This window comes from Paraburkholderia sp. BL17N1 (assembly GCF_003634175.1).
In the GTDB taxonomy this organism is placed as follows: Bacteria; Pseudomonadota; Gammaproteobacteria; order Burkholderiales; family Burkholderiaceae; genus Paraburkholderia.
In genome coordinates this window covers 3,208,380-3,669,752 of record NZ_RBIW01000001.1, presented here as the reverse complement: position 1 = coordinate 3,669,752, position 461,373 = coordinate 3,208,380, and the positions used below count along the sequence as shown (strand labels likewise).

Sequence of the window (461,373 nt, the reverse complement as noted above, 5' to 3'; positions counted from 1 at the left end):
GCCCGGAGAACGGCTATCCGTTACGGCTGATCGTGCCCGGCTTCGAGGGTAATACCAACGTCAAGTGGCTGCGCCGGCTGAAGGTGGTCGACGCGCCGTTGCAGACGCGCGAGGAAACCTCGAAGTACACCAGCCTGCTTGCGAACGGCACCGCGCGACAGTTCGCGTTCGAGATGGACGCGAAGTCGGTGATCACGCGGCCGTCGCCGGGGCACCGTCTCACCACGCACGGCTATTACCCGATCACCGGCCTCGCGTGGTCAGGACGCGGCACGGTCCGCAAGGTCGAAGTCTCGACCGATGGCGGCACGACGTGGCGCGCCGCGCGGCTGGTCGGCGCGCTTCATGATCGCGCGTTGACGCGCTTCGAAGCGGACTGGCGTTGGGACGGCGGCGCGGCGGCAATTCTTTCGCGCGCCACCGATTCGACCGGCTACGTGCAGCCGACACGCGCTGAGCTCGTCGCCGCGCGCGGTCTCAACTCGCAATATCACTACAACGCGATCCAGCAATGGCGCGTCGAGGCAAACGGCGAGGTGCGTAATGCGTGAGGCACGTTTGAGGTGCAAGCCCGCTCGCGTGGCGCTGGCCGCGTTGCTGTCGCTGACGGCGCTGACGTCGTGTTCATCGGTGGCGCCGTCAGCGCGCAACGCTCCGGCGAACCACGACATCGGCACGCCGCTCACGGCGCAAGACCTCGCGGCGTGGAACATCGACATCGCGCCGGACGGCCGCGGCCTGCCGGCGGGCAGCGGCGACGTCGCCACGGGCGCGCGCATCTTCGCCGCGAAATGCGCGGCGTGCCACGGCGCGCAGGGCCAGGGCGGCCTCGGCGATCAGCTGATAGGCGGGCAGGGCACGTTGACGAGCGCAAAGCCGAAACGCACCGTGGGCAGCTACTGGCCGTATGCGACCACGCTGTTCGACTACATCCGCCGCGCCATGCCCTACACCGCGCCCCAATCGCTTTCCGCTGACGAGGTGTACGCGCTCAGCGCGTTCCTGCTCAACCAGAACGGCATCGTGCCGGCGAATACGCGGCTCGACGCGGCGTCGCTGCCGCGCGTGGTCATGCCCAATCGCGACGGTTTCGTCGCCGATCCGCGTCCTGGGCGGCTTTGACGGGGCCTCGCGGGAACCCATCTGGAGCCGGCCGGGTGCCCGCAGCGCGTTAAAGCATCGGGTTTATCACTGCAGCAGATATCGGTATCGGATTTGCTTCGTTGTCGAGGCGCGCGCGTGCCGGTAAATTCGTCTGACTGCGCCCTTGCCGGCGTTTCCGAACAGATTCGACCAAGAGTTTCCTGTGACGACTGCCTCTGCATCCACCGCCGCCAGTGAGACTGGCCACGCTCATCAGACCCAGCCCATCGAAATTCGCGCGTTCGGCGGCCCCGTCGGCGCTGAAGTGCTCGGCCTCGATCTCAGCCAGCCACTAAGCGACGACGATTTCCGCCGCATTCACCGCGCGCATCTGGATCATCACGTGCTGGTGTTTCGCGATCAGCGCATCACGCCGGATCAGCAGATCGCCTTCAGCCGCCGCTTCGGTCCGTTGCAGATTCATGTGCTGCATCAGTTCCAGTTGAAGGGCTATCCGGAAGTGCTGATCGTTTCCAACATCGTCGAGAACGGCCAGCCGATTGGTCTCGGCGACGCCGGTCACTACTGGCATTCCGACCTGTCGTACAAGGAGAAGCCGAGCCTCGGCTCGCTGCTGCACGCGCAGGAATTGCCGTCGGAAGGCGGCGACACGCTGTTCGCCAACATGCATCTGGCGTACGACACGCTGCCCGCGCATTTGCGTGCCGCCGTAGAAGGACGTTCGGCGGAACACACGTATCTCGCGAAGTACGCCGAACTGCAAAAACGCAGCCCGTGGCGCCCGAATCTCTCCGCCGAGCAGATTGCGCAGGTCAAGCCGGTGGTGCATCCGATCGTGCGCACGCATCCGGAGACCGGGCGCAAGGCGCTCTTTGTCAGCGAGCATTTCACGACCCGCGTGATCGGTTTGCCCGAAGACGAGAGCAAGCAATTACTCGATGAACTCTTCGCGCATAGCGTGCGGCCGGAACATTTGTACCGGCATCAATGGGCCGAACACGACATGGTGTTCTGGGACAACCGCTCGTTGATGCATCTCGCGGCCGGCACGCCGGATCATCTGCGCCGCAAACTGTATCGCACGACGATTGAAGGCGACGTGCCGTTTTAACGGCAACGTAGCCCGCTTATTACCATCACACGCTGACCGGAGTTCCGATGCTCGCCATGTTTCGCCCGACCGCTGCGCGGTCGTCTTTCGCTCACCGTTTAACCGCGACGTTGCTGACTTTGTCGACGGCGGTGGCCGGCCTCGGCGCAGCCGTGCCCGCGCATGCCGAAGGGCAGATCCGCGTGGCCGAACAGTTCGGCATCGTCTATCTGCTGCTGAACGTGGCGCGCGATCAGCAGTTCGTCGAGAAGGAAGGGCGCAAGCAGGGGCTGGATATCAAGGTCGACTGGGTGAAGCTCTCGGGCGGCGCCGCCGTCAACGACGCGCTGCTTTCCGGCGCGGTGGATATCGCCGGCGCGGGCGTCGGCCCCTTGCTGACCATCTGGGATCGCACGCATGGCAAGCAGAACGTGAAGGGTGTGGCGTCGCTCGGCAATCTGCCGTATTACCTGATCAGCAACAATTCCGACGTCAAGACGATTGCCGACTTCACCGAGAAAGACCGCATAGCAGTGCCGGCCGTCAACGTGTCGGTGCAATCGCGCGTGCTGCAATACGCGGCGGCGAAGCGTTGGGGCGACAAGGATTACAGCCGCCTCGACAAGTTCACGCAGGCTTTGCCGCATCCGGACGCGGCCGCAGCGATCATCGCGGGCGGCACGGAAATTACCGGCCACTTCGGCAATCCGCCGTTCCAGGAGCAGGAACTGGCGGGCAATCCGAAGGCGCACATCGTGCTGAATTCCTATGACGTGCTGGGCGGCCCGAGTTCCGCGACCGTCCTGTACGCAACGGAAAAATTCCGCGACAACAATCCGAAAACGTATCGCGCATTCGTCGACGCACTGGCCGACGCAGCGCGCTTTATCACGGCGAATCCCGATGCCGCGGCCGATATCTACATCCGCACGAATCAGTCGAAGATCGACCGCAATCTGCTGCTGAAGGTCATCAAGGATCCGCAGGTGCAGTTCAAGGTCGCGCCGCAGAACACGTTCGGGCTCGCGCAGTTCATGCATCGCGTCGGCGTGATCAGGAACGAACCGAAGTCCTGGAAGGATTATTTCTTCGACGACCCGGCGACCGCCACCGGAAGCTGATCATGAAGGCATACGCGAGCATCGCCGGATTTTTAACGGCCCGAGTGGTCGGCTTACAGGGAGCGATCTGATGGTGGCCAATCCTACCGTGCTGTTTCCGAAGCAGGCTGAAGCAGCCGCGCCGGCGACCAGCGAGAAACTGCTCGCGGTCGAAAACGTCAACCTCGAATACCGCACGCGTGAGCGGATCGTGCGCGCGACCCACGACGTGAGTTTCGACGTCTACGGCGGCGACCGTTTCGTGCTGCTGGGACCGTCCGGGTGCGGCAAGTCGACTTTGCTCAAGGCGGTGGCCGGCTTTATCGAACCGACGTCCGGCAGCATCTCGCTCGACGGCCAGATCGTGCGCGGTCCCGGCGCCGATCGCATTGTCGTGTTCCAGGAGTTCGACCAGTTGCCGCCGTGGAAGACCGTGCTGCAGAACGTCGCCTTTCCGCTGCGTGTCGCGAAGAAGCTCTCGCGCGCCGAGGCCAACGAGCGGGCGCTGCACTATCTGGAGAAGGTCGGACTGGCGTCGTTTGCCAGTGCTTATCCGCATACGTTGTCGGGCGGCATGAAGCAGCGCGTCGCGATTGCCCGCGCGCTGGCGATGCAACCGCGCGTGCTGCTGATGGACGAACCCTTCGCCGCGCTCGACGCGCTGACTCGCCGCAAGATGCAGGAAGAACTGCTGCGTCTGTGGGACGAAGTGAACTTCACCCTGCTGTTCGTCACGCATTCGATCGAGGAGGCACTGGTGGTCGGTAATCGCATCCTGTTGCTGTCGCCGCATCCGGGGCGTGTGCGCGCGGAACTCAACAGTCATCAATATTCGCAGGACAGTTTCGGACGCAGCGATTTTCAGCGCAGCGTCGCGCGTATTCATCACCTGTTGTTCGACGAGACGGAGGCCGGGCAATGAGTTATCCCGCCACTTTGCTGCCGCCGGTTCGCGACGAGTACGAGCGTCCGCTCGAACCGCTCGGCGAACTCGTGCTCGAAGCGCCACTGCCGCTCGGCAAGCGCATCTTTGCGCAGAGCTGGTTGCGCAAGACGCTGATTGCGCTGGTGTTGATCGGTATCTGGGAAATCGCCGCGCGCGCGATCGACAACGATCTGCTGCTGCCCACGTTCGGCGCGACGTTCAGTGCGTTCGTACAAGGCGTGTGGTCCGGCGAATTGCTGCAAAAAACCGCCGTGTCGATGTCCGTGCTGCTGCGCGGCTATCTGCTCGGCGCGGCGCTCGCCTTCTTGCTGACGTCGCTCGCGGTGTCGACGCGCCTGGGCCGCGATGTCCTGTCGATGCTGACGGCGATGTTCAACCCGCTGCCGTCCATCGCGCTGTTGCCGCTCGCGTTGCTGTGGTTCGGCCTCGGCACCGGCAGCCTGTTGTTCGTGCTGGTTCATTCGGTACTCTGGCCGCTCGCACTGAACACCTACTCCGGTTTTCAGTCGGTGCCGGCGACGCTGCGCATGACGGGGCGCAACTATGGGCTCACCGGCCTGCGTCACGTGCTGCTGATCCTGGTGCCGGCGGCGTTGCCGGCGATTCTGGCGGGCTTGCGGGTGGGTTGGGCGTTTGCCTGGCGCACCCTGATTGCCGCCGAACTCGTGTTCGGCGCGAGTTCAGGCAGCGGCGGCCTCGGCTGGTACATCTTCCAGAATCGCAACGAGCTGTATACGGACCGCGTTTTCGCCGGCCTCGCCGCGGTGATCGTGATCGGCTTGCTGATCGAACACCTGGTGTTCGATACGCTCGAACGCGTAACCGTGCGGCGCTGGGGCGTGCAGCACTGAGGGCGCTTCAGCGCGCCATGCGCGCACGCCGTACGGGACGAGCGGCGGCGCATCGCGTTGGCGAGTACGATAGTGCGGCAGGGCGCTTGCGTTGCTCGCACGCTGCGCCGCACAAAGCAAGTTGACGAAAACTCCCGCTTGCTCCCGCTGCCGCCGTGGACTACCAATCTAAAGCTGCGCACGGTCTCCCGCCAACGGGCCGTGCATCTCATTGAGCACGATGTTTCGTAACAAGGCGCGCGCGCCGTCGGTGACGGTGAATACACGAACGCCCTAGCCCCGAACCGGTTAGACAAGGAGAGCTCGCCATGGGTATGCGCCCAGATCCCACCTTTCATGCGTCACCGAAACTCGCCATGGATGCGCCCGCGGAAGAATACGCGTACACGGTGCTTCTTAGCCTCGACTTCTCGCAGCCCGACGCGCTCGCCGTGATCGACGTGAAGCCCGGCTCGCCCACCTACAGCCAGGTGGTTCACACCGTGCCGGTGCCGTATAAGGGGGACGAGTTCCATCATTTCGGCTGGAATGCCTGCTCGTCGTCGCTTTCGCCGCTGACCGGCCACGCGTTCCTCGAACGGCGCTATCTGATCATTCCGGGTATGCGTTCTTCGCGCATCTACATCGTCGATACCCATCCGCATCCGACCCAGGCGAAGATTCACAAGATCATCGAGCCCGAGGAGATTTTCCGCAAAACCGGCTACTCGCGTCCGCATACCGTTCACTGCGGGCCCGAAGGGATTTACGTCAGCACGCTAGGCGGCGCAGGGGAAGATGGCACCGACGGGCCGCCGGGTATCTTTATCATGGATTGCGAAACGTTCGAGGTGCTGGGCCGCTGGGAGATCGATCGCGGGTCGCAGGAGAAGCACTACGATTTCTGGTGGAACCTGCCGCGCGACTATATGGTGTCGAGCGAATGGGCATTGCCGCCGCAGTTCGAGAACGGCATCGTCCCCGAAGATCTGCTGTCGAACCAATACGGGCACCGGATCCACTTCTGGGATCTGCGGGGCCGGCGCAACGTGCAGACGCTCGATCTCGGCGCGAACCATCAGATGGCGCTCGAAGTGCGGCCCGCGCACGATCCGAGCCGCGAGTGCGGTTTTATCGGCGTGGTGGTCGATACGACGAATCTGGAAGGCTCGATCTGGACCTGGTGGCGCGAAGGGGGCGAGTTTCACATCGAGAAGACCGCCACCATTCCGCCCGAGCCCGCCGCCACCGAACAGTTGCCGCCGTTGCTGCAGGGTTTCGGTGCGGTGCCGCCGCTCGTGACGGACATCGACCTTTCCATCGACGACAAATTCCTCTACGTCGCCTGCTGGGGCACCGGCGAGATGCGCCAGTACGACGTGACGGAACCCCGCAAGCCGAAGCTTACCGGATCAGTTCATATCGGCGGGATCGCACGGCGCACGCCTCATACGAACGGCAAGAGCTTCGCGGGCGGTCCGCAGATGGTGGAGATCAGCCGCGACGGCAAGCGTGTCTACTGGACCAACTCGCTCTATTCGACGTGGGACAACCAGTTCTACCCGGACGGCGTGCCGGCGGCGCAGGTCATGGCGCGGGCCGAACCCGGCGGCGGCCTCGCGTTGGCCGACGACTATTGGGTGACGTTTCCGGAGGGCTACCGCGCTCATCAGATCCGGCTCGAAGGTGGAGACTGTTCGACCGATTCGTTCTGTTACCCGTCGGTGGGCATTTGATCGGGGGAGGCTGGTCGCAGACCGGCCTGTGGCTGGCCATTCTGGCGAGCGGTCTCTATCACGGGATCAACCCGGCAATGGGATGGCCACTCGCCGTGTCGAGCGGACTGATGGAGCGGCGTGCGCGGGCGTTGTTCAGCGCGCTCGTCTATCTCGCGGTCGGGCACGTGCTGGCCGTGTTACTGGTGATGCTGCCGTTCGCCATGCTGACCGTCCTGCTCGCCTGGCAACGCGCGATACAGGTCGGCGCCAGTCTGCTCGTGATCGGCTTCGGCGTGTTTCTGCTGATCCGGCGGCGCCATCCGCGTGTCCTCGTGCGAATTCCGCCGTCACGGCTCACGCTGTGGTCATTCGCCGTTGCCATTGCGCACGGCGCCGGACTGATGCTCGTACCGATCTACCTCGGGCTGTGTAGCGCTTATGACGTGGATCGAGGGCATCGGGCCGCGCAAACCCTGATCGAAGCGAATCTCGGCATGGCGCTGCTCGTCTCGGGGGTGCATGCCTGCGCGATGATGGTTGCCGGTGGTTTTCTGGCCTGGCTGGTCTATCGTTACCTCGGGTTGAAGTTCGTATCGCGGAGCTGGTTCAATCTGGATGCGGTGTGGGCGTTGAGTCTTGTTCTGGTTGGCGCGCTCTCGCTGGCGCTCAACGCAGCGGTGGTCGGCGAGGTTTGAGCGGGCGTGTGTACGTTTTCGCTGGCCGAACCGCATGAGCCCGCAGCGCAACGCATATACGGCTGGCAGCGCATCGGCCAGCCCCATCACGAGCGGCTAGCGCGCCTTCAGCGCCTGTGCCGCATCACTTCCCAGCAGTCGCGATGGTCCATCCGCCTGAGTTGGCGGCGCCTGCTCATCTCGCGCCAATAATGTCCGGCGACCAGCAGCATGGCGACGCCCAACCCGCATAGACCCACGACGATTCCCGCCGCTGATTCGGCCATGCAACACTCCTTGACTGTGAAACTGATCAAGCGATACGTGTCATTCGTCGTTCGGGATACGAGCGGCGGCCTTCAGAAATATCTGTCCGTCAGCGGTAATGAGCGGGCGTTGCTGCCCGGAAGCGAGGTCTTCCAGCGTGACGAGTTGGCGCTCCAGAAGCGCTTCCAGATCGGCACCGTCCAGACTCAGCAGATCCGGTGCATCCTTGAGCAACATAAGGGTCGCAAATTCGTGTGGACTGAGCATCGTTGTCTCCTGGCTGAGCTTGCTGCCTGGCTGGGAACCTGATCCATTGACCTCGTGTTGCGAGCAGGATCAATTCGAGGTGTCGGCTGCGCGATGTCATCGTGCATCTGCACGGCATGTCGCGCGCCGAGGTGCCCATCTTAATGCTCAGGCCAGCGAAAGATCAACATGTGGGAAAAGCTTTTTTCGATCCGCTTTGCGTCATGGGTTCGTCAGCGCATACTTAATGCGTGCGACATCTGTCCTGACGAATAGCCTGGCAGCGCTTCCATACACCAGCCTCTCTACTCGAAGCGAGGCCCGTATGCCGGGCGCCGCGATCGAAACCTGAAGGAGACATCAGTTGACCACCTTCGTCCTACGTAACGGCGCGCTTCTCGATCCCACCCGTCCTGATCTGCTGGAAGGCTTTGAAATTCTCATCGAGGATGGCTTCGTGCGCGAAGTCTCCGACAAGCCGATCAAAAGCAGCAGCGCGCATGTGATCGACGTCAAAGGCAAAACGATCATGCCGGGTCTGATCGATCTGCATGTGCATGTCGTTGCGATCGAATTCAACTTGCCGCGCGTGGCGACGCTCCCCAATGTGCTCGTCACGCTGCGCGCCGTGCCGATCATGCGCGCGATGCTGCGGCGCGGTTTCACCACCGTGCGCGACGCGGGCGGAGCGGGGTATCCATTCAAGCAGGCGGTCGAGTCGGGGCTCATCGAAGGTCCGCGCCTTTTCGTCTCCGGCCGCGCGTTGAGCCAGACGGGCGGTCACGCCGATCCGCGCGCCCGCTCCGACTACATGCCGCCCGATGCCCCCTGCGGATGCTGCGTGCGAGTGGGCGCGCTCGGCCGCGTGGCGGACGGCGTCGATGAAGTGCGCCGCGCCGTGCGCGAGGAGCTGCAGATGGGCGCGGACCAGATCAAGATCATGGCGTCGGGCGGGGTGGCTTCACCCACCGATCCCGTCGGCGCATTCGGTTACTCGGAAGACGAGATCCGCGCCATCGTCGCCGAAGCACAGGGGCGTGGCACGTACGTGCTCGCGCATGCCTATACGCCCGCGGCGATCGCGCGCGCTGTGCGGTGCGGCGTGCGCACGATCGAACACGGCAATCTGATCGACGAAGAGACCGCACGCCTCGTCGCAGAGCACGGCGCGTATGTCGTGCCCACTCTCGTCACTTACGACGCGCTCGCCAGCGAAGGCGAGAAGTACGGACTGCCTCCGGCCAGCATCGCGAAGGTCGCGGACGTGCATGGCGCGGGTCTGCATTCGATCGAAATCATGAAGCGCGCCGGCGTGAAACTGGGCTTCGGCACGGACCTGCTCGGCGAGGCGCAACGGCTGCAAAGCGATGAGTTCCGGATTCTGGCCGACGTCATGTCGCCGGCCGAAGTGATCGCGAGCGCGACGCTCGTCGGCGCGGAAGTGCTCGGCATGCAGGACAAGCTCGGCAAAATCATGCCGGGCGCGCATGCCGATCTGCTGGTGGTCGACGGCAATCCTTTGAAGTCCGTCAATTGCCTGTTAGGTCAGGGCGAGCATATTCCGCTCGTCATGAAGGACGGCCGGATCTTCGTCAACGAACTCGAAAGCGCTTGACCGTACCCGCGCGCGTGCGCGCCGCCCCCGTGTCCTGATCGGAGCTTGCCCCATGTCGATGATTGCCGCCCGTATCGAGCGATTGCCGTTTTCAGGTTTTCACCGCCGTTTGTTGCTGATGGGCGGCCTCGGCTACACCTTCGACGCGATGGATGCCGCCGTGCTCGCGTTCCTGCTTCCGGTGCTGCGCACACAATGGGGCTTGACTAGCGTGCAGACCGGGGTGCTGGGAAGCGGTACGTTCATGGGCTATTTCTTCGGCGCGATGCTCGCGGGCATGCTCGGCGACATCATCGGCCGACGCAAGGTCATGATGTATGCGCTCGTGATCTACTGTGTCGCCTCGCTTGCCAGCGCGCTCGCAAACGACTGGGGCTTTTTTCTGGCGACGCGCATTGTCGCCGGGCTGGGGACGGGAGCGGAAAGCGCGATTGTCGCGCCGTTCCTCTCGGAGTTCGTGGCGCGACGGTATCGCGGCAGTTTCACCGGCAGCCTCGCGGGATTTTTCTCGTTTGGCTTCGTGGCGGCTGCACTGCTCGGCTATCTGGTGATCCCGCTCGCACCCAATGCATGGCGCGCGGTCATGGTCATCACGGCGCTGCCCATCGTGATGCTGCTCTGGTGGCGCCGCGCGTTACCCGAGTCGCCGCGCTGGCTCGAGGCACGCGACCGGCACGCGGAAGCCGATGCGATCGTGTCGCGCATGGAAGCGGAGGTGACGAAGGCCGGCGTGCGGTTGGAGCCACTGCCTGCCGTGCGCGAGGAGGCCGTTCCGCTCGCCGCCGGACGAGCCTCGGTCATCGCCAACGTCAAGGCGTTATGGGCAGCGAAGCTCGCGCGCATCACGGCCATGACCTGGCTGATGTGGCTATCCATCACGTTCAGCTACTACGCGTTTTTCACGTGGATTCCCGGTTTGCTCGTTCAGAACGGAATGACGATCACGCGGAGCTTCTCGTATTCGCTCGTGATTTACATTGCGCAGATTCCCGGATACTTTTCGGGCGCGTGGCTCAACGAGAAGATCGGCCGGCAGGCGACGATTGCGTCGTACATGATCTTGGGCGGCATCTCGGCGCTCGGGCTCGCGTTGACGGGTACGGATACAGGCATCATGGTGTCGGGCATCCTGCTTTCGTTCTTCATGAACGGCACCTATGCCGGCGTTTATGCCTATACCCCGGAAGTGTTTCCCACCGACGTGCGCGCGACAGGCACCGGGCTCGCTTCGTCGATTGGCCGGCTGGGTGCGATCGCCGCGCCTATCCTCGTCGGGTACGTCTATCCGCGGCTGGGTTTTGCCGGCGTGTTCGGGGCGACGACGCTGGTGCTGCTGATCGGCGCGCTGGCTGTGTTGCTCATGGGCGTGCCGACGCGTGGAAGATCGCTCGAAGACATTGCAGCAGGGCAGATCAATCCGTGAGAGAAAGCAGGCGCGGTTATCGCGACGACCAGTCCACCTGCGCGAAGGGGCGCGCGCGAATGCTCGAATCACAAAGGGCTGAACGCGCGGCACCGCGTCCAGCCCTGTGAGCCACCCTCAAGCGCGGGTCGGCGCGACCGCCGTGCGCGGCCGCAGCGTTGCCATGATCAGATACGTGCCGCCGCCGATCAGCACGCCGAAGAACCAGCCGTAGGTATTCCACCAGACCGGCAGCAGCGTGGTGAAGTTCGGTAGAAAGGTCGAAAACACGCTGCCGATCGCCGCCGCGATCAACGCGTTGACGTTCCAGCCGCCTTCGTAACGGTACTCGCCGTGCTCCTGATAAAGCGCCGCCACGTTGATGTTGCCCTTGGCCACCAGATAGTAGTCGACGAGAATGATGCCCAGCAAAGGGCCCATCGTCGCGCCGATCGCGTTGACGAAGTGTGCGGCGTTGCCTTCCCACGGCGCGAACGGGTAGAGCACCAGCGCGATGGCCGCGGCAATGTAGCCGCCTTTTTTGAAACTGATCTGCCTGGGGAACACGTTGGAGATGTCGAACGCGGCCGAGACGAAATTGGCGACCACGTTGATGCCCAGCGTGGCGACCGCGAAGGTCAGCGCGGCGATGAACGCCAGTACCCAGCTATCGAATTTGGCGGAGATCTGCTCGGGGTGCAGCAGCACCTCGCCATACACCTTGAAGGCGGCGATGGTGGTGATGCCGGCGACCAGCGAGAACGCGATCAGATTGACCGGCAGGCCCCACAGATTGCCTTTCTTCACGGCGTCGCGATTCTTCGCGTAGCGCGAGAAGTCGCAGAAGTTCAGGTACAGCGCCGCGAAGTAGGTGATCCAGGTCGCGCCCACCGCCATCAGCGCCCAGAACGAGCCGGGATCGCCGCTGACACCGGCGTCTCTGGTTTTATCGAGCAGCACGTCCATCGGAATGCCGTGCGAGAACGAGAAGCCGCCGGCCTTCACGCACAGCCCGATCGCCAGAATCAGCATCGCGACCCACACAGCCGGGCCGGCCCAGTCCTGGAACTTGCGTACCGTCTCCATGCCCTTCTGGATGATGAGCAGTTGCAGCGCCCAGATGACCACGTAGCAGATCACCTCCAGCGCCGAGTGGCCGAGGGAGTGCGTGCCCTTGTAGAACGCCATCAGGCTGTCGTTGCGGATGAGCAGCGCGACCAGCGCGCCCGCCGCCGCGGCCGTCTGCGCGCCGTACCAGAAGCAGGCCACCACGGCGCGCACCAGCGCCGCGAGATTGGCGCCCCACACGCCGAAAGAAGCACGCGCCAGTACCGGATAAGGCACGCCCGTCTTCTCGCCCGCGTAGCCGATCAGGTTCATCAACGCGTAGATCACCAGCGAGCCGATCCCGATCGCCAGCACGAAGTTCGTGAACGTGCCGCACAGCAGGAACAGGCTGGCGGCGAGGTAGTAGCCCCAGAGGCTGTGCACGTCCGAGGTCCAGACGTTGAAAATGCTGAAGGCACCCCAGTTGCGCACCCTTGAAGGGGCGAGATCTTCGTTGTAGAGGCCGGGCGAAGGGTCGCGGATTTCCATTTGTCATCTCCTTTGAGTTCGTGGAACTGAGGAAACGCCGCCGGAAGTCCCCGGGCGGCACTACCCCCGCGTCTGAAGCAGGCTCGTATGCCAGAACTGTATGCAGTTTGCTGCGCAGGGCTGAATGGGTTAACCCTAAAGCGAGGAGCATGCGGACGCAAACTCGCTGCCAGCGCCTGTCCCGCGACGATATGCGCGGAAGCGCACAGAGCGGGCCCGGACCCGGCGCTAGTCTGATCGATGGCGCAGAGAAGTCTCCGCCGACATCAGGGAGTCGCGCTGTCGCGCGCAATGCACGTTTACGCCATCAGGTGCCATCGATGCGTCTCCAGGCCACTCACTACGCGTTGTTCCTTATCTGCGGATGCCTGTCTATCCCGGACGCCCTGGCCGACGATGCCGCCGGCGTCGTCAAGACGGTCAAGGGCACGGTGCAGATCGAGCGGTCCGGCGCAAGTTCGGGCGCGGCGATCGGCAGCGAGGTGTATGGCAAGGATCGGATCGTGACCGGTCCGCAATCCTCCGTCGGCATCACACTGCGCGACACGACCCAGCTCTCGGCCGGCGCCGATACCATTCTCGACCTCAATCAATTCGCCTTCAATACCACGACCCATGGCGGCGTGCTCGACGCTTCCGTTAAACGCGGTTCCCTCGCCGTGATTTCCGGCAAGCTGGCGAAATCGAATCCGGATGCCGTCCGGTTCAGCACGCCGACTACCACGCTCGGCGTGCGCGGCACCGAGTTCATCATCGAAGTCGGCGGTAAAGGGGAGGGCGCGCGTTGAAGGCCGCGATTCGACGTTACGGGCTGGCGTGGGCAGCGGCATGCGTCATGCTCGCTTCGCTGGCCGCGTGTAGTACTCCGGACAAAATTATTCTATTGCCGGATCCCGACGGCAAGGTCGGCGCGGTGGTGGTTCACAGCGCCACCGGCGAACAGACCATCGACAAGGCTTACGCCGGCGTCGACGTCACGAAGGGCGGCAGCATCGAGACAACGGTGGATAGCCAGTCCAGCGTGCAGGCGCGCTACGGCGAACTGCTCGCAGCCCGGCCGCCGCGGCCCATGACATTCACGATCTATTTTCTGTTCGACTCCGCCACCGAATTGGCCCCGGAGTCGGTCGCCACCGTGCAGAAACTGAAGACGGTCCTCGCGACCTGGCCCGCGCCTCAACTCGTGGTGGTCGGTCATACCGACCTGGCCGGGTCGCAGGAATTCAATGACAGACTGTCCATGCAGCGGGCGCAGACGGTTGCCGCGTTCCTGATCAAGCAAGGCATTCCCGCCCAACGGATCGAGACCGCAGCCCGTGGCAAGCGCGAGCCGCTGGTCCCCACGGCGGATGGGGTGCCCCATCGCATGAACCGGCGCGCGGTCATCACCATCCAATGACTCGCGCCAGACCGCGTGTTCAATGGTCGTGCCGTCGATGAAACGCTACTTCGCCCCATGGGTTGCGCGGACCAGGCATCTGCTGAGGTCGGCCCAGGGGCGCCCGGTGGCACTGGCATTGTTGTTCGGCCTGAGCCTGCTCAATCTCACCAGCGAATGGCCGAGCGACATACCGCGCCCGGCTTTCGTCGACACGATCGACGAGACGCTGCCCGACTCTTTCAAAACAGCCCGGCAAATTCTGTTCGACCAGTATCAGCGTCACTACCCGCGCGTTCCGACTGCGCAGCCCGTGACTATCGTGGAGATCGACGAGGAGACACTGGCGAGCGTCGGTCAATGGCCGTGGCCGAGAGACCGACTCGCAACGCTGGTCGATGAGATCGACGCACTGAAACCGCTGGCAATCGGCCTCGACATTTACATGCCCGAGCCGGATCAGACCTCGCCCGACAAGGTGGCCGCCGATCTGCCCAAATCGGCAGCGGCGCTGGCCGCAGGCTTGCGGGCGCTGCCGAGCCACGAAGCCATTCTCGCGCGCTCGTTGCGCGCGGCGCCGACCATACTGGGCGCCGCGCCGCTCGATCATGCCGGGTTTGCGGCCCGCACCGACATGCGCAGCGCGCCGATCCTCGTGCACGGCGCCGACCCGCTCGACTCGGTGCAACGCTACGACTATGTACTCGCCAGCCTGCCGGAATTGCAGGCGGCGGCTCACGGACAGGCGATGTTGAGCGTGGCGCTCGAGCAGGGCGTGGTGCGGCATATTCCGCTCGTCATGGGCTTGAGGGACAAGCTCGTCCCCAGCCTGCCGATGGAAATGCTGCGTCTCGCCACCGGATCATCCGCGATCGACGTCTTTGCCGACTCGTCGGGCGTGCAGGCGGTGGGCGTCGCTGACGTGCAGGTGCCCACGCAGCCCGGCGGCGACATCTGGCTGCATTTCGCATCCATTCGCTCGACGCTCGGCCGCTATGTGTCGGCACGCGACGTCCTGCAAGGGAAGGTCGACCCCGACCGGATCCGCAACAAGCTGGTGCTCGTCGGCCTGACAGGTGCCGGCTTGACCGACATGCGCACGACCGCACTGCGGGAACTGGTGCCGGGTATCGAGATTCAGGCGCAAGTGATCGAGACGATTGTCGAGGGACGGTTCCTGCGCCGGCCCACCTGGCTGAAATGGGCGGAAAGCGCCTTCATCATGACGTTCGGGCTGCTGATCATCTGGTATGTGCCGCGGCGCCAGTCGCGCTTCGCGGTGTTCATGCGGACCGTCCCGAAGGGATCCACCGTGCTGGGCTTACTGCTGCACCTGCTGAACGTGTTGTGCTGCTTTCTGATTTTTATCCGCTTCGGGCTGCTGGTCGACGCGGCTTCGATTTTCATTATTCTGTCCGCCGTCATGGGCAGCTTTCTTACGCCCGCATTGCTTCACGCCGACGACCCAGTCAGAACGGAAACCGCGCCCGCGCACGGGTGTGAAGAAGGCGGCGATCGCACCGGCAAAGCGCCGGAAGCTTGAAAGAGACTCTGGTTGCAGTCGAAGCGCGCCCCCCTGAATGAGGTCGGGTTGCAGCACATCCGGCTGCAATTCTACGAGTCATCCAGGCGAGCACGAAACGTCATTATTCCATCGAATCGTGGCGGCTGGGTGACGACACGCACTAAGCCGAGGCCGGCGAAATTCACGTCGCGCACGCGTGGCGAATCCGGGTCGCTACGCTGCAGCGCAACGAATCGAAGATCATGGTTGCTGCGCTGGGTGAGCGCGTAATCGGGCCATGTTCCGCGCGTGAAACTTTCTCCGCCAATAACCGTATATACTGTTTATACCGTTAATTTTTATAGGGATATTTTTATGAGCGCACCGAGCCTGAAGAAAGCAACGAAGAAGACTTTTCACTTCCCGAAGGGTGCCGACACCGCCCCCGAAACCACGCCCGAAACTGAGGGCAAGGTTGCCGAACCCACTGCGACCGTCGCGGTGAAAAAGAAGAGCGCGAGCGCGAGCGCGAAGAAAGTGTCGAAGGAAAAGAAGGTTGCCGCCGACGCAGCGGCGACTGTCAAAGCAGCCGTGGCGGTCAAAGAAAAGCGCGCGAAAAAAGAGAAAGTCGTGCGCGACAGCTTCACCATGCCGAAATCGGACTACGACAAGATTGCTGCATTGAAACAGAAATGCCTGGCAGCCGGCGTGTCCGTGAAGAAGGGCGAAATCCTGCGTGCCGGACTGGTTCTGCTCGAATCCGCGGCATTGAAGCGTCTTCTCGCGGCCGTGTCCGCAGTGGAGCAGGTCAAGACCGGGCGCCCGGCGAAGTCGTAGGCATTGGCGAGCGCCGGCTCGTTGCAAGCGCCGGCCCTGCGAGTCGCTATATGCTGCGCGCTGGCGGTTCGATCAGCGAGAGAAGTGGACGGCGAGATCGGCTGCGTGGCTATAGTCGCCGGGCAGTCTCGATGCACCGTTGGACGCCATGGTCAGTACTTCGACGATTCCCTTCGTCGAAGTACTGACCGGCAGCGCGCCCACCTCCGCGACCTTCGCCCAGGTACAACGCGTAATTTCGTTGCTGGGCACGGGCTGGTCGCCATCGGCAAGCGTCGCGACGAATACGTGGTGGCACGTGTGAATGCCGGTGAAGCCGAACAGATACCGCATGTCCCTCGCAAGAAGGCGCGTTTCCTCCATCAATTCGCGCATTGCGGTTTCACGCAGATCTTCCCCTGTCTCGGGCCTGCCGCCGGGCAGCGACCAACGCGTGCCTTCCCGGCTGACCAGGAGGATTCGCCTGCCAAGCTGGCAGACAACAGTCGCTCGTTGCTTCACAGTGTCTCTCATGTTTTTGTGCCGCGTTGCGTCGAGCATGTCGCATGCCTGGGTCGGGCGATGCGGGCCACACAGCAGGCACTATCGTCGGGACGGCGACAAAATCTGCGCGCCATGCCGCCCGTCCGGCCATGGACGGCGCGATCATCGATCGTCGTTTTAAAGTGTGACAATATTGTGGCGCCTTCGATCGAAGGCCAATGAACATCACGCGATGTCGGTAGTGATCCGGTCGCGCGCGCTGCTGTCCGCGAGGCTTTCCAACGCCTGGCTCCCGTCCGTGCGAGCGGCGTCCTCGACCGCGAAGGTTGTTTCGCTGAAGGCGATCAGTTTGAATCCGCTTCCCTTCGCGCGCGGAACCGTGATGCCCCAATGCCAGCCTCCGGCTTGCTCGAAGACATGCAACACGGGGACGGTTGGAGTGTGTGAAGACTGAGAAGTCGTCATGGCGCATTCTCCCGTCATATTGCGACCATGGGTGCACGATTGCAGTTGCCCCACCCTCAGTCTACAGGTATTTGCTGCACTGCAATATGCCGACCGTGGTAAAAACGTCGAATCGCGAAGCGTCATAATTTTGAAAAGATTCGCCGCGCGCCGAGATATGCGAACATGAATTGACGAATTATTGATCCGACATGATCTACGGGGGCTCCATGAGTAGCGATTCGCTCATTTGGGCAGCAGTGCCGCACAATAGTGACGGCGTTGTCTTTCAGATTCGCATCGTCCACGGACTTCAACGTTTCCATGTATCGCGCCGCGCGCTCGAAAATGTGTTCGACCTCGAACCCCACGCTTCGGACGCGAAACAACTGCAGCATTTCTATTCGCATCTGACGCGCATCCTGGCCCGGGCCAGCGAGAAGCGTTCGGTCTGCGGTTCCAATACCGTTGCACTTCAGGCAGCCGACTTCAGGTCGACGAGCAGAGAGCCGCTCGCATCGAGTCGACATGCAATGGCATGAAGCGCGGCGTTAGCTGCGCCACTGCCGAAACTGCGTCTACAGCCAGCGCCAGATGCCCGCGGCCCAGCCGGTGAGCGGGATATGAGCCCAGGTCGCCGTAAGCCAGACGACCAGGCCGCCCAGCAGCGCATGCATGCCGAACCCGCCCAGCCGCGCGCGGCCGGCGGCGACCGCCGCGAACGGCAGGTAGCTGGTCTGCGATTCCCATGCGCGCCAGAGTTCCGGTTGGAGCCGCTCCTTCTTCCGGTCCTGCAGCGCAGCGCCGACCAGCGCGAGAACCACCATGGCCGCTGCAAGGATGACGTTCTTGGCCACCGGAAACACGGCGATATGGCACAGCCCCCACAGCGCGATCGACCACATCATCGGGTGGCGCGTTACCGCGAACACGCCGCGCGCCACGTCGGGAAACGGACCGGGCCGGCCGCCGGTGGGCAGCGCCGGGTTGCGTATCAGGGAACCCATCAGCAGGATCGACGCGATCAGCATGACCACGGTCGCAATCGCCCAGAGCCCGTCTCCTACCGGCCATAGCGGCGCGGAGAGAGGTGCCTTGACGTAAGCCACGATCAGCCAGCCGAGCGTCACGAACGCGACCAGCGAATAGACACCCAGGAACGGCGTTTCGCCGATCGCGCCGACCAACGGCCTGCGCAACGGATGAGACAGGAGAAAGTGACTGCCCAGAAAGGCGATTGCCGCTGCCGCGACGGCGCTGATGCTTCCCATTGACACGGCTCCTCAAGTGGTTGACCGCGGCGCCGTCATGGTCGACGGCGCGGTGCATGGGCTCGCGACCTTGAAACAGGGCTTCGCCCGTCCGCCACTCTCGCACACTCCAGCATTGCCGCGCAAAAAACAAACGGTGCGCCTCCGATACATACATCGGAACTCGCACCGTAACCTGGCAGTTTATTTTCACCCGATGGGGCCGCGTTCCGTCAGGGTAGCAACCCTGACGGAAGCGCGCCGCCCGTTCAGGCGAGGTCGAAGCGGTCGAGGTTCATCACCTTGACCCATGCGGCGACAAAGTCTCGGACGAACTTCTCCTTGCCGTCTTCACTGGCGTAGACCTCGGACAGCGCCCGCAACTGGGCATGCGAACCGAACACCAGATCGACGCGGCTACCGGTCCACTTCACCGCGCCGGTTTTGGCGTCGCGTCCCTCGAAGACGGTACGCGCCGGCGAGACCGGTTTCCATTCCGTGCCCATGTCGAGCAGGTTGCGGAAGAAGTCGTTGGTCAGCGTTTCCGGCTTGTCGGTGAAGGTGCCTTGCGGATTCTGGCCGGTCCCGACGTTCAGCGCGCGCAAGCCGCCGATCAGCACCGTCATTTCCGGCGCGGTCAGCGTCAACAATTGCGCTTTATCGATCAGCAATGCCTCGGCCGGGACCTTGATATTCTCCTTCACATAATTGCGGAAACCATCGGCGACGGGTTCGAGCGCGCCGACGGATTCCACGTCGGTCTGGTCTTGCGAGGCGTCCATGCGGCCCGGCGCAAACGGCACCGTCACCGGATGGCCGGCGTTCTTTGCCGCCTGCTCGATGCCGGCATTGCCGGCCAGCACGATCAGATCGGCGAGCGACACCTTCTTGCCGCCGGACTGCGCGCCGTTGAATTCGCTCTGGATGCCTTCGAGCGTCTTCAGTACCTTGGCCAACTGCTCGGGCTGGTTGACGGCCCAGTCTTTCTGCGGGGCGAGGCGAATACGCGCACCATTCGCGCCGCCGCGCTTGTCCGAGCCGCGGAAGGTGGACGCCGACGCCCACGCCGTCGACACCAGTTGCGACACCGGCAGCCCCGACGCGAGAATCTTCTGCTTGAGCGAGGCGATGTCCTGTTCGTCGACCAGCGGATGGTCCACTGCCGGAATCGGATCCTGCCAGATCAGTTCTTCCGCGGGCACTTCCGGTCCGAGATAGCGGGCGCGCGGTCCCATGTCGCGGTGCGTCAGTTTGAACCATGCGCGGGCGAAGGCATCGGCGAGCTGGTCAGGATTTTCCAGGAAGCGCCGCGAAATCTTCTCGTAGGCCGGGTCGAGGCGCAGCGCGAGGTCGGTGGTGAGCATCGTCGGCCGCTGCTTCTTCGAGGGATCGTGAGCATGCGGGATTGTCTCGTCGGCACCCTTGGCAACCCACTGGTTGGCGCCGGCCGGGCTCTTGGTCAGCTCCCACTCGTACTTGAACAGGTTCTCGAAGAAGTTGTTGCTCCACTTCGTCGGCGTGGTGGTCCAGGTGACTTCAAGGCCGCTGGTGATCGTGTCGGCGCCCTTGCCGGAGCCATAACTGTTCTTCCAGCCTAGCCCCTGTTCCTCGAGTTCCGCGCTCTCGGGTTCGGGACCGACGTTATCGGCCGGACCGGCGCCGTGCGTCTTGCCGAAAGTGTGGCCGCCGGCGATCAGCGCGACGGTTTCCTCGTCGTTCATGGCCATGCGAGCAAAGGTTTCGCGGATGTCATATGCGGCGGCAAGCGGGTCCGGATTGCCGTCCGGGCCTTCCGGGTTGACGTAGATCAGACCCATCTGCACAGCGCCCAGCGGACATTCCAGGATGCGTCCGTTGTCGTCGCGGCTGACTTCTTCGCCGTGCTTTTCGACGTCGGCGACGATCACGCCACCGTCGTCTTCATTGCCCGCGGCTCCCTTGCCATAACGGACGTCGCCGCCCAGCCAGGTCTTTTCGTTGCCCCAGTAGACGTCCTGATCCGGCTCCCACGTGTCCGGGCGACCGCCGCCGAAGCCGAAGGTCTTGAAGCCCATGGTTTCAAGCGCGACATTGCCGGTCAGGATCAGCAGATCGGCCCAGGAAATCTTCTGACCGTACTTCTGCTTGATCGGCCAGAGCAGGCGGCGCGCCTTGTCGAGGCTGACGTTGTCCGGCCAGCTGTTGAGCGGCGCGAAACGCTGCTGGCCGCGCCCGGCGCCACCGCGGCCGTCGCCGATGCGGTACGTGCCGGCACTGTGCCAGGCCATGCGGATGAAGAGCGGGCCGTAGTGGCCGAAGTCGGCCGGCCACCAGTCCTGCGAATCGGTCATTAGCGCGGCGAGGTCCTTCTTTACCGCGGCCAGATCGAGGCTTTTGAAAGCCTCGGCGTAATTGAAGCTTTCGTCCAGCGGGTCCGACTTGCTGGAGTGCTGGCTCAGCAGGTCCAGCCGCAGTTGTTTGGGCCACCAGTCACGGTTCGTCGTGCCGCCGCCGGCGGCATGGTTGAACGGGCACTTTGCTTCGCTTGACATGCGCTATCTCCTTGTGAGGACGTACCCACCGTTTGTTCTGTCGCGGCGTCTGTCTCCTATGGCGCATTGCACGATCTCGCGCCGACAAGCAGCCGGAGCATTACCCGGTGGGCTCTCGTGAGTGTACTGGGTGTACCGCTGCGATTACATGACGCATAGGGTCTCCATCCGTTGCGCATGTCATCGCATGCTTTGGACGAGGATAGTTCGCGTCGCCGTGCCTGCTGCTGCTGCTCAAAATATAGGTGAGACTCACCACCAATAGAATGAGATTAAGGCAATGCCGGCGATAGTACACGCCTATGAAATACGGCGTGCTTTCGGTGCCATAGCGCGTGCTGTCCGGCCCCATCGCTGGGGCGGACAAAGCGGGCGGCATCGACGATGAAGGGAAGGAGGGGTTAGGCGGCGGACAGAGTAGGTCCGCCGCCAGGCATCGAAGGCGGCGCTTAACCGTTCAGTGCGGCGACGAGACGGGTCAGGCGGGCCACGCGATAGCTGAACAGCGGCGCGTGCGGACAGTTTTTCAGATGTTCGACGCGATCGCGCCAGTAGGTGGGCGGGAACGGTTCTCGTGACCCGCTGGCAATGACGCGTTCCAGATGAACCAGCTCGCGTTCGAAAATGTGGTGGTGCATTGTTTGAATCCCCGTGAATGGCTAGTGTGGTCCGCTCACGCCGTCGCTAACAATCTGACGGCGCGTAGGGTTGCAAAAAGCAGATTCTGGATGGGCGAATGCGCCGTGTGTGACGCGGCCCAATAAGAAGAGCAAGCCGTCGCTGCTTGTCCCCGCAAGGGAAGGCAACGACGGCCGCGCCCCGTGGCGTCTCGCCCGGTGCATAGCCAGACGGAGTCCGCCATTTCGCGGTGACGCATCGCAACGATCCTCTCTATGGAAGCATTCGGTCGCGATGCGTCGACACACGACATTCACAGCTACAACAACAGCACAGCCCTCTCTCGGTCTGTTGCCAACGACACGGCGTCGTTGGACTCGATCAGCGCGGCGACTATGGTTCGGATCACTAACCGAACGGCCTTGGTAAAAACTGAGGGGCCAAGGTTCGGCTACGTCGGTGATTCAGCGGCAATCCGCATGTCACCGGATGTCGGTGTGTCGAACGCTTTGCAGCGCGTGATCTGGTTGGTCTCTCAGGGTCCCCCGACTTGTCTGACGGATTTGCTGCATGTTCCGCAAGCCGCCCGTCTAGGTTGCATTTTCAGGCGGCTCGTCGTCCCACCATTTAAGCAATGACCGTGCCAGGCGTCTATCCGGCGCCAGGCGGCAGTGCCTGCAAGTTTCAAACGCGCAAGTGGTCAGTCTCGTCCATGAACGACCTCAAGATTGGACGATATCGTCCATTTGACCGTATCGGGCATGACGCGCGGGCGCTTTCGTCCAGGCGGGGGCGAAAGCGATGGGAGCGAGGAGGCAGGGAGGGGAATGCGGGAGAATCCGGAGCGGCAAGCACGCCGCTTCGGATGGGCACAACGATAAAAGCGCGCGGCTTACGACTGCAGACTGACCTTGCTGTAAGTCAACCGGCTGGGACGTACCTTCATGCGCACCAGCGACACGAGGAAGCTGAAGCCGGCCTGATTCGGATCGATCACCGGCACATACGCGCCGAGCGCCTCGGTAAGCAGCGTGGACACGCGGCTCGCGACGTCCACGAAACCTGTGCAGCCGAGCAGAATGGCTTGTGCGCCGTCGTCCTTGATCGCCTTCAGCGCCGCCTCGAAGGTGCGAACGACCACCACGTCGATGTTGTCGAGCTGCGAGACCGGGCAATCGATCGCACGGATCGACGCGAAGTTGTCCTGGATGCCGTAGGTCTGCGGATGACCGCGCTGCATCGCCAGCGTGCTTTGCAGGATCGTGATGATCGAGAAGCGCTGGCTGAGCGCGAGCGCGGTGAAGGCCGCAGCTGGAAAGCCGCCGATGATCGGAATATCGATCACTTCGCGCGCGGCCTCGACGCCGCACATGTCGAAGTCGGTCAGCCAGATGCCGTCGAAGCCGTCGTTGGCGATCGCCTGCGCGAGTTCGACCACCGGCATGCCGTTCTGCAGCCAGTTCGTACGGTTCTCGATATCGGGATGCCCGGTGGCGATATTGCGGATCTCGACCTGCACGTCCGGCGGCAAGACCGGCGCGATAGCCTTCATGATGCGGTCGTTGTACGCCGACGTGGCGACGGGCACGAGCACGCAGATGCGGATAGGTGAGTTCGAAGGCGCGCTCAAGATGCGTCCCCCTTGCGTGCGGTGTGGAGCGTTTCAAGCGGCACGTACGGCCCGAGATAGCCGAGCGTGTTCAGCAACTGCATGAAGCTGTCGAGGATCAGGCCGGGCTTGCGCAACTCGGCTTCGGCACGCCAGGCGATCAGCGTCACCGGGCGCTTGCCGATCGCGGGGTTCAACGAACCGTCTTGCTGAAGCAGATCGCCGTTGCTGAAGATCGCCTGACCTTCGCCGCCGACAAAATACGCGACGCTGTCCGGCGACAACACGATCGGCTGCGGATTGGCGCTATCCCACGCGAGCAGCGACTCGTTCTGATACAGCACCGTATAGGTCCGCTGGCCGGCCTGAATGTGCACCTTGCCGACGTCGAAGCCGCCGCTCGTATCCACCTCGGCCGAAACGAGTTCGCCGGGCTCGGAGATGGCGCGCGCGGCGAGCCCGCAATGCTCGGCGAGATAGCCGGTCATCTGCTGGGCGCTGCCGATGCGGCCGGCCTGCAACGCGCGTCCGAGTTCCAGCGCGCGCGTCAAGGTGCCATGGATCGGCGTGGCGCGGCGGATCTCGGCCGGCTTCATCACCCACATCGCGAGACCGCCGAACTGGCCGAACTCGGGGTCGGCGACGACCGGGCGCATCATCTGCTCGACGATCGCCGAGACGTCGCGCTGATGCGTCGGGCCGCCCTGATTGCTGTTGCGCGGCGTCACGTCGAGTTCGACGCACAGGCCGCCCTGGCTCACGAGAAACGCCGGTCGCGGATCGATCTCGGCGGCCGCGAAGGTGAGCATCGGCAGCGAGGGCACGGCGCGGCCGGCGCCGTCGGCGTCGATCACCGCGAGGCCGAGTTTCGCCGCCACCAGCGCCGCCACGGTGAAGCCCAGCGCGCCGCTTTCCGGCGGCATGACGTAGGCGAGCTTGGTCGATTGCGAGGCGAGCCGGGCCTGGACGTTCTGCACGGCCGTCACGGGGCCGAGCGGATACGTCGCGGAGTTGATCGCTTCAGGCGCGCCGAGGTATGCGACCATGACGGCCGCACCCTCGGTGGCCTCGTCGACCGACACGACCTTGACCGTGTCGGTGGGGTAATAGTCGCCGGTCACGAAGTGCTCGGCGAGATGCCGCGCGGATTCGATCGTGCCGCCGCCGCCGCTGCCGAAGAACGCTGCTCCCAATAGCAGCGGTTCCAGATCTTCCCGGCGTAATTCATATGCCATTTGCGATTCCTTTACTGTCGAGGTTGAGAGAAGCGTCCAGTTGAAGTTCGGCAAGCAGAGTCGCAGCGTTGGTGACGCGAGTGGTCGGATCCGTGGTCAGCGAGCGCAAGCCGCGCTCGAGCGTGTCGATGGCTTCGGCGCTGCGGCCGGTGGAGCGCAGCAGATCGGCGAGATAGCGCGCGGCGTCCACGCGCGCCGGCACCGAACCGAACGCGAGCGCGGTGGACAGCGCAGTGCGCAGGCCGAGTTCGGCGGCGTTCACGTCACCGAGAGCCCACTGCGCGCGCGCCCGGGTGACCAGCAGTTCGCCCAGATAGACGCGCTCCTGGCGGGCGAGAGTCTCGTCGATCGCGGTGGCGAGAATCGCCTCGCAGGTCTTCGCGCGGCCGGCGCGCAGCAGCAGCTCACCGTGCTGCCACGTCTTGAAGGAATAGAACAGCGCACCGCCGTTGCACACGACGTGGTTGTCGTAGCCGTCGAGCATCACGGTCTCCGCTTCGTCGGAATGGCCGAGCGCACTGAGGTGGCAGGCGCGCAGCACCTGGCCGACGCCGCGATAAAACGCAAAGCCGTTCGCGATCGACACCGATTCGAGTTCGCTCGCGAGATGCCCGAGCCGGTCCACGTCGTCGAACAGGCAGGCGAGCCACGCGGCGCCCTGCAGGTTGACGGCATGCGCGAGCGCGTGCGCGCCCGGTTCGGACGCGCGCAGGATCAACATCTCCATGGCCCGCCGCGCCTGGCCGAATGCGCCGATCTGATACGCGGCCAGTCCTTCGAAAGTCAACGCGAGGCTGGCGAGATCGATCCCTTGCGAGCCGGTACGGGTGTCGTTGCGTCCCACGCCGAGCAGGTTGCCGCGCGCGAGACAGGCCAGCGCTTCCTCGCTGTCGCCGAGCCAGAAGAGGGTGTTGGTCATCGCGACGTGGGCTTCGTCGAGCGAAACCCGGTCGCCGCCGTTCTGTGCGCGCTCCAGCATGTTCTGCGCGGTGCCGCGCGCCTGCTTGAGTTGGAGCGTCGTCAGCTGGGTGGTCCAGATGCCGAACTGGATCGCGGCGATTTCGGCGGGTTCGCAGACGCCTTCGCCGATCGTCAGCGCGGCGGCGTAGCAGGCGGTGGCCTCCGCATAGAGCCAGCCGTGCACGCTGCGCAAGCTCATGCCGAGCAAGCGGTAGGCGTCGAACTGCAAACGGCGCACGGCCTCCTGTTCGTGAGGCGTCTGCAGCAGGTCGAGGCAACGGCGCAGCAGTGGGATCGCTTCCGCGAACTTCGACTCCTCGATCAGCGCGCTCGCGTGTTCGAGACACTTGCGCGCTTCCCTGTGGTGTTCCTCGCGCGACTTCAAACGCCGCTCGATGGTCTTGCGCCCGACGCCGAGCAGGGTGGCGGCCGCGCTCTTGTTGCCGCTGGTCCGCTCGAGCGCGCGGTCGATCAGAAGGTCTTCGGCGGCGGCGAGCTTGTCGCGGCCGTCGAGCTGCAACAGCATGTCGGCGAGACTCGCGCGCGAGACCGGCCCGCTGGTTTCATTGGCGAGAAACGGCTCGAGCGAGTCGACATCGATCAGCGTGTTTTCGGCGAGCACGCTCAACTGGCTGATCAGGTTGCGCAATTGCCGGATATGGCCCGGCCACGAATGCTGGCAGAGCCGCCGGACGGCAGCCGGCGAGAACTCGAGACGGCGCGTGTGCTGCGCTGCGAAGTGAGTGACCAGCGCGGGGATGTCCTCGATGCGCTGCTCGAGTCCGGGGACCGCGAGCACGAACACCGCGAGCCGGTAGAACAGGTCTTCGCGAAATAGCCCTTCGCGCGCGAGTTCGCGCAGGTCGCGATGGGTCGCGGCGACGACGCGCCCCGCAAAATTCAGACTGGTGGATGAGCCGATCGGACGGAAGGTCCGCGTTTCAAGCACGCGTAACAGTTTCGGTTGCAGCGCGAGCGGCAGTTCGCCGATTTCATCGAGCAGCAGCGTGCCCTTGCCGACCTGCTGAAAAAGTCCCGGGCGGTTTTCGGCCGCGCCGGTGAACGCGCCTTTCACATGCCCGAACAGTTCGGCTTCGACGAGGTTCTCGGGAATCGCGCCGCAGTTGACGTCGACGAACGGTTGATCCTGGCGCTGGCTGTGCGCATGCACCCGGCGCGCGACCAGTTCCTTACCCGAACCCGTCGGGCCGAAAATGAGCAAAGGGTGATCGGTCGGGGCAACCCGATCGATCATCCGGACCAGTTGGCGAAACGCCGGGGCGCCGCCCACGAAGGCGCCCGAATCAGCCTTGTCGTGGGCGAACGGAACGACAGGGGTGTAACTCATTGCAAAGGACGCTCCACGTGAACCGCGTCTGGCGCTACGCGGAAATTGCCGTCGAGACGACGGAGCGGACGGTCATGCTTCGAGCGCGTTGCCGGTGAAGTCTTCCGGATGCGTTGTCGGGACCATCCGCTGCAAGAAGAGACAGAGTATGACGGCTTGTCGCCGATCTTGCCCTTTGCCAAATTAATCGTCGCAACGGCGCATTGGCGGATTTGATCGCATTGTGTTGCGCGCCGTGCAGCGCTGTCCGGGTGGAGGGAAATGAAAGCTTGCGGCGCTGCCGCGCGTTCGGCGGGAGGCGGAGTAGATGGCGTATAAGGGCAAGGCACGAATGGGTATCTTGGGGACGGCAAAAACGCGCCTGGCGGTTGCCGATGCGTTACCCGGATAACGGCTTCCCCGTCATGCTTCTTGAATCAAAGTGAGTGTGCCGCTCACGCTGCCGCGCCGCGCAGATCCTGATGGAAGGCTATGCTATGTGCGCCTCGGGTACGCCAACAACCGCGACGTGCTCGAAACAGGGCTTGCCCGAATTTCAGTTCTCGCGCAGCATCGAAACTGATTCACTGCGATCGGGGCGTGAGCGCATTCACTCCTCGCACTTCACGTCCTGTCTTCGCACGGAGATGATCACCGGATACGTGCCGTGTTCGAGTTCCACCCGCGCGACGACAGACATCGTCTCATTGTCGATATCGTCGTACACGCTGACCTTTTCGTGCCGCAGGCTCGTGAGGCCGGTACAGCCGGACGCACGACCCTCGTCGGAAACCTTGCATTGAATCGGGTTGTCCGCGAGGAAGCGATAGCGGTCTCTGTCCGGTGTCGCCAGATAGTCGCGAAAGCTCTGCGCCGACCCGCCAATGCCGGTGACATACCCGATCGCACACTGCAGTCTGGGTGTGTCGCTGCCCCCGGATGTCTGCGCGGTTGCAGCCGTGCTTGCGGCCGCGACGAGCGCCGCGAGGGTCGATGCGAGGAGATATTTCATGGCGCGAATCAAGCTTGTCGGGTCGAAGTGCTGGATTGTAATGGCATCTCCGCAAGCATGCTCCGCTAGACGTTGAACAGCTCGCTGCGTGCCGCGTCCAGAATCATCGCGACTGCCGGATGGCTAATCCGGCGCTCGATCGAGATCGCAAAGAATTCCTCGACGATGGAATTGATCTGCCCGACCGTCGTGAGTTTGTGCTCGGCCTGTAGCTGACTTTCGAGCACGGTGGGCGCGAACAGCAAGCCGCGGCCCTCGCGGGCAAACGCTATGGTCATCGCCCCGTCGTCGAACTCGCCGACGATGCGCGGCGAAATGGCATGAGACGCCAGCCAGTGATCGAGCTTGCGGCGCACCGCCGATTCCGTGCCGGGCAGCAGCACCGGCAACTGGCCAAGCGACAGCGGGAAGCGTTTCTTGCCGCTCGCAATCAGCGCCTTCGTGCCGAAGCAACTGAGCGTGGAACGGCCGAGGCGGTGATTGAACGCCTTGATATTGACGTCAGCGGGGATCGGGGCATCCGCGATAATCAGGTCGAGGCGGTGCAGGGCCAGTTGCGCGAGCAGCGCATGCTGCTTGCCCTCGTGGCAAATCATGCGCAGCGATACGGACGCGCTCAGCGCGGGTTCCAGCAGCCGGTACGCGATCGCCTTCGGCACCGAATCCGCAATGCCCACGCGAAACCGCGTTTGCGGGCCCGCTTCGTTCTCGCGCCGCACGGCGCTTTCGAGCTCCGAGCCCAGCGAGAATATTTCGTCGGCGTAATCGAGCGCCAGGCGGCCCGCGTCGGTCAATTCGAGCGTGCGGCCGCTTTTCCTGAACAGCTTCTTATCCAGCGCTTCTTCGAGCAGTTTGATCTGGCCGCTCAGCGTTTGCGGCGAGATGTGCAACTGCTCGCCCGCTCGAACGATGCCGCCCGCATGCGCCGCAACCCAGAAGTAATGCAGATGCTTGAAGTTCACAGTTGCTCCACAGATTACACAACACTACGATTTTCTCGAAGTATCTCTATAAAAAATACGCATTTTACGTTATCTCACGTTCAGGTAGATTGAGGTCTCGCCCAAGGGTTCATGCGGGGCGGCTCACGATAGTTGACGGAGGTGGCAGATGGCATCGGTTGCACAGTTTCTGCGTTCAAAAACGTCCCAGACAGTCTGGTCGACCCAGGCGTCCGCTTCGGTCTTCGACGCGGTCGCGATCATGGCTCACCGCCGGGTGGGCGCGCTCATCGTCGTCGACAACGGGCGCGTGGCCGGCATCGTCACGGAGCGCGATTACGCGCGCAAGATCGCGCTGATGCACCGTTCGTCAAGGAATACGCCGGTGCGCGACATCATGTCGACGACCGTGCGCTATGTCGGCCCGGAGCAGACCACCGAGGAATGCATGGCCCTCATGACGGAATACCGGATCCGCTACTTGCCTGTCATTACGCAAGGGCAGGTGATCGGCATGGTGTCGATCGGCGACCTGATCAAGAACCTGATTGCGGAGCAGGAGGACACGATCCGGCAGTTGGAGCACTACATTCATGGCAACAGCGTTCAGGTCGGCCATCGCGGCTTACAAACGCACTCGCCGGCCGGTTTTGCCACCTGAAAAAATATTACTGTTCGTAATGCATTCGGCGCGACGGAAAAGAGCGCGCGAAGCGCGCAGTCCCCTGACTAATCAAAGAGGCTTTATATGTACACGCAGATCATCAACCACCTTCGACGTGCGGCCGGCGCAGTGACGCGCGGGACGGCGGCGCTCGGTCTCGCAGGGCTCCTTGCTCTCGGTGCCATGGCTTCGAACGATGCCGAAGCGAAGCGCGTGGGCGGCAGCCAAAGCATCGGCCGTCAATCGCAATCGGCGTCGCCGTCCGGGCCGGCACAACGCAGCCAGCAAGCTCAACCGGCACAGCAGAGCGCCCAGGCCCCGGCGGCCGCGGCGGGTAATCGCTGGATGGGCCCGCTCGCCGGGCTCGCGGCCGGACTCGGCATCGCGGCGTTGCTGTCATCGTTTGGCCTTGGCGAGGGACTCGCGCAATTGATGTCCAATGCATTGCTGATCGGCGCGGTGATTCTCGCGGGCGTCATGCTGTTCCGCTTTATCGCCAATCGGCGGCGTCCGGATCTCGCTTATGGACACGGCGCCGCGAGCCGGCAGCAAACTGGCGGCTCGCCAATTCTGAATCAGATGGGTCAAGCGCGGCCTGAAACGAATTTCCGGGGCTGGCCGCGTGCCGCGATGGGTGCGGCGGGTGCAGCGGATACCGTGCAGGCGCCCGAGCTTTCGCCCGGTCCGGATCAGGCGGCGTTTCTCGGCTCGGCGAAGACGATGTTCATGCGGCTCCAAGGTGCATGGGACCGGAACGAGCAGGGCGATCTGTTCGAGTTGACGACGCCGGAGATGTTCGCGCGTCTCAAGCAGGATCTGGAAGCGCGCGGCCGCGAGCCGAGCCGTACGGAAGTGCCGCAACTCGAAGCCGAGGTGCTCAGCACTGAAAGCAATCCGGATGGAACGCTGGTCAGCGTGCGCTTTTACGGTCAGATCCGGGAAGACGATGCACAGACCGCGCAGCCGTTCCAGGAAATCTGGAACCTGGTCAAGCAGCCGCAAGGTGATCAGGCGTGGCGGCTGGCCGGTATCCAGCAGATCGGCTGATAGCGGCAAGGTTGAGGCCGGCGCGAAGAAGCGCCGGCTTTTTGCCCCTCATGCATTCCACGTCTTGTGCCGGCGAACGGCGACTAGCGAGCCTGCGACGGGCATCATCCGGACACTGAGGTGCGGTTGCTATCGATTGCCGCGACACAATCGATCTCGATGTCGAAGCGCCCGGGCCACGCCGGCACATTGACGAAAATCCTCGCGGGCGGGTTCGCGCCGAAGAACCGCGCATAGATCGCATTGACGGCCGGAAACGCCTCAACCGACGTGCAATACACGTTGCATTTGAGCACCTGATCGAGCGATGAACCCGCCGTCTCCACGCAGAGTTTCAGTTGTTCCAATACGCGTTCGGTCTGCAGTTCGATCGGCGCGTCCATCACTTCGCCGGTGTGAGGATCGAACGGTGGAAAACCGGAAACGTAGAGGGTATCGCCGTGCCGGGTGACGGCGGAAGTCGGTGCGTTCCAGCGTTCGAGCCAACTCGAAAGCGGTTCGACACGAATGATTTCACGGCTCATGGTTCACTCCATGCAGAAAGGGTGATTCGATGAAGAGACGCTAAACAGCGTCCTGAAACATACTGTTCAACCACGCGCCTGACGGCTCCTTCGGCAAGCGATCGAAGCGCCCGTCCGCCAGCGATTGAACGCTGGTCACCAGCCCGCCCCATGCCGCGCGCGCCAATGCGCCGCCCACGCTCACGCGGCGCACGCCGAGCCTCGCCAGTTCATCGAGCGTTGACGCCGAGGGTCCGCCGATCAACAGGTTGACGGGTTTCGGGCTGACCGCGGCGAGCACCGCTTCGATCTGCTCGCGTGTCTGGATACCCGGCGCGTACAGACAGTCGGCGCCGGCTTGCGCATAGGCTCGCAAGCGCGCCACCACGTCTTCGAGATCGGGCAGGCCGACAAAGAAATTCTCAGCACGTCCGACGAGCAGCGTATCACCGCCTGTTTCGTCGATCGCGCGTCTTGCCGCAGCGAGGCGTTCCACCGCGACTTCGAGCGGAAACAGCGGCGACTTCGGATCGCCTGTCGAGTCTTCGATCGACAGTCCGGCGATGCCGGTATCGACCGCCATCCGCACGCTATGGGCCACCTCGGCGGGATTGTCGCCGAAGCCGTTTTCGAAGTCGGCGTTGACCGGCAGATCTGTCGCCCCGACCATCTCGCGAAGGTGCGCGAGAATCGCGGTGCGCGATACGCCGTTGTCCGGCCGGCCAGCCGACCATGCGAAGCCTGAACTGGTCGTGGCAATCGCCTTGAAGCCTACCGACGCCAGATAACGCGCGCTGCCGACGTCCCACGGATTTGGCAACACGAAGCATCCGTCCTGGTGCAACGCGCGAAACGCCGCGCGTTTTTCAGCCGTCGTTGCATGGACGCGGGACATGATCGATCTCCTTGTCTGAGGACGTGGCAGCGCGCTGTCGTTACGCGACTTCGGTTTCGACGACCGGAAAATCGACCTCGGTATCGAAGACGTTGTTGACGAAGTTCGTCAGCATGAATTGCGCGGCGAGCGCGATGATTTCGACAACGTTCGCATCGCTGAAGCCGGCTTCACGCATGGCGTGCAGATCGTCTTCGGTGACCTTGCCGCGTGTTTCCATCAGCGTCTTCGCGAACGCGACAGCCGCGGCGGTTTTCGGCGTATTCGATTTGCCGAGCCGATTCAGGCGAATCTCGTCGTCGCCGATATGAGCCATGTTGCTCGCAACGTAGCTATGCGCCGACAGACAGTACTGGCAGCCGTTGACCTGGGACACGGCGAGGGCAATGCCGTCGCGCAGTTTCGCATCGAGCGTCTTCGCAAGCGCGCCTTGCAGGTTAGCCCAACCGTTTAGCGCATTGGGACTCAGCGCCATGATGCGAAAGAGGTTGGGCGTCATCTTCAGTTGCTTCGTCATTGCTTCGATGACCGGTTGCGAAGCGGCCGGAAGAGCGTCGGTGGCGGGGAGGGCGATACGGGTCATGGTCGTGCTCCTGTTTCTGCTAATCGGGACGAAGGTGCGTCTGCATCGGAATATCGGTGTGCGTTCCCGGCTGCATTGATGAAAATTCTAGGCGTGCAGCTCGAACGAAAAATCCTGAGAACAGACGCAAAAGTCCGTGAATGCAGGTGCCGGCGTGGATAGCTTTGATGACGAAACCGGCGCCTTGTATCGGCGCCGATATGCCGGTGCAAGGCGCCGGTCACGGCGCAAGAGCGTGCGAGTCTGGTGCGCAAGGTCCGCAGACGCTGCGGCAAGTCCCGGCGATCAGCCGTTGGCGGCTCCGTCGCGGTATTCCGTGGGGCCGGTATCGAACACCTCGCGAAACGCGCGCGCGAACGCGCCGCGGCTCGCATAACCCGCATGGCGCGCCACCTGATCCAGCGACAGGTCGCCGGCACGCAACTGCGCGGCCGCCTGGCGCATGCGGATGTCGCGCAGCACCTGCATCGGCGATTGGCCTAGCGCCGCGGAAAAGCGCGCCATGAACGCCGAGCGGCTGAGAATCGCCGCTTCGGCGAGACTGGCGACGGTGTGCGGCGCGCCCGGGCGGGCCACCATGTCGGCGAAGGCCCGGGCGATTTGCGGATCGCCGAGCAGCGCGAATCGCTCCATCCAGAGCGCACTGGATTTCAGCGACCGACGCACGAGCGCGACGATTACCTGCTTGAGCAGCGCGCCCGACATCGCGCCGGCGCCGATCTCCTGCGCGACGAGTTCGTCGAACGCCGTGCGCAGATAGACGTCGAGCCGGTCGGACGCTTCGAACTGCTCCACGATCGGCGTCGAGAGGGTCGCGAACAGATTGATCGACGCGCCGAAGGACGCCTTGAAATAGCCGCAGATCATGACGGTCATCGGTTCGACATTGCCGGCGCGGAAACGGCTGATCGAATCGACGACCTGTTTGTACTCGCGCCCCGGCACGACGGTCGGTGCGATACCCGCCTGTTTTGTCGGTACCTCGAGCTTCAGTGAGTGACCCGGCGGCACGATCAGCAGCGTATGAGGTATGAGCGGCACGGTTCCGGCGTCGGCGATGTGCAGCCGCCCTTCGCCCGACAGGATGTAGTGGATGCCGGGCGCGTCGTGGCCATCCAGTTCCAGCATGAAGCCCTGGCTAACGACGCACTCCGAGAGCCCGAGTACCTCAATGTCGAGCAGGGTGATCAACTCGTTCAGATTGTCGGGTGATAGACGTGGCGGCGAAATTGCTTGCGAAACAGGCATAAGGCATCCGCGGGAAGTAGGGCAATCAACAGATGTTTTTGCGTGGACGACGATTGTCGCAGGTTTCCGTTGGACGCAATTGTGTGCCGAAGGCGGCGCGGTCGCGCCTGGAGTCGCGACAGGGTCCGTGCAGTTGACGTACTAACTTCGGACCGGAATATGCGCACGCCCGCGACCTGGCGCGAGACGCTTGCATGTGGCAGCCCGGATACACCGGCAATTTACGTATCGCTCGTTGGACAATTTTCCCGCTACATCGACAAGCCGGAAAGGAGTGGAAATTGGAAAACAAACTTCATACAACCGCGCGCCGGCCCCCCGGCGATGACGTTCACGTTCGTTTGCCGCGCCCTCGACGATTCACGCTTCAGACGCTTCTGTTTGTGGTTTTGTGGTGCTTCCTCTGCACGGCGCAACCGGCGCAACCGCCGGCATCCACCGATACCCGCCCGGCAAGCTCGTCGACAGCGCCACGCCATCTCGATCGCTCCGGCAAGTCGCGCAAGGGCGAAGCCTCGTACTACGGCCGGGAGTTTTACAAAAAACAAATGGCCGACGGTACGCCGATGAATCCGCAATCCAATGCCGCCGCGAGCAAGACGCTACCGCTCGGCACCAAGGCGCGGGTTACGAATCTGAAAAACGGCAATAGCGAGGTGGTCGAGATTCGGGACCGCGGCCCCTATGTCGGGGATCGGATCGTCGACCTCTCACCCAAGACCGCGGATAAGCTAGGGCTGAAAAAAGACGGCGTCGTCCCCGTCGAGGTCAAGCCGGTGGAAGTTCCGCAGGCCGACGGTACGGTGAAGCCGGGCGCAGGTATGCAGGACGCTCAGCGCGGCGGAGCGCCAGTCGACGCGCAGGCCGGTCATTCCTTGCGCTGAATGGACGGCTCATAGCCGAGGCGAGAACGGACGAGTCTGCCGCGCCACGCGCCTTTCGAGTCAAACAGACAGTGGCGTGCGATTCCATTGCATAGAATCAGGTTACGCGCAGAACGCCTTCGGGCAACACGATCGCAGCCGCGTTCGCGGTCGAGCTTGCGCGTAGACAACGTAATTCGAGGCATTGAGATATTGGTAAGGAGAATCGTCATGGCGACCTATGTGGTTCTTGCGCAATTCACCGATCAGGGCATACGCAACATCAAAAACAGTCCGCAGCGTGCCGGTCAGGCGGCGGAGTTGGCCAGGACCTTCGGCTGTGAAATGAAGGAGATCTACTGGACGGTGGGCAAATACGACATCGTCACGGTCATCGACGCACCGGATGAGCAAAGCTTCGCGGCATTCGGCTACGCGCTGGGATCGGCAGGCAATGTCCGCACACAAACACTGCGCGCTTTCACGAAGGACGAATGCAGCGCGATTATCGGCAAGCTTCCGTAAGACAGTCAGTCATACGACCCGTGAGCCGTTCTCTTTCCGCGACCCTTTCTCAGGAGATCACAATGAGCACAAAAGCAAACGACAGCGAAGACGTGCGCGCGTTCGTTCAAACAGCCGAGCAGGGCGGCGAGTTTGTCTGGGTGATTACGCTCGTCGACTTCGCAGCGCAAAAGGTCAAACGGTCGATGGTGTCCGACGACACGTTCGCCATGCGCGCTGCCGCGCAGGATGCCGGCGAAGCCCATCTGAAAGGGCTGACGGAAGACCGCTAACGAGGCGGGCGGGAAGTCACATGGATTCCGATGTTCGGACTGAGCATTGAACCTTCATGACGTGACGGCCAGATTCATTTTGGGCGATACGCAGTGCCTGCGAGCGAGGTGACTATACTTAAGAAGGCGCCTCTGATTCAGGTTCGCCGGGTTCAGGTGGCAGAGGCGCCGGGCAGGATTTCGACGCGAGCTGGACCGGGTCGCGGGGGAGAAACATATGTTCAAGCATCTGCTGGTGCCGACCGACGGCTCGCCGCTTTCCGAGGCCGCCATTCAGATGACGGTAACGCTCGCCGCGGAAAACGGAGCCACGGTCACGGGCCTCCACGTCATTCCGGAGTTTCATGTCCTCGCGTATGGCACGGAGATGATTGCCGACAACGAGGATCGCATCATTCAGACCGCGCGACAGCGCGCGGAGGATTATCTCAGCGTTGTGAAAAAAGCGGCCGCGCAGGTCGGCGTGGTGTGTAATACGGTTTCTGAAGGTCGCGCCCATCCCTACGAAGCGATTATCAGCGTCGCAACGCAACAGAACTGCGATCTCATTGTCATGGCGTCGCACGGTCGAAGCGGGATGAGGGCGTTTTTGCTCGGCAGCGAAACCCAGAAGGTCCTGACGCACAGTTCGATCCCGGTTCTCGTCGTGCGGCAGCCGGCGCCGGAGGGTGCGCATCCGCCGCGATAGCCAGATTGGCGGATGCGTGTGAGCGTCGGCTCGGAAGGGTGCGAGTGAATTGCGGCTGCTTCAATCCAGGGATCGGGCAGATGTCGAAGTTCAGCAACTATCGGGAAGCGGCGGTCTAGCTGACCACAGCCACTGCGAAGTGCCCGCGACCTCGAGCCCGGATCCGACCGGATCCAGAAGACGCTGGACTATACCGAACGCTCGATCGCCCGCCCGAGCAGGTCCAGGCCGAGGTCGATCTCATCCTCGTGAACGGTCAACGGCGGGGCGATCCGGAACACGCCGCCCATGCCGGGCAACTGCACGATGTTCATGCTAAGCCCCAGGTTCATGCACTCACGCGTGATCTTCGCGCCCAGCCCATCGGCCGGCTCCTTCGTGCGGCGGTCCTTGACGATTTCCATTCCCAGCAGCAGTCCCCGGCCGCGAATGTCGCCGATGCAGTCGAAGCGTTCCATCAGATCCAGCAGGCCGCGTTTGAGTCGCGCGCCCATCAGATTCGCACGCGCAACCAGCCCCTCGCGCTCGACCACCTCCAGCACCCGCAAACCGACGGCCGCAGGAAGAGGATCGGATACGTGGGTCGTATAGAACAGGTAACCCAATTCGTGGGCGCGCTCCTCGATCTGCGCGGATGTCACGACGGCCGCGAGCGGCAGACCGGCGCCCAGTGTCTTCGATAGCGTGAGAATGTCAGGCGTGACGCCATCGCGCTGACAGGCGAACATCGTGCCCGTGCGGCCGACGCCCGTTTGCGCTTCATCGAGGATCAGCAGCATGCCGCGCTCTTCACACTTGCGCTTGAGCGCAGCCATGTAGCCTTCCGGCAGTTCGATGATCCCGCCGGAACTGAGGATCGGCTCGGCGATGAAGGCAGCCAGATTGCCACTGGACTGACGATCGATCAGATCGAACGCATAGTCCAGTTCCGCCAGGTAATCGTAATCGCCATGGCGCTCGAAACGTGGCCGGTACAGGAACGGTGCGGGGATCGCGAAGGAGCCGACAGCGGCCGGACCGACGCCCTTGCGACCGGCGCTATACGTGGCGGATGCCGCTGCTCCCGTCATGCCGTGCCATGACTGCGCGAACCCGACGATTTCATATTTGCCCGTGACCAGCTTCGCCATGCGAATGGCAGCCTCGTTCGATTCCGCGCCCGTACTGAGCAACAGCGCGCGGTCGAGTCCGTCAGGGGTCATGTCGGCGAGGCGAGTCGCGAGGTCCACCACCGGTCGCGACAGCATGCCACTGAAGAGATGGTCGAGCTTGCCCGCGTATTCGTTGATGACCGAGACGATTTCCGGATGGCTGTGCCCCAACACCGCGCTCATCTGGCCGGAGGTGAAATCCAGAATCGCGCGGCCGTCCGCGTCGTAGACGAAACTGCCCTGGGCGCGCTCGATGATCATCGGCTCGAAGGTGCCGCCATAGCGGATCAGGTGCTGTTTGGCGTTGCGCCAGAAATCTGCATCATTGTTTCGCGACACTTGCTTCTCCTTGACGGGCTAGCCGGAATAACTTGCAGTCTAGATGGCGCTCTGGTCTCATAGAATCGAATAGTTCTTATCGAAGATAGAAGCGGGTCTAATACCTTGAGCCTTTCACTCGAAATCGATCTGCTGCGGTCTTTTACCGTCGTCGCCGAAGTTCGGTCGCTCAGTCGCGCGGCGAACCGGATCGGCCGGACCCAGTCGGCGCTGAGTCAGCAGATGAAGCGCCTCGAAGAAATCGTCGATCAGCCGTTGTTCCAGCGCACGGGTCGTGGCGTCGTGCTGACGAATCCCGGCGAACGCCTGCTGATCCACGCCCAACGCATTCTGCGGCTGCATGACGAGGCGATGGCCGATCTGTCCGGCAAGGGGCTGTCGGGCACGATCCGCTTCGGTTGCCCGGACGACTACGCCGCCGTTTTCCTGCCGCATTTGCTGCGTCAGTTTTCGAGCCGGCATCCGCATGCACTGGTCGAGGTGATTTGCGCACCGACGCCGCGCTTGCTCGAGCAACTGCAGATGCGTGCGCTGGACCTTGCCATGATCTCGTTGCCTGAAGGCGCCCAGAGCGACGACATCATTCGCCGTGTGCCGCTCGTCTGGGTCGGCTATCCGGGACTGGATTGCGCGGGCTTCGACCCGTTGCCGCTGGCGCTTTCCGATCCGGACACGCTCGACCATGTGGCGGCCTGCGAAGCGCTGCAACGCGCGGGCCGGGCGTACCGCATCGCGTATGCGAGCAGCAGTCTTGCCGGGCTCACGGCGCTGGTGCGCTCCGGGCAGGCCGTCGCCGTCATCACGCAGACTGCCGTCGCTCCGGATCTCTCCATACTCAATGGCGACCCCGCGCTGCCGCCGTTGCCCACTGTAGGCATTACGCTGAAGTTCGAGCGCAAGCGTCCGGCCCATCTAGTCACGGCATTCGCGGAGCACATCCGGCTGACGCTGCCGCTGCTGTGATCGAGCTGATCTTCAGGCATCAAGCGCTGAAATCAGTCGATGCCGCCAGCGCCTTCCAGGCTTCGGTTTCCTGCTCGACATAAGCATTCTTCTCAGCGATGGCCTTCAGTGTGTCCGTGCCGAGCGGCAGACGCAGTGGCGGCGTTTGCGCATCGACCAGTTCGAGCATCGCCGCGGCGAGCTTCGCGGGATTGCCCGGCTGGTTGTGATTCATGTCGGCCGCGAGGCGGCGCACATGGCCCGATGTCGCGTCGTAGTCCGCAATGACCTCGCGCGCGACGACGAGCGATGACGCATCGAGAAAGTCAGTCCGGAAGTAACCCGGTTCGACGACTGTCGCGTGAATGCCGAGCGGTTTCAATTCGGCGTACAGCGCTTCGGTCAGGCCTTCGACCGCGAACTTCGTCGAACAGTACGCACCGAATCCCGCGGCGGACCGATAGCCGCCGACCGACGACATATTGATGACGTGGCCGGCGCGCTGCGAGCGCATCACCGGCAGCACGGCACGCGTGACGTTCAACAGCCCGAACACGTTGGTGTCGTACATGCGGCGCACGTCCGCATCGGTGGACTCCTCGATCGCGCCGAGCAGGCCGAATCCCGCGTTGTTGATCAGAACGTCGATGCGGCCGAATGTGTCGAGCGCGGTTTGAACCGCGGCTTTCGCCTGCGCCTGGTCCGTGACGTCCAGCGCCACGGGCAGCAGCGCCGGCGAGCCGCCGAGACGCTCGACGATCGCCGCGACATTGCGGCCGGCGGCAACCACCGCATTGCCGTCAGCCAGTGCCGCTTCGGCGATCAGCGCGCCCAAGCCACGCGACGCGCCCGTGATGAACCAGACACGCTTGAAGCTGTTTTTCGTAAGCTCGACCATGATGTTTCTCCTGCGTTCGGGGTGGGTGTGAACGGATCATAGGAGCATCGATTCGCACGAACTAGGTGTAGATTGCTAGACTGATAATCAACTTTTAATTGCGAATGGGGTCTCCAGTGAACGAAGTTCGCGCGATCACCATATTCACCCGGGCGGCGACGCTCGGCAGCCTGCGCAAGGCGGCCGTGGACCAGGGCATCTCCCCGCAGGCCGCGAGTCACGCTGTGATGCAACTGGAGAAGGAGCTCGGCGTGCGGCTCTTTCATCGGACCACGCGCAAGCTGAGTCTCACCGAGGAGGGGCAAGGCCTGTTCGACACGGTGACGCCCGCGCTGGCGGTCCTGTCGTCCGCACTCGATGACGCGCGCCGCTCGAAAGCCGAGATTGCGGGGCCGCTGCGCGTGAGCGCGCCAAGGGCAATGGGGCACGTAGTGCTGTGGCCTTACTTTCTGGAATTCGCCGAACTGCATCCGAACGTCCAGCTCGATGTGCAATTCGACGACCGCTTCACCGACCTCATCGGCGAACGTGCCGATGTGGGCTTTCGTGGCGGGTCTCCGCCATCCGGAGGCAGCATCGCGCGCCGGCTTCTGCCGATCCAGTTGATCGTCTGCGCATCACCCGCTTATATCGAGCGTCATGGCGCGCCGCGCACGATCGACGAACTCGACGGTCACCGCTGCACGGGATACCGGCGCGCGAATACAGGCAAGCAGGCGCCGTGGGAATTCCTGATCGGGGATGAAATCGTTTATCGCGACATGGCAACGACTTTGTGCGTCAACGACACCGACGCCGAAACGGCTGCCGTGATCGCTGGAGCCGCCATTGGTCAGCTCGGCAGCTTTTCGGCCACCACGTCGATCAGAAGCGGCCAACTGGTTCCGTTGCTGGTCCAACACGTCACGCAGCGCGAGGCGGTCTATATCTACTATCGCCATCGGACCGAACAACCGTTGCGAGTGAGGACATTTATCGACTTCATGGTCGCGCGCCTTGCGGGCAACACGAATTTCTATTTCGAGCCGTCCGAACTGCACGCGCTCCGCTGACCGTGCGCTTCGGTGTCGACGTGAGCGATCAGGGGCGCCGAAATCGGTTTGCGCGACGGGGACACCGGTCCGAAGGATAAAATCGACAAGGCGATCGCCGACACGCGCGCGGACGGCACGGACGACAGGATCGCGAAGAAGTATTTGACTTCGATGTTTGTGGCTAGTGAATGCGGCCACCACGCGCGGCGGTGGCGGGCGTTTCAATCGGGTAGCAGCCTGACGACGTCGACATTGAAACGTGGGTTCTACTCAGTGTGAAAGGAGAGCGAAATGGACGACCCTTTCAAGCTTCAGCGCTTTATCGACGCACAGGATCCGCTCTATGCACAGGTCTGTGCCGAACTGCGCGACGGGCGCAAGCGAAGCCATTGGATGTGGTTTGTATTTCCGCAGATCCAGGGGCTTGGAACGAGTGCGACGGCGCAAAGGTTCGCGATTTCGTCGTTGGCCGAGGCCGATGCTTACTTGCGCCATCCAGTACTGGGTGAACGCCTCAGGCAAACGACGCAGTACGTCAACCTTGTCGAAGACCGCTCGATAGAGGACATTTTCGGGTATCCGGATTACCTGAAGTTTCACTCGTCGATGACGCTGTTCGACCGTGCCGCGCTCGACAAAGAACCTTTTGCTGAAGCACTCAGGAAGTATTTCCACGGCCAACGCGATCCGCTAACGTTGGAGCGCGTCTAGCAGGCGGTTGCCAGGCGGCGGGTCTAGCGGCGACCGGCATACCGTTTGCTCGATTAAAAAACGTTCAGCCGCACGTCCGAACCAGGTGCGCGCATCGGGCGCGAAGATTCCAAAGAAGAGAAGAGCGACAAGTAAGGGATGGCGCGCGGCACTCGGACTCCGAAGGAGGGCGTAGTCATGACGCAGAGTGAATCAGTCGAACAAACCGGCGGATGTGCATGCGGCGCGGTGCGGTTTCGCGTCACCGCGCGCCCCCGGCGAGTGTCGATATGTCACTGCATGACATGTCGGCGAATACATGGCAACGTGTTTGGCGGTTATGCCATGTTTGACCGAAGCGCTGTGGAGTTGTCTGGTCCTACGCAGGCGTGGCAAAGTTCGCCCGGGGCGCGAAGGCATTTTTGCCCGACATGCGGGTCAGTCGCTTTCATGGAAAGCAACGACAGCGACGAGCTGGATCTTCCGCTTGGAGCCTTTGACCGTGTGGGCCTGTATGAGCCGAGCTACGAGCTTTGGTGTTGCCACAAAGAGCCATGGCTGCCCGCCGGGGTGCGTGCCGAATATCGCGAAGGCAGAGCATGACGCTCGCACGAGGTCGATAAGGGCAGAGTGATGGTTTTGCGGCGTGGACGCTACGGTCGTCGGCAGGTCCGACTCTATGTGCTCGCTTTGATCAGCCGTCAGGTAATCCCGCCGTTATGGGCATTTGCGAGTTGCTGTCGCCGGGTAAGAACTACAAGGTCGGTTGCCGATTCGCAATCCGCACGGATGCAGATGAAATCGACCGATTGATGCCAGCGGGCGTCTCTATCGTCGCAAAACGATTCAACCAAAAGCGGCATGAAGTTTGCGAAGAGAGAAGACACGCCAACCTTCTGGAGCCGCTCATGACTACACAACCTGGCGCGCCTTCGTCCACTGACGAACTCGACACCGTTCCAGACACGTCGAGCCCCGCCTATGCGAGCCGTCACCCTTTGACGCGCGTGTTCGACCGCTTTGCAAGCCTCGTCACGCGATGGGCCGGCTCACCCGCGGCGTTCTGCCTTGCCGTGCTGACTGTCGTCGCCTGGGTCGTGACCGGGCCCATCTTCCACTACTCGGATGGATGGCAACTGGTCATCAACACCGGCACCACCATCATCACCTTTCTGATGGTGTTTCTGATTCAGCAGAGTCAGAACAAGGACAGCATCGCATTGCATCTGAAGCTGAATGAACTGCTTTCCTCGCATCGGGCAGCGAACAACAATCTGATCGGTATCGAGGACGCGTCCGAGGAAGAAATCCGAAGACTTGCGGCAGCTTACCTGCGTTTGTCGACCCAATCCGCTGGCGATGCTCAGAACAAGGGCCGCTGAGTGCGACCCGCGCACTGACTGTCTACCCATCGCCCGATACAGGCACGCTTGCCTTTAACAAGTTCGAAAGCGGAAAGGTGCGGCGCCGCTTTTTTCGAAGGCAAACGCCACGCCGAGATACTTCGGCGATGCCTCCTTCGCGCTTTGCCGCACGCGCGCCGCACGCGTATCAACCAACCTTCGAACTAGAACAGCGGGTGCTCATGCGGATACAGCGCCGTCCTGAGAGCAAAGCCGCCCAGGACAACGAAGATGATGGCCGCCAGAATGTGGACCGCTTTGGTCGGCAGGCGGTCAGCAAACTTGTGGCCCAGGTAGATGACAGGCACGTTGGCCAGCATCATGCCCAGCGTGGTGCCGGCGACCACCCCGAAGAATTCGTGAAATCGAGCGGCCAGAGCGATCGTGACAACCTGCGTCTTGTCACCCATTTCAGCGAGAAAGAACGTTAGCGCCGTGGTGCTGAACACGCCCATCGGATGCGTGGTCGACACCGCCTCGGCACCGTCGAGTTTGTCGGGAATCAGAATCCAGACGGCCATGACGGCAAACGATGCGACGACTGCCCAGTTCAGGATCGAGGGACTCAGAACACTGGCAAGCCATGCGCCCAATGCGCCGGACGCGGCATGATTGATGAGGGTTGCGACAAAGACGCCGAGAATGATCGGAATGGGCTTGCGATATCTGGCGGCCAGCACCAGAGACAACAGTTGCGTCTTGTCGCCGATTTCGGCTAGACCGACCACGCTGGTCGAAACGAGGAACGATTGCATAGGTTGTGGGCCGGGCCGCGCAGTCAGTACGCGATGACACGCATTCCGGCGACCCGGTCAGGTCGGAATGCGAGTCACCGGTCTTGCCAGGCATAGTGCTGTGCGCGCCATGGCGGTCTGTCGACCACCAAGTATGTTGACGGGCACCCTCGAGCATTGCGGTCGAGGCGGCTACTCCCCAATGAGAGGGGCGATTCTACAGTGTCTCGGTCGAGTAAGGCAAATCGTCAACTTTCCGAATTCCTGCATGAAAATCACACGGGAGATGCGCTTGCGCGCTTCGTCGAGATCGGCGGACTCGTAAAGTCTGAATTCGCGTCAGGCCAGCGCGCTAAACGGAGACTTGAGCATGACTACCCGGCCGAGCGGCATCTCACATCATGCCGCCCATGCTTCCGAGGCCGCCGACTCCGGCTCCGCCCGTGCCGCTATTCGGTGCTGTCATTAACGGATGTGCCGCCCCCGCGGACGTCATCAATGCGACGGCGGCGGTGTCCGGTTCGCCATTCGCGTCGATGACGCCGCGCGCGAGGAGTGCTTCGAGATCGCTGTCCTCGCCGGGTTGACCGGCAGTGAAGGCGGTGGTCAGGAAACTGGGCGCGGATAGCGTCACACCGTACGTCTGCTGGAGACTCTGGACGACCGCGGCCTGCGCAGTCAGGACGTCGGTCTGATTCGCCAGCACCTGTTGGAACTGTGAGTTCACCGGGAAACCGGCTGTCAGCCCGCTTTCATTCGTGCCGAGTTGCGCCGCCAGATACGACACCAGCAGATCCGTCTCCGGCGTGACGTTGTACGTGCCGCCGGCGAACGCAACGGAATGCAGCATCGTCACGCCTGAAGTCGCGGCGATCATGCATGGCATCACGGCGCCGAGCGTCGCGTGAAAGTTGCCGTTCGCATCCGCCGCAACCGACATCGAGCCTCGCGCGCAGTCGATCTTGATCGTCGCGTTCGCCAGCGCCTTGCCCGTTGCCGCCGTGCCGCCGATCGAAACCATCGAGGTGCCGCTTCCACCACCTCCGCCTCCGCAGCCCGCGAGCCACGCGACGGATGCCGTCAGCAGCGCTGCGCCGATAGGCCGAACGAATTGCTGCTGTCGAATGTTCATTGATGTCTGCCGTTGATTCGGACATGCTGTCTAAACGATCCGACGCCGCCACCTATTCCATCTTTCGCGCAACCCTTTAGGTCACACGATTGGAATAGCGCGGCGCCGCGAGCCGTTTATTCAGGTTATCGACGCCGGGTCATTCGAGTCCGGCATCAGGGCGGGGCGGCCGGTGGCGATCGACGCATGCAACATGCTCGGGCAACCCTTCAAACGCCGGTCAATCAGCACGGATCGAACCATGACGTTTTGCGGATCTGGCATTTCCGATCATCCGGTAGGCGGGCGCATTCTGCCTGCTGCAAGATGCCCCGCAATCGCGCGGCTGTTGCTGTACGTACTCGCATCGACCTGCCTGGCTGTCTCGACGGGCGCGTTTGCGCAACCGGCCAGCCCGGCGGCGCCGGCTTCGTCCGCCACATTGGCGGGATGTGCGGATGCCGGCGCGTCGCATACCTTGGATGCGGACATCGACGAGTTCCGCTGTCTTCCGGCTCGCGAACAGGCGGCGTCGTTGCGCACGCGGATCGAAAACCACTCGATACTGAGTTTGACCGACGATCAGATCCTTGCCTTGATGGACGCGATGAAGCCGGACGCCTTCGTCGAGTACGCGAAGACCATGATTCCCGACGACGCCTACGAATACAGCATGTTCCGGCAGGAGCGCGTCTCAGGAAGATGGCCGGAGCAACCCGATCACATGGTGATCCGATATCAGGACAGCCCGCGAAAAGTCTACGCAAAATGGCTGCCCGGCGGCGCCCACGCGGGACAGGAGATCGTCTACGACGAAACCACGGACCCCGACAGCATCGTCGGCCATCTCGGCGGCCGGCTGCATATCGTGTCGGGCAAAGTCGCCGTCGACGGTCCATTCGCGCACGCGCAGTCCCGCCATAGCGTGCGGGATCTGGGCTTGCAGTTCATCGCCCGCACCGTCGAGCACGATGCGCGCAGTTTTCGTGAAGAGGGGCTCAGCGAAAAGCCGAGCCGCATCGAACTCATGAACGCGCACGGCACGCGGTTGCTGGCGTGGACATGGACGGCTCCGTCGGGACCGCCCGCGCATTACGCACCACGGGTGCGGCTGCTATTCGATCTCCAGCACACGTGGCCCTGCGGCGAAGCTGCGTGGGACGGGCAGGGCGGCCTGCTGGAGTTGATCCGCTTCGAAAACGTCGTGCCGCGCCACTGGAGCGAAGCGGATTTCGACCGACGTAACCCCGAATACGGTTTCCGCTGACGCTAGCGTTGCCGGAAGCGTTCACAAGACCGCCGCGTCCTGATCCCGACCTATCTTCCAGTAATATCTTTTCCGACCTAATTGCGCCGGAAAAATATATTGGACGTCTTACCCATCCTCTCGCACTATTCGTACCTTCCCAGCCACGCGCACGCGTCAACGCCGGCGGCCGCCTGCGCGCAAACGCGGTGGCGTCGCTGCCCGCGAACGGCGCAGCGGCAAGTCTGGGCACAATTCCAATTTGACGACCCCAGTACTGAGGACACAGATGCCTGACTATCGATCGAAAACTTCGACCCATGGCCGCAACATGGCCGGCGCGCGCGCCCTGTGGCGTGCCACCGGAATGAAGGACGGTGATTTCGGCAAGCCGATTATCGCTGTGGTGAACTCGTTTACGCAGTTCGTGCCGGGCCACGTGCATCTGCGCGACCTGGGTGCATTGGTCGCGAAGGAAATCGAAGCGGCCGGCGGCGTCGCCAAGGAATTCAACACCATCGCCGTCGACGACGGCATCGCCATGGGTCACGGCGGCATGCTGTACTCGCTGCCTTCGCGCGAACTGATCGCCGACTCGGTGGAGTACATGGTCAACGCGCACTGCGCCGACGCCATGGTCTGCATTTCCAATTGCGACAAGATTACCCCGGGCATGCTGATGGCCGCCATGCGCCTGAACATCCCCGTCGTGTTCGTCTCCGGCGGTCCGATGGAAGCGGGCAAGGTCAAATCGCCGACGGACGGCCAGGTGATCGCCAAGATCGACCTGATCGACGCGATGATCAAGGCAGGCGACTCCCGCGTGAGCGACGCCGAAGTGGCGGAAATCGAGCGCAGCGCCTGCCCGACGTGCGGTTCGTGCTCGGGCATGTTCACCGCGAACTCGATGAACTGCCTGACCGAAGCGATCGGTCTGGCGCTGCCCGGCAACGGCACGATCGTCGCCACGCACGCGTGGCGCAAGGGTCTGTTCGAGCAGGCCGGCCGGCTCGTGGTCGACCTGTGCCGCCGCTATTATCAGGAAGACGACGCCTCGGTCCTGCCGCGCAGCATCGCCAGCAAGCAGGCCTTCGAGAACGCCATGGCGCTCGACGTCGCCATGGGCGGTTCGACCAATACCGTGCTGCATCTGCTGGCCGCCGCGCAGGAAGGTGGCGTCGATTTCACGATGTCCGACATCGATCGCATCTCGCGTAAGGTGCCGTGCCTGTGCAAAGTGGCGCCTGCCACCGACAAGTTCCATATCGAAGACGTGCATCGTGCCGGCGGCATTCCCGGCATTCTCGGCGAACTGGCCCGCGCGGAACTGCTCGATCTGTCGTGCGGCAACGTGCACAGCGGCACGCTGGGCAACGCCATCGCCAACTGGGACGTCGCCGGTGGCGCGGGCGAGGAAGCGCAGAAGTTCTTCCGCGCGGCGCCGGGCGGTATTCCGACGACGGTTGCGTTCAGCCAGGAAGCCACGTATGCCGCGCTGGATACCGACCGCAATACGGGCTGCATCCGCAGCAAGCAGAGCGCGTACTCGAAAGACGGCGGCCTCGCCGTGCTGTACGGCAACCTCGCGGAGAAGGGCTGTATCGTCAAGACCGCCGGCGTCGACGAATCGCAGTGGATTTTCTCCGGGTGCGCGCGCGTCTTCGAGAGTCAGGACGACGCCGTCGAAGCCATTCTGGGCGACAAGGTGGTGGCGGGCGACGTGGTCGTGATCCGCTACGAAGGCCCCAAGGGCGGCCCCGGCATGCAGGAAATGCTTTACCCCACGTCGTATCTGAAGTCCAAGGGATTGGGCAAGAGCTGCGCGCTGTTTACCGACGGTCGCTTCTCCGGTGGTTCGTCGGGGCTGGTGATCGGGCATGCGTCGCCGGAAGCGGCCGAAGGCGGCACGATCGGCCTGGTGGAAGAGGGCGATGTGATCGAGATCGACATTCCCAACCGCAAGATGCACCTGGTGGTGTCGGATGCGGAACTGGCGCGCCGTCGCGAAGCCATGGAGGCACGCGGCGATAAGGCTTGGCAGCCGGCAAATCGTGAACGCGTGGTGTCGCAAGCGTTGCAGGCTTACGCCGCGCTGGCGACCTCGGCCGACCGTGGCGCGGTGCGGGATCTCTCGCAACTCAAGCGCTTTTGATGAGGAACGGCTCTGGCGCTCGATGTCGGGCGGCCGGAGCCGGAACGGATCGGCAGGCGCGGGCGTGTCTGTCGATCACAGCGCTTGTCGTCCGGATCGGCGTCACTTGCCCTCAGGCTTGGATTCGTCCCAGTTCATGCGGTGGCGATCCACCGTCTCACGATGGCGCGTATCGTCTTCGGTATGAAGGTAGAGGCTGGTCGTGTTGAGCGACACGTGGCCCAGGTTGTCACGGATCGTGCGCAGATCCACCCCGCCATCCGCCTGATGCGAACCGGCGGTATGTCGCAGCCAGTGCGCCGAGGCTCGCTCCAGTTCATCCGCCCGATCGGAAAAGTCGGCGCCTTTCGAACGCAGCCAGCTGGCCGCATTGCCAAAAATGCTCTTGATCGCGTCGTGAATGGCGGAACGGGACAAGCATCGGTTGCGGCCTCTGAATGGAATCACCAAGGGCGTTTCTTCGCTGCGAGTGGGCAGCGGCGCCAAGCCATTTTCAGTTCGGTAAAGCCGCATTTCCTGAATCAGTTCGGGCGAAGCGGGGACAATGCGCTCCTTGTTCCCTTTGCCGAGCGTTTCGAGCCACCACTGATCCTTGCCGTCGGCGCCTAGTCGACGGGAAAAATCCCCCATTTTCCCGCCGGCGACTTCAGATATGCGCATGCCCTGCAGATAGAAAAGTGTCGTCAGCCAGCGGCTGCGGGCGTAATAGGCCCGGTCGTCAGCCGTCTCGCGCGGCAATTGCTCGACAAACACCTTCACTTCATCCCACAGCGACGTCGATAGATAGCGCGTTACGCGCGGCGCCGAGCGTTTGGCGCGCTGTCGAAGCAGCGCCATGGGATTGCCGCGCAGATAACCTGCGTTGACCAGCCACGTGAACATCGCATTCAGGATGATCAACGCCTGACGCTGGCTTGCCGGCGACAACGGTCCGTTGAACGGACGCCAGCGCTCGTCGCCGCGGGGAAACTTGCCGCCCGTGCTCGACACCCAGCGAGCCGCCGGCTGCGGATCGACGAGAAACCCCTTGAACAGCAGCAGATCCTCGTGCGTCAGCGACGACAGCGGCTTGCCGAGTTGCACGACGGCCCACAGCAACAGCCGCTCAGCTTCCTTGCGGTAGTTATCGAACGTTGTTTTGGTGTCGGCGTAGTTCGACAGCCAGGCGCGGACGGCGTCGAGATCGTTGGTGGCGGACAGCTGCGAGCCACCGGCCACGCCACGGTTTGTGCCGTCGCGACCGTCGAGAATTTCGGGAACGACGAGCGATTCGACCGGCTGAACGGTGACGAGTTGGGCATCAGGCACGGTTTTAGAGGCTCCAGAGACAAAGTCGGACACAAAAAACGTCTGCTACAGGTTGCACGACATTATAGTACTAATGTCGTGTAGTGGATAGTGACAAATTGGTTATTCAACGTTATACGTTGTATTATCAACGCATCAAGAAATATCAGCCGCCAAAGGATCCCCATGCCTCTCGAAGCCGACATTGAAGCCCTCCGTGAACGCATCTCGGATACACAGGAGCTCTATCGCGAGGTTTGCGCGCTGATGTTCTTCCGTTACGGCGAAACGCCGACAGCGAACAAGCTCTATCAATTCGTTCGCAAAGGCAGCATGAGCGCGCCGGCGAAGGCGTTGCGGGATTTCTGGGCGGAAGTCAGGGACAAGACGCGGGTCGACGTCGGGCAACCGGATTTGCCACCGGAAGTCGCAAGCGCCGCCGGCGAACTGGCGGCGACCCTTTGGCGGCTAGCCGGCGACGCGGCCAACGCCGCGCTGGAAGTTTTCAAGCAGGACGCCCAGCGCGAAATTGCCGCGGCAGTGGACCATGCACGACAAACCGCTGCGGAACGCGACACCGCGATCGCCGCCAGTGAACAGGCGTCTCGCGACGCGGCTGACGTCCGCAGGGAGAATACGAAACTGCTCGCGCGTCTGGTCGAACTGGAAACCGCCAAAACCATGCTGGCAGATCAGCTTGCGCAGTCCAGAAATGAAAGCGCGGCGGCGTCCACGGCGCTGTCGGACGCCCGACGTGAATTCGCCGAGGAATTGGGCAAGCTGCGTGTCATGCACAATCAGAGCGAACAGCGCCTCGCCGCGACTGAAAAGCGGGCGCTGCTGGAGATCGACAGCGAGCGGACGGCGGCGCGCCAGACGCGCCAGGAGTTGCAGGCGGCGATCAATCGGATGGCCGAGGCTCAGACCAACCATCAGGCCGAGCGCGATCAGCTGCGCGATGCACTTGCCGAGGCGAAAACACAGTTGACGACGTCGATGACGCGTTACGCGAGCGTCGAACGAGAGCTGGCGTCGCGCGAAATCGCGCTCGACCAACAGATAGCCGCCGGCGAGTTCCTTCGCAAAAAACTTGAAACGCTGTCCCGTCAGTTGGTGGAAAGCGGGCGCCCTGCTGCTACGCTCTCGCCCTCTCCTCGCCGCGCTTCATCGGCCAGGAGACGCGACGTGCGTCGCAATGTGAAGTTCACGGAAACCGCAGCGGTTCGCAGATCAAGCACGGAAGACCGGTGACGCCTGTCCTCGTCAGTGGTGCCGTGAACGCGACGCACAGCGCTTGAACCGCAACGCCAAGCCATCGTCACGATGTCGCGTGACCTCGGGCATGGCTTGGGTGCTGCGCAGGCGGGTCGAACGGCACCCTCGCCGTCTGCTTGCCGGTTATCGCGGATAACGCTTAACGCGTTCAGCGCGCGCCACGCCCGCCGCCCATGCCTCGGCGAGGCGCGGTTGGCAGCAAACAACGTATCACTGGCACGCTTTGCCGGTCGATTCCCACTCCCCTCGATACGACTCCGACAGATACTTGGACATCCCCGGACGGTGCTCACAGCGACCAATTCAGACCGCTGCATGGACATTGTCCGAACGACACGAAGCCCATCGCCTCACGAGGCACTATCTTTGTCCAGGAGAAATTCGATGAGTACGACCATTGCCGGCATTCACATTCCAGACAGCCGTCTCGCAAGAGCCGCAACCGATCTGGTCCGAGACACCGAGAACGATCTGCTGTTCAATCACTCGCGCCGCGTGTTCCTGTGGGGCGCGCTGACCGGTGCGCGCCGCAAGCTCGCGTATGACCCCGAGTTGCTGTATATCGGCGCGATGTTTCATGACATGGGCCTCACGCCGGGCTACGCCAGCAAGACAGATCGCTTCGAAGTCGACGGCGCCAATGCGGCGCGCGACTTTCTCAAGAGTCATGGCGTCAACGAGTACGACATCGAGCAGGTCTGGCTGTCGATCGCGCTTCACACCACGCCGGGCGTTCCGGAGCATCTGAAGCCGGTGGTTTCGCTGGTGACCGCGGGCGTCGAAATGGACGTGCTCGGCATGCGCTACCACGAGTTCGACGACGCGCAACGCGTCAGCGTGGTGGCCGCGCATCCGCGCGAGCGGGACTTCAAGAACCTGATCATCGACGCGTTCGCGCAAGGCACGATCAGCAAGCCCGAAACCACCTTCGGCAACGTCAAAGCCGATGTGCTGGAGATGAAAGATCCCAGCTACAAGCGGCTGAACTTCTGCAAGATCATTCTCGGTTCGGCATGGGATGACAGCCAGGCGGGTCACGTCCATCACGCGGCATGCCATCACGGGGCCGCGGCGGAATAACGATCTGCGCAAAACGGTCGGCGGGTCGCCGACCGACCGATGCAAAACTCAAGGCGCGCCAACCGGAAAAAAACCGGTGGCGCGCCGCTTTTGTTGGCTTCGCAGTATTTCTGTTTGCTGGCGGCAGCGTGACTTCAGGAGCTATCCGTCGGTCGCGGCGTCAGCATCAGCGCCAGCACGGCGACGCCGAGCACCAGCAAGATTCCGCCGTATAACATGGCATTGCGCGTGTCGAACAGCACGCCGTGAATGACCATCGCCATGCCACCGAGCGCGACGAACACCGCAATGGCCGCGAATACAATCCGACGTTCGGCGCGAATCATGGCGCTCTCCCGCAAGACGTTAGTGCCGTAAGACGCACAGGAGCGACGTAAGACCTCGAAGCGCGCGGTATTTTTTATACCAACGGGTTGCGCGCCACCCCGAAACCTGAATCTATCGTAGGCGGCGAACAGGCCTTAGTAAATACGGGAAACCATGCCGCCCGCCGCCTGTGCCGCCTTCAATGACCGCCCGCTCCCGCCGCCGCGGCGGAACTGGAGCGATCCGGTTTCGTCACCCAGATCAACGGGATGATCAATACGAAGATCACCGCCGACAGCCAGAAAATATCGTTCAGTCCCAGCATGGCCGCCTGGGTGTTCATCGAGCGTTCGAAGAACGCCATCGCCTGGGCCTGACCGCCGCCCAAAGTACTTTGCAGTGCATCCAGCGCAGCTGTGTAAGTCGGATTATTCACGCTCGTCTGCTCGGCCAGTTGCGCGTGATGCAGGATCGTCCGGTCGTTCCATCCCGTCGAGGCCAGCGACGTGCCGACCGCGCCGGCGAACACCCGCGCAAAGTTCGACAGACCCGCCGCGGCCGGAATCCGGTCGGGCGCGAGGCCGGACAGAATGATCGCGGTCAGCGGCACGAAGAAGAGCGCCGTCGGGATGCCTTGCAACAGCGTCGGCAGGACCAGCGTCCACGTGTCCACGCCGGTGGTGTAGTTCGAGCGCATGAAGAACACGCCGGCAAAGCCGACGAAAGCCAGCGTAGCCAGCACTCGCGCATCGGACTTCGGCATGATCTTCGCCATGACCGGCGCGAGAATGACGGCGAAGATGCCAAGCGGCGCGGTCGCTAGACCGGCGTCGACGGAACGGTAGTTCAGATACCCCTGCATCCACTGCGGCAACAGCACGAGGTTGGAGAAAAACACCGCGTACGCCACCGAAATCGCGATCGTACCGCCGAGAAAATTGCGTTTGCCGAACAAGCGCAAATCGACGATCGGATTCTTTTCGGTCAGCTCCCAGATCACGAAGAATGCGAAGCTGATCGCCGCGAACACGGTCAGGGTCACGATCACCGGCGAGTTGAACCAGTCGAGGTCCTTGCCCTTGTCGAGCATGATCTGCAGCGAGCCGACCCATGCGATCAGCGAGAGCAGGCCGACCTTGTCGATCGGCAAGCGCTTCGTCGGGGTTTCGCGGGTGCGGTAGATCGCCCACGTCACGCCGGCCGCGAACAGGCCCACCGGAATGTTGATGTAGAAGATCCATGACCATGAGTAGCTGTCGGTAATCCAGCCGCCGAGCGCCGGACCCGCAATCGGGCCGACGGTCGCGGTCATCGCCCACAAGGCGAGCGCGGTCGCGGATTTCTCTTTCGGATACGAGCCGAGCAGAATGGCTTGCGACAGCGGGATCAACGGACCCGCCACCGCGCCCTGCAGAATCCGCGCCGCGAGCAGCACCGGCAGATTCGGCGCGATTCCGCACAGCCAGGACGACAGCACGAACAACAGAATCGCCCAGACGAACAGCTTGATCTGCCCGACGCGCTGGACGAGCCAGCCGGTCAACGGAATCGCGATGGCGTTGGCGGCGGCGAACAGCGTGATCACCCAGGTGCCCTCGTCCACCGACACGCCGAGATTGCCGGCGATCGTCGGAATCGCGACGTTCGCGATCGATGAGTCCAGCACGTTCATAAACGTGGCGAGCGCCACGGCAAGCGTCGCCAGCACCAGCTTGCCGCCGGTCAGCGGCGGCAGCGCGGCGGGCTGCGTCGATCCATTCATTTCATCACCTGTCGAGGAAGGTCAAACTATCTGACTTATCAGTTAAATGCGCAAAAAAAACGGCGCTCGGCGGTCGTGGGTCAACCGGCCTTGCGCGCGGTGTTTTTCTGCGTGGGGCTCGCGGCCACCGCGTGCTTCGCCGGCATGTTCTGCTCGATGATCCGGGCGATCTCCGCGTCGGCTTCGTCGCCGTACCGCGCGAATACGTCGGTGTGATACGAGGTGTTGACCGCCGCGCCGAGTTGAGCGCCGGTTTCCTCGTGCGTGTCGACCTCGACCTGCATCGACAGCCCAATGCGCAGCGGGTGCGCATTCAGTTCATTCTGATCGAGCAGGATCCGCGCCGGCAGACGCTGCACGACCTTGATCCAGTTGCCGGTGGCGTTCTGCGCGGGCAGTACGGCGAACGCTGAGCCCGTGCCCGCCGAGAAGCCTTCAACCCGGCCGTGATACTTGACGCTGGAGCCGTACACGTCAGCGGTGAGCGTGACGGGCTGGCCGATGCGCATGCGCCTCAACTGGCTTTCCTTGAAGTTCGCGTCGACCCATACGCCGTCGAGCGGCACGATCGCCATCAACGGCGTGCCCGGCGCAACGCGCTGGCCGACCTGCACCGAACGGCGCGCGACATAGCCGGTCACGGGCGCGGGCAAGGTGTTGCGCGCGTAGCTCAGATAGGCATCACGCACTTTCGAGGCCGCGGCCTGCACGTTCGGGTGTTGTTCGATCGACGTGCGGTCGGTCAGCGCATGATTGGCCTCGGCCTGCTGACGCGCGGCGTCGAGCGCGGCCTGCGCGGAACTGACGGCGTCGCGGGCATGCGCGATGTCCTCGCCGGACACCGCGCCCGTCTCGGCCACCGCCTGACGACGCTTCAGGTCGTCGATGGCGCGGGCCAGATCCGATTGACGTTGCGCGACAGTCGCCGCGTAGAAATCGTTGTTCACGTACAGGCCGCTGACCTGCCGCACGGTCTGGCCGAGCGTCGCTTCCGCGTTCGACAGCGCGACCTTCGCGTCGGCGCTATCCAGCGTGACGATCGGCGCGCCCTGCTTGACGATCTGCGTGTCGTCGGCGTTGACCGCGACCACTGTGCCGCTCACTTGCGGCGTCAGTTGCACGAGGTTGCCGCTCACGTAGGCGTCGTCGGTGGACTGGTAGTAGCGCCCGCTCGTGTAGTAGTACGCGCCGTAGCCCGCGCCGGCCAGCACGACGGTGGCGGCCAGCAGGGACAGCAGCAGTTTGCGCCTCGTGGGGGGCTGCGTTTGCAGGGGTTGGTCCGCGTCCGCCGTCTTGCGGCTGGTGTTGATCGTGTCGCTCATGATGTGGGTCCTGACAGTTTGGCAAGGTGTCGCGATGGCGCTTTAACGCGCGGCGGCGACGACGGGATTGGCCGAGGCGGCGGGAACGGCGCCGTCGCTGCTGGCGACCGAAGCGGCGTTATCGACATAACCGCCGCCAAGCGCCGCGGCCAGCGCGATCTGCTGATCGCGCCGGTTCATCTTCAGATTTGCGACCTGCTGGTCGGCGGCGAGCGCCGTGGTGTCGGCGTTGAGCACCGTCAGCTGATTCGTGAGGCCGGCCTTGTATTGCACGAGCGCCAACTGATCGGCGTCGCGGGCGGCTTGCTGGGCGGCTTGCGCGTCGGCGAGCTGCTCGTCCGTCGAACGGATTTGCGCGAGTTGCGTCGCGACTTCGGACAAGGCCGTGACCAGCGTCTGGTTATAGGTGGCAACGGCGTAGTCGAAATCGGCGTAACGCCCTTTCAATTGCGCGCGCAACTGACCGCCGTCGAAAATCGGCAAATGGATCGCGGGGCCGACCGACGCCGTGCGGCTCGCCGCCGTCAGGAAACGGCCGAAACCGAACGCGTCGAGACCGATCGCGGCGCTCAGGTTGATGTCGGGATAGAACTCGGCCTTGGCTTCCTTGACGTCGTGCGTGAGCGCGTCGACGCGCCATTTCGCCGCGACCAGGTCGGGGCGGCGGCTCACCAGATCCGCCGGCAGGTTGTCGGGCAGGCGCACTTCGTCGCCCACGCCGAGTGTCGGCCGCGCGATGGCGAGACCGCGGTCCGGTCCGGCGCCGAGCAAGGCGGCCAACTGATAGCGCGTGGTGACGATGCTGCCGTCGATGGACGCGAGTGTCGCGCGGCTGGTGGCGAGGTTCGCCTGCGCCGTCTTGCGCTCCACTTGCGTGTCGAGGCCCGTTGCGATGCGTCCGGCGGTAATGCGGTCGATCTGTTCGCGCTGCGTGATTTCTTCCTGAGCGATGTCACGCAACGCATAGAGCCGCGCAAGCTGGTTGTAGTCGCGCGCCACGGCCGACGTGAGGGACAGCTTGACGACTTCCTCGTCCGCCTGGGTCGCCTGCAGTTGCGACAGCGACGCTTTCAGCGCTTCGCGATTCTTGCCCCACAGATCGAGATCGTAGGACGCGGACAGCAAGCCCTTGTTCTCCGTTTGCCACGAACCGCCGTACGGCGGCGGCACGAGCGCCGTGCCCGAATACTGCTGACGCGTCAGCGAATAGTCCGCGCCGACTTTCGGCAGGGTACTCGCCTTCGCCGTATCGCTGTACGCGGCGGCCGCCGCGACGCGGGCGCGCGCCTGCTCGACCGACGGATTGCCCTTCAGTGCTTCAGCGAGCAAGGCCTTCAGTTGCGCGTCGCCGAACTGGTCGGCCCAATCGGCGGCCGGCCAATGACCGTTGTCCTGCGGAATGCTTTGTTGGGTCGCGTAGGTCTGCGCTTGCGCCATCTGCTTGTCGCTCGAGATACCGGCGTAATTCGCGCAGGCGGACAGTACGGCCGCGAAGATCACCGTCACACCGGCCTTCGCGATCCGCGAGCCGGCTATCCGTGGAATTAACTGTGGTTTCATTGTCTGACGTGTCAGATAAAAGGTTGAAAAAATTGCCGCGAGCGTTCGCAGTATGTCTGGCTGGCCTCGCCTACTCCGCGAGAAACTTGTTCAGCAAACGGCGCAATTCCTCGAACTCGGCTTTCGTAAACTTCTTCAGACGACGGTTCAGCACCACCGGCGCGATCTCCGGAAGCCGCGCGGCGACAGCTTCGCCCTCTTCCGTCAGTTTCAGGTTGACGACGCGGCGGTCTTCGATGCTGCGCGAGCGTTCCAGCAAGCCCTTGATTTCCAGCTTGTCGAGCATGCGCGTCATCAAACCGGTGTCGATGCCAAGCAAGCGCGACAATTCGAACGGCGTGGTGGCGAAACCCCGGCGCATGGACAGCAGAATGCCCATCTGCTGACTGGTGATGTCCAGATCCTTCAGCGCGGCGTCCATTTCGTTGATCAACAGGTTGCGTGCTTTGTTGATCAAGAAACCCACGCTCAGCGTCAGGCTGAAATTGTCCGGCGTGTAGTACTTCATGCGTGCCCCCTCGTTCAGTGCGTTTAACTTTATCTGCAAAGTCAGATATCCGCAAGGATCGCTTCCGGCACATGACTGTTTCATTTATATGCCCTGGTCCGCTGCGTGCTGGCTACCGCAGGTGCGCAAAGTGGTCACCTTGAATTACCGAAAATCGGTCATTTCGCAAAGCCATTCGAGCATTTAATCTGCTCTCACGCTAAACCACCCAGTCACTCACGGAAGGACGGAAATCATGAAGATCATGCACGTCGATGCCAGCGCCAAGCGCGAGCGATCCAACTCGCGCGCATTGAGCCGCTATTTTCTGGAGCGCCTGCGCGAAGAAGGCGCGCAGGTCGAAGTCGATTATCTGGATGTCACGATCGACACCCCGCCGCACGTCAACGAGGCTTTCGCCATCGCCACGTACACGGCCGCGCCGGATCGCACGCCAGCCATGAAGGCGGCGCTGGCCGGTTCGGATGCGCTGTGCCAGCGGCTACTCGACGCCGATGCGTTCGTCTTCGCCATGCCCATGTACAACTGGTCGATGCCCTCCGCGTTCAAGGCGTTTATCGACAGCATTACGCGGACGGGCCTGACCTATGTGAATGCGGACGACGGCCGCGTGGTCGGCCAGCTTTCACGTCAGAAAGTGCTCTTCATCACGAGCCGCGGCGCGGATTTGCGCGCGGGTTCGCCTTATGAAGGCATGGATGCGCTCACGCCTTCGCTGAGAGCCGCGTTTGGCTTTCTCGGCGTCGCCGATCCGACCTTCGTCGATGCCCAGCCGCTGCAGTTTGCCGTTCCCGACGCGCGCGCCGAAGCGCTTCAGCGCGCACGCGCCGAACTGGACGCGGTGGCGTCGAACTGGGCGTCGTCAGCGGATTCGAGCAATGAAACCATTCACGCTTTGTCAGGAGTCACAGCATGAAGATTCGCACACTGAGCGCGGCGGCCATGCTTGCCGGCCTCTCCTTTTTCGGCGCTGCCCAGCCCGCATTCGCCGCTGACGCGAGCGCGCCGCACGAGACGATCACGCCCGCGTTCACCGAGGCGATCGCCAACGTGCCGGGCAGGACGATGACGGCGCTCGTCGTCGACTATGCGCCCGGCGGCAAGTCGACGCCGCATCGGCACGGCCAGGCTTTCGTGGTCGGCTACGTGCTGTCGGGAGCGATCCGCAGCCGCGTGAACGACGGCGAAGAACGCGTCTACCATGTGGGTGAGCACTGGACCGAGAAGCCCGGGGTGCATCACACCGTGAGCGAAAACGCGAGCGATACCGAACCCGCCAGGCTGCTGGCGATTTTCGTGGCCGATACGAAAGACAAGAAACTGGTTACGTTTGACAAGAAGTGAAACTGCATTGACGTCAACGCCTCACCGGCAAGCGGAGGAGCGCGGAAGTTCTTACGCCCGAGTTGCTTGCCGACTTCGCAGCGCCCCCGCCGCGCCTAAAACTTCGGATGACATTCGAAACTCATCGACGACCCATGCTCCGTCAACCCTTGCACGCCGCTGACGGTTTCCGTCACCACGCTGGCCTGCATGCCGCGACGCTCGCAGTAATCGCGCGCCTCGCTCATCGCGTGCTCATGCGCGCGGGCCCACGCGAGGCGTCCGCCTGTCGCGCTGGCGGCGACCGTATAAGTATTGGCTTTGCCGGTGGCGACCACGTCGCTGGAACTGGCGCAGCCCACGAGACTCGCGCACGCGGCCACCGCCGCGAGGAAGGCACGGGCCCGCCCCGACAATGCGTTTCGCGCCGCGAGCGCCCCGGATGCCTCGCCCCTTTCGGGTATGCGGCCTGAGACAGTGTTGAACATGTATCACCTGCACAATTTTTGCGGATTGACCAATCGTGAAATTATCCGCAATCACGCGTAAGAGATCAGCCTCACCACCCGAAAACACTGTTGCGCGCGTCCGAACAATCCCCGCCCGGCCCGCGCGAACGGCGCGGCACGGACGTTGCTGGCGGGTTTCGTATGAGCGCATCTCGGCTCGTTTCACAGAGTGTGCAGACATGCCCGATCAACGACCTGTTCCACCGAGACCCGCCCTGCCGACCGATGCGCGCGGCGTGATCGGCAACATGAAGACCACGGCGCTGGTCTCGCTGCGCGGTTCGATCGACTTCATGTGCTTTCCGCGTATAGACTCGCCGGCGATTTTTGCCGGCCTGCTCGAGCCGTCGCGGGGCGGCGCTTTCTCGATCGAACCCGCGTGCGAAGGCGCCAACGTCAAGCAGATGTATCTGCCCGACACCAATGTCCTGCTGACCCGTTTCATGACGCCCACGGGCGTCTGCGAACTGATGGACTTCATGCCGGTGCCCGAGGACGGCGGCGGCGCCGCTGCTGACGCGCCGCTACCCAACTGCGTGATCCGCGTCGTGCGGGTCGTGCACGGGCGCATGGCGTTCAGGATGCGTTGCGAGCCGCGCTTCAACTATGCACGCGGCGCGCACACGGCTCGCATCGATAAAAACGGCGGCGTCGAATTCCACGCCGCCGCCCATGCCGGCATTGAAAGCGGCATGCAACTGCGCCTGAACAGCACCGTGCCGCTCGAGCTCGATCACGGCGCCGCGCACGCGGAGTTCGAGCTGAGTCATGGCCAAACGGCCGGCTTCGCTTTCGGCGACGCCGAAGGCTTGCGCGAAAAGTCGTTCGATTGCGAAACGGCGCTGACCGATACGGTCCGCTACTGGCGAAGCTGGTCGGCGCAGTCCACCTATCGCGGCCGCTACCGTGAAGTTGTGATGCGCTCGGCGCTGACCTTGAAGCTGCTCAGTTCCAGCGAGCATGGTGCGATCGTCGCCGCGCCGACCTTCGGGCTCCCCGAAGCGCTCGACGGTTCGCGCCGCTGGGACTACCGTTTCACATGGATTCGCGACGCCGCGTTCTCCGTGTACTCGCTGCTGCGGCTCGGCTATACCGGCGAAGCGCGGCATTTCATGACATGGATCGCGGGACGCAGCCGGCAATGCGACTCGGACGGCTCGCTGAACGTCATGTACACCGTCGACGGCAAGGAGCCGCCGGAAGAAACCGAAATCGCGGCGCTGTCGAACGGCAATGGTATAGCGGGCGTGCCGCTCGTCGGCAACGCCGCGCGCGATCAGATCCAGCTCGACGTATACGGCGCGCTGCTCGACGCGATCTATCTGTACAACAAGTACGGCGCCGCGATCTCGCACGACGGCTGGCGCGACGTCACGCGCACGGTCGACTATGTGGTCGAACACTGGCGCGAACCGGACCACGGCATCTGGGAGTTTCGCAACGGCCTGCGGCCCCTGCTCCATTCGCGGCTGATGTGCTGGGTCACGGTGGACCGCGCGCTGCGTCTGGCGGAAAAGCGTTCCTTGCCTGCGCCGCTCAAACGCTGGTTCGACACGCGCGACGCGATCCACGCCGACATTCACGAGCACTTCTGGAACGAGGAACTGAACGCGTTCGTGCAGACGCCGGATTCGCAACGGCTCGATGCGTCCGCGTTGATGATGCCGCTCGTGCGCTTCATCGGCCCGACTGATCCGCGCTGGCTCGGCACGCTCGACGCGATCGGCAGCGAACTGAAAGTGGATCCGCTGATCTTCCGCTACACGCGCGGCACGACGCTCGACGGTCTGCCCGGCGTCGAAGGCGGCTTCAGCGCGTGTTCGTTCTGGTATGCGGAAGCATTGGCACGGGCTGGACGCGTCGACGAAGGCCGCCTCGTGTTCGAGAAGATGCTCGCGTACGCGAATCACGTCGGCCTGTTTTCCGAGGAAGTGGCCACCAGCGGCGAGGCGCTTGGCAATTTTCCGCAGGCGCTCACGCATCTCGCGCTGATCAGCGCGGCGTACCAGCTCGACCGCAATCTCGACAAGGTTCACGTTCCGTGGACCTGAGCACGCCGCATTGCGCACTGTGCAAAAATCTTCCGGAATCGGTTTTCAGCGTCTAGTCTGTAACGACATCATTTAAACCAGCCGGCCGTTGAACCGGAGGAGACATCGATGGAGCTCGAAGCACGCACCATGAAACGCGTAACGGTTCGGCTCGTGCCGTTCCTTATCCTGTGTTATTTCATTGCCTATCTCGACCGCGTCAACGTCGGCTTTGCTGCACTGCAGATGAACAAGGCGCTCGGCCTGTCCGCGAGTGCTTTCGGTTTCGGCGCCGGGATTTTCTTCATCGCGTATTTTTTCTTCGAAGTCCCATCTAATCTGCTGCTGGAGAAATTCGGCGCGCGCCGCTGGATCGCGCGGATCATGTTCACGTGGGGCATTCTCGCGGGCGCAATGGCGTATATCCCAGATATTGCGCGTTTCACGGGCCTCTCCCCCGCGCACGTGTTTTACGGCCTGCGGATTCTGCTCGGCGTGGCGGAGGCGGGTTTCTTCCCGGGCATCATCTTCCTGCTCACGCTGTGGTTTCCCGCCGCGTATCGCGGTCGCGTAGTCGGCTATTTCATGGCGGCGATTCCGCTGTCCACGGTGATCGGCGGCCCGATTTCCGGCGCCTTGCTGTCGATGGACGGCTTCGCCGGACTGGCCGGCTGGCAGTGGGTCTATCTGATCGAGGCGGCGCCCGCGCTGGTGCTCGCGTTCGTCGTACTCTCCTACCTCACCGACAAGCCCGCCGACGCCGCCTGGCTCGCCGCCGACGAACGCCGCTGGCTGGTCGCGCGCCAGACGCAGGAGCGCGCGCATCGCGAAGCGGTGCATAAGTTCAGCGTCAAAGAGGCGCTCTTCAACCCGCGCGTGCTCGCGGTCGCCCTGATCTATTTCGGTGCGAACGCAACCAACTACGGACTGAGCTTCTTCCTGCCGCAGATCGTCAAATCGTTCGGGCTCACCAATCTGCAGACGGGCTTCGTGACGTCGCTGCCGTATATCGTCGGCGTGATCAGCATGGTGTTCTGGGGACGCCACTCGGACCGCAAGCTCGAACGCAAACGGCACGTGGCGATTGCGCTGCTGGTGGCGGCGGGCGGCATCGCGGCCGCCGCCGGGCTCGACAATCCGGTGCAGAAGATGATCGCGCTGTCGATTGCCGGGTTCGGCATCTTCGGTTGCCTGCCGGTGATCTGGACCTTGCCGGCCTCGTTCCTGTCGGGTGCGGCGGCAGCGGGCGGCATCGCGGCGGTCAATTCGCTCGGCAATCTGGCGGGTTTCTTCGGACCGTATGCGATGGGCTGGATCAAGGACAGCACCGGCGGCTTCGGCGCCGGTTTGCTGTGCCTGTCGGGCGCGGGGCTAGTCGGCGTCGCGGCCGTGCTGTTGCTGCATCACGATGCTTCGCTCGAAGCGGCGGCGGGGTTTTCGGATCCGGAGCCGATGGGGGCGACCGAGGCGGCGGCCAGGTCGTAGCGGCGCTGGCCGCCGCGGCGGAAGCGAGTCGCGTCAGGTCGCCGCGCCGCTGAAAAGTAATGCGTGGCTCAGACGCATTTGTGGAAAGCGCCCCACGAGCAGAGCCGTGCTTTGAAAAGAAACCATGCGAGCGCGGCCGTACCTGCGGAGAGCGCTGCGAATTGAGCCGCTCCCGAGAAAAGCGCCGACCCGGCTCAACCGCGCAGCGCGGACTACCCCGCTCAGTTCACGGCGACCCGCGCCCGCCCGCCGACGTCTCCGGCAACGCGTTAGCCGGGCTGCCGGCGTCCGGCGGCACCACGTCGTCGGGGGTGGGCGTCGGCGCCAGTGCCGGTTCGCCGCCACCGCGCGCTTCACCGTCGACCGCCCCGCTCGCAGCCGCCGGCGCCGAACCCGGTGACGGCAGCAGCGGCGGCTGCGGCAATCCCCGCGGCTCGGCCAAAGCCGCCGACGCCGACGGCGCGACGGCCGGTTGTCCCGGCGCGGCAGCCGGCGGCCGGCGCGTCGTCCCGCGCTGCACAACCGGCGCCTCCGGCTTGCCCGGCGACCCTGCGAGCAGAGTCTGGAACCACTCGCGCAACCTCCCCGAGCGTTCGGCGAACCAACCCGGCTGCTGGTCGGTGGCGAATTTGACTCGGCTATCGACCAGCCGCGAACGCTGCGCGCGCTGGAAGAAATCGCCGACGATCGGCAGCGCGCTGTGCGCTCCCTGGCCCCAGTAGTCGCTGCGCAGGGTCACGCGGCTGTCGTTGAAACCGACCCACGCCCCCGCCACGAGCTGCGGATGAATCAGGATGAACCAGCCGTCCGCATTACCCTGCGTGGTGCCCGTCTTGCCCGCGACGTCGCCGCGCACGCCGAAGCGGCTGCGAATGCTCGAACCCGTGCCACGGTTCACCACGTCGCGCATGACGTCGATCAGCACACGGTCGGTGTCGGCGGGCAGTTCCTGTTTCGGCGACACCGGCGCGAACTCGGCCAGCACCTCGCCTTTGCGGTTCTCGATGCGTGTCACCATAACCGGCTCCACGTAGGCACCGAGGTTGGCGATCGTGCCGTAGGCCGACACCATTTCCTTCAGCGTGACAGGGCTCGTGCCGAGCGCGAGCGACGGTACCGGATCCAGTTCGCTGTCGCGCACGCCCATCGCGCGGGCCAATCTGGCAACCTTGTCCGGCCCGACCGTCTCCATCAGTTGCGCGGTAATGCGGTTGCGCGAATACGCGAGCCCGTCGCGCAGGCTGATCTTGCGCTCGCTCGGCTCGTCCTCGTCGCTCGGACGCCAGATTTCGCCGCCTGCCAGCGGAATTTCCACGGGCTTATCGATGAAAGTGTCGGCGGGTTTCGCGCCCGACTCGAAAGCCGCCGCGTAGACGAACGGCTTGAAGGTCGAGCCCGGCTGGCGCCGCGCCTGCTGGACATGGTCGAACGGGTCCTGGCTGAAGTCGCGGCTGCCCACCCACGCGCGGATTTGGCCGTTGCGCGGGTCCATGGCGAGAAAATCCGCCTGCACCCGCGTTTTGGACTCGCACACCGACTTCACGAGATCCCGGTCGGACGAGACGCGCTTGAGCGCGTCGTCATCGGTCAGGCCGGCGTCTTTGGCGGCGCGGTAGTCGGGCGTTTCGCGCAGGAAGGTCTGCAGCAGATCGCGGCCGTTCGAACAGCCCGCGCGGCTGCCCCACGCCGCATTGGCGATGCCCTGCAACTGGTTGCCCTGCAAGGTCACGGCCTGAGTCGCCATGGTCTGCAGACGCGAATCGATGGTGGTGCGCACCACCAGCCCGTCGGCATACATGTTGTAGTCGTTCCGGTCCGCCCACGACGCCAGCCACTTGCGCAGTTGCTGCGCGAAATGCGGCGCGGGGCCGGGCGGCTCGGTCTGGCGCTCGAAATCGATGCGCAGCGACCGGCGGCTCAACGTCGCGTAGGCGGCCGGCGTCAGTTTGCCGTACTTGACCATCTGGCCAAGCACCGTATTGCGCCGCTGCAGTGCACGCTCGGGGTTCAGCACCGGGTTGTAGTAGCTGTTGCCCTTGAGCATGCCGGTGAGCGTCGCGCTTTCCAGCACGTTCAGGTCGGAAGCCGATTTGTCGAAATAGGTGCGCGCCGCCATCTCGATGCCATAGGCGTTGTAGAGGAACGGCACCGTGTTCAGGTAGGTCTCGAGAATCTCGTCCTTGCTGTAGAGCGCCTCGATCTTGAAGGCCGTGATCGCTTCCTTCAGCTTGCGCGTGAGCGTCGGCGCGCGGCCGATTTCATCAGGATAGAGATTGCGGGCGAGTTGTTGCGTGATGGTCGAGCCGCCCTGCCGGTCGCCGGAAAACGTATGCAGCGCGGCCGAGGCCGTGCGCCGCCAATCGAGGCCCCAATGCTCGTAGAAGCGATGATCTTCGGTGGCGATCAGCGCATTCACCACGTTCGGCGAGATGTCCTTGAGCTTGACCCACTCGCGGTTGGACGGCTTGAATTCGGCCAGCAGCTTGCCGTCCGCCGAGAGGATCTGCGCCGGCTGCTCGATCTTGGCCTTGCGGATGTCGCCGATGCCCGGTGTGAACGGAATCAGGATCAGCACGTACAGCACCAGCAACAGCGGAAGCGCCGCGCAAGCCTTCAGCACGCCACGGCGCGTCGGGTGGCGCAGGTGCCACAGAGCCTGGGCGACGAGCGGGTTGGCGAGGGTCAGCCCTTTATCGAGGGCCGCCAGAAATGAGGGGATGAGGCGCTTCACACTAGCCAATCGTCGGACGGGAAAGGCGCAATCCTACCAAGTTGCGCGGCAGCGGCCGATTTTTTGCCCACGGCGCGCGGCCGGAGCGCGGTCAGAAGCCAAAGCGCCGCGGCGCGCCCGCAACCATCGCGGCCCACTACGCGGCCCACTATAATGTCGCCAATTCCGACAAGAGGTGCTTCATGATCATCAAACCGCGCGTGCGTGGCTTCATCTGTGTTTCCACCCATCCGACCGGCTGCGAAGCCAACGTCCGCGAACAGATCGACTACGTCAAGGCACGCGGCCCCATCGCCAACGGCCCGAAGAAAGTGCTGGTGATCGGCGCATCCACGGGCTACGGCCTCGCCGCCCGCATCAGCGCGGCGTTCGGCTCGGACGCCGCCACGCTCGGCGTGTTCTTCGAGCGCGCCGGCAGCGAAACCAAGGCTGGCACGGCCGGCTGGTACAACAGCGCCGCCTTCGAGAAATTCGCCACGGAAAAAGGCCTGTACGCGACCAGCATCAACGGCGACGCCTTCTCCGATGAAGTCAAAGCGCGCACCATCGAAGTCATCAAGCGCGATCTGGGTCAGGTCGACCTGGTCGTCTACAGCCTCGCCGCGCCCAAGCGCACGCATCCGAAGAGCGGCGAAGTGTTCAGCTCGACGCTCAAGCCGGTCGGCAAGGCGGTAAATCTGCGCGGCATCGACACGGACAAGGAAGTCATCAAGGAAACCGTGCTCGAACCCGCCAGCCAGAAGGAAATCGACGACACCGTCGCGGTGATGGGTGGCGAAGACTGGCAGATGTGGATCGACGCCCTGCTCGAAGCCGGCGTGCTCGCGGACGGCGCGAAGACCACCGCGTTCACCTACCTCGGCGAGAAGATCACACACGACATTTACTGGAACGGCTCGATCGGCGCGGCCAAGAAGGACCTCGACCAGAAAGTGCTGGGCATTCGCGAAAAGCTGGCGCCCAAGGGCGGCGATGCGCGCGTCTCCGTGCTGAAGGCGGTCGTCACGCAAGCAAGTTCCGCAATCCCGATGATGCCGCTGTATCTGTCGCTGCTCTTCAAGGTCATGAAGGAGAAAGGCACGCACGAAGGCTGCATCGAGCAGGTCTACGGCCTGTACAAGGACAGCCTGTACGGCGCGGCGCCGCACATCGACGAAGAAGGCCGTCTGCGCGCGGACTACAAGGAGCTCGACCCCGAGGTGCAGAACCGCGTGCAGGAACTGTGGACCCAGGTGACCAACGACAATATCTACGAACTCACCGACTTCAGCGGCTACAAGACGGATTTCCTGCGTCTGTTCGGCTTCGAGATCGCAGGCGTGGATTACGAAGCGGACGTCAATCCGGACGTGCAGATTCCGAAGCTCGTGCAGGTTTGATGAAGCGCGGGGCCTTGGGCGGCCCCGCTTCGGGCTTGCGCCCGTTAAACCGCGTTGCTGCCGTCCACCGGCAAGCGACGCTCCTCAGAATGTGCCTCAGCAGGGAAACGCCGCCTGAAGCGAACGGAGAATCGCGAGGCCGACCGGGAAATCGTCCGAGAGGCCCGGGTGGTTGGTGAAGAACGTGTCAAGCAACGGATAGACGTTCTGGTTGCCGATGGCGAGATTTTGCGGCGGACAGAAGAGCGGCGGCTTCTTCTTCGATACCAGTTCGCCGTTGGCCCAGCCGAACGCGTTGATCGTGCCGGTAATGTACGCGGCGTAGATCGAGTTGTTATCGGCATGCGCCCATTGTTTGTACTGCGCGGCCGTCATCTCGGCGCTCGCATTCAGAGTGAAACACGCGGCCAGCAACGCCAGCGCAACTTTCGATACCCGCATCATGGAACCTTCAATCGGTGTCGCAAAAGTGGCCATTGTAGGCGAGTCGGGGCGCGCCGCGCAGCAGCGCGTGCATGCTCAGGAATCCGTAAGCATTGCGCACGGATTGTTGTAAGGCGCGGGAATTCGTGCAGGCGTTACGGCGTACCGTTGCGACAATACATCCGGTAGCCTTCGCGCGTGGCGAGACGCGCCATATACGCGTCAACCGCCGGCAAATCGCTGTGCTGCAGCGGTGTTTCCAGCCAGCGGTTGATCGACAGCGCGAGCGGAATGTCCGCAAGCGAAAACGCGTCCCCGGCGATGAACGCGCCGGTTTTCCGCAACTGTCCTTCGATCATGGCCATGTGCCTCGCCCAATTCGCGCAAGAGAGCTCGATCTGCCGCGGATCCTGGTGGGCCAGAGAATGCCGGACCAGCGCCAGAAAGGCGTAGCTCCAGGAACGGTTCAATTCGCTCGCCTGCCAGTCGATCCATTGATCGCAGCGGGCGCGCTCGCATGGATCGAGCGGATATAACCACTCGCCTCGATAGCGGCCGGCCAGATAGCGGATGATCGAATTCGACTCCCACAGCACGAACTCGCCGTCCTTAATGACGGGCACCATGGCGTTAGGGTTCAGCGCGAGAAATTCCGGTACGTTGGTCGCGCGAAATCCGGAGCCCCAGTCTTGCTGTTCGAATGGAAGCGCGAGTTCGGCGCAGGTCCACAAGACTTTGCGGACGTTGATGGATGAGGTCTTGCCTAGTATCTGTAGCATGGGTCAAAGCGTATCGACGGCTCGATGCAACGGACAGACACAGTTTGCGCCACGCGCGCCGGGCCAGCTCCGCTCAGTGCGAGGCGACGAAGACGGTACCCGGCGCCGGCGGCGGCACGGCGAAGGATTTGCGCATCCGTTCAGCCTCTTCGACCGGACTGCGGCCGAACAGGCGCTTGAATTCGCGGCTGAATTGCGAGGCGCTTTCATAGCCCACCTGCACGCACGCGTGCGCCGCCGTCACCTCGTTTCTCACCATCAGCAGGCGCGCCTGATGAAGCCGCGTCGACTTCAGATATTGCATCGGCGACGTGCGCGTCACCGCCTTGAAGTGCGAGTGGAAGCTCGGCACGCTCATGTTCGCTTCCAGCGCGAGCTGCCCGATGTCGAGAGGTTCGCGATAGCACGCGTGAATCTTGCGAATCACTCTGGCGATTCGCGCGAACTGGCCTTGCGCGGTCAGTGCGGCGCGCATCGATCCGCCCTGCTCGCCGCTCAGCACGTGAAAGTAGATTTCGCGCACCAGCGCTGGTCCGAGTAGTTGCGCCTCCAGCGGCACGCTCATCGCCTCAAGAAAACGCAATACCGAAGCGCTCAGCTTCGCATCGAGCGGCGTCGACATCATGCCGCGCGGTTCGGCCGGCACGCCCGCGTCCCGCTCGTCCAGCTGCAGCATCAGGTCCGCGGCGACTTTGAAGTCGAGGCGGAAATAGATGGCGAGCAAGGGCTTCGCCTCGCTCGCTTCGGTTTCCATCGAGAACGGCACCGGCACGGAGACGGCCAGATAGTGCTGTGCGTCGTACACGTAGACCGTCTCGCCGAGAAAGCCCCGCTTGCGCCCCTGGCAGACGATCACGACGCCCGGGTCGTACAGCACCGGGGTGCGGCTCAGCGGCCGGTTCGACCGCAGAAAGCGCACGTCGGGCAGCACGGTAAGGTTGTAGCCTTCCAGCGGCGCGAGATTTTCGAGCAAGGCCACCATGCGTTGCCGCGCGCCCGGATCCTGATGCTTGTGCTTCATTGCGGGCCCCGTCGATATGGTTAAGCAGATTGCACTCTGCCACCGCAGCGTCGAAAAATCCATCCGTTCATAGGATTAGGCAATCAACGCAGACGACCCGGCATTCGCGCCCGGCCCTGCCGCTCCTACCATTCAGTTCTGGGCCTTTTCCGTCGATGCCCCGCGTTTTCGCCCGAAAGCGCCATGTGATGACGGACAAAATCAAGGAGTGGATCACCATGAGCAAAACGTTTCTGATCACCGGCGTCAGTTCCGGCTTCGGCCGCGCCTTCGCGCAGGCGGCGCTCGACGCGGGCCATACCGTCGTCGGCACGGTACGCAATGAGGCCGCGCGCGATGCGTTCACGGCGTTGGCGGCCGAACGGGCGCACGCGGTCGTGCTCGACGTCACGGATTTCGAGGCGATCACGCCCGCCATCGCCGCGATCACCCACAGCGTCGGCCCGATCGACGTCCTCGTCAACAACGCCGGCTACGGACACGAGGGCACGCTGGAAGAGTCGCCGCTCGACGATCTGCGCCGTCAATTCGACGTCAACGTGTTCGGCGCGGTAGCGATGATCAAGGCCGTGCTGCCCGCCATGCGTGAGCGGCGCTCGGGCCACATCGTCAACATCACGTCGATGGGCGGCTTCATCACGATGCCCGGCATTGCGTACTACTGCGGCAGCAAGTTCGCGCTCGAAGGCATCACCGACACGCTCGCCAAAGAAGTGGCGGGCTTCGGCATCAGGGTTACGGCCGTCGCGCCCGGCTCGTTCCGCACGGATTGGGCCGGCCGCTCGATGATCCGCGCGGGCCGCAGCATCGCCGACTATGACGCCCTGTTCGACCCGATTCGCGAAGCACGCGAGGCAAAGAGCGGCAAGCAGGCGGGCGATCCGCGCAAGGCGGCGCAGGCGCTGCTGGAAATCGTCGCGGCAGAGAATCCGCCCGTGCATCTGCTGCTCGGCAACGATGCGTTCGACCTGGTGAAGACGAAGCTGGCGGCACTGAACGAGGAAATCGAAACGTGGGAGGCGTTGTCGCGCTCGACTGACTTCGCCTGACGCGATAACTCAATTGAGCTTGCGAATTGCGAGGCGAGCGCGTGCCCTAAAACGGAACTACGTTCGTCGGCAAAAAAGCGCGCTGGGTGGGGCACTCGGCCGTCGGTCGTCAACGCTCAATGGCAGGACGGCCGGCATGCGGCGGGGAATCGAGCGCAATATGGTGGGGCCGGCGGCGAGGTGGTGGCGAACGCATCACCCCGAACTGCTCAGCCGGTGGGGGGCGTGATTGAACCTTAATCCGCCAACCTTTTATCCGACAAAGCATTCTGACAATCGGCAATGACTTGCCGAACGAGCCGGGCCTGAGGATCGAGTTCATCCGTATCGAGAATCTCCTCGACCGCATCTCTCGCCCAGTCCGCCTCGACAAACCGCGCGTGGCGCCGGGCGATCTCCACCGCGGTAGCGGTCAGCTTGGCGATCGTCAGCCAGTCGGCCTCCCGCGCCCGGCGGTCGAGCCACTTGTGCGCGGCTTGCACGTGGAACGCCGCGTCGGGCCAGTCCTCATTCAGGTAATAAGCGCCAAGACTGCCGCATGTGAGCCAGCACAACAGCTCCAGACGGTCCCGTGGACTCAGATGATGGCGTACATCACTCATGGCGACGCTCGCTGCGGTGGATTGCGTTCCGGTGAGGACGGCGTGTCGCCGGCCTCCGCTTCGATAGAACAATATCACGCAGAATTCAAGCGCGGCAATTCCTGAGTACCCTGGCGCGGCGGCGCCACATCGGCACGGCAGCCGGCCCGCGGGCCGCACCACGCCTCGCTCGCGAGCCCGCGCCGCTAGCGCGTAGCGACGATGAACAGGCGCGGAAACGGCAGCAGCACCGTGCCGTCGGCGAGCGCCGGATAAGCCGCGGCAATCGCCTCGCGGTAACGCCCGAGGAAAGCGGCTTGCTCCGCGTCGTCGAGTTCGGCGAGAAACGGCCGCAGCGCGCTGCCCTTGAACCATTCGACCACGGCGTCCGCGCCACCCGCGAGCGGGTGGTGATAGACGGTGCGCCACACGTCGACCCGCGCGCACAGCGGTTCGAGCAACGCGTAATACCACTGTGCGCCGTAGCGCATGGTGCGCTCGACACCTTTGAGCTTGTGCGCCCACGGACCATCGGCGGCAATCTCGCGCAGCAGGCGGTGCGCCGGTTCGTCGAGATTGTCCGGCATCTGCACGGCGAGACTGCCGCCCGGCGAGAGCTTGCCGACCAGCGACGGAAACAGCCGCTCATGGTCGGGCACCCACTGCAGCACCGCATTGGCGAGGATCAGGTCGTAGGGTCCGGGCGCGTCCCACGTGGCAATGTCGCTCACATCGAAGCGGAATTGCGGCAGTCGCTGGCGGGCCGCCGCGATCATGTCGGGCGAACTGTCCATACCGCTGACCGCCGCTCCCGGCACGCGCGCCGCGAGTGTCTCGGTCGAGTTGCCGGGTCCGCAGCCGATGTCCACCGCAGTCTTCACATCCGCCGTCGGCACGGCCGCCAGCAGATCCCTGACCGGACGCGTGCGCTCGTTTTCGAACATCACGTACTGCTTCGCGTGCCAATCCTTCTTCGACGTCATCTGGGACTCCTTGTGTTCAGGGTGGCCAGATCGGTGACCGTCGATCTGAACCGCGCGGCATTCCAACCGATCCAATCCGCCCATTCTCGGCGGCGCGACGTGCGGAGTAAAATGAATTTATCACTCCGATTCCTCAATTTTACTGATGAAAATCGACACGCTCGGCGTCCAGGCGTTCGTCGCCATCGCGGATCGCGGCAGCTTCCAGAGCGCCGCCGATTCGCTGCACGTCACGCAAACCGCCATCACGCAGCGTCTGCGCAAGCTCGAAACCTATCTCGGCGTCACGCTGATCGAGCGGACCACGCGCTCCATGGCGCTCATCGAAATCGGGCGCGGTTTTCTGCCGCAAGCACGCCGCTTGCTCGGTGAACTCGCCGATGCGCTGGTCGAAATCCGCGAGACGGGCGTGGCGCGCCGCGGCGATGTGTCCATAGCCTGCGTGCCGACGGTTGGCGTGCAGTATCTGCCGCGTATTTTGCAGGCGTATTCGGCGCGTTATCCGCATAACCGCATCCGGATTCTCGATCATGCGTCGTCCGCGGTGGAAGCGGCCGTGCTGCGCCGCGAAGTCGAATTTGGCATCAATATCGCGGGCGAGCATCATCCCGATCTGGCGAGCGTGCCGCTCACGAAGGACCGCTACGTTTTGATTTGCCACGAGGATCATCCATTGGCAAAGCGGCGCCGCATCGCCTGGCAGCAGTTGCAATCGTATCCGCTGATCTTTGCCGGCGAGGTGAGCGGCAACCGTGCGTTGTTGGACGTCGCGCTGGCGCCGAGCCACCTGGCGCTGCGCTCGTTCTACGAAGTGCAGCGCAGCTCGACGGCTGTCGGACTGGTCGCGCAGGGTGTGGGCGCGGCCGTGGTGCCGGCGCTTGCGTTGCAGAAAGGCGCGTATCCGACGGTGCGCGTTGTCGAACTCACACAGCCCACCGTGTCGCGCACACTCGTGCTCGTGGCGCGCAAGACCGCGCAGTTGTCACCTGCCGCGCAAGCGCTCTACAACATGATTCTCGAGCAGGCGACGTTCAAAGCGTGATGTCAAAAGTTATGCCGCAAGCCCAACACCACCGAAACCTGCCGGTCCGTATCCGAATTCACCACGTTCGGAATCTGCGCCAGGTTCTCGCTCGCCCCGGTCACCGGATCAACCCCTAATCCGGCACCGGAAGATTTCTGCCCAATGGCCACGGCATAAACAGCAGTCCGTTTGGACAAGCTATACACCGCGCCGAGGTTGATCTGATGCACACGGGTCGAGCCACTGCCACTCGGTTTGACGTCGTTGAAGATATAGGCGAGCCCAAGCTGCAAATCCGGCGCAAGCGCATAGGTGGTGTTCAACTCGGCGATATCGAATGAAACATCGGCGCCGGCCGGTCGCGCCGCGCTCGCAAAGTACTGGCTCTGCGACAGCCGCGTATGCGTATAGGTCACCGCCACGTTCGCCTTGCCGAACGAATATGAGCCCCCTGCCCCGAAAATCCGCACCTTGCTCGCATCCTGCAACAGACAATACGACGCGTCCGCGTTCGCACAACTGAAGTCGCCGATATAGCCACTCGTGCCACCCAGCGCCGCCTGCAACGGCTGATTCAACTCCAGATACCCCGCGCTCAGCGACAGCGGCCCCTGCGCGTAATTCGCCGCCAGCGCCCAGCCCTTGTTCTGCGAAAAATTCCCCGCTACGCCGCCGAGGCTGAACAATCCCCCCAGCGTGAATCCGCCGAAGCTCGGACTGATGTACTTGATCGAATTGTTGAAGTTGAACGCCTCGTTCAGGTTATCGACGTCGCCGAAATGCGAGCCGTACAGCGTCGCCCAGTTATTACTCGATGCATACGCACCCATGTAATCCGAGAACGGATCGTATTGACGGCCGAAGGTCAGCGCGCCATACGTCGCGTTGTTCACACCGACCCACGCATTGCGATTGAACAGCGTATTCGATTGCAGTAGCGCGCCGCTGCCGATCAGAAAACTGTTCTCCAACGCAAAGTTGACCGTGGTGCCCGCGCCGATATCTTCCGTGCCCATCAAGCCCCAACGCGACGGCACCAGATTGCCGCCGCCGAGTTGATAGTTCGCGTGTCCGTTGGTGCTGCCGTTGGCGAGCGTCGTCTGCTGATTGCTCGTGTAGATGAGGCCGGCGTCGACCGTGCCGTAAAGCGTCACCGAAGATTGCGCGTGTGCGCCCATCGAAAGGCCGAACGCGGCCAGCGCAAGCGCCGAGCGCTTGACGAAAGTGTCTGCCATGATTGTCTTGTCGAGAAGTGAGGTAGGTGGTTGTCGCGCCGGGTTGGCGCGATTCGCGCGGTGCGCGCGGTTTGCTTTTACTGGCCGAAGCGTGCGTAGATATCCGGGCGCTTCTTGCGCAGAATGAGACCGATCAGCACGCCGACCAGCGCCACCGTGAACACGATCCACGGAAACGATTTGACGATCGGACTATCTGAGCCGCTGAGCGCGTCGAGATTGCGCACCAGAATCACACCGATATACAACAGGCCAAAGCCACCCACCAGCGGTGCAACGAACGCGTGCCATACGCGCGTGTCCTTGCGCGTTTTGCGGAAGAACGCGATCACCGAAAAACTCGTCACCGCCTGCAACATCACAATGCCGATCGTGCCGAGCGCCGAACTCCAACTGAACACGATGTTGAACACGTCGCTGCCTGCCGCGATAAAGAGGCCGAGCAGCACGCAGACAGAGACCGTCTGCAGATAGCTCGCTACATACGGCGAACGATATTTTTCATGCACACGGTTGAGGACTTGCGGCAGGATGCCTTCGAGACTCAGCGCATGGATATAACGCACCAGCGTGTTATGAAACGACAACAGGCTCGCGAAAATACTGCTGAGCAGCAGGAAGCTCATGACCGTCGTCACTGCATTGCCCAGATATTTGCCGGACTGGATGAACCAGAAATCGCCAGGCTGTCTGGTCGCCACCGTGACCACATCGGCGAGGCCGTACGCGCAAACAATCGTCCACGTCACGAAAGCGAAGAACACGAGAATCAGCATCACGGACACATACGTGGCGCGCGGCACGGTCACCTTGGGATCGCGACATTCCTTGCCGTATATCGCGGTCGCTTCGAAGCCGATGAACGACGCGAAGGCGAACATCACCGCAATGCCGAGGTGGCCGCTGAACACATGCTGCGGCGTGAACGGTGCAAGCGTGAGCCCGTTGGGTCCGCCGCCATGCACGACGATCGCGATGGCGAGCACCAGCAGAATGCCCAGTTCGAGGCACATCAACACGCCGAGCAGGCGGCTATTCAGGTCGATACCGCGAATGCCAGTGAATTGCACCACGGCCACGCAGATCAGCGAATACCCGTACCAGGGCAACGCGGTGGGCAAGAGCGGCGAGAGGATCACCGTGCAGAAGAAACCAAACAGTCCGTATAGCGCGATCTGGATGAACGTGTACGACATCAGCGCGACGAGCGCGCCGGCCATACCCAACGGCCGCCCGAGGCCGGCGGTGATGTACGCGTAGAACGCACCGGCGCGCACCACGTGCCGGCTCATCGACGCAAAGCCCACGCTGAAAATCAGCAGCACGGCGCCGGCAATCACGAACGCGCCCGGAATGCCCGCGCCGTTGCCCAGACTGATCGCGGGCGGCACCGCGCCGAGCATGCCGGTCAGCGGCGCGGCCGCCGAAATCACCAGGAACACGATCTGCCATAAGCCCAGCGTATTGCCTTTCAGTTCCACGGGGTTCTCCGCGTCGACCGCTCGGGTCGGAGAATAGGGTTCACTCATCGCTGCCTCTGTTGTGTTGGCTAGTCTGGGACTCGCCTGAACCCTGCACTGCTGATCCAGACGCTCGCTTGACCGATCTCCGATACTTCGGTGTGAGCGCATGGTAGGTAGCTAAAAAATAAAGCGACTTCGCCAACCGCGCCAAATTTTCGATAATTTGCGCCAATGCGGGGAAGCCCGAATACGGTCGTTTTCGGCGAATATTTCGGCGGATATTTAGGAACCTGAACTATTCTCGCGCATTACTTTCAGGTTGAAAGAAAATACGGCCACGTCACGCGCTGTTTTTCTTCCAGCTACGCGTGGCGCGCCATAAGACCGTGGCGTCCGCATAACCGACAGCGCGTGCGATCGCGGCATTCGTGAGTTCTTCCCGTTCGAGCAGGCCTTCGACGCTGCGTTGCCGTTCCTCTCGCACGATCTGCCGCACGGAAGTGCCCTCTTGCGCGAGGTGCCGCTGCAACGAGCGATGCGAGAGACCGAGATCCTTCGCAATATCGGCGACGATCAGCTTTTCGTGCGCGAGCCGCCGCGTCACCAGATCGCGAACCTGCTCGGCAATGCTGTGCGGCATCGCATCCCGTGCGATCAGATCGGTAGCGTGGCGCTCCATCATGCGCGCCATTTGCGTGTCGGCACTTTTGAGCGAAGCGTCGAGATCCTGCGGCCGCAGAATCAAGCCATTGAAAGGCTGCTGAAAGCGCACCGGCACACGGAAGATGCGCGCATACGGTTTGAGATCGGCGGGCGCGGCATGTTCGAAATGCACTTCAACCGGATTCCACGCCGCGCCGCGCACGAGGCGCACCATATGGCACATGGTCGAGAGGCTGTATTCCGCATCCTGGCGGCGCGGCCAGATTTGCGGACTGGCAATCTGGTAGGTCCAGATCGGCCATTCGTCGTCGCGCAGCAATTCGCAGGTCGTGGTGTTTTGCCACGACGCGAGCGCGAGCACGAACTTGCGCATGGCGGCGTTCAAAGTGGGCGATGAGAGAAACACCAGACCTGCTGGCCCGAGTTCCGTCACTTGCAATTCACTGCCTAAACGCAGTCCGAGCGCGGACTCGCCAAGGACCTCCGCGGCACGTTCGAACGCCGCTACGTAGCGCGTGAGCGGCAGGATTTCATACGGATTCGACAGAAGCTTGCGGCTCATGCCGAACTCCTCCAGCAGCGTGTCGCATTGCGCGCCCGATGCATCGAGCGCGCGCACAACCGGTCCCATGACCGCGGCGCGGACCATCGGGAAACTGCCGTTGAGCGTGACTTTCTTCATGCTGAGCGTCCTCTCCAGTCTTCGCTGACGATTGCTCGAGCCATTCTCCTGGCGCACTTTATCGTTCATTTGGCGCAATGCGCAAGCGCGAAAATATTATTGGGTTCCTACGATTTGCCATCGACTCAGCGTTCGCCGCGCCTCATTCGCCTCGCGAGCACGCTGTCCGGTCCAGCAACTCCTTACGGGAATCTTATGAACACGAATGCCACGAAAGCCGCTCACGTCCCCGTTCATCCGCTCGATCCGCTGAGCGGCGCAGAAATGCAGCTCGCGTGCGATCTCGTGAAAGCCGCCGAGAAACTCGACTCGCACGCACGTTTTCCCATGGTCGAACTGCGCGAGCCGCCGAAAGCCGAAGTGGTGGCATTCAAAACCGGCAACTATTTTTCGCGCACGGCCTTCGTACTCGCGATCGATCGGTCGAATGGCGCGACGATCGAATTCGAGGTGGACCTGAGAGAAAAGAAAATCGCCGCGCGCCGTGTGATGCCGTTCGGCAAGGCGCCGTACGGCCAGTCGCCCATCATGATCGACGACTTCATGAACGCGGAACAGATCGTCAAAAGCGATGAAGCATGGCGCGTGGCCGTGATGAAGCGCGGCCTCAGCGAAAAGGATCTGGAACGCGTCCAGGTCGATCCTTTCTCGGCAGGATGCTTCGATCGCGAGAACGAAAACGGCCGGCGTCTCGTGCGTTGCGTGAGCTATTACCGCGAGACACTGACCGATAACGGCTACGCGCATCCAATTGAAGGCGTGATGGCCGTGGTCGATCTGCTGGAAAAGAAAGTGATCGAACTGGTCGACGACGGCCGCATCATTCCGATTCCGCGTGCCAAACACAATTACGACACACCGAGTCTCGGCGAACCGCGCAGCACGCTCAAACCGTTGTCGATCAATCAGCCCGACGGCCCGAGCTTCACGATCGACGGCTGGCATGTGAACTGGCAGAACTGGAACTTCCGCGTCGGCTTCACGCCGCGCGAAGGGCTGGTGCTGCACCAACTGTCGTGGGACGACGGCAAGAGCACGCGGCCGATCATCTACCGTGCGAGCGTCACGGAAATGTGCGTGCCCTACTCCGACCCGACCACCAACCACTACTGGAAAAGCGCGTTCGACGCGGGTGAATACGGTCTGGGCAAACTGGCGAACCAGCTCGAACTCGGTTGCGATTGCCTCGGCACGATCCGCTATTTCGACATTCCGTCCGCGGACGATTTCGGCAACGCGTTCGTGATGAAGAACGCCGTCTGCATGCACGAAGAAGACTACGGCACGCTGTGGAAGCACTATGAATTCCGCACCGGCGTATTCGAAATGCGCCGCTCGCGACGTCTCGTGATTTCCTTCTTCGCCACGGTCGGCAACTACGACTACGGCTTCTACTGGTATCTGTACCAGGACGGCACGATTCAGCTCGAATGCAAATTGACCGGCATTGTGCAAACGTCGGCCGTGGCCGATGGCGACACCTACCCGTGGGGCGGCATGATCACGGAGAATCTCGGCGGGCCCACGCATCAGCACTTCTTCAACGCCCGCATGCACATGATGGTGGACGGCGAGCGCAACACGGTGACCGAACACGAATTCGTGCCGCGTCCAATGGGCGAGAACAATCCGTACGGCAATGTGTTCGATACGACCAGGCGCGTGTTGAAGACCGAAAGCGAGGCCGCCCGCAACGCGAACGGCAGCACCGGTCGCTACTGGAAGGTCAGCAACCCGAATGTGAAGAATGCCGTCGGCGCGAATCCGGGCTATAAGCTGGTCGTGAACGACTCGCCGCTGATGCTGGCCGACGAACGTTCGAAGGTGCGTCAGCGCGGCGGTTTTGCCACGCGCCACGTGTGGGTCACGCCGTTCGATCCGGCGCAGCGCTATGCGAGTGGCGATTATCCGAATCAGCATTCGGGCGGCGACGGCCTGCCGCGTTATATCGAGGCGAACCGCACCATCGAGAATGAAGATGTCGTGCTGTGGCATAGCTTCGGCCACACGCATGTATGCAAGCCCGAGGACTTCCCGGTGATGCCGGTGGAATACGCCGGCTTCATGCTCAAGCCGAACAACTTCTTCTCGGCCAATCCGACGATGGACTTGCCGGCCGAGCGTGATCTGAACAGCGTCGAAGACGGCAAGTCCACGGATCATGGCTGCTGCAAGCACTGATCCGGGCATGCTTCGCGCACGTCACGCCGCTCGCGCGAGCACGTTGTGCGCAAGTACGGCCTGCGTGTGCCTCGCGGGCGGCGGCGCTGCGCTGTTGATGCAGGCCGGCCTCGGCCGGCATGCCACCGAGCTATGGATGAGCGCGCTGATGCTGACAGCCATGATGAGCGTCCCACTGCTGATGTCGCGCTCATCGGGCCGAACCACGCTGCTGGCGAGCGCCGCGACGCTTATCGTGACGGTCAGCGCAATGAATAGTGTGCCGGCGTATTTGAGTGATTCGGCGCACGGCACTGCGATTGCTGTGCTGATGATCGCGACAGGCATCGTCATGTTGCTCAATCGGCTGCGCGCTAACGCCGAAAGGCGTCATAACGTGGAGCGCGGCACTCAGCAAGATTCCGATTCGCTCAGGGGGGCGACTCCTTCAAGCGCGACGGCTCTTCTCGCCTTGCTCGCGGGACTATCGAGCGGCAGCCTCGCACGCTTCCAGCTTTTTGCCGTCTGCGGTGTCAGCGGCGCACAACCATTCTGGCGAATCTCGCTTTCGCTTGCGGCCGTCTGCGTGCTGGCGTTGATCGCCGACCGCTTGCGCGGCAATCGCCTGTTGGTGGCGTTGTACATCGCTCGCGCCACGCTGCTCGGCACGCTCGCGACGAACGACAATCCCGCACTCGCCCCACTTGCGGCCACGGTCTTTCTGATTCTCGACTGCGTGACGATTCCCGCGCTCGCCAACTTGCGCGGCGTCTCGACCGACGCGACCAGCGTATTGAGCGCGAGTTGCCCGGGCGTCGCACATCACATCGGCATGCTGCTGGGCGCTGCGTTGTCGACCACGTCCTACTTTTTCGGCGAAGGATTCGTCTTGCTGTACGCATTGAGCGCGACGGCAAACGTGATCTGCGCCACGTCGTTAGCAACGCGTTGGCGCGCCAAGCGGCACGTCCGCCCGCGCCTCAACCCATTCCGCCGTCAGACAAACCCTTCCGGTTAGCGCCACGGCCACTCAACCCCAACGGAGACAAACCACCATGACCGAACACAAGCTGGCGGCCACATTGCCGCGCACCATGTTCATCAACGGCGAACAAACCGGCAGCGCCGCGGGCCAAACCTTTCCGGTCTTCAACCCGGCCACCGCGGAAGAAATCGCGCAGATTCCCGACGCGTCGGAAGCCGATATCGATCACGCCGTCAGAACCTCGAAGGCGGCTTTCGAATCCGATGCGTGGCGCAGAATGCCGCCGGCCGCCCGCGAGGGCCTGCTGCTGAAACTCGCCGACCTCGTCGAGCGGCATAGCGACGAACTCGCGACGCTGGAAACGCTGAATCAGGGCAAGGTGATCGGTTTCTCGAAGATGCTGGAAGTGGCGGGCAGCGTCCAATGGCTGCGCTATATGGCAGGCTGGGCGACCAAGATCGAAGGCAGCACGTTCGATCTGTCGATTCCGTTCCCGCCGGGCACACGCTACAACGCCTCCACCAGACGCGTGCCGGCGGGCGTGGTGGCCGCGATCGTCCCGTGGAATTTTCCGCTGCTGATGGCGGTATGGAAAATTGCCCCGGCGCTGGCCTGCGGCTGCACCGTCGTGCTGAAACCCGCTGAAGAAACTCCGCTGACGGCCATCCGTCTCGCCGAACTCGCGCACGAAGCGGGCTTCCCTGCCGGCGTGTTCAACGTGGTGACCGGCCGCGGCGAAACAGCAGGCGCGGCGCTCGTGCGGCACCCGCTGGTGAACAAGGTCACATTCACCGGATCGACCGAGGTCGGGCGCATCATCGGCCGTCAGTGCGCGGACGATCTGAAGCGCGCGTCGCTCGAACTGGGCGGCAAGAGCCCGGTGATCGTGCTCGACGACTGCGATCCGCGCAAGGCGATCGAAGGCGCGGCCGGCGCGATCTTCTTCAATCACGGCCAGGTTTGCACGGCGGGCTCGCGCCTGTATGTCGCGCGCTCCATTTACGACGAAGTCGTGCAAGGCATTGCCGCCGTCGCCGACGGCATCACGCTCGGATCCGGTTTCGACGCGGCGACACAAATGGGCCCGATGGTCTCCGCGCGGCATCGCGACAAAGTGGCCGGCATGATCGCGCAAGGCAAGGACGAAGGCGGCGAGATCGTGTCGCGTGATGCGCGCGTGGAGCGCGAGGGCTACTTCGTGCGTCCGACCGTGATCGCCAATCGCGCCTGCAAGCCGCTTTCCGTCGTCAGGGAAGAGGTGTTCGGCCCGGTGCTGGTCGCCATGCCGTATGACGACCTGGATGAAGTGCTGGCTCAGGCGAACGCCTCCGAGTACGGTCTCGGCGCGAGCGTCTGGACCAATCAGCTCGACAAGGCTCTGCGACTCGTGGACGGCATCGAGGCCGGAACGGTGTGGGTCAACACGCACAATATGGTCGATCCGGCCATGCCGTTCGGCGGATTCAAGGCGTCGGGCATCGGCCGCGAACACGGCAAATCGATCATCGATTCCTATACGGAGAGCAAGTCGGTCTGTATTGCTTATTGACGCTGCAACGCCTGCACGGCGCATCACGGGCGCCGCGCCGCGCAGGCAAACCAGTAAAATACCGGGACATTGCGCCGCCGCGCCTTACCTCCCGGTCGAACATCTTGAAACGCAAAATGCCCGCGCTGAACGCGCTAAAAGCCTTCGAAGTCGCCGGCCGCACGGGCAGTTTCACCCGCGCCGCGGAACTGCTCAACGTCACGCAAAGCGCGGTCAGCCGCCAGGTCCGGCAACTCGAGGCGCAATTGGGCGAGACGCTGCTGCAGCGTCACCATCACCATCTGGAACTGTCGGCTGCCGGCCGCGTTCTTCTGCAAGCGCTGCAGCAGTCGTTCGATCGTATCGAACTCACGGTACGCGGCCTGCAGGAAAAGACCCATCGCAATCGCCTGCGCATCAATGCGCCGCCCACCTTCACCAGCCGCTGGCTCATGCCGCGCCTCGGCCGCCTGCGTGACGCGCATCCGCAACTCGAACTGAGTCTGTCGACGCGCGTCGACGACGACCTCGCGGAATCCGGCGTGCTCGATTGCGCGATCCGTTTCGGCAATGGCGAATGGGAAGGTGTCGAAAACCGTCTGTTGATGAGCGAGCGCCATATCGCGGTGTGCTCGCCCGCCTTGCTCGCGCGCCAGGCGGGCGGCGCGGCAATCGATCTGAATCAGTTCACGCTGTTGCATGTGCTCGCGAGCGCCGATCAGCGCTACCTCACCTGGCAGCATTGGCTGAAGGCGGCGGGCATTGAAAACGTGGATACGCGCGGCGGTTATGAATTCGATCTGCTCGATCACGCGATTCGCGCGGCAATCGACGGGCTCGGCGTGACCATCGCCGATCGTCACATGATCGCGCGCGAACTGGCCGAGGGCCAACTCGTGCAGGTGTTGAACGTGCACGTGAACGGGCATCAATCGTACTGGTTCGTCACGCGCGCCGAACAGGACGAACTGCCGCACGTTGTGCTGTTTCGCGACTGGCTGCAGCAGGAAATCTGGTTGAGCGGACGGGCGCTCGATGCGTCCGAATCGGCGCCTTTGAGCGACGCCGGTTAACACCTGCGCTACCGCATCAAGCCGCAGCCATCTCCGCCGCCACAGGCCGATACGCAACTTCGCTCGCGGCGTCCTCGAGAATCATGTCGGCGCCCTTCTCCGCCACCATCATGGTCGGCGCATTGATATTGCCCGACGTGATGTTTGGAAAGATCGACGCATCGACCACGCGCAAACCGGCGATACCGTGCACCCGCAACCGCGCATCCACCACCGAGCTGCGCGGATCGTCGCCCATCGCGCACGAACCGCACAGGTGATAGATCGAGCCCGATTGCTCACGGAAGTACTGCAGAAAGCCCTCACGCGTATTCACCTGCGGCCCCGGCGAGATTTCCTCGACCGTGATCGCCTTCAACGCCGGCGACGCCATCACCTTGCGCACCAGTTCGCAACCCTGGATCACTTCGTCGATGTCCTTCTCCGTGGTCAGCGCGTTGATGCGAATCTTCGCGGCGTCTTCGGCGCGATTCGACGCGATCTCGATCGAACCGCGACTGGTCGGCCGGCACGGATTGAACGCCAGCAGAAAGCCCGAGTACGGTTCAGGTTCGAGACTCGCCTTGTTGCTCTTCGGGATGCGGTAGGACAGCGGATTGAAGTACAACTGCAGATTCGGCTGCGCTTGCCGATCGTTGCCCTTGAAGAAGCCGCCCGACTGGTTCACGCTCATCGCGAGCGGTCCCTTGCGCGTCAGCAGATATTGCAGACCGAGCTTGAGCTTGCCGAGCAGCGGCCGCATTTCGTCGTTCAGCGTTTTTATGTTCGCGCGATAGTAGAAGCTCACGCACAAATGGTCCTGCAGATTCTGGCCCACCGCAGGCAGTTCTTTCACCATCGCAATGCGATGCTTCGCCAGCAATGCGCTGTCGCCCACGCCGGAGAGTTGCAGCAGCTTCGGCGAATCGACCGCGCCCGCCGACAGAATCACTTCGCGCGTCGCCATGAATTGACGTGTGGTGCCATTCTGCGTGACGCTCACGCCGATCGCGCGTTGGTTGCCGTCGAATAGAACGCGGCTTGCCAGCACGTCTCGTTCGACCGTGAGATTCTTGCGCGACAGCACCGGGTGCAGATACTCGAAGCTGCTCGACGAGCGCTGCCCGTTGCGCGTATTCACGTCGTAAATGCCGGCGCCTTCGAATTGCGCGCCATTGAAGTCGTCGCTGCGCTGATAGCCGGCTTGATCGCAGCCTTTGAGGAACACGTGGCAGATCGGATGCACCGCGTCTTTCATCGGCGAAATACGGATCGGGCCATCGGCGCCATGATAGTCCGTGTTGCCCAGCGGATGCGATTCGAGCTTGCGGAAGTACGGCAGCACGTCGCGGAACGCCCAGCCCGGGTTGCCGGCGGCGGCCCAGTCGTCGAAATCGTGCGGCTGGCCGCGCACGTAGATCATGGCGTTGATCGAGCCGGAACCACCCTGCACCTTGCCGCGCGGACAATAGATCGGCCGGTTGTCGAGTTCTTTTTCCGGCTCGCTGTAGTACATCCAGTTGTAGGTTTCGTTGTAGTACGTCTTGGTGAAACCCACCGGAATCTTGAACCAGAACGAGCTATCCTTGCCGCCCGCTTCGAGCAGCAGCACCGAATATTGACCCGACGCCGACAGACGATTGGCGAGAATGCAGCCCGCCGAACCCGCGCCGACGATAATGTAATCGTAGTTCATGCTCTATATCGCCAGACGGCGCTCAATCCATTGAAACGTAGTGGTGAAACCCGTCAGATGCAAGGCGCACTCAACCCTTGGCCGGCGCGAGATCCTTCACATCGGCCGGTTGCGCCGCCATTTGCAGATGCAAACGCTCCCCGGTGTACGGCGTGTGCTGCCTGACGACTTCCATATTCAGCTCGACGCCCAGGCCCGGTTCCTGCGACGGAATAATGTAGCCGTCTTCCCATTGAATCGGCTTCTTCAACACGGCCGCATGAAAACCGTCCCACGTACCGATACTTTCCTGAATCAGGAAGTTCGGCGTGCACGTCGCGAGCTGAATGCTGGCCGCCGCGCCGATCGGCCCGTTGTACAGATGCGGCGCGATCTGCGCGTAGTACACCTCGGCCAGCGTCGCGACTTTCTTCGCTTCGAGCAAGCCGCCGACACGCGCCACGTTCAGTTGCAGAATCGACGCGGCGCCCGCTTCCAGCAGCTTGAAGAATTCGTACTTGGTGGTGAGGCGTTCACCCGCGGCAATCGGAATGCTGGTGTGCCGCGCGACCTGCGCCATCGCGCCTTCCTGCCCCGGTGGAACCGGCTCTTCGAACCACAGCGGGTCGTACTTTTCGAGGCGTTTCGCAAGCCGGATCGCCGACGACGGCACCATCTGCCCATGCGTGCCGAACAGCAGATCCGCCTTGCTGCCGACTGCTTCGCGCACGCGCCGGCAGAAGGTTTCGCAACGGTCCAGCACTTCCATCGACAGTTGATGGCCCGAGTACGCCGTGTACGGTCCGGCCGGATCGAACTTCACCGCCGTGAAGCCGCGCTTGACGTTTTCGAGCGCGCATTCGGCGGCCAGATCGGGATCGTCGTAGTCGTATTCGCCGCGGCTGTTCTTCGGATACAGATACGTGTACGAACGCAGGCGCTGATTCACCATGCCGCCCAGCAACTCATACACCGGCTTGTTAGCCGCCTTGCCGATAATGTCCCAGCACGCCATTTCGAGGCCGCTCACCACGCCCATCATGGTCAGATCGGGGCGTTGTGTGAAACCGCTCGAATACGCTTCGCGCCAGAGCCGCTCGATATGATGCGGGTCCTTGTCAAGCAGATAGCGGCCGAATACATCGTCGATGATGTGGGTCATCGCTTTCGGATGGAAGGTCGCCGAATAGATTTCGCCGACACCTTCAATCCCGCAATCGGTCTTGAGCTTGACGAAGATCCAGTACATGCCGCCCACATGCGGCGGCGGTACGGCGACGATATGCGTTTCGAGCGAGACGACTTTCATTTACGCAACCTCTTTTCTATTGAGCATGCTTCTCAGCGCGAGCCCGGCAAAGCCGCCGAGCGCCGCCATGGCGGCTACATAGCCGAAGTAGAGCTGGTAGCCGAAGACGCCAGGGAACGTCTGCGTCAGATAGCCGTTGATGAGCGGCAGGAACACGTCCGGCGAATAACCGAGCACGGAGATCAGGCCGATCGCGAGACCCATCGTGGCAACCGGAATATTGCAGCGATCCAGCAGCGACCAGTACAGGCCGCGAATCGCGTAAGTCAGAATGCCGATGAACAGCACGAGGAACACCAGCAACACGTGGCTCGAAATACGCGGCGCCGCCATCAGGCCCAACAGCGACAGCGCGGCGAGAAAGAGCGCGATCACGAGCACCGACACCTTCGAATAGCGATCGCCGAGAAAGCCGCCGCCGATGCCGCCGATCGGCCGCATCCACAGCTTGAGCGTGGTGATCGTGCCCGCCATCACAACCGTGAGGCCGATTTCGCCTTCATGCAGATAGGCGGAGAAACTGTAGGTTGCCCAGAACACCTGGTAACCGCAGAACACGATCGCCGCGACCAGCCACAGTTCGGGAATCTTTGCGAGCGTCTTCAGATCGACCAGAACGTTGTTGCGTTGACGCGCGGCGCGATTGGCGGCGGCATCTGCTTTGCCCTGCGAATCCTTGACGAGTGCGAGCACGACGCCAAGCGCAATGCAAAGAAACGCGTACATGTACACCACCAGCTTGAATCCGGCCGCGACCGGTTCGCCCCTGGTCTGCGTGATCCATGCGAACAGCGTGATCGCGATGGTCGCGAGCATGGCTTCGATCAGGCCGCGTCCGCCGTCGAGCAAGCCGAAGAAACGGCCCTGCTCATGCGCGCCGGCAATCATCGTCACGCGTTTGATGACGGCGGCCCAGAACGTCAAACCGGTCGACAAACCCCAGCCGCCGAAGATCATCATCAGCATCGGGAAAGAAGGCGCGGTCGAATACCACAGCCCGAGCACGCCGGTGGCGATCAGAGAAAAACAGATCAGCAAACGCGGCGCGATACGGTCCGCGAGCCAGCCGCTCGGCAGATAACTCAACAGAAAGATCGTGCCCAGCGACGAATACAAATAGCCGAGCTGGCTGTCGGTGATGTGGAACACTTCGAGCATCGTCGGCTGATACACCTGCCGCAGATACAGAATCGGATAGATCGCGCCGGCGGCGATCACCAGCAGGATGAGCTGGATATAACGCTGCGTTTTGCTGTTTTGCAGGGCGGCCTCTTCGTCGCGCAGGGCGAGCGAAGCATCGGTTCGAACAGGTTGGGATGACACGTGAGCGCTCCTCAGAGACACAGCGCCGGCCCATCGGGCCGCCCGGTCTCCAATATGTTTTGTTATGGACTGGCAGCAGAATCGCTGCGCTTTTCAGGTTGCAAGGCAGACACGCACCGAAGCTTCAAGGTGCGGCGCGTGCCAGTTCAGCTTCAGTACTTCATGACCACGAGCCGGGTCTGGGTGAATTCGAGCATGCCGTGCTTGCCGTCGTCGCCGCCGAGGCCCGAACGTTTCCAGCCGGCGTGGAAGCCCTGATACGGATCGGCGGGCGTACGGTTCACGTACAGTTCACCGGCTTCGATGCCGTTGGCGACCTTCATCGCGCCGCGATAGTTCTCCGTATACAGCACCGACGAGAGGCCGAATTGATGATCGTTGGCCATCTCCAGCGCTTCGTCGAGCGTGCGATATTTGACGACCGGCATGATCGGACCGAAGGTCTCTTCCTGGATGATTTCCATGTCCTGACGGCAGTTCGTTAGCAACGTGGCCGGATAGAAGAAGCCTTTGCCTTGACCTGGTATGGGTAGCTTGCCGCCGGTTTCGAGCGTGGCGCCCGCTGCGACCGCACGTTCCACCATCGCGTGAATCGATTGGCGCGACGCCTCGTTGACGAGCGGACCCATCAACGACGGCTGTTCGCTGCGATCGCCGCTTTCCACCGCGCTCATGTGCTTTTTAAGCAGCGCGACAAAGCGGTCATGCACGCTTTCCTGCACGTAGACGCGTTCGATCGCCGTGCACAACTGACCGCAATGCGTGGTCTTGGACGCGACCAGATCGCGCGCGGCTTTCTCGAGATCGGCATCGGCCTCGATGATCGCGGGCGTCTTGCCGCCCAGTTCGAGCGACGGCTTGGCGATGTTCGCCTTGCAATAGTCGAGCACCTTGCGGCCCGCGCCGACGCTGCCCGTCAGCGTGATCATGCCGACCTTGGGATGCGTGCAAAGCGCCTCGGCGGTGGCGTGGTTCATCGCGAGAATGTTGACGACGCCCGCCGGCAAGCCGGCCTTCTCCACCGCCCTGGCGATTTCGAATGCGGATGTCGGCGTGTTGTTGCTCGGACGCACGACGACCGTGTTGCCGGCGATCAGCGCCGGCGCCACTTTGCGCATGAACGTATAGACCGGATAGTTGAACGGGATCAGACACGCGACCACACCGATCGGCTCGCGATGCAGCACGAGGTTTTCGTCGGGCGTATCGCTTGGAATCACTTCGCCTTCGATGCGGCGCGCCCACTCTGCGTGGTAGCGGGTGATCTGGCCGGCGTAGATCGCTTCGTTGGTGGCGTCGGCCACGCTCTTGCCGGACTCCAGCGCGAGCGCCGCGCCAATGGCGGGCGCGCATTCGGTCAGCGCGTCGGCGAGTTTGTGCAGATAGATGGCGCGCTCGGCCGCCGGCAGCTTGCGCCAGCCCTTTTGCGCAATCGCGGCGGCATCGACCGCGGCGATGACTTCGGCCTGGGTGGCGCCGGTGACATGGGCGATCACGGCCTCGGTGGCCGGATTGCAAACGGCGATGATCTCGCGGCTAGCGGTGTCGGTCGCGGGTTCGATGAACTGGCCGTTAGCAAAATTCCGATCGAGTCGCATGGTCGTCTCCTGAAAAGCATGGTGCGAAAAACGCATTGCCCTCGGCTATGGCCTTCATGCCAAAGGTGCATGAACGGAATTTTTCTCTGGGTCACCGCCCCGCCACAAGCGAATAATTCGCGGGACAAACATTCAAAAAAATCACGTTTATCCAGGGATGTGCCTCATTCGCGATTCCCATCCCGAATAGCAGAATCCGGGCTTTGCCAAAAAGCAGCGGTCGTCGAACGCCTGCGGGTTCGTCCGGGGAATTCGGTCCGCTCACTACCAAGGTATGGAGCTCATGATGAAAAAGAACCGCATTGCGACCGCCGCATTCGCCGCACTCGCCTCGCTGGCGGCGTCGCCGGCCTTCGCTCAAAGCAGCGTCACGCTGTACGGCGTGCTCGACGAAGGCATCGACTACACCAACAACGCGGGGCACGGCGCGGTGTGGGAAATGGCGAGCGGCTATGCGCAAGGCAGCCGCTGGGGCATGAAGGGTTCGGAGGATCTGGGCGGCGGCCTGAAGGCCGTGTTTCAACTTGAAAACGGCTTCGACGTGAGTTCGGGACGGCTCGGCCAGGGCGGCCGCATGTTCGGGCGGCAGGCGTATGTGGGGCTGAGCGATGGTCGCTTCGGCACGGTCACGCTCGGGCGCCAGTACGATTCCGTGGTCGATTACCTCGCGCAGACCACGGCCAACGGCAACTGGGCCGGCTACCTGTTCGCGCATCCGTACGACAACGACAACACCGACAACTCGTTCCGCCTTGGCAACAGTGTGAAATACGCGAGCCCGGAGATGGCGGGCTTTCAGTTCGGCGGCGCGTACGCCTTCAGTAACGACACCCACTTCGCGAACAACCGCGCGTATAGCTTCGGCGGTCAATATGCGAACGGCGGGCTGCTGGTCGCGGCGGCCTATATGCAGGCGGACAATCCCGGCGTGGGCTCGACCGGCGCGATTACCGCAAACGACGCCAGCTTTATCGCCGGACGCATGCGGGTGTTCGGCGGCGGCATCAACTACACGTTCGGCTCGGCGACGGCCGGTTTTGCCTACACCAACTCGAACTACAAGAACCCGACGGGCAACGGCTATATCGGCATTCCGCTGGCCGCGACGGGCGTCACGTTGAATACGCTGAAGTATCAGAACTTCGAAGTGAACGGCAAATACCAGTTCACGCCGGCGTTCTTCGTCGGCGCGCAGTACGTGTACACGATGGAAAACTACGATGCGTCGTCAGGCAGCGTGAAGCCGAAGATTCACTCGGTCGGCCTGATGGCGGATTACAACCTGTCGAAGCGCACCGATGTGTATGTGCAGGGCGAGTATCAAAAGGTCGCGGGCGATTCGACTCACTCGATTCTCGACAACGCGTTCATTCCCGGTGTGCAGGCACCGTCGTCGACGGGCACCCAGGTCGCCGTTCGGCTGGCGCTGCGGCATAAGTTTTAAGCGACGGTTTTTCAGTCCTCCACCGCCGCCTTCAACCTCGACAACGCGTGATCCCACTGCCGCGAGATCGCGTCGAGCGCGCGGCGCGCTGCGTCGAGTTGGGTGGGCTCGAATTCCCACAAGCGTTCACGGCCCACCTTCACATCGCGCACGAGCCCCGCGTTGGCGAGCACCTGCAAATGCTGCGTGACGGACTGCCGCGTGATGTCCGTTCCCGCAGTGAGTTGCGCGATCGACATCGCGCTGCCCGCGCACAATACCGCGACCAGACACAGGCGTGTCTCGTCGCCGAGCGCCGCGAAAATGGCCGCGGAACTGCGCAGCGCCGCCACCTTCAGAGCCGTTCCGCCAGACGCCTTCTTAACCCTTGGCGACATGCTGTTCGATGTTGGTCATCTGTTCTTCCCAACCGCCGCTATTCATGCGGAACGCTTCTTCGCGGCGGCCGGGGGGAAGTTGATCGAAGCCCGACTCGACCACGCGCAACAGGGTGCCCGACTCGACCTCGGTCAGCTCGAAGACCACCAGCGTGGTCGGCTCCGGCGAATAGTCCACCTTGACATCGACCGCGGCCGGATGCCAGCGCCATGACAGGTGATGCTCCGGTTCGACGCGTTCAACATGCACGTCCATGACCAGATACTCGTAGCCCGGATAGGTAATGTTGCCCTGCACGGACTGGCCGGCCACGAACTCTTTGCCGGTGAGATTCACGCCGAACCAGTTACCGAATTCCTCGGCATTGGACAATGCACGCCAGACTCGCGAGCGCGGCGCCTTCAGCAGAATCTGTTTTTCGATGCGATCGGTGGATGTGTTCATATGCAGCCTCCTGTCGACCAGAGTTCGCGCTTTAGCGCGTTACTCTGGTCCCATGCAAAGCTCGTTACTCTGGTCTCATGCAACATAGTCGCGAGCTGCATATTAGAAGCCGCGCAGCCAACATGCAAGTATTTGACTGCATTTTTGCATAGCGGTCTTTCGTAGGCTCATGCGCCCACCGCGCCTTTATTTTTCTTCCTGTTCCCCGCTCTTGAAGAGCCGCGCGCTCGACAGAATGGCCAGCGCGATCGCCACGCTGAGAATCGCCGTGGCCTCGCGCCCGAGCCCCGCCGCCACGCCGACGCCCGCGCTGAGCCACAAGCTTGCCGCCGTCGTCAGACCGCGCACCTCGCGCTCGGCGCTGAGCTTGATGATGGCGCCCGCGCCCAGAAAACCGACCCCGGACACGAGTCCCTGCAAGACCCGGCTCATGTTGTCCTGCGAAAAACCGGCCTGCAGCGGCACGACCACGAACAAGGCCGCGCCGACCGACACCATCATGTGCGTGCGCATGCCGGCGTCGCGCCGTGACATCTCACGCTCGAAACCCAGTATGCCGCCGAGTATCAAGGCCAGCCCGAGGCGCATCAGGACCTGAGTGACGTCGGCCGCGCTGCCGAGATCGGAGAACTCTGCCCGGGCGGCTGCCCACACCGCGTGCCACCAGTTGTACATTACATTTGCCCGACGTTTTGGAAAACGCCAAGCATACGACAATAACGCGGCACTGCGTGGCTCATCCCGCCGAGGTTTTCTTCACGAACGCGCTCACCACTGATTTTTGATCGGCCGCGGCGCACGATCCGCACCGCCACGTCAGCGTGGCAGCCGGATCGCGCGCGTTACTGCGTTACTGCATCACTCCGTTGCGTGCGCGTGCATCACACCGGTGTGCATCGACCACGCCATCCACGGACGGCGCAGCGCGACGATTGCGACGAACGCGCAGGCCGCGAGCGCGCCGAACGTCGCGAAGCCCATCTGATAGCTGCCCGTGCTTTCCTTCGCGATACCCATCACGACAGGCAGATAGAATCCGCCGATGCCGCCCGCGGCGCCGACGATGCCCGACATCAGACCCGTGCGGCCGGCCCAGCGATGCGGCACCAGCTGGAAGGTCGCGCCGTTGCCGAGACCGAAGGCCACGTACAGGCACAGCAGCAGCGCGATGCCACCGGCCATGGTCGGCATAACCGCGGCGAACACGAAGTCGCACAGCGAGATGATCGCGAGCAGGACGGTCAGCGCGCGCACGCCGGACACCTTGTCGGCGATCAGACCGCCGAGCGGACGCACCATCGCGCCAGTCGCGGCGAGCAGCGCCATGAAGAGGCCGGCGTCGATCTTCGAGAGCTGATAAAGGTTGGTCAGCAGCAGCGTGACATACGAGGACATGCCGACGAATCCGCCGAACGTAATGCTGTACACCAGCATGATCGCCCATGTGTCACGTTCGGCCAGCACTGCGCGATAGCGCTTGGGCAGCACCGCAATCGCCAGCAGAGCGCCGATCACCGGCAACAGCAGCACACCTGTTTTGCCCGAGCCGAACATGCCCGCTTCGACCAGCAGCACCAGCACGATCAAGCCGATCAGCGTCACCGCGAAGCTGCCGAATGCGCGTAGCGCGCTGCCCGTTTTCACGCCGGAGTCGTTAGCCCAGAAATACAGCGTGATCGCGGCGATCGAGAGCAACGGCAGAGCGCCGCCGGCGGCCACCTGCCAGCCGTAGTGCGTCGCCAGTTGCGGGAACAGAAAGCCGTCGAGCACCGCGCCGATATTGCCGGCTGCGGCGAGGCCCAGCACGAGGCCCTGCACCTTCGGCGGATAGTTGCTGCCCGCCATCGGCAGCGCCACCGCGAAACTCGCACCGCCCACGCCGAGAAACACGCCGAGCACCAGCAGCATCGTGTACGACGGTACGGACGGCATTAACGGCAACACGATGGTCGGCACCGCCGACAACAGCACGCCCATCAGCGCGATGCGCTTGCCATGCGCGGATTGATACAGGTTACCGAGCGTCACGCGCAGAATCGCGGCCGACAGCACCGGCACCGCGACCAGCAACCCCTGTTGCGCGGGCGTCATCGCGATGCTCTTGCTGATGAACGGTGCGAGCGGTCCATACAGGACCCACACGGTAAAGCCCGTGTCGAAATAGAGGAAACACGCCACCAGCGCGCGCCAGTCCCCACTCTTTAGGGAGCTCATCACGTTTTTCATCAGATATCCTCACAAAACTGATTTTTCGACTATCCAGCAGATTGCGCTACGCGCCACGCACCGGAATGATCACCATGTTGATAACCGGCATAAACATGCAACCTCCATGCCATGCGGTTCCTTCTTTTGAAGCTGTACTGCGTACTCGTTGAAACCTTGAAACGCGAGCGCGCTCGTTGCGCTGACAACCGCATGACTATCAATAAACGTCGCGTGCGTAGCGCTTTTCCTGCGCGAGGCGGTTCACGTATTCGAGAGCTTTTTCATCGCTCATGCCGCCGTGACAGGCCACCACTTCCTTGAGCGCCGCGTCGACATCTTTAGCCATCCGGTTGGCGTCGCCGCATACGTAGAAATGCGCACCGTCTTCGAGCCACGACCACAATTGCGCACCCTGTTCGCGCATGCGGTCCTGCACATAGACCTTGTCTGCCTGGTCGCGCGAGAACGCGACGTCGAGGCGGGTCAGCACACCGGTATCGCGCATCGATTCGAGTTCGTCGCGATAGTAGAAATCGGAGGCCGCGTGCTGCTCGCCGAAGAAGAGCCAGTTGCGTCCCGTATCGCCGCGCGCACGCCGCTCGTGCAGAAAGCCGCGAAACGGTGCAACGCCGGTGCCGGGACCGACCATGATCATCGGCGTATCGGAACCATGAGGAGGACGAAAGTGCGCGGACTTCTGCACGAATACTGGCACGTTGACATCGCCCGCGCGGTCGGCGAGAAACGTCGACGACACGCCTTTGCGATGACGCCGGCCATTGCTGTAGCGCACCGCGGCAACGGTCAGATGAACTTCGCCCAGATGGGCTTTCGGGCTCGACGCAATCGAATAGAGACGCGGCTGCAGCCGCTTGAGCATGCCGGTCAATTCGGAGGCCGTGAGGCTCAGGGGAAATTCGTGCAGCACGTCGGCGATCTGCTGGCCCCACAACCACTGCTTGAGGTCGGCCTTGCGCTCGGGCGACAGCAGATCGCGCAGCGCACCGTTGTTGCTGCGCGCGGCGACGAACGCGAGCAGATCGGGACTCGGCCGCGCGATCTCGTAGTGCTTGCCGAGCGCATCGGCAAGGCGCATTTCGCCCACGCCAGCCACGTTCACCGCGGCGTCCGCGCTCACGCCGCTCAGTGCGATCAATTCGTCGACGAGTTCCGGGCAGTTGCTCGGCCAGACGCCGAGCGCATCGCCTGCTTCGTATTCGAGTCCCGAGTCGCCGGTACGCAGCGAAAAGTAGCGCGTATCTTTCGCCGCGCCCTGCTTGTTCAGACGCAGATTGCTGACGAGCCGCGATGCGGCCGGCCGCGTTTTGGTCGCCACCGTGCCCGGCACGACCGAGTTGATCATGCCGCCCGGCGGCACGGCATACAGTGCGGCATCCTCTTCCTTGATACGCACGATGATGCGTTCGAGCCACGCGTCCGCGCTTTCCTGATACTCGCTATCGCAATCGACGCGCTCCATCAGGCGCAGCGCGCCTTGTGCAGCGAGCCGCTCATCGAGACGCCGGCCGTGGCCGCAGAACTGGTCGTAGTTGCGATCGCCGAGCGCAAGCACCGCGAAGCGGACGCCGTCGAGGCGCGGCGCGCCCTCGCCGCTCAATTGCGTCCACAAGCTTTGTGCGTTGTCGGGTGGATCGCCGTCGCCGAAGGTGCTCGTCATCAGCAGCACGTATTGGGCTTTGGCGAGCGTCGATGCCTGATAGTCCGCCATGCACGACGTGCGGATTTCGAAGCCCGACTCCATCAACCGCGTTGCGTAGGCTTCGGTCAGCGACTCGGTGTTGCCGGTTTGCGAGGCCCACAGCAGCGTGACCTTCGGCCGCGCACGCACGATGCGCACGCCGGACGACGCGTGCAATGTTTCTGTATTCGCCGCGGCGTGCGGCGTTGTCAACGCATCGCCCAGAGCGGTCGCACTGCGGCTATAAAGACCGGCCAGCAGACCGTCGACGTAAAGACGGCTCGCCGTATCGAACGGCGCGCTAGCCGGCAGAACCGGAACGCGGTCGATACCTTGCGCTTCCGCCGAGCGCAGTCCACTCACGAAGCCGGCGAGATACGTGCGCTCCTGATCGGTGAACGAAGGCGCGGGAGTCGGCGGCAACTGCAACAGGCTGGTGAGTGCTTCGATACGGGGCATATCCAGGTCCTCGGCGCTAGCCGATACGGTGTCGGCCAGCGCAGCGCTCGCAGCGACTGCAACGGATGCATCCGCCAGCGATACATCGTCGTCATTCAGGAACGGCTCGACGCGCTCGACCGCCACCGGGCTCAGCGTCACAGCGCAGAACTTGAGTTCGGGCTGCTGCGAGACCGGGTCGATGGCGTCGCTCGTCACGGCGTTGACGCACAGGTCGTCGCCGAACACGTCGTTCCAATGCATCGGCGCAAAGCACTGGCCCGCGCTCACGCGCTCGGTCACGACAGCCGGCAACACCGCGCGACCACGGCGCGAACGAATCTCCACCGGGTCTTTTGCCTTGATGCCGAGCGTGGCGGCATCTTCGGGATGAATCTCGACAAACGGGCCTGGGTTCAGCCTGTTGAGCATCGCGACCTTGCCGGTCTTGGTCATGGTGTGCCATTGATGCTGCAAGCGGCCTGTGTTCAATACGATCGGAAACTCACGATCCGGCAGTTCAGCGGGCGCCGCGTAGGCGCGTGCGAAGAACATCGCCTTGCCGCTCGCTGTCGGAAATACGAGCCGCGCACGGCTGCTGTCGAGCCGTTCCTTGAGCGGTTGACTCACGCCGTCGTTGAGGTAGCGAACCGGGTTGCGGTCGCCGGAATCATCCGATGCAAGCGGCCATTGCAACGGCGTTTCCTTCAGGCGGCGATAGCTCGCGCCGCGCAGGTCGTACCCGGTTTTCGGATTCGACGCGCGGGTGATTTCCGCGAAGACTTCCTCCGCGCTCGCGTATGTGAAGGCATCGGCGAAACCCATTTCACACGCGACGCGCGCGATGATCTGCCAGTCCGGCAGCGCCGCGCCCGGCGGCTCGATGCCCTTTTGCATCAGCGTCAGATTGCGCTCGGAGTTGATCATCACGCCTTCGGCTTCGGCCCACAGCGCGCCGGGCAACAGCACGTCGGCATATCGGTTGGTTTCGGTATCGAGGAACGCGTCCTGCGCGATCACGAGTTGCGCCGCGCTCAATCCGTCGATCACGTTCTGACGATTCGCCACGCTCGCCACCGGATTCGTGCAGATGATCCAGCACGCCTTGATCTCGCCCGCCGCCATGCGCGCGAACATATCGATCGTGCCGTTGCCGACCTGCGGCTTGAGCGAGCCCTTCGGAATGCGCCACAGGTCTTCGATAAACGCGCGGTCTTCTTCGACCAGCACCGAGCGCTGACCCGGCAGGCCCGGCCCCATGTAACCCATCTCGCGGCCGCCCATCGCATTGGGCTGGCCCGTCAGCGAAAACGGGCCGCTGCCGCGCCGGCAAATCTTGCCCGTCGCCAGATGCAGGTTGCAGATCGCGTTGGTGTGCCAGGTGCCGTGCGTGCTCTGATTCAGGCCCATGGTCCAGCAACTGATCCACTCTTTCGCCGTGCCGATCATCCGCGCGGCCTCGCGGATATCCTCGACGGCGAGGCCGGTGATTTGCGCGACGTTCTCCGGCGTGTAATCGGCGAGAAACGCGGGCATTGCATCCCAGCCTTCGGTAGCCTCGGCGATGAATGCGGCATCCGTCTGGCCGTTTTCGTGCAACAGATGCAGCAGGCCATTGAGCAACGCGAGATCGGTGCCCGGCTTGATCTGCATGAAGAGATCGGCTTTCTCCGCCGTGGTGTTGCGGCGCGGATCGACAACGATCAGTTTGGCGCCGGCCTTCACGCGATCCATCATGCGCAGGAACAGAATCGGGTGACAGTCGGCCATATTCGCGCCGATCACGAAGAACAGGTCGGCGTGATCGATGTCCTCGTACGATCCCGGCGGACCGTCCGCGCCGAGCGACAGTTTGTAGCCGCTGCCCGCGCTCGCCATGCACAGGCGCGAATTCGATTCGATGTTGTTGGTGCCGACAAAACCCTTGGCGAGTTTGTTGACGAGGTACTGCGCCTCGATCGACATCTGCCCGGATACGTAGAACGACAGCGCGTCCGGCCCATGTTCATCGAGCAGGCCGCGCAAACGCGCTGCGGTGGCGCTGATCGCCTGTGCCATCGGCAGCGGCGCCGGGTCCTGGCCACGCGCGTGACGCACGAACGCGCCTTCGAGACGCCCCGACTTGCGCAACGCCACATGCGCCGATTGCCCCTTCGTGCACAACCGTCCGAAGTTGGCCGGATGCTCCTTGTCGCCGGAGATTTTTACGACCTGGCCGTCCTCGACGTGCAGCACCATGCCGCAGCCAACGCCACAGTAGGGGCACACGGTTTTTACGTTTGTAGAGGACATGAGCGGGCGACGTCGTTAAAAAAGAATTCAGCGATTCAAACCGCGACCCACACCTGGCCGTTTTCCACGCGCGCGGCAAACGCGCCGACGGAATGCGCCGGTGTTTCGAGGCACTCGCCGGTCCGCAGATCGAAGTGATGTTTGTAGATCGGCGAGGCCACGACGATGCGTTCGCCGAGGCTGCCGATCAATCCGCGCGAGAGCACCGCCGCCTGCGAGCCCGGATCGAAGTTTTCGATCGCGTACACGATCGGGTCCGCGTCACCGTTGTTCACGTGAAAAACCGCGACCTGTTCGCCGTTGACGAGCGCGCAAACACCCGTGTTGGGCACGATGTCGTCGAGCGGGCAAACCGGCGTCCAGGAGCGTGGCAGGCGATCGTTGTTCATGACGGAAGTCCTCGGTGAAAGTGCGGTTCAATCAAACGGTTTCGACGACAACGGGAATCGCGGCGAGCTTCGAACGCCGCTCGGCGGGTGTCGCCGGCCGGATCTGGCCGCGCTCCTCGACGAACGCGACATGGCTGTCCGACTCGGCGCTGTTGACGAAATGACGGAAGCGCTTGCGCGTTTCGGGATCGGTGACGGCCTTCTTCCATTCGCACTCGTAGGTGTCGACCACGTGCTGCATTTCCGACTCGAGTTCGCCGGCCACCCCGAGACGATCGTTGACGACCACGTCGATCAGGTAATCGAGGCCGCCTTCGAGGCTCTCGCGCCACACGCTGGTGCGTTGCAGACGGTCGGCGGTGCGCACGTAGAACATCAGGAAACGGTCGATGTAGCGCACCAGCGTTTCCTTATCGAGGTCCGACGCGAGCAGTTCGGCGTGGCGCGGTTTCATGCCGCCGTTGCCGCACACATAGAGATTCCAGCCCTTTTCGGTCGCGATGATGCCGACGTCCTTGCCCTGCGCTTCCGCGCATTCACGCGTGCAGCCCGACACGCCGAACTTGATCTTGTGTGGGGTGCGCAGGCCCTTGTAGCGGTTCTCGATCTCCACCGCGAGACCCACCGAATCGCCGACGCCGTAGCGGCACCACGTCGAACCGACACACGACTTCACGGTACGCAGCGACTTGCCGTACGCGTGGCCGGATTCGAAACCGGCGGCGATCAGTTCTTCCCAGATGAACGGCAGTTGCTCGACGCGCGCGCCGAACAGATCGACCCGCTGACCGCCGGTGATCTTCGTATAGAGGCCGTACTTCTTCGCTACCTGGCCGACCGCGATCAAACCATCGGGGGTGACTTCGCCACCCGCCATGCGCGGCACGACCGAGTAGGTGCCATCACGCTGAATGTTGGCAAGGTAGTAGTCGTTGGTGTCTTGCAGCGAAGCGTGCTCCTTCTTCAGCACGAACTCGTTCCAGCACGACGCGAGCACGCTCGCCACCACCGGTTTGCAGATATCGCAGCCGAGGCCGTGGCCGTGCTTCGCGAGCAGTTCGCCGAAGCTGCGCACGCCTTCCACACGCACGATGTGATACAACTCCTGGCGCGAATACGCGAAGTGTTCGCAGACATGGTTATTGACCGCGAGGCCCTGCTTCTTCATCTCGGCCTTCATCACCTGGGTGACGAGCGGCACGCAGCCGCCGCACGAGGTGCCGGCGGTCGTCGCGCATTTCAAAGCGCCGATATCGGTCGCGCCGGCACAAACGGCGGCGCACAACTCGCCCTTCGAGACGTTGTTGCACGAGCAGATTTGCGCGGAAGCCGGCAACGAATCGACGCCGAGCGCGGGTTTCGCATTGCCGTCGGCCGCCGGCAGAATCAGGAATTCAGGCGACGCGGGCAATTCGATGCGGTTCAACATCATTTGCAGCAGCGTGCCGTATTCGCCGGCGTCGCCCACCATCACGCCGCCCAGCAGATATTTGCCGCACTCGGACACCACCAGCTTCTTGTAGACCTGCTTGCGCTCGTCGCTGAACTGATACGCGCGGCTGCCCGGCGTGTTGCCGTGCGCGTCGCCGATGCTCGCCACGTCCACGCCCATCAGCTTGAGCTTGGTGCTCATGTCGGCGCCGGCGAATTCCGCCGTGTCGCCGAGCAGTTGTTTCGCCACTGCGCGAGCCATGTCGTAGCCCGGCGCCACGAGGCCGAACAACTGGCCGTTCCACAGCGCGCATTCGCCGATCGCATAGATGTGCGGATCGCTCGTGCGGCATGCGTTGTCGATCACGATGCCGCCGCGCGGGCCGAGCGTCAGGCCGCTGGCGCGCGCCAGGTCGTCACGCGGACGAATGCCCGCGGAGAACACGATCATGTCGGTGTCGAGGTGGCTGCCGTCGGCGAATTGCATGCGGTGCGTGCCCTGCTCGCCATCGACGATCGCCGTGGTGTTCTTCTGCGTATGCACCGTCACGCCCAGTTCTTCGATCTTGCTGCGCAGCACGCGGCCGCCGCCGTCGTCCACCTGCACGGCCATCAGACGCGGCGCGAATTCGACCACGTGCGTTTGCAGGCCCATGTCGCGCAGCGCCTTCGCGCATTCGAGCCCGAGCAGCCCGCCGCCGACCACCGTGCCCGTCTTCGAACGCGCGCCGCATTCACGCATCGCCTCGAGATCGTCGATGGTTCGGTACACGAAGCAATCGGCACGCTCGCGGCCCTGCACGGGCGGCACGAACGGATAGGAGCCGGTGGCGAAAACCAGCTTGTCATAAGGCAGCGTTTCGCCCGTCGATACCGTCACGGTGCGCGCATCGCGATCGATCGCCACGGCCTTTGCGTTCAGCTTCAGCAGCACGTTCTGGCGTTCGAAGAAACCCGGTTCGACGAGCGACAGATCGTCCGCCGTCTTGCCCGCAAAAAACTCGGACAGGTGCACGCGATCGTAGGCCGGGCGCGATTCCTCGCACAGCACGGTGATGTCGAGGCCGTGCGCGGCGTCCTGGGCGAGGCACTCGACCAGTTTGTGACCGACCATCCCGTGACCGATAACGATGATTTTCATGAGCGCGGTTTCCTCAATGTGCTGGTTGCGAGCGACGCCGTATGGCAGGTGGCGAAAACGATTCTGGAAATAAAAACGGCGTCCCGCGAACCCAGTCGATGACTGAATTCGGGGGACGCCGTTGTCCTGACCTGTCCTGCAGCGAGTACTTTGTGTTGCACTCGCGCCGGATCCACGTTGATCCGATGGCAAGCCTTAACGCAAAGCCTATGCCAGTTGCACTAAATGCCCGGAAGGAGGCCGTGGCGCGGGCGTTTGCGGCGAATCGCATGCGTGTGCGGCAAAGCGGGCGCGCGACGCGTTTTGATGCAGCGTGGCACATGGATGGTGCGACGCAGCACCCTGCGCGTGCGAGGTGCACGCTTGCGAACGGTGCGGGGCGTGCGCGTCGGCGGCGTTATTTGCGAGGCGTGGCAAGGCGTACAGCGCGCGTGGCCGACGGATGGCGTAGTCCTTGCATAAGCAGTGGCGAGTTCATGGCGGCAATGCGGCAGCCACGACGTGCAGCACATACCGATGCGGGCGAAACACAACGCTGTGTTTCACCGTGCTGGAAGCGAAACGGCAGAGCAGCACACCACGCAGTAAACGGACAACGGCGTCCCCTCGTGATCATCACGAGCGGACGCCGTTTTTTTTATTGGGCGCCGGCGCGACACTGATCGCCGGCCGACACAGAAGCGAAGGACACCGTGATAGATACCGCGATGAACACGAACGCCGGCAAGGTCACCTTATTGAGCGCCGGCCCCGGCGACCTCGATCTGCTTACGCTCAAGGCCGCGAGAGCGCTGGCCGTCGCCGACGTCGTGCTGCTCGACGACCTCGCGAATCCCGAGATCGTGACCCTAGCGCCGCAAGCGCGCGTGATTCGCGTCGGCAAACGCGGTGGCTGCCGCTCGACGCCGCAAGCGTTCATCGAACGGTTGATGCGCCGCTATGCGCTCAAGGGCTTGCACGTGGTGCGGGTGAAAGGCGGCGAAGCGCTGCTGTTCGGACGCGCCGGCGAAGAACTCGCGGTCTTGCGCGGCGCCGGTATTCCGGTGGAGATCGTCAACGGCATCTCATCGGGGTTCGCCGCCGCCGCGGGTCTCGGCATTTCGCTCACGCATCGCCGCCATTGCCACGGCGTCAGTTTCGTGACCGCACATACCGAAGATCACGGCGAGCCGGACTGGGCCGCGTTGGCCGCGACACGCACCACGCTGGCGATCTACATGGGGATGCGGCGCATCGACAGTATCGCGGCCGCGTTGCTCGCGAGTCTGCCGGCCGATACGCCCGCTGCCGTGGTGCAATGGGCCGGTGGCAGCAACGAACGGCGTCTGATGAGCCGCCTCGATCGGCTCGCCGCGGATGCGACGAACGCGGGCTTCGGCAGCCCGGCGGTGATTCTGGTGGGCAGCGCGATCGGCGAGAGCGTCGAGCGCGTGTGGGCGGGAGATAACGCACGCGGCGGCGAACCGAACGCGATGCAAAGCGACATGCCGAGCGCGCGCGAGGCAATCGCGCAGGCCGCGTGAGCAGTTCGCGCGTTTCTCGACCCATCAAGTCCGCTCGCTACTCTCAGGCGCGAGTTCGACACCTCGGACGGGATTCGGCTCAATCGCGCAGAGATTACCGAAATAACTGCCGTCGGGAAAAATGATCGGTACGGAGATATAACTGCCCAGCTTGTAGATTTGCGCCGTGACGCGGGCCACGGCGGCAAAGCCGATGCTCTGTTCTTGCGGATCATGGGCGGGGTGGAAGGCATCGCGTGGAGATGCTGGACCGCCTCGATATCCCGCGCGATGCAGGCGTCTGCATCGTTGCCGAGCGGTATTTTATTCGTGAGAAGCGGTGCTGCCTATCCTTGCCGATTCGGCCTGAAAATCACTTGATGGAGCGTCGATTCTGTCGGGACTTCAAATTGCTCACCTGACAGGACCACAACCTGAGGGAAATCAGATGGCCCATCACCCAGCCGCACGCCTTCTGATCGCCGACGACGACGCGAACCTGCTGGCCGCTTACGTACACTACTTCAGCGCGCATGGCTTCGAGATCCGAACGGCGCGCAACGGCCTCGACGCGCTGGCTCAATACTGCGCATGGCATCCGCAGGCCGCGCTGCTGGACGTCGAAATGCCGCGTCTGGACGGACGCGCGGTGGCGCGGCGAATCCGCTACGTAGGCGATACTCCGGCGCCGACGCTGGTCGCGGTCACCGGGCTCGAACGTGTCGAGGAAGTGAGCGAATCGCTGCGCGCGGGCTTCGATCATCATTTCGTCAAGCCAGTGCCGATGCCGGTGATTCTCGCGGCGTTGACCGTGGGCGTCCGGCATTAGCCCTGAACTCAATCGCCGAAGCCCAATTCCGCTTCCACTGCCTGCCCGACTCGCAGCCACGTTCCGGCGCCACTCGCGACAAGCGCATTGTTGCCGAACGTGATCGCCCCGTTTCGCTGCGGATTCGCGCGATAGACGCTCATCGTGTCGGTCGGCTCGTTCGGCCAGTCCGGATCGGGTGCGCCTTTCGCCTGGTCGATGGTCGGCATCGGACAGCGCGTGCACGGCTTGACCAGCTGCAGTTGCGCGCCCCCGCCTGCTTCGCCAGCCACGCTCAGCGTCTCCACATAGTCTTCCTCATACGCGTCGAGCCCCGTCAGCACCACGTTGGGACGGAAGCGGTCGATCGGAATCGACGGCGCGCCCTTGCCGTTCAGGCGCGTGTTCAGATCGTCCAGCGACGCCTGGCCGATCACCAGCAGCGGAAAACCATCGGCGAAATGGGTGGTGGCGCCGCCCACGCTCTCCGTGTAGTCCGGATCGACAACGCGTTCGCGTTCGGGATTAAAGCGCAAGAGCCGCGCGGGCACGCCGAGAAATGTCGAGAACCACGCGGCGCATGCGTCGCCGGTGTCGAGTCCATAGGCCGCGTCGCGCCAGACCCTGGTCTGCACCGCGGGCGGCGCCTCGAGCCGTGCGCTTTCCAGCGGCGTGCGCAACTCGCTCATGCCGGGCGCGCGGATCACGAGATCCTCGGCGCCGAGTTCGACCTTGATCAACGCCATGCGCGGATACGCGCGCTGCGTGAGCATGGCGCCGGCCGGGTCAGTGACCATCCAGCAGCGGTCGTATTCGAGGCCGGTGGCGAGCAGTCGCGCCTCATTCAGGGCAATGCCCGCACAGGATTTGATCGGATAGACGAATAGTTCGCTGATGGTCGGCATGGCGTGGGACGCACGTGGAGAGTGTGAATTCTTGTGTTCGATGCCTGATTGTAAAGCCCGCCGCTCGCTTCGTTCCAGCCGGAATAGCGGCCAAACGAACCGCTGAAGACCCGGGCGCGCGATGCAGCCGTTCCTTCCGGCGGCGCTTGGACGTAAAATCCCCAAGCAAAGCGCTTGGGCAAGGACCAGGCCGGCGCTGCGGCATTCGCGCACAATGCGGATACTGGAAGGCTGCGTGCAACCCGCGTGGTCACCGAATATCAACGCGGCAGCTGCGCGCGTGCACGGTGCAATTCCCGCGCGCGGCGGCCGCCCATCGAGGCCGAAGCCATCGTGCAAAGCGCGAGTGGCGGCGGGGCCGAGCCGATCCTTACCCTACACGAACCAGGAAATTCACTATGCTGAGCAAACCCATGTTGACCGTCGCCGAAACGACCCGCATTCTCGAAGCCGCCCGCGCCGAAGCCGAGAAACACCAGTGGGCTGTCGCCATCGTGGTGGTCGACGACGGCGGCCATCAACTCGGCATGCTGCGTCTGGACGGCAGCGCGCCGGCCAGTTCGTATATCGCGACCGAAAAGGCCCGCACTTCGGCGATCGGCCGCCGCGAAACCAAGGTATATGAAGACATGATCAACAACGGTCGCACCGCGTTCCTCAGCGCGCCGTTGCAAGGCACGCTGGAAGGCGGCGTGCCGGTGATCGTCGACGGCCACGTGGTCGGCGCGGTCGGCGTGTCGGGCGTCAAGTCGGATCAGGACGCGCAGATCGCCAAGGCGGGTATTGCCGCTATCGCGGCCTGAGTTTTCAGTGCGGTTCCGTTCGCAAGCCGACCAGAACGGCCGCCATGAATCAAAGAAACTAACCGTTGCACAACGCGGGCCGATGCCCCCTCATCGGCCCCATTCAGATAGATGGAGCAGTCGATGACTCAGATGAACACGCGCGGCGGACTGCAAGTCGCCGCCAACCTCGACCAGTTCGTCGAAACCGAAGCCCTGCCCGGCACCGGACTCGACAGCGCCGCATTCTGGTCAGGTTTCGACGCCCTCGTGCACGAGCTGGCGCCCAAAAACCGCGCGCTGCTCGCCGAGCGCGACCGCCTGCAAACCGAGCTGGACAACTGGCATCGCGCCAATCCGGGTCCGGTGCGCGATCTGCGGGCGTACCGTGCGTTTCTCGAAGGCATCGGCTATATCGTGCCGGTGCCTGCCGGCGTCAAAGCCACGACGGACAACGTCGACACCGAAATCGCCGAACAGGCCGGCCCGCAACTCGTGGTGCCGCTGTCGAATCAGCGCTATGCGCTGAACGCGGCGAACGCGCGCTGGGGCAGCCTGTACGACGCGCTCTACGGCACCGACGCGATTCCCGAGACCGGCGGTGCCGAAAAGCAGAAAGCCTTCAATCCGGTGCGCGGCGCCGCGGTGATCGCCTATGCCCGCAAGTTCCTCGACCAGGCCGCGCCGCTCGCGAATGGTTCCCACACGGACGCCACGCGCTATAGCGTCGAAGCCGGCAAGCTGGTCGTCACGCTGAAGAACGGCACGAGCGAGTTGAAGACGCCGGCGCAATTCATCGGCTATCAGGGCGAGCCAAGCGCGCCGTCCGCCGTGCTGCTCAAGCACAACGGCCTGCACTTCGAAATCCAGATCGACGCGAGCGATTCGATCGGCAGGACCGATTCCGCGCACGTGAAGGACGTGGTGGTCGAAGCGGCGGTGAGCACGATCATCGACTGTGAAGACTCGGTCGCTGCCGTGGATGCAGAAGACAAGGTCCTGCTTTATCGCAACTGGCTCGGCCTGATGACCGGCGACCTGACCGAAGAGGTCACGAAGAACGGCAAGACCTTCACGCGCCGGCTGAACGCCGACCGCGTGTACACCGCCGCGAACGGCACGGCGCCGGTGGTGCTGCATGGCCGCTCGCTGCTGTTCATCCGCAACGTCGGTCACTTGATGACCAATCCCGCCGTGCTGACCAAAGACGGCCACGAGATTCCGGAAGGCATTCTCGACGCCGTCATCACCACGCTGTGCGCGTTGCATGACCGCAAGCACCAGTTGAATTCGCGCACCGGTTCGATCTATATCGTCAAGCCGAAGATGCACGGCCCGGCCGAAGTCGACTTCGCGAGCGAGCTGTTCGCGCGCGTGGAAGACCTGCTGAAGCTGCCGCGCAACACGATCAAGATGGGCATCATGGACGAGGAGCGCCGCACCAGCGTGAATCTGCTCGCCTGTATCGCCGAAGCGTCTGAGCGGGTCGCGTTCATCAACACGGGTTTCCTCGACCGCACCGGCGACGAAATGCACTCGGCCATGGAAGCCGGTCCGATGATGCGCAAGGGCGACATGAAGTCGAGCGCCTGGATTGCCGCTTATGAACGCAGCAACGTGCTGGTCGGTTTGAGCGCAGGCCTGCGTGGCCGCTCGCAGATCGGCAAGGGCATGTGGGCGATGCCTGATCTGATGCACGCCATGCTCGAACAGAAGATCGCGCATCCGAAGGCCGGGGCGAACACCGCGTGGGTGCCCTCGCCGACCGCCGCCACGCTGCATGCGTTGCACTACCACCAGATCGACGTGCAGGCGGTTCAGCGGGAACTGGAGCGCACGGATTACGCGCAGGTGCGCGACGAACTGCTCGACGGCCTGCTGACGATTCCGGTCGTCGCGGAAACGAAGTGGAGCGACGACGAGATCCGCAGCGAGATCGACAACAACGCCCAAGGCATTCTCGGCTACGTGGTGCGCTGGATCGATCAGGGCGTGGGTTGCTCGAAGGTGCCTGACATTCATGACGTCGGCCTGATGGAAGATCGTGCCACGCTGCGTATTTCGAGCCAGCACATTGCCAACTGGCTGTATCACGGCGTGGTGAAGCGCGAGCTCGTCGAAGAGACGTTCAAGCGCATGGCGAAGGTGGTGGACGAGCAGAATGCGGGCGACCCGCTCTACAAGCCGATGGCGCCGGGCTTCGATACGATCGCTTTCAAGGCCGCGCAGGCGCTGGTGTTCGAAGGACGCCAGCAGCCGAGCGGCTACACGGAACCGTTGCTGCATAAGTTCCGGCTGGAAGTGAAGAAGGAAGTTTGACAGCCGGTTGGCCGGGCTGCGTGTGATGCGTGGGCCGGCTGAAAGAAAGACGGGCGCCGTGGTTTACGACGCCCGTTTTTTGTTGTCGTTCGCGGTAACTGCCCCGGTGCAATACCGGGGCTACGATCGGGTTCCGACGGTCATTGTTTGCGGCTTAGTGGCGCAGCATCAGATAAACGACGAAAGTGCCAACGAGCACGGCACCTGATGTGTAGAACACGATGCGATTTCGCAGGGCATCGAGTTTGGACGGAGAGGATTTTTTCTCCCCATCCAGGTCCCAATAGTCGACGCCGGGGTCCCCGGTGAGATTGATAACGATAAGCCCCGCCGAGCCGACAAAGAGCACGAGCAGAATCACGAACAGCGGCGTTGGCATGTCGGTCAATCGTTCGCCCGCATCAACCCGACAACGCTAACCGCACCGGCTTTCAATGCAGATCAAGCCGCTTCCGCGACAATCTGCGCCGGCACGCCTTCCTGCATATTGCCCTGCATATACGCCTGCAAATAAGCCTCGAATTCCGCCTTCACTTCCGGATGACGCAGCGCGAATTCCACCGTTGCCTTCAGATAGCCGAGCTTGCTGCCGCAATCGAAACGCGTGCCGAAATAGCGATACGCGAGCACCTGCTCTTCTGTCAGCAGCGACTGCACCGCGTCGGTCAATTGCAGCTCGCCACCTGCGCCCGGCTTCAACGCGCGGATATGCTTAAAGATGGTGGGCATCAGCACATAGCGCCCCACCACGCCCAAATTCGACGGCGCCTTGTCCGGCGCCGGCTTCTCGACGATGCCAGACAGCTTGATCACGTTGTCTTCCCACTCGCGGCCGTCCACCACGCCATACGACCGGCTGTCTTCGCGCGCGATGGTTTCGACGCCGATCACCGAGCTGTGATAGTGGTTGAACGTATCCACGAGCTGGCTCATGACCGGCTTCGAGCTGTGCAGCAGGTCGTCGGCCAGAATCACGGCGAACGGGCTGTCGCCCACCAGCTTCTCGGCGCACAGCACCGCGTGGCCGAGACCGAGCGCTTCGGCCTGGCGCACGTAGAAACAGTCGACGTTGGCCGGCTTGATGCTGCGCACCAGATCGAGCAGCTTCTGTTTGTTACGTGCCTCGAGTTCGGCTTCGATCTCGTAGGACTTGTCGAAGTGATCTTCAATGGCGCGCTTGCTGCGCCCCGTCACGAAGATCATCTCGGTGATGCCGGCGGCAATCGCTTCTTCCACCGCGTATTGAATCAGCGGTTTATCCACGATCGGCAGCATTTCCTTAGGACTTGCCTTGGTAGCCGGCAGGAATCGTGTCCCGAGGCCCGCTACGGGAAACACGGCTTTGGTGACTTTCAGCATGGTAGGCATTCCCACATCGGTTAGAAATTAGTGTGTCGCGGGCCTGGCGGCCAATCGATGTCGCCGGAAAGACTAGCAAAAAATTACGCCAGTACGTATGTGAAATTTCCGCAATCGGAATAAATAAAGCCATTCTTTTTCGATATGCCGCATCGTCACAGACAGCGGGCAACAATTACGCGACGAAATCGATTTATTTTCCGCTAATTCCGAAAATTTTACATATCCTGACAACTGGCCTTCAGCTGCGCGAGGCGCGCCCGTGGATTCGACCGCGGGTGCGCCTCGCGCCTCTTCCAGGCCGCGTTAGTCGTTCTCGTCCAGCTGCGGCAGCTTGCCGGGGGTCATGCGAAAACGGCGAATGGGCTCATTGCGCAGCGCCTCCCGATAGGCGGAGGCGGCGACAAGGATCAGCAGCACGGCAATGCCGGCGAGTAAATGCAGGTTCATGACTTCACCTCGGGTCAAGAGAATCCGTGGCTTAAATTAGCACAACAAAAGCGGCAAATAATTCGCGGCTGCATCTGCTTATGCTCAATTACAATTAGTCACACAATCGCCGTTTAATTCAATTCAATACGCAATTTTTTATCGATTTTTTACCTGCGTCGTGCACTAGCATGTCATGCACCGCGGGCGCGTACGGCGCCCGCGCGAATCTGCGAATCCGCATTTCCCCTCCGTCAGAATAAGGACCGCGTATGAGCGACTCAGCACTGGATGCCGCCGGCTCATCCCTGCCCCTCTCCCCGCCTCGCAAGACTGCCGCGCCTCGCGCCCAGAACGAGGCGCGCGCCGACAGCGCCGGCAAGGAGCATGTCATCGACGCCATGCGGGGCTTCGCCGCGCTGCTGGTGGCGTATTTTCATTGCCGTCAGGTGGAATGGGTCGGCATTCAGGCGTTTCATCAGAGCGTGGGCCATGCATTCAGCCTGAATGCGATTGCCGCGTACCTGACGTTCCCGATTGCATGGGGCTCCGCCGGCGTGCCGATTTTCTTCGTGATCAGCGGTTATTGCATTCATCGGGGCGGCGCGCTGCGGTTGGCCGGCAATCCGGCTTACCGGCTCGATACGGGCAATTTCTGGGTGCGCCGCGTTGCGCGCATTTATCCCGTGCTGCTCGCGGCGCTGGTGCTGACCTTCGCGCTCGACTGGTTCAGCCTGCAACTGCCGCCCGTCAGCCACAAGATCCGCGAGATCGGCCTGCAGGCCTTCCTTGTCAATCTGTTTTCGCTGCAAGGCGTGGCCGGCAAGACGTTCGGATCGAACGGCGCGCTCTGGACGCTCTCGCTCGAAGTGCAGTTCTACGCGATCTATCCGCTGATGTTCGCGCTGCGCCGGCGTATCGGCATGACCTCCGTGCTGGCGATCGTCGCGCTCGTCAACGTGGTGTCCGCCTATGTGCTCGAACGCCACGACATCCAGTTCTTCACGTCGTACTGGTTTTCGTGGACGCTCGGCGCGTGGATCGCCGACGCCCGTGCGCATCGGGCACCGCAGGCCCGCTCCTCGGTGTGGCTCTACGCGCTCGCCGCGGGCTTCGTCGCGCTCGGCTGCGCCGCGTTTCATTTCGGCCAGTACGGCGCGTTCCAACTCTGGGCGGTCGGCTTCGCGTTCTACCTGTACAAGGCGCTGGAGCGCGGCAATCGGGAGCGCGGCCCGGCCTTCGGCACGCGTCTTTTGTCGCGCTTCGGCGATTTCAGCTTCTCGCTTTATCTGATCCATCTGCCGATCTTCGTGCTGCTGTCGTCGCTGCTGTTCCGCTCGTCGCTGCAAATGTCGATCTGGCCGTCGTTCGGCTACATGCTGGTGGCCGTGCCGGTGGCTTATGTGTTCTACCGGCTGGTCGAGTTGCCGGCGATGAAGTGGTCGGCCAGCTTCAAGCCGAAGGCGGCATTGAAACAGGCCTGAACCCACGCAGCAAAAGCGCGCGAAAAAAAACGGAGCGAATGTCGCGAGACTTTCGCTCCGCTGCGCCAACGGCAGGAACCGGCCGAGTCCCTGCCTACCCCCGCGTAGAAACCTTCCTAAGCCGTTTCCGGCCCCGTCACACGCTTCAGAATCCGCTCGACACCCTCGACATAGGTGGCGGTGCCGAACCGGCTCAGCGCCGTCTGATACCCGTTTCTGACCAGCCGGTTGCGCAATTGGTCGTTCGAGCGCAATTCGGCGAGCGCGTCGGCGAGGCCATGCGCGTCGGCCGGCGTGCACAGCACGCCGTTCTCGTAGTCGTCGATGATCTCCAGCACGCCGCCCGCGCGCGCCGCCACCACCGGCCGCTGCGCCAGCATGCCTTCGACGATCACGCGGCCGAACGGCTCCGCCGTGATCGACGTATGGACGACCGCATCGACCGCGCACATGCAGGCCGCGATATCGTGCTGGAAGCCGAGAAAATGCACCCGCCCGCCGAGGTTGTGCGCGGCGACGAACGCATGCAGTTCGACCTCGTACTGGTCCTCGCCGAAAAGCGGCGCGCCCACCAGCACCGCATGCATCTGCGGATTGAGCACCATCGCTTCGAGCAGCACATGCTGCCCTTTCCAGCGCGCGAGGCGGCTGAACGAGCCGACCAGAAACGCGTCTTCCGGCAAGCCGAGGCGTTTGCGCAGCGCTGCTTGCGGCACCGTGCGCAAGGCGTCGAACGGCGCGGCGGAAATGCCGTTGAATACCACGTCGATGCGCTTTTCGTCGAACTGCGTGAGCTCGGCGAACGCGCGCGCCGACGCGGCCGAATTGGCGATCACATGCGTGAGGCCAAGACGCGCGCACCATTTGATGATGGCCAGTTGCTTGCCGCCGAAATGCTCGGGGCTCACGATATCGCGCAGATGCCAGACCACGGGACGCCGCGCCAGCTTGCCGGCGAGCGCGCCAATCACCATGGCGCGCTGGGTGTTCGCATAGATCACGTCCGCGTTGCCCGCGCGTTTGGCCGTGGCGCGCACGAGCGATATCAAACCCTTGAGCGCCTGGCCCTTCGGCATCGAGCCGCCCTGCTTGCGAACATGGCGCAGCGCGCCTGCATCCAGCACGTCGACGGCCACGCCGGCTTCGGCGAGCGCGGTGCGGAACGGACCATCGTCGAACAGCACGACTTCGATGCGCGAGCGCAACGCCTTGACGATTTCCAGCAGCGACAGTTCGGCGCCGCCGAGCACGCCGCTTTGATCGACGGCCAGAATGCGCGGACCGCCAGCGACGGTTGGCGCCTTATACGGCGCGTACAGCGGCAGCGTCGCCGTGCGCAGCGCCGGCACCGCCGTCCGCACATGCGCGAAGAAGCGCTCGCGGAAATGCGCGGCGGAGAACTGCTCGGCGTTCGCGCGACAGTCCAGCGGCGAGAAACGCTTCACGTGGCCATCGAAACGCTCGACCGCGGCGATGATCGACTCGACGTTCTGTTCGTCGAAGAACATGCCGGTGGGCCGCGGCTCGGACAGATCCCGCACGGTTTCGAGCGCGCCGCCCTTGCCGTAGGCGATCACCGGCGTGCCGCAGGCCTGCGCTTCCACCACCGAAATACCGAAGTCCTCTTCCGCGGCGAACACGAAGGCCTTGGCCCGGCTCATCTTTTCCTTGAGCACCTTGAACGGCTGATAGCCCATGATCTCGACGTTCGGCCCCGCCTTCGCACGGATCTTCTGCATGTCGGGACCGTCGCCGATCACGACGAGCTTGCGCTCCGGCATGCGCGCGAATGCCTCGACAATCAGATCGATCTTCTTGTACGGCACCATGCGCGAGGCGGTCAGATAAAAATCGTCCTTGTCGGTGCACAGTGCGAAAGCTTCGACATCGACCGGCGGGAAGATCACCTGCGCGTCGCGTTGGTAGACCTTCTTGATGCGCCGCGCGATGAACTCGGAATTGGCGACGAAGCCATCCACCGCATTCGAAGTGCGGATATCCCAGTTGCGCATGTAATGCAGAATCAGCCGCGCCATGGCCGACTTCGGGCCGTTGGTCAGCTTCGACTGCTTGAGATACTGATGCTGCAAATCCCACGCATAGCGGATCGGCGAATGCACGTAGCTGATATGCACCTGGTCGGGGCCGGTCAGAATGCCCTTGGCGACTGCGTGGCTGCTTGAAATCACCACGTCGTACGCGGACACGTCGAGCTGTTCGATCGCGAGCGGCATGAGCGGCAGATACGAGCGGTACTTGGTGCGCGCGAGCGGCAGCTTCTGGATGAACGAGGTCGTGACGGACTTGCCGCGCAGGAAGCTGCGGTCGTCGAGAAAATCGACGAGGCTGAACAGATCCGCATCAGGAAAGCACGCGACGATCTGTTCGAGCACCTTCTCCGCCCCCGCATAGGTGACGAGCCAGTCGTGCACGATCGCAACGCGCACCGTTTTATCCGCGCGCATCGCGGCGCGGCGCGGCGGCGTCTGAACGCCGGGAACGGTAGTGAGTTCGGCCAGTGCGCTGCGCGTCGCGGGTTGCAGCACGGCTTCTTCAAGGACTTCGTGGTTCATGCGCTTTTCCTCGGATTCAGTCGCAACAGCAGTGAACGCGCAAGATCGCGCAAGGCGGGTGTCATCGTGATCGACCAGGCAACATTCGCGCCTACCATCAATACCCCGGCGACAATCGCCATGGCGAGACCCGGCAGGATGCTGGCGAGCCACAGGCTGGCCAGCAGGAAAGCAAGGTGAGCGAGCATGTCGAGCGCGATCTGCTTCGCGCGGATCGCGGACAGCCGCAGCAGCACCGCGTAGTCGAACAGCGCGCGGCCGGCCACGGCCACCGCCGCGCCGGTCAGGCCGAAATGCGTGATGCCGAACCACAATGCCCCTGCAAACAGGGGCAATTCGAACAAACCGACGCGCGCGGCCGTGGCCGGATTGACCTGTGACTGGATCAGAATCCGCGTGACGTTCGCCTGGCCGACGAGCCACACGGCGACGATCATGATGCGGCCCACGGGTGCTGCCACGGTGGCGATCTCATTGCCCACCCACAGATGCAGGAACGGTTCGAGCACCAGCATCGCGACCAGCGCGACCGGCGTGAACACGCCATTGAGAAATTCGAGCGACTGCTGGGTGATGGTGTCGGCGTCGGCGCGTCCCACTGCGGAGAGCCGCGGAAACAACGTGCGCACCAGCGCCGTCGGCACAATGTTCAGGCGCGTCACGAGGTTCTGCGGCACCGTGTAATACGTGACGAAACGCGCGCCGAGACTCGTGCCGAGCATCACGCGGTCGAGCGAGTCGGCGATCATGGTGGTGACGCTAGCGATCAGCATCCAGCCGCCGAAATTGAACAGCCCCTTTGCCACGCCGAATTGCGGCGGCAGAACGCGGCGGATTTCCAGCACTTTCAGCGCCGAGCGGCCGAGCAGAAGCGCGGCGACGATCCGCGCGAACACCGCGGCGGCCAGCACGTTCTGCAAGGTCGCGCCCATCCACAGCGCGGCGCCGAGCGGCAGCAACTGGAACAGAAACGTGCCGATGGTCTGATTGGTGTTGTAGACGCCAAAGCGTTCCGCGCCGTTGATCGCGCCCGCGAACACCCACGACACGTTGGCGATTGGAATCGCCACCGCGAGCCACGGCAGCGCCATATACACCTCGTGCTGCAACTCAGGCGACACCTTGGTGAAATACGCGGTGTAGAGAAACGCGCCGAAATAGATGATCAATCCGCCGATCACGCCGGTCGCGAGATTGAGCCACGTCGCGCTCCAGAACACGCGCGCGCTCTCCTCCTTGTCGCCGGACGCGCGCGCCTTCGAGATGTGGTTCTGCGCGGCCATGCTCATGCCGAGATCGAGAATGCCGAAGTAGCCGATCAGCGTCCACACGAGGCTGATCACGCCGTAGCGCTCGACGCCGAGCAGCTTGATATACGACGGCACGGTCACGAGCGAGACGAAAGTGGGCAGCACCAGCCCGAAGAAATTGATCGCTACGTTCTTGAGAATGCCTTTGTCCATCGGATGCCTTGGGTTTGACTACGTTTGCCTGCGGGTTGCCTTGTCATGCGCTGAAGCGCTCATGCCTTGTTCATCAAGGCTTCCAGCGGTACATCATCACTTTGCCGCGCGCGTCTTCCTCGACGAACACGAGGTACTCGCCGTTCGCGCGTTTGGCGGCGCTGATACCGTTCGGCACATCGACCCAGCCCGACGCGCGGCCCACCTCCGGGCCCGGCCGGATCACGCCGATCTCCTTGCCGCTGTCCTTGTCCCACACGTGGACCGCGCCGACCGGCTCGACGCCGAAAATGTATTGCCCTTCGACCGTCAGCCCGATGATGGTGGCGATGGGTTTGCTCTGCGTCTGCCACGGCAGCGTGATCGCATAGCGCTGCACGGGATTGCCGCTCGACCATTTGTCGTAGCGCACCAGCACGCGGCCCACTTCTTTCCAGAAGCCGCGATCGACCGGCGTGTCGGGTGTATAGCCGGTCACGTACATCGTGTCGCTGTCCGGCTCGTAGATCGCGCGATGCAGTTCCGTGAACGGTTGCGGCACCGGGTACTGCGTCATGTTCGAATATGCGTAGACCGGATTACCCTTCGCATCCAGCCCGCCGAAACGGAAGCGATAGATGCCTTTGGTGTCGCGTGTGCGCCAGATGTCGCCGGCGGTATCGACCCACCAGCCCCAACCGCCCGCGAGCTTCGTGCCGCTGGTGTTGAGCGTGAATTCGTCGGTGTTGAACTTGCCGTCGCCGTTCGCATCGCGCCAGATCCAGTCGCCGCCCGGCGGCGCATTCGGCACCTTGGCCACCGCACGCTCGCGTCCTGCGATGAAGCCGGAAGGAATCGCCGTTTCGCCATCGTGTTGCGGGTCGAAGCGATAGATCTTCAGATGGTCCGCGTACATGTCCGTGAGATACAGGAACGTGTGGCCCTTCAGTTTGCGGGCGATCGGCAGGCCCGGATACTGATCGGTGTGGAACACCGGATCGTCCGGGTACTTGAAGCGGTTCGACAGGAAACCTGCATATTTCCAGTCCTGTCCGGCAGGCTTCGACAGATCGAGTTCGAAGCGCTTGTTGCCGGTATAGACGCTGTCCGGGCGCGACGGATCGATCCACGCGCCGTCGACGAACAACAGGCCCTGCACCTGCCAGTTCTGCTTGCCATCCGGCGCGTAGCTTTCGAGCGTCGCGCCGAGGCCTGCGCCGATCGGCTCGTAACGCGGACCGATGCCGTTGGTCGACACGTACACGTTGCCGCGCGCATCCACGCCCACGCCAGTGAGGCCGTTGAAACGCTGCGGGCCCGGTTTGCCGGCGACGCCGCTGAAAATGCCGCCGCGCTCGCCGAGCGCGCCCGATTCGCTATAACGACCGTTGTTCTTGCTGAAATACAGCACCTGCTGACGTGGACCGTTATCCGCAATCAGCACGCGTCCTTGTGCGTCGACCGCGATATCCACTGCGATCGTTCCGGCTGGCAGCGTAAAGTTTTCGTCGACGCGTTTGCCCGCCGCCGTGTAGTGCTCGACATGCGGTTCGCGATCGTTGCGCGTGCCGCTCAACACCCACAGCGTGCCGTCCGCCGCCAGCGCAATCCGCCCTGGTTCACGCACGCTCCAGGTAGTTTTCTGCTGCATCGATTCCGCGTCGTACACCTCGATGCGATCGCGCGCCGTGTTCGCCGCGTACAGCGTAGTGTCGTTCGCCGCGAGGCCACCGATCTCGGCGCTCGTGCCGGTCGGCACTTCGTTCATCATCAGGAAGCCGGCCGCCAGTTGCGCATGCGGGTCGGCACTTTTCGCGGCGGGCTGGAACGGCGCGGCCCGCTTCGGATCGGCGATCTGCCGGCGCGAAATGCCGTACCACTGCTTGCCCTTCTCCGGCCATACGCCCTGCTCGACCAGCCGTCCTTTCTCGTTGCCGACCGCGATCGCGACGAACGCGTACTTGCGATTCACGGCGACCGCGTTGCCGCCGCCGTTGCCCCAGCCATGCGTGCCGCCCGCGAAGCCGAGCATCTTGCCGTTCTGATAGACGCTCGCCTCAGCGCCGCTCTCGTCCCACGGCGCGTTCGTATAGACCTTGCCGTCGGGCGCCACCGCAATCGCGGTGATGTTGATCTGCGCCCAGCTGCCGTCGCCGAAACCGAAGGTATTGCCGATCCACGATGTTTTCGCGTTCAACGCGGATTCCGCATGCGCCGTGAAACTGGCCGCTCCCGCAGCCAGTCCGGCGGTGCATGCAAAAACAGCGAGCCGGCTTTTGAACGTGAAACGGGGCAAAGGTATTTCCTCCAATCGGCGCCGCGCGCGGGCAAATAAGGCTCGCGCGGAAACACAACTCAGTGAATGACGCTACGAAGCGCGGTCGATCATCGTGACGCGGACCGCTAGAAGCCATGCAAGGACGTATGACAGATTCGCGCGGGAACAGGACCTGGGTACAGCATCGACGGGACGAACGCCGCAAGTCCGGGCGCCTCGACAGCAATCTGAGTGTGAAGCCCACGCGCCGTCCCTGGCCACTCAATCCGCACAGCTCACATTACGCGGAAAAAACGCCGCAACGAAAATCGAAAATAATTCAAAAATATTCGATGCTTTAAGCGTTGCGAAAGAAACCAATTAAAAATTGATTAAAACGAAATCCGCTATGGCAGCGCATCCCCGCGCACTCGCCGGCATCCATCCTTACCGATGCGCAGCAAAGCAATCCGCACTTATTACATATAGCGTCATGCATTCGACACAAGCATAAAAATTCATTGCGAATGGCTAACGAAACACCCTGTTGCAATCTGATTCATTTATCCAATTCATTCCCGTTTTTTCACGATTTTATTTTCCCTAGAATCGATTGCACTTCCGTTGCGATGCGAAGCGAGCGCGCCTGCTCCACGAAACCCTCGCGCGATCCTTCGCCCGGCCCATCTGCTTCACACCATGGACGGTTCATGACTGCCAGCGCACTGCCCTTAGCGCCTTCCCACTCCCGCCGCATCGTGCAGCTCGACGGCTTGCGCGCCATCGCCGTGCTCGCGGTGTTCGCGCAGCACGCGTTGAAAGCGCCGCTGTGGATGGGTGTCGATCTGTTTTTTGTTCTGAGCGGTTTTCTGATTACCGGCATCCTGCTCGAACGCAAAGCGCGCCAGCAGTCGTATTTCGGCTATTTCTACGCACGCCGCGCGCGCCGCATCCTGCCGCCTTATGTGCTGCTGATGGTGGTGTCGTCGATTCTGTTCGGCCTCGGCTGGGCGGAACACTGGCAGTGGTACGCGTTCTTCGCGACCAATATCGGCGACGCGCTCAATCAGAGCGGTCACGACAGCCTGAACGTGCTGTGGTCGCTCGCCGTCGAAGAGCAGTTCTACATTGTCTGGCCGTTCGTGATCCTGCTGGTGCCCGAGCGCGTGCTCGGCTACGTCGCGGCCGCGTTGATCCTGCTGGTGCCGGTGCTGCGCGCGGTGGCCACGCCCTGGTTCGACTCGTTCTGGCCGATCTATTACTTGACGCCGTTCCGCATGGACCTGCTTGCGGCCGGTGCGCTACTGGCTGTCGCCGTGCGGCGTGACCGCAATGCGCTCGAGCCTTACAAAGGCGTTGCGGTGCTGGGCTTATTCGCGGCGCTGGCGATACTCGCGTGGCTGCATCTGCACTTTCCGCGCTTTCGCGCGGCCAATACACCGCTTTCGAACGCCGGGCTCTACAGCGTTTCGTTGGTGCTTTGCACTTCAGTCGTGGTCATCGCCCTGCAGAGCAAGGGCATCGTCAAACGGCTGTTGTGCAATCCCGTGCTGGTCTACATCGGCACCATCAGCTACACGATTTATCTGATTCACCTGAGCGTGTTGTATGCGCTGTGGCCGCTGCATCTGAACCGCTTCGTGACCGCCGCGCTCGCGCTCGCGATCACGCTCGTCTATGCCAGCGTCACGTGGTTCGCGTTCGAGAAGCGCCTGATTTTCGGCTCAGCGGGCAAGGCAGCAGCGCATGCGCCGGCCCAGGCCGCCAACGGCGGTGGCGTCAGCACGGCGCCGCAAGCACCGCAAAGCCGCGCATGAAGTGCACGAAGCGCATGAAGCGCCGGGCATGGCTCGCTGCAAGCGTATGCGCCGCTGCGTCGCTCTTCGCCTGCGCCGCGTTCGGCGCGGCGCCGGGCCGACGATCGCAAGTGTTGATCGAGGCCTACGGCGATTCGACGACGCTCGGCATTACCTGCAGCGAAGGCCATTGCGGCCCGCAAGCGCAAAACGCGGTGGTGTATCTGCAGGACGAATTACAGGCGCGCCACGGCGAACGGGTGCGCGTGACGAACTACGGCGTGGGCAACACGATGGCGACGCAACTGCGCGACGGCACCGGCAATCGCCGCGCCGGACCGGCGGCGGGTCTGCCGTGGCAGGAACGGCTCGCCGCTTCGTCCGCGCAGATCGTGCTGATCAACTACGGCATCAACGAAGTGATGCAGAACCAGACGCCCGAGCAGTTCTACACGGCCGAAACGACGCTCGTGAAAACCGCTCGCGCGCTAGGCAAGCAGCCGGTTCTGCAGACGGCCAACCCGATGCCCGACAACCGCCTCAACGCGCGGCTCGCCACGATGGTCGCGGTGACGCGCCGCGTGGCCGCCGAACAGCAGGTGCCGCTCGTCGACCAGTTCGCGTACATCAGCAATCTGCCGGACTGGAAGACGCTGATGTCCGACGGTGCGCATCCCACGCCGGCTTTGTATCAGCTAAAGGCCGAACAGGATTTTCAGGTCGTCGAACCCCTGGTGCGGCGACTGTTGGAAGGCACGCCCTGAAGCGCTTTTTCCTTTTCTTTTAACAATCACGAAGGCAAGCTATGAGCCAACCACGCAAAGCGATCATCACCGGCGTATCCGGACAGGACGGCGCCTATCTGACCAAACTGCTGCTCGACAAGGGCTACATCGTGACCGGCACTTACCGGCGCACGAGCTCCGTGAATTTCTGGCGCATGCGTGAGCTCGGCGTGCTCGATCATCCGAATCTGCGTCTGGTCGAACACGATCTGACCGACCTCGGTTCGACGCTGCGCCTGCTCGAAGGCGCGCAGGCCGACGAGCTGTACAACCTCGCCGCGCAAAGCTTCGTGGGCGTTTCGTTCGACCAGCCGGTGACGACCGCCGAAGTGACCGGCATCGGCGCGTTGAATCTGCTCGAAGGCATCCGCATTCTGAATCCGAAGACCCGTTTCTACCAGGCGTCGACGTCGGAAATGTTCGGCCTCGTGCAAGCGGTTCCGCAACGCGAGGACACGCCCTTCTATCCGCGCAGTCCGTATGGCGTCGCCAAGCTGTTCGCGCATTGGTCGACCATCAACTATCGTGAGTCGTACGGCCTCTTTGCAAGCAGCGGGATTCTGTTCAATCACGAATCGCCGCTGCGTGGCCGCGAATTCGTCACCCGCAAGATCACCGACACCGTTGCCAAGATCAAGCTCGGCAAGCAGGACATGCTCGAACTCGGCAACCTGAGCGCCAAGCGCGATTGGGGCTTCGCGCTCGAATACGTGGAAGGCATGTGGCGCATGCTGCAAGCCGACGAGCCGGACACCTTCGTGCTCGCCACCGGCCGAACTGAAACGGTCCGCGATTTCGTGCGCATGGCGTTTGCGGCAGCGGGCTATCAACTCGAATGGTCGGGTAAGGAAGAGCGCGAGTCAGGTATCGATGTCGCCACCGGCAAGACCCTGGTGCGCGTGAATCCGAAGTTCTATCGCCCGGCCGAAGTGGACCTGCTGATCGGCTGCGCCGACAAGGCCCACGAAAAACTCGGCTGGAAGCCGGCAACCACGCTGGAGCAGTTGTGCCACATGATGGTTCATGCGGATCTGGGACGGAACGAGCATCACGAGACGTTTTGAGTCGCGATGAGCGCGTGCGGCCACCGAAACGGCCGCGCGTTAAACCGCGCTCCTGAATCTCAGCGAAAAAAACGCGGGGCCTGATCTTTAAACCAGGCCCCGCGTTTTTGTTGTGCGTCCTTCCTCGGCGTTAGTGCACCCCACCCGCCGCAATCGCCTCCCCATACACGGACGCCACCCGCTTCGCGATCACCGGGTTATCGAAGTTCTCACGCGCATAACGGCGGCATGCATCGGCATCCGGCAATTTCAGCGTGCCGTTGAGCGCACCGGCGAGTCCGTCCGCGATGGCCTTCGCGCCCGTCTCCGGCAGCACCAGGTTCGGCGACAAGCCGGCCACCGCTTCCGGCAAGCCACCCACCGGCGTCACCAGAACCGGCGTACCCGAAGCCAGCGATTCGACCGTGATCAAACCGAAGCCTTCCAGCGCGACCGTCGGCACGATGCTGATATTCGCCGCGCGATACAACGCCGCCAGATGCTGATCGGGCACGAAACCCAGCAGCTTCACGTTGTCCTCCAGACCCGCCTCGGTGATACGCGCCTGCAACTCGCCTTCGAGCCGCCCCTTGCCCGCGATCAGAAGCAACACATCCGGCGCCGTGCGCTTGAGCAGTTTCACCGCGTCGATCAGATCTTCGAGGCCCATGCGGCGCACCAGGCGGCGGACCGCCAGCACGATCGGCCGGTCCTGCGGCAATTGCAGCTTCAGACGCGCCTCGGCGGGCGAGATCGGCAGATTGAACTGCTCGACATCGACGCAACCGGGCACCACGCGCACGCGGTCTGGCGAGATGCGATAGCGCGAAGTCAGAATCTTGCCGAACGCCTCGGACAACACGATCAGCCGCGACGAGCGCGCATAGACCGATTGCTCCAGATAGCGCTTGGCGCGCTGGCCGAGCGAATCGGCGCCTTCCACGTGACTTTCGTCGGCCCACGGCCCCTGAAAATGCGAAACCTGCGGAATGCCGCGCGTCACGTCGAGACCCGGAAAGGTGTAGAGCGCGAAGTGCGACGAAATCACATCGGGACGCGACGTGCTGATTTCGTGGCGCAGCGCGCGGCGTGCCGCCATCAGCCGCAATGGCAGCGATTGCGCGGCTGAGCCGAAGCCATTGATCGCGCCGCCGGTGTCGGCGGCTACTTTCGGCGAGCCGGCCACCACGCCGCGCACCGCCACGCCCGCGCCCGGCAGTGCACCGATTAGCGAGTAGTACATGCGGTCGAGACCGCCCGCGCGCTCGGGGAACCAGTGCATCCCGATCTGCAGCGATTTGATAGAGCTCGTCGTCATGGTTGTGACCCCTGTGCGTTTTGAGAGTTGTGATGGTGAAGCGTTGAAGACATCGAGCGGTTCTGAAGCACCGCGCGAGGTCATTCCGCGCTTTTGCGGCCGGCCAGCGTGTTCAGCGTCAGCGCGTCAGCGCGTCAGTGCTGCCGACCGCGGCCGCTTCCGCCTCGCTTTGCCGGCGATTTTTCTGCTGCCCCGCCAACTGGCGATACAGCGCGATGTATTGCGCGGCCATGCGCGCCCAGCCGAAACCGGTCGCGAGTTCGTTGGCGGCGACGCCCATGGCGCGGCGCTCGACGTGGTTATCGGCGAGGCGTGCAACCGCGCGGGCCAGCGCCTTGGGATCGTCCGGATCGTCGAGCACGATGCCGCATTCCGGCGTAATGATCTCGGCGCCGCCCGCGGTGCGCGCCGTGACCACCGGCAAACCCGCCGCCATCGCTTCGAGCAGCGACAGGCTCATCGCTTCATAACGCGACGGGAACACGAAGGCGTCGACGGAATGCATCAGCACCGGCATCTCTTTCACGAGCCCGAGAAAATGCACGCGATGCGCAATGCCGAGCGCCTTCGCCTCTTCCGGATACGGACTGCCCGGCAGGAAACCCGCCACCGCGATCTGCACGTGCTCGGGCAGATACTTGAGCGCGGCGAGCACGGTGCCGAGGTTCTTGCGCGGCGTGCGCAGGTCGCCGACGAACAGCAGCAGGAACGCGTCCTTCGGTAAACTGAATTTCTCGCGATCGCCCGTGGCCGCGGCGAAGCCTTGCGTATCCACGCCGTTGTAGATCACGTCGACGCGGTTATCCGGCGTGAGCCCGATCGCGCGGATTTCGTCGGCGACCTTTTGCGACACCGCCGTGATCACCTTCGAGCGCCGGTAAGCCCAGCGTTCGAGCAGCGCATTGCAGCGCGTATAGACCGACTGATAGGCGGACCACACTCCCTTGGTGAGTCCGAACGGGTAGTACTTGCTGCCGAACCAGCCGCTATGCACGAAGTGCGAGGTGTTGACGTCGGCGGGCATCCACGTGATGAACCCGTTCACGTGCAGCACGTCGTATTCGCGGCGATGCGCGCGCAGCCACATTGCGCTCTTGAACGCGAACACCTGCTGGCGCAGCAGATTGGTCGGCCACCAGCGGCCGATCCTGATCGGCGCCCAGCGGACGTTCGGATGCGCAAGCAGATCCGGCGCGACGTGCGAGGCGACCAGCGTGACGCCGATGTTCTCGTCGAGCGCCGCGCGCGCGATCTCGTGGTTGACGCGCCCCTGGCCGTCGTTATGGCGCACGACGTGCGTGACAATGGCGACTCTCAATCCGTGCCTCCGTGGAAAAATAGCGTGTGGTTTGACATACGTGCGCGGTTGATCTTTTCGTAATGCACCGCGGAGAGAATCGAAAAAACACTCATGAAAAGCAGCAAGCCGCCCGTGCCGACCAGCGAATTGGTGAACACCAGCATCGCGAAGGTTGCGAGGCTCAGGCTCATGCAGGCGGACACGAACTTGTCGTTGCGCATCCTGAACGACGCGAGCACCGCGCGCGTCACCAGCCAGATGATTCCGGACATGTAAAGCAGCGTGCCGGGCCAGCCGAGCACGAACGGAATGTTCATCACGCCGCTGTCGAAGTTGCCGTACTGGCCGAGCTGGCCGCCATCGTTCGAGAGCTTGGTGGAGGTGCCGGTGGCGCCCATGCCTTCGCCCGACACATCGGTGAAGGCTGTTTTGGCAAAGGTCGCATAGAACTCGTTACGCGCGGCGTAGCTCTGGTCGTCGTTCAGGTTGACGATGGTCGTGAGGCGCGCCTGCATCCGCTCGGCCACCGGACCGACCGCCAGCAGCGGCACACACAGCCCGGCCAGCAGCACCGCGCTGGCGACAATGCGCAAGCGCACCTTGTTGTTCGATTTGACAAGCTGGATCAGAAGCGCGATGACCCAGCCGCCCCACGTCGAGCGCACGAGGCTCAGCGCGAACGCGAAGAAGCCGAGCGCCGCGGCGATCCAGCGCACCCGGTGCGTGGCCGCCATGACGAATACCATCGCGCCCATCATCGCGAACGCGAACGGTCCCGACGAGTTCATCGTACTGAACACGCGCACGCCCATCGGCACGGGGTCGCCTTGCGAATTCATCTGCGAGCCGAGCATCCACAGCGCGTCCCACTGCGGCATGATGAAGAACTGCACGAGGCCGTAGCCGCCCATCACCAGCATGCCCCAGATGAACGTATTGACGATGGTGTCGCGGTACTTCGGATACTGGCGCGTGTGCGCCATGATGTGAAAGCCGATCAGGATCGGATACAGCCAGTTCGCGAGGTCGTAGGTGGCCGCGAGCGGCCCGCTCGACATCACGCCGACCAGGAAGGCGTAGATAAGGCCGAGCAGGACCAGCAGCACCGGCAGACCGCGCCGTTGCCCCAGCAGTTTGTAGTAGCGCAGCAGCGACAGGCCGCTGATCATCGTCACCGCAAGCGGCGCGACCTGGATCAGGCTCGTCGGTGTAAACGACCCTTTGGACCAGTCGGCCAGACGCCGCACTTCCGGGCTCAGGAACCACAGCCACCACATGAAGCCGATATAGCGCGCCGGACTCTTGAAGTAGAGCCACAGGCCCGTCAGGATCGCGAGCACCGGAAACGCGAGCGTGAGCACCGTGCCCTGATGCGCGCCGATCAGCAGCGTCGTGACGAACCATAGCAAAGCCTCCGGCAGCCATTCCTTGCGGCCGGTGGACGATGCACGTCCATTGCCGTTCGCGCTAGCGGCGCTTCGCGTCAGCGTCGACATCGTTCAGAGACCTCCGCGCGACTGGCGCGCCGGCCGCCGCTCGGACTCGGACACGCCCGCCGCCGTCGCCATGCCGGCCGCCGTGCGCGTGCGCGCCGCGGCCCGCGCGCGCAGCATCTCCTGCGTGATCCGCACGTGCTGCATGGCGTAGTGCTGCGTGGTCAGATCGCGCGACAGCAGGCCGGCCGCGGCCGCTTGTGCCTGACGCAAAGCGTCCAGCGGCGCGGCGGCGAGCTGATCGACCGCTTCGCGCAACGCCTGCGGGTTGAACGGCGGGATATAAAACGCCTCGCCGGCCGGAAAATAATCCTGCAACGCGCCGACATTCGTGACCACCATCGGCTTGCCGACCGCCGCCGCTTCCAGCATTACGGTGATGCCCGAGGCGTGCGAATTCGGCCGCAAGGGCACCACGATCACATCGGCCCAGTCGTACAGTTCATGTTGCTTCCTGATCCCCGAGAACAGCGCGATCTCGACATTCGGCGCGCGCAGCGATGCGGGAATCCGCCGACGTGTCGCGAGCTTCACCGTGTAGCGCGCGTCGTTGCCGAACGCCTTGATGAGCGTCTCCCAATCACGGTCGCGGTCGTTGCCGATCGCGGCGATGCGGATCGGCGCGTGCGGCGTCCATTCGGCCGGCGGCCTGACCGGAAAGTCCTGCGTGTTCAGGCCATAAAGCAGCGGCTTGGCGTCGCGAGCGAAATAGCGCTGGCATAGCTCGGCGTTTTCGCTGGCGAGCGTGGTGAGTTGATCGGCGCGCGCCATCAGCTTGCGATACAGCCATCTGCGCAGAATGCCGTAGGAAGGCCATTTATCGAGCAGCCACACGCTTTGCGCGAGCAGCAAGGGCGAGGCATCGGCGCCGGCCTTGCGGCCGCTCAGAAGCAGCATGAGGGCCGCAGATAGCCATTCCTGTTCCGTATGCGTCCAGATCACGTCCGAGCGCAGCATCTCGGCGCGGTTGCGCCACGTATGGATGAAGTCGAACCCGAGCGCCGCCTTCAGCGCGCGGCGCAGCAGACGCACCGGCTTGCCTTCACGGGCATCCTGCGAATAGGTGAGCTTGAACGCGTCGGATTCCGCGTGGTGATAGCCGTACAGGCAACCGATGTTGTCACCCGGTCGATAAAAGCGCGGGTCGGCGCCGTAAAACAGATGAACGTGAACTTTCGTACTCATGCAGGCACTCCGCTCTGCCGGTGGAAAGGGGCATCGGCGGCCCTCATGCGGGCCGTGCGCCGATGCGCGAACGTGCGGGACGCGGTGCGCGGTGTGGCGATCACGCTGCGCGTGACAGCGCGCGACGCGCCTCGTGCGCGCCGCTGCGCACGGCGCGCCAGCGCGTCAGCTTCAGACCGGCCTGCTTCGAGAGCAGCGCGAGCGCCGCGTGCGTGAGGCCCGGATAAACCCGCGTGCCGACCAGCGTCCACCACCACCACGCGGTTTCGCGGCGCAGCGGCGGCAACTGGTCGCGCAGGATCAGATGGAAATTGAACGCGGCATTGCGCAAGGCGGCCATGGTTTGCGCGTCACGCCGGTCGTCGTCGAAACGCTCGGCGGGGAAATGATCGACCGCCACGCGCGGGTCGTACATCAGCTTCCAGCCGGCGTTCTTCACGGCGAGGCTGAAGGCCATGTCGTTGTGGACCTGGGCGCCCGCGCCGCGCAGGCGCGCGTCGAAGCGGATGGTGCGCACCGCGTCGCGGCGGTAGCTCATGTTGGCGCCCTTCAGAATATCGACTTCGCGCGCGCCGCCCACACCCAGATGATGATTGCCGATGATCTTGCCGTGCGCCGTGACCTTGCCGACCAGCGGCCGCTCGCCGTCCAGCACGCGGCCTTTTTCATGCACCCAGTCGCGTCCGCCGAGTGCGCCGAGACGCGCGTCGCCCTCGAACGCGGCGGCGATCCGCTCGACCCAGTCGGCGTGCGGTGCCGCGTCGTCGTCGGTGATCGCGATCACGTCGCCGCGGGCCGCGTCGAGGCCGCGATTCAGGGCCGCCACCTGGCCGGGCACTTCGACAATCGCCAGCGCGAGCGGCAACGCGCCCGCTACAGACGGATCGCGCAGGCACGCGTGGCTCGCTTCGTCGTCGGCGCGCGCCACCACCACCACTTCGTCGGGCCGCCGCGACTGCCGTTGCAGCGCTGCGAGGCAGCGCGCCAGATCGGCCGGGCGGCGGTAAGTCGGAACCAGTACCGTCACTTTCATCGTGATGTCCTTTGTTGTCGTCGTTGCGCGAGGTTCGCCATGCATCCGCGCCCCCCCCGCCTCAGGTGCTCAGGTATTCCTGCACCGCCGCGTAGCCACGGTCGTAGCCGCCGCGCGAGCGCGCCGGCATACCGTTGAAAATGCCGCCCTGCACGTGCACGCCGGCCGCGCGCAGACGCTTCAACGCATCGCTGATCTCGCCTTCGCTGTGCACGCCCGAGCGCATCACGAAGAAAGTCGAGCCGGCATACGCGCCGATGATCGACGCATCGGTCACGGCCAGCACCGGCGGCGTGTCGATCATGATCACGTCGTAGCGCTTGGCGAGTCCTTCGAGGTACTGCGGCAGACGCGGCGACATCAGCAGTTCCGACGGATTCGGCGGACGGCGGCCGCACGAGATGAAGCTCAGGCCGTCGACCTGCGAGCTGCGGATCGCTTCTTCCAGCGAGATCTGGCCGCTCAGCAATTCGGACAGGCCGTTATCCGGCACACCGCCCAGATAGCGTTCGAGCACGCCGCGGCGCATGTCGCCGTCGATCATCAGCACGCGCTTGCCCGAATTCGCCAGCAGCACCGCGAGGTTGACCGTCAGGAAGCTCTTGCCGACACCGGCCATTGGACCCGTCAGCATGACGATGCGGTTCTTCGCGTCCATCATCGTGAACTGCATGGAGGTGCGCAGACTGCGCAGGCTTTCGACCGTGACGTCCTTCGGCCGCGCATTCGCCAGCACCGAGCGCAGACGTTCGCCGCCGCGCTGGAAGCTGGCTTCGAGCACGCCCTGTTCGGCGGAGAGCGGCACGAGGCCGAACACCGGCAGATGAAACGCGCGTTCGATGTGATCCGGGTCGTCGATGCCCTTGAACATATTGCGGCGCAGGAACACGAAGCCGGTGCCCGCGATCAGCCCGAGAATCACCGCCGCCGACAGGATCAGCGCCTTCTTCGGCTTGACCGGCACGCCCGGGCGCAATGCCGCGTCGACGATATGCACGTTGCCGCCGGTGCCGGCCTTCTGCACGGACAGTTCCTGCACACGGTTGAGCAGCAGCACGTAGATGTCTTCCGCCACCTTCGCGTCGCGCTGCAACTGCACGGCCTTCACTTCGGTGGCCGGCAGATCGCGGAAGCGGTCGGCGTATTTGGTGCGCTGCGCCTGCAATTCGGCCATCTGCGCACGCGCGGCCACCAGCATCGGATGGTCGTCGCCGTAACGCTCGGTGAGCTGCGCCATCTGCAAACGCAAACCGGCGATCTGCTGCTCGTACTGCACGCTGCCTTCGAGGTACACCTTGGCTTCGTCGCTCGCGTTGATCGAGCCGGACTGGCGCTGATACGCGGTCAGGGCCGCCTCCGCGCGCTCCAGATCGGCCTTCAGGCGCGGCTCTTCGCTCTTCAGGAAGTCGAGCATCCTGCTGGCGTCGGCCTGCTTGCTCAGCACGTGCTGGCGCACATACGACTCCGCCAGCGCGTTGGCAACGAGTGCCGCGTGTTCGGGGCTCTTGTCTTCCAGCGAGATCTGGATCACGCCGGTCTGCTTGCCCTGCTCCTGCACCGTGATGGCCGACTGGAACGCGGAGATCGCGTCGAGGTCGTTGGCGCGCATCACCGTGAATTCCTCGCCCGGGCGCGCCACCAGTTTGTTGACCATGATGGTCACGCCGCCGCCCTGCGCCTGCTGGCCGACCTGGCCGCGCAGCAGCAGCGAGCCGTTCGCCGCATACAGTTCGTAGTGCTGGTCGTCGACCGCCTTCATGGTCAGCTTCTGACCTTCCAGCGCGGGGATCACGTCGATCGAATCGACGTCGGCTTCTTCACCGCCCCATGCGTACGACGACAGCCCCAGCCACGGACGCGCCGGCTGACCGGGCGTGGCCATGCGCGCGGCGATGCTGCCGAGCAGTGGGAACGTCTTCGGCGTGACGCTGAAGTTCAGCTTCAGTTGTTGCACGACGGGACCGACCACGCCGCGGCTCTTGATGATTTCGATCTCGGCGTCGGTCGGCAGCGAGGTCGAACCGGTGGTGATCGCCGCGCCGGTCTGCGTTTGCGTGAGCGCCTGCGACGTGTTGTCGGATTGCTCGACCCGCACGTGTGCGTCGGCGGAATAGATCGGCTTGGCGAGGAAGCAGTAAGCGCCGGCAATCCCGACGATCACGGCCGCAATGGCGATGAGCCACCAGATGTCGTCGAGGATCACCTGCACCAGTTGTCCGAGGACGACGTCCTCTTCTTCGGTCTTGATCGGACCGGCCATGTGTGGAGAGATTTGGTTGCTCACAATTCGCTTCCCGTATCGGTTGCAGCTACGTTTGCTTCGGTCCCGCGCCGCGTCCTTCACGGACGGCGCGGCGCGGGCCTGAGACGACGGCTTGAACTTTTTTATCGTGTCAGCTGTTTCAGGTAGAACAACGTCTGCACGCTCGGCAACACCTGCTGCAACACGCGGTTGAAGGTGGTCGATGCCGCGGTGCCCACATACACGACATCCAGCGGCTGCAGCTGGAATTGCGAGGACAGCATGATGGCGTCCGGCTGCGTCATGTCGAGGCGATACACGTCCGGCGTGGTCGGGTGATCCTTCATGCCGCGCATCACGAAGATCTGGCGCGGATTGGCGTCGGTATCGAGAATGCCGCCGCCTTGCGTGAGCGCGTCGGCGATCGTCATGCGGCCTTTGATGATCGGCAGCTGGATCGGCGTCTTCACTTCACCCATCACGAACACGCGGCTGTCGGTGCGGTCCGGTATGTTGATCACGTCGCCGTTCTGCAGCATCACGTTCTGCGTGGTGTCGCCGCGATCGAGCATGCGGTCGGCGTCGAGTATGTAGAGCTTGTTGTTGCGCGTGAGGCGCACGCGCTGAATGTCGGCGTCCGCGTTCGTGCCGCCCGAGCGTGTGATCGCGTCGACCAGCGTGAGCGGCACGTCGCTCATCGCGAGCGGGCCCGGCGTCTTCACTTCGCCGGTCACCTGCACTTTCTGGCCGCGATACGACAGCACGCGCACGTCGACCTGCGGATTGCGGATATAGCGCACGAGCCCGGTGCTCAACTGGTCGCGCACCTCGCCGACGGTTTTGCCGGCGGCCCGGATGCGGCCGACGAACGGGAAAAAGATCGTGCCGTCGGCCGCGATGGTCTGGCCGTAGGGATCGGCCTGGCCCGGCAGCGCGGCCGTGTACGGCTGCTGCAAGGCGCCGCCGATCGACTGCGTGGTGTTGCCGCCGGCGGACAAGGTACTGCCCTGCGGCGTGGTCAATTCAGGGTGGTCCCACACGGTGATGCCGAGAATGTCCTGCGGCGCGAGACGGTACACGTACTGTGACGGGTCGCTCAGGTTCGAAGGCGGCAGCACCTGGGTCTTCGCGGCGGCGGCTTGGGCCTGGGCGGTCACGACGGCGGCATCGATCACATGAACCGGATAGGTCTCGGCGGCCTGGCTGTCGTGCTGGCCGTCGTCTTTCAGACGGGACGTATCGAGGTAATTGCCAGGTGCGGTGGCGCAGGCTGACAGAAAGGACGTCAGCAAAAGCGTGGCGGCAAGATTCGACTTGAACTTCGTGGACTTGCCGTTCGCGAACGAGTGTGCAGCGGGTTTTTTCATCAGCATATTTTCTTCAGCCATCCCATGACCAGATGTTCGATGAGCACGAGACTCTCCCTATAAGCGGTTTCCGCACCGCCGTGCGGATCGGCGACGTCGGAATCCGCTTCCCACTTGCCGAGCGGATACACCTTGCCGCGCGAAGCCGGATCGAGCGCTTCGACGTCGCTCACCTGCGCGCGCTCGGTGACCAGCACCAGATCGGCGTTGCGCACGAGTTGCCGGTCGAGCCGCCGCGAGTAGTGAATGCCGGAGGCCACGCCCTGCTCGGCGAGCAGGCGTTGCATGACCGGGTCCATGGCGTGGCCGTTCATCGCCCGCAAGCCCGCCGAATGAAACGCGATCGGCGCCGCCTGCGAACGCGGCGCCGCGCGTTGCCGGGCCTTGAACAGCATTTCGGCGGCGGGCGAACGGCACACGTTTGCATGGCAGACGATCAGTACGTTGGCGAACATGGCGGGCTCCGTGATGAACGCTTGTCGGTGCGTGGGCGACGGATCAGCGGCCGGCTTCGGCCGTGTCCGCCGTTTGCGCTTGCGGCAAGCCGCTCGCGCCGAGCCTCGCCGGCGCGATGCGCAGCGCGTGCTGCCGGCCGATCGCGTGATACTCGATACCGAGTTCGAGCAGCGCCTCCGGTTCATACAGGTTGCGGCCGTCGAAAATCAGCGGCGTCTTGAGGATGCGCTTGAGCGAATCGAAGTCCGGGCTCTTGAACACCTTCCACTCGGTGAGGATCACCAGCGCGTCAGCGCCGGCGGCCGCGTCCATCTCTTCCTTCACGAATTCGAGGCGCGCGTGCTGTTGCGGCACGTCCTTCAGATCCAGCGCGAACACGCGCTTCGATTCGTCGACCGCGACCGGGTCGTACGCTTTCACGCGCGCGCCGCGGCGCAGCAGTTCGGCGATCAGCGGACGGCTCGGCGCTTCGCGCATGTCGTCGGTGTTCGGCTTGAATGCAAGGCCCCACACGCCGAACGTGCGATCCGACAGGTCTTCGCCCAGACGCGAGACGATCTTGTGCGCGAGCACCTTCTTCTGCGTATCGTTGACGGCTTCGACCGCTTCGAGAATGCGCAGATTCGCCTTGAAATCCGCGGCCGTGCGGATCAACGCCTGCACATCTTTCGGGAAGCACGAACCGCCATAGCCGCAACCGGCATACAGGAAGTCGTAGCCGATGCGCGGATCGGAGCCGATGCCGCGGCGCACGGCCTCGATATCCGCACCGACGCGGTCGGCCAGATTCGCGAGTTCGTTCATGTATGAGATACGGGTGGCGAGCATGGCATTGGCCGCGTATTTGGTGAATTCGGCCGAGCGCACGTCCATGTACAGCGTGCGTTCGCGATTGCGGTTGAACGGCGCGTAGAGGCGTTTCATCAGGTCGCGCGCTTTTTCGCCGGGCACGTCTTCGTCGCAACCGAGCACGATGCGATCGGGCCGCGTGAAGTCTTCCACCGCCGCGCCTTCTTTCAGGAACTCGGGATTCGACACCACGGAGAACATGTGCGCCGCGTTGCGTTCCGCGAGTTCGGCGGCGATCACTTCGCGCACGCGCGAGGCGGTGCCGACCGGCACCGTCGATTTGTCGACGATCACCTTGAAGCCCGTCATATGGCGGCCGATGTTGCGCGCGGCGGCGAGCACGTATTGCAGGTCGGCGGAGCCGTCTTCGTCGGACGGCGTGCCGACCGCGATGAACTGGATATCGCCGTGCGCGACGGCGGCTTCGACGTCGGTCGAGAACTTCAGGCGGCCGGCCTTGCGATTGCGCGCGATGATTTCCTGCAGACCCGGTTCATGGATCGGCACGCCGCCGTTGTTGAGCACGTCGATCTTGCGCTGATCGACGTCGAGACAGAACACATCGTGGCCAATGTCGGCCAGACATGCGCCCGTCACGAGGCCTACGTAGCCACTACCGATGATCGTCAGGTTCATGTGTTACACCTCGCAAAATGGAGTTGATTGAGGAACGGGCTTAGTAAGCGTTGCTGCCCACGAAACCCTTCCACAGCGTCAGCACGACGATCTTGATGTCGAGCCAGAAGGTCCAGTGCTGCATGTAGTACAGATCGAGCTTGACGCGGCCCATCATCTTTTCGATGCGGTCGGTTTCGCCGCGATAGCCGTTGATCTGCGCCCATCCGGTAATGCCCGGCTTGATCCGGTAGCGGTGCATGTAGCCCTTCACCAGATCCTTGTAGATGTCGTCATGCTCGAGCGCATGCGGACGCGGACCCACCACCGACATCTCGCCGCGCAGCACATTGATGAACTGCGGCAACTCGTCGAGACTGGTACGCCGCAGGAACGCGCCGACCGCCGTGATGCGCGGATCGCGCCGCGTGGCCTGGGTGATCCTGCCGTGCTCTTCCTTGTGCACCTTCATCGAGCGGAACTTGTAGATCTCGAACTGATTGCCGTCGATGCCCTTGCGCTTCTGCCGGAAGAACACGGGGCCCGGCGAGCTGATCTTCACCGCGGCGGCGATCACCAGCATGACCGGCGCGAGCGCGGTCAATGCGGCCAGCGCGAACAGACGATCGAAAACGCGCTTGGGCAGCACGCGCAGATCGGTGATCGGCGAGGCGGCCAGGTTGATCGCCGGCACGCCAAGCAGATCGACCATCGGCTGATTGAAGAGCGTCAGGCTGCGCACGTCCGGAATAAAGCGGATGTTCACGAAGTCGTTGCGCAGATCCATCACGAAGCGATGGATCGCTTTCTCCTTCGAAATCGGCAGCGCCAGCCACAGTTCGCGAATCGCGCGCTGGCGCACGAGCTGCAGCATGCGCTGATAGTCGCGCTCGACCGGCACGCCTTCGATCGCCTCGCCCGCATCCGGGTCTTCATAGTGATTGATCGTGCTGTCTTCATCGAACACCACGACCGGCGAGAAACCCGCGTCCGGACGGCTGCGCATCTGCTGGATCAGAAAGCGCCCGTACGGCGCGCCGCCGACGATCGCCACCGCGCGCTGATTGAAGCCTTCGCGGCGCAGTCCGCGCAGAATCGAATAGACGATCACCTTGGTGACGATCAGCAGCACGATCGTGGCCATGGCCCAATAGACGAGCCACAGTCGCGACAGGCTGTCCGAACGGTGCAGGCTGAAACTGATCAGCACGCCGGTGACTTCCACCAGCAGCCAGCCACCCCCTACGCGGCACAGCAGGTCGTAGAGCGGCTTGCCGCGCCACGATTGATAGATCCCGAGCGCCGGGAAAAACACCACCACCAACAGGCAGTCGAACGCGAGCGAGACGCTTTGCATATCGTCCAGCCACACGACTTTCCCGCTGTGCACGGCCGCCGCGATGGCGGCGCCGAGCGCGACCATGGCGATGTCGATGATTCTCGATAGAACGCTCAGCATGCGCTGCCCCTCAGTTCGTCAGTCAAGTGCCATCCGCTGGTTGGTTGAAATGCAGTCCGGCAACGGGCCGCACAACGCCGGTAACCGCGTCATGCAAATCCATGCGCGACGCGTAACTGTTTGAACCGGTGCTAATTGCCCTTCTGTTTCCCGTCCGAAAAAACTGCCTGAGCAGCCGAATGGGAAACCTGTGTCGGAATGAGTGAATACCCTTGTTCAGGTATAGATAAAGCGATATTAAAATTCCCACTGCAAGAGCGCAAAATATCTCAAATTGTATCGGTCAATGTTTCGGCATTTTTTCTGAATTTTGTTCGGCAATTATTACCGAATCCGCCCTTTCACAGGCGTCCTGCGAGCCTTTACCTAAGCCGATCTTGCACTTTGAGCGCGCTTTCCTGCGAAGCTTGTGCATCTTCCTCCGCCATCATTCTGACGCATGGACCGCGGTAAAAAAATGGTCCGCTATTTTTTTCGGGTAATTTTTCTTTTTTAAAAATTATCCGGACATTTTTTCTTCACGAAATGGAGAAACGAATTAGGCGTTTTATATAGTTTCTATTTAACGCGCTTTTATTGATTCCAAAGTTCGTGATAAAACTTGACGCATTCACCCAGCCTCGAGGAGTCCATCATGACAGCTCCGGTTACGGCAACGCCCGCCGACACCCGGTCCACGCAAGTCAAGTCCCTGAACGTCAAGCTCAAGGTTCATCCCGTGATTCTGGCGGGCGGCTCCGGCACGCGGTTGTGGCCGATGTCGCGCGAACAGCACCCGAAACAGTTGATCGGGCTGCTCGGCGACGATTCGCTGCTGCAGTCCACCACGCGCCGTCTCGAAGGACTCGAGGCAGGCTATCCGCTCACCGAGCAACTCGTCGTGGTAGCCAACGAAGAACAGCGCTTCACCACCGCCGAGCAGTTGCGCACGAGCGGCAAGCCAACCCGGCTGATTCTCGAACCCGTCGGCCGCGATACCGCGCCGGCGCTCACGGTGGCCGCCCTCTCGGTCGCCGCGCAGGACGAAGACGGCATCATGGTCGTGATGCCCGCCGATCATGCGGTCACCGACATCGACGGATTTCATGCGGCCGTGGCCGCCGGCGTGCAGCATGCAGCGGCCGGCCATATCGTCACGATGGGTATCGTGCCGACGCGCGCGGAAACGGGCTATGGCTACATCCGCATCGGCGCGGCGCTTGGCACGACTAATCACACGCAAGAGGCCGGCGCGGAAGTGACCGGCAAGGTCGGCGCGCACAAGCTCGATCGCTTTGTCGAGAAGCCGCATCTGGAACTGGCGCAGCGCTATATCGAATCGAAGGAGTACTGGTGGAATAGCGGCATCTTCATCATGCGCGCGTCCACGTGGCTGAAGGCGATCCGCCATTTCCAGCCGGCCATTTACGAAGCCTGCAATGCTGCGTTTGCGGGCGGCAAGGCGGACGGCGACTTCTTCCGTCTGCAGCGCGACGCGTTCAGCGCTTCGCCGTCGAATTCGATCGACTATGCGGTGATGGAGCAGCTCGGCAACGATCAAGGCGCGGCCTCGGGCGTGGTCGTGCCGTTGCAGGCAGGCTGGTCCGACGTGGGTTCGTGGGACGCGATCTGGGATATCTCGGACAAGGACGCCGATCAGAACGTGGGGCGAGGACGCGTGATGTTCGAAGGCGCGGCTTCGACCTTCGCGCATTCGGAAGGACGCCTGATTGCCTGTGTGGGCACCCAGGATCTCGTGGTGGTGGAAACGGCCGACGCCATTCTGGTCGCCGACAAGTCGCGCGTGCAGGACGTCAAGAAGATCGTGGGCCGGATTCGCAACGACGGCGGGCTGGAAGCGGCCAACCATCGCAAGGTGCATCGCCCGTGGGGCAACTACGATTCCGTCGACACGGGCGAGCGCTTCCAGGTCAAACGGATCGTGGTGAAACCGGGTGCGCGGCTCTCGCTGCAAATGCATCATCACCGCGCCGAACATTGGATCGTCGTGCGCGGTACGGCGCTCGTCACACGCGGTGAAGAGCGCTTTATCGTCTCTGAAAACGAATCGGCCTATATTCCGCTGGGTGTCACCCACCGCCTCGAGAATCCGGGCAAGATGCCGCTCGAAATGATCGAGGTCCAGTCCGGCTCGTATCTCGGCGAAGACGATATCGTGCGCTTCGACGATACCTACGGACGCCAGTAACGCGAGTGAATGAGGGGCGTCGGCGAACGGCGTCCTTCTTACAACACCAGTGAATCACAGCGAATGTCACAACGAATGAAGCGGGAACCTGCGGCGGTTGCTCCTACCGGCCGCGGGGAACTGCTGTGCTAGCCGCCGCGCTCACCCCGCGTGGGAGATGAGTTCTGTGTACGACGGGTAGCGATCGGACGCACTGCTCTCGGTCGCTGCGGTGGCAGCGGCCGGTTCGCCCGGATAGCGGCGCAACGGACCGCGGAACGCGTTGAGCGGTCCATGCAACGGCGCGCCGTGATTGGCCGCGACCGGCTCGGGCACATGGCGCAAGGCTGGCAACGGACGCGCCGCGACGGGCGCCGGATTCGCCGGAACATGAGCCGCTGCCTGAACCCCGGCGGCGGATTGCTGCGCAGCCGCCAACGTGAGGCATTCGCGGTCGATCCATTGCCGCGCCCAGTCGAGCGCGTATTGCTCCGCCGCTTCACTTTGCTCAAAGCGCGGGCCGACGAGGCCGGAACGCTCGACGCGTTTGCCGTCCTTCATGATTTCCGCCCACGCCCGATACATGGCGTTCGGCACCGGCTCGGCCGCGATGTAAATCACGTAGCCGCTCCGATCGGCGATTTCCGTGCCGCGTGGCGCGAGGCTCATCGACAGCGGGTTGCGCCGATCGTCAGGCGCGGATGTGCCGCGCGCCGACACGATGGCCGAATTCAGACCATGCATGGCCGCACCGACCGCGCGCGCCTCGTCCGGACGCGGCAAGCCCGTCCGCACAACGTGCCGTGCGGGTGCTGCGACGGGTGCGGCTGGCGGACGAGATACCGGCGGCGCATGCGTGACGCCGGACAGCTGCCGCGTCATGTCGGCAATCGGATCGGCCGAACGCCAGTTGCCCAGGCTGCTCGACACGCCACCGGGCGCCTGCCATGACTCGGGGCTTCTCCAGGACACGCCACGCAGATGCTCGTCGCGCAGGCTGGGCGATTCCGCTACCGGTGCCGCGGGTTTGGCCGCGACGGGCGGCGCCGGTTGGGGGACGTACGCAAAGGTGCGCCCGGTTTGCGATAACAGCCGAACCATCTCGAGAAGCGTGCCGTTCAATTGCCACTCTTCAAAACGGCGCCGGCAAGTCGGACCCGACGGATAGCGCCCGGGCAGTTTCGACCAGGGTTCACCGGTTGTCAGAATCCACAGGACGGCATTCGCCACGATGCGCGGTTCGGCGCGGGGCCGGCCGCGTCGGTTTAGACGGACGGCCGGCTCATCTGAAACAAGCGCTGCCAGCAGCGCCCATTCGTCATTGCTTAGCTCATCGAAAAACATTGGGTTTTCTCCACGCAGCCTGGCCAGGCCGCGGCTTTGGACTGCCACGGATTCAACTTTCACGACCCGTGTGCAGGCCTCGGTTGCACAAATATGTTTTGTACGTTTTGTTGGCTGGTCATAACCGCCCCGACTTAGTGCGGCTTGTCCCTATTGCGAAGCACAAAACGTGGTCTCACTCGTGCATGGGAGAATTTGTGCACGAAGCATACCATCACCAGGGTTTGCGTGAATATGAATGAGACAAGTGTTACGGATAGAAACAATCTTGTCCTTTTTGCTGCGTCTTTCCTCGCAATTCCGTCACAAAAGTCCCGTCGCTTCCAGTAGAAAAGTGACGCTATTGCAGCGCACAACACGCAGGCATGGCGACGAATAACGTTTATGAATCCGCGGTTCGTCCGTGACGAGATTTCAATGCATTTTGGCTCGGCTTGAGCCGATCGATTGATGCGCCGCAAGCAGCATCGATCAATCTATGTGCAGTGCATCAACGGCAAGGAAATCGCGTGGTGTGAGGGACACAGGAGCGCCAGGCAAGCGACGTGTTTGGTCGCTCGCCACTTCGCCGATACAACCGGACGGCCGTGCGTTCAGCGCACGGGTTTTGCCGCGCCCTCGCCCACCACCGTCGTCCATTCACGCACGCGCCAGCGCGTCACGAGACCGGCGAGTACATACGGATCGGCCTTGACAAAGGCTTCGGCGGCAGCGGTAGAGTCACCTTGAAAGAGCAGGACAGCAGTATCCGTGGGTTCGGCCAGCGCGCCGGCCAGCAACAACTCGCCGCGCTCGACGGCCGCCCACGCCAGCTTCAGATGCGCATCGCGGTACGCTGGCCGCCGTTCGAGGTAGTCGGACACCAGGTCGTACGTCAACAGATAGTGCATAACGAGCCTCCTTGGCCGGTGTGAGAGCGGACCAGTCGCGCAATCGACGGCATGCCTTCTGGTCGATATTACCCATATGTTGGGCAGTGGATTTTTTTGCCGAATTACAATTCAATTGCATGTGCAGCAATGCGCAAAGCATGCTCGAATTTTTTCATCGATCTCACGGAATTGTTTAGTGCTAATTCGCTTGAATTCACTTTACGCATTTAATCTGGAATGCATAACATAATTCCATGTGGCGCCATTCGCGTTTTTATCCGCCAATCCGCCGCCAGTCCCCGTCACGTAAGGGAAAACGAGTGTCGGGCACTGTCAACCGGATTGCGTTTCCAGCCGTTCTCGCAGACAGCATTTGCCATAATGAACGTGCCGAGGGTCCTGGATACCGTTGACGCCCGCGCGCATGAACGACCAAAAACGTTTTCACCACCGATGGAGTGTCACATGAAAATCCAATCCGCTATCGCAACGCTGGTGCTGGGTGCCGTCCTCGTTTCTTCGCCGGTGTTCGCAGATAATAGCCAGCAAACCAAAATGGCCGACTGTAACAAGCAGGCCGGCGACAAGAAGGGCGACGACCGCAAGGCGTTCATGAAAACCTGCCTGTCCGCGAAACCGGCCGCCGCTGCCCCAATGAGCCAGCAGGACAAAATGAAGGCGTGCAACACGCAAGCCACCGGCAAAAAGGGCGACGACCGCAAGGCGTTCATGAAGACCTGCCTGTCGTCGGCACCGGCTAATTAAACATGGCGAACCGGCGTCGCGCGTCAAGCGCGGCGCCTGAGCGTACTCCGCTCGAACACAGCGATGCTGTTGTCCAGCGCTCGCTTAGCGCGTCCCGCCCCTTCCCGCGCAGTCCACCCGCCCGAACCCGCCATTTTTCTTCTATGATGGCTGCGGAGACGGCCCACCCCCATACAACATTAGACGGGCCGCCATCTTGTCGTTGGTGCTGCAGAGCATCCATCGGAGGCAAGGATGGTATCGAAGCATAAAAACCGCTGGTTGAGGCGGTGGCTGGTCGTCATCATATTCTGGGCGGTGCCCGTGGCGATCGTGGCGGTGAGCGAGATCCGGGAGGAAATGGCGTACAACGCCGTCGACCTCGACCGTGCGCTGACCAGCTGGACTTTCACCGAAGCGCAGCGTGCCGCCGGCGCCCCCGCGCGCTGCCACGGCAAGCCCGACGAAGCGCAAGCGGCGGGCTGTCCGGCCGATGTGCTGGCCGCCAACGCGCCGCGTCAGCAGGACGCCCGCAATGAATACAGTGTGCGCCGCTCCACGCTGATGGCCTATCTCTGGCACGCCTTCGTCGGCTACTGGATCGTGCCGGCCGTGACGCTGTTTCTGCTTGGCGTGCTGATCGGCATGGTGCGCCGCGCGCTGCGGCGTCCGCCGGCGGTCAAGAGTCCGGCGAACCACGGTTGAGCGCGCCGCGATCGGTAGGCCGAATGCAGGGCGATGTGCGGCGTCACGACAACACTTTCAATTCCGTTTCAAAGCCGGTTCGCACGGCGCAAAATCGGTAAAAACGAATGGTCGAAGCGGTGGCCGTTCCGCTCCTATTGGCTTTAGCGAAACCCGGCGCGATTCACGCGAACCCGTTCAACGCGCGCTATGCGCAGCTTCAATGCGCCCTGCGCCGCCGGTCAAAATTACGGCATGGTGTCTTACGATTTGCCCGAAAGCCCCGCTGCACAAGGCTTTTGGCCTGACGAGGAAGTGCGCCTTTTGGGCTTGCGTGTGATATAACTCAAAAGCAACCTGGCTAAACAGATAAGGTTGCGCCCCGGAACCATGACGGAGAAAAACGATGCAAAGACGAAACTTCATGCTGAAGACTACCGCTGCGCTCGCTTTCGGAGGCCTTGCACTCGCTGGTTGTACGACCAATAAAGGCAATCCCGATACCCCCGCCACCGACTCAGCCAAACGCCAGTCGATCGACGCTAGCGTCGACGGCACCATGTCGCGGCTCTACACGACCGTGAAGGGTTCGCACGAACTGGTCTCGAAGGCGCGTGGCGTTCTGGTGTTCCCTTCGGTGTTGCAGGTGGGCTTCGTGGTCGGCGGACAGTATGGCGAAGGTTCGCTGCGCGTAGGCGGCGGCACGGTCGGTTACTACAGCACGATTTCCGGTTCGTTCGGCCTGCAGGCAGGCGCGCAGTCGAAGGCGATCATCTTCCTGTTCATGACGCAGGATGCGCTGGACAAATTCCGCAATGCCGATGGCTGGTCGGCGGGCGGCGACGCGTCCGTCGCGCTGATCAAGATGGGCGCCAACGGCGCGATCGACACCACCACGGCCACCGCGCCGGTCGAAGTGATCGTGCTGACCAACGCCGGTCTGATGGCCGATGTATCGCTGCAAGGCACCAAGGTTTCGCGTCTGAAGATCTAACCGACGCGCGAGCCGTTGGCCAGTCTGCGGGGTGTGCGTCTGATCCGCCGGGTTCCGTGAGCAGCGGTGGCCGTATCAGACGCAATCCTGCGCAGCCTGCCTTTGCAACCTCAGCAACGTGGCATGCGCCGCGCCGGCGAGCTTTTGTGGACTGCACGCGGGCCGCGTCCATGATGACCGCCGGCGCCTGTTGCAACGCCCCGATCGTCTTAAGTCGTGCGCCAACGAAAAACGGCGATGCGCATCCCGCATCGCCGCTCTTTTTTCACCCTGCCGGGCGAGCCGGATCGCTTCCGTTCAGCTTCCCGACGTATCGATCACCTTAAAGCGCGAACGCTTCTGCGCACGAATCACCATCTGGTAAGCATCCACATATTCTTGCGCCATGCGGCGCGAGGTGAAGCGCTCTTCGAAGCGCTGCCGCACGCCCGCGCGCGGCATCTTGTGCAGACGATTGACCGCCGCCACTGCGCCGATTTCGTCTTCGACGATATAACCCGTCAAGCCGTCTTCCAGCACTTCCGGGACCGAGCCGCGATTGAACGCAATCACCGGCGTGCCGCATGCCATTGCTTCGATCATCACGAGGCCGAACGGCTCCGGCCAGTCGATCGGAAATAGCAGCGCGTGCGCGCCGGACAGGAATTCGGCCTTCTGGTGATCCGCGATCTCGCCGATAAACTCCACGTGGGGCAAGTCCAGCAACGGCCGGATGTCGCGCTCGAAGTATTCGCGATCGGCGGCATCCACTTTCGCGGCGATGCGAATCGGCAGGCCGCAACGGCCCGCAATCCGGATCGCGGTATCGACACGTTTTTCCGGCGAGATCCGGCCGAGAAACGCGAGGTACTTCTGCTCGACTGGCTGCGGCGTGTAGAGTTGCTCAGGCAAGCCGTGATAGACGGTGGTCAGCCACTTGGCCTGCGGTAGCGGATGCCGCTGCGAATTCGAAATCGAGATCACCGGCGCGGTGTTGAACGTGTCGAACACCGGCTGCTGCTCGGGCAAATCGAGGCGGCCGTGCATGGTGGTGACAAACGGCGTGTCCTGGCGCTTGAAGACCGAGAACGAGTAGTAGTCGAGGTGAAAATGCAGAACGTCGAAATCCTCGGCCTGGCGGCGCACCAGTTCCATCAACAGCATATGGGGCGCCACGCGGTCGCGAATGCCGGGATCGAGGCGCAGCGCGCGCGGCCAGACGGCTTCGAGCTTCGCACTCGTAACGGAGTCGCCGCTCGCGAACAACGTCACGTCATGTCCAAGATCGACCAGCGCTTCGGTGATGTACGACACGACGCGCTCCGTGCCGCCATATAGCTTCGGCGGCACCGATTCGGTCAAAGGGGCGATCTGCGCAATCTTCATATATTGTCTCCGTAAGCTGACGGCTTGCGCCTCGAGGCGGTGCGCGCCAGCGGCGCTGAGTATGACAGCGCCGATACCTCCGATCAATGCAACGGCCCGAGCCGGCCGCGTGCACCACCGGCATCGAAGCATTATTCACTACGGCACAACAAAAAGCCCCTTGTCTTGCATTTCCTCGGCGCTGTTACATTCAGCTTACATCCGGCTCGGCGCGCACACGGCGTCTCGTGCTTAGCGCGCGGGCCATTTCCAAGCCGGCAGATCGCGATCGTCTGCATCGGTAATGCGAGTTGCGCCGAACTGCTTCTCCAGCACGATCGACTGACTCGTCTCTTCGCGTTCGAGCGCTGCGATCAAACGCGCGGCGTGCGACACCACCAGCACCTGCGAATGCGCGGCAGCTCGCGCGATCAGGCGCGCGAGCGCCGGCAGCAGGTCCGGATGCAGGCTCGTCTCCGGTTCGTTCAGCACCAGCAATTCGGGCGGACGCGGCGTCAGCAAGGCCGCGACCAGCAGCAGATAACGCAAGGTGCCGTCGGACAACTCCGCGCCTTTCAGCGGCCGCAGCAGGCCGTGCTGTTGCATCGTCACTTCGAAGCGGCCGTCCTGGGTCGCAACCTCGAGGCGCGAACCGGGGAAGGCGTCGTCGATGGCGGCGTCCAGCGCGACCGGGTCGCCGATCTCGCGGATGGTCTGCAAGGCAGCGGCGAGATCCGCGCCGTCGTTCGCGAGCACGGGCGTGTGCGTGCCGATCTGCGGCAGACGCGCGGGCGCATCGGCGTCGGTGCGGAAGTGGTCGTAGAAGCGCCACGAGCGGATCTGTTCACGCACCGTGATCATCTCCGGCGCGGTGCGCGGGTCGGAGAACTCCGTCATCATGCTGTCGAAGCTGGCGACCGGTTGTGGAATGGTCTGCCAGTCGCCCTGCTCGTCGCGTGTGCGCAGCGCCGGGCCTTGGCGATCGACCAGCAGGGCCGACGGCCGCAGCACGGGCCCGCTCCAGATGCATTCGCGTTTGATGGTGGGATCGAGCGGAAAGCGCGTGGCGCGATTGACGAGCGGCAGACCGAGATCGATCGCATAGCCGAATTGAGCGCCGGAAAACCCGAGCCGCAGACTGACCGGCTCCTTGCGGCGCAGCGGTTCAACCGCGAACTCGCCCGCCAGCACGGCCCGCGAAAAGCGCTCAGGACCGGCCCATAGCGTCGACGGCAAACCGCCCTCGCGCGCGAGCGAAGTAATCAACCCGCCGCGCGCCGCTTCGGACAGCAGCCGCAGCGAGCGATACACGCTCGACTTGCCGCTGCCGTTTGCACCTGTGATCACGTTCAGCCTGCCGAGCGGCACGATCAACTCGCGCAACGAGCGATAGCCCGCAATTGCCAGAGTGGTCAGCATGCGCCGGCCCGACATTCAGTCGCGCAGGCGCGCGCGTCCCTCAGTCCTGCCGCACCTGAACACGCGCTCACGCCGCCGTTCCCGAAGCCGGACAAACACTGGTCGACACGCCCCATTACTTATGGCCGCCGCCGTTGCCCGGCTTCCGCGCCGGCACGCTGCGCAGATCGCGCAGGAAGGTGTCGCGCCACACGCCGAGATCGTTCTTGCGCAGCGCCTCCATGTTGATCTCGTGACGCCGCTGACGCGCGTCGAGCGGCATCTGCAACGCGCGCTGCAGCGCTTCGCACATGCCGATCGCATCATGCGGATTGACCAGCAGCGCGCCGGTCAGCTCCGCCGCGGCGCCCGCGAAAATCGACAGCACCAGCACGCCGGGGTCGTCGGGATTCTGCGCGGCGACGTATTCCTTCGCCACCAGATTCATGCCGTCGTGCAGCGGCGTGACGAAACCGATCTGCGATTCGCGGAACAGCGACATCAGCTTCCAGCGGTCGTACTGCTGGTTCAAATAGCGGATCGGCGTGTAGTCGAGCCCCGAGTAGCGGCCATTGATGCGCCCTGCCTCGTACTCCAGATCCTGGCGAATCTTCTGATAGGTGGCGACGTCCGAGCGGGTCGGCGGCGCGATCTGCACCAGCGTGACGTTGCCACGCCATTCCGGCGAGCGCTCCAGCAGATGCTCGAACGCGCGGAAGCGCTCGACGAGACCCTTCGAGTAATCGAGCCGGTCGACGCTCATGATCAGCTTGCGCCCTTCCAGGCTCTGCTTCAGGTCGAGCACGTGCTGACGGCTTTCGTAGCGCTTCGCCTGCTCGGCGATTTCGTCCGGGAACACGCCGATCCGGTACACGCCCGTGCGCAGCTTGCGGCCGAATGCTTCGACCACGCCGTCCGCGCCCACGGTGCCGCGCGCGTGGCGCGTGACGTAGTCCTTGAAGGCGAGTTCGTCGGTCGCGGTCTGAAAGCCCAGCAGGTCATAGCACGACAGCGACTTCACCAGCTCTTCATGCGGCGGAATGTTGAGCAGGATCTGCGGCGCGGGAAACGGAATGTGCAGGAAGAAGCCGATGCGATTCGTGACGCCCTCGTTGCGCAGCGCCTCGGCGAACGGGATCAGATGGTAGTCGTGAATCCAGATCACGTCGTCGGGTTCAAGCAGCTTGATCAGCTTGTGCGCGAGCCACGCGTTGACGCGCCGGTAGCCCGCGTACTCTTCGCGCTCGTAGCGCGCGAGGTCGTTGCGGTAGTGGAATACCGGCCACAGCGTTGCGTTCGAGAAGCCGCGATAGTACTGGTCGTAGTCCTTGCGCGTCAGACCGACGGTCGCGAAGGTCACCGCGCCGTCCTGCTCCAGCGTGGGGCCCGCGTTGGCGACGGTCTCGCTGACCACGTCGCCGCTCCAGCCGAACCACACGCCTCCGGCATCCTTCAGCGCGCCGAATACGCCGACGGCGAGGCCGCCGGCCGAGCCCCTGGTTTCCGTCGGCGTTGCGACGCGATTCGACACGACGATGAGTCGGCCCATATTGCATGTCCTCCTTGGTTCGCGCGGCGCGCTCCGTGCCTTCGCAGGTGCTCGAAGTGTCTCGCGCCCGGTTGCGCGTCGAGAACCCAAACACATGAAGCACGCGGCGCCGCGCCGGATTCGTGAGTGAGTGGACGGTTCGACTGTTTTGGTGCCCGATCAGTTGCATCTATCGGCACCGCGACCTCAAGATTTGCCGCTTCTCGCCGTCAAACTTTTTCCTTCACCGGCCCCGGCGCGCCGACCGCCGACGGCCGTCCCGCGCGGCTTGCCACCGGATCGGCCTCGGTATGCGCGGCGGTGCTGCCGGCCGGCGTTTGCGTGCCGCGCGGCACCCAGTCGAGTGGTGCGCCCTTGCCGGTTTCGAGTTCCGCCGACACTTCCGCGCGCGCCCGCGGCAGGTACTGCGGATAGTGCTGTTGAATGAAGTCGAGCAGACCTTCGCGCACCCGGCAGCGCAAATCCCAGTTCAGGCCGGAGTCGAGCGAACTGACGAGCGCGCGCAATTGCATGGAGCGCTCGGTGCCGTCCGTGACCTGCAACACCTGCACGCGGCGGTCCCACTCGGGCGCGTCCTCGACGATGCGCGCGAGTTCCTCGCGCAACGGCGCTAGCGGCATGCGGTAATCGACGTACAGAAACACCGTGCCGATGATCTGCGAACTGCTGCGGGTCCAGTTGGAAAACGGGTTTTCGATAAACCACTGCAGCGGCACGATCAGCCGCCGCTGATCCCACAGACGCACCGACACATACGTGCCGGTGATTTCCTCGATACGCCCCCACTCGCCCTGGATCACGACGACGTCGTCGAGACGGATAGGCTGGGATAGCGCGATCTGCAAGCCGGCGATCAGATTGCCGAGCACCGGCCGCGCCGCAATACCGGCGACCAAGCCGGCCACGCCCGCGGACGCCAGCAGGCTCGCGCCGATCTGCCGGACGCTCGGAAACGTCATCAACGCGCCGCCCACGCCGATGATCACGATCACGAACATCACCGAACGGGCCAGCACGCGCGCCTGCGTATGAATACGGCGAGCCTGCAGGTTGTCGGCGGTGTCGAGGGGATGGGCCTGAATGATCGCCTCGCCGATCGCCGCCGCCGAGCGCACGGACAGCCACGTCATTCCGCCGATCAGCGTAATCGCGACGGCGTCGCGCAGCGGCGTGATGAAGGTCAGCGTGTCAGGCGCTTCCCACCATACGGCCTCCAGCGCGAGGATCACGAGCACGAACAGCGAAGGCTTGTCGATGTAGCGCAGCACGACGCTCGTCAGCGGATAAGGCCGCGCGAGCCGCGTCACGATGCGCGCGCCGATCCGATGGATGCCCACGGCCAGCACCATCGCGATGACGGAGACGAGCAACGCGCCGACCCACGTATGCAGCGGCGCTTCGGCCATGCGGCTGAGGTCGTCGAGAGTTGGCATGAAAGGGATTTTCCTCCTGGCTTGGGTGGGGAACAGAACCCGCGCGGAACGGGCGCATGACCCGCGAGCCTCGAACACGGCTTCGGTGTTGCGTGACGAGCAAGAAGGCCGACGGCGCCGTCGGCGAAGCGTCCGGCGTTGAAGCAGGCGCGAGGCGACCGACTGCGCGCCGTCGCGGACTGCCTGTAGACATCTTAGGTCGTTCGTCTGCGCGAGCGCGGAAAGGTGCCGGAAACCCGCCGTTTCTGCAAACCGACGGCCACGGTTCAGACCGTTTTCAAGCGGCCTTCGAAGAAGCCCCAAGCGGAATTCCGGCCGCTGAAACCGGAAACACGCCCGCAGGCTGAACGCCCGACGCGCCCGCCACGGGGCGCGCGAGGCATGTCAGCCGTGATTCAGTTCACAATCAACTACCGCTCTTGCAGGGAAACGCCTTGCCGAGTCCCAGCGAGATCGCCGTGCTGGCGTTGTAGCCCGCGACGTTCGGATTCTCGGCAATATACTTGCGCACCGCGTCGGTCAACTGCGCCGAGCGCGCGTCCTGCGGCAAGCAGAAGTACTGGCCGACACGCGGACCCGTCGTGCCGCCGATCGCGTCGATGGTATTGAAGATGCCGTCAGCGGCGCCTTCGATATAAGCGGCGCACGCGCTACGCGATGCCACATCCGTCTTGGTGCACAGCTTGTTGAGGTCGCCTCCCGTAAACGCGGCTGCCGATAGCGGTACGGCGAGCGCGCTGGCGAAAATCAAAGCCCGCAGCATGGTGTTCCTTTCCAGGGTCGTTTATCAGGCGGTCTTTCGCCGCGTCCGAACGGCACGCCCAGGCGGCGCGCCAAAGTCGTCATTCTGCACTGTTTTGCGAAGCGCAAGCGTGTGCGGCCGCGCTATCTTCAGGCACTTTTTACTGCAATGCATGGCGGCGGCCGCTGCGCCGGTATTTTTGCGCTTTGGCGGTTGTAGGGGTGCTGCTCTCCCAGCGGCGCCCGAGCCGCCGGTGGACCCAACTGGCCCGTGCCAGGCGTTGAAGCGGCCGGCACACCCTCTCTGCCCGTCAACCGCCGACCCGCACCGCCGCGCTCATCACTTCTGTTGCATCTGCTGCAGGCGCGCGGTCAGCCCTTCGACCACGTCCGGCTCCTTGTACGTCTTGGCAAAATCGAGCGCCGTCAGGCCGATCTGGTTCTTCACCGTCAGATCCGCGCCGTTGTCGAGCAGCAACTTCACCGTCGACACGTGGCCGCCGCGCGCGGCCATCATCAGCGGCGTCGTGCCGTTCGGCGAGCCGGCGTCGACGTAGGCCGAATGGTCGAGCAGCACCTTGACGATATCGTCGTGCCCGTTCGCCGCCGCGTAGTGCAGCGGCGCCCAGCCCTTCTTGTTCACCTCGGCGTCTTTTGCGATCAGCAGGTTGACGAAGTCGAGGTCGCCGTTCAGCGCAGCCATCATCATCGCGTTCTCGCCGGCTTTGTCCTGAATCTCGATGTTCGTTTTCGGATTGGCAACCAGCGCGGCGCCGACCTTGTCCGATTTCTCGCGCGCGGCCAGCACCAGCAGCGGCATGCCCTGGTTATCCACGCTGTTCGGGTCCATGCCCTTGGCGAGCAGCTTGTTGACGCCGTCGACGTCGTCGAACTTGACCGACTTGATCAGCGAATCGATCGGCGCAGCCTGAGCCGGCGACACCACCAACGAAGTCAGCGCGGCACAGGCCAGCGCGGCCGCGAACGCGACGCGCGAGGCGCCACGCCGTGCGGATGCCAGCGCCCCATGCGCCGCTGAAACGTCCTGATTCTCTGCAATCGACATCGAAATTTCTCTCATATTTAACTTTAGGAAACGTCCCTATCCTTTTGACAATGATCGACTTTACATCTCACGCGCCAGCCGGCGCGGGGATCTTGAAAAGGCGAAAGAAGTTCTGCGTGGTCGCGGCGGCCAGCGCCGTTTCCGGCGTCTCGCGTTGCTGCGCGATGAACCGTCCGACATAACTCACGTACGCAGGTTCATTTGGCTTGCCGCGATACGGCACCGGCGCGAGGTACGGCGAGTCGGTTTCGATCAGCAAACGCTCCAGCGGCACGCGTCGCGCGACGTCCTGCACGTCGGTCGCGCTCTTGAACGTGACGATGCCCGACAGCGAGATGTAAAAATTCTGCGCCAGCGCCTGTTCGGCGACGGCCCACGGTTCCGTAAAGCAATGCATCACGCCGCCCGGCTCGCCCGCGCGCTCCTCGGCCATGATGCGCAGCGTGTCTTCCGACGACGAGCGCGTATGGATGATCAGCGGCTTGCCCGTAGCATGCGCCGCGCGGATATGCGTGCGAAAGCGCTCGCGCTGCCATTCCATGTCGGCGATCGAGCGGCCTTCCAGCCGGTAATAGTCGAGCCCCGTCTCGCCGATCGCGACCACCTTCGGATGCGCGGCCAGTTCGACCAGTTCGGCAAGGCTCGGCTCGCGCATGTCCTCGTGATCCGGATGCACGCCGACCGACGCGTACACGTTCTCGTACCGGTTGGCGATATCCAGCACCGACGGCAGCGTTTCCAGATCGACGGAAACGCACAGCGCATGCGTGACCGAATGGCTGCGCATATTTTCGAGCACCTGCGGCAGGCGGTCGGCGAGTCCTTCGAAGTTGATATGGCAGTGCGAGTCGACAAACATGGTGATGTCCTGCTTAAGAAGTGCTCGAAGTAAATCAGGCGGCGGCTGCGGCGGAGTCCAGGCGTTTGCCGAGAATCACCAGATCGCGCTCCACGCCGTCCAGCACGGCCACGCGCGGCAACGAGCCCCACGTGTCGAAACCGAAGCTGCGGAACAGGCGCAGGCTCGCCTCATTGTGGCCGAAGATAAAGCCGAGCACGGAGTCGATGCCGAGCGCCGGCGCCGCCGCCAGCGAAGCCGCGAGCAATTGCTTGCCAAGGCCGCGGCCACGCGCGCTTTCGTCGAGATAGATGCTGACTTCGGCGGTGCGTTGATAAGCGGGACGGCCGTAGAAATCCGAAAAGCTCAGCCACGCGATCACGCGGCCCGGTTGTTGCGCGTCGTCCACTACCCACAGTGGCCGCTTTTGCGGACCGTGCGCGTGAAACCAGCCCAACCGGCTTTCGACGCTGACGGGTTCGAGATCCGCCGTAACCTGCCGCGACGGCACAGTCGAGTTGTAGATGGCGACGATCGCGGGCAGATCGTCGAGCGTGGCATCGCGGTAGGAAAGGCTCATGGTGCGTTGAACTTGGAGGGAAGGCCAATACGGGAAGAAAGTTGGACCGGCGTCGTCGGCCTGGTGCGGTAAAGCGCTGCAAAGCGCGCCCGCCGCTACCGGCGCACCTCGCGGACAGGTCTTAGGCGAACAACTCGCGATAACCGATAAACAGTTCCTCGAACACCAGCCGCGCATTCAGCGGATGGTTCTCGACGGCGCGCTGGCGCGTCACGATGCGCATGAAGCGCGCGAACGCGCTGGCGTCGGCCTGCGACGCGCAACGCGTTAGCGCCGCCGACGCCTGGGGAAAATAACGTGGCGCACCCGCCGTGCGCTGCGCCAGCAGATCGTACATCCAGCGTTGCAGCCAGCCTAGCACCAGCGGCACGGGCAGCTTCTGCAACGCCTCGCCGCACGCGAAGGCATCGCAATCGGGGCCGGCGGCGAGTTGCCTGAGCGTCCAGTCGCGCAGCGTGCGGTTTTCGTCGCTGGCGAGCGCGAGCGCGGTGAGTGGCGCGCCGCCGGCTTCGGCGAGCAGCGCGGGCGCTTCGGCCACGCCTTGCGCGGCGAGCCATTTCGTCGCCACGTCGGGCGCGGGCACGGTCATCGGCCACTGGCGGCAGCGGCTGATGATAGTGGGCAGCAGGCGGTCGATGCGCGCCGACACCATCAGGAACACGACGCCCGCCGGCGGTTCTTCGAGTGTCTTCAGGAGCGCGTTGGCCGCGGCGATGTTCAGCCCTTCCGCCGGATACAGCACGACCACACGCGCGCCGCCGCGATGCGAACCCACGCCGACGAAGTCGAGCAGGCCGCGAACCTGCTCGATCTTGATTTCCTTGCTGGGCGCGCGGGTCTTCTTGCCTTCGTCGGCGTCGGCCTTGTCGGCTTTTTCGACTGCGGCGTTGTTCAGGCCGGCTTCGGCGGCGAGCGCCTCGGGCACGACGATCCGGTAGTCCGGATGATTGCCCTGCGCGAACCAGTTGCAGGCCACGCATGCGCCGCACGGCTCGCCGTTCGGCTGTTGCGCCTCGCACAGCAGACCTTGCGCAAGATGCTGCGCAAAGCGCAGCTTGCCGATGCCGGCCTGTCCATGCAGCAACAGGGCGTGCGGCCAGTGGCCGCGCAGCTGCTGCAGGCGGTTCCAGTCATCGGCTTGCCACGGATAAATCATCGTTTCTCTTTTTTAAATCAAGCTATTGCAGAGTTTTTTTGAGGTGCAACGCGAACTCTGCACAGTGTTATAAGGCAAGGCTATATTCTTTTTAAATCAAAGCACTGCAATCAACTCATCAAGCTTTCTCTGAATCTGCACAATGCTCTGCGCGGAGTCAATGATAACGAACCGATATGGCGCTTCTTCGGCGCGGCGCAGATATTCGGCGCGCGTGCGGTTGAAAAAGGCGACCGACTCGCTCTCGAAGCGATCCGGATCGCGCACGGCGCTGCGCCGTTCGTTGGCAACCTCGGGCGCAAGGTCGAACAGCACCGTCAGATCCGGTTGAAAACCGCCCTGCACCCACCGCTCCAGCGTTTCCAGCTTGTCGCGCGGCAGACCACGGCCGCCGCCCTGATAGGCGAAAGTCGCGTCGGTGAAACGGTCCGACAGCACCCAGTCGCCGCGCGCGAGCGCGGGCTCGATTACCTCGGCCAGATGCTGGCGGCGCAGCGCGAACATCAGCAGCGCCTCGGTTTCGAGGTCCATCTTCTGATGCAGCACGATCTCGCGGATCTGCTCGCCGAGCGGCGTGCCGCCCGGTTCGCGCGTCATCACGACCGAGCGGCCGGCGCTTGCGACCTTCTGTTCGAGGCGCTCCCGAAACCAGCCGAGATGGGTGGTCTTGCCCGCCCCGTCAATGCCCTCAAACGTAATGAATTTGCCCCGCGCCATCATTGCCCTCGAATGTATTTGTCCACGGCCTTGTTGTGATCGCCGAGGGTGTCGGAAAAGATACTGCTGCCGTCGCCGCGCGACACGAAATAGAGCGCGGTGGTTTGCGCCGGATTCAACGCCGCTTGCAGCGACGCCACGCCGGGCAGCGAAATGGGCGTCGGCGGCAGGCCCATCCGGGTATAGGTATTGTAGGGAGTGTCGGTCTGCAGGTCTTTTTTCCTGATATGGCCGGCGTAGCTGTCGCCCATGCCGTAAATCACGGTCGGGTCGGTTTGCAGCGGCATGCCCACGCGCAGACGGTTCGCGAAGACCGCGGCGACCATCGGCCGGTCGGATTTCTTGCCGGTTTCCTTTTCGATGATCGACGCCATGGTCAGCGCGTCGTACGGCGTCTTGTACGGCAGGTTCGGCGCGCGCGTGGTCCATGCCTCATCCAGACGCAGACGCATCAGGCGATAGGCGCGGCGGTATACGTCGAGATCGCTGGTGTTCTTGTCGAACAGATACGTATCCGGGAAAAACAGCCCTTCGCCATTGCCGATCGACGCCTCCGGCGCGTTGATCGCGTTCATCAGATCCGTGTCGCTCATGCCGATCGTGTCGTGCTTGAGCGCCGGATTGGCGTCCAGCTCGGCGCGCATGCGCTTGAAGGTCCAGCCTTCGATGATGGTCGCCACGTATTCGTTGACGTCGCCGCGAGCGATTTTCTGCAGCACCTCGTACGGCGTCACGCCCGTCTTGAATTCGTAGTTGCCCGATTTCAGCTCACTTTGCAATCCCAGCAGCCGCGTCATGATGACGAACAGTTCGGGCTCGACCGGCACGCCGCCGCGATTGAGCTGCAGCGTAACGCTGCGCAAGCTGCTATGCGGCTTGACGGTGACATCGAGTTGCGCGGGGTTCAGATCGAGCGGGCTGTTGGCCCAGTGATACCCACCGGCAAGGGCGGCTGCGGCCAGCACAACGACGATTGCGCCGGCGACGAAACATTTTCTGAAAAGGGTCATGCGGAACGTGGCAGGATTGGACTGCATATAATACTTGTTTGCCTTAGCTAAAGTCAGAATTGACTGTTCTCGGAATCCATGAACATACCGCTCGCTACCGCTTCAGGCACGCCCTCTGGCAACGCCGTCACGGCCGCTGCCGCCACGCCCTTCGTTCTGCCCACGCTGCCGCGCCCTTCTGCCGATGAATTCGACGCGGTCATCCACCACGGCGCGTACATGCCGCTCACGCAGTTCGGCGTGATCGACGCCACCGGCGACGACGCGGCGAGCTTCCTGCATGGCCAGTTGACCAACGACACCCAGCATCTCGATGCCGCCAACGCGCGCCTCGCCGGCTACTGCTCGGCCAAGGGGCGTCTGCTCGCATCGTTCCTGACGTGGCGCAGCGGCGATACGATCCGCCTGCTGGCGTCGAAAGACGTGCAGGCTGCCGTGCAGAAGCGGCTCTCCATGTTCGTGCTGCGCGCCAAGGCCAAGCTTGTGGATGCGAGCGGCGAGCTGGCCGTGATCGGTCTTGCCGGCGACGTGCGCAAGGCGCTCTCGGGCGTGTTCGACGCGCTGCCGGACGGCGTGCATGTGAAAGTGGACGGCGCGGCGGGCTCGCTGATTCGCGTGCCGGATGCGCTCGAACATCTGCGTTTTCTGTGGATCGGCCCGAAGGCACAGGTCGAGTCGCTGCTGCCCTTGCTCGACGAAAAACTCAAACGCGTCTCGCCCGCCGTGTGGGACTGGCTCGACATTCGCGCGGGCGAGCCGCGCATCACGCAGCCGGTGGTCGAGCAATTCGTGCCGCAGATGGTCAATTTCGACGTGCTCGGCGCGGTGAATTTCCGCAAAGGCTGCTATCCCGGTCAGGAAGTCGTGGCGCGCAGCCAGTATCGCGGCACGATCAAGCGGCGCACCTCGCTCGCTAACGTGCCAGGCGAACTCGACACGGTGCGCGCCGGCGCGGAACTGTTTCATTCGGACGACCCGGGCCAGCCGTGCGGCATGGTCGTGAACGCGGCGTGGGCGCCGGACGGCGGCGTCGATGTGCTGGTCGAGATCAAGCTCGCCGCGCTGGAAAACGGCTCGGTGCATCTGGGCGCGGCGGACGGCCCGGCGCTGCGGTTTCTGCCGTTGCCGTACGGGTTGCCGACCGAAGTTTAAAGCTCTCTCACGGTACGAAGCGGCGCAATCAGGCGCCGCTTTTTACTGGCCTCTTCACCTGCAATGCCCCACCGGGAGATGCCCCCCGATGTGCCTGATCGTCTTCGACTGGCGACCCGACGCGGTCGACGGCCCGCTCTTCACGCTCGCCGCGAATCGCGACGAATTCTTTCGCCGCACCGCCGAGCCGATCAGCTGGTGGCAGGACGCGCCGGGTGTGCTGGCCGGCCGCGATCTTCAGGGCGGCGGCACGTGGCTCGGCATGTCGGGCGACGGCCGCTTCGCCGCGCTGACCAATTACCGCGCGCCGCATGAAATGCGCGCCGACGCGCCGACCCGCGGCACGCTCGTCAGCGACTGGCTGAAAGCCGCCACGCGCGATGCGACGGGGAACCCGCACGCCACGCCGCTGGCGTACCTGCAACACGTCGCGCAAACCGGCGACATCTACAACGGGTTCAATCTGCTGGTGGGCGACTGGACGCGGCGTGAACTCGCCTGGTATTGCAACCGGGGCGGCCTCGCGCCCACGCTGCTCGCACCGGGCACGCATGGCATTTCCAACGCGGTGCTCGATACCGCGTGGCCGAAGCTGGTGAAAAAGCGCGCCGAACTGGCCACGCTGCTCGCGCGCGACGCGATGCCGCCACTCGAACGCCTGATCGATCTGATGCGCGATCCGCGCCTCGCACGCGACGACGAGTTGCCGTCCACCGGCATTCCGCTCGAACGGGAACGGGCATTGTCGGCGGCGTTTATCGAAACGCCGGAGTACGGCACGCGCGGCACGACGGCGTTGCGCGTGGCCGCGCATGGCCAGGTGATCAGCGTGGCCGTCGCCGAGCGCAGCGACGACAACGGCTCGCACCGCATCGTGCGGCCCGGCGACTTCGAGCGCAGCTTCGCTTTTAATATCGAACGCGAGATGGAATGATCCTTGTTGGGCGGCATGGCGGCGGTTCGCCGCTTGTCGCTTACAGTTCGCCCTTCGTCGCTCGTCGTTCGACATTAGCGCTGACCACCAACCGTGCGCTGCTAACGCCTGACAAACCACCCTCACTCGATGCCGAACGCCGCGCGCAATGCCGCGGCGGCATCCGCGTGCGCTTCTGCGACCTCGGGTACGTAGCCACCCATCTTGAAGAACTCGTGGATCATGCCCGGATAGCGCTTGAGCGTGGCCGCATTGCCCGCGGCACGCAATTTCTCCGCGTAGGCATCGCCTTCGTCGCTCAAGGGATCGTATTGTGCGGTAGCGATCCACGCCGGCGCAACGCCGCTGAAATCGGGCGCGCCACGCTGGCCGTCGAGCGGCGCGAAACGCCAGTCGTCGCGGTCGCTCGTATCGCGCACGTATTGCTCGAAGAACCATTGAATCGTGTCGCCCGACAATAGAAAACCGTCGGCGAGACGCGAGTGCGAATCGGTTTGCTGATAGCCGGTCGTGCCTGGGTAGATCAGAAGTTGCAGGGCGAGTTCGATGTCGGCGTCGCGCGCGAGGACCGCGCAAACCGTGGCCAATGTGCCACCCGCGCTATCGCCGCCCACCGCGAGCCGGGCTGTGTCCACGCCGTATTCCGCGGCGTGCGCATGCAGCCAGCGCAACGCGTCGAACGCATCGTCGATGGCCGTGGGGAACTTGTGCTCCGGCGCGAGCCGGTAATCCACCGACAACACCGTGCACTGACCGTCGCGCGCGAACATCCGGCACAGCGCATCGTGCGTATCGACGCTGCCCACCGTGAAGCCGCCGCCGTGGTAGTACACCAACGCAGGCGCGGGTTCGGCCCAGCTCGGCTCGACCGCTTGATAAAGACGCACGCGAATCGTCGCGCCATCGCGTGTCGGGATCCGCAGATCTTCGAGCGCGAACATCGGCGCGCTGGCGATCTCCAGAATCGGTGCGCTTTTTTCGTATGAGGCCCGCGCGTCTTGCGCGGTCATTTCGTGAAGCTTCGGGCGTTTGGCCCGCGCGATCATATCGAGCACCTGCTCGATCTTCGGATTCAGCGGCATGGTGCGTCTGTTGGCGCGTGTGCGCCGAAGATTTGAAAGAGACCGGCGCGATAGCGCGCCGGCGATGCGATCACAGTCGCGCCTAACCGGCGTTCTTCACTTCCGGCTTGAGCGACATGGGATCGATGGGATTGCGCAACTGCTCGATATCCTCGTGGCGCAGCTTCACCGTCGCCATGATGGCCGGATGCGTGACGATATAGAAACGCCGCGCGGCGATCGCTTCGAAGGTGAGGTCGGCGACATCGCCGGCACTCAGCTTGCCCGATTGCACGGCACGCTGCAGTTGCTTGCCCGCGGCGATCTGCGAGCGCGTCGGTCCGCTGTCGTTGCGCAGGTCCGCAGGGCGCGCGCGTTCCGCATCGGCGATGCCGGTCGGCACGAAGGCCGGACACAGCAGCGAACAGCCGACCAGGCCGCCCGCCTCCGCCTGGTTGGCTTGCGCCAACCGCAGGTCGTGATACAGCGTTTCGGTGAGCGACACCACGGCATGCTTCGACGCGTTGTAGATGCCCATCGCGGGCGGCGACAGCAGTCCCGCGACGGACGCGGTGTTGACGATATGCGCGGGCTCGTTCTGCGCCAGCATGATCGGCGTGAAAACCCGCACGCCGTGCGCGACGCCCATCACGTTCACGCCGAACACCCACGACCAGTCGTTCGCCGAGCTTTCCCACAGGAAGCCGCCTGAGCCCACGCCCGCATTGTTGAACAGCAGATGCACGCGGCCGTAGGCGTCGAGCGCCGCTTGCGCGAGCGCTTCGACCTGCGCCGCGCTGGCGACATCCGTCGGCACGCCGATCGCCTCGGCGCCGTCGGCACGCAAAGCTTCGACGGTTTGCGCCAGCGCGTCCGGATTGACGTCCGCGAGCACGAGTTTCATGCCGAGCGACGCGCCCTTCTGCGCGAACGCGCGGCCGAAACCGCTCGCCGCACCGGTGATCACCGCCACCTTGCCTGCGAATTCGAACATCGTTTGACTCTCCTGGTTTGCTCCGCGTGTTGTGTGATGCGCTTGAGCGCCGGCGCGATCAGATCAGCTTGACGAGTTGCTTGCCGAAGTTCTTCCCTTTGAGCAAACCGATGAACGCCTCGGGCGCGGCTTCGAGTCCTTGCGCGATGGTTTCGCGATACTGCAGCTTCTTTTGCGCGACCAGTGTGCCGAGTTGCTTGAGCGCTTCCGGCCACACGTCCATATGCTCACTGACAATGAAGCCTTGCACGCGCAGACGCTGCGTGAGGATCAGCGACGGATGCTTGAGCGGCACTGGCTCGCCATCGTAGCCCGCGATAAACCCGCACAGCGCGATCCGGCCGAACGCATTCATGCGCGCGAGCGTTGCGTCGAGCACGGCGCCGCCAACGTTCTCGAAGTAACCATCCACGCCGTTCGGCGTGACGGCCTTGAGGTCCTGATAAAGATTGCCGGCCTTGTAATCGACGCAGGCGTCGAAGCCGAGCGTCTCGGTCACATAGCGACACTTGTCCGCGCCGCCGGCAATGCCGACCGCGTGCGCGCCGGCCAGCTTCGCCAGTTGACCGACCACGCTGCCCACCGCGCCGCTCGCCGCGCTGACCACCACTGTCTCGCCCGCCTTCGGCGCGATGATGCGGTTCAGCCCGTACCACGCGGTGACACCCGGCATGCCGACCGGACCGAGATAGGCCGACAAGGGCACATGCGTGTCGTTGACTTTCTGCACGCCGGTCCCGTTCGAGGTGCCGTATTCCTGCCAGCCGAACATCGCGACGACCTTGTCGCCGACCGCGAACTTCGGATTCTTCGACTCCACCACTTCACCCACCGTGCCGCCGATCATCACTTCGTTCAGCGGTTGCGGCGGCGCGTAGGACTTGCTGTCGTTCATACGGCCGCGCATGTACGGGTCGAGCGACAGGTAGTGATTGCGCACGCGCAATTCGCCGTCGGCTAGCGGAGCGAGCGGTGCTTCGACGAGGCGGAAATTATCGGGCGTCACGGCGCCTTGCGGGCGCGACGCCAGCACGAGTTGACGGTTGATCTGGGGCATGACGATCGTCTCCATGGGTTGCCGATGAGTCGGCGAATGATTTGAACAGAGTTTGCGAAGGGAGAAACGGCGCGCGCGTCTCGTTCAGATGCGCACGCGGTCCGCAAGCTTTGCGCTCAGCCGTCGCTAGGACCCGGTTTCGCCGACGGGTCGCTGCGTAAGCGTTGTTGCGTGATGTCACGCCCGACGGCGAGGCGCCGCATGTATTTGAAGGTGCCGAGCGCCTTGGCGACGAAGTGGCCTTCGCTGTCGCGGATCTCGCCTTCGCAGTAGGCCATGGTGGTGGAACGGTGCAGCGCGCGAGCGCTCGCGCGCAATTCGCCGCGGCCCGGCTGCATGAAGTTGACCTTCATCTCGACCGTGACGACGCCGACGCCGTCGCCGGCCAGACTGCGCGCGGCCATGGCAAGCGCGATGTCGGCGAGCGTCATCGTGACGCCGCCGTGGGCGACGTCCCATGTGTTCATATGATCGTGCCGCAGCGGCAGCACGACTTCGCTGATGCCGTCCGCGGCCGACAGAAGCTGCGCGCCGAGCCGGTCGACGAACGGACTCTCGGGCATGGACGCGGCACTCGCGTTAGATGAGGGCGAATCGGTCATGGCTGTTTGCAGATTGAGTGGTCGGTACGTTCGTGAAATTGCCACGGGGCGCGTGAGGAATCTCCAGCGGTTTGCTCGAGCTCGCCCATTGGCCAAGGCAAACAGCAAGCCTATCAAACTTACGCGTTTGGTGGAGTTTTATCGGCAGGTTTGGGCGGGCAGAAACGGGCTCTTGACGATGCGGATGACGGCTCACTCGCGAGCATCGCGCTCTGCGCCAGGTCATGCCGGTGTTGTCGAAACGACCGGCTGGACTGCTGCCCGATCGGAGCCGGCCGCTGACTCCGATCGGGTAAAGGTTGCGTAGGCGGCGAATTAGAAGAAGCCTACGAGACGTTCACGAACAGACCTTCAGGATCGGCGCGCGGGCGCGACGCCGAACCGTTTGGTGTTTTCTAGTGGCTAAAGTCAGCGCCCAGCCAATCCGCCGCGGTGGTCTTCGCATAGCTGACGGCGTCTTGTGGATCGGGGAAAATGCCAAGCTGATCCCAGCGCTCTTCGGCGGCAAACGGACCCTTGATGCCAAGCGCTTTCTGAATACTCAACTGCGCCGCATATCTTCCGTCCTCGAGAGGCCGGGCGGTGGCGACCACCTTGTGCGGGAGTCCTTGCCGCACGGGTTGAATCAGTTCCAACGGACCGCCGGCAGCGCCAACGTCGATCAGCTCGTTTCGCGTGTTGCAGTCGGGGCAATAGAAGTAAAACGAATTGTGGTCCCGATTCGGTTTGACCTGTTTGCGGGCAAGTACAGCTCGGCACTCGACATTTTCACAAATGAATGGCATATCGTCTCCGTGGTGATCTTCGAGTGGTAACGCGGGGCAGATCGGCATTGCCTTCAAGAAACGATCTGCCAGAAGCTGCCGGTCAGCAATCAGCACATGACCGGATTGCTAATGATACGAAGATGCCAGTCAGAGTGCCTTGCCAGTCTTCCGCGACGCGTTGCCACAAGCCGCTGCGCCAGACGACCCATCAATGATGATCAAAGTAACGTGCTTCTTCAAGCACTTGTAATCGGCGCTGCACTGCATCAATCCGGGTGAGCCGCCATTCGCGCGGCCAGCCGCCCTAACCTGCGCACGGCTTCGTCGGCCAGATCGAGATCCGTGCTCGGCGAACTGAGCCGGATGAAATGATCGAAGCGCCCGCCATTCGAAAACACGGTCCCCGGCATGACGCGAATGCCGTCGTTCAGTGCGGCCTCGAAGAAGACCGTCGACGATATGGCATGCGGCAATTCGATCCAGAAAAACATCCCGCCGCGCGGCGGCGTGAAACGCGTGCCGTCGGGAAACGAGGAGGCGATCGCCGCGGCCATCCGTTCGCGCTGAAGCCGCAAGCGGTCGCGCAAACGCCGCAAATGCCGCTCATAGGCGTTCGTTTGCAGAAATTCGGCGAGCACGACTTGCGACAGTTGTTCGTTGTGCCGCGACTGCGCGAACTTCAACATGCCGATGCGCGGATGCCAGCGGCCGCCGTTGACCCAGCCGAGCCGCATGCCGGGCGCCAGCACCTTGTTGAACGACGTGCAGTGAATCACGGTGCCGTCGGTGTCCCACGCCTTCAGCGATCTGGGCGGCTGCGCTGCGTCGGCCAGTTCGCGATACGGATCGTCTTCGATCAACGGAATGCCGGCTTGCGCGCACAGTTCGACGAGCCGCGCCTTGTGCGTGTCGGGCATCACGCTGCCGAGCGGGTTTTGCAGGTTCGGCACCACGACCACGGCCTTGATGTCGGGATGCGTGTGCAGCGCGAACGCCAGCGCTTCTATGGCGAGTCCGGTGGTTGGACTGGCCGGGATTTCGAGCGCTCGCAAGCCGAGGCTTTCGAGCGCCTGCAGCAGCCCGAAAAAGCACGGTGACTCGACCACAACGGTGTCGCCCGGTTGCGTCACCGCCCGCAGCGCGAGGTTCACGGCTTCGATGCCGCCGTGGGTCATGATGATGTCGTCGGCGCCGATTTGAATGCCGGCGTCGAGCGCGCGGCGCGCAATGATCGCGCGCAAGGCCGGATCGCCCTGATCGTGCCCGGCGGCGGTCAGCAAGGTGGGCCGCTTGCGCAACGCGCGCAGCGCGGCTTTCTGCAACGCGTCCGTGGGATACAAGTCGGGTGATGCCGTCGCGCCGCCGAGATTCAGCGCGTTCGGATAGCGCTGGAATGTCGACACGACCGAGGAAATCACCGAGTGAATTCCGACGAACTGCGCGGCGCCGGGCGGCGTCGCCAGGTCGGGTTCGGACGCGACCGGCAACGCCGCGGTGGGTGGCACACGCACGAAGTAACCGGCGCGCGGCCGGGCATCGATCAGCGCGTCGCGTTCCAGCACGCGGTAGCTCTCTGTTGCCGTCGCGAGACTGACGCCGTGGCGCTGCATGAAGGCACGTATCGACGGCATGCGGTCACCTGGACGCAGCACGCCGCCGCCGATCGCGCGGCGGTATTGATCAGCCAATTGCCGGTAGAGAGGCGTGCTGTCCGGCAGCCGGTCCGCAGGCGCTGCCTGCCGCGTCAGAATGGATTGCGTCATGTGCGGATGGTGCGGACATTTCGCGCGGCGCGACAGATACACATTCGTTCGATTCCGACCGACACAGCGCATTGAAACGCGTTGCTGTACCGGTTCAGATTGCCGGTGGCTGCGGCTGTTGTCACGTGAACGGACTCAATAAGCTGTATGGCATGGAAACGCTTTAAGGGAAACCGCCATGTCATTCTGTCAATCGCGTTTTGGTCCGGCACGCGGCGCGCCTGCTCGCCTCTTCGCCGGTCAGTTGGCCGTGCACGATTTGCGCGTGCGGACCTCAATCGTGGCCGTGGAAGGCGATCTGCAACTTGATTATCGCGATCGCTCGCTCGCATGGCTGGGCGACGCCGTGCCGGTCACGTCGATCACATTGCACGAAGGCGAGTGCTTCGTGACGCCGCAACGCGGCGTCGTGTCGATCAGCGCCGCGCATGCAAACGCTGCCGCGTTCGTCGTGCAGCCGTGGCGCGCGCAGAAGAACGGTCGAGGTCCGATTCGTGAAGCTCTGCGGCAACTGGCCCGTCTCGTCAAAACACGGCTGCGGCGCGCGGTCTGAAATGCCGTCTGGCGCACGGCACGGCCCGGTACAATGCATGACCGAAGCCGCTTCTTTCGAGGTGCAGGTCATGTCCTTCTTTCGTGCGCTGCTGCCCGGCCGTTCCGTTCGTCTGGCTACGTTTCTCGCCCTCATCGCACTAACGCTCAACGGTTGCGCCGGCCTGTTCGGCGGCGACCCGGTGCGCGTGAATGTGGCCGGCATCGAACCGATCGACAGCCAGGGCTTCGAGATGCGTTTCAACGTCAAACTGCGCGTGCAGAATCCCAACGATTCCGCGGTCAGCTTCAACGGCGTGTCGCTCGATCTCGAACTGAACGGCAAGCCGTTCGCGAGCGGTGTGAGCGATCAGGTCGGCACCGTACCGCGCTACGGCGAAACGGTCGTCAATGTGCCGTTGACCGTGCCCGCTTTCGCCGCGGTTCGCCAGGCCTTCGCCTTCGTGGGCGCCACCGAGTCGGGACAGATTCCGTACATTCTGCGCGGCAAGCTCGCGGGCGGGCTGACGGGCACGACGCGATTCATCGATCAGGGCAGCTTGAGCCTGCCGTCGGCCGGCATGGCTTTGCCTTGAAGCGGATCATCGGGCCAGCCAGCGCCACGCGCGAATAGAAAACGGGTGCCGCATGGTTCACGCGCTGTCGCGCCGAACCACACGGCACCCGCCGTCCACTACCGTTCGAGCCGCATCACACCACTTCGAACAAACCCGCTGCGCCCTGCCCGCCGCCGATGCACATGGTCACGACAACCAGCTTCGCGCCGCGCCGCTTGCCTTCGATCAGCGCATGGCCGGTCAGCCGCGCGCCCGACACGCCATACGGATGGCCGACCGCGATCGCGCCGCCGTTCACGTTCAGACGGTCTTGCGGAATGCCGAGCTTGTCGGCGCAGTACAGCACCTGCACCGCGAACGCTTCGTTCAGTTCCCACAGGTCGATGTCCTCGACCTTCAGACCCGCCTGCTTGAGCAGCTTTGGCACCGCGAACACCGGGCCAATACCCATCTCGTCCGGCTCGCAACCGGCCACCGCGAAGCCGCGGAAAATACCGAGCGGCTGCAGCCCTTCGCGCTCCGCCACCTTCGCGTTCATCACCACGCAAGCCGACGCGCCATCCGAGAACTGGCTCGCGTTGCCCGCGGTGATGACACCGCCCGGCAGCGCGGTACGAATCTTCGATACGCCTTCGAGTGTGGTGTCGGCGCGAATGCCTTCGTCGCCGCTAACGGTCACTTCCTTCGTGAAGAGACGCCCGCTCGCTTTGTCGGCGACGCCGGCGAGCACCGTCAACGGCACGATCTCGTCCTTGAACTTGCCGGCTTCGAGCGCGGCCGCTGCCCGCTGCTGCGAACGCGCGCCGTATTCGTCCTGGCGCTCCTTCGAGATCGAATAACGTTTCGCGACGTTCTCCGCGGTCTGCAGCATCGACCAGTAGATTTCCGGCTTGTTCTGGCTGAGCCAGCCTTCGGTCAGCATGTGCTGGTTCATCTCGTTCTGCACGCACGAGATGGATTCCACGCCACCGGCCACGAACACGTCGCCTTCACCGGCGATCACACGTTGCGCAGCCAGCGCGATAGTTTGCAATCCCGACGAACAGAAACGGTTCACCGTCATGCCCGGCACGCTGACCGGCAAACCGGCGCGCAACGCGATCTGCCGCGCGATGTTCATGCCGGTCGCGCCTTCCGGATTGGCGCAGCCCATGATCACGTCTTCGACCCGTGCCGGATCGAGCTTCGCACGCTCGACGGTGGCCTGCGTGACGTGGCCGCCGAGCGTCGCGCCGTGCGTCATGTTGAAACCACCGCGCCATGATTTGGCGAGCCCCGTACGGGCGGTCGATACGATTACGGCGTCAGTCATGCATGTCTCCTACTTCCAGATATCGATGATGGCGCGCGAGCGATTCGCCGCACAGCGCCACCTCAGTCAATTCAGTCGCGCTGTAGCTCAGCCGTTGAACCCGCGGCCCTTGGCCGCCAGTTCCGCGATGCTCGGCGCCAGTTGCCACGCATCGCCATTCGGCCGCGCCGCATAGCGGCGAATCGCGCGCTCGACGTTGTAGAGGCCGACCGTATCCGCGTACAGCATGGGGCCGCCGCGATAAAGCGGGAAGCCGTAGCCGGTCAGATAGACCATGTCGATGTCCGACGCCTTCGACGCAATGCCTTCTTCGAGAATCTTCGCGCCTTCGTTCACGAGCGCGAATACGAGGCGTTCGACGATTTCCTCGTCGCTGATCTTGCGACGCTCCACGTCGGCTTCCTTCGAGAACGCGACGATCATGTCGTCGACCACCTTCGACGGATACGCGCTGCGGTCGCCCGCCTTGTAGTCGTACCAGCCGCCGCCGGTCTTCTGGCCGAAGCGCCCCGTCTCGCAGAGACGATCGGCGATCTTCGAGTAATGCAGGTCAGGCTGTTCCTGATAACGGCGCTTACGGATCGCCCAGCCGATGTCATTGCCGGCCAGATCGCTCATGCGGAACGGACCCATCGCGAAGCCGAACTTCTCGATCGCTTTGTCGACCTGCGCGGGCAGCGCGCCTTCTTCGAGCATGAAGAGCGCCTGGCGGATGTACTGCTCGATCATCCGGTTGCCGATGAAACCGTCGCACACGCCCGAGACCACGGCGGTCTTTTTGATCTTCTTGGCGAGCTTCATGACGGTGGCGAGCACGTCTTTGGCCGTCTGCTTGCCGCGCACCACTTCGAGCAGCTTCATGACATTGGCCGGGCTGAAGAAGTGCATGCCGACCACGTCCTGTGGACGCTTCGTGAAAGCGGCGATCTTGTCGACGTCGAGCGTCGACGTATTGGAGGCGAGAATCGCGCCTTGCTTTGCCACTTCGTCGAGACGCTTGAACACCTGTTCTTTCACGCCGAGTTCTTCGAACACCGCCTCGACGATCAGATCGGCGTTCTTGAGGTCGTCGTAGGAAAGCGTGGGCGTGATCAGCGCCATGCGCTGTTCGAGCGCTTCAGGCTTGAGCTTGCCCTTCTTGACGGTCGCTTCGTAGTTCTTGCGAATCGTGGCGAGGCCGCGGTCGAGTGCTTCCTGTTTCGTTTCCAGCAGCGTGACCGGAATGCCCGCGTTGATGAAGTTCATCGCGATGCCGCCGCCCATCGTGCCCGCGCCGATTACGGCCACCTGGCTGATGTCGCGCACCGGTGTGTCCGACGGCACATCGGGAATCTTGCTCGCCGCGCGTTCGCCGAAGAACGCGTGACGCAGCGCGTGGCTTTCCGGCGTCTGCACGAGCGCCATGAAGCATTCGCGTTCGAACGCGAGGCCCTTGTCGAAACCCTTCTGCACGCCCGCTTCCACGGCATCGATGCATTTCAGCGGCGCGGGGAAATTCTTCGCCATCGTGGCGACGGTATTGCGCGCGAACTGGATGAAACCGGCAGCGTTCGGATGCTCGATCTTGCGGTCGCGCACTTTCGGATGCGGGCCTTCTTTCGCGCCGACCTTGCGGGCGAACGCGAGCGCCGCTTCGGCAAGATCGCCCTGCGCGAGTTCATCGAACAAACCGGAATCGGCGAGCTTCTCCGACATGACGGGCGCACCGGAGACGATCATATTGAGCGCCGCTTCGAGACCAATGGCGCGCGGCAGACGCTGCGTGCCGCCCGCGCCCGGCAAAATGCCGAGTTTCACTTCCGGCAGCGCGATCTGCGCGCCAGGCGCGGCGATGCGGTAATGCGCGCCGAGCGCCAACTCCAGACCGCCGCCCATCGCGACGCTGTGAATTGCCGCCACCACCGGCTTCGCGCTGCCTTCCACGGTCTTGATGACCGTGGCGAGCGTCGGCTCCTGGGTCGCTTTCGGTGTATTGAATTCGGTGATGTCGGCGCCGCCCGAGAAGGCCTTGCCCGCGCCGGTCAGCACGATGGCCTTGATGGCCGGATCGTTCTGCGCGCGCTCGATGCCCTCGACGATACCCGCTCGCGTCGACAGGCCGAGGCCATTCACGGGAGGATTGTTCAGCGTGATGACGGCCACGCCGTCATGAGTTGTGTAGTCCACTGCCATCTGCCTGCCTCCATGCGATCCATGCGTGAGGGCGGCAACAGATGCCGCCCATCCGGTTCATCGAGTCGGATCAACGATCCGACCGATTGTCTGTTTTTTCCGGGGTCAGCAGGCAGAATACACAAAAAAGCACGCTCGTTCAATTCGCGTCTTTTTATTTTTAGGCGGGGTTTCCCCTGGCAAGCGGCGTCAATGGACAGTCCTTTTCGTCTTCGAGCGCCGAAGGCAGCACGTGATTGCGGAAAATGTCGCGCAGCTTGAGCTTCTGCAGCTTGCCGGTCGCCGTGTGCGGCAATTCGTCGACAAACGCGACGTCGTCGGGAATCCACCATTTGGCGACCTTGCCGTCGTAGAAGGCCAGCAACTCTTCACGTGTGACCTCGAAGCCGGGGCGCTTGACGACTACCAGCAGCGGCCGCTCAGTCCATTTCGGATGCGCGCACGCAATGCACGCCGCTTCGGCCACGGCGGGATGCGCGATCGCCACGTTCTCGATGTCGATCGAACTGATCCATTCGCCACCGGACTTGATTACGTCTTTCGAGCGGTCGGTGATATGCAGAAAACTGTCGCGGTCGATGGTGGCGACGTCGCCGGTGGGAAACCAGCCGTCCACGAGCGGCGAGTCGTCTTTGCGGAAATAGCGGTCGATCACCCACGGTCCGCGCACGTGCAGATCGCCGAACGCGACGCCGTCCCAAGGCAGTTCGCGGCCATCGTCGCCGACGATTTTCATATCGACGCCATAGAGCACGTGCCCCTGCTTCTCAAGCAATGTGCGCTGTTCTTCGAGCGGACGCTGACTTTGTTCCCACGTCAGTTTGGACAGCGTGCCGAGCGGCGACATTTCGGTCATGCCCCACGCATGGATTACCTGCACGCCGTAGTCGTCCTCGAAGGTGCGCAGCATGGCCGGCGGACAGGCCGAACCGCCGATCACCGTGCGATTGAGGGACGAAAACCGCACCTTCGTCTCGCGCAAATAGTTGAGCAGTCCAAGCCACACGGTCGGCACGCCGGCCGAATACGTGACGCGTTCGCTCTCCATCAATTCGTACAGCGACTTGCCGTCCAGGTCCTTGCCGGGGAACACGAGCTTCGCGCCGGTCAGCGGCGCCGCGTGCGGAATGCCCCATGCGTTCACATGAAACATCGGCACGACGGGCAGCACGCAGTCGCGCGCGGAGAGGCTCATGGCGTCCGGCAATGACGCGCCAAACGCATGCAGCACCGTCGAACGATGCGAATACAGTGCGCCCTTCGGATTCCCGGTCGTGCCGGATGTGTAGCACAGGTACGAGGCTTGCCGCTCGTCGAGCGGTGGCCATTCGTAATTGCCGTCCTGCGCGGTGACAAGCGTTTCGTAGCTGAGCGCGGGTGTCTGCATGGCGGGCAGATGCGCTTCGTCGGCGAGCGCGATCCAGCCGCGCACCTTCGGGCATTGCGGCGCCAGCACGTCGACGAGCGGCGCGAAGGTGGTGTCGAACAGCACGTAGGCGTCGTCGGCGTGATTGACGATGTAGGCGATCTGATCGGGAAAGAGGCGCGGATTGATCGTATGGCACACGGCGCCGAAACCGGTCGTGCCGTAATACGCTTCCAGATGGCGGTAGCCGTTCCACGCAAGCGTCGCGACCCGTTCACCGGGTTCGACGCCGAGCGCGATCAACGCTTGCGCAAGCTGCTTCGCGCGCTTCTCGCAATCACGATAGGTATAGCGATGCAGGTCGCCTTCGATACGCCGCGACACGATTTCGGTGCTGCCGAAATGCCGCGCGGCGTGTGCGAGCAACGAAGGCACGGTGAGCGGCACGTCCATCATCTGGCCAAGCAGCGGCGTCGTCATAAAGAGTGGTCTCCTCGGCTCGATCGTTTCAATTGGTTTGCAGCTCGGGGGGGCGCGCCTCGTCGCGCCTTCGGCGAAAAGCGCAAGGCCGGCGATCGATCTGGACAGGATCGGTACGGGATAGCTGTACGGCCGGCCAGCAGCTCCGCGGGCGCGGACTTACAATATCGGTTAATCCAGAGGCGCTCAACATGTCGTTTTCCCCAAGCATTGCAGGGTTATCCGGGCCTTTGACGGCCCTTTCCGATGCGCTCACCACATTGCACGAAAGCGCGTTCGCGCGGCTCGGCAGCGTGTTTTTGACGCGTTTGCCGGCGGCGCCGCTCAATGCGCCGTACCTCGTCGGGTTCTCCACCGAAACCGCCGCGCTGCTCGGTTTAGAGCCGGGCGTCGAGAATGATCCGGGCTTTGCCGAACTGTTCTCCGGCAACCTGACGCGCGAGTGGCCGGCCGCGGCGCTGCCTTATGCCTCGGTCTATTCCGGGCACCAGTTCGGCGTGTGGGCCGGCCAGCTCGGCGACGGCCGCGCGTTGGGTCTCGGCGAAGTCGAACATAACGGCCAGCGCTTCGAATTGCAGCTCAAAGGCGCGGGGCGCACGCCCTATTCGCGCATGGGCGATGGCCGCGCGGTATTGCGCTCGTCGATCCGCGAGTATCTGTGCTCGGAGGCGATGCATCACCTCGGCATTCCGACCACGCGCGCGCTGTGCGTGATCGGCTCCGATCAGCCGGTGCGGCGCGAGACCGTCGAAACGGCCGCCGTGGTCACGCGCGTGGCGCCGAGCTTCGTGCGCTTCGGCCACTTCGAGCACTTCTATTCGAACGATCGCACCGACGCGCTGCGCGCGCTCGCCGATCATGTGATCGAGCGTTTCTATCCGCATTGCCGCGAAGCGGACGATCCGTATCTCGCGCTGCTCGATGAAGCGGTCATCTCGACCGCCGACCTGATGGTCGAGTGGCAGGCGGTCGGCTTCTGCCACGGCGTGATGAACACCGACAACATGTCGATCCTCGGTCTCACCATCGACTATGGTCCATTCGGTTTCATGGACGGCTTCGACGCCGGCTATATCTGCAATCATTCCGATTCGCAAGGCCGATACGCGTACAAGATGCAGCCGCAGATCGCCTACTGGAACCTCTTCTGCCTCGCGCAAGGGCTGCTGCCGCTGCTGGGCGAACAGCACGAGGAAAGCGTGCGCGCGGACAAGGCGATCGAAGACGCGCAACGCGTGCTCGGCGGCTTCAAGGATCGCTTTGCCCCAGCGCTGGAGCGGCGCATGCGCGCCAAGCTCGGCCTCGAAACCGAACGCCCCGGCGACGATACGCTGGTGAATCGCCTGTTCGAAGTGATGCACGCCAATCGTGCGGATTTCACGCTGACCTTCCGCAATCTGGCGCGCGTGTCGAAGCACGACGCGAGCGGCGACACAGCGGTGCGCGATCTTTTTCTCGACCGCGCCGCGTTCGACGCCTGGGCGAACGACTATCGCGCCCGGCTGTCCGAAGAAACACGCGACGACGCCGCGCGCGCCATTGCAATGAACCGTGTGAACCCCAAATTCGTACTTCGCAACCATCTGGCGGAAACGGCGATCCGCCACGCGAAAGAGAAGGATTTTTCCGAAGTGGAACGACTGGCGGCCGTGCTGCGCCGTCCGTTCGACGAACAGCCCGAGCACGAAGCGTATGCGGGGCTGCCGCCGGACTGGGCGAGCTCGCTGGAAGTGAGCTGCTCGTCGTGACGCGTTAAACGACTTCTGTTTGTGCGTAGTGATGTATTGAGCCGAATCTGCTCACCATCTAGCTGCCCCTCAAAACAAGCCCGAGACAGGAACCGACCATGAACAAACCCGACGAACTCAAGACCGACGCCCCCGCCGTGCAGAAAGACGACGCCGAGTGGCGCAAGCAGCTTTCCGACATCGAATATCAGGTGACGCGCCACGCCGCCACCGAGCGTCCGTTCACCGGCCGCTACCACGACCACTGGGACCGCGGCATCTATGACTGCGTCTGTTGCGGCACGCCGCTGTTCGAATCGGACACCAAGTTCGATGCCGGTTGCGGCTGGCCGAGCTACTTCAAGCCAATCGACGGCGAAGTGATCAAGGAGAAAACCGACCGCTCGCACGGCATGCTGCGCATCGAGGTGGAATGCAAGAACTGCGGCGCGCATTTGGGCCACGTCTTTGAAGACGGACCCGCGCCGACCGGTCTGCGGTACTGCATCAATTCAGCTGCGTTACAATTCGAGCCCAAGTAACGCAGCGCGGAGTCCGGCGCGTTGCCGGCCGGCGTCCGCGCCATCAGGCGCGCGCCGGCTGCGACACCCTTCATCCAGCTTGCGAAGCGGTCGCCCCGACGCTTCGCACTGCGCCCTTATTCTCCGGCTCACTCTCCGCTCAATTTCCGACCTCCCGACCAGATAATGAAATTCCTGTTCGATCTGTTCCCGATCATCCTGTTCTTCGTCGCCTTCAAGATCTGGGGCATTTTCACGGCGACGGCAGTGGCGATCGTCGCCACGCTGGTGCAGATCGCGTGGGTGGCCTTCCGCCACCGCAAGGTCGATCCGATGCTGTGGGTGAGCCTCGGCGTCGTTACCGTGTTCGGCGGCGCGACGCTCGTGCTGCACAACGACACCTTCATCAAATGGAAGCCGACCGTGCTGTACTGGGCGTTTTCAGTGGCGCTGATCGTCTCGCAACTGGCCTTCAACAAGAACCTGATCGAAGCGATGATGGGCAAGCAGATCACGCTGCCGCACGCGATCTGGGGCAAGCTGAGTGTCGTCTGGGCGATCTTTTTCGTGCTGCTCGGACTGGTGAACCTGTTCGTCGCGTACAACTACACCACCGACCAGTGGGTCAATTTCAAGCTGTTCGGCGCCACCGGCTGCCTGGTGGTGTTCATCGTCGGGCAGAGTTTGTGGTTGTCGAAGTATATGAAGGAAGAATGACATGACGAGCGACGCCGATGTATTCATGCACGCCACCACCGCCGAGCGCGCCGCACTGATCGAGGCACGCCTCGCCGCCGCACTGGCGCCGGTCGCTTCGCTCCAGATCACCGACGACAGCGCGCAGCACGCCGGTCATGCCGGCGCCTCCGCCGGTGGTCATTTCAGTGTCACGATCGTGGCTGCCGCATTCGCCGGCAAGGCCCGCGTGGCGCGGCATCGCATGGTGTATGATGCGCTGGCCGATGCCATGCAGCGCGGCATCCATGCCCTTGCCATCACGGCGTATACGCCCGAAGAATTCGCTTTGTTGCCCCGCTAGGAAAATTTTCGATGACCTTGAAGAAAACCCGCCTTTGGGTATTGCTGGCTGCATGTGCAGCCGCACCTGCATTCGCACAGAACATCGCCGTCGTGAACGGCACGCCGATTCCGAAAGCGCGCGCCGATGCGCTGATCGACCAGCTGGTTCATCAAGGCCAGCAAAATACGCCGCAACTGCAAACGGCCGTGCGCGAAGAACTGGTGAACCGCGAGATCCTCATGCAGGAAGCGCTGCGCCGCGGTTTGCCGAATCGTCCGGACGTCAAGGCGCAAATCGCCGTCGCACAGCAAACCGTGGTGCTGCGCGCGCTGATCGAAGACTTCGTGAAGAACAACACGCCGAGCGACGCCGAAGTCACCGCGCGTTACAACGCGCTGATCAAGGACGCGGGCGGCAAGGAATATCACCTGCACCACATCCTCGTGGACAACGAGCAGCAGGCCAAGGACCTGATCGCGAAGATCAAGGCCGGCGCAAGCTTCGAGGATCTGGCCAAGCAATTCTCGAAGGACCCGGGATCGGGCAAGAACGGCGGCGATCTGGACTGGTCGGACCCGAAGGCCTACGTGCCTGAATTCGCGGACGCGGCCACGCATCTGCAGAAAGGCCAGATGACCGACACGCCGGTGCATACGCAATTCGGCTGGCACATCATCCGTGTCGACGACGTGCGCAACATCACGCCGCCGCCGCTGGAGCAAGTGCGCCCGCAGATCGTGCAGCAGATCCAGCAGGAAAAGCTGCAAGCGTTCGAGGAAGGTTTGCGTAAGAACGCGAAGATTCAGTAAGCTGAGTTCGATTGTGCTCGAGGCGCTGTTCAGTCAATGACTGAACAGCGCCTTTTTCATTGGGATTGCTCGCAATCACTTGCGCAAGGCGCGGCTCATTTCCGCAAGCGGCATCGCCACGATCGAATCGAGCAGGCGGACCTCGCCGGCATTCGGCTGCGCGATTTCGTCGACGCTGCGGCGGGTGTCCGCCACGCGGGCGTCGAGCGTGGCCAGCATCTCATCCAGCAATCTTTCCGAACCCTTCGGCGAAAGACGAAGCGCGTCGCCGAATGCGAGCATGTTCTTTCTGTTGATCTGCGCGAATTGAGTGGCGTCTCCGACCGGCATGGTCAGGTCGCAGTGCGGCCAACGGTCCCGCTGCTGCGGCTGATAGGTCGGCGTGTGATAGACGACCGTGCTCACCAGATCGTAGAACGGCGCCAGCCTGTAACCGCGAGCGGTAACGAAGAACGAGAGGTTTTTCAGGTGTGAGTCGGCATTGCCGATGAGCACATTGAAGATCGCCCAGCGGAATACATCGAGACGCGCCACTGCCCGCGTGCTCGTTTTCTCGATGGCATCCCTGAGCACCTGTGCGGTCGCATTCTGATACTTGAAGCTGCGGTCGTAGTTCAACAACTGCATGGCGTCGACGGTATGCAGCCGCCGAGCCGGCTCACTGCTCGTGTCACGGTCGAAACGATCGATCAGGTAACAGGCCGAAGGCACACGTAAAAAATGCGTAGGCGGAACACGCACGCCCATTGCGCGCGCCAGCTGCATGCAGAAAAACTCGTTGATCGCCGAATGCGGATAGCCCGTGCTGCGCATGTCGGGCTTGAGCAGATGCATGGACGGCTCGCTGCCCACGGGTTCCAGCAGTTCGTAGTGCGGCGCGTTGCCTCGCAAGGTCAGCAGCAGCTTCTGTTGGGCGCCCGCCGCGGACATGCGTTTGGGCGCCGTGGCGGTGAGCGCGTGCTGTGGCATCGCCTGAATGCGTGCCTCCAGATTCGCTTGCGACAACGGCTGCAGTCCGCCAGGCGACTCCTGTTCGCCCTCTGTGAGCAACGTCAAGGCGCCGGCGGATTCCCGGCCGTAATAGGCAAGCAGGCCCCACGCGTCGCTCGCATCGACCTTGGCCTCCCGCGCGAGCGCACTGCGCATTTCCTCCTCGGGCAGCAGGTTGTCGAAGAACCATTGCACCGGCCGCTGGCTCGACCCGTCGACGAAAGGCTCGGCTACCAGTGGGAAAGCGGGTGAAAGCGCAAACACGTCCTCACGGCCCAGCCAGCCTTGGTCGTAGGCAAATGACCAGACACCGCTGTCATCGCTCACGACGCCCACGCGCCGGCCATTCGCATACGCGACCAGCGTTCTAGCCGCCATGGGAACTCCGGCGACGATGGGACGCCTTGCTGGAGACGTCTGCGGGAATATCCACGGAAACCTCGGCGCGCAGGGTGATGCCCAGTTCGCTGAGGAGATGCAGCACCTTGCCGATCTGCGCCGTGGGCTTACCTGCCTCGATGTGCGTGATGAACTTGGGAGACAGGCCGCTCGCGGTGGCGACGTCGTCGCGCGTCAAGCCCTGCGCGAGCCTGGACGCCCGCACGAGATCGCCTAACTCCGTCATGTTGCCGATGAAAACCGTGGACTCCATCACTCGCCCTCGTGTACGTTCGTACCCGCTCGGGAACATTATGCCACGAGACTGCCGTACGGAGCCGGTTTCGTACCCGAGCGGATACGAGTCGGCACGCCGAGGCGGCAATAGGGACGCTCCGTACCCGATCGGGTACGAAAGATGGACAAATGCGGGAATATGAGCGTGGCCGTACCCGAGCGGATACGAACTAAATATTGTCAGTCTGGGAGCCGCCGTGCAGGCCGACGGACGCGCGTCGCCATCCGCCGTCCTTTCACCTCGCACAACCGCGCGGCCGCGGCGCGAGCAAGCTGCCGCGTAGCACTGCGCGGCAGCCGTCTCACGTCATCATCCCAACCAGCGGCGCGCGTTCTGGAACACGCGCAGCCACGGGCTGGCGTCCGTGGCGCCTTCGCCCCAGCCTTCCGGGTGCCAGCTCATCTGCACCGCGCGATGCACGCGCTCGGTGTGCGGCATCAGCACCGTGAAGCGGCCGTCCGGCGTCGTCACCGACGTGATGCCGTTCGGCGATCCGTTCGGGTTGAACGGATACTGCTCGGTCGCCTGACCACGGTGATCGACATAGCGCATCGCCACCGCGACCTTCGACGCATCGCCCTGCTGCGAGAAATCCGCGTAGCCCTCGCCGTGGGCGATCGCGACCGGAATGCGCGAGCCTTCCATGCCGTTGAAGAAGAGCGACGGAGAAGCCTGCACCTCGACCAGCGAGAAGCGCGCTTCGAATTTCTCCGACTTGTTGCGGGTGAACTTCGGCCAGGCTTCGGCGCCCGGAATCATCGAAGCGAGGCTGCTCATCATCTGGCAGCCGTTGCAGATGCCGAGCGCGAACGTGTCTTCGCGGCCGAAGAACGCGGCGAACATGTCGGCCAGTTGCGCGTTGAAGCGGATCGCCTTCGCCCAGCCCTCACCGGCGCCCAGCGTGTCGCCGTACGAGAAGCCGCCGCACGCCACCGCGCCGGCGAAGTCCGCCAGATTGGCGCGGCCGGCCAGCAGATCGCTCATGTGCACGTCGTGCGCGTCGAAGCCGGCGCGGTCGAAAGCATAGGCCGTTTCGAGGTGCGAGTTGACGCCCTGCTCGCGCAGGATCGCCACGCGCGGACGCGCGCTCCTGCCGATGAACGGCGCGGCGACGTCTTCTGCCGGATCGAACGTCAGGATCGGTGAAATGCCCGGATCGGCCGCGTCGGAGAGCGCGTCGTATTCGGCGTCGGCGCACGCGGGGTTGTCGCGCAAACGTGCGATACGCCAGCTCACTTCGCTCCATGTACGATGCAATTCGGTGCGCGATGCTTCGTAAATCTTCCTGGCGTCGCGATAGATTTCGATCGTGTCGCGCTCGTTGATCTTGCCGATCACATGCGAGCACGCCGACAGCCCGTGTTCGCGCAACGCTGCGAGCACCGCGTCGCGCTCGGATGCGCGCACCTGGACGACGGCGCCAAGCTCTTCGCTGAAGAGCGCGCGGATCGTACGGTCTTCACGACGGCCGCTGGTCTGCTTGGCCCAGTCTTTGGCGTCGCCGTAATCCGATTCGTGGTTCGGATCGAGCACCAGCATGTCGACATTCAGCGACACGCCCACGTGGCCCGCGAATGCCATTTCGCACACCGTCGCCCACAGGCCGCCGTCCGAGCGGTCGTGATACGCGAGCAGCTTGCCGTCCTGGTTCAGCGCCTGGATCGCGGCGAAGAAACGTTTGAGGTCTTCCGGATCGTCCACGTCCGGCACCGTGTCGCCGACCTGCTGCGTGACCTGCGCCAAAATACTGCCGCCGAGACGATGCTTGCCGCGGCCGAGGTCGATTGCGATCAGCACGGACTCGCCCACCTCGCCGGTGCGGCGCAATTGCGGCGTGAGGTGGCGGCGCACGTCCTGAACCGGCGCGAACGCCGAGATGATCAGCGAGACCGGCGCGACCACTTCCTTCGCCACGCCGCGGTCTTCCCACTTGGTGCGCATGGACAGCGAATCCTTGCCGACCGGAATGCTGATGCCGAGCGCCGGGCACAACTCCATGCCAATCGCCTTGACCGTGTCGTAGAGCGCGGCGTCTTCGCCCGGTGCGCCGCACGCGGCCATCCAGTTCGCCGACAGCTTGAGCTTGTCGAGCGACGCGATTGGCGCCGCCGCGATGTTGGTCACGGCCTCGCCGACCGCCATGCGGCCCGAAGCCGGCGCATTGATGACAGCCAAAGGCGTGCGCTCGGCCATCGTCATGGCTTCGCCGGTGAAACCCGCGTAGTCCATCGTGGTGATCGCGACGTCGGCCACCGGCACTTGCCACGGGCCGACCATCTGGTCGCGCGCGGTCGTGCCGCCCACCGAACGGTCGCCGATCGTGATCAGGAACGACTTGCTCGCCACCGTGGGATGACGCAGCACGCTAGTCGCAACATCCGACAGCGCGATGCCGGTCACATCCACTGGTTCGAGCTTGCGCTCGACGCGTTTGACGTCGCGATGCATGCGCGGCGCCTTGCCGAGCAGCACTTCCATCGGCATGTCGACAGGCTGGTGCGCGTTGTCGTCGTTCAGTTCGGAGTCGATCAGCTTGAGCTGGCGCTCGGCGGTGGCCGTGCCGATCACGGCGAACGGGCAACGCTCGCGCTCGCACATGGCGGCGAAGGCCGGCAGATCGGCCGGCGCAATGGCCAGCACGTACCGTTCTTGCGCTTCGTTCGACCAGATTTCACGCGGCGACAAGCCGCTCTCTTCCAGCTGGATCTTGCGCAGATCGAAAAGCGCGCCCTTGCCGGCGCCGTCGACGACTTCCGGGAAAGCGTTCGAGAGACCGCCCGCGCCCACGTCGTGAATGCTCAGAATCGGGTTCTTTTCGCCAAGCTGCCAGCACGCGTTGATGACTTCCTGCGCACGGCGCTCGATTTCCGGGTTGCCGCGCTGCACCGAGTCGAAGTCGAGTTCAGCGGTGTTGGTGCCGGTCGCCATCGAGCTTGCGGCGCCGCCGCCCATGCCGATGCGCATGCCCGGGCCGCCGATCTGGATCAGCAGCGAGCCTTCCGGCAGATCGTGCTTATGCGTGTGCTGGTCCGAGATATTGCCGATGCCGCCGGCGATCATGATCGGCTTGTGATAGCCGCGCACCAGCCCCGCGACGTTCTGCTCGTAAGCGCGGAAATAGCCGCCCAGATTCGGCCGGCCAAATTCGTTATTGAACGCGGCGCCGCCGAGCGGGCCGTCGATCATGATCTGCAGCGGCGAGGCGATGCGGTCGGGGCGGCCGTACGCTTCGTGCTTGTCGTCCGGATTGCGGTGTGCGAGCGGCTGCGCGGCGTCGCGCGCGTTTTCCCACGTCTCGACGCCGTCCGGCAATTCCAGATTCGACACCGTGAAGCCCGCCAGACCGGCTTTGGGACGCGCGCCACGGCCGGTCGCGCCTTCGTCGCGGATTTCGCCGCCGGCGCCGGTCGCGGCGCCCGGGAACGGCGAGATCGCGGTCGGGTGATTGTGCGTTTCCACCTTCATCAAGGTGTGCGTGAGTTCATTGCTGCGGCGGTAGTGCTCCGGCAGCTCACTCGCGCCCAGCTCGGCCGGCGTGCGCGGGAACCAGCGCTCGGCCATGCCGCCCGCCATGATCGCCGAGTTATCCGAATACGCGACGATCGTGCCTTGCGGATTCAGCTTCTCGGTATTGCGGATCATGTTGAACAGCGAGATATCCTGCTTTTCGCCGTCGATGGTCCAGTCCGCGTTGAAAATCTTGTGGCGGCAGTGTTCGCTGTTGGCCTGCGCGAACATCATCAGTTCGACGTCGGTCGGGTTGCGGCCGAGCTTCGTGAAGGCGTCGACGAGATAGTCGATTTCGTCGTCGGCGAGCGCGAGGCCCAGTTCCGTGTTCGCCGTTTCCAGCGCGCCGCGGCCGTTGCTCAATACATCGACGGTTTGCAGCGGCTTGGCCGGCAGTTCGTCGAACAGATGCAGCGCGTGGTCACGCGACGGCGCCACGCTCTCGGTCATGCGGTCGTGCAAGGCTGCCGCGACGGCCGCACGAGCTTCGTCGGAGAGCGCCTTCCTACCGCCCAGCAGGCCGCTTTTCAGCGTGACCGTGTACTCGACGCCGCGCTCGATGCGGCGCACCTGCGTGAGGCCGCACAGATGCGCGATATCCGTTGCCTTGCTGGCCCACGGCGACACCGTGCCGAAACGCGGCACCACGAGAAAAGTCTCGGCCGTGCCGCGCTCTCTGGTTTCTTCGAGTGGATCGCCGTAGTGCATCAGCGCTTCGATCTTCGCGTTGTCTTCAGCGGAGAGCGGCGTCTGCGCGTTGACAAAGTGCAGATATTGCCCGCGCACGCCGGTGATGTTCGGATCGATGCGCGTGAGCGTGTCGAGCAGGCGGGTTTGACGGAAATCGGAAAGGGCCGAAGCGCCGGGGAAACACGAGAAGTGGGCCATGGACTTGACGTTGCGTCGCTAATGATGCCGATGAGTGATGCCGTGAGTCGCGCCGATGAGTCGCGCGTGAAGGCGACGTGAGGCGCAAAGGAAGTCCGGGATTATACCCCGGGAAGAGGCTTCCAGCGGGCCTGGCGGTGTGGCTTCGGGCAGGTTTCGAGATAGTTTCGCGGGGGCCTGGCGCAAGCTCCGCGTGGGTTCCGGGCGGCTTCCGAGCGGGTTTGGGCCGGCCTCCGGTGCGCCCACCGCGCCAATTACGCCGGCGCTCCGGCGTTGTGCCCGCGTGGCCGCGCCAGCGGTTTGACTGCTATCATTCGCCCTTTCACCAGATCGGCGCGAGCGGCCACGCAGGCGGCACGGCGCGCCGCATGTCACGCTCAACGGGCAAGCGCCGCTTCGGCGTCCCGTCGGCAAATCGAATCAGAACATGGATGTCATCGTCATCGGCGGCGGAATTGCGGGCGTCGCCACCGCTTATCAATTGCGCGCGGCCGGCCATCGGGTATGCGTCGTCGAGCGCCACGCCACGGTTGCGCAAGGCGCAACCTATGGCCACGGCGGCACCGTCCTGCCGACTCCGCTCGACGTCTGGTTCGGCCCGACTTTCATGGCTAGCCGCCAGAACGCCAAAAACGGCGTCGTCAACAAAGCCGGCTTCACCGGCTCGGCGCGCCAGTTCGTCAAGCAGCTCGTCGAGCTGCAGGAACCCAACGCATTCGGCCATCAATACGGATTGCTGCGGCCGCTGATCGAGCTGTCGCGCGACACCATGGCGGACATGGAGGCGCGCTTCGGCCTCGAGTTCGAACAGACCAGCGGCCTGCTCTATCTGGTGCGCGCCGAACAGGAATGGGAACAGCTGCGGCCCGCGCGCGGCCTGCTCCAGCTTTTCGAAGTGCCGCACCACGAGCTGACACCTGAACAATGCGCCGCGTTCGAGCACTCCGTGCGCACCGAGCCGGAATTCGCGGGCGGCGTGCTGTTCGACCAGGAGCGCACGGCCAATGCGCCGCTCTTCACCAAGCTCATCAAGCAGACGCTGGATACGCAGGGCGGCGTGCAATTCATGCTGGGCTGCGAAGTCTCGTCGATCCGTCTGGACGGCCAGCGCGCCTCGGTGGAACTGGCGCCGCAGCCGGGCGCGACCTCCCGTTCGCGCGAAGTCGATGTGATCCACGCCGACGCGGTGGTCGTGGCCGCCGGCCACGGCAGTCTGCCGCTGCTCGAGCGACTCGGCCTGCGCTTGCCGCTGCATCCGCTGCGTCTGCACACGCTGGTCGCACCGATCGCGCATGAGGAATGCGCACCGCACGTCGCCATCGTGGACGCGGTGAAGCGGATCGCGATCAGCCGCATGAACCATCGGCTGCGGATTGCGGGCGGCGCGGTCTTGCAAAGCGCCGGCCAGATCGACAAGCCCTTGGGCGAAGCGGTGACGAAGGAAGCCCTCGCCCTGCTCGGCCAGGCGACGCACGACTGGATTCCGGGCGCCGCGCGAATCTCGGTGGCCTTGCCGTGGGAAGGCGTCAAACTGCTGTCGCCGGACGGCTTGCCGGTGATCGGCAACGCACTGCATCCGCGTCTTTTCGTCAATGTGGGCCACGGCCCGGCCGGTTGGGGGCTCGCCTGCGGGTCGGGTAAGCTGGTGGCCGACCTGATTTCGGGCGGCACGCCGGACGTCCCCCCGGACACACTGGCCGCGCTGCGCGCGGATCGGTTCAGGTAAATCTCGCCGGCCCGCGCACGAACGGGCCGCAAGAGGCGCCCGCCGGGCGCTCATCGGCACTACCATAGCGATTCCCCCAGCTTTTTCGCCTGCCGCCGGGCGAACCGCCAAGCCTCGCCATGACAGAAGCCGACCAGACGCCGCCGACACTCGTCAGCCCGCACAACCGGGCGCTGCCTTTGCTTACGCTCACCGACCTGCGGATCGCCGAATCCCAGGCGGCGGCCGCCTTGCCGAAACACACGCTGATGTCGCGCGCCGGGAAATCCGCCGCGAGCTTCCTGCGCGAGCAGATCACCCGCGATACGTCGATCGAGAAATCCAGGCAGAAGGTGTGGCTCATCGCAGGGCCGGGCAACAACGGCGGCGACGCGCTGGTTCTCGCGACGGAACTCCACCAGGCCGGCATCGCCGTCGAGCTGTGCATGCCGGTCGAAGTGAAACCGGACGACGCGCGCTGGGCGCTCGACATGGCCCGCGCGACCGGCGTCGCGATCACCAGCGCGCCGCCCGCCACGCTGGACGGCTACCGCTGGCTGGTGGACGGCATGTTCGGCATCGGCCTGACGCGTCCGCTCGAAGGCGTGTTCGCGGCCGTCGCCCGGCAGCTTTCGCAACGCGCCAAAGCACGGCCGCGCAAAGGCGGCGTGCTGGCGCTCGACGTGCCGAGCGGCCTCGACAGCGACACCGGCACCGTTGTGGGCAATGGCGCCGGCGCCGCCGTCCATGCCACCCACACGATCACCTTCATCGGCGCCAAACCCGGGCTCTTCACCGCGCAAGGGCGCGATCTCGCCGGCGCCGTCACGGTCGCGCCGATCGGCGTCGACACGAGCGGCCGCACGGCCGTGCAACTGAATGCCCCCGAACTCTTCGCCGCCTTCCTGCCGCCGCGCGATTTCGCGACCAACAAGGGCAGCTTCGGCAGCCTCGCCGTGGTCGGCGGCGACACCGGCATGTGCGGCGCGCCGATCCTCGCCTCTCGCGCGGCGCTGTTCACCGGCGCGGGCAAGGTGCACGTCGCGCTGCTAGGCGAAGGCGCCCCGCCCTACGATCCGCCGCACCCTGAACTCATGCTGCATGCCGTCGACGATCTGCCGCTCGACCAGATGGACGCGCTCGCCGTCGGCTGCGGCATGGGGCATCGCGAACGCGCCACGCGCGTGATGCACGACGTGCTGCAACTCGACGTCCCCAAGCTGTTCGACGCGGACGCGCTGAACCTGATCTCGAAAGACGCCGCGCTTGCCGCCGATGTCACCGCGCGCGGCGTGCAAGGCGATCCGTGCATCCTCACGCCGCACCCGCTCGAAGCCGCGCGCCTGCTCGGCACCGACGCGCCGGGCGTGCAGCGCGACCGCCTCGCCGCGGCGCGCTCGCTCGCCGCGCGCTACGCGGCCGTGGTCGTGCTCAAAGGCACGGGCACCGTCATCGCGGCCGCCGACGGGCGCCTCGCGATCAATCCGACCGGCAACGCCGCGCTCGCGACGGGCGGCACCGGCGACGTGCTCGGCGGCATCATCGGCGCGCTGCTCGCGCAGCATCTGCCGCGCTACGAAGCCGCACTTGCGGGCGTCTATCTGCACGGCCTTGCCGCCGAGACCCTGAGCGCGCAAGGCCACGGTCCCGCCGGCCTGACCGCGGGCGAACTCGCGCCGATGGTGCGGACCTTGCTCAACCGCTTGTTTTATTCGGCAACGGAGTGCTGAAGCTGTCCGTCCCAACCTATGGATGGACGGCCCAAACCGCTGCCGTCCGTCACGCAACGCCGTTATACTGACTGACTGCGCCGCGCGTCGGAGCCACTGCGGGTGACGGCGAATTTTCACCGCCACCCATGGCGAACCGGGCCGCGCGGCATCGCTCTAACAGCATCGTTGCATCATCCTCGGCAGCGCTTCACGCGCGCGCCTTTCTTCGTGCCACTTGGTTAGACGGACGCTATGACCCAGAACTCGCTCCCCTCCTGGTCCTCGCTGCAAACGCATTACGACAAGATTCGCGATGCGCACATGCGCGACTGGTTCGCCCCCGAGAACGATCCCGCCCCTACCCGTGCCGAGCGCTTTGCGTTCGCGGGCGGCGGTCTCGCGGCCGATTTCTCGAAGAACCGCATCACCGAAGAAACGCTGAAACTGCTCGTGCAAGTCGCGCGCGAAGCCGGCGTCGAGAAGCGCCGCGACGCCATGTTCGCGGGCGACATCGTCAACCCGACGGAAGGCCGCGCCGTGCTGCACACGGCTTTACGTGCCACCGACCCGAAAGCGCCGTTCTACGCGCAAGTGCAGGCCGAGCGCGCCAAAATGGCCGCGTTCGCCAACCAGGTGCGCAGCGGCGAGTGGAAAGGCTATACCGGCAAGCGGATCCGCTATGTCGTGAACATCGGCATCGGCGGCTCGGATCTCGGGCCGAAGATGGTCGTGCATGCGCTGCATCATCTGGCCACGCCGGAGATCACCACGCACTTCGTGTCCAATGTGGACGGCGCCGATCTGTACAACGTCATGCAGCAGATCGATCCCGAAGAGACGCTTGCGATCATCGTCTCCAAGACTTTCACCACGCTCGAAACCATGACCAATGCGCGCTCGCTGCGCGACTGGTTCATTGAGAAAGGCTGCCCGGAAAGCGCGCTGGCGAAGCACTTTGTCGGCGTGTCGGCGAATCCCGCGGAAGTGGTCAAGTTCGGCATCGCGAAAGAGAACGTCTTCGAAATGTGGGACTGGGTCGGCGGACGCTATTCGCTATGGTCGGCCGTCGGTCTGTCGATCATGATCGCGATCGGACCGCAGCAGTTCGACGAACTGCTCGCCGGTGCCAACGAGATGGACCAGCATTTCCGCGACGCGCCGCTCGAGAAGAATCTGCCGGTGTTGCTCGGCATGATCGGCATCTGGTATCGCAACTTCTTCGGCTCGCAAAGCTACCTGGTCGCGCCGTATTCGCAGGCGCTGCATTTCCTGCCTTCGTATCTGCAACAGCTCGAAATGGAGAGCAACGGCAAGTCGGCGCGTCTGGATGGCGCGATGGTCGACTACCCGACCGCCGCGGTGACGTGGGGCGAACCGGGCACGAACGGTCAGCACGCGTTCTTCCAGATGCTGCACCAGGGCCCGACGATCGTGCCGATCGACTTTATCGCGGTGTTGACGCCGGAGCATCCGCTCGTCAGCCATCATCCGAAGCTGCTCGCCAATTGCCTTGCGCAGAGCGAAGCGCTGATGGTCGGCCGCACGCTCGAAGAAGCGAAGAAAGTGGCCGGCGCGGACAAGCCTGAACTGGCACCGCACCTGGTGTTTCCGGGCAACCGTCCGACCACCACGCTGCTCGTCGAGGCGCTCACCGCACGTTCGCTCGGCGCATTGATCGCGTTGTACGAGCACAAGGTGCTCGTACAGGGGACGGTATGGAACATCAACTCCTTCGATCAGTGGGGCGTGGAGTTGGGCAAGATTCTCGGCAAGGTGGTCGAAGCCGATCTGACGGCGCCGAGTGCCGATGTGAAGAAGCATGATTCTTCGACGTCGGCGTTGATCGCGCGGGCGCGGGCGGCGTTGAAGAAGTGATGGTGAGCGGCGCGGTGGTTCGCGCTGCTTGATTTGAATGGCGTGGTTGCCCGATACCGGAAGCCACCATGAAAAAGCGGGCCCTTGCGGCCCGCTTTGCTTTTGTCGCGACGTTCGACGCTCGACGCTCGCTCAGGCGAGACGTCCCGCCTCGATCGTCACTGTCGTATCGCAGCGGCGCGCCAGTTCGATGTCATGCGTGACGAGAATCAACGTCGCGCCGTTCGCGCGGTTCATCTCGAACATCAGATCGATCACCGCGTGACCGGTGGCGGCGTCGAGACTGCCGGTCGGTTCGTCCGCGAACAGGATCGCCGGGTGTGTGACGAACGCGCGTGCGAGCGCGACGCGCTGCTGCTCGCCGCCCGACAGCAGCTTCGGATAGTGACTGGTGCGCTTGCCAAGACCCACCTGCTCAAGCAAGCCGCGCGCACGCGTTGCGGCCTCGCGCGTGCCGATGCCGCCTAGCAACTCCAGCGGCAACGTAACGTTCTCGAGCGCGGTCAAATGTGGCATCAGTTGAAACGACTGGAACACGAAGCCGACGGAGCCGCTGCGCAACGCGGCGCGCTCGTCTTCATTCAGTTCGCCGAGTTCGCGGCCGAGCAACCGAACCGAGCCCGAACTCGCGCTGTCCAATCCTGCGAGCAAGCCGAGCAGCGTAGACTTGCCCGACCCGGATGCACCGACGATTGCCACACTGCTGCCGGCATCGATAGCAAGATCGATGTCGTCGAGAATCGTCAGTTCGCCTGTTGCATCGTTAACCTTCTTGCACAAACCCCGCACTTCAATGACTGGATCAGTTTTGTTTAGCATGGTGAAGCGTAGGTTGAAAGTGCGTGCCATGACGTCTCGCGCCACGGCGTTGACAACGGCATGCGGCTGCGCCGCTGTGGCCGCCACCCTGTTTCTTTCCGTGAGCTTCACGGCGCGGGCTGCCAACGCGCCCGAACCGGCCAAGCCGGTGATCGTCGTGCTCGGCGACAGCATCTCCGCCGAATACGGCCTGCCCCGCGACACGGGCTGGGTTGCGTTGATGCGCCAGCGCCTCGCCGACGAGCGAATCGATTATAGCGTCGCCAACGCGAGCATTAGCGGCGACACCACGAGCGGCGGACGAGCCCGCTTGCCGGCGCTCATGCAACGCCTGAAGCCGAGCATCGTGATCGTCGAACTCGGCGCCAACGACGCGTTGCGCGGCGTGCCGCTCTCCACCACCGAAGACAACCTGCGCACGATCATCGAGCAGGCTCAGCAAGGTCACGCGAAGGTCGTGCTGGTGGGCATGTACGTGCCGCCTAATTACGGCCCCGACTACACGCAAAAGTTCCATGGCTTGTACGGCGAACTGTCGAAGCAACTGCGTGTGCCGCTCGTGCCGTTTCTGCTCGCCGGCATCGCCGACAAACCCGATATGTTCCAGGCCGATCAGATTCATCCCACCCAGCAGGCACAGCCAGTGCTACTTAACAACGTGTGGCCCGCAGTCAAGCCACTCCTTCGCACAAGTTCGCCGCACTGAAAAATCTGCTAACAACTTGTTTCCAGAACTGTGGGAACGCGGATCGGTAAGTTCTCTCTGACACTTTCGTAATCCCGCGTAACCGGCTCGATTTTGAGCGACTTTTGAGGAGATAACGTGAAATATTTACCGTTAATCGCTTTGACCGTGGCAATTTCTGCCTGCGCCGCTCAACCGCCCGCTGGCGTTCAGTCCGTAGGCGAAAGCCAGCAACCGCCGAAGGCTGTCGCTACCTGCATCGCGCAGAAGTGGGCCGACAGCTCGCAGCAACAGGTCGTCTCGCAAGACACTTTGGCTAACGATCAAGCCATGGATGTATATGTTCCGGGTCAGCAGCCGCCCAACGGCGCCGCCGCTGTCGTACGTCCGTCGTACTCGGGCAAGGGCACCTGGGTCGGCTTCCGCGCCGGTGGCGCTGGCGGCAGCAACGCCACAAGCGCGATCAGCGGCTGCCTGTAACGCTCACAGCGTGTCGCAGCTGACCGTTTGACGAGCTTGCACTCGTCAAATGAAAAAGCCCCGCATTCCGCGGGGCTTTTTTGCGTTCGGGCGGTCTTACTCGCCGCTCGCCTGGGCATTGCTGCTGTCGAGAGAACCGTAGAACTTCACCTTCGAACGCGCGCGCACTGCTTCGACATAGGCCTCTGCTTCGGACTGCGCATCGACCTGTGCGATCTGTTGCTGCGCTGCAGCCAGACGTTGCGGATCGACCGTGTTACCCGCTACCACCGCGTTCACGCGATAGATCGCATAACCGTCGTCGCCGAGATCCACACCGACGTAAGCCGGCAATTTTTGCGCGTCCGCCTTGTAGATTGCACTCAATGCGGCCGGCGGCACGCCTTGCGCGTCGTTGCGCGACACCTTCAACGGCGACGAGAAGCCCGTCGTTGCCTTCGACTTTTCGAACTCGGCCAGTTTGGCCACGCCGTCCTTGTGAGCCGCTTCATCCGACTGAACCGCGATCACTTTCTGACGCACCGCGTCCTTGACGGCGTCGAGCGCCGGCACTGCCGCGGCCTTATAGTCGGTCACGCGCGCCGCGATCAACGTGTTGCCGCCGACGTCGATGGCCTGCGTGTTGTTGCGTGCCGTCGTGGCGTCATTAGCGAACACCGCGGCGAGGAACTTCGCATTGTTCAGCGGGCTGTCAGGCGCGAGCTTCGGATCCGGCTGCGGCGTGACCGTGGCAGTCTGCACTTGCAGCTTGTACTTGTCGGCGGCCGGTTGCAGGCTCTTCGCCTTTTCATAGACGATCGACGTGAAGCCTTCCGAATCGTCGGTGAATGCCTTGCTGGCCAACTGCGTCTTCAGGTCTTTCGAGATCTGATCCTTCACTTCGTCGAACGGCTTCGTGACCGCCGGTTTCACGTCCGTCACCTTGACGATGTGATAGCCGAAGTCGGTCTGCACGATGCCGCTGACTTCGTCTTTCTTCAGCGCGAACACGGCGTCGTCAAACGCCTGGCCGCCCGCGATCATGCCGCGGCCGAAGTAGCCCAGATCGCCGCCCTTCGACGCCGAACCCGGGTCCTGTGAGTTCTGCTGCGCGATCTGCGCGAACTGATCCGGATGCGCCTTGATCTGTGCGAGCAACTCTTCGGCCTTCTGTTTCGCCTTGGCTTTGTCGGCCGCGCTCGCGTCTTTCGGCGCCGCGATCACGATGTGGCTCGCACGCACCTGACCGTCGGTACGGTAGTGCGCGATGTTGTCGTCGTAGTACTTCTTCAGATCGGCGTCGCTCGGCTGCGCGGAAGCGGCGAGCGTTGCCGGCGACATGACGAGATACTGAATCGTGGCCGTGGCCGGCGTGGCGAATTCATTGCGATGCGCGTCGTAATACGCTTGCAGTTGCACGTCGGTAGGCTGCACCTTCGCGGCGTAGTCGCGCGGATGGAACGCAATGCCCTGCACTTCGCGCTGTTGCTCCGCAAGTTCGGTCAGATGCTGTGCGAGCGTTTTCGACGTGAACGCGCTGCCTTGAATGCTGGCCGGCAACTGCTGCGTGGCGATGCTGTAGCGCACGCGCTCGTCGTACTGGTCGGGCGTCATGCCCTGCATGGCGAGCAACTGCTTGTAGCGATCGACGTCGATCGTGCCGTCAGGATTCTTCAGCGACGAGATCACCGGATCGTTCATCAACACGCGGCGCACGGCGTCGTCGGACGCGGTGAGATGCAGGCGCTGTGTTTCATCGGCCAGCACGCGTTGCTCGATCAGACCATCGAGCATCTGCGCGCGGCGTTCCGGCGTGTCGAACGACTTCATATCGAACTGCGCGCCGAGCATCTGACGGGCGCGGTCGAGTTGCTGACGCATCGCGTTGTCGTATTCAGCGCGCGTGATCTTGTGACCGTTGACGCTCGCGACGTTTGCACTTTCGTCAAAGAAGCCGCGAAAGCCCTGAATACCCACAAAACCCAACCCCGGCACAATGACGAGGATGAGCATGAACATCATCAGGCGTTTGTGATTGCGGAAAAAATCGAGCATGCGTGAGGAGTGCCAAAAACAGAACGCCCGATCTTACAACAGCGGGCAATAAAAAAGGCGAACCGGAGTTCGCCTTTCGAGGATACTGGCGGAGTGGACGGGACTCGAACCCGCGACCCCCGGCGTGACAGGCCGGTATTCTAACCGACTGAACTACCACTCCTTATGTTGCGCTGGAACACTTAACCGAATCTGAAACTGGTGGGTGCTGAGAGGCTCGAACTCCCGACCTACGCCTTGTAAGGGCGCCGCTCTACCAACTGAGCTAAGCACCCGTTTCATGATTCAGTGCTGCTTTCCTGCTTCCACCTGCTGCCCGATCTTCGTCTATCGACGTCCCTCAAGCAGCAAGCCCATCAGTTTAGCGCATCCTTCAGAGCTTTGCCAGGCCTAAATTTGGGGACCTTCGCCGCCTTGATTTTGATGGCGGCGCCAGTGCGCGGATTGCGCCCGGTGCGCGCGGAGCGCTTGCCGACCGCGAACGTGCCAAAACCGACCAACGTCACCGAACCGCCCTTCTTCAACGTACCTTTGACACCATCGATCACTGCGTCGAGTGCACGGCCTGCCGCTGCCTTCGAAATGTCGGCTTGCTGCGCAACGTGATCGATCAATTCCGTCTTGTTCATCCCAACCCCCGAGAATGTTTATGGCAATCGTGACGGCGCTTTATTAACGCCTGGCATCACGCGGCCGGCGGGCAACGCCGGGCGCAATCATTAGAATGGGCCGAAACCCCTGTGTCAAGCGGGGTTGAGCCTGATTTGCGAGGATTTCGAGGAGGCTTCCTATAACAAAATGTTGCGGCGAATGGATGCACGCACAACCAGTCGGCGGGCGCACTGCGGCTTTGCTCAATAGGTGGGAAAACGCGCTGCACTGATGCTTGACGAAAGTCGCGCGGCCAATAAAAAACCCGCGGCCGTGACCGCGGGTTTTCTTCAAGCAAACAGCTTCGCTACCGACTGTCTTAGTGCTTTACGACTTCCGTTGCTGCGGCGTCTTTGCCCGGTTCTGCCGCGACCGGCGCAGCAGGCTTCGGCTCTTCTTCCGGCAACGCCGTCGGCACGCGTTCGAGCGCCAGTTCGAGCACCTTGTCGATCCAGCGGACCGGCACGATCTCGATCGCGTTCTTCACGTTGTCCGGAATCTCCGTCAAGTCCTTGACGTTTTCTTCCGGAATCAGCACCAGCTTGATACCGCCGCGATGCGCCGCCAGCAGTTTCTCCTTCAAGCCGCCGATCGGCAGAACTTCGCCACGCAACGTGATTTCGCCCGTCATTGCGACATCGGCGCGCACCGGAATTCCGGTCAACACCGACACCAACGCGGTCGTCATCGCGATACCGGCAGACGGACCGTCTTTCGGTGTCGCGCCTTCCGGCACGTGAATGTGAATGTCCTGCTTCTCGAACGCTTCGTCCTTGATGCCGAGACGGCGCGAACGCGAACGAACCACCGAGCGTGCTGCCTCGACCGATTCCTTCATCACGTCGCCGAGCGAACCTGTACGGATCACGTTGCCCTTGCCCGGCATTACCGCGGCTTCGATGGTCAGCAGATCGCCGCCCACTTCCGTCCACGCAAGACCCGTGACCTGGCCAACCTGATTTTCCTTCGCGGCCAGACCAAAGTCGTACTTGCGCACGCCGAGGAACGTATCGAGATTGCTGCCGTCGACCTTCACCGCGCCTTCCGCCTTCTTCAGCAGAAGCATCTTCACGACCTTACGGCAGATCTTCGAAATTTCACGCTCGAGCGAACGCACGCCCGCTTCACGCGTGTAGTAACGAATGATGTCGCGGATCGCGGTTTCCGTCACATCGACCTCGCCATCCTTGAGGCCGTTGTTCTTCTTTTGCTTGGGCAAAAGATAACGTTGCGCGATGCTGACCTTCTCGTCTTCCGTATAGCCCGACAGACGGATCACTTCCATCCGGTCGAGCAGCGGCGGCGGAATGTTCAGCGAGTTCGACGTCGCCACGAACATCACGTCCGACAGATCGAAGTCGACTTCGACGTAGTGATCGGCGAACGTATGGTTCTGTTCCGGATCGAGCACTTCGAGCAGAGCCGACGACGGATCGCCGCGGAAATCCTGGCCCATCTTGTCGACTTCGTCGAGCAGGAAGAGCGGATTGCGCACGCCGACCTTGGTCAGGCTTTGCAGAATCTTGCCGGGCATCGAACCGATATACGTACGACGGTGACCGCGAATCTCGGCTTCGTCGCGCACTCCGCCGAGTGCCATACGCACAAACCTGCGGTTCGTGGCGCGAGCGATCGACTGACCCAGCGACGTCTTACCGACACCCGGAGGCCCAACAAGGCACAGGATCGGCGCTTTGACCTTGTCGACACGTTGCTGGACCGCGAGATACTCGAGAATACGTTCCTTCACTTTCTCGAGACCGAAGTGGTCTTCGTCGAGCACGCGTTCCGCATTGGAGAGGTCGTTGTTGACCTTGCTCTTCTTGCGCCACGGCAAGCCGATCAGCGTGTCGATGTAGTTGCGCACGACGGTCGCTTCGGCCGACATCGGCGACATCAGCTTGAGCTTCTTCAGCTCGGCGTCGGCTTTCTTCTTGGCTTCCTTCGGCATGCGGGCAGCGGTGATGCGCTTCTCGAGTTCTTCGAGGTCCGCACCTTCTTCGCCTTCGCCGAGTTCCTTCTGGATCGCCTTGACCTGTTCGTTCAGGTAGTACTCGCGCTGGCTCTTTTCCATCTGGCGTTTCACACGCCCACGGATGCGCTTCTCCACCTGCAGGATGTCGATTTCGGCTTCGAGTTGCGCGAGCAGATGCTCGAGTCGCTCGATCACCGGGAACATTTCGAGGATGTGCTGCTTCTGGTCGAGCTTGAGCGGCAGATGCGCCGCGATCGTGTCGGCCAGACGACCCGCTTCGTCGATACCCGACAGCGACGTCAGAATCTCCGGCGGAATCTTCTTGTTCAGCTTCACATACTGATCGAACTGCGACACGATCGCGCGGCGCAGCGCTTCAGTTTCAGCGCTGTCGGCATGGTCGGGTTCGAGCGGCATGACTTCGCACGAGAACTGCGTTTCCTGTTCTTCGATGGAAAGCGTTTTCGCTCGCTGCAAGCCTTCGACGAGCACCTTCACGGTGCCATCGGGCAGCTTCAGCATTTGCAGGATGTTGGCGACACACCCCACTTCGTACATGTCCTTTTCGGTCGGCTCATCTTTCGCAGCCGTTTTCTGGGCGACGAGCATGATGTGCTTGCCGCCTTCCATCGCTGCTTCGAGAGCCTTGATCGACTTCGGGCGGCCTACGAAGAGCGGAATCACCATGTGCGGGAAGACGACTACGTCACGCAGCGGGAGCAGCGGGAGCGTAATGCGTTCCGGCGGAAGGAGTTGGGTTCCTGACATTTCATTTCCCCATGAGTGGAATCAGTTCGTTCGATAGGTGAGGCCAGCAGAAAAGATTGCAAGCCTCCGCGTGTGGGAAAAGTTCAGTGACTCCGAAGGTTCAGTGACTCCATAGTGAAAACAACCAGCCTGACCACACGATAAACGAAAAAAGCCGTTCACGTTGCCATGAACGGCTTTTTTTGCAGAACCCGAAAGCCGATCAGTTCGAACCCGCCACTTTGGGCGCGTCTTCGTAGATCAGTAGCGGTTTGCCGTCGCCGTCAATCACGTTGTCGTCGATGATGACCTTGCTAACGCCTTTCATTTGCGGCAGGTCGTACATCACATCAAGCAACGCCTGTTCCAGGATGGAGCGCAAACCACGCGCGCCGGTCTTGCGACGAATTGCCTTACGTGCGACAGCTTGCAGCGCGGCCGGACGAATTTCGAGCTCGACGCGTTCCATGTTGAACAGCTTGTGGTACTGCTTCACCAGCGCATTCTTCGGTTCGACGAGAATTTTCATCAACGCGACTTCGTCGAGCTTGCCGAGCGTGGCCACCACCGGCAGACGGCCGATCAGTTCGGGAATAAGACCGAACTTGATCAGATCTTCCGGTTCCACTTCGCGCAGCACTTCGCCGGCGTCGCGGTCCTGCTTGCTCTTCACGCTCGCGCCAAAGCCAATGCCGGTCTTCTCGGTACGATCGACGATGACCTTTTCGAGGCCGTCGAACGCGCCGCCGCAGATGAACAGAATGTTGGTCGTGTCGACCTGGATGAAGTCCTGATTCGGGTGCTTACGGCCGCCCTGCGGGGGCACCGACGCCATCGTGCCCTCGACCAGCTTCAACAAAGCCTGCTGCACGCCTTCGCCCGAGACATCGCGGGTGATCGACGGGTTGTCGGACTTGCGGCTGATCTTGTCGATTTCGTCGATGTAGACGATGCCGCGCTGGGCCTTGTCCACTTCGTAATTGCAGTTTTGCAGCAGCTTCTGAATGATGTTTTCGACGTCTTCGCCGACGTAGCCGGCTTCTGTCAGCGTGGTTGCATCGGCAATCACGAACGGGACGTTCAGAAGGCGCGCGAGCGTTTGCGCGAGCAGCGTCTTACCGGAACCGGTCGGACCGATCAGCAGGATGTTGCTCTTGGACAGCTCGATCTCATCTTTCTTGTCGAGATGCTTGAGGCGCTTGTAATGGTTGTACACCGCGACCGCGAGAATTTTCTTCGCGCGTTCCTGACCGATCACGTACTGGTCGAGGATTTCACGGATTTCCTGCGGACTCGGCAGATCGGACTTCGACAAGCCCGCCTCGATGCCCGCGCCTGCAGCCTCATCACGGATGATTTCGTTGCACAGGTCGATACATTCATCGCAAATGAACACCGACGGGCCGGCAATCAGTTTTTTGACTTCATGCTGACTCTTGCCGCAAAACGAGCAATACAACAGCTTTTCGCTGTTAGAACCTTTCTTGTCCGCCATAGATGTGTGAGCCTCCGGACACTCGATTACATGATACGCCGTTTGCCCTGGCCTCGCAGTTTGCGCGGGGCCGGGCTTGAGCCAAGGTGACGGCGTTTGCCGCAGGCACTCGGACGAAGTTTGATTATTTCACAACCGATCCGGCTGCGTTTTTGCCCCATTCCGGGGCAAAAACGCACCATTTCAAGGACGCTTGTGCGCTACCTGGTCGACGAGGCCGTAAGCTTGCGCATCGTCGCCGGACATGAAGTTGTCGCGGTCGGTGTCGCGTGCAATACGCTCGACCGGCTGGCCGGTGTGATGCGCGAGCAGATGATTCAGCCGCTCCTTCAAATACAGGATTTCGCGCGCCTGAATTTCGATGTCCGACGCCTGGCCGCGCGCGCCGCCGAGCGGCTGGTGAATCATCACGCGCGAATTCGGCAGAGCAAAACGCTTGCCTTTGGCCCCCGCTGCCAGCAGGAACGCGCCCATGCTGGCCGCAAGACCCATGCACAGCGTAGACACATCCGGCTTGATGAACTGCATCGTGTCATAAATCGCCATGCCCGCCGAAACCGAACCGCCCGGGCTGTTGATATAGAAGCTGATGTCCTTGTCGGGGTTCTCGCTTTCGAGGAACAGCATCTGCGCGACGACGAGATTGGCCGTCTGGTCATTCACTTCACCGACCAGGAACACGATCCGTTCCTTCAGCAGACGAGAATAGATGTCGTATGAACGCTCGCCCCGGCCGCTCGTTTCCACGACGATCGGCACCAGTCCGAGCGCCTGCGCTTCGAGATCCCGCGACGACTGGGAGGTCAACGTGTCCAGCATTTGAGCGCGAAAGGTCATGCAGTAGATCCTTGTCTGAAATATTCTAAATATTAGATGCTGGACAGGTGCGGCCGACAACCCCGTATTCAAGTGCGATCAGTGCATGCGCGCCGTGCAACACTAAACAAAAACGCAATACACAACTACAGCACAAAAAAACGGCGTGCGGGCCGTCGCTCCGACAGCCGGCACGCCGTTGCAGCGACGCTTACGCTTGCGCCGTTGCGCTTGCCAGTTCTTCGAAGCTCACTTCCTTGTCCGTCACCTTGGCCTTGCTGAGAACGAAATCGACGACGTTGGCTTCAACGACGTACGCTTCCATTTCGGCAAGACGTTGCTGGTTGGAATAATACCAGCGGACGACTTCCTTCGGGTCTTCGTAGCTTTTGGCGAACTCGTCCACTTCGGCACGAATCTGCTCCGGCTTGGCCTGCAGGTCGTTGGCCTTGACCAGTTCGGCCAGCACGAGGCCCAGCTTGACGCGGCGCTCGGCCTGTTCCTTGAACATCGCAGCCGGGATCGGCGCATCTTTGGCGTTCGGTACGCCGCGTTGCTCCAGATCCTGACGCGCCATTGCGACGAGGCGTTCCTGATCCTGTTCGATCAGCGCGTTCGGCACGTCCAGTTCGGAAATCTTCAGCAACGCGTCCATCACCTGGTTCTTGACGATGGCCTGCGTGCGGCGCTTTGCTTCGCGTTCGAGATTGTCTTTGATCTCAGCGCGCATCTTGGTCAGATCGCCGTCTTCGATGCCGAGCGACTTCGCGAATTCAGCGTCGATTTCCGGCAGATGCGGCCACTCGATCTTCTTCATCGTGATCGTGAATTGCGCTGTCTTGCCGGCGACTTCCTTGCCGTGATAGTCCTCAGGGAACGCCAGATCGAATTCCTTCGATTCGCCGACCTTCAGGCCCGTGGCGGCCTTTTCGAATTCCGGCAGCATGCGGCCTTCGCCCAGCACGAACGCGAAGTCGTCGGCGCTGCCGCCCTGGAACACTTCACCCTCGATCTTGCCGATGAAGTCGACCGTTACGCGGTCGCCTTCTTTCGCTGCCGTGTCGCCGCCGCCGTCACCGTGCTCGCCGGCTTCGCCACGAGCGTGGAAGTGCACGCGCTGCTTGCGCAGGATGTCCAGCGTGCGGTCGATTTCCGCTTCGCTGATGGTGGTCGTGGTGCGCTCGATTTCAGCCGTGGCCACGTCGCCCAGCTTCACTTCCGGATACACCTCGAACGTCGCGTCGAACGCGTAGTCGCCTTCGGTGGCGTCGGACTTCGGCGCGAAGCTCGGCTGACCGGCGACGCGCAGGTTTTCGGTGCGGCTGATGTCGAAGAATTCCTTGCCGACCTTGTCGCTCAGCACTTCGGCTTCCACCTGGCCCGAATACTGTTGCGTCACCATCTTGAGCGGCACCTTGCCCGGGCGGAAACCCGGCATGCGCACGTTCTTCGCGAGTTGACGGATACGCGAGTCCACTTCCTTCTGCACGGCGTCCTTCGGCAGGGAAATCGTGACGCGGCGTTCGAGCTTGCCGAGGTTTTCAACAACGTTAGCCATGGCTTCAATCGTCCTAAAATTATTCGAGCGAATCAGTTATCTTCTCCGTGCCGCTTGTCGATCTCGTGCGACGTCGCGTTTTTTGGTCGCGTTTAGGTCGCTTCGCTTCGATTGCGCGCCTGCGCCGCGGGCTTGCAGGCCGCCGGCAGCACGGTTGGGTCCAAAGAGCCGAATATTTTAGCAAACTATTTGCGCGCCTAGCCGGGATTCGATGAATGCGCGCATTTTTGTCGAGGTTTTGGCCGGATTCCGGCCGCTTTCCATGCTGTTTCGCACCCGTTTGCGCACTGTTCCAGTGCGGCCGGGGTGCCGCCCCGCTGTTGCGCTGCGCCTGTCCGGACGAAGTTTTCCTAGCGACTTTGCTTTAGCTTGTCTGCACGAACTCCCGCCGACCTCGCTTCAATCACCAGCTGCCGGCAAAAGCAGCAGCCCTCGCCGCGCAGGCGCCCAGCCGCCGTCAATGCCGGCTATGCCATTCGACATATTCAGTCGGCGCGCCCATGCTGATAAGCTAATGGACGCGCTTGGGGCTGCGCCTTCATCTCTCCGTTTCACCCGCCCTCGCAACGATTCCAACCAATCAGAGACACCATGCCGAATTCGCCGTCCTCGCCCGTCGTCGTCATTGCTCCCGATTCCTTCAAAGGCTCGCTCAGCGCGGAACAGGTCGCGCAGGCCATCGCAGCGGGCATCAAGCGCGCCTGTCCCGCCGCGGAGGTGCGCATCTGCCCGATGGCCGACGGCGGCGAAGGCACACTCGACGCCATGCTCACGAGCGGCGGCGAACGCCGCACGCTCGGCGTGCGCGGCGCCGCCGGTCCGGTGCGCGAAGCGCTCACTGGCCTGCTCGCCGACGGCAGCGCGATCATCGAAACGGCGGAGGTCGTCGGCATTACGGATCCGGTGGGAATGGGCGTGCCGGTGGAGGCGCGCAGCACACGCGGCATGGGCGAGGCAATCGGCGCGCTGATGGACGCCGGCGTGCGGCGCTTTTTCGTCGCGCTCGGCGGCAGCAGCACGAACGACGGCGGCGCGGGCCTGCTGGCCGGCCTCGGCCTCAAGCTGTTCGACGCACAGGACAACGAGCTCGACGCCACGCCCGAACAACTCGCGCGCCTCGCGCGAGTGGACGTGTCGCAGCTCGACGCGCGTCTCGCGAACACGCAGTTCGTCGGCATGTCGGACGTGGACAATCCGCTTACCGGCGAACACGGCGCAACGGCGGTATTCGGTCCGCAAAAGGGTGTGAAGCCGGAGCAGGTTGCCACGATCGACGCCGCGCTCGCCCGCTTCGCCGATCTGCTCGAACCGGCGCTCGGCCGCACGGCGCGCGAACTGCCCGGCGCGGGCGCGGCCGGCGGCCTCGGCTTCGCGTTGCATATGCTCGGCGCGCAGTTCGAACCGGGTGCGGAAACCGTCGCACGGCAAATCGGTCTGGACGCCGCGCTCGAAGGCGCCGATTGGCTCATCACGGGTGAAGGCCGTTCGGACGTGCAAACGCTCCACGGCAAGGCGCCCTTCATCGCCTGCCGTCATGCCCAGGCAGCAGGCGTGCCGGCCACGCTCCTGTCCGGCGGGGTCGACTCAGCCGCCTTGCCGCGCCTCGCCGAATATTTCAGCGGCTGCTTCTCGCCGGCGCCCGGCCCGATCACCCTCGAAGTCGCGATTCGCGACGCGGCGCGGCTGTTGGCGGACGAAGCCGAACAGTTGACGCGCCTGAAATACGGCATGCGTTGACCGGCAAGGCGGTTGCGGCAACAATCACAGCGCCGCGACCGCTCACACACTACGGGAAGACCATGAAGGACGCCAAAGCTGGGCTCGAACAGTTCCTGACGTACCGTCTGCATGTCCTCAACAAACTCGCCGAACGCGGCATCAGCGAACGCTATCAGACCAAGCTCGGCGTGACCTTGCCTGAAGCGCGCGTGATTGCGTCGGTGGGATCATTCGGGCCGTTCTCGATCATGGAACTGGCAAGGCATGCCAATCTCGACAAGAGCCAGGCAAGCCGCGCCGCCGAAGCGTTGATCAGGCAAGGACTCGTGAAACGCGAGGCAAGCGCCGAGGACGGCCGCGTCGTGCTGGTGTCGCTGACGCCCGAAGGCCGCGCGCTGTATCGAAAGGTCATGCCGATCGCGCGCAAATGGAACGGCGACATGTTCGACTGTCTCGACGAGCAGGAAAAACTCGACTTCGGTCACGCGCTCGACAAGATCATCGGCACGATGACGGCGCGCGAGGAATGATCTGCGCGCCGTAGGCGGCGCTGAATTCAGCGCTTGCCTTCGCCCTGCCCGTCGGCGTCGCCCGGGATGGGCGCCGGGTTGGACGCACTAGCTGCCGCGCCCGCGGTGGATGCGGGGTTGGACGCCGGGTTGGACACACTAGCCGCCGCGCCCGCGCGGCCGGATTCCGTCGCCGCACCCGCAACGCCCGCTCCCGCAGACGCGCCGGGCCCAGCACCCGGCGCACCGCCCGCCGGCACACGAGCACTACGTGCGAGCCGCCACGCGATCGCTGCAAGCGCACCCACGGCCAGCAGCAATGCCGCCCACAGCAAATAGCGGCGCATCGCATCCGGATCCCTCGCGGACTGCGCCCTCGCGGCCTGCTCGGGTGACAGCGCCTCACCCAGGCGCGCCGTCGCGGGGACCGTTGAGGCGCCCATCAAGAGATCATCCCGGCTCGCCGCCGACGACACCGTCGTCGCGCTACCCACCGCCAGGGTGAACGGCGCGGTCCCACGCGCAACGAACGTCAGGACCGCCGGGCGCCAGCCCGCGGCGACGGTCAGTGTGCCGCTGCCGAGTCCGCCGTTGCGCGGGTCGACCACTACACGCCACTGGCGATCCGTGTCGGGCGTCAGTTCGAGCGAAGGATTGCTTTGCTCCACGTCGCCGTTGTGCAAGCGGAACAATGTCGCGCCCGCCACTTCGCGCCATGGCGTATCGAGGCCCGTGCGCGAATAGACGAGCGCAGGCGCAACGGTATTCGGCTGAGGCAGGTTCAGCCGTAACCGGTCGACGGGATACGGGCCGCCGGTACTGAAAAAATACTCGCCGGGTTTCGGTCCCGCGTGGGCGACGATGCCTTCGCGCCATGCCCGCTCCGCGCGCTGCGCGGCGTCGGCGGCAAGCGGCTGAATCTCCATGTCCAGCGACTCGACATACGGCGTGCCGTCGAGCCAGCGCAAACGCAGGTAGCGCGCGCGATTGCCGTCCAGTTCGATCCGGTCCTGACTCAGCGTGCTGCCGTTGTAGCTGACCTTCAGCAGTTGCGCATCGCCCGCGGGTTGCCAGTGACGCAAATCGTCGCTCGATTCGACCGTGACGCGCCCCTGGTAATTGTCGTCGCGCAGATGCACGAGCAACGCGGTCACCCGGCTTGCATGCGACGCGTGTCCGAGGTCGATCAGGTCCGTGTCGTGTTGCGCGCGGGACGGTGGCGCCGAGGTCGCGCGCAGCGAACCGTCGGCGGCGATCGTCACGCCGAGCGGTGCGGCGGAACTGCTGGCGGCCACGGGCGGCAACGGAAACCAGCGCACCGGACGCAGCGTGGGCGGCGTGCGCGGCGGCTCGCGCGGCGCATCGAGCGAATACGGCACGGGCTCGCCCGTGCCGTTGAAGACACGCACGTCGCCGAGATCGTGACGCTGGCTCGCCGCGTAAACGGCCGCCGGCAGCGTCACGCTGTAGTACGCGGCGCCTTCTTCGAATTGCAGCGCGAAATGCTGCGCGAAGTCGTCGGCGGCGATGGCGGGCGCGGGCGCCCAGATCGCCGCGATCGCGAAACACCAGCCGGTGAATGTAAAGGCACGCTTCATTGCTTGGATTCCACGACCAGAGCCTTAGGCGGTAACGGTGAGAAGTAGCCGATCAGCAACAACATCAAACCGATGCCGATAAACGAAACGATTCGCTCGATCCCGGTCACGTGAGACAGATCGAACAGGAACAGCTTGACCACGGTCGCCGCCAGCAGCGCGCCGCCGATGAACCAGAACATCCGGCTCGCCCGGCGTGTCGCCCAGATCATCATGGCAAGCGCGCACACCGTCCAGAATACCGATATTGAAGCCTGTACGAGCATCGAATGTGACATCGTCTCGAACTCGTACGGCACGCCGGTCCAATGATGCAGCGTACGCAGCAGCATCGCGTTCAGCCAGACGAATCCGGTCGCGCCGGCCGCTACTTGCAACGGCACGCGATATTCGCCGATCGGCACGCCGAGCCGATGAATCCGCATGAGCCAGAACGCCGCCAGCGCGAACACCATCGCCTGCACCAGATCGAGCGGATTGAGCAACGGCAGACGCGCCCACGCGCCGCCGTCCTGCGTCAGGTTCGCGAAGAACGTCCATATCCACATCACCAGCACGAGCGGCGTCGACGCAATCGCGCACAGCCGCACGATACTGTCGCGGCGCGCGAGCCACAACCCGGCGAATGCAAACGCGCTCCAGCCGACCAGAAACACCTGCTGCAGACTGAACGAGGCGAGCACCGCGCCGACATCGTACGCCGTGTGAAAACGATGATGCAGCGTGCGCAACAGCAGCGCATTGAACCACAGGAACAGCGTGGCGAGCACCAGATAGTCGAACGCTCGCGGATGCCATTGCACGCCCAACGCACGCAGTCTGCGCAGCCACACAGCGCCGGCGACGAACGCGAGAATCTGGGCGACGTCGAGCGGATTGAGGATCGGCAGCCACACGAGCGGCGCGGCGCTACCGTCGCTCGTCACACTCGCGATACTCCATGCCCACAGCAGCACGGCGAGCGGCGCGGCGGCCCACACCTGATACGCCCGCATGAAGCGCGCGACCGGCCAGCGCAGACGGTGCCCGGCGCCCGCCAGCAACAGCAGCGGCACACCCAAGCCATACGCCCACGCGCTCCAGCTCCATGCGCCTTCGGGCACGTAAGCCCGCAAAGCCCAATAGCCTTCGAGCGCGGCAAGCGCGCCGGCCGTCCAGAACATCAGCGTATGCAGCGGCGCGAGCACGATATCGCTGACGTCGCGCTGCTGGCGCCGCAGCAATCCGTACGCCGAAAGTGTGGCGAGCGCGCCAACCAGCCAGCCGTAGCCGCTCAACGGCGCCATACCTAACGTAAAGAGCTCGACCGTGAGGAGCGCGAGAACCGGCACGAACGCCAGCGCCGGCCATTCGGCGAGCGGCCAGCGCAGCGCGCGGCGCGCGCCGTGAGCGAACCACGCTGTCAGCACGGCGAAGAGCGCGACGGCGGCCGTCTCGTAACGGCTGTGTTCTAAGCCGGGACGAGCGTTCACGTACGCATGGATTTCGTGCAGGCCGCCGAAGGTCCACCACGACAAACCCCACACGCTGGCAACGAGGCCGATCCGCGGCATCCACACGTGCCACTCGCCTGCTTCGCTGCGGCCGTGCAAACGCCATCCCGTGAAAATGCCCGCGAGCGCGATCAGCACGGACGCGACGTAGGCACCGTTCAGAACCGGCAAGACGCTCGCGTCGTGAGTCTGCGCGATCGTGCCGACCGCGTAGGCGCCCGCCGCGGCCAGTTGCAGCAGCAGGCCGAAACCGAACGCGCTCACGCGCCGCTGACGCACGGCGAGCCAGCTGATCGCGGCCCCTTCGATGGCCCAGGTCGCGCTCGTTGTCGGTCCGGTGAACGCGAGCGGCACGGCGAGCGTGGCAAAGATCACCGCCAGCGCGAGCATGGCCTCGAACATCATGCCGAGGCGTTCCCGGCGCCGCGAGAGCCAGCCCGCGACCGCGAGGTAGAACGCGGCGAGCGCCACCGCGCTCCATGCCAGCCCGAACCCGGTGTTCCTCATCAACGCGGCTTGCAGGCCGATCGCCACCAGCGGCGTGCCGAACACCAGCGTGCCGTCGACGTAATGCTTGAGGGCGATTTCGCGCCGTACCGCGTAGAGCAGCGCGATGCCGACGTACATCAGGAAAAACAGAATCAGGAACGGCTCGGTGCTGGCGAGCAACGCGGGGCGGTAAGCTATCGCGCCCCACGCGGCGCCGATCGAAAACGTGAACACGAAGCCGAGCAGATTCAGCGGGCGCCACGCCTTGAACCAGGCGATCGCGAAGATGCCGGCATTGAGCAGCGCGTAGTAGCCGAACAGCATGACGTGACTGCCGCCGCCCGTCGACAGCAATATCGGCGCGAGAAAACCGCCCGCGCTGCCCATGAAGGCCAGCGACGAAGCGTTCTGGCGGACCGCCAGGAATGCACTGAGCGCGCAGATCGCGACCATCAGCGGAAAGGCCGCGCCCGCCGGCAGCAAGTGATACAGCCGCGTGGCCGCGAAGACGGTCAGATACAGCGCGCCGACGCCGCCGCCTTGCAGCACCAGCCCATACGCGCCGCGTCGCTCGCCGATGCGCCAGCCGAGCACGATCAAGGCGGTCGCGGCGAGCGCCACACCGGCGAGGCGGAATTCGATCGGCAGCAGGCTGTTATCGGCGGCGTATTTGAGCAGGAAGGCGATGCCGAAAAACAGCACGATGATGCCGACCCGCACGACCGTGTTGCCACCTAGAAGCCAGTCGCGGCCGGCTTTGAAGACGCGCTCGGTGAGACCAGGGCCGCGAGGAGGCGCGGGTGGTGAAGGCGGAACGGGAGGCTGCGACGCGGACACCTCGGGCGGCGGATTTGCCGTCCGCTCATTGGCAGGCGGGATCGCATAAGGACTCGACGCGGCATCCGACGGCGACCGCTCGAACGTTGCCGCGTCGGCGACCTGCGCATCAGCATCCGTCGCGCCCTCGACGCCGCCCGCACGCAACTGACGAATCTCGCCGCGCAACGCGACGATCTCCCGCTCGAGCCGCTCGACGCGCGCCGCCAGTTCGCCCGGAGGATTCCAGCTGTCAGTGGCGGCCGGTTTGGCCGCGGACGGCGTCACGGCATCCGCGGACTTCTTTTGCCGCAGACGCGAAAACGCAAAACCAGCCACCGCACCCAACAATGCGCCGAGGCTGATCGAGAAATCGTTCGACAAGGCGGCCAGCATGCCGACCACCGCGCCGAGCACAGTCAATATCACGCTCATCGCAGCCCTCTTTTTTATTGTGTTCTGTAGCGAGATTTATTTAATGATGCGCCGATTATTCCGCGAGTATTTCGCAAACGATACGGCGAAAATCGGCGCGCAGAATACCATGCAAATCGCGCTTTCGAGCCAACAATAAAGTGAATGGCGCATATGCAAAAATGCTTGATGATTTTTCCGACCGCACACAGCCGCGTATCGGCGTCCGCTCACGGAAAGCGGCCAACCATGTCAAAATTCGCCACCGGCCGTCGGGCCATCCCTCTCCCACATTTCATCCAAGGAAGTTGCAGTGGACATCAACAAACAGGTCGCGGCCCTCACCGCTTCGGAACTTCAGACGGCCGGCGCGAGCCAGGCCACGGCGATTGCGGTCAGCGTGCTGCTGCGCCATCTGCGTTCGCCTGAGCTGGCGAAGCTGTTGTCGTCGGCGTTCGAAAACCATCAGGCGGTCATGCTGCAAACGCCGTGGCCCGAGCCGATGCTGCAGGCGTTCGAGTCGACCCGCCGGTTTCTCGAAGGCGCCGCGCAAGCGGACCTGCCCGGCGCGCAAGCGCCTGCGCAAACGCCGGACGCCTGAGCGCGGCGAGGCTGTTTCAGGAAGACGCCGCGAGCAGCGCGCGGAGCCAGGCGCGCAGCGCCGATATCTCCTCCGCGCACACCGAATGCGGCATCGGATACACGCTCCAGTCCACCTGGCAGCCTCGCGTGGTCGCAAAGTCGCGCGCGGCCTCCCCTAACGGGATCGGCAACACGTCGTCGTACATGCCATGCGCGGCAAAGATAGGCGTACCACGGTTCGCCGCGCTAAAACGGCTGTCGATAAAGCTCGGCGACGGCACATAACCCGACAACACGATCAAACCGGCAAGCGTCTCAGGATGCGTCAGCCCCGCCGAATAGGTCATCGCCCCGCCTTGCGAAAAACCCGCGAGAAAGATGTTCGAAGTGGGAATTCCGCGCCGGTTCTGCGCGTCGATCAATTGCCGCACGGTTGCGCAAGACGATTCGATACCCGCTTCGTCAATCTGCTCATTGATGTTCTGAAACGAGCGGATGTCATACCACGCGCGCATTACGTAGCCGTTATTCGCGGTGACGGCAATCTCCGGCGCGTTCGGAAACACGAAGCGCACGGCAGGCGCATTGCCAAGACGCAGTTCGCGCACGAGCGGCACGAAGTCGTTGGCATCGGCGCCGAGACCGTGCATCAGGATCACGGCGAACGTAGGATTCGGCGCGCTTTCAATTTCAATGGTGGGCGGTTGCTCGGTCATGTATCGCGATTACCCGGTTTCAGAAAACGGTCAGAGGATCGGAAAGAGTACCAGCAGGATATACCGGCAGGCGAGACAAGGCGCACCGGGCATCTTCAAAGCCTGTCCCCTCCCGCCTCGGCCCGCGACCCCGCGCGCCCGCGTCCTGCCCGACTCCGCGCCGGCGGCACGACCTCGGCGAGCAGTTCCTCATGCAGTTCCCGCAAGACCTCGACAAACGCCGACGCCAGCCGCTCCCGCGGCCTGTGCGGAGGAAACAGCAGATAGGTCTGAAAGCGCGTGGCCGGCAGGAATGGGCGAATCACGATTTCCGGCCCGGCGAAGTCGCGCGCGACGATGGGATGCGCGAGGGTCACGCCCATGCCGTGGCGGACCATCTCGCAGCACATCGCCGCGTATTGCGCCTCGATCGACATGACGCGCTGCACGCCCGCGCGCTGGAACACTTCGTCCATCAAGGTGCGCGTGCCGTCGCCGTGACACAGCGAAATGAACGGCTCGCCTTCCAGATCCTCCGGCTTGATACTGCGCTTCGCCGCCAGCCGATGCGCCGCCGGCATCACGCAAACGGCAGCCACGTCCGATAGCTGTTCGACCTCGCAATCGGATGCCTCGCTGACATACACCGCCACACCCAGATCGCAGAACTGCGAGGCCGTCCAATGATTGACCGTGCCCGACGTATTCACGTGCAGCGACACGGTGACATCGGGAAACCGCGCGACAAAACGCTTGATGGCGTGCGGCACCAGCGTCATGCCTGCGGACGGCATCGCCGCGATGCGCAGACGGCCGCTGCCGAGATTGCGAATCTGCGCCGCGGCATTCGCCAGACCCTGCAAACCCACAAACGCGCGCTCCACTTCGCGAAAGAACGCTTCGCCCTCGCTCGTGGGAATCAGCCGCACGCCGCTGCGCTGAAAGAGTTGCAGCCCCGTGTCGCGCTCGAGTTGCGCGATCAGACGGCTCACGTTCGGCTGCGACGTGAAGAGCGCCTTGGCCGCGGCGGTCATCGACCCCGACACCATCACCGCGCGGAACGCCTCGATGTGCTTGAGATTCATCCGTATTCTCCCTTAGACGGCACCCTTCAATCCATATCATCCATGCATAGATAGGTATTTTATTCGTATTGGACGGCATGAATAGCCGGCGCGACACTGCATTCCAACGACGGGCAGCGAAGCCCGCGTCCCCACACCGGAACTGGAGATCGTCGTCATGAAAAGAGCGTTGCATCGCCGCCTGTCCGCCTCGTCCCGCCCCACCTTCGCGGCGCTTCTCGCCGCTTCCGCCCTCGCCGCTCCGCTCCTCGCGCAGGCCGACACCACGCTCTATGTCGCCAACGTCGGCGGCTCGAACGAGCAGCTCTACCGGCAGAAAATCATCCCGCCGTTCGAGAAGGCGCATAACGTCAAGATCGTCTACGTCGCCGGCAATTCGAGCGACACGCTTGCCAAGCTGCAGGCGCAGAAAGGCCATCAGCAGATCAACGTCGCGGTAATGGACGACGGCCCCATGTACCAGGCGATGCAGCTCAACCTGTGCGCGAAGCTCGACGACGCGCCCGTGATGAAGGACGTCTACCCGCTCGCGAGGATCGGGCCGAGCGCGATCGGCGTCGGCATGGTGGCGACCGGCATCGGCTATAACGAGGAGGCCTTCAAGAAGGCCGGCCTGCCGCCGCCCGACTCGTGGAAGGCGCTCACCGACAGCCGCATCAAGGGCAAACTCGGCGTGCCGCCGATCACCAATACCTACGGCCTGCATACGCTCGTGATGCTCGCGCGTCTTTCCGGCGGTGGCGAAAAGAACATCGACCCCGGCTTCGCCGCGATGACCAAACAGGTCGCGCCGAACGTGCTGTCCTGGGCGCCGACGCCCGGCGAGATGGACGGCCAGATGCAGTCCGGCGACGTGATCCTCGCGCCGTACGGCAGCGGCCGCGCGGTCGCCTTGCAGAACACCGGCTTCCCGCTCAAGTTCATTTACCCGAAGGAAGGCGCGGTCGCGTTGGAGGTGGCGGCCTGCGCGATTGCGGAGAACGCGCAGCCGCAGTTGTCGCAGCAGTTCGTGCAATACCTGTTGAGCCCGGAAGTGCAGGTCTTGCAGGCCCAAGGCATCGGTCTGGGTCCGGTCAACAAGACCGTCAAGCTCACGCCTGAGATCGCCGCGCGCGTGCCCTACGGTCCCGAGCAGATCTCGAAGCTGACCGCGATGGACTGGACCACGATCAACCAGCACCGGACCGAATGGACCGAGCGCTGGAACCGTTCGGTCGAACGCTGAAATGCGGCACCCAGTGAGGCACCAAACGCGGACCCAGGCGCGGCACCAGCGGGTTCCTCGCGCGACGCGCGATCTGATGAAGGAGCGAGGCGCATGGCCTTCCTGACTCTGCAAGGCATCTCGAAACGCTACGGCGATTTTACGGCGGTCGATCAACTCGATCTCGCGGTCGAACGCGGCGAATTGCTGTCGCTGCTCGGACCCTCCGGCTGCGGCAAGACCACCACGCTGCAAATGGTCGCGGGCTTCGTCACGCCGACCACCGGCCGCATTCTGCTCGATGGCCGCGACATCACCAGCGAACGTCCCGAGAAGCGCGGCATCGGCGTGGTGTTCCAGAGCTATGCGCTGTTTCCGCACATGACGGTGGCGGGCAACGTCGGCTTCGGGCTGGAGATGCGCAAGGTCAAACGCAAGGAGCGCGACGAGCGCGTCGCCGAAGCGCTTTCCCTCGTGCGCCTGAAAGGCCTCGGCCACCGCTATCCGAAGGAACTGTCGGGTGGCCAGCGTCAGCGTGTGGCGATTGCGCGCGCCATCGCCATGCAGCCGGAACTGCTGCTGCTCGACGAGCCGATGTCCAATCTCGACGCCAAGCTGCGCGAAGAGATGCACATCGAACTGCGCGCGATCCAGAAGCGCCTCGGCATCACGACGATTCTCGTCACGCACGATCAGGTCGAAGCGATGACCATGAGCGACCGCATCGCGGTGATGCATCGCGGCGCGATTGCGCAACTGAGCACGCCGTATGACGCGTACGAGCGCCCCGCCACGCCGTTTGCTTCGACGTTCCTCGGCCGCACCAATGCGCTTTCGGGCGAGGTGCTGCGCCGCAATCCGCGCTGCGCGGAAGTCGCCGTGGCCGGCACGACGCTGCATGTGCCGCACGAAGGCCGTCATGTCGACGGCACGGTGAACGTTTATATCCGCCCGGAAAAGGTTCATCTGGCCAATGGCGAGGCCCGCCTGCGCGGCCGCATCGCGACGCGCGTGTTCGTCGGCAATCAGTGGCTGCTCGAAGTGGACACCGAACTCGGCAAGCTGCGCGTCGCGCAGCCGAACCATGGCGCGCCGCCGCCCGAGGAAGGCCACGAAGTCGGCCTCGCATGGACCGACGACGACCTGCGCGTGCTCACGCAAGACACTCCGGAGAGCGCTCATGGCCACGCTTGACGACGCCCGCCCCGGCGCCGCGCCGTGGCTGCTGTCGGGGCCCGCGCTGCTGCTGTTCGTCGGCCTGTTGCTGGTGCCGCTGCTGCTCACGCTGATGCTGTCGTTCCGCGTGTTCAGCGATACGGCCGGCGTCACGGCCGCCTATACGTTCGCGAACTATTGGGAAGTGGTTAGCGATCCGTACTACGGCACGATCTTTCTGCGCACCGCCGGCCTCGCCTTCGCCGTCACGCTGCTGTCCATCGTGCTCGGCGTGCCGGAGACCATCGTGCTCGCGCGCATGAAGCGGCCATGGCAGTCGCTGTGTCTGCTAGTCGTGCTCGGTCCGCTGCTCATCTCCGTGGTGGTGCGCACGCTCGGCTGGCAGATCCTGCTCGGCAACAACGGCGTGCTGAACAACTTGCTCCAGGCGCTGCATGTGACGGACGAACCCATCCGTCTCGTCTTCACCATGACGGGCATGATCATCGCGCTCACGCATGTGCTGGTGCCCTTCATGGTGATGTCGGTGTGGGCGACCATGCAGAAACTCGACCCGCAAGTGGAATGGGCCGGCCGCTCGCTCGGCGGCTCGCCGTTCGCGGTGTTTCGCCGCGTAGTGCTGCCGCAGATCATGCCGGGCGTGCTGTCGGGCTCGATCATCGTATTCGCCTTGTCGGCATCGGCGTTCGCCACGCCGGCGCTGATCGGCGGCCGGCGCCTCAAGGTGGTCGCCACCGCCGCTTACGACGAGTTCCTCGGCACGCTCAACTGGCCGCTCGGCGCGAGCATCGCCGTGCTGCTGCTGATCGCCAACGTGGCGATCGTGATGGGCTGCAGCCGCCTCGCCGAGCGCCGCTTCCAGCACATCTTCGATTGAGCGAGGGAGAGCGATCATGAAACAGAACGGCATTCTCGGGCTCGTCTACAACGCATTCTTTCTGACCTTCATCCTCGCGCCGCTCGTGGTGGTGGTGATGGTGGCCTTCACCGACAAGGGCTTCATCTCGATGCCTTTCGATGGCGCGTCGCTGCGCTGGTTCCGCGCGATCATCGAAAACGGCGACATCGTCGCGGCGTTCTGGCTGTCGGTGCGGCTCGCGTTCGCGGCGGCGAGCATCGGCGTGCTGCTCGCGGTGCCCGCCGCGCTGGCGATCGCGCGCTATCGCTTCCCGGGCCGCGCCGCGCTCACCAGCTTCTTCCTCTCACCGATGATGATTCCCGCTGTCGTGCTCGGCATCGCGTTCCTGCGCTTTCTGTCGCTGCTGCATCTGTCGGGCTCGTTCTGGTCGCTGGTCTGCGCGCACGTGATCATCGTGCTGCCGTATGCGTTGCGGCTTGCGCTGTCGTCGGCCGTCGGGCTCGATCGCGATGCCGAGCGCGCCGCGCTCTCCTGTGGCGCGAGCCGCTTCACCGCGTTTCGCCGCGTCGTCCTGCCGATGATCCGCACCGGCGTGGCGGGCGGCTGGGTGCTCTCGTTCATCCAGAGTTTCGACGAACTGACCATGACCATCTTCGTCGCAACGCCGGGCACGACCACACTGCCCGTGGCCATGTACAACCAGATCGCGCAGACGATCGATCCGCTGGTCGCTTCGGTGTCGGCGGTGCTGATCGTCGGCACGGTCCTTCTGATGATCCTGCTCGACCGCATGGTCGGACTGGATCGCATTCTGATCGGAGAAACCCGATGACATTGACTAACACCGCCAGCCCCGACGTGCTGGTGCTCGGCGGCGGCCTGGTCGGTTCGGCCGTGGCCTACGGACTCGCCCGCGAAGGCGCGCGCGTGACCGTGCTCGACGAGGACGACGGCGGTTTGCGCGCGTCGCGCGGCAATTTCGGCCTCGTCTGGATTCAGGGCAAGGGCTACGGCCTGTCGCCTTATGCACGCTGGTCGCGCAGTTCGGCCACGCGCTGGCCGGGACTCGCGCAGGCGCTGCTGGACGAAACCGGCGTGGACGTGGCGTTGCGCCAGCCGGGCGGCTTTCACTTCTGCTTCAACGACAACGAACTCGCCGAACGCGACAAACGCCTCTCGACGCTGCAAGCCGAACTGGGCGATTACCCGTATCAGATGCTCGATGCCGCCGAAGTCCGCGCGCGCATTCCGCACATCGGCCCGGCGGTGATCGGCGCGAGCTATTCGCCGATGGACGGTCACGTCAATCCGCTCAAGCTGCTGCGCGGGCTGCATACCGCCATGCAGGCGCGGGGCGTGCGGCTCGTGTCGGGCGAACGCGCGGAGCGCATCGAGCCGCAAGCGCAGGGCTTCGTCGTGCACGGCAGACGCGGGACGTATCGCGCGTCGCGCGTGGTGCTCGCCGCGGGACTCGGCAATCGCGCGCTCGCGCCGTTCGTCGGACTCGACGCTCCGGTCGCGCCCAATCGCGGGCAAGTGCTGGTGAGCGAACGCGTCGCTCGCTTTCTCGACTATCCGACGCTCAACGTTCGCCAGACCGACGAGGGCAGCGTGCAGTTCGGCGATTCCATGGAAGAAGTCGGCTTCAACGATTTCACCACCACGCACGTGCTGACCGACATCGCCCGGCGTGGCGTGCGCGCCTTCCCGATGTTGCAGCACGTACGGCTCGTGCGCATGTGGGCCGCGTTGCGCGTCTACAGCCCCGACGGCTTCCCGATCTACGACCGCTCCGCGGCGCACCCCGGCGCGTTCGTCGTGACCTGCCATAGCGGCGTGACGCTGGCGGCCGCGCATGCGCTGCGCGTCGCGCCGTGGATCATGGGCGCGCCGATGCCCGACGAACTGCCCCATTTTTCCGCGCGCCGCTTCGAGCACGCCGGTGAACTGACTCCCGCTCATTGAATCCGACATGACTACCCAATCCACTCACACGCTTTTCAAGCCGTTGCCGGGCGCGCAAGGCTCGGCCGCCACGCACGTCGCCATCTGGTTCAACGACCGGCCGCTGTCCGTGCCGGGCGGCCGCTCGGTCGCGGCGGCCCTGCTTGCGGCGGGCGTATCGCGCTTTCGCGCGACGCCCGTCTCTGGCGCAGCGCGCGCGCCCTTCTGCATGATGGGCGCGTGCTTCGACTGCCTCGTCGAGATCGACGGCATGCCGAGCCGTCAGGCCTGCATGGTCGAAGTCAAAGCCGGCATGCGCATCCGCTCGCAGGAAGGCGCACGCGATCTGCCGCCGTTGGGCGCGACTGCCCCGACCGACGCATCGCTGGAGAATGCCCATGAGCGCTGATTTCGCTTCCGAAGCCGTCGACATCGTCGTGATCGGCGCCGGTCCCGCCGGCATGAGCGCGGCGACGCGCGCGGCCCGCGCCGGCCTCTCAACGGTGCTGATCGACGAACAGGACGCCGTGGGCGGCCAGATCTATCGCGCCATCGGCCGAGCCGACGCACGCCGCAAGGAGATTCTCGGGCCGGACTACGCGGCGGGCGCCGCCATTGCCGAAGCATTCGCCGCTTCGGGCGCGCGGCACCTGACCCAGGCGACGGTATGGCAAGTCACGCGCGAGCGCGGCGTCAATTATCTGCGGGACGGCAAGATCGGCAGCTTCGACGCGCAACGCGTGATTCTCGCCAGCGGCGCGCTGGAGCGGCCCTTTCCGATTCCCGGCTGGACGCTGCCTGGCGTGCTGACGGCGGGCGCGGCGCAGATCCTGTTGAAGAGCGCGGGCGAAGTACCTGCCGCGCCGCCGGTGCTCGCGGGCTGCGGGCCGCTGCTGTATCTGCTCGGCTGGCAATACGTGCGCGCCGGCGTGCCGATCCGCGCGCTGGTCGATACCACGCGCCATGAAGACCGCTGGCGCGCGAAGCGGCATGCGTTGGCGGCGCTGCGCGCGTGGCCGTTCCTGAGCAAAGGCTTGCAACTGATTCGCACGCTGCGCGAAGCGAACGTGCCGATCTTCGAGGCCGCCGACAATCTGCGCGTGGAAGCGCGCATCGGTACGGATCATGTCGAGCGTGCCGCCGCGCTGCACTTCACGACGCAAGGCACCGCGCATCGTATCGAAGCCGATGTGATCCTGCTGCATCAGGGCGTCGTGCCGAACACGCAATTCACGCAGGCGCTGCGCGCCACGCACCGCTGGGACGACGCACAACTGTGTTTCACCCCGAAAGTCGACGCGTGGGGTGAACTGGACGTGCCCGGCATCTTTGTCGCGGGCGATGGCGCGGGCATCGGCGGCGCGCAGGCGGCGGCCTTGCAGGGTGCGCTCGCGGGTCTCGCGGCGGCCGCGCAGCTCGGCGCGCTGACGGCCGAGGTACGCGATGCCGAAGCCGTCGCACATCGCCGCGCGCTCGCGGGCGTCATGCGCATCCGGCCGTTTCTCGACAGCCTGTATCGTCCGCGCGACGTCAACCGCATTCCGCGCGACGAGACCATCGTCTGCCGTTGCGAGGAAGTCACCGCGGGCGAGTTGCGCAAGTTCGTCGAACTCGGCTGCGTCGGTCCGAATCAGGCGAAGTCGTTCGGACGCTGCGGCATGGGTCCGTGTCAGGGACGCATGTGCGGTCTCACGGTGACTGAAGTGATCGCCGATGCGCGCCGCGTCTCGCCCGCCGAAGTCGGCTATTACCGCATCCGTCCACCGATCAAGCCGCTCACGCTTGGAGAACTCGCCGGTGAGTGACACGACCGACATCCAGGAAGCCGATGTCCTCGTGGTCGGTGGCGGCCTGCACGGCACGAGCAGCGCGTTCCATCTGGCGCGGCGCGGTGCGAAGGTAATCGTGCTCGAAACCGACTACGTGGCGCGTCATGCGTCGGGCGTGAACGCGGGCGGCGTGCGCACGCTGGGCCGACCGTTGCCCGAGATTCCGCTCGCGCTGATGTCGCGGGAAATCTGGCACGGCATGAGCGATCTGCTCGGCGAGAACAGCGGCTTCGTGGCATCCGGCCAGTTGAAGATCGCCGAAACGGATGACGAACTCGACGCTTGCCGCCAGCGCGTCGCGCAGCTCGAATCGCATGGATTCACGCACGAGAAGGTGATCGATCGCGACACCGTGCTCGAACTCGAACCGGCGCTCGCGCGGCATGTCACCGGCGGCATCTGGGTCGAGCGCGACGGCTACGCGCTGCCTTATCGCACCACCACGGCATTCCGGCTCGCCGCGCAGCGGCTCGGCGCACGTTTTCTGGAAGGCACGCCGGTGCGGCGCATCGAGCAGCGCGGCACAAGGTGGTTCGCCGTCACGCCGCACGGCACGTTCAGCGCGAACCAGTTGCTCGTCACCGCGGGCGCATGGTCCGGCGAGTTGGCGAAGCAGGTCGACGAGAGCGTGCCGGTGCATCCCGAAGGTTTGATGCTGATGGTCACGCAGCGTGTGGCGCCCTTCTGCCGCGCGACGCTCGGCGCAACAGGCCGGCCATTGTCCTTCAAGCAGTTCGACAACGGCACGGTGGTGATCGGCGGCAAACTGATTGGCATCGCGGATCTGGCGAATCGTCACGGCGAAGTCGATTTTGCCCGCCTCGTGCGCAGCGCGCGAACCGTGACGGATCTGTTTCCTCACCTGCGCCATCTCGGCGTGAACCGCGCGTGGGCCGGCGTCGAAGCTTTTACGGAAGATGAACTGCCGGTCATTTCCGCGAGCCGCAAGGCGTCGAATCTGTATTACTCGTTCGGCTATTGCGGCAGCGGCTTCCAACTCGGGCCGGGTTGCGGCCAACTCATGTCCGAACTGATGCTGGACGGCAAACCCTCGCTTTCGCTCGATGCGTTTGCCATCGATCGTTTTGGCCGCACGACCGCGGCTTCCCGCCCTGGCGCTTCGCATCTCGTTGCGCATTGACCTGTTTTTTTCCGTCGAGCCCTTCAGTCGAAGCGCGCGGCGGCCTCGTTCGCCTTTTCAAATGGAGAGATTGTCATGACCGATATCGTTCGTATCGACACCAACCAACGTATGAGCCGCGTCGTCAAAGCAGGCGGCCTCGTGTTCGTCGGCGGCCAGACTTCCGCCGATCACACCCCGGACGTCAAACTTCAGACCGCGAAGGTGCTGGAAAAGATCGACGGCTATCTGGAGAAGGCGGGCATCGACAAGACGCGCCTCGTTTCCGCACAAGTCTGGCTCGCGGACATTGGCCGCGATTTCGCCGGCATGAACGAGGTGTGGGACGCGTGGGTTCCGCAAGGTCACGCACCCGCACGCGCGACGGTGCAAGCGAAGCTTGCCGCGCCCGAGCTGCTGGTGGAGATCGCGGTCGTGGCGCTGGGTTGAGTAACGCAGTTAGCGCAACCGCGCCGTGCTGATCACGGCGTGCCGATGCCTCGCCGCCGGATCCATCAGGTTGGCGAGCGGCCCGTCACCAGGGCACGGCGCGTCCGAGATAGTCGAGGTAATGCAAACCCGCGCGCCCTTCGTAAGCCTCGATGGTATTGACGAGGTTCGGAATGCTTTCCTCGATGGTCAAGCGCGCCGTAGGGCCACCCATATCTGTCTGCACCCATCCGGGCGCCATGAGCAGAAGGCTGCGCGGATAACTCGCGCTACGCGCCGCGAAGGTACGCATGAACATGTTCAATGCGGCCTTGCTCCCTCGGTAGACTTCATAGTTCGCGTTGGTGGCATTGGTGATACTGCCCTGCCCCGACGACATGACACCGATCGTTCCATCCGGCGGGACCAGGTCCTGAAACGCATCGATGACCCTCATCGGACTCAGCGAGTTCGTGACCATCACGCGCACAAATTCCTCGGTCGAGACGTCCGCCAGCGTTTCACGATCGTCGTTCTTCACGCCCGCGTTCACGAAAAGCACATCGACACGCCGACCTTCAAGGCGGGCGCGCAGCGCTGCGATCTGCCCGGGAATCGTGATATCCACAGTCTCCACTTCGAGCGCACCAGCGCAAGCGTTGGCAAGATGCTGAAGCTTTTCTGTAGAGGCAGCTCGCCCGGTAGCGATGACTCGGTAGCCGCGCTTCAAAAACTCCTCGGCCATCGCCAGGCCAAGGCCGCGCGAGGCGCCGATAAGGAGAACGGTTTTCTGCGAAGGTGTGTCTTGCATTGGCATCCTCGATAAACAAAGCTGCTCTCGAACCTGAGTAACGAGAGCGATCCTGTCGGGTCGATCACGCAAACCAATGTAGTGGTTCATCGGGCATGGCGGAAGCCGCACTGAATGCACTTAATATATGCATCGAACGCCCTACCTCACCTTGCTTACCACGATCAAGCGATGCCAGAACCGGACCTCAATCTACTCTTCGCGCTCGATGCGTTGCTGACCGAGAAAAACGTCACACGTGCCGCTCGATCGTTGCATCTCAGCGCGTCCGCGATGAGCCGCACGCTGACCCGCCTTCGCACCGCGACCGGCGATCCATTGCTGGTGCGGGCGGGGCGCACTATGGTGCTGACTCCGCATGCCGAAGCGATTCGGGAGCAAACACAAAACATCGTTCTCGAGGCGCGTTCGTTGCTTTGTCCGTCGTCGACGGCAGCAGATTTTTCAACGCTGCGCAGAACCCTGAGGATTCGTGCCAATGAAGCTTTCGTGGAAGCCTTCGGCGCAGCATTGATTGCTGAAGTGAGCGCGATTGCGCCGCTCGTGCGTCTGCACTTTTCCTCCAAATCGGAAAAGAGCGCGGAGTTTCTGCGAAATGGTTCGGCCGATCTCGAGATCGGCGTGCTGGAAGAAATGGGACCTGAAATTCGCGTGCGGGCGCTGTTTCGAGACCGCTACGTGGCTGTGGTCAGAAAGGGGCATCCCCTTGACATGAAACAGGACGTGACTACCGAACAATACGCAGCATTTGGCCACGTGGTCGCGCCGCACGGTCGCCAGATAATTGATTCGCTTGACGCCGCGATTGCCTTGCTGGGATTGGAGCGAACGACTATGGCGGTCGTGCCGAGTTTTCCGGCCGCGTTGGCGGTGGCGCGAGCATCCGATCTGGTCGCGCTCCTGCCCGCATCTTTCGTGAACGCCCAGCAGAGCGAATCCGTCCACTCTTTTGAGCTTCCCGTAACCACAGATCGCTTTACGATTTCCCAGATGTGGCATCCCCGTTTAGAGAATGATCCGGTTCATCGCTGGTTTCGGCAATTGGTTCTCGACGTATGCCGTCGGCAGGTGCCGTTCTGAACGCAAGCGGAAGCCCGCAACAGCTCATGAAGACTCCGTGTCACCGGCATTGCGCGCGCTACACAGTCGCCACGCGGACTTTGGCGCAGCGACGGTCTCGCCGACGTGGCGCCACCAGCGTTCGCCGCGATGCGGCGCGCTCAGATCCAGCCGTTCGCCCATGCGTGGCGTCGACAACGCGACACCGCGCGCAAGGGCCAGTGCCATCACCCTTTCGAACGGCTCCTGCCAGCGGTGCATGGCGAGGTCGAAGGTGCCGTTGTGAATCGGCACGAGCCAACGGCCGCGCAGATCGATGTGCGTCTGCACGGTTTCTTCGGGCTGCATGTGAACGTACGGCCACTGCGCATCGTAAGCGCCCGTCTCGACCAGCGTGACGTCGAACGGCCCAAGCCGCTCGCCGATCGTCCTGAAACCATCGAAGTAGCCCGTATCGCCGCTGAAGAACACGCGCAGATCATCGTCGACGATCACCCACGATGCCCACAACGTACTGTTGCCGTCGAACAGGCTGCGGCCGGAAAAGTGCTGCGCGGGCGCAGCGCTGAACTGCACACCGTCGACCTCGGTGCCCTGCCACCAATCGAACTGCCGCACCTTCGACGCGTCGATGCCCCATTCGATCAGCCGGTCGCCGACGCCGAGCGGCGTCAGAAACACGCCGGTGGTCTCCGCGAGCGCGAGCACGGTTTCGCGATCCAGGTGATCGTAGTGATCGTGCGACAGGATCACGCCGCGCAACGGCGGCAAATCGGCGAGCGCGATCGGCGGCGCATGGAAGCGCTTCGGGCCGAGATGCCGGAACGGCGAGGCACGTTCGGCGAACACCGGATCGGTCAGCCAGAACTGGCCGCGCAGCTTCAGCAGCATCGTCGAATGGCCGAGCCGGTAGAGGCTGCGGTCGGGCGCCGCATCGAGCTGCGCGCGCGTCAGCGCGTCGACGGGCAACGCCTCGGCCGGCACGGTGCCGCTCGGCTTGTTGAGCAACACGTTCCACACAATGCCGAGCGTCTTGCGCAGGCCTTCAGTGGGACGCGGCTTGACGTTGCGAAAGCGTTCGCCGTCGTGCTGCGGCGAGGTGCTGGACAACGCGCGGCCGCGACGCGCGGCGGTAAAGCCGAGCACGCGGCTCACAAGAGCGGGAAGCGACGTCATGAGGTAGGCCGTCCAAAGAAAAATGTACACTCGGCAGTGTAGTTTGTTTTCGAGAAAAGTAAACTGCCCGGTGTAAAATCTCTCGATGGATCCAAGTACCACTCACCAACGCCTGACTGACCGCAAGCGTGTCGCCATCGTCGGCGCCGCGATCGAGGAATTCCTCGCGGCCGGTTACGACGCGACCAGCATGGACCGTATCGCCGCCCGCGCGAATGTCTCGAAACGTACGGTCTACAACCATTTCCCGAGCAAGGAAGCGCTTTTTGCGGCGATTCTCCATCAGCTATGGGACGCGAGCCAGAGTGGCGATGCACCCGCCTACCGCGCCGACCAGCCATTGCGCACACAGTTGCTCGACCTGTTGGGCCGCAAGCTGCGGCTGCTGAACGACGAGTCCTTCCTGTCGCTGGCACGTGTGGCGATCGCGGCCGGCATCCATTCGCCGGAACGAGCGCGAGACATGGTCGCCCGACTCGGTGAACGCGAGGAAGACCTGACCGTGTGGATCCGCGCTGCCGCCGCCGACGGCCGCCTCAAGACCGACGATCCGCTCTTCGCGGCGCTGCAGATGCAGGCGCTGGTGAAGGCTTTCGCCTTCTGGCCGCAGGTGACGATGGGCCAGGCGCCGCTCGGCGAACTGGAGCAAAAGCGGGTCGCGGAATCGGCCGCTGACATGTTCCTCGCACGCTATGCATGAGCGGACCGCCGGGCCGCCTGCATGGGCATAAAGCCCGGCCAAACGCCATGTACGAGCGTCTACAATCAAGATTTTCGACCCGTTCAAACTGTGCCGATGTCCCAAAAGATCGACTACCTCAACCCCGCCCTTCCGGCCGGCCTCCGGCGCGTATCGATGCCCGTGGTCGACGCCACGCCGGCAACGCTCGATGGATTTGGCCGGCTCGTAGCGGACCCGAGCGAGTGTCCGATCGAGATCGTGCAGTGGCCGTCGGTGGGCTCGCGGCCCATCGACCCCGGAACCGGCGATGAGGCCGGCACCACCGAAGGCACGTTCGTAAGCGAATGGCGCGGCGACATTCTCTACGGCCGCAACGAGGCTGTGGGCGGCCACTACGTTCTTGCCTACGCAACCGAGCCTGAAGCCGCGCGCGACGACAGCGCCCACGCACCGGAACGCATGTTGCTGTGGCACGCGAACTACCATCCGGATGGCGGCCAACTGTTCTTTCCGCTGGACCATCGCCCGTTCTACGTTCCCCTGGCATTGCCCGGCGACGACATCGCGCCGGAGAAGTTCGTGTGCTTTCGCTTCGACGGCAAGCAAGGGCTCTACATTCATCCGGGCATCTGGCATGAAGGGGTGTTCACGCTTGAAGGGACGCAGCGGTTCTTCGATAAGCAGGGCGCGGTCCACGCACGGGTCTCTGTCGACTTTGCCCGCGAGTTCGGTTGCCTGCTCGAGGCGCCGATCGTGCGTGACGTCCCACTGTCCGGGCGAAGCGGCGACCGCCTGTAGCGGTAGGAAGAACGAGGTGATGGCGCAGCGCTTGCGGAAAGCGGAGGTGTTGTGGCAGCGCATGTGGGCGCGCCGCGGATGTAGAAAAGGCCACGTTCCCTTACGGAACGTGGCCTTATTTCCTGGTGCGTGAGGCCGGACTCGAACCGGCACACCATTTCTGGCGTCAGGACCTAAACCTGGTGCGTCTACCAATTTCGCCACTCACGCGAATTTTTACTGCAGGCAGGACCACTGCGGTCTCGCAAGCGAAACAACTCGCCGCAATTCCAGCAACAGCCTTTTATTCTACGCGGGTTCCAACAACTTTAACCCCGCCACCGCCCGCGCAGGCGGGCATGACACACTGCGCCTGCCTGTTGTTCCGCGTGCTGTCAGCCGCGTCGAAAACACGCGCCCGAAAGCGTAAGCGCGAGATTCTAACCGATTGATTCGCGCTTGTCTGCATTTGCCCGGCATCTGTCCGGACGGCGCCGATGCTACAATTTTTGGCTTGACGCACGCCCAGCGTGCGCCCTCTTCGCCTGCCCTTCCCCAAAACCAATCCCGTGAATTTCGACGAATATTGCCAGCAGAAAGCGGCGCCGCCCGGATCGAGTACTTACTATGCACTTCGGCAGGCGCCCGCAGCCAGCCAGCCGCTGTTGACCGCGCTGTTCGCACTGCGCCGCGAGTTCGAGGAAACGGTCAAGGAGACCAGCGATCCGGCCATCGGCCGCACGAAACTCGCGTGGTGGCAGAACGAACTCGCCGCGCTGGCGTCGGGCTCGCCGTCGCATCCGGTGTCCAAGGCGCTGGCCGCCTACCTGCCCGACGTGAAGGCCGAATACCCGATGCTGCAAGCCTTGCTTGCCGGCTTCGAGATGGATCTCGACCAGGCGCGCTACCTCGACTATCCGAATCTGCTGCGCTATGTGCAAGGCGTTGGCGGCACGTTCGCGTCGCTGGTCGCGCGCGCCACGGCGAAAGATGCCGCGCAGGCGTCGAACTGGTCCGCGGCGCTCGGCGAGGCGCTGCTGCTCGCGCAGTTCGTTGTCGAAACGGGCAATGACGCGCGCCATGGCCGCATCTACATTCCCATCGACGAAATGCAGCGCTTCAATGTGACCGCTGCGGATCTGATCAATCGAAAATATAGCGACGCGTTCACCGAGTTGATGCGCTTCGAGACGAAGCGCGCTCGCGACGCGTTGCAGACCGCGCTCCGCGCCGTGCCCGCCGTCGAGCGCCGCTCGCAGCGCACGCTCGTCGCGCAGGTTGCCTTGGCGTTGGCTCTGCTGGATGAAATCGAACGCGACGGCTATCACGTTCTGCATCAGCGCATCGCGTTGACGCCGATTCGCAAGCTTTGGATCGCATGGCGCGCGAAGTAAACGGAGCTACTGGCGCGCCGGCTTCACGCGAGTCGCGTTCAGCACGTCGTCATGCGCGTAACAACGGCAGCGGTTCGAACCGCTGCTGCAGGATCGTCGACGCGTCGAGTCCCCACCAAGGCCCGAGCACGGTGGCGTAAAGCTGCCGGAAATCGACGCCGACCGGCAAGTTGCCATTGCCGTCGAGTCGCGCGAGCACCGGGGGCACGCCGTATAGGCCGCCGCGCACGCGTCCGCCCACGACGAAATGCGGCGCCACGGTGCCGTGATCGGTGCCGTTGCTCTGATTCTCACGCGGACGCCGGCCGAACTCGGCATAGGTCATCACCAACGTATCGTCCCAACGGCCAAGCTCGACAAGCGCCGACTTCATCGACATCAACCCTTCCGCGAGCTGCTTGAGCAGCGCCGCCTGTTGACCCGGCTGGTTCTGGTGCGTGTCGAAACCGTTCAGCGTGAGACGGATCACCGCCACGCCTTGGCCTCGCTGCGGCGATTCCTGCTGGGCGCTGCGTGGAGCAACGTCTTTTGGAACTTCGCCGGCTGTCAGCACCTGCATCGCCGTTCTGATCGAACTGCCGAACGCGCCGCCGGGAAACACGGTCTTCAACGGCGCCTGCCCTTGCGCGGGGCGTAGCCGGTCGGCGGCTTTCACGATATCGTTTTCGACGTCGAGAATATGCGCCAGTTCGGGATTGCGCTCGTGCAGCGATACCGCTGTGGCAAGCCGCGAGGCCTTCACGAACTGCGCCGGATTGACCAGCGCGATAGCGCGCGCGCCGTTCGCGAGCGGCCCCATCTCGGCGCTGCCGATCACCACGCCGTCGGCGGCAAAACCGGCGGGCACCGGCGTCTGCGCAAATGCGCGCGTCAGCCACCCCTCGCGCAGATACTGGTCGGAACGCGACGCCGTGTCCCAGATTTCGATCGAGCGGAAGTGTGACAGGTTCGGTTGCGCATAGCTCACGCCCTGCACGATCGCCAGTTGCTGGTCACGCCATAGCGGCATCAACGCTTGCAAGGACGGATGCAGCGCGGTGCGCTCGTCGAGTTGAATGACCTGCTCGCGTTTGATGCCGATGTTCTTGCGCAACTGGTAGTACGTGGGATCGGCAAAGGGAATCACCGTATTCAAACCGTCGTTGCCGCCCTTCAGTTCGACGAGAATCAGCAGGTTGTCGTAGCCGCGTGCGGAAGACGCGCCCGGCGCCGCCATCGGCGCGCCGAATGCGCGGGGCAGCCAGAGGGTCGCGCTCGCGGCCGCGCTCATCGAGAGAAAGCTGCGTCGTTTCATCCTGCACCTCGTTCGATTGCCGCGGCGCGAGCCGTAGCGCCGTCGACAGACACATTCCTTTTAGCTGCCTTGCGCGTGCTTATTTCAGCGGCTCACTTCAATTGATACGCCGGGTCCATCAGCAATGCCTCCAGATACGCACTCGCCGTCGAACCGGTTTCGATCGCATCGACCGGCGTGAGCGGCAGGACCGCATGCTGCCACTGCAACTCGGTCGACAACCCCGGCCTGGCCGTCGGCGCGGTGCTGTAGTGCGCGAGCCATGTCCCGATGTCGAAGCGTACGCCACCTTTGCCGCTTTGAGCGGCGCGCGCCATCGCGCGCTGCAGCGCGGGAGCCGGCTCCATCTCGGGCATCGTGCCGCTCGCGGCGATCCCCGTGGCCGTGGGATTGGTCATACGCCGCGGGCCGGCGGCCTCGGTCGCGCGGAACAGTTGCTCGACGAATTGCTTGCGGGCAAGCAGCGTGGAACTGTTGATCCATGTCGTGCCGCCCGGCCATCCTTTGACGTTCGGCGGATAGAACAGGTTCTCGCCGAGCGTGCGGATTTGCGAGGCGAACGGCGCCGTGTTGTCGTAGCCGATGTCGAACGCGCGCAGCGTGCCGACCACGAACTCCGCCGGCGACTTCACGAGGACACCGCGATCGCCGTCGTCCCAGAACGCCTCGCTCAGAAAGACTCCGCGCAGCGCGACCTTGATATCGTAGTGGCTCGCGCGGAACCGCGCCGCGATCGGTTCGACGCGCGACGGGTCCGGCGTGTCCGAGACAAATTCGCGCCACAGTTTGGCGGTCACGAAGGTGGCCGTTTCCGGCCGCGCGAGCAGGATATCGAGCACCTGATCGCCGTCGAATGGCCCTGTCTCGCCGAGCACGGTCTTCTCGCCGTCGTCGTGCTGGTTGGCGCGCCACACGTAGGCCTGCGTGTCCGGATCGAGACTCCAGCCCGTATAGGCGCGCGCGGCCTCCGACACGTCACGCTGCGTGTAGTGTCCTTCGCCCAGCGTGAACAGCTCCATCACTTCACGGGCGAAATTTTCGTTGGGCTTGCCCTTGCGATTGCTTGCGCCGTCGAGGTATTGCAGCATCGCCGGATCCTTCGCGACGTCGTGCAATAACTCGCCGAAGTTGCCGAGCGCGTCGCGCCGCAATAGCATGTTCTGCTGCGCCATCTGCTGCGGATAGGGCACCTTGTCCTGACCCGAGGTGAAGTGGTTATGCCAGAACAGCGTCATGCGCTCGGTGAGCGGCGACGGCGTGGTCAACATCTCGCGCACCCACCATGAGCGTAATAATTCGTAACGCTGCGCGCGCAGTCGCTGCTCCTCGCGACGTTGATCGTCGGTCCACGCCTTCTTCGTCTCGCGAGTCGGAACCGGTTCGAGAACCCAGTCGGCTAGCGGCGTGACCGCCTCGGTCCGCGCGATCGCGAGTACTTTATCGACGGCCTGCGCTCGCGTGAGTCCAACGTATTGCGCGAGTTCGGCGCTGTCCGGCGCGAAGCCGACGCGCGTCAGGAAGAAGCGCGCGTCGTCGGCATCGAGGATGCTTTGTTCATGCTGCGAAGTGGCCTGCTCGTCGGCGCCTGGCAGAGCGTGCCTGATGTGTGGAAGACGAGTCGCGCCAGGCTGCACCGCGGCCGCCGGCCCGCCCAGTGCCACCACCGCCAGGGCAATCGCCGACGCTACAAACTTGCGGCCACAACTACCACGCGCGTGCAATTTCATCATCGGTCATCGAGGTTGCCGCGATGTCATGGAGAGGCGTTGCGTGCGCACTGCATACATCGCGCGCTTCGTTCTGACGACTCACCGGCAGATTGAACGGGGAAGTGGACAGGGAAAGTGCAACGAATTCTTTCACGCAGGGAAGAAACGTGAACCGCGTGCCGAGGGCTGGCACGATAATAGCTACCGTTTGTAGAGTTCGCGGACAGCATCTTCGATGTGCTGCCGTAACAGGCGCCGTTCGTCGGGCGTCATATGACCGTCGCGACGACGTTGATCGAGATCGGGGGGAACTGCGGTGCGCAACATGACGTCTGATGCGGGATGGTCGGTGCTCGGGTCGTGGCGGTTGGCCTTGCCCTGCCTGGGCGCGCGCTGGCTCATGGCTCTGTCGGCGGAAGGCTGGGCATGGGCGAGCGTTGGTCCTAGTGAGCCTGCCAGCGTACCGGCTACCGCCAGTGCAATCACGCTTAGGCGCACATTCGGCCAAACCCCTCCCTTCATGTTGTTCCCTTCGTGGCGCGGCAACCGGCTACCTCAAATGCGTATACACAAACCCGGTAACGAGCCGGGTGCGAGAGTTTTAGTCGTGTGAAGTATCCACCGAACAGCCGCATTCAGTAAAGGAGTCTACCTGCCCCCGCTTTACGTCGTGCCACAGTGCGGGTAAATTTTGTAACTGACTGTAACCCGTTAAATGATGCAAACGCGCACCCCTTTCTAATCGCGCTAAGATGCCGACCATGGAAACCAAAAACCCTTCGAAAATCCTCGTCGTCGATGACGATCCACGCCTGCGCGATCTGCTGCGCCGCTACCTTGGTGAACAGGGCTTCAACGTCTATGTCGCCGAGAACGCGCCGTCCATGAACAAGCTCTGGGTGCGTGAGCGCTTCGATCTGCTGGTGCTCGATCTCATGCTGCCGGGCGAAGACGGCCTGTCGATCTGCCGCCGCCTGCGTGGCAGCAACGACCGTACGCCGATCATCATGCTGACGGCCAAGGGTGAAGACGTCGACCGGATCGTCGGCCTGGAAATGGGCGCCGACGACTATCTGCCCAAGCCGTTCAACCCGCGCGAGCTGGTTGCGCGCATCCACGCGGTGCTGCGCCGCCAGTCGCCGTCGGAGTTGCCGGGCGCGCCGTCCGAAACCACCGAGGTATTCGAGTTCGGCGAGTTCGCGCTGAATCTCGCCACCCGCACGCTCACCAAGGCCGGCCAGGAAATTCCGCTGACCACGGGCGAGTTCTCGGTGCTCAAGGTGTTCGCGCGTCATCCGCGCCAGCCGCTGTCGCGTGAAAAGCTGATGGAGCTCGCACGCGGCCGTGAGTACGAAGTGTTCGACCGCAGTCTGGACGTGCAGATTTCGCGTCTGCGCAAGCTGATCGAACCCGATCCGGGTAGCCCGCGTTTCATCCAGACCGTCTGGGGTCTGGGCTACGTGTTCATCCCCGACGGTGCAGCCTGAGTTTGTTCTCACCTCCAGTTTTTGATTTCAGATAAGAAGGGCCCATGCGGATCGACCGGCGCCTCCTGACGCTCGCGTTCGGCGGCCTTTTCTGGCGGACCTTTCTGTTGATCGCGCTGTTGATCGCAGTCAGTCTCGCCGCGTGGTTCCAGAGCTTCCGGGTGATCGAACGCGAGCCACGCGCGCAGCGCGTGGCGCTGCAGCTCGTCGCTATCGTCAAGCTCACGCGCACCGCGCTCCTCTATTCCGATCCCGATCTGCGGCGCGCCCTGCTGCAGGATCTGGAAAGCAATGAAGGGGTGCGCGTGTACCCGCGCGAAACCACCGACAAGTACAAGCTCCAGCCCGACGAGTCGCTGAACCGGCTGATCGAACACGACATTCGCGGCCGGCTCGGCGACGACACCGTGATTGCCCAGAGCGTGAACGACATCCCCGGCGTGTGGATCAGCTTCAAGATCGACGACGACGACTACTGGGTCGCGCTCGACCGCGATCAGCTCGACAACGCCACCGGTTTGCAATGGGCCGGCTGGGGCGTGTTCGCGCTGGCGCTGTCGCTGTTCGGCGCGGCCTTCATCACGAGTCTGGTGAACCGTCCGTTCGCGCGCCTCGCCATGGCCGCGCGCAAGGTCGGCTCCGGGCAGTCGCCCGAACCGCTGCCCGAGCGCGGCATGGGCGTGGCCGCGGAAACCAATCGCAGTTTCAACCAGATGGTGCAGGACCTCGAACAGCTCGAGGCCGACCGCGCGCTGATGCTTGCCGGCATCTCGCACGACTTGCGCACCCCGCTCGCGCGTCTGCGGCTCGAAACCGAGATGAGCCCGTCGGACCAGGCCACCAAAGACGCGATGGTCGACGACATCGAGCAGATGGACATGATCATCGGCCGGTTCCTCGATTACGCGCGCCCGGTGCAGCGAGTGCCGGAGCCTGTCGACCTGTCCGTGATCGCGGGCGAGTTGGCCGCGCGCATGCAGAGCGAAGACAGCATGCGCCTGATCACGCGGCTCGCGCCGTCGGCGGTGATCGAGGCCGACGAAACCGACATGCGCCGGGTGGTCGGCAATCTGCTCGAAAACGCGCGCAAATATGGCTTGAGCGACGGCGACGGCATTCCGCACGTGATTCTGGAAACGCGTGTGTCGCACTCGCGGGTCGAGCTCTCGGTGGTCGACGAAGGGCCCGGCATTCCGGAAGACCAGTTATCGCTCGTCACACGGCCGTTCTACCGTGTGAATTCGGCGCGCACTCAGGCGAACGGCACGGGCCTTGGCATGGCCATCGTTCAACGCCTCGTGGGCCGTTATCGCGGCGCGCTGCGCTTGCGCAATCGCACGCCTGGACCGGGTCTCGAAGTCACCATCGAATTTCCGCTGGCCAAGGGCGCCTAACGGAACGGGCATCGCCCGACAGAGGCAAATGCAGATAACGTGTAACGCGTTCGTTGCGACGAGTTAGTCGCTTCAGACATGCTGTTTTTCGACGCACGAAGGAGCACTCGCATGAAAACGGTCGGCGATAAAGTTGAAGCATTCACCGTCACGGCGGCGAAGCCGGGCTTCAACCTTCATGAAGAGAACGGCATTTCGGCATTCGAAGAGATCACGGAGCAGTCGTTTCCGGGCAAATGGAAGATCATCTACTTCTACCCGAAGGATTTCTCGTGCGTGTGTCCGACGGAGATCGTCGAGTTCGGCAAGCTGGTCAGGGATTTCGAGGAACGTGACGCAGTGTTGATGGGCGGCAGCGTCGACAACGAATTCGTGAAGCTGGCATGGCGCCGCGAGAACAAGGACCTGAACAGGCTGAACCACTATTCCTTCGGCGACGTGAAGGGCGAGTTGATCGATCAGCTTGGCGTGCGTGACCAGGAAGCGGGTGTCGCGCTGCGCGCCACCTTCATCATCGATCCGGACAACACGATCCAGCATGTGTCGGTGAACAACCTGAACGTGGGCCGCAATCCGGAAGAAGTGCTGCGGATTCTGGACGGCCTGCAAACGGACGAGCTGTGCGCTTGCAACCGCCCAATCGGCGGCGCCACGCTCTGAGTCGTGCCGGTGAAAAGGCCGCCGCGCTTTTGAATGCGCGCGGCGCGACCGGACTGCCGTTGCTGCGCGCGCCCTGTAAAACCAGGCTCAGTTCTTGATCAACAGAACTGCGGCCTGAGCTTCAATGCCCTCGCCTCGGCCGAGATAGCCGAGCTTTTCGTTGGTCTTGGCTTTGACGTTGACGCGCTCGAGCGGCAGACCGAGATCGGCGGCGATATTGGCGCGCATGCCTTCGATATGCGGCGCCAGTTTCGGCGCCTGCGCAACCACGCTGCTATCCACGTTGGCGATGGAAAATCCCGCCGCTTTCACGCGCGCGAAACATTCACGCAGCAGCACGCGGCTGTCCGCGCCGGCAAACTTCGCGTCGGTGTCGGAAAAATGCCGGCCGATATCGCCCATCGCGGCGGCGCCGAAAATGGCATCGGTAATGGCGTGCAGCAGCACGTCCGCATCCGAATGGCCGAGCAGACCGCGCTCATAAGGAATCGTCACGCCGCCGATAATCAACGGGCGTCCCGGCACCAGCGCATGCACGTCATACCCTTGCCCAATTCTGAAATCCATATGCGTCAAGTCCTCAAGCCCGCTAGTTAAAATTGAAATCGTCCAGTCAGGACGCAGCCGCCGGCCGGCTCAGAATCGCCTCGGCCAGATCGAAGTCTTCCGGATACGTCACCTTGAAGTTGCGCAAGCTGCCCTGCACCAGCTTCGGCGCGTGGCCCAGCCATTCGATCGCGCTCGCTTCGTCGGTCAGGTCGTGACCGTCGGCCTGCGCGCGCAGGATCGCCTCGCGCAGCATACCGATGCGGAACATCTGCGGCGTCTGCGCCTGCCACAAGCCGTCGCGCGCCTCGGTGCGGGCGATCCGGCCGTCCGAAGACGTCGCGTCGATCCGCTTCAGCGTGTCCGCCACGGGCAAGGCCATGATGCCGCCCACGGGGTCGTCCTTCAGCGCGCCGACCAACGTGCGGATCAGCGCGGGCGTGATGCCGGGGCGGGCCGCGTCGTGCACCAGCACCCAGTCGTCGTCACGCGCGCCGAACTCGACGAGCGCATGCAGACCGTTGAGCACCGACGCCTGGCGCGAGGCCCCGCCGCTGCGGCGCACCGCGAAACGCAAGCCGCCGAAGCGGCGGCCGTCGAAATGAGCGTCGTCCGGAGCGATCACGACGAGGGTTTGCGCAAACTCGCTGCAGGCGTCGAATGCCGCCAGCGAGTAATGCAACATGTCGCGGCCGGCAACAGTGCGATATTGTTTGGGCATCGCGGCACCGGAACGGCTGCCGGTGCCAGCGCACGGAATCAGGGCAAATAGACGGGAAGTCACGAGTGCGGATGCCGCGAAGTCAAAGTAAAGGATGGATTTTATAATAGGTCCTTCGCATCCACGCCCCGACGCGCGTAAACTTGCCGGTCACGTGTGAGCCTGAGGCCGCTTTTTCTCTTCTATGCCAGACATCGCCGCATCATCGCAGTACTCCCCGCCCGTCGCGCTCGTCAAGGCCGGCCAGCGTTTCGCCTTCGACGGCACGCACGGCTCGTCCGACGCGCTGCTGATCGCCCGCTACCATCTCGCCTATCGCGAGAAGGTGCCGCTGCTCGCGGTGGTGTGCGAAAGCGCCGTCGATGCGCAGCGTCTCGCGCAGGAAATCGGCTTTTTCGCGCCCGAGGCGCGCGTGCGTCTGCTGCCGGACTGGGAAACGCTCCCTTACGACACCTTTTCGCCGCATCAGGATCTGGTCTCGGAGCGTCTCGCCACGCTGCACGATCTCGGCGAAGGCCGCTGCGACATCCTGCTGGTGCCCGCCACGACGGCGTTGTACCGGATGCCGCCCGCCTCGTTCCTGGCGGCTTACACGTTCTCCTTCTCGCAAGGTCAGCGGCTCGACGAAGCCAAACTCAAGGCGCAGTTGACGCTGGCCGGCTACGAACACGTGAGCCAGGTGGTGCGTCCGGGCGAATACTGTGTGCGCGGCTCGCTGCTCGATCTCTATCCGATGGGCTCGCCCTTGCCCTACCGGATCGACCTGTTCGACGATCAGGTCGACTCGATCCGCGCGTTCGACCCGGATACGCAGCGCAGCCTCTACCCGGTGAAAGACGTTCGCCTGCTGCCCGGCCGCGAGTTTCCGTTCGATGAAGCCGCCCGCACCGCCTTCCGCAGCCGCTGGCGCGAGACCTTCGAGGGCGACCCGAGCCGCGCGTCGATCTACAAGGACATCGGCAACGGCGTGCCGTCGGCGGGGATCGAATACTACCTGCCGCTGTTCTTCGAAGACACGGCCACGCTGTTCCATTACCTGCCCGAAGGCGCGCAACTGGCGTTCGTCGGCGATCTCGAAGCGGCGATCCGGCGCTTTACCAACGACACGAAGCAGCGCTACAACTTCCTCTCGCACGACCGCGACCGGCCAATTCTGGAACCGCAGCGTCTGTTCCTGTCGGACGAGGATTTCTTCACGCTGGCCAAGCCGTTCGCGCGGCTCTCATTGCCTGCGAACGCCGGCGGCGGCTGGTCGACGCCATTGCCGAATCTCGCGATCGACCGTCATGCGGAAGATCCGGTTTCGGCCTTGCGCGCCTATCTCGACACCACGCCGAATCGCGTACTGTTCGCCACCGAATCGGCGGGCCGGCGCGAAACGCTGCTGCAATTGCTCGCCGACAATCATCTGCGGCCGGTATCGAGCGACAGCTTCCAGGACTGGCTGACGAGCGACGAGCGCTTTTCGTTGGGCGTTGCGCCGCTCGCCAACGGCTTTGCGGTGCCGGTCGACGGCATCGCGATCATCACGGAGACCGAGCTGTATGGTCCGCTCGCGCGGCGCGCGGGGCGCCGCCGTCAGGAACAGGCGAGCAACGTCGATTCGATGGTGCGCGATCTGTCCGAACTCAAGGTGGGCGATCCGGTCGTGCATTCGCAGCACGGCATCGGCCGCTATATGGGGCTCGTCACCATGGATCTCGGCGAGGGCGAGACCGAGTTCCTGCACCTCGAATACGCGGGCGATAGCAAGTTGTACGTTCCTGTCGCCCAGCTACACGTGATCTCGCGCTACAGCGGCGCCGATCCGGAAAGCGCGCCGCTGCATTCGCTCGGCTCCGGCCAGTGGGAAAAGGCCAAGCGCAAGGCCGCGCAACAGATCCGCGATACCGCGGCCGAACTGCTGAATCTCTACGCACGCCGCGCAGCACGTGAAGGCCACGCGTTCGCGCTCGAACCGAAAGACTATGTGAAGTTCGCGGAGAGCTTCGGCTTCGAGGAAACGCCGGACCAGGCCGCGGCGATCGCTGCCGTGATCGGCGACATGACGAGCGGCAAGCCGATGGATCGCCTCGTGTGCGGCGATGTCGGCTTCGGCAAGACCGAAGTGGCATTGCGCGCGGCGTTCATCGCGGTGATGGGCGGCAAACAGGTCGCGCTGCTCTCGCCCACTACGCTGCTCGCCGAGCAGCACACGCAGACTTTCAGCGACCGCTTCTCCGACTGGCCGGTGCGGATCGCCGAACTGTCGCGCTTCAAATCCACCAAGGAAGTCAGCGCGGCAATCCAGCAGATCAACGAAGGCACGGTCGATATCGTGATCGGCACGCACAAGTTGCTCTCGTCCGACGTGCAATTCAAGCGGCTGGGACTGGTGGTCATCGACGAGGAACACCGTTTTGGCGTGCGTCAGAAAGAGGCCTTGAAGGCCTTGCGTGCCGAAGTGGACGTGCTCACGCTCACCGCCACGCCGATTCCGCGTACGCTCGGCATGGCGCTCGAAGGCCTGCGCGATTTCTCCGTGATCGCCACCGCGCCGCAGAAGCGCCTCGCGATCAAAACCTTCGTGCGTCGCGAGGAAGACAGCGTGATTCGCGAAGCCATGCTGCGCGAGTTGAAGCGCGGCGGCCAGGTCTACTTCCTGCACAACGAAGTCGAGACGATCGAGAATCGCCGGCAGATGCTCGAAGCGTTGGTGCCTGAAGCGCGCATCGCGGTCGCGCACGGCCAGATGCACGAACGCGAACTCGAACGCGTGATGCGCGACTTCGTCGCGCAGCGCGCCAACGTGTTGTTGTGCACGACGATTATCGAAACCGGCATCGACGTGCCGAGCGCCAATACCATCCTGATTCATCGCGCGGACAAGTTCGGTCTCGCGCAATTGCACCAGTTGCGTGGCCGGGTGGGCCGTTCGCATCACCAGGCGTATTCGTATCTGCTCGTTCACGATCCGCAAGGGCTGACCAAACAGGCGCAACGCCGGCTGGAGGCGATCCAGCAGATGGAGGAACTCGGTTCGGGCTTCTATCTGGCTATGCACGACCTCGAGATTCGCGGCACGGGCGAAGTGCTCGGCGATAAACAATCCGGCGAGATTCACGAGATCGGCTTCCAGCTCTACACCGACATGCTGAACGACGCGGTGAAGGCATTGAAGGAAGGCAAGGAGCCGGACCTCACCGCGCCGCTCGCCGCGACCACCGAGATCAACCTGCATGCGCCGGCGATTCTCCCCGCCGACTATTGCGGCGATGTGCAGGAGCGTCTGTCGCTCTACAAGCGGCTGGCTAATTGCGAGCACAACGATTCGATCGACAGCATTCAGGAAGAACTGATCGACCGCTTCGGCAAGCTGCCGCCGCAAGCGCATGCGCTGGTGGAGACGCATCGTCTGCGGCTGGCGGCCAAACCGCTCGGCATTTCGAAGATCGATGCCGGCGAAGCGGTGATCGGCTTGCAGTTCATCCCCAACCCGCCGATCGACGCGATGCGGATCATCGAGATGGTGCAGAAACACAAGCACATCAAGCTCGCGGGTCAGGACAAGCTGCGTATCGAAACGCGCAGCCCCGATCTGGCGGTGCGTGTCGCCACGGTCAAGGAAACCTTGCGCGCGCTGGGCACGCCGAGCCGCGGCACCGCGGCGAGCGCAGCCGCGCGATGAGTTCGTGCGATATGTGGCAGCGGCAGCGCTAGCGGCAGCGCTAGCGCTAGCGCAGCGTCGAAAACCGGGGTACGTCTAGCGTTTTTCCCATTCATGCTGCGGTGCGCAAACACGCACCGCAGCATACGGGCGTCTTTTTTTTGGGTATGATCGAAAGACTCAAATGCCGGAGTCTTGTCATGTCTCATGTCGCTGAAACAGCGCAGTCCACGCCGCAGTCCACCCCGTCTACGCCCGTTTCGCTCCCGTGGGTCACCCGCCTCGTGTCGATGGACACGGTCAGCCGCAATCCGAATCTCGGTCTGATCGAAACGGTGCGCGACGAATTGCGTGCGGTTGGCGTCGAGGCCACGCTCACGCACGACGCAAGCGGCAAATGGGCCAATCTGTTCGCGACGATTCCCGCGCACAACGGCGAAACGAACGGCGGCGTGGTGCTGTCGGGCCATACCGACGTGGTGCCCGTTGACGGCCAGCAATGGGACAGCGATCCGTTCAAACCGGAAATTCGCGGCGACAAGCTGTACGGCCGCGGCACCTGCGACATGAAAGGTTTCATTGGCGCGGCGCTGACGCTTGTGCCGGAAATGCAGCGCACCAAACTCGCCAAGCCGATTCACCTTGCGCTCTCCTTCGACGAGGAAGTGGGCTGCGCCGGCGCGCCGCTCCTGATCGCCGACCTGATGAAACGCGGCGTGAAGCCGGACGGCTGCATCGTCGGCGAGCCGACCAGCATGCGGCCGATCGTGGCGCACAAAGGCATCAATGCCTACCAGTGCTGCGTGCGCGGCCAGGCGGCGCATTCGTCGCTGACGCCAAAGGGTTTGAACGCGATCGAATACGCCGCGCGGCTGATCTGCTATATCCGCGATATGGCCGATCAATTCCGCGAGCAAGGTCCGTTCGACGAACTGTACGACGTGCCCTTCACCACCGCGCAAACCAGCACGATCGTCGGCGGCAACGCGATCAATACCGTGCCGGCCGAATGCAAGTTCCAGTTCGAATTCCGCAACCTGCCCACGCTCGATCCCGAGCCGATCTTCGCGCGCATCGATCAATACGCACGCGAAACGCTGCTGCCGAAAATGTTGCGCGAGCATCCATCGGCGGCAATCGAGATCACGAAGATCGCCGCGGCGCCGGGTCTCGATTCGTCTGAACAAGCCGCCATCACGCAACTGGTGCGCGCGTTGACCGCCGATCAGGACAAACGCAAGGTGGCCTACGGCACGGAAGCCGGCCTGTTCTCGCTGGCGGGCATTCCAAGCATTGTTTGCGGACCCGGCAACATCGAGCAGGCGCACAAGCCCAACGAATTCGTCGCGCTGGATCAGTTGGTGGCGTGCGAGCGTTTCCTGCACAAATTCATTCACAGCATGTCGGTCGACGCGCACGCGCACTGAAACCGACGCACGTAGAAAGAGTCTTACCCATACCGAGCCACGCACGCCCACGCCATGTCCACCGCCACGCCGCAACACACCGACCACACGATCGACGGCGAGCCGATCCCCACGCTCGACGACATCGCCGCACAGCACTTTGCGTTGACGCCGTGGGTGGCGCGAACGCCGGTGTTCGACCGGGCGGACTTTCCGTCGCTCGAAGGCACGGTGGTGAATTTCAAGTTCGAGTTGTTGCAGGCGGGCGGTAGCTTCAAGGCGCGTGGTGCGTTCACCAACCTGCTCGCACTCGACGAAGCACAGCGCAGCGCAGGCGTCACGTGCGTGTCGGGCGGCAATCATGCGGTGGCGGTCGCGTATGCGGCCATGCGCCTCGGCATCAGCGCCAAGGTCGTGCTGTTTCACGCGGCCAATCCGGCGCGCGTGGCGCTGTGCCGGCAATACCGCGCCGAAATCGTGTTCGCGCAGGACATTGCCGAGGCATTTGAACTGGTGCGCCGGATCGAGGCCGAAGAAGGCCGCTATTTCGTGCATCCGTTCAACGGCTATCGCACGGTGCTGGGTTCGGCCACGCTCGGCTACGAGTGGGCCACGCAAACACCGGATCTCGAAGCGGTCATCGTGCCGATCGGCGGCGGCGGCCTCGCGGCGGGTGTGGCAACCGCCATGCGCCTGGCGAATCCGAACGTGCATGTGTATGGCGTGGAACCCGAAGGCGCGGATGTCATGGGCAAGAGTTTCGCCGCCAATCACACAGTCAAGATGCGCCAGATGCACGGCATTGCCGACTCGCTCATGTCGCCGCACACCGAGGAATACAGCTACGAATTGTGCCGGCGGCATATCGATCAGCTCGTCACGGTATCGGATGACCAATTGCGTGCGGCCATGCTGACCTTGTTCGGACAACTGAAGCTCGCCGTCGAGCCGGCCTGCGCCGCGGCGACCGCCGGTTTGCTCGGCCCGTTGCGCGAACAGCTGCAAGGCAAACGCGTGGGCGTACTGTTGTGCGGCACTAATACAGACCCAGTCACATTTGCCGCGCATATAGAACGCGCACGGCATAGCGAGTCACTGTTTCCGCAATAAGAAACAATCCTTGCCGTCCTGGCCAAAAGACTAGCCTATCCTTCTCAGGTTGGTATCATTCGAATATCGACTTCTGGGAGGAACCTCTATGAGCATGGTCAAGGAATTCAAGGAATTTGCCCTCAAGGGCAACGTGATGGATCTGGCAGTCGGTGTGATCATCGGCGGCGCGTTCTCCACCATCGTCAATTCAATTGTTAAAGACCTGATCATGCCGGTTGTCGGGCTCGCCACCGGCGGCCTCGATTTCTCCAATAAGTTCGTTCGCCTCGGTCCCATTCCGCCCACCTTCAAGGGCAGCCCCGAGTCGTATAAAGACTTGCAAACGGCGGGCGTTGCCGTATTCGGTTATGGCTCGTTCATCACCGTGCTGATCAACTTCGTGATTCTCGCGTTCATCATTTTCCTGATGGTCAAGTTCATCAACAATTTGCGTAAGCCGGCCGAAGCCGCGCCGGCGGAACCGCCGCCGACGCCGGAAGACGTGCTGCTGCTGCGTGAAATCCGCGATTCGTTGAAGAACTCACCGCGTTAAATAGTCCGGCGCGTCAGCCGGAGTCAGTCATAAGCAAAAGGCCTGTTGCGATCCCGATCGCAACAGGCCTTTTGCCTTCTCCGCGCCAATGCCGGCGGCCTCGACGCTCACGCGTCCCGCTGCTCCTTCTGAGTCACCGCGACCTCGATCATCGTTTCGAGCTGACTGAAATTGACCGGCTTGGTCAAATGCGAGGTGAAACCGGCGCTCAGGCAGCGACGCACGTCTTCGTCGGTGCCGAAGCCGGTCAATGCGACCGCGGGCGCGTCCGAGTGCTCGCGGAACGCTTTGATGAAGTCGAGACCGGTACCGTCGGGCAATCCTACGTCGCTGACGATCAGATCGAAGGCCTGCGATTGCGTGGCGGCCAACGCGTCGTCGACCCGGCCCACGGTCGTGACTTCATGGCCGAGGCTGCGAATCAGTTGCTCCATGACTTCCGCGGTGTCCACATGGTCTTCGATCAGCAGGATGTTCAGCAGACCGCCCGAATGCACTTCGTCGGGCACCACGACCGGCGAAGTCCCCTGTGGCGCCGCGGCCGTCGGCAAGGTAATCGCGAAGGTCGCGCCGCAGTGCGCGCCCGGGCTTTGCGCGGTCACCGTGCCGCCGTGCACGTCGGTCAACGCCTTCGTGATCGCGAGACCGAGGCCGAGGCCGCCGAACTGCTGTGTCATGTTCTGGTTGCCTTGCTCGAACGCGTTGAAGAGTTTGCCGATCTGGCCCGGCTCGATGCCGATCCCCGTATCTTCGACCGAGATCTGCACGTGCATGCGTTCGTCGCGCGTGCGCACGTAAATATGGCCGCCGTCCGGCGTGAACTTGGCGGCGTTGCGAATCAGGTTCCATAGCATCTGCTGCAGCCGCGCGCGATCGGCCAGCACGTAATGATGCTGCGCGTCTTTATGGACGTGCACGTCCTGCTGCTTGACCTGAATCTCGCTGCGAAACAGTTCGAGCACGCTGTCTATCACGTCGTGCACGTCGACGGTTTCCAGCGACAGCCGCAGCTTGCCGTTCGCCACGCGCGTGAGATCGAGCAGGTCGTCGATCAGCCGCGCTTCGAGTTCGACGTTGCGACGGATCATGCGCACGCTCGCTCGCGCCTGATCCGGCAGACCCGGAATCATTTCCAGCACGCTGGCGCCGGCCAGCACCGGCGTGAGCGGCGTGCGCAATTCGTGCGACAGCATGGCCAGAAAGCGGTCTTTGGCGCGATTGGCTTCTTCGGCGGTCTGGCGGGCGGCCTGCTCCGAGGCCAGCAGCCGTTCGCGCTCCTCGGCCGCCTCGCGCTGGGAATGAATGTCCGTGCAACTGCCGAACCATTTGCTGACGTTGCCCTCGGCGTCGCGCATCGCCACCACGCGCAAGTCGAACCAACGATATTCGCCGTCGTTACGGCGAATCCGCAACTCGTGCCGGTAGTCGCCGGCGTTGCCCGACACCGTTTTGAGCCAGCTTCGGCGAATCTCTTCGCGGTCGTCCGGATGCACGGCGTCGAGCCAGGCGAGACCGTACGAACAGCTTTCAGCGACGCCCGTGTAGTCGTACCACTGCTTGGACAGAAAATCGCAGTCGCCCGTGGCGTTGCAGGTCATGACAAGGTGCGGCAACGCCTCCGACAAGGTGCGGTAATGCTGCTCGCGATCGCGCAGCAGCAAGGCTTCGTCCGAGGCGCGCTGCAGGCGCACTTGCGAGAGCACCCGTTCGACGGCTTCGGGCAGGTAATCGAGATAATCGCCGGATTTCGGCACGACGTCGGACACGCCCGCACGCAGCGCTTCGATGACACGCGATTCGTCGGTAAAGCCGGTCACGAGGATGGCGGGAATCCGCACGCCTTCCGCGCGCAGACGGCGAAAGAAGTCCAGCCCGGTCTCCGGCCCGCTCAGCTGGTAGTCGAGCACCAGCAAGTCGAGGCCGCCTGCCGCGAGCCGTTCACGGGCCGCTTCGACGCCGGCGCAGATCGCGACCCGGCAGCCGGCGCGCTCGAGCGACTTGCGCGCGAGCCGCAGGATGCCTTCGTCGTCATCGACGACCAGCACGTAGGCGGCGGGCGGCGTGGACACTTCTTCGGTCATGCGGAGTCTTCTCTGGCTAGGGTCAACAAGTGGTCTATCTTGTCACGAGCGTCTTTCGGTCGGCTTCATGCGAACCTTCCATCACGGCGCCGCGAGACGATACCCTGAAGGCAGCTTGACCACCTGCAGGAAAAAACCGAGGCGGCGCACGGCTTCGATAAACGCATCGTATTCGACCGGCTTGGTGATGTAGACATTGCAGCCGAGTTCGTAGCAACGCGCGATTTCGCGCGGGTCGTCTGTCGTGGTCAGGACGATCACCGGCACGGCGGCCGTCTGCGGCGATTCTTTCAGACGCCGCAAGACTTCGAAGCCGTCCACCCGCGGCATTTTCAGATCGAGCAGCACGACGAAATTCATCAAATCTTCACGCGCGGGTACAGCGCTGTTAGCGGGATCGGCCGGGGAACTTGCGGCGTCGGCCGTTGACGGCGCCGGCCCGAAGAAATAATCGAGCGCCTGCTGGCCGTCGCGAAAGCGCACGAAACCGTTCGAAATGCCGGCACGGCGCAGATTGCGCTCGACCAGCGTGGCGTGGCCGTCGTCGTCTTCGATCAGTACGATGCTGACCGTTTCCCCGTGATTCATATGCTCTCCGTGCTCAACGATGGGTTGATGCCCGCCGCTTGTGATTATCCGCGCCGCCGCCCTCTTTGCCTGCTCAAGTTCAAAGACGCGCGGGCTGTTCCGGCAACACCACGAAAAACGTCGACCCCGCGCCCTCCGCCGACTCGACCCACACCCGGCCTCCATGCCGTTCCACCGTGCGACGCACGACCGCGAGACCGATGCCGTCGCCGTTCGCGGCGTCGCCGTGCAGGCGCTGAAACGCCCGGAACACTTTCGACATATACGCGGCCGGAATGCCGAGGCCGTTGTCGCGCACATAATACGTGCGCATGCGGATCGCGCGCGGCTCGCCCGCCTCGGCCGGCTCGACCGGTTCGGGTTCCAGCGCGCCGACTTCGATGCGCCCGTTGCGCGCCGGGTCGAGATAATTCAGCGCGTTGCCGATCAGATTGCTGAAAATCTGCTCGATCGCGCCGGGGTCGCCCCATGCGGGCGGCAGATCGCGCACGGTCACCACCGCGCCATGCTGCCCGATCGCACCCTGGAGCGCGTCGACCACCCGGCCCACCACGCGCCCGACGCTCACACGCTGCCACTGGTATTCGAGCCGGCCCGCGCGTGAAATACGCAGCAGTGCGTCGATGATCGACGCGGCCCGCGTCACTGCCGTGCGCAAATATTGCAAGGACTCGCGCATCTCGCCATCGAGAATATGCGCCATGCGTCGATGTTCGGCTGGCGGCAATTTTGCCGCCTCGACGATGCTGTCCAGTTCGTCGCACGAGACCTGCAGTTCCTTCGAGAAGCCTTGCAGATTCACCAACGGCGAGCGCAGATCGTGCGACACGCTGTAGATGAACATTTCATTATCTTGCGTCTCCTGACGCAGTTCCTCGTTGACGCCCGCCAGTTCCCGCGCGCGCGCTTCGAGCCGCGTCTTGAGCATGGCCTGCTCGGCTTCCGCCGCACGCAGGCGCGCGCCCGTCTGATGCAGCACGGTGTCGAGCGCGGCAATTTCGTCCTTACCCGACAGCGCCGGCGCCAGCGTGCGCCCGCTGCCCAAACGCTCGGCGTTCTCGGTCAGCACTTCCAGTCGCCGGCCGATGCTGCGCGCAAAGGCCACCGCGGTGGCGGCCCAGATCAGCATCGAGCCCAGCACGGCGCCGATCAGCGCGTATTGCTGACGGTCACGGCGCCGCGCGAGCGCGACCGAGCGTTCAGCGTCGAGCCGCGACGCCTCGTCGCCGAACGCCGCGAGTTCATCGCGAAACACGGCGATCTGCTGTGGCAACGCGCCAGTCTCCAGCGCCGCAAACGACGTCGGACGACGCCCTTCGCGCAGCACCTGCGAGATCGCGACGGTTTGTGTGCGATACGCGTCGATTGCCCGCTGCATTTTGTGCACGCGCTCGACCTGTTGAGGCGTGCCGGCGACCAGCACCTCGAGATTCGACAGCCGGTCGCCCAGATCGACCCACACGGTATGGCGGTCGATCAGCGACGCGTCGCCGATCACCATGCCCGTGCGAACCCGCGCCGCCTGACGCAGCAGCGGATCGACGATGGCCGATGACTGATAGAGAATCTGCTTGCTGTTGGTGACCCACTGCGCGGCCTGCGCTGTCTGCTCCTGAGTATCGAAGACGACCCCAAGAAGCGCCAGCTCGACCGCGCTCGGCACGGCAATCAGCAGCAGACCCTTGGTGAATAGTTTCATGTTCGCCCGAAGGGTCGCAAAGGGTCGCTCAAGCGGTCGATCAAGCCGCGGCGGTGCGCGTGACCGGCCACGCAGCGCCGCGCCGGCGGGACATTGCGGTGTGATATCGGCGAGCTCGGTGTAGGGCAGCCGGACGGGCCATTATCGACGTGAATTCGAGATATTTCAACGTACCGGCAAGATGCGCCGCCCCACACAAAAATGACTTTTTTATTGGTATGAGATGATTTTTCGACGCCACGTGCGTCTATGATGGAAACAGGTGGACTGGGAAGCGAAAGCGCGCGGCGAGGCGGTTCGGCATGATTCGTGCGGGAGGCGGTGCGGCGGCGTTGTCGTCGAATCACCGTGAATCCGACCTTGTCGTATGCTATAAAAGATCGACGTGCGGCGCGCGAAGCCGGGAGTGGTCGCATGAGGACGCTGCGTTTCTTGCAATTCTTTTTCAGGCGAATTTTTATGTCCTTCCCGAAAAAGCGTAGACGCGCGAAGGTGGACGGCGATGAGTCGTTCCTCGCGGTACTACGGCATTTCAAGCCGTTCGGTCAGCTCGACACCAAGATTGCACGCGCTCGCGCGCAAGACGAGCCGGTCCTTTATGCGCACGTGCTGCCGGGACTCGATGTACTCCTGTGCAGTGTGCGTGGCGCACAACCGCCCTATCCGGCACCCGCAGAGTTACGGCGCCGTTGCATCGAGTCCATTACGAATGCGCTGGAGCAGCCGCTCGACGGTCTCGAGAACGGCGGCTACTGGTATGAGGCCGACGGCTTCGGCTTTCTGGTGTTTGCCAGCCGCGCTCGTGCCAGGATCCTGACGGAATTCGGCGCGACTCGCGTCGGCGGTGCACGTCGCGGGGTGCGTCGTCAGGATGCTGCTGGAGACGCCGCGCCGCGCTCGCTCAGGTAAACCGCTCAGGTAGACCTCAGGTAGACCTTTAGCTTTACGGCTGCGCTTCACGCTCGCAACATCGTCTGTTCACACAGGTGGTCACGCGGTGTTGCGTCATCACCTTTCCTTGATTCGACTTGTCTCTCAGGTGATCCGCCTGCGCGCGCGCGCAACGTGCGCCTTGTCTCGTTTGCTCGTGACGTCGTCGAAATCGTCAAAGTCGTCGCGCCCGGGCGGTACACTGATCAGCCACAAGAGGATCAACGACAGGCCGCCGCCAAAACTCCAGCTCAGCCAATCCGAAGGCAGGATGAAAGGCATCAGCTTCCCTTGTATGTAGCCGCGCTGGCGGGCGACATCACCGCCGGCTTCTTCTTGTCCGTCATAGCCGGCGACGAAGCGCCATCCGATGATTTGTTGACCGGCGCGCCATCCAGAGAAATCGCCGGCTTGGGCTGCTGCTTTACGCCCGGCGGCGGCGCCGTCGGGGCCTGACGAATCTGCGCGAGCATTTGCGTGCACGGTAACGGCTTGTTGTTGCTCGGCGCGAGCAACGGAATCAGCGCGGCGAACGGATTGATCAGGCCGAGGCCGACCGCCGCGCCGCCGCGCAAGGCCAGTGCGGCCGCGTTCACGCCCACGTGCGGATCCTTGAAGGTGCCTTTCACGTAGAGCGGCGAGCGTAGCGAGAAAACACGGAAACCCTTGGTATGCGGATGCACGCCGAGGTCCATCGACTCGTCACGCAGATTCACGTTGCCGTCGATGTCGATCACGGCGTCATCCGTATCGAGCGCGAACACACGCGATTCCAGCACGCCGTTGGTCGCGACAAAGTCGGCGGCCGCGCAGTTGATTTTCACGTCGCGATTGCCGAACAGCTTTTCATACACGACGTTCGCCACGTTCAGCCCGGCCGCTTCCATCAGCAGACGGCTCACCGTGCCGTCCGTCACCAGCGCCTTGACTTCGCCGTTCGACGTTGCCGCGAGCGCCGCCGGCGAATTGCCCGTGGCGCTCAACGCGGCGTCGCCGTTGATTTCGCCAAGGGCGTTCTGCATCGTCTTGAAGTTCGGGAACAACTGCTTGAGCTTCAGATGCCGCGCCGAGGTTGCGAAGCGGCCCTTGAGCGGCGTCGCGCTGCCGTCCAGATGAATGTCCGAAGCGAGCGTGCCACCGGCCACGCCAAACTTCAACGGTTCGAGCGAAAGTACGCCGTCGGTCATCACCACGTGCGTGTACAGATCCGTGATCGGCAGATTCACGTCCTTGACGATGCGCCGGCCGGTGAACTTCACGTCGGCGTCGATCGCCTTCCAGCGGTCGGTGCGGAATTCTTCGACCGGCAGCGCCTTGTTGGACGGCTGCGCCGCCGCGTCGCCGCGCTTGGCCTTGCTGGCGTTCGAATCCGCGCCGATCACCGGCGCCAGATCGGAGAATTGCAGCAGATGCGACACGAGTTCGCCCTGCAGCAGCGGACGCGGTTCACGCGCCATATAGGTCAGCGAGCCGTTGATATCGCTGCCGCCGACCCGTCCTGTAAAATTTTCATACTTGAAGACGTTCCCCGTGGACTTGAACTGACCGACGAGCCGCCCTTCGGTTGCATAGGGCGGTGTGTCGGGCAGCGTCACGCCAGTCAGCGAATAGAGACGCGCCATGCTGTTGCCTTGCAGCCAGAGGCGCAGATCTACCGCGGCAAGATGCGCCGGATCGGTGATCGTGCCGACCAGGCCGACATGCAGATCGCCCGCCTTGACATCGGCTTGCACCGGGAACGGCCGGTTCGCGTCCTGCAGCGCGAGCACACCGCCGACCTTGCCGCTGCCCGACACCGGCGTTTTGTTGTAGGTCCCTTTGACGGTCCAGCCGATGGCGTACGGCGGGATTTCCTGCTTCGCACCGGCTTGCGTCTGCGCCTCGCTCGCGCCCGAAGCCGAGGCCGGCGCGGACGCCACGACTGCGCCGCTCGCGCCTGCAACGACTGCCTCGCTCGCGCCTTTCGAGCCGCCCGCGACCAGGCCGCCCGAGGCGCCCGTGGCCGCCGTGGTACCCGACGCGCTGATATCCGTCGACGACGCGCCGGAGGCAGCCGCCGCGGACGCCGCCGCGGCTTCCGACGCCGCTTGCGCATTCGCCTGCTGAGTCAGCTTGTTCGCACCCGACTTGCCAATGGTTTGCGCCGACGAACTGCGCGACGCCGCTTCCTGCTGCTTCATGGCTTCGCCGATCGGAATCGGCTGGCCGAGCGTGTCGATCGCCATCTGCAGATCGACCTTTTTCTGCTGATCGGACAGCGCGACATTGCCCTTGGCAAAGGCGATATCGTGCAGCTCGAGCTTCCATTCCGAAGGCGCGCTCGACGCCGCCAGCTTGAAGGTCCAGTTGTTGCGGCCGTCGAGCACCCGCTCGAGGTCGACCGAAGGATTCACGAGGTTGATGGTGGGAATGACGATATCGTGCGCGAGCAGCGGCAGCACCTTGACCTGGAAGTCGATCTCGTCGAGCGTGGCGAACTGCGGCTGCTTCGTCCAGTCCGGATTGCCCACGGTGATATTGGCCGCCGAGAAACGCGGCCACGGCACCCAGCCGCGCCAGCCGGTTTCGCCGACCGGATGCCGCCAGCCGACCTTCAGATCGCCGTTGATGGCGAACGGCCTGCCGATCGCTTGCGTGACCTTGTCGTTGATATAAGGCCGTGCCCGGTTCCAGTCGAAGGTCAGAATGAAAATAGTCAGCGCGACAATCAGAATGACGATAATCGCGAACAGCCACGCGATGATTTTTCCGATTCGCCGTCCTGTCGTGCTCGACACTGCCATTGAGAGGCTCCGCTAATTCTTTTACGTTGAGCAACGAGCAGCACGTTGCGTGCCCGATCATCGACCGCCGGCGCTTTATTAGCGCTTTATCAACGCTTTATCATGTCGAGCGCAGTTGCACCCACACACACGTTGCAGCGAGCCTCGACCTTACGCATCCCCCATTACAGATTCACACATGACCGATGTTCCATTAGTCCTCGCCGAAGGCATCGTCCGACGCGATGCCGTGCGCGGCCAGACCTTGCTGCAGGCGACCACCTTCGCTTTACAGGGCGGCGACCGTGTCGCGATCACCGGACCGTCCGGCTCGGGCAAGAGCGTGTTCCTGCGCGCCCTCGCGCTGCTCGATCCGCTCGATGCGGGACGCGTGATGTGGCATGGCGCGCCGGTGGAACGCGCCGCCATTCCGCGCTACCGGCGCAACGTCGCGTATATCCGGCAGCGGCCCGCGCTGCTCGACGGCAGCGTCGAAGACAATCTACGCTACCCGTTCGAGTTGCTCACGTATCGCGACGTGCGCTTCGATCGCGCACGCGCGGCGAGCCTCGCCGCTCAGGCCGGCCGCGGCGACGACTTTCTCGACAAGCGCGCAAGCGAGTTGTCCGGAGGCGAGGCGCAGATCGCCGCGCTGATTCGCGTGCTGCAACTCGCGCCCGAGGTTCTGTTACTCGACGAGCCGACTGCCTCGCTCGACCCGGAGTCGTCGCATGCGATCGAAGGACTGGTTCACGCATGGTTCGACGCCGATCCCGCTCGTCATGCGTCGATCTGGGTGTCCCACGATCCGGCGCAAGCCACGCGCATGAGCGCGCGGCATCTGACCATGCGCGCCGGCGTGCTCGACGAAACCGCGCGGACCGACGCACGGCCCGAGATGCCGCCCGCGCATCAGTACCACCAAGAGTCCGGCCAATGACACTGCAAAACCTGAGTCTGTGGGATGTCGCGATCGCCGCGTTGCTGATCGTCGTGAACGGTGCCGTCTCGGTGGCGCTCAAGCTCGATCTCGAACGCAAGCTCGCCTGGGCCGCCGTTCGCACCGTCGTGCAGTTGCTGGCGATCGGCTACGTGCTCGGCTGGGTCTTCCAGTACGACCGCTGGTACGTGGTGTTGCCGCTGATGATCGTGATGACGCTGATCGCCGGCTTCGCGGGCGCGCAGCGCGGCAACCGCACGTATCGCGGACAACGCGCGGACAGCGTGCTGTCGATCTGGGTCAGCTCGTGGCTGGTGGCCGCAGTCGGGCTGTTCGTCGTGATTCGCATTCACCCGTGGTACGAGCCGCAATATGCGATTCCGATTCTCGGCATGATCCTCGGCAATACGCTGACCGGCGTGTCGCTCGGCATCGAACGCATGACAGAGGAATTGACCGCGCGACGCGATCGCGTCGACATGGCGCTCGCGCTCGGCGCGACGCGTTGGGAAGCGGCACAGGCGCCTGCGCGCCAGGCGGTGCGGGCGGGCATGATGCCGACGCTCAATCAGATGGCCGTGGTCGGCGTGGTGAGCCTGCCCGGCATGATGACCGGCCAGGTGCTGGCCGGGCAATCGCCGTTGCAGGCGGTGCGCTATCAGATCGTGATCATGTTCCTGATCGCCGCGTCGTCAACGCTGGGGACCGTGGGCGCGGTGCTGCTCACCTACCGGCGGCTCTTTTCCGCCGAGCACCGGTTTCTGTCGGCGCGGCTCGTGGAGCGGACCGCGGCGCGGCGGTAAGCCGCGTTCCGGCCCACCGCTGTGCTGCCGTCACGCGCCGGACTCAACGCTTCGCGCTGATCGCGACTTCCGTGCCGTCGCTGAGCGTGAGCGTTTTCGTGCTGCCGTTCACCGGCATCGTGAAGCGCACGATCTGGCTGACGCTTACGTCGTTCGGACACTTGAGCGTTTTGCCGCCGCTCGTGACGGTTTTCACGCCCTTCGGCGTCTGCGCCTGGAAGCTCAGTTGTACGGTCGCCGTGCCGTCGCCGGCGACCACCGGCGCGAAACGGATCTGTGTCTGCCGGATCATCGCGCCATTGGTGTCGGTCGGTAGCGACGCATAGTTCGGGCACGCATCCGTCGCGGGAACCGGTCCGCCAGGCGGCACCGTCTTCCATGTGAAGTCGTCCGATTCGCCGGAGCGGATCGTGCGGGTTTCCTGCGAATTGCCGAACTGTTTCGACGTGACGCGTACCGTGTAGCGGATGGGACCGTCGAGGGCGGACTGGGACGTGACCGTGATCGGCGTGGCCGCGCGAGCCACCGGCACAAACATGCCAGGCGCGAGCGCGCATGCGAGAGAAGCGACAACTGAAACGGCGGAGAGTCTGAAGCTCATACTGTCACCTCGTTGTTGTGCCGCTGCGCGCCCGCTTCAGCGCTACTGCTCGCGCACCGCCTGGCTCGATGATGCCGGGCCGCGAGACACGCAACTGTTTTAGCATGCTGCCCTGCCAGTCTAACGCCAAGCGGCGCTGCGCGCGCTGCCTGCGAATCGGGTGTTAACCCGCTTGCGGCGACGCGTTTTCTGCGCGTATCGCGGCTTTGGCGCACGAAAGCGCAGGTCACGCCGCACTGCTGCTGCAGATCGACGCACCGGATAGCACAGTTTGATGTGCATCAAATGAACACGGCCGGCGCGCATTGCTGCGACGCCGGCCGTTTTCCGTTGCAACCCGCTTCAGGTAAAACGCTATTTACGCCTCGAAACCGGTCAGCACCAGTTTGCCGATCGCGCGCCCTTCTTCGAGCAGTTGATGCGCGCGACGCAGATTCGCGGCGTTGATCGTGCCGAGGCTCTGGCCGACGGTCGTGCGCAGCGTGCCCGCATCGACGAGACGCGCGACTTCCGTCAACAGCTTGTGCTGCTCGATCATGTCCGGCGTGCCGAACATGGAGCGCGTGAACATGAACTCCCAGTGAAAGGCGGCGCTCTTCGCCTTCAGCAGTTCGACCGGCACGGGCTGGCCGTTTTCCACGATCGTGCAGATGCTGCCTTGCGGCTTGACGACTTCCGCCGCGGCCGGGAAATTCTTGTCGGTGTCGTTGAACATCAACACGTAATCGACCTGGTCGATGCCGAGCTTTTTCAATTGCGCGGGCACGTCGCCGAAATGATCGACGATGTGATCCGCGCCCAGTTCCGTGGCCCATTTCGCCGATTCGGGCCGCGACGCGGTTGCGATCACCTTCAGCTTCGCGAGTTGCTTCGCCAGTTGGATGCCGACCGAGCCGACCCCGCCCGCGCCGCCGAAAATCAGCACGGTGCGGCCTTCGTCCGCGCCTTGCGGCGACACGCCCAGGCGGTCGAACAACGCTTCCCAGGCGGTGATCGCGGTCAGAGGCAACGCGGCCGCGTGAGTGAAATCGAGCGACGCCGGCTTGCGCCCGACGATCCGTTCATCGACCAGATGGAACTCGCTGTTGGCGCCCGGCCGCGTAATGCTGCCCGCGTAGAACACCGGATCGCCGACCTTGAACAGCGTAACGTCCGGGCCGACCGCGGCCACGGTGCCGGCGGCATCCCAGCCGAGGATGCGCGGCGTCTCTTCGAGCTTGTCTTTCGGTGCACGCACTTTGGCGTCCACCGGATTGACGGAAATCGCCTCGACCTTGACCAGCAGATCGCGACCGGCGGCTCCGGGTTTCGGGATCTCGACATCGACCAGGGCTTCCGCTTGATCGATCGGCAAATAGCGATAGAGACCGACGGCTTTCATACATGCTCCTGTGGGTTCAAATCAGAGTGAAAGGATCGCCATCTTTGCGAAAGCCCGGTGGTGCCGGTTGCGCGTCGGCGATTCCATTGGCGTCATCCTACGGCGGCCCTTATTCTTTTAAAACCGTCATAATGACTGAAACATTTTTTGGAATTTCAGAAGAATGAACTCGTCTCCTGTTCAGGTTTCGTCCGAGCGCACGCCGCCGGGCGACCGGGAGCGGCTCGATCTGCTCGACGTCGCCCTGTTCGTGCGCGCCGCGTTGCTGGCCAACGTGTCGGCGGCCGGACGCGAATTCGGTTTGTCCGCGGCGGTGGCCAGTTCCCGCATCGCGCAGCTCGAAAAGCTGCTCGGCGCGCGTTTGCTGCACCGGACCACTCGCCGCATCAGCCTCACGCAGGACGGTGAAGTCTTCATGACGCGCGCCGAAGCCCTGCTCGACGCGGCCGCCGCCGCGCGCGCCTCGGTGGGCCGGGCGCAGGCCGAGCCGCAGGGCCGTCTGCGCGTCTCGATGCCGTCTTCGTTCGGACGGCAGCACGTGTCGCCGGTAGTCAGCGAATTTCTGCGCCGCTATCCCGGCGTGAGCGTCGATTTGCGGCTCACCGATCAACTGGTCGATCTCGTCGATGCGGGTATCGACGTGGCGATCCGCGTCGGCGCGCTGAAGGATTCGTCGCTGGTGGCGCGGCGCCTCGCGGTGAACCGGCGGGTGCTGTGCGCCGCGCCCGCTTACCTTGCCGCGCGCGGTACGCCGCATCATCCTTCGGACCTCGCGGAGCACGAGTGCATGATTCTGTCGGACCAACGCGACTGGTCCTTCGTGACGCCGGCCGGCCCGCTCACGGTGCGCGTGAGCGGGCGCCTCGTCACGGACAACGGCGAAGTGATCCGCGACGCCCTGCTCGCTGGATTCGGCATCTCGCTCAAATCGACGTGGGACGTCGCGCCGTATTTGCGCAGCGGCGAACTGGTCAGCGTACTGGACAGCTATCCGCTCGCCGACAGCGTGGCAATCTGGGGCGTGTACCCGAGCCGTTCGTTCGTGCCGCCGAAGACGCTCGCCTTCATCGAATTTGTGGCGGCCCATTTCGGTGATCCGCCTTACTGGGACAGAGAGCCGGTTTGAGACCGAAGCGCCGGCGACGGCGCTCGAATCGACGCATGGTCAGTGCTTGTTGCCGCGTGCGCCGCCGGTTCCTTTGTCATCGGAGTTGACGTCCGTGTGCTCATCGTTCTGCGTCTTCTGCTGATACTCGCCGCCGCCGCGGCGGTCGGTATCTTTCAGACCGCGTTCGAGGTCGCGATGCGCCTGCTTGCCGACTTGGCGCGGGCCGTCCTCGTGCTGCGACTCCGGATTCTGATCGGCTTCATGAGGCAGAGGCGCGGCGGCTTCCTGCATCGATTGGGGCTGCTTTTTTGCATGCGGGTCCGCCTGCTTGTCGCCGTCGGACGATTGCGGTGAAGTCTTCATAGTCTTGCTCCTTGTCGTTCTGAATCGGGTCCGGCCGAGTTTATTGCGCATCGACCAGACGTTTTTTCATGGCTGCGGTGATGCGCTGACGCGTCTTCGCATAGTCCGCCCACGGGTCGCTTTTGAGGTCGGCGAGGCGTTCGTGCAGATTCTCGATGGTCCATTGATCGCCGCCCGTGCTGCCGGCGACCTCGTCCCACGCGAGCGGCACCGATACACCGAGGCCCGGACGCGCCCGCGCCGAGAATGCGGCGACCGTGCTGGAACCGCGGTTGTTGCGCAGATAGTCGACGAAGATTTTCTGCTTGCGGTTCTGCGCGCCCATCTTCGCGCTGAAGTACTTGGGCAGCGTTGCCGCCATGTGCTGGGCGACGGCTTGCGAGAAGTCTTTCACCTCGTCCCAGCCGGCCTGTTTCGCGAGCGGCACGACCACATGCAAGCCCTTGCCGCCGCTCGTCTTGCAGAACGACTTGAGACCGAGTTCCTCGAGCAGCGAACGCGTGAGTTGCGCGGCTTCGATCATGCGTTCCCAACCCAGGGATGCATCGGGGTCGAGGTCGAACACCACGCGGTCGGGCTTTTCGATATTCGACACGACGGCGTTCCACGTGTGAAATTCGACGGTGCCCATTTGCGCGGCGCCGACCAGCGCTTTGATGATATCGACGGTGATCAGCGGCGGATGCCCAGGATCGAGGCCCGGATGCTGCGTGACATTCGGAATCGACAGCTTCTGGCTGTGCTTCTGAAAAAACAGCTCGCCGCCGATGTCCTCGGGCGCACGCACCAGCGACACCGGACGGTCTTTCAGATGCGGCAGCATCCATTCGGCGACCGACTCGTAGTACTGCACGAGATCGATCTTGCGCGCGCCGCTGCTTTTGTCGATGACGCGGTCGGGATGTGAGATGCGGACGCCGGCGACTTCGGCGGGCGGCGCAGCGGTGTTTGTTTTTGCGGGTGCGGGTTTGGTGGCTTTGGTTTTGGTGGCCGCGGTTTTGGTTGCAGGGGATTTCGTTGCAGCGGATTTCGTTGCGGCGGTTTTTGCGGCACTGACCTTTGCGCCGGCTTTCTCTGCGTCGCGGTTTTTTACGCTGGCCTCATTCGCGTCCGCCGTTTTCGCATTGGCCTTCGATTTCGCCGAGCCGGTCTTCTCTTCACCGGAAGCGGCCACCGTGCTGGCGGAAGTTTCCCGCGCCGCACGTTTCTTCGGCGCGTCGTCGGAGATGGAATCGGTTTGCTGTTGCACGTCGGCTCCCTGGCGAGGTGTTTCCTTGACGATCTGGCGCGCCGGCTTGTCGTTGCGCAGACTCACGAACGACGCCTGACGCACGATGCCGTCACTCGTCCATTCCGCGAAATTGCATTCGGCTACGAGCACCGGTTCGACCCAATGCACGGGCGTGCGGCTGCGCTCGCGCGGCGCGGCCGCAAACGGCATGCGCTGGGTCGCGTGCGCGTCGAGTTCTTTCTTGACCGAGCGCAGCAGCGTCGCGTCGAAGCCGGTGCCCACACGCCCCGCGTAATTCAATTTGCCTTTGCTGTCGTAGACGCCGAGCAGCAGCGCGCCGAACGCCGCGCGGCTGCCGGACGGTTCCGAATAGCCGCCAATCACGAACTCCTGACGCCGGCGGCATTTCAACTTGATCCACGTCGACGAACGTCCCGACAGATAGCCGCTGTCGCGCCGCTTGCCGATGATGCCCTCCAGCGCCATATCACACGCGCTTCTGAGCAGGTCTTCCGCGCTGAAGTCGAAATTGTTCGAGAAGCGCAGCACGCTGTCATCGACGTCTTCCAGCAAGGCGCGCAGAATCGCGCGACGCTGTTCGAGCGGCACGCCGCGCAAGTCGTAGCCGTTCAGAAACGGTATATCGAACAGGTAGACGATGATGTCTTGTGGACGGTTCGCATCGAACGCGTTCTGCAGCGCCTGAAAATTCGGCACACCGTTCTGGTCCAGCACCACGGCTTCGCCGTCGAGCCACGCGCTTTCGATGCCGAGTTGTTCGAACGCCTTGACCTGTTTGCTGAACTTCGCGGTCCAGTCGTTGCCGGCGCGCGTGAACACCTTGATGCCGCCCGCCTTCGCGTCGCGATCGATTCGGGCCAGCACGCGGTAGCCGTCGAACTTGATTTCATACGACCATTCGTCGCCGGGCGGCGCAGCGTCGACTAGCGTCGCCAGTTGCGGCTTGAAGGTCGCGGGCAAGCGGGCTTTCACGGCGCCCTCGATCGAGGGCGCGGCGGCAAGTTCGCGCAGCGACTGTGCGTTGCGCGTCGCCACGATGTCCGGTCGCCGGGGATCGGCGTTGGATGAAGTGGCTTTCGCGCCAGTCTTGCCGGTTCGTTTCGCGGACGACGTCGTATCAGAAACGGCCGCAGTGGCTGCCGCAGTTTTGCGTGTGCCCCTGGTTGCCGCTGTTTTCGTCGTTTGCTTTCCGCCTTTGCCCGACGGAGCGCTGCCGCTGAGCACGCTGCCCGGACGCTTCTTCAGAATGTCGTAGTCGCTCTCATCGCGCGCTTCGTCGTCGCGTTCCTTGATCAGCAGCCATTGCTCCTTGTCGCCACTACCGCGCATATGGCTGCGCACCAGGGTCCAGCCGCCTCGCAGTTTCTCGCCGTGCAAATGGAATTTGAGTTTGCCGGCCGCGTAGGAACGCGCCGCTTCCGCCGCGCCGCCGACCGGTTCCCACGTGCCGCGATCCCACACGATCACGCTGCCAGCACCGTAGTTGCCCGGCGGGATTTCGCCTTCGAATGAACCGTATTCGACCGGATGATCCTCCACATGCACTGCCAGCCTTTTCACCGACGGATCGAGGCTCGGCCCTTTCGGCACCGCCCACGACAGGAGCGTGCCGTTCAGTTCGAGCCGGAAGTCGTAGTGCAAGCGCCGTGCGTCGTGCTCCTGAATCACGTATGAGAGCGCCTCGCCGGCTGCCTGGCCGGTGGCTTCCCGGCCGACTCGCTTGCGCTTTGCGCGCGTGCCCGCCGGCTCCGGCGTGTCGTCGAAGCGGCGCTTGCGGTTATAGAGATCGAGTCTGTCGTTCATGGCGATGACGTCGTCGTGGGTGGCTCAGGCGCGATGCCGACGATCAGGCCGCCGCGCGACGTTTGCGGGCCGCCGGCGTCGACGAGGTTTTAGTGCCCGCGCGGCCGCTGGTGCCACCGGCGCGCGTTGTTGTTTTACTCGCCGAGCGAGTCGTGCGCGGTTTCTTGCGGGCCGGCGTCTCGGCCTCGGTATCCGCATCCGCATCGGCCTCATCGCCGTCGTCGTCCGCGGCGCGCTTGCGGCCGCCCGCCGCCGGCTTGCTCTTGCCGCGCCCCAAGCTGCGCTTGAGCAGATCCGATAGATCGAGGATGTCGGCGGATTGACGCGACTCGTGCGGCGCTTCGACTTCGGTGATTTCCTCGGTCTTGCCCGCGCGAATCTTGCGATCGACCAGCGCCATGATGTCGTCGCGGAAGGTGTCGTGATACTGCGACGGATCCCACTTGTCGCTCATGTCGTCGATCAGCTTCTTCGCCATGTCGAGTTCGCGCGCGGATACGCCCGCCGCCTTCACACCATCGGCCGGCAGCTTGAATTCGTCGAAATCGCGCACCTCCGCGGCCCAGCGCAGCGTGTTCAGCGCCAGCACCGGACCCACTGGGATCAGCGCCGCCAGATGCTGCTTGTTGTGCAGCACCACGCTCGCCACGCCGATCTTGCCGGACGCCTTCATGGCTTCGCGCAGCAGCGCGTAGACCTTTTCGCCCTTGCGGTCGGGCGTGAGGAAATAAGGTGTGTCGAGGTAAAGAAAGGAGATATCCGGGGCGTCGACGAACGCCAGAATATCGACCGTTTGCGTCGACTCGGGGTTCGCCGAGCGGATCTCGTCGTCGGAAAGCACGACGTACTTGTCCTTCTCGTACTCGAAGCCGCGCACGATGTTATCGCGCGTCACATCCTTGCCGGTGCGCTTGTTGATCTGCTTGTAGCCGATCGGATCGATCGTGCGCTTATCCAGCAGATTGAAGCCGACTTTCTCGGACTGCGTCGCCGGATATAACTGCACCGGCACGTGAACGAGGCCGAAGCTGATTGCGCCTTTCCAGATCATGTGTGCCATCGTGCGTTCCCCTGGGCCTAAGACCTGACACGAAGCAGCAAGCGTGCCACGGCTTTGCGGGCAGCGCCGGCGCGCGGCGCGGTACGGCGGGCGCCGGCACAGGCTGTAAGTCTTGCGTCAGCACGGCAAAAGCTACGCCGTGCGGCTGGCGGCCGGTACAAGTTCCAGCGGCACTTCGGCGAAGCCGCGAAAGCGGACGCGTCCGCCGCGCGTCGGCTCGCCATCGAGGCGATAGTCGGGAAAACGCCGCACGAAGCGGCCGATCGCGATGCGCGCCTCGAGCCGCGCGAGCGACAAGCCGGCGCACTGATGGATGCCGAAGCCGAATGCCAGATGCCGGTTCGGATCGCGGCGAATGTCGAAGCGGTCCGGATCCGTGAACTGCTCCGGGTCGCGATTGGCCGCGCCGATGCACAGCGTGACCGGCGTGCCGCGCGCCACCGCGATGCCGCCGATCTCCGTGTCGACGGTCGCCATGCGGTTGCCGAGCTGATTCGAACTCTCGAAGCGCAGACACTCCTCCACCGCGGATTCGATCAGCGACGGCTCGTGCAGCAGCGCCGCGCGCTGCTCGGGCCACTGCGTCAACGTGACGAGGCCGTTGCCGATCAGATTGGTGGTTGTCTCATGGCCGGCGTTCAGAATGAAAATACAGTTCTGCAGCAACTCCGCTTCCGATAACTGCTCGCCGCCCTCCTCGCCCTGAATCAGACGCGTCAGCACGTCATGCTGCGGGTCGCCCGGCGCGCGCCGGCGCCGCGCGACCAGATCGCGCAGATAGCCGACGAATTCGTCCACCGCGCGATTGCCGCGTTCGAACTGCGCTTCGGTCAGCGACGGCTCGAGCGCGCCGAGAATTGCGAGCGACCAGTCACGCAACGGCTCGCGCTCCGCGTGCGGCACATCCAGCAGATTGCCGATGATCTCGACCGGAATCGCCGACGCGAACTCGCCGATGAGATCGATCCGGCCGCGTGCGGCGGCGGCATCGAGCAAGCCGTCTACGAGGCGTACCAGCCCGGGTTCCATCGCCGCGATGGCGCGCGCCGTCAGCGCTCCGGCGATCAGCTTGCGCACGCGCGTGTGGCGCGGCGGGTCGTTGAAGACCAGACTCGTGGTGTGATGCGCATAGAGCGGCGAGTCGCCGTACTTCGGCTTGAATTCGACGGTCTTGTCGGAGCTGAAGGTTTTCGCGTCGCGATACACGGCCTGCACGTCGCGAAACCGCGTCAGAAATAGCGAGCCGTCCGGCATGCGCTTGACCGGTTCGTGAGTGCGCAATGCGTGATAGACCGGATAGGGATCGGCGTGAAAAGCGGGATCGAGGTGGCGCAAGTCGAAGTCGCGCGCAAGAGTGGATGCGTCGCTGGCGGTCGCCGGGGGCATGCGTGTCTCCGTAGTGGTGCGCCTCGTCATGGATGCCGGTGCGTTCAAGTGGCGGACGTTGCACGCCGCGAAGAGGCGGATGCGACGGTCGGTGCGCGCAGCGGCTGCGGGGCGTCGTTCGATGCGCCAGTATGAACTGGGCGCCGCAGGATTGCACGGTGTGCTGCGAGATGAAGCGTGGCGTGGCGTTTCCTGCGGATGCCAAAAGTGCCGTGCACTGCGAGGCCTGGCGCTCCGCTACCGATTGCCGAAGGCGTGGTGCGATGCGAGAGGCGGCGCGGCGTTCCCCGCGGATTGCCAAAGGCGCGCGGCTGTCCCGCTCTCCGGGCGGATCGCCAGCGGCAACGCCAACCGGCGAACCGTTACAATAGCGGGATTTTCCGCGCGCACCGCGCGCCGTCCTTTTCCGCGTTACTGCGTCGTCGTCCATGAACCTCGTCATTCAAAGCCCCGCGCCCCTTTCCGCCGACCATCACAAAGCACTCGTCGCGCTGGCGCGCGGTTCGCACGCCAGCGTCGTCGACGCGAACGCGATTCGCATTGCGGACGCCGACATCGCCCAGCGCGCCGACCTCGACGTCTATTGCGGCACCCATCAACTGGACTACGCGTTTGTCGAAGCTGGCCGCCAGTTGCGCGACTTCGGGCTAGTGGCGATGGACATGGATTCGACACTGATCACGATCGAATGTATCGATGAGATTGCGGACTTCTGCGGACTGAAAGCGGAAGTCGCCGCGATCACCGAAGCCTCGATGCGCGGCGAAATCAAGGACTTCAACGAAAGCCTGACGCGCCGCGTGGCGCTGCTCGAAGGCCTTGACGCAAGCGCACTGGAACGTGTGTACGAAGAGCGGCTGCAACTCTCGCCGGGAGCCGAGCGCATGCTGGCTGGCGCGAAGGCGGCCGGGTTGAAAACGCTGCTGGTGTCGGGCGGATTCAACTTCTTCACCGAGAAACTGAAGGCACGTCTGGGCCTTGATTTCACTCGCGCCAACACGCTTGAAATCGTGGATGGCAAACTGACCGGCAAGGTGGTCGGCGAGATTGTCAATGCCGATGTCAAAGCACGCACGCTGCGCGAAACATGCGTGCAACTGGGCATTGAAACGAGCCGCGCCATTGCCATGGGCGATGGCTCCAACGATCTGAAAATGATGGCCGAAGCCGGGCTCTCCGTTGCGTTCCGTGCGAAGCCGGTGGTGCGTGAAGCGGCTAGCGTGGCGTTCAACTTTGTCGGATTGGATGGGTTGCTGCGGCTGTTCTGACGCCGGTTGGATGCGCTGGCCGATGCACTGTCGGCCAGCGCCGGCAATGATGTCATTTTTTCAGAACGTCCACTGCGATTAACGCCAGCATGCTGGCGAAATCGACGACACCGATGATCCCACACCACTTCAGAAAGCGCGCGTAGTTTTCCTCTACTGTCAGCCACATTGTCATTTTTTTCACGAATGCCTCCTTTGAGAAGACAAGTATAAATGCTGCACTATCTAAAAAATCTATCTCAGGTGCACATGTAGGAATGCCAATATAAAGGCAGCGCCGCAAGCGAAGAGGATTGACATAGCTATCTCCATGCGCGAGAAAGCTCCATCAGCAAATGGTTTGTTTCGCGGCGACGCCTTAGTCCTGGTCCGTTCGTAATGCGTGTTGACCAGACCCGACATCACGAGGCTGGAACAGGTAAATGCCGCCACGCACAATCCGGCTGCGTAGTACGCCAGAACCGGCGCCTCCGCACTGCCGCGCGCCAGCGCCGTCACCACTTCATATAACGCCGACGCGCACAAGCCGATCGCACACCAGAACAGTTGGCCGTCTTTCACCGAGCCGGCAATCAACGCCTTTGCGACGTGCCAGCCGTGCGCGGGCGCGACGAGCACTAGCGTAGAGATCGGGCCGATGATCGGCACGCCGAGATTCAGCAACACCCAGAAGAAAAGATTCATCGAAGCTCACCATAGTGCGGCAACCGTAAGTTGGGATGCGCACCATCGTAGCGTCGAGACCGCATGCCGAACATTCGGCCGAATGGTTAGGCTTACTGGCTATCTTGACAAGAAAAAAGCCCACCGGGAACATGTCCCGATGGGCCCGCTCTTCCTGCCGAAAAACGTCGTTGGGCGTTTAACCCAGCGCGGCCAGAGACTGCTCCATATCCGCACGCAAATCCGCCTCGGCTTCGAGGCCGATATAGAAGCGCACCAAGGTCCCGCTGTGCGGCCACTGCCCTGCCGTACGCATCGACGCGACGTCGTATGGCATCGCGAGACTGTGTGCGCCACCCCAACTCCAGCCGAGCGAGAACAGTTCGAGCGACTCGCAAAACGTATCAATTTGCGCCGCGCTGTAGCGGCCGTCGAACACAACGGAGAAAAGGCCGCCCGCGCCCGTGAAGTCGCGCTTGTAAAACTCATGCCCCGGACAGTCGGAGAGCGCCGGGTGCAACACCGCGGCAATTTCCGGCCGCGTCTTCAGCCATTTGGCCAGGCCGAGCGCCGAGCGGTCATGCTGCTCGAAGCGCAGTTGCATGGTCGGCAGGCTGCGCAGAATCAGCGAGCAGTCGTCCGACGAGACGCCAATGCCCATGCGCATGCGCGCCGCCTTCAGCTTCAGATGCAGTTCGCGATCGACGGTGATCGTCGCGCCCATCAGCACGTCGCCGCCGCCCGATTGATACTTGGTGAGCGCCTGCACCGAGATGTCGACGCCGTGATCGAACGGCCGGAAACCGAGCCCCGCCGACCACGTGTTGTCGATCGCAGTGACGACGTTGCGCGCGTGCGCCGCCGCGGTGATGGCGGGCACGTCGGCTACTTCCATGGTCACCGAGCCGGGTGCTTCGAGCCAGATCAGGCGCGTATTCGGTTGGATCAGCGCGGCGATTCCCGCGCCGATCATCGGATCGTAGTAGCGCACGGTGATGCCGAAATCGCGCGCCAGCCAGTCGCCGTGATCGCGATTCGGCGAATAGACGTTATCGGGAATCAGCACATCGTCGCCGGCCTTGACGAGGCCGAAGTACACGTTCGAGATCGACGACAGCCCCGACGGCTGCAGCAACGCATGATTGCCGCCCTCGATGGTGGCGAGGCGCTGCGCGAGCGCGAGCGAAGTCGGCGTGGCATGCAGCCCGTAGCGCCATTGCGCATCGTTTTTCCAGTCAAGTGCGCGCATGGTCGCGAGATCGGGGAACACGACCGTCGACGCCCGCGTGACCGGCATCGAGAACGATTCGAAGCCCGGCGTGAGCTGGTCCTCGGCACGTACGATGCGGGTTTGCAGTTCGCGTTGGAGTTTGGATTGGGTCATGGTGAATTCTGGTGAGAAGCAGACGGAAACGGAGGGCGCGCGGTGTCAGGGCGCGCGCCGCCCACGCAAGAGTAGACGAGCCTGCGGGATTTCGCTCGCGACACAGCGCGCGAGCGGTCGGGCGCCACGCGGCTGTGGGTTCACTCGCCGGTTCGCAGGTTGCTGACGCCGCCCACGGCGTGGCCGCCGGCAGCAGCGGCGCTCGAAGCGGGCACCGTGGCGGCGCCAGCGGAAGGCTGCGCCGTAGCCTCGTTCGTCGCGGCCGCGGTCGCCGGTGCGCCCGGAGGCGGGACTGACTGCCCTGCCGCCAGCGGCTTCAGGTCGAACGGCTGCGGGTCGGAATCGTCGACGTTCATGCGCTCGCCTGCCACCGAGCCGTCCGCCGCGAACTTGCCGACCCAGTTGCCGGTGATATGCGTGCCGTCGTTCGATTCCTCGACTTCGAGCGTATCGCCATCCCGGTCGCCCGCGATCAGGATCACCGCGCCGGTGTCCGTGAACTGATACTCGCCGTGCACGCCGGACGGGTCGTCGCTTTTCGGACCGAGCTTCAGCACGATCTGGTGTGAGCCCAGCATGCCGGCGTAGCGCGGGAACTTCGCGAATTCGGGGCTCGGCTTGAGTGGCAACTGGATCGGCGGAGGTGCCGCCAACGCCTTCACCGCGTCGCTCTCCGCCCACACCTGCGCGGGCAGCATCGTCGCCGCACCGGCATACAGCAATACGGCAGCGCTCGTCATCCACCAACCGCGCCGGCGCACCGCACCCTTCATCGCTTTCAATTCCCGCATCCTTCCTTTCCTTTGCTCGATACTACTTACGGCCGACGTGCCGCGCTTCAGATCCGTTCGAAGATCGCCGCGATGCCTTGCCCGCCGCCGATGCACATCGTGACCAGCGCATAACGCCCGCCGATCCGCTGCAGCTCGTAAAGCGCCTTGACGGTGATAAGAGCACCGGTCGCACCGATCGGATGGCCGAGCGAAATGCCCGAGCCGTTCGGATTGACCTTGGCCGGATCGAAGCCCAGTTCCTTGCTGACCGCGCAGGCCTGAGCGGCAAACGCTTCATTGGCCTCGATCACGTCGAGGTCGGCGACCGTCAGCCCGGCGCGCTCGAGCGCGCGGCGCGTGGCCGGCACCGGGCCGATGCCCATATACGCCGGATCGACGCCGGCATGCGCGTATGACACCAGCCGCGCCAGCGGCTTGATGCCGCGCTGTTCGGCGAGGCTGCGCTCCATCAGCACGACCGCCGCGGCGGCGTCGTTGATGCCGGACGCATTGCCCGCCGTCACCGTGCCGTTTTCTTTCGCGAACACCGGCTTCAGCCTGGAAAAATCTTCCGCCGACGCGTTCATGCGCGCGTGTTCGTCCGTGTCGAACACGACGTCGCCTTTCTTCGACGGAATCGTGATCGGCAGAATCTGTTGTTTGAAGTAGCCGCTCGTGATCGCGTTGGCCGCGCGGCGATGCGATTCGAGGGCGAGCGCGTCCTGCGCTTCGCGCGAGATGTCGTATTTACGCGCGACGTTCTCGGCGGTCACGCCCATATGGATCGACTGGAACGGGTCGTTCAGCGCGCCGACCATCATATCGACGAGGCGCGCGTCGCCCATGCGCTGACCGAAGCGCGCGGCCGGCATGGAGTAAGGCGCGCGGCTCATGTTTTCCGCCCCGCCGCCGATCGCGATGTCGGCGTCGCCGAGCAGCACGCTTTGCGCGGCCGACACGATAGCCTGCAGGCCGGAGCCGCACAGACGGTTCACCGTCAACGCCGGCGCATGTTGCGCAACGCCGCCATTGATTGCGGCCACACGCGCCAGGTACATGTCTTTCGGTTCGGTGTGCACGACATTGCCGAACACCACGTGGCCGACTTCGTCGCCCGACACGTTGGCGCGGGCCAGCACTTCGCGCACCACGCGTGCGCCGAGATCGGTCGGCGAAAAATCCTTCAGGCTGCCGCCGAAACCGCCGATTGCCGTACGCACACCGCTTACCACCACTACGTCCCGTTGCATCGCTCGCTCCTCTTTAGTCTCTCAAGATGATCTTGCCTCGGCGGGTGGCGCTCTGTAGCGCGCGTATTCAGCCCGCCAGAAGTTGTTCGACCGTCGCGCGCGAAGGAATCGGCGCGACGGCGCCGTAGCCTTGCGTGGACAGCGCAGCGGCCACGTTCGCGTAACGCGCCGCGGCAAACGGATCGTCGCCCGCGACTATACGCGCGATGAACGCGCCGCCGAAGCAGTCGCCCGCGCCGGTTGCGTCGACGGCATTGACGACGTGGCCCGGCACGACGCGCCGCTCGTTCGGCGTCGCGATATACGAGCCCTCTTTGCCGAGCTTCAGCGCAACCACGCTCGGGCCGTGCGACAGCAGGAAATCGACGATCTCGTCACGGCCGGTCAGGCCCATGAGGTCGGTGACGTCGTCCCAGCTCGGCAGGCAGATGTCGGTCTGACGGATCGCTTCGAGCATCACGGCGCGCGCCCGCGCGAGCGGCCACAGCTTCAGACGCAAATTGGTGTCGAAGCTTACGCGCACGCCGTTGGCGCGCGCATGCGCGATCGCTTCCAACGCTGCGTCGCACGCGCTAAGACTGATCGCGAGACTGATGCCCGACAGATGAATCACCCTGGCTGAGGCGATCGCGTCGAGCGGCAGATCGTGCGGCGCGTAGCGGCTTGCGGCCGAGCCGGCGCGCAGATAGTCGAACGCGTGGCCGTTCGGGCCGTGCGACACGAAATACACCCCCGTGGACGCCTGCGGATCGACGCGCACCAGCGACGTGTCCACCTGCTCACGTTCCCACAGATCGACCACAAACGCCCGAAATGATCCGCGCCGACAGCCGACACGAAACCGGTCCGCGCGCCTTGCCGTGCAGCCGCGATACAGAAGTTCGACGTATCGCCGCCGAAGCCTTGCAGATAGTTCGGCTGGTCTTTGGCCGACTGGTTGAATTCGATCATCGCCTCGCCAGGCGCGAGGATTTCGGGACGCCCGGACTGCGGCATTGCGGTCGTGCTGGGCGTCATCGATTAAACCTCGCCCCACAGGTCGTGACCGTCAGCGCCGGTGATCTTCACCGACACGAAATCGCCGACCTTGTAGCGCTTCGACGCCTTCGCAGCCGGCGCGATATACACGACGCCGTCGATCTCCGGCGCGTCAGCCGCGGTGCGGCCGATGCCGCCGTCGGCGTTGATTTCGTCGACCAGCACCTTCAGCGTCTTGCCGACCTTCTTCGCGATACGCTTGGCCGATACTTCCTCGGCGACTTCCATGAAACGCGCGCGGCGCTCTTCGCGCACTTCGTCAGGCAACGCGCCGTCGAGTTCGTTGGCCGTCGCGCCTTCGACCGGCGAATAGGCGAAGCAGCCGACGCGATCCAGTTCCGCCTCGCGGATAAAGTCGAGCAACGTCTGGAACTGCTCTTCGGTCTCACCGGGGAAGCCGGCGATGAACGTGCTGCGGATGGTCAGATCCGGGCACATTTCGCGCCATTTCTTCACGCGCTCCATCACTTTCTCGGCGTTGGCCGGACGCTTCATGCGCTTTAACACTTCCGGATGCGCGTGCTGGAACGGCACGTCGAGATACGGCAGCACGTGGCCCTTGTACGGACCTTCGGCCATCATCGGAATCACTTCGTCGACGCTCGGGTACGGATACACGTAGTGCAAACGCACCCACGCGCCGTATTGCGCGGCTAGTTCGCCGAGCGCGCCGACCAGGTCGGTCATGCGCGTCTTGATCGGCTTGCCGTTCCAGAAACCCGTGCGGTATTTGACGTCCACGCCGTACGCGCTCGTATCCTGCGAAATCACCAGCAGTTCCTTCACGCCCGACTTGAACAGATTTTCCGCTTCTAGCATCACGTCGGCGACGGGACGCGACACGAGGTCGCCGCGCATGGACGGGATGATGCAGAACGTGCAGCGGTGATTGCAGCCTTCGGAAATCTTCAGGTACGCGTAATGGCGCGGCGTGAGTTTTACGCCGGCGGCCGGCACCAGGTCAACGAACGGATCGTGCGGCTTCGGCAGATGGGTGTGCACGTGCTGCATCACTTCGCCGAGCGCGTGCGGGCCGGTCACGGCCAGCACCTTCGGATGCACTTCTTCGATCAGCCCCGAGCCGCTCGCGCTTTTCTTCGCGCCGAGACAGCCGGTCACGATCACCTTGCCATTTTCGTTGAGCGCCTCGCCGATCGCGTCGAGACTTTCCTGCACCGCTTCGTCGATGAAGCCGCAGGTGTTGACGACCACGAGGTCCGCGCCGTCGTATGTGCCGGAAATTTCGTAACCTTCGGCGCGCAGTTGAGTGATGATCTGCTCGGAATCGACCAGGGCTTTCGGGCAGCCAAGGCTAACGAATCCGACCTTGGGCGTGGCAGTCGGGACAATCGTGGGTGTGGCAGACATGGGGGACCGCTTGAAGACGTTAAACCTTGAATTGTAGCGGTTCGCCAAGGCTGCCGCTCGTAAGTCTTTGAATTTTCGCCCTCAAACGACCGCGAGGTCCGCCGGATCGCGCTGTGAAAGGTGCCCGGATTGATGTGTCGCCGTTAATTGGCCGACGCCCAAAGCACGCTCGATCACTTCCAGAATTTCGTGCGAATCCTGCACCCGGCGGATCGCCGCATGCAGCTCGGCGGCCTGCGGCCAGGTCCGTTGCAAATAACTGAGCCACTTTTTGACGCGCCCATGCTCGTGCCGGGAAGCGACACGGGCCTGCAATTTCCGCAGATAACCGGCGATGTGACTCAGCACGTCCTGCCAGTCCCCGTCGGATGGCGAGCGCTCCATCAGTCCGCGGATTCTCAGCGCCAGGAAAGGGTCCGAGACGGCGCCGCGTCCGATCATCACATCCGCACAACCGCTGATCGCGCGGCAGCGCTCCCAGTCGGCCACCGTCCAGACTTCTCCGTTCGCGATCACCGGCACGTCCACGGCGGCGTCGATGCGCGCGATCCACTCCCAGTGGGCGGGCGGCCGGTAGCCGTGATCCCGCGTTCTGGCATGCACGACGAGCGAGGCCGCGCCGCCTTCCGCGAGCGCCGTGGCGCAGTCGATTGCAAGCGATGTGTCGGACACGCCGAGCCGCATTTTTGCCGTCACCGCGATGCCGGCCGGCACCGCGGCGCGTACCGCCGACACGATCCGGTTCAACTGTTCAGGGTCGGCCAGCAGCATGGCTCCGCCGCCGTGCTGATTCACGACCTTGGCGGGACATCCGAAGTTCAGATCGATGCCATGCGGCGACAAGGTGGCCGCGTGGGCCGCGTTCAGGGCCATCCATTCGGGGTCGCTGCCGAGCAGCTGGATGACCATCGGCGTGCCGTTGGGCGTGCGGGCTCCGTCGAGCACCTCGGGCGCTTCCCGCTCGTAGACGCGGGTGGGAAGCACCGAGCCCGTCACGCGAATGAACTCGGAGACGCATCCGTCGAATCCGCCGATGCCGGTCAGCACGTCACGCAAGACGTAGTCCGCGAGACCTTCCATGGGGGCGAGATAGAGGCGGCTCATGCGGAAATGGGCGCCGGGAAATGGCGCGATTGCCGACGGCAAGGTAGGCAGTGATGAACCATGAAATAGATCGTCGGATGCGCGCAGCCTTGGTAAGCAGCTTTGGGTGAGTGACTTCGGATGAATCGATGGACGGGACCGCGTTCGGCAATTCGAAACTAGAACGCCATTTTACCCGCCAATTGCCATTCATCGAATACCTCGGCCGAACTAGAGGCCTCCCCCGGGATGCATCGAGCCCGACAAGGAACGAATCAAGACGCCAGGGCCGGCCGCTACCCGCCCATTTACCTGCGTCGGAACACGCTCACGGGACTGCCATATCGGCCGGCGATCGGCGCCGTTGTATGAACGAGCAGATAGTCCTGCCCGGTAAGCTGCTTCAGCCGGGCCTCGGTCATCGGATAATTGCGCAAACCCTGATCCGGCGGTGACTGCTCGTCCATCGACACGACCACATCAGGCGGCACCCGCAGCGCCTCCTTGAGCATTTGCGTTCTGGTCGCTTCCGGTAGCGACGCCAGAATGTACGGCCAGCACATATTCATCGAATAAGCACTCGGTGCGCCCTGCGCCACCAGCACGTGAGGCAAAGCGCTCCAGTTGAAAACCTTGTCGCCGGGTTTAATGAAGCGCATGACCTCAGCCGTTGAACGGTTGATGGGCGCCGTGGCGCTCTGCAAGTCGTTGACCTGCTTCATCCCGACGTAACTGTAGATCAGTCCCGCAACGAGCACGAGCACAATGCCCGACGACGTAAAAACGACTCGCCTGCTCGACATCGACAGCAGGAGTCCCATCACCACGGCAACAGGTGCGAGCGAGGCGAGAAAATAGTGCGCAAAGAAAGTGAGCGCAACAACGGCCTGCAGCCACGCGCCGATCATCCACGCAATCGCAAGTACCAAGGCGAGCCGGCGCTTTGTCCAGCCTTCCGATCGCGTGTTGTAGAGACGAACGGCCGCCAATGGCGTCAGAATGACCATCGCGATGGCTGTCCAGACTCGATGCACGGAAAGAAACTGCACCAGATCGAGCGACCACAGCGGTACCAGATAGGACGTTTTTGCATTCGCGACAAACTGGTCCATCAGAACAGGGGAAAGACCTGCGCGAAATCTCACGGTGCCCAACAAGTAGTTCTGCAACGTGTCCGTCAAAATCAGATGCAGCGCGAAACCGCCCAAACAGATCGACGCGCCGAGGCAGCCGCCGATCAGCCATGAGTATCCGAGCCGGTTGCGCATGATCATCAGCCATGAAACGACGATAAGTGCGTCAGGTAGAAGCGATGTCTGTTTGACAAACCAGCCAAGGAAGACAAAGACGCCGATCAAAAAGCCATGCGCAAACCACCGTCTCCCAGGCACGCGCAACAGCAATGCGAGAAGCGCAAGCTCGGGCAAAGACTGGTAGAGCGCGATATTTAAACCGTTGTCCGTTACGCGGACATCCAGCGCAAGGACCACGTAAAGGAGCGATACCACGATCGCGGGTAAAACCGCGCTTGCGATCGGCAACACGTCCCGCTGCCGCGACGGCGCTCCACGCGATGGCACGGACACGACGAAAAAAATCAGAAGCGCCGTGGCAGCCATCCAGAACGCTTCGGCAATTCGGGCCGATTCGACAATTCCGAACGCACCGGAAAAGAGTCGGATAAACGGACTCCAATATATTTCCACCAGCGGGTTCTTGGTCTCGAACGAAGCCCAATAAGGCGGTTCGCCGTGCGCAATATTATTCGCCATGAAGACGAAATGCGCGCCGTCGCGCTGCATAACTGCATGAATATCGGCCCGCAGATAAAATGCAGCCACCGTCGATATCGTCAGCAATGCCAACAGACGCCAGATCGCCACGTTGGAAACGCTCACACCTGTCCCGCTAGGAGCCGACTCGAATTGCACGGAGGCATGTGCAGTTTTTGGATCAATCTTCAACAAAGCTCCTTTATTTTGTGTGTACGTGAAATCCAGTCAGGGCGCCGTCTCGCGACCGAATCGCGGGGACACTTCTGTCAGGCCGACGGTTCGTCACTCGTCTGTCGGGCCGCATCAAAAGTCCAATAGCGGTTGATCAGGAAATTACACACAGGAACGATCGCGATAACGTAAAGCTGCGCGCTGAAGTAATTGCAGTGAGCATAGGTGACCAGAACGAACACCATGCCTGTATTCAGGCACAGCCCCCCGAGCGAGACGACGACGTATCGCCAGAAGCCGGCCATGCGCGAGCGCCTCGACTGAAACGCCCACTGGTAATTCAGGCCGTACGAGATCAGTAGCGCCGCGCAAAAACCAGCGACGGCTCCCGCAACCGGCTTCCAGCCGAGCAGTTCGACGCAGGCGGCGAGGACCGCGAGGTGTGCGAGTGTCCCCAGTCCACCAGCCACGATATATCGAACAAACTGCCTCGTGATCATTCACATCTTCCACTCTGCAATCACGTACCGCGGTCTCTGCTTGACCTCCTCGTAAATGCGCGCCACATAAATGCCGATCAGGCCCATACCGAGCATCGATACGCAGCCGAGGATTAGCAGCAACAAAATGACCGTCGCAAAACCATCCACCGCATTGCCGCTCAGCTTGTGAAACAGCGTCTGGGCCCCGAGTATGACCGCCAGGATCGCGAAGGCGAAGCCAGCACCGATCAACAGGTAAAGCGGCGCGGAGGAAAACGATGCAAACGCTGTCATCGCCAGACGAACGAGTTGCAGTTTCGACCAGCCACTCTCGCCGCCCGCCCGCTCATCCACGTCGTACTGGATCTGAACGCGTCGGAAGCCGAGCCACGCATTCATGCCCCGGAAGAACAGATTGCGCTCGCCCATCGCACGCCAGGCATCGACAACCCGTCGATCCATCAACTTATAGTCGGATGCGCCGCGTAAATCGAAGCCCGTCATCCTGGAAAACATGGCGTAAAACATCCTGCTGCTGAAGCGCGCAGAAACACTCTCTGTCGCGCGTGCGCGCTTCACGGCATCCACGACTTCGGCACCCTCGCGCCATTGCGCGACCATCTCCGGAATGAGTTGCGGCGGATGCTGGAGATCGCCATCCATGACAACGACGGCGTCGCCGCTGACATGTTCGAGCCCCGCTGCCAACGCCGCTTCTTTGCCAAAATTTCGGCTCAGGCGAGCAGCCTTGATTTGCGGAAACTGCGCGCATTGCTGCTGGATCACTTCCCAGGTGTTGTCTGGAGAGCCGTCGTCGATCAGCACAAGCTCGTAACGGATCGGAATCCCGTCAAGGATCGAAATGATTTCTCTGACTGAGCTGGCGAAGTGGCTCGCTTCCCTATACAGAGGGATCACAAGCGAAAGCAGCGATTGATCGTCACCCTTACGCATTGTTTTGACCAATGCACGCAACTGTCGTGGCCGGAAGCCACATGTTGTATTGGCCCAGCGCTCCAGAGATTTTGACACCAAATTTAGAAGCAATCAGCGGCAATGGAAATGCGTGCGGATAGGGTACGACCTCGACACCGGAAAGACCGCACTCCTTCATCAAGCGGCTCAGGGTGCGGACGTCAAAGTAAAGGACGTGTTCGGGAAACTTGAATGACGGCCACCGGTTTCCCATGATTTTTCTCCAGAAGCTCCCAAAATCGGGCGCCGCGATCAGCAGGCTGCCACCTGGTTGAAGTTTCTCGACCAGTGCCTCGATGAATTCCTTTGGACGATACACGTGCTCGATGACATGTGTAGCGATCACACAGTCGAACCGCTCATCGCCGGGAACCGCGTCGACGCCACCGTGGCAGACCTGATCGGCGAATTGTCTCGAATGCTGGACCGCATTCGCGGAATAGTCTGTCCCGACCGTGTGACTAAAGAACGGGCGAGCCTCAGCGAGCAAATAGCCGAAGCCGCAGCCGATTTCGAGCAGCGAACCGCCAGTTTTCTTCTGCTTCTCCAGATGCGTCAATAAGCGCCGGAATGTTCGGCGTAGCGGCTCTTCCTGGTCAGAGTAACTTTCGTACCCATCGCCCTCGCCCCCGCCGAAATAGTCGTCGTTCTGATAAAGCGAGAGCATCTGTCGTTCGGACGCTCGTGGCGCCAGATAGGCCATGCTGCACTGTGTACAGCTGCAAACCTCAAATGGACCGCCTCTCTGCTCGGCATACATCCGCTTTCGCTGCGAGCTTCCACATAAAGGACAGTCGGGTATCTCCAGTTCGAGGTCGGTCATATGCGAGAAAAACACCAAAGAGCACGTCAAAAAAGCAGGTTCGTCGCCAGCGACGTGACAGAAGCCGGCAAAGGTCACGGGGAGGACCAAGCGGGCATTGTAAAGGACGGTGTCGGATCGAGCCAAAAAACCGGGCTCGGATCAACCAACCGTAACCCAGCCTCGATGACTGATCTGACGACCACGCGCGGTCCCGGGCAACATCGTTCGTGCATGGGCTGTCCCGCAGAGGCGCGGAGGCTGGATTGGACCCGTAGGAGTATCCGACGGCTAGCCGATCTCGCGAAAGCGCCCCTTCGAACCTGAAGGCGCCGGCTTGGCGATGAACGTGCACGAGGGTCTGATGGGCGGCACAACGCGTAGCAGCGACGGCACCCACAATGACAGGCGGCGCGGCCGAAGACTGCCGCGCATACGGTTGCGGTTGCAAAACCATCCACGGAAAATACGTCTGGCGCGCAACCTGCAGCTATCTCGGCCCTGCGACCACGCGACAGCGCGTTCCGTCACACCCCAGAGCAACCCGCGCCGCAACCGGTATCTGCGCCCCTACTTCTTCTCCGCCTCCGGATCAACTTCCGGGCTACCCTGCGGATTGGCCGGAGCACTTCCGGGATTGCCGGCACTGACCGCGCCCCCCGGCGTAAACGGAAATGTGGCGAACATCGATTTCGCCTGGTTCTGCATCTGCTCCTGCATCTGCACGAACATGTTTTTCGACTGCTCGATATAGCTGGTCATCATGCCCTGCATCATCGGCGCCTGCATGTTCATGAATTGCGACCAGACTTCGGGGTTCATCGCCTTGCCTTCGTACAGATTCTTCGACTGGTCGGCGAGCTTCGCCTGAATGTCGATGAAGGCCTGGATATTCTTTTCCAGATACGTGCCCATCATGCCCTGCATCGCATGACCGTAGAAGCGGATGATCTGCGACAGCATCGACGAGGAGAACATCGGCAAGCCGCCGCTCTCTTCTTCGAGAATGATCTGCAACAGGATGGCGCGCGTCAGATCCTCGTTGCTCTTGGCATCGATGACCTTGAAATCCTCCTGATCCAGCACGAGCTGTTTGACGTCCGTCAGCGTGATGTACGTGCTTGTCTCGGTATCGTAGAGCCGACGATTCGGATATTTCTTGATCAGTCGTTCGGCTGTTTTCTTTGTAGTAGTGGTCATGTAACGCCCTTGAGCGCAAGTTGAGCGTGGAAACGGCGTCAGCGACTGCGCAATCGGGCCTTTGCGCAGTCGAGACGCCGCCGAACCATCTGAGCCGAAGCGCGCTGCCTTGTGAGCGGCGCGCCGGTGACTCAGCCCATATGCAAACCGCCGTTCAGCGAAAAATCAGCGCCCGTGGAGAAACCCGATTCTTCCGATGCCAGCCATGCCACGATCGAGCCGATTTCGTCCGGCTGGCCGAGACGGCGCACCGGGATCGTCGCGACGATCTTTTCCAGCACGTCGGGGCGGATCGACTTGACCATATCGGTGCCGATGTAGCCCGGCGACACAGTGTTGACCGTCACGCCCTTGGTGGCCACTTCCTGCGCCAGCGACATCGTGAAGCCGTGAATGCCGGCCTTCGCGGTCGAGTAGTTGGTCTGGCCGAACTGGCCCTTCTGGCCGTTCACCGACGAAATGTTGATGATGCGGCCAAAGCCACGCTCGACCATCCCGTCGATCACCTGCTTGGTGACGTTGAAGAGGCTGGTCAGGTTGGTGTCGATCACCGCCGTCCAATCTTCGTGCGTCATCTTGCGGAACACGACGTCGCGCGTAATGCCGGCGTTGTTCACCAGAATATCGATCTCGCCGACTTCGGCCTTGACCTTGTCGAACGCGGACTTGGTCGACTCCCAATCGCCGACATTACCTTCGGACGCGACGAAATCGAAGCCCAAGGCCTTTTGCTCTTCGAGCCACTTGACGCGGCGCGGCGAGTTCGGGCCGCAGCCCGCGACGACCTTATAGCCCTCTTTGTGCAGCCGCTGGCAAATGCTCGTGCCGATGCCACCCATCCCGCCCGTTACGTACGCAATTCGCTGTGTCATAAACTACACTCCGTTATCGTTTTCGAGGCGCCGACTGGCTGCCTCTTCCCTCGCCTGTATTTCATCTCCACTGCCGCCGGGCGACCGGCTGACGAGGCCTCCGCTGACCGCGCGCCACAGCGCGCGGCAACGTTTCATCCGGCGCATGACCGGCGCCCGCGGCGCCCGCCACGCGCCCCTGCTCAGGCGCGCTCGAGCGCCAGCGCCACACCCATGCCGCCGCCGATACACAGCGACGCGAGACCCTTCTTCGCGTCGCGCTTCTGCATTTCGTGCAGCAGCGTGACGAGAACCCGGCAACCGGACGCGCCGATCGGATGGCCGATCGCGATCGCGCCACCGTTCACGTTGATCTTCGACGTATCCCAGCCCATTTGCTGATTCACGGCGCACGCCTGCGCGGCAAACGCTTCGTTGATTTCCATCAGGTCCAGATCGGCCGGCGTCCAGCCCGCGCGTTCCAGACAGCGGCGCGAGGCCGGCACCGGACCCATGCCCATCACCTTCGGATCAAGACCCGAGGTGGCGTATGCCTTGATGCGCGCGAGCGGCTTGAGGCCGAGCGCTTCAGCCTTCTTCGCCGACATCACCAGCACCGCCGCCGCGCCGTCGTTCAGACCCGACGCGTTCGCCGCCGTGACCGAGCCTTCCTTCGAGAACGCCGGCTTCAGGCCCGCCAGCGACTCAGCCGTCACGCCATGGCGCACGAACTCGTCGGTGGCAAAACGCAGCGGCTCGCCCTTGCGTTGCGGAATTTCGACCGGCACGATTTCGTCGTCGAAACGGCCCGCCTTCTGCGCGGCTTCCGCCTTGTTCTGCGACAGTGCCGCGAACGCGTCCTGCTGTTCGCGCGTGATACCGTATTCCTTGGCGACGTTTTCCGCCGTCACGCCCATGTGGTACTGGTTGTAGACGTCCCACAGGCCGTCGACGATCATCGAGTCGACCAGCTTCGCGTCGCCCATGCGGAAACCGTCGCGCGAACCCGGCAGCACATGCGGCGCCGCGCTCATGTTTTCCTGACCGCCGGCCACCACGATATCCGCGTCACCCGCGATGATGGCGTTCGCCGCGAGCATCACCGCCTTCAGGCCCGAGCCGCACACCACGTTGATCGTCATGCCGGGCACAGCCGTAGGCAAACCGGCCTTGATCACAGCCTGACGCGCCGGATTCTGGCCCGAGCCGGCCGTGAGCACCTGACCCATGATCACTTCGCTAACCTGCTCCGGTTTCAAACCGGCCCGCTCGAGGACGGCGCGAATTACCGTGGCGCCGAGTTCGGGTGCGGCGATTTTCGCCAGCGACCCGCCGAATTTGCCCACTGCCGTACGAGCGGCCGATACGATCACAACATCAGTCATTTCCATTTCCTCCGGGCGGTCGGCCGCATGCGCCGCTGCCCGTCAAGTTAAAAATCTCGTTGCTCTTAGTCACGCGCCAACTCAATCAGACGCTCACTCACATCGCAAACAACCGCGCCATGAAGCGCGTTCTAACCTACTCCCGCTGCCGCACGTAACGCCCGGGCGCCGCTTCGATCACCGGGAACTCAGCCGAGCCGGCCGTGGCGCGCGGCTTCACCTTCTTGCCGCCGTACTGGTCGAGCCACGTGGTCCATTCAGGCCACCAGCTGCCGGGGACTTCGGTAGCCTGATCAAGCCATTCTTCCGGGTTCTCCGGCAGCGTCTTGACGTCGCCTTCCAGCATCCAGAAGTTGCGTTTTTTCTTCGCGGGCGGATTGATCACACCCGCGATGTGACCCGACGCGCCGAGCACGAACTTCAACGGCCCGCTAAGGAGCGGCACCGACGCGTACGCCGATTGCCACGGCACGATATGGTCTTCGCGTGAACCGTAGATGAAGGTGGGCACGTCGATCTTCGACAGATCGACCGGCTGGCCGCAAGTGGTCAACGCACCCGGCTCGCGCAGACGATTCTCGAGATACGTATTGCGCAGATACCAGACATACATCGGGCCCGGCAGGCTGGTCGAGTCGCTGTTCCAGTACAGCAGATCGAACGGCACCGGCGTGCGGCCCTTAAGGTAATTGTCGACGACGTAGTTCCACACCAGATCGTTCGGGCGCAGGAACGAGAAGGTGTTGGCGAACTCGAGGCCGCGCATCAGCCCCGGCGGCGTACCGTTCTTGCCGCCAATGGTCTGCTCGCGCATCTGCACATGCTGTTCGTCGACGAACACGTCGAGCACGCCCGTGTCCGAGAAATCGAGCATGGCGGTGAGCAGCGTCATGGACGCCGCCGGATGTTCGCCACGCGCGGCGGCCACTGCCAGCGCCGTGGCGAGCATCGTGCCGCCGACGCAGAACCCGAGCGTGTTGATCTGCTCGCGGCCACTGATCTTGCTGACCGTGTCGACGGCGGTAAGCACGCCCTCGCTGATGTAGTCGTCCCACGTTTTATGCGCGATAGATTGATCGGCGTTGCGCCACGAAATCAGGAACACCTGGTGTCCCGAATCGAGCCCGTGAGCGACCAGCGAGTTCTCGGGTTGCAAATCGAGAATATAGAACTTGTTGATGCAAGGCGGCACGATGAGCAACGGCCGCTCACGCACGGTCGCCGTGCGCGGCTTGTACTGGATCAGCTGCATCAGATCGTTTTCGAACACGACCGAGCCTTCGGTGTTCGCGAGATTTTCACCGACCACGAAACCCGATTCGTCGGTCTGCGAGATCTTGCCGCGCTGCAGGTCGCCGAGCAGGTTCATCACGCCCTGGCGCAGGCTCTCGCCCTTGCTGTCCAGCAAAGTCTTTTGCGCTTCCGGATTCAAGGCGAAGAAGTTGCTCGGCGAGGCGGCCGCGGTCCATTGCTGGACGGCGAAACGAATGCGCTCGCGCACCTTGGGCTCGGTGTCGAGCGCGTCGACCATTTCCTGCAGATAGCGCGCGTTCAACAGATACCACGCCGCGGTGAACGCATAGGCCGGCGCCGAACTCCAGGCGTCGGAACTGAAGCGGCGGTCCTTGAGCTGGGGCGCCTGAGTGGCTGACGTAGTGGCTTGCTGGATCAGCTCCATTGCCTCGCGCGAATAATCAGCCTGCAACTTCTGCAGACGCTCGGAAGGAATGGCTGCGGTCGGGATATTCAGGCCGGCGAAGGACGGCATGCCGGGCATCGATCCTGCCGCCAGCTTGCTGAAGTCCGGCATGCCGGGAAACGATGGCATCTGAGGGAAACCCTGCGGCAAGCCCATTTGAGGCATTGGCAGCGGCATCTGCGGCATGGCGAAAGGCATGTTGCTGCCGCCGGGCGAACGCCATGCGTTCATCCAGGCGTCGATAAACTGCTGCATGCCTGCGGCCGGTGTTGCACCGCTCGTACCGGCCTGCTGCGTGTGCTCCGTGGAGGAGTCCGTGCTGGGGGAAGCTGAGGAATGTGAAGCTGCCATACCTGCTTTTGACCGGTAAGTCCTTGCGGACGGGTTGAGAGGCAGGTTCGTGCGCACGTGAGCAAGAGCTCGCGACCTCGTCACGCCCTGTCCCTTGTACGAGGAGCCGTGAGGAACATTCTTGCTCCCCATCGCAAGGCATGTCAATGCTTGTTCCCGATTTTGCCGCAGTGCGATAGTTTTTTAATTATCGTTTTCCCTGTGTAGAAGATCGCGCTTTTGGAACATGCGTAATTCGACGCACACGAGAACGGAAAAAGCTCCCAAATTGCATAGGCTTATGTGCATTTATCCGTTCGCGCGCGGACAGTTTTGGCGGCAGATTCACGCCAGCGCGCGGAATTCCGGCAGTGCAGCAAAAACGCTCGGGCTTCTCCGAATAAACCCTCATACGAGTGCTCGCGGGCAAGGGTCGTGCGGAACGTGGCAATGCTCAGACAAGCATGCCCGCATGCATGACATCGCGCCATGTCGATGTCATGCATGCGGGCATAGGTGTGTTGGCGATCGCGAGAAAACCGCGCGCGACGCCTGTCGCAGGTTAATCCGCGATCGACTGCGCCTGAGCATCCAGCCAGATCAACGCGGCCATGCGGCCGGTCTCGCGATCGCGGCGATAGGAATAGAAACCCTCACGCTGAGTGACCGTGCAGAGATCGCCGCCAACAATGCGCTTCACGCCGAGCCGCTGCAGACGCAAACGCGCCAGCGCCGGAAGATCGGCCAGATATTTCCCGGGATTGCGCGGGTGCTCGACGAAGGCGTTTGCCGTCGCCTCGCGTTGTACGGCGTCCACGCCGTTCATGAAGGCGTCACGCACATCTGCGCCGACTTCGAAGGCGTCAGGACCGATGGACGGGCCGAGATAAGCGTGCAATGCGCCCGCCTCGACTCCGGCAAGTTCGGCGACGCGCTCTGCCGTCTGTTCGACGATGCCCGCCGCCAGTCCACGCCACCCGGCGTGCGCGGCGCCGACCGCGCGACCGGCTTCGTCGCAGAACAGCACCGGCATGCAATCGGCCACCATCACGACGCACACGGTGCCGGGACGATCGGTGACGCTGGCGTCGGCGCGCATCGGCGTGCCGTTCGCATGCGTTTGCGCGAGCACGTCTTCCGCCCGCACAATGCCGGCGCCGTGAATCTGTTCGAGCCACGCGGCCTCGCTCACGCCGGCCAGCTTCAACAGGCGTTCACGATTCGTGGCGACCGCTGCCGGATCGTCGCCGGACTTCATGCCCAGATTCAGGCCGCCGGGCAAGTCCGCGCCGTTCCGCCAGCGGCCGAACGGCGCTTCGCTCACGCCGCCGTCGCGGGTCGTGACGAGCGCGCGCACGCGCGGCGAGACATTCCATGCGGGTTGCACGACATCGGCAAAGCTCAGCTCGGGCGCAGTCATGCGTGATCGTCCTCGTCGTGTTCGTCGTGTTCGTCGATGTCGCCGTGATCCAGGGCGCCGCCTTCATCGGCGTCCTCACCGGCGTCCTCGTCGAGCGACGCGTCGTAGTCGTCTTCCTCGTAGTACGTCTCGTCGAACTCGCCCGCGTCGTCGCGGCCGAGGCCGAGCGCGGCCGACAGCGCCTCCATGTCGGCCGGCGCATCCGCACGCCACTGCATCGTGCGGCCGGTCTGCGGATGAATCAAACCGAGGCGCCATGCATGCAGCGCCTGGCGCGCGAAACCATCGGGCAACGGTGTGACCGAGCGCTTGCCGCGGGCCCGCCCGTACACCGGATCGCCGAGCAGCGGATGACCGATATGCGCGCAATGCACACGAATCTGATGGGTGCGCCCGGTTTCCAGATCGCAATGAATCGCGGTGACCGGCTGACGCTGCCAGATCGCCGAGTCCACGCGCCGAAAATGCGTGCGCGCGGGCTTGCCTGAGGCGCTCGTGACCACGGCCATGCGCGTGCGTTCGCGCGGATCGCGGCCGATCGGCGCGTCGATCGTGCCTTCTTCGGGCATGTTGCCCCACACCAGCGCGAGATAGCGGCGCTTCACCGAGCGCGCCTGCAACTGGCGCACGAGGTCGGTCTGCGCCTCGAGCGTGCGCGCCACCACCATCAGCCCCGAGGTTTCCTTGTCGAGCCGGTGCACGATGCCCGCGCGCGGCAGGCCCGCGGCGGCGTCGCCGTAGCGGTACAGCAGGCCGTTGAGCACCGTGCCGCTCCAGTTGCCGGCCGCCGGATGCACGACCATGCCGGCCGGCTTGTTGATGACCACCAGCGTGTCGTCTTCATAGACGATTTCGAGCGGCACGGGCTCCGGCGTGAACGCCAGTTGCTCGGGCAGCAGATCCGGCACGAGTTCGATGGTCGCGCCGAGCGGAACGGGCTGGCGGATTTTCGCGGGCTTGCCGTCGATCCGCACGCGCTCGGCCTCGATCCAGCTTTGCAGGCGATTGCGCGAGAATTCGGGAAAAACCCGCGCGAGCACCTTGTCGAGGCGCTCGCCAGCCAACTCGTCGGGCACGGCGACGCTGCGCGGCGTTTCGTCCGCCACGCGGCTCGCCACGGTCGGCACATGGCTGGGCAGAGCGGCGGCACTGAGCGCGTCGCTGCCGAGATCGTCGTCGAGGGAATCGACGCCCAACGCGTCGGAGGGGTCAGCGCTTACGCTATAATCTTTGTTGCTATTCCCGGCGCCGGTTGCGGCGCCTGGAGTATTTGAGCGGGTCATTGAGTCTGGGTCACCTGGACGTAAAGCTAGACTGGAAAATGCGAGCCTTGAACACCATTACTAAAGCGGCGATCAATTTGGCGGCCATCAAGAAGGCGGCCCGGAAAGTGGCCGGATACATTGCGTGCGCCGCAGCCGTCGCCGTTGTTGCGGCTTGCCACGGCCTGCCGGAGAAGACCGACGAAACGGCAACGTGGAACAACAACAAATTATATACGGAGGCGAACGACGCCTTGACCGGTGGTGATTACGGCAAGTGCGCCAAGTACTTCGAAATGCTCGAGGGGCGCGATCCGTTCGGCCACTTCGCGCAACAGGCGCAGATCAACGTTGCGTACTGCAACTGGAAAGACAACGAAAACGCCGCCGCCGACCAGGCTATCGACCGCTTCATCCAGCTGCACCCGGATCACCCGGACATCGCTTACGCGTACTACCTGAAGGGCATGATCCACTTCAACGACGACCTCGGTCTGTTCGGCCGCTTCTCCGGCCAGGACATGAGCGAACGCGATCCGAAGTCGCTGCGTGAGTCGTACGACGCGTTCAAGGTCGTGGTGGACAAGTACCCGAACAGCAAGTATGCGCCGGACGCCGCGCAACGCATGCGCTATATCGTGAACGCGCTGGCGTCGCACGAAGTTCACGCAGCGGACTATTACTACCGCCGTGGCGCTTATGTCGCCGCGATCAACCGCGCGCAACTGGCGCTCACGCAATACAAGAACGCACCGGCTATCGAAGACGCGCTGCACATCATGATGCTGTCGTATCAGAAGCTGAACCAGCCGCAACTGGCCGACGACACGAAGCGCGTGCTGGCCGGCACCTTCCCCGACAGCCCGTACATCACGGGTCATGCACGGCCGGGTACGGAAAGGTCGTGGTGGCAGTTCTAAGCTTCACCGCGTATTGAGAATCAGCAGGGAAAAAAACGCCACGACGGAAGTCGTGGCGTTTTTGTTTGTGCGTTGCGCTGCCTGAGATTGCCGAGGCGCCGCGCGGCCAGCGCCGCTCAATCCCGCTCGAACAACGCAATCGACTCCACATGCGACGTGTGCGGGAACATATTGACCACGCCCGCCCCCACCAGCCGATAGCCCGCCTCATGCACGAGCAGGCCTGCATCGCGCGCGAGGGTCGCCGGCGCGCACGAGACGTAGACAATGCGCTTGGGCAGCGGTCCAGCGCCGCTCTGCGCGATCTCCACCAGCGCCTTGGCGACGGCCAGCGCGCCTTCGCGCGGCGGATCGATCAGGAACTTGTCGAAGTGGCCGAGCGCGCGCATGTCGTCGGCGGTGACTTCGAACAGATTGCGGCAGGCGAACGACGTATGCCCCGCCACGCCGTTCAACCCGGCATTGGCCAGCGCGCGCGAGGTCAACACCTCGCTGCCTTCGATGCCCACGACCTCCCTTGAAATCCGCGCGAGCGGCAGCGTAAAGTTACCGATCCCGCAGAACAGATCGAGCACCCGGTCCGTGCGCGCCGGCGCCAGCAAGCGCAGCGCGCGGCTCACCAGCACGCGGTTGATGGCGTGATTCACCTGGGTGAAATCGGTCGGCTTGAACGGCATGCGGATGTCGTATTCCGGCAGCGTGTAGTCGAGCTGTACGTCGAGCGGATAAAACGGCGTGACCGTGTCCGGGCCGCCCGGCTGCAACCAGAACTGCACCTTGTGCTGGTCGGCGAAATCACGCAGCACCTGCTCGTCCGCAGCGGTGATGGGTTCGAGGTTGCGCACCACCAGCGCCGTGACGGATGAACCGACCGCCAGTTCGAGCTGCGGCATGCGGTCGTAGATCGACAGCTTGCGCACCATGAAACGCAATGGCATGAGCATGGCCGACACGTGCGGCGGAAGCACTTCGCACGTCTTCATGTCGGCGATGTAGCTGCTCTTCTTCTCATGGAAGCCGATCCGCATGCCGCCCTTTTCCGGCAGGAAACGCACGGCCAGACGCGCACGGTAGCGATAACCCCAGGACGGCCCATGAATCGGCCGGAACACCGTTTCCGGGCGCAGCTTCGCCAGATGCTGCAGGTTGTCTTCGAGCACGCGCTGCTTGACGGCCACCTGCGCGCGAATGTCGAGATGCTGCATCGAACAGCCGCCGCAGATATCGAAGTAAGTGCATTTCGGCTTGGTGCGCATCACGCTTTCGCGGAACACTTGCACTACTTCGGCCTGCTCGAATTTGGGCTTGCTACGATGCGTCGAATAACTGACGCGCTCGCCGGGCAACGCGCCTTCGACAAAGATGACCTTGCCGGACGTGCCGTCTTCGGTTTCGGTGCGGCCGACGCCGCGCGCTTCCATATCGAGCGAAACGATTTCGATGACCGGCTCGTTGCCGGTGACGACATGTGCCGGCGCGGGCGGGGGCGTCTTGGAGCGCTTCGGCGCGCGGCGATGGGGGGCAGTTCGGGACACCTGCGACTTCCTGACAAACTTGGGGAAAGGCGAGATTGTAGACGAAGCGCCGCGCCTGCCCTTCATTCGGCGCGGCGGGAACGGCCCCAGGCGGGTCGAGGCCGAGCGCAACACGAGTTCGCAGACGACGAGCGACTTGCATCCCTGAACGAAAGGACCCGCGGCCCTGCAATCCGCCGCAGGGCAGTCACGTCACGCCCCGACCGCAAGCGGCTTACTGGTCAAACGCCGCCAGATACTCGGCCCATTGCGGCGCCGTTTCCAGCGCCAGCGCGTTCTTCACCAGGTTGATCTCGTCAGCATACTCCGCGGGCGAAAACGCGCCGCGAATCAGTTGGAAGCGGCAATAGAGCAAGTAGGTATTGACGACGTCCGTCTCGCAGTAATTGCGGATTTCCCCGATGCGCCCTTGCTGGTACGCGTGCCACACCTGACTGCCGTCCATGCCCATTTTGCCTGGGAAGCCGCACATCTTGGCGAGCGCGTCGAGCGGCGCGTTGGCGCGCGCCTGGTACATGGCGAGCACGTCCATCAGATCCGTGTGACGCGCATGGTAGCGGCTAATGTAGTTGTTCCACTTGAACTCGCGGTCGTCCTCGCCGAGATCCCAGAACTTGCAGGCGGGAATGCCGTTGACGAGCGCGCGGTAGTTCAGCACCGGCAGGTCGAAGCCGCCGCCGTTCCACGACACGAGCTGCGGCGTGTACTTCTCGATCACGCGATAAAACGACTGCACCAGCGCCGCCTCGCCGTCTTCCAGCGTGCCGAGCGAACGCACCCGGAAACCATTGTTGTCGCGGAACACGCAGGAAATCGCCGCGATCCGCTGCAGATGATGCGGCAGGAAATCGCTACCGGTTTTTTCCCGGCGCGCGGCGAACGCATGCTCGGCGACTTCGGCGTCGCTCAGGTCGGCGGGCAAATCTTCGAGGCGGCGAATGCCGGCGACATCGGGAATCGTCTCGATGTCGAAAACAAGAATCGGTGTCATCAGGTTATAGAACGGCGTCCTTGCGAACACCGTTGGAGGCGAAGAAGCGCTTCAACCGCACGAGCGCTTCCTGTTGGATCTGGCGCACACGCTCGCGCGTGAGGCCCATTTCGTCGGCCAGCTCTTCGAGCGTGGCGGGTTCGATGTGATTCAGGCCGAAGCGGCGCTCGATCACATGACGATGCTTGTCCGACAGGCGAGCCAGCCACGCGCGTGTAAGCGTTTCCAGCTCGCGGTGCTGCACTTCGGCATCCGGCGACTGGCTCTGGTCGTCGGACAGCAGATCGAGCAGGCTGCTCGCCGGATCGAGATCGAGCGGCGCGTCGAGCGACGCGGTATGTTCGTTCAGCGCGAGGATGTCGGTGACTTCGTCGGTGGTCTTGCCAGTCAGATAGGCGATGTCGTCGATGCTGGCGTCGCGGCGCTCGGCGGCCTCGCCCGAATTCATCGAATTTTTTTCCAGATGGCGCTTGGCGCGCAACACCTGGTTGAGCTCGCGAATCACGTGCACCGGCAAACGGACCGTGCGCGCCTGATTCATGATGGCGCGCTCGATACTCTGGCGAATCCACCACGTGGCGTAAGTGGAAAACCGGAAGCCGCGCGTCGGATCGAACTTTTCGATGGCGTGCATCAGGCCGAGATTGCCTTCCTCGATCAGATCGAGCAGCGGCACGCCGCGATTCAGATAGCCCTTCGCGATGCTGACGACGAGCCGCAGATTGCGCTCGATCATGACTTGCCGCGCTTCGAATTCGCCCGCCTTGGCAAGACGCGAATACTTCTGCTCTTCCTCGACGGTGAGAAGCGGCTTGACGCTGATACGGTTCAGGTAGTGCTGAATCGTGTCGGCCGTCAGCTCGGCTTGCAGCAGCGCGCGGAAATCGTCCGCGTCCGGCGCGGCTTCGCTCGCGCCTTCACGGGTCTCGCCGGCTTCGTCCGCGCCGCCCTGGCGTTCGTCGAGATCGCGTTCTTCTGCGACTTCTTCTTCCACTTCCGAAGCGCCGCTTTCCTCCACCGAAGCGGACATAGCGTGGCTGATCGTCTCAGACTCGGCTTGCGGCGGGCGGCGCTTCGATTTCGGCATGGTCGTATCGCTTATTGCGGCGGCAAATACTTCAGTGGGTCGACAGGTTTACCCTGCCGGCGAACTTCGAAATGCAACATCACACGGTCGGAATCGCTATTGCCCATCTCGGCGATCTTCTGCCCCTTCGTCACCGCGTCCCCCTCTTTTACCATCAAAGAGCGGTTATGTGCATACGCCGTGAGATAAGTTGCATCATGCTTGATGATAATGAGATTGCCGTAACCACGCAGCCCATTTCCGGCATAAACCACGCGGCCGTCCGCCGACGCCTTCACCGGATCGCCGGCAGCGCCGCCGATATTGACGCCCTTGTTGGTCGAGTCGTTGAACGTGCCGAGCAGCGGTCCGCGCACCGGCCACGCGAACGTCACGTTGCCGGACGCGCCGGCGTTCGAATCGCTGGCCGCGCCAGGCGTGGTGGGCGGCGTCAGCGACGCGTTGTTCGTCGTAGAACCGTAGATGGGCGGCGCCGCCACACCGGCCGCGCCAGCAGTCCCGCCCGCCGCTGGCGGCGTGCTGCCGAGCGGTGCGCTTTGCACCGCACCACCGCTGCCGATCGGCGCCGTCGACACGCCCGGCGTCAGCGCCGCGGTGTTCGCACCCGGCGGCACGACGCGCAGCAACTGATCGACTTCGATCTGATTCGGGTTGGTCAGATTGTTCCACGCCGAAATGTCGCGGTAGTTCTGGCCGTTCTCCAACGCGATCCGGTACAGCGTGTCGCCCGGCTTCACGCGATAGTAGCCAGGCGGCGGCGGTCCGAGCGGCACGGCCGGCTGCGCGGCTTGCGTGCCGAGCACGCCGCCGCCGGAGCGGTCGACGACCGGCGCCTGATCGAGCCGGGACGCGCAAGCCGTCATCAACAGGGACAAGGCGAGCACGCACACGCTACGCTGGGTTACGGTCATGGGGACATTCAGTGTGGTTCTTTGCATCGCGCGCAACATACTCATCGGTGTCAAATCACTCCGGATTTTAAGGGTACAAAGAAAACGCGATCAAGCCGCGACTCGCGCCACTGCGCGGGTCCGAGGCGCTCGACCAGAGTCAGCACCTGGTTCTGGCCGTCCTGCGAGCCGACCGGCGCGACCAGACGGCCGCCGATCGCGAGTTGTTCAAGTAATGCTTGCGGTACGTCCAGCCCCGCTGCGGCGATCACGATCGCGTCGAACGGCGCCGCCGCCGGCAGTCCCAACCGCCCGTCGCCGTAATGCAGGCGAATGTTCGGGATGCGCAGCGGACGCAAGTTCGTCTTCGCGCGTTCGGACAAAGGCTTGATGCGCTCGATCGAATAAACCTCGCGCGCGACCTGGCTCAGCACGGCCGCCTGGTAACCGCAGCCGGTGCCGATTTCGAGCACGTTGTTCAGCGCGCGGCCGGCGGCGGCCAGCTCGATCATCCGCGCGACCACCGACGGCTTGGAGATCGTCTGGTGATGGCCGATCGGCAACGCCGCATCTTCGTAGGCCTGAACCGCGAGACCCGGGTCGACGAACATGTGGCGCGGCACCACCGACATCGCGTTCAACACGCGCTGATCGGTCACGCCGTTCGCACGCAGGCGTTCGACCATGCGTTCGCGAACCCGTTCCGACGTAAGTGCCATCGCGCCGTTCAAAGCGACATTCGGCGCGGCGCTGCGCTCGTTGGATCGGGCCGCGGGTTTGGCCGATGCCGCCAACTGCGGCGCGGTGCGTGTCGTCGAACTTTGAACGACCGGCTTGGCCGGCGTTTTAACGGACGGCGCGGCCACCGGCTTCGGCGGCGTCGCCGCCGAAGGCTTGGCTTGCGGTTTTAGCTGCACCGCGGGCTGCGCCCTTGCCTGCCTGGATTGGGATTTACCCGCGGAACCGGGCGGCGCATTCTTCGCGGGCTGCTGGCGCGCGTTCAGTGCCGCGCTCGCGGCGAGCGCCGCCGCGCGGATTTCGCCTGGGCGTCCTTCGGGCCGGCGCGGTTCGCGCACCAGATCCTCGAGGCCGAGCGGAAAGCGCTTGGCGCGCTCGCTGGTCATGAAGCGCCGCCGCCGGCGCGCGCCCAGTCGCGCGCTGCGGGCAGCATTTGCGTGTGGGTCAGGTCGAGCTGCAACGGCGTGATCGACACGTGGCCGTTGGCGACGGCGTGAAAGTCGGTGCCTTCGCTCGCGTCGCGCGCGCTGCCCGCCGGGCCGATCCAGTAGATCGGCTCGCCACGCGGGTTGGTCTGGCGAATCACCGGCTGCGACGGATGCCGTTTGCCGAGACGCGTGATCCGCCAGTCGCCGAGTTGTTCATACGGCAGATTCGGAATGTTGACGTTCAGGAGCGGATGCCCAGGCAACGGCTGCTGCAGATAGTGCGCGACGATTTCAGCGGCGACACGCACGGCGTCGTCGAGATGCACCCAGTCCTTGTCGACCAGCGAGAACGCAATGGCGGGCACGCCGAACATGATGCCCTCGGTGGCGGCCGCGACAGTGCCCGAATAGAGCGTGTCTTCGCCCATGTTCTGACCGTTGTTGATGCCCGAGACCACGAGGTCCGGCGTGTGGTCGAGCATGCCGGTCAACGCGATGTGCACCGAGTCGGTGGGCGTGCCGTTCACGTAATAGAAACCGTTGGCCGAGCGCAATACCGAGAGCGGCCGCGACAGCGTCAGGGAATTCGACGCGCCGCTGCAATTCTGCTCGGGTGCCATCACGGTGACGTCCGCGATCGGCTTGAGCGCTTCGTAAAGCGCAGCAAGGCCGGGCGCCAGATAACCGTCGTCGTTGCTGAGTAGGATTCGCATGCGGCGATTGTAACCGAGGAAAGAAGACGCGCGAACGACACGGCGGGCCGTGCGCGCGACGTATGCAATGCGCACGCGTCGGGATCGTGAAAGGCTGGCGCGAGTCGGCGGCCGGACATGCATCGAGCACTCGCCGAGCGCACGCAAGGCAATAAAAACGCACGGTCGTGCTGATTGTTTTACACTCAGAATACTTGCGAACCCCTGATCGAAACGGAGACACGATGCGCGCGATTCGCTGCAAACAATATGGGCCGCCGGAGAGCCTGGTCGTCGAAAGCCTGCCGGACCTCGAAGCGCCGCCAGGCCATGTCGTGATCGACGTGAAAGCCGCGGCCGTCAACTTTCCCGACGTGCTGATCATCGAGAACAAATACCAGTTCAAACCGCCCCTGCCCTTCACGCCCGGTTCGGAAGTCGCGGGCGTGGTGCGCGCGGTCGGCGCCGACGTCACGCAGTTCAAGCCCGGCTCGCGCGTGGTCGCCTTCACGGGTCAGGGCGGTTTCGCGGAGCAGGCGCTCGCGCCGGCCGCGGCGTGCGTACCGTTGGCGGACCATGTGGACTTCGAGTTGGCGGCGGCGTTCACGCTGGCGTACGGCACGTCGCATCACGCCGTGGTCGATCGCGGCGCATTGCAGGCGGGCGAGACGATGCTGGTGCTCGGCGCGGCCGGCGGCGTCGGGCTGGCAGCGGTCGAAATCGGCAAGGCGCTCGGCGCGCGCGTGATCGCGGCGGCGTCGAGCGACGAGAAACTCGCGACCTGCGTCAAGCACGGCGCGGATGCCACCATCAACTACAGCACCGAAGATATACGCGAGCGCGTCAAGGCGCTCACCGGCGGCAAAGGCCCAGACGTGATCTACGATCCGGTGGGCGGCGTGTATGCGGAGCCGGCATTTCGCAGCATCGGCTGGCGCGGGCGTTATCTGGTGGTCGGCTTCGCCAACGGCGAGATTCCGAAGCTGCCGCTCAACCTGACGCTGCTCAAAGGCGCGAGTCTGGTCGGCGTGTTCTGGGGCGACTTTGCAAAGCGCGAGCCGCAGCACAATCACGCGGCGTTTCAGCAGATGACACGGTGGATCGGTGAAGGCAAGCTTAAGCCGTATGTGTCGGCGCGCTATTCGCTCGATGATACGGGGCGTGCGTTACGGGATATGGCCGAGCGTCGCGTGATCGGGAAGGTGGTGGTGACGCCTTAATCCTCGTGTGACCGATTCGGTCTGGTGGCAACCAAAAGAAACGACGCACGGTTTTCCAACTCGCGCGTCGTTTCTTTTTGCTAAGCCTCGTGCGTTGCGTATTGAGCATTGCGCTTCGCGCGTATCGAACGCGCGCCGCTCTGCCCTACAGCTTTTCCGTGTCGCCGGTCTTGGGCTGCCACTTCATCAAGCGCCGCTCGCCGATGCCCACGATCGCATCCAGAATCAGCGCGAACGCGGTCAACACCAGAATCCCGGCAAACACGGTATTGATATCGAAGGTGCCTTCGGCCTGCAGAATCAGGTAGCCGACGCCGCGCGCCGAGCCCAGGTATTCCCCCACCACCGAGCCGACAAACGCCAGTCCCACCGACGTATGCAAGCTCGAAAACACCCAGCTCATCGCGCTAGGCAAGTAGACGAAGCGCAGCAGATGCTTGCCGTTCGCGCCGAGCATGCGCGCGTTGGCGAGCACGACCGGACTGACTTCCTTCACGCCCTGATAGACGTTGAAGAACACGATAAAGAACACCAGCGTGACGCCGAGCGCCACCTTCGACCAAATCCCGAGCCCGAACCACACGCCGAAGATCGGCGCGAGAATCACGCGCGGCATCGAGTTGGCGGCTTTGATGTACGGATCGAACAGCGCGCTCGCCAGCGGTGAGAGCGCGAGCCACAAGCCCACGCCGAGCCCGAGCGCCGTGCCGAGCGCGAACGCGAGCACGGTCTCGACCAGCGTGATCCACAGATGCAGATAGATCTCGCCGCCCACGAACCACTCCCAGATCCGTTGCAGCACTTTCTGCGGCTCGCCAAAGAAGAACGCGGCCTTGTTCGGGTCGTCGAAATAGAAAGGCGGCAGCAGCGTCGGGCTGGTCAGCACGTACCAGAACACGAAGCACAGCACGAGCAGCAGCCATTGCCAGATCACCAGATTCGCCCGGTTCGGGCGCAACGTCTTCCACATGACTCGGTTTGCCTTGGACGATTGATTAACGCCAATACGTGACGCGCTTGCGTTTATACGGCGGTGAGTTGCTGCTGATAGCCTTTGAGTACTTCGTCGCGCAGCACGCTCCATATCTGCGCATGCAACTCGACGAAACGCGGATGCGAACGGATTTCAGCGACGTCGCGCGGACGCGGAAGGTCGATCGTGAATTCGCCGATCGGGTGCGTGCCCGGCCCGGCCGAAAGCACCACCACGCGGTCGGACATCGCGATCGCTTCGTCGAGGTCGTGCGTGATGAACAGCACCGCTTTGCGTTTTGCGGCCCACAGGTCGAGCAATTCGTTTTCCATCAACTGACGTGTCTGGATATCGAGTGCGGAAAACGGCTCGTCCATCAGAATGATGTCCGGATCGAGAATCAGCGTTTGCGCCATCGCGACTCGCTTGCGCATGCCGCCCGATAGCTGATGCGGATAGCGATCGCCAAAGCCGCCGAGGCCCACGCGCTTTAACCACTCGTCGGCTTTGACGCGAGCTTCGGCCGGCGGTACGCCGTGGAACGCGAGGCCGGCCATGACGTTGTCGATGGCCGAGCGCCACGGCATCAGCGCGTCGGCCTGGAACATATAGCCGGCGCGCCGGTTAATGCCCTTGAGCGGCTCACCGAACACGCTGACCGTGCCCGACGAAGGTCCTAGCAAACCCGCGCCAACATTCAGCAGTGTGGATTTGCCGCAACCGGTCGGCCCGACCACCGAGACGAACTCGCCCGGCGCGATGCGCAGCGTGGTGTCCTTCACCGCCGTGTAACGCTGCGCGCGATTGTCGCGCGCAGCGAACGTGCAGGTGATGTTCTCGAGCGCCAGTGCGGCAACGGTCATCGTTCAGCTCGCTTCGAAAGATCGGATTGGTATGTGATCAGGTCACGTCATCGTACGCGGCACCGGGATGGGGTTGCGACGCGCGCTGCGTCGCCTCGCAGTCCGGATGCCCGCGCTCGACTCAAGCCTTGACGGTTGTCAGCGCTTTCTTGACGAAGTCGTTGGTCCACGTCTTCGACAGGTCGATCGGCTTGCCCTGCACGTTCGGGTCGAATGCCTGCAAGGTCTTCAGCGACGTCGCGGGACCGTCCGCCGGCATCAGGCCGTCGGGCGACATCGCTTCCTTCACGTGCTGCCACGCGTCCAGATACACCGCGCGGTCGCCGAGCAGGTAGCCTTCCGGCACCGTGTTGATCAGTTCGCTGCCGGTCGCCGTTTGCAGCCACTTGAGCGCGCGCACCATCGCGTTGGTCAGCGCCTGCGTGGTGTTGGGATTCTTCGTGATGAAGCTTTGCGAGGCGTAGAGACACCCCGCCGGCATATCGCCACCGAAGACGCTGCGCGTGTCGGCGAGCGTACGCGTGTCCGACACCACGCGAATCTCGCCGGTGCGCTCGAGCTTGGTCATGACGGGGTCGAGATTGGCGATTGCGTCGATCTGCCCCGACTGCAACGCGGCGATCGCGCCGGCGCCCGCGCCGACGCCGATAAACGCGACGTCTTTCGCGCTCAGCCCCGCTTTCGCCAGCACGAAGCTCGCCATGATCGAGGTCGACGAGCCCGGCGCGGTCACGCCGATTTTCTTGCCCTTCAGATCGGCAATCGACTTGTAGTTCGGCATGGTCTTCTTCGAAACCGCGAGCACGATCTGCGGCGCGCGCCCTTGCAGCACGAATTCGCGGAACATCTGCTTTTGCGCCTGCAGCAGCAAGGTATGCTCGAACGCGCCGGACACCACGTCCGCGCTGCCCCCGACGGCCGCCTTCAATGCCTGCGAGCCGCCGGCGAAGTCGGAGATTTCGACGTCGAGCCCTTCGTCCTTGAAGTAATTGCGGCGCTCGGCGATGGTGAGCGGCAAGTAGTAGAACAGGTTCTTGCCGCCGACGGCGATCGCCACCTTGCTGGTTTCAGGTTTGCCCTGCGCGAAGGCGAGCGGCGTGGCGGCGAGCGTGGCGCCCGCGAGTGCGGCGGTGCCGGCGAGAAAACTTCTCCGTTGCATGGGCTCGAGTCTCCAAACTTTCGTGGTCCGGTTTATCTTTTTAGCGCGGCGCTCGCGGGCGCCGCGTGTGCTGCTCAAACGATCTGTTGCGCGTGCAACCTTGCAATGTGGTCTGCATCATAACCTAGCGATTGCAGGACTTCATCGGTATGTTCACCCAGTTCCGGGCCGAGCCAGCGTGTTTCGCCCGGCGTGGCCGAGAGCTTCGGTGTGACCGACGGCAGCGTGATCTCCTTACCGTCCTGCCATTTGAAACGCTGGATCATCTGGCGCGCCATGAACTGCGGATCGGTGAACATGTCCGCCACACTGTAGATGCGGCCCACCGGCACGTCGGCGGCATTCAGCACGGCGAGCGCTTCGTCGATGGTGCGCGTGGCGAGCCAGGCGGCGATCGCGCCGTCGATTTCCTGGGTGCGCGGCACGCGGCCGTCGTTATGCGCGAGCGCCGGATCGTTCGCGAGATCCTCGCGCTCGATCGCGATCATCAGGCGCTTGAAGATCGGATCGCTATTGCCGCCGATCACGATGCTGCCGTCGCGGCACGGATACGTATTGGACGGCACGATACCCGGCAGCGACGCGCCGGTGCGCTCGCGCACCATGCCATACACGCCGTATTCGGGCACCACGCTTTCCATCATGTTGAAGACGGCCTCGTACAGCGCGACGTCGACGACCTGCCCTTTGCCGCCGTTCACCTGTTTGTGATGCAGCGCCATCAGCGCGCCGATCACGCCGTGCAGCGCGGCGATCGAATCGCCGATCGAAATACCGATGCGCGGCGGCGGCAGGTCCGGGTAGCCGGTGATATGACGCAAGCCGCCCATCGATTCGGCGATCGCGCCGAAGCCGGGCCGGTCGCGATACGGACCGGTTTGCCCGTAACCGGACAGCCGCACCATGACGAGACCGGGATTTTCCGCCGACAGCACGTCATAGCCGAGCCCGAGTTTCTCCAGCAAACCGGGCCGGAAATTTTCGACGACGATATCCGCTTCTTTCGCGAGGCGCCGCACGATCTCCTTGCCCTCTTCGGCCTTCAGATTGATCGTGACGGATTTCTTGTTGCGTGCCTGCACGGCCCACCACAGCGACGTGCCGCCGACTTCCGGATAGAGCTTGCGCCATTTGCGCAGCGGGTCGCCGCCCTTGGGATCTTCGATCTTGATGACGTCGGCGCCGAACTCGCCGAGAAAGCGCGCGGCGAACGGGCCGGCGATCAGTGTGCCGAGTTCCAGCACTTTGACGCCGGTGAGCGGGCCGGTTTTGTTTTGTGGCGCGGCGCTCGCGCCGGATTCAGAGGTAGCGCTCATGTGTCTCCTTTGTCGGCGGGAGTTAGCGCTTTAGCGCTTACTCCCGCCCCATGCAAAGCTGTTCCGCGCTAACGCGCGTCGCCATACGGCGAGCGCCTTGCGCTACATCGAGCGACGGTCGAGCATGGCGCGGGCGATCGTGCCGGCGTCCACGTATTCGAGTTCGCCGCCCACCGGCACACCGCGCGCGAGGCGCGTCACGGCCAAACCGCGCGCCTTGAGCGTCTGCCCGAGGTAATGCGCGGTCGCCTCGCCTTCGTTGGTGAAATTGGTGGCGAGCACGACTTCCTTGACCACGCCATCCGATGCGCGTTTGACCAGCCGGTCGAAATGAATCTCCTTCGGCCCAATGCCGTCGAGCGGACTCAGACGTCCCATCAGCACGAAATAGAGGCCGCGATAGGTCATGGTCTGCTCGAGCATGATCTGATCGGCAGGCGTTTCGACGACGCACAGCAAAGTGGCATCGCGCTCCTCATCGAGGCAGACTTCGCAGATCTGCGCCTCGGTGAAGGTGTTGCACTTCTCGCAGTGCTTCAGATGCTCCGTGGCGAACAGCAACGAGCGGCCGAGTTTTTCGGCGCCGTCGCGATCGTGCTGCATCAGGTGGTAAGCCATGCGTTGCGCGGACTTCGGCCCGACGCCGGGCAGCGCGCGCAGCGCTTCGACGAGCGCCGACAAGGCGGAAGGTTGTTTCATGCGGATCGGCGTCGAAGTGGGTAGTGCCCGGCAATCCGGGTGGCGATGCGGTTGATACGATCGGTTTCCATCATTGCGGCGAGGGCCAGCCCGAGGGCGCGCGTTGCACGCCTCAGCCGAACGAACGCCGGTCGAGTCAAGCCGGCACAAGCGCAGTGAGTGCAGCACCGGCGGCATATGCAGTGCGCGCCACTCACGCGTTCCGTTCACGCCGCGGCGACAACTGCCGCGACGCCTGACCCGCCGCCTTACGGTCGTCGCGCTCAGAACGGCAGTTTGAAGCCCGGCGGCAACGGCAGACCCGAAGTCATGCCGCCCATCTTTTCCTGCGCGGTGGCTTCGGCCTTGCGCACGGCGTCGTTGAACGCGGCGGCGACCAGGTCTTCCAGCATGTCCTTGTCGTCGGCGAGCAGGCTCGGGTCGATCGATACGCGGCGCACGTCGTTCTTGCAGGTCATCGTCACCTTCACGAGACCGGCGCCCGACTGCCCCTCGACTTCGATCAGCGCGAGTTGCTCCTGCATCTTCTTCATGTTTTCCTGCATCTGCTGAGCTTGCTTCATCAGCCCGGCGAGTTGGCCTTTCATCATGGACATGCTCCTTCTTGATAGCGTGAAATTCGGAAATCGGGCGCGCTAAAACCTGTTGCGCTGCGAATCAGTGGACCGACGGCGCGCCGTTCGCGCCGGCGTCCGGAGTAATCGGGCGGATCGAGCCCGGCACGATGCTCGCGCCGAACTCGCGGATCAGCGACTGCACGAACGGATCGGCGCCGATCTCGCGCTCTGCTTCCTGTTGGCGCTGCGCGCGCAAGGCGGCGTCGTGCGCGGCGGCCGTGCGGCGCGCCGGCCCGACTTCGACGAGCACGTCGACAGCCTGGCCGAGCCTGTCGGCGAGCGCGGCTCTCAGTTTAGCGACCTGCGAGGCTTCCGCGTACTGCGGCACCGGCACGCTCAATTTGAGCGTGTTGCCCTCGAGCGCCATCAGTTCGCTGTTGAACGCCAGCTGATAGGAAATGCCCTTGAGCGGCAAGTCGACGGCCAGCGCCGGCCAGTCGCCCTTGAAACCGAGCGGATCGAGCGGCACCGCGGGCGGCAGCGGACGTTGATCGACCACCGGCGCCGGCGTGGACGCTGCGGAGGTATTCACGCGGACATCATCCGGGCCGCTGTCGAACACGGGCATGTAGCCATCGTCGGGCAGGCCGTAATAACCTTCGTCCGCGGCGGTGAGCGGCATGTATTCGTCGGGCGGCATGTCGTCCCACGGCGGCACCGACGCGCCGTTCTGCTCGGCGCCATTGCGCTGCGCGGGCGCTGAAGAGGCGGACGCGCGAGCCGCCGGTGCTGCCTCCTGCGGTGCGCGGCGCGGTGCGCCCGGCGTCGGCACGGGAACGACGACGCGCGGCGCGGCCGGCTTCGGCGTAGCGGGAACGGCAGATTTTGCGGCCGCTGCTGCGCTCGCGCGGCCACGGTCCGAGGACACTTTCAAACCGGCACTGCGCAGGACGTCGAGCGCCGCGCTCGCGCCGCCTGCGCGACGCGGTGCGCTATCGGCCGCGGGCGACGGCTCTTCCGACGGGGCCGCGGCGGCGGCCTGCTCGGTGCGAGCGAGCGCCGCAGCCGCGGGTGCGCTTAGTGAAGTCGCGGGCGCAGAGTCGGCGAGGGATGCCACAGAGGGAACTTCGGCGGCGGCCGCGCCATCGGGGCCGGCGGTTACGGAAGCTTCGTTCGCCGCCGAGTCGGTAGGCGCGTCATCCCACGGTGCCAAGGCGGCGGCCGCCGGGGCCGCAGACGAGACCGGCGACGCGGATGCCGCGGGGGCATCGTCCACCGGCTGCGACTGCGCCGAATTCACGTTGTGAACAACCGGCACCGACTCGCCGGCGACCGCCGGTTCCGCGCCAGGTGATTGCTCTGCTGCCTCGCCTCGACCAGAATCCGGCGACGTAGCTTGAACGCTGTTATCAGCAGGCGGCACTTCAATTGGGCTACGGGCTTGCCGTACCGGCTGAACCGCAACGCCCTTCTCCAATGCCACGGCATGACCCGGCTGCGTTTCACGAACCGGCGCAGCGGCGTTCACGCTCGCACCACGCGAATTCGTCAACGCAGCGCTTGCAGTCGCGCTCGCGGGCGCTCCCGACACACCCTGCTGCGCGGCCACAGCTGGCGCACCGGCACGTTTTGCCCCACTCGCTCCCGCCTGGCCAGACGCGCGCGCCGAACCCACGGCGCCACCGCCACCGCCTGTGGGTGCCGGTTCGAAGGCGAGCATGCGCAGCAGCGTCATGGTGAAGCCGGCGTATTCGTCCGGCGCGAGACCCAGTTCGCTCCGGCCGATCGTCGCGATCTGATAGAACAGTTGCACCTGCTCGGCGCTCAAGGCTTCAGCGAAGCGGCGCAAGTCGGCCGCCTCAGGCCACTCGTCCAGTACCGACGACGGCGCGAACTGCGCCCACGCGATCCGATGCAGCAAACTCGCCAGATCCTGCAGCGCCGTGGAAAACGACAGGCTGCGCAACGCCATCTCGTCGGCGACCGATAGCACCGCGGCGCCGTCGCCGTCCGCGAGCGCGTCGAGCAGACGAATCAGATAGCTCTGGTCGAGCGCGCCGAGCATGCCGCGCACGGCTTCTTCATTGACCTGATTGGCCGAATAGGCGATCGCCTGATCGGTCAGCGAAAGCGCGTCGCGCATCGAGCCGTCGGCCGCGCGTGCGAGCAGGCGCAGCGCCTGGGCGTCGTACGGCACCTTCTCTTCGCCGAGAATATGTTCGAGATGCGAGACGATGTGGCCAGCGGGCATCTGCTTCAGATTGAACTGCAGACAGCGCGACAGCACCGTGACCGGAATCTTTTGCGGATCCGTCGTGGCGAGAATGAACTTGACATGCGAAGGCGGTTCTTCCAGCGTCTTCAGCATGGCGTTGAAGGCGTGGTTGGTCAGCATGTGCACTTCGTCGATCATATAGACCTTGAAGCGCGCATCCACTGGCGCGTAGACGGCGCGCTCCAGCAGTGCCGCCATTTCGTCCACGCCGCGATTACTCGCCGCGTCCATTTCCACATAATCGACGAAGCGCCCTTCGTCGATCTCGCGGCACGCGCGGCACACGCCGCACGGCGTGGAGGTCACGCCGGTTTCGCAGTTCAGCGCCTTGGCGAAGATGCGCGACAGCGTGGTTTTGCCGACGCCGCGCGTGCCGGTAAACAGATAGGCATGGTGCAGACGGCCGCCGTCGAGCGCGTGCGTGAGCGCGCGCACCACGTGCTCCTGTCCGACGAGCGAAGCGAAATCCTTCGGCCGCCATTTGCGTGCGAGAACTTGATAGGTCATCGGGAAATTGTATCAGTAACGATGGCGTGCAAAACCGATTCGCGACCGCTCGCGAACGCATGCTGTCACTTCATTGGAAGTGGCTAACGGACCGATAGGAAAAAATAGATGAAGCGCGCGAGAAGCATCAGGAGGCGTGGCTGCATGCCGCTGCGCTCAGGGTAAACAGAAGATGGGATGCGTTTGCGGAAGAACCCGCGGAGAAAAACAAGAACAACAAAAAAAGGAAGGTGACGAGCCCGACCCTCGGCACTGGTGGAAAACGGCTGTGGCTGCTTCGTTCCCGACCTGACCAGGTTGACCATCCCTCCATGCGAGGAGGCCCGTCACGAAACATTCTATCATCGCTTGGCCCGTCGTGCGACTGTTAATACGAGCAAATCGTCAACGGCGCGCCGAATCGCTACTTGCGCACCATATAGCCGATCTCGCAGCGAGGCCGGCGAAAGCCACTTGAGTTTGGCCGGCAAGCCACCAGATAGGTTGCGTCATGGTTTGATGAATCACGGTGGCACTTCGTCGGCAGCCATTGGCCCCACTGCCCTGATGAGTACTATCGGCCCCGGCAACGCATAGCGAATTAAGCTAAACTGCCGTACGGATGACCCGCAAACGCGAGCCTTCCGCATACTCCGAAACAGGTTCACACCTTTTCCGGTGTGTGTCGGCAAAGTTCCGGTTGCGGCAAAGCGAACGGAAGTTTCCTTAGGTTTTGACGTATCGTGGCGAGCAATTCAGGCGGGCCTCGAACCGATAGAGGTATTCATACAATGAGCGAACAAATCAAGCATATTAGCGACGCATCGTTCGAACAGGACGTCGTGAAATCCGATAAACCCGTGCTGCTCGATTTCTGGGCTGAATGGTGCGGTCCGTGCAAAATGATCGCGCCGATCCTCGACGAAGTCGCGAAGGATTACGCCGATCGCCTGCAAATCGCCAAGATCAACGTCGACGAGCATCAATCGACGCCGGTCAAGTTCGGCGTGCGCGGTATCCCCACGCTGATCCTGTTCAAGAACGGCGCTGTGGCCGCGCAGAAAGTCGGCGCACTGTCGAAGTCGCAACTCACCGCGTTCCTCGACGGCAACCTGTAAAGCGATCAGAGCAACGCGCTGCGAGGCCTCTCTGAAAGCCGCGGGCGCGTTGTGTTAAGCGTGTTGTCGGGCGACAACACGCTTAACAAGAAAGATGCCATGCCGTCGCACCGGCGGAAACTGGCGTGTGCTATGCTAGAATCCGCAAAACGTCGAAAAGACGTGTAAGTCCTTGAGCGGTTCCGCTCACTCTCCTCCCAGATTTCATTTCGTCGCACCTTCTCCTGCGGGTTCTCCGTATGCATTTATCCGAGCTTAAGACTCTGCACGTGTCCGAATTGATCGAGATGGCCAATGGCCTCGAGATCGAAAGTGCGAACCGCCTGCGCAAGCAGGAATTGATGTTCGCCATTCTAAAAAAACGAGCCAAAACGGGCGACACGATCTTCGGCGACGGCACGCTCGAAGTGCTGCCGGACGGCTTCGGCTTCCTGCGTTCGCCGGAAACCTCGTACCTGGCCAGCACGGACGATATTTATATCAGCCCGTCGCAAATCCGCCGCTTCAACCTGCATACGGGCGACACGATCGAAGGCGAAGTGCGTACGCCGAAAGACGGCGAACGCTATTTCGCGCTGGTGAAGGTGGACAAGGTCAACGGCCAGCCGCCGGAGGCCTCGAAGCACAAGATCATGTTCGAAAACCTGACGCCGCTGCACCCGAACAAGGTGCTGCTGCTCGAACGTGAAATGCGTGGCGAGGAAAACGTCACGGGCCGCATCATCGACATGATCGCGCCGATCGGCAAAGGCCAGCGCGGCCTGCTGGTCGCATCGCCGAAGTCGGGTAAGACCGTGATGCTTCAGCACATCGCCCACGCGATCAAGCAGAACCATCCGGATGTCGTGCTGTTCGTGCTGCTGATCGACGAACGCCCGGAAGAAGTGACCGAAATGCAGCGCTCGGTGGCGGGCGAAGTGATCGCCTCCACGTTCGACGAACCGGCCGCGCGTCACGTTCAAGTCGCCGAAATGGTGATCGAAAAAGCCAAGCGCCTCGTCGAAATGAAGAACGACGTGGTGATTCTGCTCGACTCGATCACGCGTCTCGCGCGTGCGTACAACACGGTCGTGCCGGCCTCGGGCAAGGTGCTGACGGGTGGTGTCGACGCCAACGCGCTGCAACGTCCGAAGCGTTTCTTCGGCGCGGCGCGCAATATCGAGGAAGGCGGCTCGCTGACCATCATCGGCACGGCGCTGATCGAAACCGGCAGCCGCATGGACGACGTGATCTATGAAGAATTCAAGGGCACCGGCAACATGGAAGTGCACCTGGAGCGCCGTCTTGCTGAAAAACGCGTCTACCCGTCGATCAACCTGAACAAGTCCGGCACGCGCCGCGAAGAACTGCTGATCAAGCCCGAAGTGCTGCAAAAGATCTGGGTGCTGCGCAAGTTCATTCACGACATGGACGAAGTCGAGTCGATGGAATTCCTGCTCGACAAGATCCGCCAGACGAAGAGCAATTCGGAGTTCTTCGACATGATGCGTCGTGGTGGCGGCAGCTAAGGAATTGGGCTGATCTGGCCGTCCCAATCGCAGTTTACGCATCGCATGAAAAAGCCGCTCGTCGCAAACGAGCGGCTTTTTTTCGCCTTTTGATTTGCCGCCCGCGCACGGCGCACAGGCCACCTCCGGTTTCCAACTCACGTGTCGCTTGGCGCGGCAACCTATACGTGAACGTACACGTTGAAGTACAATACAGCCGGTCTGTCATGTCTGCCACACGCCTATGTCCAAGGACTCACCCGCTCTGCTGACGGTGCGCGACGCCGCCGAACGTCTCGGCGTCACCCCGCGCACGCTGAAGTACTACGAGGAACGCGGCCTCGTGTCGCCCACGCGCAGCGAAGGCCGCTACCGGCTTTACGACGAGGACGATCTGAAGCGCTTCGGTCGCATTCTGCGTTTGCGCTCGCTCGGCTTCTCGCTGCATAGCGTCACCGAAATGCTCAAGCGTCCGCTCGAATCCGTCGACGGCGGCCACCGCTATTCCACCGAATCGCTGCAGCAGATTCACGACGCCATCGAGCAGCAGGTCGCGGCGCTCGACGCGCGCATCGAAAGCGTGCGCCGCGAACTGAAGGAAGCGCAGAAGCTGCGCGCCGAGCTGAGCCCCGACCTCGACTACCTGAAGCGGCGCCTTGCCGGCGAGAATGCGGAGGCATTGCTCGAACAGCGCCGCAACGCGCGCGCCAAGGCAGGCAACGCGACACCTTCGAAACGGGCCAAAGAACCGGACAACCCCACGCCGGGCGAGTCCACGCCGGACGAATCCACATGACCACCACATCGCCCCGCGTGTCGTTGTTCAGCGTCGAAAAACTGCGCGGCGATTTCTTCCCCTGGGTGCTGGCCGTCGTTACCGGCCTCGACTATTTCGACAATTCGATCTTCTCGTTTTTCACCAGCTATATCGCCGGCGGCATCAATGCGTCGCCCGATGAACTGGTGTGGGCGTCGAGCGCCTATGCGGTCGCGGCGGTGCTGGGCATCCTGCAACAGCAATGGTGGGTCGAACGCTTCGGCTACCGGCGCTACGTGGCCGGCTGCATGCTGCTTTATGCCGCCGGCGCGGTGGCCGCGACGCTGTGTGAATCGTCGATCGAACTGGCGTTCGCGCGCGGCTTTCAAGGCTACTTCATCGGCCCGATGATGGGCACCTGCCGCATCCTGATCCAGATGAGTTTCAAGCCGCAGCGGCGGCCGGCGGCCACCCGCGCGTTTCTCATACTGATCGTCCTGAGCAGTGCGCTGGCGCCGCTGATCGGCGGCCAGCTGGTCGGGCATTTCGACTGGCGCGCGCTGTTCGTGTGCACGGCGCCTGTGGGCGTGCTGTTCGCCGTGCTGGCCTTGCTCGCGCTGCCCGACTCCGGCAACCGCCTGCCGGAGGAACGCGGCTCGGCGCATTTCTGGCCGTACGTGATCTTCGCGTTAGCCCAAGGCGCGCTGCAGATCGTGATGCAGCAGGTGCGCTTCCAGTTGTTCAGCGCGTCGCCCGGATTGATTCTGCTGAGCGTCGCCGGGATTGTCGCGCTGGGCTGGTTCGCCTATCACCAGTGGCATCATCCCGCGCCGCTCGTGCGCCTGCATGCGCTGCGCGAGAAGGTCTTCCAGGTCGGCCTCGTGCTCTACATGTTTTATTACTACATCTCGACGGTATTCAGCTATCTGATCTCGCGCTTTCTCGAGAGCGGGCTTGGCTATCCGGTCGAAAACACCGGGCAACTGGTCGGCACGACGTCGCTGATTTCGGCGAGCGCCCTGTTCGTCTATTTGCGTTACGCGAAGCTGCTGCCGCGCAAGAAATGGATCATCGTGTCCGGCTTCGCGGTCGCCGCGTTCGCCGCGGCATTGATGACGCGCATGTCGCCGGGCGCCGGCGAAGCGGCGTTGATGCTGCCGCTGCTGTCGCGCGGTTTGCTGCTGCTGTTCATCGTGCTGCCGGTCGCCAATCTGACATTCAAAATTTTCGCCATTGAAGAATTCAGCCACGGCTACCGGCTGAAAAACATCGTGCGGCAACTGACCATGTCGTTTGCAACGGCCTCCGTGATCATCGTCGAGCAACATCGCCAGGCGCTGCACGAAACTCGCCTCGCGGAGTTCGTGAATCCGTACAATCCTGTGTTCCAGAACTCGCTCGCTACGCTGACGAAAGGCTTTGCCGCCGCCGGCCGCTCGCCCTCCGAGGCGCACTCGCTGGCGCTCGTGGAACTCAGCCGCACCGTTGCGCAACAAGCCAGCTTTCTGACCTCGCTGGACGGCTTCTATTTCCTGATCGGCGTGGCGATATGCGGCGGCCTGTTTGCCGCGTGGCAAAAACAGATCGACTAGGGTTGCTTCAGGCCATGCTCTCGAAACTGACTCAATGGTTCGGCACACGCCGGCGCGAGCGCGCGCTGCGCGACTACGCGGTCGGCGATCCGCTCTGGCAAGCCACGCTCGACGGCCTGCCGTTCCTCGCGCACCTCGCCGCGCCGGACCTCGTGCGTTTGCGCGAAATGACGAGCCTGTTCCTCGCGCAAAAGGAATTTTCGACCGCGCACGAACTGGAACTGACCGACGCGATGACCGTGGCGATCGCCGCCCAGGCATGTCTGCCGGTGTTGAACCTGAGCCTCGATCTGTACCGCGGCTGGGTCGGCGTGATCGTCTATCCGGGCGAATTCGTGATCCGCAAGACGGTCGAGGACCAGGACGGCGTGGTGCACGAAGTCGAACAGGACGCGAGCGGCGAAGCATGGGAAGGCGGCCCCGTGGTGCTGTCGTGGGAAGACGCGCAAATGACGGACGGCACCGACGCCTACAACGTCGTGATTCACGAATTCGCGCACAAGATCGACATGCTGAACGGCGAAGCGGACGGCCACCCGCCGCTCATGCGCCGCTGGCACGCGCCGCTCGATTCGCAGGCTTGGGCCGACGTGTTCGACCACGCTTACGACCACTTCTGCGCGAAAGTCGACGCGGTGCCGGAGCGCCGCTGGGCGCGCTTCGAGCGCGACTCGCTGATCGATCCGTACGCGGCGGATCATCCGTCGGAATTTTTTGCCGTTTGCAGCGAGGCGCTGTTCGTTCAGCCGCAGGCGTTCGAAGCCGAGTATCCGGAGTTGTATCGGCTGCTTGCGCGCTATTACCGGCAGGATCCCGCGCGAGTCGGCTTAACGTTCACGCCCGTCTGATGCGCAACGCCCGCCGGGCAAGGGTTGCCGCCCGGTCTGCAAGCCGGTCGCCAAGCGAGCCGGACAGCCGTGAAAACGGCGCGTGCCGCTAGCAAAAAGCCGCGGCAAAAGTCGTCAAGCGACTGATTTTCTGGCATAATCGCCGTTTTTCGACCATAGGCAAGTGGCTCGCGCCTAGATGCGGTTCGTTCAGATACGGCCGCACGCGGGTTGGCTACCGCCAGATTAAAGGAAAGACCATGAAAGAAGGCATTCACCCGGATTACCGCGAAGTTCTGTTCATCGACGTGTCGAACGACTTCAAGTTTGTGACGCGCTCGACCATCCAGACGCGTGAAACCGCCGAATTCGAAGGCAAGACCTACCCGCTCGCCAAGATCGAAGTGTCGTCGGAATCGCATCCGTTCTACACCGGCCAGCAAAAGATCATGGACACGGCAGGCCGCGTCGAGAAGTTCCGCAACAAGTTCGGCTCGCGCGCTACCGGCAAGGTCGCAGCGAAGTAAGACCTGGCTCGTCGCCGGCTCTGGCCGGCAGCGAAGCAGGAGCAAAAAGGGCAGCGCGAGCTGCCCTTTTTTGTCGCCCGGCTGATCATCCATCGCCAATGCGGCGGCGAAAAGCTACGAGCACGGCGCGCCACCCAAACCGTGTTACAGCTTTCCCAACCACGTTGCGAGCCGTTACCGGCCGTGACGCGCATCGCACGGCACGACTACAATGCCGGATGCTCCAAACTGGCCATTCGAGCCGGACATGCCGTCCGGTCCCGGCTGCACCGCTTATCCGATATCCACACACCGCATGAGACCTGCCGTTCGCCTCACTGCCTCAGCGACCAGTGCCTTGCCGCGCTGGCTGCTGCTGACCATCTGTATCGTCTACGCATCGTTCGGACTATTCGGCCGCGATCCGTGGAAGAACGAGGATGCAGCCGGCTTCGGCGTCATGTGGACCATGGCCAACGGCGGCGCGCACGACTGGCTGCTGCCGAATCTGGTCGGCAAATACCTCACTGAAGACGGCCCGCTCGGCTACTGGTTCGGCGCCAGCGCGATCCGCCTGCTCGCGCCGTGGGTCGATGCGAGCAATGCCTCGCGCGTCTTCACGGGCCTGATGTTCTGCGCGGGCTGCGCGTTCGTCTGGTACGCCGCTTATCTGCTCGGCCGGCGCGCCGAAGTCCAGCCGTTCAAATACGCGTTCGGCGGCGAGCCGGAACCGCGCGATTACGGCCGCACGCTCGCCGACGGTGCGCTGCTGATCCTGCTCGCGTGCTTCGGCCTTGCCGAGCGCGGCCACGAAACCACGCCGCAACTCGCGCAGTTCTTCGGCATCGCGATGCTCGTGTACGGGCTCGTGCGCATGATCGACAAGCCGATTCAGGGCGCGCTGATCTGGGGGCTCGCGATCGCCCTCGTCACGCTGGCCAGCAGTCCGGTGCTGGTCGGCGCGCTGCTGCTCGGCACGTTGGCGATGACCCTGATCGTGCGCGAAACGCGCTCGCGCTGGCTGCTGCTGGCGGGTCTGCCCGTGGCGCTCGTGCTGTCCGTGGCGTGGCCGATCGCCGCGCTCGCCGCCTTCCCCGACGACGCCGTCTGGTATCTCAATCAATGGGTGCACGTCAGCTTGAGCTCGTTCGCTGGGCCGCCCGGCTCGGTGGCCGGCTACGCGCTGAAAAACCTGCCGCTTTTCACCTGGCCCGCGTGGCCGTTGGCGCTCTGGGCGTGGTTCAGCTGGTCGGGATTGCGGCGCGCGCCGCATGTGGCCATTCCGCTTTCGGTGATCGGACCTCTGTTCGTGCTGGTCGTGCTGCAGAGCCATCAATCGAACCGGCTTTACATGCTGCTGCTGCCGCCGCTCGCGGTACTGGCCGCGTTCGCGCTGCCCACGCTCAAGCGCGGTGCGATCAACGCGATCGACTGGTTCGCGCTCCTGAGCTTCACGATTCTCGGCAGCTTCGTCTGGCTGGTTTATATCGCGGGGCTGACCGGCTTTCCGCATCCGCTCGCGCGCAATCTCGCGCGTCTCGCGCCGGGTTTCGCGCCGCAGTTCAAGATCCTGTCGTTCGCGTGCGCGGTCGCCGTGACGGTCTGCTGGTTCGTGCTGGTGCAGTGGCGGCTCGCGCGCCATCCGAAAGTCCTGTGGCGCAGCGTGGTGCTCTCGAGCGCCGGCACCACCCTGATGTGGGTGTTGCTCATGACGCTGTGGCTGCCGGTGGTCAACTACAGCCGGACCTATAAGGACGTCGCCGAACAGATCGCCGCCCATCTGCCGGACGACTACACCTGCATTTCGCCGGTGCGCCTCGGCAATGCGCAGATCGCGACCTTCGCGTATTTCGGCGACATGCACTTCTCCTTCGACCAGGACTGCGACGTGATCCTGCGTCAGGATACGCAGGACTACGGCGAGCCGAGCGCGATGTCCGACTTCGTCTGGAAGCTGGTGTGGGAAGGCCGCCGCGTGGCCGACCGCGACGAACGCTTCCGCCTGTACGTGCGCATCGACCGTCCGAAGCCGCCGGTCGTCAAGCGCCGCAACTGGCGCAAGAAGTCCGACTGAGCATGTTCGCCGACGTACGGAAAATCGCCGGACTCGCGTGGCCGGTGCTGATCGGGCAACTGGCGATCATCGCGTTCGGCGTGATCGACACGGCGATGGTCGGCCGCTACTCGGCTGTCGATCTGGCGGCGCTCGGCCTGGGCTCGTCGGTTTATATCTCCGTGTATATCGGCCTCACCGGCATTCTGACCGCGCTGCAACCGATTACCGCGCAACTCTACGGCGCGCGCCGCTACATCGAGATCGGCGAGGAGGTTCGCCAGGCCTTGTGGCTCGCACTCGCGCTGACGGTGATCGGCTTTCTGATTCTGTTTTTCCCGGGCCCGGTGTTGCAGATCGCGCGCGTGCCCGAGGCGCTGCACGACCGCACTGTCGCGTACCTGCGGATCCTGGCCTTCGGCTTGCCGGCCGGGCTCGCTTTTCGCGTCTACAGTTCGATCACCAATGCGGTGGGCAAACCACGGCTCGTGATGATCCTGCAGATCGGCGCGCTGCTGCTCAAGGTGCCGCTCAACACGTGGTTCATCTTCGGCGGGTTCGGCGTGCCGGCGCTCGGCGGGCCGGGTTGCGCGCTTGCCAGCACGACGATCAACTGGGGGCTGGCCGCGCTCGGCATGTTGCTGCTGACGCGCGTCGACGTGTTCAAACCGTTCGCGATCTTCGCGCAGTTCTGCTGGCCAGTCTGGCGGCGCCAGGCGGCGCAACTGCGGCTGGGCATTCCGATGGGCCTGTCGTATCTGATCGAAGTCACCTCCTACACGTTCATGGCGCTCTTCATTGCGCGCTTCGGTACGACGACGCTCGCCGGCCATCAGATCGCCGGCAATATCGGTGCGGTGCTGTACATGACGCCATTGTCGATCGGCATCGCTTCGTCGACGCTGGTCGCGCAGGCGCTCGGCGCGCATCGTCCGGCAGCGGCGCGCACGCTGTCGCGTCACGGCATCATGATGGCGATGGCGATCGCCTGCTGTTACGGCGCGGTCGTGCTGGTGCTGCGGCCGTACATCATCGAAGGCTATACGCCGAATGCGCAGGTCGTCGCGGCGGCGTCGCCGCTGGTGCTGATCGTCGTGTGCTATCACCTGTTCGATGCGTTGCAGATCACTACCGCGTTCGTGCTGCGCGCCTACAAGGTGGCGGTCGTGCCGACCGTGATCTACGCGGTGGCGCTGTGGGGTGTGGGGCTCGGTGGCGGCTATGTGCTCGGCTTCAACGTGACCGGCGGCACGCCGGAATGGCTGACCGGCGCGCGCGGCTTCTGGGTAGCGAATACCGCGAGTCTCGCGATTGCGGGCATCGGCTTGCTGATGTACTGGCGGGTGGTGAGCAAGCGCTATTTGCATGCCGAGGCGGCGCTTCGGGTCGATTCGGCGGCTTGACGGGGCTACTGTACAGCGGTGAAATGCGCGGGTTTCCCGCTGGTGAACTGCAGTTTGGTCTCAGTCCACAGCCCCGTTGTCGTGGGGACTGTCAATAACGGACCGTTAGTTGCGTTAGAACCACAATAAAAAGCGGCCGCGCGATGCAGCCGCTCGGCCTACCTTGCTGTCGCCGTTGCCCGAGGATATCAACCCGCGTGCGCTTGCTCCTCCAGCACCTGCGCCGCGCTCGCCGCTTGCCCGTCGCTCACCGCCTGGTCACGGCGCTCGAAAATCTCGCGCGCGGCAAACAACGCATTCAGCGCCGCCGGAAAGCCCGCGTAAAGCGCCATCTGCATGAACACCTCGACGATCTCCTCGCGCGTGCAGCCGACGTTCAACGCCGCCTCGATATGCACCTTCAATTGCGGCTGCGCGCAGCCGAGCGTGGCAAGCGATGCGATCGTGGCAATCTCACGCGTGCGCAGATCGAGTTGCGGCCGGCTGTAAATGTCGCCGAAGCCAAATTCGATCAGCAGACGGCCGAAATCCGGCGCGATCGGCGCCAGCGCGGCGATGACCTGTTCGCCGGCCGAGCCGTCAATCTGCTTCAGTTTGTCCCAGCCTCGGGTGTAGCGGTCGTTGTGTGCGTGGTCCATGGTGAGTCCTCTTCCGAATGTGAGTGCGCCTGGGTTTCGTCGGTTTGTCGTGCCGAATGCTCCGCGGCGGCTGCGCGCCCAGCCGCTTCGTAGTACGCGATCTTGTCGACGATCGCGCCGAGGTTGCTCTGCAACTCGGCGATCCGCGCCAAAACTGCATCCCGATGCGCCACCAGCAGATCGCGGCGCGCGCCCACCGTAGGCTGCCCTTGTGCGCGCAAGGCGGCGAACGCCTGCATGCCGGCGATCGGCATGCCGGTCGCCTTCAGGCGCATCAGGAACCGCAGCCAGTCCAGATCGGCCGGCGAATACAGCCGATGCCCCGCCTGCGTGCGGCCGACGGCGCGAATCAGCCCGGCCTGCTCGTAATAGCGCAACGTATGCGTCGAAACGCCGATCGTTTCAGCGACCTGCCCGATGGTGAGTGCTTTCGAGATATTCGACATGACGGAACTCAGGTTAGGACTTCGAGTGCACTCTAAGTCAAGTGCGTCATGCTGTCATTTGTCTCCGCTGTCATTTTTTACGGCGTGAGGTTTTGATCGATAAGCTCACAACAGCCTAATAACAAGGCAAAAGGTTTAAATCTTGTTCACACTGATTTACTTGTCGTGAATCGATCGGTATAAATCGTCCGCGTTCGCAAATAAGGGCGCGCAATTTGTTCTATGCTTAAGCGCAGCGAAAGCTGACAGGCTGCTGTCGTCCGAGCTTTGTACGGGTCGTCCCTTCGCGGCTAACTTTTTTGCCCACAATGGAGTGCTTGCCATGCTGAAGAAGCTTTTAATGCTTTGCGTTGCTTTGGCTTTGTCGCTGTCGGCCGGATTTGCGGCGGCCGTCGAAGTAAATTCCGCCGATCAGGCGGCGCTCGAATCGGTCAAGGGTATCGGCCCGGTGCATGCGAAAGCGATCATTGACGAACGCACGAAGAATGGCCCGTTCAAGGACGCCGACGATCTCGCCACGCGCGTCAAGGGCATCGGCACGAAATCGGTGACCAATCTCGAAGCGGCAGGCCTGACGATCAACGGTTCGTCCACACCGCCGAGCGGCGCCAAGCCCGCCGCGAAACCGGGCAGCACGGCCACGACGAAGGCAGCGCCGGCCGCCGCGCCTGCGGCCACGACCGCGGCGCCAGCCACGGCTGCGACCACGACGCCGCCCGCGCCCGCGGAGGCTTCCGGCGCGAAGGCATCGAAGTCGAAGAAGAAGAGCAAGACTGCCGCGTCCGACGCGGCGGCGGCATCCGCGCCGGCCGCCACGGCCGCGGCGGCGCCGGCCAGTGCCTCCGACAGCAAGGCTTCGAAGAAGAAAGCTAAGAAGAGCAAGGCCGCATCGGCTGCGGCGGCCTCGGGCGGTGCCTGACAGCACGGAAAGAGGACCGGACAGAATCACACGGAGTACGAAACAGGATCAGGCAGCGGCAGTGCAACGGCCCAAGGGTTATGCGCGTGGCGGCCACACCATGCACCGTCGGCGCCGTCTCGCCGCCGCCCGCCTTCCTCCCACAGCGCCGCGCAACCGCGCGGCGTTTTCACCCGCTGACCCGTCGAGCACGTGTCGGCATTCAAGAGAGACTGTCATGAGCCTACTCGACACACTCGGTTCCCTGGTTGGCAAATCCCCCGAAGGCGGTGGTGGCCAGCAAGCCCTGATCGCGGCTGCGCTCGAATTCGTCAACAGCCAGCCGGGCGGCCTGAACGGCCTGATCGACCGCTTCAAGGAAAAAGGCCTCGGCGACGTCGTGACGTCGTGGGTCAGCAATGGCGAAAACCAGCCGATCGCGCCCGACGCGCTGCACAGCGTGCTCGGCTCGGAAACCGTCACCAACCTCGCGGCGAAGGCCGGCGTGCAACCGGATCAGGTCACCGGACTGCTGTCGCAGATTCTGCCGCATGTCGTCAATGCGGCCACGCCGGAAGGCGAAGTGCCGGCTGAGGGCAAGCTGAACGCCACGACCGTGCTCGGCGCGCTGGGCGGCTTGTCGGCGTTGTTCGGCAAAGGCAACGCGTAACGACACGGGCGGCCTTGGCTGCCCACATGCCCGCTTGCAGCGCAATCAGCGGGCAAAAAAAACGGCAACGAAGTCACCTTCGTTGCCGTTTTTTAACATCGTCAGGAGCGGCTCGACCGCCGCCGCTCCTTTTCTTCGAAGAACGCGTTTGGCTTAATGCACGACGCGTTCGAAGACCAGCTTGCCTTCTTCCAGTTCGACCGGAATCACGTCCTTCGGACCGAACTTGCCGGCCAGAATCAGCTTGGCGACCGGGTTCTCGATCTCCTGCTGGATCGCGCGCTTCAACGGCCGCGCGCCGAACAGCGGATCGTAGCCGACCTTGCCGACATGCTCGAGCGCCGAATCCGACACCACCAGTTGCATATCGAGTTTGGCCAGCCGCTCGTGCAGACGCTGCAACTGGATCCGCGCGATCGACTGGATATTCGAGCGGTCGAGCGCATGGAAAACGACGACGTCGTCGATCCGGTTCAGGAACTCGGGCCTGAAGTGCAGCTTCACTTCTTCCCAGACCGCGTCCTTCACCGCGTCCTGCGGCTCGCCGACCATCGACTGGATCACTTGCGAACCGAGGTTCGACGTCATCACGATCACCGTGTTCTTGAAGTCCACGGTGCGGCCCTGTCCGTCGGTCATGCGGCCGTCGTCGAGCACTTGCAGCAGCACGTTGAACACGTCCGGGTGCGCCTTCTCGATTTCGTCGAGCAGGATCACGCTATACGGCTTGCGGCGCACGGCTTCGGTCAGATAACCGCCTTCTTCATAGCCCACGTATCCCGGCGGCGCACCGATCAGACGCGCGACGCTGTGCTTCTCCATGAACTCGCTCATGTCGATACGGATCAGATGATCTTCCGAATCGAACAGGAACGACGCCAGGGCTTTGCACAACTCCGTCTTGCCCACCCCGGTCGGACCGAGGAACAGGAACGAACCATACGGCCGGTTCGGATCCGACAGACCCGCACGCGAACGGCGGATCGCATCGGCAACCGCGCTGATCGCCTCGTCCTGACCGACCACGCGCGCATGCAGTTTCTCTTCGATCTGCAGCAGCTTTTCGCGCTCGCCTTGCATCATGCGCGACACCGGAATGCCGGTGGAACGCGACACGACTTCAGCGATTTCCTCCGCCCCGACCTGCGTGCGCAAGAGCCTCGGACGGGTCGGATTGTTCTGCTCGCTCGCCTCGGCCTTGGTCACTTCCTTCAACTGCGCTTCGAGCCCCGGCAGCTTGCCGTACTGCAGCTCGGCGACCTTTTCAAGCTTGCCTTCGCGTTGCAGGCGTGTGATTTCCGCACGCGTCTTTTCGATCTCTTCCTTCAATTGCGCGCTGCCCTGCACCGCAGCTTTTTCCGCGGTCCAGATTTCTTCGAGGTCCGAATATTCGCGATTCAGCCGCTCGATTTCTTCCTCGATCAGTTGCAGACGCTTTTGCGACGCTTCGTCTTTTTCCTTCTTGACGGCTTCGCGCTCGATCTTCAACTGGATCAACCGACGGTCGAGCCGATCCATCTCTTCCGGCTTCGAGTCGATTTCCATCTTGATCTTCGAAGCGGCTTCGTCGATCAGGTCGATCGCCTTGTCCGGCAGGAAACGGTCCGTGATGTAGCGATGCGACAGTTCCGCCGCGGCCACGATAGCGGGGTCGGTGATATCGACGCCATGATGCAGCTCATACTTTTCCTGCAGACCGCGCAGGATCGCGATGGTCGCTTCGACCGACGGTTCGTCGACCAGCACCTTCTGGAAACGGCGCTCGAGCGCGGCATCCTTTTCGATGTACTTGCGATATTCGTCCAGCGTGGTCGCGCCGACGCAATGCAGTTCGCCGCGCGAGAGCGCCGGCTTGAGCATATTGCCCGCGTCCATCGCGCCTTCAGCCTTGCCCGCGCCGACCATGGTGTGAATTTCGTCGATGAAGACGATGGTCTGCCCTTCGTCTTTCGCGATGTCGCTCAGCACGGCTTTCAGGCGTTCTTCGAACTCGCCGCGATACTTGGCGCCGGCCAGCAGGGCCGCCATATCGAGCGACAGCACGCGCTTGCCCTTGAGCGTTTCCGGCACTTCGCCGTTGACGATACGCTGCGCCAGACCTTCGACGATCGCGGTCTTACCCACGCCCGGTTCGCCGATCAGCACCGGGTTGTTTTTGGTGCGCCGTTGCAGGATCTGGATCGAACGACGGATCTCGTCGTCACGGCCGATCACCGGATCGAGCTTGCCGGCCCGCGCGCGCTCGGTGAGATCGATGGTGTATTTCTTCAGCGCTTCACGCTGGCTTTCGGCGTCCTGGCTATGCACCTGCGAGCCGCCGCGCACCGCGACGATCGCGCTTTCCAGCGACTTGCGCGACAAGCCGTGCTGACGCGCGAGACGCCCGGCCTCGCCTTTATCGTCCGCAACCGCGAGCAGGAACATCTCGCTCGCGATGAACGTGTCGTTGAGCTTCTGGGCTTCCTTGTCGGCTTGATTCAGCAGACCAGTCAGCTCGCGGCCGATCTGCACATTGCCGTCCGTGCCCTGCACTTGCGGCAGACGCGTCATGGCGTCGCCGAGCGCCGTTTGCAGCGCCTGCACGTGCACGCCGGCACGCGAGAGCAGTGAGCGCGCCGAACCATCCTGCTGGGCGACGAGAGCCGACAGGACGTGAACCGGTTCGATGTATTGATTGTCGTGGCCGACGGCCAGACTCTGGGCATCCGCCAGGGCTTCCTGGAATTTAGTGGTGAGCTTGTCGATTCTCATCAAGAGACCTCCAATTTTCGATTACCACCAAAATGAGGCGTTTTATCCAGGTTTCAAGCGTTTTTTTGCCCCAAGCGACAACTATTTAACATTTGACGCGAGAGAAATGCCTGGCGCATTCAGGCCGCCGACGCCGCGTCGCCGTTGGCCGGCGAGACCGGCGTGATCGGAATCACGTTGCTCAAGCCGAGCAGCGCGGCCAGCGGGCCGTGCGGCTGTGCCATCTCGCCAATGGTATGGCGATCGAGCTCGGCGAGGAAGGCATTGCGCGCCGCCTCGAGCGCGCCGCGCAAACGGCATTGCGCCGTAATGACGCAGCCCCGGCTCTCGCCGCGCTGGTCCGGAAAGCAACCGACCAGCGCAAAGTCGCTCTCCGTCGCGCGCACGATTTCGCCGACCGTCAGCGCATTCGTCTGCTCCGCGAGCCGCAGGCCGCCGTTGCGGCCGCGCACGGTCTCGACCCAGCCGAGTTCGCCGAGCTGCTGCACGACCTTCATCAAATGGTTCTTGGAAATGCCGTACGCGTCGGAAATGTCCTGGATCGTCGACAACCCTTCGCCACGAACGGCGAGGTACAGCAGGACACGTAGTGAGTAATCCGTATAGTCGGTCAGTCTCATGGGTGCAGGTAGTGCAATGAGCGCAAGCCGCGATCCGGGGGATAACCGCGTCGATGCAAGGGTTGCCGTGGGCCGTCGCTTCGCCCTAAGATGCAGGCGCCACGCATATTTTCCAGTTCTGCGCAGACAGGCGGAGTGCGTGAATCGGCATTAATGGTAACGTTTCCTGCCTGGGGCATTCTTACGAAAAGCGGGGTATTCGCATCCTACTTCCGCACGTTCGGGCTCCATTTGAGGCTATTTCCGACGCTGTGTGGCGCCATGTGGCGATATGCAGTGAATCGCTGCATTTTTTGGAATCTGCATGAACCCGTCTTTCCCTGCCGCGCCAGTGGTCGAGCGCGCCGCCGAGCCCACCGAGGCGAATATCCGCGATCTCGTCTACGGCTTCTACGACCGCGTGCGAGCCGACACGCTGCTCGGCCCGGTATTCGACGCGAAGCTGGCGGGCCGCTGGGACGACCATCTGCCCAAGATGTGCACCTTCTGGGGCAGCCTCGTGCTGGGCGCGAAGCAATATCGCGGCAACGTGCAGCAGGCGCACCAGCCGCTAGAGGGAGTCGAGCCGCAGCACTTCAGCCGCTGGCTGTATCTGTTTCTGGATACGGTCGAATCGCGTTATCAGCCGGCTGCGGCGGTGCGCTTCATGGAACCGGCGCTGCGTATCGCGCAGAGTCTGCAACTGAGCCGTTTCGGCTGGGACTACAAGATTCCGGAGGAACAACAGGCGCTGCTGGACCGCATCGCGCCGAAACGGCATCCGCGCGACGGTGACCATGGCCACGCGGCGCGGCCGCCCGGCGAGCCGTTTCCGACGCGGATCGTCGGCCGGACGCGGGACGAATGAGCCAGCCCGGTTCAGGTTGATAAGCCACTTTGAAACGGTACGGCGGCACGGAGTAAGCGTGGCGAGCGTCGTCCCAGACTTAGGAGCGCTTCAGATCGGCGTGAGATGCGCCGGGACGCTTTCTGACTCGCCAGCGCCCATGCTTAAACCCGCGCCCTATTCCGCCGTTCGATTGTCCGATTCGATGCCCCAGCGCGCGAGCGCCGCGTCGTCGGTAACACGGGCATCGACCCAGCGCTCGCCGGCTTCGGTCTTCTCTTTTTTCCAGAACGGCGCCTGGGTCTTCAGATAATCCATCACGAATTCGCACGATGCGAAGGCTTCCCCCCGATGCATCGCCGTGGTCGCCACCAGCACGATCTGGTCGAGCGGGGACAGCTTGCCGACCCGATGCACGATCGACACCTCGATGCCCGGCCAGCGCTCGCGCGCGCTCACGACGATCGCTTCCAGCGACTTCTCCGTCATGCCGGGATAGTGTTCGAGCTCCATCGTTTCGACGGTGTTGCCGTCGTTCAGATCGCGCACGGTGCCGATGAAGCAGGCCACCGCGCCGATCTTCGGATTGCGCGCGCGCAATGCGGCGACCTCGGCGGTGAGGTCGAAGTCTTCCGTCTGGACGCGAACGGGCATCTAAGGCTCCTATGCGGTTAAGCGGCGTTGTGGCGTTGTGGCGTTGTGGCGTTTTTTGGTTCAGCCGCCGGTGACAGGCGGAAAAAACGCAACTTCGCAGCCTTCGGTAACGCGCGTCCCGGCGCCGGTCATCACGTGGTTGCAAGCCATGCGCAGCGCGCGGCCTTCCGCCAGCGTGTCGGCCCAGATGCCGCCGCGCACGCGCAGCCACGCGCGCACATCGCCGACGGTCGCGATGCCGTCGGGCAGATCGACGGTTTCGTCGGCCAGGTCGAGCGCTTCACGCACGCTCGCAAAATATCGGAGTTGAATCTTCATCGGGATGCCGCCGGCGGTGGCCGGCCTCGCTCAGTTCAGCAATTCGGAAAAAGGAATGAAGCGCACGGTCTCGCCGGCGCTGATCGCGTGATTCGGCGGATTGTCGATCAGGCCATCGCCCCACACTGTCGACGTCAGCACGGCCGAACTCTGGTTCGGAAACAGGTCGAGGCCGCCGGCCGGGTTGATGCGCGCGCGCAGGAATTCGTTGCGGCGGTCGGCCTTGCCCTGCGTGAAATCCGCCCGCAGCGACAGCGCGCGCGGCGCGACCGTCTGCACGCCGGCCAGGCTCAGAATGAACGGCCGCACGAACAGCAGGAAGGTGGCGAAGCTGGACACGGGATTGCCCGGCAAACCGATAAAGAAGGTTTCAGCCGAAACCGAGGACTCCGACGCAGCCTCGCCACGCTGCGCCGCACGACGCACCGCGCCGAACGCGAGCGGCTTGCCCGGCTTCATCGCGATCTGCCACATCGCGAGCCGCCCTTCCGCTTCCACCGCCGGCTTCACGTGATCCTCCTCGCCCACCGACACGCCGCCGCAGGTCAGGATCAGGTCGTGCGCCTCGGCGGCTTCGCGCAGTGTCGCGCGCGTTGCGTCGAGCTTGTCCGCCACGATGCCGTAGTCCGTGACTTCACAGCCGAGCTTCTCCAGCAGGCCGCGCAATGTGAAACGGTTCGAGTTGTAGATCGCGCCCGGCTTCAGCGGCTCGCCAGGCATGGTCAGTTCGTCGCCCGTGAAGAACACGGCAACCTTGACGCGCCGCCGCACCGTGAGTTCGGCGCAGCCGACCGAGGCGGCCAGTCCCAGCGCCTGCGGCGTGAGCCGCATGCCCGCCGGAAGAATCACCGAGCCGCTGCGGATATCCGCGCCCTGCGCCGTGATCCATTCGCCCGGTTGCGGACTGTGCAGGATGGTGACGTCCGCGCCGGCGGCTTCGGTTTGCTCCTGCATCACGATCGCGTCGGCGCCGGGCGGCACCGTGGCGCCGGTGAAGATGCGCGCGGCCGTGCCGGGCTTCAGCGGCTCCGGTGCGTGACCGGCGGGGATCCGCTGCGAGACCGGCAAACGGCTGTTGCCCTGCGCCGTCAGATCCGCCGTGCGGATTGCGTAGCCGTCCATCGAACTGGTGTTCATGGGCGGGACGTCGAGCGGCGACGTGACGTCGGCCGCGAGCACGCGGTTCAACGCTTCCAGCGTGGGGATCGACTCGGTGCCGGCAATCGGGCTCGCTGCGCTGAGGAGAGTCGCCAGGGCTTCGGCGGTGGCAAGCATCGGCGCGCGGGGCGTGGGTGTGGACATCTCTGATCTCGGGGCCGCTGACTAAAAGAATATTGTAGCGGTCGAAGCCGATAGCCTGGGCAGCCCGGCGCTATGGGAGGATTTTTTGGAGTTTGAGTGCTTGCCACGAGGGTTCGCGGCAAGCGTCGTTTAGCGTCGAGCGCGTGGCGCGTGGCGCGTGCCGGACAGTCCGCATGAGCCGTGGACGACGCGCTCACGCTTCCTGTCGAACACGACGCCGACTTAATGAGCGCCCGCGTTCGCCGCCACGAAGTCCTTCACGCGCTGCGCGTCCGCCGGCAGCACTTCGAAACGCTGCGGCAACGACTCGAGGCCCGCGAACGCCGCCGGCCGCTCCGGCTCGCGCAGCAGCGCTTCGCGGATCGTCTCGCCGAACTTGATGGGTTGCGCCGTCTCCAGCACGATCATCGGAATGCCCGGCTGCAGATGTTCGCGCGCCACCTTCAGGCCGTCGGCCGTGTGCGTGTCGATCATCGTGTCGTACCGCTCGAACACGTCGCGGATCGTGTCCACGCGGCTGTCATGGCTGCTGCTGCCGGACACAAAACCGAACTCCCGCACGCGCGCGAAATCGCCGCTTGCCGCAAGGTCGAAGCCGCCCTTCTCTTCGACGTCGCGGAACAGTTGCAGCACGCGTGCCGGATCGCGGCCGAGCAGATCGAACACGAAACGCTCGAAGTTCGACGCCTTCGAAATATCCATGCTCGGGCTGCTGGTGTGATACGTCTCGGCCGCCTTGCGCACGCGGTAAATGCCGGTGCGGAAGAACTCGTCGAGCACGTCGTTTTCGTTCGTCGCGACGACGAGTTTCTCGATCGGCAGGCCCATCATGCGCGCGATGTGACCCGCGCACACGTTGCCGAAGTTGCCCGACGGCACCGTGAACGACACGCGTTCGTCGTTCGACTTCGTGGCCGCGAAGTAGCCCTTGAAGTAGTACACGACCTGCGCCACGACACGCGCCCAGTTGATCGAGTTGACCGTGCCGATCTTGTACTTGGCCTTGAACGCGTGATCGTTCGAGACGGCCTTGACGATATCCTGCGCGTCGTCGAATACACCTTCAACGGCGATGTTGAAAATGTTCGGATCCTGCAGGCTGTACATCTGCGCGGTCTGGAACGCGCTCATTTTCTTGTGCGGCGACAGCATGAACACGCTGATGCCCTTCTTGCCGCGCATGGCGTATTCCGCGGCGCTGCCGGTGTCGCCCGAAGTCGCGCCGAGAATGTTCAGCGTTTCGCCGTTTTTGGCGAGCGCGTATTCGAACAGGTTGCCGATCAGCTGCATCGCCATGTCCTTGAACGCGAGCGTCGGACCGTTCGACAGTTCCAGCAGCGACAACGGCGCGCCGTTTTCAACGCCGAGCGTCTTCAACGGCGTGATCTGCGTGGCGCTTTCGTCGTCGCGCACATTGCAGTACGTGGCCGCCGTGTAGGTCTTGCGCGTGAGCGCGCGCAGGTCTTCGGCGGGGATGTCGTCGCTGAATTTCGACAGGATCTCGAAGGCGAGGTCCGCATACGGCAGCGTGCGCCAGCGCGTCAGTTCGTCAGCCGTGACGCGCGGATAGTCGGCGGGCAGGTAGAGGCCGCCGTCTTTCGCGAGACCGCCCAGCAAGATGTCGGAAAAGGTATGGCGCTCGCCGGCTCCGGCGCCGCGCGTGGAGAGGTAGTTCATAGTTCGGCCTAGTTCAGCGCTTCCATGCGCAGCTTCGTGACTTGCGAGACAACGGTCTTCAGCGCTTCGATCGTTTTGATCGCGGCGTTGACGTTCTTCTCGACCGTTTCGTGCGTAATCAGGATGATGTCGGTTTCGCCCTTGCCGTTCGCGTCGACCTGCTCCGATTCCTTCTGCAGCAGCGCGTCGATCGAAATGCCGGTGTCGGCCAGAATGCGCGTGATGTCGGCCAGCACGCCGGTTACGTCCGCCACTCGCAAACGCAGGTAGTAGCCGCTCGTGACTTCGTCGATCGGCAGGATGGGGGTGCTCGACAGGCTGTCCGGCTGGAACGCCAGATGCGGCACGCGATGCTCCGGGTCGGCCGTGTGCAGACGCGTCACGTCGACCAGATCGGCCACTACGGCGGAAGCGGTGGGCTCGGCGCCCGCGCCCTTGCCGTAGTAAAGCGTGGTGCCGACCGCGTCGCCGTGCACGACGACCGCGTTCATCGCGCCTTCCACGTTCGCCAGCAGGCGCTTTTCCGGAATCAGCGTGGGATGCACGCGCAATTCGATGCCTTTATCTGTACGACGCGTGATGCCGAGCAGCTTGATACGGTAGCCGAGTTCCTCGGCGTATTTGATGTCGATCGCCGCCAGCTTGCTGATGCCTTCGACGTAAGCCTTGTCGAACTGCACCGGCACGCCGAACGCGATCGCGCTCATGATGGTCGCCTTGTGCGCGGCGTCCACGCCTTCGATGTCGAAGGTCGGGTCGGCTTCGGCGTAACCCAGTTCTTGTGCGGCTTTCAGCGCGGTCGCGAAATCGAGCCCACGGTCGCGCATCTCCGAAAGGATGTAGTTCGTGGTGCCGTTGATGATGCCCGCGATGTACTGGATGCGATTGGCCGTCAGCCCTTCGCGCAGCGCCTTGATGATCGGAATGCCGCCCGCCACCGCCGCCTCGAACGACACCATCACGCCGTTGGCGCGCGCCGCTTCGAAAATCTCCGTGCCGTGCACCGCGAGCAGCGCCTTGTTGGCCGTGACCACGTGCTTGCGGTTCTTGATCGCGCGCAGAACGAGCTCGCGCGCCACGCCTGTGCCACCGATCATTTCGGCCACGATATCGATCGACGGGTCGTCGACCACCGCGTTGAAGTCATCGGTCAGCGCCACGGTGCTGGCTTCGCTGCCGAGCGCCGCGGTCGCCTTGGCGGGATTGCGTACGGCAATGCGCGCAATCTCGATGCCGCGGCCCGCGCGGCGTTTGATTTCTTCCTGATTGCGGCGCAGTACCGTGAAGGTGCCGCTGCCTACCGTGCCGAAGCCCAGCAGTCCAACTTTGATCGGTTCCATGCAGCGTGTGTTTTCGAGTAGATGATTAAAAGGGAAACGGGTGGCGCCCGGCGGACGGCGCGACGCGGTGGGAGCCGCGTCGTATGCTCTATTGTGCGCTAGGCAGAGTGACGCTTGCGGTAACCGTCGAGGAAGCGCGCAATGCGGTTGATCGAATCCGCGAGATCGTCCACGTTCGGCAGGAACACGACGCGGAAGTGATCCGGCGTCGGCCAGTTGAAGCCGGTGCCCTGCACGAGCAGCACACGCTCTTCCAGCAGAAGGTCGAGGATGAACTGCTGGTCGTCCTGGATCGGATAAATCTTCGGGTCCAGACGCGGGAACATGTACAGCGCCGCTTCGGGCTTCACGCAGCTCACGCCGGGGATCGCCGTCAACATGTCATACGCGAGTTCACGCTGTTTGTACAGGCGCCCGCTCGGCACGATCAGGTCGTTGATGCTCTGATAGCCGCCGAGCGCGGTCTGGATCGCGTACTGGCCGGGCACGTTCGGGCACAGGCGCATGGACGCCAGAATGCCGAGCCCTTCGAAGTAGTCTTTGGCGTGACGGCGATTCTCGCCGGCGGTCAGGCCGGAGATGAACATCCAGCCGGCGCGGTAACCGCACGAGCGGTAGCTTTTCGACAAGCTGTTGAAGGTGACCGTGAGCACGTCTTCGGAGAGCGCCGCCATCGACGTGTGCTTCTTGCCGTCGTAGACGATCTTGTCGTAGACCTCGTCGGCGAAGATCACGAGGCCGTGCTGGCGGGCAATCTCGATCAGGCCGAGCAGCAGTTCGTCCGAATACAGCGCACCGGTCGGGTTGTTCGGGTTGATGACCACGAGCGCGCGCGTGTTCGGGGTGATTTTCGCGCGAATGTCGTCGAGGTCGGGCATCCAGCTATTCGACTCGTCGCAGATATAGTGCACCGGCGTGCCGCCCGACAGGCTCACGCCGGCGGTCCACAGCGGGTAATCGGGCGCGGGCAGCAGCACTTCGTCGCCGTCGTTGAGCAGACCTTGCAGCGCCATCACGATCAGCTCGGAGGCGCCGTTGCCGATGTAGATGTCGTCCAGTTCGACGCCGTGCACGCCCTTTTGCTGCGTGTAATGCATGATCGCCTTGCGCGCGGCGAACACACCCTTGGAATCGGAGTAACCCGACGAGCCCGGCAGGTTCAGGATCATGTCCTGAATGATTTCGTCCGGCGCGTCGAAGCCGAACGGCGCGAGATTGCCGATGTTCAGCTTGATGATACGGTGGCCCTCTTCTTCGAGCCGCTTCGCGTGTTCGAGGACGGGCCCGCGAATGTCGTAGCAGACATTCAACAACTTGTTGGATTTGAGAATCGGTTTCACGGCGGGCACTTCATCCTGGTTGATGGCGGGGGCGAACAGGCGTGCGTTCCTCAGGCGCACCGGCGCTCAATGGCACCGGAGCGGCGGCGAGAAGAACCACACAGACAATTGCAGACGAAAGCGGCCGAAAGCGGGCAAAACCAGGCGGGTAGCCGGTGGGCCGCACCCGTGGACTCCGCGCGGCTTGTGGCGGCACATGAGCGAGGGGCGCCGCAAGGCGGCTAAAAAGTTATAATTTAGCGGATTTTGGCCGACTTCCGCAATGCACCAACCGCAACGGCGAGCTTTTCGGCCGCTTCTGTCCCGCTAGTACACCATGCGCGTGTCGCACTCGCGTCGAATCGCCTGGCTCCGCTGCATCGGTCAGGCCGGCCACACGCATGATGTCTCACGACGACTTCGGAAAACCAATTTGAAACTACATCAGGATTCGAGCGGCGCCCTCAACACCGTGACCGGCTACGGCGCCGACTATGTCGAAATCAATCTGGTGCGCCACTCGGGCAGCATTCTCGTGCTGCCGGACGCGCCGGTCATTGCTTGGCCCGTCTCCTCTTTCGAGCAGCTGAGCGCAGAGCACTTCGCCATGCTGGTCGACTCCGCGCCCGAAGTGGTCGTGTTCGGAAGCGGCGAACGGCTGCGCTTTCCGCATCCGCGCCTGACCGCCGCGCTCACCGCGAAGCGCATCGGCGTGGAGACGATGGACTTCAAAGCCGCCTGCCGCACCTACAACATTCTGATGGCCGAGGGCCGCAAGGTCGCGGCCGCGCTGCTGATCGAGGCCTAGAGCCCAAGCGGCGCCGGCCTCGTGCGCGTGTTTGCGATGCGCATACGAGGCCGCTGCGCGTCCGTATCGGAAGCATCGGCGCCGCCGGGCCGAACTGCGCGCCCTGGCCGAGTCACGGCCGATCACGTACACTGCGCGCCATTGATTGCTGGAACGGCAGCCTTGGCACGCCCGCCCGAGCCGAGAAGGATCTGTCGACGGGAGGTGCCGCCGCGCCGCCGTCGAAGCTGACGGCGCGTGCCAAGGCAACCAGAACGCGGCGCGGACAGTCTCATGCTCGCACGCCCCGGCAGTGGCCGTCTGGCAAAGCGCCGGCCGCTCCGCTAACAGCCGCGCCCGACCGGTCGCCATTTCCAAACAACACCGCTTCGCCGCCTGCGCGGCGTCGCCACAAAGGTTGAAATCCATGAACGATACGCCGACGAGGCTACCGCTCAACCGCACTACGATTCTGCTGCTGGTGCTGGCCCTTGCCGTGATCTGGTTCGTGCCGCTCGGCTGGCGCCATCTGCTGCCTAGCGACGAAGGCCGCTACGCCGAAATGGCGCGCGAAATGTTCGTCACCGGCGACTGGATCACGCCGCGCTACAACGGCTACAAATATTTCGAGAAACCGCCGCTGCAAACCTGGGCGAACGCGCTCACGTTCGCGTGGTTCGGCGTCGGCGAATGGCAGGCGCGGCTCTATACGGCACTGACGGGCTTTGCCGGCGTGCTGCTGGTCGGCTTTACCGGCGCGCGCGTGTTCAACGCGGCGACTGGCGTGTTCGCGGCGATCGTGCTGGCAACGTCGCCGTACTGGAACCTGATGGGCCACTTCAACACGCTCGACATGGGCCTGTCGTTCTGGATGGAGCTGACGCTGTGCGCGCTGCTGCTCGCGCAGCGCCCCAACCTGCCGACCGGCAGCGTGCGCGGCTGGATGTGGGTGTGCTGGGGTTCGATGGCGCTGGCCGTGCTGTCCAAAGGCCTTGTCGGCGTGATCCTGCCGGGCGCGGTGCTCGTGCTGTACACGGTGATCGCGCGCGACTGGGCCGTATGGAAGCGCCTGCATCTGATCGGCGGCCTGATCGTGTTCTTCGCGATCGTCACGCCGTGGTTCGTGCTCGTGCAGCAGCGCAATCCGGAGTTCCTGAACTTCTTCTTCATCGTTCAGCAGTTCAAGCGCTATCTGACGCCTGAGCAGAACCGTCCGGGGCCGTTCTACTACTTCGTGCCGGTGCTGATCGTGGGCTTTCTGCCGTGGCTTTCGGTCACGCTGCAGAGCGTGCGCCATGCGTGGCGCCTGCCGCGCCAGCCGAACGGCTTCGCACCGGTCACGCTGATGCTGACGTGGACCGTCTTCATCTTCCTGTTCTTCAGCGCGTCGCACTCGAAGCTGCTGTCCTACACGCTGCCGATCGCCCCGCCGATCGCGCTCCTGATCGGCATGTATCTGCCGCTCGTCACGCGCGAGCAGTTGCGCCGCCACCTCGCCGGTTATGCACTTTTTCTCGTAGTCGCCGCATTCGCCGCGCTGTTCATGGCGCGCTTTGGCAGCGCCCGCAATCCGGCCGAGCTGTACGCCGAGTACCGCACGTGGGTGCTGGCGGCGCTGGCCGTCGCCTTCGTGATGACGCTGGCCGCGTTGTGGCTGAACCGCCGCGGCCGGGCCGGCAGCCTCGGCGCCGTCGCCACCTTCGGCGCGGCGTGGCTGCTGCTCGGCACCATCGCCGGCACGGGTCACGACGTGTTCGGGCGCCTGAGCTCCGGCGCGCCGCTCGCGCCGGCGATCAAGACCGAGATCGCGAAGCTGCCGGCGGATACGCCCTTCTACTCGGTCGGCGTACTCGACCACACCATGCCGTTCTATGTCGACCACACCATGATCATGGTCGAGCACCCTGACGAACTCGCGTTCGGCGTGTCCGTCGAGCCGCAGAAATGGATTCCCTCCATCGATGCCTGGGTCGAGCGCTGGAAGTCCGACCGCTATGCGCTTGCCCTGATCCCGCCGGGCACCTACGACCGTCTCCTCAAGGAAGGCCTGCCGATGCGGGTGATCGCGCGCGACTCGCGCCGCGTGGTGGTGGAAAAGCCGACGGCCATGCCCACGGCGGCCGGCGCGGCCGACGCCGAAGCGCCTGCGTCGACGCCGGTAGAAAAAGCACAACAATGACCCCATATCAGGATCTAACCGTTCGATGAACCCGATTTCCCTCTTTTGCATTCTTGCAGGCGTCACGTTGAACGCCGGTGCGCAGTTGCTGCTCAAAGCCGGCACGAATGCCGTTGGACACTTCGAATTCACCCGTGCGAACATCCTGCCCATCGCCTTTCGCCTGGCAACGCAGCCGCCGATCATCGGCGGCCTGGCCTGTTATGTGATCAGCGTGGCAGTGTGGGTCATCGGGCTGTCGCGGGTGGACGTGTCGATCGCCTATCCGATGCTGTCGCTCGGCTACATCGTCAATGCGTTCGCGGCGTGGTACCTGTTCGGCGAAGTGCTGTCGGTACAGAAGCTGATCGGCATCGGCATCATCCTGGTCGGCGTGGTGGTGCTGGCGCGCAGCTAGGCGCCACTGTCCGGGGCAAGGTGTGCAGGACACAATTTATTACTGTTTATCGCAGGCGCAGACCGGGAAGGTCTAGACGGCAAAAGATACCGTAAGCGGACAGCCCCACCGATTAAGGAATCCGTAAGGTTGACCACGGTATGCTGCGCGGTTGCGCCCTTTTTTGCCGCGGCCCCGGGTTTTGCGCGTAGTGTGTGGTGTCCTGCGCGCCCTGCGGTTTGCGCCTCTTTCAATCGAGCGAAGCATTCATGACCCAGTCAACAGTCCCGTTTTTGCCCTTTGTCAAACCCGAGATCGATGAGGAAACGATCCAGGGCGTCGCCGACGTGCTGCGCTCCGGCTGGATCACCACCGGTCCCCAGAACCAGAAGTTCGAAGCGGCGCTTTCCGAGTTCTGCGGCGGACGTCCGGTGCGCACCTTCAATTCCGGCACGGCAACGCTGGAAATCGGCCTGCGTATCGCCGGCGTGGGCGAAGGCGACGAAGTCATCACCACACCCGCCTCGTGGGTGTCGACGAGCAACGTGATTTATGAAGTCGGCGCGACGCCGGTGTTCGCCGACATCGACCCGGTCACGCGCAACATCGACCTCGACCTGCTGGAAAAAGCCATCACACCGCGCACCAAGGCGCTGATTCCGGTGTACCTGTCGGGCCTGCCGGTCGACATGGACCGTCTTTACGCAATCGCCCGCGCGCACAAACTGCGCGTGATCGAAGACGCCGCCCAAGCGTTCGGCTCGACATGGAACGGCGAGCGCATCGGCAAGCTGGGCGACATGGTTTCGTTCAGCTTTCATGCGAACAAGAACCTCACGTCGATCGAGGGCGGCGCGCTGGTGCTGAACAGCGAGGAAGAAGCGATCCTCGCCCAGAAGTACCGGCTGCAAGGCATCACGCGCACCGGCTTCGACGGCATGGACTGCGACGTGCTGGGCGGCAAGTACAACCTGACAGACGTCGCCGCGCGCGTCGGCCTCGGCCAGCTGCCGCATCTGGAGCGCTTCCTCGCGCAACGCAGGAAGCTCGTGCGCGCGTATTTCGCGGGTCTCGAAGGCGGCGCGGCGCTCAAACTGGGAGTCGGCCTGCCGTTTGCTGACTATAAAAACAGCAACTGGCACATGTTCCAGATCACGCTGCCGCTCGACAGACTGTCGATCGACCGCGCCGGCTTCATGGGTGAGTTGAAAGAACGTGGCATCGGTTCGGGCGTGCACTACCCGGCGATCCACCTGTTCTCGCTGTATCGCGCGCGTGGCTTCAAGGAAGGCATGTTCCCGCATGCGGAGAAGTTCGGCGCGACCAACGTCACGCTACCGCTCTTCACGTTGATGAACGAAGGCGACGTGGAGCGCGTGTGCCGCGCGGTCAATGAAATTTGCGAACAATACGGAAAATAAGCGGAAATGATTTATTCGGAACATCGCGCTGCAGCGTCGGATACGCCGGAAGTGTCGGTCATCATCCCGGTGTACAACGAGGAAGCCGGTCTGGCCGCGCTGTTCGCGCGCCTGTATCCGGCGCTCGACGCGCTCGGCGCCGGTTATGAAGTGATCTTCATCAACGACGGCAGCCGCGACAAATCCGCCGCCCTGCTCGCCGAACAGTTCCGCGCGCGCCCCGACACGACCCGCGTGATCCTGCTGAACGGCAACTACGGCCAGCACATGGCGATTCTGGCGGGCTTCGAGCAATCGCGCGGCGAGATCGTCATCACGCTCGACGCCGACCTGCAGAATCCGCCGGAAGAAATCGGCAAGCTGGTCAACAAGATGCGCGAAGGCTACGACTACGTCGGCACGATTCGCCTGCAGCGCCAGGACAGCCTGTGGCGCCGCAAGGCCTCGCGCGTGATGAACCGGCTGCGTGAGCGCATCACCCGCATCAAGATGACGGATCAGGGCTGCATGCTGCGCGCGTACAGCCGGCACATTGTCGACACGATCAATCGCTGCGGCGAAATCAACACGTTCATTCCGGCGCTCGCCTACACCTTCGCGCAGAATCCGGTCGAAATCGAGGTCGCGCACGAAGAGCGTTTTGCCGGCGAATCGAAGTACTCGCTGTACTCGCTGATCCGCCTGAACTTCGACCTCGTGACCGGCTTTTCGGTCGTGCCGCTGCAATGGCTGTCGTTCATCGGCGTGATTCTGTCGCTCGGCTCCGCGGCGCTGTTCGTGCTGCTGCTGATTCGGCGCTTCATTATCGGCGCGGAAGTGCAAGGTGTGTTCACGCTGTTCGCTATCACCTTCTTCCTGCTCGGCGTGATCATCTTCGCGCTCGGCCTGCTCGGCGAATATATTGGCCGGATCTATCAGCAGGTGCGCGCGCGTCCGCGCTATCTCGTGCAGACCATTCTCGAACAGCGCGACGGCACGACCGTGACCGAAGCGCCGCGCCAGACCGTCGTGCAGGCCGTGCAGGCCGCGCCGCTCCTCGATCAGGGCCCGACTCCATGAAGCCACGCGCCGTCGTATTCGCCTATCACAACGTCGGCGTGCGCTGTCTGCAGGTGCTGCTCGCGCGCGGCGTGGACGTGGCGCTCGTCGTCACGCACGAAGACAGCCCGAGCGAAAACATCTGGTTCGGCAGCGTCGCCTCGGTCGCGGCCGAGCACGGCATTCCGGTCGTCACGCCGAACGATCCGAAGAGTGCCGAGCTGCGCGCCGCGGTAAGCGCCGCGCGCCCGGACTTCATCTTCTCGTTCTACTACCGCCACATGCTGCCGGTCGACGTACTGGCGCTCGCCGCACGGGGCGCTTACAACATGCATGGCTCGCTGCTGCCGAAATACCGCGGCCGCGTGCCGACCAATTGGGCGGTGATTCACGGCGAAACGGAAACCGGCGCGACGCTGCACGAAATGGCCGCCAAGCCGGACGCGGGCGCGATCCTCGCGCAAACGCCGGTGCCGATCCTGCCCGACGACACCGCCGCGCAAGTGTTCGACAAAGTCACCGTGGCCGCCGAACAAACGCTGTGGCGCGTGCTGCCGTCCCTGCTGGCGGGCGAGGCGCCGCGTCTGCCGAACGACCTCGCGCACGGCAGCTACTACGGCGGCCGCAAGCCGGAAGACGGCCGCATCGACTGGACGCAAACGGCGCAGCAGGTCTACAACCTGATCCGCGCGGTCGCACCGCCCTACCCGGGCGCTTTCACGGACCTCGGCGGGCGGCGTTTCATCGTCGCGCGCGCGCGCCTCTCCGCGCCCGGCGCGCTTCGCTCGGATTTGCCCCCGGGCCTGCACGTAAGCGATAATGCCGTTTTCGCGATATGCGGCGACGGCCGCGCGATCGCCATCCACGAATTGCGGCACCAGCACGACGGCAGCGAGACTGTCGTCACTCCGGCCGAATTTGCCCAGCTCATCCAAACTCCCCGCCATCAATGAAAAAAGTCCTGATCCTGGGTGTGAACGGCTTCATTGGCCATCACCTGTCCAAGCGCATTCTCGAAACGACCGATTGGGAAGTGTTCGGGATGGACATGCAGACCGAACGTCTGGGCGACCTCATCAATCATGAACGGATGCACTTCTTTGAAGGCGACATCACGATCAATAAGGAGTGGGTCGAATATCACGTCAAGAAGTGCGATGTGATCCTGCCGCTGGTCGCGATCGCCACGCCCGCCACGTACGTGAAGCAGCCGTTGCGCGTGTTCGAACTGGATTTCGAGGCGAACCTGCCGATCGTGCGTTCGGCCGTCAAGTACGGCAAGCACCTCGTGTTTCCGTCCACGTCCGAGGTCTACGGCATGTGCACGGACGAGCAGTTCGACCCGGAAGAATCGCAACTGTCGTACGGACCGATCAACAAGCCGCGCTGGATCTACGCCTGCTCCAAGCAGTTGATGGACCGTGTGATCTGGGGTTACGGCATGGAAGGCCTGAACTTCACGCTGTTCCGTCCGTTCAACTGGATCGGCCCGGGCCTCGATTCGATCTACACGCCGAAGGAAGGCAGTTCGCGCGTGGTCACGCAGTTCCTCGGCCATATCGTGCGCGGCGAGAACATCAGCCTGGTGGACGGCGGCGCGCAAAAACGTGCGTTCACGGATATCGACGACGGCATCGGCGCGCTGATGAAGATCATCGAGAATAAAGACGGTGTCGCCACGGGCAAGATCTACAACATCGGCAACCCGACCAACAATTTCTCGGTGCGTGAACTCGCGCACAAGATGCTGACGCTCGCCGCGGAATTCCCGGAATACGCGGACACGGCCAAGCAGGTGCAACTGGTCGAGACCTCGTCGGGCGCGTACTACGGCGCGGGCTACCAGGACGTGCAGAACCGCGTACCGAAGATCGACAACACCATGCAGGAACTCGACTGGGCGCCGAAGTCGACCTTCGACGAAGCGCTGCGCAAGATTTTCGAAGCGTATCGCGGCCACGTCGGCGAAGCGCGCGCGCTCGTCGAACAGCAATAAGGGCTGATCCTTGGCTCGCATCGTCCTGAAGATCGACGTCGACACGCTGCGCGGCACCCGCGAAGGCGTGCCGAACCTCGCGCGCATTTTCGACCGCTTCAAGGCGCGCGCCACTTTCCTCTTCAGCCTCGGGCCCGACCACACCGGTTGGGCAATGCGCCGCGTATTGCGACCGGGCTTTCTGAAGAAGGTGTCGCGCACTTCGGTGGTCGAACACTACGGCATCAAGCAGCTGATGTACGGCGTGCTGCTGCCCGGCCCGGACATCGGCGCCAAGGCGTCGGCGGAAATGCGCGCGATCCATGAAGCCGGCTTCGAATGCGGCATTCATACGTGGGACCACGTGTATTGGCAGGACAACGTGCGCTCGAAAGACCGCGCATGGACTACGGCGCAAATGCAGCAAAGCCATGACCGTTTCGTCGAGGTGTTCGGCGCGCCGCCGGTCACGCATGGCGCGGCAGGCTGGCAAATGAACGGCCATGCGTTCGAACAGATCGACGCCTGGGGCATGCGCTACGCGTCCGACGGACGCGGCCACTCGCCGTATCTGCCGGTGGTCGGCGGGCGCACGCTCTCGCACGTGCAGATGCCCACCACGCTGCCCACGCTCGACGAAGTGCTCGGTGTGGACGGTGTCGAAACGCACAACGTCGCGGCGTGGATGTTGAAGCACACGGAAAACAATCCGCACGACCAGGTGTTCACGCTGCACGCGGAACTCGAAGGGCAAAAGCTCGCGCCGATCTTCGAGCAGCTTCTGGAAGGCTGGCGCGCGCAGGGCCATACCTTCGCGACGATGGGTGATTACTACGCGACGCTAGACCGCAGTACGCTGCCATCGTACCCTGTTACATGGGGCGAAATTCCAGGGCGCTCCGGCGAGTTGATTGTCCAGCCCTGACTGGCCGATCCGCAGCCGGCCCTGACAGACCCGCCGCCGCGCGAGAGCATGCCGCGCGCCGGCCGCCCCTCCCCCAAAGTCTCGATGCCAGGCCGACGCCGCCGCAGTCATCCGGCGCAGGCCATCACAACCGGAGAACCTCGTGCCCATTGCAGTCGACCAACCCATCCCCGACTTCACCGCCCCCGCTACCGGCGGCGAGATCACGCTGTCCAAGCTGCGGGGCAAGAAGGTGGTGCTGTATTTTTATCCGAAGGACAACACGCCGGGCTGCACGACCGAAGGTCTGCAGTTCCGCGATCTGTATCCGAAGTTCAAGAAGGCCGGCGCGGAAATCCTCGGCGTGTCGCGCGACAGCCTGCGCTCGCATGACAACTTCAAGGCAAAGCTCGAATTGCCCTTCCCGCTGATCTCGGACCCTGAAGAAACGCTGTGCGCGCTCTTCAACGTCATCAAAATGAAGAAAATGTATGGCAAAGAGGTACGGGGAATTGAACGCTCCACGTTCCTCATCGACGCTGAAGGCGTGCTGCGCCAGGAGTGGCGCGGCGTGAAAGTGCCGGGCCACGTCGACGATATTCTGGAGGCTGTACAAGCGCTTTGAGGCGCGTTATATTGGGTTGCAATGAGTGCCTGTACACCCCAAATTTTTGCCGCTGCGCCAGACTTGACGGCCGCTTCCCGTTTGCTGGGTTCCGTCGGAGTCGCGAAGTGCAACGCGAGCACTGTAGGCGAGCCGCTTGCCCCGTACGCCGGGGCGGCGGCTTTTTTAATTGCGCGGAGCCGTTCGTTCACTCGGCCACGCGCATCCGTTAAGGAGCCGATCGAAGACCAGGCGAACCGGCATCTCTAGACCGAATGCGCGCCTCCGGGCGCAATCTGCGTGCGCACCCACTGGCACCGGCAGAATGCGACAGGCGGCGCACGATATGTGACCCGATTAATTCGAGGGAAACCATGCCTTTGCCTACCCCCCCCAGCAAGCTCGGCAATCTCCTGCCGCCTGACGAATACAAGGCCAAAGCCGCCAGCCCGGCGCGCTCGGTCGCGAAGAAACAGGCGGTCGTTGGGGAATCCGCAGAGTCGGCCGACTACGGCCGCGCGAACGTCGCCACGCCGATGGCACACGCCGCCAATGCCGCGACCACTTTGCGGCCGGTGCCGGCATCGTCGGCGGCCGCTGTTGCGTCCGCATCCGCTGAACAGGCTGCTCCGGCGCGTGGTCGCAAAACGAAGCAGACCGCCGCACTGCTGCAACCGGTTCCGGCCAGTCGTCCGCAAGCCGAGCCGGCCGCGCAGCCGGTCGTGGCCCGCGCGCCGAGCGCGAAGCAGGCTGAAGCGAGCACGCCCACGGCTGCCGCGCCGGCTACGCGCGGCACCACCAAGAAACGCGGTGCGGGCACCGAGCCGGTTGAAATGCAGAAGCTCTTCGTGCTCGACACGAACGTGCTGATGCATGATCCGAGCTGCCTGTTCCGCTTCGAGGAACACGACGTCTATCTGCCGATGATGACGTTGGAGGAACTCGACAACCACAAGAAAGGCATGTCGGAAGTCGCGCGCAACGCTCGCCAGGTGAGCCGCACGCTCGACGCGCTGGTGGCGAACGCCGGCAATATATCCGACGGCATTTCGCTCGCGCGTCTGGGCAGCCGCGAGGCTTCCGGGCGTCTGTACTTCCAGACCAAGCTCAACGCCATCGAGCCGGTGGAAGGTCTGCCGGAAGGCAAGGCCGACAACCAGATCCTCGGCGTGGTGCGCGCGCTGCAGCGCGACCGGGCGGATCGCCAGGTCGTGCTGGTGTCGAAAGACATCAACATGCGCATCAAGGCGCATGCGCTCGGCCTGCCCGCTGAAGACTACTTCAACGACCAGGTGCTCGAAGACAGCGATCTGCTGTATTCCGGCATCCGCGCGCTGCCGCAGGATTTCTGGACCAAGCACGCGAAGGGCATGGAAAGCTGGCAGGACACCAAGACCGGTACGACGTACTACCGTGTCACGGGTCCGCTGTGCGCCTCGATGCTGGTCAACGAGTTCGTCTATCTGGAGCCGCAGAACGGCGAGCCGGCGTTTCACGCGCTGGTGCGCGAACTGAACGGCAAGACAGCGCTGCTGCAAACCTTGCGCGACTACGGGCACCACAAGAACAACGTTTGGGGCATCACGGCGCGCAATCGCGAGCAGAACTTCGCGCTGAACCTGTTGATGAATCCGGAGATCGACTTCGTCACGCTGCTGGGTCAGGCCGGCACCGGCAAGACGCTGGTCGCGCTCGCCGCCGGTCTCGCGCAGGTGCTGGACGACAAGCGCTACAACGAGATCATCGTGACGCGCGCGACGGTGCCGGTCGGCGAAGACATCGGCTTCCTGCCGGGTACGGAAGAGGAAAAAATGCAACCGTGGATGGGTGCATTCGACGACAACCTCGAAGTCCTGCAGAAAACCGACGACGCAGCCGGCGAATGGGGCCGCGCCGCGACGCAGGAACTGATCCGCTCACGCCTGAAGGTCAAGAGCATGAACTTCATGCGTGGCCGCACGTTCGTGGACAAGTACCTGATCATCGACGAGGCGCAAAACCTGACGCCGAAGCAGATGAAGACGCTGGTCACGCGCGCGGGTCCGGGCACGAAGATCATTTGTCTCGGCAACATCGCGCAGATCGATACGCCTTATCTGACGGAAGGCAGTTCGGGTTTGACGTACGTGGTCGATCGCTTCAAGGGCTGGGCGCACAGCGGGCATGTGACACTGGCGCGCGGCGAGCGTTCGCGCCTTGCGGATTACGCGTCGGAAATTCTCTAAGTTTCAATTAGTTAGCGTTATCTAGAAGCCGCGTCGGGAGTAATCCGGACGCGGCTTTTTTCTTGACTGTACGTTCTCGCCGGGCAACACTTAGCGCACGAACTTCAAGTAATTTGTCAAGAATTCTTGCCGGAGCGAGGTTCCAAGGGCTACCATCCCGACATCGTTCGCCGTTAAACGGGCGTTTACCGCTCTCCTCGTCTTCATGCGCCGACTCGCCTTTTCGCTGCTGACTGTTCTGCTGCTCGCCGCCTGTGCCGGCGCGCCGCAGAAAACGTCGTCGCGCGCGGGCAGTTCGGTCGTGGTGGCGAACGGCGCTTATCATGCTCCGCCGCCCGGCTTTCCGAACTTCGTCGATCACAGCATCGGCCGCGAGGAAATCTCGATTCAGGCGATGAGTCTCGTCGGCATTCCATACCGTTGGGGCGGGAATACGCCGGATAGCGGCTTCGATTGCAGCGGATTGGTTCGCTATGTGGTGTCGCGCGCAGCATCCGTTAATCTGCCGCGCACGACGGCGGATATGAGCGGGCGCGGCGAATCGATCGAACCGGACGAGATCGCGCCGGGCGATCTGATTTTCTTCAATACGACGGGGCGCGCGCATTCGCACGTTGGCATCTATGTGGGCAAGCTGCGCTTCGTCAACGCGCCGTCGACCGGCGGCACGGTGCGGCTCGACTATCTGACCAATCCGTATTGGGCCAAGCGTTTCGACGGGATCCGCCGCGTGGCCGCGCCGGCAGCGACACCGGCGCCATTCGATACGCCGAGTTATCAGGCGGCGGCGCCGCAGCCTGAGCGCGTGGCGCAGACGGCGCCAGCTTATGCGGCGGCTGCGGGTGTGCCGGCGTATGCAGGTAAGGCGGCGACCGTGGCGCCGACGTCGGCGAAGACTGCTTCACAGGCGCCGCCGGTTTATGCCGCTAGCGCGCTGCAACCCCAATCGCCGTCGCAGCAGACAGCCCGCGTCGCGGCAACGTCGCGCGTGCCGTCTCCCTCCGAGACGCAATCGGCAACGACCGCGGCCGCGCCGCAAGCCGATCCGTTCGAACCGCCACCGCCGGGACTGAGCGCGGCGCAGATGCAGGCGCGTGCGGCAGGCGCGGTGTCGCCGACGCCGGTTCCAGCCGCTCAAGCCAGCGCCTATGACGGCATCGCCGGCGCGCCTGCTCAACAACAGGCGGCCGCTTCACGCACGGCACCGCAAATGGCGACCTCCCGTGCGCCCGATCCAATCGACGCCGCCGCCGACGCGTTCGAGCCGCCGCCGCCCGCGTCCGTCGCCGCGCGCCAGGCTCGCCAGGCGCAGCAAGCCGACGACAACGGCGGCGTGCAGATCATGCGGGCTTCGACGGGCGCGCGCGGCATGCCCGCGCCCACGCAAACCAACGACGACCCGATCGCGCGCTTTGCCAACGGCAATTTCTGACGCCGTGATGTGGGTTTGGCGCAAACAGGCGTGGATCGAGCCGCTTTCGTGTCGATACGACGCGATGTAGGCTGCGGCAAGCCAGGGTGCGCGGACCTCACAGCAGCGCGCTCGGCCGTTCAGCGTCACGCGGCGCCCGACAACTCGCACTTGGCGCTTGGAGCCATGCCCAAATCGCGCCGCCTGGCTTAGATATTTCGTTATACAACCGGCCGTCGGCGCACGAACAACAGGTGACGCTCAGTCGTTCACGATCCTCCCCCTCACCACCACCCCACACACGACACCGCCCCCGCTGATCTGCTATCGTCATCGGTATTCTTCCGACAGCGGGTGATGACGATGGATCTCGGGCTCAAAGACAAGGTGGTGTTGATCACAGGCGGCAGCAAGGGAATCGGGTTCGCGTGCGCCCGCGCGTTCGCGCTCGAGGGCGCCAAAGTCGCGATCGTCTCGCGCGATCCCGCCAACCTCGCGCGCGCTTACGAGCAGTTGAAGCAGGAAGGCCTGCACGTGCACCGGACCCGCGCCGACCTGCACGAACCGCACAGCGCCGCCGATATCGTCGAGGAAGTCAGCACCGCAGTCGGCCCGATCGACGTACTGATCAACAGCGCCGGCGCCGCGCGCCGCTATGATCCGGAAACGCTCGACGCCGACGCGTTCCGCGCCACCATGGAAGCGAAATACTTCCCCTACATCTATCCCCAGCAGGAAGTACTGCGCCGCATGGCCGAGCGCGCCAGGTCCGGCAACGGCGGTGAGCCCGGCACGATCGTCAACATTATCGGCATGGGCGGCAAGATCGCGAGCGATATCCATATTGCCGGCGGCGCCGCGAACGCCGCGCTGATGCTCGCCACCGTCGGCCTCGCTCACTATTACGCGCGCTACGGCATCCGCATCAACGCGATCAACCCCGGCGCGACGCTGACCGAGCGTGTCGACGAAGCCGTCAAGCTGGAAGCGACGCAGCAAGGCATCGAGAGCGCGGAAGCGCTCACGCGCGGGCAGGCCAAAGTGCCGCTCGGCCGCTATGCCAAACCGGAGGAAATCGCCGACGTCGCGCTATTTCTGGCGAGCCGCCGCGCGAGCTATGTGACCGGCGCAATCGTCCCGATGGACGGTGCCAGCACGCCGCTCATCTAGACGGCGCGCTACGAATCCGGACAGTTTGATAGCGCGGCGGGCAGCGCCGCCGCGCGGTTTTACAGGAAACGGTGGCCGAGCCACCAGGCGGCGCCGGAGAGCGCCGCGGAAGCCGGGATCGTCAGAATCCACGCCCACACGATATTGCCGGCCACGCCCCAACGCACCGCGCTCAGCTTCTGCGTCGCGCCGACCCCGACGATCGCGCCGGTAATCGTATGCGTGGTGGACACGGGAATGCCGAGCCACGATGCAGTGAACAGCGTGATCGCGCCGCCCGACTCCGCGCAAAAGCCGCCCACGGGCTTGAGCTTGGTGATCTTCTGCCCCATCGTGCGGACAATGCGCCAGCCGCCGAACAGCGTGCCGATGCCCATGGAAAGATAGCAGCCGCCGATCACCCACAGCGGCGGCGCATCCGCGAACGACGACGCATAGCCGGTCGCGATCAGCAGCATCCAGATAATGCCGATGGTTTTCTGCGCGTCGTTGCCGCCGTGCCCGAGGCTGTACAAACCCGCCGACACCAGTTGCAGGCGCCGGAAACGCCGGTCGACCTTGCTCGGCGGCGTGCGGAAGTAGATCCACGACACCGCCAGCATGAAGAACGAGCCGAGCACGAAGCCGAGCAGCGGCGAAATGAAGATGAAGGCCACCGTCTTCATCAGGCCGTCGAAGTTGAGCGAGCCCCAGCCCGACTTGGCGAGCGCGGCGCCCACCAGGCCGCCGATCAGCGCGTGCGAGGAACTCGATGGAATGCCGTAATGCCAGGTGATGATGTTCCAGCCGATCGCGCCGACCAGCGCGCCGAATATCACGTAATGATCGACGATGTTCGGGTCGATCGTGCCCTTGCCGACGGTCGCGGCCACTTTCAGGTGGAACACGAAATACGCGATGACGTTGAAGGCCGCCGCGAAAGCCACGGCCTGCTGCGGCTTCAGCACGCCAGTCGAGACGACCGTGGCGATCGAATTCGCCGCGTCGTGAAAGCCGTTCATGAAGTCGAAAACCAGCGCGACGGCGACCAGGCCGACGACGACCCAGATTGCGAGTTGTATCGATTGCATTATGCGTTTTCCAGCACGATGCCTTCGATGATGTTCGCTACATCCTCACACTTGTCCGTGATCGTTTCGAGCAATTCGTAAATCGCTTTGAGCTTGATCAGGGTCTTGACGTTGTCTTCTTCGCGGAACAGCTTCGACATGGCCGAGCGCAGCACGCGGTCGGCTTCCGATTCCAGACGGTCGATGTCCTCGCAGGCCTTCAGGATCTGGCTGGCCTGCTTCATGTCGGACAGCAGGCTGACGGCAAACTGCACGCGCTCGGAGGTGGCGGTGCAGATGTGCGCCAACTGGCTCGCCTCGGAAGTCACGGCTTGAACGTCGTACAGCGAAATGGCGGTGGCGACGTCTTCCATCAGGTCGAGGATGTCGTCCATCGTGGTGATCAGCTTGTGGATCTCGTCACGGTCGAGCGGCGTGATGAACGTCTTGTGCAGCAGGTCGATGGTTTCGTGCGTGAGCTTGTCAGCGGCCTTCTCGGCTTTCTGCACGTTTTGCTTATGAGTCTCGGCGTCCTGCAGGTTGTCGATCAGCAGCTCGAGTTCGCGGCTTGCCGAGACGATGCACGTTGCGTGCGCATTGAAAATTTCAAAGAACTTGCCCTCGGTGGGCATGAATCGACCGAACATTGGGATCCCGAAAATTGGTCACATTATGGCTGACATAAAACCGCCACATTGTACCGTTGCGAGACCCTGGCCGCACTTGTGAAAGCGCCGTTACAACGACGCTGCACTTATGGCTTCACTTCTGCGCGAATTGCGTTTCTAGTCGCTGTAGAAATTTTGCGCGCCCGCAAAATTGTCGAACTTCGTGAATTGACCATGGAACGTGAGCCGAACAGGGCCGATCGGACCGTTCCGCTGTTTGCCGATGATAATTTCGGCCGTGCCCTTGTCCGGGCTGTCCGGGTTATACACTTCGTCGCGGTAAATGAACAGGATCACGTCGGCATCCTGTTCGATAGCGCCGGATTCGCGCAAGTCGGACATGATTGGCCGCTTGTTCGGGCGCTGTTCAAGGCCGCGGTTGAGCTGCGACAAGGCGATCACCGGTACGTCGAGCTCCTTGGCGAGACTCTTCAGCGAACGCGAGATTTCCGAGATTTCGGTCGCGCGGTTTTCACCTGACGACGACCCGCTCATGAGCTGCAAATAGTCGATGATAATCAGCCCCAGCTTGCCGCACTGGCGCGACAATCGGCGCGCGCGCGAGCGCAATTCCATCGGGTTCAGACCGCCCGTTTCGTCGATGAAAATCTGCGCTTCGCTCATTTTCTGCACAGCGTGCGTAAGCTTCGGCCAATCCTCGTCGGTGAGGCGCCCGGTTCGCATACGGTGCTGATCCAGCCGTCCGACCGAGCCGAGCATACGCATGGTGAGCTGCGAACCCGGCATTTCCATCGAGAACACCGCGACCGGCAAGCCGTACTCGACCGCCACATATTCGCCGATATTCATCGAAAATGCCGTTTTACCCATCGACGGACGACCCGCGACGATGATCAGCTCGCCGCCGTGCATGCCCGAAGTCATGCGGTCCAGATCGACGAAGCCGGTCGGCGTGCCGGTCACGTCGCTCGGATTGGCGGTGTGATAAAGCGTGTCGATCCGCTCGACAACTTGCGTGAGCAGCGGTCCAATTTCGAGGAAACCCTGCGTGCCGCGCGCGCCGTCCTCGGCGATCGAAAAAACCTTCGATTCGGCCTCATCCAGCAACTGCCGGACTTCCTTGCCCTGCGGATTGAAGGCGTCGGCCGAGATTTCATCGGCGACCGAGACTAGCCGGCGCAACACCGCGCGATCGCGTACGATTTCCGCGTAGCGGCGGATGTTGGCCGCGCTCGGCGTGTTCTGCGCGAGCGCGTTCAGATAGGCCAGACCGCCGACCTCTTCCGCCTTGCCCGAGGTGCCGAGCGCCTCGTAGACGGTGATCACGTCGGCCGGGCGCGTGGCCGCGATCAACTTGCCGATGTGCTCGAAGATGATGCGGTGGTCGTAGCGGTAAAAATCGCTCTGCGACAGGAAATCGGCGATGCGGTCCCACGCGGCATTGTCGAGCAGCAGGCCGCCCAGCACCGATTGCTCGGCCTCGATCGAATGCGGCGGGACTTTCAGCGACTCGAGTTGGGGATCTTTGGACGGTGCGTTCATGGAGAGGAATTATCGGGTAATCGAGCGGCCGCGGCGAGCGGGAAAAACAAAAAACAGGCACAAAAAAGGCAGGGGCCGGTTACCCGGCCCCTGCCCTTCGCCAGCAACGTCCTGGCAAATACTACCTGATGCTTAGACGTGTTCGCCGATCACAGCCACCGTCACATCGACCAGGACGTCGGTGTGCAGCGAGATTTGAACTGCGTGCTCGCCAACCAGCTTCAGCGGGCCTTCCGGCAGGCGCACTTGCGCCTTTTCCACTGCGAAGCCTTGCTTGACCAGGGCTTCAGCGATGTCCGCGTTCGTCACCGAACCGAACAGACGGCCGTCGACGCCAGCCTTCTGATTGATCTGAACGGTCGAGCCACCCAGCTTTTCGCCTTGAGCGGTAGCTGCAGCCAGCTTTTCAGCGGCGACTTTTTCCAGTTCTGCGCGACGCACTTCGAATTCAGCCAAAGCTTCTTTCGTTGCACGGCGAGCTTGCTTGTTCGGGATCAGGAAGTTACGTGCGTAACCGTCCTTGACCTTCACGATATCGCCCAGGTTGCCCAGATTGACGACTTTTTCCAGAAGAATAATTTGCATTCGGAGACTCCTTATCGCGTCGTCGGGTTAGGCCTTGTGCTGGTCGGTGTACGGCACCAGCGCGAGGAAACGTGCGCGCTTGATTGCCGTATCCAGCTGGCGTTGATAGTGCGACTTCGTACCCGTGAGACGCGCCGGCGTGATCTTGCCGTTTTCGCCGATGAAGTCCTTCAGCGTTTCGAGGTCTTTGTAGTCGATGTGATCGACGCCAGCGGCCGTGAAACGGCAGAACTTCTTGCGCTTGAAGAGCGGATTTTGTTGCTGACGACGCTTGTCGAATTTCTTACCAGTCGGGCGGGGCATGTTCAGTCCTTTCCAATGTCCTGCAATGCTGTGATGTGAAATACCAGAGTTCTTGCGTTGCGGTGCTTTTTTGCCAGAAAGCCTGTGAAGAGCGTTTCCACGCCCATCTGACAGCTTTCCAGCTTACCGCTCGCCTCGCCTGCGGCTACTGCCTGCATGGTCAGTTCGACTTGCCGGGTAATGCCGGCTTCGACGACTTCCGTGCGGTGGTGCAACGTGCAACCTGCAATCGGAACGCCGGCGGGGGTATATCGCACCGGTTCGCGTTCAACGACGCTGGCCGTCAGTTGCAGCCGATTCATGTAGCCTTCGACGAGAACGACGCTTGGATCTGGTAGCTTAAATAGTGTGTCTTAAGCCTGCGCTTCGGACGGTTGCGTAGCAGCCGACTTCTTGGCTTCTTCGCGCTGCACTTCCTTCATCATCGGCGACGGGCCGGTCTCGGCCTTCTTCATCTTGACGATCAGGTGACGCAGAACAGCGTCGTTGAACTTGAATGCGTGTTCCAGCTCGTCGAGCGTGGTTTGGTCGCATTCGATATTCATGCAGACGTAGTGAGCCTTCGCGAGTTTCTCGATCATGTAGGCCAGTTGGCGACGGCCCCAGTCTTCGATACGGTGGATCTGGCCACCGTGCGAGGTGATCGTGGACTTGTAACGCTCGATCATGGCGGGCACTTGCTCGCTCTGATCCGGGTGCACGATAAATACGATTTCGTAATGACGCATATTCACTCCTTGTGCTGACTTATGGATTAAAGCCACCCGGGCGTCGAACCGGTGTGGCAAGTGAGAAGCCAAAGAGTGTAACCCGATTGGGGCCGGGTTGCAAGATATCCCGTTATTGCGAGGCGCGAATCGGGTGTGTTTTCAAAGGTTTAGGCGCCGGCGCCGCGACGTGGAGACAGTTTCTTGCGCCTGGCGGCCTGAAACGCGCGACGAAACCTGTGGAGCGGCCGCACCCGCAAGCCCCGGCGGCCTGCGGCCCGCCAGGGCCGCCCCGCGCGCCGGTCGCAGTCTACGAGCCAGTTTCCGTGCGCTCGCTGCCGCTTTGCAGACGCGCCTTCAGCGCCACTTCGAGTCCCTTCAGCGCGTCCGGCGCGGCGTCCGAGATCGCCCACCAGGTCATGCCTTCCGCATTCCAGTGCGCAATCGAGTAGCCTTCGCGGCCGAGCGTCGCCGGCGCCGTGCCGCTGGAGGCGGTCTGCGGAAAGACGTACACGTCGATCACATGCTTCTGGTAGCGGTACACCAGCACGGCCACCCGCTGATGCGCGAGGTAATCGAGGCGGCCGCCCTCCAGCGCAAAGCCGTTCGCCGCGAGATCCTCGACCGGCGGCGAATAGTCGAGCCGGCCATTGAACCACGGCTTGACCGTATGCCGGTCCGTCGAAATCACGTCGATGTCACGTCCCGAGACCTGCGCGCGTACGTGACTTTCTATCAACTCGTCGGTAAATGGCCCGAAGTCCGCCGGCCGACGCAGGTTCAGCGCCACGCCAGCCGCCGCCGCGCACAGCGCGAGCACCAGCACCGTCAGCCAGCCGCGCCCGAACACGCCGCCTGAGCCCACCGCGCCACCGCCGACGCCGCCCGTGCCAGCGCCCGTCGGCCAGCCCAAGCCACCCTGCGGCGCACGCATACCAGCCAGCAAACGCTCGAGCCAGCCGCGCCGCGCCTGCGCGCGCGGCGGCGCCTTGACGTTGGCAACCGGCGCCTCGGCCGCCGCAACCGGCTCGTCGACGGACGGCAATCCGGCGATGATCCGCTCGCGCAGCGACTGCGGCGCACGATGGTAAGGGAGCGCGCGCACCGCGCCACTCAAGGCTCGCAGGTTCTCGCTTTCGCGCCGGCAGGCGTCGCAACTCTCGATGTGCTGCTGGACGCGCCGGGCGTCCGGCGCGGGCAATTCGTGATCGGCGTTCGCGTCGAGGAGCGGCCGCGCTTCGTTACAGTCCATCTGGCGTCTCCTGAGCGTTGCCGGCGGCACCGCCGCCGGGTGTGTTGAGCGGCCGGCCATTGGCGGACGCCCGCAATGGGGTCACGCTCGCCGTAGCCGATCTGCCCGGGCCGGCCGCCGCGCACGCCGACGACCGGTGCGAAGCGCTTCCGCCCCCCTGTTTCTCCATGAGCAGCGCGGCAAGCTTGCGACGCCCCCGCGCGAGCCGGGACATCACCGTGCCGATCGGCACGTCGGCCACCGCGGCGATCTCCTTGTAACCCATTTCCTCCAGCTCCCGCAGCATCAGTACTTCCCGATATTCAACAGGCAACTGCGCAAGCGCCTCGTGCACGCGCTTCGTGTCTTCGTCGCGGATCAGGAGCGCCTGCGGATCGGCGCCGCCGACGCTCCAGCCTTCGAACGAGGCGTCGTCCATGGTGTCGTCGAACTCCACCGTCTCATGCGACGACGAACGTCGTCGCCATTCCGTGTACCAGGTGCGTCGCACGATCGCCAGCAGCCAGGGCCGCGCCGAGTCGCCGCGAAACGTGTCGAAGAAGCGGAATGCGCGCATGAACGCTTCCTGCACGACGTCGTCGGCATCGCTCGCATTACCGCACAACCAGCGTGCAAGGTTGTACGCGGCATCGAGGTGCGGCAGCGCCATCTGCTGAAAGCGCCGGCTCCTCGCTGCTTCGGACTCGCCGTGCGCGCGGACAGGTTCTGAATCGGTCTGGACCACCTCGGCCCTCCAGGGCATTGCGGCTATGCGATGTAGCTCGTCGGGACACTCTCTGCAACGGATAACCGGCCATTTGCCGAGTTTATTCCCGGCGCCGCCCGGAATCCGCAAAAAATCCGGCCGAACCGCCAGCGCGCCCGGATGCGGCAGGGCTTAGTAAGCCGGGCGGTTCCAGTAATCCTCGCTGGCGTAGACCTCTTTCAGATAATCGATGAAGTACCGCACCTTCGCCGGCACGTACCGCTGCTGCGGGTAGACGGCGAGAATGTCGTAGTCGGGCAGCGCGAACTCGTCGAGCACGGTTTCCAGCTCGCCGCGCGCCAGCTGCTGCTGGATCTCCCACGTGGAGCGCCAGCCGAGGCCGAGACCTTCCGACACCCAGCGATGCAGCAATTCACCGTCGTTGCAGTCGAGCGTGCCGCCCACCCGCACCGTCGCCAGCTTGCCGTTGCGGCGGAAATACCAGCCGCGGTTCTGTCCGCCTTGCAGATTGAACGCGAGACAGTTGTGCTGCGGCAGGTCTTCGAGCGTTTTCGGCCGGCCGTGCTGGCGAAAATACTCCGGCGTGCCGCACACCACGCGCCGGTTCGACGCCAGCTTGACCGCGACGAAGTTCGGATCGACCGCGCCGCCGATCCGGATCGACAGGTCGTAACCCTCGCGTACCAGATCCACCACCCGGTCGGTCAGATTGAACGACACCTGCAATTCCGGCTTGTCGGCGAGAAACACCGGCGCGAGCGGCGCGACGTGCTTGCGCCCGAACGCCGCCGGCGCCGACACGATCAGATGGCCGTTCACGGCGCGCCGCCCGGCGCTGAGTTCGTTTTCCGCCTGATCCCATTCGGTGAGGAGACCCCGGCAGCGCTCAAGAAACGCGGCGCCGTCTTCGCTGACCACCAGCCGCCGCGTCGATCGGTACATGAGTTTGACGCCGAGGCGCTTTTCCAGCGCGTCGATGCGGCGGCCGAGAATCACCGGCGACACGCCCTCCTCCAGCGCGGCCGCCGCCAGGCTGCCGGCATCCGCGACACGCACGAAGGTTTCGATCTGTTTGAAGCGATCCATCTTTGTCTCCCTGCTGCCAGTCCCGATGCCAGTCCGCGGGCCATTCCATACTTTTTGTTTCGAAATAAGCGACCCGGACTGATCTTATCAAACCTTTAGGTGAGGCCTAAAGTGCACTCAACACTTTTAATTCGCCCATCCCCAAGACATTCAGGAGACATTCATGGCCAAGATGAGAGCCGTCGACGCAGCCGTGCTGGTGCTCGAAAAAGAAGGCATCGACACCGCATTCGGCGTTCCGGGCGCAGCGATCAACCCGTTCTACTCGGCCATGCGCAAGGCAGGCAACATCAGCCACGTGCTGGCCCGCCACGTCGAAGGCGCGTCGCATATGGCCGAAGGCTATACGCGCGCTCAACCGGGCAACATCGGCGTGTGTATCGGCACGTCCGGCCCGGCCGGCACCGACATGATCACCGGTTTGTACTCGGCTCAGGCCGACTCCATTCCTATTCTGGCTATCACGGGCCAGGCGCCGCGCGCGCGTCTGTACAAGGAAGATTTCCAGGCCGTCGATATCGAATCGATCGCCAAGCCCGTCACCAAATGGGCCGTCACCGTGCGTGAACCGGCGCTGGTGCCGCGCGTGTTCCAGCAGGCTTTCCACCTGATGCGCTCGGGCCGTCCGGGTCCGGTGCTGGTCGACCTGCCGATCGACGTGCAACTCGCCGAAATCGAATTCGACATCGACACGTACGAACCGCTGCCGGTCTACAAGCCGAAAGCGACGCGCAAGCAGATCGAAGCTGCGCTCACCTTGCTGAACAACTCGGACAAGCCGCTGATCGTCTCGGGTGGCGGCGTGCTGAACGCGGCCGCGGAAGATCTGCTCGTCGCGTTCGCTGAAACCATCGGCGTGCCGGTGATCCCGACGCTGATGTCGTGGGGCGCGATTCCTGACGACCATCCGCTGATGGCCGGCATGGTCGGCCTGCAAACCTCGCACCGCTACGGCAACGCGACGATGCTCGCCTCCGACTTCGTGCTCGGCATCGGCAACCGCTGGGCGAACCGTCATACGGGCAGCGTCGAGGTCTATACAAAGGGCCGCAAGTTCGTGCACGTCGACATCGAACCGACGCAGATCGGCCGCGTGTTCGGCCCGGATCTGGGCATCGTGTCGGACGCGAAGGCCGCGCTCGAACTGTTCGTCGAAGTGGCAAAGGAATGGAAGGCCGCGGGCAAGCTGAAGGACCGTAGCGCGTGGGTCGCCGACTGCCAGGAACGCAAGCGCACGATGCATCGCAAGACGCACTTCGACAACGTGCCGATGAAGCCGCAGCGCGTCTACGAAGAGATGAACCAGGTGTTCGGCCGCGACACGTGCTACGTGAGCACGATCGGTCTCTCGCAGATCGCCGGCGCGCAGTTCCTGCATGTCTACAAGGCGCGCAACTGGATCAACTGCGGCCAGGCGGGTCCGCTCGGCTGGACGATTCCGGCAGCGCTCGGCGTGCGTGCGGCTGATCCGCAACGTCCGATCGTGGCGCTCTCGGGCGACTACGACTTCCAGTTCATGATCGAAGAGCTGGCTGCCGGCGCGCAATTCAAACTGCCGTATGTTCACGTGGTGGTGAACAACTCATACCTCGGCCTGATCCGCCAGGCACAGCGCGCGTTCGATATGGACTTCTGCGTGCAACTCGGCTTCGAGAACATCAACGCGCCGGAGATGAACGGCTACGGCGTGGATCACGTCGCGGTCGCCGAAGGTCTGGGTTGCAAGGCGATCCGCGTGTTCAAGCCGGAAGAACTGAAGCCCGCGCTGCTGAAGGCGCAATCGATGCTCTCCGAGTTCAACGTGCCGGTGATCGTCGAAGTGATTCTCGAACGTGTGACCAACATCTCGATGGGCACCGAAATCGACGCGATCAACGAGTTCGAAGAACTGGCCACGAAGCGCGAAGACGCACCGACCGCGATCAGCATGCTCGACTGAGTGCGCTGACGCATCGAAACGATGAGCATCACGTGAGCGCGGTTCAGCAACTCCGAACCGCCTCACGAAGTTATTCCACTGACCGACCAGAGAGACAGACGCACCATGCCGAAATTTGCAGCGAATCTCACCATGCTGTTCAACGAAGTCCCGTTTCTCGACCGCTTTGCGGCCGCTGCGGACGCGGGCTTTCACGCCGTCGAATTTCTGTTTCCGTATCCGTTTCAAATCGCTGAATTGAGCGAGCGTCTGCAGCAGAACCGCCTGAAGCTGGTGCTGCACAACCTGCCCGCGGGCAACTGGGAAGCCGGCGAACGCGGCATTGCGTGCCTGCCGGATCGCGTGAGCGAATTCCAGGAAGGCGTCGGCCGCGCGATCGAATATGCGAAAGCACTGAAGGTGCCGCAACTGAACTGCCTCGTCGGCATTCCGACGGCCGGCGTGGATGCGGACAAGGCGCACTCGACCATCGTCGACAACCTGCGCTTCGCCGCGGGCGAACTGAAGAAAGCCGGCATCAAGCTGCTGGTCGAGCCGTGCAATTCCTATGACATTCCGGGTTTCGCATTGAACCGTTCGGCCGAAGGCCTCGACGTGATCCGCGCAGTCGGTTCGGACAATCTGTTCCTGCAGTACGACATCTATCACATGCAACGGATGGAAGGGGAACTCGCGGCGACCATCAAAAAGAACCTGCCGCAGATCGCGCACATCCAGCTCGCCGACAACCCGGGCCGCAACGAACCGGGCACCGGCGAAATCAACTACCCGTTCCTGTTCGATCTGCTCGACTCGCTCGGCTACGACGGCTACGTCGGCTGCGAATACAAACCACGCACGACGACCACCGCCGGCCTCGGCTGGGTGCAGAGCGTGGCCGGGCAAACCCGCGGCGCGGCGCACGCCGCCGCCTGAGCGTCGCATCGCCTGATTGCCAGGCGGGATCAGGCGCTCGACGCCCCGAAGGAAGTCCCACGAGGGACCTCAAACAACACTGGAGATTTAGACACATGGCAAAGATCGGTTTTATCGGCCTCGGCATCATGGGCGCGCACATGGCGCGCAACCTCATCAAGGGCGGTCACTCGCTGTTCGTGAATGGCGCGTACCCGGTGCCGGAAGATCTGAGCAAAACGACGAGCGTCGTCGCCGATTCGACCGCTGTCGCGCAGGCCGCCGACATCGTCATCATCATGGTGCCGGACACGCCTGATGTCGCCAACGTGCTGTTCGCCGACGACGGCGTCGCCGCCGGCCTTTCGCAAGGCAAGCTCGTGATCGACATGAGCTCGATCTCGCCGCTCGACACGCAGGCGTTCGCGAAGAAGATCAATGCGCTCGGCGTCGACTACCTGGATGCGCCGGTTTCAGGCGGCGAAGTTGGCGCGCGTGAAGCGTCGCTGACAATCATGGTGGGCGGCCCGGAAAAGGCCTTCGCCACGGCCAGGCCGCTGTTCGAACTGATGGGCAAGAACATCTCGCTGATCGGCGACAACGGCGCGGGCCAGACCTGCAAGGTCGCGAACCAGATCATCGTCGCGCTGAATATCGAAGCCGTGGCCGAAGCGCTGCTGTTCGCCTCGCGCTCGGGCGCCGATCCGGAACGTGTGCGCAAGGCTTTGATGGGCGGCTTCGCTTCGTCGCGGATTCTCGAAGTGCACGGCGAGCGCATGACCAGGCGCAAGTTCGATCCAGGCTTCCGCATCGAATTGCACCAGAAGGATCTGAACCTCGCACTCGACGGCGCGCGCAAGCTCGGCATCGCCCTGCCGCATACGGCAAGTGCGCAGCAACTGTTCAGCGTGTGCGCGGCGAACGGCGGCAAGGCATGGGATCACTCGGCAATGGTCCGCGCACTGGAAATCATGGCGAATTTCGAAGTCGCGCAAGCGCCGGGCAGCGAAGCCAAGGCGGCATAAGGCAGCAATACGGATTGCGGTGATCGTTGCATGTTCAACGTCATGGCAGTCGCAAGTGGGGCGCCCGGTTCGTCGTGCGACATGCATGACGGAACGGGCAAATCGTGCCGCTCTGGGCTGAGAGCGGCAAGTGGGGTCCGCAGCGGCACCCGGCGGCGCCGGGGAAGCCTTGGTCGGTCAGACGTCGTCGTCGGGTGTCCGGCTGTCGGATTTCAATGTTTAGCGATGTTTATGCTTTTTCGGCCAAACTCTCGCAGCGGGTGCGTCACGCACGCCGCTCACCGGCATGTCACTTTGCCGCTCCCCTCGTACGCATGCTCGCAAGTCTGCTTGCATTTGCTTGCAACTCCGTCCCCTTTGCTCGACCTTTTTTGACACATCGGTCCGCGCTTTTCTCCTACACTCGTTGAGTCTGGTTGCGGGCGTGTCGGCGTTCAAGTGCGGCTTGCCGGTCATGGCAACGCGTGCCCGCTGTTTCATTCGCCCGATTCCCAACCAGTGTTCAACCCGTGAGCGGAATGTGCTTGCGCCAGTAACCCCTCTGCAAAGGATTCAGAATGAGCATCTTTGGTGACATCGTACATAAGCTCTTTGGCAAAGCGAAACCGGACCAGCCTGCGCCCGCTGTCGAGCCGACACCGGATCCGGCCGCGGCGCAAGCTGCTGCACCGTCGGCAACCCCGGCGCCCGCGCCGCTGGCCGACGTCGACGTCGCTGTCGTCATGGACCAGTTCGTGAGCGAGAGCGGTCAAACGTTGAACTGGCGCACGTCGATCGTCGACACGCTGAAGGCGCTCGGCGTCGACAGCAGCCTCGATCATCGCAAGGAACTCGCCAGGGAGCTGAAGTACATCGGCGACACGAACGATTCGGCAAGCATGAACATCTGGCTGCATAAACAGGTGATGGTGGCGCTGGCAGCAAACGGCGGGAAGTTGCCGCCAGATCTGGCGAACTAACAGCGTGCAGGCGTCGCCTTTTCGGCGCTAGCGATAAACCGCAAGCTGAAACGACAACGCGGCGCTCCGGTCGATGACCTGGGCGCCGCGTTGTCATTTGGGCGTCATGCGCTGAATTGCTCAGCGCTGCATCGCTCAGCGCTGCATCGCTCAGTACGTATCGAAAGTCTTCTGCAACGCCACCGGCCCCGTGGCGCCCGCGGCCAATGCCAGCATCAGCAGCACGCGCGCCTTGTACGGATTCAGCGAACCCGCGCTGACGAAACCGAGTGCGTCGTCGGCAGCCGCGCCGTTGCGCATCACGTGCCCCGATCCCACGCGCGACGCTCGCACCACCGCGACGCCTTGCGAGGCCGCATCGGCGAGCGCCTGCTGCACCGAGGCGTGAATCGAGCCATTGCCCGTGCCCGCCACGACGATGCCGCGCACACCGGCGGCAACCAACGCATCGACGGCAATGCGCGACACGCCCGCGTAGCTCACGACGATTTCCACATGCGGCCACGTCGCGCCGATCACGAACTCGGTTGCGAGCGTATGCGGACGCACCACGCCGCGCTGGAACTCGACACGGCCGTCCTGCACCCAGCCGAGCGCGCCGATTTCCGGCGAGTGAAACGCGTCGACCGCATAGGTGCTCGTCTTGACCACGTCACGCGCGCTATGGATCTTGTTGTTGAAGGCCACCAGCACGCCCTGCCCGCGCGAACTCGCCTGCGCCGCGACCGTCACGGCGTTCAGCAGATTCAGCGGGCCATCGGCGGACAGCGCCGAGGCTGGGCGCATGGCCGCCGTCAGCACGACCGGCTTGTCCGACTTGACGGTGAGATGCAGCAGGTAGGCGGTTTCTTCGAGCGTATCGGTGCCGTGCGTGACCACCACGCCGTCGATCTGGTCGTCGGCGAGCAGCGTGTTGATGCGTTGCGCGAGCGTGGTCCACAGCGGCATCGCCATGTCCTTGCTGTCGACGCTGGCAATCTGCTCGCTCTCCATGCGCGCCACCGTCGACAAGGCCGGCACCACGGCCAGCAATTGCTCGACGCCGATCACGCCGGCTTGATAACCCGAGGTGTTGGTGGCGCTCGCGGCCGCGCCGGCAATCGTGCCGCCGGTCGCGAGCACGACGATGCGCGGCAGCAGTGGCGTGGCGCCTTCGTTTGAAGGTATAGCGGAAGAAGAGGTCGAAGTATTCATGGCGGCGATTGTAAGCGATGCGCCGCGCGCCGCCATGCGTGAAAAAACGGATGTCCGTTCGATTCGGGGTTGGACGGGGCCGGCGCTTTGGCGCCACACGTTTGCGTGGCGTCTGCACCGGGGCCAGCCGCAGCCCGCATGAAGTTCGCACTAACCGGCCGCCGCGATGGTGCGGCAGCGTTCGGCGTTGCGCCGGACCGCGACGATCCGGCGCATCTATCAAACCGCTTCGCGCAATTGCGCGGCGATATCCGCTTCGTTCAATTGCGGCGCGAACATCTCGATCAACCGGTACGCGTACGCGCGCAGGAACGCGCCCTTGCGCAAACCGACCCGCGTCGTGCTCGCCTCGAACAGATGCTGCGTGTCGAGCGCGACCAGTTCCGTATCGCGCTTCGGATCGTAGGCCATTGCCGCGACCACGCCGATGCCCATGCCGAGCTCGACGTAGGTTTTGATCACGTCGGCGTCGATCGCGGTCAGCACGACGTCGGGCAACGCGCCCGCTTTCGCGAAGGCCTGGTCGATATGCGAGCGGCCCGTGAAGTCCTGATCGTAAGTGACGATCGGGAATTCGGCGATTTCGTCGAGCGTCAGATTCGGACGGCCCACCAGCGGATGATCCTTCGGCACGACCACGACGTGATGCCATGAATAGCACGGGAACGTGACGATATCCGGGAAACGGTCGAGCGCTTCGGTGGAGATGCCGATGTCCGCTTCGCCGTTGATGATCATCTGCGCGATCTGTTGCGGGCTGCCCTGACGCAGCGCCAGATGCACTTTCGGGAACACCTCGGTGAATTGACGGATCACCTTCGGCAACGCATAGCGCGCCTGCGTGTGGGTGGTCGCCACGACCAGGTGCCCGCTGTCCTGGTCAGCGTACTGGCGGGCGACGCGGCGCAGATTCTCGGCGTCGAGCAGCATCCGCTCGATCAGTTGATGTACGGCCCTGCCCGGCTCGGTGAGGCCCGTGAGGCGCTTGCCGCGTCGAATGAAAATGTCGACGCCGAGTTCGTCCTCCAGATCCTTGATCTGTTTCGATACGCCCGACTGCGACGTGTACAGCACGTTCGCCACCTCGGTCAGATTCATGTTCTGACGCACGGCTTCGCGCACAAAGCGCAATTGCTGGAAATTCATCTTGATGTCTCCGGTTCGGCCAGAGTTGAGTTATTTGAGTTCGTTTGAAACGCCGGGTCGTGTTGCTGTCGCTGCGCGCCTGACTGCGCCGCGCTCACTGCGCTGGAAACACACGCAACGCGCGCGGCACCGCGGTCACGCCGTCGCCGATCGAGAGCTGCAGATCGCGCCACGCTTCGCGATCGAGTTCGGCCTCGAGCAGGTTGCCCTCGCGGCCCGCGAGTTCGACCCGCACCGAGCCGCCGAGTGTCACCACGCGCCGCACGTCGACGACGATGCCTTCGCGATGCCCCGACGCCTGCGGATACAACTGCAGGTCATGCGGACGCACATAGGCGAACGCGGGGCCGCTGAAATCGGCCTTGATGGAAACCGGCAGCGCCGCGCCGTCCACCACGAAACCGCTTGCATCGACGTTGCCGTGCAGGCGGTTCGCCGCGCCGAGAAACTCGTAGACGAACGAGGTTTGCGGATGGTCATACACGTCCTGCGGACTGCCCACCTGCTCCACATGCCCGCGATTCAGCACGACGATACGGTCGGCGACTTCGAGCGCTTCTTCCTGATCGTGCGTGACGAAAATCGTCGAGATATGCAGATCGTCGTGCAGACGACGCAGCCAGCTGCGCAGTTCCTTGCGCACCTTCGCATCCAGCGCGCCGAACGGTTCGTCGAGCAGCAGCACTTTCGGTTCGACGGCCAACGCGCGCGCGAGCGCGATACGTTGCCGCTGGCCGCCCGACAGTTCCGACGGATAGCGTTGCGCGAGCCAGTCGAGCTGCACGAGCTTGAGCAGTTCATGCACCTTCTCGCGGATCACGGCTTCCGAGGGGCGCTCCTTGCGCGGCTTCACGCGCAAGCCGAAGGCCACGTTCTCGAACACCGTCATATGGCGGAACAGCGCGTAATGCTGGAACACGAAGCCCACTTCCCGCTCGCGCGCGCCGACCGTCGCCACGTCCTGGCCTTGCAGCACGACCTGGCCGCCGTCGGCGTATTCGAGTCCGGCGATCACGCGCAGCAAGGTCGTCTTGCCACAACCCGACGGCCCGAGCAGCGCAACCAGTTCGCCCGGCGGAAAGTCGAGCGAGACGTTATCGAGCGCGACGAAATCGCCGAAGCGCTTCTGCAGGTTACGAACGGTGATACCCATTACAGCTCTCCTTGCTTGAGCGGGTGTTGCTGCGGTGCATGCGTTGTTTGCGTTGTGTGTGATGCGCTTGTTGCGGGTGTTGCGGGTGTTGCGCTTGTTGCATTGGCCGCAGGCGTAACGGGACCCGCGTAAGCGGGCACGTCGCGCGCGGCCGACAGTTCCGCCGACATATGGCGCTCGGCGAGCAGCTTCAGGCCGAGCGTCACGAGTGCGAGCAGAGCCAGCACCGACGCCACGGCGAACGCCGCCGAGAAGTTGTATTCGTTGTAGAGAATTTCGACGTGCAGGGGCATCGTGTCGGTCTGGCCGCGAATATGGCCCGACACGACCGACACCGCGCCGAACTCGCCCATGGCCCGCGCGTTGCACAGAATCACGCCGTACAGCAGGCCCCATTTGACGTTGGGCAGCGTGACGCGGCGGAAGATCTGCCAGCCCGACGCGCCGAGCACGTGCGCGGCTTCTTCTTCGTCGTTCCCTTGCGCCTGCATCAACGGAATCAACTCACGCGCGACGAACGGGAACGTGACGAAGATCGTTGCCATCACGATGCCCGGCACCGCGAAAATGATCTGCACGTTGTGGTCCTGCAGCCACGGGCCGAACCAGCCCTGCGCGCCGAACATCAACACATAGATCAAGCCCGAGATCACCGGCGACACCGAGAACGGCAGATCGATCAGCGTGGTCAGCAGCGCCTTGCCGCGGAACTCGAACTTGGCGATACACCACGAAGCCACGAGGCCGAACACGAGGTTCAGCGGCACCGCGATCGCGGCGGTGATCACCGTGAGCTTGATCGCCGCGAGCGCGTCCGGATCGGCGAGCGATTCCAGATAGAAACCGAGCCCTTTGTTCAACGCCTGATAGAACACGGCGGCGAGCGGTACGACGAGAAACAGCGCAAGAAACAGCAGCGCGACGCCAGTCAGAATCCAGCGTACGACAGGCGGTTCGGTGACCGGATCGGGCCGGCGCGCGACGTTCAGCGGCGCACGCGGTGCCACGGCCACGGCCGCTGCCCCGCCTGCGTTCTTCACGGAATCGCGGCTCATTGCGCACCTCCGCCGACACCGATCGCCGCGACACTCGCGGCAGCAGGCGCCGGGCCCGCGCCCCCACGACTCGTGCGGCGCTGCAGATACCACTGCAAGGTATTGATAAAGAGCAGCATCAGGAACGACACGACCAGCATCACGACTGCGATCGCAGTCGCACCCGCATAATCGTATTGCTCGAGCTTGGTGATGATGAGCAGCGACGTGATCTCCGACTTCATCGGCACGTTGCCGGCAATGAAAATCACCGAGCCGTATTCGCCGAGCGCGCGCGCGAATGCAAGCGCGAAGCCTGTCAACAGCGCCGGAAACACCGCCGGCAACACAACGCGGCGAAACGTCAGCCAGCGCGATGCGCCCAGGCACGCCGCCGCTTCTTCCTGTTCGCGCTCGAACTCTTCGAGCACCGGCTGCACCGTGCGCACCACGAACGGCAAACCGATGAAGGTCAGCGCCACCAGCACGCCCGCCGGTGTAAACGCGATTTTCAGGCCGAGCGGTTCGAGGAACTGCCCGATCCAGCCGTTGCCCGCGTACACGGCCGCGAGCGAAATACCCGCGACCGACGTGGGCAGCGCGAACGGCAGATCGACCACGGCATCGACAATGCGCTTGAACGGAAACGTGTAGCGCACCAGCACCCACGCCACCAGAAAGCCGAACACCGCATTGATCAGCGCGCCGCCGAGCGCGGAAAAGAAGGTGAGCCGATACGACGCGAGCACGCGCGGCGAACTCACCGCACGCACGAACTGGCTCCAGTCGAGCGTGGCGGTCTTGAGAAAGGTCGCCGCAAGCGGAATCAGCACCACGAGGCTCAGATAAGCCACCGTGATGCCGAGTGTCAGGCCAAAACCGGGCAACGCGCTCGGTTTTCGGAAGGTCAACGTCGTCATGCTCGTTACTCGTTCAGGTTGATGCTCGTATTGCCGGCCGCCGGGCCCTGGCGGCCAAAAGCGCGCCCCATGGGGCGCGCTCGGGAGTGACGCGTCGCCGCGTCGTCCTGCCTATGTCTATGCCTTTGCCTATGCCTTTGCCGACTCCGGCAGCGGGCTTGTTACTGCGGCTGATAGATCGAATCGAACACGCCGCCATCGGCAAAGTGCGTCTTCTGCGCGTTGGTCCAGCCGCCGAACGAATCGTCCACCGTGTACAGCTTCAGCTTCGGAAACTTGGCGGTCAGCTCGGCCGGCACCTTGTTCGAACGCGGACGGTAGAAGTTCTTCGCCGCGATCTCCTGGCCTTGCTCGCTATACAGGAAGTTCAGGTAAGCTTCGGCGACCTTGCGCGTGCCGTGCTTGTCGACCACCTTGTCCACCACCGCGACCGGCGGCTCGGCCAGAATGCTCACCGACGGCACCACGATCTCGAACTTCTCCGGACCGAATTCCTTCAGCGACAGAAACGCTTCGTTTTCCCACGCGATCAGCACGTCGCCGATACCGCGTTGCACGAAGCTGGTGGTCGCGCCACGCGCGCCCGAATCCAGCACGCCGGCATTCTTGTACAGCTTGCCGACGAATTCCTTCGCCTTCTGATCATTGCCGCCCGGTTGATGCTCCGCATACGCCCACGCCGCGAGGTAGTTCCAACGCGCGCCGCCCGAGGTCTTCGGATTCGGCGTCACGATCGACACACCCGGCTTGATCAGATCGTCCCAGTCCTTGATGTGCTTCGGGTTGCCCTTGCGCACCAGAAACACGATCGTCGACGTGTACGGCGAGGCGTTATCGGGCAAGCGCTTCTGCCAGCCCTTGTCCAGCAAACCCTTGCTCGCCAGTGCGTCGATGTCGTAGGCGAGCGCCAGCGTCACCACGTCGGCCTGCAGACCGTCGAGCACCGAGCGCGCCTGGGCGCCCGAGCCGCCGTGCGACTGCTTGAAGGTGATCGTCTCGCCCGTCTTCGCTTTCCACTCCTTGCCGAACGCCTGGTTGACGTCCTGATACAGCTCGCGCGTCGGGTCGTAGGAGACGTTCAGCAGCGTCGTGTCGGCGGCGTGCGCCTGCGCCATCACGCCGAGCGCGCCCGCCGCGCCCAATGCTAGCGCCGCGATCAGTTTCTTCGTCCTGCCTGCCAGCCCCGTACCTTGGTATTTCATGTCAACTTTCTCCGCGTTGTCCGCTGAAACAGCGTGTGATGTCTTTTCTTGTGTCGCGGTCACGTGCACATGAACGTCAACTGGAGGCCCAGTCTATCGAAGGGCTTTCATCATTAAAAATAATGTTTCTTCATTTTTTAATACTCAAAAGTGGTAACGACAGCTGGATAAGGCGTTGCTGAACGAAAACGGCTGTTAAAGCATCGTTTGACGGCGCTGGAACGCCGCCCTTCGCCCCGAACTTAAAGTAAAGCTTGAATTGCGCCGAATACTGTATAAAAATACAGTCACCTGTTCATACATACAGTGGCGCCATGACCAAACTCACCGCACGACAGCAGCAGGTTTTCGATCTGATCCGCAGGGCTATCGAACGCACCGGCTTTCCGCCCACCCGCGCGGAGATCGCCGCCGAGTTGGGTTTCAGCTCGGCCAATTCGGCAGAAGAACATCTGCGCGCACTCGCCCGCAAGGGCGTGATCGAACTCGCGGCCGGCGCATCGCGCGGCATTCGCCTGCTGGCCGGTCCGGAAGACTCGCCGCACCAGTTCACGCTGCCGCACGCCAGCATCATGCAACTGTCGCTGCCGCTGATCGGGCGCGTTGCCGCCGGCAGCCCGATCCTCGCGCAGGAACATATCTCGCAGCACTACGCGTGCGACCCGGCGCTGTTCTCGAGCAAGCCCGATTACCTGCTGAAGGTGCGCGGGCTGTCCATGCGCGACGCGGGCATCTTCGACGGCGACCTGCTCGCGGTGCAAAAGCGCAGCGAAGCGAAAGACGGCCAGATCATCATTGCCCGGCTGGGCGACGACGTCACGGTCAAGCGCCTGAAGCGCCGGCCGAATGGGCTCGAACTGATCGCCGAGAACCCCGATTACGAAAACATCTTCGTTGAAACCGGCAGTGCGGAGTTCGCGCTGGAGGGTATCGCCGTGGGGCTGATTCGCCCCGGCGAGTTCTAACCCGGTTCTAACCCCGGTTCTAACCCTTTTGCGCGTTCAACAGAATAAAAAGCCGCGTCAATGTCGCATCGACACTGCATCAACGTTGCATCGTCTGGAGAGTCTCATGGAACGTCTTGCCCGCCTGCTGCCCTTTCGCCAGTTCGGTCGTCTGCGTCACCTTCGCAAGCTGGTGCCCTGCTCATTGATCGAGGCGGCCACGCGCAGCACTCCGTCGCTGTTCGACTCGCCCGAGGCTACGTCCAGCTTGCCGTCGTCGTTGCCGGCGTTTGCCCGCGTGTCGTTGAATTCCGGCCTGAATACGGCCGAGCCAGCGCGTCGCGCGCCGGTGCGGGTCTATCACGGGCCGTCGCGTCTCATCATGGTCGGCACGATGGACGCGGTATGCCGCATGATCGACCGCTGCATCGCCGACGAAGCCAACGTCCACGGCGCGGTGTTCGAGTCGTGATGACCCTGTCTTGAGCGGGCGGCGAGAGATTGCATTGCGTGGGATCGTTTTCGCGTGGCCGTGGTCCACGTTAGATCACACCTGATAGAGAGTCCCACTCGATGGCAGTTCCGAAACATACCCAACGCGGCAGCAGAGGCGGCGCCACAAAGCCGCTGATCGTCACGCTAATCGTGATCGTGGTGATCGCCGCACTGGGGTTTGCTTATGCGTCACCGTACATCGCGCTGAACAATCTCAAACGCGCGGCCGATGCGCGCGATGCGCAAACGGTCAATCAGTACGTCGACTTCCCCGCGTTGCGTGAGAGCCTGAAGGACCAGGTCGCCGGCCTGCTGACACGCCGGCTTGGCGCGCACAGCAACGGCAATCCGTTGGCCGCCATTGGCGCGATGATCGGCGTCGCATTGATTGGGCCGCTCGTGGATGCCTATGCCACACCGGACGGTGTCGCGGCCTTGCTGAACGGCATGCCGCCGCGCGGCGATCCGGGTGAGCGGCCGCCCGCGCCACCGGCCGCGAACAATCCGTCCGACGCCGCCGCGAGCGCACCGGCGCCGGCAGCGCCTCCTGCCGGCAACGCGGCGAATGGGAATGCCAACGCCACGCCCCCGCAGCCGCCGCAAACCACCGCGGGCTATCGTGGGCTCAACGAGTTCGTCGTCACGTACCAGCATGGCGCCGGCGACGCGCGTTACTCGGCGATCTTTCGGCGCGAAGGGATATTCACGTGGAAGCTGGCCGCGGTCAATCTGAACGAGTGATCGCGGCACGTCGGCTTTGTATGGCGCGGATCCCGTGATCGCGCCAATTATTCGGCAAGTCGCGGCGAGTCGCGGCGAGTCGTTCAGCGACTTCGTTATGGCGTCGAGGCCACCGGGTAGTGAGGCCGGAGTACCCGGCCGCCAGCCAACCGTCCACAATGGCGACACGCGCCTCAAGCCGCCGCTTGCTGCTGCTCCTGCGCCGAAGAACACGCCACCAGAATGCTGCACGAGACACGGTCGAGCAACGGCGTATTGCCCGCGCCCATCCACCATCGCGACAAACCCGTGCGGCAACGGTGGCCGACCACCACCAGGTCGACATGCAGTTCATTGGCGAGGTTGGCGATCTCATCGATCGGATGGCCGAATGCAAAATGCCCTTGTGCGGTCACACCTCGCTCGGTGAGCCAATCAACGCCTTCCTGCAGGATGTCGCGTGCGGTCTTTTCGAAACTGCCGCAGGCCACGTCGGTCAGCAGGCCCGCGCTTTGCGCAATACTCGAGCGCATGTCGACGACGGACAGCAAATGCGTTTCCGCTTTCAGATCCAACGCCAGGTCGGCGCCGCAACGGAGTGCTTTGCGGCCTTCGCGCGAGCCGTCGTAGCACAGCAGGATTTTCTGGTAGCTCGCCATGATTTTTCTCCCTTCGCGCGGGACGCGCGATTCTCAATTAATCATGGTGCGCCGCAATTCAGGTTGCAAGGGATGGAAAACGCTAACTGTGCGCTGACCGCCCTCTAACCACGCCCTAAACAGGTGCGCGAGCCGCTCGGAGGGTCTCCGCGCGCCGATGCCGCAGTGCAAGAAACCGGCTTCGCATTGTCGGGGCGAACCAACAGCGTCGCGCCGATGCCCTAGAATAGGCCGCCTCCCCAGCTACTCACATCATTCACGCCCTCCTTGGAGACTCGTTCGATCCATGCCTGACGCCGCCATCGAATTTCATCAGGTCAAGAAAAGCTACGGCGAAAAAACGGTCGTCGATGGACTGTCGTTTCATGTGAACGCCGGCGAATGCTTCGGCCTGCTGGGCCCGAACGGAGCGGGCAAGACCACCACGTTGCGCATGCTGCTCGGCATTGCCGCGCCGGACGCGGGCACGATCCGTCTGTGCGGCGAGCCGATCCCCGGACGCGCGCGCGTGGCGCGGGCGCGCGTCGGCGTGGTGCCGCAGTTCGACAATCTCGATCCCGACTTCACTGTGCGTGAGAACCTGCTGGTGTTCGGCCGCTACTTCGGTTTAAGCGCCGCGCAATGCCGTGCGATGGTGCCTTCCCTGCTCGAATTCGCGCGGCTCGAAAGCAAGGCGGACGCGCGCGTGAGCGAGTTGTCCGGCGGCATGAAGCGGCGCCTCACGCTGGCGCGCGCGCTCGTCAACGATCCCGATGTGCTGATCATGGACGAACCGACCACCGGCCTCGATCCGCAGGCGCGGCATCTGATCTGGGAGCGGCTGCGCTCGCTGCTCGCGCGCGGCAAGACCATTCTGCTGACCACGCACTTCATGGAAGAAGCCGAACGCCTTTGCCACCGGCTGTGCGTGATCGAGGAAGGACGCAAGATCGCCGAAGGCGCGCCGAGCGCGTTGATCGCTTCCGAGATCGGTTGCGATGTGATCGAGATTTTCGGACCCGATCCGGTCGCGTTGCGCGATGAACTGGCGCCGCTCGTCGAGCGCACCGAGATCAGCGGCGAGACGCTGTTCTGCTATGTCAACGACGCGCAGCCGGTGCATGCGCGGCTCAAGCAGCGCGCGGATCTGCGCTATCTGCATCGACCGGCGAATCTGGAAGATGTGTTCCTGCGGCTCACGGGCCGCGAGATGCAGGATTGAAGCGCATCGGTCGAGACCGGCATCGCACGCAACGCGGTACAACTATAACGACGCCCTGAAAGAACATGCAGGGGTACGCACGAGACACGCAATGGACGCACGCACCTACGAAACCGCCGGCGACACGCCATCGAATCAGGAAGCCTTCGCCGCCTTCCCCGCGAACGCCAGCAACTGGACCGCCGTCTGGCGCCGCAACTATCTGGTGTGGAAGAAACTCGCGATCGCCTCGATGTTCGGCAACCTGGCCGACCCGATGATCTATCTGTTCGGCCTCGGCTTCGGGCTGGGGCTGATGGTCGGCCATGTCGACGGCGTGTCGTATATAGCGTTTCTCGCGGCGGGCACGGTGGCCTCGAGCGTGATGATGTCGGCGAGTTTCGAGTCGATGTATTCGGGCTTCTCGCGCATGCATGTGCAGCGCACCTGGGAAGCGATCATGCATACGCCGCTCACGCTCGGCGACATCGTGCTCGGCGAGGTGATCTGGGCAGCCAGTAAATCGGTGCTCTCGGGCGCGGCGATCATGCTGGTGGCAGGCGCATTGGGCTACGCGAATTTCCCGTCGATGCTGCTGGCCTTGCCGGTCATCGTGCTGACCGGGCTTGCGTTCGCGAGCATTGCGATGGTCGTGACGGCGCTCGCGCCTTCGTACGACTTCTTCATGTTTTACCAGACGCTGGTGCTGACGCCGATGCTGCTGCTATCCGGCGTGTTCTTTCCGGTCTCGCAACTGCCTGCCGTTGCGCGGGGCGCGACCCAGATGTTGCCGCTGGCGCATGCGGTCGACCTGATGCGGCCGGCGATGCTGGGCCGCCCCGTCGATAATGCGCTGTTGCATATCGCCGTGCTGGCCGCGTATGCGCTCGGCGGGTTTATCGTGTCGGCGATTCTGTTTCGCCGCCGGATGATGAAGTAGGTTTCCGGCCGTCAACCATAACGAACGCCAGGCGCTGATCGCCGCGCCCGACGAAACATCAGCACATGGTGCGAGTCAGGCCCGCTCAGTCCTCGTCATCCGTCCACGGAATGTCCACGTCGGAGATAAACGCCACCGTGGCGAACGGACCGCCGTCCTGACGCCCGATCTTGCCATCGGCGCGCTGCCACTCGACCCGGAACACCGTGCCTGGGTCGTCGGCGATCAGGCGGACCGTGCGTACTTCATCCGGATCGGCCTCTTCGACGGGGCCATCGAGTGAGACCTGCAGCTCCTGCGGCCACAGCCCATCGGCCGGATCGTAGATCTTGTCGCCGTCGGGAATCAGGGTGAAGGCTTCCACGCCGATAGTGGCCGACGCGTCCACGATCATCTTGCCCAATGCGCGCAGCAATGCCGTGGCCCGCGCCGAATTCGCCTGACGGATGGCCAGATCCCCGCGCGTCAGCGCCTGCTCAAGTTTTGGGTTTGTTTTTTGTTGCGCCATTCGATGTCCTGGGTCCTATCGCTCTGTTGTGGACGGCGCGCAAATTCGCGCGCGCGCCGCTCTCCATTTTTCGGGCTGAATCCTACCATCGCCATGCACTGCAGCATTGCCGGCCATGCACTGCGGCGCTTTCAGCCCACCCCGTCCACCACAGTTTAGGTCGTGATTCGCGATCCGGCTGGGACATTTGCCTTTCAATCGGTCGCGAATCGATCGCTATCGCACGCATGCCGCCAGCCTGGTTCGTCGTGCGCGGGCCGTCGTCATCGCAGTCTCGCCGGCTTGATGCCGCGTGGAGTCTCCAGCCGCCGCGGCCGTCAGCCCTTGGCTCTGCCGCGCTTTCGCGCGGCCTTCGAGGCCGTCGCATCCACCGGCTTCGCACCCGCGATTTCCGCGATCAGATGATCCCGGAACGCCCTCACCGACTGCGGCAGTTCACGCCCCGCCATGGTCTGCACCTGGATGCTGCGCTGGCGCATCTGCGGATGCGTCAGCGGCATCACGACGAAACCATCGCCGGCGTAACGGTCACGCACGGACAGCAGACCCGTGAACATGATCGCGCCGGACTTCTGCGCGTAGCGATACATGGCGCCGCTGTTGTTGCAGGTCAGCTCGGGTTCAAGCAGGACGCCTTCGAGCGCGCAGGTAATGTCGATCAACTGACGAATCGTCGTGCCCGGCTCGGGCAGCACGAGCGGATAGCGCTGCAAGTCGGCGAGCGACACCTTCGCGCGCGCGGCCAGCGGATGATCGGCGCGCAGCAGCGCCAGCACCGGCGCGCGCTCCGTGTGCTCGACTTTCACGCCCTTCTCCGGCGCGAGGCTGAAGGTCAACGCGAGGTCGGCGTCGCCGTCGCGCACCTGACGGGTCGCCTCGCCCGGCGACATGACCGAGAGCGTGAAGTCGATGCCCGGATACTGGACGCGGAAGCTCGCCATCGCGGTGGGCAGGAAGTCGGCGGCAAAACCTTCGGAACTCGTCACCTTGATCATGCTGCCATGCAAGGTCTCGAGGCCGCCGATCTCCTTCATCACATGCTCCGCCTCCAGCAGGCTGCGCTGCGCGTAGGCCAGCAGGCGCTCGCCGGCTTCGGAGAGCGCCATGCCGCGCGGACGCCGCTCGAATAGCGCGACGCCGAGATCGCTTTCGAGCCGCGCCACCTGCCGGCTGATCGCCGAGACGGCGACATGCAGCCGCGCGGACGCGTCGCTGAGCGAGCCGGTGCGCGCGACTTCGACGAAATAGCGCAGCGCGATGCCATGCAGCGAAAGTGCCATGTGTGATGTCCCATTCAACGGTCGGCGCCGGCGCGCAGATATCTGCAAGCGCCTTCTGTACGCGCGGTGAGCTTTGCCTTTTAGGCAACGCAAGCTTCGAAAGACGATCATTGTGACAAAAAAAACGGCCTCCTAGAATCGGTTCGAAGATGCAGGCCGCGTCCAAGCGTCATCAGACAGACGACCACGCGCCGCCCGCCCCCACATTCGCCCGCATTGGAGACACGCATGAGCCGCACCCAGGCCATCGAGCACGCCACCCATCATTTCGAATCCGGCGCCTTTCTGGAAACCCTCAACCGGCGCGTCGGTTTTCGCACCGAAAGTCAGGAGGACGATCGCGCCGCCACGCTGCTGTCGTATCTGACCGACGAGATCACGCCGGAAGCGAAAAGCCTCGGTTTCAGCACGCGCATCGTCACCAATCCGGTGGATGGCTTCGGGCCTTTCCTGATCGCGCAGCGCCATGAGGGCGACCATCTGCCCACCGTGCTGATCTACGGCCACGGCGACGTGGTGCGCGGCTACGACAGCCAGTGGCGCGCGCCGCTGACGCCGTGGGCCGTGACCGTCGAAGGCGAACGCTGGTTCGGCCGCGGCACGGCCGACAACAAAGGTCAGCACAGCATCAACCTCGCCGCGTTGGCGAGTGTGCTGGCCGCGCGCGACGGCAAGCTCGGCTTTAACGCGAAGCTGCTGATCGAGATGGGCGAGGAAACCGGCTCGCCCGGACTCGACGCGATCTGCCACGCGCACCGTGAAGAACTGGCCGCCGACGTGCTGATCGCCTCCGACGGTCCACGTCTCGCCGCGCGCCGCCCTACCGTGTTCCTCGGCTCGCGCGGCTCGGTGAATTTCAGGCTGTCGTTGAATCTGCGCGACGGCGCGCATCATTCGGGCAACTGGGGTGGCCTGCTGCGCAATCCGGCGACGGTACTGGCGAATGCGTTGGCGAGCCTCGTCGACGCTCGCGGTGTGATCGCCGTCGACGGTTTGCGTCCGCCGCCGATTCCCGAGGCGGTGCGCCGCGCGCTCGCCGATATCACGGTAGGCGGCGGCCCGGGCGATCCAGATGTCGACGACAACTGGGGCGAGCCCGGCCTTACCGCACCCGAGCGCGTGTTCGGCTGGAACAGCTTCGAAATACTCGCGTTCAAGGCCGGCAACCCGGAGAACCCGGTCAATGCGATTCCGTCGTCGGCGTTCGCGCATTGCCAGCTGCGCTTCGTGGTCGGCACCGATTGGGACAACCTCGAACGGCATCTGCGCACGCATCTGGATGCGCACGGCTTCTCGCAGGTACAAATCGATGTCGAGCGCGGCGCCCCCGCCACGCGTCTGAACCCGGACGATCCGTGGGTCACGTGGGCGATTGCCTCGCTCGAACAGACCACCGGCAAGAAGACCGCCGTGCTGCCGAATCTGGGCGGCACGCTGCCCAACGAAGTGTTCGCCGACACGCTCGGCCTGCCGACCATCTGGGTGCCGCACTCGTACCCGGCCTGTTCGCAGCACGCGCCGAACGAACATCTGCTTGGACCGGTCGTGCGCGAAGGTCTGCAGATCATGGCGGGCCTCTTCTGGGATCTCGGCGAGAACTCGCCGCGCGCGACAAACAACCCCGCTATCTGAGCAACGCCCGCACGAATCGGGCGCATCACGCCGTTATCCGCATCCGTCACGAGGCACGTCCACGATGAGCACGTCCACCCTGCAAGCCACTGCCGCGCGGCCATCCGCCGCGAAGGTCCATCGCATCATTCTCGCGGCGTCGATCGGCAACGCGCTCGAATGGTTCGACCTCGTCGTCTACGGATTCTTCGCGGTGACCATCGCGAAGCTATTCTTTCCTGCGCGCACCGAAGCCATTTCGCTGATGCTCACGCTCGGCACCTTCGGCATCTCGTACATGATCCGGCCGCTCGGCGGACTCGTGCTTGGTTCGCTCGCTGACCGCGCCGGACGCAAGGCGTCGCTTCTTCTCTCGATCGCGCTGATGATGATCGGCACCCTGATGATCGCCGTGATGCCGCCATATGCGGCGATCGGCCTGTGGGCGCCGGCCGGCATCATGCTGTCGCGGCTCGTGCAAGGTTTTTCGGCGGGCGGAGAGTTCGGTGCGTCCACCGCGTTTCTGGTCGAACATGCGCCCGAGCGCCGAGGCTTCATGGGTAGCTGGCAATTCGCGAGCCAAGGCATGGCGACGCTGCTCGCTTCCGGTTTCGGCGCGCTGCTGACGAGCCAGCTCACGAGCGCGCAACTCGAATCATGGGGATGGCGCGTGCCGTTTCTGTTCGGCCTCGCGATCGGTCCGGTGGGTTTCTATATCCGCCGTTACGTGGATGAAGGCGCCGAGTTCAGTGCCGAGCCCAAAGCCCGCACGCCGCTACGCGATCTGTTCGGCACGCAGAAGGTGCGCATGCTGCTGGCGGTCGGCTCGCTGATCATTTCGACGGCGGCCAACTATATGATCCTGTACATGCCGACCTACGCGATCAAGCAACTGCACTTGCCTGCCTCGACCGGCTTCGCGGCGACACTCGCCACCGGCGTGGTGCTCACGGTGCTGACGCCGTTCGCGGGTCATCTGTCCGACAGCCTCGGACGCATCCGCATCATGGCGACGGCCGCCGCGCTGATGCTGGTGACGGTATATCCGGCTTTTGTGTATATGAACGCGCATCCCTCGTTCGTGACGATGCTGCTCGCGCTGATCTGGATCGGCGTATTGAAGGCGACGTATTTCGGTGCGCTGCCCGCATTGATGTCGGAGATTTTCCCGACGCAGACGCGCGCGACCGGTTTGGCGGTGAGCTACAACATCGGCGTGACGGTGTTCGGCGGTTTTGCGCCGTTCGTGATCACGTGGCTGATCGATGCAAGCGGTAATAAGCTCGCGCCTGGCTTCTATCTGATGTTCTGTGCGTTGGCGAGTTTGCTCGCGCTTTATGCGGTGCGCGGGAAGTTGAGAATCCACTAACGGACGCGCGAATGCCGCCTCGCCCGCAGCGCCATGGCAAAGGCGCTCGCCATCACTAAATACGCGGGAAGCGGAGTACCAGCCAAGCACGTCTGCCTACGCGGCAGCGTCGCCGAAGCGACGCGCGAATCCCTTGCGAGCGCCCCGGCCATGCAGCCGGGGCAAATCAAACGTCCGCATGATGCGAGCCGCACTCGCAGCTCGCATTCAACGGCCCCGCATCAGGGCGCCGGATTCGGCTGCAACTCGTGCAGCGCATCGATTTCCGCGAGCACTTCCGGCGAAAGTTTCACCTCGACGCTGGCGATGTTTTCCTTCAACTGATCGAGCGAAGTCGCGCCGATCAGATTGCTGGTCACGAACGGCCGGCTATTGACGAACGCGAGCGCGAATTGCGCGGGCGACAAACCGTAACGCTTCGCCAACTCCACGTAACGCGTGATCGCCTGCACCGCTTGCGGTTTGCTGTAGCGTTGAAAACGCTCGAACAGCGTAATGCGCGCGCCGGCCGGACGCGCGCCGCCTTCATACTTGCCCGTCAGCCAGCCGAAGGCCAGCGGCGAATAAGCCAGCAAGCCGATGTTGTCACGATGCGCGTATTCGGACAGGCCCGCTTCGTAAGTGCGATTCACGAGGCTGTACGGATTCTGAATGCTGACGATGCGCGGTAAGCCGAGCTTTTCGGCCGCGCGCAGAAACTGCGCGACGCCCCACGGCGTTTCGTTCGACACGCCGATATGACGCACCTTCCCCGCCTTGACGAATTCAGCGAGCACCGACAGCGTTTCTTCGATGGGCACCGTATAGGCGTCGTCGACCCACGGATACGCCGGGCGGCCGAAGGTCATCGTGCTGCGATCCGGCCAGTGCAGCTGGTACAGATCGACGTAGTCCGTTTGCAGGCGCTTCAGGCTATCGTCGAGCGCTTCGGTCAGATTCTTGCGGTCGAACTGGTTGCCTTTGCCACGAATATGGGTCGGGTTGTGCGGTTGACGCGCCGGGCCGGCGATCTTGGTGGCAAGCACGATTTTGTCGCGCGCGCTGCGATGCTGCGCGAGCCATGTGCCGATATAGCGCTCCGTCGAACCTTGCGTTTCGGCACGCGGCGGCACCGGGTACATTTCAGCGGTGTCGATCAGATTGATGCCGTGATCGAGTGCGTAATCGAGCTGCGCGTGCGCTTCCTGTTCCGTGTTCTGCTCGCCCCACGTCATGGTGCCGAGACCGATCAGGCTAACCTGCACGTCGGAGTCGCCGAGTCTGCGGTATTCCATCGAACTTGTCCTGTTGATTGGTTGACGAAAAGCGCTGACGTTACCATGTCCGCCCGAGCTCTGCCTGGCGCGCTAAAATGCCGCTCCAGCGCGCGTCACCCATTTTTTCGCGCACAATCTTTCGCTGCGGCTTCCCTGCGCCGACCTGCCTGCCATGAATCCCGAACAACTCGAACTGCTGGTCACGCGCGTCATGCCTTACGGGAAATATAAAGGCCGCGTGATTGCGGATCTGCCCGGTCATTACCTAAACTGGTTTGCCAGCCAGGGCTTTCCGCCCGGCGAAATCGGCCGGCTGCTGGCGTTAATGCATGAGATCGATCACAACGGTTTGAAGTCGCTGCTCGAGCCTTTGCGCAAGCGTTGATCGCTTCGCGGTGAAAGCGATGGGAAGCGCCCTGAAGCGTGGATGAAAGTCGCCCTGTAGGCATCGTGCAAGCAATGCCGGCCTGCACAAATTTATACAGTCTTTTGCTTGTACCTTGGCCGCCGAATGGACTTTAATCCACGTAGGTCTTCGCGCGAACTCCATCATTCGCGCCGTCGTCCGCATGTCATTTTGCCTGTCCGTCCATGTCTGAATTCAGCTTGTCCGCACTGCTCGAATTTATCGGCCACGATCTCTCGCCTGTGAGGGCGGTGATCATCTTCTTCCTGATCGGCTATCTCGTCGTCGGACTGCCTTTGCATTTCCGCCAGGGGCCCGCCTCGCGCGACATCTGGGGCACCGCTGCCGGCGTGACCATGGCAGCGATTTATGCGGCGTTCATTATCGGCGTGTACCCGGCGTTGCATCATTCGGCCGGGTGGTTGCGGTAACGCGAAGCGGCTTCGAAGCGCGCCGTGCCAAGGCGCGTGCATACGACGACCCTCATCGCTCAAACCGGCGACACCTTCGGCAGATGCCAGCCATGGGTCACGGCGAGCATCCGCAAGACGAAGCACGCCGCGCCGCCAGCCAGCGCCGCCGGGCCCGGCGGCAAACCGGCACGGCGCGCCACCACCACGATGAACGCCCCCGCGAACGCGGCCGTTGCATAGATGTCGGCATGCAGCACGAGCGGCACGCGTGTCAGCAGCACGTCGCGTATCACGCCGCCGCCCACACCGGTGAGTGTGCCCATCAACATGGCGACAAACGGCCGGATCCCGAACAGCAGCGCTTTTTCTACACCCGCCACGGCAAAGAGCGCGAGGCCGGCCGCGTCGAGCATGGTGACGAGCGCAACGGGAAACTGCTGCGCCGTCGAATGGAACATAAAGGTCAGCAACCCGGTGACAAAGGTCAGCGCCGGATAGCGCCAGTCACGGATCGCGTTCGGCGGTGAATCGCCGATCAGCAGATCGCGGATCACGCCGCCGCCGAGCGCCGCGACAAACGAAATCACCATCACGCCCAACAGGTCGAGACCGCCGCGGATTGCGCTGAGCGCACCCTCGACCGCGAACACCACCGTGCCCGCCAGGTCCGCTGCCAGCACCAGTGTTTCGACGTTCAGCCTGATTTTTCGTATCGACAATGTCGGCATCGACGCTTCACCCTTTCTGCTTTCGGTCTACGAGAAATCGAAACGGTATAGGGAAACGCCGCGCGCGGGGTGAAAAATCTGCGTGTACGGTCACGCGCTGCGCGTGGCGCGCGACGCTTCAGGACGACGCCCGCTAACCGCTCAGACGCCCCGTCGCGACCAGATGCGCAAGCAGGCGATCGACAGACTCGCCGATCGGCATCCGGTCGCTGTCGATCACGACATCCGACGCGAGCGGTGCTTCGAAAGGTCCGGAAATGCCTGTGAAATGCGGGATCTCGCCACGCCGTGCGCGAGCGTAAAGCCCTTTGGCATCGCGCGCTTCGCAGACGTTCAGCGGAGCATTCACGAACACTTCCACGAAACCGTCGCCGACGATTTCACGCGCCGAGCGCCGATGCCGATGCTCAGGCGAAATCACCGCGGCAATCACAACGAAGCCCTGCTGCATGAACAGCGCCGCGACATGGGCGACCCGCCGCAAGTTCTCGGTACGGTCCTCGGGCGCGTAGCCGAGGTCGGCGTTCAGTCCGCGCCGCAGCACGTCGCCATCGAGCACGATCGCGGCGTGCCCCGCTTCCTTCATGCGGTCATGCAAGGCGTTGGCGAGCGTCGATTTACCCGCGCCGGAAAGTCCCGTCATCCAGATCACGGCGCCACGCGATGCGCTCATGTGCGATGCTCCGTGCCGCTTATCACGACCTCGCCGACCTCGCTGGCCTCGCTGGCCTCGCTGGCCTCCTGGCGATGCGCCGGCGCCAACACCGGGCCAAGGCCGTCGAACAACGGTTGCAGCAACGCGTGACGCGGCTGCCAGCGTTGCAGCGAGGTCTTGTACAGCGGACGCCGCACCTGGGCGGAATTGGCCGTATTCACCTGGCGCGCGGTCTGATAAAACGACAGACAGCGTTCGTCCCAGTCGAGCCCGCAATGCGCGAGCAGGCGGCGCACATTGGCTTCGAAATCGTCAACCAGTTCCTCATACTTGACTTCGATCATCACACCTTCGGGGAGCACGCGTTGCCAGTGCGCCATTAACGCGTCGTACGCGCGATAGTAGCGGCCCAGTTCGCCGAGATCATAGCTGAACGGCACGTCGTGAAAGATCCTCGAGAAAATCGACAGACAGGTTGGCAACGGCGCGCGGCGGCTGTGAATGAAGCGGGCGTTCGGCAACGCGAGATGGATCAGGCCGAGGTTGATGAAGTTGAACGGATACTTGTCCGCGAAGTGCGTGTAGTTCGCAGCCGGATTGCGTTCGTCGTTTGCAGTCAGGCTCTGAAGTTCCGGCAGCGCGTTGCGCATGCGACGCAAATAGTCCGTGCCGAGCGCGCGCAATGGCGCGGCGCCGACGTTTTCCAATGCTTCGATATCGATCCGCAACGGATCGCCCGGATCGCGGCGAATGCAGCTCACCAGCGCCTCGCCGAATTCCGTGCGCTCGCCCGCGCCGAACACCTGAGGATGGCTCGCGAGAATCTGCTCGATCAGGGTCGAGCCCGAGCGCGGCATGCCCACGATAAAGACCGGCGTTTGCGATGCATCGCCGAGACCGCGCTTTGCCGCCAGCAGATCGGAAGTCATCAGTTCGGGCAAATGGGCGAACAGGCCTAGCGTTTCCGCTTCGTTGTAACGCACGCCGGCGCGGTGCAGCGCATTACCCTTCAGGAAGTGCTCGAACGACGCGTCGTTGCGGCCCACATCGGACAGCGCCTGGCCGTACGCGAAGTGAAGCTCCGCCTGATCGGCCGGCGTGAACGAAGCGGCGTTGCCGACGAGACGCTCCATCGCGAGGAACACCGGATCGTCGGCGGCAAGGCGCCTGGATTGCACGAAGTTGCGGTAGTACAGCGGCACTTGCGGCGCGGCTTCGATAGCGCGGCGATACGCTTCGTGCGCGTCGTCGAAGCGGCCGAGTGCCTGCAGGCAGTTGCCCAAGTTGTTGTGCGAGCCGTCGGCCTGCGGATTCACACGCGTCGCCTCGCGATAGGCGTCCACCGCCTGTTCGAGCCGATGCATCTGCTCGAGCGTCCAGCCGAGGCCGTGGTGCGAATCCGTGTCGCGCGGATCGAGCGCGATCGCTTCGTGATAGCGGACCACGGCTTCGGGAAAACGGTTCAGCGCGGCGAGCGTGGCCGCGAGGCGCTGTTGGACGAGGGCGTCGGTGGGATCGAGCGCGCGGGCGGTTTCGTAATGTTGGAGCGCGGCGTCGAGTTCGCCGCGCCCGGCGCAGGCGTCGCCTTCGGCGCGCAATTCCGATGCGGCAGCCGGCTGTGGATCTTGCTTCATTGATGGCTGGATTCTTGCAGGCTTCGCATCGAGCGATCCTGACAGTGGCGAGTGCGATCTTTTCATCCAGCCCGGCAAGCGGCGCGGTCGGGAGTCGAAGGTAATTGTCTGAAGCAAACTTAACAGTCGCGCCCTACAGTTTCGTTTCGAAAATTTAACTAACTGTTACAGCGTCGCACGCACGGAAGGTCTAGAAAGCTTCGCACCGCGCCTCACTGCTACGGTCTTCGATCGCCATGCATGCCGGATCGGCACGCCATAGCACGCGCAAACGGTAATTTGCGGACACAAATGCCGCTGAACTCTTGAGCACGCGTTTCTTCTCAATCACATATGAAGGAGAAAATCGTGAGCAGGCTCATTGCATCAATGGCACTGTTGGCGGTGACAGCCGGTTTGACCGGATGCGCAGTCGCGCCGGGATACGACTACGGCTATGCACAACCTTATTACCCTGACTACGGCTATGCGTACGGGCCACCGTATGCGCCGGTTTATGGCAGCGTCGGCATATATGGCGGCTGGGGTGGATCCTGCTGCTATCACGGCGGCTATTGGCATGGCGGCCATGGGTGGCACGGCGGGAATGGATGGCACGGCGGCGGCGGTTGGCACGGCGGCGGATATGGCGGATCTCACGGCGGCAGCAGCGCCAGCGGCGGGGGAAGTTCATGGAGCAGCGGCGGTGGCGGCCATGGGGGACATGGGCGTTGAACTCGCAAACCAAAAACAAAATGGCGCTGTGATTTCTCACAGCGCCTCAGACGCAGAAGCGAAGTTTGATCGGATTAATGGATTCGGCTTGGATCAATCACGACATGTTTTATATGAATCTTTTTCCACGTGTACGTGACGTGAACCAGACCGTCCGGCGACTGGATAACCGCCGGATAAGAAAATTCCTGATTTGCCTCGTTCTCAAGATCCAGAACTTCGTGATAAGTCTGGTGATCAGATGAAATGACGACCGTCAGTCTGTGGCGGTCCCAACGACCTTCGACGTAAGGTAGCGGATTGGCGACGATCAGGTCACGCCCGTCGATCAGGGTCACGGCGTCCAAGCCCGAATTTGAGTTGGGAATATCCACCGGCGAGAGAGCAGTCCACGTCTTTCCCCAATCACTCGATTTGGTACTGAATACAAAGCCGTTTTTTGTCCGGACTAGCGCCTGCAGCTGGCCGTGACGATGGTCGAGAATTGTTGGCTGGATTGCCTGAATTGCACGCGGGCCCGCCGCCGGATATTCGACTTCCCAAGTAGCTGCCCCATCCGTGGACCGTTCGAAATGAACTTTCCATCCGTCATGTTCGGTACTACTCCCGGCTATTACAATTCCATTTGATAACTCGACGGGTTTATCTTTTGCCGGCCCGGATATACCAGGGCCAAGAGCAGCCGGCTTCGACCATGAGTTTCCCCCATCAAGCGAGGTCATCCGGAAAGGATGCCAATCCGCCGGCAATTTCCCGCGACTATAAAACAGCATCAATGGACCGTGCCTGGGAGAAAAAAGAATGGGATTAATTACCGTTAGAGCCTCACCGTCAGGCGAACGTCCGTCTGCGACCCGGACTGGCGCGCCCCATTGTTTTCCGGAGTATTGCGCTACCCAAACACCAACGTCATTAGCGGCCTCTTTGCTGCCAGCCAACCACGCCGCCACCAAATGCCCTTTTGAAAAGGCAATCGTCGACGCATGACAAAACGCGATTTTCTGCGGAGGATTTATAATATCCACCGAAAGGATTGCGTCAGAATTATTTTCACGGCCAGCGGTCGATTGAATCAGCGAAAAGGAAAGGATAACGAAAGTTATATGTCTGAAATATGACGACAGATCAAAATTCATACAGATTAAACCGCTGACATTGGTTAGGGAGTGGCATTTTGAGACGGCGGATGGTAACCGATCCGAATATTTTTTTCGGAATAAGCTGGATTTATTTTCGGAAATTTATTTGTAATGTCGGCGGTTTAAACTGAAGTGCTGCAGTGTCAGCGTGTTTCTCCACGCTGCGGCTGTGGCAGCATGGCCGTCATCAAACAGCGTTTGCCGGATTTCGAATGGTATTTTCGATTGAGCGGGCGCGCCTGGACGGCCTTCGGAATAGAGTGCCTATCCATCCCACGGTTTTATGCGGCTCTTCGAAGAGCCGTTCCGAAATTTGAGCGCGCAAACGGGCGCAAAAAAGCCACCTTGCGTATGCGGTCGGCGGCTTCGATTTGGGTGGCTGCGATCGCTAGATCAACTGACCCTTTCGCGTTCGCTGGGTTCCTCGGATGACTTTCGCGTCGGGAGCGAATACGCTGCCGCCTTTTGTACACGGCTCCGCCACAGCGGCGCGATCACGCTGAACTGTCACTCACCTCAGACTCGACAACGTAATCGGCTCCAACCACAAGCGCGCCCCATTCCGGATAGCCGCCGCTCAAAATCACCCGCTTGATGGCGTCGGCGCAGAGTCGTTGACCATTTTCCAGAGCGTCAGCTACAGATTGAACCGCCCCGGGAATCGTGGAGGCTGGTTGGTTTAAGTTAATGCGGGTTCGGCGACCGGTGTTTCAAGTCGCTGATAGTAGTTTGCCTCAGCTTCGGCAGGCGGGATATAGCCGAGGGGTTCCATCAGTCGATGATGATTGAACCAGGCCACCCATTCCAGCGTTGCCAACTCGACGGACTCCCGTGTTTTCCAGGTGCGGCGATGAATCAGTTCCGCCTTGTACAAGCCGTTGATTGTCTCGGCCAGTGCGTTGTCATAACTGTCGCCACGGCTACCAACCGAGGGCTCGATGCCCGCTTCGGCCAGTCGCTCGCTATAGCGAATGCTAACGTATTGCGAGCCTCTGTCGGAGTGATGTATCAACGTTCCATCGCCGCCTGGCCGCCGCGCATAGAGTGCCTGTTCAAGTGCATCCAGGACGAAGTCTGTAGTCATCGACGAACTGACGCGCCAACCGACAATCCGTCGGGCGAACACGTCGATCACGAAGGCCACGTAGAGCCAGCCCTGCCACGTCGAGACATAGGTGAAATCAGAAACCCAGAGCTGGTTCGGCCGTGCCGCCTTGAACTGGCGATTGACCCGATCCAGCGGGCGCGGGGCTATGGCATCAGGAACAGTCGTGCGAACACGCTTGCCTCGCATCACGCCGCGCAAACCCAGTTGTTTCATCAGCCGTTCGACCGTGCAGCGAGCCACCGCGATACGCTCCCGGTTCATCTGCTTCCAGACTTTATCCGCTCCGTAGACCCGCATGTTGGCTTTCCAGACACGCTCGATCTCCGGCCGCAGGCGTTCATCGCGTATCGCGCGAGCGCAGCGGCGCGACGGATCGCGAAGCTGTGCAGCATGGCGCCGGTAGCCCGACGGGGCAATCCGCAAGACCTTGCAGATCGGCTCGACCCCGAAGGTATCGCGATGCCGATCGATGAAGGCCTTCAGGACTTCAGGCGGCGGTCGAGCTCCGCCTGGGCGAAAAACGCACTCGCGAGTTTCAGAATCTCGTTGGCGCGGCGCAGTTCCTTGACTTCGCGCTCCAGTGCCTTAAGACGTTCGCGTTCCGACGTGCTCACGCCCTCGCGCTCGCCGCTATCGACTTCCTCTCGTTTGACCCACCCCAGCAATGTCTGGCTCGTGCAGCCGATCTTGGGGGCGATGGATTCAATCGCCGCCCACTGTGACGGATACTCGCCCCGATGCTCTTGCACCATGCGCACTGCACGTTCCCGGACTTCAACAGAAAATTTGTTCGACTTGTTCATGGCTCCATCTTCTCAAGAGTTGGAGCCTCCACCAAATCCGGGGCGGTTCAAACTGCTTGAACGCATGGGGATTTGTGTGTGCGGTACGGAATCAACCAGCCGGCGTTGAACAATGGCTCTTTCACGAAACGAAGACCTTGGGAGGCCTCGACGTTATCCCCAGTTTGTGTTGACAGCGTTGTTGATAACTCCGGGGCTACCCGCTTAAGTGCTTGACCCGAATGGTTTTGTTACTTGAGGTGCCGGTGGATGCAGCAACGTCGGGCGCCGTGGGGATGACTGGCGGCGCTGCAGCTTATCCACAGTTTGTGTTCGCAAGCTTGTTGATAACACCAGGAGATCCTACCTAAGTACTTGACCCCACACCACATTCATCCCCAGATGCATTTAACGCCGCCACGCTTCAATAAACACTCGCCTCACCCGCCGGCCGATTCTTGAACCGCTTGTGCACCCAATAGTACTGGTCAGGAATCCGCCTCACCTGCGTCTCGAGAAACTCGGTGATGCGCCGCGCGTCGACGGCCACATCGTCGGACGGAAAATCGCTTAGCGCTTCGAAGATGCTCAGCTTGTAGCCGCGATAATCCGGCAGCACTTCCGTCACGAACGGCACCACCCGCGCATTCGCCGCGCGCGCCATCCGCGAGACGGATGTGAGCGTGCAGGCCGGCACGCCGAAGAACGGCACGAACACCGAATCGCGCAAGCCGAAATCCATATCCGCGGCGAGCATCACCGGCTTGCCGTCGCGCAGCGCGCGCAACGCGCGTCGCACACTGTCGCTGCGCGGAATCATCTCAGTGCCGAAGCGGCCGCGCTGCCGCTTGGCCATCGCGTCGAGCAGGAGGTTCGACATCGGCGTGTAGAGCGAAGCGACCGGATGCCGCGTCGAATACATCATGCAGCCCGCCTCGATGCCGACGAAATGGAAGCCGACAAAAATCGTCGGCTTCCCTTCCATGTCGGACAGATCAATCGCGCTCTCCACTTCGACGAGGCGCGCCAGCGCCTGCGCATTGCCGAACCATTGCGGCCCGCGTTCGACATAGCTGCGGATCACGTGACAAAAGTGCGCGCGCGCCAGACGTTCGCGCGCCTCGTCGCTCATGTCCGGGAAACACAGCTTCAGATTGGTATGCACGACGCGCCGGCGCGTGCTGGGAATTCGGTACAGCAAGGCGCCGATACCGGTGCCGATTCGCGCGACGACGCTATACGGCAAAAAAGCAAACGCGCGCAGCAGACCTGTCATCAGACAGATCAGGATTCGACTTTTCACAAGGCGGGACCCGGTGGATGCTGGATGGCAAACACGCCGGCCGCGGCAACCACAACATTGCCAGCGGACGAAGTGACATACGCGCGCGTCTTAACGGGTCTCGCGCGGCGCGGATTCGAGAATGGACGTCTCGCTTGTGGCGAAATGCCGCGGTGCCGGAAGCCGATCCCGTGCAGGGGATCAGGCGTCGTTTAGGACCCTTGATAAAGCACCGCCGGCGTGATTAAAACACACCGCGCGTGCCGGATACACAATCCACCGGGCAGACCACCCGGCGAACGGCAAGAAAGCATTGCCGGGCGGCGCTTTCCTGCTCTTTCAAAAACTTGCCTGCGTGCGCGGCCGCCAGATTCAAACGGTCCGCACACGCCCGCCGCGCCCCAAGGGAATCCCCCCGGAAAACATCACGGCTTGTTCGACTCGAACAGATCCATGATCTGCTTCTTCTCGTTCGACGAGACACTCGGCGGCGGCACCGTTGGCGGCGTCATACCGGCCGGGCCGACGCCACCGACCGCATCGCTCACGCCGGCGGTCGGATTCGCCGAGTCCAGACCGATGCTGGCGACGAAGCCATTGCCCGGCGTCATATCCGTATAGAACAGTTCTCCGTCGACCGAAGTCACGCCGTCAGGCTGGGCCGGTTCGCTTTGCGGCACGCCGCGCAGCGCGCGCTGCATGTACTCCACCCAGATCGGCAACGCCAGTTGCGCGCCGAATTCGCGGCTGCCGAGACTCTTCGGCTGGTCGTAACCCATCCACGCCACCGCGACGAGCGACTGCTGATAACCGGCAAACCAGCCGTCTTTCGCGTCGTTGGTCGTCCCCGTCTTGCCCTGCAGGTCCGTGCGATGCAGCACGTTGGTGCCCGCGCCCGTGCCGGCCGTTGCCACAGAGTGCAGCAGGCTGTTCATGATGTATGCGTTGCGCGGTTCCAGCGTGCGCGGCGCATCGCGACCGGCCGTGAGCGGCTGCGCCTTGGAGAGCGGCTGACCGCGCGCATCCGTCACCTCGTTGATCAGATACGGATTGATCCGGAAGCCGCCGTTCGCGAACACCGAATACGCACCCGCAGACTGCAATGGCGTGACGAGGCCCGCGCCGAGCGCCATCGGTAGATAGGGCGGCGTCTTGTCGGCGTCGAAACCGAAGCGCTGCGTGACGAAGTCTTGTGCGTATTTGGTGCCGATGTACGACAGAATGCGGATCGACACGAGGTTCTTCGACTTCTGCAACGCGAGACGCAACGGCATCGGACCGTCCGGCTGGTCATCGTCCTTCGGTTCCCACGCGTCGCCGCCCGGTGTGCTCGACGGAAAGTACAACGGCGCGTCGTTGATGATGGTGGCCGGTCCGAGACCCTTGTCGAGCGCGGCCGAATAGATGAACGGCTTGAAGCTGGAGCCCGGCTGACGCCACGCCTGCGTAACGTGGTTGAACTTGTTCTTGTTGAAGTCGAAGCCGCCCACCAGTGCGCGAATCGCGCCGTCCTGCGGCGTGAGCGACACCAGCGCGCCCTCCACTTGCGGCAGTTGCGTGATCTGCCAGTTGCCCTTGTCGTCCGCGATCAGGCGCACGATCGAGCCGGCCTTGATCTTCGTGGCGGCCGTGGCGCGCGCGCTCAATGCGGCGGCAGCGAAACGCAAACCGTCGCCGCTGATCGTCACCTGCGTGCCGTCCACGAGTTGCGCCTTGACCTGCTTCGGACCCGCGTCCGTCACCACGGCGGCGATGATCTCGCCGTTGTCGGGGTGATCGGTGAGCGCGTCGTCGATAGTCTGGTCGCGGTCGTCGCCCGGCGCGGGTAACTGCACGAAACCTTCCGGCCCGCGATAGCCGTGGCGCCGCTCGTAATCCATCACGCCCTTGCGCACCGCGCGATAAGCGGCGTCCTGGTCGGCGGAGTCGATCGTGGTGGTGACGTTCAGGCCGCGCGTATAGGTTTCGTCCTTGTATTGCGCGTACATCATCTGCCGGACCATTTCGGCAATGTACTCGGCGTGCACGCTATATTCGTTGCCCGGATTCTTGGTGTGAATCTCTTCCTTCACGGCCTGATCGTACTGATCCTGGCTGATGTATTTCAGCTCGAGCATGCGCCGCAGAATGTACTCCTGACGGATCTTCGCGCGCTTCGGATTGACCACCGGGTTATACGCGGACGGCGCCTTCGGCAAGCCGGCCAGCATCGCCGACTCCGCCAGCGTGATGTCTTTCAGATCCTTGCCGAAGTAAACGCGCGCGGCCGCGGCGAAACCATAGGCGCGTTCGCCCAGATAGATCTGGTTCATGTACAGCTCGAGAATCTGATCCTTGGTCAGCGCGCGCTCGATCTTGTACGCGAGCAGCATTTCGTAAATCTTGCGCGTGTAGGTCTTCTCGCTCGAGAGGAAGAAGTTGCGCGCCACCTGCATGGTGATCGTGCTCGCGCCCTGCGAGGCGCCGCCGTGCGAGAGGTCGGAGATACCCGCCCGCAGAATGCCGATGAAGTCGACGCCGCCGTGCTCGTAGAAGCGATAGTCTTCGATCGCGAGCACCGCTTTCTTCATCTGATCGGGAATGTCCTGGAAGCGCACGAGGGAGCGCCGCTCCTCGCCGAACTCGCCGATCAGCACATGGTCCGCCGTATAGACACGCAACGGCACCTTCGGACGATAGTCGGTCAGCGCGTCGAGCGACGGCAGTTGCGGCCCCATCACCACCAGCGCATAGCCGACGATCAGCGCGCCCACCACCGCGAGGGTCGCGAGCAGGCTGGCGAACCAGATGACGAGGGTCGCGCCGAGGGAACGGCGGCCGGCCTCGGCGTCGCGCGAAGCTGCGTTGCGTCCTGGAGTGCGTTGGTAGGAATCCCGGTCTTCACCAGACGGAGAATTGGATGAATGCGGTCGTTTGATGATTGGCATGACTGGAATAGTGGGCGCATGACTGAACGCCTTTCTGCACGCGCGCATGGCGCGCACATGAATCGTGATCGAGAATCGTAGCCTGAGGCGCAAACCACCGCACGGCCCTTTGCCCCCGGCAGGCCGCACGGCGCGCGCCGGGTCGAGTCCGGCGCAACGTAACAGCGCATTTTAAAAGAAATCGAGCACGGTCCAAGTTAGTTTTTTTGTAAGAATTCCCTTCGCGCGAAAGGAGTCTGTAGTTTCGGATGAACCCACGAGCGCTTTCACGCGCTGCCGGAGTTATTCACAGAAAATGTTGAAAGGCCTGTGGACAAGCTGCCCGCAAACGTTACAACTCGTTGATGCCATGGGATTTTCATGTCGCGCCCGTTCCGCATCGGGGCAACTAGTCATATGATGGACTCGGCGCGCGCTAACACGGGCTCGCGCCGCGGCGTCCGCCAAATGGCCGCTTTGAACCGCCCATGCCAACAAGTATGCGAGCCGACCATGAATAAGCCCAGCGAACGCATCGTCGTATTCGTCACGACCGCGCAGAAACGCGCGATCACCGCCACCGCCGAAAATATGGGCATCAGCGTCAGCGAACTGATGCGGCGCGCGGTCCTGAGCTTCGGCGCGACCAGCGAACAGGTGAAAGCGGCCAGCATCGTCGACCGCCTGCGCGCGCCCCGCGCGCCGGACGCGCTCGACGCCGCGCTGCAACGGGTCGCGCGCGGCACACGGCACGCGCGCGCCGCATTGCCGCCGGTTTTGCAAACGCACGGCGACAGCACAAGCGCCGCGCCTACGGAGGGCGCGGCGGGTTCCAACGCGCCTGCACCGGGCGGACTGCCGGACTATGCATCCGGACAGGCGGAGCCCGCGCCGTTGTTGCCGGCGGGCCTCGCCGCCGCGCTCGCCGCCGGCATAGACGAGGAAGCCGCGGCAACCGCCGAAGCCGTCGCGCGCGTGGCAGCAGCTGAAGCGGCATCGGCGGGAGGACTCCCAGCGCAGACCGATACGGAAACGCAACTGCGCAGCGTGCTTAAACACCCTCGCGTCGACACTCCGCGCGACGACGACGATCCACTGGGCGATCCCACCACGAAAGGCGGCCGTTTCGCGTAACGGGTTTGTGCGATGCCTAGCATGCTGATTGCGTCGGCGCGTTGCACATCGTTACATCGGCGTCATTCAAAATGCGTGAGCTTTCGGCACTGCACGCCTGGCATTCATCGAGCGATCAGAAGCGGCGTTTGCATATTGAAAGCAGCTTCGGTGGTTGAGTATTTTGTGTGGTTGCATGCACGACTATTGGCCATCGTCGACCCTGCTCGCGTACGACGACTATCGACGCAAACACCGCCCGCTCGCACCGCGCCTATTCACGCCCACGACACGTGCTGCGCGCAAAGTTGGCTAATCTGTCATCGCGCCCTTTAAGGGGGTTTTAAGAGAGCGCGTGGTGTAATATCCGCGAGCGGCTGAATGACGCATCGCGCGATTTAACCTTCGAGCTGTTTGCCACTCGATATTCGAATCGAACAATTTACGTTGCCGCTATTGCAATCGGCGCGCGCGCCCCGAACTCCGGTCCGAACGTCGCGCAGCTTCGCGTGCAGCGGCGTAAAGTAGCAGTTGAATGCAGTTGAGCGCGCGGGACTATTCAGCGCCGTTTACATTCTTTGGAGGTTTTCATGTCGCTTTTTGACAGCATTTCCCGCACGCTTAAAGGTCTCCTGAACGACGCAGCCGACTCCGTGCAGGATCCGTCGCGCGACTCGCGCCAGATCGTGCGCGAACTCGACGAGAGCATCGCCAAAGCCGAGAACTCGCTGATCGAGATTCAGGCGCAAGTGGCCACGCAGCAAAGCAAGCGCGATGTTGCCGGGGACAAGGCGAAGAAATACGAAGACGGCGCGAAGCGCGCGCTGCAATCCGGCGACGAAGCGCTCGCGCGCGAAGCCCTCGGCGCGCAAGCCACGGCTGAAGCCGAACGCGATGCGCTCGCGAAGGAACTGACTACGCTGGAGCCGTCGGTGGCGCAACTCAAGAGCCAGATCGAAGACATGCGCACACGTCGCAATGACCTGAACGCGCGCTCCAACATTCTGCAAGCCAAGCAGCAGATCGCCCAGGCGAAAGACGTGGCGGCCACGGCATTGGGCGGCATCGGCGGAAAGAATCTGTCCGAAGATTTCCAGAAACTCGAAGACAAGGTCGCGCTGTCGAATGCCCGTTCAGACGCACGCCTGAATTCGGCCGATGTGAAGAGCGGCAAGGCGCTCGACGACAAGCTCGCGGATCTCAACCGCGGCCCGTCCGTCGAAGATCGTCTCGAAGCATTGAAGAAGCAGATCAATACGCCGGCCCAGTAATTGCGTCGGCAGCAGTACATACCGGTGGCCTTCGTGTGAGCCGCCGGAATCGACTGAAGGAGACGGGCGCAACGCGCCCGGTCCGTAAATGAAAAAATTTCTCGCAACCGCGTTTGCCTCACTGCTGTTCGTGTCGGCTGCGGCGTTCGCAGTGCCCACCGTTCAGCAGATCGAATCGGCCATGTCGCAAGGCAACTGGCAACAGGCCGACGCCGGCCTGAGCGAAGTGTTGCAGGCGCATCCGAACAATGCGCGCGCGCACTATCTGTATGCCCAAGTGCTCGATCGCGAAGGCCGTTCCGCCGACGCGCTCGCCCAGGTGCAGCAGGCCAAGACACTCGACCCGCAAATCCGCTTCACCGACCCGACCCGCTTCGCGCAGACCGAAGCACGCATTCGCAAGGACGCGGAACGGGCAGGCGCCATGGGCGGCAACACGACCAACCGCGCGCCCAACCCGTTCGCGCAGCAGCAGACGGCGCCGTCCGTGCAGCAACAGTCGGCGATCGTGCCGCAGGCGCCGCAACGGCATGGTCCGGGCATGGGCATGTGGATCGGCATTCTTGTCCTCGTCGGCGTAATCGCGCTGGTGCTGCGCTGGACCTTGCGCCGCGCCCGCACGCAAGGCGATACGCGTGCCGACGACGAGCGTCGCGTGCAGCTCAAGCGCGCCACGGAGATGCTCAACACCGTTCGCTCGCTCAAGCTCGATGTGAAGCTCTCCACCGTGCAAGGTCATGAGGCGCTGGAGAAGGAAGTCGAAGCCACTGAAGACCAGTTGCGCGGCCTCGTCGAAACACTGTCGAACAGCAAGAATCCGCTGCCGCCGTATCAGCTCGACGAACTCGAGCAACGGCTCGGCAGCATGCGCGCTCGCCTCGAGGGCCGGCCCGATCCGTATGCCGCACCGGCCGCCAGCGCGCAGCAACAGTCGCCGTATGCGCGGGAAGCCGAACGTTTCGGCAACCCGCCGCAAGCGCCCTATCCGCAGCAAGGTCCGTATCAGCAACAGCCGCCGGTTATCGTGCAGCAAGGCGGCGGTGGTTTCGGCGGCGGCATGGGCGGTCTGCTGACCGGCGTGCTGCTCGGCGAAGCGCTGAATTCCGGGCGCGAGCGCGTGGTGGAGCGCGACGTGATCGTCGACGACGAAGCGCGCCGTCGTGGCACCGACGGCGGCAATGGCGGCAATGGCGGCGGCCTCGACTTCGGTCAGGGTTCGAACGACTGGAACGACAACGGCGGCGGTGTCGATCTGGGCAGCAGCGACGACTCCGGCGGCTGGAACGACAACACCTGAGGTTCGCCGCGCGGCTGAAATCGAATCAGGCTGCACAAGCGCGCGTCATTGAAACAGGCTCCTTTACGGAGCCTGTTTCGTTATGGCGATCAGTTTCCGAGGCTTCACGTCCGCATCGTCACCCGTTCACTGGCCGATGCATGCTGCGCCAGCACCACCGAACCCGCGAACAGTCGGATGATGAAGCGCTCCGCATAGGCGATCAGCGCATCGCGGCGCGCGTCGTCTGCGTCGATATATTCGGCTGAGAGATGAAAGAGCTGCAGCACGATCTGCGTGCAGATTTCGTCGATGGTCTCGCGAGAAAGTGTCGGCATCAATTCCAGCTGAACCACGTCGTCGGCCATTTCCGCCGATACCTCGTGCAGGTTCGCGCGCACGGCTTCGCGCAATGCCGGCGACGTACCATGATATTCGGCAAGCGCGCTCAGAAACGCCGCGCGGTTGTCCAGCGCGAATGCAAAGAACGCGACGCAGGCGCGGCGCGGCACGCTATGCGGTTCGTCGTGCGCGGCAAGCCAGCGCTCACGCCGCAGCATCGGCCGCAACCGGCGGCTCACCGATTCGAGAGCTTCGCGCGCCAGCTCGTCGAGCGTGTCGAAATGACGATAGAAGGTGTTGGGATTGAGTCCGGCCTCGCGCGCCAGTTCGCGCAAACCCAGGCTCGTGAAACTGCGGCCGCCCGCCGTCAGTCGCAACGCGGCTTCGATCAGTTTGCGCTTGCCGGCCGGCAATTCCTGCCCGACGGTTGCGCCGTGTTCGGCGACGGGCGCCGCTTCGGCTACGAATGTCATGTGTTTTCAATCGATGCGCGCCATGCGCGTTTAATAGCAGTACTCTAAACGATCTTGACGCCAGGTGCACAGTTGTCTACCCTGCGCGTTATGCCGCAGCATGCATCTGTAGACGCCTGAAATTCGCCCCATGCCGGAGACCGCCGTGACGCCTGCCTCATCCGCCCCGCCCGCCGCGCCGCGCATCGTCATCGTCGGGGGCGGCTTTGCCGGTATCGGCATGGCGATTCGTCTGCAGCGAATGGGCATCACGTCGTTCACGATCTACGAGGCGGCCGGCGATATAGGCGGCACCTGGCGCGACAACACCTATCCCGGCGCGGCCTGTGACGTGCCCTCGCATCTCTATTCGTTTTCGTTCGAACCGAATCCAGCGTGGTCGCGCGCGTTCGGCGGCCAGGCGGAAATCTTCGCCTATCTGAAACGCTGCGCGCGCAAATACGATGTGGAGCGTTACGTGCGTTGCAATGCGCGCGTGGCCGCGGCGCGGTTCGACGAAGCGCGCCAGGTCTGGCATGTCGACATCGACGTGAACGGCGCGCGCGAAACCATCGAGGCCGATGTGGTGATCGCCGCAAGCGGTCCACTATCGCGGCCGGCCATGCCGCAAATCGCGGGGCTCGAACGCTTCGAAGGCAAGCTGTTTCATTCGGCGCGCTGGGACCATGCGTATCCGCTCGAAGGCAAGCGCGTCGCGGTGATCGGCACGGGCGCGAGTGCGGCGCAGTTCGTGCCGAAAATCCAGCCACGTGTCGCGCATCTCGATCTATTCCAGCGCACCGCGCCGTGGGTCATGCCCAAGCCCGACAAACCGGTCGACGCGCGCGCCCGCTGGCTGTTCGAGCATCTGCCGTTCACGCAGCGCTTCTTGCGCAGCGCGATCTACTGGCAGCTCGAATCGCGCGCCATCGCGTTCGTCGTCAATCCTGAGCTGCTGAAGGTGCCGATGAAATTCGGCCTGAGCTACCTGGAACGACGCGTCAAGGATCCGGAGCTGCGCGCCAAGCTGACACCGAACTACCGGTTCGGCTGCAAGCGCGTGGTGCTCTCGAGCGACTACTATCCCGCGCTCAGTCAGCCGAACGTCGATGTGGTGACGAGCGGCATCCGCGAGATCGTCGCCGACGGGATCGTGACGGAAGACGGCGTGCATCGCCCCGCCGACGCCATCATTTGCGGTACGGGTTTCCAGGTCAACGACGTCGGCGCGCCGTTCGAAGTGACCGGTCTCGACGGCGCGGATCTCAGCGCTCAGTGGCTGCGGGACGGCCCGGAAGCCTACCTCGGCGTGAGCGTCGCGAACTTTCCGAACTTCTTCATGATCGTCGGGCCGAATACGGGCCTTGGCCACAACTCGCTGCTCTACATGATCGAGTCGCAAGTGCAATACATCGCCGATTGCCTGCGCGTACTGCGTCGCCGCAAGGCACGCACGATGAATCTGCGGCCCGACGTGCAGCGCGATTTCAACACGCGTTTGCAGAAAGACATGCAGCACTCGGTATGGGCGAGCGGATGTCGTAGCTACTACCAGACCCGCAGCGGCAAAGTGACCGCGTTGTGGCCGGGCTTCAGCTTCAGCTTTCGCAAACGCACTCGCCGCGCGCGACCGCACGACTATCGTTTCGCGCCCTGACGCCGTGACGCAGTGAGCGGCGGCTGACAACCCGGGAGAACACGACACCGCCCATGCGATCCAATTCGAAGCCACGCGAACCAGAAATCGAACTACAAGGGAGATAACAAACATGGCAAGCATCGACTCCGGCACGCCCGCCTCGACATCCCCGTTACCGCCGCGCTCGCTCGCCGCGCGCCTCGGCATCACCAGCGTGCCGCGCGACGAATTGCGCCGGCGCTATACGCAAAGCGGTTCCAGTTTCGTGAAGATCATGGGTGCCGACGTGCATTACGTCGACGAAGGCAGTGGCGACATCATCGTGATGATCCATGGCTTCGCGTCTTCGCTGCATACCTGGAATCGCGTCACCGACGAACTCAAGCGCGAGCATCGCGTGATCCGCCTCGACCTGCCGCCCTTCGGCGTGACGGGACCGCTGCGCTCCAACAGCGGAGCGATCGAAACGATGAATCTGCCGACCTACCGGCGTTTCATCGACACATTCATGCAGGCGCTCGGCATCTCGCGCGCGACCTTCATGGGCAATTCGCTCGGCGGCCTGATTGCGTGGGACTATGCGGTGCGGCATCGCGAAGCGGTTGAACGGCTCGTGCTGATCGACTCGGCGGGCTTTCCGATGAAACTGCCGATTTACATCGGCCTGTTCAACAGCGCGCTGGTGCGGGTCAGTTCGCCGTGGTGGCTGCCTGAGGTCATCGTCAAAAGCGCCGTGCGCAACGTGTATGGCGATCCGCGCAAGATCGATGCGGTGACGCTACGGCGCTACGTCGAGTTCTTTCACGGCGAAGGCACGCGCGCCGCGATCGGCAAAATGGTGCCCACGCTCGACTTCAAGGAAGTCGACACCGACGTGCTGAAGACACTCCACGTGCCGACGCTCGTGCTATGGGGTGCGAAGGATCGCTGGATTCCGACTGCGCACGCCGCCGAATTCGCCAGCCGCATTCCGGGCGCGAAGTCGATCATGTATCCGGGGCTCGGCCATATTCCGATGGAAGAAGCGCCCGAGCGTGTGATGACCGATCTGCGCGCTTTTCTCGACACGCGTGGCGCACGCGTTCCGGTTGACGAAGGCACACGTCGCGCACCGGCCTGACCCGACTGCTTCGTCCCCGCAAGTCAATCAATCGATGTTTCGCGCGGGCTCGCGCGTGCATATGGCGCGACGAATCTTGCGCGCCCTTCCCTCGCCTCGCGCGACGCGTTCAGCCGCCGCCCAGCAGACGCAACAGTCCCCAGAGAAACTTGCAGAGCATGACGATCAGCTCCCACAGATGATAGAGCTGTTGCCAGCCCGAAACGCGCGCGAAAGAGTTGATCATGAGTTACCGGTAATAAACGGAAAGGTCTACGGATAAGCGTGTGGATCGCAGTTGGACCGCACATCATAGCGACTGCGGGATACCCCGGATCAAGTCGCATGAAAGACTGCCGTAAACGCGTCGAGGAGGCGCTGAAAACGCGTTGGGTGATTGCGTCGATTGAATGCGCCGGGGCGCGGCGGCGGAGAACATATTGCATGGGAAGGAGACCACCATGACGCGTTTCAGCTTTCGCCGTTCGGCCCGTTCGCACACGGTGGTCGGCGATATTGCCGCGCAAGCCGGCAAACTGGGCATTGAAATCTGCGACGTATCGGGCCACGTCGAGGAAGTCGCCGCGCGCGTGCAACACCAGGCGCAAGTATGCCGCGCGCTGCGCGAATCGGCCGCGCAGACGCTCGCGGGCAATCATCGCATTGCCGCTGCCGCGCGAAAAATGAGCGACGTATCCGCCGAAGCCGCGACCGGCGTGCAGGCATCGCAGCAAACGCTCGAAGCGTCGCTGGCCGACATTCATGGACTCGTGGAAGGCGTGACCGTCATCGAAAGCCAGATCGGCGCGTTGCGCAGCGCGCTGGCGCATGTGAGCCGAGTCTCCGAGGAGATATCGCTGATCGCGCGTCAGACTCATCTGCTGGCGCTCAATGCCGCGATCGAAGCCGCGCGCGCCGGCGACTCCGGCAAGAGTTTCGCGGTGGTCGCGGCCGAAGTGAAGAACCTCTCGGCGAAGACCGCGCAGGCCACCGGGCAGATCGAGACCACCTTGGCGCAGCTCACGCAACAGACCGAGCAGCTGATCAGCGAGGGATCCGTCAACACCGCGCGGGCGCACCGCGTGCGCGAAGGCACGCGCAAGATCGGCGACGTCGTGCATGCAACGGGCGATGCGATCGCGCATCTGAATGACGAGGCCGGGCAGATCGCCGTGTTGACCGGCGAGATCGAATCGCAGTGCGACGGACTCGAGGCGCAGGTGCTGGAAATGGCGAGCGGCGTCGAGGATTCGAGCGAGAATTTCGTGCAGGCGAAGGACCGGCTGGGAAATTTGCTTGGCGTGTCTGAAACCCTGATCGAACTGACCGCCGCGACGGGTGTGGAAACGGCGGATACGCGTTTTATCGATGCCGTGCAGCGGGCGGCGGCCGCCGTGAGCAAGGCATTCGAAACGGCGGTGGCGCGTGGTGAAGTGTCGATTGAGGATCTGTTTGACCGGCATTATGTGCCGGTGCTTGGGAGTAATCCGCCGCAGTTTTTGACGCGGTTTACTGCGTTGACCGATCGTGTTTTGCCGGCTATTCAGGAGCCTTTGCTCGATCTCGATCCGCGTGTCGCGTTTTGTGCCGCGGTCGATTCGCGGGGGTATTTGCCGACGCACAATCTGAAGTTTTCTATGCCGCAGCGTGATGGTGATGTGGTCTGGAATACCGCGAATTGCCGGAATCGGCGGATGTTCGACGATCGGACTGGGATTGCCGCGGCTTCACATACCAAGCGGTTTTTGTTGCAGACGTATCGGCGGGATATGGGGGGTGGGGAGTTTGTGCTGATGAAGGATGCGTCGGCGCCGGTTTTTGTCGGTGGGCGGCATTGGGGTGGGGTTCGGGTTGGCTATCGGGTTTGAGGGTTTGAGGGTTTTTGGTTTTTGGTTTTTGATTTTTGATTTTTGGCGTCGACCACGGTCGGGAATTTTCGCCCCCATTCGCCCTGTTCGAAGCTACCCTGTCTGATGTAGGTGCCGCTCTTGCTCGAGCAGCGCACAACGAGTCGCGGACGATATCGTGCGGGCTTTTTTTCGCTACTTCATATCCACTCAACGATCGATAGGACGAGTCTGATTTACTTCGAAGCGTTGTATCTGGCTCAAGTGAGGTAAAAACTCAGACCCTGATCGTTTCATCTGGCGCTAGTTTACCCGGCGATACAAATTAGCATAACGAACGGGCCAGATGAACAGGAACAACTACCGGCTGGTATTCAGCCGGCTGAGAAACATGCTTGTCGCCGTCGAGGAGACCGCCACGACGACAGCAAAAGAAAACGGGCAGACCAAGGCTTTCAGCCACGGCAATCCTGCGGGTCATACAGCGCTATTCACTTTGCGGCAGATTGCGTTTGCCGCCCTCGCGCTACTCGGTGCGCTGCCGTCGTGGTCGGCCGCGCAGATCGTGCCGGGCGGCGCGCACGCCCCTTCCGTCATCCAGGCGCCGAACGGCGTGGGTCAGGTGAATATCAACCGTCCGTCTGGTGCGGGCGTGTCGGTCAACACCTACAACCAGTTCGACGTACAGCAGCGCGGCGCCATCCTGAACAACTCGCCGACGATGGTGCAGTCGCAACTCGGCGGCATGATTAACGGTAATCCGAATTTCGCGCCGGGACAGGCCGCGAAGGTCATCGTCAACCAGGTCAATAGCGCGAGCGCGTCACAGTTCAACGGCGCGCTCGAAGTCGCGGGCCAACGCGCAAACGTGATTCTGGCAAGTCCGTCGGGGATTTCCGTCAACGGTGGGACATTCATCAACACGAGCCGCGCGACGCTAACAACCGGCACGCCGAATTACGCCGCGGACGGCTCCGTGTCAGGCTTCAATGTCACGGGCGGCAACATCGCGATCAGCGGCGCGGGCCTGAATGCGTCGAACGTCGATCAGGTGGACTTGCCGTCCCGAGCCGTGCAGGCCAATGCCGCGGTCTACGCGAAGACAAACCTGAACGTCGTAACCGGCGCAAACAGCGTCGATTACAACACGCTCAATGCAACACCCATTGCAGGCAACGGCCCCGCGCCTGGCGTTTCGATTGACGTCAGCAATCTCGGCGGCATGTACGCGAACCGCATCCAGCTGGTCGGGACAGAATTGGGCGTAGGAGTTTCGCTCAAGGGCATCGCGGCTGCGCAATCGGGCGACCTCGTGCTGACATCGGCGGGCAGGCTGGTGCTTGCAGGCCAGACGAACGCAAGCGGCAATATCATTGCGAACGCACCGGACATCGACAACACAGGCACGACCTACGCGCAGCAGAACGTCAGCCTGACCACGTCTGGCGCGCTGACGAACAGCGGCGTGGTTGCCGCGCAGCAGAACACGACCGCAAGCGCGGGTTCGGTGAGTTCGACCGGCACGCTCGCGGCGGGCGTGAACGGCGACGGCTCGCTGGCGCAGTCAGGCGACCTTAATGTGAACGCGTCTGGCGCAGTCATGGCGACGGGCCGAAATGTGGCGGGCGGCAATGCGCGCATAAGCGGCGCGTCGGCCAATCTCGCGGGCGCAACGAATTCCGCGAACGGTGCGCTTGCGCTGGCGGCAAACAGCGGCGACCTGAACCTGTCGGGCGCGACGACGACCGCAGGCGGCACACTCGACACGCGCGCAAGCGGTACGCTCACGAACGATAACGGCGCGATGTCGTCAGGCGGCGCGCAGACCATCACGGCGGGCGCACTCTCGAACCGAAGTGGCCAGATCGTTGCGGGTAGCACACTGACCGAAAACGTCTCTGGCGCGACGAACAACCAGGGCGGCACGATGCAGGCCGCGGGCGCGCTCGCCTCGTCGAGCGGAACGCTCAACAATTCTGGCGGCACCATCGCGTCGCTGAATGCAGACGGCGTTTCCATTTCGACGACCGGCCTGCTCAATAACGGCGCGGGCGGCAGTATCGGCGGCAATGGCGCGGTCACATTGCAAGGTGCGCAGATTGCGAACGCGGGTTCGATAACGGCGGTGCAGTCGCTGATTGCGCGCGCCGTGCAGGCCCTGTTCAACAGCGGCACGCTTGCGACCAATGCGGACATGACGCTGTCGGCCGGTACGACGCTCACGAACGCCGGTCAGTTCGGCGCGACGCGTGTGCTCGCGCTATCAGCCGCGACGTTCGACAACAGCAGCGGCACTGCGAGCGCCAGCCAGTTCACGCTGCACGCCGCGAACCTGCTGAACCGCGGCGGCACCATCACGCAGACGGGAACCGGCGCGACGACGCTCGACGTGACCGGCACGCTCGACAACTCGGCAGGCGGCAAACTCCAGACCAACAGCACGGACCTCACGATTGCGCCGGCCACACTCGATAACGACGGTGGCACGATCACGCACGCCGGGACCGGCAAGCTGTCGATCAATGCGGGTAACGGCGCGGGCGCAATCTCGAACGTAGGCGGCAGGATTGCCACGAACGGCCAGGGCTTGATTCAGGGCGGCGCGCTCAATAACGCATCGGGTTCGATCATTGGACAGAACGGCCTGACGGCGACGTTCGGCGGCGCGCTGGACAACACGAACGGCAAGCTGCTTTCGAACACGGATAAAAGCATTGCGAGCGGCACGCTCAATAACAACGGCGGCCCGATTGGCGCGGGCACAAAGGAAACAATCAGCACGGGAACGCTGACGAATAGCGGTGGCTCGATTGTCGCGCCTGACCTCACGCTGACGACTGGAGCGACGCTCGACAACAGCGGCGGCGACATCGAGGCAAACCAGCTCGCACTGAAAGCGACGGACCTGCTGAACCGCGGCGGCACGATCACGCAGTATGGCACGTCGTCAATGGGCTTTACCATCGGCGGCACGTTCGATAATTCGAACGGCGGCACATTCCAGACCAGCAGCACCGATCTGACGCTTGCCCCCGGCGCGCTGGTCAACGATGGCGGGTCAATCATCGACGCCGGTACGGGCACGCTGACGATTGCTCCCGGCAATGGCGCGGGCAACTTCTCGAACGTCGGCGGCAAGATCATCGCAGCGGGACAGATAGCAGCACGCGCCGCAAGCCTGAACAACGCCAACGGCGTGCTCGCGGCGCATGGCAATATCGCAGCGAATATCGCCGGCGACCTGAACAATACGCAAGGCTCCGTTCGTTCGCTCTCGTCGCTGTCACTCGCGAGCGGCGGCGCGCTGACGAACACAAACGGACAGATCCAGTCCGGCACAGGCGCGGCCGGCGACGTGAGCACGCTCGGCATTCAGGCCTCGTCGGTCAACAACACGAACGGCCTCGTCGGCAATCTCGGCTCGGGCGACATGACCGTGCAAGGCGGCAGCCAGACCGTCAACAGCGGCGGCGTGATAACAGGCAACGGCAATGTTGCCGTCAATACTTCGTCACTCGTGAATACGCAGAACGGCCAGCGCGGTGGCCAGATCAGCGGTGCGGGCGTCACCGTGCAAGGCGACACCGTCGACAACAGCGGCGGCCAGATCGGCACCTTCGCCGGTTCAAACGGCGACGTGTCGATTACGACGACCGGCGCGCTGACGAACGCAAACGGCCAGATCGGCGCGACACATAACCTCGCCGTGACTGCCGCGACCCTCACGGGCGGCGGCGCGTACAGCGCGGCCAACGATGTCGCGGTCAGCGTTCAGCGCGACTTCGCGCCGACACCCGATGTCCAGTTCAACGCGGGCCACGACCTGTCCTTTACCCTGCCGGGAACATTCAGCAATAACGCGCTGGTTCAGGCGGCGAATAACCTGAACATCAATGCCGGCGATGTCCAGAACAGCGGCGTGATGATGGCGGGCGGCACCCTCGCGACACACTCGAACACGCTAAAGAACACCGGAACGCTGGTCGGCGGCAGCGTCGCGCTCAACGCGACGCAATCGCTGTCGAACACGGGGCCGACCGCACTGATTGGCGCGACGGACAGTAACGGCACGCTCGAACTCCTGTCGAACGATATCGAAAACCGCGACGACACCACGGCGACCGACACCCAGGCGACAACGGCCATCTACGGTCTCGGCAAGGTGGTGCTCGCAGGCGGAAAAAATGCGGACGGCAGTTACACGAACGCGGGCCTGATCCGCAACCAGTCGGCGCTGATCGAATCGGCGGGCGACATGGAACTGCATGCGGCTCAGGTCACGAACACGCGCACGACGATGACGACAACCGGCCTCAACCAGCCGGTCGATCCGGCGCTGCTGGAGCAACTGGGCATCAGCCTGTCCGGATGTACGGCAGTAACGATGGCCGCGTGCTCGGGGCAGAATGTCGGCTGGTCCAACGCAACTCCGGACATGATCGGCGGTGTCAATACGGATCCGCCGCACGGCGGCCAGTGGAACAGCGGCTACCAGTACACGACCTATACCGGTGCAGCGGTCGCGAACCTGATTGCAGGCATCAGCCCGCAAGGGCAGATCATCGCCGGGGGCAATCTCGATGCCTCGTCGGTCGGTCTGTTGCAGAACTACTGGAGCGCGGTCGCAGCGGTCGGCAGCATCGCAGCGACCGTCTCGCTCGACCAGAATAGCTGGCAGGGCCAGGCGGCACCGGGTGTGCAGGTCACGTATTCAGGCTACTACCACTATACGAACTACGACCACAGCATTGCGGACTGGACATTGCCGTTTGGCAATGCGCCGTTCACGGGCTCCACCCCGGGCGGCTACACGCAGGCAGCACCCGCCGATATCCGCAACTACGCACTACCATCCCATGAGTCGAGCTTCGTCGCGGGCGGCACGCTCTCGGGCAACGGCATCAGCATCGACAACACGGCGGGCAACGCCGGCATTCCTTCGCTCGGTCTCGCACCGGGTCAGGCCATGTCGGGCGTGAACATCAACGGTATCAGCGGCAACGCGAGCGGCGGGAAGTCTGGCGCGGCGTCGGTCAATGGCGGCAGCAGCACGGTCGACCCGGCGATTGCGAGCGCCACAGCGCAGAACGTGCTGCAAAACCTCTCAGTTCCCCAAGGCGGACTGTTCCACCCCACGACCGCACCGGGCGCAACGTACCTGATCGAAACAAACCCGGCATTCACCAACCAGAAGACGTTTCTTTCGAGCGACTACTACCTGCAACAGCTTGGCCTGAACCCGCAGACGACCGAGAAGCGTCTTGGCGACGGCTTCTACGAGCAGCAGATTGTACGCAACCAGATTACGTCGCTGACCGGCAAGGCGGTACTCGGTCCCTATACCGATCTTCAGGGAATGTATCAGTCGCTGCTGGAGGCGGGCGCGTCGCTGTCGAAGTCGCTCGATCTGCCGCTCGGCATGAGTCTGTCCCCGGAACAGGTGGCGGCACTGACCAGCAATGTCGTCATCATGCAGACGGAGATCGTCAACGGGCAGCAGGTACTCGTGCCAGTCGTCTATCTCGCGAAGGCAAGCCAGCAGAACATGAACGGCCCGCTGATTGCGGCAACCGACATCGACATCCGGAACGCGCAGACCTTCACGAATAGCGGCACGGTGCAGGCAGGCAATGCGCTGTCGATCCAGGGCAACCAGATCAGCAATGCATTCGGCACGCTGCAAAGCGGCGGCCTGATGTCGCTGACGACGAAGGGCAACGTCGACCTGACTTCAGCGACCGTGAACGCCGGCAGTCTCGCGCTGAACGCAGGCGGCGACCTGCTGCTGAATACGGCGGTCAAAACTGTCGACCAGGTCAGCGCGACCGGCGCGACACGCACCACGACCACGCTCGGGCCCATTGCGAACCTGAACGTCGCCGGTAACGCGGCTATCGTCACAGGCGGCAATTTCGAGCAGAACGCGGGCAATCTGAATGTCGGCGGCAATCTCGGTATGGCCGTAGGCGGCAACTACGATATCGGCTCGGTGCAGACCGGCGAACACAAGGTCGTCGAGCGCGCGAACGGCGTGTCGAATACGGACATCAACCAGACGAACGGCAGTTCGATCAAGGTCGGTGGCATGTCGGTGATTGGCGTCGGCGGCGATCTGACAGCGACCGGTGCGAACATCAATCTAGCGGGCGGTGGAACGCTCGCCGCGAACGGCAATGTGACCTTGCAGGCTGAAAAAGCCACGCCGACCACGGATAGCAACAGTTCGGGAAGCGACAGCCACGGCAGTTACTCGGAATCTCTGCACCGCTCCGACGATACGCTTACCGCAACGACGCTCAATGCGGGCAATTCGCTGACCGTGGCATCCGGCAAGGATATCAGTGTTACGGGCAGCGCGATCACGCTCGACAAGGGAACCGCGACCCTTGCAGCGGTGGGCAACGTCAATATCGGTGCGGCGACGGAAACGCACGTCGACAATTCGCAGGAGCAGCACAAGCACAGCAATGTCGTGAGCGGCAAGGAAGTGTCGAGTTCGAGTAATACCACCGCTACCCTCTCACAGGGCAGCATGGTGTCGGCTGACGCCATCTCAATCGCGAGCGGCAAGGACATCAATGTCGCCGGCAGCACGATTGTAGGTACGAACGACGTGAACCTCGCGGCGGCTGGTAACGTGAATATCACGACGTCGCAGGACACGCAGACTTCGAAGTCATCCTACAGCGAACGTAGTACGGGCTTTGACGCGGGCGGCGGCATCGGCATCTCCTACGGCACCGTAGCGCAGACCAATACCGCCAACGATGCCATCGTGACGAACAATGCAAGCACGGCCGGCTCGCTCAACGGCAGCGTGAACATCGTTGCGGGGAACGACCTTCATGTGACCGGTAGCGACCTGATTGCAGCGAAGAACGTCACAGGCACGGGCGCAAACGTCATCATCGACTCAGCGACGGATACGTACCAGCACGACGACAGGCAGGCGGTCAGCAAGAGCGGCTTTACGCTTGCCATCAAGGCACCGGTTATCGACGCAATATCGAACACGGTTGACCAGGCGCGTGCGGCGAGCCACAGTCAGGACGACCGCGCGGCGGCCCTGCATGGCATGGCGGCGGCAAGCAGCGCGATCGACGCCCTTGGCGCCGGCGGTGCCGCTGCGGGCAAGCTGGCAAGCGGTCAGCCAACCGACGCCAAGATTGAACTCAGCTATGGCAGCAGTCATAGCGAAAACACGTACTCTGAAAGCAGCACGACAAACCGCGGTTCGAATGTGACGGCGGGTGGCACGGCGGCATTCGTGGCGACGGGGAACGGCACGGCAGGTAGCGGTAACGTGACGATTGCGGGCTCGAACGTGAACGCGAACGACGTGATTCTCGCCGCAAAAAACCAGGTGAATCTCGTCAACACGACCGATACCGACTCGACGAGTAGCACGAACAGATCGAGCAGCGCGAGCGTCGGTATCTCGTATGGCACGCAAGGCTGGGGCGTGGATGCGTCGGCATCGAAAGCGAAAGGCGACGGCAACAGCGACGCCGCCATGCAGAACAACACGCATGTGAGCGCGGCGAATACCGCGACGATCATCTCGGGTGGCGATACGAACATCGCTGGTTCAAACGTGAGCGGCCGGCAGGTCAATGCCGACGTGGGCGGCAACCTGACCATCGCGAGCGTGCAGGACACGATGCACAGTGACGCGCATCAGGAGAGTACGGGCGGCGGCTTCAGCATCAGCCAGGGCGGCGGCAGCGCGAGTTTCAGTCACACAAACGCGAACGCGAGCGGCAGCTATGCGGGCGTGAACGAACAGGCTGGCATTCAGGCGGGTGATGGTGGGTTCAACGTCAACGTGAAAGGCAATACGGACCTGAAGGGAGCGACGATTGCGAGCACGGCGGACGCAGCGAACAATAACCTCTCAACCGGTACGCTCACGTTCAGCGATATCCAGAACAGTTCCAGCTACAACGCGCATTCGGGCGGTATCGGCGGCGGCGTGACATTGGGTGACGGTGGTTCGAACTACGCAACGCACGGCAGTACGTCGGGTACGAATACGGGTGGCGTCGCGCCGATGTTGAGCCAGAACGACAGCGGTAGTGATAGCGCCGCTACGCGCAGCGCGATCAGCGCCGGCACGATCAGCGTGACGGACGCGGCCCACCAGACGCAGGCCGTTGCAAGCCTGTCGCGCGATACGACGAATACGAACGGCACGGTCGCTAAACTGCCAGACGTGAATAACCTGCTCGACAGGCAGTCCGACATGATGGCGGCAGCAAGTGCCGCGGGCGAAGCGGTCTCCCGCCGTGTGGGCGACTTTGCGCAGTCGAAGTATGACGAGGCGAAGGCCAATGGCGACCAGGCCGGCATGGATGCCTGGAAGGAAGGCGGCATTGCGCGAGCGGACATGCAGGCGGCAGGCGCGGCTATCGTGACCGGTCTCGCGGGCGGCAACGCCGTGGGTGGCGCGGCTGGCGCTGCTATCGCTTCTATCGCTGCGGGCAAACTGAACGAACTTGGCGGCGCGATTGCGGGCGCGAATCCGACCGGCAGCGGCGACGTGAATACCGCACTCGGGAACATCGTCGCGAACGCAATCGCGACCGGTGCGGGCGGCGCAATCGGCGGTAACGCAGGAGCGGTTTCGGGCTACAACGTCGACCGCTTTAACCGGCAGTTGCACCCTGACGAGCGGCAATTTGCGAAGGACAATGCGAGCAAGTTCGCGCAGTTCTACAAAGACCAGACCGGACAGACCATCACTGCGGACCAGGCTCAACAGATGTTGCTCGCGAGCGGATATCGGCTGGTCGACGCGGCAGCGGGCGCGGGACCGGCGCCGGACGGCAGCAGATACGCGACAGCGTTCATTAGCCAGAACGCGGGCAATATGTTCCGCGCGACTACGGCCGAATACAACAGCCCGTTCCTCTATGGCAATGGCGATCATTCGTTGTCGCCGGAACAGAAAGCATTACCGGGCGCGGTCGCGAGTCCAAAGACCGGTCTTGCGATTGCGGCTGGTCTGGCGACGGCGGGTTTCGCTCCAGAGATTGCTGCTGGAATTGCGTCGATACCGGGCACACCTGTCTTCGGTTCCACTGGTGCGCTGGGGTCTGGCACATTGGCCTCGCCTCTTGGAATCGCAGCCATTACCGGTGGTGTAAATGCGACATCGCAGTACATACAGAACGGCACAATTAACCTCGTGGATGTTGGTTATGCCGCGTTGGCGGCAGGCGCCGGAACCTATACGAAACTCATCGGGAATGTTGCAATAAACGCTGTGACCGGGGCCCTCGATACGGTGACCAATAACGCGATTTCAGGGAAGCATGACAGCGTCGCCACTGGCGCGGCGGTGAATGCTGGCGCGTCGGCGATTGGCTACGGCATTGGTCTTGCGGTGCAGAATTCGCTTGCTGGCTTGTCGAAGGTTGCGACCAATAGCTTTAACTGGTCGGGTACGGACGTTTGGGCGGGCTCGTCAGGTCAAAATCTGTTTATTCCGAATAATCTTCCGGTTATCGGTTCCGGCACTTTTGGTGCGGCTGGCTCGGAAGCGGGAACTAAAGCGATCAACGATGCGAAAGCCCGGATTGGCAAGTGAATAACATGATTCGACTCATACTTCTATATTTCATAGCTTTTTTTCTTGCGTTTCTAGGCTTTGTGGCCGTCGAGTTGTTCGTGAAAGTCTATGTCGCAATTTTTTACGGCGGTGGCTTTGGTTGGGATATTCGCGATACGAAGTTCGTGATTGTGAACGGCACATTGATGGGGCTTGTATTTTCCGTACTCGCGACCGTGGCCTGGGCACGGAAGAGAAGATAAAGATCTCTAACGACCCGTACGCACGTTAATCAGCACGCCGGACTCCTGACAGGGGGCCGGCTCTATCTCGCATCTCCTATGAAAATCAGAAAGAGCCTGGCGGCGCTGCCGCTGTCGGCTATGGTCGCGCTCGCGTCCAATGTGCAGGGGCAAAGCCTCGGCGGTATAGAAACCGAACAGAACCAGCAGCAGCGGCGCGACGCGCAGCAGCGCGAAGCCGCAGTCGAAGCGCCAGCCGTGCGCTCGACCTTGCAGAAGGTCGAAGGCTTTCCCGCCCTTCTGGCCGAAACGCCGTGCTTTCGCATCGACCGCTTCGCGCTCGACGTGCCCGGCACGCTCTCGGCCGCAGCGCACACGAAAGGCGCATCGGCTTTGCCACTCGACCCGTTCGCCTTCGCTCGCGAATGGCTCGCCCACTACAAGGGGCAATGCGTCGGCAAGCAAGGCGTCGACGTACTGAGCAAGGGATTGCAGCAGGCCGTGCTGAGTCGCGGCTATGTAACCACGCGCGTACTCGTGCCGCCGCAGGATTTGACGACGGGCACCCTGTCGTTCGCGCTCGTGCCGGGTCTGGTGCGACAGGTCCGGCTGGCCGATCCTTCCATGTGGGGAACGTGGGAGAACGCGTTTCCCGTCAGCGGTGGCGACCTGCTGAACATGCGCGATCTGGAACAGGGTCTGGAGCAGATGAAGCGCGTCGCAAGTCAGGACGTGGACATGAAGATTGAACCGATCGACATCCCAGGCGAAAGCGATGTCGTCGTGACAGTGAGGCGCGCGAAGCCCTGGACGTTCGTCGCTTCGGTCGATAACTCGGGCACGTCGTCGACGGGCAAGTGGCAAGGCAACGTCAGCCTTGGCATTGATAACCCGCTTGGGCTCAATGACGTGTTCACAGTTGGCGCGAATCAGGATTTGTCGTTCGGCAACAAGTCACTTGGTTCGCACGGGTTCAATAGTTCGTATTCCATTCCGTTCGGCTACTGGACGGCGACCCTGTCGGGCAACACCAACACCTACTACCAGAACATCGCGGGCGTGAACCAGACGCTCGTGTCGAGCGGCAATTCACAGACGGCCGCACTACGCATCGCGCGCGTGCTGTCGCGCGGCCAGAACGACGTGCTTGGCGGATACGTGCAGTTATCGAAGCGCTTCGGCGACAGTTTCATCGACGACACAACGATTCCGACACAGGCGCGCAACAACACGTTTCTCGAACTCGGCGCGACCGACCGGCATTACTTCGGCGCGGCGCAGTTCGACGGCACGCTCGCCTACCGTCAGGGCATCGGCGGGCTTGGCGCGACGCCGGATCCTTACATCGACGGCCCGACGTACCGCTTCCATATGGCCGTGCTCGACGCGAATCTATCGGTTCCGTTCGCCATCGCGAACCAGCCGTTCAGGTATGTGACCACATTCCACGGCCAGTTCACGAACGACACGCTTTTCTATATCGACGACCTGACCATCGGCAGCCGGTACACCGTGCGCGGCTTCGACGGCGAAACGATGCTCGCGGCCGAACGCGGCTTCTACTGGCGCAACGAATTGCAATGGCAGGTCTTCCAGACGGGACAGACCTTGTATGCGGGGATCGACTACGGGCGCGTGTTCGGGCCTAACACGGCGGTATTGGCGGGGACGCAACTGGCGGGGGCAGTGATTGGCATTCGCGGCGGCGTGCCGGCGAAGGTTGTTGGCGTCTCGTATGACCTGTTTGCAGGGACGCCGATCTGCAAGCCTGAAGGATTCCCGACCGCGCGCTGGACGGTCGGGTTTCAGATGACTGCGCAGTTCTAGGCGAAAGCGCTGGACGCAACAGAACTCAAAAACTCAAACCGCCATCCCAGCCCGCCTCCTCTCCGCCCGCTGCATAAAATAATTAGCCGCCACCACCCCAACAGTAACCACAGCAATAAAGAGAGTAGCCAACGCATTCATCTCCGGATTCAACCCCAACCGAACACGCGAGAAAACAACGAGCGGCAAAGTAGTCGACCCAGGCCCAGACAAAAACGCCGACAGCACCAGATCATCAATCGACAAAGTGAACGACAACAGCCACCCGGAAACGAGCGCTTGAGAAATCAGCGGCAACGTAATAAAGAAAAACACTCGCAACGGCGTGGCCCCAAGATCCAGCGCCGCCTCTTCGAGCGAGGGATGCAACTCCTTCACCCGCGACTGCACGATGATCGCCACATAAGAAATACACAGCATCACATGCCCGATCCAGATCGTGAAAATGCCGCGCCCGGCAGGCCAACCCAACCACTTGGCCATTTCAATGAACAGCAGCAGCAGCGAAATCCCCTGAATCACCTCGGGGATCACCAACGGCGCATTGATCATCCCGGTATACAGCGTAAAACCGCGAAACCGCCCCATGCGTGCGAGCACGAAACCGGCCCACGTGCCAATGACAACGGAAGCAAACGCCGTCAACAAAGCCACCCGCAACGACAACCACGCCGCCGCGATCAACTCGTCATCCTGCAGCAACGCCGCATACCAGCGCGTCGAAAAGCGCGTCCACACGGTGACCAGTTGCGATTCGTTGAACGAATACACAATCAGACTCACGATCGGAATGTACAGAAACAGAAACCCGATCCCCAAGGCAATCAACTGCAAAATCCGGTTCGGTTTCATCAGCGCCTTTCCTCCATCGCCTTCGCCTGCGCGTACTGGAAAAACGCCATCGGCACCAATAACAACAACACCATTGCGCACGTCACGGCAGACGCCATCGGCCAATCGGCATTGTCGAAGAACTCATTCCACATCACGCGGCCGATCATTAGCGTGTTCGCGCCGCCCAGCAATTCGGGAATCACGTACTCGCCCACCGCCGGAATGAACACCAGCAAACAACCGGCGATGATGCCGTTCTTCGAGAGCGGCAACGTGATCTGCCAGAACGCCTTCCACGGCTTCGCGCCGAGGTCGTAGGCGGCTTCCAGCAGCGTCATGTCCATCTTCACGAGATGCGCATACAGCGGCATCACAAGAAACGGCAGATACGAATAGACCATGCCGATATAAACGGCGGTATTCGTGTGATACAACTCGATCGGCGAGTGAATCAACCCGATCGACATCAAAAAGTTATTCAGCAAGCCGTTGTTCTTCAGAATCCCGATCCACGCATACACGCGAATCAGAAACGACGTCCAGAACGGCAGCATCACGGCCATCATCAGCAGATTGCGGCTGCCCGGATTCGAACGCGCGATGTAATACGCCATCGGATAGCCGATCAGCAGACACAACAGCGTCGAGATCGCCGCGACCACCACGGAATTCACGTAGGTCGCGAAATAGAGGCTGTCGGTCAGCAGAAACGCGTAATGCGATAGATCCAGAGTGACGTGAATCGCGCCGTCCGCGAATTGGGTCAACTCTGTGTAAGGCGGAATGCCGAGCTGCAGATCGGCGAAACTGATCTTGACGACCAGCAGGAACGGCACCAGAAAAAACAGCAGCAGCCAGATGAACGGACCGGCCACCACCGCGGTGCGCCCGGTCAGGTTGAAACGCCGCACCGGCCACGTGGCGAAGGAATTGAACGAGCGCTTCATGACGTCAGCACCACGCCGGCCGATGCGCTCCAGCGCACGTACACTTCGTCGCCCCAGGTAGGCGGGTCGATCTCGGTCAGCGCGAGGCTCGTCACGTTCGCGATCACGGTTTTGCCGGCGTCGAGCTTCACGTGGTAAAGCGAATAGCCGCCCATGTAGGCGATATTCGTGACGACGCCCTTGCCCCAGTTGTATGCGCCCTCAGGCGGTTTGCGCGTCAATGCAATCCGCTCGGGACGCACCGAAATCGTCACCGGCATGCCGAGCGGACCGGTAATGCCGTGGCTCACATACAAACGGCAAGACAGATCCGGCGTTTCGATGAACACGTGATCGGGCTCGTCTTCAACCGTATGGCCTTCGAACAGATTCGTCGAGCCGATGAACTCGGCCGAAAAACGGCTATTCGGATATTCGTACACTTCGTGCGGCGTGCCGAGCTGCACGATCTCGCCTTCGCTCATCACGGCAAGGCGGCCCGCCATGGTCATCGCCTCTTCCTGATCGTGCGTCACCATCATGCAGGTTACGCCGACCTTGTCGAGAATGTTGACCAGTTCGATTTGCGTGCGTTGGCGGATCTGCTTGTCGAGCGCGGACATCGGCTCGTCGAGCAGCAGCAGCTTGGGCCGCTTGACCAGCGAACGCGCGAGCGCCACGCGCTGTTGTTGACCGCCGGAAAGCTGATTGGGTTTGCGCTTCGCGAAGCGGCCCATCTGCACGAGTTCGAGCGCGGTCTGCACGCGGTCCTTCAGTTCGGCCTTCGGCACGCCTTCCTGCTTCAGCCCGAAGGCAACATTGCCCTCCACAGTCATGTGCGGAAACAGCGCGTACGACTGGAACATCATGTTGACCGGCCGGCGGTACGGCGGCAATTGCGCTAGGTCTTCGCCGTCGATCAGGATCTTGCCCGAGCTCACGCTTTCGAGTCCGGCCATCATGCGCAGCAAGGTCGACTTGCCGCAGCCGGAACTGCCGAGCAGCGCGAACAGCTCGCCCTTCTTCACCGAGAGGTTGACGCCCTTGACCGCCACGGTCTCGCCGAACTTCTTCACGACATCGACGACCTGGACGAAGTTGTCCGTGGCGTCGCCTGCAACGGCGTTCTGGCCCGGGGACGGCGCGACGGCCCCTGCCAGCGCGCCCGACTGGTCACTACTCATCACAATGCTTGACTCCGGCGTTTGACGAACAAAGCCCCCGGTGAACACCGAGGGCTTCTTGATGATGCTTACCCGTTCATTCTGGCCGCTGGTCAGCGGCCGGACTTGAATTCAGTCCACAGCCGCGTTTGCAGCCGCTGGATTTCCGGCGGCAACGGCTTCAGCAGGAACAGGGTCTTGATGACTTCAGGCGGCGGATACACGGCCGGGTCGTTCGCCACGTCCTTGTCCACGTACTTGCGCGCTTCGAGATTGGCGCTCGGGTAGTAGACGGCGTTGGTGATCGCGGCGTGAACCTGCGGCGTTTCGATGTAATTGATCCATTCGAGCGCGGCTTCCTTGTTCTTCGCGTCCTTCGGAATCGCCATCACGTCGAACCACACCGGCGCACCGCCCTTCGGAATGTAATACTCGACCTTGTAGGGCTTCTTCGCTTCGACCGCGCGATGCTTGGCGATCACGACGTCGCCCGACCAGCCGTACGCAAAGCACACGTCGCCGCCGACCAGGTCGTTGATATAGCCCGACGAATTGAACTGCGTGATGTACGGGCGGATCTTCTTCATCATTTCGAGCGCGGCGCGGTAATCGGCCGGGTTCGTGCTCATCGGATCCTTGCCGATGTAATGCAGCGCGGCGGCGAACATCTGGTCCGGCGCGTCGAGCACGGACACGCCGCACGCCTTCAGCTTCGAAATGTTTTCCGGCTTGAAGAGGACGTCCCAGCTATCGAGCGGCACGTTCTTGCCGAGAATCTGCTGCGCTTTGGTGACGTTGTAGCCGAGTCCGGTCGTGCCGTAGGCCCAGGGCACCGTGAACTTGTTGCCCGGATCGGCGCCGGCGACAAGCGCCATCAGGGAGGGATCGAGGTACTTCAGGTTCGGCAGCTTCGATTTGTCGAGCGGCGCGAAAATGCCGGCGGCGATCTGCTTGCCGGCGTAATTGCTGGTCGGCACGACGATGTCGTAGCCGGAATTGCCGGTGAGGAGCTTGGCTTGCAGCGTGTCGTCGCTGTCGTAGTTGTCGTATTTGACCTGAACGCCGGTCTGTTTGGTGAAGTTCGGAATGGTGTCCTTGGCGATGTAATCGGACCAGTTATACACGTTGAGCTGCGTGTCTTTCGCAGCGGCCGTCAACCACGGCGCCGCGCACAACACCAGCGCCGCCACTTGCCCCACTACCCGTCTTTTCATTCCGTTCTCCGATCCTGACCGGCCCGTTGCCGGCCGTCCTCACCCGCGCCGCGGCACTGCGCCCACGGCTCCCCTGAAAAACCCGAAAAGTACCATCAATTATTGCGCGGACCAAAAAAATTGCCAGGCTGTCGCGCAAACGGTACAGCGTCCGCCGCACCGCTGGAAAATTGGCCGCAATTTTAGCGGGTTATGCGCGCGTGTCCACCCGAAAAAAACACCCGTACCGGCGCGCCGTTATCTGGTTGTCAAGTTGACGCTGCGCAGGGCGCGCTTCGTTCGGGCAAACGGCGGTGGCGCGCGGCCGTATTCCGTGACTTCGAGGCCGAACGGCCAAGGTCGGAGTGCACTCAAGCCGCGAAGCGTTCGACGGTGCACAATAGCTCTCACAGGCCGAGCGACGGCACGCCGCCAATCGCGTTGCCGCGTCCCGGTCTCGACGCGCCGCCCGCGGTACGCGCGGCGGGCACGTGGCTTGCAAGAGGAATCAGTCTTAAACCTCAGGCATCGATGAACACGAATCCGTTCGCATTGCGCCCCAACCGCCGCCGGCCTCTGCCGGGCGATGGGGCGGCACGTCCGCCGCACTGGCTCTCGTTCGTCGGCGCGGGGGCATTGATCGCGGTCGGTTATATCGATCCGGGCAACTGGGCGACCGCTCTCGGCGCCGGCGCTGGCTACGGCTACCGCCTGCTCGGCATCGTGCTGCTGTCGAGCCTGATGGCGATGCTGCTGCAGTGGCTGTCGTCGCGCCTGGGCGTCGTGACCGGGCGCGACCTCGCGCAAGTCTGCCGCGAACGCACGGGCCGCCGCGGCACCCTCTTTCTGTGGCTAACCAGCGAGGTCGCGATCATCGCGTGCGACGTCGCCGAGGTGGTCGGCAGCGCCGTCGCGTTGCAATTGCTACTTGGCGTGTCGCTCACGGTCGGAGTGCTGATGTCGGCGGTCTGCACCTTTGCGCTGCTCGCGCTCCAGCGGAAAGGCGGCCGCAAACTGGAAGCGGTGATCGCGGCGCTGATCGGCTTCGTCGGCCTGTGCTTCGTGGTCCAGCTCGCGCTGGCGCGGCCGGACTGGCATGCGGCGCTCGCCGGCACCGTGCCGAGCGTCGAGCTGCTGCGCAACGCGGGCATGGTGTGGCTCGCGGCGGGCATCGTCGGCGCGACGGTGATGCCGCACAACCTCTATCTGCACTCGGCGCTCGTCAAGCATCACGCGCCCGACGGCAGCGACGCGCAGATCAAGGTCGCGCTGCACGTCGTCAATCTGGACACTTTCGGTTCGCTGTCGTTTGCTTTCGTGATCAATGCGGCGCTGTTGATCGTGGCCGCCGCCGTGTTCTATGTGAGCGGCCATCGTGACGTGACCGATCTCGCGGATGCCCACCGTCTGATCGCACCGCTCGTCGGCACGCATTGGGCCGGCATTCTGTTCGCGGCGGCGCTGCTCGCCTGCGGACTGAGCGCGACCGTCACCGGCACGCTGGCGGGCCAGGCGGTCATGGAAGGCTTTCTGCGCATCCGTCTGCCGCGCTGGAAGCGCGCCCTGCTGACCCGCGCGCTGGCGATCGGGCCGGCGCTCTTCGCGGTCGCGCTGTTCGGCCAGCACGGTTCCAATCAGTTGCTGGTGGCAAGCCAGGTGGTGCTGAGCCTGCAATTGCCGCTCGCGGTCGTGCCGTTGATCCGCTTTACGTCGGACGCCGCGCTGATGCGCGGCTGGCGCGTGCGCGGCGTGCCGCTCGTGCTCGCGTGGCTATCGGCGGCGTTCATCATCATGCTCAACGGCGCGTTGTTGTGGCAACTCGCGTTCGGTGTCTGAGAGGCCGTTTTTCGACCGGCCTGCCAATCAAGTGACTTTGTAAGTATTCTCTGAGTATCTCGCCATCACCGGCGACGCTGTCTGCTTGCGCGGCGCGCCGGCTGTGCGGCCTGTTTCATCCCGGCTGCCGGGTTGTTTGCGGCAGCCATTTTTGTGCCCATTTTTGCGCCCTTCAGCGCTTCCGCGCGACCGATCCGGTGAGCGTTGCGGGTGTCGTCTTTCGATGCCTGCCGTGTTCGTTTCGCTCGCCGCCCTTGCTCCAGGACGACAGCCTCATGCGTTTTGACGCCTCAATCGACTGCCTTGCCCGCAACGCCTCCCCTCAGTCCCGTCAACTCACGGCGCGCTTCTCCCGCGTCACGCTGCTCGCCACGCTCGCCGTCTGCGCCGCCTGCGCCCTCCTCAGCGGCGAGGCGCGCGCGACGGTCGCGATGCTGCAACCCGCTCGCGTGGCCGCCGCCAACGAGCCGTTGCAGATCACACTGCTCTACTCCGCCGACGACGCCAAGCCCCTGACCGTCACCGTCCCGCCGACCATCCGCGTAACGTTGAGCGCAGGCGAACAGTCGCCGCAGCCGCTCGATTTAAAACGCGAAGCAGGCGTGCCCGACACGCTGCATCTGCGGCCGGGCCAGTTCCGCAAGGTGCGTTTCTCGGCGCCCTGGCCGCAGTCGGCGCGCGGCGAGGTCCGCATCGACCCGGTGGGCTTCGATGCGTCGCCGGCGCTCGTGGCGATCAATCGCGGGCCGCAGCAGGACGCGATTGCCCAGGCCGAACGCGCGGAAAGCCAGGCGACCACGCCCGCTCAAGTTGCGGCGACGGCAGCCGTGGTCGGCGGCCCGACCGGCGACGCCATTGCGCCGCCCGGCGATTCGCTCGCGACCACCGGACGCGGCGTGCTCTCGCACCTTTCCTATTACGATCCGATGTACATCGCGTTCGGCCACAATGGGGACACGAACGCGCGGCTGCAACTGAGCTTCAAATACCGCATCCTGATCCCGGACGATTTGCGCTCCAAAGCCTTCCTCGACAACCTGTACTTCGCATATACGCAGACCTCGATCTGGGATCTGTCCGCCGATTCGCGGCCGTTCCACGACACGACCTATTCGCCACAGTTGTTCTACTACGTGCCGGACACCGGCTGGCAGAGCCCGCTGTACACGCGCATGGGTTTCGCGGCCGGCGTTGCGCATGAGTCGAACGGCAAAGCCGGCGCGGACTCGCGCAGCATCAACATGCCGTTTATCCGGCCCACCTGGGAATTCGGCGATCTGACGGCCAACCACCTGACCGTGTCGCCGAAGATCTATTACTACCTCGGCACGAGCAGCAACCCGGATATCGCCGACTATCGCGGCTACGTCGACCTGCTCGTCAAATACGGCAGCCCCGATGGCTGGCAACTGGCGACCACGCTGCGCAAGGGCACCAAGCACTGGTACGGCAGCGTGGATTCGCAATTCACCTATCCGCTCGCCAAGCTATTGGGCAGCGCGTGGGGCGGCTATGTGTGGGTGGGCTATTTCAACGGCTACGGCGAAGACCTGCTCGACTACAACAACCGCCAGCACTGGATCGCGCGGATCGGCTACAGCATCGCGCGTTGATGCGAGCGGGCGATATCGCGCGTCGAAGGCGTCGAAACATGCGGCAGATGCTGCCAACAATGCGCAAACCGCGGCCATGCCGGCGGCACGCGGCGAGGCGCATGGCGCGCATCGGTTAACATAGCGGAACTTCGCTTCTCCGCCCCAAGGTTTCCGATGGCTTCGAATCTCCACGATCTCCCCGACAGCCCGTGCATCGGCGTCTGTTCCACGCTGTTTGACGACATCTGCAAAGGCTGCGGTCGTACTGCCGTCGAAGTGTCCAACTGGGTTTTCCTGAGCGACGAGGAAAAGCGCGCCGTGTGGGTTCGCATCGAGCAGGAAGGCACGGCCATGCGGTTTGCGAACGACAAGCTGTAGATTGGCCTGGCGGCTCCGGTCGCCCGATGCTTGCGGCGCTGGCCGCTCAGATTCAATGTCAAAAGAGAACGCCGGGACGAAATTGCACCCGGCGTTTTCACATGGCAACGCATGTTGGTCAAGCGCGCATGCGATGCGTGACAATCAGAACCGCATCCCGACACCCAGACCAACCACCACCGGATCGATGCTCAAGCGGCCAAGCGGCTGCCCGCCGAGCGAAGCATCCGTGTGCATCCAGATCTTCTTGATATCCGCGTTGACGAACAGGGATTTGGTGACCTGCACGTCGACGCCGGCCTGCAACGCCGGTCCCCAGCTGTGATTGTTGATCGAGATCGGCTGGCCGCCCGCGCTCAGGCCGCTGTTATAGAACAGTGTGTAGTTGAGACCCGCGCCGACATATGGGCGAATGCGGCCCGCGTGATTGAAGTGATACTGCAACAGCAGCGTGGGCGGCAATACGTTCACTCCGCCCAGGCCGCCGAGGTTCGAAGTCACTTGATGCCGCGACGTGCCGAGAATCAACTCGACGCCGAGGTTGTCGCGAATCATGTAGGTCAGATCCAGTTCCGGCACGGTCGCGTTATTGACGCCGACGTTGAGCGCGCTCAGCGATTGCGTCGTGCTCACGTTCGGCATGATGCTGATGGCGCGCAAGCGCACCAGCACGTCGCCGGCGTGAATACCGCTCATCGCGTCGTCGCCGGCCGCATGCGCCAGCGGCGCGAGCGCGCCCGTGAACAGCAGGCTCGCTGCGATGGCGGCGGTTCGGATTCTGTTCCTGTTTCTGAACGAGTGCTTCATGTGCTTCCCCGCTTGGTTTGTTTGCATGCGGGGATTGTCGAAGTTCTCGTCGCGCGGCAGGTTGACGCGTATCAACCCAGTGAGAATGCCCAGCGCCCTGCGACAGCCGGTCGCGTCGCGCCCGTCAACAGCAGTTCGAGCAGATCGTGCACACTGCGGATCGCCGTGCCGAACGGCAACGCTTCGCGGCCGCGGAAGAACAGACCGTTCGCCACGTCGCCGCGCAATGCCGCCGCGAGCCGCGTGTCGATACAGAAGTGGCCGAACTTCTCGATACCGTCGCGCCAGCCGCACGCGCTGAGACATTCCAGCGCGGTCGGGCAGATATGTTTGAGCGCGCCGACTTTCTCGCGGATTTTCGTTTCATGCCGCAGATAGCGCATCAGCCACGGCGTTTTCACGGCGCGCGCGGGCAGTCCCGTTACGCTGACGAATTCGACGATGTCCTCCGGCGTGGCTTCAGCCAGTACCCGCTTGAAATTCGGATGCGCGTCGCCTTCTTCGGTAACGGCAAACGGCGTGCCGAGTTGCACGCCGCTGGCGCCCGCGCTCAGCAGCTTACAGACGGCCTCGTGACTATTGATGCCGCCCGCGACGATCAAGGGCACGTCCTGCCGGTTCACACCGAGCGAGACGAATACCGTGTCGAGTTCTTCGAGGATGCGGAAGAAATCGAAGCGTCCATCGTGTTGATCGGTCAGGTTGCTGACGCCGAGATGGCCGCCCGCATGCGCCGGATGTTCGATCACCACCGCGTCGGGCAAACGGCCTTTTTTCATCCACTTCTTCAGCACGAGCGCGACACCGCGGCTATCCGACAGAATTGGAATCAGCGCGATGTCGTGGCCTTGGGTCATGTCGGGCAAATCGAGCGGCAGGCCGGCGCCCATGACAATCGCATCGGCGCCGCTTTCGCATGCGACGCGCACGTAGTCGGCTTGCGCGCTGACTGCTTTCATCACATTGACGGCGATCATGCCGCGGCCTTCGCTGAGTACTTTGGCGGAGTGGATTTCGCGGGCCAGCGCGGTAAGGTTGGCTTCTTCCAGCGTGGCCCGCTCGGGCGACTCGCGGCAGCGTTCGATCAGGTCGCGATGATGATGCCGCAAGTCGATACTGGCGATGGTGCCCAGCGCGCCTTCGCGAGCGACGCTGCCGGCCAGCCGGTGCGCCGAGATGCCGACGCCCATGCCGCCTTGCACGATCGGCAGTAGTGAGCGACCGCGAATGACGAGCGGTGGGAGGGAATGAGAGGTGAGCATGACTGGCCCGATGGCGGATTATCGAAACGCTGATAATCGTCGGTCGGGCGCAGCCTGCGTTGCTTCAGGTCAATGGGTGAGCCAAAGCTTTAGTCATTGTGTCGATCATTTGATATCGGTCAGCCGGATCAAACCTTGAACTGCATGGACTTGAGTTCGAGATACTCTTCGAGTTCGTAGGCCCCGTTTTCGCGGCCGAAGCCCGACTGTTTGAAACCGTCGAACGGCGGGGCCATGTTCCACGTGCGGCCCGCCACCAGTTCGGCGCCCGACTCGATGCGCGTGTGCGCCGAACAGGTTTGTCCGGAGTTCAGGAAGCACGTGGCGACGCGCGCGCCATGAAAAAAGCCCGCTTCGGAGAAGCGGGCTTCGCGGTGCAACGAGCGCTTCAGTCCTGCTTACTGCACGCCCTGGCTCAACAAAAAGTCTTCGTAGTTGCCACCGAAGTCGTTCAACGTGCCATTCGTCTTCACTTCGATAACCCGATTCGCCAGGCCGCTCACGAACTCGCGGTCGTGCGACACGAAAATCAGCGTGCCTTCGAACTTGTCGAGCGCGATCTGCAGCGATTCGATCGATTCCATGTCCATGTGGTTGGTCGGCTCGTCCATCAGCAGCACGTTGTGGCGGCCCAGCATCAGCTTGCCCCAGATCATGCGGCCCTTCTCGCCGCCGGAGAGCACCTTGACCGACTTGCGAATGTCGTCGGCATTGAACAGCAGCCGGCCGAGCGTGCCGCGCACCATTTGCTCGTCGTCACCTTCCTGGCGATAGCCGTCGATCCAGTCCATCAGCGTGACGTCGTCCGGGAACTCTTCGTACGTGTCCTGCGGCATGTAACCGACGTTTGCGTTCTCGGCCCACTTCACCGTGCCGTGATCGAGCGTGAGCTTGCCCAGCAGCGAGCGCAGCAGCGTAGTCTTGCCCGCGCCGTTCTCGCCGATGATCGCGATCCGCTCGCCCGGCTGCACGCTAATGCTGAAGTCGTTGAAAATCTGACGCTCGTACTTCTTCGAAATCTTCTCGGCCACCACCGCGATGTTGTGCAGCTTCTTCTCGTACTCGAAGCGGATGAACGGGTTCTGCCGCGACGACGGCTTGAATTCCTCGATCTTGATCTTGTCGATCATCTTCAGACGGCTGGTGGCCTGGCGCGCCTTCGACTTGTTCGCCGAGAAGCGACGCACGAAGTCCTGCAGGTCGGCCACACGTTCCTTCGCCTTCGCGTTGGCGTTCTGCTGACGCTCGCGCGCCTGCGTGCTTGCCAGCATGTAGTCGTCGTAGTTGCCCGGATAGACCTTCAGCGTGCCGTAGTCCATGTCGGCCATGTGCGTGCAGACCTGGTTCAGGAAGTGCCGATCGTGCGAGATGATGATCATCGTCGAGTTGTACTGGTTGAGCACGTCTTCCAGCCAACGGATCGAGTTGATGTCCAGGTTGTTGGTCGGCTCGTCGAGCAGCAGCACGTCCGGCTTCGAGAACAGCGCCTGCGCGAGCAGCACGCGCAGTTTCCAGCCCGGTGCGACGTTGCTCATCGGGCCGTTGTGGTCCTCGATCGCGATGCCGATGCCGAGCAGCAGCTCGCCCGCGCGCGCTTCGGCGGTGTAGCCGTCGTACTCGGCGAACTTCGCTTCGAGTTCGGCGGCGTGCATGTAGTCGTCGTCCGTCGCGTCGGGGTTCGCGTAGATCGCGTCGCGCTCGGTCATGGCGGCCCACATTTCGGCGTGGCCCATCATCACGACGTCGAGCACGCGCACGTCTTCGTAGGCGAACTGATCCTGGCGCAATTTACCGAGGCGGATGTTCGGTTCGAGCATGACGTTGCCCGAACTCGGCTCCAGGTCGCTGCCCAGGATCTTCATGAAAGTGGACTTGCCGCAGCCGTTCGCACCAATCAGGCCATAGCGGTTCCCTCCCCCGAATTTGACCGAGATATTCTCGAAGAGGGGCTTTGGCCCGAATTGCATGGTGATATTGGCGGTAGACAGCACGGCGCGTCCCTTTAATGTGATATCGGCGAAAAACCCAATATTTTAGCAGGTTATCGCGAATTCAACCCGCACGCCCGTCGCGCTACCGGCTTTGAATGCCTCGCGGCGTCTGCAGAACGTCGATGAACGCCGACAGGTCGGCCTCGCCCAGCCCCATCGCCGCGCCGAGCCGCAGCAATTGCTGAACCGTCGACGAGACCGGCATGGGCGTGCCGGTCTCGTAGGCGGTCGCCGCCACCGTGTCGATGTCCTTCTGAAAGGTCCGGAACGCGCCGATCGGCGCGAGGCCGGTTTGCGTCATGCGCGGCACGAATGTTTGCAGCAGCACCGAATCGGCCCAGCCGCCGGCCAGACCTTCGGTCAGCCGGGAAGCGTCGAGGCCGCTGCGCTGCGCGAGGCTCACCGCTTCGGCAATCGCCGCGAGCGTCGCCGTGACGATGGTTTGATTGCACAGCTTGGCGGTCTGGCCCGCGCCGACCTCGCCCATGTGCGTGACACGCGACGCGTAGGCGCTAAGCAACGGCTTGACGGCTTCGACGTCCGCAGCGGCGCCGCCCGCCATGACTGCCAGCGTACCGGCGGTGGCGCCGGCCACGCCGCCTGAAACCGGCGCGTCGATCCAGCCGATGCTGCCGGCGGCCGCTCTTTCGACCGCGTTCGAGTTCGCGCCGTCGCCCGTGTTCTCGCCGGCGCCTGTGCGTGGGTCCGCGCCTGCGCTCCTTACTCCACCTGCGCCGTCGCCCAGACCTGCGTCCTCGCCCATCCCCGCGCCCCCGTCCACACCTCCGTCCGCGCGAACCGCCGTCAGCGCCGCCGCGCGCTGCGCGAATGCGCGCGTCGCGGCCGGCGGGATGCTGGAGTGATCGACGATCCAGCGCAACCGGCCTGATACGGGCGCATCGGCGCCAAGAAGGCCCGAAGCGCCGAACACGGTCTCTTCCACCGCCGCCGCATCCGCGACGCACAGCAGCACGGCTTCACATCGTGTCGCAAGTTCTCGCGGCGTCTCGGCCACCCGAGCGCCGTCCGCCATTAACACTTCGGCCTTGGCCCGGGTGCGATTCCAGACATGCACCGTATGTCCCGCGCGCAGCAGATGCCGGATCATCGGCGCGCCCATCAAACCAGGACCGCAAAAACCAATTTCCACTTTCGAACCTCGTCGCATGTCAGATTGAGTTGCGCGGACATGATAACGGCGGCGTCCGGCCACGGCATACCGGGCACGGCATGTGCGACATGACTCGCTTACACGAGGCCGTTCGCGGCGCTTGCGTTGCCTATACTTTTTGAACACCAACGAAGATCAAAGGAGGAAGTCCATGTCCGAACACGTCTACAAACAGATCGAACTGACCGGCTCGTCGACGAAATCGATCGATGACGCCATCAGCACGGCAATCGCGAAAGCGTCGAAGACGCTGCGCAATCTGCACTGGTTCGAAGTGACCGAAACGCGAGGCCAGATCGAAAACGACAAGGTGGCTTATTGGCAGGTGACCATCAAGGTCGGCCTGCGCATCGACTGACGCGCCGACGGCGTGGCCGTCAGCGCTCTAAAATTCCGACGAAAAAAAGCTGCGTCCGCACCGGACGCAGCCTCTTAGAACAGCGGTTGCTGAAACCTCCGCCTGGTCGATTTGGCGTCGGCGTTACTTCGGCAGCGAGCCGTCCACGCCTTCCACATACCAGTTGAGACGTTGCAGTTCCGGATCGGTCAGCGTCTTGCCGGCCGGCACTTTCACCGCGCCGGACTGATCCTTGATCGGACCCGTGAAGACGTCCCACTTGCCGCCCGCCAATTCGTCGCGCTTGGCCGCGACTTGCTTCTGCGCGTCAGCCGAAATTGCAGACGTGTTCAGATCTTCCAGGTTGACGGCCTTCTGCGGAATGCCCCACCACACCGGATCGTTCTTCCACTTGCCGTCCAGCACCTGCTGGATCGCCGCGTTGTAATACACGCCCCAGTGCGCGACCACCGAACCGAGGTGCGCATCGGGACCGAACTTCTTCATGTCCGAATCCCAGCCGAACGCATGCACATGCTTGGCCGACGCCGTGGCGAGCGTGGCGCTTGAATCGGTGTTTTGCAGCAGCACGTCGGCGCCCTGGCCGATCAGCGTTTCAGCCGCCTGCTTTTCCTTGCCCGGATCGAACCAGCTGTTGATCCAGATAACCTTGGTATGCACCTTGGGATTCACCGAGCGCGCCCCGAGCGTGTATGCGTTGATGTTGCGGATCACTTCGGGAATCGGCACCGATGCGACGAAGCCGAGCGTGTTGGTCTTCGTCACGTAGCCCGCGGCGACGCCAGCGAGATACGCGCCCTGGTACATGCGCACGTCATAGGTGCCGAAGTTCGGCGCTTTCTTGTAGCCGGTTGCGTGCAGGAACACGGTGTCCGGAAAATCCTTCGCAACTTTCAGTTCGAAGTCCTGATAGCCGAAGCTCGAACCGATGATGATCTTGTTGCCCTTGTTCGCCAGATCGCGGAACACGCGCTCGGAGTCGGCCGATTCCGGCACGTTTTCGATGCGCGTGATCTTGATCTTGCTGCCGAACTTCGCTTCCGCTTCCTTCGAACCCTGATCGTGCGCGAAGGTCCAGCCGGCATCGCCCGGATTGCCCAGGTAGACGAACGCCACGCCCGGCGCATCGGCGGCCTGCGCGCTTTGCGCGAGCGGCGCGGTCACCGCAGCACCAAGCGCCAGCGAGGCCGCGCCCCAAGCGAAAGCGGTCAGCAGATTTCTTCTCTTCATGTTTTCTCCTGTCATGTTTATCGAATGATGTGAAAAGCGGAGTCGATGGTCGGTCAGCCCGCCGAGAAAAACGGTTTGCCGAGCGATGCCGGCGCATTCAGACGGATCGTGTTCGGATTGCGCGAGATGAGCACCAGCACGACGACTGTCGCGACGTATGGCAGCATCGCGAGGAATTGCGTCGGCACCGGCACGCCGATCGCCTGCGCGTAAAACTGCAGGCCTGTCACTGCGCCGAACAGCAGCGCGCCGATCAGCAGGCGTCCTGGGCGCCAGGTCGCGAACACAACCAGTGCGAGCGCGATCCAGCCGCGGCCCGAGGTGAGCTGCTCCTGCCACAAATGCAGATTGACGATCGAGTAGTAACCGCCCGCAAGCCCGGCCATGCCACCGCCGAACGCCACAGCGCCGTAGCGCACGCCGATGACCGGAAAGCCGACCGAGTGCGCCACCTGCGGCGATTCGCCGACCGAGCGCAACACGAGTCCCGCGCGCGTGCGGTACAGGAACCAGCCGATCACCGCGAACATCAGGAACGCGAGGTAATCGAGCGGCGTGAGGCTGAAGAACGCGGGGCCGAGCACCGGGATCTTGGAGAGACCGGGAATGGTCCACGTGTCGATGGTCGCGCGCACCGCCGCCGATGTGTACGGCTTGCCGACATACGCCGACAGACCGATGCCGAAGATCGTCAGCGAGAGGCCGGTGGCGACCTGATTGGCAAGCATGGTGAGCGTGAGAAACGCGAACAGCAGCGACATGGCGAGACCGGCGCCGATCGCGGCAAGCACGCCGAGCCACGGGCTGCCGGTGATGGCGGTGACCGCGTAGCCGGTCACCGCGCCCATCAGCATCATGCCTTCGACGCCAAGGTTGAGAACGCCCGATTTTTCGGTGACGAGTTCGCCCGCGCCCGCGAACATCAGCGGAATCGCGGCGGTGACGGCGCTCGACGTGAGCGAGCTGGCTTGTTGAATGTCCATTTGGATCCGGCGCAAAAATCAGTGAACGGTGAGCAGTGGGCGAGTTAGTGAGCCTGGGCGGTCAGCGTACGGCGGCGCACGCGGTAGTTCACGAACAGGTCGGCGCCCAGCAGGCAGAACAGCAACAGCCCCTGGAACACGCCGGAAAGCGCCTGCGGCAGTTGCATCGAGGTTTGCACGGCTTCGCCGCCGAGATACAGCAGCGCCATCAGCAGGCTCGCGAGCACGATGCCGAGCGGATGCAGCCGCCCCACGAACACGACGATGATGGCCGTGAAGCCGTAACCCGGTGACCACGTGGCCTGCAACTGACCGATCGGGCCGGAGATCTCGCCCATGCCGGCGAGGCCCGCGAGGCCGCCGCTGATCAGAAGCGACGTCCAGATGGTCTTCTTGTCGGAAAAACCGGCGTAGCGCGCGGCAAGCGGCGCGAGACCGCCGACGTTCATGCGATAGCCCGCGAAACTCTTGCGCATGAAAACCCACACGAGCGGAATCGCGATCAGCGTGACGAACACCGAAGCGTTCAGACGCGTGCCGCGCAGCCATTTGATGTGCCAGTCGCCGGAGAAAGTCGGATAGAGCGCGTCGCCGCTGAACATCTCCGAGAGCGGGAAGTTCATACCCTGCGGGTCGCGCCACGGGCCGCTCACCAGGTAGATCAGCAACTGCGTGGCCACATACGTGAGCATCAGGCTGACGAGAATCTCGTTGGTGTTGAAGCGGCTTTTGAGCAGCGCCGGAATCGCCGCCCACGCCATGCCGCCGAGCACGCCGGCGATCATCATGGTCGGCAGAATCCACCAGCCGGTGGCCTGGTCGAAATAGATCGCGACGCCGCTCGCGGCGATGCCGCCGAGCAGCATCTGCCCTTCCGCGCCGATGTTCCATACGTTGGCGCGATAGCCGATAGCAAGACCGAGGCCGATCAGGCACAACGGCGACGCCTTCAGCAGCAGCTCGGACCAGCCGTTCACGCTGGACAGCGGCTCGATGAAAAACGCGTGCATGGCTTGCAACGGATCGCGGCCGACGAGGCTGAAGATCAGAAAGCCGATCGCGAGCGTGAGCAACGCGGCGATCAGCGGCACGGCGAGCTGCATGGTGCGCGAGGGCGTCGTGCGGGCTTCGAGTCGATACGGAAGAATCATGGGTAGTGTGTGATTTATATGGTTCTCGTTCTGATGCCGGGCGACGTCACACGTATTCGCGAGACAGACGCCGGCTCAGGCATGCGCCGGCTGTTCCGCCGAGGGCGCCGCGCCCTCGCGGTCGCCGAACAGGCCCGCCATCCAGCGGCCGATTTCCTCGGCGTTGGTCGCCCCCGTGGCGCGCACCGGCGAGAGTCTGCCGCCTGCGAGCACCGCGATGCGATCGCAGATGTCGAACAACTCTTCCAGCTCCTCCGAGATCACCAGAATCGCCACGCCGCGCGCCGACAGATCGAGCAACTGCTGGCGAATAAAGGACGCCGCGCCGACGTCCACGCCCCACGTAGGTTGCGCGACCACCAGCACCTTCGGCGCCTGCAGAATCTCGCGGCCCATGATGTATTTCTGCAGATTGCCGCCCGACAGACTTTGCGCGAGCGCTTCGGAGCCGCCGCAGCGCACGTCGAAGGCCTCGATGCAGCGTTTCGCGAATGCGCGCATCGCGCCGGCCTTGATCCAGCCCGAGTTCACCATCTGCTGACGATGGGCGGTGAGCAGCGCATTTTCCGACAGCGTCATAGCCGGCACCGCGCCGCGTCCGAGGCGCTCTTCCGGCACGAAGCCAAAGCCGAGCGCACGTCTGCCGCCCGCGCCGAGGCGCCCGGCCGCCTTGCCGCAAATGGTGACCGCGTCGGCGCGCACGCCGCGTTTTTCGCCCGACAGCGCCGACAGCAGTTCCGCCTGGCCGTTACCCGAGACACCCGCGATGCCGAAGATTTCCCCCGCATGCACGCCGAACGACACGTCGCGCAGCGAAGTGCCGAACGGGTCGTCGCTTTCCACCGAGAGTTGCTTCACGTCGAGCAGCACCGCGCCCGGATTGTGTTCGCGCCGCGTGTAATCGGGCAGCGAATGGCCGACCATCAATTGCGCGAGCGACGCATGCGTTTCGCCCTTCGGCTTCACATGGCCGGTCACGCGGCCGCCGCGCATCACCGTCGCGGTATCGCACAACTCCTGGATTTCGTCGAGCTTGTGGCTGATATAGAGGATGCTGCAGCCTTCGGCAGCGAGCCGCCGCAGCGTCTCGAACAGCTTGCGGACCGCTTGCGGCGTCAGCACCGAAGTCGGCTCGTCCATGATCAGCAAACGCGGATTCTGCAGCAGACAGCGCACGATCTCCACGCGTTGCCGCTCGCCCACCGTCAGACTATGCACGTGGCGCTGCGGATCGATATCGAGGCCGTAGTCGGCGGAGACTTCGCGGATGCGCCTCGAAAGCGCCTTCAGATCGAAGGGTTCGTCGAGCGCAAGCGCGATGTTTTCGCCGACCGTGAGCGTCTCGAACAGCGAAAAGTGCTGGAACACCATGCCGATGCCCAACTTGCGCGCCGCCGCCGGGTTGGCGATCTCGACCGTCTGGCCTTCCCAGCGAATCTCGCCGGCGTCGGGCCGCACCGCGCCGTAGATGATTTTCATCAGCGTGCTTTTGCCGGCGCCGTTCTCGCCGAGCACCGCATGGATTTCTCCCGGCGCGACGATCAACGTGACGTCGTCGTTGGCTCGCACGGCCGGATATTGTTTGGTGATGCCCTGAAGCATCAACCGGGGCGCCGCCTGTTCCGGCCTGTCTGCCGGCTGCGCGGCGGCGCCGTCGCTATAAGAAGAGTCGCTCATGTGATTCCGTAGTACGTCAGTGACTGCCGGTTACAGCGCGTCCGTCCACCTTGCCGGCAGGCGATCCGTCACCACAACCGGATGACAATACCTAATTCGACCCAGTCAGTCGAGCCGCCAAAATTCCCCGCAAACCCGCGTCGCAGCGAGCTCTGCGGGTATCCCACTCTTGACGCGGCTTTACGTTCATATTAAAAGTCATATACACCCACGCCCGCTCGATCAGCCAGAACATATATTTCGGAGAAGTCATGAGTCAGCAACGCGAGGCGATCGATACGTACCTGTTACGCGTCTTGCATACCCTGTTGATGGAACGCAGCGTCACGCGCGCGGCCGTCAAACTGAATCAATCGCAACCCGCCATCAGCGCGGCGCTGCGCCGTTTGCGCGACATCACCGGCGACCCGCTGCTGGTGCGCGGCAAGTCCGGCATGGTGCCCACGGAATACGGCCTGCGCCTGCTCGAACCGGTGCAGAACGCGCTGCGCGAGATCGAACGCATCAAGTTCCAGCAGCACAACTTCGATCCGGCCACGTCCATCCGTTGCTATCGGATCGGCTGTCCGGACTACCTGAACGTGCTGTTCGTGCCGACGGTGGTCGAACGCTTTCGTCAGGCCGCGCCGAACGCGACGCTCGAGTTTCACTCGCTCGGGCCGGCCTTCGACTACGAACTCGCGCTCGAAGACGGCAAGCTCGACATCGTGGTCGGAAACTGGCCGGAGCCGCCGGAACAGTTGCACCTGTCGAACCTGTTCGTCGATCAGATCGTCTGCCTGATGAGCAACACGCATCCGTTTGCCAAACGCGGCGGTCTCACGCTCGATCAGTACCTGAATGCGCCGCATCTCGCGCCTACTCCCTATTCAGTGGGCCAGCGCGGCGCGATCGACGTGCATCTCGCGCGCGAGCGGCTCAAGCGCCATGTAGTCGTGACGCTGCCGTACTTCAATCTGGCGCCGTACGTGCTGATCAAGTCCGATCTGATCTTCACGACGACGCGCCTCTTTGCCGATTACTACGCCAAGTTCCTGCCGCTCACGGTCGTGCCCGCACCGCTCGATTTCCCGCCGATGCAGTACTACCAGCTGTGGCACGAGCGCGTGCATTACTCCGATGAAGTGCGCTGGCTGCGCAGTCTGGTCGCCGAGGCGACCAAGACGTTGATCGACAAGCCTTGAGTTTTTGCTTTGCTTTGCGCGGGTTATCGGCGTCTCCGATAACCCGTTCCTTCTTTTACGCCGCAGCTTCGTAAAGCGTCTTCGCCAACCGGTTGTGCTGCTCGATGACCGGCCCGAGTTCCAGCGTCATCAACTTCCCGTCCTTCACGACCACCTTGCCGCCGATCACGCTAAAGCTCACTTGCGACGGCGCGCAGAACACGAGCGCCGCGACCGGGTCGTGCAACGCGCCCGCGAAAAGCGGCTGACGCAGATCGAATGACACAAAATCCGCCGCCATGCCTGGCGCCAGCGCACCGATATCGTCGCGATTGAGCACCTTCGCGCCGCCTAGCGTCGCAATCTCCAATGCCTCGCGTGCGGTCATCGCATCGGGTCCGAAACCGACTCGTTGCAGCAACAAAGCCTGACGCACTTCGGCAATCATCTGCGCGCCGTCGTTCGACGCCGATCCGTCGACGCCCAAGCCCACCGGCACGCCCGCCAGACGCATGCGCTTCACCGGCGCGATACCCGACGCGAGCCGCATGTTCGAACACGGGCAATGCGCGACTCCGGTGCCGGTGCGCGCGAACAGGTCGATGCCGGCGTCGTCGAGTTGCACGCAGTGCGCATGCCACACATCATGGCCGACCCAACCGAGGTCTTCCGCGTACTCCGCCGGCGTCATGCCAAACTTCTCGCGGCTGTACGCGATGTCGTTGACGTTCTCCGCCAGGTGCGTGTGCATCGACACGCCATATTGCCGCGCCATCACCGCGGATTCGCGCATCAGATCGCGGCTCACCGAGAACGGCGAGCATGGCGCGACCACCACGCGCAGCATCGCGTAACGTCCTTCGTCGTGATACGTCTCGATCAGGCGCTGGGTGTCCTTCAGAATGTCGGCTTCACGCTCGACCACTGAATCCGGCGGCAAGCCGCCGTCTTTCTGCCCGACGCTCATGCTGCCGCGCGCCGCGTGAAAGCGCATGCCGATCCGGTGCGCCGCGGCGATGCTGTCGTCGAGCCGGCTGCCGTTCGGATAGATATACAGATGGTCGCTCGACGTCGTGCAGCCGGACAGCAGCAACTCCGCCATTGCCGTCAGCGTCGAGACTTCGATCATCTCCGGCGTGAGGTTCGCCCACACCTTGTAGAGGCTCGTCAGCCAGCCGAACAGTTCGGCGTTCTGCGCGGCGGGAATCGCGCGCGTCAGGCTCTGATACATGTGGTGGTGCGTGTTGACGAGCCCCGGAATCACCAGATGCCCGCGCATATCCAGCACTTCGTCGGCCGTTTGCGGCAATTCCACCGTCGGTCCAACCGCGACGATGCGGTTGTCCTCGATAAACATGCCGCCGTCGCGCAGTTCGCGCCGGGCGCCGTCCATCGTGACCAGCACGTCCGCGTGCTTCACCAACATCGTCTTCTTAGGCTTGTTAGCCGCTTGTTCCATCGTCATTCGTTTCTCCGCTTCATTGCTTCCGTGCAAAGCCGTTCGAACGCGATGTGACGGCACGCCACCGTGCCGCCGCGTCCCGTCGAACGCCGTTGGCCCGGTTACCCAGCGTGTTTTCCGCCGTCTTCGGGGTGCGTCGCGGCTGAATCGTCTTCGTGTTTGCCGCAATGCACGGACGTAACCTTCGACGGCCAAAATAATGCTGACAACTCACGCCAATGCGATACCCAACTTCACGCTGCCGATATAGTGGGCCTTTTTTGGCGCCGGTACGATCCGCCGGTAAGGCAAATGCGCTGTAATAGTCGAAGGAATCGGGTCGTTGCGGCTTTCAACAGGCTGTCCGTCATGCGCCAGCTATTATCTTTCCTATCTCGCGCGCGCTGGACGGAACAACCTTTTTACAATGGCTGTCACGGCGCTCGCTTCAATTCGCCGACGGGTATGTAGCCACTGACGTGGAGCCTCGATCCGCCGCAAACGTATCTGGATCGGGCTGCCGCCGAAACCTCGCATTCACATAAGGAAAATTGCGAATGGGAAAGCTCACTACCCATGTGCTCGACACCGCCAACGGCCGTCCAGGCGCGGGCATCACGGTCGAACTCTTCGCGCTCTCGGGCGACACGCGCCGCGCGCTCAAAACCACCACCACCAATGACGACGGCCGTTGCGACCAGCCGCTGCTCGAAGGCGATGCGCTAGTCGCCGGCGAATACGAACTCGTGTTCGGCGCAGGCGACTACTTCGCGTCGATCGGCACGAAGGTGCCGGAACCACGCTTCGTCGATCACGTCGTGTTGCGCTTCGGCGTGGCCGATGCCGGCGCGCACTATCACGTGCCGCTGCTCGTGTCGCCGTGGTCGTATAGCACCTATCGCGGCAGCTAAGGAGACATCTGCCGCGAAGTGTTGGAAAGAGGTTGGACGAAGCGAGGTCGAGTTCGCGCAGCAGAACCACCGCGCTCGATTGCATTGCGCAGATGCTCAGGGACACACCGGCGAGCACCCGCGAAACGCAATCGAACGCACGCGACTCGACCCACTTCGAACCGACCGCGGCCAGCCCGACTAGCCAATAAAAAATGGCGCTGTGCGAACTGAGCGCATCGCGTCTTCACCCCGCAGTCTGCGCAGCGACGTGCTGCCCTGCCAACGACCCGTCAGCCGGGTTTCAAAAGGCACATGACGTCGCTGCGAGTACAACGAATCAGAAGTGGAGGAGTTTCATGGAAGGCTTTATCACAGACTGGTTGAATCTGGCGATTCGCTGGTTTCACGTCATCGCCGCGATTGCATGGATCGGCGAATCATTTTATTTCGTCGCGCTCGACAACAGCCTGAAACCGCCGACGGACCCGAACCAGCGCAGGCGCGGCGTGTTCGGCGAACTGTGGCACGTGCACGGCGGCGGCTTCTACAACATGCAGAAGTACACTGTCGCGCCGCCGGAAATGCCGGACGATCTGCACTGGTCGAAGTGGCCGTCGTACACCACGTGGCTGTCGGGCTTCGGTCTCTTCACCGTGCTGTATCTGTTCTCGCCGAGCACTTACCTGATCGACAAGAACGTGCTGGATATGGGCCCGGTGGTCGCCGTCGCCTCGGCGCTCGGCTTCCTCGCCGCCGGCTGGATCGTGTACGACTCGCTGTGCCGCATTCTCGGCAACAAGGACAAGGTGCTCGGCATCTGCGTCGGCGTGTACGTGCTGATCGCGGCGTGGCTCGCGTGTCATATCTTTGCGGGCCGCGCGGCTTACCTGATCATGGGCGCGATGCTGGCCACGATCATGTCGGCCAACGTGTTCTTCGTGATCATTCCGGGCCAGCGCAAGATGGTCGACGCCATGCTCAAAGGCGAGACACCGAACCCGATTTATGGCAAGCGCGGCAAGCAACGCTCGGTGCACAACACGTATTTCACGCTGCCGGTGGTGTTCGCGATGCTGTCGAACCACTACGCGATGACCTACACGCATCCGTACAACTGGGCCGTGCTGCTTGTCATCATGCTGGCCGGCGCGCTGATCCGTCAGTTCTTCGTGATGCGTCACCGTGGCCAGGTGTTGTGGTATTTGCCGCTGGCGGGCATTGCCCTGATGTTCGGCGCCCTCTTCTGGACCATGCCGAAGCCGATGGTGCCGCAAGCGCAAGCGGCCAACGCGCCGACGATCAAAGTGGCTGACATCGCACCGGTGCTGCAACAGCGCTGCGTGGCCTGCCACTCCGCGCATCCCACGATGATGGGCAGCGCCCCCGCCGGCGTGCTGCTGGATACGCCGGATGAAATCTCGCAGAACGCGCAGCGGATCTACCAGCAGGCCGTGACGCTGAAGGCCATGCCGCTCGGCAACGTGACGCACATGACCGACGACGAGCGGATGAAGATCGCCGCCTGGTTCCAGGGTGGCGCAGTGAAGTGATGTCGAGCCGGGCATCCTGCCCGGCGTGGCGATGGATGAAGCAATATGAAGCGGGCTTTTCGCGCTAGCGGGAAGCCCGCTTTTCTTTGGCCGCACTGGTGTCGGCGTCTCCAAGGCGGGGCGTGGCCGACTTGTAGCCTATGAGCTACAATTTCTCACGAATTCCGTTGAAATGTAGCCCATGAGGCACAAATTCCAGAGACCTCGTTGTGCTCGATGGGCTACAATAAGGCATGAATTCGTCGAAATTGACGCCCCGGGGCTACAAATGACCAATCTCGCCGATGTATCTGACATGCTGAAGGCCGTTCGCCACGAAAGCCATCTGTCGCAAGAGGAGTTGGCGCGCCGGGCGGGCGTCGCGCGCACCACCGTCGCGCGTATGGAAACGCTCGCCAAAAACGACATGAGCGTGTCCGTGCTCGTGCGCCTGCTCGAAGCGGCAGGCTACGACCTCAAGTTCGTCTCGCATGGCCATGGGCGCACGCTCGAAGACATCCTCGCTGAACAACGCAATCCGGACGCCAACCAATGAGGCTCGACGTCCAGGTACTGGGCAAAAACGTCGCCACGCTATTTCGCGAGCGCGACCACTACGTCCTCAAATACAACCGCGACGCGAGCGCGGCGGATTTCGTCAGCCTGACCATGCCGGTGCGTGAAGAACCCTGGCGCTGGCCGCGCGATCTGCATCCGTTTTTCCGGCAAAACCTGCCGGAGGGTTATCTGCTGAATCTGATTCGCGAGCAGTTCGGACCGTTGCTCGACGGCACCGACCTGTCGCTGCTCGCGGTGGTCGGCGCGATGGGGATCGGCCGTGTCACCGTGACGCCGGAAGGCGTCGCACCTGGAACGGAACTGCGAGCGCTCGACGTGCAGGACATTTTGCACGGCGACAACACGGCCGAACATTTCGCGCAACTCGTGCGCGAATATGCGCGGGCGGCCATCTCGGGCGCCGTGCCCAAGTTCATCGCGCCACAGGACGATGTCTCGCAGCCATTCGCGTCGATGCCGCTCGGCAAACCCACCATCCGGACGAGCCGCCACATCATCAAAGGCTCGGACGACAGCACGCCGTTTCTCGGCTTCAACGAGTTCTATTCCATGCGCGTACTCGAGCGGCTCAGCGTCGCGCCGGTCGCGCGCACGAAGATGTCGGACGATGGCCGGGCGCTGATCGTCGAGCGCTTCGACGTCGACGCACAGGGAAAGCCGGCCTATGGCGTCGAGGACCTGTGCGGTCTTCTTGGTTTGCCGCCGCACGAAAAATACAATTCGACCAGCGAGAAAATGCTCAACGCCGCGCGAGCCTATCTGCTCGATCGCGACACCATGCGCGAGCAGCTGGAACATCTCGGCTGGCATATGTTGACGAACTACGTCGTACGCAACGCGGATTGCCATACGAAGAACGTGGCGTTGTTCTATACATCGGTCGACGATGTCGCGTTCACGCCCGTCTACGACATCGTCACGACGCAGGCGTACCCGCGTTTCGCGGCGAATCCTCCGGGCTTGCCGATCGACGGCCGCAAAACCTGGGCAGCCGGCAAAACGCTGGAGCGCTTCTTCAACACGCGCATGGGCATCGCGCCGCGGCAATACGCGCAGATGGTCGAGGCGTTGTGCGATTCGGCCGTCGCCGTCGGTCAGGAGTTGATCGAAGCGGCGCGCAACGAACCGCAATGGCACACCGTCGCGAAGCACATGCTTCACGCCTGGGACGACGGCATGGCGTCCTTGCGCTCACCGAAGAAGAGCCTGCAATTCAAAGGACTCAAACCGGCGATCGAAGCCGCAGGTTTTTCCATGCCGGAGCCGGCGGAACGCGCTCGCGAGGTGATTGGACGCTCGCCGCTTCTTGGCAAGCGTGGCTAGACGCGCAACGACGGCGTCGCGCTGCTCCTTTTATGTTTCGCCACCAAAGCAAAGAACCCACAGCATCGGTGTGATGCTGTGGGTTCTTTTAAGTCGACCTGCGTGCTACATGAAAGCGATCAAACTCAAACAGCCACCGCGCTCAACGCATCTTCCGTGAGCCACAGCGACTCCGCGAGATCCTGCTCATTGAGGTTGAGTCCGTCCCCGCCACGATCGACAACGATGAAGTCGCTCACGTCGCCCAACGCGATCAGCGGATGGTGCCACACGCCCTTCGCATAGTTCACGCCCTGCCAGCCGCTCGTCACGAACGCGCGAATCTTCGACGCGTCCAACTCGCCCGCCGGCGCCACGACCACCAGATACGGCTTGTCGTTCAGCGGCACGAATGCCTGGCTGCCAAGCGGATGCCGTTCGAGCATCTTCACTTCGAACGGCAGCGTGCGCGGCTGTCCGCGAAACAGGTTGACGAGCGTGCGGCCGTTCTCGTCGGCGACGTCCACTTTCGCGAGATCGTGAAAGCGGATCGTCGTGCCGAGGTTGATCGGAATCTGCTTCGCGCCTTCGAGTTCGATCACGTCGCCGAACGCGGCGAACGCTTCCTTCGTCAACGGTTCGATCGCGAGCGTTTTCATGATGCGAGTGTGCCCCACAAACGCAGACGCGACACGCCGCCGTCCGGAATGATGTTAAAGCGCACGTGCGTCACCGGACCCAGTGCCGCGATTTCGCTTTCGAAATAGTGCTGGTTGTCCATCTTCAGCTTTTGTTCGCCGAGCAGCACCGGCCAGAACATGGCCTGCGTGATCAGCGAGCTGTCGGTGCCGCCCGTGACATACGCGGCCTGAATCGAGCAGCAGTCCGGAAAGTTGCCCTTGAAATGCGCCGTATCGACTTCGATCTTTTTGATCACGCCCGGCTGCGCCAGTGCGACGATCGCCCAGTCGTTGCCCGGTTCGCGACGGCGGCGCGTTTCCCAGCCGTCGCCCATGTTCACGCCACGGCCCGGCATCAAAATCGTCGACGCTGCGCCGAAATGCTGGTTGTTCGCCGCCACAAGATATGCGCCGTTTTCCATCGCCGCCAGATCGAACTGCTCAGTGCGGCTCGCGCCGGCCCAATCGACTTGCGGCTGACCATACACACGCAGACGCGCGATGCCGCCGTCCGGATAGATGTTCACGCGCAGATGCGTGTACGCATTCGCGTCGCTGACTTCGTGGTAGTGGTGACTATTGCCTTGCAAGGTGGTCGACGGCACGATTTCGGTCCATTGCGTCGACTGGTTAGGCGCGCCATCCACCACGCGCGCGGCTTCTACCGACGCCGCCGGCGGGAAGTTGCCCGTGAAGTGGCTGGTGTCGAGATCGAGGCCCTTGATCACGCCCGGCCGCGCCAGCTTCACGACGCACCAGTCATAGCCGTTGGCGCGCTTGCGGCGCGTTTCCCAGCCGTCCATCCACTTGCCGTTGTCGTCGTACTTGCCCGGAATGAAGACGGCCGGCTCCGGATTCAGCATGCGTTCCTTCGGTGCGAAGAAATCGTCGCTGGCCTCGAGCGCCTGCGCGCCCAGGCGCGGGTCCGCCAGATTCACATAGCGGCGGGTGAATTCCGGTGCGTTGGGGTCGAGAATCGGGAGTGCCATCTTTGTCTTCCTTAGTGTTGGTCAGTGCTCTAAAAACGTTTCGGTTCGAGTCCAGCGACGCGCGGCAAAACCTTACGCGTCGATCAGGTCGTCGAGCCGGAAACGTGCGATGCGATAGATCTGATCGAGGCTCGCGCGTAGTTCGTCGGCGCGGCTGTTGTTCACGCGCGCCTCGAAGTTCGAGATGATGCCGTGACGGTCATACCCGCGCACGGCAAGGATGAACGGAAAACCGAATTTCTCGCGATACGCGGCGTTCAGCGCGAGCAGTCTGTCGAATTCTTCCTGCGTGCATTGCGCGAGGCCGGCGCCGCTTTGCTCACGCGTGGATTCGGCGGTCAGTTCACCGCGCACCGCGGCCTTGCCGGCGAGCTCCGGGTGGGCGTTGATCAACGCCAGTTGCTTCTCTTCGCCCGCCGTCTCGACGATATTCGACATCTTGCGATGCACCTCGTCGATGCTGGCGAAAGGCCGTTGCTGCGCGGCGATTTCCGCGACCCACGGCGAGTGCTCGAAAATGCCCGACAGCGCTGCCACGAACGCGTCGGTCGAGATGCTGTTGAGTTGGTCCAGAGTGTATTGCATCGCCTTCATGCCGCAGCCCCGCGGTCGTTTTGTTGATAAGGATGATGTTCGCGCCAGTGGCGCGCGATATCGACACGCCGCGTGACCCACACGCGATCGTGCTGTTCGATATGGTCGAGAAAACGTTGCAGCGCGCGGAAACGCCCGGGGCGTCCGAGCAGACGGCAGTGCATGCCGATGGACAGCATCTTCGGCGCTTCGTCGCCTTCTTCGTAGAGCACGTCGAAGGCGTCGCGCAGGTAGGTGAAGAAGTGGTCCGCGGTGTTGAAGCCTTGCGGACTTGCGAAGCGCATGTCGTTGGTGTCGAGCGTGTACGGCACGATCAGTTGCGGCACTTTCGCGCCGCCGGTCACATCGACGTCCATCCAGAACGGCAGATCGTCGCCGTAGTAATCCGAGTCGTACAGGAAACCGCCGTATTCAGCGACGAGGCGTCGCGTATTGGGACTATCGCGCCCGGTGTACCAGCCGAGCGGACGCTCGCCCGTCACGCGCTCGATCGCTTCCATGCCGAGGCGCATGTGTTCCGCTTCTTTCTCCGGCGCCATGTCCTGATAGTGGATCCAGCGATACCCGTGGCAGGCAATCTCATGCCCGAGTTCGACAAAAGCCCGCGCCAATTCCGGATGCCGTTCGACCGCCATGCCGACGCCGAACACCGTGAGCGGCAGCTTGCGCTTTTCGAATTCACGCAGGATGCGCCAGACGCCCGCGCGCGAACCGTATTCGTAGATCGACTCCATGCTCATATGACGTGCCGGAAAAGAGGCGGCGCCGACGATTTCCGACAGAAACTGTTCCGAGCCCGGATCGCCGTGCAGCACGCAGTTTTCACCGCCCTCTTCGTAATTCAGGACGAATTGCACTGCGACACGCGCTCGACCCGGCCAGTTTGCCTGCACCGGGTGGCGGCCGTAGCCGATCAGATCGCGTGGGTAGTTCGGGTCGAGTGGCATGGTTTGACGAATGCGTGGTGACGGTACGTAAAATTCGCGTGGAACTCACGTGGCATGCACATGAGGTTGCGCGGACTCGCGCGCTGAGTGCAAACGACTCACGCCGGCGCGGTGGAAAAACATCAGAAGCAGTACCGAAAGCAGCAGAAAAAAGCCTTTCAGGCAGCCCGCGCCGAGTTGGACCAGTGTAGCGAAAACACCCGGGTGCGCCCATACACCCGGGCAGATAGTGCGTGTCAGACTGAATGTATGTGCGGGCCCGATTCTGTAGTGTTTACCCGCGATAAATCGGCCATTCCTCCGTTTTCCGGCGATTTTGCGCCGGAAATGACGGTAGAGCCGCGCGGGGCACGCGGATTCGGATCGGCGTCGGTGGGGCTGAAGGACGCCAGCGCGCCGTCGTAGCGCTTGGCCAGCGGCCGCGCGTAATCGCCACGTTTGGCCGTGGATAGACGCAGCGCGACCAGCGCCTCGGTCCACTTCACCGCTGCCGTCACGCCCTCGATCACCGGTGCGCCGAGCGCGTCTTCGATTTCCGCGCACAGTTCGGCCATACCCGCGCAGCCGAGCACGATCGCGTCCGAACCGTCTTCCGCGAGCGCACGCCGGCATTCGTCGAGGATGATGCGGCGCGCCGCCGAGCCTGGCTTGTCGAGGTCGAGCACGGCGACGTCGGTAGCGCGCACGTTGCGGCAAAACCGCTTCATGCCGTAACGCTCGGCAAGGTGCCACGCCATGCCGCACGTGCGCGCCAGTGTGGTCACCACCGAGAAGCCCGGCGCCAGCACGCTGGCCGCGTGCATCGCCGCCTCGGCAATGCCGATCACCGGGCCGCGCGCCAGTTCGCGCGCGGCGTACAGACCGGGGTCGCCAAAGCAGGCGATCACGTAGCCGTCGCAGCCTTCACGTTCGCCGGCGGCGACTTCGGCCAGCAAGCCCGGCGTGGCGAGCGCTTCGTCGTAATACCCTTCGATCGACGGCGGCCCCATGGTCGGATTCACCGCGATGACTTCGGTGCCCGGCGCGGCGACGTCGCGCGCGCAGCGGCCCATGGCTTCCGTCATGCGTTGGGTCGTGTTCGGGTTGATCAGTTTGATACGCATATCGACTCCTGGTGCTTCCGCAAAATTCAGCGTGCAAGAACACGATAGAACAACGCAGCGAGGCCTGCGCCGATAAACCACGAGAAATTCGCCATGCCGTCGAGCGCGGGCACCATCACGCAGGCCACCGCGATCACGGCAGCCGGCAGCAACGCGGCGACCGCCCGGTAGTTGACGCCGTTGCGATACCAGTACGAACCTGTCGGCGAGACCGTGTACAGATCGTCGAGAACGATCTTCTGACGCTTCACCAGAAAGTAATCGACGATCAGGACACCGTACAACGGTCCGATGAAACTGCCTAGCACGTCGAGCGTGTAATGGATCACAGCCGGGTTGTTGAACAGATTCCACGGCGTAATGAAAATCGACGCCACCGCCGCGAGCATGCCGCCCATGCGCCAGCTAATGAGGCGCGGCGCGACGTTGGAGAAGTCGAAAGCCGGCGAGACGAAGTTGGCGACGATGTTGATGCCGATGGTCGCGATCGTGAAGGTCAGCGCGCCGAGAATCACCGCGGTCGGATAGTCGATACGGCCTACGGTTTCGACCGGGTCCGTGATCAGTTCGCCGAACACCGGGAGCGTGGCCGCGGTCGTGATGACCGTCACCAGCGAGAAGGCCAGGAAGTTGACCGGCAGGCCCCAGAAGTTGCCGCGTTGCACGCTGCGGAAACTCTTGCCATAGCGCGAGAAGTCGCCGAAATTCAGCATTGGGCCGGAGAAATACGACACCACCAGCGAGATGGCCGTGATCATCACCGGCACGACCTGCATGCCGTGATATTTGACGCCGCCCAGGTTGATGCCGATGTTGCGCCACCCCGCGCGATACACCATGTAGCCCGCGAGGATGAACATCACCACGTAGACCGCGGGACCGGCGAAGTCGATGAACTTCTTGATGGTCTCCATGCCGTGCCAGAACACCAGCGCCTGCAACACCCAGAGCACCATGAAGCCGGTCCAGCCAAGCATCGAAAGCCCCAGGAAGCCGTGATGATGAACATCCGCATAAGGCAGCAATTGCGGAACAAATTTCAACACGACGATCACGAGCGCGCTCGACGCCAGATAGGTCTGGATGCCGTACCACGCGACCGCGATCAGGCCGCGAATCACTGCGGGAATATTCGCGCCGAGCACGCCGAAGGTGGCGCGGCACGCCACCGGATACGGCACGCCGTTCGCCTGGCTCGGCTTGGCGATCAGGTTGCACAACAGGTTGACGATCGTAATGCCGACCAGCAGCGCGATCAGCACCTGCCAACTCGTCAGGCCGAGCGCGAACAGACTGCCCGCGAACACGTAGCCGCCGACGCTGTGCACGTCCGACATCCAGAACGCGAAGATGTTGTAGGCGCCCCAGGTTTGATGCCGTAACGGCGCGAGATCCTCATTGTAGAGGCGGTCGCTGTAGCCTGCGGGCATCGACGGTTCGCTGGATGCGCCGTCGCCTGCATAAGTGGGAATTGCGGGATTGCCGGGCGCTGCACTGAACTGAGCCATGATTCCTCCTTGGAATAGGGACCGTCGATAGCGAATCGAAGGACGTTGCATCGGCCATGCCAGTCGCGCCCTCCTCGTCCGTCCGAATCGAGGGTCCTGGCGCGTCTGTCCGGCCGTGCCGCGGATGTCTCCGTACTTGAAGTACTTGTGGTTATCGCACCGCCAGCAGCCGCGAAGTCCGGCGATGCGTTATTACCCGAGGTCCGTCGCCCGACGGCGGACACGCGTGCACAAGCCGGCAGCGCTCACGCCGAGCCGCCTTGCAACGCTTGATTCGTTCAGTTCAATTCAGTGCGGCGCGCACCGGGAACGGGCGCACGCCGGCCGCCTGCCTCAGCCTGGCGCGGACTTGGTCTTCGATGAATCTCTGGCTGCGCCGTTGAGGGCGCCGAACACTTCATGCAGATCGGCCGCGCCACGTGCGGGACGGTCCAGCATCTTCAACTCGACGCTTTGCAGATGGCGCGACATCAGGGCCGCCGCCTCTTTTGCATCGCCGGCGTCGAGTGCGGCGAGAATGGCTTCGTGGTCCTCGAACGAGCATGGGCTGCGTCCGAGCGACTCGTACAGCGCGGAAATCAGTGTGGAGCGCGCCACCAGACCGTTCAGGCAGTCGCACAGCACAGCGTTGCCGGTGAGTCCGGCCAACTCGGTGTGAAACTCGCCCGACAGGCGAATCCACGCCGGAAAATCACGTGTTTCGAATGCTTTGCGTTCCCGGCCGATCATGCTGCCGATGCTCTTCAAACGGCGCATGCCGTGGCCGCTGCAGATCTTTTCGACCACCGCCAGCTCGATGATGCGGCGCATCTCGAACACTTCGTGCACTTCCTGCAGCGACGGACTTGCCACGAACGCCCCGCGATTCGGTTCGAGATCGACGAGGTGGTCGGTTGCCAACTGCGCCAGCGCCTGCCGGATCGGACCGCGCTTCACACCGAATACTTCGCACAACTGTGCTTCTGTCAACTTGGCGCCAGGCGCGAGCCGATGCTCGAGGATCGCGGCGCGGATGCGCTCGGTGATCGCTTCGGGTTTCAAACTATTCGCAGCAGCGGAGTCTGTGTCGGACATGATGTTCGTCTCGGTATGTTGGTCATCATAGGATGGACATAAAAATTGTCAACAATTTTTGTCTTGAATTTCGACAATCCTGGCGGCGAGGTTGAGCTGACGGACTGCCGGCCCGGCATGCGTATCCGGTGGGATCTCAGTACAGGTTTAATTTGGCTTGGCTGGGATCGTTCTTTGGTGGCTAATTTTGTCAACAAAATCGGCGGACCTTCCGGGAGCTGTTCTGCTGGTGGCAGGCCGTAGAAATCGACCGTTAGTTGCGTTAATCGAGTCAAAAAGAAAGCGGACAATCGCCCGCTTCCCCTTCCAGCTAACTCATGCGAGGTACGGATAGCCCGACAAACTCAGTTTGAACCCGTGCGCATTCGCGACGAGATGCGCGTCCGCGCCCACGGGCAGCGTCACCATGTTGCGGACATGCCCGAATTGCAGGCCGGTGACGACCGGAATGCCGATCACCGACCTCACCTGCTCGATCATTGCGTGCAGATCGTAGCCGTTGTCGTATTCGTAGGGCTTGGCGCCGGAGAAATCGCCCAGCACGAGCGCCTGTTGCTGCGCAAGAATGCCGGACAGGTGCAACTGGTAGATCATCCGCTCGACCCGGAACGGCTGCTCGTTGACGTCCTCGATAAAGAGGATGCCGCCCTGCACCGGCGGCATGTACGGCGTGCCGATCAGCGACGTCAGAACCGCCAGATTGCCGCCCCACAACATGCCAGAGACGTCGACCGGCTGCGCTTGCGGCGTGTTGTTCGAGATCGTCATGGTCGGCTTCGTCACCGCCGACCAGAAGCGCTGCATGGTGAACTCGCTCAGTTCCTCCGCGCCGAAGTCGCTCATCACCATCGGGCCGCCGAAGCTCTTCACGCCGGCGCGCGCCAGCAGCGCAAGCTGGATCGCGGTGAAATCACTGTGTCCGACCAGTGCGATCGGTTGATCGGTGAGCCGCCGTTGCAAGCCTTCGTAGTCGAGGCCGTGCAGGATGCGCACCGCGCCGTAGCCGCCGCGCACGGCCAGCACGATGTCCGGCAACTTACGCGACGGATCGGCGAGGCGGTTCAACTCGGCCGCGCGCTCGCCATCGGTGCCGGCAAAGCGCTGGAAGCGACGCTTCGTCGCTTCCACGCCCTCGACGTGATGCCCCTGCGCATGGAAGCGCGCCAACGCGCGATGCAGCACCTCGGGGTCGTGCGGATATCCGGACGGCGCGATCAGTTCAATGGTGCGATGGACGGTCATTGGCAGGACCTTGCTGGACATTGTTGTTTTAGAGCGACTGGGCGGGCCCCGGTGCGATGCCCGGTGCGCTGGCTGCCGCAGCTGCGTCGCCCCGTGCCGCCGCACGCGCTTCGCGGCTCGCGCGCCGCCGCTCGGCAAAGAACGACTTGAGGGCGGCCCCGCATTCATTTTCGAGCACGCCGCCGATCACCGTGGTGTGATGATTCAACTGAGGATTCGCGAACGCATTGACGACGCTGCCGCACGCCCCCGTTTTCGGATCGCGCGCCCCGAATACGACTCGCGCGATGCGCGCATGCATGATCGCGCCCGCGCACATCAGGCACGGCTCCAGCGTGACGTAGAGTTCGCAGCCCGGCAAACGATAGTTCTCGATGGCTTGCGCCGCGGCGCGCAAAGCGGCCATTTCCGCATGCGCCGACGGGTCGTGGCCACCAATCGGATGATTGAAACCTGTGCCAATGACTTCATCGCCTCGCACGAGGACTGCGCCGACGGGCACTTCACCGGCGGCGCGCGCTTTTTCAGCGGCGGCTTGCGCCAGCGCCATGAAACGGCGATCGCGCTCCGTGACTTCGGGGACGGTGGAACAGGTGGGCGGTTCGCCAAGGGCGGCCTCTGAACCCGCCGAGACGGCGGCGCCCGACTCGGTCGCTGCCGATTCAGCGACATCGCTCACCGAGCGTTCGGAACCCGGCACATTCAGCGCTCCGTGAGATTCGACAGAGTCTGAATCCGGCGCGGTGGACTGGGCAAGCGGCTCGCTCACTGCGAACCCGCGTCTGCCGTATCGAGGTTGCCCGCGCGCTCGGATAGCCGCTCGGCGATACGCCGGCAGTATTCGCGCGGCAGAACCAGCGGGCCGCCACGCAACGATTCAAGTGCCATATCGAGCGCGAGCATGCGCGCCTGGAGACGGCAACGGGTAGCCCGGTCGCTCACGGCATTCAACTCCGCTTGCAGGTCGCGCAACGCGCGCAACTGCTCAATAGCGGGCGGCACAAAGCCTGCATTCTTCAAAATCCGGTTGGCGACGCGCACTTCTTCGGGGACCAAAGTATCGTCGTCCAGCGACAGCGGCGCGCCGGCGCCCGGTAACTCGTCGAATTCGCCTCGCGCGGCGGCGGCGGCAATACGCTGTTCGACTAACGCATCAAGCAATTTCATCTGCAATCCACTACGTTGCGGCCCAAGCATTCTATCAGGGCGCGCACGATCGTTCCGCTTCTCGAACCGACGAAACCTCCTACGTTTTCAGATTCCGCGTATTTGAGGGCACACGGTCGTGCGCTAGCCTCGGCGATTCGTTACCACGGCACTTGCCGCCCCATTTTCCACGGCCAAATCTGACAAAACACTTTCAACAGACGGCGCCCTGCACGCCTTCCCTTACCGCTCCCACAGTCATCCACGCCATGAAACCCCGAATGATCACTTCAAGCCGCAGTCACACCTCCATCGCTCTCCATGCCCGCATCAGTCCGCAGCCGGCCGCGGATCTCATCAATCCAGGCAAGCGCACTCGAAAACCGTGGCTGCGCGCGACGCTGGCCGGCGTCACCATGGTGTTCGCGCTCTCCGGTTGCGGCGTGTTCTGCCGTGGCGCGGGCGGAAGCGGTGCCGGTTTCGCCGGCGGTTGCGCGACCGGCATGCGGTTCTAGCTCGGCGTCCTACAATACGCCACCGTCACCCAGGGCAACGCGCGCTAGGATTCGGCGCCAGTCAAAGTCCAGCGCGCCAATGCGACATGCCGCGTACGCCCGAGCAAACTGTGCATCAACGCAAACTCGCGCACGTTCCAGCAGACCGGCTCGACGGGGCGTGCCGCGGCCCATGGCATCCCATACGCCAGCGTGACGTGCGGTGTGTACTGCGCCGCGGACGAGACCGCGTGCTCACCCAACCCGGCGCTCTGCAACGCACGACCCAAGGCGTCGTGCAGTACGTGCAAGCCGGCGACGCCTTCGCCTCCGCCCAACACCAGCGGGCCGGGCCTTGGCTTCAAGGCAAAGCTGACCGCCGTGTCGAATTCGACGCTAAACGGCTCCATTCTGATCGACGCAGCCGCCTGGATCGCCGCATCGACTCGCTTCTGGGGCAAACCACCGGCGAAATTTCCCAGGTGATGCAAAGTGACATGCAGACGACCCGCCGCAAGCGGCTTGCTCCGCGCGCGCGACTCCCCGCAAAGCTGTTGCGCGAGCTTCGAGATGCTGGTCGCTGTAGCGGTATCGGGAAAAACGGCGAAGAACAGGCCGTCTGTCGGCGTTGGCGGCGCCTCGAGCCCAGGCAGCCAAAGTTGTTCAGGCATGGCGTTCCTGACCGGATAAAGCCGGCATGTGGATGAATCTCCGTTCATTGTGCGGGCTCACCCGCGGTACCTGCTCTATTCAGACCGCTCGACTGTGCGAGGTTCCGCGATCGCCTTTATCAAACCCGGTCGTTACTCATGAGATAGCTCCCCGTTGCAGGCAAAAGCAGCACAATTCCGCCCCCAGCCGTTTCCCATAAAAAAAACCGCTTGCACTCACCGCCTCCCCACGTACAATACTGTACATCCATACAGTATTGGTGGCAACGTGGAACTGCTCAAAAAGCTGGAAGTATTGGCCGACGCCGCGAAGTACGACGCGTCATGCGCAAGCAGCGGCGCGCCCAAACGCGGCTCGCGCGGCATTGCGGGCCTCGGCGCCAGCACCGGCGCGGGCATCTGCCACAGTTTCACGCCAGACGGGCGCTGCGTCTCGCTGCTGAAAATCCTGCTCACCAATTTCTGTTTGTACGACTGTCAGTACTGCGTCAACCGGCGCTCGAGCAACGTGCCGCGCGCGCGCTTCACGCCCGAGGAAGTCGTCGACCTGACGCTGGATTTTTATCGGCGCAATTACATCGACGGACTGTTTCTGAGTTCCGGAATCATTCGGTCGTCGAACTACACGATGGAACAGCTCGTGCGCGTCGCCCAGTCGTTGCGTGAGGATCATCAGTTTCGCGGCTATCTTCATCTGAAGACGATTCCTGACGCCGATCCGCAGTTGATTGCGCAAGCCGGGCGTTATGCCGACCGTTTGAGCGTGAACATCGAACTGCCTACGGACAGCAGCCTCGCGCTGCTCGCGCCGGAAAAGAACGTCCGCACCATCAAGCTCGCCATGGGCTCGATCCGCCTTGCGCAGGAAGAAGCGCATAGCGACGCCGGAGCGCCAAAGTTCACGCCCGCGGGCCAAAGCACGCAGATGATCGTCGGCGCGGATCAGACGAACGACAGCACGATCTTGCAGACCGCCGCGACGCTCTACGGGTCATACAAGCTCAAGCGCGTCTATTACTCCGCCTTCAGCCCGATTCCCGACAGTCCCTCTGCCTTGCCGGCTCAGGCGCCGCCGTTGTTACGCGAACATCGGCTGTATCAGGCGGATTTCCTGATGCGCGGCTACGGCTTCAGTGCGGACGAATTGTTCGAACAGCCGGGCAACCTGTCGCTCGACATCGATCCGAAGCTCGCGTGGGCGTTGGCGCATCGCGAGCAGTTTCCGGTCGACCTGAACCGCGCGCCGCTGCGCATGATCGCGCGCGTGCCGGGCATCGGCATGCGCAACGCAAAACGGTTGGTGGAGTTACGGCGTTCGCGCCGGGTGCGGTACGAGGACCTCGTGCGGCTGCGTTGTCCGCTGGAAAAGATCAAGCCATTTGTCGTGACGCAAGACTATCGCGCGGCGCTGCATGACACGTCGTCGGCCCGCTTGCGCCGGGTATTGGCGCCGCCGGTGCAACTGGCGTTGTTGTGAAGCGTCGCAATGCGTTCCATCGTTATCGAAGACCATTTCGTCGCCTGGCGCGCCGCATCGCTCAGCGCTTTAGCCGAAGGCCTCGCGCCGGAGGCGATCGAATGGCGCATCAAGCAGGACCCTGAGTTAGCGCAGGAGCAGGCGCTGTTCGACTATGGCACGACGTCAGAGGAAGCCGAGGCTCGATCCACCGCCGTGCATGTTTCGAAGGAGCTGGCGGCGCTATTGCAAGACGCCGCCCTGTGCCGCGAATCACAGCGTTGGGCGTTTCTGTACAAGGTCCTGTGGCGCTGGCATCACGGCGACCGCGCGGCCGCCTCGCCGGCGGACGCGGATGGCGCACGCCTTTATCGCATGGCCAAAAGCGTGCGGCGCGCCAAGCACGACATGATTGCCTACGCGCGGTTTCGCAAGCAGGCGTCGGCGTCAACGGCGGCGGTGCAGACGCCCGAATACATCGCCTGGCACGAACCCGAGCATGATGTATTGGCGTGGGCCGCGGAACATTTTGCGCAACGCATGGGGCGCGCGACCTGGATGATCACCACGCCGCGCGGCGCCGCTTTCTGGGACGGTCAGCAACTGCATCTGAAGCAGCGCCGCGCCCTGCCTCGTGACCATCGTTGCGATACCGCCGACGAAGCCGAGGCGCTATGGCTCGCCTACTACCGCAGCACGTTCAATCCGGCGCGGCTGAACGAGGCGGCGCTCGAACAGCACATGCCGGTACGCTTCTGGAAAGGCTTGCCCGAAGGTCATCTGATCCCCGCCATGATCAGCGAAGCGAAAAGCGGCGCGCGCCGTGTGGCGCAGGCGAGCGGCGTCGGCGCGCTGGGCGGCAAAATCATTCCGATCGAAGCGGACATGGCGCAACCGATTCGCGTCCAGCCCTCGTCGCTCGATACCTGCCGGCGTTGCGACCTGTGGCGCAATGCGACGCAAGCTGTCGGGAGTTCGGGGCCAGGCGACGCGCGCATCATGCTGATCGGCGAGCAGCCTGGCGACCAGGAAGATCTGAGTGGCCAGCCGTTCGTCGGGCCGGCGGGGCAATTGCTGGAGACTGCGATCACGCGCGCCGGCTTGTCGCGCGAGCAGGTCTATCTGACCAACGCGGTGAAGCATTTCAAGTGGGAACCGCGCGGCAAGCGCAGGCTGCACAAAACGCCGGGACAGCGTGAGATCGAAGCGTGTTCTTACTGGCTCGAGAGCGAGTTGCACGCGGTGCGCCCGGCGGTGATTGTCGCGCTTGGCGCCACGGCGCTGACTGCCTTGCTGCGCGGGAAGGTCAGCCTGAAAGATTATCTCGACGCGCCATTCAACGTGGACGGCGGCTGGGGCATCGCCACCTATCATCCGTCGTTCGCGTTACGGCAGCAGACCGACGCGGACCGCGACAAAATATTGGCCGAGATCAGCAACGCGCTCATCCGGGCACGTGAGCTGGCCGAATCGGCCACGCCGACCGCAACGAAAGAGCAGCAATGAACAACAAATGACGCAGCGAAGCCATCTTCCTGCTGTTAGACAATCAGTTCACAACAAAAACTCACGCAACGCCACGACACCCCGCACGTGCCATGCGTACAGAAAACATGGCAGCGACGCACTGCGTCATGCAGCAGCGCCGCAGCTAAACGCACCGCGTTGCATGAAAAGCCTCAATCAACGCAAGGTCGCTCAGATGCCGTCACTCGACCGTCGATAACGACGACCGCGTCGTCATCGACGTCACGCACTGGAGGTCGAGCGCGCGCGTGTGCTCGGTCATGTAGTCGACGAACACGCGGACCCGCGCGGGAAGCTGCTTGCGGCTGAGATAGCAGAGGTAATGGCCGCCATCTTCCGGCGCGTGCTGCCCGAGACAACTGAGCAACTGCCCGTCGGCCAGCAGGTCGCACACCTGATAGGCGGGCAACTGCGCAATTCCCAGCCCGTCCAGCACCGACTGCACGATCAGGTCGGGGTCGTTGAATGTGTGCTGCGCAACGGGCTGGTGGCGCTGCGGGAGACCGTCCACCTTGAACTCCCATTCACTGATGCGGCCGGACGCGGCGAGGAAGTTGATGCAACGATGCTCCGCCAGTTCATCGACATGCCGTGGCAGCCCGTGTCTTCGCGCATAAGCGGGCGACGCGCAGACTAGCATCTGCATCGGAATCAGCCGGCGCGCCACGATTCCGCTGTCCGCCAGACGCCCGTCGTGAAACGATACGTCGACACGGTCGGCCGTGAAATCGGCGGGTCGATCGTTCAGCAGCAGTTCGAGGGCGATCTCGGGATAGCGCGCATGAAAGCCCCGCAGCAACGGCGCGACGATCTTGCGGCCGAAGCCCGGTGGAGAGACGATGCGCAGATGGCCGCGCGGCGGCCCGTTGCGCAGCTCCCGCATGTCTTCCAGCGCCTGGGCGATGCGCTCGATGCCAGGCTGACAGTTCTCGTAGAACAGCTCACCCTCGCGCGTCAACGAAGTGCTGCGCGTGGTGCGCAGAAAGAGGCGCGCGTCGAGCTGGGCCTCGAGCTTCTGCACGTTGCGGCTAACGGAGGAACGCCCGATGCCGAGGCGATCGCCAGCGCGGGCAAAGCTGCCTTCGTTGGCAACGGCGAGAAAGGAAACGACGCCGGCGTAGCTGGTCGCGAAACTGCTTGCGAACGGGTCGGCGGCGCCGGCGATACGGCGGCGTGAGGGGTCGTCTGACATGGAAGCGCGGTTCGTAAAGTCCATAGCGACTAGACGTATCAGCACTGCCATTTGTGACACGGTCCGCCCTTTTTTGAAACCGGATGCGGCGCAGAGGCGGCTATTTCTCCGGAACGAGAACCGGTGCGCCTTTATCCTTCAGCAGTAGCACGAGGAACCTGGCCGGCTTCGTCTGGCTGGCGTTGCGCCCGACCGTGTGAACATCGTTTGGACCTTCATAGAAGGTCTGCCCGGGCGTCAGCGTGACTTCCTTGCCGCCCTTGACCTGCATCACGATCGATCCTTCCAGCACATAGATAAAACCGTGCGCATGATGCCGATGGACTGGGTCCGCCGCGCCCGGCGGATACTCGACGGCGATCATCAAGGCTTCCTTGCCCGGATAGTCGTCAAGAGGCTGCGTCATCAACGGCGTGACGACTGCGGCGGGCGCCTCGGCGCGCGCCACGCTCAACGACGCGCTCACGACGACGAGCGCGGCCAGTGCCGTATTTCTCAAACGAGGCATGATAAGTGTGTCCATGAATAACGCGGCCCGCCCGCGCGGGCCTGAACTGGACAAAAGCGAAACCCGTCTGCTCAGACGAGGTTCGCCTTGTCCAGACCGAATGCCTTGTCGGACGAACCCGGCACCGTCTTGAACGCGACGTTCGCACGGTTCCATCCGTTGATCGCCATCACTTCGAACGTCAGGTCCGACAGTTCCTTTTCGGAAAATTGGCCACGCACGCGTTCGTAGAGCTCGTCGGGCACGCCGTGCTCGGGAAGCCGGGTCAACACTTCCGTCCATGCCAGCGCGGCGCGTTCGCACGGCGCGAAAAGCGTCGACTCGCGCCACGTCGCGAGGTGATGGACGCGCAACTCGCGTTCGCCGTGCATGCGCGCTTCCTTCACGTGCATGTCCAGGCAGAATCCACAGCCGTTGAGTTGCGACGCCCGGATCGACACCAGGTCACGGATCGATTCTTCGATCGTGCTGTCTTTCAGCAGATTGCTGAGTTCGAAAAACTTCTTGAACAGTTCCGGCGATTGCTGCACATAGTTGATACGCTGCGTCATGATTTCTCCTGGCGACGATGAGTGGCCACCCTGCCTTGCAGGTGGCGTTAGCGGCAACGAGCCGCACAAAGTCATCGTAGGTGGACGCGGCGTGTCACGGTAGGCCTGGGGACGCGCTCACCATGTTGTCCGCGCGGCACCAATCGAGTCGTCGAGGCGCCCGAGCCGCGGAGAGACCGGCGTTCAGCCGTTGGCGTGTGCTGCCGCGATGCGCGCGAGCTTGTCAGGGTTGCGCTGCACATGAATACGGACGATGCGTTCGCCGTCGGTTTCGAACGACTGTGCCGATTCGAGTTTGCCTTCGATAAAGCGCAGCAGCGCCCATTGGCCGTTGAGCACCACGAGCTTGACGCTGAGTTCGTCGCCATAACGCCGGGACGACGCGTAGAACAGCTGCGCGATGCGCTGGCCGCCAACCATTGGTTTCGGGAAGCTCTGGACTTTGCCGCCGCCGTCGCCGATCAGCTTTGCGTCTTCGGCCAGCAATGCGTTGATCGCGTGAAAGTCGCCGCGCTGCAGCGCCTGCACGAATGTGCTCAGCAAGCGCAGATGCGTTTCGCGCGGTACTTCGTAGCGTGGACGTTCGTCGCGCAGTTGCGCTTTCGCACGGCTTACCAGCTGACGGCACGCCGCCTCCGTCTTGCCCATGGCCTGGGCGACCTCGTCATAGTCGGCGTCGAATATTTCGCGCAGCAGGAACGCCGCGCGGGCTTCAGGCGTCAGCCGCTCGAGCAGCACCAGAAAAGCCACGGAGATGTCGTCGGCGCGCTCCGTGGCCTCCTCCGGCGTTGCCGGCAAATCGCTCATCAGCGGTTCGGGCAACCAGATGCCCGTGTAGTGTTCGCGTTGAATCTTCGCCGCGCGCAGACGGTCGATGGACATTCGTGTCGTGACCGCGACCAGCCATGCCTCCGCGTTGTCGATGGCATCACGGGCTGTTGCATGCCAGCGCAGCCAGACGTCCTGCACGATATCTTCGGCCTCGGCAACCGACCCCAGCATTCGATACGCAATCTTCTGCAAGCGCGGGCGCAGCCCGTTAAAGGCACGTGCGTTGTCGTCCATGCACCGGTTTCCTATTTTTCCCGCAGCGATGCGACATATTGTTTGGCGGCTTCGTTGCCATGCGCGAGCGCCCGTGACGCCAGAGAAAATCCCACCTGAGTTTCATGGGCGACTGCGCTGCGGTCTTCATCGAAGACCTTTGCCGCGCGCCGAAGATGTTGCGCCGCCTGCCCATGAAGCTCCGACGCCGCTGCATGATGTTGCGCGGCAGTCAGGCCGCTATCGACGGACCCTGCCGGCAATGGCGCGCCTGAATGCCTGGCGGCGAGATTGGATTCCTCGATGGCATATAGCGCATGGCCTTGTGCCAATACGGCCTGATGAGCGGCGTGATCGTAATTCCTGGCCGCCTCGTAGTACTGCGATGCCTCGCGATGAAAGCGCGCCGCCTGTTCGTGATGCGATGCGGCAGCATCGAGATGCACTTTTTTACCCTGCTTCGTATTCATGGCAGATCCTCCTGGAGCGGCCTCGCTCTGCAGCAATGCGAGAGACACTCAAAGCCGGCTGGCACAACTCTGATTGGCAAGAGCGTTTCGCGCCGAATGCATGACTTGTTCTAATCGACGTTGCAGTTCACCGCGAACAAATACTACCTGAAAATATGCAGGCAACTCGGCCCCATTCCGGCACACATCACAGGCGTGACGTGTCGCTTTGCTCGTGCGCGTACTGAGTCGGCGGTAGTCCGACATGGCGAGTGAACGCGACGCTGAACGCACTTGCCGAACTGTAGCCGACGCGCTCCGCTACTTTCGCGACGCCGCTGCCATTCTGCCGCAGCAGGTTCTTCGCCAAGGCCATGCGCCAGGACAACAGGTATTCCATCGGCGCGACGCCGACTGCGCGGCTGAAGCGTTCGAAAAATGCCGAGCGGGACAGCGCGGCGGCTGCCGCCAGTTGCGCAACCGTCCAGGACTTGCCAGGACTTTCGTGCATCTGACGTATGGCCAGCGCAAGACGTCCGTCGGCGAGTCCGCGCACAAGGCCGGGCGACGCTGCCGTTCCCGTCGACCGGAGCGCTTCGATGAAAAGAACCTCGAGCAGCCGCGCGAGCACGACCTCCCGCGCGGGACGCTGTTCACGAGATTCGTCTCTCACGAGTTTCACCAGGGTGGCCAGCCTGGGCTCGCCGCGAACATGCACGAGATCAGGAAGAAGTGACACCAGCAAGGCCGCGTCCGGCGAACCGAACACGCAGTGGCCGACAAGCAGTTGCACGTCAGCCGGGTCGCCCTCGACGCCGAGCCTGAATCCGCCGTCGAGCAGCGCGACGGGCGAAGTGTCGGCGTCCTCCTGTTCGGGTGGCTCGAGACTGGACATCGTGAAGCCGCATACCTCAGGGATCAGAACGAAATCATCTGCCTGAAGAATGATCGGCTCGTGCCCATTCGTCACGAGGCGGCACGAACCGGCGAGGATCACGCAGTAGAACGGCTGCCCGGCTTCAGAGCGGCGAACGCGCCAGCGACCGGCGCCGCTGACCACCTTCGAGAACGTGGCGAGCGGCTGCAGCAGCGTGACGATCTCGGCAAGAGGGTCCACCATAACCGGACTCCTTCGAATGAAAACCGGACGCTCGATTGTAGCAAGTCCGGTGGTGGCGACTTATTGTGTGGATCTCGCCACCCTCTATTGGACTCGCCATGAAAACCGTCCTGATCACCGGCTGCTCGTCCGGATTCGGCCTCGACACCGCCCTCTATTTCCTCGATCGTGACTGGCGCGTCATCGCCACCATGCGCACGCCGCGCGAGGATGTTCTGCCGCGCTCCGAACGTCTGCACGTACTTGCCCTCGATGTGACGGATCCGGTGAGCATCCGTGATGCCGTGAAGGCTGCCGGGCCGCTCGACGTACTCGTCAATAACGCGGGGATTGGCGTACTGAACGCCCTCGAAGGCACCTCGATGGACATCGCTCGTGAAGTCTTCGAAACGAACACGCTCGGCACGATAGCGATGACCCAGGCGGTCCTGCCTCAGTTTCGGAAACGCAGAGGAGGCGTCGTCGTCAACGTCACTTCGAGTGTGACCTTGAGGCCGCTCCATCTGTTGTCCGTGTACACCGCCAGCAAGGCGGCGATCAACGCCTTCAGCGAATCCGTGGCGCTGGAACTGGAGCCGTTCAATGTACACGTGCGCCTCGTCCTGCCGGGACGCGCGCCGGAAACCCGCTTCGGCGAGAACGCGCGGTCCCGCATGCAGGGCGGCGTTCCGGAAGCGTATTCGGATCTGGCGCAACGCGTCTTCGCCCAATGGCAGCAGGAGTCGGCGATCACTCGCTCGCTCGACGTAGCGCAAGCCGTGTGGCGCGCGGCGAACGACCCATCGGCCCCGCTGCGCATCGCCGCCGGTGAGGACGCTATTGCGTGGGCCAATTCGCAGTGAAGCGGGACGGTTGTCAGGACTTCTTCGTACGCGGTAGCGCCGCATTCAGAAACGGATTGAAGGTGCTCGACCCGGCCGGCGTATCGGCTTTGTTCGAGCGACGCCGCTTGGCCGAGGGTGCACTGCCGGACAATTGCGCCAGCAGTTCATCCGCAGCGGATTCTTCGTTCACGTCGGCTGGTTTTCTGCTTTTGGCGCGCCGCGGTTCGGCCTCCTTGGCAGTTTCACTCGCAGCGCCAGCCGAAAGCGCGGTTTCCGCGATGTGTTCGACCACCGTCATAAACGAGGTCGACGCCGACTTCTGCTCACCGCCCGGAAGCATCGTCTGAACGACAATTTCATGCAGCGAGCGGCCATCGACGGAACGGACTCGTGGGCTGCCATGCCAGTCGACATCCGCTTGCGCGAACGCGCCAATGACGCGCTCCAGCACCGCCGGCGACAGAACGCCACCGTCGTAGAGGCTAACGACCACGCGCTCGAAAATTCCAAACGCAGTTGATGGAGAAGCTTTCGGCACGACTTCTTACTCCTTGATAGTCCGTTGTTAAGCGCCCTGCAGTCAGGCGATCCGTACCCCGTGAACTGAACCCCGGACGCCGCGACACTGCGGGAACACCGGTTGCTCGCGTCGTCTGCATTCGGTTCACACATGCAACCGCGCGATAGACCCATGAAACAGATCGGCGACGTACGTATCGGCATTTCGGGTTGGCGCTACAAGGGATGGAGAGATGCGTTCTACCCCCGTGGGCTGAAACAGGCCGCCGAACTGCAGTTTGCGTCGTCGCTTTTTCAGAGCATTGAAATCAATGGTACGCATTACAGCCTTCAGTCGCTCGACAGTTGGCGGCGTTGGTATGCCGAGACGCCCGCCGACTTCGTCTTCAGTGTGAAAGGCGCGCGGTATCTGACGCATCTACTGCGTTTCCGCGACGACAGCGCGCAAGTCGCCAGCGCCAACTTTTTCGCGCAGGGCCTGCTCGCCCTGAATGAAAAGCTGGGCCCCATTCTGTGGCAGTTCCCGCCTTCGTTCCGCTTCGAGCCGGCGGCCATGGAACGCTTTTTACGTTTCCTGCCTCGCGACACCGCGGCCGCGCTCTCTTTGGCGGAGCAACACGATGCGCGGGTCAAGACGCCCTATGTCGCGATGGACCGCAAGCGCAAACTGCGCCATGCCGTTGAGGTGCGTCACGCCAGTTTTATGGATGCCGCCTTCATCGACATGCTCAGGCAGTACGACACCGCGCTGGTCGTCTCCGATTCGACCGAACCGTGGCCACTGGCGGAAGATGTCACCGCTGACTTCGTTTACATCCGACTGCATGGCACCGAGTCGCGGTATTCCGGCGCCTACGCGGACGAAGCGCTAGACGACTGGGCCGCCCGGATCGACGCATGGCGCCGCGGTTCGCAGCCCGCCGACGCGCGGTTGATCGCGCCGAATCTTCATCCTCCGCGTCGGGCGCACCGCGACGTGTACTGCTATTTCGACAACGATGCCAAAACACATGCGCCCTTCGACGCGCAGCGGTTGATTGAGCGGCTCGGCTTAGAAGCCGTGCATTCGGTGGCGTAAGCGGAAGCCAGGCTTTCAGCACGGACCACAAGCATTACCTCGATTGTTTGCGCTTGCCGCTCAGCTTGTCCGCGAGTTAAAGGGCAGCGACAATCGCGTCATTCACGCGTTGCCGCGCGGTTTGACGTGGAGCAAGGCACAGGCCCGGCGCGAGAGTGAGGGTTCGTCATGACGACCGCCAGACACGCGCGCTGCTTCTATTCGCAACGGCATGCATCTTGCGCGAGGACTCAACAGGCGGACTCTGGTCGACCGCTTTTTGCAAGGGAGACGGCATGATCACACTAAAAATCGAACGCCTGCGTCCCACTCAACTGACACACGGCGCGCGGGAGGTCCGCAATAAAATCAGCCAATATAAAGCGCTGAGCGGGCACGATCTGGAAATGGCCATCGCTGAGAAACCGATACCCGTCGTCTACGGTCCCGGCAACACGCCGTCTGCGATCGACCATCATCACGTGGCCGCCGCGCTCTGGCACGTGGGCGTCAAATCCGTGCCGGTCGTTCTGGTCAGGGATCTTTCCTCTTATTCGCAGGCGTCTTTCTGGCTGAGCATGGAAAACGAACGGTGGGCGTATCCGTTCGACGCTGAAGGCAAACGTCGGCCGTTTTCCGATTTGCCGGAACACATCTGGGCGCTGCTCGATGACGAGTACTGCAGCCTCGCAGCGGCAGTGCGCGATGCCGGCGGTTATGAGAAAACCAATGTCCCGCTGGAAGAATTCCGCTGGGCCGACTTCTTTCGCTCGAATCTGCCAAGACCGGACAGTGACGAGACATTCGCCGCGCTAGTGGACGAAGCGATCGGCCTGGCAAAGACCAAGGCGGCGCTGGGACTGCCCGGCTACCTCGGTCCGGACACAGTGGGCTAGCTCTGCCCCGGACAACCGGGCGGCGCAAGCCGAATGGAGTTTAAACCGCCATGAAACTCGTCGATTGGAATGTTCAATGGGGACGCGGCGTGGACGGCCGGGTCGACCTCGCCCGAATCGTGCGCGAAGCGCGCGCGCTGTGCGATTTCGACATTCTCTGCGTGCAGGAAGTCACGCGCGGTTTTCATGAAGGCCCGGCGTCGGGCGGTTTGGCCGGCGGCCCATCCGCCGACCAATTCGTCGAGCTGGCCGCACTGCTTCCGCAGTTCACGGTGCTCGACGCAGTGGGCTCCGATCTTCCGGCGCTCGGCGCGAGCCGGCACCGGCGTCAGTTTGGCAACGCGATCGTCACGCGCCTGCCCGTCAGGCAAGTACTGCGTCATTCGCTGCCGTGGCCTGCGGACCCCGCCAAGCCGTCGATGATGAGAGTCGCGCTCGAAGCCGTGATCGAAACCGATATCGGCGCGATTCGGGTGATCTCCACGCACCTCGAGTTCTATTCGGAGAAGCAGCGGCTCGCGCAGGTCGCCAGTTTGCGGGAACTGCACAGAGAAGCGTGCGCTCACGCGCAAGCGCCCGCCAAGGCGGAGAAAATCGACAGCCCGTTTTACGACACCGCGCGACCCGTGGACGCGATTGTCTGTGGTGACTTTAACAGTGCGTTCGAAAGCAGCGCGTATTGCCGGATGCTCGAACCGATTGCCGACGCTCCCCGTTTTATCGATGCGTGGGCCAGTTCGCACCCTCGCGCGCCGCGTGCCCCTACAGTGGGTTTATATGATCACGACCAGTGGCCGGAGGGGCCCTTCGCCTGCGATTTCATTTTCGTAACGGAGGATCTGACATCGCGCATCGCAGCTTGCGAGGTCGATCAGGATAGCGAGGCCTCGGACCATCAGCCGATGTGGCTCGAACTGCGCCAGGCGTCGATAAAGAACAATCGCTGACGTCGCGGCGGCTCGGAAATTGCTCTGATCGAGAACACGGAAGACAACCAGCCGGCCGGAGAACAGTATGGAATATCAGCGACGCGATGCAGGCTCCCGATCCAGCCGGGCAGGCGGCGCAGTGGCCGTCATGAGGGACGCCGTCGAGCGATTTTCGTCGGACCGTTGCGCGATGATGGGCGCGAGCATCGGCTTCTACTCCGCGTTTTCGCTGGCTCCGACTTTAGTGATCGTCCTCGCCATTACAGGCTGGTTCGTCGGCCGCGACATCGCGCAGGGGCAATTCTTCGGTCAGATCAGGCAGTTGCTTGGCAATGACGCCGCCAGTGCGATGCAGGCTGTCGTCGAGCACGCGCATCGTTCCAATGGTAGCGGCGTGGCGGCGGCGTTCTCTGTCGTGCTGCTTCTCGTCGGGGCTTCGGCGACGTTTTCCTGCCTGAATACAGCACTCGATGTCGTGTTCGCGGCGAAATCGCCTAAAGGCCTTGCGGGCCTCGCGTGGGTCATACGGGCGCGACTCGTCTCGCTCGGCCTGCTCATGGGACTCAGCTTTCTGCTGGTGGTCTCGCTGGTACTCGACGCCGCGATACAGACGGCCGGCAGCGCCGTTTTCGGTAGCTCGACGCTTAGCGTCGTTGCCGACGTCGCGCAGTCCATTTTCGGCCTCGTGATACTGACGTTCGGACTCGGAGCTCTGATCAAGTGGCTCCCCGACAAGCGGGTCAATTTCCGTTCCGCGTTGATCGGCGGGGCCGTCGCGGCGCTGCTGTTCACCGTGGGCCGACACCTGTTTGGTTTATATCTCGCGCATGCTGGAACCGCGGGCGCATTCGGTGCAGCAGGTTCGCTCGCTGTGTTGATGATGTGGTTATATTTTTGCGGCATCGTTTTTCTTTTCGGCGCGGAGGTCACTGCTTCGTTGTCTCAAACGCCGAAAGACGATAACGCCGCGGACGTCAAGGCTCGTTTGAACGCGGCGCATTGAAGCGCCCTAGAAAAGCGGGCGTTTTGAAAACTGGACATGCGAGGCGGCGAGTATGCGGCCTCAATCCACGCACGCGAGGCGCGGCAGCGTGAGGCGATCCTGCCGACGCCCGCAACGCAGTTCGGCCAGTCCGATCAGTAGCGACCAGCATCTGCGAGCCGTGCGCTCCGAACGCCACGGCAGCGCCGACGCTACCGGTTTTCTCGAGTTCCTGCATGCACACCGTCGCCAGACACGTCCTGCAATTGCTCTTCCGGCGCGATGCGGCCGCCCCGCTCCCGTTCGGCTGACTGATCGGCGCTGGGTTCAGGACTGTCCTGCGCATCGTCACCCTCGGCTTCGATCTGCCGGCGCGCTTCCTCCCAGTGCTTTTCCGCGTTGTTGTCCGGTGACGGATCGTTTTCCCAGAGATGATATGCCCGGGTACGAATGCGGGCTTCGAGATCGTTGTCCATGCTGCGTTTCTCCTAAAAAAGTGCATGCGGCGATGCGAGCCGGTGTCGCGGCGAGTCCGGCGCCCTACTGTCGTTCGCTGATCGGTACGCGCACGGACGAAGCATGAAGATGCAGAGCGCGCCGGATAACAGAGGCCGGACAGTGTCGTCCCCAAGTGCGGATCTCACGTTGCACGGGAAGTGCGAATGGCCCTATGAGCTTGAGCAAAGGCTATACCCGCACGGCTTGGAAACTGGGCGGTTTCCACAGGCTCACGTTGCTTTGCTCGACTTGCAATGCAGTGCAAAAGTTGGCGCCTATGCGTGTTTCTTCTATAAATCGCTAAAGGATCGCCATTCGCCGCTCTTCCTGAGCGACCAGTCCCACCATCGCAACGGCACGCCATACCATAGTATCGACGAGCGATTCAGCGGGTCTCCGCACACAGAGCGTCGCCGATTCCGGTGCACAGTCCTCACGTTCGGTGAACCGGCGGACTATAACGGTACTCATACAGCGAACGTCCTGCGAGCGGCCGATCGGCTCCCGCTCCTGCCCGCGTGACTGGCCATTCGGAGTTCAGAATGCAATCGACTGACGAGCAAGTCGCAGTGCCACCGGATGATCCCGCCGCGAAAAAGATGGCGGCTGAAAACAGCACAGCGGATCAGCAAGATCGTTACCGGCTCACCGTGCGCGCAAAGGCGGGGCATCTGAGGGTCGTTGCCGCGTGGCAGGTTCTCGGTTGCGAAGCACCGCAGGCGGACCACGTGCGCATCCGTGTGGATCGGCGTCACTGCTACGAAGAAATGACCGTGACATTCACGGCGGTGTCGCCCGACACGCTCGCGGCGATGGTGGGCCGGTTGGTCGCGCTCCCGTGGGCGCTAGACGCGTATTTTTGTCCCTGCGCATTGTCATCGGGGTAACAGCATCCTTTCCGCGTCCGCTGTCCGACGAATGCCTCACGCGCCCGCATCGACCTACCACCCGTCCATGTCGCCCCAGCCCTGGGCACCGATCAACGGCACAAAACGCACGAGATCGAGTATTTCTTCGTGGTAGGTTGTGCTGCTGACCCGAGTGAGGCGGATCAGCCGCTGATGGTCCGGATCCGGGCCCACGGGCATCACAATCCGGCCGTCGATCTCGAGTTGCGCGCTCCACGCCGGTGGCACGCCCGGACCGGACGCGGTGGCGACGATGGCATCGAACGGGGCACGCGCCGGCAACCCGAGCGTGCCGTCCGCGGTGTAGACGTTCACGTTGCCGTAACCGAGCGCGCGGAGCCGATCCATGGCGCTCTCAGCCAGCTGCCGATGACGCTCGATCGTGTCGACGCGCGCGACCATTTCCGCGAGCACGGCCGCCGCGTAGCCGGAACCCGTGCCGATCTCGAGCACACGGTCTTCCGGCTCGAGACGCGCCGCCTGCAGCATGCGCGCGACCATGAACGGTTGCGTGATGGTCTGGCCGGCATCGATCGGCAGGGCTGCGTCCGCATAAGCCCACGCGCGCAAATCAGGGCTTAGAAACACCTCGCGCGGCACGCGCCGCATTGCGTTCAGAATGCGCGAATCCGCGATGCCGCGCGCGATCAGTTGCCGCTCGACCATCCTTTCGCGCGACGTTGCAAGATCTTCATGCACCGTGCTTCTCCCCTTATTGTGCAGCGGCACACTGTCCCGGGGCTGCTGAACATACTTCACCATAGCGCGAAAAATACCGGATGACATGGCCTGAGAACGAAGGCCGTTATGTACGCGGAGCCGCTTATCTTTTTTCAGCAACTGACGTGCCTCGGGACCGGGTATGCAGGCAGCTCATCACGCCCGCCTACGCCGATGACAGCGCCCGCCGACATCGGGCGAAGAGTGCGAAAAACGCTTGATATAAAGGGGCAAGGTCACGCGCCGTGCGCTCGCGCAACATTCGTGGTCCGCTTAAAGCGTCACGACAATCGTCATCGCGCTCATCACGAAGAACAGTTGGCCGTCGAGCGCGGCAACAAGTCCTCTTTCCATCGACAATTCACCGCGCCCTGGAGCGCGGTAACCGGCTCAATGCCGTGCGCTGCGCCAATGCGGCCAGTAGTGATGGTGCCCCATCTGCCTAAGCCGCTTTCGACGCATTTGCTCCTGGTGATAGTGAGCGGCGACGAACACGGCTGCGGTCGCCATCACGAACGAACCTACGACGATTGCCACTGCTTCATTCATCGGAACCTCCGTTGCTGACTATCCGCTTCATTGCAGGTGCTGCCCGCCATTGATCGCAATGTTGGCTCCCGTCACGAAACCGGCTTCGCGCGAACATAGATAGAGCACCAATGCGGCGACTTCGTCGGGCTGTCCGAGCCGGCCGACCGGAATCTGCGGAATGATCTTCGTCTCGCGGATTTCCTCGGGCACCGCCATCACCATCTTCGTTGCGATATAACCTGGCGAGATCGTGTTGACGGTCACGCCTCTCTTCGCCACCTCGATCGCCAGCGATTTCGTGAAGCCATGCACGCCCGCCTTGGCCGCCGCATAGTTGGTCTGACCGAAGCCGCCCTTCGAGCCGATGATCGACGACACGTTGATGATGCGGCCCCAGCCTCGCTCGACCATGCTGTCGCACACCGGCTTCGTCATGTTGAATACCGAATCGAGGTTGGTTCGGATTACCGCGTCCCAATTGACCTTGTCCAGCTTCTTGAAGCTCGCGTCGCGCGTGATGCCGGCGTTATTGATCAGGATATCGACCGGGCCGACTTCAGCTCCGATTTGCGCCGCGCATCGGCTGCACGAGTCGTAGTCGGCGACATCGACCGCGTATGCGCGGAACTGTCGTCCCTGCGCTTCCATCCGTGCGAGCCACTCGTTCGCGCCGGTGTTGGCCGGCGAACAGGTAACCACGACCGCATACCCGGCGTCATGCAGCTTGATGCTGATTGCTTCACCAAGTCCGCCCATTCCACCCGTCACCACCGCGATCTGCTTTGCCATCGAATCGTCCTCGCAAAAAATCGGCCTCGTAAATACCTGGAGCCACGCTGCATTCAGTCAAGAACTTGATGTACTGGAAACCGGCCTGCGCCGCTCCTTCAGTATTCCTCCAGATAAAACAGGAACGGCAACGCGGGCATCGCTGCCCGCGTTTGGTCTTATCCCTTCGCGCCGACGGCTACGGGAACCTGTTCGGCGCGTCGCGCGGCCTTCGAGGCTGTGGCTGTGACAGCGTCGAAATTACTCCCGGCGGCCTGCACGGCCTGTTGCCCGGTTTTCTGCAGGGTTTCGTACAGTGTGGTCGTGGCGCTGATCGCGGACTTCCACGCGGCGATCGCCGCTTCGGAACCTGCCGGCGCATTCTTCGCCGTTTCCTCGACGAATGCCTGCACGCGCGCGTTGTGCCGCTCGTACTGCGCCTGTGCCAACTGCGTGAGTTCAGCCTGCGTGGCCGATGCGATGTCGAACACTTGCCGGCCGTATGACAGCGATTTCTCCGCGAAAGGCCCGGTGAGGCCTGATTGCAGCGCGAACCATTGCAGCGGGTCTGTCGTGCCGGGCGACTTCGTTATATTCTCCTGCGCCTCAGCAAGCGTGGACCTGACGGCCTGCAGATTCAGCGCAACCAGTTTCTCCGCGCCTTCAAAGACCTTCCCTGTCAACCCGAAAAATGCGTCGAGGCTGGCCTTCACGGCAACGGCCTGGTCGGGACTCGATAGAGCCATGGTTGAATTCCTCAAAATTCGATCCGGTGCACGAAACCCCCGATCGGACGGGAGTGTTGCGACGGATCGTGATGGTGGATAAATCGAAGCGCAAGGACGCCTGTCAGGCAGAATGCGTCGCCAGAACTTCGACGGTCGTTACATCAACAGGCACTACAAACCAACCCGCAGCCAGAACACTGCGTTCATGACTGTGTCTTCGCCGTGCTCGCCGGGAGGCGAGCGCCGCGAATATTTAGCGCATCCGGGCGACCGCCCTGAGAATAGAATCGCCGTCGCTCGTAAGATGAGCACGCGGGCTTCCTGACGCAAAATTTTCCAGCGAGATGAGCTGCCGCTCCAGCAGTGTGTCGAGTTCGGCGCGGCCCAGTTCGATCTGGTCCGGTGCGCTCTTGATGAGCATCAAGGTAGCGAACTCATGGGGACTCAACATAGCGTCTCCTCGATTTAGTCTCTCTACGCCAAGCGTATGGATTACGTCTCCTGCATAACTGCCGGCAAATTCCCTGCCATTCCCTCCGTGAAGCAATCGTGCGAGAAATCGAATCACGGAGACGCCATCATAACCGCTCAATTTTTGAACGCAATATGTGAAATGCTTTTTTTGCGTCGATGCGTTTTCTTTTAATGTAGAACGCAACTCGAAGGTTTTTCCTTCGTCTGAGAAATCTCTGAAACGCATTACGCGCGTGGCTTTCATCTATCCGTATTACATATTGCCGTTTTAATAGCTCACTTACTTACCACAACTGATCGGCCGCGAATCCAATAGGCCGTTTATATTTGAATCGTATATTTATACGTTAAGTCCCGCCCGCTACGACTATCGCAAAATTGCGAAATATTTATTACGGTGGTCGTATTTGTCGCGCGGCGCCGGGTGAAAAAGCCGACGGACCAAATCGGTCATCTCCGATTCGACGAAAGCTCGCCAGATACTGGCCTCCGCCGGTATGTTCAGCCTCTTCGACAGAGGTATGATGGATGTTGCAAGTCACGTCCGCGTAGGAGGAAATCATGCCTTCAACACCACCCACACGCCGCATTCACCGGCCAGGAATTCCGGACCATCCAGTCCGCGGCGTTACGCCGGACACCCGGTCGGCGACCGCCAAATCTGCACCACGCACCAAGCCCGATGTTCCCGACGCCGCGGAAGCGGAACCGGTGCCGCACGAGCATCTGCCGAGCAGATCGGACGACAATTGAACCGCCTGCGTGTTTGCTGACACTGCGTGCCCCCGCTCCGCACAACCGTTCAACCACGAATGATCTATAACAATAAGGCGCTGCGGAGTGGACGGGCTGCGTGCTGTCCGGCCGCCCCCAAGTCCGCCATTCAACGGTGGAGGCTCAGCGAAGGCAGCCTGATGGATCCATGCTTTGTCTGTTCGAATTTCGATTAGCAGGTATCGGAGGCAACATGAAGTACGAGTACGGCGGCTGGGTTATCGACGCAACCGCGGATTTTTCGCTGGGTCAGTTCTTCGCGCATGCGCGGATCATCCGAACTTCTCCTGACGACGATGTGGATACTGAAATGCACATCGAGCGCAATCTTGCCTGGTTCGAAACCGAAGACGAGGCTATCGAGCTCGCGCGGCAATGGGCAATTGAGTGGATCGATGCGCGTGACGATCATCCCACGATGACGGACCCTGGTTCGTTGGCCCGGCAGAACGAAAGACCGGCGAAGGTCCCGGCCAGATAACCGGATATTGGCGCCAGCGTCTCATGCGTTGCGGCTGTGTTCGGGCCGCGGCGATCGCTGCGGCTTTTTTTCGTCCGGAGAATGGGGTCAGCGCGCGAACGTGTCGTCCACTACCCGCTGCCCTGCGCTATACCCCGCCATGAGCGCCTCGGCTTGCGTCGGGAACGGCTGCTGGATGGCCGCCCCGAGGCGGATCGGCGCAATCACGGGGCGCGTGGCGCCCACCGCGCCCATCGTTCTGACGTGCACGACGGCCACAAAGCCTCGCGGCGGCAGCAGCGTCACGCTGCCCGCGGTCTCCCAAACGGGTTCTAGCTCCACGGTGACCTCAAAGCCTTTGTACCCGTAGATTCTTTTCATCGCCGATCCTGCATGTTCTGCCCGGTCCTTGAACCGTGGAATGTCCCTGCAGGAAAGTGTACATCGCAGTTGCAACCACGCGGCGATAGGATTTCCGAATAATTCCGCTTGCAATATCAGGCCCGAAGAATGGCGTCATTCACCTCATCGCCGGCGTAGTGCCAGAGCGCGCGACGTCGCCGGCCTGGGCACCGTTACCGCACCGACAGCAGACCCTGACCGGAGACGGGGGCGGTCGCCTGAAATGACGGCCATATCCGCCTCGTCTAACGATGCAAGCGCCGTCAGCGCAGGTCGGCTCGAAGATTGCGGACTTCTCGTCCGAGGCGCTGGCGAAAAAGCGTTCGAAACGTCGCTCCGTCGACGTAATCGACCTCGGCCGCGATGGCGTCGAGGCCAAGACCGCTGCCGTGCAAGATTAACTGCGCCCGTTTCTGATTCAAGGCCGATAAGAATCGATCAGGATGCCGATCTATCCCGGCGTCCTGATCTTACTCACCTCTCCAGCCAGCTCGAGCTGACGATGCATCGCCTTCTTCGATGGAGCCGATCCGGACGATCGATCGTCGAGCTGGCGGAAGATTTCGATACTCTCGCATGCAAGCACGCCAACAGTCACGACTGTCTCGCCGGGCAAGCTGTAACACCGGCAGCCGTTTGTCTGCGCCGATAGCTTGAGTCGCGCGAGGCGAGCCAGTAATACAGCGGCGACGTCAGGAGCAGTCCAACAACCCATGAGAGATCCGCGCCGTCGAGATACTTCGGCACCGGACCCGCATACATCGGCGTGTTCATGAACGGAATCTGCACGACGATGCCGATCCCATAAGCAATCAACGCCTGTGCGTTGAAACGGCCGTAGATGCCACCGTCCACCTGGAAGATCGACTGGATGTCGTATTTGCCCTTGTGGATCACATAGAAGTCGATCAGATTGATCGCGGTCCACGGCACCAGCACGACCAGCAGCGCGAGCACGAGATCGACCAGATTGCCGACGAAATTCGTCGACGCGCCGATCGCGCCATAGCAGCATGCCAGAAGAATCGCAATCGACAGCACGGCCCGCGCTTTCGCCGTGGGAATCCAGCGATAGGCGAAGGTCTGCAGCGACGTGATGGCAGCAAGCACCGCGCCGTACAGGTTCAGCGCGTTGTGGCTGATCACGCTCAGCAGGAAGAGGACGAGCATCGGCAGCCCGAGCGGTCCGGTGGCCTGCTTGACGGCATCCATCGCGTCGGCGCCGGGCGCCACCGCGAGCACGGCTACCGCGCCGAAGACGAACGCGAGCGTCGAGCCGATCGTGCAGCCGAGGTAGGTCGCCCAGAACGTCGATGCAACACGCACATTCGCCGGCAGATAGCGCGAATAGTCGGACACGTACGGAGCGAAAGCGATTTGCCAGAGCGCCGACAGCGAAACCGTCGCGAGCCATCCGGCGATGTTGAATCCGCCGCGCGTGAGAAAGTCGTCCGTGGCGATATGCGTGAGGATATAGCCGAATCCGATCACGATGCCGATGCCGAGCACCCAGGTTCCGATGCGGTTCAGGAGATGGATGATCCGGTAACCGATGATGCCGATCAGCCCGGAACCCAGCGCGCCGATCACGATGCCGACAGGAACCGGAATAGCCTTCTCGATGCCGTGAAGAGACTTCCCGGCGAGCACGATATTGGACGCGAAGAAACCCACGTACATCACGCCTGCGATCACGGTGACCAGCAGCGCGCCCCATGAACCGAACTGCGCGCGGCTTTGGATCATCTGCGGGATGCCCATTTGCGGACCCTGCGCCGAATGCAGCGCCATCAGCACGCCGCCGACCGCCTGACCGACGACGATCGCCACGATGCCCCACAGCAAGTTCAAGTGGAAAATCTGCACGCCGAGCGCACCGGTGACGATGGGCAATGGCGCGATGTTGCCGCCGAACCATAGCGTGAACAGATCGCGTACCTTGCCATGGCGATCCTCGGGCGGCACATAGCCAATGGTGTGTTTTTCGATCAATGCCGGGGCATTGTGTTCGGAAGTATTCAAGTTCGTCTCCTTCTGTTGTGTCGTCTCAGGACGCGGCCGAAACGTATTCCGCCAGGCGAGCCAGCATCGCGTCGCATTCACGCAGTTGCTCGACGGTGACAAATTCGTCCGGCTTATGCCCTTGGTCCATGCTGCCGGGTCCGCACACCACGGCCGGAATGCCCGCCTGATTGAATAGTCCGCCCTCGGTGCCGAATGCGACGGTGCCGAACTCGACGGAACCGCTGAGCAGCGCCAGAAGACGCGCCGCTTCGCTGTCGGGAGAGGTGGCCAATCCCGGATAGGCAGACAGCGGTTCAAAGCGGATCTCGGTGTCCGGCTTGACCGCGCGCATCTTCGGTAGCAACTCGGCCTCGGCGTAGGTCTGCAACTCGTCGGCCACCCGGTTGGCGTCGAAGCCGGGCAGCGCGCGCACTTCGAAGTCGAACTCGCATTCGGCCGGCACGATGTTGAGCGCACGGCCGCCCTTGATCAGCCCGGTTTGCACAGTCGAGAATGGCGGATCGAAGCGCTCGTCGTGATGTTCGGGCTGCGCCAGTTGCTCGCCGATCTCTTCCAGGCGGCCGATCATGCGCGCCGCGTATTGAATGGCGTTGACGCCATACGGCGCATAAGCCGAATGACAAGGCGCGCCTTTCACCTGACAGCGCATCGCCAGCTTGCCCTTGTGGCCCAGCACCGGCTTGAGTTCCGTCGGTTCGCCGATCAGGCACAGCGCCGGCTTGTGCGCGCGCCGCGCCAATTCCGCCAGCATCGGCCGCACGCCGAGGCATCCGACTTCTTCGTCGTACGAAAAAGCGAGGTGCACCGGCAGCTTCAACTCGCGTTCGAGCAAGCCGGGCACCGTTGCCAGCACCGAAGCGATATATCCCTTCATGTCGGCCGTGCCGCGGCCATATAACCGTCCGTCGCGCTCGGTGAGACGGAATGGATCGACGGTCCATGCCTGGCCATCGACGGGCACCACGTCGGTATGGCCGGACAGCACGATGCCGCCGCGCTCACGCGGGCCGATGGTCGCAAACAGATTCGCCTTGGTGCGCTCGGCGTTGTAAAACAGTTCGCTCTCCACACCGAGTTCATCGAGGTAACTTCGGATGAATTCGATCATGTCGAGATTGGAGTCGCGGCTGACCGTGGCGAAGCCGATCAGCCGTTCGAGCAGCGCGCGGCTGGAGCGCTCATTCATTGCCGGGCACGCCGTAGCTCGGCGCGGCGGTCGGATTCAACGCCCGGGTCAGGTAGTCCTGCATCTGCGGCCGGTATGCTTGCCACAGAGCGGCGAGCTGGCCGATGGGGTCGTCATCCGCCCAATCGACCCGCAAGTCGACGATCGGCCAGCTCACGTCGCCCACGATCTTGAGCGCGGCCGAATGCACGGGTCCTGCTTCGCCGCCAGCGGCTATCGCGGCATGCATGCCCGCGAGCAGCCGATCGGCAAGCGTGCCAGTTGCCCGCTCGAACGCCGGAAGCATCGCCTCGATCACATCGACGCTAGCGAGCATGTTGCCTGCCGCCACACACTGCTTGCCGGCGACGGCGTGATACGTGCCCAGCGCTTCCTTGCCGCTAAAGAACGCCGTGCGGCCCTGTGCGTCGATCACGGTGACCTGGCGGTACTCGCTCCACTCGCTCGCGCCGAGCATTCGGTCCAATGCCGCGGTGGGGTCGAGTTGTTCGTGCTCCAGAAGGTCGAGAATCTGCGGCCCAAGCGCGGGCAGCGTGACGTTCTGCGTCGCCACCGCGCCCACGCCTGCGCGGACCCATGGGCAGCGCGCGCCCACCGCAATACTGGACGAACTGATCGCGATGCCAAGCTGCCCGGATTGCGGGCAATGTCCGACGATTGAGAATGTCATCTCCCGCTCCTTAGGCTTGCGGCGGCGTCCATCCGTCCGGAATCACCGCGACAACGTCGATCTCCATCAACCACTGTGGCTGACCCAACGCGACCACCACCAGTCCTGTCGAAATCGGAAACACACCCTTCAACCACTTTCCGACTTCCTGGTAGACCGGCTCGCGGTAGCGGACGTCGGTCAGGAACGTCGTCGTCTTGACGATGTGAGACAGGTCGCTGCCTGCTTCTTCCAGCAACTGCTTGACGTTTTTCATGGCCTGCTCGGCCTGGGCGCGCGGATCGCCGACGCCGACCAGACGGCCGTCGAAATCCGTGCCTACCTGACCGCGCACATAGACCGTGTTGCCGGCGCGCACGGCCTGGCAAAGATCGTTGTCGAGCGTCTGGTTCGGATATGTGTCCTTCGTGTTGAACATGCGGATACGGGTATGCGTAGGCTGGTTCATCAATGCACCTCAATGTTAGGAATGGATCGCGGATGAGAGAGGCGTACGCATCAATTCACGCCCATCTCGCTGACTTTGTGAACGCGTGAACCGGCGGATAGGTTTTCAACGCTTTCCTCGCCGTGGCTCAGTGCCTGCTGTTGCGCGTCGCCGTAATAGGCCGCGTATTTGCGCTGCGTGACGATGTGATCGGCGATGTGCTTCGCGTCGTGCCACACGCCCCAGATGAATGCGGAACCGCGGCGCGATAGCCACGGCAGACCGAGGAAATAGACGCCGGGCTCCTTCGATACACCGCGCTGATGTTTCGGTTTGCCCTTTTCATCGAACGCGTCGACGTTCAACCAGCTGAAATCGACCGCATAACCAGTCGCCCAGATAATCGACGTCACGCCGGCTTTCGCCAGATCGAGATCGTGCAGCGGGTGCGTCACGCATTCCGGATCCGCGGGAATGACGCGCGCTTCGGGTTCTTCGGGAAGATCGAGGCCGTTGCGCACGGCGTAGGCGTCGGCGGCGTCGAGCAGCGACAGATAGTTTTCGTCGCCGCGCGCGATGTTCTCCGCGAGATCCGCTTCGAAGGTCACCACACCTTCATCGAACGATTTCGTCAGACCCACGAGCGTGATGCCCTGATTCGCGAGACGCCGGAAGTCCACCGTATGGCCGCCACGCGCACCGCTCACCGCAATCGTGACGTGCTCCCTGCCCGGCTTCATGACCTCGGCATCCCATTCGCCGAGCACGCCGAGCCACCAGCAGAAGTCGCGGCCGCGATAGGCGCGCGGCGGACGATCGTGCGCGCCGACCGACAGATAGGCGCGCTTGCCCGCGCGTTGCAACTCGTCCGCGATCTGCACGCCCGACGAACCCGCGCCGACCACCAGCACGCCGCCTTCGGGCAATTGGGCGGGATTGCGATAGTCGGCGGAATGAATCTGCGTAAGACCCGGATCTTGCGGCGCGATTGGCGGAATGACGGGGCGCTGAAAAGGCCCGGTTGCAACCACTACACGATTGGCCTCGATCGTGCCTTCCGAGGTTTCGACGGTGAAGCCTTGGCGCCCCGCATTGCGCACGACCTTCTTCACTTCCACACCCGTGCGGATCGGGGCGTCGAATTTCTTCGCATAGGCGACGAAATAATCCGCGACCTGCTCCTTCGAAGCGAATGCGTTGGGATCGAAGTCCGCGAACTCGAGATTGGGAAAACGATCGTGCCACGCGGGGCCATTGGCAACCAGCGAATCCCAGCGTCCCGTGCGCCAGCGCTCGGCGATACGGGCGCGTTCCAGCACGAGATGCGGCACGCCAAGCTTGCCCAGATGTTCGCTGATGGCGACGCCGGCCTGACCGGCGCCGACTACGAGCGTGTCGATTGACGTTGCTTCCACTGTCATGGCTGAGTCCTTCTAAAAAAGCGGAATATTTCGATTCGATCGCGGCGTCACGGCCTTTAAGCGCTCGCGATCGTTTCGGACCAGGCAGTGTCTTCCGACTATGCGTTGCTACCCGGTCCGTTTGTCTCTCATCAAAATCTACGCGTCCCTTCAGAATTTGAAAAATATATTTAAAAAATGCATCGCATCGGATTTGCCTATGCAAGGCTTTTTGACCGCCTCACAATGCCGCGCATGACAGGCCTAAAACACGGAGCGTCGTCGATGGAGAGTCAACCGTTGCGTTACTCGTTGCGCCAGTTGCGCTATTTCGTGGTTACCGCGGAAGTGCTGTCTTTCACCGCCGCCGCGAAACGCCTGCACATCTCCCAGCCGTCGATCTCGACAGCGCTCGCGGATCTCGAAGTGTCGTTCGGCGTGCAACTGTTCATCCGGCATCACGCAAGCGGCCTCTCGCTCACGCAAGCCGGACGCGATCTGCTCGGGCAAGCGCGCAATCTCCTGAAGTTTGCGGAGGAGTTGCAGACAACCGCGAAGGAAATGGACGGCGGCATGACCGGCGCCATCACGCTCGGCTGCATGGTCTCGCTCGCGCCGCCGCTGATGCCACGACTGATCAGCCGATTCATCGACGAGCACGCGGGCATCTCGTTTCGCACGGTGGAGGCGCATCAGGACGGTCTCTTGCGCGGCCTGCACGACGGCTCGCTCGACATTGCCCTCACCTACAGTCTCGACCTGGCTGAAGACATTGCCTTCACGCCGCTGCTCTCGCTGCCGCCTTATGCGATCCTGCCGCGGACGCATCGTCTGGCACGCGCGCGCAAGGTATCGCTCGCCGACCTCCTTCCCGAACCTTATGTGATGCTCGACCTGCCGCACAGCCGCGAGTATTTCGCCGCGCTCTTCGATGCGGTGGGCAGCCGTCCCGTACCCGCATTCCGTTCGTCGCAGCCGGAGGTCGTGCGCGGCATGGTGGCCAACGGTCTCGGCTATAGCCTCCTGAACTTTCCGCTCAAATCGAACCGCACCGTGGACGGCGAAGAGTTCGTCATTAAGCGTTTCAAAGACAATGTCAATGCAACGATGCTCGGCATCGCGCAATCGCGCACCATGAAGCCGCGCCAAGTGGTGCATCGCTTCGCCTCGTTCTGCGAGACCTATATCCAGCGGTTGCATTTCGACGCATGATGAGAAATGCGCGATTCTCTACTTCAGTGCCACGCGCGCTGCATAGACAAAAGCTTTGCTTTGTATCTGAAAACAATATTTTGGCTTGCAATTTGGCTTGTTAGATTGGTGTCCATGTTGAGCGCTACGCCGTAAAGCCTCGCGTTGACGCGCTCTCACCGTGACGAATCAAGGGGGACACCATGGCCAACCCGGCAAGGACGATCGCAGTGCAAGCACTTGTCGACGAACTGCGCGCGGGTTGTGAACGTCCATTCGGCGACGCGCACGCAATGCCGCCCGGCGTCTATACGTTGCCCGAATTCCTCGCACTGGAAGAGCGCGCTATATTCGAGCGGGAATGGCAATGCATCGGCCGCGCCAGTGCGCTCAAGGTGCCTGGAGACTACATGACGGCGCGGATCGGCGCGCAACCTGTCGTCGTATTGCGCGACGAACAGATGCAACTCAAGGCGATGTCGAACGTGTGCCTGCATCGCATGTCTGTGCTGCTCGAAGGACGCGGCAACGTGCGCCGCATCGTCTGCCCTTATCACGCGTGGAACTATTCACTGGACGGCGCGCTGCAAGGCGCGCCGCTCATGGATCGGCAGGAAAGCTTCTGCAAGGAAAGCTACCGGCTGCCCACCGTGCGTTGCGAAGAATGGCAAGGCTGGATTTACGTGACGCTCGACGAACACGCGCCGCCCGTTCACGCCCAACTCGACGAACTGAGCGAACTCATCGGCGCATACGGCATGTCGGACTACGTCGAGACCTTCCATGAAGAGCACGTGTGGAACACGAACTGGAAGATCCTCGCGGAAAACTTCATGGAAAGCTATCACCTGCCCATGTTGCATCGCGCGACGGTAGGACCGCATTCGCGGCTCGAGGAAATGGAATGCCCGCCGGGCTATCCCGCCTTCAACTATCACTGGATCACGAAGGAAGCGTCCTTGCCCATCGGCAACGCTCATCCGGACAACACGCGCCTCACGGGACATTGGCGCAAGACCACGGCGCTGCTCGCCATTTACCCGACGCATCTCGTCACGCTCACGCCGGGTTACTTCTGGTATCTCGTGCTGCAACCGCAAGGCGTGGAGCACGTGAATATCCGCTTCGGCGGCGGGCTTGCACCGGAGTTCATCGCCGATCCCGAGGCCAATGCGCATATGACGACGCTGAAGAAGCTGCTCGACGAAGTGAACGCGGAAGACAAACGCGGCGTGGAAGCCGTGTTTCGCGGCGTGCATGCGCCCCTCGCGAAGCCCGGTCACCTGAGCCCGCTCGAGCGTCCCAACTATGACTTCGCGCGCTATATCGTCGGCAAAATCGGCGCGACGCAGACCGGCACGCATTGATTACGACGCACCATCGACAGGACGCGATCACGATGTCAAACCCTTCCTTCATTTCGTTCTCGGGCGTGAGCAAATCGTACGACGGCGCCCAATACGTCGTCGACGATTTGAACCTCGACGTGCGCAAGGGAGAATTCCTGTCGCTGCTCGGCCCGTCCGGCTCGGGCAAAACGACCACGCTCATGATGCTCGCGGGATTCGAATCGCCCACGCACGGCGAGATTCGCCTCGACGGCCACCGACTCGACGACAAGCCGCCGCATCAGCGCGACATCGGCATGGTGTTCCAGAACTACGCGCTCTTTCCCCATCTGACGATTGCGGAGAACGTTGCGTTTCCGCTCTCCGTGCGGCGCGTGAGCCGCGCCGAGCAGAAAACGCGTGTGCAGCGCGCGCTGGAGATGATCGAGCTGCCGCATCTGGCGAACCGGCGTCCCGCGCAACTCTCCGGCGGACAGCAGCAGCGCGTGGCGCTCGCGCGCGCGCTCGTGTTCGAGCCGAGCGTCGTGCTGATGGACGAGCCGCTCGGCGCACTCGACAAACGCCTGCGCGAAACCATGCAATACGAAATCATGCGCCTGCATCGCGAGTTGTCGCTCACGATCGTCTACGTGACGCACGATCAGGCCGAAGCGCTGACCATGTCGGACCGCGTTGCCGTGTTTTCCGATGGCCGGATTCAGCAGGCCGCCACGCCGAGCGAACTGTACGAGAACGCGCAGAACGCCTTCGTCGCGAACTTCGTCGGCGAGAACAATGGTCTGACTGGGCGCGTCGTCAGTGTGGGCGAGGACTGGGCGACGCTCGCGCTCTCGGACGGCAGCGTCATTCGCGGCCGCAGCGAACCCGGCCTGCGCGCGGGCGACGAAGCGATGCTCGCGCTGCGCCCTGAACGCGCACATATTCCCAGCGCCGAAGGCGTGCAGATCGACGAACACAGCAACGTGGTGCGCGCACAGGTCCAGGAACTGGTGTATTGCGGCGATCATCACCGCGTGCACCTCGCGCTCGGTTCGCGCGATTCCTTTGTCGTGAAAGTACCTAATACGCAGCGCCATGCGCTGCCTTCGCCCGGCAGCGAGATCGAAATCGCATGGCGCCACGACGACTGCAAGATTCTCGTGATGAGCTTGCCGCGCAGCGCGCCCGTGCCCCCCCCATCCACCCCGCTCTCACCCTCCATCATCACGACCGCACCTGCAGGAGCCAACTAAAATGCGCACTCTCATCAAAACACAAAACGTCGCACTCGCAGTACTCGCCGCAGCCGCTTTTACCACTGTGACCGCCCAGGCCGCGGAGACGCTTTCCGTCGTGACCTTCGGCGGTGCATACGAAGCGGCAGCAAAGAAGGCCTATTTCGAACCGTTCACCCAGGCCACCGGCATCGGCTTCTCGACCGAATCGTATGACGGCGGCCTCGCGAAGCTCTCCGCGATGGAGCAGGCGAAGAACACCACGTGGGATCTGATCGACCTCGAAACGAACGACGCGATCACCGCCTGCGACGAAGGCCTCCTGCAGAAGTTCGACAAGAAGACGATCGGCAAGACCAGCGACTTCCTTCCCGGCACGATCAGTGACTGCGCGGTCGCGAGCATGGTCTGGTCCACGGTCTACGCGTACGACGCGAGCAAGCTCAAGACCGCGCCGACCACCGTCAACGACTTCTTCGATCTGCAGAAATTCCCGGGCAAGCGCGGCCTGCGCAAATCGCCGAAGGTCACGATGGAATGGGCGTTGATTGCCGACGGCGTCGATCCGAAGGATGTCTACAAAGTACTCGGGACACCTGCCGGCGTGGATCGCGCGTTCAAGAAGCTCGACACGATCAAGCCGAACATCGTGTGGTGGGAATCAGGCGCTCAGGCGCCGCAGTTGCTCGCCGACGGCGCCGTCGTGATGACCCAGGCCTACAACGGCCGCATATCCGACGCCGCGAAGAAGGACAACAAGCCGTTCAAGACCGTGTGGGACGCGCAGGTCTACGACTTCGACTGGTGGGCCGTGCCGACGGGCGCGAAGCACGCCGACGCCGCCGCGAAGTTCATCGCCTCCGCTTCGCAGCCGAAGGCGTACGCGGACTTGTCGAAGTACATCGCCTACGCGCCGCCGCGCAAGGACGCGATCGCGCTGATCGACAAGCAACGTCTCGCCGATCTGCCGACCGCGCCCGAGAACTTCAAGCGTGCCTTGCAGATCAACGCGAACTTCTGGGCCGACAACGCGGACCAGATCAACAAGCGCTTCCAGGTGTGGCTGACGCAGTAACACAACCGTCCGACGAGAGCCCGACTTGACTACTCACACGCCCGCTTCGGCCCGCGCCCCGGCCCCGGGCTCTCCGACGAGAGCCGACGGCCGCGCGTCGTTTCAAAAGGCGCGCCGCCGTGCCTCGGTGCAAGCGCTGTTGCTCGCGCTGCCGCTGATCGTGTTTCTGCTGTCGACGTTCATTGCGCCGATCGCGCTGCTCCTTGCGCGCAGCGTACAGAACCATGAAGTGCCCGACAGCATGCCCGCGCTCACGCGCGCGCTCGATGCATGGGACGGGCGCGGCGTGCCGGACGAGCGCATGTTCACCCTGCTCGCCGCGGGGCTCAGGGAAGCGCAGCAAAGCGGCCAGCTCGGCACGGTCGCGCGGCGGCTGAACTTCGATCAGGCCGAGTTCCGCAGCCTGTTGATGCGTACCGCGCGCCAGTTGCCCGCCGACGCGCCGCCCGCATGGAAAGCGGCCCTTATCGAACTCGACCCACGCTGGAATTCGCCGGAGATCTGGCGCTTGCTGAAGCGCGCCGCCTCCTCGCCGACGCCCGACTATCTGCTCGCGGCCGTCGATGCGCATGTGACACCGCAAGGCGCGGTCGCCTTCGTGCCGGATAACGCTTCGATCTATCGGCAGGCGTTCGTGCGCACGATCTCGATCAGCGCCACGGTCACGCTGCTGTGCCTCCTGCTCGGCTATCCGGTCGCATGGCTGCTCGCGAATCTGCCCGCGAGAAGCAGCAACCGCCTGATGCTCTTCGTAATCGTACCGTTCTGGACCTCGCTGCTCGTGCGCACGACCGCGTGGTACGTTTTGCTGCAGCCGGGTGGCGTCATCAACAGCCTGCTGATGGGTCTCGGCCTCACCACCCATCCACTGCCGCTCATCTTCAACCGCGCGGGCGTGCTCATCGGCATGACGCATGTGCTCCTGCCGTACATGATTCTCGCGATCTATTCGGTGATGAAGAGCGTATCGCCCGTGTACGTACGCGCCGCACAATCGCTCGGCGCGCACCCGTTCACCGCGTTCGTGCGTATCTACATTCCGCAGACGCTACCCGGCGTGGGAGCGGGCTGCTTCCTCGTGTTCGTGCTCGCGCTCGGCTACTACATCACACCCGCGCTGCTCGGCGGCGCCGGCGACGAGATGATCAGCCAGCTCATTGCCATACAGACCAACACGCAACTCAACTGGGGCCTCGCCGGTGCGCTATCGGCGTATCTCGTGATTTTCACGGCGATTTTCTATTTCCTGTTCAACCGGATCGTCGGCATCGACCGTTTGCGCTTCGGTTAAACACGCTGACACGACGAGAGATCGACATGCAAGAACAACGCAACAAGGTGCTGACGGAACGCGTCGCCGCGCGCTGGGTGCGGCTACATACAGCGCTTGTGCTGTTCTTCCTGATTGCGCCGATTCTCGCGATCATTCCGCTCTCGTTCAATTCGGGTTCGTACTTCTCCTACCCGTTGCAGGGCTTTTCGCTGCGCTGGTATGAGCAGGCGCTCACGAGCGCGGACTGGCAGCGATCGCTTTTGAACAGCATCGGCATAGGCGCGGCGTCCACGCTGATCGCCACGTGTCTCGGCACGCTGGCCGCGCTGGGCATTTCACGCACGCAGTTTCCGCTGCGCTCGCTGATCATGCCGATCCTCATCTCGCCGATGATCGTGCCGATTGTCGTTGTGGCCGCGGGTTTCTATCTGATCTTCGCGCCGCTCGGCCTCGTGAACTCGTATCCCGGCGTGGTGCTGGCGCATGCGGCGCTCGGCACGCCGTTCGTGGTGATCACCGTGACGGCGTCGCTGCTTTCATTCGATCAGAGTCTGTTGCGCGCCGCGTCCGGACTCGGGGCGACGCCCTGGATCACGTTCAGGCGCGTGACCTTACCGCTCATCACGCCGGCGGTCGCGACCGGCAGCGTCTTCGCTTTCGCGACCTCGTTCGACGAAGTCATCGTTATTCTGTTCATTGGCGGCCCGGATCAAAAAACCGTACCGCGGCAGATGTGGAGTGGGATTCGCGACTCGATCGATCCGTCGATCCTCGCCGTGGCCACGATGCTGATCGTGTTCGCCGTGCTGCTCTTCGCGAGCATCAACTGGCTGCATGGGAGCCGGGACGGGATTAAGGAATAACGGAGCGTGCTGCCCCGCGATATCTATCGTCGGCGTCGGCGCAAGCGCACCCGCGAAATCAATGGTACGTCGTCGTCGACGATTGCAGCTTGGTCAGTACACCGCCTTTGAATCTGAACCAGCCTTGCGAGCTCTGCATCACGACTTCATCGCCTTGCCAGAACACGCGCCTGACCGTCATGCGCTTACCCGAGCGCTGCACAAGCGGCGGACGACGGCGAAAGTCGTACAGCACGGGACCGGAATCGGTCTGCACCAGCGTGCGCGTGACGGTGTCGCTTGCATTACCGACCTCATCGAAATGCGTGAGTGTGTCGGCGCCGAAGCGATCGAAAACTTCCTTATCGAGCATCCCCACGAAATCGCGCTCGGCGCGAGCGAATTCCAGTGCGCCCGAAGGCGTGGCGAGCGGGCCGGGCGCGTTGCTCTGCGCATGAACGGAGGTCGCCAAAGAGATGGCCGCGAGTGAAGCGAAGAATAGTCGTCTCATGTTTCTTTTGGATTCAGGGGTGGTTCCGACGGCGGAGTGTGACTTGCAATCGGCCCTTGGGAACACGGTCGTCAATTCTGACCGACACGTTGAAGGTCTGCAACTGAATGATCATCTGCGCTCGCCATGGCACTGTCGCGGACCTATGCAGGCGCGCCGCGCCTGTCACCCATCCTGGCCCGTTCCCTTCCGATAAAGACTGGGTGAGTTTCCAGTCCACTTCCTGAACGACCGCCGAAAGCTCGCCGCGTCCGAAAATCCAATACGCTCGGCGACCTGTTCGATAGGAAGTCGCGTGTTCTCGAGAAATTCAATGGCGAGCGACCGGCGCACATCGTTCAACAAGGTTTGATACGAGTAGTTATCGTCGGCGAGCCGTCTATGCAAGGTTCGCAGTGACATGCCGAGCTGCGCGGCCATCTTCTCCGCGGATGGGAACACGCCTGGTGCGTTCAGGCACGCCATGCGGATTTGCCGCGGAAGTTCGGGAATGCCATCGCGTTCTTCGAGAATGCGATCACACAGTTGCTGGCAGATTTGCGCGGTAATCGGATTCGCATTCGGACACGGACGGTCCAGTACATGCACGTCGAAATGCCACTCCATCGTATCGGCGCCGAACTCCACGGGACAGTCGAACATCCTTTCGTAATTCCGCCAATGCGGCGGCGCCGGATACGCCATGACCATGCGCTTCGACGGAAAAGGCGCTTCCAGCACGCGGCTGAATAACACTGTCATCGAACTGCGCCAGAACTCGGCGACAAACGGCAGCATGTCGCCAAGCGATGCGAGTCCGTGGCTGCTCAGAATGCCGGTGTCCCCCTTGGTGGAATAGCTGATCTGCAGAACCGCGCCGGCCATCCTGACATTTTCGACGCTGAATTTCAGCGCGTCACCAAAGGTTGTACTGCTGACCATGGCGTAGCCATATATGCCGAAGTCACTGATCCTCTGACGTGCGCCGGCGAGCAATCCAACATCGGCTCGTGTCGCTAGCCGTTGAGCGTTTCGATAAATGGCGAGGCGCTGACGATGCGAGATTCTCGCCTGCGAATCCTCCAACTGGTTCGCATGGACACCCGTGTTCGCGAACAGTTTATTGACGGAAACGCCCTCGGCGGCCAGTTCGGCGGCGAGCGCGGCCAAGCCCAGAAGACTCTGCGTTGGCGCGTCGAGATCCGGATGCAATGGCGTGATGATTTTCGGTGGTCGCACGATATGCCTCACTGCAATTGCGGACATGCTCGCACATTTTCTCGATCTTCGTTGGGCGCGTTTGGCACAGTTTGACACGGCAATTGGCAGGGTTGGACGTTGCCGCTCAATGAGCTCGCTGAGATAGTAACCATCAACGGCGCATGCCGAAAAACAGATGGAGACAAGCTATGAAGCCCTCAGTTGACCCCGCGCGGACACTAGTGACAACCCTGATCGGCGCGCATCCTGAGACCGTGGTTGGCGCAATCGGTCCCGTCAATGCGGCGACGCAACACGCTCCGCTGATAAGCACCGCTGCCGCATCGGTTTAATACACCGATAACAGACCCGTCAGCCGGCACTCCCACACACAGGCCATATTGCGATCACCTTGCAGAGAGAACCATGACCACAGTAAAGATTGAAATGGATGGCGCCGTCGGAATCGTTTCATTAGCCAAGCCGCCGCACAACCTGATCGACGACGCGATGATTGCGGATCTGCTCGCCGCGTATCGCGGCGTGGTCGCTGAAGGCGCGCGCGATCGTGCTCAAAAGCGACATGCGGCACTTCTCCGCCGGTGCGGAAATGAGTTCATTTACCGACGGCAAGACAGTGATCCAGCACAACGCCGATCAATTCCTCGAGTTCCTCGACGTGCTGGAGAACGCGCCGGTTCCGACACTCGCCGCCGTTCACGGCGCCGCGCTCGGCGGCGGCCTCGAACTGGCGTTGACATGCGACATGATCGTCGCCGCGGACACGGCCTACTTCGGCCAGGTCGAGAACATCGTTGGTCTGATTCCCCTGCTCGGTGGCACGCAACGACTCGTACAGCGAGCGGGCGTCGTGCGCGCCAAGGAAATCGCGCTAATCGGACGGCGGCACGCAGCGGAAGCATTCGAGCGCTGGGGCATCATCAATCACGTCGTGCCCGAAGCCGAACTCCAGAGCGCCGCCATGTCGTTCGCCCGGCAACTGGCGGCAGGTCCGACCAAGGTTCTCTACGGCATCAAACAGCAGGCCAATCTCGCCGCAAACGGCGGCGTGCGCAGCGCCGACCTCGAACAGATCAACCTCAACAACATGATCTGGCAGACGGGCGATCGCGAACGAGGTTTCGCTTCGTTCTTTTCGACCGGGCCCGCCACCGCCGAATTCAAAGGAGATTGATCATGTCAGCACCGCTCGAAGGTATTCGTGTGATCGATTTCACGCGAGTGCTGGCCGGACCGCATTGCACCAAAACGCTCCTCGATCTCGGCGCCACCGTGATCAAGATCGAACCACCCTCCGGCGATATCGGCCGCGTGAGCATGCCGCATATCGGCGACATGTCACTGTATTACGTGCAACAGAACGCCGGCAAGCGCAACGTGAGCCTCGACCTCAACTTCCCGGAGGCTCGCTCCATCATGGTCGACATGTGCCGGGACGCGGACATCATCGTCGAGAATTTTCGCCCCGGCACGTTGGACCGGTTCGGGCTCGGCTATGAGCAGGTGCGCGCTTTCAACCCGTCCGTGATCTATGCTTCTTTGAGCGGCTATGGGCAATCGACCTCATGGCGCAACCGCCCCGCCTTCGCGCCGACCGTGCAAGCCGAGTCGGGACTGACCGACATCGTCCAGCACCATTTCGGCGCTGCGCTCACCGAAGTTCGTAACGACGCATGCAGCCACGCCGACATGTACACCGGCCTTCACGGCGTAATCGGTATTCTGGCCGCGCTTCAGCATCGCGCGCGAACCGGCGCGGGACAACACGTGGACGTCTCGATGGCGGCGACCATGCTATCGGTGAACGAACGCGTGGGTGCCCAACTGTCGGAAATCGATACGGAGGGCGAACCGATTATTCTCTCCGCGCCCGATTCGCACATCTTCGATTTGCCCGATGGACGTCGACTCACCATTGCAGGCAGCCCGATTTACACGCCAATGTTTTCGCGTTACTGCGCGATGATGCGCCGCAACGATTTGCTGAGCGATCCCCGCTTCGGCACGGCGCTGTTGCGCCGGCAAAACATCGCAGATTTGCTGGCCGAAGTACGCGCATGGCTTCTCACGTTCAATGACCTGGATCAGATCCAGACGCAGGTCAGCGAAGCGGGATTGGCCATTGGCGTGGTCCGCAGCGTCAACGAGTTCGCCGATTCCGAGTGGGTGCAGGAATGGGGTGCGTTAGTCGATGTCGACGACAGATCCGGCGGCACGACACGCATGCCCGGCGCACCCTGGCATTTCAGCCAGTCCGAGTTGCCGCAGCCGGGCAGCCCTGCTTTCCAGGGCGAGCATAACGCCGAGGTTCTCTCGGAACGCAAACTTAGCGCAGAATTCATTCGGGATTTGCAGGAGCGCGGAATCCTTCTTAGCAGGCAAAGCCCCGCGCGCCCGTTCGACTGAACGTCGCTGCTATTACGCGAGCCGCTCGTGCCTTAACCGAATGAATCGGGACGAACATGCAATACTCTCTGAATCAGACGCATGACCCCGCTGCGCGCAGTTGGGTCGAATCCGCCAATGCACCGGCGTGTGACTTTCCAATCCAGAATCTGCCATTTTCGGTTTTCCGCAGAAAGCATTCCGGTGAGGCGTTCCGGGGTGCGGTCGCAATCGGCGATCAGGTCATCGATATCGCCGCCTGGGCGGCTCGTGCCAGTCTGAATGGAATCGCGGGCGAGGCCGCGCGGGCGTGCGCGCAGCCCGTGCTCAACGAGTTCTTCTCACTGGGTCCGTCCGCATGGCGCGCTGTACGACACGCGCTATTTGCGGCGCTTCACGAGCGAGCCCCTTCGGACGATCGCGCGGCCATCGAGGCGTGTCTGGTCCCGCAATCGGAAGTGGAATACGGCCTGCCTGCGCAGATCGGCGATTATACGGATTTCTACACGTCGATTCATCACGCGACCAACATCAGCAAGCTGCTCGGTCTGAGCGGTGTGAGCGCCAATTTCAAATCGATACCCATTGCCTACCACGGCCGCGTCTCGAGCATCGGGCTCAGCGGTCAGCGCTTCCGGCGCCCAGCGGGCCAAATCATGCTTCCGGGCGAAGATGCGCCGATCTTCTCGCCGTCGCGCAAGCTGGATTACGAACTCGAACTCGGCATCTACATTGGACAAGGCAATGCGGCCGGCGAACCGATCGACCTGGATCAAGCCGACAGTCATGTATTCGGGCTGTGTCTGCTCAACGACTGGTCCGCTCGCGATATTCAGGCCTGGGAGATGCAGCCATTAGGCCCCTTTCTGGCGAAGAATTTCGCCACCACGATCTCGCCATGGATCGTGACCATGGAGGCACTGGCGCCGTTCAGGCTACCTCTGCCGCGCCCGCACACGGATGGAAAGCCGCTGCCTTATCTGGATTCCGATCGGAATAGCACGGCGGGCGCCATCGATATCCAACTGGAAGTCTGCATGGAGACTTCCCGCCATAAAGCCGCGAATCTCCCGGCGGCGCGACTCTCACTCACGAGTTTCAGGCATCAGTACTGGAGCATCGCACAGATGGTCACGCATCACACCGTGGGTGGCTGCAATCTGCGTGCTGGAGACCTGCTTGGCAGCGGCACCATTTCAGGTCCCGAGAAATCAGAAGCGGGCGCGCTGATGGAACTTGCACGCAACGCAAGCGAGCCGGTCACGCTGAATACAGGCGAAAAGCGCAGCTACGTGGAGGACGGCGACGCCATTATCCTGCGCGGCTACTGTGAGAAAGCTGGCTTTGCACGAATCGGATTTGGAGAGAGTCGCGGCGAGGTTTTGCCGGCACAACTCTAGCGACCCCACCTCTTCAGATGTCTGTCATGAACACCATAACGGAGGAGACCCGACATGCAATCGATGGAATCAATCAACGCGGAGTTCGAGAGGCAAAACGTGACGAAAGTCGGATCATCCGGCTTATCGCTCGTCGAGAAGACGCGAGCGCTCGCAAAGTTCCGGAACCGCTTCGTGTGGTCATTGCTTTATACCTCACTGGGAATCTATTTCGGCCTGTTGATCGCGGTGCTGGAGTTTCCCGGCGCGATGTCCCTATCCGTCTATGGTGAACTCAACCTCGGACTGCTCGCGGTAGTCGCTC

The 461,373-nt window shown here is 63.1% G+C and carries 405 protein-coding genes, 3 tRNA genes, 1 other RNA gene, 4 pseudogenes, 1 riboswitch and 1 other annotated feature (2 of these 415 running past the window's edge); of the genes and pseudogenes, 175 read left to right on the top strand and 238 right to left on the bottom strand.

The genetic code is table 11. The features are described from left to right. The 8 genes from soxC to B0G82_RS16520 all read left to right on the top strand — a co-directional run. Positions 1 to 551: the final stretch of a sulfite dehydrogenase gene (soxC, locus tag B0G82_RS16555; RefSeq protein ID WP_121307986.1), read on the top strand. 730 nt of this gene lie to the left of the window's left edge; 551 of the gene's 1,281 nt are visible here — the last part of the coding sequence; the start codon falls outside the window, past its left edge; the stop codon is at positions 549 to 551. Further along, positions 544 to 1,122: a cytochrome c gene (locus B0G82_RS16550; protein ID WP_121307985.1), complete on the top strand. Its 579-nt coding sequence runs from the start codon at positions 544 to 546 to the stop codon at positions 1,120 to 1,122. Before soxC ends, B0G82_RS16550 begins: the two co-directional genes overlap by 8 nt. A gap of 184 nt (positions 1,123 to 1,306) precedes the next feature. Further along, positions 1,307 to 2,215: a TauD/TfdA family dioxygenase gene (locus tag B0G82_RS16545; protein WP_121308728.1), complete on the top strand. Its 909-nt coding sequence runs from the start codon at positions 1,307 to 1,309 to the stop codon at positions 2,213 to 2,215. A 47-nt stretch (positions 2,216 to 2,262) separates the two neighbouring features. Next, positions 2,263 to 3,315, top strand: a complete 1,053-nt coding sequence (locus tag B0G82_RS16540) for an ABC transporter substrate-binding protein (protein ID WP_121307984.1) — start codon at positions 2,263 to 2,265, stop codon at positions 3,313 to 3,315. 70 nt (positions 3,316 to 3,385) lie between these two features. Next, positions 3,386 to 4,216 carry an ABC transporter ATP-binding protein gene (locus tag B0G82_RS16535; RefSeq protein WP_121307983.1) on the top strand — a complete coding sequence of 277 codons (831 nt, stop codon included), beginning with the start codon at positions 3,386 to 3,388 and terminating at the stop codon, positions 4,214 to 4,216. After that, a complete protein-coding gene (locus B0G82_RS16530) occupies positions 4,213 to 5,091 on the top strand; it encodes an ABC transporter permease (protein ID WP_121307982.1) in 879 nt (292 codons plus the stop codon). The genes B0G82_RS16535 and B0G82_RS16530 overlap by 4 nt, the downstream gene beginning before the upstream one ends. 308 nt (positions 5,092 to 5,399) lie before the next feature. Then, a complete protein-coding gene (locus B0G82_RS16525; RefSeq protein ID WP_121307981.1) occupies positions 5,400 to 6,806 on the top strand; it encodes a selenium-binding protein SBP56-related protein in 1,407 nt (468 codons plus the stop codon). Continuing rightward, positions 6,803 to 7,483: a hypothetical protein gene (locus B0G82_RS16520; protein WP_121307980.1), complete on the top strand. Its 681-nt coding sequence runs from the start codon at positions 6,803 to 6,805 to the stop codon at positions 7,481 to 7,483. The genes B0G82_RS16525 and B0G82_RS16520 overlap by 4 nt, the downstream gene beginning before the upstream one ends. A gap of 107 nt (positions 7,484 to 7,590) precedes the next feature. Here B0G82_RS16520 and B0G82_RS39715 read toward each other — a convergent pair whose 3' ends face one another. Together B0G82_RS39715 and B0G82_RS16515 are read right to left on the bottom strand one after the other, a co-directional pair. Next, positions 7,591 to 7,749 carry a hypothetical protein gene (locus B0G82_RS39715; protein ID WP_158608150.1) on the bottom strand — a complete coding sequence of 53 codons (159 nt, stop codon included), beginning with the start codon at positions 7,747 to 7,749 and terminating at the stop codon, positions 7,591 to 7,593. 40 nt (positions 7,750 to 7,789) lie between these two features. Then, the gene (locus tag B0G82_RS16515) at positions 7,790 to 7,996 is read right to left on the bottom strand and encodes a hypothetical protein (protein ID WP_106281325.1); all 207 of its coding nucleotides are present in this window, start codon (positions 7,994 to 7,996) and stop codon (positions 7,790 to 7,792) included. 343 nt (positions 7,997 to 8,339) lie between these two features. Between B0G82_RS16515 and B0G82_RS16510 the strand changes: the two genes are divergently transcribed. Beyond that, on the top strand, positions 8,340 to 9,590 hold the full coding sequence (locus B0G82_RS16510) for an amidohydrolase family protein (protein WP_121307979.1): 1,251 nt from the start codon (positions 8,340 to 8,342) through the stop codon (positions 9,588 to 9,590). A 52-nt stretch (positions 9,591 to 9,642) separates the two neighbouring features. Beyond that, a complete protein-coding gene (locus B0G82_RS16505; RefSeq protein WP_121307978.1) occupies positions 9,643 to 11,013 on the top strand; it encodes an MFS transporter in 1,371 nt (456 codons plus the stop codon). Between the two features lie 117 nt (positions 11,014 to 11,130). Here the strand turns inward: B0G82_RS16505 and B0G82_RS16500 are convergent, their stop codons facing one another. Next, entirely contained in the window at positions 11,131 to 12,588 is a 1,458-nt protein-coding gene (locus B0G82_RS16500; RefSeq protein WP_121307977.1) for an NCS1 family nucleobase:cation symporter-1, read from the bottom strand. A gap of 149 nt (positions 12,589 to 12,737) precedes the next feature. On the opposite strand from B0G82_RS16500, the gene B0G82_RS16495 reads away from it, so the two are divergent. From B0G82_RS16495 to B0G82_RS16480, 4 genes are all read left to right on the top strand, one after another. Beyond that, complete coding sequence (locus B0G82_RS16495) at positions 12,738 to 13,376, top strand: FecR domain-containing protein (protein WP_241974599.1); 639 nt, start codon at positions 12,738 to 12,740, stop codon at positions 13,374 to 13,376. 47 nt (positions 13,377 to 13,423) lie between these two features. Further along, entirely contained in the window at positions 13,424 to 13,987 is a 564-nt protein-coding gene (locus B0G82_RS16490) for an OmpA family protein (RefSeq protein ID WP_116148474.1), read from the top strand. A 106-nt stretch (positions 13,988 to 14,093) separates the two neighbouring features. Beyond that, complete coding sequence (locus tag B0G82_RS16485) at positions 14,094 to 15,509, top strand: CHASE2 domain-containing protein (RefSeq protein WP_241974597.1); 1,416 nt, start codon at positions 14,094 to 14,096, stop codon at positions 15,507 to 15,509. 336 nt (positions 15,510 to 15,845) lie between these two features. Next, the gene (locus B0G82_RS16480; protein ID WP_121307974.1) at positions 15,846 to 16,307 is read left to right on the top strand and encodes a hypothetical protein; all 462 of its coding nucleotides are present in this window, start codon (positions 15,846 to 15,848) and stop codon (positions 16,305 to 16,307) included. Positions 16,308 to 16,379: 72 nt separating this feature from the next. Here B0G82_RS16480 and B0G82_RS16475 read toward each other — a convergent pair whose 3' ends face one another. Together B0G82_RS16475 and B0G82_RS16470 are read right to left on the bottom strand one after the other, a co-directional pair. Then, positions 16,380 to 16,847: an NUDIX domain-containing protein gene (locus B0G82_RS16475; RefSeq protein WP_241974596.1), complete on the bottom strand. Its 468-nt coding sequence runs from the start codon at positions 16,845 to 16,847 to the stop codon at positions 16,380 to 16,382. 168 nt (positions 16,848 to 17,015) lie between these two features. Continuing rightward, a complete protein-coding gene (locus B0G82_RS16470) occupies positions 17,016 to 17,255 on the bottom strand; it encodes a hypothetical protein (protein ID WP_116117015.1) in 240 nt (79 codons plus the stop codon). A gap of 209 nt (positions 17,256 to 17,464) precedes the next feature. Here B0G82_RS16470 and B0G82_RS16465 point away from each other — a divergent pair, with 209 nt between their 5' ends. Beyond that, positions 17,465 to 17,776 (top strand): hypothetical protein, encoded by a 312-nt coding sequence (locus B0G82_RS16465; RefSeq protein ID WP_121308726.1) that lies wholly within the window; start codon positions 17,465 to 17,467, stop codon positions 17,774 to 17,776. A gap of 36 nt (positions 17,777 to 17,812) precedes the next feature. Here B0G82_RS16465 and B0G82_RS16460 read toward each other — a convergent pair whose 3' ends face one another. The 8 genes from B0G82_RS16460 to nhaR all read right to left on the bottom strand — a co-directional run bounded on the left by B0G82_RS16460 (position 17,813) and on the right by nhaR (position 28,738). Further along, positions 17,813 to 18,505, bottom strand: coding sequence for an NnrU family protein (locus B0G82_RS16460; protein ID WP_121307973.1), 693 nt, complete (start codon positions 18,503 to 18,505; stop codon positions 17,813 to 17,815). A gap of 248 nt (positions 18,506 to 18,753) precedes the next feature. Next, complete coding sequence (gene katG, locus B0G82_RS16455) at positions 18,754 to 21,015, bottom strand: catalase/peroxidase HPI (RefSeq protein WP_121307972.1); 2,262 nt, start codon at positions 21,013 to 21,015, stop codon at positions 18,754 to 18,756. A gap of 449 nt (positions 21,016 to 21,464) precedes the next feature. Then, positions 21,465 to 21,653 carry a hypothetical protein gene (locus tag B0G82_RS16450; RefSeq protein WP_121307971.1) on the bottom strand — a complete coding sequence of 63 codons (189 nt, stop codon included), beginning with the start codon at positions 21,651 to 21,653 and terminating at the stop codon, positions 21,465 to 21,467. 872 nt (positions 21,654 to 22,525) lie between these two features. Beyond that, a complete protein-coding gene (locus tag B0G82_RS16445; RefSeq protein WP_121307970.1) occupies positions 22,526 to 23,263 on the bottom strand; it encodes an aspartate/glutamate racemase family protein in 738 nt (245 codons plus the stop codon). Beyond that, positions 23,260 to 24,477, bottom strand: a complete 1,218-nt coding sequence (locus tag B0G82_RS16440) for a DUF917 domain-containing protein (protein ID WP_116141433.1) — start codon at positions 24,475 to 24,477, stop codon at positions 23,260 to 23,262. The genes B0G82_RS16445 and B0G82_RS16440 overlap by 4 nt, the downstream gene beginning before the upstream one ends. Continuing rightward, on the bottom strand, positions 24,467 to 26,785 hold the full coding sequence (locus tag B0G82_RS16435; RefSeq protein WP_116141431.1) for a sigma-54 dependent transcriptional regulator: 2,319 nt from the start codon (positions 26,783 to 26,785) through the stop codon (positions 24,467 to 24,469). Before B0G82_RS16435 ends, B0G82_RS16440 begins: the two co-directional genes overlap by 11 nt. Before the next feature lie 589 nt (positions 26,786 to 27,374). Beyond that, on the bottom strand, positions 27,375 to 27,776 hold the full coding sequence (locus B0G82_RS16430; RefSeq protein ID WP_121308725.1) for a hypothetical protein: 402 nt from the start codon (positions 27,774 to 27,776) through the stop codon (positions 27,375 to 27,377). A gap of 65 nt (positions 27,777 to 27,841) precedes the next feature. Next, on the bottom strand, positions 27,842 to 28,738 hold the full coding sequence (gene nhaR / locus B0G82_RS16425; protein ID WP_121307969.1) for a transcriptional activator NhaR: 897 nt from the start codon (positions 28,736 to 28,738) through the stop codon (positions 27,842 to 27,844). Between the two features lie 148 nt (positions 28,739 to 28,886). Between nhaR and B0G82_RS16420 the strand changes: the two genes are divergently transcribed. Both B0G82_RS16420 and B0G82_RS16415 read left to right on the top strand, forming a co-directional pair. Beyond that, positions 28,887 to 29,378: a CBS domain-containing protein gene (locus B0G82_RS16420; RefSeq protein WP_121307968.1), complete on the top strand. Its 492-nt coding sequence runs from the start codon at positions 28,887 to 28,889 to the stop codon at positions 29,376 to 29,378. An 87-nt stretch (positions 29,379 to 29,465) separates the two neighbouring features. Continuing rightward, positions 29,466 to 30,428, top strand: a complete 963-nt coding sequence (locus B0G82_RS16415) for a Tim44-like domain-containing protein (protein ID WP_121307967.1) — start codon at positions 29,466 to 29,468, stop codon at positions 30,426 to 30,428. A 104-nt stretch (positions 30,429 to 30,532) separates the two neighbouring features. Here B0G82_RS16415 and B0G82_RS16410 read toward each other — a convergent pair whose 3' ends face one another. From B0G82_RS16410 to B0G82_RS16395, 4 genes are all read right to left on the bottom strand, one after another. Beyond that, entirely contained in the window at positions 30,533 to 30,952 is a 420-nt protein-coding gene (locus tag B0G82_RS16410) for a RidA family protein (protein WP_121307966.1), read from the bottom strand. 40 nt (positions 30,953 to 30,992) lie between these two features. Beyond that, entirely contained in the window at positions 30,993 to 31,826 is an 834-nt protein-coding gene (locus B0G82_RS16405) for an isocitrate lyase/phosphoenolpyruvate mutase family protein (RefSeq protein WP_121307965.1), read from the bottom strand. A 40-nt stretch (positions 31,827 to 31,866) separates the two neighbouring features. After that, entirely contained in the window at positions 31,867 to 32,409 is a 543-nt protein-coding gene (locus B0G82_RS16400) for a peroxidase-related enzyme (protein WP_121307964.1), read from the bottom strand. 285 nt (positions 32,410 to 32,694) lie between these two features. Next, entirely contained in the window at positions 32,695 to 33,657 is a 963-nt protein-coding gene (locus B0G82_RS16395; RefSeq protein WP_121307963.1) for an AraC family transcriptional regulator, read from the bottom strand. Between the two features lie 281 nt (positions 33,658 to 33,938). Here B0G82_RS16395 and B0G82_RS16390 point away from each other — a divergent pair, with 281 nt between their 5' ends. The 4 genes from B0G82_RS16390 (at position 33,939) to B0G82_RS16375 (ending at position 36,005) form a co-directional block, all read left to right on the top strand. Continuing rightward, positions 33,939 to 34,541, top strand: a complete 603-nt coding sequence (locus B0G82_RS16390) for a septal ring lytic transglycosylase RlpA family protein (RefSeq protein WP_241974595.1) — start codon at positions 33,939 to 33,941, stop codon at positions 34,539 to 34,541. 210 nt (positions 34,542 to 34,751) lie between these two features. Further along, entirely contained in the window at positions 34,752 to 35,045 is a 294-nt protein-coding gene (locus B0G82_RS16385; protein ID WP_106281284.1) for a GYD domain-containing protein, read from the top strand. 62 nt (positions 35,046 to 35,107) lie between these two features. After that, a complete protein-coding gene (locus B0G82_RS16380; RefSeq protein WP_116117001.1) occupies positions 35,108 to 35,317 on the top strand; it encodes a hypothetical protein in 210 nt (69 codons plus the stop codon). Positions 35,318 to 35,534: 217 nt separating this feature from the next. Beyond that, the gene (locus tag B0G82_RS16375) at positions 35,535 to 36,005 is read left to right on the top strand and encodes a universal stress protein (protein WP_121307962.1); all 471 of its coding nucleotides are present in this window, start codon (positions 35,535 to 35,537) and stop codon (positions 36,003 to 36,005) included. A 188-nt stretch (positions 36,006 to 36,193) separates the two neighbouring features. On the opposite strand, the gene B0G82_RS16370 is transcribed toward B0G82_RS16375, so the two are convergent. After that, positions 36,194 to 37,495: an aspartate aminotransferase family protein gene (locus B0G82_RS16370; protein WP_121307961.1), complete on the bottom strand. Its 1,302-nt coding sequence runs from the start codon at positions 37,493 to 37,495 to the stop codon at positions 36,194 to 36,196. A 78-nt stretch (positions 37,496 to 37,573) separates the two neighbouring features. Between B0G82_RS16370 and B0G82_RS16365 the strand changes: the two genes are divergently transcribed. Continuing rightward, positions 37,574 to 38,458 (top strand): LysR family transcriptional regulator, encoded by an 885-nt coding sequence (locus tag B0G82_RS16365; RefSeq protein WP_199730136.1) that lies wholly within the window; start codon positions 37,574 to 37,576, stop codon positions 38,456 to 38,458. Positions 38,459 to 38,477: 19 nt separating this feature from the next. Here B0G82_RS16365 and B0G82_RS16360 read toward each other — a convergent pair whose 3' ends face one another. Then, positions 38,478 to 39,335, bottom strand: coding sequence for an oxidoreductase (locus B0G82_RS16360; RefSeq protein ID WP_116141413.1), 858 nt, complete (start codon positions 39,333 to 39,335; stop codon positions 38,478 to 38,480). A 116-nt stretch (positions 39,336 to 39,451) separates the two neighbouring features. Here B0G82_RS16360 and B0G82_RS16355 point away from each other — a divergent pair, with 116 nt between their 5' ends. The 5 genes and pseudogenes from B0G82_RS16355 (at position 39,452) to B0G82_RS16335 (ending at position 42,441) form a co-directional block, all read left to right on the top strand. Then, positions 39,452 to 40,387 (top strand): LysR family transcriptional regulator, encoded by a 936-nt coding sequence (locus tag B0G82_RS16355; RefSeq protein ID WP_116141411.1) that lies wholly within the window; start codon positions 39,452 to 39,454, stop codon positions 40,385 to 40,387. 33 nt (positions 40,388 to 40,420) lie between these two features. Beyond that, positions 40,421 to 40,531, top strand: a pseudogene (locus B0G82_RS40300) (ABC transporter substrate-binding protein); the annotation flags it as partial. Between the two features lie 129 nt (positions 40,532 to 40,660). Continuing rightward, a complete protein-coding gene (locus B0G82_RS16345) occupies positions 40,661 to 41,080 on the top strand; it encodes a DUF1810 domain-containing protein (protein ID WP_116141408.1) in 420 nt (139 codons plus the stop codon). Positions 41,081 to 41,257: 177 nt separating this feature from the next. Continuing rightward, entirely contained in the window at positions 41,258 to 41,662 is a 405-nt protein-coding gene (locus B0G82_RS16340) for a GFA family protein (RefSeq protein WP_121307959.1), read from the top strand. A gap of 305 nt (positions 41,663 to 41,967) precedes the next feature. Beyond that, positions 41,968 to 42,441: a low affinity iron permease family protein gene (locus B0G82_RS16335; RefSeq protein ID WP_116141406.1), complete on the top strand. Its 474-nt coding sequence runs from the start codon at positions 41,968 to 41,970 to the stop codon at positions 42,439 to 42,441. Positions 42,442 to 42,626: 185 nt separating this feature from the next. Here B0G82_RS16335 and B0G82_RS16330 read toward each other — a convergent pair whose 3' ends face one another. Continuing rightward, positions 42,627 to 43,217 carry a TMEM165/GDT1 family protein gene (locus B0G82_RS16330; RefSeq protein WP_106281264.1) on the bottom strand — a complete coding sequence of 197 codons (591 nt, stop codon included), beginning with the start codon at positions 43,215 to 43,217 and terminating at the stop codon, positions 42,627 to 42,629. 5 nt (positions 43,218 to 43,222) lie between these two features. Beyond that, a riboswitch (yybP-ykoY riboswitch) is annotated at positions 43,223 to 43,409 on the bottom strand. A 181-nt stretch (positions 43,410 to 43,590) separates the two neighbouring features. Continuing rightward, entirely contained in the window at positions 43,591 to 44,328 is a 738-nt protein-coding gene (locus B0G82_RS16325) for a hypothetical protein (RefSeq protein WP_121307958.1), read from the bottom strand. A 241-nt stretch (positions 44,329 to 44,569) separates the two neighbouring features. On the opposite strand from B0G82_RS16325, the gene B0G82_RS16320 reads away from it, so the two are divergent. Together B0G82_RS16320 and ilvD are read left to right on the top strand one after the other, a co-directional pair. Next, positions 44,570 to 45,574, top strand: coding sequence for a DUF1571 domain-containing protein (locus B0G82_RS16320; RefSeq protein WP_158608149.1), 1,005 nt, complete (start codon positions 44,570 to 44,572; stop codon positions 45,572 to 45,574). 268 nt (positions 45,575 to 45,842) lie between these two features. Beyond that, positions 45,843 to 47,705 carry a dihydroxy-acid dehydratase gene (ilvD, locus tag B0G82_RS16315; protein ID WP_121307956.1) on the top strand — a complete coding sequence of 621 codons (1,863 nt, stop codon included), beginning with the start codon at positions 45,843 to 45,845 and terminating at the stop codon, positions 47,703 to 47,705. Positions 47,706 to 47,807: 102 nt separating this feature from the next. On the opposite strand, the gene B0G82_RS16310 is transcribed toward ilvD, so the two are convergent. Further along, positions 47,808 to 49,013 carry a tyrosine-type recombinase/integrase gene (locus tag B0G82_RS16310; RefSeq protein WP_121307955.1) on the bottom strand — a complete coding sequence of 402 codons (1,206 nt, stop codon included), beginning with the start codon at positions 49,011 to 49,013 and terminating at the stop codon, positions 47,808 to 47,810. Between the two features lie 165 nt (positions 49,014 to 49,178). Here B0G82_RS16310 and B0G82_RS16305 point away from each other — a divergent pair, with 165 nt between their 5' ends. Both B0G82_RS16305 and B0G82_RS16300 read left to right on the top strand, forming a co-directional pair. After that, entirely contained in the window at positions 49,179 to 50,243 is a 1,065-nt protein-coding gene (locus B0G82_RS16305) for a DNA-binding protein (protein ID WP_121307954.1), read from the top strand. Between the two features lie 408 nt (positions 50,244 to 50,651). Further along, entirely contained in the window at positions 50,652 to 51,347 is a 696-nt protein-coding gene (locus B0G82_RS16300; protein ID WP_116141388.1) for an HD domain-containing protein, read from the top strand. Between the two features lie 134 nt (positions 51,348 to 51,481). On the opposite strand, the gene B0G82_RS16295 is transcribed toward B0G82_RS16300, so the two are convergent. The 5 genes from B0G82_RS16295 to B0G82_RS16275 form a co-directional block, all read right to left on the bottom strand. Continuing rightward, the gene (locus tag B0G82_RS16295; RefSeq protein ID WP_106281251.1) at positions 51,482 to 51,673 is read right to left on the bottom strand and encodes a DUF2964 family protein; all 192 of its coding nucleotides are present in this window, start codon (positions 51,671 to 51,673) and stop codon (positions 51,482 to 51,484) included. Between the two features lie 179 nt (positions 51,674 to 51,852). Further along, positions 51,853 to 53,415: a DHA2 family efflux MFS transporter permease subunit gene (locus tag B0G82_RS16290; protein ID WP_121307953.1), complete on the bottom strand. Its 1,563-nt coding sequence runs from the start codon at positions 53,413 to 53,415 to the stop codon at positions 51,853 to 51,855. Positions 53,416 to 53,495: 80 nt separating this feature from the next. Further along, positions 53,496 to 54,737, bottom strand: a complete 1,242-nt coding sequence (locus B0G82_RS16285; RefSeq protein WP_121307952.1) for an HlyD family efflux transporter periplasmic adaptor subunit — start codon at positions 54,735 to 54,737, stop codon at positions 53,496 to 53,498. A gap of 42 nt (positions 54,738 to 54,779) precedes the next feature. Continuing rightward, positions 54,780 to 56,297 (bottom strand): efflux transporter outer membrane subunit, encoded by a 1,518-nt coding sequence (locus B0G82_RS16280; protein ID WP_121307951.1) that lies wholly within the window; start codon positions 56,295 to 56,297, stop codon positions 54,780 to 54,782. 70 nt (positions 56,298 to 56,367) lie between these two features. Then, entirely contained in the window at positions 56,368 to 56,805 is a 438-nt protein-coding gene (locus tag B0G82_RS16275; RefSeq protein ID WP_121307950.1) for a MarR family transcriptional regulator, read from the bottom strand. A gap of 235 nt (positions 56,806 to 57,040) precedes the next feature. Between B0G82_RS16275 and B0G82_RS16270 the strand changes: the two genes are divergently transcribed. After that, a complete protein-coding gene (locus tag B0G82_RS16270; protein WP_121307949.1) occupies positions 57,041 to 57,721 on the top strand; it encodes an NAD(P)H-dependent oxidoreductase in 681 nt (226 codons plus the stop codon). Next, positions 57,718 to 58,149: a cupin domain-containing protein gene (locus tag B0G82_RS16265; protein WP_121307948.1), complete on the top strand. Its 432-nt coding sequence runs from the start codon at positions 57,718 to 57,720 to the stop codon at positions 58,147 to 58,149. The genes B0G82_RS16270 and B0G82_RS16265 overlap by 4 nt, the downstream gene beginning before the upstream one ends. A 95-nt stretch (positions 58,150 to 58,244) precedes the next feature. On the opposite strand, the gene B0G82_RS16260 is transcribed toward B0G82_RS16265, so the two are convergent. Next, positions 58,245 to 58,616 (bottom strand): hypothetical protein, encoded by a 372-nt coding sequence (locus B0G82_RS16260; protein ID WP_121307947.1) that lies wholly within the window; start codon positions 58,614 to 58,616, stop codon positions 58,245 to 58,247. Positions 58,617 to 58,816: 200 nt separating this feature from the next. Between B0G82_RS16260 and B0G82_RS16255 the strand changes: the two genes are divergently transcribed. Further along, complete coding sequence (locus B0G82_RS16255) at positions 58,817 to 60,688, top strand: glycoside hydrolase family 15 protein (RefSeq protein WP_121307946.1); 1,872 nt, start codon at positions 58,817 to 58,819, stop codon at positions 60,686 to 60,688. Between the two features lie 108 nt (positions 60,689 to 60,796). After that, on the top strand, positions 60,797 to 62,152 hold the full coding sequence (locus tag B0G82_RS16250; RefSeq protein WP_121307945.1) for an MFS transporter: 1,356 nt from the start codon (positions 60,797 to 60,799) through the stop codon (positions 62,150 to 62,152). A gap of 226 nt (positions 62,153 to 62,378) precedes the next feature. Here the strand turns inward: B0G82_RS16250 and B0G82_RS16245 are convergent, their stop codons facing one another. Next, the gene (locus B0G82_RS16245) at positions 62,379 to 64,883 is read right to left on the bottom strand and encodes a transglycosylase domain-containing protein (RefSeq protein WP_121307944.1); all 2,505 of its coding nucleotides are present in this window, start codon (positions 64,881 to 64,883) and stop codon (positions 62,379 to 62,381) included. Positions 64,884 to 65,065: 182 nt separating this feature from the next. On the opposite strand from B0G82_RS16245, the gene fabV reads away from it, so the two are divergent. After that, positions 65,066 to 66,262, top strand: coding sequence for an enoyl-ACP reductase FabV (gene fabV, locus B0G82_RS16240; RefSeq protein WP_121308723.1), 1,197 nt, complete (start codon positions 65,066 to 65,068; stop codon positions 66,260 to 66,262). A gap of 96 nt (positions 66,263 to 66,358) precedes the next feature. Here the strand turns inward: fabV and B0G82_RS16235 are convergent, their stop codons facing one another. The 3 genes from B0G82_RS16235 to B0G82_RS16225 form a co-directional block, all read right to left on the bottom strand. Continuing rightward, positions 66,359 to 66,706 (bottom strand): hypothetical protein, encoded by a 348-nt coding sequence (locus tag B0G82_RS16235; RefSeq protein ID WP_241974594.1) that lies wholly within the window; start codon positions 66,704 to 66,706, stop codon positions 66,359 to 66,361. Between the two features lie 134 nt (positions 66,707 to 66,840). After that, positions 66,841 to 67,464 carry a glutathione S-transferase gene (locus B0G82_RS16230; RefSeq protein ID WP_121307943.1) on the bottom strand — a complete coding sequence of 208 codons (624 nt, stop codon included), beginning with the start codon at positions 67,462 to 67,464 and terminating at the stop codon, positions 66,841 to 66,843. A gap of 73 nt (positions 67,465 to 67,537) precedes the next feature. Next, positions 67,538 to 68,485, bottom strand: coding sequence for an AraC family transcriptional regulator (locus B0G82_RS16225; protein ID WP_121307942.1), 948 nt, complete (start codon positions 68,483 to 68,485; stop codon positions 67,538 to 67,540). A 212-nt stretch (positions 68,486 to 68,697) separates the two neighbouring features. Between B0G82_RS16225 and B0G82_RS16220 the strand changes: the two genes are divergently transcribed. Then, positions 68,698 to 69,534 (top strand): oxidoreductase, encoded by an 837-nt coding sequence (locus B0G82_RS16220; protein ID WP_199730135.1) that lies wholly within the window; start codon positions 68,698 to 68,700, stop codon positions 69,532 to 69,534. Positions 69,535 to 69,770: 236 nt separating this feature from the next. Here the strand turns inward: B0G82_RS16220 and B0G82_RS16215 are convergent, their stop codons facing one another. Then, a complete protein-coding gene (locus B0G82_RS16215) occupies positions 69,771 to 70,136 on the bottom strand; it encodes a hypothetical protein (RefSeq protein ID WP_116116971.1) in 366 nt (121 codons plus the stop codon). A gap of 185 nt (positions 70,137 to 70,321) precedes the next feature. Beyond that, entirely contained in the window at positions 70,322 to 71,098 is a 777-nt protein-coding gene (gene tam, locus B0G82_RS16210) for a trans-aconitate 2-methyltransferase (RefSeq protein ID WP_121307941.1), read from the bottom strand. 145 nt (positions 71,099 to 71,243) lie between these two features. Here tam and B0G82_RS16205 point away from each other — a divergent pair, with 145 nt between their 5' ends. Beyond that, on the top strand, positions 71,244 to 72,140 hold the full coding sequence (locus B0G82_RS16205) for a LysR family transcriptional regulator (RefSeq protein ID WP_121307940.1): 897 nt from the start codon (positions 71,244 to 71,246) through the stop codon (positions 72,138 to 72,140). A gap of 2 nt (positions 72,141 to 72,142) precedes the next feature. Here the strand turns inward: B0G82_RS16205 and B0G82_RS16200 are convergent, their stop codons facing one another. The 3 genes from B0G82_RS16200 to B0G82_RS16190 all read right to left on the bottom strand — a co-directional run bounded on the left by B0G82_RS16200 (position 72,143) and on the right by B0G82_RS16190 (position 76,165). Further along, entirely contained in the window at positions 72,143 to 73,357 is a 1,215-nt protein-coding gene (locus B0G82_RS16200; RefSeq protein WP_121307939.1) for a porin, read from the bottom strand. A 77-nt stretch (positions 73,358 to 73,434) separates the two neighbouring features. Then, the gene (locus tag B0G82_RS16195; RefSeq protein WP_199730096.1) at positions 73,435 to 74,886 is read right to left on the bottom strand and encodes an APC family permease; all 1,452 of its coding nucleotides are present in this window, start codon (positions 74,884 to 74,886) and stop codon (positions 73,435 to 73,437) included. 274 nt (positions 74,887 to 75,160) lie between these two features. Beyond that, complete coding sequence (locus B0G82_RS16190; protein ID WP_121307937.1) at positions 75,161 to 76,165, bottom strand: AraC family transcriptional regulator; 1,005 nt, start codon at positions 76,163 to 76,165, stop codon at positions 75,161 to 75,163. A 195-nt stretch (positions 76,166 to 76,360) separates the two neighbouring features. On the opposite strand from B0G82_RS16190, the gene B0G82_RS16185 reads away from it, so the two are divergent. From B0G82_RS16185 to B0G82_RS16170, 4 genes are all read left to right on the top strand, one after another. Beyond that, positions 76,361 to 78,346 carry a primary-amine oxidase gene (locus B0G82_RS16185; RefSeq protein ID WP_121307936.1) on the top strand — a complete coding sequence of 662 codons (1,986 nt, stop codon included), beginning with the start codon at positions 76,361 to 76,363 and terminating at the stop codon, positions 78,344 to 78,346. A 7-nt stretch (positions 78,347 to 78,353) separates the two neighbouring features. Continuing rightward, entirely contained in the window at positions 78,354 to 79,343 is a 990-nt protein-coding gene (locus B0G82_RS16180) for a hypothetical protein (RefSeq protein ID WP_147439489.1), read from the top strand. A gap of 37 nt (positions 79,344 to 79,380) precedes the next feature. Further along, entirely contained in the window at positions 79,381 to 80,859 is a 1,479-nt protein-coding gene (styD, locus tag B0G82_RS16175) for a phenylacetaldehyde dehydrogenase StyD (RefSeq protein ID WP_121307934.1), read from the top strand. Between the two features lie 116 nt (positions 80,860 to 80,975). Next, complete coding sequence (locus B0G82_RS16170) at positions 80,976 to 81,911, top strand: LysR substrate-binding domain-containing protein (RefSeq protein ID WP_116148456.1); 936 nt, start codon at positions 80,976 to 80,978, stop codon at positions 81,909 to 81,911. Between the two features lie 16 nt (positions 81,912 to 81,927). Here the strand turns inward: B0G82_RS16170 and B0G82_RS16165 are convergent, their stop codons facing one another. The 4 genes from B0G82_RS16165 to aldA form a co-directional block, all read right to left on the bottom strand. After that, entirely contained in the window at positions 81,928 to 83,586 is a 1,659-nt protein-coding gene (locus B0G82_RS16165) for a GMC family oxidoreductase N-terminal domain-containing protein (RefSeq protein WP_121307933.1), read from the bottom strand. 70 nt (positions 83,587 to 83,656) lie between these two features. After that, positions 83,657 to 84,874 carry a mandelate racemase/muconate lactonizing enzyme family protein gene (locus B0G82_RS16160; protein WP_116141351.1) on the bottom strand — a complete coding sequence of 406 codons (1,218 nt, stop codon included), beginning with the start codon at positions 84,872 to 84,874 and terminating at the stop codon, positions 83,657 to 83,659. Then, positions 84,875 to 86,197, bottom strand: coding sequence for an MFS transporter (locus tag B0G82_RS16155; RefSeq protein ID WP_121307932.1), 1,323 nt, complete (start codon positions 86,195 to 86,197; stop codon positions 84,875 to 84,877). Between the two features lie 152 nt (positions 86,198 to 86,349). Continuing rightward, a complete protein-coding gene (aldA, locus tag B0G82_RS16150; RefSeq protein WP_121307931.1) occupies positions 86,350 to 87,795 on the bottom strand; it encodes an aldehyde dehydrogenase in 1,446 nt (481 codons plus the stop codon). A 286-nt stretch (positions 87,796 to 88,081) separates the two neighbouring features. Between aldA and B0G82_RS16145 the strand changes: the two genes are divergently transcribed. Next, a complete protein-coding gene (locus tag B0G82_RS16145; RefSeq protein WP_121307930.1) occupies positions 88,082 to 89,239 on the top strand; it encodes a porin in 1,158 nt (385 codons plus the stop codon). 11 nt (positions 89,240 to 89,250) lie between these two features. Here the strand turns inward: B0G82_RS16145 and B0G82_RS16140 are convergent, their stop codons facing one another. The 7 genes from B0G82_RS16140 to nirB form a co-directional block, all read right to left on the bottom strand. Then, a complete protein-coding gene (locus B0G82_RS16140) occupies positions 89,251 to 89,616 on the bottom strand; it encodes a metalloregulator ArsR/SmtB family transcription factor (protein ID WP_121307929.1) in 366 nt (121 codons plus the stop codon). Beyond that, a complete protein-coding gene (locus tag B0G82_RS16135) occupies positions 89,600 to 90,061 on the bottom strand; it encodes an SRPBCC family protein (RefSeq protein WP_121307928.1) in 462 nt (153 codons plus the stop codon). Before B0G82_RS16135 ends, B0G82_RS16140 begins: the two co-directional genes overlap by 17 nt. Positions 90,062 to 90,247: 186 nt before the next feature. After that, the gene (locus tag B0G82_RS16130) at positions 90,248 to 90,736 is read right to left on the bottom strand and encodes an MgtC/SapB family protein (protein WP_106281196.1); all 489 of its coding nucleotides are present in this window, start codon (positions 90,734 to 90,736) and stop codon (positions 90,248 to 90,250) included. Between the two features lie 183 nt (positions 90,737 to 90,919). Then, positions 90,920 to 92,287 (bottom strand): MFS transporter, encoded by a 1,368-nt coding sequence (locus B0G82_RS16125; protein WP_121307927.1) that lies wholly within the window; start codon positions 92,285 to 92,287, stop codon positions 90,920 to 90,922. Between the two features lie 199 nt (positions 92,288 to 92,486). Then, positions 92,487 to 96,698, bottom strand: a complete 4,212-nt coding sequence (locus B0G82_RS16120) for a bifunctional nitrate reductase/sulfite reductase flavoprotein subunit alpha (protein WP_121307926.1) — start codon at positions 96,696 to 96,698, stop codon at positions 92,487 to 92,489. A 35-nt stretch (positions 96,699 to 96,733) separates the two neighbouring features. Then, the gene (nirD, locus tag B0G82_RS16115; protein ID WP_106281190.1) at positions 96,734 to 97,087 is read right to left on the bottom strand and encodes a nitrite reductase small subunit NirD; all 354 of its coding nucleotides are present in this window, start codon (positions 97,085 to 97,087) and stop codon (positions 96,734 to 96,736) included. Between the two features lie 31 nt (positions 97,088 to 97,118). Beyond that, positions 97,119 to 99,659: a nitrite reductase large subunit NirB gene (gene nirB / locus B0G82_RS16110; protein WP_121307925.1), complete on the bottom strand. Its 2,541-nt coding sequence runs from the start codon at positions 99,657 to 99,659 to the stop codon at positions 97,119 to 97,121. A 707-nt stretch (positions 99,660 to 100,366) separates the two neighbouring features. Here nirB and cobA point away from each other — a divergent pair. Together cobA and B0G82_RS16100 are read left to right on the top strand one after the other, a co-directional pair. After that, positions 100,367 to 101,182: a uroporphyrinogen-III C-methyltransferase gene (cobA, locus tag B0G82_RS16105; RefSeq protein WP_121307924.1), complete on the top strand. Its 816-nt coding sequence runs from the start codon at positions 100,367 to 100,369 to the stop codon at positions 101,180 to 101,182. Positions 101,183 to 101,609: 427 nt separating this feature from the next. After that, positions 101,610 to 101,990, top strand: coding sequence for a response regulator (locus B0G82_RS16100; RefSeq protein ID WP_121307923.1), 381 nt, complete (start codon positions 101,610 to 101,612; stop codon positions 101,988 to 101,990). Between the two features lie 8 nt (positions 101,991 to 101,998). On the opposite strand, the gene B0G82_RS16095 is transcribed toward B0G82_RS16100, so the two are convergent. Beyond that, positions 101,999 to 102,874, bottom strand: a complete 876-nt coding sequence (locus B0G82_RS16095) for an MOSC N-terminal beta barrel domain-containing protein (protein WP_121307922.1) — start codon at positions 102,872 to 102,874, stop codon at positions 101,999 to 102,001. A 398-nt stretch (positions 102,875 to 103,272) separates the two neighbouring features. Here B0G82_RS16095 and B0G82_RS16085 point away from each other — a divergent pair, with 398 nt between their 5' ends. Further along, positions 103,273 to 103,677 (top strand): heme-binding protein, encoded by a 405-nt coding sequence (locus tag B0G82_RS16085; protein ID WP_116116949.1) that lies wholly within the window; start codon positions 103,273 to 103,275, stop codon positions 103,675 to 103,677. Between the two features lie 123 nt (positions 103,678 to 103,800). Next, on the top strand, positions 103,801 to 105,975 hold the full coding sequence (locus tag B0G82_RS16080) for a malate synthase G (protein ID WP_121307921.1): 2,175 nt from the start codon (positions 103,801 to 103,803) through the stop codon (positions 105,973 to 105,975). A gap of 154 nt (positions 105,976 to 106,129) precedes the next feature. Here the strand turns inward: B0G82_RS16080 and B0G82_RS16075 are convergent, their stop codons facing one another. The 3 genes from B0G82_RS16075 to B0G82_RS40080 form a co-directional block, all read right to left on the bottom strand. After that, positions 106,130 to 106,354, bottom strand: coding sequence for a hypothetical protein (locus tag B0G82_RS16075; protein WP_116148452.1), 225 nt, complete (start codon positions 106,352 to 106,354; stop codon positions 106,130 to 106,132). 62 nt (positions 106,355 to 106,416) lie between these two features. Next, positions 106,417 to 107,334, bottom strand: coding sequence for a UTP--glucose-1-phosphate uridylyltransferase GalU (galU, locus tag B0G82_RS16070; protein ID WP_121307920.1), 918 nt, complete (start codon positions 107,332 to 107,334; stop codon positions 106,417 to 106,419). Between the two features lie 306 nt (positions 107,335 to 107,640). Beyond that, the gene (locus B0G82_RS40080; RefSeq protein ID WP_181916746.1) at positions 107,641 to 107,784 is read right to left on the bottom strand and encodes a hypothetical protein; all 144 of its coding nucleotides are present in this window, start codon (positions 107,782 to 107,784) and stop codon (positions 107,641 to 107,643) included. Positions 107,785 to 108,035: 251 nt separating this feature from the next. Here B0G82_RS40080 and B0G82_RS16065 point away from each other — a divergent pair, with 251 nt between their 5' ends. Further along, positions 108,036 to 109,247: an acyltransferase gene (locus B0G82_RS16065; RefSeq protein ID WP_121307919.1), complete on the top strand. Its 1,212-nt coding sequence runs from the start codon at positions 108,036 to 108,038 to the stop codon at positions 109,245 to 109,247. 116 nt (positions 109,248 to 109,363) lie between these two features. Here B0G82_RS16065 and B0G82_RS16060 read toward each other — a convergent pair whose 3' ends face one another. The 3 genes from B0G82_RS16060 to B0G82_RS16050 all read right to left on the bottom strand — a co-directional run bounded on the left by B0G82_RS16060 (position 109,364) and on the right by B0G82_RS16050 (position 115,558). Continuing rightward, complete coding sequence (locus B0G82_RS16060) at positions 109,364 to 111,820, bottom strand: glycosyltransferase family 4 protein (protein WP_121307918.1); 2,457 nt, start codon at positions 111,818 to 111,820, stop codon at positions 109,364 to 109,366. Beyond that, positions 111,817 to 113,283, bottom strand: a complete 1,467-nt coding sequence (locus B0G82_RS16055) for a flippase (RefSeq protein ID WP_116141314.1) — start codon at positions 113,281 to 113,283, stop codon at positions 111,817 to 111,819. The genes B0G82_RS16060 and B0G82_RS16055 overlap by 4 nt, the downstream gene beginning before the upstream one ends. A gap of 73 nt (positions 113,284 to 113,356) precedes the next feature. After that, complete coding sequence (locus B0G82_RS16050) at positions 113,357 to 115,558, bottom strand: hypothetical protein (RefSeq protein ID WP_121307917.1); 2,202 nt, start codon at positions 115,556 to 115,558, stop codon at positions 113,357 to 113,359. 671 nt (positions 115,559 to 116,229) lie between these two features. On the opposite strand from B0G82_RS16050, the gene B0G82_RS16045 reads away from it, so the two are divergent. Genes B0G82_RS16045 through gmd form a run of 3 tightly spaced genes read left to right on the top strand, consistent with a single transcriptional unit; the run spans position 116,230 to position 119,164 of the window. Beyond that, a complete protein-coding gene (locus tag B0G82_RS16045) occupies positions 116,230 to 117,336 on the top strand; it encodes an acyltransferase (protein ID WP_116141310.1) in 1,107 nt (368 codons plus the stop codon). Positions 117,337 to 117,350: 14 nt separating this feature from the next. Beyond that, on the top strand, positions 117,351 to 118,079 hold the full coding sequence (locus tag B0G82_RS16040) for an SGNH/GDSL hydrolase family protein (protein ID WP_121308721.1): 729 nt from the start codon (positions 117,351 to 117,353) through the stop codon (positions 118,077 to 118,079). A gap of 41 nt (positions 118,080 to 118,120) precedes the next feature. Next, a complete protein-coding gene (gene gmd, locus B0G82_RS16035; RefSeq protein WP_116141308.1) occupies positions 118,121 to 119,164 on the top strand; it encodes a GDP-mannose 4,6-dehydratase in 1,044 nt (347 codons plus the stop codon). 130 nt (positions 119,165 to 119,294) lie between these two features. Here gmd and B0G82_RS16030 read toward each other — a convergent pair whose 3' ends face one another. The 10 genes and pseudogenes from B0G82_RS16030 to B0G82_RS15985 form a co-directional block, all read right to left on the bottom strand. Next, on the bottom strand, positions 119,295 to 120,461 hold the full coding sequence (locus B0G82_RS16030) for a glycosyltransferase family 4 protein (protein ID WP_106281163.1): 1,167 nt from the start codon (positions 120,459 to 120,461) through the stop codon (positions 119,295 to 119,297). An 80-nt stretch (positions 120,462 to 120,541) separates the two neighbouring features. Next, a pseudogene (locus tag B0G82_RS16025) lies at positions 120,542 to 121,779 on the bottom strand (glycosyltransferase family 4 protein). Then, entirely contained in the window at positions 121,776 to 123,257 is a 1,482-nt protein-coding gene (locus tag B0G82_RS16020) for a glucose-6-phosphate isomerase (protein WP_121307916.1), read from the bottom strand. Before B0G82_RS16020 ends, B0G82_RS16025 begins: the two are co-directional and overlap by 4 nt. Before the next feature lie 3 nt (positions 123,258 to 123,260). Then, positions 123,261 to 124,439 (bottom strand): glycosyltransferase, encoded by a 1,179-nt coding sequence (locus B0G82_RS16015; protein ID WP_121307915.1) that lies wholly within the window; start codon positions 124,437 to 124,439, stop codon positions 123,261 to 123,263. A 100-nt stretch (positions 124,440 to 124,539) separates the two neighbouring features. Beyond that, positions 124,540 to 125,472, bottom strand: a complete 933-nt coding sequence (locus B0G82_RS16010; RefSeq protein WP_121308720.1) for a glycosyltransferase — start codon at positions 125,470 to 125,472, stop codon at positions 124,540 to 124,542. Between the two features lie 61 nt (positions 125,473 to 125,533). Then, positions 125,534 to 127,732, bottom strand: coding sequence for a polysaccharide biosynthesis tyrosine autokinase (locus B0G82_RS16005; RefSeq protein ID WP_121307914.1), 2,199 nt, complete (start codon positions 127,730 to 127,732; stop codon positions 125,534 to 125,536). A 125-nt stretch (positions 127,733 to 127,857) separates the two neighbouring features. Then, positions 127,858 to 129,081 (bottom strand): polysaccharide biosynthesis/export family protein, encoded by a 1,224-nt coding sequence (locus tag B0G82_RS16000; protein ID WP_116148449.1) that lies wholly within the window; start codon positions 129,079 to 129,081, stop codon positions 127,858 to 127,860. Continuing rightward, positions 129,081 to 129,536, bottom strand: a complete 456-nt coding sequence (locus B0G82_RS15995) for an exopolysaccharide biosynthesis protein (RefSeq protein WP_106281153.1) — start codon at positions 129,534 to 129,536, stop codon at positions 129,081 to 129,083. Before B0G82_RS15995 ends, B0G82_RS16000 begins: the two co-directional genes overlap by 1 nt. 43 nt (positions 129,537 to 129,579) lie before the next feature. Continuing rightward, entirely contained in the window at positions 129,580 to 131,022 is a 1,443-nt protein-coding gene (locus B0G82_RS15990; protein ID WP_116141298.1) for a UDP-glucose/GDP-mannose dehydrogenase family protein, read from the bottom strand. Between the two features lie 40 nt (positions 131,023 to 131,062). Continuing rightward, entirely contained in the window at positions 131,063 to 132,460 is a 1,398-nt protein-coding gene (locus B0G82_RS15985; RefSeq protein ID WP_121307913.1) for an undecaprenyl-phosphate glucose phosphotransferase, read from the bottom strand. 634 nt (positions 132,461 to 133,094) lie between these two features. Between B0G82_RS15985 and B0G82_RS15980 the strand changes: the two genes are divergently transcribed. After that, positions 133,095 to 134,648 carry a mannose-1-phosphate guanylyltransferase/mannose-6-phosphate isomerase gene (locus B0G82_RS15980; protein WP_116141297.1) on the top strand — a complete coding sequence of 518 codons (1,554 nt, stop codon included), beginning with the start codon at positions 133,095 to 133,097 and terminating at the stop codon, positions 134,646 to 134,648. Positions 134,649 to 134,789: 141 nt separating this feature from the next. Here the strand turns inward: B0G82_RS15980 and B0G82_RS15975 are convergent, their stop codons facing one another. Next, positions 134,790 to 135,971, bottom strand: coding sequence for a transposase (locus B0G82_RS15975; protein ID WP_121307912.1), 1,182 nt, complete (start codon positions 135,969 to 135,971; stop codon positions 134,790 to 134,792). Between the two features lie 593 nt (positions 135,972 to 136,564). Next, entirely contained in the window at positions 136,565 to 136,861 is a 297-nt protein-coding gene (locus tag B0G82_RS15970) for a YciI-like protein (RefSeq protein WP_116141293.1), read from the bottom strand. 447 nt (positions 136,862 to 137,308) lie between these two features. Here B0G82_RS15970 and B0G82_RS15965 point away from each other — a divergent pair, with 447 nt between their 5' ends. From B0G82_RS15965 to B0G82_RS15955, 3 genes are all read left to right on the top strand, one after another. Next, on the top strand, positions 137,309 to 137,608 hold the full coding sequence (locus B0G82_RS15965) for a PsiF family protein (RefSeq protein WP_106281143.1): 300 nt from the start codon (positions 137,309 to 137,311) through the stop codon (positions 137,606 to 137,608). Positions 137,609 to 137,842: 234 nt separating this feature from the next. After that, complete coding sequence (locus B0G82_RS15960; protein ID WP_121307911.1) at positions 137,843 to 138,292, top strand: hypothetical protein; 450 nt, start codon at positions 137,843 to 137,845, stop codon at positions 138,290 to 138,292. Between the two features lie 385 nt (positions 138,293 to 138,677). Continuing rightward, positions 138,678 to 139,265, top strand: coding sequence for a YSC84-related protein (locus tag B0G82_RS15955; RefSeq protein ID WP_116141289.1), 588 nt, complete (start codon positions 138,678 to 138,680; stop codon positions 139,263 to 139,265). Between the two features lie 297 nt (positions 139,266 to 139,562). Here the strand turns inward: B0G82_RS15955 and B0G82_RS15950 are convergent, their stop codons facing one another. The 11 genes from B0G82_RS15950 to mltG all read right to left on the bottom strand — a co-directional run bounded on the left by B0G82_RS15950 (position 139,563) and on the right by mltG (position 151,097). Further along, on the bottom strand, positions 139,563 to 140,630 hold the full coding sequence (locus B0G82_RS15950) for a glycosyltransferase family 4 protein (RefSeq protein WP_121307910.1): 1,068 nt from the start codon (positions 140,628 to 140,630) through the stop codon (positions 139,563 to 139,565). 231 nt (positions 140,631 to 140,861) lie between these two features. Beyond that, a complete protein-coding gene (locus tag B0G82_RS15945) occupies positions 140,862 to 142,028 on the bottom strand; it encodes an AAA family ATPase (RefSeq protein ID WP_121308719.1) in 1,167 nt (388 codons plus the stop codon). A 115-nt stretch (positions 142,029 to 142,143) separates the two neighbouring features. Beyond that, complete coding sequence (gene otsA, locus B0G82_RS15940) at positions 142,144 to 143,556, bottom strand: alpha,alpha-trehalose-phosphate synthase (UDP-forming) (RefSeq protein ID WP_116141286.1); 1,413 nt, start codon at positions 143,554 to 143,556, stop codon at positions 142,144 to 142,146. A 209-nt stretch (positions 143,557 to 143,765) separates the two neighbouring features. Then, entirely contained in the window at positions 143,766 to 144,989 is a 1,224-nt protein-coding gene (locus tag B0G82_RS15935) for a mechanosensitive ion channel domain-containing protein (protein WP_121307909.1), read from the bottom strand. A 406-nt stretch (positions 144,990 to 145,395) separates the two neighbouring features. Further along, complete coding sequence (locus B0G82_RS15930; RefSeq protein WP_012432952.1) at positions 145,396 to 145,752, bottom strand: Rap1a/Tai family immunity protein; 357 nt, start codon at positions 145,750 to 145,752, stop codon at positions 145,396 to 145,398. Between the two features lie 318 nt (positions 145,753 to 146,070). Continuing rightward, a complete protein-coding gene (locus tag B0G82_RS15925; protein WP_116141282.1) occupies positions 146,071 to 146,811 on the bottom strand; it encodes an ankyrin repeat domain-containing protein in 741 nt (246 codons plus the stop codon). Positions 146,812 to 146,863: 52 nt separating this feature from the next. Further along, complete coding sequence (locus B0G82_RS15920) at positions 146,864 to 147,655, bottom strand: TatD family hydrolase (RefSeq protein WP_121307908.1); 792 nt, start codon at positions 147,653 to 147,655, stop codon at positions 146,864 to 146,866. Positions 147,656 to 147,689: 34 nt separating this feature from the next. Further along, a complete protein-coding gene (locus B0G82_RS15915) occupies positions 147,690 to 148,214 on the bottom strand; it encodes a GNAT family N-acetyltransferase (protein WP_121307907.1) in 525 nt (174 codons plus the stop codon). A 121-nt stretch (positions 148,215 to 148,335) separates the two neighbouring features. After that, entirely contained in the window at positions 148,336 to 149,370 is a 1,035-nt protein-coding gene (locus B0G82_RS15910; RefSeq protein WP_121307906.1) for a DNA polymerase III subunit delta', read from the bottom strand. 96 nt (positions 149,371 to 149,466) lie between these two features. Next, positions 149,467 to 150,087, bottom strand: coding sequence for a dTMP kinase (gene tmk / locus B0G82_RS15905; RefSeq protein WP_116116923.1), 621 nt, complete (start codon positions 150,085 to 150,087; stop codon positions 149,467 to 149,469). Continuing rightward, positions 150,087 to 151,097: an endolytic transglycosylase MltG gene (gene mltG, locus B0G82_RS15900; RefSeq protein WP_121308718.1), complete on the bottom strand. Its 1,011-nt coding sequence runs from the start codon at positions 151,095 to 151,097 to the stop codon at positions 150,087 to 150,089. The genes tmk and mltG overlap by 1 nt, the downstream gene beginning before the upstream one ends. A gap of 78 nt (positions 151,098 to 151,175) precedes the next feature. On the opposite strand from mltG, the gene B0G82_RS15895 reads away from it, so the two are divergent. Beyond that, complete coding sequence (locus tag B0G82_RS15895) at positions 151,176 to 152,249, top strand: folate-binding protein YgfZ (protein ID WP_121307905.1); 1,074 nt, start codon at positions 151,176 to 151,178, stop codon at positions 152,247 to 152,249. Between the two features lie 88 nt (positions 152,250 to 152,337). Then, complete coding sequence (locus B0G82_RS15890) at positions 152,338 to 153,183, top strand: NRDE family protein (protein WP_121307904.1); 846 nt, start codon at positions 152,338 to 152,340, stop codon at positions 153,181 to 153,183. A 122-nt stretch (positions 153,184 to 153,305) separates the two neighbouring features. Here B0G82_RS15890 and B0G82_RS15885 read toward each other — a convergent pair whose 3' ends face one another. The 6 genes from B0G82_RS15885 to B0G82_RS15860 all read right to left on the bottom strand — a co-directional run bounded on the left by B0G82_RS15885 (position 153,306) and on the right by B0G82_RS15860 (position 159,427). Continuing rightward, on the bottom strand, positions 153,306 to 154,265 hold the full coding sequence (locus B0G82_RS15885; protein ID WP_121307903.1) for an alpha/beta hydrolase: 960 nt from the start codon (positions 154,263 to 154,265) through the stop codon (positions 153,306 to 153,308). 82 nt (positions 154,266 to 154,347) lie between these two features. Next, positions 154,348 to 155,238 (bottom strand): SDR family oxidoreductase, encoded by an 891-nt coding sequence (locus B0G82_RS15880; protein ID WP_116141271.1) that lies wholly within the window; start codon positions 155,236 to 155,238, stop codon positions 154,348 to 154,350. Positions 155,239 to 155,296: 58 nt separating this feature from the next. Continuing rightward, complete coding sequence (locus B0G82_RS15875) at positions 155,297 to 156,295, bottom strand: NADP-dependent oxidoreductase (protein WP_121308717.1); 999 nt, start codon at positions 156,293 to 156,295, stop codon at positions 155,297 to 155,299. Between the two features lie 116 nt (positions 156,296 to 156,411). After that, positions 156,412 to 156,897, bottom strand: a complete 486-nt coding sequence (locus B0G82_RS15870; RefSeq protein WP_121307902.1) for a PaaI family thioesterase — start codon at positions 156,895 to 156,897, stop codon at positions 156,412 to 156,414. Positions 156,898 to 157,292: 395 nt separating this feature from the next. Then, positions 157,293 to 157,682: a hypothetical protein gene (locus B0G82_RS15865; protein WP_116148443.1), complete on the bottom strand. Its 390-nt coding sequence runs from the start codon at positions 157,680 to 157,682 to the stop codon at positions 157,293 to 157,295. Positions 157,683 to 157,930: 248 nt separating this feature from the next. After that, positions 157,931 to 159,427 carry a PLP-dependent aminotransferase family protein gene (locus B0G82_RS15860; protein WP_121308716.1) on the bottom strand — a complete coding sequence of 499 codons (1,497 nt, stop codon included), beginning with the start codon at positions 159,425 to 159,427 and terminating at the stop codon, positions 157,931 to 157,933. Between the two features lie 178 nt (positions 159,428 to 159,605). On the opposite strand from B0G82_RS15860, the gene B0G82_RS15855 reads away from it, so the two are divergent. Both B0G82_RS15855 and B0G82_RS15850 read left to right on the top strand, forming a co-directional pair. Next, positions 159,606 to 159,980, top strand: a complete 375-nt coding sequence (locus tag B0G82_RS15855) for a hypothetical protein (RefSeq protein WP_121307901.1) — start codon at positions 159,606 to 159,608, stop codon at positions 159,978 to 159,980. Between the two features lie 70 nt (positions 159,981 to 160,050). Next, on the top strand, positions 160,051 to 160,554 hold the full coding sequence (locus tag B0G82_RS15850; protein ID WP_121308715.1) for an LEA type 2 family protein: 504 nt from the start codon (positions 160,051 to 160,053) through the stop codon (positions 160,552 to 160,554). 115 nt (positions 160,555 to 160,669) lie between these two features. Here the strand turns inward: B0G82_RS15850 and B0G82_RS15845 are convergent, their stop codons facing one another. The 3 genes from B0G82_RS15845 to B0G82_RS15835 form a co-directional block, all read right to left on the bottom strand. Next, the gene (locus tag B0G82_RS15845) at positions 160,670 to 161,848 is read right to left on the bottom strand and encodes an acetyl-CoA C-acyltransferase (protein ID WP_121307900.1); all 1,179 of its coding nucleotides are present in this window, start codon (positions 161,846 to 161,848) and stop codon (positions 160,670 to 160,672) included. Between the two features lie 87 nt (positions 161,849 to 161,935). Then, positions 161,936 to 164,020: a 3-hydroxyacyl-CoA dehydrogenase NAD-binding domain-containing protein gene (locus B0G82_RS15840; protein WP_121307899.1), complete on the bottom strand. Its 2,085-nt coding sequence runs from the start codon at positions 164,018 to 164,020 to the stop codon at positions 161,936 to 161,938. A gap of 160 nt (positions 164,021 to 164,180) precedes the next feature. Next, on the bottom strand, positions 164,181 to 165,866 hold the full coding sequence (locus B0G82_RS15835; protein WP_121307898.1) for a 3-(methylthio)propionyl-CoA ligase: 1,686 nt from the start codon (positions 165,864 to 165,866) through the stop codon (positions 164,181 to 164,183). A 191-nt stretch (positions 165,867 to 166,057) separates the two neighbouring features. Here B0G82_RS15835 and B0G82_RS15830 point away from each other — a divergent pair, with 191 nt between their 5' ends. The 5 genes from B0G82_RS15830 to B0G82_RS15810 all read left to right on the top strand — a co-directional run bounded on the left by B0G82_RS15830 (position 166,058) and on the right by B0G82_RS15810 (position 169,944). Continuing rightward, a complete protein-coding gene (locus B0G82_RS15830; RefSeq protein WP_121307897.1) occupies positions 166,058 to 167,614 on the top strand; it encodes a protein adenylyltransferase SelO in 1,557 nt (518 codons plus the stop codon). Between the two features lie 98 nt (positions 167,615 to 167,712). Then, positions 167,713 to 168,135 carry a peptide-methionine (R)-S-oxide reductase MsrB gene (gene msrB, locus B0G82_RS15825; RefSeq protein ID WP_012432931.1) on the top strand — a complete coding sequence of 141 codons (423 nt, stop codon included), beginning with the start codon at positions 167,713 to 167,715 and terminating at the stop codon, positions 168,133 to 168,135. A gap of 165 nt (positions 168,136 to 168,300) precedes the next feature. Beyond that, positions 168,301 to 168,831: a septation protein A gene (locus tag B0G82_RS15820; protein WP_012432930.1), complete on the top strand. Its 531-nt coding sequence runs from the start codon at positions 168,301 to 168,303 to the stop codon at positions 168,829 to 168,831. A 1-nt stretch (position 168,832) separates the two neighbouring features. Further along, positions 168,833 to 169,153, top strand: a complete 321-nt coding sequence (locus B0G82_RS15815) for a BolA family protein (protein ID WP_116141259.1) — start codon at positions 168,833 to 168,835, stop codon at positions 169,151 to 169,153. Between the two features lie 11 nt (positions 169,154 to 169,164). Continuing rightward, positions 169,165 to 169,944: a peptidylprolyl isomerase gene (locus B0G82_RS15810; RefSeq protein WP_116141257.1), complete on the top strand. Its 780-nt coding sequence runs from the start codon at positions 169,165 to 169,167 to the stop codon at positions 169,942 to 169,944. A gap of 75 nt (positions 169,945 to 170,019) precedes the next feature. On the opposite strand, the gene B0G82_RS15805 is transcribed toward B0G82_RS15810, so the two are convergent. From B0G82_RS15805 to purL, 3 genes are all read right to left on the bottom strand, one after another. Beyond that, a complete protein-coding gene (locus B0G82_RS15805) occupies positions 170,020 to 171,312 on the bottom strand; it encodes a HipA domain-containing protein (protein WP_121307896.1) in 1,293 nt (430 codons plus the stop codon). Next, positions 171,302 to 171,586, bottom strand: a complete 285-nt coding sequence (locus tag B0G82_RS15800; protein WP_121307895.1) for a helix-turn-helix domain-containing protein — start codon at positions 171,584 to 171,586, stop codon at positions 171,302 to 171,304. The genes B0G82_RS15805 and B0G82_RS15800 overlap by 11 nt, the downstream gene beginning before the upstream one ends. Before the next feature lie 333 nt (positions 171,587 to 171,919). Then, positions 171,920 to 176,005 (bottom strand): phosphoribosylformylglycinamidine synthase, encoded by a 4,086-nt coding sequence (gene purL / locus B0G82_RS15795; RefSeq protein WP_121307894.1) that lies wholly within the window; start codon positions 176,003 to 176,005, stop codon positions 171,920 to 171,922. A gap of 427 nt (positions 176,006 to 176,432) precedes the next feature. Between purL and B0G82_RS15790 the strand changes: the two genes are divergently transcribed. The 3 genes from B0G82_RS15790 (at position 176,433) to pgi (ending at position 181,297) form a co-directional block, all read left to right on the top strand. After that, a complete protein-coding gene (locus tag B0G82_RS15790) occupies positions 176,433 to 177,731 on the top strand; it encodes an FAD-dependent oxidoreductase (RefSeq protein ID WP_116141250.1) in 1,299 nt (432 codons plus the stop codon). A 119-nt stretch (positions 177,732 to 177,850) separates the two neighbouring features. Next, on the top strand, positions 177,851 to 179,440 hold the full coding sequence (locus B0G82_RS15785; protein WP_121307893.1) for an NAD(P)H-hydrate dehydratase: 1,590 nt from the start codon (positions 177,851 to 177,853) through the stop codon (positions 179,438 to 179,440). Positions 179,441 to 179,674: 234 nt separating this feature from the next. Next, positions 179,675 to 181,297, top strand: a complete 1,623-nt coding sequence (pgi, locus tag B0G82_RS15780) for a glucose-6-phosphate isomerase (protein WP_121307892.1) — start codon at positions 179,675 to 179,677, stop codon at positions 181,295 to 181,297. Positions 181,298 to 181,429: 132 nt separating this feature from the next. On the opposite strand, the gene B0G82_RS15775 is transcribed toward pgi, so the two are convergent. Beyond that, the gene (locus tag B0G82_RS15775; RefSeq protein WP_106281089.1) at positions 181,430 to 182,116 is read right to left on the bottom strand and encodes an ABC transporter ATP-binding protein; all 687 of its coding nucleotides are present in this window, start codon (positions 182,114 to 182,116) and stop codon (positions 181,430 to 181,432) included. A gap of 28 nt (positions 182,117 to 182,144) precedes the next feature. Here B0G82_RS15775 and B0G82_RS15770 point away from each other — a divergent pair, with 28 nt between their 5' ends. Further along, positions 182,145 to 182,822 carry an arylesterase gene (locus B0G82_RS15770; protein ID WP_241974593.1) on the top strand — a complete coding sequence of 226 codons (678 nt, stop codon included), beginning with the start codon at positions 182,145 to 182,147 and terminating at the stop codon, positions 182,820 to 182,822. Positions 182,823 to 182,939: 117 nt separating this feature from the next. Continuing rightward, on the top strand, positions 182,940 to 183,281 hold the full coding sequence (locus B0G82_RS15765) for a hypothetical protein (protein ID WP_116141242.1): 342 nt from the start codon (positions 182,940 to 182,942) through the stop codon (positions 183,279 to 183,281). A 96-nt stretch (positions 183,282 to 183,377) separates the two neighbouring features. Here the strand turns inward: B0G82_RS15765 and B0G82_RS15760 are convergent, their stop codons facing one another. From B0G82_RS15760 to tig, 8 genes are all read right to left on the bottom strand, one after another. After that, positions 183,378 to 185,315, bottom strand: a complete 1,938-nt coding sequence (locus B0G82_RS15760) for a SurA N-terminal domain-containing protein (RefSeq protein ID WP_121307891.1) — start codon at positions 185,313 to 185,315, stop codon at positions 183,378 to 183,380. Between the two features lie 86 nt (positions 185,316 to 185,401). Further along, a tRNA-Asp gene (locus B0G82_RS15755) sits at positions 185,402 to 185,478 on the bottom strand. 36 nt (positions 185,479 to 185,514) lie between these two features. Next, positions 185,515 to 185,590: transfer RNA gene (locus B0G82_RS15750), tRNA-Val, on the bottom strand. Between the two features lie 81 nt (positions 185,591 to 185,671). After that, complete coding sequence (locus tag B0G82_RS15745) at positions 185,672 to 185,944, bottom strand: HU family DNA-binding protein (RefSeq protein WP_106283479.1); 273 nt, start codon at positions 185,942 to 185,944, stop codon at positions 185,672 to 185,674. A 341-nt stretch (positions 185,945 to 186,285) separates the two neighbouring features. Continuing rightward, positions 186,286 to 188,709 (bottom strand): endopeptidase La, encoded by a 2,424-nt coding sequence (gene lon, locus B0G82_RS15740; RefSeq protein WP_121307890.1) that lies wholly within the window; start codon positions 188,707 to 188,709, stop codon positions 186,286 to 186,288. A 202-nt stretch (positions 188,710 to 188,911) separates the two neighbouring features. Next, the gene (gene clpX, locus B0G82_RS15735; RefSeq protein ID WP_007182009.1) at positions 188,912 to 190,183 is read right to left on the bottom strand and encodes an ATP-dependent Clp protease ATP-binding subunit ClpX; all 1,272 of its coding nucleotides are present in this window, start codon (positions 190,181 to 190,183) and stop codon (positions 188,912 to 188,914) included. Positions 190,184 to 190,366: 183 nt separating this feature from the next. Next, entirely contained in the window at positions 190,367 to 191,020 is a 654-nt protein-coding gene (gene clpP, locus B0G82_RS15730; RefSeq protein ID WP_007182010.1) for an ATP-dependent Clp endopeptidase proteolytic subunit ClpP, read from the bottom strand. A 190-nt stretch (positions 191,021 to 191,210) separates the two neighbouring features. After that, complete coding sequence (gene tig / locus B0G82_RS15725) at positions 191,211 to 192,557, bottom strand: trigger factor (RefSeq protein ID WP_106283481.1); 1,347 nt, start codon at positions 192,555 to 192,557, stop codon at positions 191,211 to 191,213. A 591-nt stretch (positions 192,558 to 193,148) separates the two neighbouring features. Here tig and B0G82_RS15720 point away from each other — a divergent pair. Together B0G82_RS15720 and B0G82_RS15715 are read left to right on the top strand one after the other, a co-directional pair. Next, a complete protein-coding gene (locus B0G82_RS15720) occupies positions 193,149 to 194,294 on the top strand; it encodes a glycerate kinase (protein ID WP_121307889.1) in 1,146 nt (381 codons plus the stop codon). 62 nt (positions 194,295 to 194,356) lie between these two features. After that, positions 194,357 to 194,806 carry a MarR family transcriptional regulator gene (locus B0G82_RS15715; RefSeq protein ID WP_116119484.1) on the top strand — a complete coding sequence of 150 codons (450 nt, stop codon included), beginning with the start codon at positions 194,357 to 194,359 and terminating at the stop codon, positions 194,804 to 194,806. Positions 194,807 to 194,832: 26 nt separating this feature from the next. Here the strand turns inward: B0G82_RS15715 and B0G82_RS15710 are convergent, their stop codons facing one another. Continuing rightward, positions 194,833 to 196,383, bottom strand: coding sequence for a DUF3999 domain-containing protein (locus B0G82_RS15710; RefSeq protein WP_121307888.1), 1,551 nt, complete (start codon positions 196,381 to 196,383; stop codon positions 194,833 to 194,835). Continuing rightward, positions 196,380 to 199,616 carry a DUF2339 domain-containing protein gene (locus B0G82_RS15705; protein WP_121307887.1) on the bottom strand — a complete coding sequence of 1,079 codons (3,237 nt, stop codon included), beginning with the start codon at positions 199,614 to 199,616 and terminating at the stop codon, positions 196,380 to 196,382. The genes B0G82_RS15710 and B0G82_RS15705 overlap by 4 nt, the downstream gene beginning before the upstream one ends. Positions 199,617 to 199,908: 292 nt before the next feature. Here B0G82_RS15705 and B0G82_RS15695 point away from each other — a divergent pair, with 292 nt between their 5' ends. Then, positions 199,909 to 200,196, top strand: a complete 288-nt coding sequence (locus B0G82_RS15695) for a hypothetical protein (RefSeq protein WP_121307885.1) — start codon at positions 199,909 to 199,911, stop codon at positions 200,194 to 200,196. Between the two features lie 16 nt (positions 200,197 to 200,212). Here B0G82_RS15695 and B0G82_RS15690 read toward each other — a convergent pair whose 3' ends face one another. Together B0G82_RS15690 and B0G82_RS15685 are read right to left on the bottom strand one after the other, a co-directional pair. Further along, entirely contained in the window at positions 200,213 to 200,893 is a 681-nt protein-coding gene (locus B0G82_RS15690) for an alpha/beta hydrolase (RefSeq protein ID WP_121307884.1), read from the bottom strand. Between the two features lie 95 nt (positions 200,894 to 200,988). Beyond that, positions 200,989 to 201,957, bottom strand: coding sequence for a LysR substrate-binding domain-containing protein (locus B0G82_RS15685; RefSeq protein ID WP_121307883.1), 969 nt, complete (start codon positions 201,955 to 201,957; stop codon positions 200,989 to 200,991). Positions 201,958 to 202,114: 157 nt separating this feature from the next. Between B0G82_RS15685 and B0G82_RS15680 the strand changes: the two genes are divergently transcribed. The 9 genes from B0G82_RS15680 (at position 202,115) to B0G82_RS15640 (ending at position 210,539) form a co-directional block, all read left to right on the top strand. After that, positions 202,115 to 203,182, top strand: a complete 1,068-nt coding sequence (locus B0G82_RS15680) for an ABC transporter substrate-binding protein (RefSeq protein ID WP_116141228.1) — start codon at positions 202,115 to 202,117, stop codon at positions 203,180 to 203,182. Between the two features lie 93 nt (positions 203,183 to 203,275). After that, positions 203,276 to 204,355 carry an ABC transporter ATP-binding protein gene (locus B0G82_RS15675; RefSeq protein ID WP_116141226.1) on the top strand — a complete coding sequence of 360 codons (1,080 nt, stop codon included), beginning with the start codon at positions 203,276 to 203,278 and terminating at the stop codon, positions 204,353 to 204,355. Then, entirely contained in the window at positions 204,342 to 205,214 is an 873-nt protein-coding gene (locus B0G82_RS15670; protein WP_121307882.1) for an ABC transporter permease, read from the top strand. The genes B0G82_RS15675 and B0G82_RS15670 overlap by 14 nt, the downstream gene beginning before the upstream one ends. 16 nt (positions 205,215 to 205,230) lie before the next feature. Beyond that, the gene (locus tag B0G82_RS15665) at positions 205,231 to 206,028 is read left to right on the top strand and encodes an ABC transporter permease (RefSeq protein ID WP_106283491.1); all 798 of its coding nucleotides are present in this window, start codon (positions 205,231 to 205,233) and stop codon (positions 206,026 to 206,028) included. Continuing rightward, positions 206,025 to 207,161 carry an FAD-dependent oxidoreductase gene (locus tag B0G82_RS15660; protein ID WP_121307881.1) on the top strand — a complete coding sequence of 379 codons (1,137 nt, stop codon included), beginning with the start codon at positions 206,025 to 206,027 and terminating at the stop codon, positions 207,159 to 207,161. The genes B0G82_RS15665 and B0G82_RS15660 overlap by 4 nt, the downstream gene beginning before the upstream one ends. A 7-nt stretch (positions 207,162 to 207,168) precedes the next feature. After that, entirely contained in the window at positions 207,169 to 207,549 is a 381-nt protein-coding gene (locus tag B0G82_RS15655; RefSeq protein ID WP_116141220.1) for a (2Fe-2S)-binding protein, read from the top strand. Next, the gene (locus tag B0G82_RS15650) at positions 207,539 to 208,945 is read left to right on the top strand and encodes an FAD/NAD(P)-binding oxidoreductase (RefSeq protein WP_121307880.1); all 1,407 of its coding nucleotides are present in this window, start codon (positions 207,539 to 207,541) and stop codon (positions 208,943 to 208,945) included. The genes B0G82_RS15655 and B0G82_RS15650 overlap by 11 nt, the downstream gene beginning before the upstream one ends. Then, entirely contained in the window at positions 208,938 to 210,110 is a 1,173-nt protein-coding gene (locus tag B0G82_RS15645; RefSeq protein ID WP_121307879.1) for an FAD-binding oxidoreductase, read from the top strand. The genes B0G82_RS15650 and B0G82_RS15645 overlap by 8 nt, the downstream gene beginning before the upstream one ends. Positions 210,111 to 210,185: 75 nt before the next feature. Further along, positions 210,186 to 210,539 carry a RidA family protein gene (locus B0G82_RS15640; RefSeq protein WP_116116887.1) on the top strand — a complete coding sequence of 118 codons (354 nt, stop codon included), beginning with the start codon at positions 210,186 to 210,188 and terminating at the stop codon, positions 210,537 to 210,539. Positions 210,540 to 210,624: 85 nt separating this feature from the next. On the opposite strand, the gene B0G82_RS15635 is transcribed toward B0G82_RS15640, so the two are convergent. Next, complete coding sequence (locus tag B0G82_RS15635; RefSeq protein ID WP_121307878.1) at positions 210,625 to 211,329, bottom strand: SDR family NAD(P)-dependent oxidoreductase; 705 nt, start codon at positions 211,327 to 211,329, stop codon at positions 210,625 to 210,627. Positions 211,330 to 211,500: 171 nt separating this feature from the next. On the opposite strand from B0G82_RS15635, the gene B0G82_RS15630 reads away from it, so the two are divergent. Then, the gene (locus tag B0G82_RS15630; protein ID WP_121307877.1) at positions 211,501 to 212,409 is read left to right on the top strand and encodes a LysR family transcriptional regulator; all 909 of its coding nucleotides are present in this window, start codon (positions 211,501 to 211,503) and stop codon (positions 212,407 to 212,409) included. 24 nt (positions 212,410 to 212,433) lie between these two features. Here B0G82_RS15630 and B0G82_RS15625 read toward each other — a convergent pair whose 3' ends face one another. Then, on the bottom strand, positions 212,434 to 213,564 hold the full coding sequence (locus tag B0G82_RS15625) for an MBL fold metallo-hydrolase (protein ID WP_121308714.1): 1,131 nt from the start codon (positions 213,562 to 213,564) through the stop codon (positions 212,434 to 212,436). 85 nt (positions 213,565 to 213,649) lie between these two features. Between B0G82_RS15625 and B0G82_RS15620 the strand changes: the two genes are divergently transcribed. Both B0G82_RS15620 and B0G82_RS15615 read left to right on the top strand, forming a co-directional pair. Continuing rightward, on the top strand, positions 213,650 to 214,264 hold the full coding sequence (locus B0G82_RS15620; RefSeq protein WP_116141211.1) for a TetR/AcrR family transcriptional regulator: 615 nt from the start codon (positions 213,650 to 213,652) through the stop codon (positions 214,262 to 214,264). Between the two features lie 96 nt (positions 214,265 to 214,360). Continuing rightward, a complete protein-coding gene (locus B0G82_RS15615; protein WP_121307876.1) occupies positions 214,361 to 215,044 on the top strand; it encodes an ureidoglycolate lyase in 684 nt (227 codons plus the stop codon). 123 nt (positions 215,045 to 215,167) lie between these two features. Here the strand turns inward: B0G82_RS15615 and B0G82_RS15610 are convergent. Beyond that, positions 215,168 to 215,254: transfer RNA gene (locus B0G82_RS15610), tRNA-Leu, on the bottom strand. A gap of 338 nt (positions 215,255 to 215,592) precedes the next feature. Between B0G82_RS15610 and B0G82_RS15605 the strand changes: the two genes are divergently transcribed. Next, a complete protein-coding gene (locus tag B0G82_RS15605; protein WP_121307875.1) occupies positions 215,593 to 216,417 on the top strand; it encodes a squalene/phytoene synthase family protein in 825 nt (274 codons plus the stop codon). Between the two features lie 49 nt (positions 216,418 to 216,466). On the opposite strand, the gene B0G82_RS15600 is transcribed toward B0G82_RS15605, so the two are convergent. From B0G82_RS15600 to B0G82_RS15590, 3 genes are all read right to left on the bottom strand, one after another. Beyond that, positions 216,467 to 217,711, bottom strand: coding sequence for a DUF1501 domain-containing protein (locus tag B0G82_RS15600; protein ID WP_121307874.1), 1,245 nt, complete (start codon positions 217,709 to 217,711; stop codon positions 216,467 to 216,469). A 92-nt stretch (positions 217,712 to 217,803) separates the two neighbouring features. Then, entirely contained in the window at positions 217,804 to 219,441 is a 1,638-nt protein-coding gene (locus B0G82_RS15595; RefSeq protein ID WP_121307873.1) for a DUF1800 domain-containing protein, read from the bottom strand. Between the two features lie 180 nt (positions 219,442 to 219,621). Beyond that, positions 219,622 to 219,942, bottom strand: coding sequence for a hypothetical protein (locus B0G82_RS15590; protein ID WP_106283503.1), 321 nt, complete (start codon positions 219,940 to 219,942; stop codon positions 219,622 to 219,624). Positions 219,943 to 220,181: 239 nt separating this feature from the next. On the opposite strand from B0G82_RS15590, the gene ompR reads away from it, so the two are divergent. The 3 genes from ompR to B0G82_RS15575 all read left to right on the top strand — a co-directional run bounded on the left by ompR (position 220,182) and on the right by B0G82_RS15575 (position 222,961). Continuing rightward, the gene (ompR, locus tag B0G82_RS15585; RefSeq protein WP_033379433.1) at positions 220,182 to 220,907 is read left to right on the top strand and encodes a two-component system response regulator OmpR; all 726 of its coding nucleotides are present in this window, start codon (positions 220,182 to 220,184) and stop codon (positions 220,905 to 220,907) included. A 44-nt stretch (positions 220,908 to 220,951) separates the two neighbouring features. Beyond that, entirely contained in the window at positions 220,952 to 222,301 is a 1,350-nt protein-coding gene (locus tag B0G82_RS15580; protein ID WP_028196599.1) for an ATP-binding protein, read from the top strand. 111 nt (positions 222,302 to 222,412) lie between these two features. Further along, the gene (locus tag B0G82_RS15575) at positions 222,413 to 222,961 is read left to right on the top strand and encodes a peroxiredoxin (RefSeq protein WP_121307872.1); all 549 of its coding nucleotides are present in this window, start codon (positions 222,413 to 222,415) and stop codon (positions 222,959 to 222,961) included. 87 nt (positions 222,962 to 223,048) lie between these two features. Here the strand turns inward: B0G82_RS15575 and ispF are convergent, their stop codons facing one another. Both ispF and ispD read right to left on the bottom strand, forming a co-directional pair. Further along, positions 223,049 to 223,528, bottom strand: coding sequence for a 2-C-methyl-D-erythritol 2,4-cyclodiphosphate synthase (gene ispF, locus B0G82_RS15570; RefSeq protein WP_116141200.1), 480 nt, complete (start codon positions 223,526 to 223,528; stop codon positions 223,049 to 223,051). A 46-nt stretch (positions 223,529 to 223,574) separates the two neighbouring features. Continuing rightward, positions 223,575 to 224,291 (bottom strand): 2-C-methyl-D-erythritol 4-phosphate cytidylyltransferase, encoded by a 717-nt coding sequence (gene ispD / locus B0G82_RS15565; RefSeq protein ID WP_121307871.1) that lies wholly within the window; start codon positions 224,289 to 224,291, stop codon positions 223,575 to 223,577. Positions 224,292 to 224,412: 121 nt separating this feature from the next. On the opposite strand from ispD, the gene mfd reads away from it, so the two are divergent. The 4 genes from mfd to mscL all read left to right on the top strand — a co-directional run bounded on the left by mfd (position 224,413) and on the right by mscL (position 230,925). Next, positions 224,413 to 227,895 carry a transcription-repair coupling factor gene (gene mfd, locus B0G82_RS15560; protein ID WP_116116877.1) on the top strand — a complete coding sequence of 1,161 codons (3,483 nt, stop codon included), beginning with the start codon at positions 224,413 to 224,415 and terminating at the stop codon, positions 227,893 to 227,895. Positions 227,896 to 228,074: 179 nt separating this feature from the next. After that, positions 228,075 to 229,301 carry an acetylornithine deacetylase gene (gene argE, locus B0G82_RS15555; protein ID WP_116141194.1) on the top strand — a complete coding sequence of 409 codons (1,227 nt, stop codon included), beginning with the start codon at positions 228,075 to 228,077 and terminating at the stop codon, positions 229,299 to 229,301. A gap of 54 nt (positions 229,302 to 229,355) precedes the next feature. Further along, positions 229,356 to 230,390 (top strand): threonine/serine dehydratase, encoded by a 1,035-nt coding sequence (locus B0G82_RS15550; RefSeq protein WP_116141192.1) that lies wholly within the window; start codon positions 229,356 to 229,358, stop codon positions 230,388 to 230,390. A gap of 88 nt (positions 230,391 to 230,478) precedes the next feature. Beyond that, a complete protein-coding gene (mscL, locus tag B0G82_RS15545) occupies positions 230,479 to 230,925 on the top strand; it encodes a large conductance mechanosensitive channel protein MscL (RefSeq protein WP_106283509.1) in 447 nt (148 codons plus the stop codon). 107 nt (positions 230,926 to 231,032) lie between these two features. Here the strand turns inward: mscL and B0G82_RS15540 are convergent, their stop codons facing one another. From B0G82_RS15540 to B0G82_RS15530, 3 genes are all read right to left on the bottom strand, one after another. After that, the gene (locus tag B0G82_RS15540; protein WP_116141190.1) at positions 231,033 to 233,006 is read right to left on the bottom strand and encodes a response regulator; all 1,974 of its coding nucleotides are present in this window, start codon (positions 233,004 to 233,006) and stop codon (positions 231,033 to 231,035) included. An 81-nt stretch (positions 233,007 to 233,087) separates the two neighbouring features. Beyond that, positions 233,088 to 233,594: a response regulator gene (locus tag B0G82_RS15535; RefSeq protein WP_116141188.1), complete on the bottom strand. Its 507-nt coding sequence runs from the start codon at positions 233,592 to 233,594 to the stop codon at positions 233,088 to 233,090. Positions 233,595 to 233,673: 79 nt separating this feature from the next. Next, complete coding sequence (locus tag B0G82_RS15530; protein WP_121307870.1) at positions 233,674 to 235,293, bottom strand: ATP-binding protein; 1,620 nt, start codon at positions 235,291 to 235,293, stop codon at positions 233,674 to 233,676. A 414-nt stretch (positions 235,294 to 235,707) separates the two neighbouring features. Here B0G82_RS15530 and B0G82_RS15525 point away from each other — a divergent pair, with 414 nt between their 5' ends. Then, positions 235,708 to 236,202, top strand: a complete 495-nt coding sequence (locus B0G82_RS15525; RefSeq protein WP_106283513.1) for a hypothetical protein — start codon at positions 235,708 to 235,710, stop codon at positions 236,200 to 236,202. A gap of 126 nt (positions 236,203 to 236,328) precedes the next feature. Here the strand turns inward: B0G82_RS15525 and B0G82_RS39710 are convergent, their stop codons facing one another. Both B0G82_RS39710 and B0G82_RS15520 read right to left on the bottom strand, forming a co-directional pair. Beyond that, entirely contained in the window at positions 236,329 to 236,505 is a 177-nt protein-coding gene (locus B0G82_RS39710) for a hypothetical protein (protein WP_158608148.1), read from the bottom strand. Next, positions 236,505 to 239,006, bottom strand: a complete 2,502-nt coding sequence (locus tag B0G82_RS15520) for an AsmA family protein (protein ID WP_121307869.1) — start codon at positions 239,004 to 239,006, stop codon at positions 236,505 to 236,507. The genes B0G82_RS39710 and B0G82_RS15520 overlap by 1 nt, the downstream gene beginning before the upstream one ends. A 178-nt stretch (positions 239,007 to 239,184) precedes the next feature. On the opposite strand from B0G82_RS15520, the gene B0G82_RS15515 reads away from it, so the two are divergent. After that, complete coding sequence (locus tag B0G82_RS15515) at positions 239,185 to 239,925, top strand: ATP-binding cassette domain-containing protein (RefSeq protein WP_121307868.1); 741 nt, start codon at positions 239,185 to 239,187, stop codon at positions 239,923 to 239,925. After that, a complete protein-coding gene (gene fetB / locus B0G82_RS15510) occupies positions 239,922 to 240,728 on the top strand; it encodes an iron export ABC transporter permease subunit FetB (protein WP_116141180.1) in 807 nt (268 codons plus the stop codon). Before B0G82_RS15515 ends, fetB begins: the two co-directional genes overlap by 4 nt. A 43-nt stretch (positions 240,729 to 240,771) precedes the next feature. On the opposite strand, the gene B0G82_RS15505 is transcribed toward fetB, so the two are convergent. Next, positions 240,772 to 241,329, bottom strand: a complete 558-nt coding sequence (locus tag B0G82_RS15505) for a DUF6013 family protein (protein ID WP_116116868.1) — start codon at positions 241,327 to 241,329, stop codon at positions 240,772 to 240,774. A 358-nt stretch (positions 241,330 to 241,687) separates the two neighbouring features. Then, on the bottom strand, positions 241,688 to 242,710 hold the full coding sequence (locus B0G82_RS15500; RefSeq protein ID WP_121307867.1) for a zinc-binding alcohol dehydrogenase family protein: 1,023 nt from the start codon (positions 242,708 to 242,710) through the stop codon (positions 241,688 to 241,690). A 163-nt stretch (positions 242,711 to 242,873) separates the two neighbouring features. Between B0G82_RS15500 and B0G82_RS15495 the strand changes: the two genes are divergently transcribed. After that, complete coding sequence (locus tag B0G82_RS15495; protein WP_121307866.1) at positions 242,874 to 243,836, top strand: LysR family transcriptional regulator; 963 nt, start codon at positions 242,874 to 242,876, stop codon at positions 243,834 to 243,836. 39 nt (positions 243,837 to 243,875) lie between these two features. On the opposite strand, the gene B0G82_RS15490 is transcribed toward B0G82_RS15495, so the two are convergent. From B0G82_RS15490 to B0G82_RS15475, 4 genes are all read right to left on the bottom strand, one after another. Next, on the bottom strand, positions 243,876 to 244,181 hold the full coding sequence (locus tag B0G82_RS15490; RefSeq protein ID WP_121307865.1) for a hypothetical protein: 306 nt from the start codon (positions 244,179 to 244,181) through the stop codon (positions 243,876 to 243,878). Between the two features lie 40 nt (positions 244,182 to 244,221). Then, entirely contained in the window at positions 244,222 to 247,236 is a 3,015-nt protein-coding gene (gene ligD / locus B0G82_RS15485) for a DNA ligase D (RefSeq protein ID WP_121307864.1), read from the bottom strand. Positions 247,237 to 247,279: 43 nt separating this feature from the next. Beyond that, a complete protein-coding gene (locus tag B0G82_RS15480) occupies positions 247,280 to 248,296 on the bottom strand; it encodes a Ku protein (RefSeq protein ID WP_121307863.1) in 1,017 nt (338 codons plus the stop codon). Between the two features lie 132 nt (positions 248,297 to 248,428). Beyond that, positions 248,429 to 249,682: a cytochrome P450 gene (locus B0G82_RS15475; protein ID WP_121307862.1), complete on the bottom strand. Its 1,254-nt coding sequence runs from the start codon at positions 249,680 to 249,682 to the stop codon at positions 248,429 to 248,431. A gap of 428 nt (positions 249,683 to 250,110) precedes the next feature. Here B0G82_RS15475 and serB point away from each other — a divergent pair, with 428 nt between their 5' ends. Then, positions 250,111 to 250,950, top strand: a complete 840-nt coding sequence (serB, locus tag B0G82_RS15470; protein WP_121307861.1) for a phosphoserine phosphatase SerB — start codon at positions 250,111 to 250,113, stop codon at positions 250,948 to 250,950. A gap of 52 nt (positions 250,951 to 251,002) precedes the next feature. Here serB and B0G82_RS41085 read toward each other — a convergent pair whose 3' ends face one another. The 18 genes and pseudogenes from B0G82_RS41085 to B0G82_RS15385 form a co-directional block, all read right to left on the bottom strand. Beyond that, on the bottom strand, positions 251,003 to 251,134 hold the full coding sequence (locus tag B0G82_RS41085) for a hypothetical protein (RefSeq protein ID WP_258193421.1): 132 nt from the start codon (positions 251,132 to 251,134) through the stop codon (positions 251,003 to 251,005). Positions 251,135 to 251,184: 50 nt separating this feature from the next. Further along, on the bottom strand, positions 251,185 to 251,634 hold the full coding sequence (locus B0G82_RS15465; RefSeq protein WP_121307860.1) for a hypothetical protein: 450 nt from the start codon (positions 251,632 to 251,634) through the stop codon (positions 251,185 to 251,187). 178 nt (positions 251,635 to 251,812) lie between these two features. Further along, positions 251,813 to 252,997, bottom strand: a complete 1,185-nt coding sequence (locus B0G82_RS15460) for a cystathionine beta-lyase (RefSeq protein WP_121307859.1) — start codon at positions 252,995 to 252,997, stop codon at positions 251,813 to 251,815. A gap of 140 nt (positions 252,998 to 253,137) precedes the next feature. Then, a complete protein-coding gene (locus B0G82_RS15455) occupies positions 253,138 to 253,788 on the bottom strand; it encodes a hypothetical protein (protein ID WP_116141160.1) in 651 nt (216 codons plus the stop codon). A gap of 47 nt (positions 253,789 to 253,835) precedes the next feature. Beyond that, entirely contained in the window at positions 253,836 to 255,020 is a 1,185-nt protein-coding gene (gene bktB, locus B0G82_RS15450) for a beta-ketothiolase BktB (RefSeq protein ID WP_121307858.1), read from the bottom strand. A 67-nt stretch (positions 255,021 to 255,087) separates the two neighbouring features. Further along, a pseudogene (locus B0G82_RS15445) lies at positions 255,088 to 256,037 on the bottom strand (sugar kinase). 3 nt (positions 256,038 to 256,040) lie between these two features. Further along, entirely contained in the window at positions 256,041 to 257,426 is a 1,386-nt protein-coding gene (rimO, locus tag B0G82_RS15440; RefSeq protein WP_116116855.1) for a 30S ribosomal protein S12 methylthiotransferase RimO, read from the bottom strand. Positions 257,427 to 257,507: 81 nt separating this feature from the next. Then, complete coding sequence (locus tag B0G82_RS15435; RefSeq protein ID WP_121307857.1) at positions 257,508 to 258,530, bottom strand: tRNA-dihydrouridine synthase; 1,023 nt, start codon at positions 258,528 to 258,530, stop codon at positions 257,508 to 257,510. Between the two features lie 287 nt (positions 258,531 to 258,817). After that, positions 258,818 to 260,407, bottom strand: a complete 1,590-nt coding sequence (locus B0G82_RS15430; protein WP_116141152.1) for a hypothetical protein — start codon at positions 260,405 to 260,407, stop codon at positions 258,818 to 258,820. Between the two features lie 143 nt (positions 260,408 to 260,550). Further along, a complete protein-coding gene (locus tag B0G82_RS15425; RefSeq protein WP_116141150.1) occupies positions 260,551 to 260,955 on the bottom strand; it encodes a GtrA family protein in 405 nt (134 codons plus the stop codon). Then, positions 260,956 to 261,891, bottom strand: coding sequence for a glycosyltransferase family 2 protein (locus tag B0G82_RS15420; RefSeq protein ID WP_181916745.1), 936 nt, complete (start codon positions 261,889 to 261,891; stop codon positions 260,956 to 260,958). Continuing rightward, entirely contained in the window at positions 261,884 to 262,735 is an 852-nt protein-coding gene (locus B0G82_RS15415) for a class I SAM-dependent methyltransferase (RefSeq protein ID WP_147439487.1), read from the bottom strand. The genes B0G82_RS15420 and B0G82_RS15415 overlap by 8 nt, the downstream gene beginning before the upstream one ends. Before the next feature lie 549 nt (positions 262,736 to 263,284). Next, the gene (gene phaR / locus B0G82_RS15410) at positions 263,285 to 263,914 is read right to left on the bottom strand and encodes a polyhydroxyalkanoate synthesis repressor PhaR (RefSeq protein WP_116116853.1); all 630 of its coding nucleotides are present in this window, start codon (positions 263,912 to 263,914) and stop codon (positions 263,285 to 263,287) included. Between the two features lie 131 nt (positions 263,915 to 264,045). Then, entirely contained in the window at positions 264,046 to 264,786 is a 741-nt protein-coding gene (locus tag B0G82_RS15405) for a 3-ketoacyl-ACP reductase (RefSeq protein ID WP_106283532.1), read from the bottom strand. Between the two features lie 182 nt (positions 264,787 to 264,968). Beyond that, positions 264,969 to 266,150: an acetyl-CoA C-acetyltransferase gene (locus B0G82_RS15400; RefSeq protein WP_121307855.1), complete on the bottom strand. Its 1,182-nt coding sequence runs from the start codon at positions 266,148 to 266,150 to the stop codon at positions 264,969 to 264,971. Between the two features lie 136 nt (positions 266,151 to 266,286). Beyond that, on the bottom strand, positions 266,287 to 268,104 hold the full coding sequence (gene phaC, locus B0G82_RS15395) for a class I poly(R)-hydroxyalkanoic acid synthase (protein WP_121307854.1): 1,818 nt from the start codon (positions 268,102 to 268,104) through the stop codon (positions 266,287 to 266,289). Positions 268,105 to 268,741: 637 nt separating this feature from the next. Further along, complete coding sequence (gene pgeF, locus B0G82_RS15390; RefSeq protein WP_121307853.1) at positions 268,742 to 269,599, bottom strand: peptidoglycan editing factor PgeF; 858 nt, start codon at positions 269,597 to 269,599, stop codon at positions 268,742 to 268,744. After that, the gene (locus B0G82_RS15385) at positions 269,596 to 270,882 is read right to left on the bottom strand and encodes an RluA family pseudouridine synthase (protein ID WP_121307852.1); all 1,287 of its coding nucleotides are present in this window, start codon (positions 270,880 to 270,882) and stop codon (positions 269,596 to 269,598) included. The genes pgeF and B0G82_RS15385 overlap by 4 nt, the downstream gene beginning before the upstream one ends. 38 nt (positions 270,883 to 270,920) lie before the next feature. On the opposite strand from B0G82_RS15385, the gene B0G82_RS15380 reads away from it, so the two are divergent. Next, positions 270,921 to 271,781 (top strand): outer membrane protein assembly factor BamD, encoded by an 861-nt coding sequence (locus B0G82_RS15380; protein ID WP_121307851.1) that lies wholly within the window; start codon positions 270,921 to 270,923, stop codon positions 271,779 to 271,781. A gap of 116 nt (positions 271,782 to 271,897) precedes the next feature. Here the strand turns inward: B0G82_RS15380 and rlmD are convergent, their stop codons facing one another. The 6 genes from rlmD to surE all read right to left on the bottom strand — a co-directional run bounded on the left by rlmD (position 271,898) and on the right by surE (position 278,163). After that, positions 271,898 to 273,316 (bottom strand): 23S rRNA (uracil(1939)-C(5))-methyltransferase RlmD, encoded by a 1,419-nt coding sequence (gene rlmD, locus B0G82_RS15375; RefSeq protein WP_121307850.1) that lies wholly within the window; start codon positions 273,314 to 273,316, stop codon positions 271,898 to 271,900. Between the two features lie 214 nt (positions 273,317 to 273,530). Further along, entirely contained in the window at positions 273,531 to 274,307 is a 777-nt protein-coding gene (locus B0G82_RS15370) for a 3'-5' exonuclease (RefSeq protein ID WP_121307849.1), read from the bottom strand. A 4-nt stretch (positions 274,308 to 274,311) separates the two neighbouring features. After that, positions 274,312 to 275,394 (bottom strand): RNA polymerase sigma factor RpoS, encoded by a 1,083-nt coding sequence (gene rpoS / locus B0G82_RS15365; RefSeq protein ID WP_106283539.1) that lies wholly within the window; start codon positions 275,392 to 275,394, stop codon positions 274,312 to 274,314. An 11-nt stretch (positions 275,395 to 275,405) separates the two neighbouring features. After that, positions 275,406 to 276,350, bottom strand: a complete 945-nt coding sequence (locus tag B0G82_RS15360) for a peptidoglycan DD-metalloendopeptidase family protein (protein WP_116141139.1) — start codon at positions 276,348 to 276,350, stop codon at positions 275,406 to 275,408. A 5-nt stretch (positions 276,351 to 276,355) separates the two neighbouring features. Continuing rightward, a complete protein-coding gene (locus B0G82_RS15355; protein WP_121307848.1) occupies positions 276,356 to 277,408 on the bottom strand; it encodes a protein-L-isoaspartate(D-aspartate) O-methyltransferase in 1,053 nt (350 codons plus the stop codon). After that, positions 277,405 to 278,163, bottom strand: a complete 759-nt coding sequence (gene surE / locus B0G82_RS15350) for a 5'/3'-nucleotidase SurE (RefSeq protein ID WP_116148431.1) — start codon at positions 278,161 to 278,163, stop codon at positions 277,405 to 277,407. The genes B0G82_RS15355 and surE overlap by 4 nt, the downstream gene beginning before the upstream one ends. Positions 278,164 to 278,387: 224 nt before the next feature. Here surE and B0G82_RS15345 point away from each other — a divergent pair, with 224 nt between their 5' ends. After that, complete coding sequence (locus B0G82_RS15345; RefSeq protein ID WP_121307847.1) at positions 278,388 to 279,362, top strand: NADPH:quinone oxidoreductase family protein; 975 nt, start codon at positions 278,388 to 278,390, stop codon at positions 279,360 to 279,362. 145 nt (positions 279,363 to 279,507) lie between these two features. Here the strand turns inward: B0G82_RS15345 and B0G82_RS15340 are convergent, their stop codons facing one another. From B0G82_RS15340 to ffs, 8 genes are all read right to left on the bottom strand, one after another. Further along, complete coding sequence (locus tag B0G82_RS15340) at positions 279,508 to 280,332, bottom strand: ABC transporter permease (protein ID WP_116116844.1); 825 nt, start codon at positions 280,330 to 280,332, stop codon at positions 279,508 to 279,510. Positions 280,333 to 280,385: 53 nt separating this feature from the next. Further along, the gene (locus B0G82_RS15335) at positions 280,386 to 281,198 is read right to left on the bottom strand and encodes an ABC transporter ATP-binding protein (RefSeq protein ID WP_106283544.1); all 813 of its coding nucleotides are present in this window, start codon (positions 281,196 to 281,198) and stop codon (positions 280,386 to 280,388) included. A 121-nt stretch (positions 281,199 to 281,319) separates the two neighbouring features. Continuing rightward, positions 281,320 to 282,357, bottom strand: a complete 1,038-nt coding sequence (locus tag B0G82_RS15330) for an ABC transporter substrate-binding protein (protein ID WP_116141133.1) — start codon at positions 282,355 to 282,357, stop codon at positions 281,320 to 281,322. A 74-nt stretch (positions 282,358 to 282,431) separates the two neighbouring features. Further along, positions 282,432 to 283,673: a CaiB/BaiF CoA-transferase family protein gene (locus B0G82_RS15325; protein WP_121307846.1), complete on the bottom strand. Its 1,242-nt coding sequence runs from the start codon at positions 283,671 to 283,673 to the stop codon at positions 282,432 to 282,434. Between the two features lie 102 nt (positions 283,674 to 283,775). Further along, positions 283,776 to 284,372 (bottom strand): recombination mediator RecR, encoded by a 597-nt coding sequence (gene recR / locus B0G82_RS15320; RefSeq protein WP_106283547.1) that lies wholly within the window; start codon positions 284,370 to 284,372, stop codon positions 283,776 to 283,778. A 263-nt stretch (positions 284,373 to 284,635) separates the two neighbouring features. Next, positions 284,636 to 284,962 carry a YbaB/EbfC family nucleoid-associated protein gene (locus tag B0G82_RS15310; RefSeq protein WP_007182071.1) on the bottom strand — a complete coding sequence of 109 codons (327 nt, stop codon included), beginning with the start codon at positions 284,960 to 284,962 and terminating at the stop codon, positions 284,636 to 284,638. 67 nt (positions 284,963 to 285,029) lie between these two features. After that, positions 285,030 to 287,711, bottom strand: a complete 2,682-nt coding sequence (gene dnaX / locus B0G82_RS15305; RefSeq protein ID WP_121307844.1) for a DNA polymerase III subunit gamma/tau — start codon at positions 287,709 to 287,711, stop codon at positions 285,030 to 285,032. 229 nt (positions 287,712 to 287,940) lie between these two features. Next, positions 287,941 to 288,039: signal recognition particle sRNA small type (gene ffs, locus B0G82_RS15300), an RNA gene on the bottom strand. A 442-nt stretch (positions 288,040 to 288,481) separates the two neighbouring features. Between ffs and trxA the strand changes: the two genes are divergently transcribed. The 8 genes from trxA to B0G82_RS15260 all read left to right on the top strand — a co-directional run bounded on the left by trxA (position 288,482) and on the right by B0G82_RS15260 (position 297,433). Beyond that, positions 288,482 to 288,808 carry a thioredoxin TrxA gene (gene trxA / locus B0G82_RS15295; RefSeq protein ID WP_006048864.1) on the top strand — a complete coding sequence of 109 codons (327 nt, stop codon included), beginning with the start codon at positions 288,482 to 288,484 and terminating at the stop codon, positions 288,806 to 288,808. A gap of 239 nt (positions 288,809 to 289,047) precedes the next feature. Continuing rightward, positions 289,048 to 290,316 (top strand): transcription termination factor Rho, encoded by a 1,269-nt coding sequence (rho, locus tag B0G82_RS15290; protein ID WP_006048863.1) that lies wholly within the window; start codon positions 289,048 to 289,050, stop codon positions 290,314 to 290,316. A gap of 223 nt (positions 290,317 to 290,539) precedes the next feature. Further along, positions 290,540 to 291,091 (top strand): MerR family transcriptional regulator, encoded by a 552-nt coding sequence (locus B0G82_RS15285; protein ID WP_121307843.1) that lies wholly within the window; start codon positions 290,540 to 290,542, stop codon positions 291,089 to 291,091. Next, positions 291,088 to 292,644: an MFS transporter gene (locus tag B0G82_RS15280; protein WP_121307842.1), complete on the top strand. Its 1,557-nt coding sequence runs from the start codon at positions 291,088 to 291,090 to the stop codon at positions 292,642 to 292,644. The genes B0G82_RS15285 and B0G82_RS15280 overlap by 4 nt, the downstream gene beginning before the upstream one ends. A 14-nt stretch (positions 292,645 to 292,658) precedes the next feature. Beyond that, positions 292,659 to 293,492 carry a M90 family metallopeptidase gene (locus B0G82_RS15275; protein ID WP_121307841.1) on the top strand — a complete coding sequence of 278 codons (834 nt, stop codon included), beginning with the start codon at positions 292,659 to 292,661 and terminating at the stop codon, positions 293,490 to 293,492. A 239-nt stretch (positions 293,493 to 293,731) separates the two neighbouring features. Continuing rightward, a complete protein-coding gene (locus B0G82_RS15270; RefSeq protein WP_007182076.1) occupies positions 293,732 to 293,998 on the top strand; it encodes a type B 50S ribosomal protein L31 in 267 nt (88 codons plus the stop codon). A 295-nt stretch (positions 293,999 to 294,293) separates the two neighbouring features. Continuing rightward, positions 294,294 to 296,051, top strand: coding sequence for a glycosyltransferase family 39 protein (locus tag B0G82_RS15265; protein ID WP_116148429.1), 1,758 nt, complete (start codon positions 294,294 to 294,296; stop codon positions 296,049 to 296,051). A 2-nt stretch (positions 296,052 to 296,053) separates the two neighbouring features. Further along, the gene (locus B0G82_RS15260; protein WP_121307840.1) at positions 296,054 to 297,433 is read left to right on the top strand and encodes an MATE family efflux transporter; all 1,380 of its coding nucleotides are present in this window, start codon (positions 296,054 to 296,056) and stop codon (positions 297,431 to 297,433) included. A 188-nt stretch (positions 297,434 to 297,621) separates the two neighbouring features. Here the strand turns inward: B0G82_RS15260 and B0G82_RS15255 are convergent, their stop codons facing one another. Together B0G82_RS15255 and B0G82_RS15250 are read right to left on the bottom strand one after the other, a co-directional pair. After that, complete coding sequence (locus B0G82_RS15255; protein ID WP_121307839.1) at positions 297,622 to 298,071, bottom strand: carboxymuconolactone decarboxylase family protein; 450 nt, start codon at positions 298,069 to 298,071, stop codon at positions 297,622 to 297,624. After that, on the bottom strand, positions 298,023 to 298,517 hold the full coding sequence (locus B0G82_RS15250; RefSeq protein ID WP_121307838.1) for a MerR family transcriptional regulator: 495 nt from the start codon (positions 298,515 to 298,517) through the stop codon (positions 298,023 to 298,025). The genes B0G82_RS15255 and B0G82_RS15250 overlap by 49 nt, the downstream gene beginning before the upstream one ends. A gap of 322 nt (positions 298,518 to 298,839) precedes the next feature. Between B0G82_RS15250 and B0G82_RS15245 the strand changes: the two genes are divergently transcribed. Then, complete coding sequence (locus B0G82_RS15245; protein WP_121307837.1) at positions 298,840 to 299,436, top strand: helix-hairpin-helix domain-containing protein; 597 nt, start codon at positions 298,840 to 298,842, stop codon at positions 299,434 to 299,436. 217 nt (positions 299,437 to 299,653) lie between these two features. Further along, positions 299,654 to 300,085, top strand: a complete 432-nt coding sequence (locus tag B0G82_RS15240) for a YidB family protein (protein WP_116116833.1) — start codon at positions 299,654 to 299,656, stop codon at positions 300,083 to 300,085. 153 nt (positions 300,086 to 300,238) lie between these two features. Here the strand turns inward: B0G82_RS15240 and clpB are convergent, their stop codons facing one another. Both clpB and B0G82_RS15230 read right to left on the bottom strand, forming a co-directional pair. Continuing rightward, a complete protein-coding gene (gene clpB, locus B0G82_RS15235) occupies positions 300,239 to 302,836 on the bottom strand; it encodes an ATP-dependent chaperone ClpB (RefSeq protein ID WP_106283557.1) in 2,598 nt (865 codons plus the stop codon). 119 nt (positions 302,837 to 302,955) lie between these two features. Next, positions 302,956 to 303,456: an Rrf2 family transcriptional regulator gene (locus B0G82_RS15230; protein ID WP_106283558.1), complete on the bottom strand. Its 501-nt coding sequence runs from the start codon at positions 303,454 to 303,456 to the stop codon at positions 302,956 to 302,958. A 304-nt stretch (positions 303,457 to 303,760) separates the two neighbouring features. On the opposite strand from B0G82_RS15230, the gene B0G82_RS15225 reads away from it, so the two are divergent. Beyond that, on the top strand, positions 303,761 to 304,303 hold the full coding sequence (locus tag B0G82_RS15225; RefSeq protein WP_121307836.1) for a group III truncated hemoglobin: 543 nt from the start codon (positions 303,761 to 303,763) through the stop codon (positions 304,301 to 304,303). A 156-nt stretch (positions 304,304 to 304,459) separates the two neighbouring features. Here the strand turns inward: B0G82_RS15225 and B0G82_RS15220 are convergent, their stop codons facing one another. From B0G82_RS15220 to B0G82_RS15195, 6 genes are all read right to left on the bottom strand, one after another. Next, positions 304,460 to 304,936 carry a molybdenum cofactor biosynthesis protein MoaE gene (locus B0G82_RS15220; RefSeq protein ID WP_121307835.1) on the bottom strand — a complete coding sequence of 159 codons (477 nt, stop codon included), beginning with the start codon at positions 304,934 to 304,936 and terminating at the stop codon, positions 304,460 to 304,462. A gap of 60 nt (positions 304,937 to 304,996) precedes the next feature. Next, positions 304,997 to 305,254: a molybdopterin converting factor subunit 1 gene (moaD, locus tag B0G82_RS15215; protein WP_012432823.1), complete on the bottom strand. Its 258-nt coding sequence runs from the start codon at positions 305,252 to 305,254 to the stop codon at positions 304,997 to 304,999. A gap of 30 nt (positions 305,255 to 305,284) precedes the next feature. Next, complete coding sequence (gene glp / locus B0G82_RS15210) at positions 305,285 to 306,529, bottom strand: gephyrin-like molybdotransferase Glp (protein ID WP_121308713.1); 1,245 nt, start codon at positions 306,527 to 306,529, stop codon at positions 305,285 to 305,287. A 249-nt stretch (positions 306,530 to 306,778) separates the two neighbouring features. Beyond that, the gene (gene thrC / locus B0G82_RS15205; protein WP_121307834.1) at positions 306,779 to 308,233 is read right to left on the bottom strand and encodes a threonine synthase; all 1,455 of its coding nucleotides are present in this window, start codon (positions 308,231 to 308,233) and stop codon (positions 306,779 to 306,781) included. An 8-nt stretch (positions 308,234 to 308,241) separates the two neighbouring features. Continuing rightward, the gene (locus tag B0G82_RS15200) at positions 308,242 to 309,573 is read right to left on the bottom strand and encodes a homoserine dehydrogenase (RefSeq protein WP_106283563.1); all 1,332 of its coding nucleotides are present in this window, start codon (positions 309,571 to 309,573) and stop codon (positions 308,242 to 308,244) included. A gap of 98 nt (positions 309,574 to 309,671) precedes the next feature. Beyond that, entirely contained in the window at positions 309,672 to 310,922 is a 1,251-nt protein-coding gene (locus B0G82_RS15195) for a pyridoxal phosphate-dependent aminotransferase (RefSeq protein WP_106283651.1), read from the bottom strand. Positions 310,923 to 311,325: 403 nt separating this feature from the next. Between B0G82_RS15195 and B0G82_RS15190 the strand changes: the two genes are divergently transcribed. The 12 genes from B0G82_RS15190 to B0G82_RS15130 all read left to right on the top strand — a co-directional run bounded on the left by B0G82_RS15190 (position 311,326) and on the right by B0G82_RS15130 (position 324,982). Next, positions 311,326 to 311,700 carry an Mth938-like domain-containing protein gene (locus B0G82_RS15190; RefSeq protein ID WP_116116829.1) on the top strand — a complete coding sequence of 125 codons (375 nt, stop codon included), beginning with the start codon at positions 311,326 to 311,328 and terminating at the stop codon, positions 311,698 to 311,700. Between the two features lie 406 nt (positions 311,701 to 312,106). After that, positions 312,107 to 313,858: a glycosyltransferase family 39 protein gene (locus B0G82_RS15185; protein WP_121307833.1), complete on the top strand. Its 1,752-nt coding sequence runs from the start codon at positions 312,107 to 312,109 to the stop codon at positions 313,856 to 313,858. 25 nt (positions 313,859 to 313,883) lie between these two features. Then, positions 313,884 to 314,255 (top strand): SMR family transporter, encoded by a 372-nt coding sequence (locus B0G82_RS15180; protein ID WP_106283566.1) that lies wholly within the window; start codon positions 313,884 to 313,886, stop codon positions 314,253 to 314,255. Between the two features lie 248 nt (positions 314,256 to 314,503). Next, positions 314,504 to 315,655, top strand: coding sequence for a DegT/DnrJ/EryC1/StrS aminotransferase family protein (locus B0G82_RS15175; RefSeq protein ID WP_121308712.1), 1,152 nt, complete (start codon positions 314,504 to 314,506; stop codon positions 315,653 to 315,655). A 6-nt stretch (positions 315,656 to 315,661) separates the two neighbouring features. Further along, a complete protein-coding gene (locus B0G82_RS15170; RefSeq protein WP_116116826.1) occupies positions 315,662 to 316,714 on the top strand; it encodes a glycosyltransferase in 1,053 nt (350 codons plus the stop codon). Next, positions 316,711 to 317,646 (top strand): formyltransferase, encoded by a 936-nt coding sequence (locus B0G82_RS15165; RefSeq protein ID WP_121307832.1) that lies wholly within the window; start codon positions 316,711 to 316,713, stop codon positions 317,644 to 317,646. Before B0G82_RS15170 ends, B0G82_RS15165 begins: the two co-directional genes overlap by 4 nt. Next, on the top strand, positions 317,643 to 318,689 hold the full coding sequence (locus B0G82_RS15160) for a bifunctional UDP-4-keto-pentose/UDP-xylose synthase (protein WP_012432812.1): 1,047 nt from the start codon (positions 317,643 to 317,645) through the stop codon (positions 318,687 to 318,689). The genes B0G82_RS15165 and B0G82_RS15160 overlap by 4 nt, the downstream gene beginning before the upstream one ends. 10 nt (positions 318,690 to 318,699) lie before the next feature. Then, entirely contained in the window at positions 318,700 to 319,593 is an 894-nt protein-coding gene (locus B0G82_RS15155; protein ID WP_121307831.1) for a polysaccharide deacetylase family protein, read from the top strand. A 142-nt stretch (positions 319,594 to 319,735) separates the two neighbouring features. Next, positions 319,736 to 320,197: a peroxiredoxin gene (locus tag B0G82_RS15150; RefSeq protein ID WP_073426815.1), complete on the top strand. Its 462-nt coding sequence runs from the start codon at positions 319,736 to 319,738 to the stop codon at positions 320,195 to 320,197. A 353-nt stretch (positions 320,198 to 320,550) separates the two neighbouring features. Continuing rightward, complete coding sequence (locus B0G82_RS15140) at positions 320,551 to 322,401, top strand: PhoH family protein (protein WP_121307830.1); 1,851 nt, start codon at positions 320,551 to 320,553, stop codon at positions 322,399 to 322,401. A gap of 205 nt (positions 322,402 to 322,606) precedes the next feature. Beyond that, on the top strand, positions 322,607 to 323,833 hold the full coding sequence (locus B0G82_RS15135; protein ID WP_121307829.1) for a C40 family peptidase: 1,227 nt from the start codon (positions 322,607 to 322,609) through the stop codon (positions 323,831 to 323,833). A gap of 342 nt (positions 323,834 to 324,175) precedes the next feature. Continuing rightward, positions 324,176 to 324,982 carry an SDR family oxidoreductase gene (locus B0G82_RS15130; RefSeq protein ID WP_121308711.1) on the top strand — a complete coding sequence of 269 codons (807 nt, stop codon included), beginning with the start codon at positions 324,176 to 324,178 and terminating at the stop codon, positions 324,980 to 324,982. A 59-nt stretch (positions 324,983 to 325,041) separates the two neighbouring features. Here B0G82_RS15130 and B0G82_RS15125 read toward each other — a convergent pair whose 3' ends face one another. From B0G82_RS15125 to B0G82_RS15080, 10 genes are all read right to left on the bottom strand, one after another. Further along, complete coding sequence (locus tag B0G82_RS15125; protein ID WP_121307828.1) at positions 325,042 to 326,052, bottom strand: inorganic phosphate transporter; 1,011 nt, start codon at positions 326,050 to 326,052, stop codon at positions 325,042 to 325,044. Further along, a complete protein-coding gene (locus B0G82_RS15120; RefSeq protein ID WP_012432805.1) occupies positions 326,052 to 326,678 on the bottom strand; it encodes a DUF47 domain-containing protein in 627 nt (208 codons plus the stop codon). The genes B0G82_RS15125 and B0G82_RS15120 overlap by 1 nt, the downstream gene beginning before the upstream one ends. 138 nt (positions 326,679 to 326,816) lie before the next feature. Next, positions 326,817 to 328,202: a replicative DNA helicase gene (locus B0G82_RS15115; protein WP_074763850.1), complete on the bottom strand. Its 1,386-nt coding sequence runs from the start codon at positions 328,200 to 328,202 to the stop codon at positions 326,817 to 326,819. Between the two features lie 132 nt (positions 328,203 to 328,334). Beyond that, positions 328,335 to 328,787: a 50S ribosomal protein L9 gene (gene rplI, locus B0G82_RS15110; protein ID WP_106283575.1), complete on the bottom strand. Its 453-nt coding sequence runs from the start codon at positions 328,785 to 328,787 to the stop codon at positions 328,335 to 328,337. Positions 328,788 to 328,814: 27 nt separating this feature from the next. Beyond that, positions 328,815 to 329,090, bottom strand: coding sequence for a 30S ribosomal protein S18 (gene rpsR / locus B0G82_RS15105; protein WP_007182109.1), 276 nt, complete (start codon positions 329,088 to 329,090; stop codon positions 328,815 to 328,817). Between the two features lie 2 nt (positions 329,091 to 329,092). Further along, positions 329,093 to 329,392, bottom strand: a complete 300-nt coding sequence (gene priB, locus B0G82_RS15100; protein ID WP_035550556.1) for a primosomal replication protein N — start codon at positions 329,390 to 329,392, stop codon at positions 329,093 to 329,095. Between the two features lie 51 nt (positions 329,393 to 329,443). After that, complete coding sequence (gene rpsF / locus B0G82_RS15095) at positions 329,444 to 329,818, bottom strand: 30S ribosomal protein S6 (RefSeq protein WP_006048823.1); 375 nt, start codon at positions 329,816 to 329,818, stop codon at positions 329,444 to 329,446. A 289-nt stretch (positions 329,819 to 330,107) separates the two neighbouring features. Beyond that, positions 330,108 to 331,049: a zf-HC2 domain-containing protein gene (locus tag B0G82_RS15090; protein WP_121307827.1), complete on the bottom strand. Its 942-nt coding sequence runs from the start codon at positions 331,047 to 331,049 to the stop codon at positions 330,108 to 330,110. After that, the gene (locus B0G82_RS15085) at positions 331,039 to 331,791 is read right to left on the bottom strand and encodes an RNA polymerase sigma factor (RefSeq protein ID WP_241974591.1); all 753 of its coding nucleotides are present in this window, start codon (positions 331,789 to 331,791) and stop codon (positions 331,039 to 331,041) included. Before B0G82_RS15085 ends, B0G82_RS15090 begins: the two co-directional genes overlap by 11 nt. 135 nt (positions 331,792 to 331,926) lie before the next feature. Continuing rightward, on the bottom strand, positions 331,927 to 332,841 hold the full coding sequence (locus tag B0G82_RS15080) for a LysR family transcriptional regulator (RefSeq protein WP_012432799.1): 915 nt from the start codon (positions 332,839 to 332,841) through the stop codon (positions 331,927 to 331,929). Positions 332,842 to 333,004: 163 nt separating this feature from the next. Here B0G82_RS15080 and gcl point away from each other — a divergent pair, with 163 nt between their 5' ends. The 4 genes from gcl to B0G82_RS15060 all read left to right on the top strand — a co-directional run bounded on the left by gcl (position 333,005) and on the right by B0G82_RS15060 (position 337,658). Then, the gene (gene gcl, locus B0G82_RS15075; protein ID WP_106283578.1) at positions 333,005 to 334,780 is read left to right on the top strand and encodes a glyoxylate carboligase; all 1,776 of its coding nucleotides are present in this window, start codon (positions 333,005 to 333,007) and stop codon (positions 334,778 to 334,780) included. 105 nt (positions 334,781 to 334,885) lie between these two features. After that, a complete protein-coding gene (gene hyi, locus B0G82_RS15070) occupies positions 334,886 to 335,695 on the top strand; it encodes a hydroxypyruvate isomerase (protein ID WP_121307825.1) in 810 nt (269 codons plus the stop codon). Positions 335,696 to 335,790: 95 nt separating this feature from the next. After that, entirely contained in the window at positions 335,791 to 336,699 is a 909-nt protein-coding gene (locus tag B0G82_RS15065; RefSeq protein ID WP_121307824.1) for a 2-hydroxy-3-oxopropionate reductase, read from the top strand. A 557-nt stretch (positions 336,700 to 337,256) separates the two neighbouring features. Then, positions 337,257 to 337,658, top strand: coding sequence for a DUF3597 domain-containing protein (locus B0G82_RS15060; protein ID WP_121307823.1), 402 nt, complete (start codon positions 337,257 to 337,259; stop codon positions 337,656 to 337,658). A gap of 150 nt (positions 337,659 to 337,808) precedes the next feature. Here B0G82_RS15060 and B0G82_RS15055 read toward each other — a convergent pair whose 3' ends face one another. The 6 genes from B0G82_RS15055 to B0G82_RS15030 all read right to left on the bottom strand — a co-directional run bounded on the left by B0G82_RS15055 (position 337,809) and on the right by B0G82_RS15030 (position 344,307). Further along, positions 337,809 to 338,852, bottom strand: coding sequence for an asparaginase (locus tag B0G82_RS15055; RefSeq protein ID WP_121308710.1), 1,044 nt, complete (start codon positions 338,850 to 338,852; stop codon positions 337,809 to 337,811). 219 nt (positions 338,853 to 339,071) lie between these two features. Then, complete coding sequence (locus B0G82_RS15050) at positions 339,072 to 339,998, bottom strand: CysB family HTH-type transcriptional regulator (protein WP_121307822.1); 927 nt, start codon at positions 339,996 to 339,998, stop codon at positions 339,072 to 339,074. A 94-nt stretch (positions 339,999 to 340,092) separates the two neighbouring features. Continuing rightward, entirely contained in the window at positions 340,093 to 341,151 is a 1,059-nt protein-coding gene (locus tag B0G82_RS15045; RefSeq protein WP_012432793.1) for a sulfate ABC transporter ATP-binding protein, read from the bottom strand. Then, positions 341,151 to 342,206: a sulfate ABC transporter permease subunit CysW gene (gene cysW / locus B0G82_RS15040; protein WP_199730095.1), complete on the bottom strand. Its 1,056-nt coding sequence runs from the start codon at positions 342,204 to 342,206 to the stop codon at positions 341,151 to 341,153. Before cysW ends, B0G82_RS15045 begins: the two co-directional genes overlap by 1 nt. Continuing rightward, positions 342,203 to 343,105, bottom strand: coding sequence for a sulfate ABC transporter permease subunit CysT (cysT, locus tag B0G82_RS15035; protein WP_106283584.1), 903 nt, complete (start codon positions 343,103 to 343,105; stop codon positions 342,203 to 342,205). Before cysT ends, cysW begins: the two co-directional genes overlap by 4 nt. Positions 343,106 to 343,266: 161 nt before the next feature. Then, positions 343,267 to 344,307, bottom strand: a complete 1,041-nt coding sequence (locus B0G82_RS15030; protein WP_121307821.1) for a sulfate ABC transporter substrate-binding protein — start codon at positions 344,305 to 344,307, stop codon at positions 343,267 to 343,269. A 314-nt stretch (positions 344,308 to 344,621) separates the two neighbouring features. Between B0G82_RS15030 and lexA the strand changes: the two genes are divergently transcribed. The 3 genes from lexA (at position 344,622) to B0G82_RS15015 (ending at position 346,487) form a co-directional block, all read left to right on the top strand. Next, entirely contained in the window at positions 344,622 to 345,272 is a 651-nt protein-coding gene (gene lexA, locus B0G82_RS15025; RefSeq protein WP_012432789.1) for a transcriptional repressor LexA, read from the top strand. A 106-nt stretch (positions 345,273 to 345,378) separates the two neighbouring features. Next, complete coding sequence (locus tag B0G82_RS15020; RefSeq protein ID WP_121307820.1) at positions 345,379 to 345,723, top strand: hypothetical protein; 345 nt, start codon at positions 345,379 to 345,381, stop codon at positions 345,721 to 345,723. A 101-nt stretch (positions 345,724 to 345,824) separates the two neighbouring features. Further along, on the top strand, positions 345,825 to 346,487 hold the full coding sequence (locus B0G82_RS15015) for a DUF2939 domain-containing protein (protein ID WP_121307819.1): 663 nt from the start codon (positions 345,825 to 345,827) through the stop codon (positions 346,485 to 346,487). Positions 346,488 to 346,660: 173 nt separating this feature from the next. Here the strand turns inward: B0G82_RS15015 and B0G82_RS15010 are convergent, their stop codons facing one another. Then, entirely contained in the window at positions 346,661 to 347,125 is a 465-nt protein-coding gene (locus tag B0G82_RS15010) for a universal stress protein (protein WP_012432786.1), read from the bottom strand. A gap of 286 nt (positions 347,126 to 347,411) precedes the next feature. Here B0G82_RS15010 and nodI point away from each other — a divergent pair, with 286 nt between their 5' ends. Beyond that, positions 347,412 to 348,326, top strand: a complete 915-nt coding sequence (gene nodI, locus B0G82_RS15005; RefSeq protein WP_121307818.1) for a nodulation factor ABC transporter ATP-binding protein NodI — start codon at positions 347,412 to 347,414, stop codon at positions 348,324 to 348,326. 91 nt (positions 348,327 to 348,417) lie between these two features. Further along, a complete protein-coding gene (locus B0G82_RS15000; RefSeq protein ID WP_121307817.1) occupies positions 348,418 to 349,245 on the top strand; it encodes an ABC transporter permease in 828 nt (275 codons plus the stop codon). An 85-nt stretch (positions 349,246 to 349,330) separates the two neighbouring features. Here the strand turns inward: B0G82_RS15000 and B0G82_RS14995 are convergent, their stop codons facing one another. Both B0G82_RS14995 and B0G82_RS14990 read right to left on the bottom strand, forming a co-directional pair. Further along, positions 349,331 to 349,753 (bottom strand): hypothetical protein, encoded by a 423-nt coding sequence (locus B0G82_RS14995; RefSeq protein ID WP_116141074.1) that lies wholly within the window; start codon positions 349,751 to 349,753, stop codon positions 349,331 to 349,333. 317 nt (positions 349,754 to 350,070) lie between these two features. Next, on the bottom strand, positions 350,071 to 351,033 hold the full coding sequence (locus tag B0G82_RS14990; RefSeq protein WP_121307816.1) for a LysR family transcriptional regulator: 963 nt from the start codon (positions 351,031 to 351,033) through the stop codon (positions 350,071 to 350,073). A gap of 228 nt (positions 351,034 to 351,261) precedes the next feature. Between B0G82_RS14990 and B0G82_RS14985 the strand changes: the two genes are divergently transcribed. Together B0G82_RS14985 and B0G82_RS14980 are read left to right on the top strand one after the other, a co-directional pair. Further along, entirely contained in the window at positions 351,262 to 352,665 is a 1,404-nt protein-coding gene (locus tag B0G82_RS14985; RefSeq protein WP_121307815.1) for a M20 family metallopeptidase, read from the top strand. Between the two features lie 64 nt (positions 352,666 to 352,729). Beyond that, the gene (locus B0G82_RS14980; protein ID WP_121307814.1) at positions 352,730 to 354,013 is read left to right on the top strand and encodes an MFS transporter; all 1,284 of its coding nucleotides are present in this window, start codon (positions 352,730 to 352,732) and stop codon (positions 354,011 to 354,013) included. Between the two features lie 221 nt (positions 354,014 to 354,234). On the opposite strand, the gene B0G82_RS14975 is transcribed toward B0G82_RS14980, so the two are convergent. Next, entirely contained in the window at positions 354,235 to 355,287 is a 1,053-nt protein-coding gene (locus B0G82_RS14975; protein ID WP_121307813.1) for an NADP(H)-dependent aldo-keto reductase, read from the bottom strand. Between the two features lie 154 nt (positions 355,288 to 355,441). Here B0G82_RS14975 and B0G82_RS14970 point away from each other — a divergent pair, with 154 nt between their 5' ends. Both B0G82_RS14970 and B0G82_RS14965 read left to right on the top strand, forming a co-directional pair. Continuing rightward, positions 355,442 to 355,654, top strand: a complete 213-nt coding sequence (locus tag B0G82_RS14970) for a DUF3820 family protein (RefSeq protein ID WP_121307812.1) — start codon at positions 355,442 to 355,444, stop codon at positions 355,652 to 355,654. Between the two features lie 206 nt (positions 355,655 to 355,860). Then, positions 355,861 to 356,106: a hypothetical protein gene (locus B0G82_RS14965; RefSeq protein WP_106283597.1), complete on the top strand. Its 246-nt coding sequence runs from the start codon at positions 355,861 to 355,863 to the stop codon at positions 356,104 to 356,106. A gap of 59 nt (positions 356,107 to 356,165) precedes the next feature. On the opposite strand, the gene B0G82_RS14960 is transcribed toward B0G82_RS14965, so the two are convergent. The 3 genes from B0G82_RS14960 to B0G82_RS14950 form a co-directional block, all read right to left on the bottom strand. Beyond that, on the bottom strand, positions 356,166 to 356,816 hold the full coding sequence (locus B0G82_RS14960; protein WP_199730094.1) for a TRIC cation channel family protein: 651 nt from the start codon (positions 356,814 to 356,816) through the stop codon (positions 356,166 to 356,168). Positions 356,817 to 356,949: 133 nt separating this feature from the next. Continuing rightward, positions 356,950 to 357,489 (bottom strand): adenylyl-sulfate kinase, encoded by a 540-nt coding sequence (cysC, locus tag B0G82_RS14955; protein ID WP_121307811.1) that lies wholly within the window; start codon positions 357,487 to 357,489, stop codon positions 356,950 to 356,952. Next, a complete protein-coding gene (locus B0G82_RS14950) occupies positions 357,486 to 359,105 on the bottom strand; it encodes a sulfotransferase (RefSeq protein WP_121307810.1) in 1,620 nt (539 codons plus the stop codon). Before B0G82_RS14950 ends, cysC begins: the two co-directional genes overlap by 4 nt. A gap of 348 nt (positions 359,106 to 359,453) precedes the next feature. Here B0G82_RS14950 and B0G82_RS14945 point away from each other — a divergent pair, with 348 nt between their 5' ends. Next, positions 359,454 to 359,819, top strand: coding sequence for a hypothetical protein (locus B0G82_RS14945; protein WP_121308707.1), 366 nt, complete (start codon positions 359,454 to 359,456; stop codon positions 359,817 to 359,819). A 74-nt stretch (positions 359,820 to 359,893) separates the two neighbouring features. Here the strand turns inward: B0G82_RS14945 and B0G82_RS14940 are convergent, their stop codons facing one another. The 4 genes from B0G82_RS14940 to B0G82_RS14925 all read right to left on the bottom strand — a co-directional run bounded on the left by B0G82_RS14940 (position 359,894) and on the right by B0G82_RS14925 (position 367,057). Beyond that, the gene (locus B0G82_RS14940; RefSeq protein ID WP_121307809.1) at positions 359,894 to 360,955 is read right to left on the bottom strand and encodes a sialidase family protein; all 1,062 of its coding nucleotides are present in this window, start codon (positions 360,953 to 360,955) and stop codon (positions 359,894 to 359,896) included. 682 nt (positions 360,956 to 361,637) lie between these two features. Further along, positions 361,638 to 362,869 (bottom strand): IS3 family transposase gene (locus B0G82_RS14935; protein ID WP_121307808.1). Its coding sequence is split into 2 segments (ribosomal slippage): positions 361,638 to 362,581 and positions 362,581 to 362,869, totalling 1,233 coding nucleotides; the frame shifts between segments, so codons are not numbered across the junction. Further along, positions 362,475 to 362,591 (bottom strand) — a sequence feature (AL1L pseudoknot). Its footprint overlaps the gene before it by 117 nt. 403 nt (positions 362,870 to 363,272) lie before the next feature. After that, positions 363,273 to 364,151: a lipid A biosynthesis lauroyl acyltransferase gene (locus B0G82_RS14930; protein ID WP_116117180.1), complete on the bottom strand. Its 879-nt coding sequence runs from the start codon at positions 364,149 to 364,151 to the stop codon at positions 363,273 to 363,275. Between the two features lie 404 nt (positions 364,152 to 364,555). Further along, a complete protein-coding gene (locus tag B0G82_RS14925) occupies positions 364,556 to 367,057 on the bottom strand; it encodes a penicillin-binding protein 1A (RefSeq protein WP_121307807.1) in 2,502 nt (833 codons plus the stop codon). A gap of 492 nt (positions 367,058 to 367,549) precedes the next feature. Between B0G82_RS14925 and B0G82_RS14920 the strand changes: the two genes are divergently transcribed. The 3 genes from B0G82_RS14920 to B0G82_RS14910 all read left to right on the top strand — a co-directional run bounded on the left by B0G82_RS14920 (position 367,550) and on the right by B0G82_RS14910 (position 370,717). Then, positions 367,550 to 368,170, top strand: coding sequence for a hypothetical protein (locus tag B0G82_RS14920; RefSeq protein ID WP_121307806.1), 621 nt, complete (start codon positions 367,550 to 367,552; stop codon positions 368,168 to 368,170). 569 nt (positions 368,171 to 368,739) lie between these two features. Continuing rightward, the gene (locus B0G82_RS14915; RefSeq protein ID WP_116141826.1) at positions 368,740 to 369,420 is read left to right on the top strand and encodes a PspA/IM30 family protein; all 681 of its coding nucleotides are present in this window, start codon (positions 368,740 to 368,742) and stop codon (positions 369,418 to 369,420) included. An 88-nt stretch (positions 369,421 to 369,508) separates the two neighbouring features. Continuing rightward, positions 369,509 to 370,717: a tetratricopeptide repeat protein gene (locus B0G82_RS14910; RefSeq protein ID WP_121307805.1), complete on the top strand. Its 1,209-nt coding sequence runs from the start codon at positions 369,509 to 369,511 to the stop codon at positions 370,715 to 370,717. Positions 370,718 to 370,821: 104 nt separating this feature from the next. On the opposite strand, the gene B0G82_RS14905 is transcribed toward B0G82_RS14910, so the two are convergent. After that, entirely contained in the window at positions 370,822 to 371,511 is a 690-nt protein-coding gene (locus B0G82_RS14905; RefSeq protein ID WP_199730093.1) for a TetR family transcriptional regulator, read from the bottom strand. Positions 371,512 to 371,656: 145 nt separating this feature from the next. Between B0G82_RS14905 and B0G82_RS14900 the strand changes: the two genes are divergently transcribed. From B0G82_RS14900 to B0G82_RS14875, 6 genes are all read left to right on the top strand, one after another. Continuing rightward, positions 371,657 to 373,147 carry an NAD(P)/FAD-dependent oxidoreductase gene (locus B0G82_RS14900; protein WP_121308705.1) on the top strand — a complete coding sequence of 497 codons (1,491 nt, stop codon included), beginning with the start codon at positions 371,657 to 371,659 and terminating at the stop codon, positions 373,145 to 373,147. Between the two features lie 112 nt (positions 373,148 to 373,259). Then, positions 373,260 to 374,249, top strand: a complete 990-nt coding sequence (locus tag B0G82_RS14895) for an alpha/beta hydrolase (protein WP_121307804.1) — start codon at positions 373,260 to 373,262, stop codon at positions 374,247 to 374,249. A gap of 440 nt (positions 374,250 to 374,689) precedes the next feature. Then, positions 374,690 to 376,096 carry a methyl-accepting chemotaxis protein gene (locus B0G82_RS14890; RefSeq protein ID WP_121307803.1) on the top strand — a complete coding sequence of 469 codons (1,407 nt, stop codon included), beginning with the start codon at positions 374,690 to 374,692 and terminating at the stop codon, positions 376,094 to 376,096. A gap of 325 nt (positions 376,097 to 376,421) precedes the next feature. Beyond that, complete coding sequence (locus tag B0G82_RS14885) at positions 376,422 to 385,664, top strand: hemagglutinin repeat-containing protein (protein ID WP_121307802.1); 9,243 nt, start codon at positions 376,422 to 376,424, stop codon at positions 385,662 to 385,664. Between the two features lie 80 nt (positions 385,665 to 385,744). Beyond that, the gene (locus B0G82_RS39705; RefSeq protein WP_158608146.1) at positions 385,745 to 385,888 is read left to right on the top strand and encodes a hypothetical protein; all 144 of its coding nucleotides are present in this window, start codon (positions 385,745 to 385,747) and stop codon (positions 385,886 to 385,888) included. Positions 385,889 to 385,966: 78 nt separating this feature from the next. Next, positions 385,967 to 387,694, top strand: a complete 1,728-nt coding sequence (locus tag B0G82_RS14875; RefSeq protein WP_121307800.1) for a ShlB/FhaC/HecB family hemolysin secretion/activation protein — start codon at positions 385,967 to 385,969, stop codon at positions 387,692 to 387,694. A gap of 33 nt (positions 387,695 to 387,727) precedes the next feature. Here B0G82_RS14875 and B0G82_RS14870 read toward each other — a convergent pair whose 3' ends face one another. The 4 genes from B0G82_RS14870 to B0G82_RS14855 all read right to left on the bottom strand — a co-directional run bounded on the left by B0G82_RS14870 (position 387,728) and on the right by B0G82_RS14855 (position 391,831). Further along, positions 387,728 to 388,546 carry an ABC transporter permease subunit gene (locus B0G82_RS14870; RefSeq protein ID WP_116117186.1) on the bottom strand — a complete coding sequence of 273 codons (819 nt, stop codon included), beginning with the start codon at positions 388,544 to 388,546 and terminating at the stop codon, positions 387,728 to 387,730. Then, the gene (locus B0G82_RS14865; RefSeq protein WP_116117187.1) at positions 388,546 to 389,475 is read right to left on the bottom strand and encodes an ABC transporter permease subunit; all 930 of its coding nucleotides are present in this window, start codon (positions 389,473 to 389,475) and stop codon (positions 388,546 to 388,548) included. The genes B0G82_RS14870 and B0G82_RS14865 overlap by 1 nt, the downstream gene beginning before the upstream one ends. Further along, positions 389,472 to 390,638: a polyamine ABC transporter ATP-binding protein gene (potA, locus tag B0G82_RS14860; protein ID WP_181916758.1), complete on the bottom strand. Its 1,167-nt coding sequence runs from the start codon at positions 390,636 to 390,638 to the stop codon at positions 389,472 to 389,474. The genes B0G82_RS14865 and potA overlap by 4 nt, the downstream gene beginning before the upstream one ends. Before the next feature lie 92 nt (positions 390,639 to 390,730). Further along, positions 390,731 to 391,831 carry a polyamine ABC transporter substrate-binding protein gene (locus B0G82_RS14855; RefSeq protein WP_106285588.1) on the bottom strand — a complete coding sequence of 367 codons (1,101 nt, stop codon included), beginning with the start codon at positions 391,829 to 391,831 and terminating at the stop codon, positions 390,731 to 390,733. Positions 391,832 to 392,341: 510 nt separating this feature from the next. On the opposite strand from B0G82_RS14855, the gene B0G82_RS14850 reads away from it, so the two are divergent. From B0G82_RS14850 to B0G82_RS14840, 3 genes are all read left to right on the top strand, one after another. Continuing rightward, positions 392,342 to 393,646: an Nramp family divalent metal transporter gene (locus B0G82_RS14850; RefSeq protein WP_121307799.1), complete on the top strand. Its 1,305-nt coding sequence runs from the start codon at positions 392,342 to 392,344 to the stop codon at positions 393,644 to 393,646. A 275-nt stretch (positions 393,647 to 393,921) separates the two neighbouring features. After that, positions 393,922 to 395,259: a phospholipase A gene (locus B0G82_RS14845; RefSeq protein WP_121307798.1), complete on the top strand. Its 1,338-nt coding sequence runs from the start codon at positions 393,922 to 393,924 to the stop codon at positions 395,257 to 395,259. A 156-nt stretch (positions 395,260 to 395,415) separates the two neighbouring features. Beyond that, positions 395,416 to 395,619 (top strand): DUF1289 domain-containing protein, encoded by a 204-nt coding sequence (locus tag B0G82_RS14840; protein WP_116117190.1) that lies wholly within the window; start codon positions 395,416 to 395,418, stop codon positions 395,617 to 395,619. A gap of 144 nt (positions 395,620 to 395,763) precedes the next feature. Here the strand turns inward: B0G82_RS14840 and B0G82_RS14835 are convergent, their stop codons facing one another. The 5 genes and pseudogenes from B0G82_RS14835 to B0G82_RS14815 form a co-directional block, all read right to left on the bottom strand. After that, positions 395,764 to 396,426, bottom strand: a complete 663-nt coding sequence (locus B0G82_RS14835; RefSeq protein WP_277872786.1) for an OmpW family outer membrane protein — start codon at positions 396,424 to 396,426, stop codon at positions 395,764 to 395,766. Between the two features lie 71 nt (positions 396,427 to 396,497). Further along, positions 396,498 to 397,688 (bottom strand): nitronate monooxygenase family protein, encoded by a 1,191-nt coding sequence (locus tag B0G82_RS14830; RefSeq protein WP_121307797.1) that lies wholly within the window; start codon positions 397,686 to 397,688, stop codon positions 396,498 to 396,500. 128 nt (positions 397,689 to 397,816) lie between these two features. Next, positions 397,817 to 397,930: pseudogene (locus tag B0G82_RS14825) on the bottom strand (aldehyde dehydrogenase family protein); the annotation flags it as partial. A gap of 156 nt (positions 397,931 to 398,086) precedes the next feature. Then, positions 398,087 to 399,679: an ABC-F family ATPase gene (locus tag B0G82_RS14820; RefSeq protein ID WP_121307796.1), complete on the bottom strand. Its 1,593-nt coding sequence runs from the start codon at positions 399,677 to 399,679 to the stop codon at positions 398,087 to 398,089. Between the two features lie 82 nt (positions 399,680 to 399,761). Continuing rightward, entirely contained in the window at positions 399,762 to 400,829 is a 1,068-nt protein-coding gene (locus B0G82_RS14815; RefSeq protein ID WP_199730092.1) for an NAD(P)-dependent oxidoreductase, read from the bottom strand. A 172-nt stretch (positions 400,830 to 401,001) separates the two neighbouring features. On the opposite strand from B0G82_RS14815, the gene B0G82_RS14810 reads away from it, so the two are divergent. Beyond that, positions 401,002 to 401,208 carry a dodecin gene (locus B0G82_RS14810; RefSeq protein WP_091793652.1) on the top strand — a complete coding sequence of 69 codons (207 nt, stop codon included), beginning with the start codon at positions 401,002 to 401,004 and terminating at the stop codon, positions 401,206 to 401,208. A 123-nt stretch (positions 401,209 to 401,331) separates the two neighbouring features. Here the strand turns inward: B0G82_RS14810 and B0G82_RS14805 are convergent, their stop codons facing one another. The 4 genes from B0G82_RS14805 to B0G82_RS14790 form a co-directional block, all read right to left on the bottom strand. Continuing rightward, complete coding sequence (locus tag B0G82_RS14805) at positions 401,332 to 402,438, bottom strand: BMP family ABC transporter substrate-binding protein (RefSeq protein ID WP_116141848.1); 1,107 nt, start codon at positions 402,436 to 402,438, stop codon at positions 401,332 to 401,334. Positions 402,439 to 402,491: 53 nt separating this feature from the next. Beyond that, a complete protein-coding gene (locus tag B0G82_RS14800) occupies positions 402,492 to 403,421 on the bottom strand; it encodes an ABC transporter permease (RefSeq protein ID WP_012433315.1) in 930 nt (309 codons plus the stop codon). Between the two features lie 44 nt (positions 403,422 to 403,465). After that, positions 403,466 to 404,572: an ABC transporter permease gene (locus B0G82_RS14795; RefSeq protein WP_106285579.1), complete on the bottom strand. Its 1,107-nt coding sequence runs from the start codon at positions 404,570 to 404,572 to the stop codon at positions 403,466 to 403,468. A gap of 75 nt (positions 404,573 to 404,647) precedes the next feature. Next, positions 404,648 to 406,249: an ABC transporter ATP-binding protein gene (locus B0G82_RS14790; RefSeq protein WP_116141850.1), complete on the bottom strand. Its 1,602-nt coding sequence runs from the start codon at positions 406,247 to 406,249 to the stop codon at positions 404,648 to 404,650. Positions 406,250 to 406,500: 251 nt separating this feature from the next. On the opposite strand from B0G82_RS14790, the gene B0G82_RS14785 reads away from it, so the two are divergent. After that, positions 406,501 to 407,433, top strand: coding sequence for a LysR substrate-binding domain-containing protein (locus tag B0G82_RS14785; RefSeq protein ID WP_074764203.1), 933 nt, complete (start codon positions 406,501 to 406,503; stop codon positions 407,431 to 407,433). Positions 407,434 to 407,488: 55 nt separating this feature from the next. Here B0G82_RS14785 and B0G82_RS14780 read toward each other — a convergent pair whose 3' ends face one another. Then, positions 407,489 to 408,877: an 8-oxoguanine deaminase gene (locus tag B0G82_RS14780; RefSeq protein ID WP_116141852.1), complete on the bottom strand. Its 1,389-nt coding sequence runs from the start codon at positions 408,875 to 408,877 to the stop codon at positions 407,489 to 407,491. Between the two features lie 533 nt (positions 408,878 to 409,410). Between B0G82_RS14780 and uraH the strand changes: the two genes are divergently transcribed. The 4 genes from uraH (at position 409,411) to B0G82_RS14760 (ending at position 413,177) form a co-directional block, all read left to right on the top strand. After that, positions 409,411 to 409,764 (top strand): hydroxyisourate hydrolase, encoded by a 354-nt coding sequence (gene uraH / locus B0G82_RS14775; RefSeq protein ID WP_121307794.1) that lies wholly within the window; start codon positions 409,411 to 409,413, stop codon positions 409,762 to 409,764. Positions 409,765 to 410,102: 338 nt separating this feature from the next. Then, positions 410,103 to 411,296, top strand: a complete 1,194-nt coding sequence (locus B0G82_RS14770; RefSeq protein WP_116141855.1) for a urate hydroxylase PuuD — start codon at positions 410,103 to 410,105, stop codon at positions 411,294 to 411,296. A 268-nt stretch (positions 411,297 to 411,564) separates the two neighbouring features. Next, positions 411,565 to 411,831, top strand: a complete 267-nt coding sequence (locus B0G82_RS14765; RefSeq protein WP_121307793.1) for a helix-turn-helix transcriptional regulator — start codon at positions 411,565 to 411,567, stop codon at positions 411,829 to 411,831. Beyond that, positions 411,828 to 413,177, top strand: coding sequence for a type II toxin-antitoxin system HipA family toxin (locus B0G82_RS14760; RefSeq protein ID WP_121307792.1), 1,350 nt, complete (start codon positions 411,828 to 411,830; stop codon positions 413,175 to 413,177). The genes B0G82_RS14765 and B0G82_RS14760 overlap by 4 nt, the downstream gene beginning before the upstream one ends. A gap of 125 nt (positions 413,178 to 413,302) precedes the next feature. Here B0G82_RS14760 and B0G82_RS14755 read toward each other — a convergent pair whose 3' ends face one another. From B0G82_RS14755 to B0G82_RS14710, 10 genes are all read right to left on the bottom strand, one after another. Beyond that, on the bottom strand, positions 413,303 to 413,815 hold the full coding sequence (locus B0G82_RS14755) for an ureidoglycolate lyase (protein WP_106285573.1): 513 nt from the start codon (positions 413,813 to 413,815) through the stop codon (positions 413,303 to 413,305). Continuing rightward, the gene (gene alc, locus B0G82_RS14750; RefSeq protein ID WP_121307791.1) at positions 413,812 to 414,825 is read right to left on the bottom strand and encodes an allantoicase; all 1,014 of its coding nucleotides are present in this window, start codon (positions 414,823 to 414,825) and stop codon (positions 413,812 to 413,814) included. Before alc ends, B0G82_RS14755 begins: the two co-directional genes overlap by 4 nt. A 72-nt stretch (positions 414,826 to 414,897) precedes the next feature. Then, on the bottom strand, positions 414,898 to 415,419 hold the full coding sequence (uraD, locus tag B0G82_RS14745; protein ID WP_121307790.1) for a 2-oxo-4-hydroxy-4-carboxy-5-ureidoimidazoline decarboxylase: 522 nt from the start codon (positions 415,417 to 415,419) through the stop codon (positions 414,898 to 414,900). After that, positions 415,416 to 416,366 carry an allantoinase PuuE gene (puuE, locus tag B0G82_RS14740; RefSeq protein WP_116141867.1) on the bottom strand — a complete coding sequence of 317 codons (951 nt, stop codon included), beginning with the start codon at positions 416,364 to 416,366 and terminating at the stop codon, positions 415,416 to 415,418. Before puuE ends, uraD begins: the two co-directional genes overlap by 4 nt. Before the next feature lie 236 nt (positions 416,367 to 416,602). Beyond that, positions 416,603 to 417,469 carry an aspartate/glutamate racemase family protein gene (locus B0G82_RS14735; RefSeq protein WP_121307789.1) on the bottom strand — a complete coding sequence of 289 codons (867 nt, stop codon included), beginning with the start codon at positions 417,467 to 417,469 and terminating at the stop codon, positions 416,603 to 416,605. 26 nt (positions 417,470 to 417,495) lie between these two features. Beyond that, on the bottom strand, positions 417,496 to 418,977 hold the full coding sequence (locus B0G82_RS14730) for an NCS1 family nucleobase:cation symporter-1 (protein ID WP_116141871.1): 1,482 nt from the start codon (positions 418,975 to 418,977) through the stop codon (positions 417,496 to 417,498). Positions 418,978 to 419,310: 333 nt separating this feature from the next. After that, positions 419,311 to 420,051 (bottom strand): GntR family transcriptional regulator, encoded by a 741-nt coding sequence (locus B0G82_RS14725; RefSeq protein ID WP_106285568.1) that lies wholly within the window; start codon positions 420,049 to 420,051, stop codon positions 419,311 to 419,313. Between the two features lie 315 nt (positions 420,052 to 420,366). After that, positions 420,367 to 421,293 carry a muramoyltetrapeptide carboxypeptidase gene (gene ldcA / locus B0G82_RS14720; RefSeq protein WP_121307788.1) on the bottom strand — a complete coding sequence of 309 codons (927 nt, stop codon included), beginning with the start codon at positions 421,291 to 421,293 and terminating at the stop codon, positions 420,367 to 420,369. 28 nt (positions 421,294 to 421,321) lie between these two features. Next, complete coding sequence (gene tadA / locus B0G82_RS14715) at positions 421,322 to 421,999, bottom strand: tRNA adenosine(34) deaminase TadA (protein ID WP_121308704.1); 678 nt, start codon at positions 421,997 to 421,999, stop codon at positions 421,322 to 421,324. Positions 422,000 to 422,058: 59 nt separating this feature from the next. Next, entirely contained in the window at positions 422,059 to 422,460 is a 402-nt protein-coding gene (locus B0G82_RS14710) for a DnaJ family domain-containing protein (protein ID WP_106285565.1), read from the bottom strand. Positions 422,461 to 422,720: 260 nt separating this feature from the next. Here B0G82_RS14710 and B0G82_RS14705 point away from each other — a divergent pair, with 260 nt between their 5' ends. Beyond that, positions 422,721 to 422,954 carry a hypothetical protein gene (locus B0G82_RS14705; RefSeq protein ID WP_121307787.1) on the top strand — a complete coding sequence of 78 codons (234 nt, stop codon included), beginning with the start codon at positions 422,721 to 422,723 and terminating at the stop codon, positions 422,952 to 422,954. 44 nt (positions 422,955 to 422,998) lie between these two features. Here B0G82_RS14705 and B0G82_RS14700 read toward each other — a convergent pair whose 3' ends face one another. Continuing rightward, on the bottom strand, positions 422,999 to 423,604 hold the full coding sequence (locus B0G82_RS14700; RefSeq protein ID WP_121307786.1) for a 2'-5' RNA ligase family protein: 606 nt from the start codon (positions 423,602 to 423,604) through the stop codon (positions 422,999 to 423,001). Positions 423,605 to 423,872: 268 nt separating this feature from the next. On the opposite strand from B0G82_RS14700, the gene B0G82_RS14695 reads away from it, so the two are divergent. Beyond that, positions 423,873 to 425,081, top strand: coding sequence for a putative DNA modification/repair radical SAM protein (locus B0G82_RS14695; protein WP_121307785.1), 1,209 nt, complete (start codon positions 423,873 to 423,875; stop codon positions 425,079 to 425,081). Between the two features lie 9 nt (positions 425,082 to 425,090). Beyond that, a complete protein-coding gene (locus tag B0G82_RS14690; protein WP_121307784.1) occupies positions 425,091 to 426,566 on the top strand; it encodes a UdgX family uracil-DNA binding protein in 1,476 nt (491 codons plus the stop codon). Between the two features lie 202 nt (positions 426,567 to 426,768). Here the strand turns inward: B0G82_RS14690 and B0G82_RS14685 are convergent, their stop codons facing one another. From B0G82_RS14685 to B0G82_RS14660, 6 genes are all read right to left on the bottom strand, one after another. Next, positions 426,769 to 427,779 (bottom strand): LysR family transcriptional regulator, encoded by a 1,011-nt coding sequence (locus tag B0G82_RS14685; protein WP_121307783.1) that lies wholly within the window; start codon positions 427,777 to 427,779, stop codon positions 426,769 to 426,771. Between the two features lie 100 nt (positions 427,780 to 427,879). Further along, entirely contained in the window at positions 427,880 to 428,287 is a 408-nt protein-coding gene (locus tag B0G82_RS14680; RefSeq protein ID WP_121308703.1) for a cupin domain-containing protein, read from the bottom strand. Positions 428,288 to 428,358: 71 nt separating this feature from the next. Next, positions 428,359 to 428,838 (bottom strand): carboxymuconolactone decarboxylase family protein, encoded by a 480-nt coding sequence (locus B0G82_RS14675; protein WP_121307782.1) that lies wholly within the window; start codon positions 428,836 to 428,838, stop codon positions 428,359 to 428,361. 183 nt (positions 428,839 to 429,021) lie between these two features. Next, complete coding sequence (locus B0G82_RS14670) at positions 429,022 to 429,903, bottom strand: RNA polymerase sigma-70 factor (protein ID WP_121307781.1); 882 nt, start codon at positions 429,901 to 429,903, stop codon at positions 429,022 to 429,024. A gap of 11 nt (positions 429,904 to 429,914) precedes the next feature. Further along, entirely contained in the window at positions 429,915 to 430,352 is a 438-nt protein-coding gene (locus tag B0G82_RS14665; protein ID WP_121307780.1) for a hypothetical protein, read from the bottom strand. Between the two features lie 187 nt (positions 430,353 to 430,539). Continuing rightward, the gene (locus B0G82_RS14660) at positions 430,540 to 431,451 is read right to left on the bottom strand and encodes an AraC family transcriptional regulator (RefSeq protein ID WP_121307779.1); all 912 of its coding nucleotides are present in this window, start codon (positions 431,449 to 431,451) and stop codon (positions 430,540 to 430,542) included. Positions 431,452 to 431,549: 98 nt separating this feature from the next. Here B0G82_RS14660 and B0G82_RS14655 point away from each other — a divergent pair, with 98 nt between their 5' ends. Next, on the top strand, positions 431,550 to 432,293 hold the full coding sequence (locus B0G82_RS14655; protein WP_121307778.1) for an SDR family oxidoreductase: 744 nt from the start codon (positions 431,550 to 431,552) through the stop codon (positions 432,291 to 432,293). Positions 432,294 to 432,306: 13 nt separating this feature from the next. Here B0G82_RS14655 and B0G82_RS14650 read toward each other — a convergent pair whose 3' ends face one another. Next, entirely contained in the window at positions 432,307 to 432,813 is a 507-nt protein-coding gene (locus B0G82_RS14650; protein WP_121307777.1) for a hypothetical protein, read from the bottom strand. Between the two features lie 153 nt (positions 432,814 to 432,966). Between B0G82_RS14650 and B0G82_RS14645 the strand changes: the two genes are divergently transcribed. The 4 genes from B0G82_RS14645 to B0G82_RS14630 all read left to right on the top strand — a co-directional run bounded on the left by B0G82_RS14645 (position 432,967) and on the right by B0G82_RS14630 (position 436,679). Beyond that, positions 432,967 to 433,872 (top strand): DUF72 domain-containing protein, encoded by a 906-nt coding sequence (locus tag B0G82_RS14645; RefSeq protein ID WP_121307776.1) that lies wholly within the window; start codon positions 432,967 to 432,969, stop codon positions 433,870 to 433,872. A gap of 275 nt (positions 433,873 to 434,147) precedes the next feature. Then, positions 434,148 to 434,747: a ParB/Srx family N-terminal domain-containing protein gene (locus B0G82_RS14640; protein WP_121307775.1), complete on the top strand. Its 600-nt coding sequence runs from the start codon at positions 434,148 to 434,150 to the stop codon at positions 434,745 to 434,747. 50 nt (positions 434,748 to 434,797) lie between these two features. Then, complete coding sequence (locus B0G82_RS14635; RefSeq protein WP_121307774.1) at positions 434,798 to 435,694, top strand: endonuclease/exonuclease/phosphatase family protein; 897 nt, start codon at positions 434,798 to 434,800, stop codon at positions 435,692 to 435,694. Between the two features lie 67 nt (positions 435,695 to 435,761). Then, complete coding sequence (locus B0G82_RS14630; protein WP_116141903.1) at positions 435,762 to 436,679, top strand: YihY/virulence factor BrkB family protein; 918 nt, start codon at positions 435,762 to 435,764, stop codon at positions 436,677 to 436,679. 191 nt (positions 436,680 to 436,870) lie between these two features. Here B0G82_RS14630 and B0G82_RS14625 read toward each other — a convergent pair whose 3' ends face one another. Continuing rightward, positions 436,871 to 437,134 carry a DUF2934 domain-containing protein gene (locus B0G82_RS14625; RefSeq protein ID WP_121307773.1) on the bottom strand — a complete coding sequence of 88 codons (264 nt, stop codon included), beginning with the start codon at positions 437,132 to 437,134 and terminating at the stop codon, positions 436,871 to 436,873. A gap of 564 nt (positions 437,135 to 437,698) precedes the next feature. On the opposite strand from B0G82_RS14625, the gene B0G82_RS14620 reads away from it, so the two are divergent. After that, entirely contained in the window at positions 437,699 to 438,043 is a 345-nt protein-coding gene (locus tag B0G82_RS14620; protein ID WP_121307772.1) for a hypothetical protein, read from the top strand. Between the two features lie 54 nt (positions 438,044 to 438,097). On the opposite strand, the gene B0G82_RS14615 is transcribed toward B0G82_RS14620, so the two are convergent. The 5 genes from B0G82_RS14615 to B0G82_RS14600 form a co-directional block, all read right to left on the bottom strand. Further along, complete coding sequence (locus B0G82_RS14615) at positions 438,098 to 438,763, bottom strand: protein-L-isoaspartate(D-aspartate) O-methyltransferase (RefSeq protein ID WP_121307771.1); 666 nt, start codon at positions 438,761 to 438,763, stop codon at positions 438,098 to 438,100. A gap of 411 nt (positions 438,764 to 439,174) precedes the next feature. Then, positions 439,175 to 439,333, bottom strand: a complete 159-nt coding sequence (locus B0G82_RS40075; RefSeq protein WP_166799213.1) for a hypothetical protein — start codon at positions 439,331 to 439,333, stop codon at positions 439,175 to 439,177. Between the two features lie 27 nt (positions 439,334 to 439,360). Beyond that, complete coding sequence (phbB, locus tag B0G82_RS14610) at positions 439,361 to 440,104, bottom strand: acetoacetyl-CoA reductase (RefSeq protein WP_121307770.1); 744 nt, start codon at positions 440,102 to 440,104, stop codon at positions 439,361 to 439,363. A gap of 158 nt (positions 440,105 to 440,262) precedes the next feature. Beyond that, complete coding sequence (gene phaP, locus B0G82_RS14605; RefSeq protein ID WP_121307769.1) at positions 440,263 to 440,829, bottom strand: TIGR01841 family phasin; 567 nt, start codon at positions 440,827 to 440,829, stop codon at positions 440,263 to 440,265. A 235-nt stretch (positions 440,830 to 441,064) separates the two neighbouring features. Next, positions 441,065 to 441,262 (bottom strand): hypothetical protein, encoded by a 198-nt coding sequence (locus tag B0G82_RS14600; RefSeq protein ID WP_106285546.1) that lies wholly within the window; start codon positions 441,260 to 441,262, stop codon positions 441,065 to 441,067. A gap of 876 nt (positions 441,263 to 442,138) precedes the next feature. On the opposite strand from B0G82_RS14600, the gene B0G82_RS14590 reads away from it, so the two are divergent. Further along, on the top strand, positions 442,139 to 442,540 hold the full coding sequence (locus B0G82_RS14590; protein WP_241974590.1) for a hypothetical protein: 402 nt from the start codon (positions 442,139 to 442,141) through the stop codon (positions 442,538 to 442,540). An 87-nt stretch (positions 442,541 to 442,627) separates the two neighbouring features. Here B0G82_RS14590 and B0G82_RS14585 read toward each other — a convergent pair whose 3' ends face one another. Further along, on the bottom strand, positions 442,628 to 442,900 hold the full coding sequence (locus tag B0G82_RS14585) for a hypothetical protein (RefSeq protein WP_106285543.1): 273 nt from the start codon (positions 442,898 to 442,900) through the stop codon (positions 442,628 to 442,630). Between the two features lie 272 nt (positions 442,901 to 443,172). Here B0G82_RS14585 and B0G82_RS40070 point away from each other — a divergent pair, with 272 nt between their 5' ends. After that, positions 443,173 to 443,322: a hypothetical protein gene (locus tag B0G82_RS40070; RefSeq protein WP_199730091.1), complete on the top strand. Its 150-nt coding sequence runs from the start codon at positions 443,173 to 443,175 to the stop codon at positions 443,320 to 443,322. Between the two features lie 193 nt (positions 443,323 to 443,515). Here the strand turns inward: B0G82_RS40070 and B0G82_RS14575 are convergent, their stop codons facing one another. Genes B0G82_RS14575 through B0G82_RS14555 form a run of 5 tightly spaced genes read right to left on the bottom strand, consistent with a single transcriptional unit; the run spans position 443,516 to position 448,650 of the window. Beyond that, positions 443,516 to 444,943: a cytosine permease gene (locus B0G82_RS14575; RefSeq protein WP_121307766.1), complete on the bottom strand. Its 1,428-nt coding sequence runs from the start codon at positions 444,941 to 444,943 to the stop codon at positions 443,516 to 443,518. Between the two features lie 25 nt (positions 444,944 to 444,968). Then, entirely contained in the window at positions 444,969 to 446,132 is a 1,164-nt protein-coding gene (gene argE, locus B0G82_RS14570) for an acetylornithine deacetylase (protein WP_121307765.1), read from the bottom strand. Further along, on the bottom strand, positions 446,125 to 446,802 hold the full coding sequence (locus B0G82_RS14565; protein WP_121307764.1) for a DUF1028 domain-containing protein: 678 nt from the start codon (positions 446,800 to 446,802) through the stop codon (positions 446,125 to 446,127). The genes argE (B0G82_RS14570) and B0G82_RS14565 overlap by 8 nt, the downstream gene beginning before the upstream one ends. A 10-nt stretch (positions 446,803 to 446,812) precedes the next feature. Beyond that, positions 446,813 to 447,250, bottom strand: coding sequence for a RidA family protein (locus B0G82_RS14560; RefSeq protein ID WP_121307763.1), 438 nt, complete (start codon positions 447,248 to 447,250; stop codon positions 446,813 to 446,815). Positions 447,251 to 447,300: 50 nt separating this feature from the next. Next, complete coding sequence (locus B0G82_RS14555) at positions 447,301 to 448,650, bottom strand: NAD(P)/FAD-dependent oxidoreductase (protein ID WP_121307762.1); 1,350 nt, start codon at positions 448,648 to 448,650, stop codon at positions 447,301 to 447,303. A 264-nt stretch (positions 448,651 to 448,914) separates the two neighbouring features. On the opposite strand from B0G82_RS14555, the gene B0G82_RS14550 reads away from it, so the two are divergent. The 6 genes from B0G82_RS14550 to B0G82_RS14525 all read left to right on the top strand — a co-directional run bounded on the left by B0G82_RS14550 (position 448,915) and on the right by B0G82_RS14525 (position 455,594). Beyond that, positions 448,915 to 449,841, top strand: a complete 927-nt coding sequence (locus tag B0G82_RS14550) for a LysR family transcriptional regulator (protein WP_106285537.1) — start codon at positions 448,915 to 448,917, stop codon at positions 449,839 to 449,841. A gap of 182 nt (positions 449,842 to 450,023) precedes the next feature. Further along, positions 450,024 to 451,187: an SRPBCC family protein gene (locus B0G82_RS14545; RefSeq protein WP_121307761.1), complete on the top strand. Its 1,164-nt coding sequence runs from the start codon at positions 450,024 to 450,026 to the stop codon at positions 451,185 to 451,187. Between the two features lie 32 nt (positions 451,188 to 451,219). After that, positions 451,220 to 452,401, top strand: coding sequence for an ABC transporter ATP-binding protein (locus tag B0G82_RS14540; protein ID WP_121307760.1), 1,182 nt, complete (start codon positions 451,220 to 451,222; stop codon positions 452,399 to 452,401). Position 452,402: 1 nt separating this feature from the next. Continuing rightward, entirely contained in the window at positions 452,403 to 453,458 is a 1,056-nt protein-coding gene (locus B0G82_RS14535) for an ABC transporter substrate-binding protein (protein ID WP_121307759.1), read from the top strand. 25 nt (positions 453,459 to 453,483) lie between these two features. Next, positions 453,484 to 454,749, top strand: a complete 1,266-nt coding sequence (locus B0G82_RS14530) for an ABC transporter permease (RefSeq protein WP_121307758.1) — start codon at positions 453,484 to 453,486, stop codon at positions 454,747 to 454,749. Between the two features lie 26 nt (positions 454,750 to 454,775). Further along, positions 454,776 to 455,594, top strand: a complete 819-nt coding sequence (locus tag B0G82_RS14525; RefSeq protein WP_116117232.1) for an ABC transporter permease — start codon at positions 454,776 to 454,778, stop codon at positions 455,592 to 455,594. Between the two features lie 58 nt (positions 455,595 to 455,652). Here the strand turns inward: B0G82_RS14525 and B0G82_RS14520 are convergent, their stop codons facing one another. Both B0G82_RS14520 and B0G82_RS14515 read right to left on the bottom strand, forming a co-directional pair. After that, positions 455,653 to 456,084, bottom strand: coding sequence for a hypothetical protein (locus B0G82_RS14520; RefSeq protein ID WP_116141934.1), 432 nt, complete (start codon positions 456,082 to 456,084; stop codon positions 455,653 to 455,655). A 165-nt stretch (positions 456,085 to 456,249) separates the two neighbouring features. Then, positions 456,250 to 457,302 (bottom strand): AraC family transcriptional regulator, encoded by a 1,053-nt coding sequence (locus tag B0G82_RS14515; RefSeq protein ID WP_116148518.1) that lies wholly within the window; start codon positions 457,300 to 457,302, stop codon positions 456,250 to 456,252. 571 nt (positions 457,303 to 457,873) lie between these two features. Between B0G82_RS14515 and B0G82_RS14510 the strand changes: the two genes are divergently transcribed. The 4 genes in view from B0G82_RS14510 to B0G82_RS14495 are tightly spaced (at most 56 nt apart) and all read left to right on the top strand, a layout consistent with a single transcriptional unit that may run on beyond the window. After that, positions 457,874 to 458,458, top strand: a complete 585-nt coding sequence (locus tag B0G82_RS14510; RefSeq protein WP_241974589.1) for an enoyl-CoA hydratase/isomerase family protein — start codon at positions 457,874 to 457,876, stop codon at positions 458,456 to 458,458. A 2-nt stretch (positions 458,459 to 458,460) separates the two neighbouring features. Next, positions 458,461 to 459,690, top strand: coding sequence for a CoA transferase (locus tag B0G82_RS14505; RefSeq protein WP_121307757.1), 1,230 nt, complete (start codon positions 458,461 to 458,463; stop codon positions 459,688 to 459,690). 56 nt (positions 459,691 to 459,746) lie between these two features. After that, a complete protein-coding gene (gene fahA / locus B0G82_RS14500) occupies positions 459,747 to 461,069 on the top strand; it encodes a fumarylacetoacetase (protein WP_121307756.1) in 1,323 nt (440 codons plus the stop codon). 54 nt (positions 461,070 to 461,123) lie between these two features. Next, positions 461,124 to 461,373, top strand: the 5' portion of a protein-coding gene (locus B0G82_RS14495; protein WP_121307755.1) for a DUF485 domain-containing protein. It continues 125 nt past the right edge of the window; only the first 250 of its 375 coding nucleotides appear in the window; the start codon lies at positions 461,124 to 461,126; its stop codon lies off the right edge, out of view.

Coding starts and splice junctions, on each gene's coding strand:
- B0G82_RS15855 (WP_121307901.1), top strand. CDS start 159,606: ATGTCATTCTGTCAATCGCGTTTTGGTCCGGCACGCGGCGCGCCTGCT.
- B0G82_RS14970 (WP_121307812.1), top strand. CDS start 355,442: ATGAATCCCGAACAACTCGAACTGCTGGTCACGCGCGTCATGCCTTAC.
- alc (WP_121307791.1), bottom strand. CDS start 414,825: ATGGCACTCCCGATTCTCGACCCCAACGCACCGGAATTCACCCGCCGC.
- B0G82_RS15420 (WP_181916745.1), bottom strand. CDS start 261,891: ATGCGTAAGGGTGACGATCAATCGCTGCTTTCGCTTGTGATCCCTCTG.
- B0G82_RS14980 (WP_121307814.1), top strand. CDS start 352,730: ATGAGCACGTCCACCCTGCAAGCCACTGCCGCGCGGCCATCCGCCGCG.
- B0G82_RS15130 (WP_121308711.1), top strand. CDS start 324,176: ATGGATCTCGGGCTCAAAGACAAGGTGGTGTTGATCACAGGCGGCAGC.
- phaR (WP_116116853.1), bottom strand. CDS start 263,914: ATGACCACTACTACAAAGAAAACAGCCGAACGACTGATCAAGAAATAT.
- B0G82_RS14505 (WP_121307757.1), top strand. CDS start 458,461: ATGTCAGCACCGCTCGAAGGTATTCGTGTGATCGATTTCACGCGAGTG.
- B0G82_RS15240 (WP_116116833.1), top strand. CDS start 299,654: ATGAGCCTACTCGACACACTCGGTTCCCTGGTTGGCAAATCCCCCGAA.
- B0G82_RS15010 (WP_012432786.1), bottom strand. CDS start 347,125: ATGGCGAGCTACCAGAAAATCCTGCTGTGCTACGACGGCTCGCGCGAA.
- B0G82_RS16415 (WP_121307967.1), top strand. CDS start 29,466: ATGTACACGCAGATCATCAACCACCTTCGACGTGCGGCCGGCGCAGTG.
- B0G82_RS14550 (WP_106285537.1), top strand. CDS start 448,915: ATGGAGAGTCAACCGTTGCGTTACTCGTTGCGCCAGTTGCGCTATTTC.
- B0G82_RS14540 (WP_121307760.1), top strand. CDS start 451,220: ATGTCAAACCCTTCCTTCATTTCGTTCTCGGGCGTGAGCAAATCGTAC.
- B0G82_RS14660 (WP_121307779.1), bottom strand. CDS start 431,451: ATGGTGGACCCTCTTGCCGAGATCGTCACGCTGCTGCAGCCGCTCGCC.
- B0G82_RS16470 (WP_116117015.1), bottom strand. CDS start 17,255: ATGACGACTTCTCAGTCTTCACACACTCCAACCGTCCCCGTGTTGCAT.
- B0G82_RS16095 (WP_121307922.1), bottom strand. CDS start 102,874: ATGCCGACCATCAGCGAACTATTCGTCTATCCGATCAAATCCTGTGCG.
- B0G82_RS14995 (WP_116141074.1), bottom strand. CDS start 349,753: ATGGCGCAACAAAAAACAAACCCAAAACTTGAGCAGGCGCTGACGCGC.
- argE (WP_116141194.1), top strand. CDS start 228,075: ATGTCTCATGTCGCTGAAACAGCGCAGTCCACGCCGCAGTCCACCCCG.
- lexA (WP_012432789.1), top strand. CDS start 344,622: ATGACCAAACTCACCGCACGACAGCAGCAGGTTTTCGATCTGATCCGC.
- ispF (WP_116141200.1), bottom strand. CDS start 223,528: ATGGATTTCAGAATTGGGCAAGGGTATGACGTGCATGCGCTGGTGCCG.
- B0G82_RS16075 (WP_116148452.1), bottom strand. CDS start 106,354: ATGCCAACGCCGCTGTTCGTGATTCTGCTCGTGCTCTTTGTCGGCTCG.
- B0G82_RS16235 (WP_241974594.1), bottom strand. CDS start 66,706: ATGATGCGGGTATCGAAAGTTGCGCTGGCGTTGCTGGCCGCGTGTTTC.
- B0G82_RS14675 (WP_121307782.1), bottom strand. CDS start 428,838: ATGACGCAGCGTATCAACTATGTGCAGCAATCGCCGGAACTGTTCAAG.
- gmd (WP_116141308.1), top strand. CDS start 118,121: ATGAGCCAACCACGCAAAGCGATCATCACCGGCGTATCCGGACAGGAC.
- B0G82_RS16275 (WP_121307950.1), bottom strand. CDS start 56,805: ATGAAGTACTACACGCCGGACAATTTCAGCCTGACGCTGAGCGTGGGT.
- B0G82_RS15200 (WP_106283563.1), bottom strand. CDS start 309,573: ATGGAACCGATCAAAGTTGGACTGCTGGGCTTCGGCACGGTAGGCAGC.
- B0G82_RS15675 (WP_116141226.1), top strand. CDS start 203,276: ATGGCCTTCCTGACTCTGCAAGGCATCTCGAAACGCTACGGCGATTTT.
- B0G82_RS14910 (WP_121307805.1), top strand. CDS start 369,509: ATGAAAAAATTTCTCGCAACCGCGTTTGCCTCACTGCTGTTCGTGTCG.
- B0G82_RS15000 (WP_121307817.1), top strand. CDS start 348,418: ATGGACGCACGCACCTACGAAACCGCCGGCGACACGCCATCGAATCAG.
- B0G82_RS15335 (WP_106283544.1), bottom strand. CDS start 281,198: ATGACCGTTGCCGCACTGGCGCTCGAGAACATCACCTGCACGTTCGCT.
- recR (WP_106283547.1), bottom strand. CDS start 284,372: ATGAAACAACCTTCCGCCTTGTCGGCGCTCGTCGAAGCGCTGCGCGCG.
- B0G82_RS16215 (WP_116116971.1), bottom strand. CDS start 70,136: ATGAGTGATGTACGCCATCATCTGAGTCCACGGGACCGTCTGGAGCTG.
- mltG (WP_121308718.1), bottom strand. CDS start 151,097: ATGACCCTTTTCAGAAAATGTTTCGTCGCCGGCGCAATCGTCGTTGTG.
- B0G82_RS15260 (WP_121307840.1), top strand. CDS start 296,054: ATGTTCGCCGACGTACGGAAAATCGCCGGACTCGCGTGGCCGGTGCTG.
- msrB (WP_012432931.1), top strand. CDS start 167,713: ATGAACAAACCCGACGAACTCAAGACCGACGCCCCCGCCGTGCAGAAA.
- B0G82_RS15325 (WP_121307846.1), bottom strand. CDS start 283,673: ATGAGCGCTACCTCTGAATCCGGCGCGAGCGCCGCGCCACAAAACAAA.
- B0G82_RS15345 (WP_121307847.1), top strand. CDS start 278,388: ATGCGCGCGATTCGCTGCAAACAATATGGGCCGCCGGAGAGCCTGGTC.
- B0G82_RS14620 (WP_121307772.1), top strand. CDS start 437,699: ATGCAATCGACTGACGAGCAAGTCGCAGTGCCACCGGATGATCCCGCC.
- B0G82_RS15475 (WP_121307862.1), bottom strand. CDS start 249,682: ATGCCCCCGGCGACCGCCAGCGACGCATCCACTCTTGCGCGCGACTTC.
- B0G82_RS15120 (WP_012432805.1), bottom strand. CDS start 326,678: ATGTTCGGTCGATTCATGCCCACCGAGGGCAAGTTCTTTGAAATTTTC.
- bktB (WP_121307858.1), bottom strand. CDS start 255,020: ATGCAACGGGACGTAGTGGTGGTAAGCGGTGTGCGTACGGCAATCGGC.
- B0G82_RS16130 (WP_106281196.1), bottom strand. CDS start 90,736: ATGTACAACTGGTGGCACGCGGTGTGGGCAGCCGCCCGGGCAGAGTTC.
- B0G82_RS14645 (WP_121307776.1), top strand. CDS start 432,967: ATGAAACAGATCGGCGACGTACGTATCGGCATTTCGGGTTGGCGCTAC.
- B0G82_RS15400 (WP_121307855.1), bottom strand. CDS start 266,150: ATGACTGATGTTGTGATCGTATCGGCCGCTCGTACGGCAGTGGGCAAA.
- B0G82_RS14950 (WP_121307810.1), bottom strand. CDS start 359,105: ATGAAGCAAGATCCACAGCCGGCTGCCGCATCGGAATTGCGCGCCGAA.
- B0G82_RS16205 (WP_121307940.1), top strand. CDS start 71,244: ATGAAAATCGACACGCTCGGCGTCCAGGCGTTCGTCGCCATCGCGGAT.
- B0G82_RS14640 (WP_121307775.1), top strand. CDS start 434,148: ATGATCACACTAAAAATCGAACGCCTGCGTCCCACTCAACTGACACAC.
- B0G82_RS15230 (WP_106283558.1), bottom strand. CDS start 303,456: ATGAGACTGACCGACTATACGGATTACTCACTACGTGTCCTGCTGTAC.
- B0G82_RS14655 (WP_121307778.1), top strand. CDS start 431,550: ATGAAAACCGTCCTGATCACCGGCTGCTCGTCCGGATTCGGCCTCGAC.
- B0G82_RS40080 (WP_181916746.1), bottom strand. CDS start 107,784: ATGAACCTGCATTTACTCGCCGGCATTGCCGTGCTGCTGATCCTTGTC.
- hyi (WP_121307825.1), top strand. CDS start 334,886: ATGCCGAAATTTGCAGCGAATCTCACCATGCTGTTCAACGAAGTCCCG.
- B0G82_RS14985 (WP_121307815.1), top strand. CDS start 351,262: ATGAGCCGCACCCAGGCCATCGAGCACGCCACCCATCATTTCGAATCC.
- B0G82_RS16550 (WP_121307985.1), top strand. CDS start 544: ATGCGTGAGGCACGTTTGAGGTGCAAGCCCGCTCGCGTGGCGCTGGCC.
- B0G82_RS16100 (WP_121307923.1), top strand. CDS start 101,610: ATGGCCCATCACCCAGCCGCACGCCTTCTGATCGCCGACGACGACGCG.
- B0G82_RS15540 (WP_116141190.1), bottom strand. CDS start 233,006: ATGACCGAAGAAGTGTCCACGCCGCCCGCCGCCTACGTGCTGGTCGTC.
- mfd (WP_116116877.1), top strand. CDS start 224,413: ATGCCAGACATCGCCGCATCATCGCAGTACTCCCCGCCCGTCGCGCTC.
- B0G82_RS15180 (WP_106283566.1), top strand. CDS start 313,884: ATGAACCCGATTTCCCTCTTTTGCATTCTTGCAGGCGTCACGTTGAAC.
- B0G82_RS15170 (WP_116116826.1), top strand. CDS start 315,662: ATGATTTATTCGGAACATCGCGCTGCAGCGTCGGATACGCCGGAAGTG.
- B0G82_RS16250 (WP_121307945.1), top strand. CDS start 60,797: ATGGAGCTCGAAGCACGCACCATGAAACGCGTAACGGTTCGGCTCGTG.
- B0G82_RS15500 (WP_121307867.1), bottom strand. CDS start 242,710: ATGAAAGCCGTCGGTCTCTATCGCTATTTGCCGATCGATCAAGCGGAA.
- B0G82_RS14780 (WP_116141852.1), bottom strand. CDS start 408,877: ATGACGATGGAACAAGCGGCTAACAAGCCTAAGAAGACGATGTTGGTG.
- B0G82_RS14915 (WP_116141826.1), top strand. CDS start 368,740: ATGTCGCTTTTTGACAGCATTTCCCGCACGCTTAAAGGTCTCCTGAAC.
- B0G82_RS15935 (WP_121307909.1), bottom strand. CDS start 144,989: ATGCCAACTCTCGACGACCTCAGCCGCATGGCCGAAGCGCCGCTGCAT.
- B0G82_RS16465 (WP_121308726.1), top strand. CDS start 17,465: ATGAGTAGCGATTCGCTCATTTGGGCAGCAGTGCCGCACAATAGTGAC.
- B0G82_RS16265 (WP_121307948.1), top strand. CDS start 57,718: ATGAAGATTCGCACACTGAGCGCGGCGGCCATGCTTGCCGGCCTCTCC.
- B0G82_RS15310 (WP_007182071.1), bottom strand. CDS start 284,962: ATGATGAAAGGCCAACTCGCCGGGCTGATGAAGCAAGCTCAGCAGATG.
- B0G82_RS15980 (WP_116141297.1), top strand. CDS start 133,095: ATGACAGCTCCGGTTACGGCAACGCCCGCCGACACCCGGTCCACGCAA.
- B0G82_RS14525 (WP_116117232.1), top strand. CDS start 454,776: ATGCAAGAACAACGCAACAAGGTGCTGACGGAACGCGTCGCCGCGCGC.
- B0G82_RS14870 (WP_116117186.1), bottom strand. CDS start 388,546: ATGAAACCGAACCGGATTTTGCAGTTGATTGCCTTGGGGATCGGGTTT.
- B0G82_RS15135 (WP_121307829.1), top strand. CDS start 322,607: ATGCGCCGACTCGCCTTTTCGCTGCTGACTGTTCTGCTGCTCGCCGCC.
- B0G82_RS16080 (WP_121307921.1), top strand. CDS start 103,801: ATGACTCAGATGAACACGCGCGGCGGACTGCAAGTCGCCGCCAACCTC.
- B0G82_RS14875 (WP_121307800.1), top strand. CDS start 385,967: ATGAAAATCAGAAAGAGCCTGGCGGCGCTGCCGCTGTCGGCTATGGTC.
- B0G82_RS16255 (WP_121307946.1), top strand. CDS start 58,817: ATGCCCGATCAACGACCTGTTCCACCGAGACCCGCCCTGCCGACCGAT.
- rimO (WP_116116855.1), bottom strand. CDS start 257,426: ATGTCTGCCACACCCACGATTGTCCCGACTGCCACGCCCAAGGTCGGA.
- B0G82_RS16450 (WP_121307971.1), bottom strand. CDS start 21,653: ATGCACCACCACATTTTCGAACGCGAGCTGGTTCATCTGGAACGCGTC.
- B0G82_RS15055 (WP_121308710.1), bottom strand. CDS start 338,852: ATGAATACTTCGACCTCTTCTTCCGCTATACCTTCAAACGAAGGCGCC.
- B0G82_RS15115 (WP_074763850.1), bottom strand. CDS start 328,202: ATGAACGCACCGTCCAAAGATCCCCAACTCGAGTCGCTGAAAGTCCCG.
- clpX (WP_007182009.1), bottom strand. CDS start 190,183: ATGGCGGACAAGAAAGGTTCTAACAGCGAAAAGCTGTTGTATTGCTCG.
- B0G82_RS15590 (WP_106283503.1), bottom strand. CDS start 219,942: ATGAAGGGAGGGGTTTGGCCGAATGTGCGCCTAAGCGTGATTGCACTG.
- B0G82_RS14710 (WP_106285565.1), bottom strand. CDS start 422,460: ATGAAATTGCTTGATGCGTTAGTCGAACAGCGTATTGCCGCCGCCGCC.
- B0G82_RS15995 (WP_106281153.1), bottom strand. CDS start 129,536: ATGTTCGCCAACGTACTGATCGTCTGCCATGCAAACGTGTGCCGTTCG.
- B0G82_RS15140 (WP_121307830.1), top strand. CDS start 320,551: ATGCCTTTGCCTACCCCCCCCAGCAAGCTCGGCAATCTCCTGCCGCCT.
- nirB (WP_121307925.1), bottom strand. CDS start 99,659: ATGAAAATCATCGTTATCGGTCACGGGATGGTCGGTCACAAACTGGTC.
- B0G82_RS15970 (WP_116141293.1), bottom strand. CDS start 136,861: ATGCACTATCTGTTGACGTACGACCTGGTGTCCGACTACCTCGAACGG.
- tmk (WP_116116923.1), bottom strand. CDS start 150,087: ATGGCGCGGGGCAAATTCATTACGTTTGAGGGCATTGACGGGGCGGGC.
- B0G82_RS15680 (WP_116141228.1), top strand. CDS start 202,115: ATGAAAAGAGCGTTGCATCGCCGCCTGTCCGCCTCGTCCCGCCCCACC.
- glp (WP_121308713.1), bottom strand. CDS start 306,529: ATGCTTGCCACCGCCGAAGCCCTGGCGACTCTCCTCAGCGCAGCGAGC.
- B0G82_RS16500 (WP_121307977.1), bottom strand. CDS start 12,588: ATGGAAATCCGCGACCCTTCGCCCGGCCTCTACAACGAAGATCTCGCC.
- B0G82_RS15225 (WP_121307836.1), top strand. CDS start 303,761: ATGAACCCGTCTTTCCCTGCCGCGCCAGTGGTCGAGCGCGCCGCCGAG.
- B0G82_RS16140 (WP_121307929.1), bottom strand. CDS start 89,616: ATGTCGCCAAGGGTTAAGAAGGCGTCTGGCGGAACGGCTCTGAAGGTG.
- B0G82_RS14705 (WP_121307787.1), top strand. CDS start 422,721: ATGATCACTTCAAGCCGCAGTCACACCTCCATCGCTCTCCATGCCCGC.
- B0G82_RS15790 (WP_116141250.1), top strand. CDS start 176,433: ATGGATGTCATCGTCATCGGCGGCGGAATTGCGGGCGTCGCCACCGCT.
- B0G82_RS14990 (WP_121307816.1), bottom strand. CDS start 351,033: ATGGCACTTTCGCTGCATGGCATCGCGCTGCGCTATTTCGTCGAAGTC.
- B0G82_RS14625 (WP_121307773.1), bottom strand. CDS start 437,134: ATGGACAACGATCTCGAAGCCCGCATTCGTACCCGGGCATATCATCTC.
- B0G82_RS14690 (WP_121307784.1), top strand. CDS start 425,091: ATGCGTTCCATCGTTATCGAAGACCATTTCGTCGCCTGGCGCGCCGCA.
- B0G82_RS16280 (WP_121307951.1), bottom strand. CDS start 56,297: ATGAAACCACAGTTAATTCCACGGATAGCCGGCTCGCGGATCGCGAAG.
- B0G82_RS14890 (WP_121307803.1), top strand. CDS start 374,690: ATGACGCGTTTCAGCTTTCGCCGTTCGGCCCGTTCGCACACGGTGGTC.
- B0G82_RS14770 (WP_116141855.1), top strand. CDS start 410,103: ATGGAAGGCTTTATCACAGACTGGTTGAATCTGGCGATTCGCTGGTTT.
- B0G82_RS15830 (WP_121307897.1), top strand. CDS start 166,058: ATGTCGTTTTCCCCAAGCATTGCAGGGTTATCCGGGCCTTTGACGGCC.
- B0G82_RS14565 (WP_121307764.1), bottom strand. CDS start 446,802: ATGACATTCTCAATCGTCGGACATTGCCCGCAATCCGGGCAGCTTGGC.
- B0G82_RS16305 (WP_121307954.1), top strand. CDS start 49,179: ATGCCTCTCGAAGCCGACATTGAAGCCCTCCGTGAACGCATCTCGGAT.
- potA (WP_181916758.1), bottom strand. CDS start 390,638: ATGAGTAGTGACCAGTCGGGCGCGCTGGCAGGGGCCGTCGCGCCGTCC.
- B0G82_RS16430 (WP_121308725.1), bottom strand. CDS start 27,776: ATGAAATATCTCCTCGCATCGACCCTCGCGGCGCTCGTCGCGGCCGCA.
- B0G82_RS15860 (WP_121308716.1), bottom strand. CDS start 159,427: ATGACGCAATCCATTCTGACGCGGCAGGCAGCGCCTGCGGACCGGCTG.
- B0G82_RS16375 (WP_121307962.1), top strand. CDS start 35,535: ATGTTCAAGCATCTGCTGGTGCCGACCGACGGCTCGCCGCTTTCCGAG.
- ilvD (WP_121307956.1), top strand. CDS start 45,843: ATGCCTGACTATCGATCGAAAACTTCGACCCATGGCCGCAACATGGCC.
- B0G82_RS14800 (WP_012433315.1), bottom strand. CDS start 403,421: ATGGACATTCAACAAGCCAGCTCGCTCACGTCGAGCGCCGTCACCGCC.
- B0G82_RS14830 (WP_121307797.1), bottom strand. CDS start 397,688: ATGCTCACCTCTCATTCCCTCCCACCGCTCGTCATTCGCGGTCGCTCA.
- B0G82_RS15065 (WP_121307824.1), top strand. CDS start 335,791: ATGGCAAAGATCGGTTTTATCGGCCTCGGCATCATGGGCGCGCACATG.
- B0G82_RS16395 (WP_121307963.1), bottom strand. CDS start 33,657: ATGCCTGTTTCGCAAGCAATTTCGCCGCCACGTCTATCACCCGACAAT.
- B0G82_RS14665 (WP_121307780.1), bottom strand. CDS start 430,352: ATGAATACGAAGCAGGGTAAAAAAGTGCATCTCGATGCTGCCGCATCG.
- B0G82_RS14835 (WP_277872786.1), bottom strand. CDS start 396,426: ATGAAGCACTCGTTCAGAAACAGGAACAGAATCCGAACCGCCGCCATC.
- B0G82_RS15975 (WP_121307912.1), bottom strand. CDS start 135,971: ATGTTTTTCGATGAGCTAAGCAATGACGAATGGGCGCTGCTGGCAGCG.
- B0G82_RS15165 (WP_121307832.1), top strand. CDS start 316,711: ATGAAGCCACGCGCCGTCGTATTCGCCTATCACAACGTCGGCGTGCGC.
- B0G82_RS39710 (WP_158608148.1), bottom strand. CDS start 236,505: ATGCCTTTCATCCTGCCTTCGGATTGGCTGAGCTGGAGTTTTGGCGGC.
- B0G82_RS15840 (WP_121307899.1), bottom strand. CDS start 164,020: ATGGCAGTGGACTACACAACTCATGACGGCGTGGCCGTCATCACGCTG.
- B0G82_RS16385 (WP_106281284.1), top strand. CDS start 34,752: ATGGCGACCTATGTGGTTCTTGCGCAATTCACCGATCAGGGCATACGC.
- B0G82_RS15415 (WP_147439487.1), bottom strand. CDS start 262,735: ATGACCGACCTCGAACTGGAGATACCCGACTGTCCTTTATGTGGAAGC.
- B0G82_RS16190 (WP_121307937.1), bottom strand. CDS start 76,165: ATGAAGAAAGTCACGCTCAACGGCAGTTTCCCGATGGTCCGCGCCGCG.
- B0G82_RS15660 (WP_121307881.1), top strand. CDS start 206,025: ATGACATTGACTAACACCGCCAGCCCCGACGTGCTGGTGCTCGGCGGC.
- B0G82_RS14635 (WP_121307774.1), top strand. CDS start 434,798: ATGAAACTCGTCGATTGGAATGTTCAATGGGGACGCGGCGTGGACGGC.
- B0G82_RS16225 (WP_121307942.1), bottom strand. CDS start 68,485: ATGAAGCACAAGCATCAGGATCCGGGCGCGCGGCAACGCATGGTGGCC.
- B0G82_RS15985 (WP_121307913.1), bottom strand. CDS start 132,460: ATGCTGAGCGTTCTATCGAGAATCATCGACATCGCCATGGTCGCGCTC.
- B0G82_RS14925 (WP_121307807.1), bottom strand. CDS start 367,057: ATGCCAATCATCAAACGACCGCATTCATCCAATTCTCCGTCTGGTGAA.
- B0G82_RS15490 (WP_121307865.1), bottom strand. CDS start 244,181: ATGAAGACTTCACCGCAATCGTCCGACGGCGACAAGCAGGCGGACCCG.
- B0G82_RS14975 (WP_121307813.1), bottom strand. CDS start 355,287: ATGGAATACCGCAGACTCGGCGACTCCGACGTGCAGGTTAGCCTGATC.
- B0G82_RS15870 (WP_121307902.1), bottom strand. CDS start 156,897: ATGACCGATTCGCCCTCATCTAACGCGAGTGCCGCGTCCATGCCCGAG.
- B0G82_RS16530 (WP_121307982.1), top strand. CDS start 4,213: ATGAGTTATCCCGCCACTTTGCTGCCGCCGGTTCGCGACGAGTACGAG.
- B0G82_RS15630 (WP_121307877.1), top strand. CDS start 211,501: ATGCCAGAACCGGACCTCAATCTACTCTTCGCGCTCGATGCGTTGCTG.
- ompR (WP_033379433.1), top strand. CDS start 220,182: ATGGAAACCAAAAACCCTTCGAAAATCCTCGTCGTCGATGACGATCCA.
- B0G82_RS16020 (WP_121307916.1), bottom strand. CDS start 123,257: ATGTCGACGCTGACGCGAAGCGCCGCTAGCGCGAACGGCAATGGACGT.
- ldcA (WP_121307788.1), bottom strand. CDS start 421,293: ATGACCGTCCATCGCACCATTGAACTGATCGCGCCGTCCGGATATCCG.
- rpsR (WP_007182109.1), bottom strand. CDS start 329,090: ATGCCCCGCCCGACTGGTAAGAAATTCGACAAGCGTCGTCAGCAACAA.
- B0G82_RS15920 (WP_121307908.1), bottom strand. CDS start 147,655: ATGTTTGTCGACTCGCACTGCCATATCAACTTCGAAGGACTCGCCGAC.
- B0G82_RS16165 (WP_121307933.1), bottom strand. CDS start 83,586: ATGAACTACGATTACATTATCGTCGGCGCGGGTTCGGCGGGCTGCATT.
- cysW (WP_199730095.1), bottom strand. CDS start 342,206: ATGAGCCGCGATTCCGTGAAGAACGCAGGCGGGGCAGCGGCCGTGGCC.
- trxA (WP_006048864.1), top strand. CDS start 288,482: ATGAGCGAACAAATCAAGCATATTAGCGACGCATCGTTCGAACAGGAC.
- B0G82_RS15930 (WP_012432952.1), bottom strand. CDS start 145,752: ATGCTGCGGGCTTTGATTTTCGCCAGCGCGCTCGCCGTACCGCTATCG.
- B0G82_RS16495 (WP_241974599.1), top strand. CDS start 12,738: ATGCGGACGCAAACTCGCTGCCAGCGCCTGTCCCGCGACGATATGCGC.
- B0G82_RS15455 (WP_116141160.1), bottom strand. CDS start 253,788: ATGCGGGAATTGAAAGCGATGAAGGGTGCGGTGCGCCGGCGCGGTTGG.
- otsA (WP_116141286.1), bottom strand. CDS start 143,556: ATGGGCCGACTCATCGTCGTGTCGAATCGCGTCGCAACGCCGACGGAA.
- B0G82_RS15435 (WP_121307857.1), bottom strand. CDS start 258,530: ATGAGCCGCCTCTATCTCGCCCCCATGGAAGGTCTCGCGGACTACGTC.
- B0G82_RS15530 (WP_121307870.1), bottom strand. CDS start 235,293: ATGAAACTATTCACCAAGGGTCTGCTGCTGATTGCCGTGCCGAGCGCG.
- B0G82_RS14735 (WP_121307789.1), bottom strand. CDS start 417,469: ATGCGTATCAAACTGATCAACCCGAACACGACCCAACGCATGACGGAA.
- B0G82_RS15125 (WP_121307828.1), bottom strand. CDS start 326,052: ATGCAATCGATACAACTCGCAATCTGGGTCGTCGTCGGCCTGGTCGCC.
- B0G82_RS15745 (WP_106283479.1), bottom strand. CDS start 185,944: ATGAACAAGACGGAATTGATCGATCACGTTGCGCAGCAAGCCGACATT.
- B0G82_RS16505 (WP_121307978.1), top strand. CDS start 9,643: ATGTCGATGATTGCCGCCCGTATCGAGCGATTGCCGTTTTCAGGTTTT.
- B0G82_RS16060 (WP_121307918.1), bottom strand. CDS start 111,820: ATGAACCACGAAGTCCTTGAAGAAGCCGTGCTGCAACCCGCGACGCGC.
- thrC (WP_121307834.1), bottom strand. CDS start 308,233: ATGAACTACCTCTCCACGCGCGGCGCCGGAGCCGGCGAGCGCCATACC.
- styD (WP_121307934.1), top strand. CDS start 79,381: ATGACCGAACACAAGCTGGCGGCCACATTGCCGCGCACCATGTTCATC.
- B0G82_RS16125 (WP_121307927.1), bottom strand. CDS start 92,287: ATGAAAAACGTGATGAGCTCCCTAAAGAGTGGGGACTGGCGCGCGCTG.
- B0G82_RS15665 (WP_106283491.1), top strand. CDS start 205,231: ATGAAACAGAACGGCATTCTCGGGCTCGTCTACAACGCATTCTTTCTG.
- B0G82_RS16085 (WP_116116949.1), top strand. CDS start 103,273: ATGCTGAGCAAACCCATGTTGACCGTCGCCGAAACGACCCGCATTCTC.
- B0G82_RS14785 (WP_074764203.1), top strand. CDS start 406,501: ATGAGTCAGCAACGCGAGGCGATCGATACGTACCTGTTACGCGTCTTG.
- B0G82_RS14840 (WP_116117190.1), top strand. CDS start 395,416: ATGGCTTCGAATCTCCACGATCTCCCCGACAGCCCGTGCATCGGCGTC.
- B0G82_RS14535 (WP_121307759.1), top strand. CDS start 452,403: ATGCGCACTCTCATCAAAACACAAAACGTCGCACTCGCAGTACTCGCC.
- B0G82_RS14850 (WP_121307799.1), top strand. CDS start 392,342: ATGAACACGAATCCGTTCGCATTGCGCCCCAACCGCCGCCGGCCTCTG.
- B0G82_RS14680 (WP_121308703.1), bottom strand. CDS start 428,287: ATGCCTCGTTTGAGAAATACGGCACTGGCCGCGCTCGTCGTCGTGAGC.
- surE (WP_116148431.1), bottom strand. CDS start 278,163: ATGCGAATCCTACTCAGCAACGACGACGGTTATCTGGCGCCCGGCCTT.
- B0G82_RS40075 (WP_166799213.1), bottom strand. CDS start 439,333: ATGAATGAAGCAGTGGCAATCGTCGTAGGTTCGTTCGTGATGGCGACC.
- B0G82_RS15340 (WP_116116844.1), bottom strand. CDS start 280,332: ATGTGGAAGACGTTGCGCCCGAACCGGGCGAATCTGGTGATCTGGCAA.
- B0G82_RS15945 (WP_121308719.1), bottom strand. CDS start 142,028: ATGCTGACCACTCTGGCAATTGCGGGCTATCGCTCGTTGCGCGAGTTG.
- B0G82_RS15275 (WP_121307841.1), top strand. CDS start 292,659: ATGCTCTCGAAACTGACTCAATGGTTCGGCACACGCCGGCGCGAGCGC.
- B0G82_RS15330 (WP_116141133.1), bottom strand. CDS start 282,357: ATGCAACGGAGAAGTTTTCTCGCCGGCACCGCCGCACTCGCGGGCGCC.
- katG (WP_121307972.1), bottom strand. CDS start 21,015: ATGTCAAGCGAAGCAAAGTGCCCGTTCAACCATGCCGCCGGCGGCGGC.
- B0G82_RS15270 (WP_007182076.1), top strand. CDS start 293,732: ATGAAAGAAGGCATTCACCCGGATTACCGCGAAGTTCTGTTCATCGAC.
- tam (WP_121307941.1), bottom strand. CDS start 71,098: ATGACGTCGAAGAAGGATTGGCACGCGAAGCAGTACGTGATGTTCGAA.
- B0G82_RS15245 (WP_121307837.1), top strand. CDS start 298,840: ATGCTGAAGAAGCTTTTAATGCTTTGCGTTGCTTTGGCTTTGTCGCTG.
- B0G82_RS16040 (WP_121308721.1), top strand. CDS start 117,351: ATGAAGCGCCGGGCATGGCTCGCTGCAAGCGTATGCGCCGCTGCGTCG.
- B0G82_RS16045 (WP_116141310.1), top strand. CDS start 116,230: ATGACTGCCAGCGCACTGCCCTTAGCGCCTTCCCACTCCCGCCGCATC.
- B0G82_RS15520 (WP_121307869.1), bottom strand. CDS start 239,006: ATGGCAGTGTCGAGCACGACAGGACGGCGAATCGGAAAAATCATCGCG.
- B0G82_RS16005 (WP_121307914.1), bottom strand. CDS start 127,732: ATGGCCGGTCCGATCAAGACCGAAGAAGAGGACGTCGTCCTCGGACAA.
- B0G82_RS16160 (WP_116141351.1), bottom strand. CDS start 84,874: ATGAAAGTCGTCTCGCTCGAAACGCATATCGTCGCCGTACCGCCGCCG.
- B0G82_RS16260 (WP_121307947.1), bottom strand. CDS start 58,616: ATGTTCAACACTGTCTCAGGCCGCATACCCGAAAGGGGCGAGGCATCC.
- B0G82_RS16515 (WP_106281325.1), bottom strand. CDS start 7,996: ATGCTCAGTCCACACGAATTTGCGACCCTTATGTTGCTCAAGGATGCA.
- B0G82_RS14865 (WP_116117187.1), bottom strand. CDS start 389,475: ATGAAGCGCTCGTTCAATTCCTTCGCCACGTGGCCGGTGCGGCGTTTC.
- B0G82_RS16460 (WP_121307973.1), bottom strand. CDS start 18,505: ATGGGAAGCATCAGCGCCGTCGCGGCAGCGGCAATCGCCTTTCTGGGC.
- B0G82_RS15710 (WP_121307888.1), bottom strand. CDS start 196,383: ATGAAGCGTGCCTTTACATTCACCGGCTGGTGTTTCGCGATCGCGGCG.
- B0G82_RS15850 (WP_121308715.1), top strand. CDS start 160,051: ATGTCCTTCTTTCGTGCGCTGCTGCCCGGCCGTTCCGTTCGTCTGGCT.
- B0G82_RS16200 (WP_121307939.1), bottom strand. CDS start 73,357: ATGGCAGACACTTTCGTCAAGCGCTCGGCGCTTGCGCTGGCCGCGTTC.
- B0G82_RS15505 (WP_116116868.1), bottom strand. CDS start 241,329: ATGAGCTTCAGACTCTCCGCCGTTTCAGTTGTCGCTTCTCTCGCATGC.
- B0G82_RS15655 (WP_116141220.1), top strand. CDS start 207,169: ATGACTACCCAATCCACTCACACGCTTTTCAAGCCGTTGCCGGGCGCG.
- B0G82_RS16285 (WP_121307952.1), bottom strand. CDS start 54,737: ATGAGCGACACGATCAACACCAGCCGCAAGACGGCGGACGCGGACCAA.
- lon (WP_121307890.1), bottom strand. CDS start 188,709: ATGTCAGGAACCCAACTCCTTCCGCCGGAACGCATTACGCTCCCGCTG.
- B0G82_RS15955 (WP_116141289.1), top strand. CDS start 138,678: ATGCAAAGACGAAACTTCATGCTGAAGACTACCGCTGCGCTCGCTTTC.
- B0G82_RS16335 (WP_116141406.1), top strand. CDS start 41,968: ATGACTACACAACCTGGCGCGCCTTCGTCCACTGACGAACTCGACACC.
- rho (WP_006048863.1), top strand. CDS start 289,048: ATGCATTTATCCGAGCTTAAGACTCTGCACGTGTCCGAATTGATCGAG.
- B0G82_RS15635 (WP_121307878.1), bottom strand. CDS start 211,329: ATGCAAGACACACCTTCGCAGAAAACCGTTCTCCTTATCGGCGCCTCG.
- B0G82_RS15705 (WP_121307887.1), bottom strand. CDS start 199,616: ATGAGCGTGATATTGACTGTGCTCGGCGCGGTGGTCGGCATGCTGGCC.
- B0G82_RS16300 (WP_116141388.1), top strand. CDS start 50,652: ATGAGTACGACCATTGCCGGCATTCACATTCCAGACAGCCGTCTCGCA.
- B0G82_RS16435 (WP_116141431.1), bottom strand. CDS start 26,785: ATGAGTTACACCCCTGTCGTTCCGTTCGCCCACGACAAGGCTGATTCG.
- nirD (WP_106281190.1), bottom strand. CDS start 97,087: ATGAACAACGATCGCCTGCCACGCTCCTGGACGCCGGTTTGCCCGCTC.
- moaD (WP_012432823.1), bottom strand. CDS start 305,254: ATGAAGATTCAACTCCGATATTTTGCGAGCGTGCGTGAAGCGCTCGAC.
- B0G82_RS14730 (WP_116141871.1), bottom strand. CDS start 418,977: ATGGCTCAGTTCAGTGCAGCGCCCGGCAATCCCGCAATTCCCACTTAT.
- B0G82_RS15460 (WP_121307859.1), bottom strand. CDS start 252,997: ATGACCCAATCCAAACTCCAACGCGAACTGCAAACCCGCATCGTACGT.
- argE (WP_121307765.1), bottom strand. CDS start 446,132: ATGAATGAGCGCTCCAGCCGCGCGCTGCTCGAACGGCTGATCGGCTTC.
- fetB (WP_116141180.1), top strand. CDS start 239,922: ATGACACTGCAAAACCTGAGTCTGTGGGATGTCGCGATCGCCGCGTTG.
- B0G82_RS16170 (WP_116148456.1), top strand. CDS start 80,976: ATGCCCGCGCTGAACGCGCTAAAAGCCTTCGAAGTCGCCGGCCGCACG.
- B0G82_RS15175 (WP_121308712.1), top strand. CDS start 314,504: ATGACCCAGTCAACAGTCCCGTTTTTGCCCTTTGTCAAACCCGAGATC.
- B0G82_RS16340 (WP_121307959.1), top strand. CDS start 41,258: ATGACGCAGAGTGAATCAGTCGAACAAACCGGCGGATGTGCATGCGGC.
- B0G82_RS15525 (WP_106283513.1), top strand. CDS start 235,708: ATGAGGACGCTGCGTTTCTTGCAATTCTTTTTCAGGCGAATTTTTATG.
- B0G82_RS16330 (WP_106281264.1), bottom strand. CDS start 43,217: ATGCAATCGTTCCTCGTTTCGACCAGCGTGGTCGGTCTAGCCGAAATC.
- B0G82_RS16345 (WP_116141408.1), top strand. CDS start 40,661: ATGGACGACCCTTTCAAGCTTCAGCGCTTTATCGACGCACAGGATCCG.
- B0G82_RS15220 (WP_121307835.1), bottom strand. CDS start 304,936: ATGCCCGTTCGCGTCCAGACGGAAGACTTCGACCTCACCGCCGAGGTC.
- B0G82_RS14920 (WP_121307806.1), top strand. CDS start 367,550: ATGAATAAGCCCAGCGAACGCATCGTCGTATTCGTCACGACCGCGCAG.
- B0G82_RS15960 (WP_121307911.1), top strand. CDS start 137,843: ATGGTATCGAAGCATAAAAACCGCTGGTTGAGGCGGTGGCTGGTCGTC.
- B0G82_RS15405 (WP_106283532.1), bottom strand. CDS start 264,786: ATGACACAGCGAATTGCGTACGTAACGGGCGGGATGGGTGGCATCGGC.
- B0G82_RS16230 (WP_121307943.1), bottom strand. CDS start 67,464: ATGCTACAGATACTAGGCAAGACCTCATCCATCAACGTCCGCAAAGTC.
- B0G82_RS15020 (WP_121307820.1), top strand. CDS start 345,379: ATGGAACGTCTTGCCCGCCTGCTGCCCTTTCGCCAGTTCGGTCGTCTG.
- B0G82_RS16120 (WP_121307926.1), bottom strand. CDS start 96,698: ATGTCCTCTACAAACGTAAAAACCGTGTGCCCCTACTGTGGCGTTGGC.
- B0G82_RS14600 (WP_106285546.1), bottom strand. CDS start 441,262: ATGTTGAGTCCCCATGAGTTCGCTACCTTGATGCTCATCAAGAGCGCA.
- B0G82_RS15915 (WP_121307907.1), bottom strand. CDS start 148,214: ATGAGCCTTTCCTACCGCGATGCCACGCTCGACGATCTGCCCGCGATC.
- B0G82_RS15950 (WP_121307910.1), bottom strand. CDS start 140,630: ATGAAGATTGCGCAGATCGCCCCTTTGACCGAATCGGTGCCGCCGAAG.
- B0G82_RS15425 (WP_116141150.1), bottom strand. CDS start 260,955: ATGATCACGAGGCAGTTTGTTCGATATATCGTGGCTGGTGGACTGGGG.
- B0G82_RS15815 (WP_116141259.1), top strand. CDS start 168,833: ATGACGAGCGACGCCGATGTATTCATGCACGCCACCACCGCCGAGCGC.
- B0G82_RS15615 (WP_121307876.1), top strand. CDS start 214,361: ATGTCCCAAAAGATCGACTACCTCAACCCCGCCCTTCCGGCCGGCCTC.
- B0G82_RS15265 (WP_116148429.1), top strand. CDS start 294,294: ATGAGACCTGCCGTTCGCCTCACTGCCTCAGCGACCAGTGCCTTGCCG.
- B0G82_RS15910 (WP_121307906.1), bottom strand. CDS start 149,370: ATGATTTATCCGTGGCAAGCCGATGACTGGAACCGCCTGCAGCAGCTG.
- aldA (WP_121307931.1), bottom strand. CDS start 87,795: ATGCGACTCGATCGGAATTTTGCTAACGGCCAGTTCATCGAACCCGCG.
- B0G82_RS16325 (WP_121307958.1), bottom strand. CDS start 44,328: ATGAACATTCGACAGCAGCAATTCGTTCGGCCTATCGGCGCAGCGCTG.
- B0G82_RS16180 (WP_147439489.1), top strand. CDS start 78,354: ATGCTTCGCGCACGTCACGCCGCTCGCGCGAGCACGTTGTGCGCAAGT.
- B0G82_RS14510 (WP_241974589.1), top strand. CDS start 457,874: ATGAGTTCATTTACCGACGGCAAGACAGTGATCCAGCACAACGCCGAT.
- B0G82_RS15355 (WP_121307848.1), bottom strand. CDS start 277,408: ATGACCAGCGAGCGCGCCAAGCGCTTTCCGCTCGGCCTCGAGGATCTG.
- galU (WP_121307920.1), bottom strand. CDS start 107,334: ATGCTGAAAGTCACCAAAGCCGTGTTTCCCGTAGCGGGCCTCGGGACA.
- B0G82_RS16010 (WP_121308720.1), bottom strand. CDS start 125,472: ATGAAAGTGACGGTACTGGTTCCGACTTACCGCCGCCCGGCCGATCTG.
- B0G82_RS16540 (WP_121307984.1), top strand. CDS start 2,263: ATGCTCGCCATGTTTCGCCCGACCGCTGCGCGGTCGTCTTTCGCTCAC.
- nodI (WP_121307818.1), top strand. CDS start 347,412: ATGCCTGACGCCGCCATCGAATTTCATCAGGTCAAGAAAAGCTACGGC.
- dnaX (WP_121307844.1), bottom strand. CDS start 287,711: ATGACCTATCAAGTTCTCGCACGCAAATGGCGGCCGAAGGATTTCGCT.
- B0G82_RS14560 (WP_121307763.1), bottom strand. CDS start 447,250: ATGAACCAGCCTACGCATACCCGTATCCGCATGTTCAACACGAAGGAC.
- B0G82_RS14725 (WP_106285568.1), bottom strand. CDS start 420,051: ATGTCCGACACAGACTCCGCTGCTGCGAATAGTTTGAAACCCGAAGCG.
- B0G82_RS15280 (WP_121307842.1), top strand. CDS start 291,088: ATGACCACCACATCGCCCCGCGTGTCGTTGTTCAGCGTCGAAAAACTG.
- B0G82_RS14760 (WP_121307792.1), top strand. CDS start 411,828: ATGAGGCTCGACGTCCAGGTACTGGGCAAAAACGTCGCCACGCTATTT.
- B0G82_RS16410 (WP_121307966.1), bottom strand. CDS start 30,952: ATGAGCCGTGAAATCATTCGTGTCGAACCGCTTTCGAGTTGGCTCGAA.
- B0G82_RS39715 (WP_158608150.1), bottom strand. CDS start 7,749: ATGGCCGAATCAGCGGCGGGAATCGTCGTGGGTCTATGCGGGTTGGGC.
- B0G82_RS15595 (WP_121307873.1), bottom strand. CDS start 219,441: ATGATGAAATTGCACGCGCGTGGTAGTTGTGGCCGCAAGTTTGTAGCG.
- B0G82_RS15080 (WP_012432799.1), bottom strand. CDS start 332,841: ATGGATCGCTTCAAACAGATCGAAACCTTCGTGCGTGTCGCGGATGCC.
- B0G82_RS15360 (WP_116141139.1), bottom strand. CDS start 276,350: ATGAGTATGTTGCGCGCGATGCAAAGAACCACACTGAATGTCCCCATG.
- cysC (WP_121307811.1), bottom strand. CDS start 357,489: ATGAGCGCATCGCGTGGCGCCGTGATCTGGATGACGGGACTTTCCGGC.
- B0G82_RS16145 (WP_121307930.1), top strand. CDS start 88,082: ATGAAAAAGAACCGCATTGCGACCGCCGCATTCGCCGCACTCGCCTCG.
- priB (WP_035550556.1), bottom strand. CDS start 329,392: ATGAATCGGCTGCAACTGACGGCCAGCGTCGTTGAACGCGAACCGGTG.
- B0G82_RS15965 (WP_106281143.1), top strand. CDS start 137,309: ATGAAAATCCAATCCGCTATCGCAACGCTGGTGCTGGGTGCCGTCCTC.
- B0G82_RS15775 (WP_106281089.1), bottom strand. CDS start 182,116: ATGCTAAACAAAACTGATCCAGTCATTGAAGTGCGGGGTTTGTGCAAG.
- B0G82_RS15625 (WP_121308714.1), bottom strand. CDS start 213,564: ATGACGTCGCTTCCCGCTCTTGTGAGCCGCGTGCTCGGCTTTACCGCC.
- B0G82_RS15090 (WP_121307827.1), bottom strand. CDS start 331,049: ATGGACTGTAACGAAGCGCGGCCGCTCCTCGACGCGAACGCCGATCAC.
- B0G82_RS15255 (WP_121307839.1), bottom strand. CDS start 298,071: ATGGACCACGCACACAACGACCGCTACACCCGAGGCTGGGACAAACTG.
- B0G82_RS15785 (WP_121307893.1), top strand. CDS start 177,851: ATGACAGAAGCCGACCAGACGCCGCCGACACTCGTCAGCCCGCACAAC.
- B0G82_RS15535 (WP_116141188.1), bottom strand. CDS start 233,594: ATGAATCACGGGGAAACGGTCAGCATCGTACTGATCGAAGACGACGAC.
- B0G82_RS16135 (WP_121307928.1), bottom strand. CDS start 90,061: ATGAACACATCCACCGATCGCATCGAAAAACAGATTCTGCTGAAGGCG.
- B0G82_RS15715 (WP_116119484.1), top strand. CDS start 194,357: ATGAAGGACGCCAAAGCTGGGCTCGAACAGTTCCTGACGTACCGTCTG.
- gcl (WP_106283578.1), top strand. CDS start 333,005: ATGGCCAAGATGAGAGCCGTCGACGCAGCCGTGCTGGTGCTCGAAAAA.
- B0G82_RS16015 (WP_121307915.1), bottom strand. CDS start 124,439: ATGAGTACGAAAGTTCACGTTCATCTGTTTTACGGCGCCGACCCGCGC.
- B0G82_RS15805 (WP_121307896.1), bottom strand. CDS start 171,312: ATGGCGGCTAGAACGCTGGTCGCGTATGCGAATGGCCGGCGCGTGGGC.
- B0G82_RS14670 (WP_121307781.1), bottom strand. CDS start 429,903: ATGGACGACAACGCACGTGCCTTTAACGGGCTGCGCCCGCGCTTGCAG.
- B0G82_RS16295 (WP_106281251.1), bottom strand. CDS start 51,673: ATGATTCGCGCCGAACGTCGGATTGTATTCGCGGCCATTGCGGTGTTC.
- B0G82_RS16290 (WP_121307953.1), bottom strand. CDS start 53,415: ATGAATGGATCGACGCAGCCCGCCGCGCTGCCGCCGCTGACCGGCGGC.
- B0G82_RS16480 (WP_121307974.1), top strand. CDS start 15,846: ATGAGCGCACCGAGCCTGAAGAAAGCAACGAAGAAGACTTTTCACTTC.
- B0G82_RS15380 (WP_121307851.1), top strand. CDS start 270,921: ATGCGAGCCTTGAACACCATTACTAAAGCGGCGATCAATTTGGCGGCC.
- B0G82_RS16000 (WP_116148449.1), bottom strand. CDS start 129,081: ATGAAAAAACCCGCTGCACACTCGTTCGCGAACGGCAAGTCCACGAAG.
- B0G82_RS15465 (WP_121307860.1), bottom strand. CDS start 251,634: ATGAATCTTTTCTTCTGGGTGTTGCTGAATCTCGGCGTGCCGATCATC.
- B0G82_RS15880 (WP_116141271.1), bottom strand. CDS start 155,238: ATGTTCGAATTCGCAGGCAAGGTGGCGGTGATCACCGGTGCGGCGAGC.
- B0G82_RS15770 (WP_241974593.1), top strand. CDS start 182,145: ATGACGTCTCGCGCCACGGCGTTGACAACGGCATGCGGCTGCGCCGCT.
- B0G82_RS15045 (WP_012432793.1), bottom strand. CDS start 341,151: ATGGGTATCACCGTTCGTAACCTGCAGAAGCGCTTCGGCGATTTCGTC.
- B0G82_RS16380 (WP_116117001.1), top strand. CDS start 35,108: ATGAGCACAAAAGCAAACGACAGCGAAGACGTGCGCGCGTTCGTTCAA.
- B0G82_RS15650 (WP_121307880.1), top strand. CDS start 207,539: ATGAGCGCTGATTTCGCTTCCGAAGCCGTCGACATCGTCGTGATCGGC.
- phaP (WP_121307769.1), bottom strand. CDS start 440,829: ATGGCTCTATCGAGTCCCGACCAGGCCGTTGCCGTGAAGGCCAGCCTC.
- rpoS (WP_106283539.1), bottom strand. CDS start 275,394: ATGCCGAAATCGAAGCGCCGCCCGCCGCAAGCCGAGTCTGAGACGATC.
- B0G82_RS16270 (WP_121307949.1), top strand. CDS start 57,041: ATGAAGATCATGCACGTCGATGCCAGCGCCAAGCGCGAGCGATCCAAC.
- B0G82_RS15580 (WP_028196599.1), top strand. CDS start 220,952: ATGCGGATCGACCGGCGCCTCCTGACGCTCGCGTTCGGCGGCCTTTTC.
- cobA (WP_121307924.1), top strand. CDS start 100,367: ATGAACACGAACGCCGGCAAGGTCACCTTATTGAGCGCCGGCCCCGGC.
- B0G82_RS15670 (WP_121307882.1), top strand. CDS start 204,342: ATGGCCACGCTTGACGACGCCCGCCCCGGCGCCGCGCCGTGGCTGCTG.
- B0G82_RS15640 (WP_116116887.1), top strand. CDS start 210,186: ATGACCGATATCGTTCGTATCGACACCAACCAACGTATGAGCCGCGTC.
- B0G82_RS15845 (WP_121307900.1), bottom strand. CDS start 161,848: ATGACTGACGCCGTAATCGTATCGACCGCCCGTACGGGGCTCGCCAAA.
- B0G82_RS14555 (WP_121307762.1), bottom strand. CDS start 448,650: ATGACAGTGGAAGCAACGTCAATCGACACGCTCGTAGTCGGCGCCGGT.
- B0G82_RS15885 (WP_121307903.1), bottom strand. CDS start 154,265: ATGCCGCTGAATCCGAAGATCGAGCAGGTGCTCGATATGATCGCGCGG.
- mscL (WP_106283509.1), top strand. CDS start 230,479: ATGAGCATGGTCAAGGAATTCAAGGAATTTGCCCTCAAGGGCAACGTG.
- B0G82_RS14795 (WP_106285579.1), bottom strand. CDS start 404,572: ATGATTCTTCCGTATCGACTCGAAGCCCGCACGACGCCCTCGCGCACC.
- B0G82_RS16490 (WP_116148474.1), top strand. CDS start 13,424: ATGCTCGCTTCGCTGGCCGCGTGTAGTACTCCGGACAAAATTATTCTA.
- B0G82_RS16195 (WP_199730096.1), bottom strand. CDS start 74,886: ATGAGTGAACCCTATTCTCCGACCCGAGCGGTCGACGCGGAGAACCCC.
- B0G82_RS15550 (WP_116141192.1), top strand. CDS start 229,356: ATGTCCACCGCCACGCCGCAACACACCGACCACACGATCGACGGCGAG.
- B0G82_RS16420 (WP_121307968.1), top strand. CDS start 28,887: ATGGCATCGGTTGCACAGTTTCTGCGTTCAAAAACGTCCCAGACAGTC.
- uraH (WP_121307794.1), top strand. CDS start 409,411: ATGGGAAAGCTCACTACCCATGTGCTCGACACCGCCAACGGCCGTCCA.
- B0G82_RS15690 (WP_121307884.1), bottom strand. CDS start 200,893: ATGACCGAGCAACCGCCCACCATTGAAATTGAAAGCGCGCCGAATCCT.
- clpP (WP_007182010.1), bottom strand. CDS start 191,020: ATGACCTTTCGCGCTCAAATGCTGGACACGTTGACCTCCCAGTCGTCG.
- pgeF (WP_121307853.1), bottom strand. CDS start 269,599: ATGACTGCGCCCGAGCTGAGCTTTGCCGATGTCGTGCAACCCGCATGG.
- B0G82_RS14965 (WP_106283597.1), top strand. CDS start 355,861: ATGTCTGAATTCAGCTTGTCCGCACTGCTCGAATTTATCGGCCACGAT.
- serB (WP_121307861.1), top strand. CDS start 250,111: ATGAACCTCGTCATTCAAAGCCCCGCGCCCCTTTCCGCCGACCATCAC.
- B0G82_RS15250 (WP_121307838.1), bottom strand. CDS start 298,517: ATGTCGAATATCTCGAAAGCACTCACCATCGGGCAGGTCGCTGAAACG.
- B0G82_RS15370 (WP_121307849.1), bottom strand. CDS start 274,307: ATGACACCGATTCTTGTTTTCGACATCGAGACGATTCCCGATGTCGCC.
- B0G82_RS16065 (WP_121307919.1), top strand. CDS start 108,036: ATGAGCGACTCAGCACTGGATGCCGCCGGCTCATCCCTGCCCCTCTCC.
- purL (WP_121307894.1), bottom strand. CDS start 176,005: ATGGCCCACTTCTCGTGTTTCCCCGGCGCTTCGGCCCTTTCCGATTTC.
- B0G82_RS15720 (WP_121307889.1), top strand. CDS start 193,149: ATGCCGAATTCGCCGTCCTCGCCCGTCGTCGTCATTGCTCCCGATTCC.
- B0G82_RS16320 (WP_158608149.1), top strand. CDS start 44,570: ATGACGTTTTGCGGATCTGGCATTTCCGATCATCCGGTAGGCGGGCGC.
- B0G82_RS15925 (WP_116141282.1), bottom strand. CDS start 146,811: ATGAGAGAAATTTCGATGTCGATTGCAGAGAATCAGGACGTTTCAGCG.
- rpsF (WP_006048823.1), bottom strand. CDS start 329,818: ATGCGTCATTACGAAATCGTATTTATCGTGCACCCGGATCAGAGCGAG.
- B0G82_RS15865 (WP_116148443.1), bottom strand. CDS start 157,682: ATGCCATTCATTTGTGAAAATGTCGAGTGCCGAGCTGTACTTGCCCGC.
- B0G82_RS15185 (WP_121307833.1), top strand. CDS start 312,107: ATGAACGATACGCCGACGAGGCTACCGCTCAACCGCACTACGATTCTG.
- B0G82_RS16440 (WP_116141433.1), bottom strand. CDS start 24,477: ATGGCATATGAATTACGCCGGGAAGATCTGGAACCGCTGCTATTGGGA.
- B0G82_RS14940 (WP_121307809.1), bottom strand. CDS start 360,955: ATGAATTTTGATCTGTCGTCATATTTCAGACATATAACTTTCGTTATC.
- phbB (WP_121307770.1), bottom strand. CDS start 440,104: ATGGCAAAGCAGATCGCGGTGGTGACGGGTGGAATGGGCGGACTTGGT.
- B0G82_RS14755 (WP_106285573.1), bottom strand. CDS start 413,815: ATGAAAACGCTCGCGATCGAACCGTTGACGAAGGAAGCGTTCGCCGCG.
- B0G82_RS15385 (WP_121307852.1), bottom strand. CDS start 270,882: ATGACCCGCTCAAATACTCCAGGCGCCGCAACCGGCGCCGGGAATAGC.
- fahA (WP_121307756.1), top strand. CDS start 459,747: ATGCAATACTCTCTGAATCAGACGCATGACCCCGCTGCGCGCAGTTGG.
- B0G82_RS16405 (WP_121307965.1), bottom strand. CDS start 31,826: ATGTCCCGCGTCCATGCAACGACGGCTGAAAAACGCGCGGCGTTTCGC.
- B0G82_RS15895 (WP_121307905.1), top strand. CDS start 151,176: ATGAACATACCGCTCGCTACCGCTTCAGGCACGCCCTCTGGCAACGCC.
- B0G82_RS15030 (WP_121307821.1), bottom strand. CDS start 344,307: ATGAAATACCAAGGTACGGGGCTGGCAGGCAGGACGAAGAAACTGATC.
- uraD (WP_121307790.1), bottom strand. CDS start 415,419: ATGAAGGCGATGCAATACACTCTGGACCAACTCAACAGCATCTCGACC.
- B0G82_RS15600 (WP_121307874.1), bottom strand. CDS start 217,711: ATGAAACGACGCAGCTTTCTCTCGATGAGCGCGGCCGCGAGCGCGACC.
- B0G82_RS16055 (WP_116141314.1), bottom strand. CDS start 113,283: ATGGACAAAGGCATTCTCAAGAACGTAGCGATCAATTTCTTCGGGCTG.
- B0G82_RS15050 (WP_121307822.1), bottom strand. CDS start 339,998: ATGAATTTCCAGCAATTGCGCTTTGTGCGCGAAGCCGTGCGTCAGAAC.
- B0G82_RS14905 (WP_199730093.1), bottom strand. CDS start 371,511: ATGACATTCGTAGCCGAAGCGGCGCCCGTCGCCGAACACGGCGCAACC.
- B0G82_RS16535 (WP_121307983.1), top strand. CDS start 3,386: ATGGTGGCCAATCCTACCGTGCTGTTTCCGAAGCAGGCTGAAGCAGCC.
- B0G82_RS14545 (WP_121307761.1), top strand. CDS start 450,024: ATGGCCAACCCGGCAAGGACGATCGCAGTGCAAGCACTTGTCGACGAA.
- clpB (WP_106283557.1), bottom strand. CDS start 302,836: ATGAGAATCGACAAGCTCACCACTAAATTCCAGGAAGCCCTGGCGGAT.
- B0G82_RS15820 (WP_012432930.1), top strand. CDS start 168,301: ATGAAATTCCTGTTCGATCTGTTCCCGATCATCCTGTTCTTCGTCGCC.
- B0G82_RS15990 (WP_116141298.1), bottom strand. CDS start 131,022: ATGAACCTGACGATCATCGGTAGTGGCTACGTAGGCCTCGTGACGGGC.
- B0G82_RS14765 (WP_121307793.1), top strand. CDS start 411,565: ATGACCAATCTCGCCGATGTATCTGACATGCTGAAGGCCGTTCGCCAC.
- puuE (WP_116141867.1), bottom strand. CDS start 416,366: ATGCCACTCGACCCGAACTACCCACGCGATCTGATCGGCTACGGCCGC.
- B0G82_RS15480 (WP_121307863.1), bottom strand. CDS start 248,296: ATGGCACACATGATCTGGAAAGGCGCAATCAGCTTCGGCCTCGTTCAC.
- B0G82_RS15495 (WP_121307866.1), top strand. CDS start 242,874: ATGAACTCGTCTCCTGTTCAGGTTTCGTCCGAGCGCACGCCGCCGGGC.
- B0G82_RS15285 (WP_121307843.1), top strand. CDS start 290,540: ATGTCCAAGGACTCACCCGCTCTGCTGACGGTGCGCGACGCCGCCGAA.
- B0G82_RS15575 (WP_121307872.1), top strand. CDS start 222,413: ATGAAAACGGTCGGCGATAAAGTTGAAGCATTCACCGTCACGGCGGCG.
- B0G82_RS15800 (WP_121307895.1), bottom strand. CDS start 171,586: ATGGAGTCCACGGTTTTCATCGGCAACATGACGGAGTTAGGCGATCTC.
- B0G82_RS16185 (WP_121307936.1), top strand. CDS start 76,361: ATGAACACGAATGCCACGAAAGCCGCTCACGTCCCCGTTCATCCGCTC.
- B0G82_RS15620 (WP_116141211.1), top strand. CDS start 213,650: ATGGATCCAAGTACCACTCACCAACGCCTGACTGACCGCAAGCGTGTC.
- B0G82_RS14790 (WP_116141850.1), bottom strand. CDS start 406,249: ATGAGCGACTCTTCTTATAGCGACGGCGCCGCCGCGCAGCCGGCAGAC.
- B0G82_RS15810 (WP_116141257.1), top strand. CDS start 169,165: ATGACCTTGAAGAAAACCCGCCTTTGGGTATTGCTGGCTGCATGTGCA.
- B0G82_RS14855 (WP_106285588.1), bottom strand. CDS start 391,831: ATGAAAAGACGGGTAGTGGGGCAAGTGGCGGCGCTGGTGTTGTGCGCG.
- B0G82_RS15685 (WP_121307883.1), bottom strand. CDS start 201,957: ATGAATCTCAAGCACATCGAGGCGTTCCGCGCGGTGATGGTGTCGGGG.
- B0G82_RS16030 (WP_106281163.1), bottom strand. CDS start 120,461: ATGACGACGAGCTCTATCAAATCGCTGCAGATCGGGATGCACTGGTTC.
- B0G82_RS15060 (WP_121307823.1), top strand. CDS start 337,257: ATGAGCATCTTTGGTGACATCGTACATAAGCTCTTTGGCAAAGCGAAA.
- B0G82_RS14520 (WP_116141934.1), bottom strand. CDS start 456,084: ATGAGACGACTATTCTTCGCTTCACTCGCGGCCATCTCTTTGGCGACC.
- cysT (WP_106283584.1), bottom strand. CDS start 343,105: ATGACGACGTTGACCTTCCGAAAACCGAGCGCGTTGCCCGGTTTTGGC.
- B0G82_RS14805 (WP_116141848.1), bottom strand. CDS start 402,438: ATGAAGAGAAGAAATCTGCTGACCGCTTTCGCTTGGGGCGCGGCCTCG.
- B0G82_RS15085 (WP_241974591.1), bottom strand. CDS start 331,791: ATGCCCTGGAGGGCCGAGGTGGTCCAGACCGATTCAGAACCTGTCCGC.
- B0G82_RS16525 (WP_121307981.1), top strand. CDS start 5,400: ATGGGTATGCGCCCAGATCCCACCTTTCATGCGTCACCGAAACTCGCC.
- pgi (WP_121307892.1), top strand. CDS start 179,675: ATGACCCAGAACTCGCTCCCCTCCTGGTCCTCGCTGCAAACGCATTAC.
- B0G82_RS16400 (WP_121307964.1), bottom strand. CDS start 32,409: ATGACCCGTATCGCCCTCCCCGCCACCGACGCTCTTCCGGCCGCTTCG.
- B0G82_RS16475 (WP_241974596.1), bottom strand. CDS start 16,847: ATGCTCGACGCAACGCGGCACAAAAACATGAGAGACACTGTGAAGCAA.
- B0G82_RS40070 (WP_199730091.1), top strand. CDS start 443,173: ATGCAAGCGCCGTCAGCGCAGGTCGGCTCGAAGATTGCGGACTTCTCG.
- B0G82_RS15760 (WP_121307891.1), bottom strand. CDS start 185,315: ATGCTCGATTTTTTCCGCAATCACAAACGCCTGATGATGTTCATGCTC.
- B0G82_RS15835 (WP_121307898.1), bottom strand. CDS start 165,866: ATGACGACGCCGCTGCTTGGCCAGATGATGGACGTGCCGCTCACCGTG.
- B0G82_RS15890 (WP_121307904.1), top strand. CDS start 152,338: ATGTGCCTGATCGTCTTCGACTGGCGACCCGACGCGGTCGACGGCCCG.
- B0G82_RS14845 (WP_121307798.1), top strand. CDS start 393,922: ATGCGTTTTGACGCCTCAATCGACTGCCTTGCCCGCAACGCCTCCCCT.
- B0G82_RS15160 (WP_012432812.1), top strand. CDS start 317,643: ATGAAAAAAGTCCTGATCCTGGGTGTGAACGGCTTCATTGGCCATCAC.
- ligD (WP_121307864.1), bottom strand. CDS start 247,236: ATGAACGACAGACTCGATCTCTATAACCGCAAGCGCCGCTTCGACGAC.
- B0G82_RS14895 (WP_121307804.1), top strand. CDS start 373,260: ATGGCAAGCATCGACTCCGGCACGCCCGCCTCGACATCCCCGTTACCG.
- B0G82_RS15515 (WP_121307868.1), top strand. CDS start 239,185: ATGACCGATGTTCCATTAGTCCTCGCCGAAGGCATCGTCCGACGCGAT.
- tig (WP_106283481.1), bottom strand. CDS start 192,557: ATGGCTAACGTTGTTGAAAACCTCGGCAAGCTCGAACGCCGCGTCACG.
- B0G82_RS14630 (WP_116141903.1), top strand. CDS start 435,762: ATGGAATATCAGCGACGCGATGCAGGCTCCCGATCCAGCCGGGCAGGC.
- B0G82_RS14700 (WP_121307786.1), bottom strand. CDS start 423,604: ATGCCTGAACAACTTTGGCTGCCTGGGCTCGAGGCGCCGCCAACGCCG.
- B0G82_RS15015 (WP_121307819.1), top strand. CDS start 345,825: ATGGCAGTTCCGAAACATACCCAACGCGGCAGCAGAGGCGGCGCCACA.
- fabV (WP_121308723.1), top strand. CDS start 65,066: ATGATCATCAAACCGCGCGTGCGTGGCTTCATCTGTGTTTCCACCCAT.
- B0G82_RS16360 (WP_116141413.1), bottom strand. CDS start 39,335: ATGGTCGAGCTTACGAAAAACAGCTTCAAGCGTGTCTGGTTCATCACG.
- B0G82_RS14885 (WP_121307802.1), top strand. CDS start 376,422: ATGAACAGGAACAACTACCGGCTGGTATTCAGCCGGCTGAGAAACATG.
- B0G82_RS14810 (WP_091793652.1), top strand. CDS start 401,002: ATGTCCGAACACGTCTACAAACAGATCGAACTGACCGGCTCGTCGACG.
- B0G82_RS14585 (WP_106285543.1), bottom strand. CDS start 442,900: ATGAAAAGAATCTACGGGTACAAAGGCTTTGAGGTCACCGTGGAGCTA.
- B0G82_RS14685 (WP_121307783.1), bottom strand. CDS start 427,779: ATGTCAGACGACCCCTCACGCCGCCGTATCGCCGGCGCCGCCGACCCG.
- B0G82_RS15875 (WP_121308717.1), bottom strand. CDS start 156,295: ATGCCCCAGATCAACCGTCAACTCGTGCTGGCGTCGCGCCCGCAAGGC.
- B0G82_RS14960 (WP_199730094.1), bottom strand. CDS start 356,816: ATGCCGACATTGTCGATACGAAAAATCAGGCTGAACGTCGAAACACTG.
- phaC (WP_121307854.1), bottom strand. CDS start 268,104: ATGCAGCAGTTTATCGACGCCTGGATGAACGCATGGCGTTCGCCCGGC.
- rplI (WP_106283575.1), bottom strand. CDS start 328,787: ATGCAAATTATTCTTCTGGAAAAAGTCGTCAATCTGGGCAACCTGGGC.